Origin of the sequence: Metabacillus litoralis (assembly GCF_003667825.1) — a bacterium.
GTDB classification, from domain to species: domain Bacteria; phylum Bacillota; class Bacilli; order Bacillales; family Bacillaceae; genus Metabacillus; species Metabacillus litoralis_B.
This window is the reverse complement of sequence record NZ_CP033043.1, coordinates 990,072-1,451,444: the sequence shown is the minus strand read 5'-3', so window position 1 is coordinate 1,451,444 and position 461,373 is coordinate 990,072. Positions and strand designations below refer to the sequence as shown.

Sequence of the window (461,373 nt, the reverse complement as noted above, 5' to 3'; positions counted from 1 at the left end):
TTATGTGAAGAAGGATTAGTAAAGAATATTCCCCGAGGGACCTATAACTCTAGGAAGAAATCCAAGAATAAGGATTATGCTATTAAAGCAGTGAATATTGTTAGGGAACAACCAAACCTGCTTGTTGATCTCACTGAGATGTTGAAAATAGTTACAGAAGGTAATGGATATTTTTATAACTATCAATTGGATGTTGTGAAAGTGATTACAGAAAAAAGAAATACATAAAGATATAAGAATCTAAATGGGACGAGGGGGCACAACGTTTTGTGGTCCTGTTTTTCAGTTCTTTCTACCTCAAACCCCTCATAACTGCCTTATGGTCTGTTTAGCAAAATCACCATACTGAATATCCCGGGTAACCAAAAAAGTGTTAACTTAATATGTACCAATTACCTACAGTGATGTCGAATTAAAACTGATAGTCAATGTTTTTTGGTTATGCTTAATAATAGTCAGTCATTAAAGTCGCGGTGTTATTTCAAAAAGGTTCCTGATATCCAGCTCTGAAATGTATTGGGCGTCAGGAACCTTTTTTTTGGTGTTGGGCGGGTGACAGCACTACCTTCCTTGCAAAACGCTTAAAGGCTTGCTCTGTACTCTGGATAAGGCATTTCCACAACAAAGTAAGTACCTAACTCATCGCTTTCCCTAAAAATGGTAAAATCCTGTATTCATTATGACCTAATATTTTTTTAATTACACGATCAGCACTTCTGTATGGCTGATCGTCTGCAAAACCAATAGCGTCTAAAGTCTGAAACTCATCATCAGAAAGAGATCTATCATCAATATGAACTCTAATAAGTAATTCATCCTTATCATCATCAGCTTCTACCCTTATTGGTAGATCTTTACCTATAGAATCTTTAATTAACTTAGTAGCAACATTCTCAACAAGATCAAAGGTAATTTCGAGTGATATATCAACTAATTGTAGTTTTTTTATAAGAAATATTAATCCCTCCAAAAAATTAATTAACTGATCATGTTATCACATTAACATGATCAGAGACATCTAATATTTAATTTCTATAAGAAATTTTTAAAAAACGTCTATTACCTCCTAAATCTTGTATTTGATAAGATTATAAGTAATTATGAATAGGTTTTTAACAAGGGTTCCTGAACACTCCGAACTTTATATGACTGGGGGATGCACTTTTTCTTTTGCGAAGTTTCTACACCCTTACCTTACATCTAATCTTGGCTTTATGCATGTAATAGTTAATTGTGTAAATGATATCCATATATTGTAAATTTTGAAAGTTGATAAATTTATAACTAGTTTTGGAGATCATGTCAAATTCGTCAAAGTGACAGATACTCTGTCTTCGCTGAGCTGTACAACTAAACAACCAAAATTCAAAAAATACATATTATCCTGATAGAAGCAAGAAAAAGGGTGTACCAAATTTGGTACACCCTTTTTGCAATAATAGTAAATAAAATCTCTCAGCTAAAGGAAGGGAACTCCACTTTTTTATGTGATTTTATAGGGAAACTTTGGTTTATATATAGTAAAATAGATATAGGTATTAATCATTATTTCATCTTAGATGGTGATAAAGATTTAGGATGGAAAAATATCTTGCCTAGCAAACTGAGATACTATTCGGGGGTTTATCAGATGAAAGTACTTGCACTTGACAAGTTTTATAAATCAGTACCAAAAGAGAAAGCAGACTATGTGCACAATCGTGTTTCACTATTAATGAAAGAATTAGAGAAAAACCATCATAATATTAAAGCGGTTCCGAATGGATTCGGATTGAAAAAAGTAGAATCAATTGAGCAGACGATATACAAATTTAAAGTTGGAACCGGCGATCGAGTTTTATTTACATATGGTCGGAACTTTTACCCGACTATTCGCGAAGAATACAAAGATTCTTTGATCCTTTTGGAGTACTGTGATCATGATACACAAATAAGAAAGGCCAGAGATCGAGATTTTGCCTCCCTAGGATTACAAGAGTATTCGATTAACGAAACGATTGCCACCATAGATAAAGACAAACATGAGACGTTAGTTGATTTGTCTCTGGAAAACTCGATCCCGATTATTATCGATTTGGAACGGCTCAGCAGCATATTTGGAGAAGATGACCACCTTTATTATTTGAGTGATGATCAGTACGAATTTGTCCGCCTAAAAGACAAAGGAGAATTTATATTTGGATCAGCGGGGAGCGGCAAAACAACGATTGGAGTCTATAAAATGATTCAATACTTGCAGTCTCGCCAAGATGCTGATATGAAACTATCCTATTTTACTTTTTCTAAAAACTTAAAAGATAAGACCGAGCGTCTCTTTCAAAAAATAGCCGTAGAATTATTTGATATGGATCGAGATCAAATTGCAAATAAGACCGAGTTTTACACGGTAGAAGAGTATATTGAGATGAATTCGGACGAGAATAAAAGAATTATTTCTTTTGAAAGCTTTAAAGAGTGGTATGAAACCCAGCCTGGAATTCACTCATTTGATCCGGTCGCTCTCTGGAAGGAAAGGAGAGGAATTCTCCAAGGAATGATTGGAGCAAACTGGCAATATGAAATGGAACTGCCAGTGAACAAGTTTGAAAAAGAAATTCTTCGTGCTTTAGCTGAAAAAAATCACATTCAATTCAATACACGGAAAAGCAAATTTCGGATGGCTGAAAATCTTAATGTAATTTGTACGTTTATAGACAGCAAGTTTTCAGGGGCTGCATCATTTAGAAAAGAGATGATTAATGCCTATAATGATGAAATTTCAGCTAAAAAAGTACTGTCATATGATGAGTATTACAAACTAAATGAAAGCTACAGTCTTTTTTCAAAAGATGAGCGCGAGAAAATCATCAACCTTAATAAAAAGTATGATCGATATGTGAAATCGATCAGTAAGGATGGACTAAGTGAAGAAGGACAGTTAGTACGAATTGCATTGCAGCATTGCACACCATCCTATGATTATATGATTATTGATGAGATCCAGGACTTAACCGAATTACAAGTCTATTATTTATGCAATCTTCTAAAGGACAAAAAGAATGTATTCGTCTGCGGCGATTTTCATCAAACGATTAATCCGACCTTTTTTAATGCTGGTAGAATTGAGAGCATCTTTCGGTTTCTCGGGGGAATTGATAATTTTGAAAAAGGTATCCTAAAAAAGAACTATCGTTCAAGCAAAGACATTGTCCGTTTTGCTAATGAAATAGCTAGTCTGCGAAGAGAGTCGATTGCAAGCAATCTTGACTTTGAATATACGGAAGTTCCAAAGCGAGGAGGAGGAACAAGAAAGCCATACCTCTTCTTAGGAAACCAAAATGACTTATGGGAATACGCAAAAGATAAAAGCTACCTGTCCATTGTTGTTTCAAATAATAAATCAAAAGAACAAATCGTTGCTAGATTCCCGGATTTAGAGCCAAGAGTATTGACTGTATCTGAAATCAAAGGGATTGAAAAGAGATACATTATTACTTATAACGTATTTTCTGATTTTAAAGAGCAGTGGGCGGAAATATTCGGCGGTTCCAAGCTGAATTCAGAAATATATCGCTATTATTTTAATGTTGCGTATGTTGCGATCACCCGGGCAAGAGATATTCTTGGCATGGTCGAAGATGATGTGACGGACGACACAAGAGAGTGGCTCCTCGAACATGTAGATATCATTGCAAAATTTGATGTAGAACAACTGGGACTCCAAGAGCGATCTTCTTACGAGCAATTGTTAGAGGAGGCAAGGGACTTAGAAAATCATCAATTATTTAAACAGGCCATTGCTGCCTTTAAGAGTTTGACCGTCATCGGTGATCCGTCCTTGACGGAGTCAGCAGAAATCGGTATTAAACGCTGTGAAATCAAGAACGAATATCAATTAACAAAAAACAGCAATCAATGTGGTGTGAAGTTGCTAGAGTTAAAAGAGTATGGAGAGGCAGTGGAGTATTTACGAAAGAGCACAAACGCCGAAGCCTTGCTAAAAGCCATACTTTTATCGGGCTTTTCAGACAGCTTTAATCTAAACAAAGAGATGGAACGTCTGAAAACGAACCCTTTGCGTGTGTTAAGCAGCATAAATGATGATGAAATTACATCTAGGTATATTACGAATGAAATCGAACCATTTAAACATCAGTACAGCACCCTTGTCCGCCAATCCAACAAGGCAAAGGGATTGTTAAAGGTAAAATAAAGTGAAAAAGCAGAAAGTTTTTACAGTGAAAGCAAATCTCAATTTATAAAACAGATTGAAAGAGATCCGTACAACAGATTTAGTTATATTTAATGAGGCTTAAAATATGAGAGCTCAAAATAGTAATGGTCTGCTTAATAAAATACCATTTAGTCCGAAATGAAATTGGTAATTTCCGGTACGACACAGAAAACAAAAAAGATTTTAATAAAAGTTAAATGCAAAAAGGAGACAAATTCAATGGCAGCAGCATCCACCGACAAGACAATGAATCAGTTAATAGAAAAATTTACGGAAGCATCAAAACAAACAAAAGAAATGGACAAAGTTATATCTAATTTTACTACCGTCATAGAAGAATTCCGTGAAACGCTTTTGTATATTGATGAAAAAGTTCCAGCAAAGGATATGACGAATTTATCAAATGAGGCAGTGGAACGATTAAAAGAAATCAAATCCTATAATGAATTTCAAATTCTTGAAGTAATCCAATCCGTTGTTAGTAAACAATTATCTGACCATCTAGAACCGATTCAAAAGCAGATTGCTGATAGCAGCAAGGACAATCTTACAAAAATTGATGGCAAACTCAAGCGGATGCTGAATACAGTTACATCGGAGGTCAGCAATTCAAAAGGCGAACAGGACCAAGAAGACAAGAATCAAGATCAAATGCTTGCACTATTACAAAAAATCGAAAACCAAACTAGGTTTGCCGGACAACCTCAAATGGCCGCCCCGCAAAACAGTGAGGAGCTGTTACGACTTAGGAAACTTGTTAGTAATCTGACAGGGAAAATGAAAAAGATGGAAGAAGACTATGAAGAACGGATCTCGATCCTAGAAAATGAATTAGAAATCATCAGAACACATTTATTGGAGAATAAGGGAAAGCCGGTAGAAATAACTGATGCTGACCTGCCGTGGACGTAAACATGATAGATTATAAACCATTTAAAGCAACGAACACAAAATACCATGATACTCTTACAAGAGAACACAAGGAATACCAAGAAGGAAAAGATAATAGTTGGGCGCTGACTGTATTAACTCAATTTGCAGAATTGCTGCTAGACTATCGATATACAGGTAGGGATATAGCCGAAAATTAAATATGTTAATAGCAACTTGCTCTAAAAATGATCAGATGTTCCATTATTTTTCTGAAGTTTTTGCCATCTGCAATCTCGGTGAAATGACCAAGTTGAAAAGAAGTTTACGTTTACCTATTGTTAAAAGCTAAATTCCATTCTTTTGTTATTCTGCTTATCTGAATCTTCTCAATAGCCCGCAAAGTATTTCTAGCATTCTGTATATTGTTAGATAAGTTGCTTGAATCAGTTTTTGCGGGGCTGATTAGGAGTCCAATCTAGACTTGAATGGGGAAGCATTCTTAAAAATAAGACGACATCCAATCAGTCGTTGGATAGAATATTAAACTATTAATCTCAAAAACAATTTTTTGTGGGATAAATTAACAATCTATAATAGTAATAAGTCACTAAACAAATACCAACTATTGGTCGATTTTAATTATAGAAGCAAACAACGTCTGTGCTAAATTGAAAAATATATTAGAAAGGTAGTAAATTCAATAGCTATGTATTCTTTGGAGACCCATTAGAACCGATGAAAAATTATATACTGATGTTCGGATACATCCAAATTATAAATGATGGAGAAAAGTATGGATAAGAAAAAATTAATCCTTCCAACAACATTAGGAGACATAGAAACGGAAATTTCCTATACGAGAGAGTTACCTCAAGGTGATTATTCTCTAATAAATATGAGTGTTGATATATTACCAGTTGTAGTTGATTGTAGTCTGTGTTTTAACAGGGATCCCTTCGTAGATATAACTATTACTCAAACTAATTTATTGAAGTTGGTTTTCCAGTTTGATCGTATAAAAACAAAGATGGCAAAAATTATCGAAGATGAAGACTATTATCATATTAAAATTTTTGAGTTAGTGAGGGTGCCGAGAAACAAACATATTGCTCTTCAGGTAACCATTGATGCTAGCTTTTCACAGATACTATTTTCTGAAAAGCCAACAAAAGAAGTTATTTTACAGAGGGCTAGGAGGGAAATGGCTAGATATCAATCTCAATATAATCAAAATGTTGATGGAAGGCTTCCAAAAGGTACCATTTATGGTTGGGGTGGAACACGCTAATTATGGAATCGTCCTTCTCTATATTATGAAAAGCAAAAAAACTAATTAAGTAAGGTGAATGCTGTGTCAGCAGAGATTTTCGAGAGCTATAATCCAAATGATCCAAGAACCAAAGGGGAGCAGTACTTATTAGATGTTTTTAGAAATAGTTCACGTTTTGATGGGTGGATGGTATTTGAACAGCCTCATATTAATTCAATGAAACCGGACTTTGTCTTATTGCATCCTAGTCGTGGGATCATCATTATCGAAGTTAAGGATTGGAACCTAACGTCATCTGTTTACGAAAACGGAGGGTACATTCGCGGAACAGATGGACGCTCACATAAAAAGAATCCAATAAATCAAGTAGAGAACTATAAAAAAAGTATCCTTAAATCAGAACTAACAAACAGTGTATATCTTGCTGAGGAATTTGAGAAGAATTATTATGCTTGTATTGAAACAGTAGTATACTTTCATGGTGCTGCTAAAGCAAATGCTTTAGCATTTTGTAATAATAATTTGCTTTATACAAAAATTTGGACAAAAGAGGATATTGAATATATAAAAAACACTCATAATCCATTAAATAATAGAATCCACACATATGCTTTATCAAGGCAACAATCTGCATTTAATCATAATGGGCAGTTAGAAGAATTAGTTAAAGAATTAGCAAAGCATCTACAATATGCTGATTATAACTTTGAACGAAGACGACCGTTTATTCTAACTCCGTCACAGAGTGAACTCTCTGAATTGAGTCCAGGATCTATTCGTAGATGGAGTGGGGTAGCTGGAGCAGGTAAATCCTTAATTTTAGCTGAAAAGGCTGTAAAAGCATTAAGAGATAATAAACGTGTACTGATTCTAACATTTAACATTACACTGCGACATTATTTAAGAGACTTGGTTAGTCAACAGTTCGGACAAGGTAACTATGAGGGAGAACGTAAAAAGCTACGAAAAGATTTAACAATTATTCACTTCCATGAACTGTTAAAAATCATTATGACAGAGCATGAGATTGAAGTTGACTTCGATGATGAAGATCAAAATTTCACACAACGATGGATGAGTTTAATTAACATTTACTTTCTAGAAAATAATATGAAGGACCAATTCAACTATGATTATATTTTGGTTGATGAAGGTCAGGATTTTATGGGTGAATGGATTCGTTTTTTAAAGCAGTTTTATACTAAGAAAGGTGAGCTGTTTATTGTATATGATAAAGCTCAGGATTTATTCAATCATGGGGTGTGGATTGAAGATGCTGATCAGGTAAAAAACATTGGTTTTAAGGGGCGACCCGGTAATCTAAAATACACACATCGTTTACCTGATACAATGGTCCAAAAAATTCGACAAGTTCGAGAAGTTTTACAAATTCAAGGGGAAGATATATTAGTTGCTCGTGAGGAACAGTTAAGCTTTTTGCAAACGACATTTTGGTTAAACTGCAAAGCAAATAATATCTCTGACAAACTATCACAACTTACAGATAGAGTCAAAGAACTTAGAAAATCAAATGATTGGGAAGATATCACAATTATTACTACCAATGAAAAAACAGGTGCTGAGTTGGTAGAATATTTCGAGAGATATGGTGTGAAAACGTCTCACGTTTACGATTTACAGCGACAATCTGATCAGAAACGACGTAAGTCAGAAAAGTGGAAATTTCAGGGTGGTACCGGGCGGCTTAAAATATGTTCATTTCATAGCTATAAAGGTTGGCAAACACCAAATATTATATTAGTTTTAGATTCGCCGACAACTCAATATATCGATGGGAATGTTTTTGTAACCAGTGTACCAAATTCAGACACAATAAAAAATGCTTTATTTATAAGTATGTCTCGAGTAAAGGGGAAGGAAACAACGGGAGAATTTTCTTTTACTTGTCTTAACTATTTACCTCAGTATGACCATTTGAAGTCATCTTTTTAACAGAGAGTTTGAGAAAGATGTTAATATGTCGGTCTTTTTTGAAGTGCAAAGATTAGATTAAAGAAAATAATGAATTTTAAAAACTTAGCAAATGAAAAATTTTAACTAAGTATTAAATCAAATAAGAGTGGTTTATATAGTACATTGTAATAAGAACTTAAAAGATAGGTTTTCGGATATTAGTCAAATAACTAATGTATTCTGTATGGCCTGTATTTGTACGGGGGTTGAGAAGATGAATTTATACTATAATGCTATGTATGATGATTTTAGAAAAGCTAATAATATGGTAACGGCTGTTGACGATAATATGAGGAAATTTGAGCGTTATTTGACACTAGCGATTAAAGCGCTACGAGAAAAAAAGCATGTAAGGGCAAAATGGGATACAGTAGAAGACCCTACTAAACTAATCATTGACCCTTTATGCTATCAAATTACCCTGAGCACATCATCGGTGTTAGAAGTTTTTATGGATGAAAACTACTTAGAATTAAATGTAGAAAACAATGTTCCGTTCGAACCAGGAAGCGGGATTCGGCTAGATAATAATTTTATGCCACTTCTCCCTACTCAATTTGAGCTTATTTCGATCAGTTCCACACGTCATTTATTACGAATCACGGATAGCTCTGCTTATAATGGGGAAAAACAGGCGCTAACGAGTAACGGTAGCATCGCGACTATTACCCCTTTTGAGATTAAGGATATTTCCCAAAACGGTCATCACCTGACGTTAAGCGGGAAAACATATAACGAGAAAAAAGGTTCATATTCCTTTGAAATAATGGGAGAAATCAATGAAGATGAAGATCTTTATATTAATGGACTTTATATGAATCAATCAGATTGGCATATAGCTAATCTGTCGGGGGATCTTTATTTCAACGAAAAAGGTGAGCGAATTCCATTCCTTGAAAGAAACGGAAATGCACTGTACGTTTCGCAAAGCTTTCCAAGACCTAAAAAAATCACCCATGGTGGTATAGACGTTCATTTTAAAATTCAAACGATTCCAATCCCAAAGAAGATTCATGTCAATGGAGTAGAAATCGCCATAGAGCATAATCGAGATTCATTTGAAACATTAAGTAACGTTTCTGGCTTATCTAACGATCATATATATAGGGATTCGGAAAATGGGATTGACATGTTTAAAATATCGAAACATGATCAAAAGAGTAGTTCAAGGAAAGGCCAATTAGCGATACGACTAATAGATGAAGAGGAAGATGATGAGTCATTCTCTAAATCGAATGTTGATTACTTCTTTGATCAAGACACGGAAGAATTAGAAGGGATACTCGACGGAAAGCAAGTGAGGTTGAAAATTGAAAAGGTTCTTCCAGATGAGCTAATCCTATTCATTAGTAGACACGATAGAACGACACTTAAATTTAGTGATATACCTGAAGTCCTCTCCATTCGGGTAAATACGTATCAATTAGAAATGCAACGAAAAGCGATACAAAAGCTAAAAAGAGTACCTTTAACAGATCAAAAGCCACTTATTGATCTATCGAGAAGAAAAGAAAGAGAAAAGGTATGGAAGTCCTTTACACCTGAAACCATTACAGAATGGAAAGTATTGACCGACCATACTAGAGAAGGTGTTCAAGCGCAAAGAAGCTTTGTTTCAAAAGCACTCGCAACACCCGATTTTGCACTGTTAGAAGGTCCACCAGGATCCGGGAAAACAACAACCATTCTTGAATTAATTGTTCAATTAATTCAACGGGGTAAACGAATTCTTTTATGTGGTTCAACACATGTCTCGATTGATAATGTGTTAGAAAGGCTACAAGAGAAGAATTTGTTAGATGGAATTTTTCCATTACGGATCGGAAAACAAGATTCAATTAGCGAGAAAATTAAAGAATTCACGATGGACAACTATGAAAATAGTAAGTTCCGTGATGTATTAATTGAATCGGCAAATCTAGTTTGTGGAACCACATTTGGAATCTTGAAACATCCATTATTTAATCTTAACGGTGATGAACCGCCTGTTCCTAAATATGATTACTTAATTATTGATGAATCTAGTAAAACAACGTTCCAAGAGTTTTTAATTCCTGCTCTATTCGCGAAGCGTTGGATCCTTGTTGGGGATATTAAGCAATTACCGCCCTTTAATGATCGTGAACATGTGAATGCTGCAATCGATGATGACGAAAAATTATCACCTGCTTTAAAGCAAGCATGTCTTCTCATTTATCAATATATCCATGATTTTAGAGTGCGAATGCCTGTTTGTCTCGTTTTACAGGTTGATGTAATTAAAAATATTCAAAGTGAGCTGGCAGTGGCTGACCCAGACGATATGAAGAAAAGGGTTGTTGTTATAGATGAGAATCCGACTGTTGACTCTATTTCTTTCGTAGGCATTTCCGAAATGGATATAAAAATGAAAAATCCGATTGTCTGGAGTATGCAAGGTGCTGAGGTGATTTTTGTAAGTGAAAAATTATATTCACTTGTTGAAAATCAGATTCCAACGAATATGGTTGTAATTAAAGATGATTGGGAAAATTCATCTAATCACTATCAAGTGAATGCTTTTTATTCTCGTCACCCTCAAGAATTACATCAGTCATTGCAATATACTTGGAAGTCAAGCAGAAAACGTGAAGCTTTGGCAATCGATTTTTTCAGCGAACAAAAGAAGTTTTTAAAAGAAAAAACATGGGCATCAGAATATGGATGGAGATTAGTTCGTTCTTTTGAGTTGGAGAATGTAGACAATTCGCGAACGAGAGAAAACTTAAAGAGGAATCTAGAATTCCTTTCCCCTAAAACTGCAGCTGCTCATATTTTAAAAGATATTGAAACAGTAGGTGACATTGCATTGCCATCTATCTTGCAAGCCCTTCAGGATGGGGTTGGGAAGAATAGAGATCAGTCACTTGAAACGACCTTAAATTCTGGTTTCAATATGGAAGAAAAACAAAATCGATTCGTATCTTTAGACTATCAACATCGTATGCACCCGGAAATTTCTCAATTTCCAAGGTCCTATTTTTATAACAATGAGGCACTTCGCGATTCATCCTATACGAGGTATAAGCGTGAATGGACGTATAATCGTTATCCGAATAAAAATATATGGTTAGATGTTAGTGGTAAAAACAAGCGCTCTACGAATGAAGCTGAAGTGCAAGCGATTATGAAAGAACTAAGAGAATTTATCAAATGGGCGGCTATCCATAAGAATGATGAACATGATAAAGGAATCTGGGAAGTAGCATGTTTAACTTTTTACAATGGCCAACGAAAAGCTATGGCAGATGAACTAAAGAAATTAACGGGACAAAAAAATAGGCTGGCTAATTTTTCAATCGGAAATGTTGAAATTAAAAATTATACAGTGGATAAATTCCAAGGCCAGGAAGCGGATATCACATTCCTATCAATGGTTCGGACTGACAGAATCGGCTTTATGGATAATCCGAATCGATTAAATGTAGCCATTACACGTGCAAGATTCCAGCGTGTTATTGTGGGTAAATATCAGTTTTTCCTAAATAATAAGCAATCCGAACAATTAAGGCTTTTACCGAGGGAAGCGACGAAAATGACGATAAGTCAAAAAGAGTTAGGAGAGTGAAATAGATGAAGATTACCCTTAAACGATCAGGTGGAGTGAAATCATTTGAGGCCATCCTAACCATGGAATGGTTTTCTCCGGATCGTCCAGATATAGTAGAATTGCTTGTATTTTTAAAAGAAAATGGCGGACTCGCTTCTGTCGATAAATTGAAAACGATGATGGGAAACGTACCCGATTTTGTTGCAGAAGGTGTAATTAATCATTTAAAGAGTACAGGCTTTATCCATCCGCATGGACTCATTTCGACGAAAGGTAACAAAGTCGTGGAAACGGGAAAAGTGCCGATTGAAGAGAAAGGTCAGTATAAGTTTTATTACATTGAAGATTCCCTTTTGGAAAATTACTTACTCCATTTCGAGCGCAGTTCCAAGATCATGAATGATAAGACTGCCTATTTAGACGTAAAATTGTTTCAAGAAAAGAAGTATGATTCTGTCATTAACTCGCATCGTTTTCAAATAAAAGATTTTGATGGGCAGAGTAAGATGGCGTATATAGAAGAAGATAGTGGTAAATACCAACTAGAATGGGAGATTGATTTATCCCGAGAAAACCCATCAAGAATGTTTTTATCAGGAGAATTGGGAAAACGAAATAATGGACGAACTCAAAAGTTCCCGAATAAAGAGATCGTCGCTAAGACGTATATTGATCCCTATCAATTTATTAGTCTTATTATTCAAAAAGTAAAAAAGAAAGAAATGGAATGGAATGAAGGAAAAAGAATCCTTCTAGTTCCATTTGACATGGTCACCGTGGAGGGATTTTCGACATTAACCACTTCATTAAAAGTCCCAGATTGGGGTGAAGCTGGACGATTTGGAGGTTTTGGTGCATCTGAAATAAATATGATTCCAATCGGACCGCTCAATGCCGTCGAAGCGAAAAAATGGGTGATTGCATTAGCGAAAACATTTCTTCAAGAAGGGTATAAAAATCAAACAGAGCTTTACTCATTTTTAGAAGGATTAAAGGCTGAGACTGCATTTAGTAGTTATGAGTATGTCATTGATGGCATTACAATTAGCGATATTTTAGATGAGGTCAGACACAAAGAAGATTATCAGGCATTTTGGAACTTACAGGCCCCAATTGATTTGTTCCTTGAATTGGATGACAAGTTTATTGTTCGGAATAAGAGGTTGGACCTTGCAGCAGGAATGCAGTTTTCTATGATGGAATTAATTGACGAATTAGTTGGTTATGAAGTACCTGACACACTTGTATTTTCGTCCAAATTTGTTCAAAATCCAGCGCAAGTAAGAAAATTTGAGTTGTTTGTAAAAGCTTTTAAAGCAAAAGGTGTTAAAAATGTATTGCTCGTAACGAAACATGGCGTGAGCTTCCAAGATAAAGAGATTAAGGTGGAAAGCTACGATAATGTCTATGTTGGAAGTATTCCACCTCATGATCGTTATTTTGCTTTTAAAGCAAATGGCAATTGGCATCGATATAAAATGACTGCTGAGCTTGACCAATGTCGATTTGAACGAATTTTTGATGCAAATGAGCATACACGTGGTTCGTGGCAAGATATTTCCTTTATGGAAATCTTACCGGAAGTATTTCCGCAAAAGTTAAATGAACAATTAAGTATGATCGAAGAGGTGTACTACCTATGACAACAGCTACTCTCCATATGAAGCAGATTGAGGAAAGACAAGATAATTCCGACAAAGTTCTACACAACATTTGGGAAAAACAAAGTGCAAATGATTTGGACGCGGATTTGGAACAATTAATTCATGTTGTTGTCAGTAAATTAAGAGAAGCAACAGATGTTGTTTGTTTGAGTAGCAACGTCCCACTCCCAAAGGAAATTTTACAAGAAATTCCTAGGCTCGCTCAACGAGGAGTACGGGTTTATTTATTGTTAAATGAATTCGATCATCTGTATGCAAGTTTTATCAATAATAAGGCAATCATTCGAATCGATGAACATGTTGTTGGAAATATACTCCTTATTGACCCAAAGCTTACGACAAAAAGTGGCTATTTGTTTTCTTTCAATAGTTTTAATTCGGTAAAAAACGGAACTCATTTTTATGTTCCGTTTGATGGCACTCAGTTGAAGGAGGCCTATCACTATTTTCTTAGCAGGTTTTGGTCATCGATGGAAGAATATCGTGATAGTAAAATGGAGGGGAACAGTCAACAATTGTCACCACCGTTTGACATCTATCCGTTAATAGATCCAGAGGGCTTTTACTATAATAGTAGAAATTCTCACTATTTACGCTCGCAACTGGAAGAGATCATCCTGCAAGCAAATCGAAGTCTTCAGATTGGACTTTCAAAATATAATGAGTTAGATGCTCTATATGCTACCTTGTACCTAAAGGCAGAGCAGGGAGTCTCCATAACACTGTATACTGGTTTACATGTTGAGCACGATTTTTTAAAGGAATTTCGAGATAACGAGAATGTGGTTGTGAAGGCAGTCGAACATTTAAACAACTTCTTTGTATTGGCGGATAATGATGCTGGATTATTGTTAAGTGGTACTTTAGACGGGCATAATGAAGCGGGAATATCATTGAGTCCCAAGGCGGTTCAAGACTTTATTAACCGACTAAATCGATTGGAACCAAATATGTGGTCCTTTCGTAAAGAAATACGACTTGGAGAGATTAAAACCAGGAAAATATTCATCGACCATTTTAATAAACAATTTAAAGAAAAAGAAATTGAAGAGTTCACAACAGTGGATTACGGCGAAATTGTTGCTCCCACATTGCGGGCCTTTTTCGAGGGAGCTCATAAGCCGGGGAAAAAGCAATCAGACGAATTAGCAATGACTACCATTCATCGATGGAAGTTAATTCCGCCTGTGTTAGATGATAACGCCAAGCAAGATGCCTTATATGATCAGTGGGAAAAAGAAACTACAAAACTAAAAAAATATGTCGAACAAGTTCTTGAGTACGCAAAAACAGTAGGTAAGGAAAAGAAAGCATTTTTCGGATCCATTTTCGGTAGACTTTTCCAAAAAGACGACAAGGTTGATGTAGAAAAGATTATCCAAGGCCTGGAATCGGCAACAATAGAGATGGACAAAGGGAGCTTCAAATGGTCAGCTGCCGATGAACTATTAAAGAAAATAGAGCAGTACACTTCAAAGTTGTTGGAACAGCAATTAGAGTTGAAGGAAAAACAAGATTACTACGAGAAAAAAGAAAAATGGGAGCAAGAGAGAAATACAGTATTAAAGGAAAAACAGGATAAAGAAGCTGCGTTGAAAGCTTTAGAACATGATTATAGTGAAGTAGAATCGCAAATGAATGAAGTTGCCCCAGAATTACTGGATGAAATCAATTTATATAAGCTTGAAATACAGGACCTTGAAGAAAAACTGTCGTTAATAGCAGTGGAGGAACAAGAAGCTCTTTCGTTGAAAAATGTTAATGATGTGGTGCTCAATGTTTGTGCAAATTTAGATGAGAGAATTAAAGGATTTCAGAAGTTAAAGAATGCCGAAAAGAAAAAGTATTTTACGAACAAGGTTGAACCTTATTTAAAAGGTGAATTTGATAGTATCGATAAACTTGATATTTTGAAGTCGATCTTAGATTCAAATAATATTAAAGACGGCAAAGAAAAGATGAAATACGTGAAGAAGGAAATTGCTACACACGTAGAGTTAAGAGAAGAAATACCTTCTGATAAGAAAGACATTTTAAAGCAGTATGAAGAACTGTGTGAAGAAAAAGATAAATTAAATCACCAATTAACGCAGCTAGAGCAAAAAGGGTCGGAAAATAAAAAAGAAGAGAAGACTAAGCTACAAAAACTAGACAAAGAAATTCAAAAGGCTAATCAAGAATTATCACAAAATGAAAAAAGATTGGAGAAATTAGGGGAAGAATTTAACTATTCACCTAGCAGCAAGGAAGCTCAAAAACTCCCATTCTCCACAAACTTTACCCTAAACCTACCAAAAGAGAAGCTACCTCACGTTGGGAAGCTATACAAAGTTGGAAAAACACGAAAACTAGCTATCTCCAATCAGCAGCAACTAAGCGCTGGAGAAGAAGAAGCAGTCAGACTGCAGGCTGAATTGGTATTGGGGTAAAGAATGTAAAGTGTAACAGTGCCGAGGTCAGATTATACTTTATTAGCTTACATTGATTGAATTAGTATTATAAAACAAAAACAAAAGCTCAATATAGCTGGGCTTTTGTTTTTGTTTTTCAGGAAAGTAAATCAATTCTCTAACTTATTTGAAATACCTGATTAAAAAAGTAACTGTAGTAATATTACATATTCTCAAAAGTTTCAACCGTCTTTTTCTCCTCTTCCTCCCGCAGTTCCTTAAGCACGTGAGAATAGTGCTTATAAGTTGTTTCGATGTTGCTATGTCCCAGACGTTCACTTACGTAGTTAATGTCAACTTTCCTATATAATAGAACACTTGCATGAGTATGTCTTATACCGTGCATAGTGATTAGATCGATATCAAGTTCCTGTAAGGTTTTTTGTAAGAGGTTATTGGCATTAGTGTTGCTAATAACTCTGTACTTGGACTCTTGGGTATAAAAGACTAATCCATACAGATTGGGTGGTACAGTCTCGAAAAGGTTTCTAAATGCATTCATTGTCTTATTATCTAGTTTGATCGTACGGTTAGATGCTTCATTCTTCGTCGGACCGAAACCTTGAGGATGTCTTTTCGCATAACCCCATGTTTTGTTAATGGTAATTGTGTTGTTTTTAAAGTCGAAATCCTTTTGTGTCAATCCCACTAACTCGCCAAACCTCGCTCCAGAAGCTAATCCTAATAGAATTAGATAATAAACTAGCCCTTCACCTAACAAACTATAAATCACTTCTAGTAATTTTTTGGTTTCAAAATAATTTAAATGCTTCTCTTCTGGCTTCTTCGCAGGAGTACTCCAAGTTAGTACGGCTTTCCTTGTGAAATCATGTTGGATAATTTGCTCTTCGATCCCATCCTGTACGCATGATCGGATATGGATATTTACTTTCTCAACAGTTTCTTTTGCCTTTTTAGCTCCAAAGTTTATTTAAAAAAAGCTGATAGTCATGACGTTTGATCTCCTGAAGTGGTTTACCTCCGAAATATGCTTTTATCACTCTTGACGTATAATCGTAATGAAGTTTAGTGGTATTTGCTAAATTAGATTTATAGAGTTTCATCCATTTTTCAAAATATTCATCAAACGCCACTTGCTTCAAATGTGGTAAAATCCCTTTTGCTAAATTTGCCTCAATTTCTGCAGCGGCAATTTGTGCTTCCTTTTTGATTTTGAATCCACCTTTTCTTATAACCTTTGATTCTCCGTTCACCGTATGACTTACAGTAAATTGATAGGTTTTACCCCGTTTTTTTATACTTGCCATTCCATGATGTCACCTTTCTAATGTGTTTTGTATTTAACAGAGTACGTAAAAAGGGTGTGCTTAGTAATACCGTATATTAGTAGTTTTTAAGCAAAGATCCGATCAAAGTATTCATCTAGGAACTTTGCCATTTTTGATGCTTGAAATGACCAAGTTTGTCCTTTGCTTTTTGGATAAAATACAAATCCACCGTTCTCCTCATCTAGTATTTTCCACGTGTTGGATAAAGTATATTTTCCTTGATCCATTCACTTTTTCTATTCACTCGTTTTTCAAGATCTTTCATTGACCAATAGACTCCTAATAACTGAAGTTTTTGCAACTCCTGTAATTCAATTTTATTAATAATTACACTGTCTGCAGGTACGGGGATGTTTATATTAACTGATAGTGATTGAACATAGCTCGATGTCTTTTGATGGTAGGAAAGATGATTTTTACTTTGACCTTCTTGATAGATAGTTGCCACTCTGTTCACCTCCTGGTTGAAAAGTATTTATCAAAGATACTTGGTTATCGGTAGAATAATAGAAATTATTTGGGCCAAATACTGGAAATGAGTATGATATGAATTACGGAAAAAATCTTATGTATTTATAGTAATATCTAATTTAAAGAATGAAAAATTTGTCGGGGGGTAGGGAGATGTCGAAAGCTCTTATTAGAATGAAGATAATTTTTTTATCAGTATTTCAGCAATAGGGCCAGATTCCAGAGTAAAACCTTAAATACGTAGTGGACACAATACTGTGCAACAAATTTTCCATGCATTATATAGAAATTAGTCAGTCTTAAAAGTATATAGTTAATGTAAGTAATCGTAGAGTAGAAAAGGAGAATTATGTTTTTTGTCGAATTTATTTAAAAGAAATATGAGTTTCTTTTTTGTAATTGTTAAATAATGTTGTATTAGACCTAAGTAAAAAAGTATTTCTGTCAATTAAAAACTTGAAAGCGGGGAATTAGTTTGGTTTTGCCAATTTCTAATGAAGTTAAAAATAATAGACATAATTATAATCAATTTGAAAAAGACATAGAATTATGTAAGCTATTTAATAGCATGCCGTTTTATCACCAAATTTCTAGTGGAAAAGAGAAAGAGTATGACTATAACGGTAAAGAAAACTTTAATCAACTCTTAAGTATTTTAGAAACACAGCATTTGTATTGTGATAAGGAACTATTGAAACGGGGAATAAGTACATATCAAAACACCTATCCTTCAGATAGAGATATGAATCGTGATGAGTATGTCTATTTAATGTTAGGAAGAGTCGTTACAAAACCTCATAGTAAAAGGCACATCTCTATAGAAATTCCAAATGAATATATACCAAGGGAATATGACAAGACTTTGTTTTGTGTTTACCTATGGTCTATAATCCTATGAAATTTATATTGGGGCAAGAAGTAGAAGATGAGGAGAGTAGTATGGATGAAACTAAAGAAATCCATAATGAATGGAAACGTACAATTGTAGAGTTAAATGATGGAATTGATTTTCTTTCATCCTATATTAATACTATAAAAAAAGATAACCATATAAGTTACTTGCATGATAATTCTATTGGTTATCTAAAAGATGTGCTAAATAAAACAAATTATCCCACAGCAGCATTTGTACCAGAATTTTCAGTGAAAAATTCTTTGTATATAGGTGAAGAGAAAATAAAAATTCATATTGTAGGTTACGATGAAAGTTTTAACAAAGACATAGAAGTAATAAAGGAGAAATATAAACAAAAATTTATTATACATAAAGACGGAAAAAGTTTTGAAAAGTATTTAGAAGAACATTCTGGGTTTGATTTAAACTAACGCTAAAGCTAAAGCTAAAGCTTAGTAGTTTAGTTACAATGAGTAATGTCCGATTTTTCTTATTAAACAACCATAGTGTAAAAAATATAGTCATTTGCTCCGTAGTACAACCTTACTACGTATTAATTTGATTAAGCGATGTTGAACCACAACTTGAAACGGATATTATAGTTTCAGATATTAAAAAACAATGATAGGTAAGGTAACTTGTAATCCTTCGTTTAATACTAGATAATATTAATGAAATTGGTGCTGGGTAACACCAGTTATCTGTAAAAGAAGCGGTGGCTCAGAAAAAAGGTAACTCTTACACTACTTAGCGGGCAAGGGAGAGTTACCTTTTTGTATTGGGTATAATCTTATCAAGTACATAATTTCACTTGCTGTATCAACAAAAATTTCATCAAATTTTACCTGGTGTATTTCACTTAATGCTGTAATGAAGGTATTCAATGAGATCGTCTTTTGCATCTCTTATGTCTTCGTCAAATACTTTCCCGGCTTCTTCTAACACATTAACACCTCCTACAATATTCTGGGGAAATTAGTCAACAACTAAAAATTGCTCGATTTCATCTTCTGTTAACTTATTAGGCGTAATTCCTCTTTCTTTACAGTAATCCCCTAAAGCTCTAAGTTTCACTTTTGGGTCTTTTGGGTTAGGGGGAAATGCGAAAACACCATCTGGGAACGCTTCATCAAATTCTTCTTCTACTTTTCGATTCATTTAAACACACACCTTTTATTTTAAGTTTATCCTATATTGAAAATCAGTAAAAGACAACAAGTCGAGCACTACAAATTAATTAAATCAAAATTAGAGTCTGATTACGGTTGTGAGAAGATTAAAGAAATAAGAAAAAATCTAAAAGAGTCAGGGTTAATTAGTTTTAAAGCAGGTATAAGGATACAACACCTAGCAAGTACAGAACCGGATCGATACGAAACCATGTGCTATGCCGTAGATGGCTACTGGTGGAGAACTATCATTGAGGCATTGGAAACTCATTACAGTTTGGAAAGGTACCGAGTAATTGATGACGAATTTAATACTCTTTATTCAATTGCGGAATAAAATAGAGTAAAATTAACAATAATAAAGTGCGAAATGTTATTTAATAGGTTAATAGGGAGGGGTCTCTATTATATGTATGGTTTATTACCACACTTGAAATATATTAATTATTCATACTGGAAAGGATCCCCTCATGATGAGGGGGAAGTGATATTTAAACAGTATTAGGTCAAAGATAATCAGATTGACATAGTTCTCGCCCATGCTCAAGTTATCTGCTACTAGTTTTCAAGTAGTTTGGCGTGAAAAACCTTTTCTAAAATTCTCGATATTTCTCGCGAGCGAAAGAATGGCGAAGGCCATGATAAGTTAGGTTTCTAAGTAAAACAAAACATTTATTACTGCAATCAATAAATTTTGTTCAGGGGAAGTATGATTTTCAAACTTTGATTAATTATTTCAATTAAAAAATGGAAGTTTTTTTTGCATGTTGAGGATACGTCCGGGAAATGTGGGGGGCGGACCTCTTGTTCACATTGGATCAGTCCCCATGATACCAAAGTTGGATACACATAGGTTATATAGAGGTTACATAAAAACAAAAACTATTACCAATGATTGGGGATGCAAACTATACTTCATAGATCTGTGTTCTTTTTTTGTTTGGTTTCTAATATATGCTTTCTCCCTCAATTCCTTCATAGCTGCCATCACTTTGTCTAAATCTTGATTCAGAGTATGACATGGATAGGTTTCTCTAATGTCTCCATTATTTCTTGCCCTTTCAAAGTTTTCCTCTTTACCATACTGCACAAATGGAACACAAGCCTTTTGGATGTTGCCAGGATCAGCTGTGTGCCAGTGTACAGCTCCATAAAATATTCGATAGTAACGTTTTCTGCCTTTTAATTCGCCATGACTTGGTAGAATAAGCTTGAATCCCCATTCTTGATACGTCGGTTCATTCTCCAGTAATATCATCCCTCTCCGCTTAATAGAAGAAATTATAATCCCAATCGAATTTAAGAATAAAGCCCATATTCGAAAGTTTTTCCTATAGGATTCCTATACCGCCTATAGGAAATTCTCTTGTTATCTAATAATCCCATTGATTTTTAATTTTCTTATCCTCAAATATGGCGGAGTGATATCAGAATTAAATTGGAAATAATTGTGAGGGAATTTTATGAATGTGCTGCCGATAACCATTTTGTAGCACAGAAGAACCTTAAAAATTACTTCACATGTGCTCACGAAACATAGATAGGAGGTGTGGAAAATATGAATCAACATAAAATTGGTGAATTTTCCAAGAAGGTTGGTAAACATAGCAATACTGTAGCAAACTGCTTCAATCAACTTCATCAGTTGAAGCTTCACTGTGTAAACAGGTCTCCTTCAACTAGAGAAAAGGTATTCGATGAGTTGGATTTACAAGTCGCATTCAATATCAAGGAGCTTAGGGATAAGAAAGTAAGTATTAATGAAATATTTGATGATATTAGTAATCATTGTAACCTGCGATATTTCAGTGTAGATAACTCACTTGATGAAGTAGAAGTGCATAATTCTGATTACGATCGTTTAAAAATGGAATTGCTTTACATCGTGCAAGATGTTTTAAGGGAAAGTTTATGGGATGAATTTGAAACCTTAAGAAAAAAGCTCGAAACACCTATGAATGGTTTACCTAGCATTTTGGACGAGCGACATAATAGTATAAAAGATTTAATAACCATTAAAAAAATAGAAGCGGAACTAGAAAAGGAAGCACTACACAAGTGGTCCACTGAACCAGTGCCAGTCCGTATGAAACGTGGTTTTTTCTTTAAAAAGGAAGAAAACATTGAAGCACGTAACCATATGTAAAGGGTTATATCTTGAAAAACTTGGAGGAACGTTTATTAATAGCAATTTCTTTCCCAGATGATCAGAAAAACCCTTTTAAGCACTTATACTAATTGAACAATTACGGTTACTGAGTAACTATGCAATCTACCTAGTTATATATACCAAAGTACTTGTTGGTTCAAGAACAGTCGATACTTTAGGGCAAAAACAGTAACTAGATCTATATATGTATAAAATCAAATTAGAGAGTCTACATGTGGTACTTCTAGTATTAAATCAAATTAGAGAGTCCACATGTGGTACTCCATACTCCAAACCTACAAAACAGCGCATGAAACGTATATCTTTATTAACGGTAGAGGATATCTATGAGCGGGATAAGTTTGTTAGGGATTACAAAATTAAATATTGGAAAAGTTCATTAAGCTAGAGTTTAATCTTTAAAGCTGAATAGACTGGCACCTACATTTCTTAAAAGCGGGAAAGACATGATGCACAATCTTACCTATGAATTTTTTCTGGTAGCAGCTTAACTACTGCTTTATAAGGAAAGTAGGCATAAAGTGTCAGGAATCTAATGCGAATATTTACCAGCTATAAGTTCGTGAATGTTCATTAACAGATCAAATAGACTAGTACATTAACAACCGCTCACATAAGTCCAACTTTGAGCAAGTCTTTTTCAACCCACATACCGTAATATAATAGTAAATATCGATGCTTAGAAGTTGCTCTCTAGAACTGCAACTTAATTGTGATATATGCAGTATGTTTTGATAGGGGAAATCCCCATTTTATATCTCATTTTATAGTTTAAATAAAATACCTTTTTGGAGGAACAAAAAATGGATCTAAACAATCTCAAGGATAAAATTATCACCATTGTTAAAATTCTATATATATAGAGCACTAACAATTAAACAATTATTAATAATGTTGTACCCAGATAAATTCTCTTATCAGTTTTTTTTAGAAACAAAGGAAGTGGTTAATGAACAACGTCAATTATATAAAGATCTGTCAAAATTGCGAAATAATAAGTTGGTTGAATATAAAATGATTGATGATCAATCAAAGCTATACCAATTAACTTCTGAAGGGATTGAATTACAAAAATAAGGAGGGGTTCGAATGGGCACTTTTACAGCGCAGTTACTAGTTGGTCAGGCGCATCCATATGAAGGAGGAATTTGTGGAATTACGCACACACTTCAGTTATCTGAGAACGGGAGGCCTGCATGGGTCCTAGTCTCAACAAATGATGAAAAGGATACAAAGATTACAAAGATTACGTGGATTCCTACTCTCGAACATATGCTTGAGGATGCATTGTTAATGATTGGATTGTACGTGTGAAAGGATGAAGCTTTATACAAAATGAAAGAAAAATATTTTACTAATCAACTGAAGAATTATGTTGAACTCTACGAAGATATCGCTCCAAACCACTTAGAAGAAATGCGCGCCCGTTGTCGTGACATCTCAAGCACATCAAAAATTATGATTTCGGTATTTTAAGGCTCAACGATACAACTGCAAATCCCAGTGATTCGTGCGTACGATTATGATTTTGAAGTTTGTCTATCAGTCTATCAAAAGGTTTTCAACGTCTGGAGTCGCGAGCGTGAGGAACGTGGCGGGTTAAAGCCATCATAAGAAATGATGGCCTTTTTCTCAGTTTTTATCAACAGAAGCAAGCTTTTCTCAGATTAGGGGTGTGACAAGGCTGTCACATCATATTTGCGATAATGAGGCTAGGAAATGAAAGGGAGATGATACGATGAAAACGTGGAATCAATTATTGAAACGTCATGGCTGGATGTTGTCGGAAGAGGAAAGAAACATATTTAATTGTAAAAATGAAACCGAATTAAACCTGCAATTTTTATGGGGGCGTCTGGAGAAGGCGCATATCCCGTTTACAATAAAAGATGATAAGCTAATCCTTCTTGAGGAAATAGACAGTGAAGCAAGCTGGATCGAAGCTCTTCAATTTCCAGGTCGGGGAAGAGGAGAAGGCTTGTGGTTTCGTCCGGGTCAAGAGGTGCCAAAGGTTAGTGAACTCGACTTATATATTTGTGGATTGGTGCGCCAGTTAAACCGCCTTGGTTTTTATACGATGGGCTCCTGTGACGGGCATGGCAGAAGAGCGGCACATGTGATGATAACGAAAAACTGTGACATCGAAATGCTACAAGAGCTGTTACTCGCAGTGGGCATGAAGCGTGTTCACTTAATTGAACGTCACAATCATTACCAACTACAATTACGTTGTAGCGAACATGAACTACTAGACTTAGCAGAAAGCTGGAGTCAAATAGAGGAAAGCTGGTTAGGAAAAGGTGTTGAATATATAAAAGAACAAGTATTCTATCGCCAACTTGAATACTTGCTCATGATACCGGGAGCAAGTGGAAATGAAGGAAAAGTGAGAGAGTATGTGATTGATAGACTCTCTTCGTACATGGACCATCTTACTGTCGACCATGCTGGAAATGTGTTAGCTGAAAAAACGTATCGAAATGGCCATGGCCCAACCATATTGCTGAATGCTCACCTTGACACGGTTTATGAACTAGAAGAAGGAAGGGAAATTATCAAGAATGGAACGGTCTGGTCGAGCAGTAAAGGAATTTTGGGAGCTGATGACCGAGCGGGGGTTGCGGTTGTCCTTCACCTGGTTGAACACCTTTATCAATCGTCTTTTAGCGGAAAAGTGAAGGTTATTTTTACCGTCGAAGAGGAATGTGGTTTAGTTGGTGCAGCAAGGTAGACGATTATTTCCTTTGGGGAACCGATGGAGCGATTGTTGTAGATCGCCATGGCACTGGAGATATAGTAACGTCTTGCGGAAGCTTTCTCCCGTTTTGCCATAAAGGCTATGGTCATTTCTTTGAAAAAGTAGCAGAGGAAGAAGGACTAACTGGTTGGGCGACGACAATGGGTGGAAGCAGTGATACGAGAATTTGGACAGGTCATGGCATACAAAGCGCAAACCTATCAGCCGGCTATTGGAATGAGCATACCGATGAAGAGACACTAGAAGTCGCAGCTTGCTATCAGACAGCAAAACTCTTAAAAGCAGTTTTAAAAAGAGGCAACGAATTAAGAAATATCATTCGAAAAATAAATAGGCAACAACCAGTTGTTAGAAACCGGAGAAAAGCTCAATAAGAAATGAGGGGTACACCAGCACTTCTTTAATAACTTTTACATAAAGGAGTATTGTTATTCATGATGAATTGAATATGGAACTGTTTTGCTAGAAGAACCCTATGATGTATATGTATTAAAAATAAACACCTATGTACTAGTGTTGAGGGACCTCGAATACTACTTTTTTAGTCCTGCTACCTAATACTAGATAATAGGTTCCTGTCCCCTACATCTAAAAGCAATGGGAGTCAGGGACTATTACCTTAGTAAAAAACAAGCTAACCTTTTTGAATTATTAGACAAGGATTATTAGCAATAGTGGCGTGCTGGGATAATTATATATAGCAGTATCTTGATGGAAAGGTGCTTTATAAAGAGGACCTTTTGTCATATACGTTTAAAAAGTGGTGGATAAATTACATAGAAGCATTTTTTTTATTGCCAATAGCATGTTTTTATAAAGGTTACAGAATTTTTAATAAATAGCACTGTGATTATGGTAAAATATTACTATATGAAATTCTATTAATTAAATGAAAGTGAAATTTTATTATAAGGTTTCAATAGTTGAAGTACAGATTTTATGGGAAGAGGTGGAGTATATGAACTTATTTACAGAAAATAACTCACTCAAATCAATGAATGAAATATTAGTTGAACAAATTCCTAAGTACAGCTTAATTGGGGAATTGCCACTTTCTAAAAAAGATTTTAATTACCTAGACTCAACCATCACTTTTTTATATGAGAATGATATAAATACAAAGAATTTTTTTTGTGTATAAGGAAGCCTTAACATCAGCTATTAGGAGGAAAAGAAATGGCCTATTTACAATGTGGTAGCTGCAATTCGTTATTAAAAGGGTATCAATATAGTACAAGAGTTTTAGCTAGTGGAGAATATAGATTAGTAGAGTATAAAATTGGTTCAGCTTTAAAGCCAGAGAGTTGGAATAATATTGATGAAGCAACGAGTTGGATGAGAGACAAAATGGATGGTGTATTTTGTCCTACTTGTCAAAACGAAATTGAACTTGATCCTTTAGAAAGAGAAGTTTTACTAGATAATAGAATACCTGGAATCAGTTCAACCGAATTTAACTCAAGTGTGATTGTTGAAAAGTTAGAAATGTTAAGCCAAAAGGAAAGAGCTGAGCTATTTATTCACAATCTAGAAGAATCAGATCCAACTTTCGGAGAGATTGATGGAGAATTACCAGAAAGTTTACGTAATGCACTTGACCGAATGGGAATTCAATCTCTATTTACTCACCAATCAGATACATACAACGCGGTTAGAAAAGAGAAGGATGTAGTCCTTGTTACACAAACAGCATCTGGGAAAACACTTTCTTATAACCTACCAATATTACATGGTTTACTAGAAGATTCAAATGCAAGGGCTTTATATATTTTTCCAACAAAAGCCCTAGCAGATGATCAAGTTGAACAGCTATACAGGTGGACAGAGGCAGAGGTAAATGATGTTGACGGCGACCAAGACGAATGGTTTGAGCGGACAATAAAGCTAGGTTCTACGTTTATACCATATGGAAGACTTGATGGAGATACACAACTTGGTTCAAGAAAAAGATTATTAAAAAATGGAAGAATTCTATTCACCAACCCAGATATGATTCATCACTCCTTGTTAAAGCAAGTTCAAGGGAATAACCAATCAGCTAGAGATATTGTTAATTTGCTGAAAAATCTAAAGTATCTAGTTATTGATGAGATGCATTTGTATCGTGGAGCCTTCGGAAGCCATGTTTCTCTAGTTTTACGTCGTTTACGAAGAATATGTGAGGAATTAGGTAATCCAAATATTCAATTTATCTTATGTTCAGCAACTATAGACAAACCGGATCGATTAGCACAAGAACTTACAGGAAAGGATGATTTCGAACTAATTGATAACGATGGTTCAGCGAAAAGAAAACAAAGTGTAATATTTTGGAACCCTGGTGCAACCTTGGATACAGGTGAGAGAAAAGCACCTATTTCAGATGCTTTAGCAATAGCTGAAGAAGTACTTGTACATAATGAGAAAGTCATTCGAACCATTCTGTTCCAAGGGTCACGTCTACAAGGAAAAGTGACATCAAAATCAATGAAGGATGTATTGAGAAAGAGGTTACGTTTGAAAAAAGAAAGTGTTAGCGGAGTCCAACTTGCAGCCTTTTATAATGGAATGCTAGCAGTAGATGAAAGAAAGCAAGTTATTAATGCGATTAAAAAGAGTGATGTCCACCTAGTTATTGCAACTAACGCTTTAGAAGTTGGAATTGATATTGGTGATCTTAGTTTCGCTATCCTAATTGGTTATCCAGGAAGTAAAGCAGCTTTTTCTCAACAAATTGGACGAGTTGGCCGTAAAGGTGAAGGGATTTCTGTAATGATTTTGGAAGATGAGCCGCTTCAACAATATTATATGCAAAACCCACAATTGTTCCTTGAGAAGCCACCCGAAGTGGTTAGGATTGATCCTAAAAATAAAGAGTTATTAAAGAGACATTTAACTTACCTTCAGGAAGAGCTAGGTAGAAGACTACATGTAGAGGATTTACTTATGTTTGAAAGTGATTCTGCCAAAGCAGAAAGTATTATAAGTGAACTTGAGGATCTGACTGAAGAACTAACAGATAGATGCAGTTTACGCTCCGGTACATCTAGAAGCTATAAAGTCGTATCAACGAGAAATCGCGAAGTAGTATTAGAGGGAGTCGATGAATGGACTGCGCTTCGTGATTTCCATGAAAGAGCAATCTATTGGAATGCAAATGAGAAAGGCTACCGCGTAGATAGTATTAATCGAAAATCACTAGAAATATTGGTACAACCGTTAACCGGAGAAGTTGAGTACTACACTCAGTCGATATTTAAGGATTCAATCACAATAACAGAGAATTTTTCCTCTGAGGATTTGTTAACGAATCTAACGTTATCCACGGGTGTATTGAATATTAAAAGAAGTGTCTTTGGGTACATAAAATCATACTTTAATTCACGTGTGCAAGAAACTCAAAATCTCGAAATTCCCTTATCATCAGATTTTAATTCCGAAGGGGTATGGTTCCAGTTGTCCAGACAAGTAATTCAACATTTGGAGGATTATCTGGGAGATGATTTAACAACTGAAAAACTTGATGGCTCTGTTCGTGCAGCCGAACATGTTTTACTTTCTGTTATACCAGATACAGTAATTTGTGATGGAAAGGATATTTCTAGTTTTTCAGGTTTATCAATTTCAAGTTTTGATAACATGCCAGTCATTGGCTTTTATGGTAACCTCTCAGGAGGAATGGGAGTTACAAAGGCAATTGGTGATAACCTTGATCGGATTACTAAAAGTGCACTCCAGTTACTGGAAAACTGTTCTTGTAAAGGCGGGTGTCCTTCTTGCATCCAATATCCTGGTAAAGATAATGGTGATTTATCTAAAAATGGTGGACATAAGGTACTCAAGTTAATCTCTGAGACCATTGAATCTCAACAAAGAGATGAGGTAGAACAATGCCTTTAGTATGTCAAGACTGTCTTACGACTAAGAAAAAACAAGTCTATTTCTTTCAGATTAGTAAAAAGTTCAAAGGGAATTCATATAAAAGAGAAATAAGACAACCTTCAAACGGCATTCACGTAGATAATTGGATAGAAGCAATTCACCTTAACTTAGAAGATGGAGTATACTGTCAAAATTGTGAATCGATGATAAATGAAATGTTTCTTACCCCTGAAGAAAAAGAGCTGTTACTAGATAATCGTAGAGAAACGTTATCTTTTAAAGAAACTCCTATTGAAGATATAGTAGCCAAGATAAAAACAGTAAGTGGAAAGGTCAGTGCAAGTGTAGAACAGTATTCTGTTCCACGAAAAGCGGCAGAGTTTGGTGATTTGGATTTTCCACTTACAAATGAACTTTCTAGTAAATTAAAAAAGAAGGGTATTGAGAGGCTATATTCTCACCAAGCTGAAGCGATTAACAAAGTAAGAAGTGGAGAAAATGTTGTTATAACCACAGGAACCGCATCAGGTAAATCACTGGTTTATACAATTCCTGCTCTTGAAACACTTTTAAAAGATGCGGATTCTACTGTTCTCTACCTTTCACCATTAAAAGCATTAACGAGAGACCAACTTCAATCGCTGGATATGTTTGATGATCACGTTACTAACGAGAACTCTTCCTTTGGGTACAAGACTCTTCATATAGGAGATAAGAAAATTGGAGTAGGAGTACTTGAAGGTGGGAAATCTGACTCTGTAAAAGAATTAACATATCAATCTGCTAGATATTGGTTAACAAATGTTCATTATTTACACTTTATCCTTCAAGGTGCTGTTCATTTTAAAAGAAAAAAAGATTACATTAGATTCTTTGGAAATCTCAAATATGTGATTGTAGATGAACTGCATGCCTACAATGGTGTATTAGGTTCTAAAGTGGCTATGTTACTAAGGCGCTTAAGGTCTTTGTGTAAAGCACTCGGGACAAATGTTCAATTTATATCTTGCTCAGCGTCAATTGGGAATCCAAAAGAATTGGCTGAAGAAATTACTGGGTTAAAAGGAGTAAAAGGTTTCCACTTGATTGAAAGGGATGGTAGTCCAGCATATAAAAGAGAAATATTGCTTTGGAATCCAGGGAAGCTAGAACAAGAGTCAGAGAATCGAACAAGAAGAGCTCCCATCTCAGAAGCCATTGAAATCTTAAGGACACTTGCTGGAACTTATAAGAAGCTCCCAAAAACAATAATTTTTTATGGAAATAGAAAAGCAACTGCTACAGGAAGTTTTGAATTAAATAATGCAATAAAATCTAAATTAGGTGAAGTACTTGAGAGTAGGGAAGATATACCAACAGAATTATTTTCTCCTTTCCATGCTCAGTTAAATGCATATAAAAAGCAAGAGCTTATGGATAAGATTAAAAAGGGTGAATTAGTAGGTATTGTTTCAACATCTGCACTAGAAATGGGAATTGATATTGGCGATTTAGACCTTTGTATTATGATAGGATATGCTGGGAGTAAAGCTAGTTTTCTTCAGCAAGCAGGGAGAGTAGGAAGGAAAGGTCCTGGCCTTGTCATTCAAATCTTCCAGGAAGATCCTCTAGAACAGTATTATGCAGCTAATCCTATAGAATTTATGGAACGTGAAGCAGAGCAAGTTACCATAGACATTGCAAATGCCAATATTGTAGCAGAGCATATGCAATATGCAGCACATGAACTTAATGGGAAGCTGGCATCAGCCCATAGTTTATTTAAAGTATCTGCAGCGCGAAAGGCTGAAGGTTTTGAAACCAAAATGGTGGAAGTAAGTAGAGGGACATGGGAACTGAGTACACAGGAACTTAAGTATAATAATCTATTAAGTAGTAGTAAAGTATATGATGTTATAAGTCAACAAGGTACCAATAGAGAGATTCTATTTGAGGGTGTTGATGAAAAATCATTACTAAGAGATTATCATTATGGCGCAGTGTTCCTATACAACCAGCGAACATATAAAGTAAACCGAATACTTCCAAGCAAAAATGAAATAATTGCTATACCATTTAAGGCAGATTATACGACAAGAGCCCAAATAAATGATTCAATTTATATTGTTGAAGAAGTGCAAAGAGATAATAGTAATAAACTATTAGAGATAGGAAGAGGAAAGCTTGAAATAACAAGAAGACTATGGGGGTATAAGAGAGTAAATTTATTCGGCGGGGGATCCTCTGAGCTTATTGAGGAGAATAATATGTATCCTGTTAAATATTTTACAGAAGGAGTTTGGATACAGTTTCCTGAAATTCAACAATATGATGGAGCTCTACATGTTGTCGAACATGCATTAGCTTCGGCTATTCCTACAGGTGTTAAATGCTCATTAAGTGATTTCTCATTATTGTCTTCCTCTAACCTTAAGGAATTTAACTCCATTCCAACTATTGTATGTTATGAAACAAGTGGCGGTGGTGCTGGTATCATGCAAACTGTATCAGAAAGACTATTCCATATCCTTAAAAAAGCTCTCGGTATCCTAAAAGCTTGCGGTTGTGCTAATGGATGTCCTAACTGTACACACTTATCAATCTGTGAGCGTAATAATGAGACACTAGATAAAGGTGGAGGGATTGAATTGATAGAAAATATTCTCACTACTGCTGAAGTGAAGATGGAAGTTTAGTAGAGTCCCAAAGTAAAGTAGTTGTAAGACACGTATTTAAGACCAAATACCTTAACCACTGGAATTTTTCAGTGGTTTTTTAAAAAAAAATGGGTGAATATACCAGTAGTTAAAAACTTTGATATAATTAAGTTAAAATATTTGTAGAAAAGGTGCGATGCAATCAGCACTCTTATTTAGATCCAGTCCTCTTCAATATTTATACATTACAGTTGCTATGGATGAAGATACGTAATTGAGTTTGTTTTAAGTTTTAAGTAATGATGCTAGCCATCACCACCAGTAATTTGTCATAAGGAATAATCCTTGCCGGATCTATTTAGAGCTTCCGTATTTTTGTGGAAAAGTAAATTTCAACACTAAGTATCACTGTTCTGATTTTATGTTTGGTTACAATTGAATAAAAATAAGAGTTATGCAAAGATAGATGAGGGTAGCTTATATAATAATGAAGTTTGATAAACATAAAAGTTATGGAGGAGGGTTCTCATGGGGAGCACGTTTAAATCCAATGATACACCAGTTTCTGAAATATTACGTTCTATTGAAAAAGGGATCATTCAATTACCTGATTTCCAACGAGGTTGGGTTTGGGATGATAATCGAATTAAAGCCTTAATAGCGAGTATCTCTAATTCATATCCAGTTGGGGCATTAATGTTTTTAGAATATAGTGAAAATGGAAATGTACGATTTAAATATCGTTCTTTTACCGGTGCAACAGCTGTAAATAATCCTGAAGTATTAGTTCTTGATGGACAACAAAGAATGACATCTATCTTTAATGCATTGTTCTCCAGACAGGCAGTCTTAACGAGAACAGATAAAAATAAAGAAATAAGTCGATTTTATTATTTGGACATTGAACGTTGTTTAAATAGTACAACAGATCGAGTTGATGCAATTATTTCAGTACCTGAAGATAAAATTGTGCGTTCTAATTTTGGACGAGACATCGAACTTAATTTAAGTACTAGAGAAAATGAATGCCAAAACAATATGTTCCCTCTAAATATAGTGTACGATCCTATCGAATCTCAAATGTGGATGAATGAATATCAAAAATGCTATAACTATGATCCAATAATTTTAGCAAAGTATGCGCAATTTTTTGCAGATATACTAGTTCCTATTCAAAGTTATAAAGTTCCGGTTATCACATTGAGCAAAGATACCCCGAAGGAAGCGGTATGCCAAGTTTTTGAAAATGTAAATACTGGTGGAGTCTCCTTGACTGTGTTCGAGCTAATAACAGCAACTTTTGCTGCTGATAACTTTGAACTAAGAAAAGACTGGGAGAAACGATACAAGAAATTAATTGAAAAGTCAGCTTTATCAGTCTCAAACCAAAAAGAAGCGATATTGTCAGTAGTGTCATCAACGGACTTTTTAACTGCAATAACACTACTGCATCGATTTTACATTAAAGTAAATGGTGGAGAAGCCATTAGTTGCAAGAAAAAAGATGTATTAAAACTATCTTTATCTGAGTATCAGCAATATGCTGATGAATTAACTGAGGGTTTTATTCAAGCAGCCAGCTTTTTAAAAGAACAACGAATCTTTTCTGCGAGAGATCTACCTTATAGTACACAGTTAATACCATTGGCAGTTATATTCTCCATATTAAAAACTAGAACACAAGATAGTACCATAAAAGAAAAAATCTCAACTTGGTATTGGTGTGGAGTATTCGGTGAAATGTATGGTGGTGCTAATGAAACTAGGTATGCTAATGATGTAGGTGGAATGATAGATTGGATTAATGGTGGTAATGAACCAGATACTGTACAAAGAGCGTATTTCCAACCTACGAGATTATTATCACTACAAACCAGATTAAGTGCGGCGTATAAGGGTGTTATGGCATTAATTTTAAAAGAAGGATGTCTAGATTTTATTAGTGGTAGTGCAATGGATTTTACAGTTTATTTAGATGAAAATACAGATATTCATCATATATTCCCTCGATCTTATTGTGAAGCGAAGCAATTTAATAAAAACAAATGGAACTCAATCGTAAATAAAACGCCATTATTCGCAAGAACAAACCGTATTATAGGTGGGAATGCACCGAGTGAATATCTAATGAAAATTGAAAAAAGTAATCATGTTGATCGCACTAATCTTGATCATTATATTAAAACTCATAAAATCGACGTAAATGATTTGAGAAACGATAACTTTGATGAATTCTTTATAAAACGTGCTAAATCATTATTAGGATTGATTAGCGAAGCAATGTCAAAACCTATTTCTAACCTAAATGGAGAAGATGTAATAGCAGGATTTGGTGGATCCTTGGAATAATTAGTAGCACAATTAGAAATATACAACGATATACTTTTCTGGGGTGGCATAATTGGTAAATGAACAAGATTATATTATTAAAAAATACAACTGGGTTGATGCCGAAGTATTGGCAAAGCGTTTTTTCTTTGGAGATAGCCCTGCTGGTATGAACTGGCTAAGAGATACTTGGAATGTACTAATGTTTGGTACATCAGTAAGAGAAGATAATATAGCAAAATCCAATCATCCGGTTGAAGACAAGGCTGAAATTTTGACATGGTTACTTGCATGCTATGACTTATATTGTGATTTTGAGGTGATAGTTGGAAAAAGAACTTATTATGAAAAGAATAATGGTGAAATCACTGATTATCAAAAAGATATTATCCTTTCTTTAAGGGACAAGGAACTATTACTTGCCATTGTCAATAATTACTTGAAGAAACAGGTTAATTATTTGAACTACTCTACTTCAACTTACCCAGGCCATTATTCAGCTTGGAAAGATAGGGAGATAAAAGAAGAGTTAAAGAAGGCTGATTTCGTAACAACACATTTTACTACAAATCATGAGGTACTTACAGGAGTCTACGTAAACCATGCAATTTTTAGTCAAGTTCTTACAAAACGAAATAACTTAATCTATACAATTAATAAACACTTTGATAACGATACTGAAAAAATTATTTTTTTTATGACAGGACATCATTGGCGGAAAAAATATTCTAACTATAATGAAATGGAACATGAGCTTTATCGAAAAAAAGACAAACTTGAAAAAATAGATAAATATGATCAAATTGCTCTATTTTTGGATCCTTTACAGGAAGATAGTCATCAACAATTAGATATTTTCAAAACCTCAGCTGAAGATTATTTTGAAGCTAAACTGCAGGAGTTAAAGGAGAAGAATCAAGTCTCAATTGAAAAGCCGAATGAAATTAAGGATAAACCGGCAAATAATTTTCTACCTAGCTTGAGAGAATGGATTCATCAAAAAATGCCACATCTACATAATTTGTGAGTAATGTAGGAGGTTTCAAAATTACAGTTAAAGTAAGCGGAAGGTGAAACTTTCTGTTCCTCTTTCGGCGACGACAATGGGTGGAAACAGTGATACGAGAATTTGGACAGTCCATGGCCTTCAAAGTGTAAACCTATCAGTTGGTTTTGGAAAAACATACCGTGAGGAGACGCTTGTGTTGGAGATGTAATCGAACGGCAATTAAATCTTACCGATTTGAACAAAGACAAGTTAGCCAATGAATTCTCGTTGGAGGAACTCGCAAACCTGAAGTGATATTAGAGTATATAAATGATAACCAGGATATTCAATTTTGAACCATTCCGATGATAGGGATGGTTCTTTTTATCTGCTTTTCAAGCTATTTGATCACTATGTTAAACTGTAAATATCTACATAAAAAGGGGGGCCTTATGCAAATTTATAATAAACTCGTTCGCGATAAAATTCCTCAAATGATTCAAGCATCTGGCAAGGAATGTCGGACAAAACTATTGAGTGACACGGACTACATAAATGAATTAAAAATTAAATTAACCGAAGAAATAGCCGAATACCAAGAAGCACTAACTGACGGACAAGCCATCGAGGAGCTGGCAGATGTGCTAGAAGTTATCCGTAGTCTTGCGCAGGTGCATGGGGCTGTTTTTGAAGAAGTAGAAGCTATCCGTCAGCAAAAGGCTGATGAACGAGGAGGGTTTAAGGGACGGATTTTCCTGTTGGATGTGGATGAATAAATATAAAAAGGCGTGGCAGATTGGAGGGGGTTAAGTGAGTCACAAATTAAAGGTCGGTGAGATAAAAGAGAAGTATTTAACAGATGAAGAAATCTGGAGGGTTTTCACTGTTGTTTTATCTAATAAATCGGTTAAATCCTCAACGTATAAATATGCATTGATGAAATCGCTCATCGAAAATTTATACCAGGTGAATGATCAGTATGAGCTAAGTTATGATCAATTAGCTTATTCCTTTACGAAGATCTACTGGAATTTAATCGTTCATCATCAATTGGTTCACCAAAATAGAGGTAAAACCGCGAGAGTTGTAACGATTATACAAGAGGCACAAATGAAACACGGAATTCCATCTGAAATGGTATTTGATAAAGTTGATGAATCATTACAGATACAGCTCGTCAGCAAGATTAAAACAACAATGAAGGAAAATGTCTATGGTGCACTTTACGGTGACACTAAGGGCAGCTTTTATGCATTTGAACATAAAACCGAAGTTTTAACGTTAAATCCAGCCGTACATGCTTTTATGCTAAACTATCAACGACTCATTGTGAATCTCACGAATTATCATATGGCAAGGATGATAGAAGAAATTAATGAAGTGCCAAGCATTAATTATTTACTTGGAAAAGTAGAAAGCATTGCGAGGCGAACATCTTTAAGACCGTTTGAAAAAGTGTTGCTTCATTATTTTAATGCAGAGTGCTTTTATTGTAAAAAAAGTTTAACCGGAGCGAAAAGAGAAACACATGTTGATCATTTTATTCCTTGGTCATTTGTTCAATCTGATCAAATATGGAATCTCGTTCTCTCTTGCAACAAATGCAATAGCTCAAAAAGTGACAAATTACCAGAGCGGAATTATCTTAAAATTATTATCGAAAGAAATAACGACTTAGAACATAAAAAAGCTGACCAAACCATCGTAACCTTAATGCGTTATTACAAGCCGAAAAAAATCATTATGCTGTATGATTACTCGATGAAAAACGGTTTTGATACGATTTGGACGCCGAAATAGACCGATTTTTAGAGCAACTAAGGAAACTCCCTATCCCTTATGTAATTCCTCATAATATCCAAAATATGCTAATATATTTACATAGGTCCTATTACTTAATAAGGAGGGGAATCATGTCAACGGAACCTGCTAAAGTTGCAAGGATTTTTGAATATTTGCTTGCAGTGAAGAATTTAAATGAGAAAGTGATACGAAATATAAATGACTATGAAAAGGTGTGGTGGGAAAAGGATTTACCGAATACTGAAGGCTTTTTTATCGGTGGGAAAGGAACTAATGAAGAAGCCTGGTATGAAGTACATAAGCAAGAAATTCTTCCTCCCCCTAAACCACCAACAGAAATAAAAAAATGGGTCATAGAATATGATAATCCAGATCAACAACCTAAAGTACATACTAGTATGGCTATAGGGATAGATGATGAAGGCAATGAAATTACTGAATTATTAGATAGGGATTCGGATTATTTTTCCTCTTATGAGAGTTGGATACAGGAGTGGAATAGTTGGGCAAAGGTTACATCACCCAAAAAGAAAGTCCAACAAATGTACATGGAGCTTTTTACGTTATACCAACGTTTTCAACGTGAAGGAGAAGATTTAGAACTAGCAAGTGGCCATGGGCTTCTTCAGTGGGAAGTTGAGGGTCATCAAATTTCTAGACATGTTCTTGTTACAAAGCTCGAATTAATCTTTGATGCTAAAAAAGGAATCTTTTATCTAGTTCCTACAAGTAGAGGAACCTTAATGGAAACAGACATGTTATTACATATAAATATTCCAAATGCTGCTCGGTTAATGCAAATGGAGAGCCAGGTAGAGGACTTTGAGTTTTCTCCAATTGATCATACCCACCTTAAGCCATTTCTACAAGAAGTCGTTCATACAATTAGCCCAGATGGTTTATATAAATCCGATAAACAAGATACTGTAAAGGGGCTAAGTGCACCAAACATTTCATACAGTACAGGCTTATTTATTAGAAATGTCGGCGGTAGGTTATGGCAGCAGGAATTATCAAAAGTAATTGATAAAATCAAGGAAGGCTTCCCAGTTCCTGATACGATTGAGATTTTAACCACAACTGAAACCAAAAGTTCTGATGTTGATCATACGCATTTCACTCAAGAAAGCTGGAGACCGGTTGGTGAACAGTTATTGTTTCCTCTTCCTACAAATAAAGAACAACAACTTATAGCACAAAAACTAGCATCCAATAGTGGTGTGGTTATTCAGGGTCCGCCTGGAACTGGAAAAAGTCATACGATTGCAAATCTTATTAGTCATCTTCTTGCACATGGAAAAAGAGTGCTAGTTACCAGTGAGAAAGAAAGGGCACTACAAGTTTTAAAAGATAAAATTCCAGAAGAGATCCGAGCTCTTTGTGTCAGTGTTCTAGGTGGGGATTCAAAGTCAGTAAAGGAAATTGAGGATTCTGTTCGGACAATAGCCGAGAATTTGGACTCAAAGCAACCAGAAATCTTTTAGAAAAATATTGACCGTTTAACAACAGAATTAAAGACCGTAAAAAGAAATATTGCACGGTATGATACGTTAATAAACCAAGCAGCAGAGAGGGAAAATGAAAGTCAGAAATTTGGAGAGCAAGAATTAACACCACTAGAAGGAACGAAATGGCTTAAAAGAAATGAGGAGCACTCATGGCTACCTGATGAAGTAAAGCCAAATACAGAATTTCCTCTTACAAATGAACAGTTAATAAAATTCTTTGAGCTTTTAAGAACTCTTTCAAGAGAGGATATTAACTCCTTAAGTTTAAATCTACCATCAAGTAGCATATTGCCTGATCCAAATGCATTTTCACAAAAAGTAGATGACCTACTTCATATAGAAGAAAGGATAAATCAAACAAGAAAAGACATTAGTGGTTGGTCTCCAAAAGACCTATCAAATGTAAAGTTCGATCAATGGATAAATACAACCAATACAACGATTAATAGATTAAAGGTACTTCAAAGTGAAAAATGGCTAGAAACCATTATAGAAGACTGTTTAAAGGATCCAGAACAAACAAACTACTGGTTGCAGTTTATTAATGAAGTTCGAGAAACATTAAATGATATTCAACTACTAGAAAAAGAGTTAAGCGAGCACTCATTTATATTTCCTTCAAGTAAAAGTCTACTTGATTTAAAAGAAGATTTATTAATCCTGAAAGAAAAGCTTTCAGCTAATCCTAAAGTTGGTTGGTTTTACAAAAATGTCTCGGGTAGAAAAATGAAATACTTGTTTGATGATGAGCTTAAAGTGAATGATTTACCTATTCGTAATGTAGAAGATGTTTTGCTTTTACTAAAGAATATTGAGTTAGTCACTTTTAAGCAAAGACTTACTACAAAATGGAACCGTATGTTAGAAGAAATTGAGGGGCCGTTGTTAGAGGAAAATCAAAAAAGACTTGTAGTATTCATGAGGGAGAAGTGTTTTTTAATTGAAGAATCAGCTAATTGGATCATAGCATCTAATCAAGAGTACAAGGAGTTATTAGATGTTGTGGGAACGCCAGGGAAACCTATTTTCAATGATGTTCAATGGTTTATGGGACTATTAAACGGTTTAGAGGCTCTAAAATTTATTGAAATAAGGAAAGAAGCACAACAATTTATTGACGAAGTAAACACATACTTATCAAATAGGATAAATCATATCAAATCGCATTCAATATGGAACGACTTTTTCGATGCTTTACAACAACGCGACAAAAATAAATGGAGAAACTGTTTTGAAGAAGTTATTCGATTAGAAGGACTGGAAAAAGACTATACTCAATTTACCAATCTAAAAGCAAAACTTTATGCAGTTGTGCCTAAATGGACTATGGAACTAATGGAGCATGGTGGAAAAGGTACTTCACTCTTCCCTCCTAAAGACATGTCAAATGCCTGGTTATGGAAACAGGTTGATTATTGGGTGAAGGAAATTCAGGCGAAACCTAAAATCGAAAAGCTAGAAGAGGAAAGAAAACTGGAACAATTAAAAGAGAATAAAATTATAAAAGATTTAGTCGCTGAGTCAACTTGGAAAGAACAAATAATTAGAACGACAGGTAGTCAAAAAAGAAGTCTTTTTGCCTGGTTAAAGGCTGTCCAAAGAATTGGAAAAGGGACAGGGAAATATGCAAATATCTATCGAAAAGATGCAAGTAAGGAAATGATGATAGCAAAAGGTGCAATTCCGGTATGGATAATGCCAGTGCAGCGTGTTATCGAAAACTTTGAATTAGCGGAAGATTTGTTTGATGTGATTATCGTGGATGAAAGTAGTCAAAGTAACTTATTTTCATTAACTACACTTCTTAGAGCAAAAAAAGCAATTATTGTTGGGGATGAAAATCAAATTAGCCCAGAAAGTGTTGGAACTGAAATTAGTGAAGTTCATGACCTAATTGAACGATACCTCTACGACATACCTAACAAAATGCAATTTGATATTCGCACAAGTTTATATGACACGGCGAACCGAATTTTTGATAGTAAAATCGTGTTAAAAGAGCATTATCGATGTGTACCTGAGATCATTCAGTTTAGCAATGACTTAATGTATGGAGGGATGATTGACCCACTTCGTCTTCCTATTGGGAGTGAGGTGTTTGAACCACCTGTTAACGCTATTAGAGTGGAGGATGGCTATCGTCTTGAAGGCACATCTAAAGCAATAAATGAACCCGAGGCGGAAGCAATTGTAGAATACATTGCCAATTGTATAGAAGATCCTAAATATAACAATAAGACATTTGGTGTAATCTCGCTCCAGGGTCATGACCAAGCAAGGATTATTGAGAACCTATTAAGAGAAGGAGGAAATGATTAACAGGAGGCTAATTACTGGAGATGCATATGCTTTTCAAGGTGATGAAAGAGATATTATTTTCCTTTCAATGGTTATTGCGCCGAATGTTCGTTTCGCTTCATTATCAAAAAGGTCTGATTTACAAAGGTACAACGTAGCAGCGAGTCGAGGACGAGACCAAATGATCTTGTTCCACTCAGTGGATCTTAGTCAGTTAAATCCGAATGATATTCGCTACCAGTTACTTCAATATTGTAAACAACCATACAGAGTGCAGGAAGCATTGAAGAAACATGAGAAAGAGTTCGATTCTGAATTTGAAAAAGATGTATATTCTCTAATTCTGTCTAGAGGCTATAGGGTCATTCCACAAGTTAAAGTAGGTACACTTGGTAAAAAAATAGATCTTGTTGTAGAAGGGATGAGAACCAGATTAGCAGTAGAATGTGACGGTGATAGGTGGCTTGGTCTAGAAAAATGGGAAGAAGATATGGATCGTCAACGAGTGCTAGAACGAGTTGGATGGACATTTTGGCGTGTCCGGGGAAGTGCTTTCTATGCTAACCCTGCAAACGCAATGGAGTCATTATGGGTTAAACTGGATGGTATGGGGATAGAACCAAATATTCTAACTGCAGATGAACAAGTAGAAATAATAAAAGAGAAAGATAACGTGGAAGATTTAGATATGAAAAAATCAACAAACCTGAATATGGAGAAAACACTGGAAAATCTGCCTGAGGAAAACAAAGATATTAGTAATGTACTAAAAAGTCATCCAGAACAAAAGAATCCAATTCCAATAAAAATAATAAATCAAAATTCTCAAGAAATAAAGCAAGGTGAAGAACATTCAAATACTCAAAAGACACCTACTAATAACCGTAATCAACCTGTTAAGATAAAGCAATTGGAGCTATTTACTTCTAATAAACCAGAACAACTGAAATTATTTGAAGACCAGTCTTCAAAATTGACTACTACTTTAGAAACGAAAGGAAATAAAATTAAAAAGACTGATTCATTAGTAGCATATTTAAAAGGTCAAGGATTTGATGTTATTGATATGCGCACAAAAGGTGGAGCATTATGGTAGTTGATGAACAAGGTTTAAAACCTATTTTGGAATCCCTTAGAAAACAAGGAATTCAATTTACCTATTCGGATAAAGGTAGTCGAGCTACAAAGAGGAGACCTTCTTGGTTTACGAAGTATAACAAATGATGCAATGAGTTTGGAGCATAATCCATTAAAATACTCAGGAACTAGCCTTGTTTGTTAAAAACAAAAAGAAGTGAGTTGATTATCACTTGTACTAAAAAAAATTTTATTTATTTAATTAGTATAAGGTTGCCTGTCCCTCAGGCTTTTAACGAAGTGGGGACAGGCACCTTTTCTTAAGAAATTTTTATACAGAGGATATTTGTGAGATTGTTCATTCAGGAGTTTATGGTTTTATTGATGTAAAAGTAGATAAGAAAAGCGAACATTATCCTGTGCAAATCTCTATTTAAGAAGGGCATAAGTATTACCAGTTAGAAAAACTTAACTACATAACTAAATAATTGATTATCAAAAGATCATTATAAGTTAAGTGTTGAATTAACAATAGAAAGATTGGAGCAATTTAACTAAAGACAGAGCAACTATTTAGATTTATGTATGAATGCTGCTTTTTATGTTTTGTTTATTATATTGTAAAAATGTTCATATAGAGAATGTTATTGAGTCTTATATAAATTTCGGGAAAGTAGTATTGACAAATCAATTATTGTTTTTTCTAAAATAATCCAATATAGTATATGCCTATGTTAAAATAGGTAAAAAGATGGATATTTTTTCTGGAGGTTTATTTATGAATATTGAGAGTAATCAAGAACAATTTTTAGATGACATGTCTAATTTAAAGCGAGATTTAATTAATTCTTTGAGTTTGGAAAGTGTTGAAAGGTATCGGGATGAGTACAAAGGGAAATATAGCCCTGAAAGATTTAAAGAATATTTTATTGAGAAGATTGTTATACATGCAATTTTTAAATACATATTAATTCGAATGATAGAGGAATCGATGCAAAGGGTAAAAGTGAAACTAAATGAAGAAGGGTTAAGTAATTGGTATGAAATGAGTAAAAACTTCAGGAAAGATTATGATGTACTATATCAACTTGCTGAAAAAGATATAAAGAGGGAGAGGGATCTTTCTGATATATTTATTGAGTCAATTTATGACGGAGATCAATTTGTGAGTAAAATGGAAAGAGTAATAACTAACCATATTCCTTTACTTGCAAAGTATGATTTTAAAACCTTAGATGCAAATACAACATTAACAATTATTGAAAATTTGTATAGTGCTGAAAAAAGGGAAGAACTTCAGAAGTTTAATCAACCTTCTTCCATTATTAATTTCTTATTACAACAAGTTGGTTTGGTATGAGGATGGTGCCTTATGATAAATAAAGAACTCTTAATTAACGATTTGAAAAAATTACATAAACAAATTGTTAAAGTCTATAAAGTAATTTTTGAGTACAAGTTTGAAAATGATTCTAAGTTTAAAAATTTGATTTTAGATGAATATAAAAAGGCTTTTAAAATTACTGTTGAAGAGAAACTAGCATGGAACGAGCAATACTTTCATAGATCTGCTTATACATTGTTAAATAAAATTTTATTTATACGTATTTGTGAAGATAAGGGATTTATGCTAAATGATGAAGACAAGGTTATGGGTGAAGAAGTTAGTCCAAATGCAGGGCAAAAGTTATCTCTAGTTGGATTTCAAAAATGGACAAAATTAATTTCAAATTATAGTTTATCGGAGTTAGTTAAATTTGCATTTAAAGATATGCATAAATCATATAATAATATTTCTTTGTATAAAGAGGATAAGTATGATTGGATGATTCCAAATAAAAAAGAAATCGACCTTCTCTTTCAAAACGAGGAGTTATATGAAAAAAATCACTATAGAGAATTTGAATTGATATTAGAAAATATAATAGTAACTCTTGATACATCGAAATATGACTTTGGAGACTCCACAGACAATGTCCTAGGAGATGTTTACGAGAAGTTTATGAATCGTGAAACTCGAAAAACATTAGGCCAATTTTATACACCAGACTTTGTAATTGAATATATTTTAAATAACACTGTTAAAAGTGTTAATGTAATTGAAAATCCTTTTGTTAGTATCTTGGACCCTTCATGCGGATCAGGCCATTTTCTTATAATGGCCTATGATATTCTAAGAGAAAAATTCGAAAAAAGTTTATTGATATTACAGGAAAAATTTAAAGAAAACTCATATGAGATAAGGTATGGAGATTTCAAGGAAATTGTAACTGGAGAAGATTATTGGACTAAGAAATATTTACATTATCACATTTTAAAGAATTGTATTTATGGAGCAGATATTGACCCATTTGCGCTGCAGATAACAACAATTAATTTACTTCTTAAGGACTTAGACAATTTCATAACTGACGAAATTAATATAATTGAATGTGATAGCCTAATAAAATGGGAAGAAGATTATGAGTGGCGAAAACTGAGAGACGAATTAAAAACCAGTGGTTTATTCCTTGAATTAAAATATGTTGATTTATATGGAAATAAGGAAATAATAAATCCTTCTTTTAATGATGCTTTTGACTTTGTGAAAAGATGTGAATTTTGGAATAAGAAATATGACTATGTTATTGGCAATCCTCCTTATTTGCTTTGTCAGGAAGGAAATGTTCCAAATGATAAAGTCTATTATTACAGAAATCGTTATGAATCAGCACAATACAAAACTGATTTATTTCACCTATTTCTGGAGAGAGGGTTAATATCCACAAATGACAATGGATATATGTCATTTATTACTCCTAATACTTATTTGACAAATGTTTTTAATGATAAACTAAGAGGCTTTTTATTACAGTTTGATATACAAGAAATAAGGATTATTCCAAAAGAAGTCTTTAAAGATGCATATGTAGATGTAGCAATTATTAAAGTAAAGAAAAATGATCTGGACGAAGATAGTGTCTTAGTAAAAGAAGACAGTGAAAATGAAATTATTGAACATTATGCAAGTCAAAAGGAGTTTCTAAAGAATCATAAATATATTTTTAATCTAAGGTCTGAAAACACACATGAGTTGGGTCAATACGAAGAATTAGGTAGTCTAGTACGTGTTTATTTTGGGGCGCAGACTTTTGATAAAAATAAATATATTAGTAATATAAAGCATAATGACGAATGGATTCCATGTATAAATGGTAAAGACATTCAAAAATATTATATAGATCAGCAGGAGGGAACATTTTTACACCATAAACCTGAGAATATAAAATCAGGAGGAAATGATAGTTTTCAACTGACAGAAAAGTTAGTTGTTAGACAAATTGGTGGACCGGAGCCAATTTGTGCTCATGATACTGGTGAATATTATTCCATAAATACACTATATAATTTAGTGCCTAAACATCCTAATCTTGACTTGAAATATATTTTAGCAATTTTAAATTCAAATTACATGAAGGATTACTGGTTAAAAAATTATAGCGATAACAAAAAACTATTTCCTAAAATAAAAAAACACCAATTAGAAGAATTACCAATAAAATTTACTGAACCTGAAAGGGTGGAAATTATTTCCAATTTAGTGAATGAGATTATAGGAAATCTAAAATCAATAAAAAGGTTATACAATGAAATGCAATTTACTTCTAATGACGTCAATGGTATTAAAGAAGAATACGCTAAGGTACAAATAAAAATTGATTTATTAAATGCAAAAGTTGAAGATAATATTCATGAAATAAATGAGTTTGTCGATCATTTATACGCTGTAAAACCAAATGAAATACTTCTTAATAATTCAAATGATGAATATAAAAAGTTGTTTAATGGAAATGATTTTACAAAGAGTTATGAGCATATAAAACAACACTGTTATGAACACAAATTAAGTTTGGTAGGTGCTTTATCATATAGAAATCAACATATAAAAAATGAGGACTTTTATATGATAGAAGGTTTTAGTGTAAACTTACTTAGATATTCAAAATTATATATATTAAATAAATCTATAGATTTGTTAGAAATTAATTCTTATTATTCGATTAAATTAATTGAAAATAAAATAACAAACGATAAGAAACTTTCAGGATTTGTGACCATATTAAAAGGAAATAATTTTACAAAGAAATCAGGAGAGGTAATTAAAAAAGTTTTAAATGAATATTCGGATACATTCAAAACTTACCTAAAAAATAAAAAAGAAAATAAGACTCCAAAACGACTAGTTAAATATGATACCGATGTATATGGTCTTTCAAATAATTCCGATGAAGTTCACAAGAAGTATTTTGTAGATTCACTTGAATATTTTACTTCATCTTCTAATGAAAAATATACTGGAACAGTATTTGAGGGTATGAGTAAAACAAACAAAAAGGCAGAAGAATTCTTAAAAACACTTACAGAATTAGATTTTATTGATAAAAAGGATTATATTGATTTACTTACCGAAAAGGTAAGAAAGACTTTTAATTAGATGGAAGGGTTGTATATGGACCGGATATTGCCCATGTCAGAAAGAGTGCCTGTAGATGAAACTTTACAGGCGCTTGAGTATATAAAATATGAAAGAAATAGGGAAGCTGTAAAACAATATTTTGAAGATGTTATGCCATTTAGCGAATCAACATCTATAAAATATCGTAGAAGACTATTTGAACGGTATTTAGTATTGGAAGACCGTCAGGTTGTTTACACCCCTTTTCTGGAATTGATTAGTGGAATCGATAGTTATCAAACGAAGAAGGAAATCCTTTTTTACATGACTGTTGTTAAAACTGTAACACTTCAAATTGTATTAAAGGATATATATAAAGGTTTATTAAATAAGAGTTTTACAAGGACTGACCTAATGGACTATTTAACGCTGCGAATGACAGAACATAAACCTTCATCTGTTGAGAAGACATTATCAGTTTTAACAACCATACTAAAAGACTTTAATATTGTATCTGTCAAAGAAGACCCGATAAAATATGAAACGATTTTTATTGTGAATGAACGATTGCGACCGACTAATAAGACAGTGGCATTCAGTTTATACTATGAATTTTTTGTAATTCAGGACAATCGAATACCAAATACAGAGAGATTACATAATGCGGAGTCTTTTAAATATTTATTAATTGACCGCTTTCTAGCAGATCGTTATATAAAATGGCTGGTTGCAAATAATTATTTAGAATTCTATAAAATGGGGGCAAATGAGCAATTCCAATTTACATGCTCTTCATTAAATGACTTTGTCAAAAAGGTGATGGCAAATGTTGAAGCATAGAATAAATTCAAAATTATCGTCAATGGCAAAAAGGAAGTTATTATTTATTATTGGGGAACACCAAAAAGGAAAAACAAACGGAGTTAAAGATTATTTAATTGAACGATTTGGGGATTCTTGGGACAAACATTATATTGATTTGGGGTTATATTTGCAAGAAGAAGTAAGACAAGAACAAATTGATACATATAGTATGTTCCCAGAGGAATTTGAATATGATTCTGTTAATATAATTGCCCAACTTTTTAATAATAAAGAAGACGATCTTTTAGTAATTGACCACTGCGAATGGTTGTTTGCTGAGAAACAAACAGAGTGGCTAAAAATAATAATGAGCGAAACCGAAGAGAATAGGACAATTATTGTTATTGTTCCAGATGAGTTTAGAGAACTAGTACCATCACATGCGTACAGTGTTATTAATTGGGGAGGAGGATTACAATGAAGGTAAGGGATATCATTGAAGTACCGGATATAGATAAAATAGTAAAATTAAAAGAAAATTTGTTGGAAGATGCAGACCATCAAAAGAAAGAAGAACTACTGAAAGGTTATGTAATCACTAGTAATGTAGAAGAAAATTTAGAAAGTTTCTTTTATAGTATTGTAACGGCACCTGAGAAGGGAAAAGGATTCCAAATTACTGGTTTACCGGGTTCTGGTAAATCACACTTTTTATCTGTAATCGGATTATTGATGAAAAATGAAAAAGCATTTGATTTACTTCAATTAAAAAGTGAAACAATCAAAAAAGGAAAATCATTTGTGGAAGGCAAAAGGGTATTTACTGTACCAATTGTTGCAGAAGAGGGAGGAGCAAATGTTTCCTTAGAAGATATGTTTTTTAAAGCAGCAGAGGATATTACAGGTTTTCCCTTTACAGATGAAAGCGATTATATTCGTCAGTTTGAAGAGGCGATTATTGGCAATGAAAACTTTAATCGGAAATTTTCGGATTTTATAAGTGAAAAGTCTAGTCAGAGATATAGAAGTTGGTTCGATATTAAAGAAAAATTAAATAGTAAACGATCCATAACAGGAGCAGCGAAGGAATTTATTAATAAAGAAAAGATTTCCTTCTTTAATCCAGATCGTGGACGTACTGAGCGAATAGAATATTTATTTAATTATTTAGAGGAAGAAAACTTTGATGGACTCTTAGTGTTAATCGATGAGTTATCTGAATATCTGAATGATAGAGGAAATAATGCTAGAAATGACGCTTTATTTTTAAAACAGTTATTAGAGTATAAAAGTAAATTGCCCGCTTGGATAATTGGTTCATTTCTTAATGCATTGAATGATATTACAGTACCTGACGTATATCAGTTAATGAGAGACCGTTTTCCTTCTGAAAATCAGTTACGTTTAACTGTAACAGATGTAGAAGATATCATTGACCAACGACTAATAGTTAAAAATAATAAGGATAGAATCAGAGAAATTGCTACAGTCCTTGAAGACAAATACAATGCCTTTAAAAAAACCGATCTTAACCAGTTTCTTAAAACGTATCCTTTGCACCCTGAAACTTTAAACTTATTGTCAAAGTCCCTTCGATTCTTATCCCGACAAAGGTCTCTTGTTGACTTCATATTAACAGAAGTGAAAGGTAATAAGGACGGGGAAGGTATATTAGATAAAGACGAAAAGCATTTAGTAACCCCAGATCGTATATACACTCACTTTCAAGATCGTATAAAAGAGGATGCGAGTAAAAGAGATATCTTTGAAATAATCTATGCTTATTACATGGGGCTTGAAGGGGACGCAAAAGGAAGAGTAAGTGAATTATTTGATGGTGACGAAAAGGAATATGCTATAAGGTTAATAAACCTAATGACACTATTGAAGGTCTTGGATTCGGAAGAGGAATACAATGTAAGGGATTTAACTTATATGATTCAATATCCAAAACTTAAAGGGGATTTAGCAGAGAGTAAAGTAAATAAAATACTTTATAAAATGTTCGACAAGGGCCGGTATATTGAGTTTATAGATAAAGAAAATGATGGAGATAACATTTACTATATAAGTAAAGACACAAGTGTAGTAACAAAAATTAAGAATGATACGAAACAGGTTTTAAACACACTTGAAAGCAAGAACAGTTCTATTATTGTGGACGAGGTAATGAAAGCACTTGTAACAGAGCCGCTTCCAATTTCTCAGTATAATGAACCGTCAACATATACAGCAGCGAAATGGAATAATACAGAACGCCAAGGGATTGTCCAATATGGTCGTGTAGACGAGATTGGGAAAAAGGAAATATTGAATCGTGCTTTAAGAAATATTAAGGACTCTGAAACTGATTACTACCTGCTTATTGGAACATTTTTAGATATTGATTATCAAAGACAATTTTTTAAACAAGCAGTAGATTCTATATTAGAAGGAAATGTTACTAATTTAACCCTATTTGGAGGTAGCAAAGATACAACAAAAGAATTAGACAGACGATTATTAAAAAATATAATTTGCTGGCTCCCATCTAAAGAATTAGATGGTCCTGAAGGAAAAAAGGAACTTGAAGAACTTAAGCGTTATTACGCCTATTTGAGGGTTTTACAAAAATATGAAGAAGACTATAAATACTCTGCTACAAATGAATTAGAAGAGGCAATCAAGAAGGTTAAGGAATTTATTTATAATGATGAGGAAAAAGTACAAAGCATTCTACGAAATTTATATTTGGATGGTTCAATTTTCAACTATGAAGGTGAATTAGGCGATACTATATTATCAGCAGAGTCTTTTACCAAAATCATTCAATCAATCATTTCAGCCGCTTTAAAACTTTCGTTTAGTGATCATACTTTTATTAGACCTGAAGAATATATTCCACTATCCGAGCAAATGCTTAACAGGTTCATTGGTAATTATATATTCGGAGTAAAGGATTTTAACGATGCGCCTCACAATGAACAGAGGATTATTACACATATTGTTCAAAAGTTCGGAGAGATTGAACAAATTGAGGGAAAAACAAAATTCAGACTAAATAGTAATGATAATAAATTAATTAAATTAGTTATTGATACTGTTTCGAATTCCAATTCAGGTGAGGTTACTTATAACGAATTGTTTAAAACAGTGAGAAAGTCATCATTCGGTCCAGATAAAAATACGGTTGAACTATTATTTTCGCTACTTATGAAAAAGGGTTATTTACTTCCTGTGAAGAGTGATGAGCGAATACAATTACCACAAGTAAAACTGCCAATAAAAACTGGAATTCATAAATTTCAATTAGGACAATTTGTTGATACCAAATTTATAGAACCTTTAATGAAATTAACATTGGTTTTATTTGGTCAACGTTTTGAAAAGGAAGACTTAGCCTATCAAGAGGAATTATGGGAAGACTTAGTCTCATATAAACAAAAAACGCTCGATAATATCGAATTACTACAACATAAAATTGAACAATTCCAAAGTGATATTCAACTAGATAGAAGTAGTTTCAGTAAAACTTACTCAATTGTTGAATCAATAAAACAATTTGTTGATAATGTGGAAGAGTTAAATGGATCTAAAGACGGATTAGAATACTTTGTATCGCAAAATATGCAGTTATTTGAGGGTGGCAAGTTACAAGAACTTGATAATGCCTATCAAAAAGTTGTTGATTGGTTTTTTGAGACAAACGAACAAAGCAATCAATCAGAAGTAGTAATGGTATTCAATCAGATGAATGATAACAAATTAGTCATTCCTTCAGCAAATAAGTATCAAACACTTAGAAAGCAAAAAGACGTGGTTGACAGTTATTTAATGGGTGGAGATGTATTAATATTTGATAATGCTAAAGAGAGGTTACTAAAAGAGTCTAGAGCCTTAAAAAAGCAATATGAAAAACTATATGTAATTGAGCATCATGAACAAAATAATCAAGAAGTATTCCAAGCCATAGAAGGTATAAGATACAGTGAAGATTACTTATTCCTTGAAAAGATTAATCAAATTGAAAACATTAGTGTTGATTATGACTTTATTAATATTCAGGCAGACTTAGCAAAAGAATGGAACAAGGCTTGTCATGAATCCCCTTCTAGGTTCCTAGAAAGTAATTGGACGTGTACTTGTGGTTTTGAACTAGGTAGCCAAATCACAGTAAACAACCCAGCAGACTTTATAGATGCAATTAATGAAGCAATAAATAAATATATGTATTCATTAACAGAAACGTTTAATAGGGATAAAATTAAAAAAAGAATCGATTACCTTAAGGAAATAAAAAAACAAACTAATGTTGTTTTATTGGCTGAAAAAATGCTTGAGTTAGAACTAGATGCAAATATTACAAATAAGTACCGTGTATTATTGGAAGAACATCCAGAATTAATTGCATTTATTAACGAAGCCCTTAGTGCGGATGCTAAGGTAGTTGAACGTGATATCAACAAACTAATAGAGGCGTTTGCAAATAAGGCATATCCAAAACGAGAGTTGTTATCAAAGTTCAAGAAAATGATAGATGCTCAGGGAAGTATTGACGATGATCAATATATAAAGTTTGTAGACATTGAGGATTGATAAAAAATGGCAAACGAAATTTATAAGTATTATTTAGCAAAATATATTGAAATGATAAAAGATACTGTTCCCATGCATCCAATTATATTTCTGAGGGATTATAATGGTCTATTTATGAACATTGAGGATATAGATATTGCTCTTCTATATCCTCACCATGTTTATACGATAGAGGACCATCACGAGTTTAGAAAAAGATATGAACATCTTAAACATGCAATAAATAAAGATGATTATTATATTTTTATTGTTAATAACCCCGATTTAATAAATAAAATACAGGATTTTACTAGTCGCGCATATGAAAAGGTGATTCATGAAGTAAATTTAAAGGATTTTCTAAATCAGATTGAGCTAGGCCTAAATTGGCATGAGCGAATAAATGACTATAGGGCAATTGATATTGGAAAAATCTTTGAACGTTTACTTATGTATAGGAAGTCTATACCAAAGAAAAATATCAGTCGGGAAGAAACAGACCTAATTCTTCTATCCGCAATTTATGATATGGATGCAACTAAACTAACTGACTTGGCAGATTGCTATATATACTATCGAAACATTTTAGATGTTTATAGTAGAAATAAGCCACTAGATGTTGAGATTAATTTACAAAACTTAATCATATCAGTATTTAAATATTTCCATGCTGAATTTGTTGGAAATAAAATAAGAAATTCCTCATTTGAATCTTTTGATGATGCAATATGGATTTCTCTTGTACTAAAACAATTTAATCAATTAACGGATGAAAACCTACAAAAAGTTTTAGAAAATGATTACACAGAGTTGAAAGATTTAGATTTCAATGAATTAGTTACTTTGGCAGAAAGAGTTGAAAGAAAAGAAAAGAAATTATATCTACAAAAGCGAGATCAAGCAGAAAAACTCATTAGAAGATGTGATATTTCCTTATATCAAAAAGCAGAAGATTATGTTTTATTCGTTAAGGAAAATCAAAATTCCCCAACATCGATTGTTACAGGAATAAAAAGTGTTTTGAAAGATTTTAATTTAGAAGGTGCAAAAAAATTATACAGGTATTCCTTTGAGGATTTAAAAGAGGTATCAAATATAGTTGAAGGTATACCTTATCAAATTAAATCTGTAATAAGTGCACAAACGTTTTTAAAATCCTTAGTAACTTGGTTAGATAATATTTATGAATTAGAAGGGGACACAGTCAATTTAATTAACTCTATAAGTGATTACAACCAATGGTTTCAATTATTTACTGAAAAGTTATATAACTTAGAATATGAACTCAGCGAAATTAGATATACTTTGGATACAGAATCATTTATTGAATCTAGAAGATATGGGGCTTTAGAAATAAGATTAAATAATATTTTAAATGTTTTCAGAAAATCATTTGCGAAGTATATTGAAGATCATTATTCACACTGGTTTGATCACGGTTCAGAGCAACCAGTATTAAACCATAGCGTTTCAAAACTTGTACCAGTAGAAACGGATAAGGTAGTATTTGCTATTTTTGATGGTATGAGGTATGACGCATGGAAGAAGGTTGTTGAACCATATTTCCAATCCCTATTTGGCGAAAGGGAAGTATCCTATGGTCATAGTTTAGCGATGTTACCATCAATTACCTCTCTGTCACGTGAAGCCATTTATAGTAACATTCGCTCTAGTTATGGTAGCGAAATTAATTATATAACAAAATCAGAAAGTGAAGCAAGACAACAAGTAGTAAGAGATTCTTTATTAATGGATAAGCGTATAAACATTCTCATTTTTAATATGTTTGATAAGGAAGGCCATTCCTCTACACAAGGATTGTCTGTTTTTTATAAAAGACAGATAGAGGTATTTGAAGCAAGTATCAGGGAGTTAATCAATGCCCTACCTGAAGATGTTCATATCGTTATTGCATCAGACCATGGTTTTGCAAAGATTAATCATTATATAAAAGTGGATGATGCGAGTATGGTGAAATCTAGGTTTGTTGTTTCCGCAAATGAAGTTCCTGAAAGTATTAAGATAGGTGACTATAAATTATCCTATACGGATAAGGGCTACTATTATGGTGGAGGAGAACGAGATTTATATAGCCATGGAGGAGCAAGTTTTGAAGAAGTCATTTTACCATTTATTCACATTAAACCTAAAAAGTCTACAAAAATGGCCATTAATGAATCAATTAATGATATCATTTATAAATTGATTGTAAGAGAAGAAGAAATAAGTTTAAATCTATCTCTAAACAACAAAGAAAAAGTAATTTTAGATACTTTAAGTCGAATGAATCAATTAACAACCAGAGATATTGAAAGTATGCTTATTAATAAGTTCGGTGAAGCTGGTATGGTAGATGGTATGATGAAGCGCTTGAACCGAAAATTAACAAAGAGTGGAGAATTAAAGTTAGATATCAGTTCAGCAGGTGAAATTATTGTTTATAAATTAGTACGATAAATTTAAGGTAGGTGAAATCAAATGAGTGAGTCTGTTACAAGTAATATTATAAAAGCATTAAGAAATGGTACAGTTCCTGCTGAGGGTACGGAAAAAATTGCAGTAGGTATTGATAAAGAACTAGAGCAAATAGAAAGCCAGTTAAATGACGTACAAAGTGGTAGAACGGATTTTAAATTTGTTATTGGAGATTATGGATCAGGTAAAACCTTTTTTAGTACATCTGTAAGAGAATTAGCGTTTGATAAAAACTTTGTTGTATCTTCAGTTGTAATTTCTCAGGAAGCACCACTCCATAAATTTGAGGTTTTATATAAAAAAATCATGGATGGTATGCGGGTTAAGGATAACAAGAATGTTCCAGCATTTACATTTATCTTGGAGGAATGGTTATTAAGTGTTGAAGATAAAGTAATTGAAATAACTGGATTAGATCCTGATGAAGACCGGGAATCATTTAATGCAGAGATGACAAAACAAATTGACCTTGAACTACAGGTTATCGGAGCAATAGCAGCATCTTTTTCTAGTGCTGTTAGGTCATTTTATAATGCTAAATATGAAGGTAACACGGCACTTTCGCAAGCAGGAGTTGCATGGCTGAAAGGGGATAAGGTGCCAAGGCAATATAAGTCAGAATTAAAAGTTACAGGTGAGGTAATGAGAGAAAATGCTTTTGAGTTTTTTAGAGCATTATTACATATGATTCAAGCAACTGGTTATAATGGGTTATTAATTCTTTTCGATGAAGTTGAAACTGTGCAGAAATTAATGACGAAGCAGATGAGAGATAATGCTTATGAGAACTTACGCTTGTTTATTGATGAGGCAGATAGTAATGGTTTTCCTAACTGTTACTTCTTATATACAGGAACTACGGAATTAATGGAAAGTGAACGTGGAATTAAGAGTCTTGAGCCACTTCATCAAAGGCTTAAAGTGGAAAAGGATGAGCAGTTCCGAAACTTACGGCAACCAGTAATTTTTCTAGACTCTTTCAATAAAGAAAAGTTAAATTCCGTTGCAAGAAAAGTAAGAGATATACATTCAGATGTTTTCAATTGGGACGCTACAAGAAAAGTAAGTGATGCGTTTTTAGAAAATCTAGTTAATGAAATGACAACAGGATTTGGTGGAGAAATAGCCATAAAGCCAAGAGGATTCTTAAGGACGTTAGTTGATATTTTAGATAAGTCTGAGATGTATGAAACCTATATTCCAGAAGAGAAATTTGAATTTAATGCTGATGTCCGAAAGTTAGTTGAAGAAACGGAAAATGAATCGGCACATATTATTAACTTTTAGGTGATGTATAATGAGTAATTTTCATATATTATGTGAACCTCTACAAAATGGCATTATTTCAAAATTAGGCTGGAGAAGTCTAACATTAATTCAAGAGATGACAATACCCGAAGTAATTAACGGGAAGAACCTGGTATTATTAGCACCAACAGCCGGCGGAAAGACTGAAGCAGCATTTTTTCCAATACTCCATAATATACACACCGAAGGGCTAGAAGGCCTTTCGGTTATTTATGTTTCTCCTATTAAGGCTTTATTAAATAATCAAGAAGAACGACTCAATAAACTTTCCTCTTTTGTATATCGGAATGCTTTTAAGTGGCATGGTGATGTGGAAAGAGGGGAAAAAGAAAAGTATTTCAAGGAACCTTCGGGTATTTTGATGATTACTCCAGAATCTTTAGAAGTTATTTTATTGAACAAAAGAATAGACAAAGGTGAACTGTTTAAAAATGTAAGGTCAATAGTAATAGATGAAATTCATTCATTTGCGGATGGAGAAAGGGGAGTCCACTTAATGGCAGTTCTAGAACGAATACAAGAATATTCTAACCATGATATTCAACGTATTGGTTTATCTGCTACAGTCGGAAATCCTGAACAAATAAGTGAATGGCTACAAGGTAGCAGTAAACGTCAACGAGGTGTTATTGACCCTCCTAAAGAAAACAAGCCAAAGAAAATAGAAATTAAATATGTTTATGATGAAGAACAAATAGGAAATGAAGTGTATAAAAGAGCCTTTGGGAAGAAAGCATTATTATTTTCTAATAGCAGAACTGGTGCAGAAGGAATTAAAAATGTATTACAGGAAAAGGGAATAGAATCATATGTTCATCACTCGTCTATTAATAAATATTTTAGGGAAGTTGCTGAGGAGAAATTCAAATTAGGTAAAAACAGCACTATTATTGCAACTAGTACTCTGGAATTAGGGATTGACATAGGGGACTTAGATGTAGTATTACAACTTGATTCACCCTATTCCGTTTCATCTTTTCTTCAAAGGATGGGACGAACAGGGCGGCGTAAGGGGAGTGTAGGACATTTTGTGTTTTTTCCAACAAAAGAGGAAAAACTTGTAATATCAATTGCTATTCTTAATTTGGCAATGAGAGGTTGGGTAGAAAATGTTCAAGTGACTAAAAAGTCATTTGATTTAATGTTTCATCAGATTCTGATGCTTTCTTTAGCATATATGGGAATAAATAAAGAACTAGCCTACAAGATTTTGACTAAGTCCTATTCATTTTCTGCGATATCTCAACCAGATTATTATGATCTATTAAATCACATGCTAGAAGAACAATTTATCCAAATTGAAAGGAACAATATCTTTATTAATTCCGAAACAGAAAAGAAATTTGGAAGAAGTAATTTTATGGAACTTTACACAACCTTTGAAACAAATAAAGAGTTTACGGTACGCTTTAAAAATAGAACAATTGGTACTCTGGAGAGATGGTATGTTAATGCACTTGGAGATGAATTTCTATTCACTCTTGCAGGAGCCCACTGGCAAACATTAAAAATTGATTATGAACGGTCAATTGTTTATGTAGAAGAAGCAAAGCACTCTCTACCACCAAGATGGATGTCAGATAGTAGGTTTTTTCCTTATGAACTTGCTCAAGAAATTTTAAAAATAGTTACTTCTGAAGAGAAGTATAATTATTTAAATTCAAATGAATTATTAGTCCTATCTAGATATCGTGAAGAACTAAGGATGTCAGGATTACAAGATAACACTTTAATCATTGAAGAAAGAAAAGATGGTTATATTTTTACTACATATGCTGGTAATAAAGTAAATTATACAATAGCCAATTCTATTCGTACTTCTAACAATTGTTTTGATATAAGTAATTTAACTTGGAAGGGTTTCAAATTAAAATGTGAGAATAGAGATATGCTCCCTGAATTATCTGAAATAACAGCAGTGATTAATCATGTTAAGAATGGCGAATTTTACGATAAAGATATAATATTGCAACTGAAAGAGATCGTACCAGATGTCTCCTTTTCAAAGTATCAAAAATACCTCCCATCAAAGTTTAGAAAAGAACAATCTGCTGAGTATGTATATGATATAGACACAACCTTAAAATACTTAAATAGAGTTGAGATTAAAGGAATTAAAGATTTTATTTGAAAAGTGTAATTGTATTATATAATTTTTTATAGTGTGGGTGAAATGAACATGAAAAAATGCGTATACCATTAAGTATAAGAAACCATTAGTAAATTAATTTTTGGGAATTAAGTAAGGTGAATTTAAAACTATTCATAAGTTTTTGTAGCCTAAGATATATTTTTACACAAATTTTACACATCGCTCGTACAAATTCTTATAAACTCAATACCTTTTGCCCAATTTCGACTCCGACCACCGGTATCTATAGATGAAATTGAGTTAATTTTAAAAAACAAAAAACACTCCTAAATGTTAATACATCAATGTTTTGGGGTGTTTTTTGTTTTTTGTGAAAATGCTTAGATTGTTTTTGGAGTAGTAATCTTATAGTTTGTAGTAGACAATTAATGTACATTACACAAATTCTACGCAGCATAAATTTTAATATCAACTGACATTGTGAAGAATGTACTTAAAGGTAATAAGGAGTAACGTTTTGAATGATTAGATTACCGGGGATGAAGTATTTTATTAGAATTATCCGGGATACACATTACATTTCCCATACTTTAAATAAAACAAAAGCCAACCCTCCAAAAATAATAGGAAATGTTGGCTTTCTCTTTATTAGCTACGAATGTTATGAGTAGCAACCATTAAATCTAATAATTCTTTAGGTGTATGGATGATTTTATCAGGTTGAATGGATGATAGGGGGATGTCTTTTTTTCGATGATTCATCCAAATTGAATACCATCCAGCTTTCTTTGCGCCTATTACATCATTATCAAATGAATCTCCAATGTACACGGTATGATTTTTATTTAAGAGAAGCTTTTTTTCAACGGTTTCGAAAGCAAGAAGAGCTGGTTTTGCACTTCCGATTGCTCCGGATATAAAAATATGTTCTTCGGGAATCCATCTGGTTAAACCAAGCTGGTTAATTTTCATCAGTTGATGCTGGTGAGGTCCATTTGTTAGAATACCAAGCTGTTTTCCTTTATGACTTAGTAATTCTAATAACCTTTCGATTTCTGGATAAAGAGTGATCTTCTTTTGCTCTTCTTCATAAGTCCTTTGAAAGGTAATAGCTTCATTTTCGTTAATTTCAATTTCAAACTCTTTGCATGCAGCCATGATCCGATAGGTATGTAACTCTAGTAATGAGACAGTTCCTGCTTCACTTTTATCGAATAACCGTTCACTATGCTTTCTGCTAGAAATATAGAGTTTTTCAATCGAAATATCAGTTAAATGTTTAAAATTTGAAGTGAACGCATTTTTAAATGGCTTTAATTGATCATATAACGTGTCATCTACATCAAAAATGATAGTATCCATATACACATTCCTCTCCCTTTTTATAGCCTTTATTAATATGATAACATATTTATTTCACAATCAAGGTTTAAAAATTGCAACAATGATGTTGTAATAACCTGTTATTAACGAAATAAAATAACATGATAAAATGAGTACATAAGATCAAGAAAGCGCTAACAAACTTTTAGCAAACTTGCAATTGTGTTATTAATGGAAATAATGCAATTCTAAAGGAGGTGGGAAAATGATTGAACTATCAAAAAGGCAATATCATTTAATAAAAACGATGCTAAGTAATCAAGAGTATAAAACAGTTAAATACTACTCTGATATGTTGAAAGTTTCTCAAAGAACACTACATAACGACTTAAAAGGATTGGAAAAATTCATTTGTCAATTTGGGCTAATGCTTAAAAAGAAACCTAGCATGGGAATCAAAATAAGTGGGGAAATGAATAAAAAATTGGATGTTCTAAAATATTTAAAAACCAAATTTAAAAATGGGGAAATTCAAGATCTTTCACCTCAAGATAGAAAAGTACAAATTACCAAAATGCTGTTGATAGAGGAAAAGGTACTATCATATCAGGGATTATCTGATCAATTTTTTGTTAGCAAATCTTCTATTGCTGCTGATATGGAGAAGATTCATTCAGACTTAAATAGTTACACTGTAGAAATTAAGGGGGACCAAAAGGGAACCTATATAACGGGAACAGAATCCCAAATACAATATACTTTAAAAATATTTAATGAAGAATTGTATAAAAAGTCCAAAGTTGAGGATAATCCTGGAATTGATAAATTTAGAAATGTACTAATTCAACATTATCCAACTGAAATCGTAAATACTTGTTTTAGCGCAGTGAGGAAAGTTGAAAAAAGTTTAGCCAACCCGATTGCCGAACATTATTTAACAACCCTATTCAATACAATTGTGGTCCTCTGCTATAGGGCCTCAAAACAAAAACATCATTCAGAAGTAATAAATAATAGCCTTATCTTTGATGAAGTAAACAACCTCAAAACATATTTATTAGCTAAAAATATCCTCGATGATATACAACAAGAATTATCAGTACTTTTTACAACTGAAGATACAATCTACCTAAATCAATATTTAGTTGCAATTGGAATTGAACCTCTTTATCAGCTAAATTCAATTACCGAAAAATATACAACTCTTGTTGTAGAAATTATACAGAAAATGAGTAGTGTGCTGAAAGTGGACTTAACAAAGGATAAGAAGCTATTTGAAGGGTTAGTTTCTCATATAATACCTATGATTTATCGAATGAAAACAGGCATTATCGTAAAAAATCCTCTATTGAATCAAATCAAAGATGAATATTCAGTCATGATGGGTGTTAGCTGGTTTGTCACATCGATAATTGAAGAAGCATTTGATGTCCATTTAACTGAAGATGAAGTAGCATTTATGATGGTTCATTTTCAAGCAGCATTAGAAAGAAATACAAGTTATAGAAAAGTCTTAATCGTTTGCCCTAATGGAATTGGTACTTCTGAGCTAATTGCAAACAAAGTAAAGCAAGTCCTACCCGCTTTATGTGTAATAGAAGTTATTCAAATTGAAAAGCTTTATCAAATAAATATTGAAACTGTTGATTTTATCATCTCAGCAATTCCAATAAAGATTACTACTAAACCAGTAATCTATGTTTCTCCATTAGTATCCAATACAGATATTAAAAACATTATAAACTTTTATGCAGACCTATTTTTAATAAAAGAAGAACAAAAGGAAGTCTTAGGTAATTATCCAGATATTCCGCACTTATCAAAGTTTATTCATGCGGATTCTATTTTCTTAAATAATAAAATGAGAGATCAGAAGGAAGTATTGGATTTTTTAATTCAGAAGCTAAAAAAGTCAAATGATATTCTACCTGGATTCGAAGAGTCTGTCTACAACCGAGAAAAGGTGGGAACAACAGCTTTGGATACAGGAGTTGCTATTCCCCATGGTACGCCCAAATTTGTGGTTAATACAAGAATCTTGATTTTAACCACAGAGGATATGCTTGATTGGGGGGGAACGAAAGTTGATACAGTTATACTCATTTGTATTTCGCCTAATGACCTTAAAAACGTTAAAAACATACTAAGTGATATCTATAAATTGATAGAAACAAGAAAGAGTGTTAAGGAATATTTATCAGCTAATACAGCAACAGGAATATTACATCTAATTGAAGGAGGTGATAACGTTGATAAAGAAAGAGTTCATTTATTTAAATAATGAGTTAACAAGCCGTAATGAGATCATAAAAAATATGAGTGAAGATGTGTTTAAGACTGGAATGATTAATGATGTTGATACTTATGTAAATGCTGTTCTAAAGAGAGAAGAAGTATTTCCAACAACAGTTGGTTTTAATGTAAGTATCCCTCATGGTAAATCAGATGCTGTTATATCTCCCTTTGTTACCTTTATGAGAACTAAGGAGCCAATAATATGGGATGAAAATAACAAGGAAAAAGCACAGTTAATTTTTATGATTGGTGTTCCAATGGATCAAAAAGATAAGCTGCATTTAAAAATTTTAGCTGAAATTAGTAAGAATCTAATGAATGAAAATTTTAGAAGTAGCTTACTTGAAGCTGAAACGGTTAATGAAGCCTATCAGCTATTAAAATGCATTGAAGAAAATATTTATGCTGAAGAAATGGGGAATGTAAAGTGAAAATTGTTGGGGTTACAGCGTGTACTACAGGAATTGCACATACTTATATGGCACAAGAAGCATTAGAAAAGGAATGTGCAAAGCGAGGCTATGAAGTCAAAATTGAAACTCAAGGTGGAATGGGAATCGACAATGAGTTAACAGAAGAAGAAATTAATGGTGCTGATGCAGTTATTTTAGCCATTGCGATTGGAATTGAAGGAGAAGAACGATTTGAGGAAAAACAAGACCAAGGTAAGGTTTTAACCCTGGATCCTTCAAACGTCATTAAGAATGTAAAGGGTGTCGTAGACCAATTAGAAAATTTATAGGAGGAAATACTATGGCAACCAATTGGAAAAGAGTGGGGGAAGAGCTTAAAAAGGCATTTAGTACAGGTGTTTCTTTCATGATGCCTTCAGTAGTAGTAGGTGGGATATTTCTAGCGATTGCATTAGCATCCGGAACGGCAACTGATGAAGGAATGGTTGTTACAAATCCTTTTCTTCAAAACTTAAATGTAATAGGTTCTGCTGGCTTTGCGATGATGATTCCAATATTAGCAGGGTATATTGCATATTCTATTGCGGGAAAACCAGGATTAATTCCAGGGATGATAGCGGGCTTTATCGCCAATAACCCTGTTGGTCTTGATGGAGTTAAGACGGGCTTCCTCGGTGCTATGATTTTAGGTATTGTTGCGGGGTATATCGCAAAGTATGTTAAGACATGGAAAGTTCCAACCACAATCAAGACGATTATGCCTATCTTAATCATACCAATCATAACAACGTTTATTACTTGCATGGGATATATTTATTTCTTGGCTAATCCTCTAGCAGGTCTTGTTGATGGTGTATTTACTCTATTTGCATCGCTACAAGGTGGTAGTGCAATCATATTAGGCATAGTTATTGGAGCTTTTACAGCAATTGATATGGGTGGTCCAATTAACAAAACAGTTACAGCGTTTACATTAGCATTAATGGCTGAAGGAATTTTTGAACCCAATGGTGCGCATAGAATTGCAGTAGCAATTCCGCCATTAGGGATGGCTTTGTCTACCTTCATTTCAAGAAGAAAATATACTGAGGAAGAACGTGGATTGGGTGTTAGTGCCGGATTCATGGGGTTAATCGGTATAACAGAAGGAGCTATTCCATTTGCTGTTAAAGATATGAAACGTGTAATTCCTGCGATCATGATTGGTAGTGCTGTTGGTGGGGGACTAGGAATGCTTCATAATGTTGGAACCTTTGTTCCGCACGGAGGATTAATTGTTATTGGTGCTGTTGATGGGAAACTGTGGTACTTCTTAGCAATGTTAATTGGAACAGTTGTAACCGCTGGTATATTACATTTTACAAAACCAGATGTTGTAGCAAAGCCAACTATAGAAGATAAAAAGAATGTAACAGAAGCAGTCTAACAAAAAGTAATTTAGGAGGAATGAACGTGAAAAATGTACCGATTAAATCAACTGTAGAAGCGATATTGGAGCTTCAAAAAGAAGGGAAAGGCGCTACATTACTTGGGATTGGACCAATGTCAGCTAATCTATTACAAGCAAGTTTTGAATTAGCTAGAGACGAGGATTTTCCAGTAATGTTTATTGCTAGTCGTAATCAGGTTGATATGGACGAATTAGGTGGTGGCTATGTAAATGGTTGGAATCAACAAACCTTTGTAGAAGCCATTCGCAATACGGCTAAGGAAACAGAATTTGATGGTCTCTATTATGTCTGTCGCGATCATGGTGGTCCTTGGCAAAGAGATAAAGAAAGAAACGATCATTTACCCGCAGAACAAGCGATGGAGTATGGAAAGAAATCTTATCTAGCAGATATTGAAGCTGGTTTTGACTTGCTGATGATTGATCCTACGAAAGATCCGTTTGAAGTAGGGAAAGTTGTTCCATTAGAAACGGTCATTAGTCGAACGGTTGAACTAATTGAGTACTGTGAAAAGGAAAGAACAGAAAGAAACTTACCTGAAATCGGCTATGAAGTAGGGACAGAAGAAACAAATGGAGGGTTAACATCCACAGAAACGTATGAAACTTTTATTAATAGATTAAAAGAAGAACTTGGAAGTAAAGGTCTTCCAATGCCAACGTTTATTGTGGGTCAAACAGGAACGTTGACAAGAAAAACAGAACAAGCTGGAACGTTTAATTTCCATAATGCATACGAGCTTGCGCAAATGGCAAAAAAGTACGGGGTCGGATTAAAAGAACACAATGGAGACTACCTCGATGATGTAACACTAATGGAGCATATACCTTCCAATATTGTTGCAACAAATGTTGCTCCACAGTATGGAACAGAGGAAACAAGAGCATATTTAAAACTTGCAGAAGTTGAACAAAGATTAGTAGATTATGGTTTAATTGAGGATCAATCTAAAATAAGAAAAACCCTTTTAGTTCATGCAATTAAAAGTGAACGTTGGAGAAAATGGATGGTCGGAGATCAAAGGAATTTAACAGTTGAAGAAATTATGAAAGATAACGAATTATCTGCGGAAATCCTAGATATTGCAGGTCACTATACGTTTAATGATGCAGAAGTGAAAGAAGAGATTAATAAGCTATATTCAAACTTAAGCAAATTAAACATTAATGGACAAAGATTTGTCGTAGATCATATTAAACGTCCAATTCGTGACTATGTTGAATGCTATAACTTAAAAGGGTCCACTTCGAGAATTATAGATAAACTACAATCCTCCGAAGTGATTCAAATAGGTTAAAGAGTACTTTTTTTCCAAGACAAATGTCATTTCTATTTGATGTGCATAGGGTTCAGATTGGCAGTCGGAAACTCTATGCATGTCAAAATAGTGTTGGATAATAGTGATCCAACATCGACATTTAGAGATTCTCTATAAAATAAATGTATATTATTTATTTTATAGAGTCAACTATCGGTGTTCATTGAATTGAGGATAGGTAGTAAATCGCCCCTTCTATCGTTCCTGCTTTAATAACGTTATCAAACAATTTAAATTAGAAAGATACGTCTCCTGAATAATTGTTATATTCGCTGAAGTAAGCTAAATAGTTTCCTCATCAATCCTCCTACTTTTTCATTTCTTTTTTTCTGTAATCATGAGACTAAAACAGGTATATATCAATTTCTGTTAAAATAAGGATAAAAAAGTGTTCTATCCGAGGTGCAATCGCTCAAACTAGGAATCTACGAAGAAATCATAAATAAGAAATTAAAAAATGAACTAGCAAACCTTGATAATAGCTCATTTGAACTAGGAAAAGAAAAGCTCGACATAGAAGAAGCTAGAAAAATGCTTTCTTCCTACATATCTACAATCACAAGAAAAGCACTAAAATCCCTTAGAGAAAATCAAAATGAAGATTCTGAAGCATTATTTCAACAAATTAAGGTGTGTAATGAGATCATTGAGCTGCTTAGTATGAAGCTTGATGATGAAGAGTTTAGAAGCTTACAAATTGAGGAAGAGGGAGAAGTTCTTACTTCGATTTATTCACGTCTTAATTCTATAAAGAGTATTAGAAGGGATGAAGTTATTCGACCAGTAACACCAATTTCGCAAAGCTCTTTATTTACTGGATCAAATTATGAGCCAAATATGCTTGGGGAGTTAAAGAAAGAGATTTTGACTTCTAATCAAATAGATATGCTTGTTTCTTTTATTAAGTGGAGTGGCGTTAGGTGAATTATTGAGGAATTGAAGGAGTTTACTGATCGAGGTGGAGAGTTAAGAGTTATTACCACGTCGTATATGGAAGCGACTGATTTTAAAGCGATTGAAGAATTGAGTAAGCTTTCTAATACAGTGATCAAGGTTTCCTATGATGTTGAACGAACTAGACTTCATGCAAAGGCTTACCTTTTTAAAAGAGACACAGGCTTTACAACTGCATATATTGGTTCTTCCAATTTATCAAATCCTGCGTTAACCTCAGGGCTAGAGTGGAATTTGAAGGTAACGGAGAAGGATTCCTTTGATATCGTTAGAAAATTTGAAGCTACATTTGAAAGCTATTGGAATGACAAGGAATTTCAACCATTTGATTATACAAATCAGCAAGATCAGGAGTTACTTCGGAAAGCTTTATCTAAAAAGAAGCAACCAACTGACCAAGATTTGAGTTTTGTCTTTGATATTCGACCATTTCATTACCAAAAGGAAATTCTAGAAAAGCTAGAGGTTGAACGTATGGTGTTTGGTCGATATAAGAATATCGTTGTTGCGGCTCCAGGGGTTGGAAAGACCGTTATATCTGCATTTGATTTCAAACGATTTTATACAAGTAATGGGAATAGAGCAATATTCTTATTTGTAGCTCATAGAGAGGAAATTTTAAAACAAAGATTAGATACCTTTCGCGGGATTTTAAAAGACCAAAACTTTGGTGAAATGCTAGTAGGCAATCATGTTCCATCATCGTTAGATACTTTATTTACAAGTATTCAAAGCTTTAACAGTAAAAAGTTATATGAAAAAACAACGAGTGAATTTTACGATTATATCATTGTCGATGAATTTCACCATGCCGCTGCTGTAGAAGCAAGGGGACGAATCTCTTGCTTCTTTCGTTTCACTAAGCGAAGGAAGCTCAAGAAACCTTACCAGTGCTTCCTTCAAAAATACCTGAATATTAATGCGGTCTGCCAAAAACAAACCAAAAAGTCAAAGTTGAGATAAATATTAAAAATTTTTGCTTCAAATGATGACCTCATTTTTATTTGGTAAAAATTGCTACCACAATTTTAACCTAGGTAGATATATATAGGTGTTCTTATGCTTACCATTTCATGAGTTATTATTAAGATATTTACAATAGACTGTTACATAAAAAATGACTTTGAAAGGATTTAGATCTTTTAGCTGTTTTAAAAGTATTGATCTTACCAATGTTTTTTCTCACAGTTCTACAGACCTATTTTTTGCTCCCAAAAATTATGTGAATTTGCATGACTAATTAGCTAATTTAATAGAAAAAGCAAACAATAGTATCTTGAATTTTAGGTATAATATATTATTTTTGTTATTTTTTGGTAGATACTCTCCCAAGGTTGTATGTATTATAAACTATTCCCCTTATGATTATCTTATTCTAATAGAAAGGGGTAAAGATATGACAAAAAAACATCAAAAAGAAATAACAAGAAGAGACTTTTTAGAACAGGTTGGAAAAGTAGGGGGTGCTGTTGCAGTATGGGGAGCTATGGAGTCTCTTGGGATGTTTGCAAGTCCTGTAATGGCAAGTGCGAAAGAATTTAAGTCTCCTAAGAAAAGCGATCTATCAAATGGGAATAAAATAGGAAAAAAAGTCATTATTCTAGGTGCAGGTATCGCAGGAATGACAGCTGCTTATGAATTAGGTAAAGCCGGATATGATTGCAAAATTCTTGAAGCGAGAAAACGATCTGGTGGGCGTAATTGGACAGTAAGAAAAGGTACGGAAGAAACCGAAATAAACGGTGTTAGGCAGACGGCAAAATTTGAAAAAGGGCAATACATGAACGCAGGACCTGCTAGGATACCACAGCATCATGTAACACTTGATTACTGTAAAGAGCTCGGAGTTGAGTTGGAGGTCTTTTGTAATAACAATGAATTTTCTTATTACTACCAGGAAGGTGTCGGGCCTTTATCTGGAAAAAAAATTCGAAAAGGTACCGTAAAAGCAGATGCGAGAGGTTATATCTCAGAGCTATTGGCTAAGGCAAACCACGGCTCATTAGATCAGACTTTAACTAGTGAGGATATCGAAAGGATTAAATCTTATTTAAAAAGTGAAGGAGATTTAAAATCAGACTTTACTTATACTGGATCCTCTAGAGGAGGTTATCAGGAATTACCTGGGGGAGGTTTGAAACCAGGTACAATTAACAAACCTAATAACTTTAAAGAATTACTTGAATCAGGAATGATGCACAGTATAAGTGGGGATTATTCATTTCAACAACAGCCGCTTATGTTTCAACCAGTTGGTGGTATGGATCAAATCCCGAAAGCCTTTGAAAATAAGCTTCATGGAAAAATTACATTTGGTGTGGAAGTAACTGAGATAAGACAATCTTCTGAAGGTGTCAGAATTGTCTATAAATCTGAAAATGGACAAAAGAAAGAAATAATCGGTGATTATTGTGTTTGTACGATTCCATTACCTGTGTTAAAAAATATTCCTGCTGACTTTACAGCAGAAATGAAAAATGCAATCAAGAATATTAATTACGCGACAACTGGAAAAATTGCACTGCAGTTTAAAGATCGTTTCTGGGAGAACGAGGAGCGCATTCTTGGTGGTATTACCACAACAAACATGGATATTTCACAAATTTGGTATCCATCTAATGACTTCCTCTCAACAAAAGGTATTTTAATAGGTTACTATAACTTTGGAAGCAATGCAGTTAAATATGGTAATTTGTCACTTTCTCAAAGAGAAGCGCTTGCTTTAAAACAGGGAGCAAAGATCCATCCTCAGTATACTGAAAATTTCGAAAGTTCATTCTCCGTTGCATGGCACAAAATTAAATACAATGAGGGAGGATGGGCTTCATATTCTGATTCAGATCTAAAAAATTATTACCCAATATTAAACCAACCTCAAGGACGGATTCATTTAGCTGGTGAACACCTAAGTTATCTAACAGGCTGGATGGCAGGCGCAATTGAATCTGCACAAATAGTTGTAAGTCGTATTCATGAAGAAGTCATGAAAGAAGGAAATGTTGTTAAGGCAGGATAAAAAAAATTATTTGGAAGGGAAGTTTTAGGATGAAAAAAAAGGTTAAAACGATAGCAGCCTCAGCTATTATAGGTACAAGTCTTATAGCGTGTTTCTCTGCAAGTGCAGGGAGTGAAGAGGCAGCTTTAAAATCGAATAAAATTACTTTTTTCGGTAGTGCAAGCTCGTCTATTTCTAGTTCTGTTGCAGTACCTCATAATTATCACACACTATCTTATAGTGGGACGGTACCTCCACTGTTAAACAAAGATGGAAAAACAGCTTATGAAAGATATGGAGATACAGAAACACAAGCAATTGGCATTTTGTCAAAGTTTAAAGATGATCTTGAGGCTAAAGGACTTTCTATGTCTGATGTTACATACCTAAGAGTCTATATAACACCTGATCCGAACAAAGGGAACAAACAAGATTATCAAGGCTGGTTTAATGCTTATGCAAAATTCTTTAATACAAAAGAGAATCCTGTTAAAACTGCGCGATCAACAGTTGGAGTTGATAGTTTAGTAAATTCAGATTGGTTAATAGAGATCGAAGCTGAGGTTAATTATAAAGGCAAATAAAAATAGGGGGCATTTTGTATGATCCAAAATATTGGAGTACCAGGTTTAATATTAATCCTAATTATAGCATTAGTTATTTTTGGTCCTTCTAAATTACCTGAAATTGGTCGTGCCTTTGGTCGGACACTAAGTGAGTTTAAAAGTGCCACACGAGATTTAGTTTCTGGAGATTCTGAAGAAGATACAACAAAAAAGGTAAAAGAATAATCATAAAAGGGGAGATGTAATCAACATGTTACATCTCCTTATTTGTAAATAGGATGTGAAAAAATGAGTATGACGAAAATGAATGTGGTGGAACATCTAGAAGAGGTACGAAAGAGGTTTATTTTTATTTTAGTTTCTTTTGTTTTATTTTTAGTTCTTGCCTTTTTATTTGTGGAAGAAATCTATAACGTAATTGTTTATTCTGCTGAACAGGAGCTTACAATTCTAGGACCAAGTGATGTTTTATGGGTCTATTTTATGATTGCTGGATCGTTTTCTTTAGTATGTTCAACCCCAATAGTCTTCTATCATATTTGGAGATTTGTGAGCCCAGGTTTAGAAAAACATGAAATAAAAACAATCATACTCTACATACCTCTTATCTTATTTTGCTTTTTAATTGGGATTTCATTTGGTTACTTCATCCTTTTTCCGAATGTATTTTCCTTTTTGAGTACGTTAGCTGCAGACCATATGAATACAATGTACACGGTTGATAAGTATTTCAAGTTTTTATTAAATCTAACCTTACCTTTAGGATTTTTATTTGAAATGCCTATATTAATTATGTTACTTACAAAAATAGGGATTATAAATCCATTACAACTAGCTAAAACAAGAAAACTAGCATATTTACTGTTAACCATTATATCAACTCTGGTTACTCCCCCTGATTTTATATCTGCATTAATTGTCATGGTTCCGTTATTTCTTTTATATGAAATTAGTATTTCAATTTCTAAATTCATCTATAAGAAAAAAGTAAAACGAGAGAATTCTCTAAAACAAGCTAGTTAATTACTAAGGATATAGGTAATATTTATGAATTTTGAAGTGAAGGCGATATCCAACAAGGATAACGCTTTTTTGATTAACAAATGATAAATACCAGAAGTACCTTTTTATTCATTATGTGTAAGACAGACTTGTGAAAACAAATTTGTTAGGGGGACAGTTAAACCTTCGATGGATAGTTACAAAACTTTGGGGATTCTAGGAAATGAAAAAATGGTGGTATAACATTTTAGCCCTACTAGCTAGGATGATCGTTTTGCCGCTTCAAGCTACACCACACATATATTAAACGAACCTGAAGATTTATTTGATTTTGATCCTGCTACAAATACGATTCAAAACAAACATATTACTGTTCGTAACTTTCATGCTTGGTTAAAACATGATTTGAAAATTAGTGAACATCAACTTCCTACTATCATTGAAAAGCTAGAAAAGAAAGAAGCTATCCTCCCCACATATGATGCAGTTTTAATAGATGAGGGGCAAGATTTTGAAGCGGACTGGCTACGTTTAGTTAGTTTGCTTATTAATGAACAAACACAATCTCTACTTTTAGTGGAAGATCGAGCACAAACCATTTACAACCGTAAACGATCATACCTTCAAGACACGGGGTTAAGCTTTCAAGGGAGATCAAAGGTGTTGTCGATCAACTATCGTAACACACATCAAATTGTGACTTTTGCTTGGAACTTTTATAAAAAACATTCCTTATTAAAAAATAAGGTTGTAAAGCGTGAAATAGAGGGAGAGATAATCGCACCTCAGAGCACCAAACGAAGGGGACCGGAGCCTGGCATTATTAAAGCAAAAAACTTCTTTGAAGAAATGCGACTGGTTGCTCGCCAAGCTAAGAAATTGAATGAAGATACTCAGTATTTGGATGAAGTAGTTGAAGAAAGAAAACAACAAAATGATCGAATCGAAAAAGCTAATTGAATTTTGACATATACCAATGGAGTACTTACATATATGGGAGAGAGTAAGGCTGATTTTGAAATGAAATAGATGATCTTATACTTAAAGTCGAAAGTGGGGGAGTTTTATGCGTGAATCCATTCATCCATATGAAAAAGCACAGAAGTTCTTTTTGAAAATAATTTTTCTGTTTAATCAGGTTCATTTACAATGCAAAGTCCCATTATCAAGTAAGGAATCAATTAAACTATTTACCCATAAGGAACTATTCGAATCTAGTGAACAAATTGGAACAATACAATATGGGGGAATTAAATATCCTCATGATGAAAAAAAACCAGTACCAATTAAATATGTTGAACTTAGATTAGAAGGAAAATTCTTAAAATCATTAAATATTTATGATGATATGAATCAGCTCTTGGTAGATTCTGATGCTAATGGTTGGTTGAAAGGTAAGTTCTTTATTAAAACTGAAGAATTAAAGCGTATAAGAATGATAACCAGATTGATTTCAAATGGGATGGAAAAGAAGTTTGGTTTAGATTATTTATCCTTTGGTATTGATAAAAGTGTTCTTGAATTACCTAGAATTAAGAACACCACTATGAAAAAGTACGATCAAGAAATAGCTATACAACGTGTATCTGATCTATTACAATCTGAAGGCTATAAAGTGTCTAGAACGTCTAATCATGATTTCCCTTATCACATATCAGTCCCAATAGGTGAAAAGGAAGTAGTAAGGATTAGAGTAAAGCATTTACAATTCGAAAATGCCTACAAAGATTCAACCTTACCATATCAAGTTTACAAAATCGATGCATTTGAAACCTTCGAAGTACAAAAACAAAAGATGAAAGATGTGGATGTTGTTGTTGGATATAACTTCAAAGATTTATCATTTGCTTGTTTGAACAAAGAACAGTTTGAAGATAAGAAAAGTCGAGTAGTCCATGAAAGAGAGGGTCAAAATGCAAATTACTTTAATTCGTGGAGAGAAATTAAGGAATTTAATAAATAGGATAATATGGAGTAGGTACTAGGGAGAAAGGCTTCAAGTTTAAAATTGGTGAAACATATAGTGCTTCTCGTTTAGCTAATATTAAATAAGTAGTAAAGGAATGCTAGAACTAATTTATAACAGGGTTCCAATTGATCTCGATGACTCACACCTAATAATAAATTAATTCAGATATACACAATAAGTCTTAAACTAACTCAGAGGAATATCAAGTTATAATTTATAATATCAAGAAAAGTGGGTATTCATACAAAATGATAGAAAATTAAGTCCGTATTTCATTGCCCTTTTTGGACATGATAAAAAAGCGAGGTGATATAAATGGCGACTGCAAAAATTGGTGATGTAATATCCTTTAAACGCGAGGGTGAAACCTATGAAGGTGTCGTATTAGGGATTAGGGAAAATTCTGTAATGGTCGATTACGGTATGTCAAAAGAAAAAAATGAACCACTGAAAACGATTGTGAATCATAAAAATTACAAAATAAAAAAGTAAACTGGATGAGCTTATTCTTCTTAATAAGGCTACACGTACTTACCTCCAATAAATCATGGGGGTGTTTTTTTATTTTGCTTAAATCTTTTACTCGAAAAAATCAAGAAAGAAATCCAATAAACCTCAATGACTTGAATTCCATTCTAATTACATCGAAATACTTAAAAATAGAGCTCAAAGACAAATCTATTATAATTATTTATTAGCAAATTTTTATTTAAAAACAATCTATTATCTAGTAAAATTATCCTATAACATACACACCATTAGATAACGGCAAACCTATTTAAAAGTAGGGACGCAAAACTACGGGCCTAAAGCAAATGCTATGGTGGCCGAGTCGCCTAAAAAGATGGAGAATGATACGTCGGTATGATCCACCTATTTGGGTGGGTCTTTTTTGATTCTTATAATATAGAGGAGGAACACATATATGGGATTTTTAAGAGATGTTGGTAAATTCGCAGGTAAAGCAACAGGAACTGTGATTGGTGGGGCAGTTAATGTTGTTGGAGATGTAACAGGTAGTAAGTTTATTAAAGAAGTAGGAGATGGGGTTAAAAAAGCATCCGAATTTGCGGGTGATACGGTCGGACAAGTGGCAGATGGTGCATGGAATACGGCATCAGGTTTGATTCAAGAAGATAAACATAAAAAGGATCAAGGATTAAACGATATGGCGGATTCGATAGGTAGAACAGCAAAGGGTGTCTATCACACTGCTAAAAATACCTATCATAGTGGAAAATCTACATATGAAGGATTTAGAGACGGCGATGATCTAAAAGTAAAGCAAGGATTACGAGATATCGGAAAAACAGTGGCGATCGGGACACTTGCTGTTGGGGTGATCGATTTAGTTGATGGAGCAGATGGTGCTGAACAAGTTAACGATCATCAAAATGTAGCAAATGCAGGGACAGAAGGAGCATCTAATGTGCATCAAGTCCAACCTCATGTGGCTCACACAGAAGCAGCAACTTCAATAGAAACATCAGAACAACCCGGAACACACCATGTACAACCTCATTACGTAGAAGGTCATTGGCGTGATGGTGTATGGATTGATGGTTATTGGAGAGATGGAGATGGAGATACTTCTGTCAATCTGAGTGAAGAAGAGGGTGGAGGTTATGTACGTACTGATGCGGATGGAAATCCTACTAATAATTTAAATTCATAATACAATTGCGAGGCTAATTCTTTAGTCTCGTTTTTTATGTTACTACAAGAAAAGGAACGATCCCAACCGTATTTTATCTATTTTCTTGATATAATAGAAGTGTTGTTATAAATTCAAAAGTGAGAAATTCTAGCTGTTTTACTGACCGAAAAATTAAAATGAGGTATACCTAAATGAACAATACAAATTTAAATCCAAAAGTTGATGAATTTTTAAGTGCCGCGAAAAAGTGGAAGGAAGAGTTTGAGAAGCTACGAGAGATCGTTCAGGACTCTGAGTTAACAGAAGAATTTAAGTGGAAGCATCCTTGTTACACGTTAAATGGCAAAAATATTGTGTTAATCCATGGATTTAAAGACTACTGTGCACTTCTGTTTCATAAAGGTGCTTTGCTGAAGGATCCGCAGAAAATACTCATTCAACAAACGGAGAATGTCCAGTCAGCTCGCCAAATTCGGTTCACAAATTTACAAGAAATTATTGAAATGGAATCTATTTTGAAAGCTTATATCCTGGAAGTTATTGAGGTTGAAAAAGCGGGTTTAGAAGTGAAGGCTAAGGAGCATTCAGAGTTTACTATACCTGAAGAGCTTCATCATAAATTTGAAGAGCTGCCTGCCTTGAAAACGGCTTTTGAAGCATTAACACCGGGACGACAAAGAGCGTATATTCTTCATTTCTCTCAGCCAAAACAATCGAAAACTAGAGAATCAAGGATTATGAAATGTATTGAGCGAATTCTGATTGGTAAGGGATTAACTGATTGCACATGTGGTCTTTCGAAAAGAATGCCTAACTGTGATGGATCACATAAGAATTTAAAGTAAGAAAGTAGGAATTGTAGTGATTTTCTACTTTCTTGACTCTTAAGTTAACATAATAATATTATGTTACGTTTTATGATGTAACTAAGTATGTTATCTTGCTTAACTTAAAGGCCCATTTAGCTTCCATATAAGTGTACATTTTTTATCAAATTTGGTTTTCACATCACCTTCATAGTATAATCACCTCTATCTAAAAAGAAAGGGTGGAACAAAGGTATGTGGAATGAATTCAAGAAATTTGCCATGAAAGGTAATGTCCTGGACCTGGCTGTTGGGGTTGTAATTGGGGCAGCGTTTGGGAAAATTGTTTCTTCCCTTGTTGATGACATGATTATGCCACTAGTAGGTCTTTTAATGGGTGGAGTTGATTTTACAAATCTGACCGTAAAAATAGGGGAAGCAGAGCTTAAATATGGTCAATTTTTACAAAATGTGGTCGACTTTCTGATTGTTGCCTTTTCGATCTTCCTCTTTGTCAGAGTCATGAACAAATATGTCAAAAGGAAAGAAACAGAGAAAGACAACAAGCCAGCACCTACTGATAAAAATACGGAACTCTTAACAGAAATCCGGGATTTATTAAAAAACAATCAATAGTCGTAGAACAGTAATTAGTCGAACTTAGGGTTTTCATTCTCTGTAAATAAACCGCGAGTACACTTCTTGCGGTTTTTGACCTAAACTCACAAGCAACTTCTTCACTCATTTGCATACTTTTCCCAAAGTCGAATTTTGCCTTTCCTTGTAAATATTTAGGGGGTATAATTTAATATATGACTTAATAGAAATCATCAGACGAGAACTGATGATTTTTTATTTTTTAGTATAGGTGGTAAAAAATGAAGGATAAATTAACGCAATTAAAAGATCGATTAAATGATTTAAGTAAACGCAACAGGTCGATTCGGACCTTGAAATTATATGATAAATGGGCTTTTGATATTAGTTCGATTGATAAGTTAAAGCAAAAAGTTGATGCCAAAACGGTCGTTGAAAGAGTAGTAGAAGGAAAAGGAAATGTTGTGTTGGTAAAGCAAGATGTTTCTAACGATGACTCTTTAGTTCTATCCGGGAAATTGACTTCATTGTACCGAAATGTAAAGGGAATCGAGGAAGAAACAGGGTTGTATGATTTGTATGTTGGTTACCCGTACATTTCTGGCTGTATGCTAGACGGAACATACGTACGCGCTCCTTTGTTTTTATATCCAGTAAAGCTTGAGAGAGAAAAAGTAAACGGTACGCAGTGGAAGCTCGATGTAAATGAGGGCGAGCCTCAGTTGAACCGCACACTTATTTTAGCTTTCAAAAAATTTAGTGGGTTAGATATTGATGAGAAAATATTTGATGAAGCGGAAGAGCAAGCAAAATCGATCAACTTTTTAACGTTAATTTCTTGGCTAAAAGAGTACTCCTTTAATATTCTTTGGAACAATCGACAGGAGCTTGAGAAGTTTAAAGATTATAAACAAAGTGAAATTCCTGAATTTCAAAAGGGACAATTTCAGTTAGATCATATGGCGATATTAGGGAATTACCCTCAGGGAAATTCAGCTTTATTAAAAGATTACGAAGAATTAATATTGGCAACTGAAGATGAACAGGCTGATTTAGGTATTTTAAGTGAATTACTGAATGCTGGTGAGGATTTAAAAACTTCTGATTATGACGAAGGTAGCACGGAGAAGGAAATGGCTACTAAACCGGAAAAAGAGAAGTTTTTTGTTCTTGATACAGATGCATCACAAGAAGAAATTATTAATGAAGTAGACCGCAATCGTGGGTTAGTTGTTCATGGGCCACCAGGTACTGGTAAATCGCAGGTCATTGTGAACTTAATCGCGAATTCCATATCTCAAGATAAACGCGTGCTTTTAGTTTGTCAAAAAAGAGCTGCACTTGATGTTGTGTATCAACGCTTAGAAGCACTAGGATTATCATCACATGTTGCGCTGTTACACGATGAAAAAAATGACCGAAAACCGTTGTATAAAAAGCTGAACACATTACTAGAAGATGAAAAACTAGCAAGTGATCATGAAAATGAGTTGGTTCAGCTTTCTTCTAAAATAGAAGAATATGAGTCAAAGTTAAATGCAATTGCAAAGGGTTTATACGAGGTACAGCCTCATGGGTATAAGGCGTTTGATTTATATTCGTTAGGAAAGCCGATTAATGAAATTGAAGCAATTTTGGAATTAAAAGAAATTCTTCATTCTTTAATGAAAGACAATTTAGATGATGTGTTAATGAAGATTTTCTCTTATGGAACGTATTACAGTCGGTTTGGAAGTGGTGATTATCCTTTAAAAGATCGAAAATCATTTGCTTCATTAGAGCTAAAAGATCGACTAACAATAGTGGAAATTCTAAAAAATGTGATCGAAAAAGCGAAAACAAGTATTTCTTACCTAAATGAATTTGACCAAGATGATATTACTCCAGAATACACTTGGTTGATTAACGATAAATTAGAAAAAATTTATGATGATTTGAATCCAGAGGAAAAAAGAACCTTACAAAAGCTACGTTTATGGTGGTGGACTTCTTTCACTGGAAAAACGATTGTTGAAGAGCTTCTGAACGGTGAAAAGTTTAAAGGAACTTCATCAAAGGAATGGCCACGTATTAGAGAGAGCTTAAAGATACTGTTTGACCTTTCACAAGTGTCGGAAAAAATGTCAACTGAAGTTAAGTCATTACAAGCCTATTTTAACGATGAATTAGTCAAAAAATATCACGAACGAATTTCTAAAGGAGATATTCCTTTAACCGAAATTGAGCAGAAGCATGAATTTATTCTGCAAGACTTTGAAGATTTGCGGAATATGGATCGTGAGTATGATGAGTTTTTACCAAACATCAAAAAGATGATTGATATGCTAAAAGATAAAACTTCACACAATATTCATAAACAGCTTTCTGATGAATGGGTCGATATTGTGAGACAGTCTGCTTTTATTCATTGGATTGATGGTATTGAATCAAAGCATCCCATTTTAACGAAAATTGGAACAGAAGAAATCGAGAAAGTACGGGAAGATTTTAAAGCACTATTACTACAAAAACGCGAGCTTACCGTAAAAGTGCTGATCAATCGTCTTCTGGAAAAATTAAATTCAGTCAAGCAAACAAACAGCAAAGCAATGCGAGAATTAAAGCATCAAACTGGGAAACAAAGAATGATCTGGCCAGTAAGAAAGCTCGTTCGCGAGTTTTCATTAAATGGACTTTTAGATGTTATGCCAATTTGGTTAACATCACCTGAAACCGTTTCGGCCATTTTCCCATTGCAAAAGGAACTATTTGATATCGTTATTTTTGATGAAGCATCACAATGTACGGTGGAAAATGGACTTCCTGCAGCATTTCGAGCTGAAAAGCTAGTAGTAGCCGGAGATGAAAAGCAATTACCTCCTTCTACTTTATTTAGAGGTGTGATTTCAGATGACGAAGATGATGCTGAAGTGGATGATTTTAAAGAATCTGAAAGTCTATTAAATTTGGCAAAACGTTCACTGCCTGAAAAAATGCTGCAATGGCATTACCGATCAAAATCCGAGGAGTTAATCAACTTCTCAAATCATGCTTATTACAATGGAAATATCCAAATCGCCCCAAACGTTGAGCCTTTGCGTCAGCCAGCAGCGATTCAATGGCATAAGGTAGACGGTCGCTGGATTAACCAATGCAATGAAGTGGAAGCAAAAGCTGTTGTTGATTTGTTGAAAAAAACTGTTCTTCAGCATCCAACGAAAACAGTCGGAATCATCACCTTCAACGCGAAGCAACAAGATAAAATCCAGGATATCATTGATGCTCAAGTAGAAGAAGATCAAGAATTTGGTGTATTGTACCAGCAAATCATGAGCAGAGACATGGATGAACGAATTTTCGTCAAAAACATCGAAAATGTTCAAGGTGACGAAAGAGATATTATTATTTTCTCGATTGCTTATGCGAAAAATCATGAAGGTAGAGTTTATAATCGCTTCGGCTCACTCGGCCAACAAGGCGGAGAAAATCGCTTAAACGTTGCGGTAACACGTTCAAAGGAAGAAATTCATGTTGTCACAAGCATCGAACCTAGCGAACTAAGCGTTAGCTCTACAAAAAATGAAGGACCAAAGTTTTTAAAAAGCTACATGGAATACGCCAAAGCTGTCTCACATGTGAGAAAGAATGAAATTGAAGCTGTTTTAACAAAGCTCAATGAAAATCAAAATACAAAAAAGCAAGAAAGCAACCTAATTTTCGACTCACCATTTGAAGAGCAAGTCTACACAGCTCTAACCAACCTAGGATATAAGGTTGATACCCAAATTGGTATGTCTGGATATCGAATTGATTTAGCCGTTGTACATCCTAACCAACCGGAAAAATATATCATTGGCATTGAATGTGATGGGGCAATGTACCATAGTGCACCATCTGCAAAAGAGCGCGATGTTTATAGACAGAGATTTTTGGAGACAAAAGGGTGGAAAATTACGAGAATTTGGAGCCGAAATTGGTGGAAGAATTCAAGTGCGGAAATCGAGAAGATTGATCAGCTTGTGAAGAAGTTGGTGAAGGAAGAGAGTTTGAAGAAGGAAGTTACAGTTTAAATTTTTGAGAAGGCATACTAGATTTCTTAGTATGCCTTTTTTCTTTTATATTAGCCTTTTATGACAGTATTTTGTTTTTGATGGAAGTAGGATTTGTCGTGTAAAGAATATAAGTGTTTTTCGTCGTCTTAATGACTACTCTATCAGTAGTTCCGTATGGTGTGCCAATTCTAATAGCTTCTTTTTCCTCACCACCATACGTATCATCTAAAGATACATCAATAATTTCAGATGTCGGGATTTCCACCCTCGTTAACTGCCACTTAATACTCACTATGTTATTTGATTTTTTTACATTTAGACTCAACATAAGCTCCAACTCCTTATAGCGCAAAATAAAGAATATCATTCGTTCTACATACTTATATACGTTTTTAAGATGATAAAGTTTCGTTGGTTAACATTTTTTTGTACTCACGTTAGTTGAATTTGGGTGATTGTTTTACTGTAAAATAAAGTATATAAATAATAATACATAAGAGGTGGAAAAATGACTGCTGATGAAATAATGAAAGCAATTGAAGAAATGGATAATGGTGAGAGAATAAAATTACTTAATATGTTATTTGATTGTTACTTTGATAGTAGACCCAGCAAAGAGCTGATTCAAAAAGAAAAGGCAAAATTGTTTTGGGGAAATGAAGAAATTTAATAGAAGTCAAGCTTCTTTATTATGTTTATTTTGATAGACTATTCATAGATAATAAAACACAATAGGCGTAAATATCTTTTTAAAAAAGTTCAAGGAAGAAGATTTATATGTTGGAGTTGGAACCATGGGAAAGAAGAAACAAGGGCATTACTGTTTCGGTTGTGTTCGGTACCGTGCTAATGAGAAGTTTAGTGGTAAAGGACATCGGAAGCACATTTGCAAGGAATGCACGAGTAAAGGAAAAGGGAAAGAAAATTTGTTTGATATGAAGCCTCATTATAATCGTTTTATTAAACTACTAAAAGTAAAATGTGTAGTTTTTAAAGAAGAGACTGAATATCTCTTTTTTTCTGTACGTGGTCAAACCTATCTGATTACTAATCTCGAAGATCTACCTTTACATGCATTAACATTCATATACAAATATAATTAAAGCCGTAGCCCCACTTTAACACTCACAGATGAATTAAATGACAATTTATATGATGTTTTTGACGCATTGATGATTAAAACTGAAAATAAATATCCGCATGCTATCTATATTAAAGATGAAGACTACTTGGTCAATGACATGTATGGATATGAACCAATAGAAAAGGAATGCCAATATCTAAGACATATTACTGAGATTGAAGCTATTATTTCAAAACGTATGAAAGAAGAAGAGGATCATCTTCTTAACAGTATGTTTGGGTATTTATAGGACAATTTTAGAAAGTAGGTGTAAGCATGAACAACAAAACAGATAAGAAGTTAGAAGATGCAATGTTAAATATGATAGCAGGGGTAAAGGATTTTAGAAAACAGGAGGAGGAAAAACAGTATAAAAAGTATTGGAGTGAAATAAAGGTTCCGTTTTCATTAAAGGAAGGACTAGGTAAATATACAAAATATGAGCTTGATGAGATAAGAAAAACCTTGCAAATTAAAAATGTAAGTAACTTGAAAAAGGACAAGCTTATTGACTTGCTTGTAGAAGAAATTCCTCATTATCTAGAGAGGATCTATCTATTATGGGATAGTGAGCGTTTTCATTTATTAACGAATATCGCTAGTAAAGAAGGTCGAAGCAAAGCTCTGAACATTGCGGATGAACAAATCAGATATTTTCGTGCAAATGGACTAATTTACACGGGAGTTCATGAAGGAGAGAAGATTCTAGCTGTCCCGTCTGAACTAATTGAACAAATTAATGCTTTAAAAAGCAATGTAGAAGCGAGGGGGACAATTAAAAGAAATACAGAGTGGATCAAACTTACAGGCGGTCTATTGTATTATTATGGAACGTTAAATGTAAATCAGTTGATAGAGGTGCTTGAAAAGTATACAAAAGAACCTCTGAATCTTCGGGATTATTTTCAAGTTATTCATGATGCAAATGATTTTCGTAAGCAATTTTATATAGATGAAGAAGGTTTCTCTCATTTAAGAGTGTTTGATCCAAAGAAAGTGTTGCAGGAACACAACTCGAGAAAGAGTCTTCCGTTTTATCCGTTGACAAAAGATCAACTTTTAACAGCTGGTGAATATGAGTTTGTTGAGCGAAATAAAGTTTATGCTCAATTAGTTAGCTTTCTAACAGAAAACTTCAAAATCGATAAGACCGCTGCTGATCAACTTGCAGAAGAGTGCGTATATGCAACAAAGAACGGTGATTCTCCGAATGATGTTCTACAATATTTAAGTAGAATGCTTGAATTTGAAAATAAGGAGACGCTTCATAAATTAATTGATAATGTTGTTTTTCTCATGAACAACACAAGAGAATGGTTTCTCAAAGGCCACACCTCGACAGAATTATCTGAAGTACAAAAGAAGAATCTACAAGCATTACCGAGAAATAAGAACAATAGCAAACGTGTAGAAGAAATAAAAGTCGGTAGAAATGACCCGTGTCCTTGCGGAAGTGGGAAAAAGTATAAGAAATGTTGTGGGTGATTGACGAGGAATCTACATTAAAAGCCCACTGGAAGACAGAGGAAAACCTCAGTTTTTTATTGGGTTTTATATGAATTAATTCCTATTAAGCATGTAAGTCTTTTACAATCCTACGTTATTGATGTTTTGGGACAAGGAACCTGTCCCCCTGGCTTTAAGCGGAGTTTTTCCTTTTATACAGAAGAATGGGACTCGATTTTGGGATATAAGCGGAATTTTTCCGGTTAAGTAAAGGAAAATGGTCATTTTTCATCTTTTTTGTTTAAATAGGCGGAGACTTTCCGTTTATTTAATCAATTTTTTATGCTATTTCCTCAATAAAAGGAAATTCTCCGCTTATAGTTGCTTATTTCCTAGCGATTCTTGAAGATTTGGAAATCACTTAATCGGGTGCTTATCTTGGTATAAAAAAAGCTCGGAGAATTATACTGTCTCCAAGCATTTGCAAATTTACTGCCAAATTGCTTTTTATTACTTGTACGAATTACTATACAAAAAGCAATGATCATTTATAGTTTATATTTCAAGACCGAACCTCCTCCCACGTCACATCAAAAGCCTTCCTCCAAATTAATACGAAACACAGAAGCACAACCACCAAGTACACATATATCCCATAAGAAACCAAAGTCGAGATAAAATGTATACCAGCAAATAGTCCAGCAAACAGCATTAATGCGAAGATTAGTAAACCGTTGCCAGTTTGATTACTGTCATCAAAGGATTCCGAAAAGGGAAGAGCTTGTTTAATAAACATAAAACAGATCACGGCATATAAACAGGAGTTAATAAAAACAACAACAAGATCTGGCAGAATTCTCACTCCGAATAAAGCAATAAACAAAACACTTAAAAGAAGGTAGACCGGCAAATATAAGTTAAACAGAAACGCCTTAATGGTCCCGCTAAAAAGTGGTTTTAATCCATCGATCGGAGCAACTCCATAAATCCAAGCACCTTTGTATTTTCCTGAATACTTCAAGAGTAGCATGATCGTTGGGATAATAATCAAGCTAAAATAAATAGAGAGATAAGATTTACTGCTAGCTAAAGAATCCAAATCATTTTCAAAACCACTAAAGATAAAAATGAAAGGAATCACCACTGAGAACCCCAAAGAAGGATAAACCTTTAATTTAAAGTCTCGTTCATTTTTCATCATTAAACTAGCAAATTTAAAAAATGTTTTTTCCTCATGTGAGCGACAAATTACACTGAGGATCCATTGTTTAAGTTTACTACGTTTTTTCACCTTCGATTTTCCCTGATAAACAAGCTTTTGAAGGCTTTGCTCAAAAGTCGGATTAAACTTCACATAAAGCCATATTGATAGAAGAGGAACTAGAACCCCTAAAGCTGAAAAGAGTAGATAAAATGGCTGATAAACACCATTCATCACCATTTCCATCATGGCTCCATACCACATCGGAAAGATTAAAACATGCCACCACTGTGGATCAAGTGAAATCGTTAAGTCAATTAATTCAAAGGAACGAACTAGTAATTGATAGCCAACCATCATGGCAAGTGACAGTCCGATTTGAACATAATTGATGATATCTTTTAATTTTTCTCCATCAAAGAACCGTAAAATAAACAAATAAAGAAGTGCTGTGAGCCCAACTACTAACAGGTTAAGTAGAATCACATTCATCAAAGAAACAAGAAAAAACAAGATGCCATTTTTAATCAGTCCAATAATTAAAGGAAGTCCCACAAGTGCTATGGTAAGAAAAGATAAGTAAATCATCACATGAACCATTTTCGCTGTACTGATTGTTCTTCGGTCAACAGGCTTTGGGAACAATATATTACGGTCGCGAATATCTAGTAAAACAGAAGAAAAATCGGATATCATCGATGTCATGATAATAAAGGTGAAAATTCCGTAGAAGAGACTCATTTGAAAAAGATAATTTTCTTCCATCAACACAAATATTACTAAAAACAAGCCGAATAACACATAAATCCAAAGGGAGCTTATATATTGATTGCTGTTTTCTTTTCCTTTTTTCTTGGCATTTTGCGAGAAAATCGTCGGAACACGCCGGCCATCCATTGTTAGCTTTATTTGGAGTATTTTTCTCATGATCTTGTAATCTACGCCAAAGCTGGTGAACAGTTTTTCTAGCTTATCCAATAGTTTTAATGTACGAAAATCCTTCATGCTTACATCTCCCTTACAACGGATACAAATCGTGAGCCAAGCTCTTTATGCTCACTAAATCCTGTAAGTTCGTTGAAAATTTGTTCAAGTGAACCTTCTGTATTTTTTTGTTTTAACTCATCAAAAGTACCGTCAGCGGCAATTTTTCCATCATTCAGGAGAATAATTCGGCTGCTAATTTTTTCGACCACGTCCATAATATGAGAAGAGTAAAAAATGGTTTTCCCTTGATCTGCGAGCTGAGTCATAATTTCTTTGAAAATCATCACACTATTTGCATCCAAGCCATTGATTGGTTCATCGAAAAATAACAGCTCAGGATTATGTAATAAGCTAGAAATAATTAAGAGCTTTTGTCGCATTCCTTTTGAGTAAGAAGAAATACGAGAATGATAGACCTCGCCAATACCAAAGAGCTCCATTAAGCTTTTTGATTTGTATTCTGCAAGATCATAGTCAAGACCGTATAGTTCACCAATAAAGGTTAAATATTCATGACCAGTTAAATTATCATAAAGCTCAGCAATCTCGGGAACATAGCCTATTTTTCTTTTATACTCTATTTTCCCATCTGAAAGATCATGGCCAAAAATGTTGACTTCACCAGAATAATCATCTTCAATCCCAAGCATGATTTTAACGGTTGTACTTTTCCCAGCGCCATTTGGACCAATATATCCAATAATCTCGCCTCGTTTTACTTGAAAAGACACTCCATTTAAGACGGTTTTCACACCATAATTTTTCTTTAGATCATTAATTGTTAAGATAACTTCTTCCATATAAAATCCTCATTTCTTGAAATTTCCATTTAATACCTTTCTAGTGTAACATTAATAACTTTGCTTTCTAAAGGGAAAATTTCTGTTTGTTAAATATATGAGGTATTTTAGAGGGAAGAAGGGTGTAGAAATGAATAAAGTCATGCATTCCTTCATTGTAAATGATGAAGTGCATGACTACAAAAGTCAAAATTAAATTACACCTTGCTCAATCATCGAATCAGCTACTTTTACAAAGCCGGCGATATTCGCTCCAACGACAAGATTGCCCGGAGTGCCGTAATCATAAGCAGCTTTTTTACTATTAAGATAGATGTTTTTCATAATATCCTGTAATTTGGAATCAACCTCTTCAAACGACCAGGATAATCTGGCGCTATTTTGTGCCATTTCCAATGCTGAAACAGAAACACCTCCAGCATTTGCTGCTTTTGCGGGGGCGAATAGTACGTTGTTTTCTAGGAAGAACTCAACCGCTTCTAATGTTGAAGGCATATTTGCACCTTCACCTATAGCTTTTACACCGTTAGAAACTAATAGCTCAGCCGATGCTGAGTCAATTTCATTTTGTGTGGCACAAGGTAGGGCAATATCACAAGGAACCGTCCAAATGCCAAAACAATTTTCTGTATATATCGCTTCAGGATGATACGCTACATAATCACTAATGCGTTTCTTTTCCACTTCTTTTAAGCGTTTCACTGTGTCTAAGTTAATTCCGTTTTTATCATAAATATAGCCATTGGAATCACTACATGCGACAACTTTAGCTCCTAGCTGCATCGCTTTTTCCATCGCATAAATTGATACATTTCCAGAACCTGAAACAACAACTGTACTGCCTCGAAAGCTTAAATTCTTGTCCTGTAGCATTTCTTCAACAAAGTATACAGTTCCGTATCCTGTTGCTTCTTTACGAGCTAAGCTTCCGCCATATCCAATGCCTTTTCCTGTTAAAACACCAGCTTCATATCCACCGCGAATTTTTTTGTATTGCCCAAACAAATAGCCGATTTCTCTAGCACCAACACCAATGTCGCCAGCTGGAACATCTGTGTCAGGTCCAATGTATTTGCTTAGTTCTGTCATAAAGCTTTGACAAAAACGCATGATTTCTCCATCAGATTTTCCTTTAGGGTCAAAGTCAGCGCCACCTTTACCTCCGCCGATAGGTTGACCTGTTAAGGAGTTTTTAAAGATTTGTTCAAAGCCTAAAAATTTAATAATGCTCGCATTTACAGAAGGGTGGAATCTTAATCCACCTTTATACGGACCAATTGCATTACTGTACTGAACACGGAATCCACGGTTTACTTTTACATTTCCTTGATCATCGACCCATGGGACACGGAAAGAGATCACTCTTTCAGGTTCAACGATTCTTTCAAGAATGCCTTGCTTCATATATTGTGGATTCTTCGCAAGAACTGGTTTTAAAGAATCGAATACTTCTTTGACAGCTTGATGAAATTCACTTTCATTTGGATTTCGTTTTTTAACCGTTTCAAATACTTGATCTACATATTGCTGAACACTTTCAGTATACACTTCTTGATTTTTTTCCATTGTTTTCATCTATAACTCCCCTAATATTTATTTTCAAATTATTCTTCATATTTACAGAATTGGTATTATGAAATATTTTATAATTAAAGAATTAATCGAATCAATATAAAGAAACGATAATATTAATGCGTTTTTTGCATGAATGAATAAAGGAGGATACAGAATGGATTTTAGACAAATCCGATATTTTATGGAGGTTGCTAATCGTGAGCATGTAACAGAAGCTGCAGATTTTTTACATGTTGCCCAATCTTCTGTAAGCAGACAAATTGTTAATTTAGAAAGTGAGCTTGGTGTTGATTTATTTATTAGGGAAGGGAGAAGAGTTCATTTAACGCCGATTGGCAAAATATTCTATGAGCGAATGAAGCATGCCATGAATGTCGTGGATGAAGCGAGACGAGAGGTTGAGGAATATTTAGATCCTGAGAAAGGAACGATCAGGATTACATTTCCGATTAGTTTAGCCGCGTACACATTACCAACAGTGATTTATGCATTTCGCATACGTTATCCAGAGGCTAAGTTTCAGCTTAAACAAGCCCTTTATCGTGATTTAATCGAAGGTGTAGTAAAAGGGGATTTTAATCTTGCGCTGATCGGGCCTTTACCTCAAGATGAAAAGAAAATTCAACGAAAAGCATTGTTTACAGAAAATGTCGTGGCATTGTTGCCCATTAACCATCGTCTTGCAAACAAAAAGTCGATAAAACTACTAGAACTTGTGGACGAGCCTTTTGTGTTATTGCCAAAAGGATTTGTTTTTCGCGATATGGTCGTTAATGCGTGTCAAAATCTTGGTTTTAAGCCGAATGTTGCTTTTGAAGGAGATGATATTGATGCGTTGAAGGGACTTGTTTCCGCAGGGTTAGGGGTTACTCTTATGCCAGAAGTCACATTGGTTGATAGCCTGCCGCGATCAACGGTCAAAATACCGTTAGCTGAACCAAATGTGACTAGAACTGTTGGAGTCATTACACCTAAAGACCGAGTACTTTTACCAACAGAAAAGTTATTTTATGAGTTTCTGATTGAATTTTTTGCAAGGTTAGATGAGTTTAAGAATTGATGTGTGTTCATGGAGCATGATTGACAAAGAACGAGACCCCTTGTCCCACTAATAGAACAACAGATTAATATTATTAGCTATCATAAAACAACTTTCAGTCAAATTACGCGAGTATACTTTATTTATTAGTTAAATGGAGGGATAACTTGCATGTACAAATTTAATGAAAAAGAATTAGTAAAGAGGCTTGAAGAAAAAGTTGAGCGTATGGTTGAGCAAATTGGCGAGAAATCACCACATGTTGCGAGAGCGGATGGAGTTTATGATGATATGCCCCATGTTTGGTGGACATCAGGCTTTTGGCCGGGAATATTGTGGGTACTATATGATATGACTGATAACGAGAAGTTTAAGGATGCTGCGATGCATTGGGATGAGGAATTACAAACATGCTTTTCCGAATATCCTAATAAATTTGATCATGATGTAGGCTTTCAGTTTTTATTAACTGCAGTGATGAAACATAACATTCTTAAAAGCGAAAGTAGCTTTGAGATAGGGTTGGAAGCAGCCAACTATTTAGCGGGACGCTTTAACCCGGCCGGACAATTTATCCGTGCATGGAACGGCGATAAAATCGGTTGGGCAATTATTGATTGTATGATGAATCTTTCGTTGTTATTCTGGGCAAGCCGTGTAACTGGAGATCCTCGATATAAACAAATTGCAACTCTTCATGCGGACACTATATTGAAGCATGGAATAAGAGAAGATGGATCGGTTTGTCATATTTTATCATTTGATCCTGTATCAGGTGATTTTATCGAATCGATTGGTGGTCAAGGTAACGCACCAGATTCAGCATGGAGCAGGGGAAATGCATGGGCATTATATGGATTTGCTAATACATACCGCCATACAGGAGATGCTCGTTATTTACATGCAGCCAAACGGGTCGCACATCACTTTATCGCAGGTTTACCAGAAGATTATGTTCCTTATTGGGATTTCCGCTTGAATTCAATAGAAAATGAACCTAGAGATAGTTCTGCAGCTGCAATTGCCGCTTCGGGTTTATTAGAAATTGCAGAAGTGGTACCTAGTAATGAAAAACGACTATATGCAGATGCTGCAACAAACATTTTAGCTTCTTTAACTGAGAATTATGCGACTTGGGATCAGCCAGAGCATCAGGGCATTCTAGTCGAAGGAACAGGGCATAAGCCGGCTAATGAGAATATTAATGTATCGCTTATTTATGGTGATTATTATTATATAGAAGCTATCGCTAAGGTAAATGGGTGGGAGAGGCGTATTTTTTAAAGGTTGAAAGTTGTGTATAGTAGAGGGAAAGTCCGAACCTTTTAAAAGATTATGAAATTATGAAGCTTTCTAAATGGGAACTAGACATTTAGGAAGCTTTTTTTATTAATAGATGGTGTATAAAGTGTTTAACTGTGAAAATTTAACTTAAGGACGATATTAGCTTCTTCTAGATTTTTTTGCGATGTTAAATAATTGTAAGAAGAGATGTTTGAAGAGAATCTGGCGTTCAGAGTTCATATAGATTGAGGGACAAGGGACCTGTCCCTCTGGTTTTCCTTGTGTTTTGTTTGTTGTGGTGTTAAAGTGTATATATAGATATACACACCATAACAGTATTGGGGGATTTTTTATTATGGAATTCATGGAGTTGCTTTGGGCATATTTAGTCGTTTTTGTATTGGCTGCAGTCCCATTTTTTGAAGGGTACGGAGTGATTGCGTTAGCGATTATCGCTGGATTACCAGCAGTGCCTTCCATATTAATCGCATTATTCGGTAACATCTTAACAGTTTTATTGCTCATCCTTTTTGTGAACAAAATTAAAGAGTGGAGAAGAAAAAGAAAAGGTGAAGGTGAGGAGAAAAATCCAAGTAAAAGGGCATTACGTGCTCAAAGTTTATGGAAAAAATACGGTTTACCTGGTTTAGCCTTCATTGGGCCATTATTTGTTGGAAGTCACCTAACTGCTTTTATGAGTCTTTCATTTGGTGGGACAAAGAAAAAAACGTCGATCTGGATGGTTGCTAGTATTGTCGTGTGGGGCATAGTGTTTGCGGTATTATCTCATTTTGGTGTAGATTTCTTAGGCTATGAGGACAAAGGCTTTTTTAAAGAGTTAATTGAGAAAAATTGATTTGTAATTTGATAGAAAGGAGAGATGAAATTGTTTAAAGATGCCCTTTGGCTAGCTCTTAAAGAATTTCAGTTTAATAAGCTTCAGCTAGGAGCTTCCATTTTAGCCACTATCCTATTCGCGGGTATATCATCTCTTAGTCTAGAACAATCGATTATGAATGTACTGGATATCGAAAGAATGAATGACAGATTTTTTCTTAGTGATTTTATGTTTATTGTGTTTACACCAGTATTAGCAACGATCTTTATGTCTGGGCCATATTTGAACTATAAGACAATCAAAGAAGATCCTTTTAGTAAGCGCATGGCTGTTTATCGTTCTCTTCCAATTCCAATTAAGGTTCTTGCTTTAAGTCGGACGATTTTGATGCTTATGACGTTATTTCTGCTGAGCATCGTATTTTATACGACGATTACGTTTTTACTGCCAGATCGTTTATTTGAGTATCTCACTATAAGTGAATACCTTGTATTTATCGTCATTTGGTTAGGCTATGCTCTGTCTTTAGGAGGAGCTCACACTTATTTGGAGTATGGTACTAATGGAAAGGTGCTGCATCTTTTTCCTTATATCTTAATCTTTCTACTAGTATTTGTCTTTTATCTTTTTTATTCATTTGTTGAAAAAGGAATTGTTGAATACACCATCCTCCTCTCAATCAATATTGGTTGGCCAATTGCCTTTCTCTTTCTTATCATTGGAATGGTAGGTTGCGTTTTATGGCATACTTTGTTAACAAAACGCTTATCTACTAAGGATTATTTATAGGATGGAGGAGTAGCATGAAGCTTCCTATTCGTGTATCAGAGGATAGTCGAGAGCCCATTTATCATCAAATCGAATACCAGCTAAAAACATTAATTGTTGGTGGCCAGCTACCACCTGGGACTCCTCTGCCATCTATTAGAGTATTGGCCGGTGACCTATCATGCAGTGTGATTACAACAAGAAGAGCCTACCAAAACCTTGAAACAAGTGGATATATTAAAACTGTCCAGGGTAAAGGGACGTTTGTTAGAGAAATAGAGGAACCACATAAAAAAGAAACAAAGGAAAAAGTTGTCTATGACGCACTACAGAAAGCAATCGAACAAGGAATGCAATTAGGGGCAACAAAGGAAGAGCTTCGGGTTATTTTTGAAGATGTGTTAAAAGATTTTTAGATGGGGGAATGAAAGATGAATACCTCAGTTTTAGAAGTAAAAGGATTAGAAAAGAAGTTTAAACATTTTAAGCTAGGTCCTCTTAATTTCAGCTTGGAAAAAGGAACAGCTGTGGCGTTATTAGGTGGAAATGGATCCGGTAAGAGCACATTTTTTAGATTGCTAATGAATATTTTGCAAAAAGAAGCAGGTACGATCACTGTTTTTGGAGAAAAAATGATCGAAAATGAAGCTGAACTAAAGAGAAGAATAGGGTACACAGGTGATTTATTTGATCCATTCTCCTCGCATAAAGTGAAAGATCTTGCCAAACTGGTTTCTCGTTGGTATCCAAATTGGGATCATGACCGTTATTCTCATTTCATCAACAGATATAACATTAACGAAAATGAGAAATATGGTAAATGTTCGAAAGGGACGAAAAAGAAAATAGAATTTGTATTTTCAATCTGTCATAACCCAGATATCCTTTTATTAGACGAACCTTCAGCAAACCTTGATATTGTGTCACAAAGAAAGCTAAAAGAAGATTTGATTCACTATATGGAGGACGGAGAGAAAAGCATTGTTTTGGCAACTCACAATATGGACGATGTAAGACAAATCTGTGATTATATTACAATAGTAGAAAAAGGAAACATTCTTCATTCTTTTGAAAAAGATGAAATTCATGACAAATGGGCGAGAGTGTGGGTTACTGAACTACCAAATGAGTTGAAAAATCATCCTCATATTGTGAGTGTGAACACGATTAATAGCACATCAATTGAAGTGGTAACGAACCATTTTCTTAGCCTAGAAAGTGATTTAACAAGAAACGACATTTCTGTTCATCACATGGACCGGTTAACCCTCGAAGAAATCGTTGAATATATTTTAGAAAAATAACAAGGGTCAAAAGAGTAACTATGATAGTTGCTCTTTTTTTGTAGATTTAGGGGTATTCATTTAGGTGATGAGTAGACAGGATAAAACTCTGTACGACAAAAGAGGTGTATTCCTTTGGCTATATAAATAAATGTAGATGTAGACATTCATGCTCGCACTAGTTAAAAAGAATTACATACGGTACTTGGCACCAATATTACGAATAGTATATTATTCCCTATTTTTCAGGAAATCCATTTCTATATTGTATCCTTCTGGAAAAATATGATAATAATGGAGTGTTCAAGGGAAAGGGGAACCCTCAAATGCGATCACTAGTAATATATGTCCTAGTATGTACCCTGGTATTTACAGGAGGATGTAGTATGAAAAAAGAAGCAGATTCTAAGGAATTACCAAATACAGCAGCATTTCAGGATGAATTTACTCGTAGTTTGTTAGATTCTCCGGAGGAAGTTGAAGATGGACACTATTTATTCGAGTCAAAAACAGGTGGATATTCTATGCTTTGGCCTAAAAATGCGGTAACAGACGGACCACCATTCTATCAAAGAACAAAAGATAGCTTTGAAAAAATTATTTTTTATGAAACAAATGAAAAAGGAAATTATAGATATTCATTTAGTAGTACATATTCAACATATGGCGAAAGTGTAATTGAATCCAGCCTAGGTATTTTGAGTGATTCAGTTCGTTACAATGGAGAATATGAAAAAATAGAAACAGAAAATACTCGTATTTACTTTGCGAGATCCCAAGCAAAATTAACAAATTCTACATCTTACAGATTCTTTTCTTACATTGCTTCGAAAGGAAGTCAGAGAGGGGTAGAATTTGTTTATTCAGCGCAATGCTTGGATGAGTCTCAGTCTAATTGTGATATAGATATTGAAAAAGAAGAAGACAAAGCTTTACATTATATGAAATCAGTAAAATTTAATACGGATAAATAGAAGTACCAAAATGAGAATGCCATTTCTTATTGTAAGCATCTTTAACCATGATGAAAAATGGAGTGTTCGAAGAAAGCGAAAGGGGTCACACTAATGCGATCATGGCTAATTTATGCCCTTATTTTTAATCTGGTATTTACAGGAGGATGTAGCATGAAAAAAGAAGCAGATTCTAAGGAATTACCAAATACAGCAGCATTTCAGGATGAATTTACTCGTAGTTTGTTAGATTCACCGAAGGAAGTCAAAGAAGGATACTACTTATTTAAGTCAAAAACAGGTGGATATTCTATGCTTTGGCCCAAAAATGCAACAACGGATGGACCTCCATTTTATCAAAGGAACAAAAATGGTTTTGAAAAAATCTTATTTTCTGAAATAGATGAAGAAGAAAATTATAATTATGCCTTCAGTACAACATATACAACCTACGGTGAAAGTCTAATTGGGACTAGTTTAAATATGCTAAGTGCTTCAGTTGGATACAATGGACAATATGAAATAATACAAACAGACAAAACTATCATTTACTATGCAAAACTTGAAGATAAAATTGGAACAGAAAATGAAATGGTAACTTCATACAATTACTTTAGTTATATCGTCTCAAAAGATAGTAAAAAAGGAATCGAATATATATTTACAGCAAATTGTTTTGCTGAACTAAATAGCGTATGTAACATAGATCCAAAAGTGGAGGAAGAGAAAGCACTAATTCAAATGAAGAATGTAACATTCAGAACAGATGGATAGGGGAGTAAAGAAGAGCAATGAAGAAATCTCAATACTAATATTACTAGCGACGAAACAATCATTCATCATCTCACTACCGAAGAGGTTTTTTCTGGATTGCATAAGTTACTCGATAAAATTCCTTATAAAGATTAAAAAGTCCCAATTCTTTATTATGTCCATCTGTAAAAATATGATAATAATGGAATGTTCAAGGAAATCGAAAGGGGTCACACTACTAATGCGAACATGGCCAATTTATGTCCTTATTTTTACTCTGGTATTTACAGGAGGATGTAGTATGAAAAAAGAAGCAGATTCTAAGGAATTACCAATTACAGCTGCGTTTCAGGATGAGTTTACTCGTAGTTTGTTAGATTCTCCGGAGGAAGTCAAAGAAGGACACTACTTATTTAAGTCAAAAACAGGTGGATATTCTATGCTTTGGCCTAAAAATGCAGTAACAGACGGACCTCCTTTTTATCAAAGAAATAAAGATGGTTATGAAAAAATTTTATTTGATGAACTAAATGAAATAGAAAATTATCATTATTCTTTTAGTACGACATATACAACTTATGGTGATAGTGTAATTGATTCTAGCTTAAGTCTTTTAAGCTCTTCAATAGGATACAATGGCGAGTTTCAAAAAATTGAAACAAGTAAAACTCGAATTTATTATGCTAAATCCCAGAAAAAACTCGAAGCTGAAGGAAGGAGTACAACTTCCTATCGTTTTTTCAGTTATATTGTCTCTAAAGAAAGTCAAAAGGGATTAGAATATGTTTATATCGCTAAATGCTTAGATGAGTCGAACGGAAATTGTAACATAAATGTTAGCGAACAAGAAGAAAAGGCATTAAATTATATGAAAAATGTTACTTTTGATGTTGAGGAAAGTAGGTGAAAAAATGAATAATGAAGAATTGTTTAACACTAATATTCTTAGACCTAGAATTATGAATTTAGAATATGAAAATCTAAACGAAATCGAACTAGAAAGTGAAATAAAGCGTATTATTTTGAAGAAACTGAGTAGAGCTAGCAACAAATGTTTCCATTTATCGTCCTAAAAAACATAGGAAAATTAATATAGATAGTGGCTTTGATGGAACGATTATGCTCTTTAAAAGTGAAGATCTAATGATTCTTGGAAAATATAATCATAATGGAGTGTTTCAAGGAAATCGAAAAGGAGTCACACTAATGCGATCATGGCTAATTTATGCCCTTATTTTTACTCTGGTATTTACCGGAGGATGTAGTATGAAAAAAGAACCGGATTCTAAGGTACCAAATACAGAGGCGTTTCAAGATACCTCAACAAGAGAATTATTAGAATCATCAAATGAAGTTAAGGCCGGATATTATTTATTTAAGTCAAATACTAAAGAATACAACATGTTTTGGCCTGAAAATGCAACCAAACAATATTATGACAACAATGGCCAAAACTATGAACGTTTTATTTTCGAAGAAAGTGATGAAGAAAAAAATTATAGTAATGAAATAACAACTACCTTTGAAAATAGAGGCGAAACGGACTTGTTATTAAATGCAAGTCTAAAAGTATTGTCTAATTATATAGGTTATGATGGCGAATATAGAGAAATAAAGAATAATGATAAAATAATATACTATGCGAAAACTGAGGATCTTGTTCAAACAGATAATAATAAAGTGACATTTAATCTCTTTTTTAGTTATATAAAAGATAGATCAAGTGGTAAAGGGCTTGAATACATATATTCAGTCAGATGTTTAGATGCCAAACATAAAGATTGTAAAATAAACCTAGAAAATGAAGAAAAACGAGCACTGATGTTAATGAAAAATGTAGAATTTATAGATTAAAATATTCTTAAACAAGGGTTAATATGTACAATGAGAAATAATAAATATTCACCACAATTTACCTAAATTAAATAAATATGGTATTGAAGTTATATGTAAAAATATGGTAATAATGAAGTGTTCAAGGAAATTGAAAGGGGTCACACTAATGCGATCATGGCTAATTTATGCCCTTATTTTTACTGTGGTATTTACAGGAGGATGTAGTATGAAAAAAGAAGCAGATTCTAAGGAATTACCAAATACAGCGGCTTTTCGGGATGAGTTTACTCGTAGTTTGTTAGATTCTCCGGAGGAAGTTGAAGATGGTCACTATTTATTCGAGTCAAAAACAGGTGGATATTCGATGCTTTGGCCTGAAAATGCAGTAACAGATGGTCCACCATACTATCAAAGAACAAAAGATAGTTTTGAAAAAATTATTTTTTATGATAGAAATGAAAAAGAAAATTATGATTACTCATTTAGCACGACTTATTCGACATACGGTGAGAGTGCAATTGATTCTAGTCTAGGCATTTTAAGTGATTCAGTTCGATACGATGGTGAATATGAAAAAATAGAAACAAATAAAACTCGTATTTACTTTGCGAAATCTGAAAAGGTTTTTGAAGACTCGATAGCATATTTTTTCTTTGGATACATTACTTCTAAAGGTAATCAGAAAGTATTAGAATATATATTTTCAGCTGAATGTTTAGATAATACCAAGTCTAACTGTAATATTGATATTAAAAAAGAAGAAAAGAAGGCTTTACATTATATGAAGTCAGTAGAATTTAGTACAGATGAATAGAAGTATTAAAATGTGTAATGAAGTACTGCTAATACTTTATTTCTGGAGCAAAGATTATGAAGATTGATTTCAAAATGATTATGGAAGCCCAAAATGTTACTATTTTATATGTACTTATGAAGAATAATGTACATAGATAATAATACGCTCACCTTATTCCTCACTAGTAAAAATGATTCACCCATAATACATCATACCTACATCTCAAATAGTAAATAACTCCTCAATTTTAAAAAATCCCAATTCTTTATTGTGTCCATCTGGAAAAATATGATAATGATGGAGTGTTCAAAAATCGAAAGGGGTCACACTAATGCGATCATGGCTAATTTATGCCCTTATTTTTACTCTGGTATTTACAGGAGGATGTAGTATGAAAAAAGAAGCGGATTCTGAGGAATTACCAAATACAGCGGCGTTTCAGGATGAGTTTACTAGGGAATTTATGGATTCAACGAAAGAAGTAGAAGATGGATATTATTTGTTTAGATCTAAAACAGACGGATATACGATGCTCTATCCTTCAAATGCAAAAATATCAGAAATTCCTTATGAAAAGAATGGGAAGCAGTTTGAGAGTGTAATATTCGAAGAAAATAATAGGAAGAACAATTATAATTATGTTTTCAGAACAACTTATGAAACATATGGTGATGCCTTACTTGAAACCAGCTTGAAAATTTTATCTATGTCAGTAGGATATAGTGGTGATTTTAATGAACTAGAGTTTGGTGATAGTAAAATTTATTATGCTAAAACTGAACAACCTATAGAAACTGAAAATAGGAGAGCGACAGCTTATAAATTTTTCAGTTATATTGTATCAACAAATTCTAAAAAAAGTATAGAGTACATATATACAGCGATGTGTTTCGATGAATCAAATATTGAATGTAATATTGATCCGAAAAAAGAAGAAGACAAAGCATTAAAATTAATGAAATCTATAGAATTTAAAAAGTAGTGAGGTAAACTACATGAATAATAGAACTTGTTGTAGAAAACTTCGATAAACGATGCTTTTCAACAGCTTATCAACTTTCTAATATAGATGAACAGTTTTATAATGAACTTAAAATAAACTTTGACTTTAAAAACTACGAAGACATCTACACCATCCCACCCAACGAACTAAAAACCTTCACCGAAGAATACTACAAAAATAAAATCGACGAAACAACAATTCATCATCTTACAGCCGAAGAGGATATTCTAAACGGAGCGAGTAGTGTAAGGGTATTTCTTGAAATAGGTTGCCGAGATGGCTTTCTTGATACAGATCCAATATTTTCTGGCATTCGTGAGTAAGTCGATAAAATACGTGAAAGGTATTAGGTATTCCTAACGATTCAAATCTTTCTTTCAAACTATTACTACATATATTACTACATATATAACTCATTACAATCCCCTTATTCCTCACTAGTAAAAATGATCCAACTATAATACATCATACCTACATCTCAAATAGTAAATAACTCCTCAATTTTAAAAAATTCCAATTCTTTATTGTATCCATATGGAAAAATATGATAATAATGGAGTGTTCAAGGAAATCGAAAGGGGTCACACTAATGCGATCATGGCTAATTTATGCCCTTATTTTTACTGTGGTATTTACAGGAGGATGTAGTATGAAAAAAGAAGCAGATTCTAAGGAATTACCAAATACAGCAGCATTTCAGGATGAGTTTACTCGTAGTTTGTTAGATTCACCGGAGGAAGTTGAAGATGGACACTATTTATTCGAGTCAAAAACAGGTGGATACTCGATGCTTTGGCCTGAAAATGCAATAAATGAAGGACCACCATTTTATCAGCGAACAAAAAATAGCTTTGAAAAAATTATTTTTAACGATAGAAATGAAAAAGAAAATTATAGATACTCTTTTAGCACAACTTATTCAACATATGGTGAGAGTGCAATTGATTCCAGTCTTAACCTATTAAGTAGTGGAGTAAGTTACTTTGGAGAATACAAAAAAATAGAAACAGACAAAACTATAATTTACTTTGCAAAATCTGAAAAATCTTATGAAGGTGCAAAAGGTTACTTTTTCTTTAGCTACATTACTTCAAAAGAAAGTCAGAAAGGATTAGAATATATATACTCAGCTGAATGTATAGATTACTCCAACTCTAATTGTGATATTGATATTAAAAAAGAAGAACAGAAGGCTTTACATTATATGAAATCAGTAAAATTCTATAAAGATGAATAGAGGTATTAAAATGAGTAATGAGGAACTTCTTAATTCTGATATTCTTAGAGCAAGGATTATGGATCTAGAGTATGAAAATCTTTCAGAAAAGGAAATTAAAAGTGAAATAAAGCGTATTTATTTTGAGGAAACTGGAAAGATGTTAACTGCAGATGTGAATATATATCGTTCTGACGATATTCTCAAAGAACATAGGAAAACAAATATAGATAGTGGCTTTGATGGAACTATCATTCACTTTCAAAGTGAAGAACTGAAAATCAATCAAGCGATTACAATAACTAGAGGAAGCGAACTAGGAGAAAAGAACACTTGGAAGCCTATTGATTGGACTTATAATTTGATTGGAATTTTTGTTGGAGGAACTGATAATCAATATCAAGATGCAAGAAGATTTGATGATAAAGTAAAAAATATAATTCAAAATCAAAGAAATACATTACCTACTTTAGAAAAATATGGTTTTGGCCATTCTCTTGGAGGAAACAACATTTCAATTTTACAGTTGATACCAGATGATAAAGGAGAGTTAAGATTTAAAAACGTATATGCTATAAATGATGCAGCGCCTACAGCATATCAACTTGCAGTAATAGACTCTGATTTCAGATGGTTAATAAATAGGGAATATCAATTAAAGAATGAACAAGACATCTACACCATCCCACCCGATGAACTAAAAGCCTTCACCGAAGAATACTACAAAAATAAAATCGACGAAACAACCATTCATCATCTTACAGCTGAAGAGGATATGCTTTACGGAGCGAGTAGTGTTAGGGGATTTCTTGAAATAGGAGGCCGTGATGGCTTTCTTGATACAGATCCTATATTTTCTGGCATTCGTGAGTTAGTCGATAAAATTCCTGATAAAGATTTGCGAACGATTCAAATGTTTCTTTCAAACTATTCAACGACATATAATAATGATGGGTTTGATGGGTTTATAAAAGAGCTTACTGGCTTTAATCCTGCTGTTGTTGATTCTGTTCTTAATGCTCGAAGTGATTTTTCTGAAACGGTTGAGAAGGTTCAGAAGTCAATGAATGATTTAGGGAAACCATTTACTGATATTACCGAGGCAGATAATTTTTGGTCAGTTGTAAAGGAATCGGTCACACTTCCCTTTGATGTAGTTGGTGCGAATATTAATTTTCAAAATGAGCTGCTCAGTGGACTTTTTCAAACAATTGGTAACATAACAGAGCTTATTGTTAAAGCTGTTCCGATGATCATTGAAATGACTAAGAAATTGCCTGAGGTAATTAGAAGTGTGAAAGTTTTATATGAAAATCTTGACCCAATTCTCCAGGCTTTTGTTGATGTTGGTTTTATTAGTCAGATAGAAAAGGATGAAATCGTCTCATATATAAAAGAAATTGAAACTAGTTTAGTCGCCATTCAAACGACAATTGATGAATCATTAGATCCTTCGCTTCTTTTAGCGTTGAACTCCAAAGATCCAAAAAGTCAAATAGAAGAGATCATAGAGATTGTTACTGCTTTTCAAAAAATCCAATCAGAAATAAGTGATATTCAAGAAGCATTTGAAGGATTAAAAAATGTCGATACAAGTTTTATGGAACATTTCAGTGTGAGTGCTCATGCACATGGACTTGATGCTGTTATTAATGCACTAGCTGTGAATAAAAATATTAGCTACAAAAATAATGATATGTACATGTCGCCAAGCGGCAGCGGTGAGATAAAAGTCAATATTTCCTCATCTGTTCGTATTTATCAAAAAGGCCTCGCCATCACTGAGGAAAAAGAAAGCAATGTAAAAAAATTAAAAGCATTATTTGATATTGAGTATTTGGAGGATTATCAAAATCGACAACGAGAGATTGTGACAAAGATCCATACGATGGAATCGAATCCAAGTCAGTATTCCTACCTATTATATAGGACCTTATGGAACCCTGCTGGCGGCTATTATACTCTAACAACAATTAATGTAAATGAACAGCTTTTTCCTTTCCCATCAAAAATAAATGAATCGTTCTCACATATGATTGAAACAATCGAAGGAGAAATCGAAAAAGAAAAGGTACTTGTGAAGAAAATAAGAGATTCCATCGAAGAATTGTTTTCAGAAGAAGAAAAAATAGCAAAAATGTTTGATTATCAATATGGAGGTTAACGCAATATGGGTTCTTTTACAATAAGCCATCATTTTGCAGATTCAAAGGAACTAAGTTATAAAGCCACTATTCTCAAAAATACAATTAGTGAAATACGAGGTTTAAGCACAGATTTTACCACATTCATGAAAAACGAAATGGAAACACAAAATGGAGACCTAGTAGATGCCATCAATAAAGAAATGATGGATCAACACAAAAATCATACTCTTATTCTAGAATACTTAGAAGACACAATCACAAGCATGACAAACAACTATACTGACATTGTAAATGATATGAGAACACAGGATGTTACACTTTACTATACATACCATGCTTATAAAACAGAAGCATGATGACACGTTAGGACTTACATTATTGTAGGGCCTTTTTATTTTGGGAAGGGGTATTATATTATACCTGCACCTTTTTTATGAATAGTCTGTCTGGTCATGACGGTTCCGTTTATATCTGATGAATGACTAACACTAGTCAAAGTGTATTGTTTATCGTTATATCGTTTATTAGTAGTTAGGTGAAAAAAGCATACACATTCATTACTTTTGTATGCTTTGCATAAGTAGACAGTATAAATCCATTCGCATCATCCATAAATAGGGAAAAACCGATGCTTAATCCGTCAAAATCCCAATAATTATCCATTTGTGTATCATATTATTGGGAAAATGGAAAAAAAGCATACGAAAATAAGAAATATGTATGCTTTTGCATAAGTAGACAGTATAAATCCATTCGCATCATCCATAAATAGGGAAAAACCGATGCTTAATCCGTCAAAATCCCAATAATTATCCATTTGTGCATCATATTATTGGGAAAATGGAAAAAAGCATACGAAAATAAAAAATACGTATGCTTTTGCACAAGTAGACAGTATAAATCCATTCACATCATCCATAAATAGGAAAAACCGATGCTTAATTCGTCAAAATCTCAATAATTATCCATTTGTGTATCATATTATTGGGAAAATGGAAAAAAAGCATACGAAAATAAGAAATACGTATGCTTTTGCACAAGTAGACAGTATAAATCCATTCGCATCATCCATAAATAGGGAAAAACCGATGCTTAATTCGTCAAAACCCCAATAATTATCCATTTGTGTATCATATTATTTGGAAAAAGGAAATATAGCATACGAAAATAAGAAATACGTATGCTTTTGCACATATAGACAGTATAAATCCATTCACATCATCAAAGGCACAACCAGCTTCTTTCTTCATCTCTATCCGCATCATCATAACCATCTTTCAATTTATGACTCTTCTAATAAGGAGCGTCTATATTGGTGCGGAGTTGTTCCTACCATTTTTTTAAACACTTGAATAAAATAGGAGACACTTCCAAAGCCTACGTTTTCACCAATGAATTCGATCGGTTTATTTGTCATCTTCAGTAATTGACAAGCTTGCTTGATTCTCCGAATAGTCAGATACTCTGTTAAGCTACTACCCGTTTCACGTTTAAAAATTCTGGAAACATATGACTTTGATAAATGAAGCTCATCTGATAGTCGCTCTAAGTCAAAGGGTTCCATATAATGGTCTTCTATCCATTGCATGATTCTTTCCGAATAGTAAAGTGGACGAAACGTTTTAGTTGAGGAAAGCTCAATCCTAGGTTCGGGAATGTTTGATCGAATACAAGAAAGCAATTGCAGCAGAAAGAGCTGACTATCTTCCTCCCAGTTGCTTTTTTGCAAAGATTTATGAAAGATCTCGCAAGTCTCATATATATATTCATAATCATTTTCTAGATCAAATGCATGAAGGGCATTTACACCATTCTGTAATTGCTTAAAAAAAGCATTAAGACCTGGAAATAAAGACAAACTGTCAAGAGTTAGTGGATCAAAGTGCATAATACTACGCTCATATGGAGTTTGAGGGGACACTTCAACATGTACCTTATGTAATTGAAAGGGTTGGAAAAAGAAAAGCATGCCTTTTTTCAGTTCATACGTCTGCTGGTTAACAATAACACGCCCTTTTCCGCGGTATACAAATAATAATTCACAGCCTTGATGCCAGTGATAGAAGCCTTGAAAATTCTTTTCCGAAACCCTACGGTAAATCCAATGAAATGGCTTTAAGTCAATTTGCTCAAATAAATGATTCATAAACTCCCTCCGTATAATATTCCATCATGAAAAAATTATATCGTGAAAAACTTATTGATTATTCATTAAAAGACTCCAGAACAATAGAATGATATTTTTGATTATTATACAACAACTTTTCGGAGAGTTGGCAGGTTATAATTGATTCACAACAATCATGAGAAAAATACACTAAATTTTTTTTAGAAGAGTATTCAATTTGACACAAATTTTTAAAATAATAGAAAGAAGGCGTAAAAATGAGCGTGGTTATTAATAAGGATCGAACATACTGGCTTCAATCTATGTTAAAAATAGCAAGCCCAGTTCTTCAACATTTAAAGGATGGAACATTAAAAAAAGAAATGCCGGTTGAAATGAAGGAAAACACCAAACGTGAGCAATTTTCTCATTTAGAAGTATTGTCACGTTTGCTGGTAGGTATGGCTCCTTGGCTTGAAAAGAAATGTGAAAATAATGAAGAAGAAAACCTTCGCACTCCATACTGTGAGCTAGCCAGAGTGGCCATCGATTCTGGAACAAATCCTGATTCACCCGATTATATGAATTTTTCAAATGATTTTCAGCCAATCGTTGATACCGCCTTTCTTGCTCATACCTTTCTTAGAGCTCCAAACGAATTATGGGAGAAACTCGAGCCGAGAGTAAAAAACAATGTGATTCTAGCGATGAAAGCTACACGTTCAAGAAAGCCTGTTTATTCTAACTGGTTATTATTTTCAGCCATTATTGAGGCATTTTTATACAAAGCAGGAGAAGAAGACTGGGATCCGATGAGAATAGACTATGCGATCAGACAATTTGATCAATGGTATCTCGGAGATGGGGTCTACAGTGATGGTCCTGAGTTTCATTATGATTATTATAATAGCTTTGTTATTCATCCCATGCTTGTTGATTTAGTTGAAACGATTGGTCATCAATACAATGAATGGGAAGAAAAGAAAGAAACGATTATTAAAAGATCTAAAAGATATGCGGTCATCCAAGAGCGAAAGATTTCACCAGAAGGGACATTTCCACCTGTAGGTAGATCTATTGCTTACCGTTTTGGTGTCTTCCAAACACTAGCGCATCATACACTCCGCAAAGATTTACCAACTGAACTAGCTCCTGCACAAGTTAGGAGTGCTCTAACGCAAGTGATAAAACGAATGCTTGAGGCTCCTGGTACATTTACTGATTCAGGATGGCTTACAATCGGATTCTGTGGTCATCAACCTAATATTGGAGAAGGGTATATTTCTACAGGCAGCGTCTATTTATGTGCAGCAGCATTTCTCCCTCTAGGTTTAGAAGAATCTGATCCATTTTGGAGTCATCCGCCGATGGAATGGACATCACAGAGAGCTTGGTCTGGCAAGGAATTTCCGATTGACCAATGCTTAACATGAAACTGGCTTTCGCCATACATTTATGACCAATGAAAAGAGAATGAGGTAGTAAAAAATCAGGGGAAACTTCAACATGTTTTCCCTTTTTTTAGCCTAATTGAACGTCCTTCATTACACTTTCCTCAGCATTTATTTTTGAGTATAACTCTAAATCTGCTTCCAACACAATGACTAAACCCCTTCTGTTTTTTATTGAGATGGGACAAGGAACCTGACCCTTTGTCCCAGTTGAATCCAACTTCTGACAATTATATAATAAAAGGGTATACAAAGGGGGATGTATATGAGTTCGGAGATTCGGCAAATGTGGGAGAGGTATATCTTTGAAAATAAACTAGATTCCTCAAAAATGGATAAGATGATCATTGATTCTTGGAAGCTTAGTAAGAAGTTTAAAGTAAACCCGAATGAGGGAATTGGCAACAAAATTCTTACAACAAGCGATTTTCAAAAAAGATTAAAAGAAAACGAGACTCTTATTTCATTGGCAAAAAGAAGTTTAGACCGATTTGGCATGTTATTTAAAAATATGGATTTTATTTTAGTCCTAACAGATGCAGATGGGTATATTTTATGGCAAGCAGGACCTGAGAGCTTACAAGGTATTGCGAGAGAGATGGGTTTTTTGCAAGGATCTCAATGGACCGAATCGGTGGTTGGAACCAATGCCATTGGTATTGCCTTACGAACAAAAGAAGCAAACATCATTCATGGATACGAGCATTTTGCTAAAGCCTCTCAGCAATGGAGTTGTGTGTCATCACCTATTCTTGGAGAAAACAGCCAAGTGAAAGGGGTCGTAGACTTATCCATGCCTTCTCATTACCCAAAGAAAATTGATTTTTTAGTAAGAGTCCAACTAATTGCCGATTATATTTCAGAAGCTCTGCAAAAAAAAGCATATGAAGACCAGAAGTATATGTTGCAATTTTATTCAACAAAAAAACAAGTGGGTATTCTGTGCGACTCCAGCATGACAATTCTACATATATCCCCAGATTTAATTGAAAACCCTGAAAATATGATAGGAAAAAAGCTTACACATCTATCAAAAAGTGAATGGTTGCTTGTAAAAGAGGAGCCCATTTGGAAAGAACAGGAATGTGTAGGCTATTTTGTTTCTGTTTTAAAACATGAAACTAAAAATAAAACGTTTCACTTTCCCTATATCGCTGGCCGAAGTCAAACGTATCGTGACTTAATTGAGGAAGTAAAAATTGTTGCCCCTACGTCAGCTCCTATTCATTTATTCGGTGAAACAGGAACAGGGAAGGAAGTTTTAGCAAAAACCATCCATGTGAATAGTCCTTTTTCAAATGGTAGACTCGTTTGTGTCAATTGTGGGGCCCTACCAGAAAATTTAATGGAAAGTGAATTATTTGGCTATGAAAAGGGTGCATTTACAGGCGCACATGCTAATGGCTATCAAGGGAAAATTGAGCAAGCTCATAATGGGACCTTATTTCTTGACGAAATAGAGGATATGCCCGCATCCATGCAATCTGATTTGTTGCGGGTTCTTCAAGAAAAAAAGATAACTAGAATTGGTGGCAGCAAAGAAATTCCACTACATTTTCGGCTCATCACAGCAAGCAATCAAAACTTAAAAAAGCTCGTAATGGAAGGTCAATTTCGGGAGGATTTATTTTATCGAATATATGTTTGTCCACTTCACATTCCTCCTTTAAGAGAACGTAAGGAAGATATATGTGAGTTCATCAAGGCATTTGAAGAAAGTAACTCTTGGTTTCCACACTGGGAAAACACCTTAATAGAAGTAGCTGAACAAAATCAATGGAATGGCAATATACGAGAGCTGAATAATTTTTTGGAAAGATGTTATGTGTACTATAGAGAAAGAATCCCCTCTAAGGAACAGTTGGTCGAATTGATTCACAAAGGTGGTTTGAACACACAAGCTGAAACAGAGGGCGACACGACAAACTTTAAAGATCAAATTGAAAAAGAACAGATAAAGAATGCACTGCTTCAACACAATGGGAATATTCCTTTAACTGCTGAACAACTATCCATGTCTAAAAGTACACTTTATCGGAAAATGAAAAAATATCATTTGAACTAATATGAAACAAAATGCGACGATTTGAAACGATTGTCGCATTTTTATTTTTTTTATGCTCTATAGCCCCACTATTATTGAGGTTTTTTGTTGGCACGGTAATTGCTTATATAAATATAAGATCATCAATACAACAATTATTGATGTCTTTATTGCAAAACACTCATAAATGCCACATTTTTTCACGATAGGAGGGAAGTAATCTTGCAGCACTTTGATTTAATTGTGATTGGAGCAGGTCCAGGAGGCTATGTGGCAGCAATTAGAGCTGCACAGAAAGGAAAAAAAGTTGCCATCATTGAAAAATCATCACTAGGTGGAACATGTTTAAATGTTGGGTGTATTCCATCAAAGACATTTTTACAGCACAGCGAATGGATTGAAAACATTAAAAAAGCAAATTTTCACGGGATATCTGCTGAAGTACAGGAGATTCATTACGAAAAGCTTGTGGAACGTAAAAATAAGGTTGTTAGTACGTTGGCACATGGAATTGAACATTTGCTACAAAAAAACAACATCACGTTAATAAAAGGTGAAGCAACCATTTTAAAAAGCATGATTGTGTTGGTAAATAATGAAGAGTTCAAGGGCAAAGATGTAATTCTAGCAACGGGAAGTAGACCGTTTGTTCCACCTATTAAGGGACTAGACAACGTGGCTTACTATACAACAGATACGTTTTTTGATATGAAGGAACAGCCTAAAGAACTGATCATTATCGGTGGTGGAGTTATTGGAATAGAGCTTGCCTTTGCGATGGCTCCACTTGGAACAAAGGTAACAGTTATTGAAGCAGCAGATGATATTCTTTTAACCGAAGATGATGAAGCTCGCACGATCATCAAAAAGAAAATGGATCAACTTGAGATTACTTACTATACAAAAGCACAAATAGTTGAGGTCACACGAAACGAAGTACTTTTAGATCAACTAAAGGTCCCATATACACACCTACTTGTTACAACAGGTAGAAAAGCAAATATCGATATTGCGAATGCTTTGCACTTAGAATTAGATGAAAGTCAAAGATTCATAAAGGTAAATCGTAACTATTTAACTAGTAAAAATCATGTGTATGCCATTGGTGATGTAATAGGAGGCTACCAGCTTGCACATGCAGCAAGTCAAGAAGGATTAGTAGCTGTCGCAGCCATTCTTAATGAAAGTCATTCTGCATTAAATCAAGAGGAAATTCCCAGAGCTGTTTACACCCATCCTGGAATTGCCTCTTTTGGCCTTAATGAGGAGCAAGCAAAGGATAAAGGATACAATGTGTTAACAAAGAAAATGACGTTTAAAACAAATGGTAGAGCCATTGCAATGGATGAAACTGTAGGATTTGTCAAACTAGTTACTGAGAAAAGCAATCATGAAATACTTGGAGCAGTTGTCGTTGGAGCAAATGCAACTGAGTTACTCAATCAAATACTGGCTGTAAAGCATTCAGAGGGTAGGATCGAAGAGTTATGCAGCCTTATATATGGACATCCAAACTTATCAGAAACAATTGGTGAAACAGCTGAAAGTATGTTGTTTAAAGCGATACATGAATAATGAAGAGGAGGAACAAGCATGAAAAAGAAAGATGCATTATGGATTTATCAAAAAATGAACGAAATTCGTCAATTTGAAGACAAAGTACATGATATTTTTGCAAAGGGTGAAATACCTGGGTTTGTGCACTTATATGCAGGCGAAGAAGCTGTTGCTACTGGCTTTTGTGCGCATTTAAGTGATAGCGATTACATTACAAGCACCCATCGTGGACATGGACATTGTATTGCCAAGGAATGTGATTTAGATGGAATGATGGCTGAAATATATGGCAAAGAAACAGGACTTTGCAAAGGAAAAGGCGGTTCCATGCACATTGCGGATATTGACAAAGGCATGCTCGGAGCAAATGGAATGGTTGGCGGAGGCATTCCACTAGCTGTCGGAGCAGGACTTAGAAATAAATATTTAAAAACAGATTCTGTTGTTGTTTGTTTCTTTGGTGATGGTGCTGCAAATGAGGGGACATTTCATGAGGGACTTAATTTAGCGGCCATTTGGAAACTACCTGTTATTTTTGTTTGTGAAAACAATATGTTCGCAGAGGCAACCCCACAAACCTATGCTTCAGGTTCTAAAACAATTGCAGAACGAAGCGCTGCTTATAACATACCTGGTGTAAGAATTGATGGAAAAGATGTGGTTGAAGTGTATAAAGAAGCAGAAAAAGCCATCAAGCGAGCTAGAAATGGAGAAGGCCCTTCATTAATTGAATGTGTCACCTATCGTAACTATGGTCATTTTGAAGGTGATGCACAAACATACAAAGCAAAAGACGGAGCAGAAAAAGAGCTTGCCGAAAAGGATTGTATTTCCCTTTTCCGTCAATATGCGATCGATCATCACCTTATTTCTGAAATCGAAGCAGATGAAATTGAAAAAATTTCAGAAGAAAAAATCATAAAAGCAATTAAATTTGCTGAGGAAAGTCCGGAACCAAGACCAGAAGCTTTATACGAAGATGTATTTTCTTAAAATGATGAAAAGGAGTGATGTGAAATGGAAAGAAAAATAACGATGATGCAAGCAATTAACGAGGCATTGGATATCGCAATGGCCCAAGACGAGCGAGTGATCCTACTGGGTGAAGATATCGCAGGTGGTACCACTGTTGAGCACTTAAACGAAACAGGAGCATGGGGTGGTGTTTTTGGTTTAACAAGAGGATTAGTGGAAAAATACGGAATAGAACGCGTCATTGACACACCGATTTCTGAGATGGGTTATATGGGCGCAGCTGTTGGGGCAGCAGCAACAGGGCTACGACCTATTCCTGAATTAATGTTTAATGATTTTCTTGGGTTCTGCTTTGATACGATCCTAGGACAAGGATCAAAAATGCGTTATATGTTTGGGGGGAAAGCAACAATTCCGATGACAGTCCGGACTAATCATGGAGCCGGTGCATCAGCTGCAGCACAGCATTCAGGGTCATATTACGGAATTCTTGGTTCTATACCAGGAATCAAAGTGGTTGTTCCGTCTAATCCATACGATGCAAAAGGATTGCTTCTTTCTTCTATTGAAGATGATAACATTGTTGTATTCTCAGAGGATAAAACCATTTACGGAATGAAGGGGGAAGTTCCGGAGGGTCATTATACTGTCGAAATTGGTAAAGCAAAAGTAAAAAGAGAAGGTACTGACTTAACAATTGTTTCAATCGGAAAAATGTTGTATGTAGCAGAAGAGGTCGCAAATCGTTTAGCAGAACAAGACGTCTCTGTCGAAGTGATTGATCTGTTAACAGTCGCTCCATGGGATCAGGAGACTGTCATAGATTCTGTTAAAAAAACAAACCGGTTAATTGTTATTGATGAATCGAATCCTCACAATAATACAGCTACAGACATTGCAAGCGTTGTTTCAGACAAGGCATTTGATTTTTTAGATGCGCCAGTTAAATGTATTTGTGCACCGAACACACCTGTTCCTTTTGCAAAGAACCTTGAAGAGCTTTATATTCCAAATGCAGATAAAGTCTTAAAAGTAGCAGAAGATATTATCTTTGATTTAAAAAAGAGAATCTTAGTATAAGGTGGTGAACAATCATGCCAACAGATGTTTTAATGCCCAAGTTAGGCTTAACCATGACGAGTGGTAATGTCGATGAATGGTTCAAACAAGAAGGTGAAGCTGTAAAAAAGGGAGAGCCGATTTGCTCCATTAGTTCGGAAAAATTAACGATGGATGTAGAAGCACCAGATGATGGGGTGTTAGTAAAAGTGATCGCACAGCAGGGAGCTGAAGTGCCAGTTAAAGAGGTAATTGGCATTGTGGCTCAACAAGGTGAAACCATCCATACTCAACCTGCCAACTCATCCCCTGATCGTACACTTGAAAAACGAGAAAAAGAACAGAAGAATGTAATATTGACCAAAGAACAAATAGAAACACAATCAGGACGTGTGTTTGCAAGTCCACTTGCTAGGAAATTAGCAAAAGACAAAAATATAAATCTCGCTTTAGTTCAAGGAACAGGTGGAAATAACCGAATTACAAAAAGAGATATTGAAGCGTATGAAATGACTTCTTCTAGGGAGATAGCTCCTACGACTGAAATCATTTCAACTCCAGTCAACACAATTGAGACAAACCTTGGGGCAGGACTTACAGGAATGCGAAAGGTGATTGCCAAACGAATGAGGAGTAGTTTAGCTCAATCCGCACAGTTAACGATACATCGAAAAGCTGATTTGACTGCATTCTCAAAATTTAAAAACAATATACAGAATCATCTGACCGAAACAGAAATCGCAGGTAGTCTTAGTCTTACTGTTTATGTCGCCAAAGCAACAATTCTTGCATTAAAGGAGTACCCTGAAATAAATAGTTGGTATGAACAGGATACAAATGGACTTAGAACCTTTGAAGAAGTTCATCTTGGTATGGCAACAGCTTTATCAGATGGACTTATGGTACCAGTCATAAAGAATGCTCATCAAATGAGCTTAAAAGAATTAAGTGCAAACATTTCAAGAACAACTCAATCTGCACGAGAAGGCAGCCTTTCAAACGAACAAATAACAGGTTCAACATTCACTATAACAAACCTAGGGCAAAGTGGTGTCGAATATTTCACTCCAATTCTAAATACACCTGAATCAGGTATTTTAGGGGTGGGAAGTCTTCAAGAAAAACTCACTCTTGATGATGAAGGTCAAGTAATGAAGAGCAAAGAACTGCCACTAAGCTTAACGTTTGATCATCAAATCATCGATGGAGCACCAGCTGCTGAGTTTTTGGGAAGAATTATTTATTATTTAGAAAATCCTTATTTACTTATCTTATAGAAATGTAAATATCGTTGCAAATTGTTTTACATGAAAAAGAAACTGTCGATTACAGTTTCTTTTTTCATGTAACTTTGTTTCGATATCATCCTTCTTGCATATTTACAATGCAAGGCTGAACCTTTTCTAGAGTCATTCTATTTCACCCAACTTCTTCATACCTTATTGATGGAGATTTAAACACACCAGAAAAAATGAATAGGTGGTGTTATAGGATGGGTAGGGTTAAAAGTGATTTACATTTGGTTAACCCTTGGAAAAATCAACAAACAAGCTTACTAAAAATGGTTTTATACGGTGTAGGATCAGGGGTTGTTGGAGCCATTTGCTGTGCTTTCGGTATGCTGGGAGGATTCGGATTCATTATTAGTGCTTTAGCAACACTTCCCATCATCTTAGCATCACTGGTGTCTATAGGTAGTGGAGCGATATCCTATTTCATTATTTTCCTTTTATTGTGCGTGATACAGCCAAGTGAGGCATATGTTTATCTAATGACACAAGGACTATTAGGCGTTGTAATGGGGATAGGTTTTAAGGTATGTAAAAAACAAATGACTATTGCTTTATCTTCAGGAATTGCACTTTTCTTGGGCATTATTTTTATTCTTACTGTTGCACAATTTCCTGTGTTAGGACCATCTGTAGGACCGAATATTGGGTGGAGTGTTATTTTATCTATTCTTCTTTTTTCCATTGTTTATAGTTGGATATGGGTTACGGGAGTTACACTGGCATTAAATTTATTTCAAAAAAGGGAACTACGTAAAAAAGTTTAAAGTAAATTTCACCTTAACTGTTTGGTGTTTCATTCACCAAGCAGTTTTTTATTTTTTTCTCCCTTTCCTTCAAGTAATAAAATACCCAATAAAAGCTAATGACTATATATACTTACATAAGTTTTAGGTCGTAGTGGGAGGAAAAGATGGAAAATACTAATTTAAAGAAAGCCGAGAAAGGTGTATGGATCAGCATAGCCGCTTATGTTTTTCTATCTACAGTTAAGCTAATTTCCGGTTATATGGGAAATTCAGATGCCTTAAAAGCTGATGGATTAAATAACTTAACGGACGTCATTGCATCTGTAACTGTTTTAGTCGGACTAAGGTTTGCCCAAAAGCCTGCTGATGAGAATCATAAATATGGTCATTCTAGAGCAGAAACAATTGCTTCGTTAATTGCTTCGATCATTATGTTTACAGTTGGTATACAAGTTATTGTCGATGCTTTTAATAATCTAAGATCTCCGGCAGAGACTACACCACAGCTGTTTACAGCGTTTGTTGCTTTATTTTGTGCGATTTTCATGTTTTTTGTTTATCGATATAATCGTAATTTATCCAAAAAACTTGAAAGTAAGGCACTTTATGCTGCTTCACAGGATAACCGTTCTGATGCCTTAGTGAGTATAGGTGCCGTAATCGGGATTGTTGGAGCTTATTTAGGTTGGGGCTTTTTAGATCCTATTGTTGCAGGGATTGTGGGGCTAATCATTATTCATACTGCATACGGAATATTTAAAGAAGCTGTTCATGATTTAACAGATGGCTATGATGCGGAGAAATTAAAAGAAATAGAAGAAACGATTAAAAATACACCAGGAGTTACGTTCGTAAAAGATATAAAGGCTCGCGTTTCTGGAAATCAAACCACAGTTGATGCGATCGTTTTTGTGAAATCCACTCTTTCAGTAGTGGAGGGACATGGCATTACAGATAAAATCGAGGAAAGACTTCGAGATATGTATAATATTGAAAGAGTTCATATCCATATAGAGCCACACTAAGAAAGGGAAGAGCGGATTCTTCCCTTTTTTACTTTTTCTCATAAACATTAATTAATGATTCAAGAAACTCAAGTTGCAGCTCATATTGCTTAAAAATGCTTTGAAACGTTAACGAAGTGATCTCGTCAATCTCAATATATTGCTTTTTTGATCGCATTCCTTGTTTTTGTTGCTCGAGTTCCTTTTCGATGATTTGCTTTTGTGAGTGAAGTGCTTCAAGCACAGCATGTTTATCTAGGCTTGCAATAAAGCTCAACCCTGTATAAAGCTGTGTTGGTAGCTGAACAGAAGGGGCTGATAAAGATTCCTTCAACAAATTCACAAATTCTTCTTCACCTTTAGACGTGATTTTGTAGATGGCCTTCGTTCGATGTCCTGTTTGCTCCATTGAGTCAATCTCTACTAATTCTTCTTTTTCCATTTTCTTTAATGCATGATAGATGGAGCCAGGAAGGATCCCAGCCCAACGATCTGTTTGACTTACTTGTAAAACTTGTTGTATTTCATAGCCAGACATTGGCTTTGTTCGTAGAATGCCTAATACCATTAAACGTGCCACTTCTTTCACCTCAACGCAAAATACTCAATATTGAGTATTAGTATAGCATTATCCAATGTAAGAGGTAAAGAAGATTAGGCAAGCTTCTTTGATTTCTTACTCATTGTCGTTGTGCTCGACTCCCACTTGAATGTGTAAGTAGACAAGACTAGTGAGCCAATCATAAAAGCTAGTGGGATGATGAGTGCTAGAGTAATGCTTCCATCTAACGTAATAGCGTTTCTTAATCCTTTAACGTAATGTTCAAAAGGTAACAGTTTTCCAATTATTTTGACCCAGTCTGGTGCGTTTTGCAACGAATAGAACGACTGACTCATAAAAATCATCGGTAATTGTAGCAGGTTTGAGAACATATTGATTTGTCCTTCATTGTTCGCAAGGTTTGAAATAACAAAGCCTATACTTGTAAAACAAAGGGTGCCAATCACAATTAGTAGAAATGTTGTTAAGAAGGAACCAAAGGTAATATCAATTTGTAAAAACAACATTCCAAATCCCCAAACAACCATGTTCACGACTATCCCAATGACTGTTCTTGCAAGGATCATGATTGAAACAAATAACATCGTTGGCATTGGTGTGAGCTTTAAAAATTTGTACACGCCTTTATTTCGTTGAAAATGAACTTGAAAGGCAATTCCTTGCATACCCCAAAAAATCGTACTAATAGCGGTGACTCCAGAAACAATTTTGACCGGCATTTCACCATCATTGAAATAAAATCCTAATCCAATGATGAGGGCAAGTGGAAACATAAATGAATAGAACAACGTAATTTTATCTCTTAATGATGTCACTAACATGGATCGAAAAATTGTGTTTACCATGCTACTTCCTCCTTCGAAGTGAGTTTTAAATAAAGCGAATCAAGATTGTTGACTTTATATGTTTCACATAAGTGTAAAGCATCACCTTCAGCGATAACTCGACCTTGATCGATCATGATGATTCTTGTTGCTAGCTTGATAACTTCATCCATATCATGCGAACTAAACACAACTGTTTTTCCTTTTGTATGAAGGTTGCGAATGATTTGATGGATGTCTAATCGTGACCTTGGATCTAATGAAGCTGAAGGTTCATCTAGAAAGACAATGGTAGGATCATGAACAAGTACTGCAGCGATCGCCAATCTTTTTTGTTGACCACCAGATAATTTTGATGCATCGGTATGACTACAGTCGGCTAAGCCACATTGAGTTAGCAATTCCATTGTTTCTTCCTTTGATAACTGTATTTTATAAAATGCTGCAAACAGCTGTAAATTCTCAAGTGCGGTTAAGCCAGGGAAGAAGGGAACAGATTGAAGTTGAACGCCAATTTGTGTTTTATATTTTTCATCCCAATACCTAACGTTTCCTTGATCAGCTTTCCGCAACCCAACGATCATTTCAATGGTTGTTGACTTTCCGGCACCATTAGGGCCAATTACAGCAAGAATTTCATTTTTCTTAATGTCAAGTGTAATACCATTTACAACCTTTCTATTACCATAGCTTTTTTGGATATTATCCGCTTTAATATACGCCATTTAATCATTCTCCCTCGATATTTAATATTGTTTACTCAACGTTGATTATTTATCTTTGACTTAATAATAAGTCGTAACCATTGTGAAGTAAACAATAACAATTCGACATCGTTCGCTATACTCTTAGTTAATTATGGTAAAGAGGACTCATATATGTAAAAAAATAGCTATTTCATTTCTAGTAATAATAGACTATACTACTTTAAAAGAATATTTTTTGGCAAACTATGTGAAAGCATAGGACGCAAAGCCACGGGTCTACGCACAGCACGACAGCCGGGTTACATATCTTTACATAAAACTGCTGTGCTAAGCAGTTTTTTTGTTTTGTGTTGGCTTTCTTGTAATGAGATTCTAAGAATATTCAACTAACTTGTTTAATTAAATCGGTTTCTTAGAGGGATATATGGTTAGTGCCGACAGGTTTTAACACCATTTAGCGATAATTAGTAGGTGAGGACTCTGCAAATTTTATTTTTTAGTATAATGTATCTTATTCCGGCAACAATCTTTATTTTTCTGGCAGGTATGGTCTATAGTCATAATCGCCACAGTTCGAAGCATATGACATGTAGCTTATTATTTCTATCTTCGTCTCTCTGGTTTTCCGGAGTATTTACTGCTTCCCTAATTTTTCCTAAATATATTAATGAAATTGTTGTTTATTGGATAAATGGATCTATAGCCATTGGTGCTTTGTTATCCTTACATCTCATTTTAATGAATGCAAATATGTATAAGGGAAAAAACGGGAAATTCTTTAAGCTATTATTTATTCCAGGAATAGTTATGATCGCAACGATTCCAATTGATTCATGGATGTTAAAAGAGGTTGAAAATTCATTTATTCCGGGTCCTGGCTTAATTATATTATGGATTGTTGATTTTGCTTATCTTGCTGTAAACCTATTCTTAGCCGTAAAGGAAATGAAAAAGGGAAATCAAGCAGCAAAACTATGGTTCAGAGGAATGCTCTCATTTTTTGTATGGACAATAACGATGCTAGTGGGCTCCATTCTTTTACAGCATACGAAATTTAATTTTATCACTTTCTTGATTCCGCACGGTTCATTATTTTGGGCATACGCCATTTTCCTTAGTATGGCAAAATATGATTATTTATCATCGTATGAGAAACGATATAACATCTTGTTTCAGCGATCTCCACTTGGGATCCTCCTTATGGATGAAGATGCGATTGTTCATGAGGCTAGCCCTCAGGTATCCAATTATTTAGGTGTTAGTAACAAGGAACTTATTCAAAATTCGATCCTAACTTTTTTAAGTGGAGTTGATAAGGAAACGTTTATAAAAGCACATCAAACATTTTTTCAAAAACGAATTAGACTTACAAACGAAGAACTAACATTTGTGAATAAAGAAGGGCAAGAAATAATTTTATCGTTTGACTCCGATTTTATTTTACTAGAAGGAAAAACACTTCAGTTTGTTATTGTAAAAGATGTTACAGAAGCCAGAAACAAGGTGAAGCATGAGAATTATCTTGCATATCATGACACTTTAACAGGCTTATCAAACCGTGCTGCTTTTGAGATGAAAATTCAAGAGCTTATAAGCAGAAAAGAAATGTTTGACCTTGTTTTGCTAGATCTTAATAAATTAAAGAAAATAAATGATACATTAGGTCATCAAGCAGGTGATCATGCGATACGATACCTTGCAACAATTTTACAAGAAGCAGCTGGAAATGAGCATCATACCGCAAGACTAGGCGGTGATGAATTTGTTTTATTACTAACGATTGATAAAACAGAATCCATTATCAAACAAATCCGCAAGCAATTAGCTATCCCCATGAAACGATCAGATTCAGAACAAATAACTCTTTCGGCTAGTATTGGTATTAGTCGTTATCCTCTTGATGGAGAAATCATGGATGAACTATATAGTGTAGCAGATAAAAGGATGTATGAAGAAAAGCATGGTGTGAAGTTGAGAAAATGAATCTATTCAGGGCCGGAATCTTAGTTATCTAGTTAACTGGGGGTCTGGTCTTTTTTCATTTGTTTAAAGAGAATAGTAGTCTTACTTGTTTACAAAGCTAGATGGGTAAAGCACGTCCTGTCGGATAATGAACAACGAATGAGGGAAGGGAAGAGGTTGTACTGTCGTTGATCGAGTTAATGATAACCAATACTTTATTCGGAACAGCTATTAATGGTTTTCATAACCGTGATGAAGACCATAACTCCGATCAAAACCACCACAAATGGTCTTCATAACCTCGATGAAGACCATAACTCCAATCAAAACCACCGCAAATGGTCTTCATAACCTTCATGAAGACCAAAACTCCGATCAATACCACCGCAAATGGTCTTCATAACCTCGATGAAGACCATAACTCCGATCAAAACCACCACAAATGGTCTTCATAACCTCAATGAAGACCAAAACTCCAATCAAAACCACCGCAAATGGTCTTCATAACCTTCATGAAGACCAAAACTCCGATCAAAACCACCGCAAATGGTCTTCATAACCTCGATGAAGACCAAAACTCCGATCAATACCACCGCAAATGGTCTTCATATCCACAACAAAGACCAAAATTATTAATTTAAAACTAAAAAAGCTATTGTGCCAGAGCACAATAGCTTCATTATCTACTATATTAACACTTACATATAATCGTAAACAGAATCTTCAAAGTAGAGCCAGTGAAAATATTCGATTTGTGAATCATCCATTTCAGCAATTTCTTTTTCGTTGAATTTATGTTTTTTTAGTAAATCATTCACTTTGAAATCTCTAGCTTGTTGGCTCATTTTACATCCTCCTAATTTAAAGAAGTTACGCTGTGTAAACCTTTCCTGAACTTCTTGGTTTTATTATATATCTCAAAATGAGATTAAACCAATATTAATTTGAGATGATTTACCAGAAAATGATATAAAAAAGGGATGTAAACAAAATACCTATACGTTTAACTTTTTAATCAGCCTTTTGTCATGATATTTTCAAAGTTACCAAGAAAAAGGATTTACAATACAGCGAAATATAGGGAGGTATAAAGAACTACATAAAAATCATATCTGTTTTTTAAACGAGAATGTCTGAAATTTATATATCTTAAAATTCTGACAACATCTATCATGTAAAATTGTAAGGGTTTTCAAAATGGAATAAAGGGAGGGATACGTTCATCACGACAAGGCATAAGGCGACTATTTTCAATAACGAAAGGTAGTGAAATTATGAAAGGTAAGAGAAGAGGTAGGAAGCAGGCTGCAATCTTATTAAGTGCCATGCTAGTATTATCTAATTTTCCTATTAGTTTTCAAGCTGCAAAGGCAGAGGAAAATGTAGTAACGAAAAAATTTGATTTTGGAACCTCATCAAGTGCGGTAAAAGATGGATATAGCAAGGTTTCAGAGGAGTCCTCTTATAGCGAGGAAATTGGATATGGTTTTCAAGATCCATCCAAGGTCGTTTCAGGAGATAATGGCACTTCTGATGCTTTACAGTCCGATTTCATTTCAACACAAGAAACAAGTTTTAATGTAGATTTACCAAATGGAGATTATACTGTTTCCGTTATTGCCGGAGATTCGAAGGAAGCTACTAATATAGGTGTGAAAGCTGAAATCATACAAAAGGTTCAGGATACACCTGTTGCAGCAGGGGAATTTATAGACCGCAGCTTTTCAATTGCTTTAGTAGATGGACAATTAAATGTTGAGTTAACTGGAAGTAATCCAAAAATTAATGGCCTTGTTATTAAAAAGCTTGCTAAACGTGAAGCAGGTGATAAGCCTACCGTCTATATTGCAGGTGATTCTACTGTTCAAACATATGATGAATATTGGAAGCCTGAAGCAGGTTGGGGTCAGATGATTCCACGCTACTTTAATGATGACATTCTATTCGACAATCATGCGATTGGAGGAAGAAGTTCTAAGTCGTTTATTTTCGAAGGAAGATTAGATAATATTTTGACGAAAATCCGTCCTGATGATTATTTTCTTATTCAATTTGGACATAACGATGCAACGATCAGCAGACCTGAGCGATATGCATCAGTTCCGGATTATAAAAATTACTTAAAAACCTATATCAATGGAGCCCGCCAACGTGGTGCCACTCCAATCTTAGTTACACCTGTTGGCCGACGTGATTTCAATCCAGATACTGGCATTTTCAATGTGAGTTTTCCTGAATATGTAGAAGGTATGAAAGAAGTGGCAGCAGAACTAGACGTAGAGTTGGTTGATTTAAGTACACTTAGCCGTGAATATTATGACTCTATTGGACCTATTGGGACTCTTTCTGTATTCCTTCATACAGAACCAGGAATTTATCAAGCATTTCCAAATGGCTCACAAGATAATACGCACTTCCAGGAGTATGGAGCGATTCAAATTGCACGCCTTCTATCGTCTGGAATTAAAGAGTTAAGTAGTCCGCTAGCTTCATATGTAACAGATGTTGAGCTTCCAGCAAATGTTCCAAACAAACCTACTGGTGTAACAGCAAACAGCATCAGTAATGCCGGGGCAGTGTTAACATGGGATGAAGTAGAGAATACCGATATTTATAAAATTTATCGTAAACTCTCAACTGAAGAAAATTATGTTTTAGCTGGTACCTCAACTATTCCTAGAATCAGCTTATCAGGTATGGATGAAGGAAAAACCTATCATCTGCAAGTGGTTGCTGTAAACGGAAAAGGAGAGTCCGAGCGTTCAGATGTTGTTGAAATTAAAACAAAAGAAGCAAACTTAAAGTTTGACTTCGGACCAGTTGGTAGTCCTGTTGCTGAAGGGTATACGAATGTTGATCTTAATACTGTATATACCGAAGAAAGAGGATATGGCATTAAAGATAACACAGGTATGATTACACGTGACCGTGGAGATGGAGATACACCACTTCGAGATGTAACGCGTGATTGGCTAGGATATTTTAACAATGGCTGGGAATTCAAAGTGGATGTACCAAATGGATTGTATGCTGTAAAGGTTCATGTCGCTGATTTCCTTGGAAGTGCTAGAACAGACGTATCAATCGAAGGGAAAGATCTTGGTCCTGTAAATGCTCCAAGTCGAAATTATACCTCGAAGGTGTTTTCTGATGTTTCTGTAACAGATGGTCAAATGAATGTAAATTTCAAAGGATCAACAGGCATTGCCAATGGTCTTGAGCTTACGCCAATTTTACTTGCACCATCAGAATTGAAGGCTGAAGAAGTAATAATTGACCCTGAAAATCCGTCTGTTTCTCTATCATGGAAAGCTGTAGAAGATGCAGCAAAGTATAATATTTACCGAAAAGTTGCTGGAACTAATGAAATAGAGCTTATTGATACATCGGCAACGAATTCATACAAAGATACTAGCATCGATGTTGGAATGGACTATGAGTACACAATTACGACGATTGATCGTGCCAATGTTGAAACTGTTCCTTCTATGCCATTAGCTGTATCAATGATTGACCCATCTGTTTCTGTTCCAAATGCACCTGTTAATCTTAAGCTTGGAGATGTGAATAAAAACGATCTTACATTTAGCTGGGATAAAACGGAAGGAGCAAAAACATATAATGTGTATCGATCTGAAAAGAAAGATGGCACATATCAATTAGTTGGGAAAACAAGTGAGTCGAAATATACAGATAAAACGGTTTTAACCACTATTAAGTATTACTACAAAGTTGCAGCAGTTAATGCCGGTGGAATCTCCGAAAAATCTGAAAGCCTTGAAACACCGGCAGTTACAGTTTTAAAAAGACAAATGGAAACAATTGATCGAGGTCTAGTAGCTGTTAAAACGGACGAAGGCGTTTATCTAGGTTGGAGATTATTAGGCACAGACCCTAAAGATGTGTCATTCAATCTCTATCGTAATAATGAAAAAATGAATTCTTCACCTATTTCAGATAGCACAAACTTTGTTGACAAAGAAGGAAGCGTAAATGATGTTTATGAGGTAAGGGCAGTTTTAGATGGGAAAGAAAAGAAAACAAAAGATCGCACAAATGTGTTAAGCAATAACTTCTTAGACATTCCACTTGATAAGCCAAAGGATGGTGTTACTCCATTAGGAGATCCTTACACGTATTCTGCAAATGATGCAAGTGTTGGAGATCTTGATGGCGATGGCGAGTATGAAACCATTGTAAAATGGAATCCATCAAACGCAAAAGACAACTCGCAAGCTGGATACACTGGTAACGTGTATATCGATGCATACAAGTTGGATGGCAAAAGACTGTGGAGAATAGATCTTGGTAAAAATATTCGCGCAGGTGCTCATTATACTCAGTTTATCGTTTACGATTTTGATGGAAATGGTAAAGCAGAGATTGCCTTTAAAACGGCCGATGGAACAGTGGATGGTCAAGGAAACGTCATTGGTAAGAAAGACGCGGATCATCGAAATTCATCAGGTTATATCCTTCAAGGCTCAGAGTATCTCACCGTATTTGAGGGTGAAACAGGTAAGGAACTTGTAACGACAGATTATGACCCACAACGCGGTGATGTTGCATCTTGGGGTGATTCCTATGGCAACCGTGTCGATCGTTTCCTTGCTGGAGTAGCGTATCTTGACGGTGAAAAACCTAGTCTTATTATGGCAAGAGGCTATTACACTAGAACCGTTGTAACAGCTTATAACTTTAGAGATAGTAAGCTAACAAAAGAATGGACATTTGATACAAATAACGAAGGCTATAGTAGCTGGGCTGGTCAAGGCTATCATAGCTTAAGTGTAGCTGATGTTGATCATGATGGAAAAGATGAGATTGTTTATGGTCAAATAACGATTGATGATGACGGCTCTGGCCTTTATAACTCAGGATTAGGTCATGGTGACGCGCTTCATGTTAGTGATTTAGACCCTAATAGACCGGGACTTGAAATTTTCTCTGTTCAAGAAAATAAGAATGCGAAATATGGCTTTGATCTTCGTGATGCAGAAACGGGTGAATTCATCTGGGGAGTACAAACTGGTGAAGATACAGGCCGTGGTATGACTGCTGATATTGATCCTAATTATGAGGGCGCTGAAGCTTGGGCCATTTCAGGTGAATGGAATAGTACAACTGGTGGATTGTATTCAGCTACTGGTGAAAAAATCTCAGAAAATATTCCATCTTCAAACTTCGGTATTTGGTGGGATGGAGATCTTTTACGAGAATTGCTCGATCATAAATGGGATGCCAATAAAGGTGTAGGAACCGGAACAATTGCAAAATGGAATTATGAAGACAAAAAACTTGAAAATCTATTACTTGCTGAAGGTACTTACTCAAATAACTCAACAAAGGGTACTCCTTCTTTACAGGCTGATCTTTTAGGTGACTGGAGAGAAGAAGCCATTTGGAGAACAGAAGACAGCAGTGCCTTACGCCTGTATACAACAACAGCTGTAACGGATCATAAAATCTATACTCTCATGCATGATGCTCAATATCGACAATCGATCGCATGGCAAAATGTTGGCTACAACCAACCGCCACACCCTAGTTTTTATATTGGTGAAGGAATGGAAGAACCACCAACACCTAATATCTATTTAGTATCTGCTGAGAAAAAAGATGAAAACGCACCTGAAACAACCCATGAAATTATTGGAGAAGCTCAGAACAATTGGTACAATGAAGCTGTTCAAATTAAGCTTACTGCAGTTGACAATGAGACTGAAGTAGAGAATACCTACTATAAAGTAAATAACGGCTCCGAACAAACTGGAACATCGGTAACAATTCAAGACGACGGCAAGCATATCATTCACTATTGGAGTGAGGATGCAGCAGGTAATGTTGAAGACATGAAAGAAGTAGCAATAAACCTTGACACAACTTCACCAATCATTACCTTTAACCTTGAAGATGGAACAGAATTTGGCATCGATCAAGAAATAACCGTCACTTGTGAAGCTGTTGATGCTCTATCAGGTATAGAATCTTCTACCTGTAAAGAGAACTCACAGCCTGCCTATCAACTAGGAGTAGGAAATCATGAGTTTACTGCTGAAGCAATTGACCTAGCCGGAAACAAAACAAACAGTTCCATTTCTATAAAAGTCGTAGTAGATTATGATAGCTTAGCAAACTTAACACAACAATTTCTCAAAGAAAACGGAGAAGAAGCTAATCTCCAACCATATCTTACAAAAATAGAAGCTGCTAAAAAGTCAGACGAAAAAAATAATACAAAAGCAAGAAATGGACAATTAAATGCATTTATCAACCATGTGAAAGCTAAAACAGAAAAAGAACTAACAACAGATCAAGCAAACTATCTTATTCAATTTACAGAAGAATTGATGAACTAATTGGCCGTGGGTGGGCCGTGTGCTTGGGTGGGCCGTGGGTGGGCCGTGGGGACAGGTTCCTTGTCCCACCCATCAAATGGTGATAACGACAAAAGTGGAGTGGATTAAGCTTGTATTGTTGTTCATAGGTGGATGAACGACATTTGGGGGGAGAATCGAGCTCGGATTGTCGTTCATAAGGTGGATGAACGACATTTGGGAGTAGAATCGAGCGTGGATTGTCGTTCATAAGGTAGATGAACGACATTTTGGGCTAGAATCGAGCTTGGATTGTCGTTCATAAGGTGGATGAACGACATTTTGGGGGAGAATCAAGCTTGGATTGTCGTTCATAAGGTGGATGAACGACATTTGGGGCTAGAATCAAGCTTGGATTGTCGTTCATAAGGTGGATGAACGACATTTGGGAGTAGAATCGAGCGTAGATTGTCGTTCATAAGGTAGATGAACGACATTTTGGGGGAGAATCGAGCTCGGATTGTCGTTCATAACCCCGATGATGACCAACAACCCAATAAAATCTCACTCTAACAGTCTTCATAACCCCGATGATGACCAACAACCCAATAAAATCTCACTCTAACAGTCTTCATAACCCCGATGATGACCAACAACCCAATAAAATCTCACACTAACAGTCTTCATAACCCCGATGATGACTAACAACCCATTAAGGACCAAAACTTATAAATTTAACTACTAAAAAAGCTATTGTGCCACAAGCACAATAGCTTAACTATTTTATATAGTAATACTTACATATAGTCGTAAACAGAATCTTCGAAGTAGAGCCAGTGAAAATATTCAATTTGTGAATCATCCATTTCAGCAATTTCTTTTTCGTTAAATTTGTGTTTTTTTAGTAAATCATTCACTTTGAAATCTCTAACTTGTTGGCTCATTTGACATCCTCCTTATGTAAAGAAGTAGCGAGATGGTTATGCTTTGTAACCCTTTCTTGAACTTCTTGGTATCATTATATATCTCAAAATGAGATTAAACCAATATTAATTTAAGATGATTTCACGGAAAATGATATTAAAAAGTTATTTATGCTTGCATGACCATTGAAATGCTAAACTACACACCAGAAACCGCTTACACTTTTCCGTTTCTAAAGTATTTCAAAAAGACAAAGATAGGCATCACAATTACAAATTTCAGGGAATTCACAATAGGAATAAGCCCAGTTATTCAATCCATTTAAAAAAATAATCAAAATGCCCAAACGAATTTATTCGTGCAACATACTATGAGAATTGAGAAGTTTGGGAGGTGAAGGTAAATGAGTGAAGCAGTAGGCGGTTATGGTGCAGGCTTTGCACTGATTGTTGTTTTGTTTATCCTTCTAATCATTGTTGGAGCTAGCTACACAACAGGTGGTTATGTTGACGGAGGATATGGTTACGGTGGTTACGGATACGGAACTCCTTGGTTCTAAGACTAGAAAAATGAACGGATTTTATGCAGAAGGCTCCTATATAGGAGTCTTTCTGCTTTATTTAAAGCATCGTCTATACATAATAACCATTTCCATCATATATTACAGTAAACAATCTAACATATTAGTCATACCGTGCTGCAGAGAAGGACCCTTTACATAAGAAGGGGGAAGAAAACATGATGAATCACCATCCTCAAGTTCCAAAAGGTATTCAATGGGTTCTTGTTATCGTTTTATTTGTTTTGCTCATGATCATTGGAGTTATTTCTTATCGTAGATTAGTCGTTCACAAACCAACTACTTCGGAACTCCCGAAACCAGTTCTTTATACAAATAAAAAAAATAATCGAGTTTCAGACATGATTCTGATTGCTGTGCTATTCATTTTATTAGTCATCGTAGCTGTTGTCTTTAAAGCTAGCAAGGAAAACCAACAAAGGAAAATGCGGTATCAGTATTTTTCACTCACATAAGCATGATGCACCTCCTCATGGAATGAAGAGGTGTTTTTTCATTTTTTTAGGAACAATAAAAGGTAAAAGACTGTAAAGCGAGGAATAGGATGAAAACAATCACAACGACCATAGTTTTGTACGTTGTCACATTAGTACTTCCATTACATATTTCAGCTCAACAACAAGTTCCGATTTTAATTTATCATTCCATTGACGAGTTTAAAGGACTTGGTGACAAGGAGTTGTATGTAACTCCTGAAAATTTTGAAAAACAAATGAGGTATTTACGAGACAATGGATTCACCTTACTAACCTTTGAACAATGGCAAGATCTTGATAACGTAGAGAAACCGATTTTCATCACCTTTGATGATGGATACAAAAATAATTTGAATGCATTTGCCATATTAAAAATGCTGGCTAATGAACGCTTTAAACCCGCGGCTACTATTTTTGTGATAAGTGACTTTATCGGACGTACGAACCGATTATCACCAGCAGATTTAAACATGCTGTCTGACTCGGGGATCATCTCCATCCAATCTCATACAGCAACACATCCTGATTTAACGAAAATATCGATGTTTGAACATGAACTGAAAGATTCGAAAGATAAAATTTTTAACATAACCGGAGAACCAGTTATAGCACTTGCGTATCCCTACGGAAATACCAATAACAAAGTTATAGAAGAAACAAAGAAATATTACTCTTTTGGCCTCACAACAACTCCTGAATACTTTTCTAAAAAAGGCATTAAAAATGAACTTTATCTTTTACCACGTATTTATGTTAAATATTCAACTACACTTGATGATTTTGCTAAAATAGTAGAAAGAAAGTGATTTGAAGATATTAAGATATTACATAATGTAGGTGATTAAAATGAACATTCGCCCAGTAAAAGGCTCAGATTATGATGTTATTTCTCCATTAATTAATGATTGGTGGGGTGGCAGAAATATGTCTGATATGTTACCAAAGCTATTCTTTGACCATTTTACACAAACTAGTTTTATTGCAGAACAGGATCATCATATTGTTGGTTTTCTTATCGGATTCCTTTCTCAAACTCATCTAAATGAGGCATATATTCATTTTGTTGGAGTTCATCCAGAATACAGAAAACATAAGATCGGAAATCAATTATACAAGTCCTTTTTTGAAGTGGTAAAGCAAAATGGGAGAAACATTGTTCGTTGTGTTACGTCCCCAGTTAATAAAGGGTCAATTGCGTATCATACCAAAATGGGCTTTGAAATTGAGAGGGGAGATAAAGAAATAGAAGGTGTTTCAGTAAACTCTGACTATGATGGGCCAAATCAAGATCGAATTTTATTTGTGAAATATTTAGAATAAGTGCTCAATATCGTGTTAAACCAATATAGAGGTGATCTCTCGGGCTGCCCATATAGAAGGAAGTATGAAAAAAACCAAATGAGCAGTCTCATTTGGTTTTTTTGTATGCAATAAATGTTAATGATCAACCATCGCATCATTACGAACGATCGCCACTTCCTTTTTATTTGCTAAATAGCGAAACAGAAGGGCAAATAGCATGGAAGGGATTGTACAGATAATCATCCCGATAAATGCGTATTTTGGCTCGATTTCGTATAAAAATCCTCCAAAAATCGTAAAGACAGCAGTGCTCCAGCTCAGAGCAAGCGCAGAATATATGCCTTGTGCCCTTGGAATCTTTGTTTGTGGGATGTTATTTATTAAGTATTTCATAAAAGCATAGTGACCCATTGCAAATGAAAACGCATGTAAGGTTTGCGAAATACTAAAAACAATCACATTAGGAAAGGCAAATACTAGAATCCAACGAATCGTTGAACCGAATGCTGCTAATGCTAGTAATGAGCCTACTGAAAACCTTTGAAATTTCTTATCTGCAATTAAGAAGAAAATGATTTCTGCAATAACCCCAATATTGATTATCACACCAATTAAATATTTTGGTGCACCAATTTCTTGCAAATAAATGTACCCATAGTTGTAATAAGAGGCGTGTGCTGCTTGCAGTAGGATCACGATTGTTAGTACTAACCCAAAATACTTGATTCGAAATAATTCTCGTATCCCACCTTTTTTAGTAGGGTCATTTTTTGGTTTTTCAGATAGTATGACTGGTGCGCGCAGAAAGACAAGCACAATGAACACCATGATTCCAAGCAATAAGATCCATAAAATAACTGAATCACCAAATGACCCAGTTAAAACGGTTAAAATTAGACCCGCCACTACGAATCCAATTGACCCCCATGAACGACTTTTTCCATAATGCTTTAATTGCTTGCTTTGCACAAGGTGTCCAGCCGCACTATCTAAAGCAGGCATTAAGGTTGGATAAAATATATGCAGTAAAAACGTAACAGCAAGTAAGCTAGTAAAGGAATTCGCTGGGATATAGCATAGAATGGCTATAAATGTTCCAATCGCCATTCCATTCAATATGGTCTTTGCGCTAAATTTTTCGGATAAATAAGGAAAGGCAAATAAAGTAGAAAGTCCTCTTGCTACAAGGCCGAGGCTCATTATGAAACTAGCTTGAGAGACTGTAATTCCTTTTTCGATAATCATCCATCCGGTCCAGTATGGAAGAAAAATGCCCCAAGTCATATAAAAAATAAAAAAACGTTTACTCATCCAGCGGTATGTATTCATTTTGTTTCCCTCCATTGTTTACATGTTATCATGGAGATAGGTACAATAATATGAGAAATCTCACATTTTGAGGTGTAGGATGAAAATTTATAATAAAGAGGAAAAACAACACTATTTAGATTCATACCCGATTACTCACTTATTTTCTTTTCCTATAGAAGAGTTTATAGAAGTTCATGAATATAAACGCGGGGAGTGGATCATCCAGGAAGGAAATCGACCAGATTTTTTATTTTATGTGATTGAAGGAAAAGCAAAAATATATGTTACACATCAAAACGGAAAAGTTTCATTACTCAATTTTATTCATGAGAATGATTATATCGGGGAAATGGAATTATTACATGAAGTCTACTATACAAAAGGAATTCAAACCTCATCAAAGACGATCTGCTTTGCCATTCCTTTTCAGCACTGCCGATCACTGATGATGGAAGATGCGACATTTCTTCGTGAATTAAGCAAATTTCTTAGTTCAAAAGCAACAAAGATGGCTGCAAAATCCTCGCAAAGCTTTGCCTTCCCGCTCGAAAATAGACTGGCAGATTTTATTTTACAAACAGCAGATGAAGAAATTTATAAAGAAAAGCACGTTACCGTTTGTGACTTTTTAGGCGTATCCTATCGACATCTCTTACATGTTCTTTCACAATTTTGCGAGAAGGGCTACCTGCAAAAGGACGGACGCCACTATCGGATCGTGCAGCCAAACCTGTTAGAAGAACTTGCTGAGAAACTAAGAAATTAGTAGGGAAGTGGCAGTAGAATAAACGAAAATAAAACACCCCATGTTTAATGGGGTGTTAAGCTTAGTTAACTAGTTTAATTGGTTTAATACAATCGTTGTGTATAGCTTTCCTTTAAATCCTTTGCCACTTGATCTGATGTAGCATTTGGTAATTTGGCGTGAGCAACCAGCATTTGTGGAGCTGAGGGAAGGGCTTCTTTTGCTAACCATGATTCAGCATCCCATAACTGTGATCGTATAAAAGCTTTCGCACAGTGTACATAGCATTCTTTCACTTCTACTAATAAACCAAATAAAGGACTTTTTCCATTTACCGCACTTTTTTCAAGAAGTTCAGGATCACGACAAATATAAGCTTTCCCGTTTATTCTTAATGTTTCTCCTAAACCAGGAATCAAAAAAAGGAGTCCAATATTAGGATTGGAAATTATGTTATGAACGGAATCCATTCGTTTATTTCCTGGTCTTTCTGGAATAAATAAATGTTGTTCATCTAATACCATCACAAACCCTGGAGCATCTCCTCTTGGAGTTACATCACATTCTCCTTCTGCATTAGAAGTAGCGAGAGATAGAAATGGAGATTTTGAGATAAAATCAACACAATGTTCGTCAATAAAGGAAATCACTTTATTTGCAGCTCTTTGGCTAGGAGTGCCAATAAAGGAGCGAAACTCTTCAAATTCCTCTTTTGTAGAGATAATGTTTTTATATGTAGTTGTCATGTAATCACCTTTCCAAATTGGAATAATACATCATATCATGAGAAAGTTAAGGTCTGTACCCATAAGAAAAATCAAATAAAAATGCAAAAAAGATAAAGATAGCTGCTGCAGGAATCATGCTTGTGAATACTAAGACCTTAGCAATCCGAGTATTAGCCTTAGTAAACCATTTAAAGTAAAGGAAGATCAAAATAAACGCTAATGGCCAGAATAGAAAACCCGCAATCGTACTAACCCATTCTGAATTTTTATCCCAGTATTCATCAGGAACAGGGAGGATGTTTTCGAATTGTTTATCAATTTTATTTTTGGTTGAAATAAAGATATAGGACAGTACGAAATAATAGGTGATCATTGTCGTTTTTATCCACCATCTTAATGACCTGCTGGAAATGACAATGATCAAAATAAGGCCTAATAAAATGAAAAACCCCGTGTATTGTTGCAAAAAACCACCTCTTTAAGAAAGGTATCTAATTTTCAGAAAAGTTTCAATAAAAAATAAGAGGAATTCATGGGTTCCTCTTATTTTTTATTTTTATTACTTGAGTTAATTTCATAATTATGACTCTTAAATCAAAAAACGAATTTTTTTTCACCTTGAGTGACAAATATATTGGTCATTATTAAAAGTAAGGTTGTCAAACTCAAATGTAAGTGTGAACCAATACATCTTTAAAGGGTAATGTGATCTATTATTATATTTAAAAATCAATAAAGAAAGCCCTTCTATCAGAACGTTTCAATGGATCGTAAATTTGCCATAAATAATCCTCATAATTCCACAAAAAAATAACTTTTTTAAAAAATAAATGATTTAGAGGTTTTTAATTAGCGTGAATAGGGTATAGGACAGGGGTTAAAAGTACTAAGAGGAGGTATTGACATGTGTTCCCATAAATAAAATGAAAATAGATTTGTTGTTTTAACTTTTTAACCACCTAAGAATGGAGATAAGAAAGATGGACTTCAAGAAAAATACAAAAAGTAAAATCACCGATAAAATGGATGTTAAAGTAAGTATAAGACTTAAAATGATCGTAGTGGTAATCGTAAGTTTAGTAATTAGTTCGCCAATTTCTCAATATATAAACCTTTTATTAAAAGAATATGTGGACGGTAGTTTTGGAGTTTTCGTCAACACCTCTATTACTCTTTTAGTTGCAACTGTCATCATATCATTAGCTACGAGATTTTTAATTATTAATCGAATTAAAAAAGTACTAGAGGCAACAAAATTAGCTGCAAATGGGGATTTGACAATTATTATAGAAGAAAACTCAAAAGATGAAATCGGTCAATTAGCATCATCATTTAATTTAATGATCAGTAATTTACATAAAGTAGTGACAAAAACTAATGATACATCTGCTAAAGTTGCTTCGTATTCAGAAGATTTTAAAGTTAGTACCGAACAAAGCAGTGCTTCAGTTGAGCAAATATCAAATGCCATTCAAGCTATTGTATCTGGTTCAGAACTACAAACAGCGAAAACATCCGAACTCTTTAAATCTTCTAAATTAGTTAGTGACGAATTAAACAATGTTGCAGCTTCTATTCAAACGATTTCCGATTTAGCTAATGTAACAAACGATAAGGCAGATTCTGGATTAAAGTTAATAGATGAAACGATTAATAAAATGGATACAATACAACATTCAGTTCTGTCCTCTTCGCAAAAAATGAATACTTTGGGAGAAAAATCTAAGGAAATCAGTCAAATTGTTTCCTTAATAACTAACATTGCGGATCAAACAAACTTACTAGCTTTAAATGCTTCAATCGAAGCCGCACGAGCTGGGGATGCAGGTAAAGGATTTGCTGTAGTGGCCGAAGAGGTTAGAAAGCTAGCAGAGGGTTCCTCTAAAGCCGGTGAAGAAATTAGAAAATTGGTAAATGAGATACAACTTCAAACCACTGAGGCTGTTGATTCTATAAATAGTGGGACGATCATTGTCGAAGATGGAAGAGGCATGGTTTATAAGAGTGGTGAAGCGTTTAAAGACATTGTTCAATATGTTCACAACATAGGAAATAAGTCAGACTCAGCAATTAAAGCTATGGTCATGGTTGATGAGAGAACAAAGACAACGACCGAAAGCATCAGAGAAATAGATGACATTGCAGTGCAAGCCTCATCTAGTGTCCAAAATGTTGCAGCTACTGTAGAAGAGCAATCTGCTTCAAATGAAGAAATCACTTCTTCTGCCCAGTTGTTAAGTGAAATGGCAAATGACCTAAGAGTAGAAATAAGTAAATTTAAAATTTGATTTTTCCGAAAAAACAATCATTACTCTAATAGAGTTGATTGTTTTTTTATTTTCCATTCATTACAGCAATAGATTATTATGTCTGCTAAATATTTGCTGTATCGAAGAAGGCTTATTTTCTCCTCATTCATAACCTAAGAGTGAATTCACCGATCTTTGTTACAAATGCTCAAACAGTCAAAACGCTATCCCTATTCATATCAAATGATTGCCTAATCCTATCACAAGCACTTACGTAATACGAGAAGCCTGTATTATAATAAGTATAAGGTCAAAAACTATGACGTGAAACTTATGGATGAACTATCACACAATCAAAAGCAAGAGCTCGTCAACCTGATAAAACGTCATTCCGAACTGAATGGTTTGCATGAAACTGAGTAAGACGAATTCTAATGAACCATATCTATCTCTAACAATAGAGAGCAGGCGCATTCAGAAGGTAGTGACTGCCTTTGAGCTTTAACTTATCAAGATAAAAATGAAAACTTATTTAAAGAGGGATAGCATGGTAAAAAGCAAACTAGCACTCATTGGTTCAGCTGTGATTTTATGTATATGTATGAGCTTCTATTTTCCATATCCTACTAATAAAACAATTGACGCACGGGCTTCATTCATGATGTTACCAATTCGAGACCAAGATGGGTACGTTGTACTCGGAATCATTGGATCTTTCTTGTTTATTCTGGCAATGATTTTACTTGGTATTGGTTTAAAGAAATATCGTGTAAGAACGATGATCATCGTTATATTGGTCTATTCAATTCTACCAACACTTTTGATTACCATGTATCAAGAAACCTTAGCTAAGGGGATAGCAGCCATTTCGTATGATGGAAGTGGTACCTGTCAATTTGATCATGTGAGCGAAGATCTATTAAATGGGGAATGCTCAATCGTTTTGCATAATCGCAGCAGTGAATCTGTTTCATTTGAAATAGAATTTTTAGATTCTTTTTTCCCTGAAGATGAAGTACGAATGGAGTCGCTCATGAATTTGAATGGCCCTCACATATTTACAATAGAAGGAAATAGTGAAGAAACGATTGAAGTAAAAGCGTTACTTGACCTAACAGATGTGCCGAATCCTATTGGTGGGGGAACCTCAACGGGTATTCATATTAAGTTAATAGAGGGAGAGGACATTCGCATTTTATAGTTAATCCATATGATTCTTCTGTGTTTCTAGATAAAGTATCCAGCTCTTAGATAACCAATAATGAAAGGGTGAATGATAGATGATCGTTCATTTTAAAGATAGTCAATTATTTTATGAAACGTATGGAGAGGGACATCCTATTCTTATTTTACATGCTATGGGAACAGATCATCGCTCCATGACAGCCTGGATCGAGCCTATTTTTCACAATATGAAAGGCTTTCAGCGAATTTATATAGACATTCCAGCTCACGGGAAAAGTAAGATTGGGAAAAGTCTAAAGTCTACTCAAGATTTCTTAGATATAATTCTTTCTTTTATAGAGACTGAGTTAAAAGTTCACACATTTTCGTTAGTAGGTCATTCTTATGGAGGGTATTTAGCTCAAGGAATTTTTAGTAGAAAAAGAGATTCCGTAAAGAGCTTGTGTTTACTTGCACCTGCCATCCATAAAAAAGAAAGAACCTTACCAATAAAAGTGGTAAGAGAAGTAGATGAGGATGTATTGAAAACAATAGATCCCGAGGTTAGAGGTGCTATTAACACTTTACTTGTTTATCAAACAAAGGAAAATATTGAATCCTTTCTCCGTACAATTCAGCCAGGTCGTTTATTAGCAGATCGCGAGTTTCTTTTGTCTAATTGGAGGGAAGAGGGGTATTACTTGAAGAATGACCCGTTTAGCGACATGAACAATTTACATACTCCTACACTTTTTATTTTAGGGAAACAGGATTCTATTTGCGGTTATCGTGATTATCTTCCTTTTCTGGATATGTTTTCTAATCTTTCCTTTTCAGTCCTTGATCAGGCGGGTCACTTGATGACGATTGAAAAAAGAGCGGTCGTTCAGAGTTTATTTAAAGACTGGTTACTATCTAGTAAACTAAAAAAAGAGATATCCGAATGAGGATTTCTCTTTTTTGCTTAGAACCTATTCTATTATTCTAGAATCAAGCTCAATAACATGTGCAAATAAACCGCCAAATTGACCTTCATTCCAATAGATATTCACCAAATACTCATAGCCACCATGCTCAAAGCCAATAACACTGTTTTTCCCAACCTCGTATGGTATCTCGATTTCATAGTATTCCTCTTCTACAGGATCTGCCTCTCCGCCTTTGAATAGAACACGAATCGTATTAGCTGCGTCTTCAACCACCTCAACAGAAATGACTCTTGGTCCATCAAAGGTATTCATGTCAGCCAATTCCATTTCTAGGATGTGAAGATTACTCGCAATGTTTAAGTAAATAGATTCCTGTTCGATTTTTTCTAGAAAGCGATCAATCAAAATAAATCGATCTAGAACATAATCAACATTCACTTCATTTTTAGCCAATTCTTGTTTTGCCCGTTCCAGTTCAATAAAGGCAGATACAGGATAAATAATTCTGTTTTGCTCTAATCTTGCTGGATTTACAAACTTTTCACGAAAGGCATCACGATTTGGCTTTCCATACACTCGTGAAACAACTCGGTCTAGCTTTTTGATTTCTGCAGAGAGATTGTTATAAAGAATAACTGTCTCATGATTCATGACAAGAGAATCATTGCGTTTTTTAAGCTCTAATCTTTTTGCCTCTACAGATTGTCCAACTTTTAAAGCATCAATATAAGTGGCTGATTTATCAATTTGTTGTTTCACATTACTAGATAATCTAGCTTCTAATTGAGTTTTAGCTGTGCTTTTCTTTAAGGAAGAAACAATAGTGACTGCTTTTTGATAATAAGTTTTCGTATCATTATAAAGCTTCATATCTATGTCTCTAATTCCATTGTTTCTTTCCACAGACATTTGCCATTTTAATGATCCTCCATAGCTTTCTGCTTTCTTCACAGCAAGTTGGGCTTCATTTAACGTTGCTGCACTTGCATTAATAGGGTAAAACGCTACAAATAGGAGAAACATGAAACCAATTGCGCTTCTAAATACCTTCACTCTGTGTTCACCTCGAAATAATAGTTGTAAAAGAAGTATAGTCATTTTTGAAAGCCCTGTCTTTATGAAATTGGAACCATTTCCATGCATGTTCGACATAACGTTCCACAAAACGATTCTCATAGTTAAAAAGGACTATTTTTTACAAGGTAAACATGATAAAATAAATGAAATAATTAAAAAAAATTCACTGAAAAGGCAAAATCATTGAAAAATGATGACGCAAAGCTACAGACCTACGGGGAAACCTATGGTGGCTGAGTTTCCAAAGGAATAACGATTTAAGGTTATTTCCATTTGGAAGTAGCCTTTTATTTTTATAAAGCTTTTATTTTTAATTAAGTGGGGGATTGCTATGCTAAAGATTGGTCGACTACCTACAACCACACTTTTTGTATCCGCTTTCATTTATTTCACTTGGAAGATCTTTATACATGATCCTTTACTAGAATCTTTAGGACTTACTTTCGTTCAAATCATTGTTGGAATTCTTAGCTTGATTTGGCTCATAAAAGCTTATAAAAGTATGAGTAAGAAAAGTAAATACTTTTGGCTTTTATTAGGAATCGGTGTCATTCTGACAATACTATCAAATACTTTATGGTTTAAGCACCAATTGTTTGAAAGTACAACCCTGTTTCCTGATAACTCTTATTTCATTTGGCTTTTAGCTTATATGTTCTATTTATCGGCCTTGATTTATAAAGTAAGAGAATTTAGTCTTATTGCATCAACTAGCTCCTACATATTTAATATCGTTGTTTTTATGATATCAGCTACAGCCGTTAGTGCACATTATTTAATAAGACCGAATATCTTAAAATCGGAATCTTTTATCATGATTATCACAAATATTGCCTATCCTATTATAAGTTTAAGTATATTATTTGTTATAACGATTCTTTACTATTTAATTCAACAAGTTAAACAAGAAGAGAATATGTTTTTATATCTTATTATTGGGTTCTTTTTGCAAGTAATAGCTGATTCTTATTACGCATATCAAGCGACGATGGAAACGTATCAGCCTGGAGGTTTGTCGGATTTTCTATGGATGGTGTCAATCTTATTGATAGGAATTGGAGGCTATTACGCTAAGAATAATAGGGCCGAAACAAGATTGCACATTATGAATCCATTCGATACTAGAGAAAGAATTTTTCCATACTTTAGTGTAATCGTTCTGATTGTTTTAGTTACACATAGTTATGAATGGAAACTAAATCTTCTTAGTTTAGGTTTGGTCATTGTTATGAACTTGATTATAGCTCGCCAACTTAGAGTTTTAACTAAAAATAAAAAGCTTGTGGAAGAGTATAAATTTTTGGCTTATCATGATCCATTGACTGGTTTAAATAATCGAGCTAGCTTTCAAGAGGATTTAAGTGAAAGATTGAATCATGCTACTAATAAAAGCATGGCTGTCTTATTATTAGACCTTGATCGATTTAAAGTAATAAATGATACACTAGGACATTATCGCGGAGATCACGTTTTGATAAAAACAGCAGAACGACTTAGCGACGCTTTAGATGATTCTGCTCAAATTTATAGACTAGGCGGAGACGAGTTTGTCATCATCGTTTCTGAAGGTTTAGAAGAACAATGTTCAATGATAGCCCATAGGATATTAAATGAATTTACGCAGCCATTTCGAATAGATGAACATGAAATTATCGTCACACCAAGTATAGGGATTAGTAGATATCCTGATCATGGAGATAATGGTGAGGACCTTCTTAAAAATGCTGATGCTGCCATGTATCTAGCGAAGGAAAATGGGAAAAACAACTTTAAATTTTATAACACGGAACTAGAAAAAATAAATACTAGAAAAATGAAAATAGAAAATGAACTGCGATGTGCTATCGAAAAAAATCACTTTTCTCTTTCTTATCAGCCAAAGGTAGATTTAGAGACTAATAAGATCAATGGCATGGAAGCGTTGCTGCGTTGGAATCACCCTGAATTAGGTATAATTTCGCCTGTTGAATTTATTCCCATTGCGGAAGAAACAGGACAAATTATCTCTATTGGAGAATGGGTGCTAAAGACAGCATGTAAGCAGAGTAAAGCATGGCAGGAAAAAGGCTATCCATCTTTATGTGTTTCAATCAATGTTTCTGTAAGGCAACTTAAAAATAAAGATTTTGTTGAAATTGTCAGTCAAGCTCTACAAGAGTCAAGGCTAGAGCCACAATTTTTAGAATTAGAAATTACAGAAAGCATTATGCAAGAGATAAATGTTAGTATTCATATTTTAAATCGTCTAAGAAAGTTAGGAATTAAAATTTCTATAGATGATTTTGGAACTGGATACTCCTCCTTACATGTGCTTCAGCAGCTACCGATCGATACGATAAAAATTGATAAGTCTTTTATTAAAAATCCAGACGATCATAACCAACAGATGATGATCAAAACCATTATTGATTTGGGAAACAACATGAATTTAAATGTTGTAGCTGAGGGAATAGAGAAGGAAAATCAAGTAAGAATTCTACTTGAAAATGGTTGTAAAATTGGACAAGGCTATCTCTTTTCACAAGCAGTGAATTCAATCGAGTTTGAAAAGAAATTTTTAGAGAAAATATCATAACGATTTCCAAAGCCACATTCATCGCGAATGTGGCTTTGGTTGTAGGTAGTGTCTTAATCCGCAATAACTAATCCTAAGATTGCCGCAAATTGAACGGCCTGATAGGAAGAAACTTTACAGCCCTGAAGATCAGATAATGACACAGTGAGTGAATCAAAGGAAGACGTACTAATATCTATTCCTTTGAGAGATGTGCTTTCAAAGCTTGCACTGTTTATGTTACACGTTGTAAAATCGACCTTTTTAAATTTGCATTCATAAAAATCGGCGCTTTCTAATGATGTATCTTGAAAGATGACTTTTTCTAGTTTTGAATTCCCAAAACCTGATAAGTTAAGTAAATTATTTTGAAAGTGAACATTTCCAAAGCTAGATTCAGTTAGATCTACACCAAGTAGCTTACAATTTTTAAATTCAACTCTGTGTATAGAAGAAGAATTCATTTTTGCATTGGAAAAATCACAGTTTTCAAAAATAACATCTGTGATATCAATTTTAGAAAAGTCTGTAGAGTTAAACTTGCAATTTTTAAAGAGCATCTTATAAAATCGAGCTCTAGGAAGTACTTCATTATCAAATAAAGCATCATTAATTTGACACATTTCTAGTTCTAAGTCTTCTTCATAGAAAATATCAGTAAAATTTTTCAATGGTAAGCTATCTTGATTTTGTATTTTAGGTGATTCAATTTTCATTATTAAAATTCCCTCTCTGAACTATGGTTTTTATCTTTTTCCCTTATTTATAACTTTAAAATAAAGAAGATAAGTTTTTAAGTCTTTATTTTTTTGTAAAAATGTGGACAAAGGCGATTTTTAAGAGATAGAAAGAGGAAACCTCCCATGTAAAGTATGGGAGGTTTCTACTAAGAACTCTATTTTTTTACAGCATGAATATAATGAATTGTCTCAAACGCAGACAAATAATCTGAACGATTACTAAAAAATTGCTGTTGTATCGTTTCAGGTGATAAATGCTCATAAATGAGTAAACCAGACTGTTCTAACATTTTCTCCATTTCTTCATAAGTAAAAGATGATTTCATCTGTTCACCACTAGCAGATGCCATTTTCACCATATTTTGAACTCTATTAAACTTTCCTTTTTCTTCGAAAAGATGTTCATCTCCATAATCAAAAACGATGGAACTTCCTTGAGGGACTTTACTAAATAATGTAGAAATCAAATTAGCATTTTCTTGTTTTGTTAAATAATAAGAAACACCTAACAGACTAAAAAATGTTTTATGTTCAGGATGAAACCCTTCTTTCACAAGACTTTGTATCGTAAAGTCCTTTGTAAAATCACCCGGAACAAAATGAAGAGTATCTGGAATTTCATCATTTGCTAACCGACTCTTTTTATTTTCCTGTGTTGCAGGATGATCAACCTCAAATACTTCTAAATGTAATTCCTGGTTTCGCAGACAGAAGGAATCAAATCCAGCTCCTAAAATAACATATTGTTGAACACCTAGAGCGATTTCATTTTTTAATACTTGTTCACAATAAGCCGCACGTGATAGAGGCGTAGGAGAAAGTTGGATTTGCGTGATCCATTTTAAAATTTCATCCGGTTTATTTTTTAACTTTTCAGCAATGTCTTGATTGAAAAGCTCAATACTATTTATCAGGTTTTCGCGAATATCTATAAATTCTTCTTGGGTAAGTAAGTTTTTGGCAATATAGTCATTAAAAATATGGGGTGTATCATACATACTATGGTAGGCTCGACTAAAGGCTGTAATCAAGGAAGTTACACTGGATTCATTTTTCTTCATCACTTTTCCTCCGATATAACAAAAATAAGATTCCCCTGGCCAGGAGAACCTTATTATACACACAAATAGTTATTTGGTAAATTATAGCATAAATAAATTTTTTTGTCAATTTTCCCGCTTAAACCCTTACCATTTACTACCATTTGTTTTATGATAGGGGAAAGACAATTTATTAAAGGGGGATGAAATGAAAAAGTTAGCGGTTATCCTTTTTATTCTAATCATAAGTGGTTGTGATATAAAAGAGCCATCATCATCTAGTGACACACAGGTGCTCACACATGATGTTGAACAGAATGGCATTGCCTTACAAGCTACTATAGAGATGGAAAAAGAGATAAACATAAATGCATCAATCACCAATACGAGTAAAGAGGCAATTGTTTATAACGATCGATGTGGTATTCCTTTTAGTATTTCTATAAAAAAAGATGATGCACATATATATCTTAACAGTAATGGAGAAGAAATGAATTGTGAAAGTGTTCTTGATCCGAAAGATTTAAAGAAAATGGAGCCTAATGAAACATTTGAGAAGCAAGTTACCTTTAAACGTGAAATAAACTTAACAGATCAAAGTACTGTTCAAGCACTAGGTGGCATGTATGAGGTATCTTTTTCTTTCCAAAAGCATGATAACGATTCTTTCATATCATTATTCCCTATAGAGTTGGACACTGATAAAGATCCTGAAATATTAACTGTTGAGCAAGCAAGAGACAGGGCAAAGGAAAAGGATGAAGTGAAAAAATGGTTTGAGGAACATGAAGGTGAAGGGATGATTATTGAATCAGAAGAAAGCATTTTAAACGATGGAATATGGACAGTTATTTTTCGTGCAATTCACAAAGATGGTGCAGATCGAATAATCATTAACATGGATGCAAAGTCTGGTGAATTTGGAGAAGTTCACTATGATAAGGTAGGGTTAGAGACATTAAAATTGCTAAATGAATAAGTCCCTTACAGTCAGGCATGAACTAGTAACAGCAAATGCCTGACTTTTTGTCATTTATTCTTTTTCATTTTCTTTAGAATCTAATTGGTAATGCTCGTTAAGATATGGATTTTCAGTTGTTGCAAAGTTTACAGATAGAAGACTCATTTCTGGATCCATTCCATAATAGCCTTTTAACTGATCAGGTTGGAGTTCACCGCTGCAAAATTGTGGTTCTTTTTTTTCATTCATGAACATTCTCCTTTCTGCGTTATTTTTTTATATAAAAAAGGTAATTATTCGGTTGAATCATGATAAAGTCAACTTTTATTTATTAATGAAGGATCAAGTAATAAATTGTTCAGTCAAACTAAAAAAGACAGACTACTTAAATAGTCTGCCTTACTTAATATCCTATTTATTAGTAACCACCGTAGCCTCCACCTACGTAAGAAGCACCAATGATGATTAAAAGGATAAATAGGACAACGATTAGTGCAAAACCTGCACCAGAACCGTAACCATATCCGCCACTCATATCTTACACCTCCTTTTCATGAGGTTAATATATAGTATGATTTGACTAAGGCTTTGATTGGACGGCTGTATGAATTCTTCCTGATAAAATCAGAAATGTACACCATGACCAGAGATGCAAAGAACTCAGCATTCACCTTGTAGGAAGGTACTGGGCAGGAAAAAAAGTGAAACTTACATTTTTTACTACCGTATTATTATCATAGGAAAAGGACGAAAACTATTTGGGGGGAAGCAGATGGATCCCATGAATATGATCACAATAGGTTTTCCAATTGTTATTGTTTTGTTAGTTATAATCAGTTTTTATAAGGTTTTCATTAAGAAAAAAAGTGCAAGTCCTTTTTATACACCCTTTGACGAAATCACAGGACAAACAGAAGTGTCATTTCATGAAGAACAAGAAATTCTAACCGAAGATGAGAAACAAGATGATGGTAATAAAAAGTGATGATCTTATAGCGTTAATGGTTTGAAGGAAAATGTTCTTTTATGGAGGTGTTAAAATGGGAAGAGAACTTCAATTTGGTGAAGATGAACTAATTTTACATTTAACCGGTTTAACAGGGTATTTTGCTTTAAAACGAAAAGTACACATTCCTTACAAGACAATCGAAAGTGTCTTAGTTGATTATTTTGATGCGCCTCGGTGGATGCTCAGAATGCCTGGCACTTCTTTGTCTCCATTACATATTTATGAAGGCAGTTTTAAGTTTGCTAATGAATGGTATTTTTTATCTTATGAACGTTTAGAACCGCTGGTTATTATTGAGTTAGAGGGTCATGTAAAATATAAATATGTGATTTTTCAAGTACCTAACCCCACTGAAATAGCCTCGAAAATAAGAAAATATCTAAATGAGAATATTAAATGAACCTTTTCATCTATTCAATTGTATAAGGTAGTAAAAGAATGAAAGGGAGTGTAGCACATGGCATTAGGTTGGCTTATTAGTACGATTGTTGCTGGTTTACTTGGTACGACATTTGCTTTGTTAATCGCAACAATGAATAAAAAAGTGGTAAAAAACCATAAAGGTGATATAGATTTTAGTAAGTCAGATATCTATTTTCACTGGACGAGATGGGATTATACAATAATTTTAGCAGCTGCTTACACATTTTTATGTATTACAGGGCTTTTTGTTTTTTTACTACGTGGCGACAACATTGATAGTCCGTGGATTCAATTTTTTGTACACCAAACATTCGTTTTTTCCTTAATTACATTTATTTGGTTTATCACAAGAATTGCTTTTGTTTTTAAAGGGATAAAAGAACGGTGGTCTCATGAGTTTAAATAAAGATTTCTCATATGCTGATGACGGAAAGCATGATGAACAATCGATCGAGGAATTATTTGTTATCTATAAACCTTCAATCTATCAATTCGTTTATCGATATTGTCAAGATGAACAACTTAGCATTGATATTGTGCAGGATACGTTTATAAGGTTTCATAAATATCATGAAACGTTTGACGAGAGTAAATCTAGTGTAAAAACCTTTTTATTTCGTATGGCGTATCAAATTATGATTAATCGTCTGAAACGTCGAAGTCGCTTTAAAAAGCTTTTGCCATTTTTATATCATCAAAACGACCAGCATGAATTACCACTAGAAGATAAACTAACGATTCAATCAGCCATTCAACAGCTCCCCGATGATCAACGTGCCGTTATTCTCTTAACCTATTACCACGATCAAACACAAAAGGAGATCTCTAAAATTCTTGAGATTCCAATAGGTACTGTAAAATCAAGACTGCATACATCTTTGAAAAAATTAAAGGTTATATTGGAGGTAAAAGAATGAGTAGAAACGAGATTCCAAAGGAGCTTCAAAAACGTTTGGAAGAATTTCATGTGAAAGTACCTGACATCCCCTTTAAAAAAAGTAAGGTAGATCGTATAGCAAACTGGATTTATGCACCTGCAAAAAGTCCAATAGATCTACTTAATATTAAAGGATATTCCATCACACGACTTGTGTTATATCCGTTTATTTTGCTACTCGTTGTGTTTATAACACCTATATTCTTTATTTGAGAGAATGATCAAACAGACAGTAAGGATAACCCCCTTGCTGTTTTTTCTTATACGAATTCTCAAACTTGATTAGGACAACCTACTAAAAAGGAGGGAGTCGTCATGGGATTTCGAATTTTGTTTTTACTTATTTTCAACTGTATTCTTTTTTCAACGATTGCCAGTGCTGAAATACCACTAAAAGCAGCATTTATTAGAGACCATCAACTGTGGATCAAAAACGGTGACCAAGAAATACAGCTTACAAATGAGGGCTATGTAAATTCACCTCAATGGTCACATGATGGTCAATTTTTAGCTTATCTGAAAAGTGAAAAGCTTGGCGAGGCATCAAATTTATTTATCTATGATATGAAAAAGAAAGAGAATTACAAGCCTTACGTCGTCGTCGAAACATCAGATTTTAAATGGTCACCAATTAACAATCAATTAGCCTATACTTCTGGCGGCGTGTTAAATGTAACGAAAATGAAGAATAGTCGCCCGCACGGTTTTGAAAATGTCGCATTAGGTGTAAACGGCTTTGAATGGTTTCCAAATGGAACAGAATTTATTGTTTCTTCGCAAGCCAACTTACTTCCTACAGGATGGGGTCCAGTACAGCTATTTAGAATTCCTATTGATGCAAAGCTAAACTCAAATAAAATCAAAGCATTTTATACGATTAAAACAAAAGTTCCTGATTTATTTTTCATTTATGCTGATTATTTTAAGTGGAGTTATGATGGGAAATGGGTAAGCTTTATAGGCGTACCAACTGCGTCCTGGTCGATGGACAGTAACACTTTATGTGTACTTTCCGAGCAAGGAGAACAATTTCAACAGGTTGGGAAAATGCTAGGATATCCGGATTGGGTGAAGTGGGCTCCAGCTTCTGAACAGTTAGCTTATATTTCTGGAGAAGGGAGATTCTTCGTAGAAAACAAGAATCTCAAAATAAAAGAGATGCCTACCTCTACAAACCAAAGAGAATACACACCTAAAGGTTTTGTCGATCTTGACTTAGAATGGTACTCTTCTGAAAAAATGATCGTTGCTCGTGCTAAAGAAAATAAAGAGTGGGAGGAAGGACCAGTTCCTACAATGAAAACAGCTCTTTATCTGATTTCGTTAAAAACAAACGAGCAATATCAATTAACTAATCCGAGAAGTAATGAGCTTGATATAGATCCTCAAGCGGTTTCTTCTTATATCACTTGGGTTCGTAAAGCATCAACAGAGGAATCACATGGTGATGTTTGGATGAAAAAGGGGTTAGATAGTAAAGAAGAAATATGGCTGAAAAATGTTGATTCTGCACCTGTTTTCTTTATAGAGTAAGTTTCAGCTACAGGGTAGGATTGCTATGAAAAAGTTTTTTTCCACTCTTGCATTTATTTCTTGTTTTTAACAAAAAATAGAAACAATGACGATGAGTGGAGTGTTATGATTGAAAATTAATATGGATCAACAACAAATGGAAGCTTATGAAAAAATAAACTCTTTGATGAAGGATGTTACAGATTTAAGGGTTGAATATTGGCACCAATATTCAAATTTTCAATCTTGGCAATTTTGGGTGATATTTTTGTTGATGTTTTTGACTCCATTATTAGTATTATATTTTGTTATTGATCGAAAAAAAATGTTTCTCTTAGGGTTTTATGGTTTTAATATAAATGTATGGTTTGGAATAGTAGATACGTGGGGAAATAAACAGGGATTATGGGGATATCCTTATGAACTCACTCCTTATGTGCCAGGTAATCTATCCTTAGACACTGCACTAGTACCAGTGCTGTTTATTCTAGTTTACCAATGGACATTAAATCATAATAAAAACTTCTATTTGTACACTATTGTCTTAGCACTCTTTTTGTCATTTATTTGTAAGCCGATACTAGTCATGCACAATTTTTTTCTCCTTCATAAATGGGCGAATTATTTTTATCTTTTCATAGGCTATTGCTTGATTTTTCTTTTCTCCAAACTAATAACAAATATTTTTCTGAAAATGTCTAAAAATACATCTTCTTATTATTAAAATTGTGAATCTTTTAAGAAACATCTGATAAGGTGTGATGTTTTTCATTACATATCCAAGACAATTAGTTAAAATGGATTGTATGATGAAAAATATCAAGGAGAGAGAGTCATCTTGAAAAAGCTATTTATACTATTTGTTTTTCTATCCTGTTTAGCTGGGTGTAGCTCATCAGCACAAGATACAAAAGGAGATTCACAGGAAGTTGTGGAGATAACCGTTTCTGCTGCCGCTAGCTTAACAGATGCACTGAATGAAATCAAAAGTCAGTTCGAGAAAGAGCATCCAAACATCAAAGTTACGTTTAATTTTGGAAGCTCCGGAACATTACAACAACAAATCTTGCAAGGTGCACCAGCGGACTTATTTTTTTCAGCAGCAGAGGATAAGTTTGATGAACTGGTGAAAAAAGGGCTCATTGATGAAGAAAATGCGGTTGATTTGGTTAGTAATAAACTTGTTTTAGTAACACCTATAGAAAGTCAGAAAAAGATCGGATCGTTTAGTGATTTAAAAGAAAAAGCAAATAAGATTTCAATCGGTATTCCAGAAACAGTCCCTGCAGGAAAATATGCTAAAGAAATGCTTGAAGCAATAGGGGAATGGGGAAACATTGAGAATAAAATTGTGTATTCCAAAGATGTAAGACAAGTACTAACCTATGTAGAAACAGGAAATGTTGATGCTGGGATCGTCTACAATACGGATGCACTTGTTTCTTCCAAAGTCAACGTTATTGCAACAGCAGAAGAAGGGACACATACACCAATCATTTATCCAATTGGTGTGATAAATGAGAGTAAAAATTTAGAAGAAGCAAAGACTTTCTTTAGTTATATGAAATCAGAAAAGGCTTTGATGATTCTAGAGGAATATGGATTTTCGAATTTATAACTTATCAGAAAAGAAGAGAACAAAGTCTCTTCTTTTTCTTATTCCTTGATCCCAATAACTCGAATTCTTTTATAATCTGCGATCCAACAACCATCTTGATAGAGAGATTCCCTTAGATTATTTTCTACATGTTTAATTAATCGCTCTTTTTCATATTCGTTTTGATTCTTAAACATTTCCCCCGCAAACATCGTGATCCAATCCCTTAAGCCGCTTTCTTCATCTAAAGGAGTTGGGCGATCAAAATGACAAGCAAATGTTACATGAAATCCAACTCTTTCCATTAATGAGGTGTATTCTCCTACACTCGGAAAATACCAGGGGAATTGCTTCATGTTAAAGTCAATATCAGCAAGTTGAAATGCATTGATGATTTCATCCGTAATTTTTTGAACATTGCCTTTTCCTCCAAACTCTGCAACAAATCTACCTCCAGGCTTTAAACTAGTATATATCCGAGAAAGTGCTTGTTGCTGCTCTTTTATCCAATGTAGAGTTGCGTTAGAAAAAATGGCATCAAATGAATTGTTATATTCCATTTCTAAAACATCTTTGGCCATAAAACGTATATGTGGGTATTTCATACATGCTTGATTGATCATATTCTCGGACTTATCAATACCCGTCACATCTACCTCATATTGAAATAGCTTATCTGCCAAATCACCTGTTCCGCAGCCAATATCCAGAATTCTTTCTCCTTTTTTAGGAGATAACATGTTAATTAAGTCATGACCAAACTCTGATACAAACGAATGTTTTCCATCATATAAATGTGCGTCCCACATATCCTTTACAACTTGCTTCATGATAAATCCTCCTTTTTATAACAACCTATAAGTCTAGAAATCTGTAATACGTAATTGAATTATAGGGGATAAAAGTTATAATTAAAATTAACAAAAATGGAAAATTTTAATAACGGTTCGTTATAAGGGGATTATGATGGAGATAAGATGGTTAAAAACGTTCATTGTGTGTGCGAAGTTTGAGAATTTTAGACAAGCATCAGAAGAACTATTTCTCACTCAACCAGCCATTACAAAGCATATAAAACGTCTTGAAGAGCATTTAAACGTACACCTATTTGAAAGAAGAGGGAAAGCTGTTTTTTTAACTTCTGCAGGTCAAAAATTTCTTTCTTATGCGAAAGATTTTTTAGCAACTTATGAACAAGGAATAGACCATTTTGAGTCATGGAAGCAGGGCTATCATCGCAAATTAACCATTGCAACAGCGCCGCAAATTGCCTCATCTTTTTTACCTAGGTTATTAAGAGAGTTTATTAATAGTTATCCTGATATTGAAGTAATAGTAGACGTTGTAAACTCTTATGAGGTGGGAGAAGCAATAAGTGGTAGCAAAGCGGACTTGGGATTATCAAGAATGACTCCTGTCCAAACAAATGTAAAAAGTGAAGCCATCCACGAGGAGCCGGTTATTTTGGTTGGTCCAAATGAATGGGCAGGAAGCTTGAGAAATGAGCAGCATGCTTTATCACATTATCGACTCATCACACATAATCATCCTGATTATTGGGATTCCTTGTTGAACGAAGTGAAAAAGCATTATCCAAGAATTCGTACAATGACTGTGAATCAAGTTGAAGTAACAAAAAAATTCATAGAAAATAACTTAGGCGTTTCGTATTTACCATTTTCAATGGTGAAGGATGATCTAAAAAAGAACATTCTATCAGAAATCGTATCTGATCAAATTTCACCACCAGTTTCAGTAACCTATTTGGTAACAAAAGTAGAAACAAACGAAGTGAGAAGCTTTACTGAGTTTATAAAAAATTATCAAGGTTTTATTTAAATACATTGGCAGCTATGACGATGAATGGCCAAAGCTGCCAATTCTAAGTATGAGGGATACGAGCAACTACGTTAATCGACGAGTTTTCTGCTTAAAGCCCTTTATTACGTTTTTCTAGTTTATGTTGAAGAAGTTTTAAGTTCTTCATTAATTGTTCATATTCTGACAGCTCAATATTGCACAACACCATTTCTTTTGTCATTTTTTCGGAAATGGCTTCTTTTTCTTCTTTTGCTTTAGCTTGAAGATAGATACTAACTTTTCTCTCGTCTATTGAAGAGCGCTCTTTTTTAACCCAGCCATTTGCTTCGAGTCTTTTCACCATTGGTGTTAAAGTACCGGTACCTAGGTTCAACTTTTCTCCAAGCTCTTTTACTGTAAGTCCGTCTTTTTCCCATAAAGCCAATAACACTAAATATTGAGGGTATGTGACCCCAAATTCCTTTAGTGCTTTTGTATATAATTTTGTAAACTGGCTGCCTGTTTCATAAATAGCAAAACAAAGCTGGTTTTCTAAAGTTAAAAAATCATTCAACTAACTCATCCTTCACAACACTTATAATAGGCTAGCAATATCCTTTTCTATTTTAGCTGGATCTGTTGTTGGTGCATAGCGTTTCACGACATTTCCGTTCTTATCAACAAGAAATTTTGTGAAATTCCATTTGATTTCTTTGGATAGCACGCCTTTCTTTTGTTCTTTTAGAAATGAAAAGAGAGGATCAGCAGCATCACCGTTTACATCGATCTTTGCAAACATAGGAAAAGATACACCGTAATTTAGCTGACAAAACTGAGTTGTTTCTTCAATATTTTCATACTCCTGATCATTAAATTGACCACATGGAAATCCTAAAATCTCCAAGCCCTTACTGTTATATTTCTCATAAAGCTCTTGCAATCCACTAAATTGATTCGTTAAACCGCATTTACTTGCAGTATTCACAATAAGTAAAGGTTTTCCTTCATAATCACTTAAAGATTTTGTGTCACCGTTTGGTTTTTTAACTGTGAAATCAAATACTGTGTTCATCTTGATTTCCTCCTCGTATATATAAATCGTGTGCGATTAAATCGTACCAGATTTAGTTTGTTCTTTCAATGATATTGTTTTGTTTGGATAAGAAAAGAGGGGGCTTATGTTTGTATTTTTGGGAGGAATGATTTTCGAAAAAGATGTTTATTTAATGGGAGGCTTGTTATATATTTACTTGTGGTATGTACATAGAAGATCATTTAACTTAGAGGGAGAACACAATGAGAAAAATAACTCTATCCAACGGAAACACCGTAGAAGTTGAATGCTTAAGTTGTGCCTTAACAAGTGGATTAATTGAGCCTGAGGGCGGTATTGTGATTGAAACAGAATTCTTTCATGCACATCAAGATGTTGCCTACCCGATAAAAGGATTAGTCATTTTGGCATCTAAGCGACATATTAAGTGCTTAGATGAATTAACCGAGGAAGAAAGAATCGATTATATCACTGTTTTATCCAAAATCAGAAAGGCTCAAAGAGAAACATTAGGAATAGAGCATGTTTATTATTTTTATAACGAAGATACAACTCACCATTTTCACACATGGATGGTTCCACGCTATGAGTTCTGTCGAGTCGGTTAGACCGGTTCTTCTTCATGCTAGGAACAATATGAATAGTAAGCGAAATATGGAAGAAGTAATAAATGCGATAGGTGTTTTGAAGGAAGCTTTGAGGGATTAGTTGTAACCGGCACGGACCAGGAGTTAGGGGGTTGATTGGCTTAGTTTGCTGAAATGGGGTACAGAGCAGAACTTTTGTCTCGATTTTGAGTTAATGGGGGACACAAGTTTGCGTTTGCAGCTGATTTTTGTCTCAATTCTCGCTTTATCGGGACGCAAAATTGCTTTTACAGCTGATTTTTGTCTCGATACCCGCGTTATCTGGACACATCTTTGCTCTTTCTGCTGATTTTTGTCTCGATTACCGCGTTATCTGGACACATCTTTGCTCTTTCTGCTGATTTTTGTCTCGATTCTCGCTTTATCGGGACACAACTTAGCCCTTGCAGCTGATTTTTGTCTCGATACCCGCGTTATCTGGACACATCTTTGCTCTTTCTGCTGATTTCTGTCTCGATTCTCGCTTTATCGGGACACATATTAACTCCTACAGCTGATTTCTGTCTCGATACACGCTTTATCGAGACACATCTTTGCTCTTTCTGCTGATTTCTGTCTCGATACACGCTTTATTGGGACACATCTTTGCTCTTACAGCTGATTTATGTCTCGATACACGCTTTATCGGGACACATCTTTGCTCTTTCTGCTGATTTCTGTCTCGATTCTGGCCTAATCGGGACACATCTTTGCTCTTTCTGCTGATTTATGTCTCGATACACGCTTTATCGGGACACATCTTTGCTCTTATAGCTGATTTATGTCTCGATTCTGGCCTAATCGGGACACATCTTTGCTCTTACTGCTGATTTCTGTCTCGATTCTTGCTTTATCGGGACACATATTAACTCTTACAGCTGATTTCTGTCTCGATTCTGGCCTAATCGGGACACATCTTTGCTCTTACTGCTGATTTATGTCTCGATACACGCTTTATCGGGACACAAGTTTGGCTCTTGCAGCTGATTTATGTCTCGATTCTCGCTTTACCGGGACACATATTAACTCTTACAGCTGATTTATGTCTCGATACACGCTTAATCGAGACACATCTTTGCTCTTACACCAGATTTCTGTCTCGATACTCGCTTTATCGGGACACAACTTAGCCCTTGCAACTGATTTCTGTCTCAATACCCGCTCAATCGGGACACAAATTAACTCTCCCACCAACAAACTGTCTCGATACAAAGCATATCGAGACATGTAACGATCCCACCAGCCAACTAAGAGGATATAGGTGCCAGTTCCTTCGCCAAGAAACCCACAAGAAAGGCACCCTTAAAATAACCGCTTCCTTATTGTTTAAATTGATCAGAATTTTCTCGTGCGAAGGCACCGCCTTCTTTGATTGTTTGATCAAGAGCTTGTTTTGCTAAGATCTCCATGCTAATTTCCTCGTTGTAGTTTTGTGCCTGAGATTTGTCTGCAGCATATCCTGCAGACAATGAGCCTTTATTTGGATTGTTTGTCATTTTTATCACTCCTTTTGTTGTTAGTATGTTCTATTGTGAGGAAAATACAGCCTATTTTAGCTTCATTCTTTCCCAATCTATAAGTTACCCTTATTGCATTTCATAAAACAATCAACATTTTCTTATCTACCTTTTTTATTATAATAAAAGTAGAGATATAAACTTACTGACAAATGAATGGGGGAGACGGAATGGATATTAAAAAAGATGTTCAAAAGCAATTTGGGCGAAGTGCTGATGAGTATGTAAAAAGTAGTGGTCATCGCAAGGGAGCAGATTTACAAAAATTAGTGGAAATAGCTCGTGTGACAGGGGTTGAACATGTCCTTGATGTCGCAACTGGAGGAGGACATACAGCAAACGCTTTTGCGCCTCTTGTCCACAAAGTAACAGCTGTGGATTTAACACCTGAAATGCTAACGGCTGCTGAAACGTTTATCAAGGGAAATGGTTATTCAAATGTTGTCTTTGTTGAAGGTGATGCAGAAAAGCTTCCTTTTCAAGATCATTCATTCGATCTGGTTACTTGCCGTATTGCTCCACACCACTTCCCAAACGTCCAACAGTTTGTTAGTGAAGTTCACCGGGTTTTAAAAGCTAACGGTAAGTTCCTTCTTGATGACAATGTTGCACCTGAAGGGAATGAATATGATCACTTTTATAATAAGATTGAAAAAATAAGAGATTATAGTCATTTTCGTGCGTGGAAGAAAACAGAGTGGATAAATATGTTAGAACAAGAAGGTTTTGAAATACAAGAATTATTCCGATTTGAGAAAAAATTTGAATTTGACAGTTGGTGTGATCGAATGAAAATGTCACAGGACAATAAAGAAGCACTAAATGAATATATTATAAATTGTAAGCAAAAGGTGAAAAATAAATTTCGTATAACCATTCAACATAATAAAGTTGAATCATTTCTCGGAGAAGCCCTATTGTTAAAAGCAACAAAAAATTCATAGAATCAAAGGGAGAATCGTTGTGAAAAAAATTGGCTGTATACACGCGCATTATTCAAATATAAATTATCTTGAAAAAGTATTTTCACCTTCTGATCTAGAGTTTCTTCATTTTGTTGACCCCGGATTAATGCACTGTATACAAGCTGGTCATTCCTTATCAAGAGCAGATGCTCAAGCTAAGGTGAGGGAGCAAATTGAATGGGTTGCGAACTGTCAGGTGGATGCGATCTTAATAACATGTACAAACTACATAGCTCTTCTTGAGGAAGCGGTATTAACAACAACAGTTCCAGTTATTAAGATTGATGAACCATTTTTTGAATCTCTTTGTCAGATGAAAGAACCACAAACGATTGTTTTCTCAAATCCAGCAACTGTTGAAGGAACAATGTCAAGACTTTATCAATATGCTACAGCTCATCAAAAATCAATTGATATAGAAGTTGCAGTGATTGAAAACTCATTTAACTTGATTATGAATGGTTTAAAAGAAGAATATCATCAAAAAATAGTTGAGGGTTTAGAGCAACTAAGTGAAAACAATAGAGTACTATCTGTTGCTCAATTATCCATGGTTGAGGCCGCAGAGCAGGTTGAGAATAAGACCTCGACAAAGATTATGAATCCTTTGGAGACATTAAAAACATCGATTCACAATCTAAATCTATAAAAGTAAAAGGTAGGCACAAACTACTTTTACTAGTTTGTGCCTACCTTTTTTATACAATTCAATTAAATTCTGATTCTAAACGTTTCATAAATTCTTCAGCTGCACTGTACCCTTGTTGCTTTAAGAGCCAATTGTTTGCAGCAGCCTCAATTAATCCTGCTACATCCCGACCTGGCTGAAGCTGGATTTCAACGTGTGGAACTTTAACACCCATATAATCAGTAAAAGTCTGTTCATGCTCTAATTCATTATTAAGTGAATTTTTTTCCCATTTTTTCAATTCAATATCAAGTGCGATTCGAGTTTCATCTTGAAATGCCTTTCTACCGTATAAGCGAACAACATTTAAGAGCCCGATGCTACGTAATGAGAGAAATTCCTTTGTCTTTTCATCATGAGTTCCTAGAATGGTTCGGGGACTAAGCTTTTTTAAGACAACAATATCATCAGCTACAAGTCGATGACCTTTACCGATCAACGTGTGTGCTGTTTCACTTTTCCCAACACCTGATTTACCACGGATTAAAATGCCCATTCCATATACATTCACGCATACGCCGTGTACGGCAATTTCCTCGGCAAGTGCTTTTACCATGTATGAATCAAGCTTCATCATAAATTCTGAAGTCGTTTCTGGCTCGTTTGTGCATAACAAGGGGATGTTTTCTTCAATGCAATATTGAGTCAAATATGTTAAGCCTTCTGGTCGAGCTGTTACAATAAAACAGGGTGGATGGTATTTAACAATATTACCAATTCGCATTTGACGTTCCTCTATGCTTAGCTTATGCAAATAGTTAATCTCTTTTCTTCCAAGAATTTGAACACGTTCAGTTGGAAAAAAGTCAAAATGACCAACAAACTCCAAGCCTGGGCGGTGTGATCTTGGTTGGGAAATAGGTTGCTGTAAGTTGTGAACTCCAGTTAAGACTTTTAATGAAAATTGTTTGACTAAATTTTCAACTGTTAATGTTTTCAATTCTATTTCACTCTCCGTAACCTTATCTGTACTAATTCTCGTAACGTTTGATATGTTTATCCTACTTTATATTTCTTGAATTTTCTAGTGAATTTCATGTTAAATAAAATAAATGCCAAAAATATCAAATTTATCTTTATACCTTATAGAATTAAGAAAGAAAATCTAGAGGTGAAAACAATGAATAGAAAAAGATCATGTGCAGCTATTATAAAGGATGACCACATTTTAATGGTTAAAGAGGTTTATCCCGATAAAACGTTTTGGACATTACCTGGAGGTGGAGTAGAAGAAGGGGAAACGTTTGAGGAAGCGGTCATTCGTGAGGTAAAAGAAGAAGTGAATTTGGATGTAGAAATAGAGAGATGTTTATTTGTCGGCACCTATAGTCACGGAGAGGAAAGATGTTACTTAGTTCGTACAGTAAATGATCGTATACCTTCTCTTGGTTTTGATCCCGAAGCTGGTAAGAAACAAACACTCTCAGAAGTTAAATGGCACTCCCTAGATGATATGAAGGATGACTTACAAGTTTCCAAAGTTATAAAGACATTAAATGTGACATTCGAAATAAAATAGGAGGGTAAGCTTTGAAAGTTTCTTTAATCGTCGCGATGGATCAGAATAGAGTGATCGGCTATAAAAATGACATTCCTTGGAGAATTCCACGAGACTGGGAATATGTGAAAAATGTAACAAAAGGGCATTCGATTATATTAGGCAGAAAAAACTTTGAGTCAATCGGTAGAGCTTTACCTCATAGAAGAAATATTATTTTAACTAGAGACAAAGACTTTTCTTTTGAAGGCTGTGAGATTGTTCATTCCATAGAAGAAGTTTTTGAATTATGTAAACAAGAAAAAGAACTATTTATTTTTGGGGGAGAACAGATTTATAAACTGTTTTTACCTTATGTGGAGAAAATGTATATCACTAAAATCCATCATTCCTTTGAAGGTGATACATTTTTTCCGGAAGTAAATGAAAAGGAATGGAAGGAAGTATCTGTTGAAAAAGGGATAAAGGATGACCAAAACCCGTATACTTATTATTATCATGTGTATGAGAGAATATAGAAAATGCCCATCCAAAAGGAAGGGCATTTTTTATAACAGAGATATAAAATCTCGAAAGGTAACACTAATGTCTTAACCTTATTATAGTCTAAAACATTTTGTCGAACAATGTCGAAAATATGGTAATTGTTTAGCTGGTTGTCTTATAGTTTTGATTATTTCGCCTATTGATCCCTTGATTTAATATAAAAATAAGCAGTAATCCATGATGTGATTGGAATAATTAAGGCAATTCCAATTCCTGCACAAAGAATGGTAATCATCTCTGCGCTAAATACCTTTGAATTAACAATTTCCCCGAAAGAATAATTTAAATCTTTAAACCATATAAGTAACCCTAAATATCCTCCAAAAAAAGCAAAAAATAATGTGTTTGTGTTTGTTCCTAGAATGTCTCTCCCAATGCTTAGTCCAAATTTATACAATGAGCTTCTACTAATGTTTGGATTATGAAGTAAAATTTCACGCATGGGAGACGAAATCGAAATTGCAACATCAGTTATAGCACCAATTGTACTCATGATGATCATGGATGCACCGATTTTCACAAAGTCTACTCCAATATACATAGAAAAGATACTAAGCTCCTCGATTTCTTCTTCACCAAAGCCTTGTGTCATAGTATGTTCTGTCACGATGATAATAAAAAACAGAAGAGTAGCTAACGTAATGATTGTTGAAAGAAAAGCTGTTTTCGTTTTCTTGTTAACTTCATTGATAAAAAACAGGGTAATGCAACTAATGATTGTACTAGCGATTAATGTTAATAATATAGGATCTGCATTTGGATCTGTCATAAAAAGAGTAGCTAAAAAGAGCACACTAAAATTTAAAAATAAAGCTATAAAAGAACGGGCCCCTTTTTTTCCACCTATAAGAATCATTAATAAAAATAATATAGCGGCTAAACAAACTAATACATTCATGATCTTATCCTCTTCTTTCGGTTAATGAACAATATAGAAGTATAGAGACCGATCGGAATCGTTAAAACAATACCAATTCCACCAGCTAGAGCTCGAGCTAATTCCAAAGAAAGATTAATAGATAAGGTATACGACAATGGTGATGAGTTTTTAAAAAATAAAATTAACATAGGAATCGCACCGCTTACATAGGCGAAAAACAAAATATTTGTCATTGTCCCCATAATATCTTTTCCGATATCCATTCCTGACTTTTTTAGTGCTCCTATCGAGATGTGATTATTTTCTTCATACAAACCATATACAGATGAAGACATGGTAATGGCAACATCCATAACCGCTCCTAATGATCCAATTAATACTCCTGCTATAAAAACGGTTTGAGGAGGTCGAGTTAAAAATTGCATTTCTTCATATCGAAGACCTTCTTCAGCTGTTAGCCACATGACAATAATCGCAATCAAAAGAGAAATAAACGTTCCAAGTATGGTTGAAATAATAGCTGCATATGTTTTACCGTTAAAGCCATTCACGAGTAGTAAAGAAATGATTGTAAACAGAATCGCACTTATGCCGCAAACGACTAGCAAACTAATTCCTGATGTATGCATATACACATCCAATGCATACGATAACAAAACGGCGTTGACCGCCAAACTAATGATCGAAAAAAGCCCTTGTTTTTTCCCGACAATAAGCAGAGTAAAGATGAAAACCCAGGCTATGATCACAACATATTTATCACGCTTTACATCTTTTATCGTTCCGGTTAAAGTTGCGCTTTCCTCTGTATCAATCGAAACAAACAATTCATCCCCAGCTTCGTATTGTGAATCAAACGCTCCTGATAATGAATACTCATTTGTTAAGGAAATTCCTTCTCCTTTATGTTCTCCGTTTTTAATCACTGCTTCTATATCCTGAGTAAAAAGCTTATCCACATTTTCGTGAAGATCGACTGTCTCTGTTGCTTCGACTAAACGGGTTTCCGTAATTTTAGCAATAGGTCGATCATAAAAAGAGTAGTTATTGTGGACAAAAAATACTGACACAATAAAGAAAAATAGTAAAAGAGTATAAAAGCTGATTTGTCTAGAAGACAAGCTATTAAATAGATCTTTCAAAAGAAAACCTCCGCTATAAACTTGTAATATGTAGTTGTCAAGCAATGGACCTAGAATAACAGGATTGTTTTTTGACCGTCAAGATCTATTCTAGACCTAATTTTAACTAGCAAAAAATTAAAAATAAGTTATTGCATTTCTTTCCATTTTATTGTAGTATCAAAATCAATCAAATACGAATTTTACTTTTGAACGCAATGATAAGGACATGAGTTACTTTAAACGGTTTCCAGAGAGGGAAGATATGCTGAGAGCTTCCTAACGCAGTAAAGTAGTTTACCACCTTTGAGCTGTATTGGGGAAAATAGTATCCAATGCCGTATATGCTACGTTACAGCACCAAAGCCATAAGTTTATTGCTTGTGGGAAATTGGGTGGAACCACGGGTTATAACACACTCGTCCCTTGTATAGGGATGGGTGTGTTTTTTATTTTTCACAAATATACAATGCTATGAAAAGGACATGAATGATATTTACGGTTTTCAGAGAGGGGAGATATGCTGCGACTCCCTAACTTAGGAAGATCATTTACCACCTTTGAGCTATATCAGGGAACATAAGTATCTGATATCGTCTAGGCTACGTTACAGCTCCAAAGCCATAAGTGTTTTTTGCTTATGGGAAATTGGGTGGAACCACGAGCAAAACGCACTCGTCCCTTGTTAGTAGGGATGAGTGCGTTTTTTTTTTAAAATAGAAAAAAGCAGTGACGAGGACATGAATGATTTTTACGGTTTCCAGAGAGGGAAGGAAATGCTGTGACCTTCCTAACTTAGGAAAATCATTTACCACCTCTGAGCTATATCAGGGAAAAGCAGTATCTGATATCGTCCATGCTACGTTACAGCACCAAAGCCATAAGTTTAATTGCTTATGGGAAATTGGGTGGAACCACGGGTTATTAAGCACACTCGTCCCTTATCTAGGGATGAGTGTGCTTTTTATTATAGTAAAGGAGTGTTTTGTCAAATGAATGTAGTAAAAATTGAATTACCAGATGGGAACATAAAAGAATATCAAAAAGGGATCTCAGTTAGTATGCTGGCTGAATCAATTAGCCCTAGTTTGAAAAAGAATGCGGTAGCAGGGAAAGTGAATGGTCATTTGGTTGATCACAGCTACAAGCTTGAACAAGATGCAAAGGTTTCTATTGTAACTCTTGATTCTGAAGAAGGTTTGCAAATTCTAAGGCACTCAACAGCCCATGTATTAGCTCAAGCGGTGAAAAGAATATATGGAGCTGTGAAATTAGGGATTGGTCCAGTGATTGAAGATGGTTTTTATTATGATATGAATCTGGAGGAGCTTAGCTTAACATCAAATGATTTAGAAAAGATTGAAAAAGAGATGGAAAACATCATCAAAGAAAACCTAGAGATTAAACGAATCGAAGTTTCTTATGATGAAGCGGAAAAGCTTTTTTCAGAAAAAGGTGAGAGCTACAAATTAGAGATTTTAAAAGATATTCCGAAAAATGAAAAGCTGTCACTATACCAACAAGGTGAATTCATTGATCTTTGTCGAGGTCCACATCTTCCATCAACTGGTTTTATAAAAGCATTTCATTTAACTCGTGTATCCGGTGCTTACTGGAGAGGAGATAGCGAAAATGATGTGCTTCAGCGAGTTTATGGTGTGGCATTTAAAAAGAAAAATGACTTAAAAGATTATCTCTATTACTTAGAAGAAGCAGCAAAACGAGATCATCGAAAGCTAGGAAAACAACTAGAGCTGTTTATGTTCTCAGAGGAAGCTCCTGGAATGCCGTTTTATTTACGAAATGGCCAGATCATTCGAAATGAACTAGAAAGGTTTTCGCGAGAACTTCAGAATGAAGCCTACTATGACGAGGTTCGTACTCCTTTTATGATGAATCAACAACTATGGGAAAAATCAGGTCACTGGGATCATTATCATGAAAATATGTATTTTTCGGAGGTTGATTCAACTAAATTTGCCTTAAAACCAATGAATTGCCCTGGTCATATGCTTATTTTCAAAAATAATCTTTACTCATATCGAGATTTACCGATTCGAATGGCTGAATTCGGTCAAGTTCATCGCCATGAGTTCAGCGGTGCATTAAATGGACTTCTTCGGGTTCGTACATTTTGTCAAGATGATGCTCATCTTTTTGTTCGTGATGATCAGATTCAGGATGAGATAAAGCAGGTGTTTCAATTAATTGATAGGGTTTATCGTACTTTTGGATTTGAGTATTCTGTTGAGCTCTCCACTAGACCAGAAGATTCTTTAGGAGATGATAAGCTATGGGAGGTTTCCGAGGCAGCTTTAAAAAATGTTCTTCAAGATTTGGAGGTCGATTATCATCTTAACGAGGGTGATGGCGCATTTTACGGACCTAAAATTGATTTTCATATTAAGGATGCTTTAAAAAGAAGTCATCAATGTGCAACAATTCAACTAGATTTTCAAATGCCGGAAAAGTTTGATCTTTCTTATATTAATCAAAACAACGAAAAAGTGCGTCCTGTTGTGATTCATCGCGCTATATTCGGATCAATCGATCGCTTCTTAGGGATATTAATTGAGCATTTTGCAGGTGCATTCCCTGTATGGCTCTCACCAATACAAGTAGAAATCATTCCTGTCTCACATGTACACATGGATTATTGCTTACAAATTCAATCGGAGCTGAAGAAAGCGGGGGTCCGAGTAAAACTTGATTCTAGCAATGAAAAACTTGGGTACAAAATCAGGGAGGCTCAGATGAAGAAAACTCCATATATGCTTGTCTTAGGAGATCAAGAAATGGCAAATGGAACAGTGAATGTCCGAAAATATGGAGATCATCAGTCGGAAGGTATATCTATTAACGATTTTAAAGAGGAAATTGTAAGGAAAATTAGTGGGCGTTGCTTATAAGGTGCACAGGCACAACATTTCGTTGTGCCTTGTCATATATATTGGGAGTTATTACATATATATTCGCCAATTTTGTGATTTTATTTGAAGATTTGATAAATATATTTGCTAGTTTTGTTCTTTTATTTGATGTTTTCAACAAAATATTAGTTTTTCGACAAAACTTCCAAAAGAAGGAATCCGCTATTTTTCATCGAATATGAACTAAATACAGATGAAAGGATGAGATGATATGATCAAAAAACCAACTGTAGATGAATATAACACGTACTTTGCAAAATACGTAGACTTAGTGCCTGAAGATGACATTTTCGCATCATTACAACAACAAAATAACGAAACAATCAACTTACTTAAGGACCTTTCCGAAGCACAAGGGTTATATAAATACGCGCCTAACAAATGGAGTATAAAGGAAGTGATTGGGCATCTCTCAGATACTGAGCGTGTTTTAAGTTTTGCGCTTCTTTGTATCGCGAGAGGGGAAGCTATGTCTCTTCATATCTATGATAAAGATGCCTACATTAAAAACGCTGACTTTAATAGACGATCTGTAAAAGAGTTACTAGAGGATTTTGCTGCTGTTCGGCAAAGCACTTTACAATTTATCAAAACACTAACCTTAGAGGATTTAGAAAGAAAAGGTACCGCACTAGATTCTGAGGTAACAGCACGTGCACTTGTTTTTATTTTAGCAGGACATGAGCTACATCATTTTAAAATTATAAAAGAAGCTTATATTGCAGCGGAAGATTTTCCATCATAATAGATACAGGATATTTTTTTAAGAAGACATATTTTTCAAAAAGAATGTGTCTTTTTTACTCTCTTTAAAATAGGAATGTCTCTTCATTGTTGCAAATACCAAGCTAAGGTAAAGTGGGGTATTATTAGTCCAGATGTTTATGGGTACACCTGATTCAATTACAGGAGAAGAATGGTTATATAAGTACTCAAAGATAAGGTTTAAAGAAGCTAAAGTAGCGGAATGGAATGATGTTAGCGGTGTTCTAAAAATAGAGTAATTGGTTCACTTCAATAGAACATGATGAAAAGCAAAGATTTTCTAATTAAATTCTCTGCTTTTTTTAATAAATAATTATTAATGTTAGGTAAATTTAGTGTAAAATAGTAAATTGGAAACTAACTTAAAATTAAGAATGGCTATTGGAGGTTTACTCATTAACATGTTTAATCACTATGAAGATCCTAATTTGAAAATCTTTTCACTAAACTCTGATCCTTCTCTATCAAAAAGAATTAGTGATATCCTTGGAGTCGAATTAGGAAAGTGTTCTGTTACTCGCTTTAGTGACGGAGAAATCCAGATAAATATTGAAGAAAGTATCCGTGGTTGTGATGTTTATATCATTCAATCAATCAGTGATCCAGTTAACGAACATTTAATGGAGCTGCTTATTATGGTAGATGCCCTTAAGCGTGCTTCAGCAAATACAATCAACTTAGTTATTCCATACTATGGATATGCAAGACAAGATCGTAAAGCAAGAGCAAGGGAACCAATTACAGCTAAACTTGTTGCAAACCTACTTCAAACAGCAGGTTCAACACGTGTGATTGCTCTAGACTTACATGCACCACAAATTCAAGGGTTCTTTGACATTCCGATTGACCACCTTTTAGGAGTTCCAATTCTTTCTCAGTATTTCCAAGATAAGAATTTAGAGGATCTTGTGATCGTTTCACCAGATCATGGTGGTGTAACACGTGCTCGTAAATTGGCCGATCGTCTAAAAGCTCCTATTGCCATTATTGATAAAAGACGTCCAAGACCTAATGTTGTAGAAGTGATGAATATTGTTGGAAACATCGAAGGAAAAACTGCGATTCTTATCGACGATATTATTGACACAGCTGGGACCATTACGTTAGCTGCAAACGCCCTGACAGAAAATGGCGCAAAAGAAGTGTATGCATGTTGTACACATCCAGTTTTATCAGGACCGGCAATTGAACGTATTCAAAATTCAAACATCAAAGAACTCATTATTACAGATTCAATTACACTTCCAGAATCCAAAAGAATAGACAAAATCGTTGAACTCTCTGTTGCTCCACTAATCGGTGAAGCAATTAAACGAATTCACGAGAAACAATCAGTAGACGAGTTAGTGCAGTAGACTTTGTTGGGGGGTGCCTGTCACTCCCCGAATTTTCTTGTTTCACAAAAAAGTTACACAATAAAAAAAACGATGCAGAATTTGTACATCGCGTTAGTTACAATAGGTATGGTAATTTAAAGATAAGTTACATATGCTAGCTATTACTGCTTTGAACTTAAAAACTCACGAATCTCTTCTGTACTAAGGCCCATTTCTCTAGCTTTGGAAATGAGTTCAACCCACTCTTGATCTAACTCTTCCATTTTCGTTTCTTCATAAACCTTCATTATGATCAACTCCAATTAATTATGATCAGAAAGGTAAGTACAGAACCTTTCAAATAGCAATGAATTTTACACCTTAAGTCCATTTAAATATAGATGAACAATTTCCTTAGCAAGCTGAACAGGTTCTTTCTGATCAGTAAATAAATAGGTAAGAGTAAGACGTTCAATAGATCCTACCAAACTTTCACTTACTGTTTTCATATCAATATCCTCTCGAAAATAACCATCTCTTTGTTCGGATAATAGATTTTCTGTTATTTGTTCAACGAGTTGCTTTTTTATTCGTTCTGCCTCTGATGAATAATAAAACCCAATTTTTGTTAAGTGTGGATTATCATAAAAAAATTGCAAGATAGCAGACAAACCGATTGCAATTCTATCAGGCAATAAAGCGGGGTCTAAACCTGTTTCAAGCCTGCTTTCCTTTGTTAGTTCTGAAAGCTTATGACGAAAAGTTTGAATTAACTCTGAAAAAATAGCCTCCTTACTATCAAAATATAAATAAAAGGTAGGTTGAGTGACTCCTGCTTTTTTCACAATCGTACTCACTTTTGTATCATAGTAGCCATATGTAGCAAATTCCTCTGCAGCTATTAAAACCAAGTTTGCTCTGCTTTCCGCACCATTTGATCCTTCCTTACGACCTTTTTTACCCATGATGTAAAAGACCTCTAATTCTATTTAAAATTATATTACTCATTAGTATTATCCAATGGAACGATTTACCTAGTCAAGAAATTTTTGGAGATTAAGTTATTTTATATTGTAATAAAAAGGAAAAAAAGAAAATAAGGAGAATATAATACAGGAACTTGGTGAGATGCATGTAATTATGATAGGAGGGGGTGCTCAGAACTTTTCAAGCAAGCACTGAAGTACTCTTTTCAACTATATAGGGGAGTGATTTTTTTGAGTATTATCTTAAATAAAGTTGGGGCCATTTTCATACCAGTAAGTGATATAAAAAAAGCTCGAGAGTGGTATTGCTCACTATTAAACTTAGAGCCTACATATGAGATTTTATTAGATCACCTTTGCTGCATACCAATGGACAATAATGGATTAAACATTGTCCTAGATAGTAAGATTTATACGAAGGATTCTTATGCAAGAACACCTATGTTTCATTTTAATACAGATGATATTCATCAAGCCTATCAGTTTATGCAAGAAAAGGGAGTGGAAATTGTGACAAACATTGAGCATGGACATTCTTTTAATATTAAAGATCCTGATGGGAATATGCTGATGATTTGTAAAATTTCATAAAAGTGGCTGAGAGGAATGAGGGGAAATGGTTGTTAACTATTTAGGAGCCGTATTTATAAGAGTAAGTAATTTAGATCAATCAATTACATTCTATTCAGATGTATTAGGCTTAAAACTGCGAGATGTTGAACAGTGGGAGAATGGAAGGGGAGCAAATTACCTGATCAGTGAACATTCTCCCTTGTTAACGTTAATTGAAACGACTGAGACGATTACTCCTCATAAGCATCCAACCTTTAATTTGAACTGTGATCATATTGAAGATCTCTATTCAAAATTAAAAGAAAAAGAAATCAAGGTAGGGGAATTGAATCATTGGTCCTCTGGTACAAATGTACATATCGATTTCGATGTTTATGATCCAGATGGTCATGCCATCAATCTTATAGAATGGCATGTCATTGAAAATGAATAGTTCTCAAGACTTGTAAAAGGGAGGGGAGATGTAGTGAAGATCGGTATGATTCGTCATGGCACAATAGATTGGAATAAAGAAGTGGAAATAAGGCTGGAGGTACTTTAATTTAGACATTGAAGAGCATAATAGTGTAATCCTTAGGGGCAATGCATTTTTGATGAAATAGTAAAAAAAACACCGAAATGTGCTTTTATTAAAAAGATGTTGAAGGAACTTGTACCAGATCTAAATACGAAACAATCTGTACAAAATACATCATTAACTTCTCTAAAAATGTTAGAAAATACGTGGAAATGTGATTTGTATCATTGTATAGAACACTTAAAACTAACTGATGCTTACTCAAATTAATTAGTTAATCAATTTTTTCTGTCTCACTTACTTAAGTAATCTTAGGTTTTGAGACAAAATTTTTCATTTTATTCAACTTCTCATAATACATATTATGTAAACTAGAATAAAAACAGATAATTAATTTTAACGGCTAGCACCTTCTTTTATCATATAGTCTTTTCTTGTCATCCTTTTTGATTTAACCAAAACCTTATGCTACCATTATCACTTATCAGATTATCTTCACTCAACTAGATATTTTTGTATATAAATTCATACATTTCGACCTATTTTCAAGAAAAAATGATGAAATCTTTACTTCTACGTTGAAAAATTGAAATATCCTTTCCTTTTTATGAGATAATACTAATAGCATCCAAAGAAAGTTGGGAAACAATGAAAAATAATAACAAATTTAAGATCGACGAAAAAGTATTTCTTAAAGCTAAAAAGGAAGTTGTTACAATCACTAACTGTAGTTATGTTGCTAACATGAAAAGATACTCTTATACATTAAAAGAGTATCCGAATACGTTTTATTTTGAAGAAGAAATGGAATCTCTATAAAGCTTACTGTTCTTTCGGCATATCCATACGATCTACAGCACTTTTTAAATCATCATTTCTTATATGTGTGTAGATCATTGTTGTTTGAATAGAGGAATGGCCTAATTGTCTTCTAAGTTTAGGTACATCATTAATCTCAGAATGATACCTCGTAGCAAATGAATGTCTTAACTTATGAACCGATAGGGACGGCTTTCCAAACGCTGCAGCATATTTTTCAATAAGCTTTTCTATTGAACGTGCTGTCAGGCGTCTGGATTTGCCTTTTGGTCCCATTGCTGCTGCTACAAATAAAGCCTTATTGCTTTTTTCCACAAGATATCGAGCTTCTCTTATTTTTAGATACTCCTGAAGATCATCCATCGCAATTTTACTGAAGTAGACATATTGTTCTTTATTTCCTTTACGAATAACACGTGCGGAAAACTTAGTAAAATCAATGTCTTCTAAATCAAGATTTACGACCTCTGAAAGACGTAAGCCTGAACCTAATATAAGTGATACAATCGCAGTATCACGCTCTTGGTTTAATCGATAAAAGTTAAAAAGCTTCTTGTTTTCTTTACAAACCTCACCATAGTCATGAGCAATAAAACGACGAAACTTTTCATACTCATCACCAATGAGGATTTTGCCCTCCATTTTGTTTGCAATCGTTTCCATACTATCCTTAAGCTCATTAAATTCAATTTTTGCCATCACATTACGCTGGATATAAGGTTTTAAGTCACGCGTTTCAGCAATGTTTTGTAAATAATTAAAAAGGGACTTTAATGCTGATAATTTTCGGTTTACTGTAATTTCTTTGTTATGTAGTTCGTATTGCAAAGCATATAAAAAGCCTTCAACTTGTTGTACTGTTAATGTTTCCAGTAAATCCAAAGGAATTTCCTTAAGATTACCGTTATAAAGTTGCTCTGAGATGATCCAATTGAAGAAAATTTTATAATCATGACAGTAATTCAGTAATGATGCTGCTGAAAGCTTTCTCCGTTTATGATCAATATATTCTTCAACATACCACGGTAATTCTTTTAGCAATAGTTGAAGCTTACGATAATGTTGTTGCTGTGATTCTGTAGCCATAAAATTCACCTCAAGACCCAAAGTTCTATAATAGTAGTTTAAATTATATCCATTATTACGTCAAATTTATATTTTACGTAATAATGTAATTTGTATAAATATGGTCTAATTAAAAGTTTTTTTAAATATGTATCTATACTACACACATTAGTTCCTTCCTTCTTCTATCTTATTTCGAAATTCGAAAGGAGAAATTATTTATGCCAGTTGTACAGTTTGTAGAAAATAATACCGTTGTGTTAACTCAGCTCTTAGAAAAACCTCCATCTGAAAACGAAAATATAAAAATTAAAGGCCGTAAAGGTAGAGTTTCTACTATTAAAATTACTGACGATAACGTTGTGTATGTTTATGTCATTTTTGATAAAGTAGTCAAAAATAACCCAGCAAATGATCCTAAGAAGAAAAAACGATAATGATTACTCTTATATGATTCATTAAAAAAAGGCGGAAACAACCTTTGTTGTTCTCCGCCTTTTTCATAAAGGTTTCTATCCCCTTATCATTAAGTATTAATTAGTTTTTCACAAGTCCGTGTGGATCAATGACATATTTTCTTGCAGCACCTTTGTCAAATTCCTGATAACCTCTTGGAGCTTCATCAAGTGAAATAACAGTGGCATTAACGGCTTTTGCAATTTGTGCTCTACCACTTAATATCGCTGTCATTAATTCCCTATGATATTGCATGACTGGTGTTTGACCTGTAACAAACGTGTGTGCTTTCGCCCATCCTAATCCAAGTCGTACCTTTAATGTTCCAATTTTTGCATCCTCATCAATTCCGCCTGGGTCACCTGTTACATATAATCCCGGAATACCAAGTCTCCCTCCTGCACGTGTAACTGTCATAATTGAGTTTAATACAGTTGCAGGTGCTTCACCAGCATTTGCTCCATGAGCTGATGCTTCAAAGCCAACACAATCCACAGCACAATCTACTTCTGGTGTACCTAAGATTTGCTCGATTTGTTCTCCTAAGTCTGGATGTTCACGTAGGTTTACTGTTTCACATCCGAAGCTTCTTGCTTGAGCAAGTCTCTCACCATTTAAATCTCCAACAATAACAACTGCTGCACCTAGTAATTGTGCAGAATGTGCTGCTGCAAGACCAACTGGACCAGCACCAGCGATATAAACAGTTGAGCCTGGCTTCACTCCTGCACTTACTGCCCCGTGATAGCCTGTTGGAAAGATATCTGATAGCATGGTTAAATCTTTAATTTTTTCCATAGCTTGGTCTTTATCTGGGAACTTTAAAAGTTGGAAATCAGCGTATGGTACCATTACATATTCGGATTGACCTCCGACCCATCCCCCCATATCAACATATCCATATGCTGAGCCTGGACGATCAGGGTTTACATTTTCACATATATGAGTGTCGCGTTCCTTACAGCTACGACAACGACCACAAGCGATGTTAAATGGAACGGATACAAGGTCTCCTTTTTTAATAAATTCAACATCGCTTCCTACTTCAATGACTTCCCCGGTGATTTCATGTCCAAGAATTAACCCCGAAGGTGCAGTTGTTCTTCCCCTCACCATATGCTGATCACTACCACAAATGTTTGTTGTAACAACCTTTAAAATAACGCCATGGTTACACTTTCGACCAACATTCAATGGATTTACACCAGGGCCATCTCTTAATACTAAGTCAGGATATCCTATGTCCTGGACCTCTACTTTTCCAGGTCCCATATATGCTACCGCTCTGTTTTTCATCTTTCACTCATCCCCTTTTTTCTTTCATTTCTTACAATTATCTATAAGCAATTTCTGTGCCAACCCGAAAGGCTAGTATTTATTTCTTTAAAAATGACATGTTTGAAAGCGTGTTCAAAAAGTGCACAAATTGTGTCCTAATTTAAGACAATCTAAAACTAAGATTTTCCTGATTATTGAAAAAATAGTATAATAGAATCAAAGAATAAATTGCCTTAACGTGTAGAGGAGGTAATAATCATAAAATGTTTACAGAGATTTTTTATGAACAGAATGATGTGATTAATCAATCTTGGAAACGTTGTCAAGAGATTGGTCTTTCTCAAACAGATCCTATTGAAAACTCAATTTTAACCGGTAAGGCCCTGCGTCAACTTATAAAAGAAAATGAGTTATTGATTAAACATGCAACTACTGTTATTAACTCACTTCCCTCTAGCTATTGTTCAAAATTAGTTGTGGTCATTGTTGACCGAAACGGGACCATCATTCATAAAGTGGGACAGCTGGATGCTTCAGGATCCACAGACTATTTATCAATAGGATCAAATTGGTCCGAAGAAAACAAAGGAACAAATGCTATGGGGCTCGCTATCTCTGCAAAAGTACCCATTATTACCCATGCTGATCATCACTTCTATGTAAAAAATCAATTTCTCACATGTGCAGCAAGCCCTATTTACTCACCAGACGGAGAACTAATTGGAGCCGTTAATATTAGTGCTAGAAAGGAATTATTCCACCCGTTTATCATATCCTTAACAACAATCATGGCTACTTCCATTCAGAATGGGTTACTTTTTGATCAAGCTTCACATGAAAAAGTGATAACCATAAAAGAGCTTGAAGCGATCACTAGCTTTTCAACAGTCCCTCTTCTCTCTCTTGATGATGATAAAAGAATTATCCGAGCAAATCAGTCAGCACGACAGCTTCTAGGCGAAGATTGTATTGGTAAGGAGTTTCACCATACATCAGGATATAAGACAAAAGTAATCTCAGATTCATTCCAAAAGCAATCAAGACTTGTTATGGCTTTTAATAAAGCCCCTAAGCAAACAACTAAGGATAAAAAATTATACACAATAACAGATATTATAGGGTCATGCCCTAAAATGAATGAAGTGAGAAAAAAGGTAAAAAAAGCGGCGTTAACAGATTTTCCTATTATCATTTATGGTGAAAGCGGGACAGGAAAAGAACTTATTGCACAATCCTTACATACCTCAGGGCTTCGAGAGGATCAGCCATTTATTGCTGTTAATTGCAGCGCAATCCCCGAAACTCTAATCGAGAGTGAATTATTTGGATATGAAAAAGGAGCCTTTACTGGAGCAAATCGTGAAGGTGTTGTTGGTAAATTTGAGGCGGCAAATGATGGGACAATTTTTCTAGATGAAATTGGTGATATGCCACTAAAGGCACAAGCAGTTTTGTTAAGAGTTCTTCAAGAAAAGGCGGTAACACGTGTAGGCGGTGTAAAACCAATCCCGATTAATACGAGAGTTATCGCTGCCACACATAAAAATCTTCGGAAAGAAATTGAAGCTGGTCGGTTTAGAGAAGACTTATATTATAGGCTTAAAGGAATCGTTATGACAATCCCTCCTTTAAGGGAACGTTCAGACCTTATTGAGCTTTCAAATTACTTAATAAAAAAGTTAGATTCTCCTTCTCTTCATCTTTCAAGTGAAGCAAAAGAAAAGCTGCTTTCTTATCATTGGCCGGGGAATGTTAGAGAGCTTAATAGTATTCTTATGCAAGCTTCCTTTTTAGTTGAGGGGAATGAAATACTTGCAAAGGACCTTGATTTTGAAACGGAGTATGAACGAACGACTGAATTGTCTGCTGAAGATGAAGCAACCCTGACCTCTTTAGTTCATTCAGAAAAAGAAGTCATCAAAAGAACGTTAGATTATGTGAGCTGGAACATTAGTCGTGCTGCTTCAATTTTAAAAATAAGTCGAAATACACTTTATCTTAAAATTAAAAAATATCATTTACAGCAATAAAAAGACTAAACCATCACTAATCTTAATAGGTAGTGATGGTTTATTTTCAGAAAGAGTAAAACCATACTCACGTCACAAAGTTTCAGACGGTAGTATGGTCTTCTTTTTATCTTTATCTATTATTTATATGCCATTGTTGCATTCACAGCTTTTTTCCAGCCGTTGTATAAGCGATCTCTTTCTTCATTTGTCATATTAGCTTCATAGGTACGGTTGATGTTCCATTGCTTTGAAATTTCTTCGCGGTCCTTCCAATAACCTACAGCAAGCCCTGCTAAATAGGCAGCACCTAATGCAGTTGTTTCCTCAATAACAGGTCTTTCCACTGAAACGCCAAGAATATCACTTTGAAATTGCATTAAGAAATTATTTTTTACAGCCCCACCATCAACACGAAGTCCTTTTAAGGTAATTCCCGAATCCGCTTCCATTGCAGTAAGAACATCCTTTGTTTGGTACGCTAATGATTCTAATGTTGCCCGAACAAAATGCTCCTTTTGTGTTCCGCGTGTTAACCCAAACACCGCTCCTCTAACGTCACTATCCCAATAAGGCGTTCCTAGACCTACGAATGCAGGGACAACGTACACACCGTCTGTTGAGTCTACCTTTTCAGCATATCCTTCACTATCGGATGCATCTTTGAACATTCTAAGACCATCCCGTAACCATTGAATCGCTGAGCCTGCAACGAATATACTTCCTTCTAAAGCGTATTCGACCTTTCCATCCAATCCCCATGCAATGGTCGTTAAAAGACCATGCTCAGATTTTACAGCTTTTTCACCTGTGTTCATAAGCATGAAGCATCCTGTGCCATATGTGTTTTTAGCCATGCCCTCTTGATAGCATGCCTGCCCAAACAACGCAGCTTGTTGGTCACCGGCCACCCCTGCGATTGGTACATTTTGACCAAAGAAGTGATAATCAACCGTATGTCCGTATATTTCCGAAGAAGGACGTACTTCAGGAAGCATTGATTTTGGAACAGTTAAGATATCTAATAACTCATCGTCCCATTTTAATTCATGGATATTATACATTAGCGTTCTTGACGCATTTGTGTAGTCAGTTACAAATGCTGCTCCACCAGTTAGCTTCCAGATGAGCCATGTATCAATTGTACCGAACATTAAATCTCCTTTTTCTGCTTTTTCTCTTGCGCCGTCTACATGATCTAGTATCCATTTTACTTTCGTGCCTGAAAAGTAAGCATCGATTAAAAGACCGGTTTTTTCTCTGAATAAGTCATTATATCCTTGTGATTTTAATTCCTCACAAATTCCAGAAGTTTGTCGTGATTGCCAAACAATTGCATTGTATATAGGAAGTCCTGTTGTTTTATCCCATACAACTGCAGTTTCACGTTGGTTTGTAATCCCTATACCCGCAATCTGCTCCGGCTTCACATTCGTTTCAGATAAAACTTGCGCAATAACGGATAAGATAGATCCCCATATCTCATTAGCGTCATGCTCAACCCATCCTGGCTTTGGAAAGTGCTGAGTGAATTCCTTTTGTGATATATGAATGATTTCTCCTTGTTTGTTAAAAAGTATAGCTCGTGAGCTTGTTGTACCTTGGTCAAGTGATAAGATATATTTTTCCATTAGAATTTCTCTCCCTTTTTAAATGATCTTTATTTTATATTAAACAGATGCTTTTGTATGAGAAGAAACAGTCGCATCGTGTCCTTTGCTTTTTGCGAATGCTGTAAGAGCAATAATGACCACTATAGCAGTACATACCCAAAATGCTGCACTGCCTTCACCTAAGAAAACTTGCTTATAAAAAAGTGCCCCATAAATCCCCCCAATTATTGGACCAACAACTGGGATCCATGCGTAACTCCAGTTTGAACTTCCCTTGCCTGCAATCGGTAACAAGAAGTGGGCAATTCTAGGTCCCAAATCACGAGCTGGGTTGATTGCATAGCCTGTTGTACCACCAAGTGAAAGACCGATTGCTAAAATTAAGAAACCAACAATTAACGGATTAAGACCTTCAGTAAATGAATTAGAGCCAATTGTAAGTAAACCAAGTACTAAAACAAATGTTCCGATTATTTCACTCAAGAGATTAGCTGGAGTAGACTTAATCGCTGGGTCTGTTGAAAATACGGCCAACTTAGCACCCTTGTCTTCTGTTGCTTTCCAATGTGGGAGATAGTGAAAAAAGACAATAACTCCACCAATAAATGCACCAATCATCTGGGCGAAAATGTAAGAAGGTACATCACTCCAAGGAAAATCTCCAATCGATGCTAAGCCTAATGTAACCGCTGGATTAAGATGTGCTCCACTTATCTGACCAACAGCATAAACACCAAATGTTACCGCCATAGCCCAACCGAATGTAATCACTATCCATCCGGAGTTCTCTGCTTTTGAATTTTTTAGTACAACTCCTCCAACTACTCCTCCCCCGAAAATAATTAAAATCATCGTACCAACGAGTTCCCCTAAAAAAGCTGTCATGATATTTCCCCCTTATTCCGTAAGTAGTTTACCTTTTGTGATAGAGCTACTTGGTAAAAGAACATAGAAAAATCCACAGCAAACACCCTTAAAAATAAAGGGATTGCTGTGGATCTCCGATTCTCCGTCACAAGATATAAACTTAATTATAAGTTAATCGATATTGAAAGCGCTGTCAATAACTATTTGTATGATTCTTCATTTTCATCCATGTATTGGTGTGTAGTGTTTCCATAACTCCTTGTTTGAAGTAGTAACAGCTTTTACACCTGCATGGATCGCGCTTTCTACATCTTGTGTTGTTCGGATAAATCCTCCAGCAAAAATAGGTATTTTCACTTTTAAATGAACTTCCTGTATAATTTCAGGGATAATCCCAGGTAATAGTTCGATATAATCTGGCTTTGTTTTTTCAATTAAAGCACAGCCTTTACTCAGTGCACTACTATCTAACAAAAATAAACGTTGAATAGCAAGTAAACCTTTTTCTTTAGCTTTTGAAATCACATTTGCTCTTGTTGAGATAATCCCTTCTGGTTGAATTTGATGACATAGGTAGTCAAGGCCATAATCGTCCGCTTTTAGGCCATGTATTAAGTCAGCATGCAAGAGTACTTTTTTCTTATGTTGTTTAGCCTTTGTTGTGATGTTCTTCAAATTTCCAATGTGTAGATCAAGCAAGACAATATATTCATAGGGACTATCTAATAATTTCTCAAAATCCTTCATGTTTCGTAAGGCAGGCAAAATGATTTGATTGTCTAATGTCATATCCAACATCCTTATTTTTATTTTCAAAGAAAAATGTTTGTCAGATATTTCTTATCAACATAACAGCTACAATTCTAGCGTGTTTCATCAGTTAAAAATGCTTCAAGAGCAAGTAATGCTTCCTCTTCATCATCGCCATCTATCATCACACGAATTGATTGATTTTTTTGGATAGAGACTCCCATAAGATTCAAAATGCTCTTGGCATTTACCTTCTTTGTCTCTATGTTGAAATAAACAGTGCTTTTAAAAGTATTCATTAATTTTATTAATTCTGCCGAGGGCCTTGCATGAAGACCGTTTTCAATTTTAATTTTTATTTCTTTTTCAATCATATCTTGCGCTCACTCCTGACCCTTTCTTATCGTGTGATTTTTTGCAGTTGTTTTGCCCCCTCTGCTGCCTCAATCACCTCCTGAAGAGAGCCTCCAATACCGGCCTCTACAACCGCTGCAAATCCTCCTTCAACAAGCGGTGCGTCAGCTAGCCGAATCTTAGATTGATTTTTATCTAGCAACTCTAATGCTAGTTCTGCGTTTATTAAAGCACTTCCTAAATCAAAGAGAATCACAATTCCTTCTTCAGTATAGATAGACTCTATTGCTTCCTTAATATCAAACGCATTTGTTCCAATTCCTCCATCTGTTCCTCCGGAGATAGCAATCGAAACGTCTGGCTGAACTTGCTGCAGCAATTCTCTTAATCCAGTTACAAGGTGATAACTATGTGAGATTAATAATAATCCTACTTTACTCATCAAAATCTTCTCCTTCTAATACGTTCGCTAATGCTTCAAATAGATAGCAGGAGGATGCCGCACCTGGATCAATATGTCCAATAGATCTTTTACCAAGATAAGCAGCACGACCTTTTTTCGCTTCTAAGTTTTTGGTTGCTTCCTTCGTTTTTTCTGCGAGTTGAGCTAGATCATTTGGGTGTAAGCTATCTCCTTGTTCCATCATAAATGTAACAACAGGCTCCCAGACGTCAATCATTGTTTTATCTCCTATTTGAGCATTACCTCTGAGTTTCAGCCCTTCCAAGGAAGCATTAAATGCTTGGGCTAATTCAGATATAGTAATAGACTCCTTATCTTGAAAAATAGGAGAGGCTTTTATAAAAGCTGTTCCATAAAGAGGACCAGAAGCACCACCAACTTTCGAGATAATTGTCATCCCAATCTCTTTAAATAAAGTAGAGAGGTCCGGGTATTCCTTATTTTCGATTTTATTCATAACCTCTTGAAAACCTCTTGCCATATTTAACCCATGATCACCGTCACCAATCGCTAAATCTAAATCAGTTAAATCGTGTTTATGATCTTGTATTTTTGAATTTAAAATCATCATCCAGTGCTTTGCTTTTGGTACATCGAATTCCATGATATTACGTCCTTTCTCAGTTATTTATTACCTTTCTTAGCGCTTAAAAGCCAATGTATTTGCATGAGAATCAAGTAACTCCATTAGTTCTTGATCGAGTTTAAGAACAGATATGGAACAACCTGCCATTTCTAATGCTGTCATAAACTCACCAACAAAAGTGTCATAAATCTCCACATGTTGTTCATCTAAGATACTCGCGACCTTTTTGTTAAGAATATAAAGCTCCATCAAAGGTGTTGCGCCAAGACCATTAATGAGAACAGCTACTTTATCATTTTGTTTTATGTTTAAATCATCCAGAACTTTTGTTAAGAGAGTTTCAGCAATAGTATTTGCTGTTTGAATAGAGGTTTTTTCAATACCTGGTTCACCATGGATTCCCATCCCAATTTCAATTTCATTTTCTCCAAGAGAGAAGCCTGGCTTACCAACAGCCGGGATGGTGCAGGGCGTTAAGGCCATACCCATTGATCGAACGTTATCAATCACTTTATTTGCAATAGCCTCTACCTCTTCTAGCGTTGCCCCTCTCTCTGCGGCAGCACCTGCGATCTTATGAACAAGAACAGTACCAGCAATACCACGTCTCCCTGTTGTATATGTACTGTTTTCAACAGCTACATCATCATTCACTACTACTTTGGCAACATTTATTCCCTCTGCCTCTGCTAATTCAGCAGCCATTTCAAAGTTCATTACATCACCTGTATAGTTTTTAATAATCAATAACACTCCAGAACCGCTATCAACAGCTTTAATCGCTTCAAAAACTTGATCAGGTGTTGGAGAGGTGAATACTTCTCCAGAAACCGCACCATCAAGCATTCCAACTCCTACGTAACCAGCATGTGAAGGCTCATGTCCACTTCCACCTCCGCTTACTAAACCTACTTTTCCTTTAACAGGAGCATCTGCTCTGACAAGGACTGTTGTATCTGGTAATAACTTAAGTTTATTAGGATGTGCAGCAACCATTCCCTCCAGCATTTCTTGAACAACTGTATTGGCATCATTAATTAATTTCTTCACTTGTATTCCTCCTTTATTGATTTTCAGTTAACCTAATTGCAAGTTCCATGCCAACAAATAAAACGCTTATTTGTAAGCGTTTTAAAATGTTTATAGGGGGAAATTGGTAAAAAGTATCAAGTATTTTGATATTTTTTACCAAGTAAGTGCTCTAAACCATATTTCCTTATTTTTTTTGCTGCTGTTTTATGTGTAATTCCTAATGCATGAGAAAGCTGATTATAGCTAGGGTAATATTGACATGCATGAGTGAATATTTGCCTTTCATATTCATCGAGCGTAAGAATGTTACTTGCTTGTAAAAGGTCTAGTTTTTGAGAAGCAGAAGATCTCTCTTCTTTATATATATAATGGGGCAAATCTCTAATTTTCAAGAAATCATCCTCTGTTAGATTAAAAAGCCTTTCAATGATGTTTTCGAGTTCGCGAATGTTTCCTGGCCAATGGTAGTTCGATAATATCTCAATTAAACCATGTTCAAATCCGTTGATATTTTTTCCCAAGTGTTGATTAAAATGTTCACGAAAATGCTCAATTAAGAGAGGAATGTCCTCTTTTCTTGATCGTAGCGGTGGTAAATGAATGGGAATTACATTTAATCGATAATACAAATCCTCACGAAATTTTCCTTCTTCTATCATTTTCGCTAGGTCTCTGTTTGTGGCTGCAATAACCCTGACATTGATTTTAACCGGCTCGAAGCCACCGACACGGTCGACTTCCTTTTCCTGCAGAACTCTTAACAGCTTTACTTGTAAATCCAAGTTTAAGTCACCAATTTCATCGAGAAAAATAGTTCCGTTATCAGCTAGTTCAAATTTTCCTCGATGTACCTTGTAAGCACCTGTAAACGCACCTTTTTCATGGCCAAAAAGCTCACTTTCGATTAAATTTGGTGAAATGGCAGAGCAATTGACCCGGATATATGATCGTTCACTACGATCACTTGTCTCATGGATGGCTCTTGCAACAAGTTCTTTTCCTGTACCGCTTTCACCTGTTATCAGTACAGTTGAATCTGTTTTTGAAACCTTATTAGCCATAGATAGGGATTCTAATAGAACTTCACTATTTCCAATGATTTTATTAAAAGCAGAATTCAGTTTTTGATGTTTTGATAATTCTCTCTCTAAATACTTCGTTCTTTCCTCCATTAGCTCTAGTTTTTGTAAAAGAATCTTTATTTCATCCAATGGACTTAATGTTACGACAGTACCGCGAAAGATTTCATCAAATATAATTGGGTTAATTTTTGTAATATATGTTAATTGATGATTCACTTGGATAATTTTCATAAAAGGTTCAGGGCATTTTTGATGTGACTTCCAAAGGTTGTCACCGATAATCGATTGAATTTTTTTCTTTTTTTTATTCTTGATCAGCATTCCATCCATTTCATCGTTAATAAAGATAAATTCTCCTTTTTCATTTGTTAGGGCAATTAAATCTGAAACGGATTGTAAGACAAGATCTAGTCTTTGTTGTAACTCCTGAACTTCTTTGAGCTCTTTTGTTATTTTTTCTAAGTTCGATATATCCTGAAAAACGGCCACTGCACCAATGACTTTATCCTGAAAAATTAGAGGAGATCGATTGGTTAGTATCGTATAATGATTTATTTTTTGCTTTTGAGCGAATTCCGGTTGACCCGTTTTCATGATGGTATGTAGTCTTGATTGAGGAATAACAGCATTAGCTTTATGGTTATAGAGTTCATTTGGAGGTTTTTCGAGTAGTTTTACAGCAGCATCATTAACATATGTAATCACATTGTCACGATCAACTACAACCACTCCATTTGGAAGTTTTGTAAAGGCCTCTTGAAGAATATAGGAGTTTTCCATCATCATGAGGTCAGCTTCCATTTCTTTTACATTCTCAACATCCTTTTCCTCAAACAGCTCAACGATTTGATTTGCTACATGTGGCGGTATTTCATCGGCACATGTTAGCAAAAACTCTTCACCTTGTTCAATTTTTAAAGAAACCAAGGAAAGTAGATTGTTCGCTTGAACTTTTTTATCCTTATAAATCACATGGCTGTTTTTAATTGCTTCTTTATCCTTTAAAAGCGATTGTAGAGTAATAATAAATGTAGCAGCAAGGCGAATATGTAAACCATTCTTTTTTTGAACTTTAAGTGATAGCGTATACATCGCATCACCCTCCAGTCTTTCGCTTTTACTAGTTTAAAATATTACTACATATTCATTTCTATGTACTTCCAATTAATCCTTTATAAATAGAATGAAAAGTTCTTTCTTCTTCTCATGTATTTTGTTTGTCCCTATCTTTCAAATTGTGCAATAATATACTCGTACGAAAATAAGAATAGTTCTTGGAGGAATTTTCATGGTAGAGCATATCGTTATCTTCAAATTTAATGATTCAACAACAGTCGAACAACAAAACGAAGCGATTCAAAAATTAACATCTCTTAAGAATGAAATTAGCGGGATTGTTGATATTCAAGCAGGGGTAAATTTTTCTGACAGAAGTCAGGGATTTGAATTAGGTTTAACGGTACGTTTTGAGGATAAGCAAGCTCTTGAACAATATGGACCACATGAAAAGCATCAGGAAGCTGTTGCGTTTCTAAAGGAGATTGGTTTAACGGATCTAATTGTCGTTGATTTTGAAATCTAATAAAAATGACACACTTTTAACGGTGTGTCATTTTTTCTTACCAGGAAGAAAGCTTGGAAATAGCCTGTTTTCCGAGTAAATATCCTCCGATTGCATAGGCCTCTCCTCTGTCCTGTAAGCTTTCTAATGCTGGTTGATTGTCATAGATATCTAGCTGATAGGCTTGATACTTCGGTTGCTGTTGAAACGATTCCGTTAAATAAGCTGATGCTTCATCAAGCGCATCTTTCCCGCGATTCATAACCTCGTAAAATGAAACAAATCCATGCATCACACCATTATACCTAACCGCATTGACTGGTGTTCCATTTGCTGCTAACACTTTCCCGTATGCTTCTCCTTCATCTCTAAGCGGATCAAATTCTGCTGTAATAATGAATGCAGGAGGAAGATCATGAAGATTTTGAGCTTCAAGAGGTGATGTATAAGGATTTGACCACATATTTTCCTCTGGTGTATAGTTTTTCCGCGCCTTTTCCATTACACTCCTTGAAATTAAATAGTAGCCGCTATCATATAAACTTCTTGATGAAAAAGCAACATCTTGAAATGTGGTTAACGGGTAAAAAAGCGCTTGTGAGGTAATGGATGGACCGTTTCGGTCACGTGCCATCATCGTCACAACTGTTGCTAGATTTCCTCCGGCACTGTCACCTGCAACTGCAATTTTACTAGGATCTCCATTAAAAGAACTTGCGTGTTGAACAGCCCAAAGCAATGCTTCATAGCTATCCTCCGTAGCGGTTGGGAAAGGATGAGTGGGGGCTAATCTGTATCCGACTGAGATTACAACGTTTTGTGTGTTCGCAGCGAGCGCACGGACAATATTATCGTGTGTGTTAATGTTTCCGTACCCTTCTAAAAAAGCACCGCCATGGTAGTAAATAATAATGGGATGTGGTCCGCCCTTTTTAGGTTGATAAATTCTGATTGGGATCTTCTCCCCGTCTGACATAGGGATGGATGTTGTTGTACGAGTATAGCTTGGACTACCAGAGCTTGAGAATATTTTAGGTGCTTTCATATCTGATGTGACTAGTCTTTGATCAACAGCATGAAGAAGGACAGCTGTTTTTGCAGGTACCTTCCCTGCTTCTGTATGACTCCAATATTCAACAGCTCCTATAACACCTATACAGCATAATAGAAGGAACACTACAAATGATAGAAAGATTTTTCTAAGACGTTTTTTCATGTTGATGCTTTTGTAGCGTACCCTCCTTTTTATTAAATAGACTTATATATTAGTATAATTGATAGAAGGATGTAAGGAACAAACCAATTTAAGGAATATTCAGCAAGTGAAAAAGGGCTGTTGAGATGGACAGCCCTTTTTTCGTAACGACGAATCTCGACAAATATCGGGTAGTGACAGGCACCAAAAAAACCCCTTCACCTCACAACATCAATATCTCCCTAATATCCTCCTCCGTCAGCATCGTTCCCTTCTGACCGTCAGATTTAATGATTTCTTCAATGAGGTCACGCTTTTTGTCTTGGAGTTCATTGATTTTTTCTTCGATTGTTCCTTTTGCTACGAGCTTAATGACTTGGACGGAGTTTTTTTGGCCGATTCGGTGGGCACGGTCAGCAGCTTGTTCCTCAACAGCTGGATTCCACCATGTGTCATACAAAATAACGGTGTCGGCACTCATTAAATTCAGGCCTGTTCCTCCGGCTTTTAATGAAATAAGAAAATAATCTCGTTCCCCGTCATTATAACGGTTGCAGATCTCTACTCTATCTTCAGAGGGAGTTTGTCCATCAAGATAAAAGTACGGTAGTCCTCTTATCGTTAGCTCTCTACCAATCAGCTCAAGCATTCTAGTGAATTGAGAGAAAATTAATACCCTTCTGCCGGAAAGTCTGGATTCCTCTATGATTTGCATAAGCTGCTCAAACTTAGCTGAACTCCCCTTATAGCTATCAACGAATAAGCGAGGATGACAGCAAATTTGGCGTAAACGAGTTAAACCGGCTAGTATTCTAATTCGGTTTTTCCTAATTGTTTCTTTATCAAGATGTTTCAGTGTATCATGTCTTAGTTTTGCTAAATAGGCTGCGTAAAGCTTTTTCTGTTCAGGAAGTAATTCAACTGAATCCGTTAATTCTACTTTTTCAGGAAACTCAGGTAACACGTCTTCCTTCATTCTTCTAAGCAAAAATGGCTGAATTCGCCGAGAAATTGTTGCTTTTGTAAGCTGACTGTATTCTTTTAACCCGAGAAATAATTCAGGAAAAACAACGTGAAAAATCGACCATAGCTCTTCTAGTGAATTTTCGACTGGGGTTCCTGTTAATGCAAACCGGTGATTCGCCTGCAACTTTTTAACGGCCCGGGCAGTTTGTGTTAATGGATTTTTAAAGGCTTGAGCTTCATCGAAAAAGATCGAATGAAATGTTTGTTTTTCATACCATTTAATATCCTTACGTAAAAGTGGATAAGATGTAATAATCACATCAGTATCACATGCTTCATTTTGTCGTTTAGCACGTTCTGATTTCGCCCCATCCATAATAAGCGTCTTAATACCTGGTGTGAATTTCATAAATTCGCTCAACCAATTATAGGTTAGTGAGGAAGGACATACGATTAGCACTGGACGTTTTTCCTGACGAATGGTTTGAAGCTCTGAAGAAATAAACGTGATGCTTTGCAATGTTTTACCTAGCCCCATATCGTCTGCTAATATGCCGCCAAATCCGAAAGTAGCAAGAGTTTTCATCCATTTAAAACCGATTTTTTGATAATCTTTTAAAATAGAATCTAAGTGATCTGGAATTGGAAAGTCTAGGCTGCCGGGATGATGGATTGTATTAAGAAACTGTCTAAATGACTCTTCTACATAAAAAGACTCACTGCCCTCGACAACATCAAGAAGCTGAAGACTTTTTTCAATAGGAAGATCTAATCCATTATACAAATCTTTATCCTGTACGAGAGAAGTATGAAGAAACCGCTGAATTTCCTCAAACTCTTTTGTTTCTAATGAAAGTAATGAGCCATCTCGCAATCGATAGTACTTTCGTTTTTCCTCTAGAGCTACTAAAACCTCTTTTATTTCTTTTTCAGCGATGCCGTCCATTTCGAACTTAAATTCAAGCCAGTTTGTTCGTTCCTTTTTTACTTTAATTCGAATCTGCGGCTTCACATTTTCTCTGAAAATTCGCATCCTAACAGCTGTTGTTGCATAAGTTTGACAAAGCTTTTGCAGCTTAGGCATTTGATAATAGAGAAAATCATATTCTAGCTCTTCGTTATGCAGATAATAGCCTCCATCTGTTTTGGAGAAAGAGCTTTCTTCCATTAAACTTAGGATTTCCTCTTCTATTTCTATATCTCTCAAAAGAATGTATCCTTTCGGAAGATCCCGGCCTTCTAAAGGATTGATCATCATATTTTCATAGTGAAACTCAAGCCCTGCAAGTAAACGGTTTTTAATTCGATCCAAATAAAGCTTAGCTACTAATGGGGTTTTGACTAGTTGGCGACTAATGGCTTCAGCTATATTCACTTTCCCCAGTCTTTTCAAACCAGGTACCACCTTTTCTAGAAAAAAACCAACCTGTTCGTGTTGAATCGGTATGGAAGACGTTCGTGTTTTCTTCAACATTTGATTTAGCTCGAATAAACGCTTAAAATCGTCATTGTCTAATTGAATGAACTTACCATTATATAAAACGGTTTGATAGGAATGAAAAATCACAATCTTATCAAGACCTTTCATTTCTAACTCATAACCGGTGGTTTTATCAAAGTTGAATTGTAAAGGAAGCGATTCTTTCGTTACATGTATCCCATTAAACCTCGTCTCTTTATACACTAACTTGACTTGAGGTGCTGCTAGTAAGGATGTTAGCATTTTTTTCCATGAAGTGGGTGGAATAAGCAACATACTTGTATGTGTATGTGATCCGATTGTTTTATCAGCTTTTTTATCTAACATAATTCCAATCATTTGTTGAAATACTTCATCATCTTCTCGTTGAAAACAATGATAGGTTGCATCAAATAGAAAGGAACTAGATAGTTGAATTGATTTTCCTGCTTGTAAATGCTCTAAAAATCCAAATAAATCTTCTATTAAAAATGAGTTTAATTTCACTTCAATACCGAGCAAGTTTACTCCATTTTCGTCTGTAACAGGCTTACATATAAATTCCGCTTCGATAACCTGTCTATTTTCAAAATGTCGCTGATGACTGCTGGAACGGATCGGCTGATGGCTAAAAAGAGAAAACAAATCTTTTGTCATCGTATCATCAGGTTTTTGTAATGAATTTCCGTTTCTCTGTTGATCGTAAAGGTATAATAAAACCGCAGCGATATGCTGACAGTCTTTATCGAAAGAAGCTAGCTTTGGGCAAGAGCATGTTGATTGAATGCCTCCCTTGTCCATTTCTGAGATTGTAACATTGAAATTTTCTGTTCCTTCGACAATAGCCTGACATGTATGCTCGTCATAATCCTCAATTTTTACTTTATTTGCAAGAAAAAATGCATTACCTCTCTTGAAGGACGTAACGCCACACATATCCTTAATTAATTGATGAGTTATTTTTGCCTTCATATGTCCGGCTCCTTCCTAGAGAGTAAAATAAATTCGACTTACAGTTTACCATGTTTTTCGTAGAGTTGGGTAATTCTAAAAACATCAACAACAGCTGAGGCATTTTATTTTTTATTTAAAGATTGAATTAGTATACTAAAAACGAATACAACTGGAGGGATTTCACATGTTGATTGAAATGTGGACAGATTATGCTTGTCCGTTTTGTTATATTGGAAAAAGACGACTTGAAGAAGCAATAAAACAGGTAGATCTTAAGGTTGAAGTAGTTTATCGCTGTTTTGAATTAGATCCTACTGCAGAACGAGACATTTCTGATAGTATTTATGAAAAGCTAGCAAAGAAATATGGGATGAGTCTTGAGCAAGCAAAGCTTAATTGCAACAATATGGAAGAGATGGCAAGAGAGTCTGGTTTAGATTATCAGTTCGATACGATGAAACTAACAAATACATTTGATGCACATCGTTTAACGATGTTCGCAAAAACACAAGGCCTTATGAATGAAATGGCTGAGAGAATACTACATGCTTTCTTTACAGAATCTAAGCATATCGGTGATCATTCTACTTTGATCGATTTAGCAGTTGAAATTGGATTAAATCGTGAAAAAGTAACAAACTTACTAAATAGCGACGAAATGACTGATGCTGTGCGTAGTGATGAACAAGAGGCACAACAGCTAGGGATTCAAGGTGTTCCCTTTTTCTTAATTAACCGAAAATATGCCATAAGCGGTGCACAACCAGTAGAAACATTTATTGAAGCAATCAACCAAATTAACGAGCAAGATGGGCCTTTTATTAGTTTAAATAATAATAGAGATGCTACATGCACAGATGATTCTTGTGAGATTTAGAAAGATGAAGAGCGTGTTCTAATTTACAGAACGCGCTTTCATTATTTCCTAGGCAAGCGCAGGAATTGACAAATTCCGAATATTTTTTTGTGTTATAACAGTTTAAATATTTTCATAATATTGTATAATAGGTGATAACCTATCTAAAGATTGGAAGAATAGAAAAATTTTGTTATGATAGTTGAAAGGAATCATTAACACCCTGTTTCATTTCTGAATCTTTTTGATAGTCATAATTGTAATCGCTTACAAGATTCGACTTTTATGTCGAGCTCCTCACCTTTGTTTTCACATCTATGTTTTTATGTTTTCGCCCTAACTATCTTACTCGTAAAGGAGAAATGTACATGAAGACAACAAAAAATAGATGGTTAATCGCCCTCTCTGCTATCGCTATTCATATTTCTATTGGGGCAGCTTATGCTTATAGTGTCTATAAAAATCCGTTAAGTGAAACGTTAGGCTGGTCCGCAACAGAAGCAGCTATTGCCTTTACCATTATGATGGCGCTTGCAGGCTCCTCTGCTGCTTTATTTGGTAGCTTTGTAGAAAAAAATGGTCCACGTAAATCCGCGATTGTGGCAGCAGTGTTATTTGGTTTAGGACAAATTGGTTCAGGATTTGCCGTAAGCATTGAATCTCTCCCCCTTTTCTTATTAACTTATGGAGTTGCTAGTGGCTTAGGCTTAGGTATTGGCTATATCTCTCCTGTTTCTACCTTAGTAAAATGGTTTCCAGATCGAAGAGGTTTAGCTACAGGAATGGCTGTACTTGGGTTTGGTTCTGGTGCTTTAATAACAGCCCCTGTAGCTGCAGATCTCATTGTATCAATAGGGATCCCTTCTACATTTTATGTACTCGGTGTTTGTTATTTTGTGTTAATGGTAATTGGTGCTTCTTACATCGCTCCACCTCCTGAAGGCTGGATGCCTGAAGGAATGAAAAAAGATGTTGCTTCAGGTAAAAAAGAAATAAAAGAAGATCTTCAACAATTAACCGCGAAAGAAGCGGTTAAAACAAAACGTTTTTGGATGCTTTGGATTATGATGTTAATTAACACAAGTGCAGGCATTATGATGATTTCTGTCGCATCACCAATGGCGCAGGAAGTAGTTGGCCTTTCAGCAGGAGCAGCAGCTGCGATGGTTGGCATTATGGGGATCTTTAACGGTGGAGGCAGACTTGGTTGGGCTGCTGCTTCAGACTTCTTAGGGCGACCTATTGTTTTCGTCATTTTCTTTGTCATTCAAATTGTGGCGTTTACCCTTCTTCCTACAATAACAAATGCGTTAATATTTCAAGCTTTAATTTTATTAGTTGTGAGTTGTTATGGAGGCGGCTTCTCTAACCTTCCTGCCTTTATCGGTGACTTATTTGGGACAAAACAACTTGGTGCGATTCATGGATACTTATTAACAACATGGTCATTAGGTGGAGTATTCGGACCTATGCTTGTTTCAGGTATAAGAGAAACAACAAATAGCTATATTCCTGTGTTCTATGTTTTTTCCGCTCTCATTCTTCTTGCCTTTATCGTTTCCCTTCTTCTTCGCTTAGATATAAAGAAGGTGAAAGAAGCCCAGAAGAAACAAGTCGCATAAAATTCGAAAGGAGCTAGGTTTTAAATGAACCTGCTCCTTTTTTGTCTTGTTAAAAAAGGAAGTACATCATCCTATGTAGAATATTTCAAGAAGACTCTAATATTAGATAAGGATGGTTACAGTGTCAGTCAACTATTGTATGAAATGTGGGTCACCTCTAGAGATGCGTTCGATCGATGGAGTTGAAAGAAAAGCATGTATAAGCTGTGATTATGTGTTTTGGGGGAATTACAGCATTGGCGTTGGTGGATTAGTTATGAAAGATGGAAAGTTTCTGCTTGTCAAACGAGCCCATGATCCTGGGAAAGGATATTGGACAAATCCTGGTGGGTATATTGAGCAGTTAGAATCAATTGAAGAAACCGTTGAGCGGGAAGTTGAAGAAGAAGCTGGAATAAAAGCAAAGGTAAACAGAATCGTTGCAATTCGGGATCTTCCCCGTCAAGTTCATAATATATACGTAGCATTTGCGATGGACTATATAGATGGAACCCCTACGCCTGATGGAATTGAATCCGATGAAGCCGGATTTTACAGCTTAGATGAAATTGAAACAATGAATGTTGCACCTTTTACAAAATGGTTAATTAACATAGCTTATGAAGAAGAAAAAACAGGTCTCTTTAAGGATTTACACACACAGATGAACGATCATATTTTGTATAAAATTAATAGTTCTAATTAAATTAGCATTTATTTAAGAATAGATGTGCTTTTCTATTGCAATTTTTTTAAAATATATTGCTAAATGCAGGTTGTTTTTTGTTTAAACTTAATGTTATAAAAAATTTCACGGTATCGTTTTTTTGTTATCAAGTGAAATTAGCATTCGAAAATGGAATGCGTATGCCTTGGTAAAGGTAAGCAGGGTAAAATCATTCGCTAGATCCAGAATTAGGTAAAAATTATAGTAATAGCGTCTTAATTTTGTAATAGTTTCCATTTGTGCATTCTTTTTTAGTTACAAAGTAAAAAATGCATACGCAAATAAGAGATGCGTATGCTTTGGCATTGATAAGTAGGATAAAACCATTCGTTAGATCCAGAATTAGGTAAAAACTCATCGTATTAGCGCTAAATATTGTAATTTCCCCCATTTATGTATCATTTTTTAGTCAAAACGTAAAAATAGCATACGCAAATAAGAGATGCGTATGCTTTGGCATTGATAAGTAGGATAAAATCATTCGCTAGATCCAGAATTAGGTAAAAATTATAGTAATAGCGTCTTAATTTTGTAATAGTTTCCATTTATGCATTCTTTTTTAGTTACAAAGTAAAAAATGCATACGCAAATAAGAGATGCGTATGCTTTGGCATGAAAAGCAGGATAAAATCATTCGTTAGATCCAGAATTAGGTAAAAACTCATCGTATTAGCGCTAAATATTGTAATTTCTCCAATTTATGTATCATTTTTTAGTTAAAACGTAAAAATAGCATACGCAAATAAGAAATGCGTATGCTTTGGCATGAAAAGCAGGCTAAAACCATTCGTTAGATCCAATATAAGGTATAAACCGATAATATAGCAGCTGAAACCAAAAAATAATGACCATTTACGAAGCCCGCTAATTCTACTGAACCCAACTATATTTGTTTTCTTACCTCATCTCTCAATGATTCAATCAAATTGTCTGATAAGTTTGCCGGCAATGATGTTTCGTTTTCAAATACCCATGCATTGATTAGTTCAAGGTCAGATTTTTTAAACGTAATGCTGTATTCTTTATTGCTATGTGTAAAATCTGCTGTTACACATTCTTCTCCGTCAAATCCATCATCAATAATCATATGCTCTATTTCAAATTCCTTCATAATTATAGACTCCTTTTTTATGATCATATTTATAGATTTGACTAGATCTTAAGTATTATTCAAAAAAAATCCCCTATAAAATCTTTTTCATACCGGGAATTTTAATAATGAGGCTACTAATAAAAAAGCAAAGAATGATGGCTATACAGCTCACAATGATCCATTCAATCATTGGATAAAAGGTTCCATGAAATAATAAACTCAGTCCAACAATGATTGCCGGATGAATAATATAAACGGTATATGCTGCTTGTGCTAAGTTATTTTTAAAAGAACTTGGTTTGTTAACATGTTCTTTAAAATAAGCTAGAAATCCTAAAATAAAACCAATTGCAACAAAAGGTTCCCATAATGCATAAATAAGCGCTTGAACATTAATACCACCTTCAAATTGTAGACCACCATCCAAAGCACCATTTGCAATTAAAGCAATTGGTAAAACGGGAATCGTTATAATAGAGATCAATTGCCATCTTTTCACAACTTTCTTATTTATTAACTCCAACCAATTATGGCGCTTAGCGATAATCCCCACAATAAACAACAAAATATAGGAAGGAAAATAACCAAATTGTAATCCTAAGAAACTCTCACCAACAGGATAAACAAGTCTAACAATAAATGCTGTTATTCCTAGCGGGATAGCTGTAAGGAACAAACGTAGTGACGTTGGTGGATTTATTTTCAGCAAAATGTATCGTGTGGAAGGTAAATACTTCTTTCATATAGTAGGTTGATAGAGACATCGTTTCATGGAAATGAGCATAATAGGTAATAACAGGACCTAATATAAACACATAAAAAAGCAATGGAATGCCAAGACGGATAAAGCGTTCCTTTAAAAAAGAGGAAGCTCCTTTTCGGTCATATGAACTAGGTGTAAAATAACCCGAAATGAAGAAGAAAAAGCCCATAAAATAAGCTTGATTCACAGCTGTAAAAAGAGTTAATACAATCATAGAAATTGTTAACTCATCATCATCAACAACTTTATAAATCCAATCCCCGCCTGCTCCATATGCAATCGCAGTATGATGAATAATAACAACGACTGTTAAAATAACTCTTAAATAATCTAAATAGTATAATCTTTTCCCCATATAGTACCTGCTTTCTTTTTTAACGTTACCAGTCATTTCTATTTTATATAAAATATTCCTCAAAGATAAGACTGTATTTAGTTAAAAAAAGTTTCTACCAAAATAAAAAAAGTGCGCTAATTGAAACGCACTTTTCTAAAAAAATAAAATTAAATATTAGCAAGTAGGCGGTATGATTGAAGACGATCTTCTGGGGAATGAGTGATCGTTACAATCATGATTTCATCCACGTGATAATTCTTTTTTAATTCATCTAGTTTTTGTTTAACGGTTATAGGATCACCGATAATTGATTTTTGCTTTCTCTTTTCAAGAGACTGTTTTTCATCTTCAGTAAGTTCATAATTTTTTGCGTCTTCAATAGAAGGTATTCCCTGTTGTCCTTCACCTTTTGCTTGCTGTATCCCCCATATGAATGAACTTAGGGCGATTTCTTCAGCTCGCTCAGTTGTTTCTGCACAAATCACTGATACGGTTAAGATGACATAGGGGTGCTTTTCTGACTTCTTTGATTCAAACGCATCTAAATATTGTGTAATGATTTCTTTCCCGTTATTTTCACTCATGAAGTGCCCAAATGCGTAACTCATTCCATTTTCTGCAGCTAATTGGGCGCTTTTCTTACTTGTACCAAGAAGCCAAACTTCAGGAGCAATGGCTGGGACTGGAGCAGCAGAGATTTTAGAATAAGGATGATCTTGAGGAAAATCTCGTTCAATAAAATGAAGAAGTTCTTCAACAGCTTTCGGCATGTCCCACACTTGCTTTAAAAAGGTATCCGATAATGCATTTGTTGCTTCGGCGGAACCACCTGGCGCTCGTCCTATACCGATATCTATTCGATTTGGAAACAATGTTGATAGCATGTTGTACGTTTCAGCCACTTTATATGGTCTGTAATAAGGTAATAATACAGCTCCTGAGCCAATTCTTATTTTACTTGTGCCTGCCCCAATGTAGCTTAACATCACTTCTGGTACTGAACAAGCAAGCCCTGGTAAATCATGATGCTCTGCAATCCAATAACGTGTATACCCTAATTCTTCCGCTACCTGGGCAAGCCTTAATGATTCGTTTAACGCCTCTTGAGCGGTTTGATTTGATGAAATAGGAGATTGATCTAATATGCTTAACTTCATCATTACCCCTTTACCTCAAGTAAACGTAATGAAAAAGTTGCTACTTGACCTTTTTCATAAAGATTCGTTAATGAAGTTGAATAGTTCGTAATCATTGCCTGAAAAGAATGCTCTTTCTCAGGAACTTCCACAAGAAAATTGTTTTCATAAAGTAATGTTGTGATTTCATGATATTCTTCACTAGTTACGAAAAATTCGATTGAAATGCTAATTAAATTTTGTAGTATTTCTTCTTTGTAACTATTTAGTTTAAGTAACTTGTTATTAAGATAAATTTCTTTAACCATTCGTCTTGCCTCCTATCTCTATTCCCATCATATAATGATAAGCAAAAGATGGAAAATATAATGCCTAAATAATCTTTAAGAACGCTTAGAAACTAATTCAACAGAGAAAACCTTGTAAAGAATACCTTTACAAGGTTTCTCCCTTATTCATTTTCTTCTTTATGCTTCCAACTTGGATTGCCAACCTCATAAAGCTTTCCGCTGATCCGATAAAGAACAAAAGGGATAAAAAACGCTAAAAACATGCAAAACAATTCACTGACAGTTGGTATTAAAAGCTGAAAAAAATCTTTCATTTTCCCCTCCATCATTGTAATGTTGATCGATTTATTGCTCCGCTTTTACTAATTACTGAGTTAACAGTCACTTCAATTTTGGCATCTTTAAAACAATTTTCTCCATAATCCCATTTTTCCTTGATTTTCTCCCATTCATCAGGATATTTCACACTCAATTTTTCCCCAAATTTAAAAATATCCGTTTGTAGTTCTTGTTGAATTTCATTAATGGCTATTTCAGTAAATTCATATATTCTTTTTTCAATTGCTTGCTCAGTATGTTCTAATTCCTCATCATTTAATAAGTCGAACGATTTATAAGTTTCGGGAATTGAACCTGATGTTTTAATATTTACCTTAAAGCTAATATCATCAGGGCTATTAAATGTAGGCGTTATATCAGCTTGAACCTCTTCCAATTCATAAACAACAATATCATCATCAACCTTTGCTTCTAAAAGTCCACCTTCTATCTCGCCTGTTATAAAATTCACACCTTCCGTAGCTTCTTCCCCAATAAAGCCAACCAGTTTATCTGAACTTCCGTTGAATACAGCATGACCTGCTATTTTTACTTCTTCCTCATTTATTTTTTTGATCATCTGTACCATGAAGCTTTCATGATCAAGCAATTTTTCATGTAAATCACCAATTCTTGTTGGTGGGATCATTCTTGCATTTTTATAGTTATTTTTAGAAATGGATTGAATATACATGGTTGGTAATTTTTCATTTGCAGGTCTCACTTCTAGAATATCTAGCGCATTCTCTGGTGTTATCATCACTTGAGTTCCTCTTCGCATTTCTGGGTACCGGAGAAAATAGTCCAGTACATCAGGAAAGTAATCTGATTTTGCTACCTGCTCTGAAAAAACAATGAGCTTAATGTGCTCATAGTAAGGAGATCGACTTGTTCTAGCAGCCACTCGTCTAACTGTTTCAAACATGGTATTCCCTGACGAAACAATATTTTGAAAAGCTGGATCACTATCTGCGTTCATACCTATTGCAGAAGGGATGACAAATTGTTGAGTTAATTTGAGAGGCATTTCGTTATTTTCTTCATTTAAATCGATTCCTGCACCAATTACAAAACCACGCTGCTCTATTTCAATTGCATCCCAACACCCACTACAAAGTAGTAAAATAAGGAAAACGACAAGGACCTTACAATTATGCATGTTGAATAACCTTCCTTATTTTTGTTAGGCAAAAAAATAAAACTGGAAAAATAACTCCATAGAAAAAACCAATACCAGCAAGTATTTTTCCTAGCAGCTGAATTTGATATGCATTCTCCGGTGTTATGGCAACATAATAAATAAGCGGTGATAAGATAAGTATAATCGTTTTCCTTTTTAATTTTGTAATAGAGTGCAGCAAATGGATGCTAATATCAAAAGCCATTGAACAAGTATTAAATACAGTCATAATCCAAACGGTAAAAAAAATGGACTCAAATCTTTCAATAAACCCTCCAGGTGCTTCAATCTCTTTAGCAATTTCTATTGTCGGATAAATGATTTCAGAGGTAGCTAAATTTCCAAAAACCCCAATTGTAATCACATAGATCACCAGATACAGTAGAATCGGAATACCTATTCCAACCATCGTCATTCTGGGTGCGTCTTTAGGTGACTTTAAAAGGGATATATAAACAAGGATAATGGTGTAACCAACAAAAGAAAAAATCGTTTCTTGTGCACCTTGCCAATACCCATTTAGTGACGTTGTAAAAAATGGTTGAATATTACTAAGCTGAAACAATGAAATATTCGAAAACTGAACAACTAATGTGACCGTAAGTACGATTGGTAAAAACATTAAATTTAGCCTTAATAAAGCAACTCTTGAGCCAGAAACACAATAAATGACAACTAACAGAAAAGTTAGTGCAATGGCCTCAATTGGTGTTTGATCAAACATATAAAGCTTAGAAATATTGGCAATCACTCTTGTTTCTAATGAACAAGTAAATAGAAATGCGAGGGCCAGTATAGAGGTTAATCCCAACGCAATCGGTTTCGTCATCATATCCGTTGTATACTCAAAAAACGATTTTTTCGGAAACTTTGAAATACTTTTAGCTAACAGCCACCCAAAAAACAGGAAAAAACCTCCACTAGATAGGATAGAAACCAAACCATCTAATCCTTTTGTGTGTGTTGCTACGAGGCGTGGCAAGGTCAGGACTCCAATTCCTATAATCATTGAGGAAATGATGAAAGCCAATTCCTTCCCGTCTATTTCTTGGTCAGCATATTCTACAGTTTTCATTGGCCTTCCTCCTTTTTCATACGACTCTCGTCTTCTGGTTCCAAATAATGTGGTCGTTTCTTGAAGAAAGTAAGAGGTGCACGAAACACGAGATCTTTCCAATCACTGTAAAATGTTGGTGCAAAAGGTGTTGTATATGGGACACCCACAGATTTTAAGTTCGCCATATGGATGTTGATCATAATATAAGCCAAAATAATCCCATAGAACCCAAAAAAGCCAGCTACAATTAAGAAGAAAAAGCGAAGCATCCTAATTGTAATAGCAAACGAATAAAATGGGATGGCAAAGGTAGAGATAGCTGTAACTGCTACCACAATCACCATGATCGGACTTACAATACCAGCACTAACGGCAGCTTCACCAATAACCAACCCACCAACAATACCTACTGTTTGTCCAATTGGCTTTGGAAGTCGAATACCAGCCTCACGTAAGATTTCCATTGTTATTTCCATAAAAAGCGCCTCTATCAACGAGGGAAATGGAACTCCATCTCTAGTCGAAGAAATGGAAAAGGCAAGCTTAGATGGAATCATTCCAGGGTGAAAAGAAACTAAAGCAACGTATAAGCTTGGTAAAAATAAAGCAATAAACGCACATAAATATCTTAATCCTCTTATTAATGAGCCAATATACCAGCGTTCATAATAATCCTCTGGTGATTGAAGGGTTTCTGCAAACGTAATTGGCGCCAACAGGACAAATGGTGTTCCATCTAAAAAAATAGCGACCTTTCCCTGTAGAATTGCAGCGGCAACTTTATCAGGCCTTTCCGTATTTTGAATTTGAGGAAAAGGAGATAAAAAATCATCCTCAATCCATTGTTCAACATAACCTGATTCAAGAACATCATCAATATCAATAGATTGAATGCGCCTTCGTATTTCTTTCACAATGTTAGGATGAACAATTCCTGCTACATATGATATAATAAGGTCCTTTTTTGAACGTCTTCCTACTTTAAATGATTCAAAATGTAAGTTAGGATCTTTTATCCTTCTTCTTAGATGAACAATATTCGTTTGTATATTTTCTGTAAACCCATCTCTTGGTCCACGTACTAATGCTTCTGTAACAGGCTCTGAAATGCTACGGCTTTCCCATCCTTTTGTTCCAATCAGCAAGACTTTTTCTTCTGAATCAATCATTAGAGCAGTATCTCCTGAAAGAATCGCTAAGCTTACATCATCTAGCGTGTTTGTCACCTTTACTTCAGGAATAGCTACTATCTCGTTCTCAAACTTTTCTAGAAGCTTCTCAGTTGAATGTTGATCAATCTCAGCATCTTTAAGCTCGGATTGTATGGTACGAATAATATAATGATTGATCGTTTCCTTGTCAGCAAGACCATCAAAGTATATAAGACAAAGCCCTTTATTCCCGAATGATAACCTTCTAACGATTAAATCGTTTGGAGAATCCATCAATTCTTGAATTTGTTTTATGTTTGTCTCCAAATCAGAAACCAGTTCCGGCTTAGGACCATCAGTCTCCTTCTTTTCTTTGAAGTATTGCTGCTGTTGGAACTGAGCTTTTCTCCTTAAAAAACCAAACAAGTAAAACACCTCTTTTTAAGTCAGAAAGTGGTTTCTATCTGATTATTTATAACCAACTGGAAAGAGACTATTCATATGGGGATTAGTTACAAAATATTTTAACAACTATGATGAAGTGCTTCGAAAAAATAAAAAGAGCTGTCACCCAGCTCTTTTTTAAAACTTATTTATACTGTGTTAAAAGCTCAACAAATTTTGTGTATCCCAAGTCAGTAGCATGATCGATTGCTGTAAGTCCATCAACATCTTCGAGTGCTGGATCAGCACCAGCTTCTAGTAATAATCTTCCTGATTCTACATCTTCCATCATGACAGCTTGTATTAATGGAGTCCAGCCATAATCATCCTGAAGATTTGGATCAGCACCGGCTTCTACAAGGAATGGTATATAGTCATGTCTTTCGTATGAAATAGCAACAATTAAAGGATTTTCTCCATACTCATTCACCTCATTTGGATCAGCACCATCTTCTAAAAGTGATTGTACTTCTTCCATATCATCATCGATAATTGCTTGCATAAGTGGACTATATTCAGACGGATACACATCACTAAGGAAATTGAATTTAGCTGCCAACAATGTTGCACCAACAGCTCCACCTGCAATTGCAATTGGGATTAATAGAAAAACAATGATCATAATGATGATAGCCATTTTCGTGCGGCTAAGTAAGGTGATGCTTGGCTCTCTTTCAGAAAAAGTTTCAATTTCGTAAATCCGTTTCGAAAGAGGTGGATGTGTTGAAAGCAATTCAGTTAACGTTGTGAAAAAACCCCTTTTTTCATTATATTGCTTTAAATAATCCTCTACATTCACCTTATTATATAAACGCCTGCCAGCAGCTAATACCAATAAGCCATTTATCGCACTTTCAGGTTTTTCTGTATAATAAGCAGCCATTCGGTCACATATATATTCTGCCGATCTTAAATAACCTGTTCCGATAAAAGGAATCCACATGCTTAGTGAAAGAAATGCACTTTTCACCACATGATTTCGTTTTAGATGGGCAAGTTCGTGTGCAATCACATAATCAATATCAAAATCCTCTGCTTCTTCTGCAATATCAACAAAATCAGAATATAACACAATCATGTTTTTCCCTGAAATCGCTAGCACTTTTGTGGCAAAAGCATTCAAAAGACCACCTGATTCAACGATATATACCTCTGGTACAGTTTCCATTTCCATTTTGTTAACTAAGTGACTAACCTTTTGATACAATTCAGGAAATTGAGATTCTCTTAGCCTTACACCATTAAGTTGGATATGTGACATAGATATGATGTGCGAAAAAATGGATAGTACCGCGATGGCCAAAAAGATAATAATCCCCACAATAGATAGTAATAAATAAATGGCTAAAAAAAACGTTGAAAGTACACAAAGAATAAACATCGTGTCTTCATGTTTGTGTACTAAAGAATAGTTGGATTCCATTTTTAAAACTCCTTTATATTGTCTACTGTTATCATTATCATTCCCAAATAAATGGCTTAATGAATAGAATGAACAAAAGACAAAATTGTATAATCACTAATTTTTCTTTATGGCTTCACCCCTAAATATTTATGAACAATCTGTAAGATTAAAAATATGATATAGAAAAGGATAAATTATATCTTTTTACAATGAGTAAATTCACCATAATTGCTTTTCAATCAAAAAACGAATTTTGCTAATTATTGAATTTGATAAGAATAATTGCACTATTAAGATGAATGTTTTCCGTTTTTTGGTAACCAATTTCTTATAAATTTACAAAAAGGAGTGCTTTAGGTGTTTGATCGACATCCTTTTTTATTTTTAGCTTGTATGATTGCAGGTTTTGCTTTAATTAATGTACCTTTAAGTGAGCCTTTAGCTGCGCTTAGTCAATTGGTTATATTTTTAGGCGAACTTACAGTTTTGTTTTTCTCATTTGTTTTAATTTTTCATGGCATTTTATTTGTTTTCGGAAAGAAATAAATAAACCCCCTCTTATTTGGAGGGGGGGTTGTTACCTAACAATTTATTCATCATTTCAAAGAATTCTGCTTTTGTTGAAGGATAAGTAGTTGAGGCTACGCCTGTCGTTTCAAGTAGTTTTTCATAAACCTCCATCACCCACGGCTTTTCTAAGTGACTTTTCTGAAGAACGTTTATTTGTTGAAACACATCATATGGTGCTCCTTGACACAGAATCTCTCCATCATGTAACACAATGACCTCATCTGCCCATTCATAAGCAAGATCTACATTATGTGTAGACAGGATAATTGTTCGATCTGGGCTATGAAGAGTTCCAAGTAATTCCATTATTTTTCTGGAGTAATATGGATCCAGTCCAGCTGTTGGTTCATCTAAGATCATAAGCTCTGGCTCCATTGCCATCACACCAGCAATTGAGACTCGCTTTTTTTGACCAATGCTGAGAAAATGTGGTGGTTTGTCTTTAAGTGATTCTGTTTCTGTTAGTCTCATCACTTCTTGCACCTTTTGCTTCACAAGGTCTAGTGGTAATCCTAAATTTTTCGGACCGAACATAATGTCATCATATACACTTGATGAAAAAAGCTGGGAATCGGGATTTTGAAAGACTATGCCAACACGTTGACGAAGTTGTTTGATTTCTTTTCGATTATAGGTGATTTTTTTCCCTTTAAACGTGATGGTACCTTTTGAAGGCTTAATAATACCATTGAGGAGTAGAAATAGGGTTGATTTACCTGCCCCGTTATTTCCTATTAAAGCTATTTTTTTACCTTGCTCAATTGACAAGTTGATATCGTTTAAAGCCATTGTTCCGTCCCCATATTGATATGAAACATGTTCTAATGTAACGAGTGGTGATTTCATAGGGCACCTCATTTCTGCGAACTAAGATTTATCTTGTTAAAATTGAAATAGTGAAAAGCCCCACCACAACCACCAAAATCCTGGCACATCGAGACCGGTTAATAGCTATTCCTATTTCAATATCATATAATCCCTCTTCACCACCACGACTTTCAATCGCTGTTTGCAACTCTTTTGCAGATTGAGAGGATTTTATAAAAAGACTAACAATTAATTGTGCTACTGATGTGATCCAGTCCTTATGATTTTGATAGCCTAGCCTACTTGACTGCGCAAGAAAAATTTCATGCATTTTATCTAAAAGCACGAAGATAAATCTGTACGTCATTCCAACTAGTTCAATGAATAAGATTGGAAGCTTTAATTGTTTTAATACCCACAGAATCTGGTTAATCGAGGTAGTTAGAATAAGAAAGTATAAACAACTAATACTAGCTATCACGGTTGTACCTAGATCAAAGGCTTGTTTCAAATTCGCTAAGCTAGTATAGATCGACCAAGATCCTATTTCTATTTGCCAAAGTGGATTTACATTACTGTTTATTGAAGTAACTGAAATCACAATCGTCATCATACTTGTTAGCAAAAACATAGATGGTAAAAGTAAAAGCTTTATATATTGAGATAACGGTATTTTAGCTGCAAAAACAACACTAATGCTCATGATAAAAAATGTGAGACAAGCAATGCTTTTATTTTTCGTGATGATCGTAAAAAGCAAAAAAACAAACGCAAACGCTACTTTCTCAGCTGGGTGAACGTGTTTCAGACCATTTATATAGGCGTACTGATCAATTTTTAACATTCAAGCTCCTTTAATCTTTTGACGAGTATTTTTTTCTAGCTCGTCCAAAGCCGATCACATAACCGATAAAAATAGCACCTGCTGCAGCTTGTAAAGAGAAAAGCAAGCTTTCAATTTCACCACTTGGAGGTTCCCAAATCGATGAAAACCAAGGCTCATACGATGGTGCCAATTCCCCAATCATTTCTTCTGCTTGACCATCTGCTCCGCCAAACTCCGCATCCTTTTGAAGGAACAAAGGGAAAATAGCTAATAAAATAACAAGTAAAAATAGCAATAAATTTTTCATCGTTAGCTCGCCTCCTTAATAGTAGGTAAGTTTGTTAGTTCAGTCATATTGTATTTTATTAATAAATTCATCACGATAACTGTTAATAATCCTTCACTTATGGCTAGTGGGATTTGTGTGATACCAAAAATACCAGCAAACTTAATAAAAGAAGCGAAAAATCCACCAACCTCAGCTGGAAACGCTAATGACAATTGAACCGACGTGACAATATATGTACCTAAATCACCTAGCATCGCAGCAAGAAAAACAGATACAGCAAAGGATAGCTTCATTTTTCTTCCTAATTTATAGATACCATATGCGATAAATGGGCCAACAACCGCCATCGAAAAAGCGTTTGCCCCTAATGTTGTTAACCCACCATGTGCCAATAACAATGATTGGAATAGTAACACAATCGTACCGATCACACTCATTGCTGTTGGTCCAAATAAGATACTACCTAATCCAACTCCAGTTGGATGAGAGCAACTGCCCGTTACGGACGGAATCTTTAGGGCTGATAACACAAAGGCAAATGCCCCGGAAACACCTAGCATTGTTTTCAATTCAGGATGTTCACTCACATTTTTTTTGATACTTTTTAAGCCAAAAATGATAAACGGGAGTGTTAGCGCCCACCAAAAAACCGCCCATCCTATTGGTAAAAATCCTTCCATGATATGCATTGCATAGGCTTCCTCGTATGAATTAGACCAAAAGTAACCTGTTAAAGCTACTACAGCTATTAAAAGAGCCCAATTATTGTTTCTTTTCATTCCTACTTCCTCCTACAGAAAAAATGAATGGTTGTCCATCATTTGCTTCTATTAAAACAAAACAGGCTGGCTCAACCAAAGATCTCGATTTTACCATTTAAGCTTTACTTTTCAAGTTACGAGTAAAGCACCTGTTATGAATGTATTACGAACTACCCCATGTTTCTTTATATATTAATTTTTCTAACGATCGTCTTTTTTCCCATTTTGCGGATTCTAAAATCGGTGCCTTCGGATAATCATCTGTATAGCCAATTGAAATCAATGCAACCGGATCAATATGAGGTGGAATGGCTAATATATCGCGAACATCTGCTTTTTTATAAAAGCTAACCCAGCCCATTGCCAATCCTTCCACACAAGAAGCCAGCCACATATTCTGAATCGCACATGCTGTTGACATCATATCTGTTTCCGGAATTGAGTTACGGCCTAAAACATGTGAGCCACCTCTAGTAGGATCACATGTTACACAAATTGTTAAAGGAGCTTCTTTTAATCCTTCAATTTTAAGAGAGAGAAATTTAGATGCCCGCTCATCTTCTTCATAATGAATAGCAAGCGCTCGTCTTTCCTTATCTGCTGCCCAAGCTAGTTTCTGTTTGATTTCATCTGATTCCACTAAGATAAAATTCCATGGCTGCATAAAACCAACAGAAGGTGCATGGTGGGCTGCTTCTAATATTCGGGCAACAGCATCCATTGGAACAGCATCTTTATTAAAGCTTCGAACATCTCTTCTAGTTTCAATTACCTTATAAATAGCCTCTTTTTCTTCTTTAGAAAACATAATAGAATCACCTCACATTAAAATGGAGATTTTTGTCCCTTACAGCAAGCTTTTTATGACTGTAATAGAACGGAACTGCTTTAGTATGGTCAACGAGCTTTTTAAATCGAAGCAAACAATCGTTTCTGTTTGGATGATCGTGATCTAACAGGATACCAATCATTGTCCCGCTGTGTGCAACAACGACACCACCTTGGCAGGAAGCTGCTAGTTTTTCCATTTCATCAAAGTACTTTTTAGGGAGAATTTTTTCATTTATCTTTGCGCTTATTGTTGATGCCTGACAAATGGAGCTTAAATTCTGAGATTGAATTCCTGTTCTTATTAAATGGAAGGCATGATGAAAAGCTTTCAGATCATGTCGTGAGTAGGTTTTACGCTGTTGGTTGAATTGAATCGTGTCGATATACCCACCAATATCAATTCCTATTAAATCAAATGGAGGTAAGTTACCGAACGATTCCATTAGGCTACCGTTTTTGTAGTTATAAGCCACAACATTCTCATACATCACTCCGTCAGTTGGTTCAATTTCTGTTGCGATCGTAGAGAGAATTTCATTATTTACATCAAGAAAACACCCTTCTGCGACTGCTTTCATCGCAGCAACAAGATCTGCTGAACTACTTGCCATCCCTTTTCCTCTAGGAATGTTTGAAGCAAGATATATCGTTCCTCCGACATTTCTATTAAACAAGGAAATTAACTTATTACAGGCCAAAACAGCTTTTGAATAGGAGGAATGACCAATAATGGTTTTTGTTTCATTTGGAATAAATACGGCTTTGCTCGTTAGTACCGGAATCGGCATTGTAATTAAAAAGGGCTGCTTGTTGTATACTCCCTGTACTAGCTCTCCAAATGTACCATTACCTATGCCATAACCAATTCGCATGTTGATAACCCCTGTTTCCTCTTAATCTAGTATACGTACGCAGTCATAAAAATCGACAAAATGAAGAAAATAATTAAGCCTATCATCGAAGAGATATGCATAATCTTTATCGTGTGAAGAATATCATTTGCTTCAATATTTCTTTTGGGTACACCCATTTTGGCTCGATGAGAGACCATTCCATTGTAATAATTCGTCCCTCCCAGTTGAATACCCAATGCTCCGGCGACTGCTGCTTCTGGTATTCCACTATTCGGACTAGGATGTAGTTTTGCATCATTTTTGATGCTACTCCATGCCGCGCGAATATCAAGACGTACAATCCAGCAAGCAGCTAGAATAAGGACAGCTGTTATTCGAGCCGGAATATAGTTGCAAATATCATCTAATCGAGCTGAGGCCCATCCTAAATTTTGATATTTCTCATTTTTATAGCCTACCATTGAATCTAGTGTATTAACGGCTCGATATGCCATAGCTAAAGGAGCACCGCCGATTAATGCAAAAAAAAGCGGTGAGATAATTGCATCTACAATATTTTCAGCAACCGTTTCAATTGTTCCCCTGCTAATCTCGTTTTCATCAAGGAAATCGGTGTCCCTTCCAACAATCATGCCTAGGCTTTTTCTTGCTTTAGGAAGATCTTTTTCTTGTAAAGGCTTGTAAACTTCTCTTCCAGCGTCTGCTAAACCTTTTGTCGCAATTGTTGTGGAAATAAGCCAAATCTCTATACATATTGCAAGCCAATTATTGATTTGATGAGCAATGATAAGAATGATCACAGTCAGTAAGTAGGTTAATCCAACAATAACAATCGGAAAAAGTAACCCAACAACCTTTAGTTTCCTTTCATCATGAAAGAATTTTCTAATGAGTTTTTCTAGTAAGCTAATACCTTTTCCTATATAAATAACAGGATGAGGTAAGCTTCTTGGATCTCCAACGAATCGATCAATAAGATAAGAGAAAACAAGCATAATTGAATGAGTTAACATCGAAGCTTTTCTTCCTCTCTCCAATTTGTTACAACTTCAGTTAATGCATCGTAAACTAAACATCCAATTGAATTGCCGATGGTTGTTGCTGTTCCAGCAAACTGATGGGTAGGATAGGCAGGGTCTTGTGTAGCAGCAATTACGACCGAATCAGTTGTGGTACCTGTAGCATCCTCTCCAGCTTCATCAACAATATGTAAATCCTGTAAAGCTGCAGCCTTTGCTTCAGTTGCCGTAATAATGCAATTGATCATAGCAGAATGAGTTAAGCTTCCATCTATAAATATAAATGTATTGATTGTCCCATATTGATAGGCAGAGTATGTTTTTCGCTTTTTACCAGCTCTCGCCTTGTTTCCTACACCCGCTGTGACACAAACAACCATTTTGAATTCATCTCCGTGTATTTCTTGAACAGATCCTAATTCAATTTTTGCTGCAGTTTGAAGACCAATTGTTTGTTGTTTGGGATATCCCCAAATATTAACTTTTTCCTCAATTTGTTTCACTGGATTCTTTGAATCATATCGGAGAGGTACTTGCCAGTTGAAATAATGAGTAGCCATTTGAAATCCACCACCATAGACGGCACTGCTAAAAGATTCTAATGGAAGAGTTGATTCAAAAATTAAATGATCATCTCTACGTTTTAATGAGAGTTCAGGCCACACTTTTGAGTGGTAATGTAGTTGATTTTTAAAAGGTTGTACCATGTTTTTCACTTCATCCTATTTTTTGTACTGATCGTATTTTTTCTGTTTGTTGATCAAATTCCAGTAAAACCCCGCTACCATGCTTTATTCCTTCTACATCCCAAAACTTTGTTGAATTCCCTAAATAATAATGGCTTAAAAGCCAGCGGATAGGACCTTGATGACTAACGATTAAAATGGTGTCGTTAGGGGTGTGCTGACAAAGTACTTGTTTGAACCAAACATGAACACGATACCCAAGCTCATTAAGCGTTTCTCCATTAGGAGGAGCGAGTTTAAAAGGATCATTGATCCAATTTGTCACAAGCCTAGGTGCTTCAGACATGATTTCGTCATAGGTTTTACATTCCCACTTACCAAATGAAAGCTCTCTTAGTGCAGCATCTGTAGCTGGTTTCATTTGAAGCATTTCACCGATTATTTGCGCACTCTCCTTTGCACGCAAAAGGTCACTTGTGTAGAGTGCTGAGATGCTTTCTTTTTTAAGCGTATTGAGGAGATTATTTGCTAAGCTTTGAATTTGTTGCTGACCTAAATTGTTTAAAGGTGCATCATAGTGACCTAAATAGCGTCCAGCTGCATTTTCGTTTGTTTCACCATGTCTAATAAGGATCATTTCCACCTTAAAACAACCTCCAAATCGCAATCGCCAAGAATAATGATACACATTCACTCCATTCGATGATGGCCCCGTAGCAATCTCCCGTTAACATCCCAAGCTTTTTAAAAACATACAGAACAAAAATAGTACTAACGATAATAGATAAGATAAATAAAATTAGACCATGAAAGCTAAGTAAAAAGAATGTTATAGCTAAAACCAATGCAAGATTTAAGACGATAACAGGAATTGATAAGTAACGGTGAAGACCTTCACCTAATCCACCTTCCTTTTTATAAGGAAAAGCCTTTATAGAACAAATGAGCACCAAACGAGCCAATAAAGGTGAAAAAATGAAGAGGAAGGTAAGATTCATAGAAAGCAATTCGTAGATCGCCATTCCTTTTCCTAGCATTAATAAAATAGCAGCAATCACACCCATTGCACCGACCCGGCTGTCTTTCATAATCTCAAGCATTTGCTCACGAGAACGATTGCTCCCCAGTCCATCAGCCAAATCCATCCAACCATCTAGATGGAGACCACCTGTTATCCAGATCCATAACACTAAGAGGAAAAAAGCTGTTATTGTGAATGGAAAAACCTCAACTAGTAAGACGGAACCCGCAGCGATAATCAGACCGATCAGAAGCCCAACCAACGGATAAAAAATCACACTTTTTTGCCAATCTTTACTCGATAATTGGGAAGATGGAGCTGGTATTCTTGTTAAAAATGATAGAGCAGATAAAAAGGCCTTGATCATTTCAAGCGCAATGGCAACCCTGACATGACGGCAAATGCTTCATCAGCTGCTTCGGCGGTTAATTGATTCATTTTACCGAGCACATCTTGGTAAAATCTTCCTAAGCGATACAAGGCCACTCCTCCTAATCCTACTTCACTTGAAACAATAATAACGTGTTCTGTAAGCTGCTTGATTTGCTCTAGCCAATTTTGTAACTCTAATAGAATCGTTTCTTGATGGTCTTTTGATTTTAATTCTTCTTCAGGGATGCTCATACAGCGGTTTGCTAACCATGTTGACAAGCAATCAACTAAAATGGCTTTGTTAGTTTCATTAGTAGATCCAATGATCGGTAATTCAGTAGGGTTTGACAGTAATCCCCAGTGATTAGGGCGACGCTTTTGATGAGCTTCAATTCGCTCTTGCATTTCATCATCTGTTATCACACCAAATCCTACGTATAAGACATTTGTCTTTTCATTAGCCAAACGTTCTGCATACTCACTTTTACCGGAACGAATTCCGCCGGTTATATAGGTGATGGTCATACCCTTTCACATCCTTTAGACTTCACATCCATTAATGCATGTAGTAGCACATTGTTTTCTTCTTGAGATCTTATAGCGATGCGAAAATCATGTTCTGTTAATCCTTTATACATGGAGCAGGATCTTATTAATATCCCTTTTTGTCCGAGTTTCCATTGAAGATCCTGAGCTTGCATGTTTTTTTGTGATCGAACTAATAAATAATTAACCTGTCCGTCAAAAACGTACCATCCTAGTTCACGTTCAATTTTTGATTTTACATACTGTCGTTGTTCCGTAATAAGGGTGATTGTTTCGTCAGCATATGCTTTTTCGTTTAAGCAATATTCTCCAGCCATTAGGGCTAGCTGATTCACGCTCCAAGTCACCTGTTTTACGATCATTTTTCCAATAAGCTCAGGATTCGCAATTGCGTAACCTAGCCGGAGGCCTGGTATGGCGTAAAACTTTGTCATCGACCGAATAATGATCATATGTTGATAGTTTTCTAGATAAGGAAGTAAGGTAAGGTCCGATCCGTTAGCTAAAAAGTCAATAAATGCTTCATCTATAACGACATACGTATTTGCTTTTTCCGCTGAATCTGCTATTTGTTTTAACTCATCCAATGTATAGGCTGTACCTGTGGGATTATTAGGATGCCCGATAAACAGCAGATTCACTTTGCTTATTAACCTCAAAAGTTCTACCATATCAGGCTTTAAGTCGTCCTCATCTCTTCCGTAGCAACCCTCCACTTTTGCACCAAATGCTTTTGAAAGCTGTTCATATTCGGAAAAACAAGGATAAACAACACCAACAGTTTTCGGTTTTAAGGCAAGCAGGACAAGAGCCATACATTCGGCAGCCCCATTTCCAATGACGAGCTGAGAAGAAGGAACGGATAGAACTTCTGCAAGTTTATTTTTAAGTTTTCGTTGTCCGGGATCAGGATAATGGATAATGCTTTCAAGCTGATTTTTTAAACCCTCCATTACTGACTGTGGTGGGCCCAGAGGATTAATGTTTGCACTGAAATCCAGTACCTTCTTTCCTTCAAGCCCAAATACATTTGTTGCAGTAAGCAGATCTCCTCCATGACCAAATTGCTCCAATAAAGTCATTAAAATTCAATTCCTTTCACTGCAGGTATGCCCTCGTGATAATAATGTTTAACTTCCTTCATTTCTGTAACAAGATCTGCTTCAGCCATGATTTCCTCTTTAGCAGAGCGTCCTGTCAGAATCAAATGCATATGCTCCGGACGAGATTTTATCAAATCTATGACCTCATGTAGTGGAAGAACATCATCAATTGGAAATTTTTCAATGGCTAGAGCATTATTTATCTCATCTAAAATCACAACATCATAAGAATGAGATGCAATTTTTTCTTTGGTAAAAGCCCATGCTTTTTTTAATGCTTCCCGGTGCTCTTCTGGTGTTTTTGTCCAAGTAAATCCAATCCCAGTTTGATGCATTTCAATGCCAATTTTGTCAAACTGAAGCTTTTCTCCATATGTACGAGTTGGAGATTTAATAAATTGAATGATGAGCACTTTTTTTCCACGTCCTGTTGCCCGGATAGCAAGACCAAGTGCTGCGGTTGTTTTCCCTTTCCCATTACCAGTATAAACGAGCATAAGGCCACGTTGCTTTGATTGACTCATAAGCTCCCCCCTCGTTTAGTTATTTTACCTCTACAACCAAATTGTTTTTTCTTCATATGACGTTCTTTTTGGTTCTTTCATTTTTTGAAGAGAGTCTTCATTCGGATATCCGATAAAAATGTTCCCAATCACCTTTTTGTTTTCGGGTGCACCGATAAATTGATGAAGGCGTTCATCATGAACAAGTCCTACACCTCTTGTACGCCAAACAAAACCAAGTCCAAGCTCTTTGGCTGCAAGCCACATAGAATGAATCGCACAACAAACGGCATATTCGTTATCTTTTGTAGCGTCTGCATCTCCTGGTACAACATCAGAAGTAACAACGATATGAACAGGTGTTGAGGTTAACACTTTAATGGAGCTTTCAACTAAATGTGGCTTCGTTGGAAATCGTTCCTCTAAATATTCCTTAGCGAGGGCTTCGTATCTGTCTTTTGCCTCACCCTTTATCACATAAAAACTCCAAGGCTCTCTCATACGGTCGTTTGGAGCCCATGTTGCCGCTTCTAGCAGCACTTTGATTTTTTCATCTTCTACATCTTGATCACGGTAATCACGTATTGCTCGACGTGTTTTTAACTCACGAATGATTGACATACTTCTCCTCCTCGTTATTACTTGAAGCCTCCATCTCGTTAAACCATTTAATCCTTTCTCGAAGGTTAACAACCTCACCAACAATGATGATGGATGGATGTTCAATTCCTGCTTCTTTGACGATTTCTTCAATTGTATTTAATGTGCCAGTAACCGTTCGCTGCTTCTCTGTTGTTCCCCACTGAATGACCGCAACCGGTGTGTGACTGTTTTTGCCATTTTCTATTAATTTTTCGCAGATATAGTGTAAATTTCCGACACCCATGTAAAAAGCAATTGTATCAATTCCTTGTGCAAGAGCTGACCAGTTGATACTGTCCTGTTTCTTTTCTGCCCGACCATGGCCTGTTACAATAGCGAATGATGAAGCATAATCCCGGTGTGTGACGGTAATTCCCGCGTATGTTGGTGCAGCAATTCCTGATGTGATTCCAGGAACAATTTCAAACTTAATATTTTGGTCGGCTAGTACCTCTGCCTCTTCCCCAACACGCCCAAATACAGAAGGATCGCCTCCTTTTAAACGAGTAACAACTTTCCCTTGTAATGATTTTTCTACAAGCAGTTCATTGATTTGCTCTTGAATAAGTTCATGCTTTCCAGGAAGCTTTCCACAAAAAATGAGTTCTGCTTCAGGCTTTGCGTGGTCTAACAATTTTTTATTTACTAAGCGATCATATAAAATCACATCTGATTTTTGGATACATTCTAATCCGTAGACGGTAATTAATTTCGGATCCCCAGGTCCTGCTCCTACCAGATACACGGTTCCTTTGGTCAAAATTCTCCCTCTCTTCTTTTTTCATTCTTGTTGGATATTCCCGCTGATTGAAATGTAGCCATCTCATTTAACATGTTTGTTGCTGATTGTAAAATGGGAAAAGCAACAGCAGCGCCCGATCCTTCTCCTAAACGTAAGCCTAATTGAAGCAGTGGTTCTTTTTCTAAAAAGCGAATGATCCTACTGTGGCCTTTTTCAACAGAACGGTGACCAATCATCATATAATCACCTGCAGTAGGATGAATGCATTTTGCAATAACAGCAGCCGTTGAACAAATAAATCCATCAACAAGAATTGGAATGCGATTTTCTGCCGCAGCCAGCATAGCACCTGCCATTGCTGCTATCTCTAACCCTCCAACCTTTGACAGAACATCAAGTGGATCATTTGGATTAGGCTGACGAGCTTTGATACTTCGTTCAATGACCTGCTGTTTTACTTTGCGTCCTTCTTCTGAAATACCTGTTCCGATTCCAACAAGTTCATCTAAATTTTGATTAAGGATGACGGAAAGAATGGCACTGCTTGCTGTGGTGTTCCCAATTCCCATTTCACCAACAATTAAGCATTTTATCCCTTTTGCTATTATTGCTTGTGCTCGTTCATAGCCAACTTCAATGGCTGATTCAGCTTCTTGTCTTGTCATAGCATCTTGCTTACTAAAATTAGCTGTTCCGTACCTTATCTTTTTTTGAACAAGTTCACTTGATTCAATATCTTCTGCAACACCTACATCCACAATTTCAAACATCGCTTGTATTTGTCGTGAAAACACATTTATTGCTGCTCCGCCGTTTAAGAAGTTTTGAACCATCTGAGCTGTAACATTCTGAGGAAATGCAGATACCCCATCTTCTGTTACACCATGATCAGCGGCAAATATGATAACCCCTGGTGGTGTGACAGTTGGAAAAGGCTTACCAGTCATTTCAGCTAGCTCAATAGCTAGTGCTTCTAATCGTCCAAGACTTCCCGGGGGTTTTGTTAATGTGTCGATATAGGCACGAACCCTTTTTCCTACTCGTTTATCAAGAGGTGGAATGTCATTATATATGTGAATCAATTTTTACACTCCTTTGATGAAATCTTTCCATTTCATGTTGAATGAAGGTAAGATCAACATGGTTTCGCACGTGATCAGCTAATAGATCAAAAGCTTCCTCTCTAAGCTGGTTAAATGAAATTCTTTCTTCTATAGGTGTTAATCCCTTACTAATGCGAACCGCGTTTAAATACCCTTTTCGAAAATCATCGTTATGAAAAACACCATGAAAGTACGTGCCAATAACCTGCTCATCACTTGTTTTACATCCATCAACTGAATCTGACAGCTGAATAAGTGGTGAACAGTCGCCACTCACATTTGTTGCCCCCATATGAATTTCATAACCTTTTACATGATAGGATTGATCGTTAAAATGTAAGTGTCCTTCTGACAGCACGGTTGTTTTATCCTTTTTCATAGTGGTTCGTAGCGGAAGAAGGCTTAGTCCCTCCATCTCATTGTATGAGGATTCAATTCCATCAGGATCCGTAATCTTTAACCCAAGCATTTGATATCCACCGCAAATACCGATAATATGTGCTTGCTTCTTTTCATGGAGCTCTACTATTTTTTGAGCAATTCCACTTTCTTTAAGAAACTTAAGATCTTCTATTGTGTTTTTGCTACCAGGTAAGATCAAAATATCCGGATTTTTCACCTGATTACTTCTCGTAATAAATCGCACATGACAATCCTGCTCATGAAAAAATGGATCAATATCAGTGAAGTTAGAAATTTTTGGATACTGAATAACAGCAATATCTATTTCTTTTTCTTCATTTACCGCTGAAGTATATTGATTTAAAACAACTGAGTCTTCGGCATCGATGTTAAGATGAGGGATATACGGGATCACTCCTAATACCTTTTTACCTGAATATTCTTCAAACCATTTAAGCCCCGGCTCTAAAAGGCGAACATCTCCTCGAAATTTGTTAATGATCACTCCGATGACTCGATCATGATCTTCACGATCAAGCAGTTGGAGTGTTCCTACTAAACTAGCAAAAACACCGCCTTTTTCAATATCACCAATTAATACAACTGGAGCGTTTGCCATTCGGGCTACCCGCATATTGACAAGCTCACGATCATTTAAATTGATTTCGGCAGGACTTCCGGCACCTTCTATCACAATTCGGTCGTATGTATTCGTAAGATTTGTGAGTGATTCCTGAATTAATGCTAAGCCTGTTTGAAAAAACGCTTTTCGATACTCCCCAGCTTGCATGTTTTTATAGGGCTTTCCATGAACAACAATTTGTGATTCATAATCACGGTTTGGCTTAATTAAAATCGGATTCATATCAGTTGTTGCTTGAATAAAAGCGGCTTCAGCCTGCACACCTTGTGCCCGTCCGATTTCCTTCCCATCGATCGTAATATATGAATTTAATGCCATGTTTTGCGATTTAAAAGGTGCTGTTTTATATCCATCTTGTGCAAAAATTCGGCAAAATGCTGTGACAATCACACTTTTTCCTGCATCAGAATGCGTTCCCTGAAACATGATCGGCAAACCCTTACCCATATGCTTTGATTTCCTTACAAAAGGTGATCCAGTTTTCGACCATTTCAGGACAAGAAGCAAAGTGAAAGTGCGTGTATCCTGCTACAAGATTATGAGTTAAACAGCCTTCAAGCTTAGTCCCTCTCATGCCTTTTGTTTCATAAGCATGCGTAACGTCTGAGTGTGGTTCAAAAGTTGAATAATGAAATTCATGACCTCGTGCTTTTTGATTTTCATTGATAAGGAAATTTCCTTTTCGACCAGTAATATCTCGGTAGCCTAATGCCACTCTTTTAGTGTGCATTTTGACTTCACCTGAGATGACACCAACCATTTCATAACGGTTTTCTTCACTTGTTTCAATGGAATCTGTTAAATACATGAATCCGCCACATTCAGCAAGTGTTGGTAAACCTTGCTCAATCGCCTTCTTTATAGATGTCTTTGCTGCGTCGTTCTTTGAAAGCTCACTAGCAAATTCCTCAGGAAAACCACCACCTATGTAGAGACCATCCGCGCCTTCAGGTAATACTTCATTTGCAAGTGGTGAAAAATATAGGAGCTCAGCACCTTGAGTTTCCAAGATTTCGAGATTTTCAGGATAATAGAAATTAAAGGCAGCATCCTTTGCTACAGCAATCTTTACTGAAGTTGCTTTCTTTTTATCGAAAAGAGAAGAGATTGATTTATGTTGAATTGGTTCTGCTTCAGATAAAGTGAGTAATCTGTCAATGTCGACGGTTTCGAGTACCAATTCACCTAATTTGTCAAAGAAAGAATCTAATTCTCCTCTTTCAATGGAAGGAATAAGGCCGAGATGTCGTTCAGGTATTTCAATATCATTTTCTCTTTTTAAATATCCGATAACAGGAACATCACATTCCTGCTCAATGGCTGTTTTGACAAGCTTGAAGTGACCTTCACTTCCAACTCTGTTTGCAATAACACCCACGATATTAGGACCTTCAGAAAGCATTTGAAATCCTTTAACAATTGCCGCAGCACTTCGAGCCATGCTTGCACAATTAACGACCAACAAAACAGGACTCTCTGTAATCATACTAATTTCGGCTGTACTTCCTACGTTTGTGCGTGGGTCTTTTCCATCATAAAACCCCATCACACCCTCCATAATGGAGATATCTGCCCCTTTACTTCCATGAGAAAAGATGTCTAGCACCTTTTCTTCTGACAGCATCCAGCTATCAAGATTTCGAGAAACACGGTTTGTAACAGCTGTATGATAAGAGGGATCAATATAATCTGGTCCACATTTAAAGCCTTGCACGGTTAAGCCTTTTTTTCTTAATGCTGACATTAAACCAATTGTTAGCGTTGTTTTTCCAACACCACTACCGGTTCCAGCAATGACGATTCTGCGTTCAGTCACCTAAACCTCCACCTCTCTAATAAGGAATTACGGCAACAGAAATCGTTACATTTCCTGATTTTTTCTTTGTTAGTGAAAGTGATGATGCCCCACTATATAAGCGGGCAGCCGGTTCACTAACCCCGTATGCACCTGTAAATTTATATACAGTTTCTGAAGGAAGCTCGATCGGTACACGATTCAATTCTTCAGCCGAATAACAGGTGAATTCCCATTGATGTTTCTGTGCAACCTCAATAATGCCTTGTTCATCTTTTTTCAAATCAATTGAACAAATTGCTTTCACACTTTTCGGCGAAAACTGTAACTCCTGCAATGTTTCCTCGATCACCTGTTCAATTTCTTCCTTCGATGTGCCCCGATTACACCCAATACCAAGAACGAGAACCTTAGGTCGGTAAAGAACGCCGTTTTGTAAAATGACACTTTCAGCTTCTGTTAGGTTTCGATGTGTAACAACAAGTGCTGCTTGAGGCTTTGCCGAGATTGCGTCTTGAATATTCTGATAAATTTTCAATGTTTCCGGTAAAGGAGTATCATATGTCCACCATTCTTTTTCACCTGATTCTTGAACAATGGCAACATGCTCTTCATTTACAACTGAAGCACTAACAGGTGTTAATTTTTCAGCGCTCTCCCATACCCAGCCGAATCGGCTTCCAAATAAATCCACAGGAATGGTTTTTTGAACATCGGAGGCTGTGGTAATAACCGGTGTTGCTTTTAATAATTCGGCCACTTCTCTTGTTAGCTCATTAGCTCCACCTAAGTGACCTGAAAGCACACTGATCACATGGTTGCCTTTATCATCTATGACCACAACAGCAGGATCTGTTTTTTTATCTTTTAAAATAGGAGCAATCATTCGAACAACAGCGCCTAAAGAAATGATCATAATGATACCTTTATATGTTTGAAAAAGAGTTGGAAGCAGCATGCGGACATTTCCCTCAAAAAGAGTAATATTCCGGGCATCTTCGTCTCCTTTTTCAAATTTGCTCATATAAAACAAGTCTGTTTGATGAAAATTAGCAGTAAGATGACGAGCTAACTCCACTCCATGCTTTGTGATGGCAATAACAGCATATTGACCTGTTTGTTTTAGATCCAAAATTTTTCCTTCTTCTAAAACGAGCGTCATTCTTTCACTCCTTTACGATAGCCATGAGTGAATGCTTTATCATAAAGCTTTGATTTAAAATCTTTATGATGAATATCAGGATCAAGTGCCCAGCCTGCTAGAATCATTGCTTGTTTACGTATGCCGTTTGTGCGCATATCATCATCAAGATGCTCAAGTGTGGAACGAACAATTTTTTGATCAGGCCATGTTGCTTTGTATACAACCCCAACTGGTGTATCCTTGCTCCAGCCTGCATCTAAAAATTCTTTTACAATTTTTTTCGTAAGTGTTGCACTTAAAAATAGTGCAATTGTACAGTTGTGTTTCGCTAAATCCTTTAATTTCTCGGCATCAGGAACAGGCGTTCTCCCTTCTGCACGGGTAAGAATAACGGTTTGTGTTAACTCAGGAATGGTTAGCTCAGCACCTAAAGCTGCAGCTGAAGCAAAAACAGAGCTAACTCCAGGAATGATTTCAACGTGAACATCTTGTTTATTTAGAATCGCAATCTGCTCCATAATCGCACCATATACTGCCGGGTCACCTGTATGAACACGCACGACCTTTTTACCCTCTTGTACGCGATCAACCATCACCTCAACCATTTCCTCTAAATGCATGCCTGCTGTTTTTATTACTTCCGCCTCGGGCTTTGCCTTCTCGATTAGCTCACTGCTAACTAATGAATCTGCATAGAGGACAACATCAGCTTCCTGAAGCAGCTTTAATCCTTTAACAGTAATTAAATCAGGATCTCCTGGACCGGCTCCTATAATTGTAATTTTCATTATTTTCTCACCACCATTAATGTTAAATATTCCAGCTCTGCACGATCTAATTCACGAATGTCCCAGATGATTTCTTCATCCGAGGTTACCTTTGTCACAACAGATGCTTTTTCGAGTAAATCTAGTTCGCGTAGAATGTTTAGCATTAAATCGATCACCTTAGCTACTTTAATGAAAATAACACAATCATTTTCAACGATTGCTTTTTTCATTGCTTCATAGTCATCTCTTGCAGGAATAATCGCCACATGATCATCGCCCTCTGCTAGTGCGATACCTAGTCGTGAAGCTGCACCATTTATGGAAGAAATACCGGGAACGGTTTGAATATTTACTTCTGGATAGCGTTCTTTCATAAGATTCATCATATGAATAAACGTACTATATAAAAGGGGATCACCTTCTGTAACAAATGCAACATCCTTGCCTGTTTTCAGCTTATCCCACACAAGATCAACAGTATGTGACCATTCGCGCTCTAAAATCTCCGGATCCTTTGTCATCGGAAACACAAGGCCTAACATTTCCTTTTCCCCAGGTGTTATGTATACATCAATGATGCGATGGGCGTAGCTTTTGCTGCCCTTTCGTTTTTTCGGATAGGCGATAACTGGTGCTTCTTTTAACGTTCGAAAAGCTTTTACCGTTAAAAGCTCTGGATCTCCAGGTCCAACGCCTAAGCCATAAAGAGTTCCTACCATTTTTTATTCCCCTTCCTTATGTTGTGCAGTAATAATATAGATCGGGTTCAACGCGTCAAAACGCGTAAGATTTAATATTGGTTTACTTCTTGAAATTTGTGAAAGCGTAATAGTAACCTGGAAACCGTTTTGCTTAAAGCATTCAACAGCTTGATATAAATTTTCGATGGTCACTGCATTTAGCACAATTCTTCCACCCTTGTTAAGACGCGAACAGCAAACCTTCAGAATTTCTTCCATGCCACCAGCAGTTCCCCCAATGAAAATAGCATCTGGATTAGGGAATGCTTCTAAGTGTTCGGGAGCTTTTCCTTGAACAACCGTAAAATCTGTTCTGAATTTCTGCATATTTAACCGACAATTCTCTAGGTCGTGATCATTTTTTTCAATGGCAAATACTTGTCCTTCATTAGCAATTAAACAGGCCTCAATGGCAACAGAACCTGTACAAGTACCGATATCCCACATAACACTGTTTTTTGAAAGCTTTAATTCACTTAAGCTAAGTGTTCTTATTTCTTTTTTTGTTAAAAGACCTTTTTCAGGCTTTCTTTGATGAAATTCTTCATCATCAATGCCTATAGTCCAAGATTTCACTTCAGATGTTTTTTTCAAAATAACAACATTAAGTGGAGAGAACTCCATATTCTCAAGTTCTTCTAAACTGTAAAAAGCACAGCGCTCTTGCTCACCACCAAGGTTTTCAGCAACAAATGCCTTATATTCTGAAACTCCAAAGGAACGTAGATAGCGAGCGATTTGAGAGGGGCTATTCTCCTCATCTGTTAGAAGAGCAATTTTTTCTTTTCCGTTTATTTTTTGCACAAGACCTTTTATACTTCTGCCATGTAGACTAGTGATGTAGGCATCCTGCCAGCTTTCATTCATTCTAGCAAAGGCTTGTTGTAAAGAGCTTAAATAAGGATAAACCTCAACATCCAGTTTTTTTGCAAGATAGCTCCCTATTCCATAAAAAAGAGGATCACCTGATGCAAGGACAACAATTTTACGGTTTTCCTTCTCTAAGTCACTTACGAGTGAAGAAAGACCACCTTTTATGACTTTCTTTTCACCAGTAAAATCTTTGAAAAATGATAGCTGTCGTTCTCCTCCTACGAGAAGATCACTCTCATAAATCCATTTTTCATAAACTGGAAGCAGGCTTTGTTTGCCATCGTCACCGATTCCAATTACTTTCATTTTCTTCGTCATGTTTACCTGCCTTTCCAAGCAATGCACCTTTCATCGTGTACAAACTTGTTTCTATTGAGATTCCGCCGCCAATTTCTTTTAAACCTGAAAGACAGCAATTTTCACAAAGTATGGTGAAAAAATCATTGACACCATTCGCTGCCATCAAATCTCCAACTTGTGATGCGGTATTGGCTTGCTTTATTTCATCAATTAATTTTTCATCTTTTACACCAGCAGCAACAGCAACATTTGCGAGAAAATTAAAATCAACTGGTGCACTTTTTGAGTGGACCATCATCACACCTTGAGCTACCTTTGAAAATTTCCCCATCATTCCAACAAGAGAAACCTTTTTGATTCCTTGTTTCTTACATTGCTTTAGAGTGAACCCAACAAAGTCACCCATTTCAATAAAGGCTTCTTCAGGAAGCTCCGGATATTGCTGCATCGCATACTTCTCACTGCGACCACCCGTTGTAATCACAACATGCTCACATTCACTTGCTCGTGCAACACTAACCGCTTGAACAATACTCGCCATATAAGCGGAGCTTGAAAATGGAATAACAGTGCCTCTTGTTCCTAATATGGAAATTCCACCAATAATACCAAGTCGTTTGTTTAATGTTTTTTCGGCCATTTTCTCTCCATCAGGAACAGAAATAATGATCGTGATTCCTCTTGTAATGTTATGGTTTTGAAGGACCTCCGCTGCTGTTTCAAGAATCATTTTTCTTGGTACAGGGTTAATCGCTGCTTCACCAACTGGGACAGGAAGACCTTCTTTTGTGACACGACCAACGCCAATTCCGCCATCAAGTGTGATGCCTGGTGTTTCACTCCATGAAACAGTTGATCTAATCAGAGCTCCATGAGTAGCATCTGGATCATCTCCGGCATCTTTAATTGTTCCAGCTTCAGCAACGTTTGCTTCTACAGTGCAGCTTTCCATGACAAATGTCGCAAATTTTCCAACAGGTAAATAAATCGTGCTCTCCATTTGAGGCTCACCTGTAATTAATGCAAGTAATGCGGCTTTGGTCGTCGCCGTTGCACATGCACCTGTTGTATAACCGGAGCGCATTTCACTTTTGTCTTTTTTTTTGGTTTTTCCGTTCATCGTTTATTCCTTATCTGCAAGAAGAGAGATTGCGTTTAACGCTGCAACCGTAACGGTACTACCACCTTTTCTACCTACATTCGTAATGAATGGTACGTCTAATTTTGCTAATTCTTCTTTTGATTCCGGCGCTGATACGAAACCAACAGGTAAACCGATGACTAGGCTCGGTTTAGCTTCACCTTCCTTAATTAACCGAATCAATTCAAGTAAAGCTGTTGGTGCATTACCAATCGCAAAAATTCCTCCGTCAAACTGTTTAATCGCTTTTCTAACAGAAATAATCGCACGAGTTGTGTTTAAACGCTTTGCTTCCTCCATGACGTCTGGGTCTGAAATGTAAACATGTACACCACCGCCATGTTTTTCAATTCTTGGCTTACTGACGCCGCCTAAAATCATTTGAACATCCGCATATACTTGTTCACCATTACGAATTGCATCAATACCAGCTTGAACAGCTTTATCGTGAAAAAGCATGCTATGACCTAATTCAAAATCAGCGGAGGCATGTACAACACGTTGGACAACCTTATATTGCTCTTCGGTAAAGTTATGATCACCAAACTCTGAATCGATCATTTGAAAACTAATTCCCTCAATTTCTTGAGGCTGAACTGTAAGTGGTTTGAATTCTGTTTTAAAATCCATCATCTATTCCTCCAATTTTTTATCAAATATTCTGTTAATATGGCTGAGTACTCCTTCAAAGTCAGAGTAAGCATGACCATATTGAATCTTTGGTCTTTTAATCATAATTGTCTCGATACCAAGCTCCAAAGCTGCTTCTAATTTCTCATCAACAGAACCTGCTTTGCCGCTTTCCTTTGTGATCATCGTTGTTACTCCGTACTGTTTATAAAGAGCTGCATTAAATTCTTTTGAAAACGGACCTTGAATCGCGACGATGTCTTTTTGAGGAAAACCAAGCTTTTCGCATTTTTCCATATTATCTTTCCTTGGAAGCATCCTAGCAATAACACGAGTATTCGGTTGATCTAGTAATCTACGAGTGAAAATTTCTAGAGTTTTACTCCCAGTTGTTAGCATAATCACACCTTTTTTTTCAGCAGCAACCTCTGCTGCCTCCTCGTAGCCTTCAACCATTACAATCCCTTTATGTTCATAGACTTGAGACTCCCGCTCATAACGGATATATGGAACACCAGCTGCTTTTGCCCCCAAAAGTGCATTTTTGCTAGCCTCCTCTGCAAACGGATGACTAGCATCTACAATCACTTGAAAGCCTTGTTCTTTAATCATCGTTGTAAAATCTTCATCCGTAAGCCTTCCTACATATACATCTAAGCCGACCTTTTGCATTTCTTTTCCTGCATTCTCTGTGACGACTGTTGTAAGAATGTTGTAACCTGCTTCTTTCACAGTTAGTGCTAGTGCTCTAGCATCACTTGTACCGGCTAAAAAAAGAATCATAGTTTTTGAACCTCTGGCTCATGGTGATGCTCGTGATCATGGTCATGATGGTGATGATGGTGGTGCCCGTGGTCATGATCGTGATCATGGTGGTGATGATGATCAATATGTTCCATTGCCTCAATTCGGTATACACATGTATCACAGTTCATTTTCACTTCACCTTGCAACGCTTCTTGAATTCGATCTTTTATAATTGTTTTAAGTCTTGAGTGAAAGCCAAAATAGCCGGCAAGCTTGAATTCAACCTCTGGAAACTCTTGTTGAAACTCTTCAATCATGTTCTCTAAACGTTTGATTAAAATACCAGTAAATAGGAAATAAGGTAAAATAACAATTCTCTTTGCGCCTAATTTCACACAGCGTTCAACGCCTTCTTTAATTAACGGATCTGTTACACCCATAAAAGCAGGCTCAACAAATTTATAATGTAGCTTTTCCCATAAAAGTCTTGTAATTTTATATAAATCACTGTTTGCATCAGGATCACTGCCACCGCGACCTAACAAAATAACAGCTGTTTCAGGATCTTCTTCGTTGATTTTCTCGCCAACTTCTTCTAAGCGGCTTTTACAAATTTCCATTGTTTCTTCATGTATGCCAAAAGGTCTTCCATACGTAAATGATACATGAGGATACTTTTCCTTCGCTTCATCAATCGCTGCTGGAATATGGATTTTAGAATGTCCTGCTGCAAGTAGCATTAGTGGAATGACAAAAACACTAGTTGCCCCTTTTTCTACACATGTTTGAATACCTTGGTTAATAGTTGGTCGTTCGAACTCTAAAAAACAGGTTTCCACTAAAAGCTCCGAATCTAGTTGTGGCTTTAGCTCTTCAATTGTTTGTCTTACTTGGTCGTTTCCTTCATGATCTCGACTTCCATGTCCAACGAGTAAAATTGCTTTCATAGTATTCTCCCCTATCCTTATTAATCTCCGCACGGAGCTGGTTCAATTTCAATTTTTGGACTCATGTCCCTATATGAATAGCCTTGAACATTACCTACACGTTTAAAATACTTGAAAAATCTTTCGTTTGGATGTCCTTTTTCCTTGTATTCATGAACAATATTTTCAATCACTTCGACGATTTTTTCAGGCTCTATTCCTTCAGCAACCGGCTGACCTGGATGGGCTGTTCTGCCGACTGTTTTAGCTCCTAAAAATAAATCAAATTTTCCTTTTCGAAAAATAATTCCAATGTCTTCATTCACAGCACCAAAACATGCCATACCACAGCCGTTAAATCCTACCTTTAATTCTTTTGGTAAATCTAGCCCACTTAACTTTTCATGAAGCTCCTCTGCATATGGAATGGAATCTTTCTTTTCTCCTTCACAAAAATCACAAGCCTTGATTTGAAAAACATCACCAATTGGTTCTAATAGAAATCCAACATCTTTAAGTTTTTCGGTGATCACTTCCGGTTCACTAGTAGGTATTCGTAACAGAATTTGATGATGTGGTGTATACTCCATTGAACCATCGTCCCCTGTCACTTCTGCAAGAGTCATCATCTGTTTTGGAGTGAATTTTTTATTTGCAATACCAGGGCTGACGGCTAATTCAAAAATCGATGTAATCGGGTTGTTTACAGAAATTTGAGCCTTTTCTTCGTTAATGGAAGAAGCTGTATTACCCTTAACTTTTTGCAACGCTTCTAACGCAAGTTGCAAAGAACTATCTTTTTCTTTCGTTGCTTTTGCTTTTTTAGTTGGTGGCATATCGTTAATACCTTTATGTAATGCCCATGGTTCGTTTTCATGTCGAAGACGCTCATGTGGCTTTAATCTCTGCTCAGTTGTATTTAACGTATACTTACGTTGATAACCTCTTGGCGTAATCATTTTATTGTCATATAAAAATGTTGATGAATTTCCAATCACAACCGTTGTAAGCATTCCGATATCATAATCAAGCATATGCTCAAGATCTGTAATAACGATATGCTGTCTGTCACGATACGCACTTTTTACAAGTCCAACTGGTGTTAATGGTGAACGATAACTTAATAAAATCCGTTGCGCCTCTTGTATTTGTCTTGTTCGGCGACCACTTTTAGGATTATAAAGAGTAATAACAAAATCAGCCTGAGCAGCTGCATCAATACGCTTTTCAATCAATTCCCAAGGAGTTAAATGGTCACTGAGGCTGATTGTGCATGCATCATGCATAATCGGAGCACCTAAAAGCGATGCACATGAATTAATAGCCGAAACACCCGGAATGACTTCAACACTCACACCTGTTTCTTCTGACCAACCTTTTTCAATTAAAACTTCATAAACTAGTCCGGCCATTCCATACACTCCGGCATCACCACTTGATATGACCGCGACTGTTTTGCCCTCTTCTGCAAGTTTTACAGCTGCTTGGGCACGGCTTACTTCCTCTGACATTCCTGTACTAATAATCTCTTGATCTGTTAAAAGGTCCTGAATCAATTCAACATATGTTTTGTATCCAATGATACAGTCACTTTCTTGAATCGCATCTTGAGCCCTTTTTGTCATATGTTCAAAGCTTCCTGGGCCAAATCCGATCACAAGTAATTTTCCTAGCAAGTAAATTCCTCCTTCCAAAATGAATAACGATTAAACGTTACTCTTCTGCGGTTTAGCTATTCCTGTAATCGATTCTGAATTTTCAGGTGCGGAAAAATGGTCTTTATCATATGTGTAGATCACACTGTCTTCTACCACATTTCCACCAACTAAGTGATCATGAACAATCTTCTTAGCTATTTCTGGAGTTGCAGCTTTATACCAAACTCCCTCCGGATAAACCACCATTACACAAGCATCTTTGCATCTACCATTACAACGAGTTCTTGTTGTATGAATGCTTGCATCCAAATCTAAGTTTGTGATTTCTTCTCTTATTGCCTGGGTTGCTTCTTCTCCACCTTTTCTCATACAGCTGCTTCCGTTACAAATGAGTACATGGTGCTTTGTTTCTGTAAGATTCCAAGTCGTCATCTTAACACTTCCAGTCTATTAAAATTTTTTCAAATAAAAAATGCACCTCTATATAGGCAGAGGTGCATTAAAAAATGGCAAATGACTAGCATTTTCTACTACACGTCTACCTATATGCCCGTAGGTATCAGTATTAAAAGTTAGGCAGGTCTCCTGACTTAGGTTCATAGCTTTATAACGTCTTCCCGGTTGCATTCAGTGACATCATGTTATAAGGCTTCCCATAACAGTGGCGGGTACCGTGTCGGATTTTCACCGACTTCCCTTTTAAGCACTACATATATCTGAAGTGCACCTAATCTTAAACTCTATTTAGTTTACTCATCTAAACGTATTAGGTTGTCTCTTAAAATATGTCTTTTTAAAAAACAATCTCCAAGTTAAATGCAAAAGATTTTACTCAAGAATAAGATCTTATACTTTTTGATAGTACAAAAAAATCCGCTCAGATCTTTACTGAGCGGATGAAAAGGGAATACGAAAGCAATCCAATAAATTTCATATGGTTGCATTCGTCTCACCTTCTCACCTCCCGAAGAAACTGAAACTTGATAAATTAAGACAGGTCTCCTGACTTGTGATTCACTCTACTTTAAGCCCCTTCCCATATATCACTTTTAACAAAGCTTCAATACAGTGGATTGCTTATTTCGTCGACACTTACAGTTGCGGGGACAGTTCCGGATTTTCACCGAATTCCCTATTAAGCCTTTAGCGGCATCTTAATTTACAGCGTATACTATTTTAAGTTGGTATCAATTGATAGGTATTATATTAAAGCAAGCAAAATGATATTTCAACATATTGTTGGATAAAGTGACAAAAGTTACAATAAAAATGGTGACTTATTCCATTCCTTCATCTTTTTCATCATATGCTATTAACACAATATTTTCGTTTGTTTCATTTCTTAATTCTTTTTCTAAACTCATGATTTTGTTTAATTGGTCACTATCTAAGTTTGCGACTGGAAAGTTTTCATAAACGCTCATGCTTCTAACCTCCTTTTGTTTTATAATAAGATTTTCACCTAAAATATTTTGATTATGCATCTGATATCATCATTCTGTTCGTGGCTTTTTTCTAAAAAACACTTCTGGTTCCCATCTGTTTACAGGATGTGTTCGATGTTGTCCAGGTTCACTTGGAAGTCTGGGTGCATCCTTAGGCTTGTTTTCTTTTGAAGAAGCCTGTTGTAACGATTGTCTAAGTGGCTTCCATTTTTTAAGAAAAGTAACAACTACTATTAGTACAAGTCCTAAGGTGGTGTATATGAAAACAGGTGTTAAAGTATTTTCTCCTACTCCAAGAATTCTTCCACCAGCTGATTTTCCACCAGCTTCTCCTAAACCGTAAACAACATTTGATAAAGCAAAAAACAACCCGATTAATTCTCCTTTTGACAATTGTGAGATGGTGCTGTCTATTGTAGGAAGAATCATCATTTCACCAATAACAAAGACTCCTCCACTAAGGATCAAATGGAAAAAGGATTGTGCAAAAAATAACGAGGCAATTCCAATCGTTATGAAGAGAATCCCTAAACCTAATGCAGTTAGAGGCTCTACTTTCCTAATAATTCGCTTTGTAATCAACCCTTGTAATGAGATAACAATTAAGCTATTAATTGTCCAAATCAACGCAACATTTTTAGGCTCCGGTAAAATAACTGTTGCTCTAAGTGGTAATGCAAGTGATAGCTGTGCATATAAAGCCCATATAAAAATCGTTACAAAGCTAAATACCATAAAGGGTTTGTTTTGAAATGCCTGTTTGTAAGCTCCCTTAGGAATTCCCTCACATGGCACATCACCGCAACCCTTTGGGAGAAAAATCCAGCTTTGTAGTGCTAAAAGGATATAAATTCCACCAGCAATCCAAAAGATCATTTTAGATGCTCCTGTTAAAAGGAAAAAAACAATTAATCCAGCCGAGCCTGTCCCAATATTTGCAGCTATGCCTCTTATCGAAAAAGCTGTTGTCAGGTTCTCAGAAGAAGCAAAAGCTGCGATGGCTGCTTTTGTTGAAGGAGCATTTAATCCAGTACCAAATCCCATCGTAATAGCAGTCACTATCAAAAGAGAAAACTGCGTGAATAAACCAAACCCAATAAGTCCACAAGCAGCAATCAAAGCTCCAAGTCCTATCGTAAATCCGCGACCAATACGATCAGCTAAAACTCCTCCGGCCACACTCCCGACCTGAAAAGCAATGGCAATACTAGCTAACACAATTCCAATTTGGCCAATGGATAAACCTGCATCTGTTTTTAAAATAATGGGAAGCATCGGTGTAACCAAATATGTTCCTAAATGTGAAAGTAAAACACCAAAAAGAAGGATAAGTAGCGGCTTTTCTAGTTGTAATATGTCTTTTATTCCCATTTGATTATCCCCCATTTCTTTTCATTTTACTTTTCCCTAGATGGAATAGGTTATGTAAAGAGCCCGAAAGATCGTTAGCTCTATTACGCGTATACACAGAAAATAGCGTTGACACTAAGAAAAACTATGACATAATAAGAAGAGTTGAATTTGAAGACATCTTGATAGCCAACATCAATATCATGGATAAGGATGGATGGAAATCATATCATTTTATAAAGTTATTTAAGTAATAGGCTGTTTTCGATACAGCTACAAAATCATAATATTTGGTTGCTTTTGTAAACACTATAAGTGAGTGCACAAGAGACCAGCGTTGATAATCTATTGTCACCGTTGGTCTCTTTTTTATTTGTTAATAACATAGGAGGAAATAAATTGAACAGATGGTTAGTTGTATTAGGAGCAATTCTTATTCAAATTAATTTAGGTGCAGTATATGCATGGAGCTTATTTAATCAACCTTTAATGGATAAGTTTGGTTGGGCAAAGGAAGATATTGTTGTTACCTTCTCCATCACAATTGCAGTATTTGCCTTAACAACAATTTTCGCAGGAAGGCTTCAAGACCGCATCGGACCAAGATGGGTAGCAACAATAGGTGGGATTTTACTCGGAGTTGGCTTAATTCTATCCAGCCAAGCGACTACATTATTTCAGTTATACTTTTTCTACGGTGTTGTAGGTGGAATTGGAATCGGGATGACTTATGTTTGTCCATTATCAGCATGTGTAAAATGGTTTCCTGATAAAAGAGGCTTTATTAGTGGAGTTGCAGTTGCCGGATTCGGTTTAGGTGGTTTAATTTATAAGCCTGTTATCGGATATTTAATTGATACTTTTGGTGTATCGTCTTCTTTCTTTTATTTAGGAATACTCTATTTTGTATTAGTTGTGACAGGTGCACAGTTATTAAAAAATCCACCTAATGATGATCTCACATCCACAACTTCTTCTAAAAAAACAAATGATTTTTCACCAGCTCAAATGTTAAAAACGTATCAGTTTTATCTATTATGGACAATGTTTTTATTTGGAAGTGTTTCAGGGCTTCTTGTTATTAGCTTCGCAGTAGATATTGGGGTTGATTTAGTAAAACTTAATGTTGAGCAAGCTGCAAATGCCGTAATGGTGATTGCATTATTCAATGCTGCTGGGCGAATTCTTTTAGGAAAAATCTCAGATCGAATTGGACGAAAAAATACACTTGTGATCATTTACGCATTAACTGCACTCATTATGTTTTATATGAGCACAGGTTTCATGAACTATCCAATTTATTTAATCGCAGTTTCTTTCATTGGCTTTGGCTTTGGTGGTTTTCTCGCTCTCTTTCCTTCTGTAACGGCAGATTACTATGGGACAAAAAACATTGGCACAAATTATGGTTTTATGTATCAAGCATACGGGCTATCTGCCTTCGCTGGACCTTTTATCATTAAAGCCATTTCTTTTACTCAAGCATTTATTTTGGCAGGTTTTATATGCGTATTGGCAATCATTATGGCTAAATTTATTAAGGTACCTTCTCATTCTTCATCAGATGAATTACTAAGTAAGGAACCTTTAAGAAACTAAATCTGTGGTAATAAGGATTGGGCCAAATTCCCACCTCAAAACATCATGCATTTGCACAAACTATTAGTGAATCAAAGGAGGGGTAAAGATGAATAAAAACCAATCAATGCAACCACCAGATACAGGTAAATTAACAAATTTCCATTACGGCTCTGAAAAGGATGACCGTACACAAGAAATGAAGCAAAAAGTAAAGAATCGCCAGCAATCTAAATAAAGAGATCCTCAATATTTTTTGAGTTAGCGGGTACAATAATTCATGAGCAACTGATTGTAGTGCTCGGGAGTTCCTAATCATTCAAAAGGGGTGTTGTACAATGGCAAGAAACAACAAATTAGTTGTGCCTGGTGCAGAAAATGCTCTTAATTCCATGAAAGAGGAAATTGCGAATGAATTTGGGGTACAACTTGGAGCCGATACGACAGCTCGTGCAAACGGTTCTGTTGGTGGGGAAATGACAAAGCGTTTAGTTGCAATGGCAGAAAACCAACTTCAGAATCATCAGCAATTTTAAAGGTAAGGGACCTCAGAGATGAGGTCCCTTTTTTATACTGAACGTCTAAAAGCTTTTACAATGACACCATCATTTGCAGGTTCAAAATCATACTGCGGAATTCGTTCAAATCCAAAACCTTCATATAATTTCATTGCACTTTTCATAAAATCAGCTGTATGAAGTCCAATAGAATCAATGCCCTTTTCTTTTGTTCGTTTCATACATTCCTTAATTAATGCTGAAGCAACTCCTTTTCCTCTAGCTTCCGTAGAAACAGCAAGTAAACGTATTTCGGAATAATCAAGCTTATCAACGATTCCTTCATATGCATCAGATTGTGGTGGAAATAACGCAACACTTCCTAAAATTTCCCCATCTATTTCAGCCACAATTAACTCTACTCCATCTTGAACATCTGCTTCAGAGGAGATGGCTTGTTTTAGTGCCTGCCAATGCTCTGATGAAACTGATGTTGCATGCTCGCTATATGCTAAAACTCTTTGTGTCCTAATGAACGGTAGCTCTCCCTTAAACGCATCTCGAATAATCATTTTTTGATCTCCATTTTTAATTTTTTATGATAAACTTCTCTTCCCTATTACTTACTAACTCCCGGTTATGCTCTGATTTCCAAAAGGATAGGTCTGGTCCCTTTGGTAAAATTTTCACATCTTCTTTTTCTGTAAAAATTGTGATGGAAAGGTGGTAATGGTTTTTAATAGCATTAAAATCAGTTGTATCTCCAAAACCTGGTGTTTGAAATAAATCACGAACATAACCAGAGAGATTCGGGAATTCTCTAATTAAACTTCGATTTGTGTTAAATGCGGTGTAATAAGCAGCATCAAATCGAACTAAAGTTGTGTAAAAGCGAACATCTGAATCTGTAATAAAATCACCATGCAAGAAACGCTGGTTAGAAAGTCGCTCATCTAGCTCATCTAACCGGGCAAAAAGCTGGTCATACGCTTGCTCATAAGCATCCTGAGAAAGCGCAAATCCACATTTATAAACTCCATTATTAATATCTTGAAATATAAGATCATTTAGTTCATCAATTTCTTCACGCAAGCTTTCAGGATATAAATCTGGTGCATTTTCCTTATGAAACGGTGACCATACCGTTTCAAAATAATTGGTTAACTTAAAATAATCATTATTTACTACTTTTTTTGTTTGTAAATCCACCATAACAGGTACTGTAGGCCTTCCTGTATATTCAGGATCGGTTCGATGATAAATTTCACTCATATACCTAATATCAAGGATTGGATCCTTACTCTTTTCATCCAATGAAAATTCCCAGTCAACACGATTGAGTTTTGGACGAAAAGGACTTGCAGTTCCTAAGCTGATAACATCCTCTAAGCCTAAAAGTTTACGAACGATAACAGTGCGGTGCGCCCATGGACATGCTGCTGTCCATAGTAAACGATAGCGTCCTGATTCAACTGGAAGCTCTTCTGGCTCGCTACCAAACGGAGTAGTAAACTTATTCAATTGACGTTTAAAAGCGCCATTTTCATTGATTTCGTCAGTTATTGTAGATTTATCTAAAGATTCAAGATCCAGTTCACAGCTCTGATCTTTTCGTGACACCTCATCACTCCCCATCTAAAGTTGCAGTACTATGTTTAGTTTAGTATCTACCTGAATAATCAGTCAATTTTTGGGCTCAGCAAAAAACCTGATACGAGAAGTATCAGGTCTCTTAAAACTTATTTAATTAGACATTTTTAACGTATTTCCTTTATCACGTTTCCAAATAAATTGTAGAGCCAGTAAAGCTGTAAATGAAATGATTCCTGTAATATCAGAAATACCTTCAGGATAGATGAGCAGAAGCCCTGTAACAAGTGCGACAATTCGCTCAATCCAATGAAGTTTACGCATCCAATAACCGATAATACCAGCACCGATAGCAAGCATTCCAGATACGGCTGTAATCAGCACCCACACTAATTCAAGCCACGTTGTGTCAATCATGAGCAACTCTGGTGAAAGAACAAATATATATGGGATGATAAAGGCAGCAATGGCCAGTTTGGCCGAGTTGACCCCTGTTTTCAAAGGCTCTCCTCCTGCAACACCTGCTGCGGCAAATGCAGCTAAGGCAACTGGTGGTGTAATATCCGCAATAATTCCAAAATAGAAAACAAACAGATGAGCTGATAAATCAGGTACACCTAATAAAATAATCGCAGGTGCAGCAATTGTCGATGTAATAACATAGTTAGCTGTCGTTGGTGAACCCATTCCAAGAACAATTGCAGCTAACATGGTTAGCATTAATGTTGGAATTAAGTATCCTCCAGCTAAATCAATCAAACCATTTGCAAGCTTAAGTCCTAAACCTGTTTTTGTTACAATCCCAACAATAATACCCGCTGCAGCAGTTGCAGCTGCAACACCTAATGCAGAACGAGCACCGTCTACAAGTGCTAGCACAAATTGCTTTGGTCCCATTCTCGTTGCTTTATTAAATAACCCTACGATTATCGCTACTAAAATCGCATATAATGCAGCATGTGTAACAATAATTCCTGACATTAATAATACGATGACCGCAATAATTGGAAGTAGCAAGTAAATATTTTTTAACACTTCTTTTCGATCCGGCATTTCTTCTTTTGTTAACCCGCGAAGACCAATTCGTTTCGCTTCAAAATGAGTCATAATCCAAATTCCTGCAAAATATAGAACGGCAGGGATTGCAGCAGCTTTCGCTATTTCCCAGTACGTGATACCGCCGATAAATTCAACCATTAGAAAGGCAGCGGCACCCATTATAGGAGGCATAAGCTGACCACCTGTTGATGCAGCAGCTTCTACAGCTCCAGCAAACTCTTTTTTATATCCAAGCTTTTTCATCATTGGGATCGTAAACGAACCAGAGGTAACAACGTTCGCAACGGAGCTCCCACTTATCGTTCCTTGTAGGGCACTTGAGAAAATCGCAACTTTAGCTGGTCCACCAGTTCTGCGCCCCGCAATGGAAACAGCCAAATCATTAAAATATTGTCCTACCCCAGTTCTCACTAAAAATGCTCCGAACAAGAGAAATAGGAAAATAAATGTTGAGGATACGGCAAGTGGTGTTCCTAATATCCCCTCAGTAGTAAAGAACATTGTTTGTACTAATCGCTCAAGTGTTAATCCTCTGTGTGCAAGGAAACCTGGCATATACTGCCCATAAAGTCCATACACCAAGAAGATAAGGGCAATAATAGTAATCGGAAGACCAACTGCTCTTCGTGTTGCTTCCAACACTAATAATATCGCGATGATACCGACGATAAAATCCATTTGTGATAGACGCCCAACGCTCATAACCAAATCATTAAAATTAATTGGCCAATAAGCTCCTATACCAACACTAAGGAGAGCTAATATGCCATCATACCATGCAATTTGAAGCTTACCTTTTTGACGTTTTTTCCTATTAGCAGGAAAAAGTAAAAAAATTAAGGATAAGGCAAACCCTAAGTGAATGGTACGCTGAATTTGTGCTGTAAAAACACCGAAAATGGCTGTATATAATTGAAATAGTGAGAATGATAGCAGTCCAATAAAGGCAATCCAGCCAATGATACCAGTTAATTTACGTGTACCGGCTTCAGGATCATATTTTTCCAATAATGCCTGTTGTTCTTCTTCATTTAACGTTTTATTTTCATCAACCACTTATGTTCACTCCTTTCAATAGTTCCCATAATGACATTTTTTTAGATGACATTCGCACCCATGTTCCAGGTTTAATAAAATTTGATAATGTATATGTGTGGTCCTTATAAATAATTCGATGATCCGCTCTTACCTGCCCGAGACGAAGATCAATAAATGGGAAAGCACGGTTCATATTCTTTATGTAGTATGTACCATTTTTTTCTTCAAATACCTCATCTCCTTCTGCATTAGAAGGCATGCCTATTGCAAAATCTTTGTAAGAAAGTTCAGTTAAGATAATTTGCTTTTTAGTAAGTGTGTAGGTTTCAATAACATCTGAAAGATGAATGGAATGTGTATATTTTATTTGAAAGGAATGATCTTTCTCAAAAGGTAGATATGCAAGTAGTTTTTCTTCGTTTTCATAAGTAAAAACAAGAGTTTGTTTAAAAGGAATGAAAACGAGCAAAGTGATAAGCAAGAGTAGAGGTACAATTACTAGAGTTATCTTAAGCCTCATAGAACCACCCTTTAAAGCATTGCAAATGAAATCGATAGACCGCATCATACGATCTACCGATTCTTAGACATGTTATTTCGAAACGCCTTTTTCTTCAAAGTACTTAGCAGCTCCAGGATGAAGTTCCATATCTCCAATTCCTTCTAGTGCTGATTCAGGTGTAATGAACTCACCTTTTGCATGAGTGATTTTGTCAGTGTTATCAAATAAAGCTTTTGTCATCTCATACACTAAGTTTTCATCAAGGTCTTTTGATGCAACTAGCATTGCCTTAACAGCAACTGTACTAACATCAGCTTCGATGTTATACGTTCCACTAGGAACAGTGTCTGCCGCATAGTAAGGATATTTTTCTACTAGCTCTTGAACCTTCTCTTCTGCGATTGGAACGATTACAACATCATCTTGTGCTGATAATGCTTCAACAGCACCAGTTGGAGTCCCAGCTGTAATAAATGCAGCATCAATGTTTCCTGCTTGAATTCCGTCTGTTGATTCATCAAATGATAGGTTTTGTGCTTTAATGTCATCAACCGTTAAGCCGTGAATTTCAAGAACTTGGATGGCATTGATGTAAGCTCCAGAACCTGGTGCACCTACAGAAACAGTTTTCCCTTTTAAATCTTCAACAGATGTGATTCCGCTATCAGCAGTTGTCACAAGCTGAACTGTTTCTGGGTAAAGTGAACCAATTGCTTGAACGTTATCAATCGGTGCATCTTTAAACATTTCTTTTCCTTCAAGAGCATATGAAGCAATGTCTGTTTGCGTGAAAGCAAGCTCTGCTTCGCCATTTCTTAATGTCTCCATATTCTCCGCAGATGCTCCTGATGTTTGTGGTGTTATGTTTGCATCTGTGTTTTCAGAAATGATGTTTCCGAGTTGTCCACCAAGTGGATAATATGTACCACCAGTACCACCAGTTAAAAGACTAAGGTTTTGAGTTTCGCCACCTGTGTCATTACCTTCTTCTCCACCTGTAGCTCCCTCATCACCGCCTCCAGTCCCGCCGCCACATGCAGCAATGACCATCATAAGTGATAAGATCATGATGAACAGAAAACTACTACGAAATTTCTTCATCATATTTGTAAAGCCCCCTTTTATTGGTAATTTTGTGTAAACACATAATTATACTACCATAGGTAATGGTAGATTTGTCAAATGATATGTGAGATAGAGTGACATAGGTTAAGTAGGTAAAGTAGTTTGATATGTAAGGGTTTTCCATAAATAACCTTAATATCTTGAAGAAAAAGATATATTTTCTCTATCTTTTGAAACTCGCTAAAATTATCTTAATATCGAACTTTGTCGAATAGCAGGTGTGTTGGTTCTAGTAAAATCGTTTCATAAAAATTTACTAATTTAGTAGTTTTGGGTAAATATTACCCGATATAATAAAAATGAAACCTTTTTACTTTAAATAAAAGAAAAAGATAATAGGAGGAACGATCAATGTTTGAATATAAATTTGAAAAAGTTGAAATTGGAAAGTGGAGTGGTAAACCTAAGGCTGAATATCAGGAAATCATTGAACAACATGCAAAAGACGGTTGGAGACTGGTTCAAATTTTTGCACCCGGCACCGCTGCATATGGTTCAGCGGCATATTATGAGATCATTTTTGAGAGACTTGTTAGCTCTTAATATTTCATGACTGACTGTAGACAAACTCGAGATGATCAAGTTTGTTTACAGTCTTTTTTCGCAAGAAACACGAGCTTATCAAGAACGCCTTCAAGAAGCAATTAACCAAGACCGTGTTATTGAGAAAGCTGGAAAACCTAATAATCAGGCAGTTCCTTTTTGTCTTCACTCTTTAATTGATTCTGCTAGTAGCTCTGCCAAGTGAACCGCTCTTACTGAATCTTGTAATCCTTCTCTAATAATACCTAACCTCATTTGTAACAAGCACCCAGGGTTTGAAGTTACAATCGTCTGTGCTTTCGTTTCTTTTACCTTGATCATTTTATCATCTAATATCTGCATCGACATCTTTTGTTCCGTTAAATTATATACACCTGCAGAACCACAGCATTGATCAGCCCCTTTCATTTCTTTATAGAATGTACCATCAATGGCTCTAAGTAATTTTCTTGGTGCACTCGATGTTTTCATTACATTTCTTAAATGACAAGAATCTTGGTATGTAACCGTTTGATCAGGTAGTGATAAATAATGATCTTCATTAAATTTAAGTTCAATTAAAATTTCAGAAAAATCCTTTACTTTTTCGGCGAATTTTTCGGCTCTTTTCTGCCATTCAGGTTCATCTCTTAAAAGATGATCATATTCGATTAAAAGAGCACCGCAACCACCTGCATTAAGAACAATATCGTCTATATCTAAAGTTTCAAACGCTTCAATGTTTATTTTTGCAAGTTGTTTAGCGGTCTTTTTCTCACCACTGTGTGCATGTAGAGCTCCACAACAGCCCTGTTGTTCTGGAATAAAGATGTCACATCCCGCTTGTTGTAAAAGTTTTAACGTAGCATCATTTATTTTCATAAACATAGTGTCCATTAAACAACCGGAAAAAAAAGCTACTCTTCGCTTCGTTTGGTTCTTGGCTTTTAGATAAGTTGGCCTATTGTTCATTTCATTCTTAGAAGGAACTATAGGTAAAGCCTTTTCAAATTGTTCTAGGTTCCCAGGGAGTAATGACAGTAGCTTTGTTTTGTGAAAAAAGGTTTGAATACCACTTTGCTGATAAATTGAAAGAAGATGATGAACTTTTTTAATTCTTTCTTTTTTGGGAAATAGTTCATCAAATATAAAATGTCTTAAAACTCGGACTGGCCATGTATGTTTCTTTTTTTGTTGAATCACATCGCGTGCTTCTTCAAGTAAATGACCATATTTTACACCAGAGGGACAAACAGGTTCACAAGCGCGACAGCCTAAGCATTGATTTAACTGTCTTTCAATGGTTGCATCAGGCTCTATCAAACCGTCAACTACGCCTTTCATAAGGGCAATTCTTCCTCTGGGTGAGGAAGCTTCATATTGATTTGTCTGTCCATACGTTGGGCATGAAGGCAGGCAAAATCCACATCGCATACAATTCATGAGTTCATCATAATTTAATCGTTCTTGAAAACCTTTCTGAATGTCTTCCTTCACAGATTGTTTCATGTATTTACCACCACTCTTTTACGAGTATCTTTTGCAAACATTTTTCCAGGATTCATGATGCCGTTTGGGTCAAAAGCCTGTTTAATTGCTTTCATAACTGATACCCCACTATCTCCAATTTTCCATGCTAAATATGGTGATTTCATCTCTCCTACTCCATGCTCCCCCGTAATCGTGCCACCTAATTCTATTGCTTTTGAAAATATCTCTTCAAAAGCTAATTCTACTTTGTGAATTTCTTCAGTATCTCGAGCATCTGTTAAACAAGTTGGGTGCAAATTTCCATCTCCTGCATGACCAAAAGTACAGATTTTTAAAGAATATTTTTCTGCAATTTCATTAATCGCTGCAACCATTTCGCTTATTTTCGAGCGAGGAACAGTCGCATCCTCTAGAATGGTTGTTGGTTTTAAACGTGCGAGGGCAGATAATGCTGCTCTCCGTGCTGTACTTAAACCCTCAGCCTCTTCTTTTGTTTTCGCTAATTTTACTGAAACAGCATTTCCTTCATGACAAATTTTCAAAATATGTTGAACATCTCTGTCTACAATTTCGGAAGGACCATCTTGTTCAATTAACAGAACAGCCTTAACATCTGTTGGAAGACCGACTTTTGCAAATTCTTCCACTACCTCACATGTTGATTGATCTAGAAATTCTAATGTAGCTGGAATGATTTTATTCGCAATGATGGCGGATACCGTTTTAGCTGCAGCATCCATATCTTGAAATAAGGCTAACAGTGTTTTTTTCGTTTCGGGGATTGGTATCAACTTTAATGTAGCCTCGGTGACAATTCCGAGTGTACCTTCAGATCCAACGAATAAATTTGTTAAATCGTAACCAGCAACATCCTTTGCAAGCTTTCCACCTGTATGAACGACCTCTCCATTCGGAAGTACAACCTTAAGTCCTAATACATAATCCTTTGTTACTCCATATTTTAATCCTCGAAGACCACCAGAGCATTCATTTATGTTGCCGCCTACTGTTGAGATTTTCATTGAGCTTGGATCTGGTGGGTAAAATAATCCCTTTTCCTCTACGGCATGAATCATATCTAATGTAATAACCCCAGGTTGGACAGTAACTGTTAGATTGTCTTCATCAATTTCTAAAATTTGATTCATTCGGTTAAATGTTAAAACAATCCCTCCGTGCGTTGGACATGTACCAGCACTTAAATTTGTACCTGAACCTCTCGGGACAATTGGAATTTTGGCATCATTGCATAGTTTCATAATTTGCTGAATTTGCAGAGTGTTTTCGGGCATGATTACAGCGTCTGGCAATGATTGAAAATTCGGTGTAGCGTCGTAAGAGTATACGAGTCTAGCCTCAGCTGTATCTTGAAAATATTTGTCTCCAACAATTTTTATAAATTGTTTTTTTATGGAAGTATCAAGCATTGAAATTCCCCCTACTTTATCTCTTTGACCTAATTATAATGGTAGAAAACGATGAGAACGATGGAGAAAAATACGAAAATAGCTAGAAAACATGTTGAGTTTTTGGTTGTTTATCTAATTGATAATAGGAAAGGGCAATATAAAATAAAGTTGTTCCTTCAGCACTTTTTGGATCGATGTTTGTTATATCTCTAATTTGTTTCAGTCGATAATGTAAAGTATTAATATGAATATGTAATGCATCAGCTGTATTCTTTAAAGATTGATTATAATAAAAATAAGTTTTTAAAGTTTCAATTAAATCATCGTCCTCTTTGATACTAGACAAAACTCGATGAATGAATTCATTTTTAGTCTTTTCGTTTATCTCCTCTAGAATAATCTCTAACAATAAAGAGTCGTAAAAGACAACAGAATTATTTTTTTCTGCGACTTTTAGAGCCTTTTTCGCTTCTTGATATGACGAATAAATATATTTGGATTCAACTGTTTTTCCTACACCGATTGATAAGTTTGTTTGGTGATGATTAGCAAAATATTGCTTACAAGTTTCTAGCATAAATTGTAATCCAGTCATTGAAATTACCCTTTTTGCGCTTTTTAATAATACAAATCGGTCTTGTCCCCATTGGACTAAATAGTCATCTTGATCTCTGAGTAACTCAGTTGTAAACCAACTATTTAATAAAAATTGGATGTTCTTTAATTTTTCTTGAGATAATTGAGAATCGAGTTGGATAAGGATACATAGATATGCATTGTTAAATGAGATTCCAAGAATCTCCCCTCGGTGAATAAATTCCTCATCAACGTCTTGATTGTATAACCATTCATAGAAAAAGGATTCTAGCCCTCTTGTTTTCCATTCTTTTTTTTCAATATAATTTGCCTCTCTGATGATGAGTTCTGTCATTCTTCTAATAAGTTCTGCAAAAGGTTCTATGTCTTTTGGAATCCCAGTTATTCCAATCACACCAATGACATCATTTTCATAGATAATCGGTAAATTAATTCCAGGTTTTACCCCCTGTAAATGAGTAGCGAATTCTTCATTAATATAAAGTTTTTTCTTTGTTTTCATCACGATATTTGCCCCTTCGTGAAAGGTTCCTACTCTATTTGAATCTGTCGAAGCGATAATGTAGCCATTCTGATCTACAACAATGGTATCTTCTGTCATTACAAGCTGTACTTCATTAACAATTTTTTTTGCTAATTCAGGGACAAGCCGCATATTAAAATCATATCCTTTGCATATTAGATTGAGAATAATCTCGATATAAAAATCTCTCACCTGCACAAGTCTGGAAACTAATTGTAAGCAATAGCAATATAAATAAACCCTTTTTAAAAAAGACTGTAGAGGAAACCTCCACAGTCTCTTGGATTATTCATTTATACGCTTGCTTCTTCCTTCACATTAAGAATATTGAAAAATTCTTTCATAAATCTTGGCAGGTCTGGCCAAGCATGACCTGTTACTAAATTGCCATCTACATGTAACATTTCTTCGATATATGTAGCTCCAGCAGCTTCAATTTCAGGACGACAAGCTGTATAGGCAGTCATTTCACGTCCTTTAATATGCTCACGAACAGTTGTAAGTACTTGTTGACCATGACATATAACTCCCATTGGTTTATCTTCTTTTAGAAAATGTGCAGTGATCTCTTGTACTTTTGGATTCATACGAATGTATTCCGGCGCACGTCCACCAGGGATAATAAGACCATCATAATCTGCAGGGTTAATGTCATCAACAGATGCATGAGATTCAATTTTATAGCCTAGTTTTTCAGTGAAAGTCTCCATTTCAGGAAGAAAATCATGACAGACGGTTTGAAGCTTCTTCTTCGTTGGAGAAGCGATTGTCACTGATATATTTTCTTCAATGCAGCGATAGTAAGGATAGTAAATTTCTAAGCAATCCACAGCATCACCAGTTACAATTAGTACATTTTTACTCATGTTTACAGTTCCCCTTTACAAATTAATTTTATATTAAGAATGCATTAACATTCTAAATATTCAGTTATTAATTGTGCTTTCTTGCTCTTTTATAGACGGCAGTTTGTATCTTGCTTCTAGTAAACCTCTACAATAGTGACCATTGAATTCCATGCTTAATCTTGTTCTTTTAGCACCAAGTAAATAATCTGAAAATGATTCAATAGTAAGGGATTCCCCTTCTGGTGTTGTGAAGGCAAGTGGACTAGAGTGATTGAAAAGGTTTTTCTTTTCAAAATACTTTGTCCTAATCAATTGACCTTCTTTTGATAGATTAAGAGATATTAAATCCGAATGTAATATACTGACGATCTTCTCCTTAGTCATGTCTAATTGATAAAGGAGGTGTTTGATCATTTTTTCTTGCCTTGCATAAAACGCCTTTATTTGAAATGTTTTACGTAGTTCATCCAAATCACCGTCAGACCCGCTAAAAGCGGTAAGTGATTCACTGAATGCTTTTCCTTTTGTAACACCTTGGTTAATTTCATTGGATGCACAGTGATCAATTAGGTTCACTTTTACTTCTTCCACCCAATTAAGTGATGATACATACTTATGAATATCCTCCGCCATGATGTAAGCAAAGTTTGGTGAGCACCAATAAGTCGGTAAACGAAAGATAACTTCCACAATTGAACCTTCAATGACGATATGATCGATAAATCCTAATTCTGTTAAGGGCTGATCAAGTTCCGGGTCGTATACTTGATCAAGCATTTGATATACTTGCTTCTCCTTTTCCATACGATCCCCTCTCCTTTTTCGGTTCAAGGTTTAAGCAAAATGATTAGCTAGCGAACAGTCTTTAAGTAACTTCTTATGGGCTTCAATGTCAATATTATATAAAGCTGCAACATTTTCACCTAAGATTTTCTTTTTTACATTCAAGTCCAGGTTTGCACCTGTTTCTTTTTGAATATCATCAGGTAGCTCCATTTCAATGAATTTCTCGATAAGCCAGCCAGGTTCCCAAATAGCATAGTCACTACCGAATAAAATACGGTCTTCTCCAATCCAATAGAGTAATTCACTAATAATTTCTGCAAAATAACGGGGTCTCGAATGAATAAACGGCATGGCAACAGCTAAACCACCATATACATTCTTTTCTTGTGTAGCAATCCAACAAAAATCTTCTAATCTAGGTAAACCAACGTGTTCAACAATGAAGTTTAAATCTGGAAAGGTGGATGCTGCATCATCAATATCTGCTACGTCAAATGCATCGCGATTTAGTGGAGTAATAGTAGGTCCTTTATGCACGTGAATATTCTTAATCCCAAGTTCTAAACATTTTTCTAAGTATCGCTTAGCCCATGGATCTGATAGTTTATATCCTTTTGAATCACCATACCAATCGGCTGTATATAGTTTTACCCCTTGCCAATTGTACTTTTCTTTATTTTCTTCTAATTGTTCAAGTCCACGTTCTCCGTGTCTTGGATCAAATGTACCGTTACAAATAAATCGATTTTTATATTTCTTTGCCAATTCCTCATTTGCATCAAAATCTCCAAATCCATTTTTATAAAATTCTTTTAAATATACAGGTTGGAAAATGGCGATGTCTGAATATCCCTTGATAAAAACATCCTTCACGAGTGTTTCAGGGTCGTATTTTAAAAATTTTTCCTTTGGCCAAATATACTCATCTGGACTTAAGTTAGTATGATAATCATAGAAGCAACTTATAAATTGATCACCGTGAATGTTCAACTGATTTTCTTTACTGCCATCCCATAAAGCAATATGAGCATCAATGATAAAAATCTCTTCACCATTTGGCAATTTATACATTTCCAATCCCCCTCATATTTTATTTAGTATCAAAATATGTTACCGCTTACAATAGATCTTGTAATTTATTGTAGTCTACTATTTTTTAATAAGATATGTAGTTTCACTCAAAATTTCAGTTATTTTAAAGGGAGTTCTTTGTATAATCATCTAACTTACTAGGATTGAACTTATTATACTAAATAACAAGAATAATATAAATGAGAAATGGAGGAGTTACCTAAAAAAATAGTGTTTCTAACATTTATCTTCAATTAGACAAGAATGGTCATTCTCCAATCTAAAAAGGAACTGCCATATATCAGCAATTCCCTCTTATGAGGAACTTTCTTAAATTACATGTTCACAGCAATTTTTTCATCAGAAATAATCAACCCATACTGACCGTTTTTCCGTTTGTATACGATACTAAATTGATCTGTTTCCGCATCTTGATAGACAAAGAACTGATGATCTAGTAAATTCATTTGTAGTATCGCTTCTTCTGTACTCATCGGTTTGAATTGAAATTGTTTAATACGAACAATTTCCTCTTCCTCTTGCTCTGCTGTCGGGATTTCAAACACTGGAGCTTGTTCAATTATTTTTCCTTTTCGCAGCTTACGATTTCTTCTTGTTTTGTATTTACGAATTTGTCTTTTTAATTTTTCTTCTACTAGATCAATAGATTGATACATATCGTTTGTTTTTTCTTCTGCTCGAATGGTTATATCACCAAGATGAATAGTTACTTCAATACAGTGATTATTTTTGAAGGTAGATAAATTAATATGAATTTGGAAAGTTGTTGTGTCTTCAAAATAGTGCTCCATAACCAAACCAATTTTTTGATCAACATAGGTTTTTAAAGCTTCGGTTAATTCAAGATTTTTGCTGTGAATAATTAGATTCATTGCTACTCCTCCTAAAACTTTATTCTTCTTCTTTTTCTGTTCGAACGATCAATACATCGCAGTTTGCGTATCGTAAAATGTGTTCAGATACACTTCCGACAAATATTCTTTCAACGGCGTTCATTCCTGTTGCACCACAAACGATTAAGTCCACCTTCTTTTCAGGTGCAATTTCTTTTGCAATCTTTACTTTTGGAGAGCCATATTCGATAATTGCTTCTACATTTAATAACCCGTTTTCAATTGCGATATTTTTATATTTTGTTAATAGAGAATGTGAAAAATTTTCAGCATGTTCAATAAATGCTGGTTCGATTGGTAACCCATAGGATGTTAACACTACTTCTCTTGAATCAATAATTGTACACAATATTAAGTGTGCATGGTTTCTTTTTGCGATACTAACGGCCTTTCGAAAAGCCCACTCAGCTTCTTTTGATCCATCAATTGCAACAAGGATATTCTCATAGACCATATTCATGATCATCTCTCCCTACTTTTCTTTTAAGGAAGGTTCTTCCTATGAGTTAAGTTTACCTTGTTATAATGGATAGCTCGGTGATATTTCTCACACCCTGAATAAAAAAACAGCCCATCTTTAAAATGAGCTGTCCCCCCTATTCCTTATCTTGCAACACACACCCCGTTACATACTGAAGCCATGCATAACAGCCAATCTTCACTGTTTCTTGAACAGATGAATCCTTACTTGGATCTAAACAAACAAAATCTATATGTTTAACGGCTGGTTCCTTCCCAATTTCTATTAAGCTATCAAATAATTCTGATGTGCTCATACCTCCCGGTGTAGAGGCTGGTACTCCAGGAGCAAAGGAAATATCAAGAACATCCATATCAACGGTAACGTAAATTCGGTCAACACAGTTTGATAAATGCTGAAGAGATTCTTTCACTGTTTGGGAAACACCTTTTTTTCTCGCTGCTTGTAAGGTAATGATGTTGATGCTATGTTTCTTTGCGTAATCAATAAGTGATTTTGCATTAAAATAACCGTGTGGCCCGATATTCATTATATGCTTTCCCATAACAGTATTGTCGTCAATCAACTGACGTATGGGGGTTCCATTCGCCGGACCTAATATTCGTGGATCTCGAACATCAAGATGGGTATCAAGCTGTAAGATCCCGATCGTCTCAAATGGATACATTTCTTTGATTCCTCGAACAGCACAAGCAGTTGTTGAATGATCACCACCTATCATACATATTCGAGAAGTTGGATAACATTTGGTGAGGTATGCGGTTGTTTGCTGAATTCTTTGATGTGACAATGGAATATCTGTTGTATGCATGTCAATATCACCTGCATCGGCAACATTAAAAGAAGCAAGATCCACATCTTCATCAATGTTATAAGTGCTAAAACTTTTCCACATTCTTCGAAATTCAGAAGGATATAATGATGCGCCTGAAACACTAATGGATGAACGAGAAATTGGTGCACCGTATACGATTAAATCTGGTATGTCCTGAAAGCTTTGAAGTGACTTAATCCATTGAGAAACTGATGTTGGGTTTTCATCACTAAAAGAATTCCAAGACCATTCTGGTGGTTTCAGCCAATGCTTTTTCATCTGTCTACCACCTTCACACCCTTTTTCCACACCGTTTTCACATGATTAACACCGAATAGATATTGTAATTCTTGATAGTTTTTTACCTTCCAGCGTACAATATCAGCTTGCTTTCCAGCTTCTAAAGAACCAACTTTATGCTGTTGGTTAATAGCACAAGCTGCATTATAGGTTGCTGCGGTTAAGGCCTCGGCAGGTGTTAACCTCATATTAATACAGGCAAGGTTCATCACAAGTGGCATGGAAGTAGTTGGTGAAGAACCTGGGTTGCAATCGGTTGAGATAGCAACCGGCACACCATGATCAATCATTTTTCTCCCTTGTGCTGATTGTTCGCGAAGATAAAGAGCAGTAGCAGGTAGTAAGCAAGCAATCGTTCCTGCTTCAGCCATCTTTTCGATTCCTTGATTTGATGTTTTAAGTAAATGTTCAGCGGAGATCGCTCCTACCTCTGCAGCTAGTTCTGCACCTTTGGTATTAACAATTTCATCTGCATGTATCTTTGGTATCAAGCCATAGTGCTTTCCAGCCTCTATTATTCGTTTAGATTGCTCACATGTAAAAACTCCTTTTTCACAAAAAACATCGATAAATTGTGCAAGATTTTTCTGTGCAATAACTGGTAACATGTCATAAATAATAAAATCGACGTACTCTTCTTCACGACCTTTAAATTCTTTTGGCACTGCATGTGCTCCCATAAAGGTTGCTACCAAATCAATGCTGTGCATTTGTTGAAGCTCTTTCATGACTTTGAGTTGCTTTAGCTCTGTTTCAAGGTTTAAGCCATATCCGCTTTTTCCTTCAATTGTTGTTACACCATGCTCCAAGAAGGAATTTAGGCGGGTTATTGTTTGTTGAATTAATTCCTTTTCCGTTGCCTCTCTCGTCATGCTAGTTGTAGCATGAATTCCTCCTCCCTCATTCATGATGTCCATGTAGGTTGAGCCTTGCAGCCTCATTTCAAATTCCCGTTCCCTGCTGCCACCATAAACAACATGTGTATGAGGATCAACTAAGCCTGGTGTTACCAAGCTATTTGAGGCATCTATGATTTCAGCGGAGTCTATTACGTCTCTATAAGTATTCCTCAGTTCGTCTGTTGTACCAACTGCTTTGATAACCCCTGATTCAATCCATAAGCTACCATCTTCAATAATACCGAGCTCAGACATAGCTGTTTTTGAACGAGGTCCATCTATATTTGAAGCAAGTGTAGCCAATTGAGCAGCATGTTTGATCCAGATCGGCTTACTCACAAGAATCAACTCCCTTTTCAAGCATTGGCATTTGAATGTTATGATGGTGAGCTGTTTTCATTGCAAGCTTGTAGCCAGCATCAGCATGGCGAACAACACCCATACCTGGATCTGTTGTGAGTACACGTTGAATTCTTTGATCAGCTTCTTTCGTGCCGTCCGCTACAATAACAACACCTGCATGTAAGGAATATCCCATTCCAACTCCACCACCATGATGAACAGAAACCCATGTGGCACCACCAACCGCATTGATCATTGCGTTTAAAATTGGCCAATCTGCCACAGCATCTGAGCCATCCTTCATTGCCTCAGTTTCACGGTTTGGCGAAGCTACCGAGCCTGCATCTAAATGGTCCCGCCCAATCACAATTGGTGCTTTTAGTTCGCCACTTGCTACCATGTTGTTTAAAATTTTCCCGAATTTTGCCCGTTCGCCGTAGCCTAACCAGCATATCCGCGAAGGTAAGCCTTGAAATTTAATTTTTTCCTGAGCCATTTTAATCCAATTACATAAGTGCTTATTTTCACTGAACGTACGCATTATCGCTTCATCTGTTTTATAAATATCCTCAGGATCACCTGATAATGCTACCCAGCGAAAGGGACCTTTTCCTTCACAAAATTGCGGGCGAATATAAGCTGGTACGAAACCTGGGAATTTATAAGCATTTTCTACTCCTTCGTCTTTAGCGACCTGACGAATATTGTTTCCATAATCAAAGGTGACCGCTCCTTTATCCATTATTGTGAGCATGGCTTTTACATGACTGGCTATAGAAGCTTTCGAAAGCTTTACATATTCTTTTGGATTTGTAATTCGTAGCTGAGCTGCTTGCTTCAGGGACATTCCTGTGGGGATATATCCGTTCAATGGATCATGAGCAGAGGTTTGATCAGTCAAAATATCTGGAATAAAATTACGTTCAATCATGTTATATAACAGTTCAGATGCATTACCTAGTAAACCAATTGATAATGCTTTACCAGTTTTCTTCGCTTCTTCGGCTACATGTATCGCTTCCTCTGTTGAATAAGCTTTTACGTCCAAATAACCCGTTGTTATTCTCCGGTCAATTTTTCTTTCATCTACTTCGATTGCAAGACAAACCCCGCCATTCATCGTAACAGCAAGAGGTTGTGCCCCACCCATTCCTCCAAGTCCTGAGGTTAACGTAATCGTCCCTTTAAGAGAAGAGTGAAAATGTTGTTTTGCTAATTCAGCAAATGTTTCATATGTGCCTTGAACGATACCTTGGGAACCAATATAAATCCAGCTGCCCGCCGTCATTTGACCGTACATCATAAGTCCTTGTTGGTCGAGTTCATGAAACGTATCCCAGTTTGCATAAGCCGGAACAAGATTGGAATTGGCCATCAAAACACGCGGCGCATTTTCATGTGTTTTAAAAATAACAACAGGCTTACCAGATTGAATGAGCAGTGTTTCATCATTTTCTAATGATTTTAGAGATGTGACGATTGTATCGAAACTTTCCCAATTTCGTGCAGCTTTCCCAATTCCACCATATACAACAAGCTCCTCAGGATTTTCGGCAACATCTTGATCTAAATTATTCATTAACATCCGAAGAGCAGCCTCTTGTTGCCATCCTTTTGTATTGAGTTTTGTACCTCTATATCTTTTTATTTTCTCCACATAGTTTGAATTCATTTTGTTCCCTCCAGGCTAGTTGGTATTGATGTTGCTCCGAGCTTTAACCAATGTTGCATTGCTTCTATATCGATCGAAAAAACTCGATCATTTACGATGGATGGAACAACCTGTCTTGCTTCTTCATAAAATTTCCTTGTAACGGTTGACATCTTTTGAACACCACGAAATTCAGCCGCTTGAATACTGCAAATTGCTTCTACCGCTAGCACTCGCCGAGTATTTGTAATAATTTGATAAGCGTGTCGTGACGCGATTGTTCCCATACTAACGTGATCTTCTTGATTAGCTGATGAAGGAATACTATCAACACTAGCCGGATGTGCTAATGTTTTGTTTTCCGAGACTAGTGAGGCAGCGGCATATTGCATAATCATCGCACCTGATTGTAGACCAGGCTCAGGACTTAAAAAGGCTGGTAAATCATTTAGTTGAGGATTTACTAATCTTTCAATTCGTCGTTCAGAGATATTGGCTAATTCTGCAATGGCGATCTTTAAAAAGTCCATAGCAAAGGCAATCGGCTGGCCATGAAAGTTTCCACCGGACAATACCTTTTCATCACCAAGAAAAAGTAACGGATTATCTGTTGCTGCATTCATTTCAATTTCAAGTTTTTCTTTCACATAATTTAACGCTTGCCATGTAGCCCCATGAACTTGCGGAATGCACCTAATTGAATAGGCATCTTGTACGCGAATGTCTCCTTGTCTCGTCGTTAGTAGACTATCAGATAAATAGGATCTAATTCGGTTCGCTACGTCAATTTGCTCTTTATATCCACGAGCAAGATGAATATCCTCATCAAAAGCATCCAGAATTCCCCTTAAACCCTCTATGGTTACAGCCGAGATTAAGTCAGCTTGATAGGCTAACTTTTCTGCCTCTAGATAGGCAACTACGCCCATTGCGGTCATCGCTTGAGTGCCATTAATAAGGGCTAGCCCCTCCTTTGCTGTAAGGGTTATTGGGGAAAGCGATTCTTGCTCTAGTGCTTGAATTGCTGTTGTTTTTTGACCTTTATACAGCACATCACCTTCTCCTATTAACACGAGAGCAAGATGTGAAAGTGGAGCTAGATCACCACTTGCGCCCAAAGAGCCTTGTTGTGGAATAATAGGATGAATTTCGGCATTTACCAAATCAATTAATCTTTCAATGATAATAGGACGTACACCCGAAAAACCTTTGAGTAAGGCATTGGCACGTAAAACAAGCATTGCTCGTGAAACAACTTCTGGAAACGGATCACCAATTCCGCATGCATGTGAACGAATTAAATTGAGTTGAAGGAGCTCAACGTCTTCTTTTTCAATGAACACATCACTAAATTTCCCGAATCCTGTAGTAATACCATAAACAACTTTTTCCTCGGAAACGATTTTTTCAACCGCTTTTCTGCTTGCCACCACACGTTTTAAGCTTTCATCCGAGAATCCAACTTCTTCTCCTTCAAATAGGATTTTTAGTAAAGTAGAAAAGCTTAAGCTTTCTCCATCTAGCAAAATCATCTTTACGACTCCCCTCCTGCCCTTTAGTTGATTAAAGGGTCAATAAAAAAGGGAGCTATATCAATGAAATCAAAGATTTCATGATATAGCCCCCTGCTTATCTATTAACTATGGGCACTTTATATATGATTAATACCAAGGCCAATCGTTTCATGCTCGGAGCCTTTTACTGGAGCTCCGATCGTTCCGTATAACGAGACAGCAATCCAATCTCCTTCTTGCTCATGATCATATGGATTGCCACGTAAAACCGCGAAAGAAAGTCCAACGGTTCGTAACACTGAACCTAACTGTACTTGACCTCGCGTTACACCATGTAAGGCTTCCATAATCGCATGATATAATGCATGTGATTCACGATAAACATCAGACTGAATGATGCCATTTTTCTTTGCTGCTGTTTCAATAGATGCAACGACTTTATTCGCCTCCATCGAACCCACTTTCCCCAAACAGCCCCTCCATTTGTTTTGTTGAAGGAATTGAAGCTGTTCGTTAGGATTTTCAGATAACAACAGCATAATTGCATTTCGTCCAATTAATCGATTTTTACTTAATGCCATAATAACAACTCTTTCTTTTCATCTAATGTCTAGTATCTAAAATTATCCTATGCATGTGTTTGTTCTTTGAGTACTATATTTTAAAAAAATAATAGAGTAAGAGGATTCGATATACGAAAAAAGAAAGGCTTTCACAGCCTTCCTACATTTATTTTTATGCAGTTCCAAATGATAATCCTACTTCTTTTAACATTTTTCTGTAGGCAATACTAACTCTATCGCTCTTTAAATGTAGCTCTGCTTGAAGATCAAGTGGAAGTAACTCTGGTTTTTGATTTTCTACAATAATTTTGTCTTGTTCAATTAAAAGGTCTTGAAAATCCACAAATACCTTTTCATCTTCATCGAGCGCATAATTGCGTTCCATAATCATAAACGCTTTACTTTTTTCTTCATTTACTGGTGAAACGATAAGATAAAGATCAAAAAACTCTTCAGAATGATCAATTCTTTTTGTAAACCCTGCACAAAGTGGATGAAAGACTTTATACGTGTATTTTGCATGGACGCCATGCCCTCTTCCATCTGGATCTGGTTGATAAATGTCGATTTCATCAGAAACTAGAACTCCATCTTGCTCATGCACCTCATAATCACCAATTTCAGGAAACTGACTGTCTCCAAGAAGTCCTTCATGAACGAACATAAGATGTGAAACGTCTAGGAAATTTTCAACAACCCGTGGCCCTGCTGCATTGATTTCATAAGGCCCCATTTCAACACGAACCAATTCATTGCCCACATTTTCTTCACCAATAGCGGGGTGATGTTCTGGTTGACCCAGGCAGACCCATACTAACCCGGCTTCTTCAACACAATGATAAGTAATGGCTTTTGCCTTTCTTGGTATCGCCTTTCCTATTGGCATTGCTGGGATTTTTGTGCATGTTCCACACGTATTATAGGTCCATCCATGATATGGACAAACAATTGCATCATTCACAACCTTACCTAATGACAGTGGTACTCCGCGGTGAATACATAAATCTTTAAAAGCATGCACACCTTGAGACGTACGAAATATGACAATCTTTTCACCAAGAACTTCAGCAGCCTTTGGAAGATCAGCTAACTCTTTCGATAATAGGACCGGATGCCATTGATGAAACAAAACAGGATCTTTAACTTGCATGACATGTCATCCTTTCCGATTATTCTGGAATTGTTCCTTTTACACCTTTAACAAACCAGTTCATGCTAAGAATTTCTTCAAGAGGAATTGTTTCTCCCTCATCGAGCTTAATTTCTCCTGACTGATCATAAATAGGACCACTAAATACCTCGAAAGTTCCATCAATGATTTCTTGTTTTTTCGTATTAACAGCATCCTGAACATCCTGTGGTACATTTTTACCGAATGGAGCTAAGTCAACCATCCCTTCTTTTAAACCTCCATAATAGGAATTCGTTTCCCATGTCCCATCTATTACACTTTGCACAACATCAACATAATAAGGTCCCCAGTTAAGAGTTGGATTCGTTACATAAGTCTCAGGAGCGTATTTGTTCATGTCAGAGTCATTCCCCATTCCCCAAACGCCTCGTTCAGCAGCAGCTTGGATACCCGCTGGTGAATCTTGATAGTTTGCTAGAACGTCAACACCTTCATCTAATAATGTAATAGCTGCCTGTCTTTCGGTTGCAGGATCAAACCACGTATTACTCCAAACAACTGAAACTTCAATATCTGGATTTACACTTTGTGCACCTAATGTGAAAGCATTAATTGTGTAAATCACCTCTGGTATTGGGAAGGCACCAACATAACCAATTTTATTGTTTTCTGTTAACTTTCCAGCCGCAATCCCAGCTAAATATCCGGGCTGATACCCTTTCCCTTGGTATGTACCCAGGTTTTCAGCGGTTTTATAACCAGTTGCATGCATAAACACAACATCAGGATATTTTTTAGCTACATTCACAGTTGGATCCATATATCCAAAGCTTGTTGTAAAAATAATGTCATGATCTTGAGCAAGCTCTTCAATAACACGTTCAGCATCAGGACCCTCCGGAACATTTTCTACTGTTGTCGAGGTAATACCAAATGTTTCATCAACCATTTGTCTTCCTTTATCATGCTCGAACGTCCAACCTCCATCACCAGGTACACCAATATAAACAAATGCTACTTTTGGTAATTCCTCTGTTTCTGATTCTGTTTTTGTTGCTTCTGTTTCTTCTTCTGTTGTCTCAGGTTCAGCAGGCTGTGAAGACTCCTGAGAACAAGCAACAATAACCATGAACATCATGATCAATACAAATAAGCCCATTATTTTTTTCTTCAACTCAATATCCCCCTTATTTTAAAAAAATCTATTCAATTACCGGATACACCACCTCCTTAAGTGATCTGATCATTAAAATCGTTGCTCGCGGAAATACGGAACTCCTAATGACTTTGGTTCAATCGGAGGTTTGTTTCTGTTTTTCCAGCCAACAAACATTAAGACTACAATCGTTGCAAAATAGGGAATCATTTTCAGAAAATAAGATGGAACCGGTATTTCAAATAGTTGAATACGAAAACCAAGTGCATCAAGGCCACCGAAAAAATAGGCGCAAAATAATGCGTAGATAGGATTCCAGCGAGCAAAGATAATTAAAGCAATCGCAATCCAACCTCTTCCAGCTGTCATTCCTTCTATCCAGTTCGGTGAATAGGCCATGATGAGATAAAATCCTGATAGTCCCATAAGCATCGAGCCGACAATGACGTGAAAATAACGAAAACCTGTTACTGAAATACCCATCACATCTGTAGTTGAAGGACTATCACCAACCGCTTTTAAATGAAGGCCCCACGAAGTTTTGTACATATATAAATAAAGAACAATCGTTAACACAATACTCATCCAAATGAAAAGATCGAGGTTTGAAAACACCTTACCGATCACAGGGATGAACTCCAGCCAACTTAGCTCCACCTTCGGAACGGATACCGGTAACGCAATTCCTGCTACAGATTTACCTAAATACGCACTCAGTCCCGTACCGAATAAAGTGATCGCTAACCCACTCACAATTTGATTAGCACCTAAACTAATACTTAAAAATGCATGAATAAGTCCGAGGAATCCTGAGGCTAATAAGCAGGCAATAAATGTTACGAACAAGCTTTCGGTTTCAATAAAAACAATACATGACATGACTGCCCCAATTAGCATAATGCCTTCAGTACCAAGATGTATGACGCCTGCTTTTTCACTTAAAATTCCTCCTAGTACTGCAAACAGCAATGGTGTACCAGATGATATGGCTGCTGTTAAGAGCAAAATGAAAACATCCATTGTCGTGCCTCCCTTCCTTATTTTTTTAATAAACGAAAATCACGGTTATCTTGTTTCTTACTTTTTCACACGAAATTTGCTAAGCATTTCTCCACCAATTAAGCAAAATAAAATGGCACCTTGAAGCATTAGAGACATAGAAGATGGTAGGCCAATGGTTTGAACACTATAACCACCGACTATTAACCCACCAATAAAAATCGATGAAACAATCATTGCCCATGGATTTAATCTGGCAAGCCATGCAACGATAATAGCTGTGTATCCATAACCTGGTGAAATACCATACATGAGCCTTCCTGCAACACCAGATACCTCAATCATTCCAGCTAACCCTGCCATCCCTCCGCTAATCATCATAACTAGGAGAATGTGTTTATTAATTTTGATACCGGCGTATTTAGCCGCTGATGGATTAGCACCTAATACTCTTAATTCATAGCCCCAACGGGTTTTTAAAATGAGAAATGCAAATAAAACAACCGCGATTATTGCGAACAATACTCCAATATGAAGTCGAGTATCACCTATTGTGGCAAGTAATTGTGAAGGTAAAAACATTGGAGTTCCAGGAAAATTAAAGCCTTCAGGATCTCTCCATGGTCCAAAAACAAAATAATCTAACAGCAAGAGAGCGATATAGTTCAACATTAAGGAAGTAATCAGTTCATTTACTTGATAATAGGTACGAGGTAAGGCGGTAAGTAATCCCCATACAGCACCAGCTACTATTCCGACGATGACCATAAGTGGGATATAAACGATTCCAGGCAAGTTTGGAAAGTAAATGGTGATAGCTGTTGCTCCAATTGCTCCTAGTAAAAATTGCCCTTCTGCACCAATATTCCAGATCGATATTCGGTAAGCAATGGCCACACCGAGCCCACAAAGTAAAAGAGGGGTTGCTTTTACAAGTGTTTCACTAATACCAAAAGCAGAGCCAAATGCACCTTGCAGCATTTTCCCATAAACCGTAATGGGATTCATCCCGTCGATTGCAATAAACACAGCACAAATAAATAAAGCTATAAGTATTGATAAAAGTGGTACAAACCAGCTGCTCGACTTTTTATGTGGGTCATATTCTAATCGAAAAGGCAATTCTAGTTTCTTTTTAGAACCCTGTATTTCAACAGCAGCTTGTTCAGCAGATGTTTTTTGATTCATAAAACAGCTCCTTCCTTCCGCTCATCCAAACCAGCCATAAGTTGGCCAATATACTCTTTTTCAGCTTTTGCCCGAGAGATGACGCCGTTCACTTTTCCGTTATATAAAACTAAAATTTTATCGGACAATTTCATTACTTCATCTAAATCTTCCGATATGAGTAAAATGGCACCTCCTGAAAGCTTAAGATTTAGCAACATCTGATGAACAGCTTCTGTAGCTCCAACATCCAACCCCTGTGTTGGATGTACAGCAATCATCAGCTTCGGCTCTTGATCAATTTCTCGTGCGAATAATAGCTTTTGCTGATTACCACCTGAAAGCTGACGAACAGGGCTATGTAGGTCAGCTGTTTTAACATCAAATGTTTCAACTAATTTTCTTGACCATTCACTATTTTGTTTCTTTTGGAGAAGACCCCATTTTGTACGTTTAGTTGTTCGATATGTTTTTAATAGTAAGTTATCAACTATTCCTAAGCTTCCTGCTAAACCACTTTTCATACGATCCTCAGGAATATGGGCAATTCCTTTATCTATTAAACTCTGAACGGTAGGAGAAATTAGTTGTTCTTGATTAAACATGACCGATCCACTTTTCCACGGGATAAGCCCTGTTAACGTTTCGGCAAGTTCCTTCTGTCCATTTCCTGCAACACCAGCCACCCCCACAATTTCATGTTCATGAATCGTAAAGCTAACTTGATCAATCGAAAGCACCCCACGCTCTCCTTGAACGGAAAGATTTCGCACTTCTATAACTGGTTTTCCGATTGGCTCTGATGTAACTGTTACCCCTTTTGTACGTAAGGCTCCGACCATCAATTGCGCTAACTCTTCAACTGACGTATCAGCACGATTTCGGTGAGCAACCATTTTTCCTTTTCGCATAACAGAAATTCGATCTGAAACCTCCATCACTTCTTTTAGTTTGTGAGTTGTGATGATCATTGTTTTCCCATGTTTTTTTAGGTTCTTCATCGTTTGAAATAATTGCTCTGCTTCGAAAGGAGTCAGAACAGATGTAGGCTCATCGAAAATAATGATGTCAGCACCCCGATAAAGTGTTTTTACAATCTCTACACGCTGTTGCTCTCCAACGGATAATTGCCAGATTGGAACATTTGTAGGAAACTTTAGTCCATATTGCTCTGAGATTATTTCTATTTCTTCGCTCTTTTTCTTCAACCAAGAGGGGCCTCGCCATATTTGGCCCTTTTCACCAAGAATAATATTTTCAATGGCTGTTAGTGTATCGACCAAACGGAAGTTTTGATGAACCATACCAATCCCTAATTCCATTGATTCCTTTGGCGAACGAATCTGACATATTTTACCATGTATAGCAATAGTGCCACTATCAGCTTTATAAATACCGGAAAGCATGCTCATAATGGTACTTTTCCCTGCACCATTTTCACCTAATAAGGCATGAATCTCCCCTTTTTTGACAGAAAAGTTAACAGAATCACTGGCAACTACCGAACCAAACTTTTTCACAATATCTTGCATTTCGATCGCTAGATGTGTTTGTTTCAAGGATTATCCACCTCTTACTCCGCATAATATTTTTGGAATTTTCTAAATTATCCTTCACTAAAGAGGTTCAGTCTATGATTGTGTAGGATTATGTAACAAACTAAATAGAATTTTGTAAAAAACAGTTACAATGCAATTTTTTATTCATTCATGTTTAAGAAATTATGGAAAATCCAATAATGACTAGTAGATTTGCCAGTGTCAGGTGAATTTAAATACATTTAAATGAGGTGATTTTCATGCCCATGCAGAGAACTTTTATCATGGTCAAACCTGATGGTGTGAAAAGAAAATTAATTGGAGAAATTGTTAGACGTTTTGAACAAAAGGGGTTTACTCTTTTACAAGCAGAATTCATGACAATTGATCAAGAAAAAGCTGAATACCATTATGAAGAACATAAAGAAAAGCCATTTTTCGGTGAGTTGGTTGATTTTATTACATCAGCACCTGTTTTTGCGATGGTTTGGGAAGGTGAAAACATCATTGAGGTTTCTCGAACGATGATTGGAAAAACAAGTCCAACAGAAGCACTGCCAGGAACAATTCGTGGAGATTTTGCTTTTTGCAAAGAAGAAAATGTCATCCATGGATCTGATTCTCTAGAGAGTGCCGAACGGGAAATAGCAAATTTCTTTGATCCATTGAAGCTACGAGGCGGAAAAACAGATTTAAAAGATAATGTTAGAAAAAGTAGTTAATATATAAGAAATAAGCCATTCATTCGTTAGACGGTGGAGGGCTTATTTCTTTTTATCTTGCTCATTCCTTTCTTATGATGTTTTATACTAATTCACAAGGGGTACGACATTAAATAAAACTATTAATAGAAAAGGGTGAAAAAATGGGCAATTACAAGAAAAATAGTATTACTCTAGGAGGAGCTGTTGGATTGGGTACAGGTGTGATGATCAGTGCCGGCATCTTTGCCTTGCTTGGACAAGTTGCCGAGCTTTCTCGTCAATGGTTTCCTCTTATTTTTATAATTGGTAGTATTGTCACAGGTTTTAGCGCATATTCCTACATGAAAATGAGCCAGGAATTTCCCTCCGCTGGTGGAATTGGTATGTTTTTAGTAAAGGCTTATGGCAAAGGAACAATTGCAACTGCAGCTTCACTAATGATGGCGATTTCGATGATTATTAATCAAAGTTTAGTGGCACGGACATTTGGTACATATACGCTCCAGTTATTTGAGAGCAAACAACCAGGTTTTCTTATCCCATTACTAGGTGTTGGATTAATTGTTTTTTCATTCATTGTAAACATATCAGGAAATACATTTATCCAATCTTTTACTTCCATTGCATCATTTGTAAAAATCATAGGATTATCAGTGCTTGCTTTATCAGGTTTGTGGATTGTTGATTTTGCTTTACCATCACCTCAATCAGGAGCAGTGAACCAAGACGCAGGCACTCTAAATTTGATAGCAGCTGTGTCCTTAACGATCCTTGCCTTTAAGGGATTTACGACAATTACAAATAGTGGAGCTGAAATCACAAAACCTAGAAAAAATATTGGATTAGCAATTAGTATTTCTATTATAATCAGTCTAGTTATCTATTTACTTCTCGCCTGGGCCGTATTAAGCAACCTAACGATAGATGAAATAATAAAGGCAAAGGATTACGCACTTGCAGAAGCTGCCCGTCCGGCCTTTGGTGGTTATGGTGTATGGTTCACAGTCATATTGGCAATCATTGCTACAATTACGGGAATTATAGCAAGTGTTTTTGCCGTTTCTCGGATGTTAGCCATGTTATCGGAAATGAGCCTCATTCCTGAAGCTAATTTTGGGCTTAAAAAATCTGTTCAAAAGAACACTCTAGTGTTAACAGTTGTTTTAGCGATCATTTTAACTGTGACACTTGACTTAACCCGAATTGCATCAATGGGTGCCATTCTATATCTTATTATGGATATGATTGTTCATTTTGGTGTGTTAAAGCACTTACGTCACAAGGTAGGAGCCAATCCCATTATAGTAACAATAGCCTTGATTTTAGATGGGGTTATCCTTAGTGCGTTTATTTTGCTGAAAATAAAGTCAGACTTATTTGTTGTAATCGTCTCAGGAATTATTATTACGTTACTTTTCGTTGTGGAAAAACTTTATTTAAACAGAAAAAGCAAATGATGCTTTTTTAAAAGGTGAGTTAGTAGAAAGAAGGGGTCGAAATGGTCTCATCATGAATCCTTAATCCTAAGAATCAACGATATGCCATAATGGTCTGGGTGCATAAATAGTCTCACCATAGATTGAATACCAATGTTATATTAGATGATTAAGACGTTTATTCACCTCAAGCGGTATGTAATACAATTTTAAATAAGGTGTTGATACCGCTCCTCATAAAGTTTGAAAACTCTGTAGATTGTAGTGGAAGGCGCGCAGACTCCTGCGAGAGCAGCTGGACAGGTGAGACCCCGCAGGAGCTCAGCGACGAGGAGGCTCACCGCCAGCCTCGCGGAAAGCGAAGCGCCTGGAACGGAAATCAACAGCCACCTTTCACCTCAAGCCAAAATAAAAAGACTATAAGCATACCCGGTTACTACCCAAGTTTGTTATAGTCTGGCTTTTCAAGCTTAAACTTCCCTTATAGATTTTGATGAAACAATTGTTGTTGTTAATCCAACGATTACGATGGTAATACAAGACAAAATTAATGTTTCACTTGATATTAATAGACCTCCTAGCAAGATCACAACCATATCAATACAAAAGATCAAAATCCCGACGTTAATTCCAGATCTGTCAGATATAAATTGAGCAAGAAGATCTGTTCCACCTGTGCTAGTCCCGATACGAAGCATTAACCCAATCCCTGAGCCAACAAATATCCCGCCAATAATGGAGCTTACAATTGGTGAAGCATGAACAATTCCATCCAATGGTTTTAGCAAATCAATAAAAAAAGATGAAAGTAATAACCCATGTAAACTATTATAAAAATACTTTCTATAATAGATCCATGCAACGAGAAATATTGGTGCACTAAAAACAATGATCATGATACCTGCTTTTAAATCAAACAAATAGTGCAAGATTAAGCCAATTCCGATCATTCCACCATCTAACACTTTATAAGGAGTTAAAAAAACATTGATCCCAATTGATAATAGAAGACTGCCTAACACAATAACACTCACAATTTTTATCGTATTCATTCGATTCCCTCACAAACATTTGGACATGTATTAACTTTATGAGAGAATCCTTCATAATATCTGTTAAAAATGGTCGTCATTTAAAAAACGATTATTTCATTCTATCCTTTTGTAAGTAGTATTGATAAAAATCATTACGTTCCAGGGTCAAGTAAAATCAAACAAATATGAAAGGTAACAAGAATTTTTGTAAATATTTATTTCTACTAACCGATATGAATAAAGAGTAATTTTTATGTAAAAGGTGATGGTATGACTCTAAATAGACTTTTTATTATAAAATTTATAAAATACAGTTTTGTCGGGATTATATGTACGCTCATTTATTTTCTATCAATGTTTATATTTGTAGAATTTTTCCATCAACAACCTGTTATCGGTGCGTCGATTTCTTTTATCATCATGACTCTTTTTTCATACCTGTTAAATAAAAAATATACATTTGGTGGAAAGTACTCCCATCAACAATTACTGCGATTTCTTGTTGTGTCCATCATTGGCTTCACATTAAATTTTGTGATTATCTTTACAGTTGTTAATGTTCTATCGTTTCATTATGCTATTGGAGAAATTGTGACAATCCTAGTAATCCCACTCATAAATTTCACTTTAAATAATATTTGGACATTTAAATAGAGCATAAAAAAACCTGGATGGTAAGGTGATTTCCATCCAGGTTTTTTATTTTATTATTGCGCACCTAGATGCATATTTTACACACCAGTAATACCTAAAATATATAAAACTCCTAATAAAATACAAACTCCAGTACCTAGCCACGTGAATATATATTCTCTATTTTCCTTATCAAACTTCCATTCCTGTATACCATGAAGAAAGCTCGTGATTGCTAAATAAATAAAAACAAATACAATCATGTCCATAAACGATAGAACGATATTTATTAAAAGCAACAGTAAAAAAACTCTAAAAAGCCATTTATCTATATTTTTAAACATTACATCATGATGCTCAAACTTTTTAAAAGCTTTTTTTAATTTGATACCTAATATATACCTTAAAAGAAGGTCTAAAATGAACCAGAAGATAAAAATAGCAACAACAATTATGATAGCCACCTAATTTCTCAATAAATGCAGTATATAAAAAGGTTTCATAAGATTCGTAAAAATTATCTCCTAAGACAAACCTACTTTCAATAGTAACATTTGTATTGTAATTCTCAAATCAAAATAAAAACAGGCTGTTGTACACAGCCTTAAATAAAATCATATTTGAAATCACTTATAAGTTTTCATTCCAAATTGTCGTCCTATTTTTTCCTTTTGATTTTGACACATATAAAGCTTGGTCGGCTAAGCCGAATAATTCATCCTGCCGTTTTGTGTGTAATGGAAATTCTGCTATACCTAAAGATATTGTAATAGGTTTTCCGATAGGAGAAATATTATTTTCTAAGCATATACGAATTTTTTCCGCGATTGAGTAAGCAGTAGTTGATGTAACATTTGGAATTAATAGAACAAACTCTTCCCCGCCGTATCGAAATAACAAATCGTTTTTTCTAATCATCATTTGTGCATATTTTACTACAAACTGTAGTACTTGATCTCCAGTTTGATGTCCAAACGTATCGTTCACTTTTTTAAAATTATCAATATCAAAAGCGATAAGTGTAAAAGGTTTGTTTTTTGCTACCCATTCTTTCATAACCTCGTCAAGCAGGCGGCGATTTGAAGTATTTGTTAGAGAATCGGTTGTTGCTTCGTAAGAAAGCTGTTGATGTTTATCTTGCATTCCTTCAATCGCCATTGTCACACTTTTTGTTAATAAGTCAGCCTCTCTATTCCAATGTGATTTCATTTCAGGAATACTCACTAATTTACCAGAAGAAATTTGGTTTACAACGTTAGAAAGATCAAAAAAAGGCTTTGCTAATTTTCTGGCAATAAAAATTGAAAGAGCAAGCAAACTAACAAAAGGGATAAGAATATATATAAGTAACTTTTTTAGGTGATCATACAATGATTCATAGATAAAAGAAACAGGTGTTTGCTGAACAACTCCCCAGCCTGTTTCTGGAACAACACTATATGCCGCTAACATCGTGACGCCCATTGTATTTGTGACAATTTCCTTTCCACTTTTACCTTGCATTATTTTCCCGACAATAGGATTTTCTGATACATCTTCGCCAATTTGTTTTTTGTCAGGATGAAATAAAATCTTCCCTTCAGGTCCAACAACATAATAATAAGAACCGTTTTCATCAATGATATCGTTGCCAAGAATCTCGGTAAGCACGTTTTGTTCCTGAAGATAAATAGATCCTCCGATCATTCCTTTAAAGTGATTATTCTGATCATAAAAAGGATGTGCAAGCAGCACAATTAAACGTCCAGAAGGAGCAATATATGGCTGAGAAACCGTTTGTCTTTTTGAATCCACAATTTTTCTTGTCTCACCTGAACTAAGAATTTCTCCTCTTAGACCTACCGAAATAGGGGCTATACTCCTAACAACACCACTTCCATCAATCCAAGATAAAGAATTGAAGTATCTGCTATTATTACGTAAAAGCTCAAAGTAATCTTGAATTTCATCATCTTTAAAATCATCGTTTTCAGACAAAAAAGTTGCTGTTTCTTCTAAACTCATTCTCATTGACTTAAACAACGAATCAACCGATCTACTCATCTTACTCGACTTTGAGTAATTAAGATTAAGATAGGCGTTTGTCAGCGATTCTTTTTCAGATTGATAGGATGCTATCAATAATATAACTGTCGTTAAAATAACAGAACCAGCTACAAGTCCTGTTAATAAAGTTGAAAGTCTAACTTTTCTATTTTTAATTTTCATAATAACTCCAATACATTAAAGAAACATGTTGTAGGTATAGTTTATTACGTTAAAGAGAGTATATAAATAGGGTCTCATTCCTATTAGGAACTTGTTCCTACTCTAACTATAAAATATATCAGTTTACAACTTCTAAAAATGTGATTTTTATCACTGCAAAAACCAGCTTGAAAATGAAACTCAAGCTGGAGCCATAAAAATCTACTCTATAAATCTTTTTCGAATCATTCTTATTTGTCCACGATGATTTAATTCATCTTCAAAAACGTGGAACCATTTAAAATAATTATTTGCGGTCAAATTATTCCAAAACGGAGTTGTTTCATCGAGCCAATCATCGCTTCTTTGTTGTAGCTGTTTAAGTGTTTCATTCCTGCTTTTTTCTAGTCTATCAAGATAAAACTCTAAAGGATATCTCTTAATATTTTCTTGACCTTTCTCACCTAAATCCAAACCCAATTCTAGCTCTTTTTCTTCAAGCTCTGTCGGTTCCCTGTTTTCAAATGTTAAAATTTGATAAACCTTCTCAACATTAGCGAAATGATACAGCAACATACCGATTGAATTACTTTGAGAGTCTAGGTGAAAGTCAAGCTCCTTGATGGATAAACCATGAACAGCTCTTAATGTTGTATGTCGTGTATAATTCATCATAGAAACTAACCGACCAATTTGCGGTGAGAACCCCTCTAGCTCACCAATATGATATATCTTCTCGTTAAGTAGCATCTAAATTCCCCCATTATTCTGATTCTTTTACTTTATCTAAATAATAATCTACTAATTCAGGATACTCTTTTATTTCAAGTCTTCCTTTGTCAGTTATGGTATAGATGCCTCTTTTCACTCGTTGAAACCAACCATAAAAGTTCTTGGTTAAGATGGAGGATGTTTTTGAACCTGTTCCTAATTGCACTAATTTTTTTGGAGAGAGTTCACCAAATTCAAGTAAATAGCAAGCAATTTGAATGCAATTTTCTTTGTAGGCAGTCATAATTTTCGTTCGACTGCTTCCCCCAATATTATAATCAGCACTTCTTCCTTTTATTTCTTTAAGAACTGAATCTCGTTTCCACTTCTGTTGCTTACGTTGTTTACTATATGTAGTTGGATGGAAGATCATCTCCATTCTCTTTCTATTTCCCGTGAAAGATACAATAATCAGACCAAGCTCCAGTCTTTTTATGAGATGACATAGATCAGACCATCGCTTCGACCGCTTATTATAGCGAGGCTTCGGAATAGCAATATATACTTGATCCGTTAAACGCTGCCGCTTAGTTGCTTGCATTAATAACTCAATACTTAAGTTAAGCTTTAGTTCCACCACAATAAGCTCGTCATCTTTTACTGCCGCAATATCGCAATCCTTTACTTCACCATAAACGTCATATCCTTCTCGGGTAAAATAATGTTGGATTGGTTTATATAAGTCTGCTTCTTGTATTTTTTTCTTTTCAGTCATGTTGCCACCATCCAAGTGTGTTTCCAGAGTTATTTATTTAAGTTTTATGGCTACTTTACACTAAGTAACAATTCTGTTAGTGTTCTTTTGCATTTGAATGACATAATCCGCCGTTGTATTACAAATATAGTACCATAAGTTCTTCATCATAATAAGTTTCTTTAACTTTTAATGCCTTTTGATCAATACCAAATGTTTTGAAACCTAATAATTGATAAAGGTTTTTTGCTCCTATATTGCTCGATGAAACAGTTAAATAAAGTTGCTCGATTCCTTCAATAGACTTTGATTTGTTAATGGCTGCTTCTACTAACTTTTTACCTATTCCCGCTTTGCGGTAGCTAGTACTAACATAAACAGCGACGATATTAGCTCTATGTTTTAGTTTATTTTTTGTTTCCGGCAACAATGTAGCAACAGCAACTAATTTTTCATCAACAAATGCTCCAAATGTGAAGGAGTTTTCTACACTTAACCTCTTTTCTACAGTAGCTATAGAATGGGTGATTTCCTCCTCATAACTGGAGCTGAATGCTTCTGGATGCTCTTGTAACGCCTTTAATCTTAGACTTTTATAAACAGCTGCGTGTTTTTCACTTAATAATCTTATATCCATCTTTTTTCCTCTCTTTCAAGGAGATTCCAATCCATTGTACCAAATCAAGCGGGTATTTCGTTAGTTGAGTAAAAAAACAAATAATAACAAAAGATAAAGGTAAGAGAGATTTGAGAAATCAAAATATTATATTAGTCAAGAGCTGGTGATACCCTTGCGTAGAGGACGACTGAATAGAAACTCTATACCATTTCTTTTATTAACAATTATTCATCTTATTATTTTTTCACAATTACTAAAACGAAAAAGAGAATACACATGGACACTGCTTCTTTCAAATATTGGCTTTGCTTTCTTTTTTGAATACTTTGTACTAAATCTTTTTCAAGCATACACCTATAAGCCCTCCATCTTAAAAATAAAATATTTAGATAATATTCTTGGAGCAATTTTATCTCAAGCCTTTTATGTACCCATTACAGCAACGTTTTTAACGATTTATAAAAAGAATTGGCGGTGGAAAGTTTCCTTCATCACATATTTTTATGTTGTTGAGGAATTATTTCTTCGCTTGGGCATTTATAAAACTAACTGGTGGAATCCAAAATTCACTACAGTCTTAATGCTTATATATTTTTATATAAGCGATTACTTTTATAAAATGATTGAGAAGAGAAAATATTGGGCTCTTAAATTGGCTCAATATTTAACAATTGTTGTAATTGATGTTACCTTTATGTATACGTTGGCTGTAAGAGGAAAATTAAAATTTGGGGTTGGGTTGCTACATACCTGGAAGGAACATTTTATCATTGCACCTCTTTACAGTTTACTACTGAGTTTTTTCTCTACCTTTATCTCTTCCAAGCGTGGAATCATTTATCGCTTTTATCATCTTTTGTATTTTTTAGTGGTTGATTATTTACTTATAAAGGTTCGCTTTGTGAGAATAAATTATAGTGCCTTTCTTCAGTTTTTTCCCTGGCACCTATTTGTTATTTATGTTTCACGTTTGGTATATAAGGAGATATTTTCAAACTCAAAAGAAAGAACATAGTTAATTTAAAATAGAGGGTGACTCAAAAGGTTGTTAAATTACGACCTTTTGAGCACCCTTTCTTTATTTTTGGTGTAGAAACCAAATAAGTAGGATTTTTTATTTAAAAAGAGGTATTCCTACCCTTATTCGCATCCAATTTTCTCTTTTACTATATTTCTTTTTATTGCTTTCTGCATTTTTTTACAGTTATGTGCAACACAAAGAAGCCCCCATTCAATCGTATTTTTTTGGAGGCCACGCATCGAAAAGCGTCTGTACTGCTGATTATGTTTTATTTGTCCAAATACACTTTCCACATCACATTTTCGTTGGTTCTTGTATAAGGTGGTGTGGTAACTTCATTATACAAAATAGGGCGATTTTTTTGTTTAATCATGTCTTTAAAAGAGGCTGTTTTAGTAGGGTGTTGCAGATAAATATTATTTTTAATGGAACGAACTAATTTTACCTTATTTACTTTATTTTTTTAAAAAAGTACGCAAAAAAAGGCTAATCCAAAGGTCTAAAACCTAGACTTTTGGATCAGCCTCTATTTTTTATTTATAAGTTTGGTGGGGTTAGTTCTAGTATAGTCATTCAGTAGCCATTTGGTGTCGTCTGTTCAGCTCTTCAGTTAGTTCAAGCACAACAGTTCTTAGATGTATGTCTTTAGTTACTTTTGTTGACTTTCCTAGAATGTTATATAAATGAGCAATTTCATGATCTTTTAAAACACTAAACATTAGAAAACCTAAAATGGCATCTTCATTCTTTAGTTGTCGTTATACATGATGTTTAATTCTAAAAGAATGATGCCTTATTCAAATTAACCTAGTTGTTGTTGCGCCATTGAAACAAGGCGTTTTGTAATTTCTCCACCAACAGATCCGTTTGCACGTGATGTTGTTTCACCGCCAAGATCTACACCAAATTCATTTGCGATTTCCACCTTCATTTGCTCAAGTGCATGTTCAGCTCCAGGTACGACTAAGTTATTTGAGTTATTTGCCATAATCAATTCCTCCTTTGTATAGTGTACTTGTAACATTTGTCGATAGTTTGTATATTATGCATCTTTTTCAAAATTTCCTTCTAAAAAATTTGAAAACCTCGTCCTGAAGGTATAGTCCAGGCATTAAATGCTTTTGTTTTTTTATAAAAAAATATGCTAAATAACATACATTTGGATGTACAAGCTAACACCTAGTTAATAACTGGAGTAGAAAAAATTGGTTTGGCAAATAATGATAGTAACAACCATTTTTTTCATGCGATAGGAGAGAATGCTCAATGTCACGTGAACACATATTAGAGGAAATAGATTCTTTAGATGCCAAATTAACTGACCTAATTCTCGAATACTGGAAACAGTTTGCTCATTTTGGAACTTGGCAATTTTGGTTTAACGTTGTTTTCTTTTTTGTTCCATTAATTTTCACCCTGTTTTTTATTGATCGTAAAAACATCTTTCGAATTTGTTTTTATGGGTATTCTTTTCATGTGATGTTTGTTTACTTAGATGTATTTCTTACTCGTTTCAACTATTGGGATCATCCTTATTTTATGTTTCCTTTTATACCCGTTAGCATTCCTGTTGATGGATCATTTGTTCCAGTTGCATTTATGTTTGCTTATCAAATTTCAACTAATCGCAATCGTAATTTTTATATTTTAACCTTTATCACTTCGGTACTAATCACAACAATTGCTTTTGTATGGCATAAGCTTGGATTGTTGCTTTTTTATAAAGGAATGAATATTTTTCATGTTTTTCTTCTTGATGTAGGTATGTCTATTCTTGCGTATTGGTTTACTAATCTATTTGTCAAATTGAATCAAAGCGTAAAGTCATAAACACATTTTATTCAATATCCAGTGTAAAGCGCACCATATCTCTGCATTGGATACCATTTTCATATATCGGTTCATCATAATGTTTGACGAAAAAATCAAAATCAACGCCTGTTAGTCTAAATCCACATTTTTGATAAAAGGCCATTTGATCGATGCTAGAATTTCCAGTGCCAACTTCCATTACTTTAAATAATTTTTCTCTAGCTACGGAAATCGCATGCTTGATTAATAACTTGCCAACACCTTTTCCTTGGTAATCCTCTGAAACAGAAATATTCACTAACTCCACAGAATGTGGTCTTGTAGGAAGTAGCACTAAAACTCCAATGACCATGTTCTCCTGATTTTCAGCAACAAAACACATTCCCCGGTTAAGGTAATCTTCAATTATAGATACTGAAGGATCCGCAAGTAATAATAATTGTATTGGTGGTGTTTCTTCCTTTTGAAGTGCTCTAATCTTCATTATTGAAAGCTCCTTGTTTTGAGAAAGATACTTTTACAATTCTATTTCTTTAATACTCCCAAATATTCCTTCCAAGGCCCAACGTCATCATAATACCTCTTTGCCATGACTCTAACGATTTGCGAAAGATGTGTAAGATCATGAACAACCCAGGTTGAAAGAAGCTCTCTTATTTTGACCACACCGAAAGCGGGATGTGTCCCCTCGATTTCTAGATGATGATGAGGATTAATTAGTTCTTTTAATTTTTCAATGTTTGTTTCTCTAAGTTGGTTAAAAATTAGTAGTTTTTCTTCAATCGTACTTTCAGGCTTAGTCAAATGTGAAAAACGATCAAATGCAGGAAAATGTTTGCTCTTTCCATCATGTAGAATAGATTCTAATCTAGGAATCCAATTATGTAGTTCAGCTTCAATTAAATGTTCAACAATTTCAGAAGCATTCCACGTTCCTTCTCCTTCATTACAATGCAGCCATTGATCAGAAAGTCCAGATAAAAAATGCTCCAATGCTTTTGGTGTTCTCGATAATACCTCGATTGCTTCATTCAAATGAAAATTCATCATATTGCTCCTTTCTATGGAACTAGTAGAATATATTTTTCACATGTAACAAAGAAAAGTAAGAAGTGCTAAAATAGTGTTAGAAATTACCATTTCATAAAGAGAGGTACTTATGAATTATTTAGGATGGATCATTATTGCATGCGAGGTTTCATTTTGGGTTGTTATATTACTAGGGTTAATGGGACGATATTTACTGCAGCTTCAAAAGCTTGGTTTTTTACTGTTAGCTTCTACCCCCATTATTGACCTTTTGTTAATTATCATTACAAGCATTGATCTGTATCGCGGAGCAACAGCAACTCTAGCACATGGAATTGCTGCAGTTTATATCGGGGTTTCTCTTGCATTTGGAAAAAGTATGATTAATTGGATGGACGAAAAATTCCAATTTTATATAATGAAAAAACCGTCGGCTAAGCCGGTGAAACGATACGGAATTCCTTTTGCAAAGCATTATGGAAAAGGATTTATCAAGCACGTTGTAGCATTTACAATTGGTGTAGCAATCTTAGAAATGATGATCATCTATATTCAGGACCCTCAAAGAACCGAAGCACTCAATACAATGGTAAGCGTATGGTTAATCGTTTTAGCGATTGACTTATACATTACAACAAGCTACTTTATCTGGCCCAAGAAAGAAAAAACAGCAAAGAAACCCCATTAAAAAACGGAGGTATTGCATGGAATCGACCTGTCAATGCCTCTTTTCTCCTTTACATTCCTGAAGTTAATATAATAAATCCCTAAGAAAACGGGAGGTCTACTTAGGGATTTATTATAAATAACAAACCTATTATACTACATCTTTTTTTAATATTAACTAAAATATTACATTTATTGGTGTTTTTTATAAAAAATTATTGTAAGTGCTTTGGAGGAGCTTCTTTATGTCTATTATGTTTAACTTCTGCAAAAATGTCCTCTTTATTTTCTGGCTTTGTATTATTGTTAATTAGGCTTAAAATTTCATTTATATGAGTAAGTTGAGCATTACTAGGTATTAAGTTTACAATTGTTTGTTTAAATTCGTCAAAATCCTTCTTTGTAACAGGCTGTGCTTCTTGTTTTAACTCATACCCTAATTGACCATTTGGTTCCAAGGTTGCCCATTTTACATCACTAATTTTCGAAATACTATTTTGGCGAAGCATCATTTCTAGTTGATCTACAGATAATCTAAGTTTTTTAAGATTTTGCTCATTTAAATTTCCGTTATCAATGATAATTTTCGCCTTACCTGTAATCGCTTTTTCAAATTTGTCTGATTTCATTTGAAGAATTTCCATAACTAAAAGAGTCCCAACTAATATTCCTCCGACTAAAAATGTCGTCCAAACATTTTTACCCGCAACAGGCTGAATAAGGAGAGTACCGATACCAACCATTAATACTGTCTCAGCTAACGTCATCTGAGAAATTGTTTTTCTTCCTGCAATTCTCAATAAAACGGTTCCAACCAGAACGATGAGAATGGCTTTCCAGATAAAATCCCATTCCATGTATCACTAACCACCAATCTTTATATAGTTGAGTTAATTTCATAATTATGACTCATAAATCAAAAAACGAACATTTTTCTTCACCTTGAACATGTTAATAAACAATACACGGATAAAAACATTATTTCATGTGAAATTTCATACGTTTTTTGGTAACAAATGATACATTATGAAATTGATTCAGTTAATGATAATTTTCCCAGATTCCTAACCATTATCCATTGTTGTTAGTAGTTATTGGAATAAAGAAACGTTAAGATCCTTTTTGAAGTGATATACGAGCAGTGAATGTAGCTGCCCTCTATGGTGATAAAGATGAGCTATTATTTCTAACAGCCATTCATATCTAGAATATGTAACACCCCAATATGAAGTTGTCATTTCTAAAAGCTCGTTCTCTGTATAATTTAAAAATGCTTTCTCAAGTATTTTATAATGTTTTTCTAAAGCTTGTTGCAAGCCTTCTAACGTTTTGTATGAATGAGCATTATAAAATGAAGACATTTCCCCTTCTGTTGCCCCGTTTAAAATAAGTAAATCAGCTTCACATAACACTGAAATATGCTCCAAAAGCTCACCAATTGAGCGTTTAGTTGCTAAAGCCTTTATATGTAAATCTTCTTCTTTCAACTGATTAATCATGGTAGATACAGAATCAAGAGCCAGCTTGATCTGTTTTAATGCACTCTTTGTATATAAATTCATTTTGAAACTCCCTTAATCTAGTTTTATACTATATTATAATAAAGATTTTAGGAGGCATACATGTGATAGATCATACTTTTTATATGAAAGAAGCTTTAAAAGAAGCTGAAGAAGCAGGAAAACGCGGAGATCGACCAATCGGGGCTGTGATCGTTCATGATGGGAAAATCATTTCACGAGGATCTAATCGGATAAGCACGTTAGAAAACGAAGTGGCACACGCAGAAATAAATGCAATTCATAGCTGTGCAGCCTATTTAAAAAAACATGCTGAAAATTGTAAAATCTACACAACTGTTGAACCTTGTATGATGTGTTTAACAACTATTGTTATGGCAAATATACGACATATTGTTTTTGGTGTTAAGGATAACTATTTACAAATGGAAAACTTTATCGAATCTGTTCCTTATGTCAAAAAGAGATTGTATACATATGAAAGTGGCATTTTATCAAGCGAATCTGAACAGATTATTAAAAAATACTCACCCTTTATGGCAGAAATTATTTTTAATGGGCGGAAACCGTCTTAAATTTCGCCTTAGGTTAACTGGAATAAGATTTTATCTGGGATAATGGAGATTTATCTTCGATTTTAGACGTTTTATCTTCGATTTTAGATGTTTTATCTTCGATTACGGAGATTTATCTTCGATTTTAGATGTTTTATCTTTGATTACAGAGTTTTATCTTCGATTCTGAACGTTTTATCTTCGATTATGGAGATTTATCTTCGATTCTAAACATTTTATCCTCGATTACGGAGATTTATCTTCGATTCTAAACATTTTATCCTCGATTACGGAGATTTATCTTCGATTACAGAGTTTTATCTTCGATTCTGAACGTTTTATCTTCGATTACGGAGTTTTATCTTCGATTACGGAGTTTTATCTTCGATTACGGAGTTTTATCTTCGATTCTGAACGTTTTATCTTCGATCAGACAAAAATCGACACTATTCCCGTTACCTAAAACCAACTTAAAAAGAGGTCATCAGAATGACGACCTCTTCCCTTCAGCAATTAATCCATATTTACCCAAACACTTTTTACTTCTGTGTAATTTTCTAATGCATAGCTTCCCATTTCACGGCCGATACCTGATTGCTTATATCCGCCAAATGGACTTGCTGCGTCAAATGCGTTGTAGCAGTTTACCCATACAGTTCCAGCTTTAATACGGTGTGCAATGTAGTGTGCTTTTTTAATATCTTGTGTCCAAACACCTGCTGCTAGACCATAGTGGGAGTCATTTGCTTTGTCAACAAGATCATCTAAGTCATCAAACGGCATCGCAGCAACAACCGGTCCGAAGATTTCTTCTTTTGCGATCGTCATTGAATTATTAACATCGGCGAAGATGGTAGGAGCTACGAAATAACCTTGTTCAAATGGAATAGTACCTCCAGCCAGAACTTCTGCTCCTTCTTCAATTCCTTTATCAATGTATCCTTTTACACGATTTTGCTGTTGTGCTGAAATGAGAGGTCCCATTGTTGTTGCTTCTAATAATCCATTACCTTGAGAGATATCTTTTGTTAGGGATACTAGATCTGCAACAACATTATCGTATTGTTTTTTCTGAACATAAAGACGACTACCCGCACAGCATACTTGACCTTGGTTAAACATAATTCCCATTAAAGAACCAGGTACAGCCTTTGAAAGATCAGCATCCGGTAAGATAATATTAGGTGATTTCCCACCAAGCTCAAGTGTTACACGCTTTAATGATTCACTTGCCTGTCTCATAATTGCTTTACCAACAGCTGTTGAACCTGTGAAAGCCACTTTGTCTACTAACGGGTGATTTACTAATGGTGAACCAGCTGTTTGACCGAAGCCTGGAACAATATTAACAACACCTTTAGGGAAGCCAGCTTCATTAATTAATTTCCCTAAATATAGTGCAGATAATGGCGTTTGTTCTGCCGGCTTAAGGACAATTGTACATCCTGTAGCAAGGGCAGCCCCAAGCTTCCAAGCAGCCATTAACAATGGGAAGTTCCAAGGAATGATCTGTCCAACTACACCAACTGCTTCATGACGTGTGTAATTGAAATAGTTCCCTTGTACAGGAATTGTTTGTCCTACAATTTTTGTAGACCATCCTGCAAAGTAACGGAAATGTTCAATCGCTAACGGAATGTCAGCGTTTGCAGTTTCACGAATCGGTTTACCATTATCTAATGTTTCTAACTGTGCAAGCTCTACCTTATGTTCTTCAATTAAATCAGCTAGTTTATAAATTAAACGACTTCTTTCAGCAGTTCCCATCTTCGACCAAGGACCATTGTCAAATGCTTCTCTAGCTGCTTTTACTGCAACATCTATATCCTCTTCTCCTGCTTCAGAAACAGATGCTAGTTTCTCACCAGTTGCCGGGTTTAATGTATCAAATGTTTTACCACTTACTGCCTCTACCCATTCTCCATTAATAAAAAGCTTTTTGTCCCCATTTAAAAATTCAACTAATCTAGGGCTCAATTCTAGTTCTTTTGTTCCTACGTTTTGTACCATTACATTCCCTCCTAAAATATAAAAAGATAAGTTGGATAGCTAAAAGAATTTATGTAAGACAAATTGATGTATCAATAATAATTGGTGACCGTACCACCGCTATCAAATATATTAATGTTTAGATCGTGTTAGAACACAGAATGGAAACTATTTCTATTATTTTATTTTCCTCATAAAACACTCCTCTCAATTTTAATTCGTTAATAACTAAGCAAGAATGATGCCAAATAGTAAACGCTTATAAATAAAGAGGATTACAAAAAATAATGAATAAAAAGCCGAAAAATTGGCTATATTATGCCGTTTTTTCGTCACTCTGCCAAATTTGCGTAGAAAATCCTAGATTGGTTACTCTTTTTTTAAAAAAACCTATCTTAATCACATCATCAATACCTTATTTTTTTCCATAATTTTAATCAACCTTTTCCTTGAGATTCATTGTAAAAAGCTTATAATATATATATTATTCTTAACAGGATTTTTCAATTAGTAAGAACAGGTGATCATATGATAATTAAGCAATTACTGTCAAATTTAGCTATATTAACTTCATTACTTTTTTTATACACTCAACTAACAAAATCTTCTCCTCTTCAAAGATCTTCAACTATCTCAAGGAAATTACTTATGGGAAGTACTGGTGGCCTTTTAAGTAATGTCTTAATGCAGTATAGTATGCAGTTTGAGAGCACGATTGTAGATTTAAGACATATTCCGGTTATATTACTCGCTTATTATGGTGGAGCAGTTCCCGCTTTAATTGCGATGCTGTTTGTTATTATCGGACGCTTAATGATTGGCATTAACTTATCTGCGTATGCAGGTGTGATTTTAATCGTACTAATAACTTTGATTTCTATCTATCTATCAAATAAAAATCTATCTAAAAAGGTTAAAATAATCTACATCTTAACTCTTTCTAATATTATATTTTCAGTTTTAGTATCCATTATATTAACAGATGCTCATATTTTAATGTTTTTAATTCCATCTTATTGGGGAATTTCATATCTGGGTGGATTTATTGGTTTTTATATGGTTGAGTATTTACGAAACAGCCAAGAGCTATTTGACCGATACAAATCAGAGTCTTCAACAGATGGGTTAACTGGACTAAACAATGTTAGAAAATTTGATGAACTATTCAATTCCTTTTTATCGACAATTGAACAAAAGCAGGAAAAACTATCTCTTCTATATATTGATATTGATCATTTTAAAAGAATTAATGATACATACGGTCATAAAGAAGGTGACGTTGTTTTAAGAGAATTAGGAAATATCTTAAAAAACTCAGTAAGGTCGTTTGATATCGTTAGTCGTAATGGTGGCGAGGAATTTACAATTATTTTATTAGATTGTTCACTTGAAAGAGCAAAGGAAATTAGTGAGAGTATTCGAGAGCGAGTGGAGAAATATAACTTTACTTTAAACTCTGGTGAAAACATATCGATCACTGTTTCCATAGGAGTAGCCTGTTATAATGACACAACAATGAATTCAGCTTCATTAATTGAAGATGCAGATAAAGCGTTGTACCAAGCGAAGAGAACTGGAAGAAATAAGGTATGTGTATCCAACAGTTAATTTTAAAAAGGGTGTTCACAAAGAATGATGAACATCCTTTTTAATAGTCTCTAATAAACCGCTCAAAAAAAGAAAATAAAAAGGACATCTTCTTTTATTAAGAAAATGTCCTTTTTAAACGTTCGTTTATGAACCCATTTTTCTTCGTGTATTACTTGTTTTTTTGTGTTGCTGACTTTTCATTTTTTGATTAGAAGCAGCACCGCTTAATGATTGTTTATTATTAGAAAGCTTTTCTTTCTTTTTTGCTAATTGTTGCTCCATTAATTCCTTAAGACTTACTTTCTTTTTTTCGTTTGTATTGTTTTCTGAATTCGACATGATCTTTTCTTTATCTCCTTTTATATAGGACAATTATTGTCATTCTTGCTTATTATAATAAATATTTTGGCATAATCAAAGTGTTATTATGTTTTTTCGTTTAACAAATATCTCAGCTTTCTCATCGTAATTTGCAGTCGTTTTGCAGCTTCCTTCCTGTTTCCATGCGTGTCTTTTAACGTTCGCATAATAAACGATTTACCAACCTGTGATTCTAATTCTTTGACTTGGGCCAGCACCTCATCTAGCTTAACTTCATCTTTTTGTTCAAATGTAGTCAATGTTTCTGTCAGCCATGTTTTTAAGTAACTTTCCAAATTACTTTCTTGTTTATCTGCCTTAGAGGTTATCACTTGACTTTTAGTTTGGCGATTTATTGGTAAATCATCTGCCTGAATAATGGTAGCATTAGGATCAGCTAACATAACTGCTCTTGTAACAAAGTTTGATAACTCTCTTATGTTTCCCGGCCAATCATATGATTGTAATAAGTCTATCGCAGAATTAGAAAATGAGAGTGACGTGCCAGTTCGTTGCAGTAAATGCTGAACAAGGAGTGGAATATCCTCCTTCCGCTCACGTAATGGCGGAATTATTAGATGAACAACATTTAAACGATAAAATAAATCTTCTCTGAATTTCTTTTGTTTAACAGCTTCTTTCAGATCTTCGTTCGTCGCCGCTATTAACCTAGTATTGGTTCGAAGCATGCTCTCACTACCAACGCGCATAAACTCCCTTGTTTCAAGAACTCGAAGTAATTTTACCTGTATCGCATAAGATGCTTCAGCAATTTCATCTAAAAATAAGGTTCCGTTACTGGCAATTTCAAATAATCCTTTTCGAGGCTGGGTGGCACCAGTAAAGGAACCCTTTTCATGACCAAATAATTCACTTTCTAGTAAATTTTCAGATAGTGCACCACAGTTTACACCAATAAAAGATTCTTGATGCCGATCACTTGCTTGATGTAAAAAGCGTGATAAGACTTCTTTTCCTGTACCAGTTTCACCCTCAATTAAAATATTTACCGGTTTTCCTGCAACCTTGGCAGCTGTTTGAATAAGTTGATTCATTGTCCTACTATTCCCTACGATAAGACCTGATTCACGGGCTATCTTTTCGATATGATGTTGATTCGTAAAACAGGTAGATTCTAGCAACTTTTCTACTTGCTTTTCTAATAAATCAATATCGTCAAAAGGTTTTTCGATATAATCACTTGCACCTAGTTTTATCGCATCAACAGCTGTCTTAATGGTACTGTATCCTGTCATAATCATTACTTTACATGCGGGTTGAACTTGCTTTAGATTTTGCAATAGTGTAAGACCATTTGCATCCGGTAATTTCAGGTCTATCATAGCAACATGAAATGGCTCTAACGAAAAGTCAATTTCAGAAAATTCCTTTCCACTATTAACGACTTTTACATGATATCCTTTAGACTGAAAAAGACGAGATAAAAAGTAACCAATTTCCACTTCATCATCAATAATTAAAATCGAAATCATACACTCGCCTCCGTTTTATTTGTTGGTTGAAGTGGCAACACGAGTTGAAAGGTACTGCCTTTGTTTACTTCACTTATTACATCAATACTTCCACCATGTGTTTTAGCGATTCCTATGCTTACTGATAAGCCTAAACCAGTTCCTTTTTCAGCTTCTTTTGTTGTATGAAAAGGATGAAAAATTTTTGACAAGCGTTCTTGTTCTATGCCAATACCATTGTCACAGACCGAGACCTTAACTGCTTGATTATCCAGTAATGTTATGATTTCAATTTCTTTATCATCTTTTACTATCGCTTCTACTGCATCTTTTGCATTTAGTAGCAGATTAATGATAATTTGTTCAATTTGCTGCTGACTTCCTTCGATCATTGGAAGATCTTTATGTAAGTTTGTGATGACGGTTATTTGATTTTTTTCCAACTGATATTCTAACAAATTTAACACCTGCTTCACCGCATCATTTATATGAAAAGATTGAAATGTATACTCCTCTTGTCTTGAGAAAGCTAGTAAACTTTTAATTATATCTTTACAACGAATTCCACAAGTTTTAATATCTCGTAAAAGAGTAAAAGAATCATCGTCGTCCTTTACATTTCTTAATAAAAGCTGTGAATTTCCTAAGATCGCAGTGAGTGGACTATTTAGTTCATGAGCTACTCCTGCTGCCATTTCCCCAATTGCAGCCAATTTTCCTGAATGAAGTAATTGTACTTCCATTTTTCGTTTTTCTGTTACATCTTTTACATACGCAATAACGCCATTTACGATGTTTTTATTGTTATAAACGGGATATGTGTAAAGTTCAAAGGTGGATTGGTCCTCAAAATGAATTTCTTTATATCTGGCTTTTTCTGTTTGAAATGTTTTATTAGCCAATCTTTTATAGTGTTGTTCTAGGAGAAGATTATCTTTATGATGATGGGTTTTCAAAAAATGCCTAACGGAGTCGTTCATTTGAATAACATTTACATGCTTATCAAAAATAATGATCATATCGTCAACTGCTTTAAATGTGTTCTCCCACTCTTGCTTTGACCTTAACACCTCATTATATAATTGGGTATTTTCTATACTAACTGCTAAATGATCGGCAAGCTGCTCAAGAAATGCTATGTCATCTGAATGCCAATGTTCACGAAAACAACGACCGATACAGATTACACCGATTTCTTTGTTTTTACTATAAATGGGCACAACGAGAATGCTGGTTAGCTTTAGGTTTCTTAAAAACTCTAGTTCATGAAAATTCCAGGTTGGAGTTTCTACCTGTTGAAACATAACTTGCCGTTTAGTTAAAGCCATCCAGTAAAGAGAGCGATCGCGAGGTAAGTCTATCCCACGTTCTATGGTAAAAGTGTTTTCTGGGAAAACGTTAATTAAAGTAAGGCTTACATTTTGGAGTAGAAAAAAGCTTAATCGATCAAATTTTATAATATTTTTTAGTTTATCAACCATATTATTTAAAATCTCTTCTAGTGTCATATCGATTTTAATACTCTTCATCACTTCGTTCATTATTTCAAGCTGCATATTTTTCTTTTGTAACATATCAACTGTTTTCTTAAGTTCTGTATAATAGCTTTTCTTGGAAGATTCAACACCTGTTAACAGGGCAATCATCTCGTTTTTATCTTCAAGCAAAAGAATTTCCTCCTTACAAAACCTGATGTAATAACTGCTTCATTTGTTCAAGATTCATATCACGAGGATTTGTTATCATACATGCATCTTCTAATGCAGTTTGACAGATTGATGTAATCATATCTTGAGAAATTCCAACCTCTCTTAATTGCTTTGGAATTCCGATATCAGCTGATAACTCTCTTACATATTGTATTGCAGCATTTCCAGCCTCTTTTTGGGTAAACGCTCTTGTATCAATTCCCATACAATCTGCCATATCGATAAATCTTTTTGGCGCTGCAATAAAATTAAAATCCATTACATATGGTAAAAGTATTGCATTTATTTCCCCATGAGGTAACGGAAACCTTCCACCAATCGCATGAGAAAGAGCGTGTGCTGCTCCTAAAATCGCATTAGAAAAAGCAAGTCCTGCCTGTAAGCTAGCCATCGCCATTGCTTCCTTTGCTTCTTCATTTGTTTTTGATGCAACAGATGGTCTTAGATAAGTCGCAACAAGGGATAGTGCATTTTTCGCTTGTACATCTGTTAATGGTGTGGCGGCGATACTCACATAAGCCTCGATAGCATGAGTTAAAACATCCATACCAGTTGCAGCCGTTAAACTGCTATCTTTTGTCATTAAAGTAAGAGGGTCAATGATGGCAATGTCTGGTACAAGTGATTTCGAAATAATTGTCATTTTCTTTTTTCTAGTTGAATCCACTATTACAGAAAACTGGGAAACTTCAGATCCGGATCCCGCTGTAGTCATAATCATGATCATAGGTGGTAGAGGATGGACGATTTTATCGATTCCTTCATAATCCTTAATTTCTCCTCCATTTGTTGCCACAATCGCAATAGCCTTCGCCACATCTAATGCGCTTCCGCCACCAACACCAATAATGGCATCACATTCGTTTTCTATATAAGATCGGCATCCGTTTATCACTTCGGTATCCTTTGGATCAATCGTAATATCTGTATATGTGGCAAATGGAAGACAAGATTCTTTGCAAAGATTAACAACTTTATCTAACCAGCCAGCTACTGCAACTCCTTGATCACTCACAATTAATACCTTTTTAGCACCAAGACGTAAACATGCCTCACCCGCTTGTTTAATCGAGTTTTTACCAAAGATAATTTCAGGTGTTACAAATTTTGATATATTCATCGATATCACCTTTATTCGATTTTTATACTATGTAATTTCTTATTAGTTTTGGAAAATCCTTCTTTTTTGTCGAGAAATGTGTTAAACGCTTACATTTTTACAATCAATTGGATAAAATCTCTAGTTATCCCATATTTTTAGAGGTATAATCAAACCTCCCAACACGTTATGATGAATTTATAGCTGCGCAGAAATAGAATTCTAACAACAAGGAGCGTGTTGTGCTTGAAAAAGCAAATTATCTTAACAATAGCCACTCTTGGAGTCATTTCGACTGGATTTACAAAACCAGCTTCAGCCCACGAAGTAACATATAAGGTTCAAAGCGGTGACTCATTATGGAAAATATCCTTTAATAATAACTTATCTGTTCAAGAAGTTATGCAATATAACAACTTAACGACCTCTACCATTTATGTTGGACAAGAATTATCATTAATTGCTCCACATTCACATGAAACACCAGTTGAAATAACAACTTACACCGTAAAATCCGGTGATTCCCTTTCTTTAATTGCAAAAAACTTCAATACAACTGTAACAAATTTAAAAACGTTAAATAACTTAACATCTGACCTTATATACATTGGACAAGTATTAAACGTAGAAGGTCAAGCTACAGTTACTCCACCACCTCCTACGGTAACGAATACTACAACGTATACCGTACAATCTGGTGATACACTATGGAAAATTTCTATAAATACTGGTTTAACCGTGACACAGCTAAAAACGTATAATAATTTAACGAGTGATTCAATTTATACGGGACAAGTGCTAAAATTAACGGGATCAACAGCTACTGCACCTGTTACATTAAATGCAGAAGCATTAATTACTGAGGCAAAAAAATATATCGGAGTTCCATATGTTTGGGGTGGAAGCACTCCTACAGGGTTTGATTGTTCTGGCTATTTAAGTTATGTTTATAACACACAAGGAATAAAAATACCACGTACGGTGGCAACAATCTGGGAAGCAACAACAACCGTTTCTTCTCCACAAAAAGGAGACCTTGTTTTCTTTACAACAACTGCACCAGGTCCAACACATGCGGGTATTTATCTTGGGGATAATAAATTTATCCATGCTGGTTCATCTACAGGTGTAACAATTTCTGATATGAATAACACCTATTGGAAGCCACGTTATTTAGGTGCTAAAAAAATAAGCTTATAGAATGCTAGATTTGTTGCATATATGAATAGAAAAAGGAGCCGCTTATTTCAGCAGCTCCTTTTTTCATTATTTATTTATAATTAAATGTTCAAATTTTTTCTTTTAGATAAACCAGTCATAATAAAACATGTAACAAAGGCAACAGAAGTAACAATTATGGCAAACATGAATCCGACTGCTCTCATAAACGTATCTTCACCAGGGTAAAGAGGCTCTAATCTAACTAAAAAATAGAAAAAGACTATCGTTAAAATCAGGTAGAAACTACTGCCAACTGCCCCCATTTTCAAACGGGTTAACTTTGTACCTTCCCAAGCATAATTGATCATGCTCATACAATTACACTCACAATCACCGCAACAGCATGAAAAGGATTGCCATAACACCCAGAATGAATAAAACCGACAAGTTTTATCTCCACCTTATTATGTATTTCAAATTCAGTTACCTTATTAATTATAGGTATGTTTTTATCGTTTATCAATAAAAAAATATCCTTATAAACAAAAGAACAAATAAGTATTTCTTTCTTTAAGTACAAAAAAGAAAAAGATACTGTTCGTAGAGGTATAGGAATTGATAGGCGGAGAAATTCCGTTTAAGGTATATGGTAGGTGCTTAAGAAGCCGTTATAAGCGGATATATTCCGGTTAACTTCTATATATATAACTAAATCTAAAGAATAGATTCATATAAGCGGAAAAACTCCCCTTATTTTGTCGAAAATGTTGGTATTTCCCTATTTAAACGGAACTTTTCCGTTTATTTTCAAATTTAGTATAAAAAATGCTTGGAGACACAATTACAATGTTCCAAGAATTTTTACTAATAAAATTATCTGTTAATGTAAGTGCAAATGGCCGTTCGAATAGTACGGTTATTTCTAATTTTGTACTTCAAAACCTCAAACCCCTTTTGAATACAGACATCGGTCTTATTTAATATGTTTATTACTAAATAATACCGAGTGTACTTAAAAATACAATAACAATGGTAAGTGGTACTACCCATTTCATTAGAAATCTCCATACTTTAAATAAGATAGGCGAAAGTGAATGACCTATACCAAACTCTGCTTCTACTAACTGTTTATTCATTTTAATGGAGATAAAAAGAGCAATAAGTAGGCAGCCTAACGGTAACATAATATTACTAACCAAGAAATCAGTAGCATCAAATATTGTTTTTCCGAAAACATGAAAGTTCTGTAGTTTGCTAAAAGATAATGCTGCAGGAATTCCCGCAAAAAACACAACAACTCCAGATAGCCATGCTGTTCTTTTACGTGTTGACCTTTTATTGTCAGTGAATGCTGAAACGATAATTTCTAATAAGCTAAACGATGATGTTAAGGTTGCAAATAAGAAAAGCAAAAGAAATATAGCTAGAAACAACTCACCCAAAGGCATTTGCGAAAAAACAGCAGGTAGCACCATAAATAGCAACCCCGGACCTTCAGCTGGTTCTAATCCAAACGCAAAAACAACTGGAAAAATAGCGAGACCTGCTAGTAACGATACTAGAATATTCATGACAACAACTGTACTTGCAGAGGATGGAATGCTCACTTTTTTTTCTAAGTAGGAACTATATGTAACCATGCATGAAAAACCAACTGCTAATGCAAAGAAGGATTGTCCAAGTGCATATAGAACAGATTCAGCAGTGATTTTTGTAAAGTCAGGCTGTAAGAAAAATCGTACTCCCTCCAATGCACCTTCTAATGTTAATGCTCTAACAACCAAAATTAAAAATAGAAGAAACAAAATCGGCATCATATACTTACTTGCTTTTTCAATCCCATTTTTAATTCCTACTGATATAACAATCATGTTTATAAGTAAAAATACAGCTAAACCTAGAAGTGTAATAAGTGGTGATCCTGTAATGCTACCAAATAATTCTGGATAACTTGCATTAGGTTCTATCACACGGCCACCGATTGCCATTATCGTATAAATTAGCACCCAGCCTCCAACTACTGCGTAAAAAGAAAGCAATAAAAAGCAGCCAATCACTCCTAATGGTCCAATAATTGTCCACAAACTGTTTGGTGCTAGTTTTTTATAAGCGGAAACAGCTTCACTTTGAGCCCCACGTCCAATAATAAATTCTGAGATTAGCATCGGTAAACCTATTAGAACAGTAAACAGAATAAAGAGTAATAAAAAAGCTCCACCACCACTCGTACCTGCTACATAGGGGAATTTCCATATTGCCCCAAGTCCTATTGCTGCCCCTGCTGAGGACATGATAAAACCAAATTTCGATGACCATGTTTCTCTATTTGTATTCATTAGTTCCCCCTTAAAATAATTATTATTTTATTATAGCTTATGGAAGGTGGTATAGCATAAAAAATAAACTTCATATATTATTTTCCCCTTGTACAAATCCATTATTTTCTATACAATAGAACATAAGTTCGATTTTATGGTTATTTTGTAGAGGAGTTAAATAAAGCATGAGACCAAAGTTATGTAAAGAAATGAACATAGAGGATTTTAAAAATTACTATTGGCTAAAAGAAGAGCTCGCTACTTTCTGTAAAGAAGTTGGTATACCATCATATGGATCAAAAATAGAATTAACGGAAAGAATTATCATGTTTCTAACAAGTGGTGTTATACCTAAAGCTCATAAGAAAAAAAGTTCAAAAACAAAGCAATATGATTCTCTCTCTTTGGATACTGTCATTATTTCAAATCACAGATGCAGCCAAGATATTAGAGAGTTTTTCACAAAAGAAATTGGTAAAAAATTTCATTTTTCAACTTACATACAGAACTTTTTTAAAAACAATGCTGGGAAAACATTCAAAGATGTCGTTAACGCCTGGTATGAAGAAGAAGAACGCAAAAAAGATCCTTCATTTACTAAAGAGCTCTCGCCACAATTTGAATATAATCAATTCATAAGAGATTTCTATCAAGATCCGACCAATAAGGGAAAACGTCGAAAAGATGCGATAGATGCATGGAACACCATAAAAACTCTACCGGGAGATAATAAATACAAATCCTCACACGTTAGTATACATAAAAAGGAGTAAACACTTTGTAGTATTTACTCCTCTTTCATTTTCTTAGTTCAGCTCCCGTTTATACTTTGCAATTCATTAACAGTTGTAAACGAATAGCCTTCTTCTGATAAAGCTTTTAAAATTCCTTCAAGCGTTTGTAGTTCATCTTCATCGTACATTGGATGAAGTAAGAGAATTGAGCCTGGTTTTATATTGTTTTTCACATACGAAATTTTTTCTGAACGAGATGAATTGTAGGTATCAGGTTCAAGGTCCCACATGATTGTCTCAATGTTTTCCTTATCTAAGTAATATGGCAATGCAATTAATTTCTTCCCATTTGGAGGTCGAAAATCAATTTCTCCCCTATATCCAGTTTGACGAATCAACTCATTTGTCTTTGTTATTTCGTCCTTAATAAATGACATTTTTTTGAATATCATCCGTTCATGGGAATAAGTATGATTACCAATATCATGTCCTGCTTTCACTATCTTTTGTCCGAGATCCATATTCTTTTCTAGTTCACTACCAATTAAGAAGAATGTAGCTTTCGCATTATATTCTTCTAATAGTGGTAAAATCTTCTCAATCTTATCAGTTGGTCCATCATCAAAAGTAAGGGCTACTACCTTTTCTTTCGTCTGAACACTATTTATTAAATCACCGAAAACTTGATAATTCCTTAAGTTCATTAGTTTATATGCACCTGTAAGTAAAAGTGCAATAGAAAGGATCAATGCACCGGTCACTATTAACTTTCTTCTCATGTAATACGTCCTTTTCCCAAAGATTTATTCATTTTCATGTAGATGTGGCCTTACTATTCGATATAAATCAAAAGTTTGCTTCCTGATTAATCAAGTACATCTTCCACCAACATTTTCCCTATCCCCATCATTTCTCGTAAATGTGTAAGAGGAACAATACTTAGTGGAATAGGGGCTCCCGCACGATATGGAGTAAGTCCGGCTTTATTTGCATAATAACTTGCACGAAATAAATGATAATCACTAGTTACAACCATTACTTCTTGTGATTTCCCTGACATTAGCTTTTGACTGAAATCAGCATTTTCCTTTGTACTTGTTGCTTTATCCTCCATCATTATTAATTGCTCCGGTATACCATTAATAATAAGGTATTCCTTCATAACAAAAGCTTCCGTATATTGCTCACCAGTATCAAGTCCCCCAGATACGATTATGCTTGATTCTGGATATTTACCATGCATGTCAATTGCTTTTTGCAAACGATTTTTTAACACTGGGGTTGGGGAACCATTTTTTACTCCAGCACCAAAAACGAGAATATAGTCAACGCTTTTAGGCTGCTTTTCAATCATCCCGCTTAATAGTAATGCTTCTAAACTTGCTGCTGTAAGTAGTCCTATGGATAAAACAATAAATATCGTTCTTTTAAGCTTTTTTCTTTTTTGTACATATTGTTTTAACTTCTTAAAATAAATACTAACTACTAAACAAATCATTCCCAAAAATAGAATAAATACAATTCCAATGTTTATTCTATTTGTCCACAATGATGCTAGTCCATAAATAATTAATAATGCAGAAAAAATCCAAAACACATTTCTCATATTACCCTCACCCAATTTTAATAGAATTATCATCTAAAATAACAATTATTACTAGTTTACCTGGAAATCTATCAAATTGTGTCATATTTTGGTATCAATTACAATGGGTTTAATTGCTTATAATAGTTACTAGGATAGATAGAGGAAAGAAAAAGTGGCTACACCTGTGAGTTTAATAACACTGAAGAATTAAACTTTTTAGATCAAAAAAAGTCCTTCAACTAGACTACTATGAAGGACAATACACATTATATTTACAAGTAAAATGCTCTCTAATTGAACATTCTACCTAAAGTTACTTCTCTCAATCTTCCTAACATACATCGATAAAAATACTGTTCGACCCAAAGTAAACACAGTAAATGACAACCATAGTTCGTGTGGAGTAATATCTCTACCATATATGAGGATTACGATAACAAACGCAAGCAACGCATAGAAGATTGAGTTTCGAACCGATTTAGCATCTGTCGCTCCTGCGAAGATCCCTTCCAATTGAAGTGCCCAAAAACCAGCGATTGGATAAATGACCATCCAAATTCCTAACTCTATAACAGCATTGTTTACTTCTTCAATAGATGTGAAAATTTTGAAGATACTCTCATCAAACAGCAGCATTATTAACGATAATAAACAAGCTGATAGAGTTCCCCAAAATAGAGATAGTGATAACGCTCGCTTGAAAAGAGGAAACTGCTTACTACCAATGGATCTTCCGACTACAATACTAGAAGCGTTTGCAAACCCTCCAAGTAAATAGGCCATCAAATAATGAATTTGCAATAATATCGCATTAGCCGCTAATGCTGTTTCTCCCAGTCTTGCACCTATTGTTGTAAAGGTAACTGTCATTGTTAACAAGCAAATTGAGCGTAGAAAAAAATCTCGATTTACTTTGAGCATTTTCACTAAAGGGGCTTTTTCAATTAAGATTCTCCATTGAATCATTGATAAGTCAATTAACTTTGTACGAATCATAAAGAATAAACCGATGAAAATAGCACTAATTTCCGCTATTACCGTTGCATAGGCTACCCCAGCCACTCCTAGACCAAACACGAGAACAAATAAGAGATCTAACACAATGTTTAGCACATTCATTGTAATTTGAGTGCTTAACGAAAGCTTTACCTTACCTAACCCCATCAGCCATCCAATCAAAACATAATTTAAAAGGGCAAAAGGAGCTCCCCAAATTCGAATCGAAAAATAAGTAGAAACAAGGTCTCCTACTGATTCTGAGGTACCAAATAAGTAGAGTGAGAGCTTTAAAATCGGAATCTGTAAAATGATAAATAACGATCCTATAAGTACAGCCAAAAACATAGGACGCAAACAAGCTAAAGCCATTTCCTTAGCATCATTTGCCCCATTTGCTTGTGAGGTAAGTCCTGTTGTACTTACGCGTAAAAAACCAAGCAACCAATACATCGTATTAAATATAACAGCTCCAAGTGCTACTGCACCAATTGCTGATGCATCGGGCAATCTTCCTACAACAGCTGTATCAACAGCACCTAAAATTGGTGTAGAGATCCCTGATATGATCAGGGGAATTGCTAATGTTAAGTATTCACGATGTGTAAAAATGCTCCCTTTATGTAAAGGAGCTGAAGTTAACACAGATTTCATTACTTTCTCCTTCTTAGCTAGCTTTATAAAGCAGTATACCTTACTAGTTGTTTTGTATAATCATGACGTTCTTCTTGTAATATATCGTCGGAAGAAAAGCGTTCCAATAGCTTTCCTTCTTTTAAAACTACTATCTCATCACATAAAAAACGTACAGCCTTTAGATCGTGTGAAACAAATAAAAATGAAGTTTGCAATTCTTTTTTAAGAGATTTTAACAGCATTAGAATTTGAGCTTGAATGGAAACATCAAGGCTTGAGGTGGGCTCATCTAATATAAGTAATCTTGGATGAAGACTAATCCCTCTAGCAATAGAAACCCGTTGCTTTTGACCACCGCTAAGCTCATGAGGATATTTAGTAAGGTGCTCCTCTTTTAATCCAACCATTTTGCCAAGTTTTTTGGCAATGTCAAATAAAGAAAGATTAGGGTATAAGGTATCTTTTCGATCACGGAAATTACTTATTGGTTCAACCATACTTCTCCATACTGGAAGCTTAGCATTCAATGAAGTAGAAGGATCCTGCATAATGATTTGAATATCTTTATACAACTCTCTTTTCTGCTTACCTTTTAACTTATGAATATCTTGATTTAAAAAAAGAATCCGACCGGAATGGATGCTTTCCATACTTAATATGCTCTTGATAAGAGTACTTTTGCCACTCCCACTCTCCCCTACAACTCCTAACGCTGTTCCTTCACTTATAGAAAAAGCAATATTGTCAAGAGCGGGTAGTTTACCGTAGTTTTTAGATATAGACTGGACTTTTAATAGAGTCACTTGTCGTTCCCTCGCCTTCTTTCGTATTCACAAGGTGACAAGCTACTTGATGAAGGGGTGTTCCCTTTAATGTAACTTGTGAATGAAGGCAAACGGGTTCACAATAAGGACATCTTGTTGCAAATGGACAGCCTTCACGATTCACTTCACCAGGTTCTCCAGGAATAAGTTGAAGATAATCAGCATCTGCCTCAAACGTTGGGATTGTATTCAAAAGTAGTTTTGTATACGGATGTGTAGGGTTCTTTTTAATCTCATTTGTTAGACCGTATTCCATCCATTCTCCACCATACATAACAGCAAGTTGATCACAATAGTTCATCACATGATGAAGCTGATGACTAATAAAAATAATTGCGGTATTGTATTGTGTTTGCAAATCATTTAAAAGCTGCATAATTTGGTCAGCATTTTTAGGGTCTAATGCGGTTGTAATCTCATCACATATGAGAAGCTTCGGATTAAGAATCATGGCAGAAGCAATAACTACTCGTTGTAACTGCCCGCCGCTAAGTTCAAAGTGATAAGATGAATAAACTTTTTCAGCCGGTAGTTGTACTCTTTCTAGCATGTCAAGAATTCTTTTCTTTCTCTGTTTTTTTGATAAAGAAGTATGTGTGGCCAATTGTTCATCCATTTGAGAGCCTATTTTAAAGAAAGGTGAAAAGCCGTTTGAATAGTCTTGAGGAATATAACAAATTTCAGTCCCAATCAACTTGTTTTTTTTCTGAAAAGAAATCGATTCTCCCTCAAATAATATGGAGCCATTCATATTAAACGACGTAGGAATGTAGCCTAAAATTGCCTGTGCGGTAACACTCTTACCACTCCCACTTTCCCCAACAATGCCTACCATATCTCCAGAATATATAGTAAACGAGAGAGATTGAATGATTGTTTGATTTGTATGTTTTACTTCGATACATAATTCTTTCATCTCTAAAAGAGGAACATTCATATAAAAGCTACTCCTTTCTGTTAGATTGAACATCTAGTTTATCTCTCAAGCCATCTCCTATTAGATTAAAGGCCATAACAACAAGCATGATCGCTAGACCGGGAAAAATAATTAAGCTTGGAGATGTTTGAAAATATAACCTTCCTTCATTTAACATTGCTCCCCACTCTGGCAGTGGTGGTTGTGCTCCTAACCCGATATACGATAGGGAAGAAATAAGAAGAATAATTTTCCCTATATCTAATGATGCTAAAACAATCACTTGTGGAAGGATATGTTTGAATAAATGCAGGGTCATGATTTTCCAAACGGAACTTCCACTAAAAGCTGACATCGTAATATAGTCCTTATGCTTTTCAGTAAGAACAATACTACGTGTTAAGCGAGCATAGCCTACCCACTTTACTGAAATTATGGCAATCATCACATTCCAAATTCCAGGACCAAGTAATCCTGTTATCGCGATTGCCAGTAAAAAATCTGGGAACGCAACAAACGTATCAATAACTCTCATGAATAATTGATCTATTTTTTTCCCGAAGTAGCCTGAAAGAACACCAACTGGTAAGCCAATCAATAAAGAAACAAAGATGGATAAAACCGATATCCCCAATGTGTAGAGGGCACCTTCTGTTAACCTCGCTAATATATCCCGACCTAGTTGATCTGTTCCAAGTAAATGCTCCATACTTGGCGACTGCAATCGTTCACCAGTGCTTACTTTTAATGGATCATGTGGATTAAATAGGTAAGATAAGAAAAAAAGGAGCATAATCAAGATGAGTAATAGTACACCCGTTTGAATAAATAGATTTCGCTTTTTCTTCTTAAGATGTAATACTTCCGTTATCACGCCCTTTGCTCCTTTCTTCTTAATTTTGGGTCTAAAAGATAATACGATAGGTCAACAATTAAATTAATACTCATGACAAAAATGCCTGAAAGTAAAATATAAGCTTGGATTAACGGATAATCTCGATTCATGATGGCTTCAACGACCATTTTTCCTAACCCAGGCCATGAAAATAAAATTTCTACAACAATTGCCCCAGCCAATAAGTTCCCAAGGCTCATACCAAACATCGTAACAACTGGTATCATGCTCTCACGTAAAGAGTATTTAAAAATTAGGCTTTTTTCACGAATGCCTTTCATTCTCAAAGCCTTAATATATGGCTTATTCATTGTTTCAAGCATCGCTGCTCTCAATAGCCTAGCGTAAACAGCAGACATTGCAAGTCCTAATGTAAGGGATGGGAGAATAAGGCTTTCGGCACCATTATTACCGATAAACGGAAGAACCTTCAACTTTACACTAAAGAAATAGATTAATAGAAGTCCCAGCCAAAAGCTTGGAATGGAAGCTCCGAAAAAAGAAAAAATTCGTCCAAGATGATCAATCCATTTTGATTGATAAACAGCTGAACAAACCCCTAATGGAATCGATATTAAGATAACAACAAGCATTCCCCCTCCCATCAGTTCAAGAGAAGCTTGTAAACGGTCCTGTATTTCACTCAAAACAGGTCGGTTTGTTAAATACGATTCCCCAAAATCTAGCTTAATCGCCTGTTTAAGCCACATTCCATATTGAACAAAGATGGGCTGATCAAAGCCCATCTCCGATCTTATATCCTCAATTTCTGCTTCTGTAATCAATACTTCATCAATATCCAACATTGCCTTTACAGGATCTCCGGGTGCTAATTTAATGAACACAAAGCTCAAAAACGAAAGACAAAGTAATACGACAATAATTTGTATAATTTTTGATAAAAGATATCGAATCACGTTATTCTACATCCAATTGATTTGTTATTAAATAATATTCTTGTTTTGAAACTGAATAGTTTTTTACATCTTTATTCATCGCAACAGTGATCATTGGGTGAACGATATAAGATTGATAAATTTTTTGCTGTGTCATGTTTTCAACCTGTTTCCCAACATCGTTACGTTTCTCAACATCTGTTGTTTTATTTAGCTCTGTTAAAATTTCATTAATTTCTGGATCATTAATTTCACCAATATTTAGAGCACCATCAAGTGAATAGGCAGAATTGAGGAAATATCCAACATCTCCACGTGGAGCTGTTAAATTACTGTATGTTGCAATATCCCATTCCTCATTTGTTGATAAGTACTCATCGATATTTTCAACAGATTTAATGTTGATCTCAACACCTATTTCCTTTGCATTCGATTGAAGCATCTGTGCAATAAGTGGAAGCTCTGGTCTTGATTGATAGGTAATCATCTCTAGTTGCAATGGTTCTCCATTTTTCTTCATTACACCATTATCTTCCTTATAGCCAGCTTCTTCAAGCAGCTTCTTTGCATGACTAGGATCATATTTAACGGGATCTGCTTTCATGCTAAACGGAAAGTCAGGATTAAACGGACCACCTGCTGGTACAGCCATTCCTCCCATTAAGTCATTGGCAACTGCTTCACGATCAAATAAAGAATCCAAGGCTTGACGGACATTTTCATCGGCAACTTCAGAGCTGTTCATGTTATAGGAAATAAAATGGGTACGTAAACTACTCACAGATTCGACTACAATATTTTTATCACTCTTTAAAGAGGTGGCTAATTCAGAAGGTAGATAATAAATGATATCTGCTTCCCCTGATTGAAGAGCCATAGCCCTTGCGTTCGCATCTGAATTAAAACCAAATGTTACTTTATCAAGTTTTGGTTCTCCATTCCAATATGAAGTATTTTTAGTAAGCTCTACCTTTACCTCTGAATCAAATGTATCAACAACAAAAGGGCCTGTACCAATTGGAGCTGTTCTCAATTTCTCATCATCTTCTACCTTAACAATTGACGTATGCGGATGTGTTAATTCAGATGGAAAAGCTGGTAGAGGTTGTGTTGTTTTGAAAATAACCGAATTTCCATCAGTTGAGATAGACTCTAGCTTTAAAGCTGCCTTCATTGATTCACTAACGTTGATTCCACGCTCAAACGATTGTTTCACAGCTTCTGCATCTAATGTTGTTCCGTCTTGAAACAATACTCCCTCCTGAACGGTAAATGACCATGTTAATTCATCAATTGCTTTCCACTCACTTGCAAGCCAAGGTTCAAGCTCCAAATCTTCATTTAACTTGACTAAAGTTTCAGTGATTCCAGCTCGTACCGTTGTACTATTATCGTCTTGGTGTGGATCAAGTGTGCTTGTAGGAAAATTAAACAAAAAAGTTAACGATTTTTCTTGGGCTTCGTTTGCTGCTTCCTTACTATTTGTGCTCGAGTTAGAGCATGCTGACAGCATTAATACGATTCCAATAAAGATAGACAAAAATGTAGCTTTCATAAGACATCTCCTCACGTTATGTGCTTTAAACGAAATTGTTACGATTTAATTAACAAAATTTATTTTTATGTAGATTTCTATAGTTATATCACACAAATCGAAATCGTTACGCTTTGTATAATAAATCAATTTCATACATACTGTCAACAAAATTTAGAAAATTTTACATAAATACTATTTTAGCAGTTTTTAGCTTTATAATATAGCTTTTTTTATTTCGGAATTAATTAAAGATAGATACAGGTAAATGTTATATCAGGTCAATTTATTTTAAAACACTTGTTACGGAAAAAACCTGTAATCGTATTCGATTACAGGCAACGTTCATCTACTTTACTGCTCCATAAATCACATTTCGCAACCTAGGCTGATGATAAGCTTCGAAGTTTGGTATCATTTGCTGCATATATACAGCTGATAGCTTTTCTTGTGGATCAATTAATACCCACGTACCAGCTAATCCTGACCATCCAAATTCCCCTTCCGAGCTATTGCTTCCACCTTTTGCCGAATCCATCATAGTCCGAACACCGAGTCCGTAGCCGTATCCAGCTAAATAGTCCCAATTATATGTTTTAGCTTGTTCATCATTCAGGTGATTTTTTGTCATTAAAGAAATTGTTTTTTCTCCAATCACTTTAACTCCCTCAAATTCTCCACCGTTTGCAAGCATATGAGCAAAACGGCTGTAATCTCCTAATGTTGACAGTAAACCACCACCACCAGATTCAAGCTCTGATAATGGTTCAAATTGAACATCCATTTTCTCATTTTTAATCAGAGTTCCATCTTCATTACGATTATAGAGAGCTGCAAATCGATGCATTTTGTTATCAGGGATTCTAAAAAATGTATCCTCCATTCCTAGTGGAGTGAAGATTTCATCTTGAAAAAACTGTCCTAGTGTTTTTTCTGAAAGAACTTCGATTAGTGCCCCTAACACATCATGGCTTAGACCGTAATGCCATTGGGCTCCAGGTTGAAAGGCAAGTGGAATGGCAGCAAGGACTTCTGATAAACGGCGATTTGTTAATTTTTCACCCTTTTCTTGTAATTGCTGAAACGTTTTAGCAACTTGTTTTTCGGTTTCATTTGCTTCTCCACCATACGTAAGTCCAGAAGTCATTGTAAATAAATCTTTTACTAAGATTGATCTTGATGCTGGTATTACAGTAACCTTGCCGGTATCATCTTTATGATATACCTTCATATTTTTAAATTCTGGTAAGTATTTTTCAAGTGGGTCATTTAATAAAAAAAGACCTCGCTCATATAGCATAAGTGCTGCTGTACACGTGACAACCTTAGTCATGGAATAAATGCGAAAAATTGTATCTTCATTTATCGCAATTTCATCTTCTTTATTAGCAAAACCAACATAATCTTTATAGATCGTATTTCCTTGATGCATAACCTGAAGGGAACAGCCTGATGGTCCTTTTTCCGTAAAGCTTTTTAATAAAGGGTGCAATCTGCTATGTAATTCGTTCAAGTGTTTATCTCCTCTCAACACGTTTCTCCCTCTATTTTTCTACAATTAACTAAATTTCGCAATCTATTTTATTGAATTTCTGTAAATGTTTTCATAAATAAAGGGCCTTAGTTGGCCCTGGACAATCTTATATGTTGGAGAATCGTTCTTTAATCATTTTCAATGCTTCTACCAATCCTGGAAGTTTATCGAAATACTCTGCTTCATTCTTTAGAAGGATTTCATTAATACGTGACTGCAAAAGCTCCTCAACCAACTCAACAGTTTGTCGATGATCCATTGTTCACACCCTTAAATGAAGTTCTTCTACTATATGCATGTGATGATGAAATGTTTCTACTTTTTATTCTTTGTCAATTTAGTCCTAAGTACTTTGATACGTTACAATTTTCCAAGTCTCCAATTAAATAACAAGATCAAATTTTTTTACAAATCTCGCTGTCCCAGTGATCTCAACTTCATGGGAATCTTGTTTTTTTGTTACTGTAACATGTACTCGTCCATCTTTATCCATTTCCTGTCCTTGTTCAACTAACAGATCAAGTTGATCACTTAACTTATCAATGTATCTGGCATAATAGGCTCCCATAACTCCTGATGCCGTCCCTGTTACAGGGTCTTCAATCGTTCCCGAATATGGAGATGAAAAATGACGAGCATGCATATTAGCAGTATGGTCATAGGTTTCAAGAGAAAAAGGATGGATGGATGCTTTTGGCATTTCTTTTAAAATAGTCGGGAACAATTTGTTAGTTGGTTTCATTTTATGAAAGGCCTCAAGATTTTTAATTGGTACTAGCAGTGTCCAAATACCTGTGTTACCGTACACCACTGGTAAATCATTCGCAATATCCTTAGCATCTATATTGATTGACTTAGCTAAATCATCGTGAGAACCTTTAAATTCGATAAATTGAGGTGTAGCTTGTTTCATTGAAATTTGTACATCTTCATTGTTTGAAAGAACTTTTATAGGTAAAACTCCTGCTTTTGTTTCAATCATTAAATGATCTTTTTGCGGAAGTAAATCCATTGTTTTTAATGCATAGATTGACGCCATTGTGGCATGGCCGCATAAATTCATTTCATGACCTGGTGTAAAATATCGTAATCTAAGATCTGCCACATTAGATGGGTATAGAAAGGTTGTTTCATTAAAACCAACTTTTGCAGCGATTTGCACCATTTCTTCTTCTGTAAAATCTTCACCATTTAAGACAAAGCCTGCCGGGTTCCCTTTGTTCGGTTGTGAACTGAATGCATCATAATGATAAACTTTTACTTTTTTCATATTTAGGCTCCATTTCTTTGTGTTTAAAATGACTTGCCTGCAAACTTTTATAAGCCTTACATGCTCTAATTGAACTACACTTTAAAGTTTGATGATTATATCATTCTATTACTAATCACTTTAAACCTCTAAATTTCCGATAAAAAAACTGCTCAATCCTATACGACTGAACAGTCTTTTATATTCTCATATTATTTTATTTCTACAACAAATGGAAAGATCTTCACCTCACCATTCATTTGAAACTCAGCCCATATTTTATATATTCCAGGATTAGTAAACTGTGTTTCAAACACCGGTGTGTCTCCTTCAAGTGGATGAACATGCAAGTATTGTTGTGCTTCTTCATCCAAGATAACAACATGCCCCAGTGCGCCGAGGTAGGTTTCTAAATTTGCACCATGAACATCAAATGTTAATGTAACTGGCTCATTTATCACTAATGGTGTTGTTGACAGTGACACTTTGTTGTCTTCAACTGTCTTTTCAAGTAGTGGATCAACTGTTAATGAACCATGATGATGTTCATCTTCAACAGGATTTCCTACTTTAATGGAAATTGGTTGAACTTGATAATCTAAATTTTTCGGTTTTATATCGACAAATGCCTTGTATGTTCCTTCTTCCAGTTCATTTTTCACTTCAAATTGACCTGGTGCAGTTTCCTCAGGGTGGAGATGGTAATACTGATCTAAATGCTCATCAACAACGATTAAATGTAGAAGCTTTTCATGATTTACTTCTAAGTTTGTTACAGGCTTACCTGTAAGATCTTTTAAGTTTAAAACCATTTTATCCTCAACTTCTTTAATGGTTACTTTAACTTCACTTTCTGTTTCTGTGTTAGCTCCATGTTCATGCTCTGATTCCGAATGTTCATTTTCCGTTGTAGCATGGGTATTATGTTCAGTTGTTTCTTCTGTTTTATGTTCTTCAGCATGTGTATCAACTTTCGTTTCCTCTAAAAACACCGAATCATATATATAGTAGCCAATAATTACAATACCTAGATAAATGACTGCTGAAAGGATCCATTTTTTCATTTTTTGGTTCTCCTTATCACTATAGTTTTACTCTTTGTAGGCGTAGCGCATTTAAAACAACTGATACTGAGCTGAATGCCATTGCTGCTCCTGCTAACCATGGAGCAAGGAAGCCTAATGCTGCTATTGGTATACCGAGTGAATTATAAGCAAATGCCCAGAATAGATTTTGTTTAATATTTCTGATTGTTTTTTTACTCATAAAGATAGCATCAGCAATGCTATTTAAATCTCCACGAATAAGTGTAATGTCCGCTGCTTCCATTGCAACATCTGTACCTGTTCCAATGGCCATTCCTATATCAGCAATCGCCAGTGCTGGTGCGTCATTGATCCCATCGCCGACCATTGCAACGATTCTTCCTTCCTTCTGCAGTTTTTTCACTTCTTCCGCTTTTCCTTCCGGCAGCACCTCTGCTACAACAGAATCAATTCCGGCTTCAGTTGCAATTGCTTTCGCTGTTCGTTCGTTATCACCAGTTATCATGACAACTTCTAAGCCCATTTCTTTTAGACGTTTTACTGCTTCTTTTGAGGTAGGTTTAATTGTATCAGCAACAGCTACTAAACCGGCATATTGATTGTTAATGGCAATCAGCATCGCCGTTTTACCGCTTTCTTCAAGATTCTCCATAGTTGGTAGAGCCTGTTTAATGTTTATATTATATTTTTTCATTAATTTTCTCGTACCAGCTAATATAGTTTGATTGTTTACTTTTGCTTTTATACCGTAGCCTGGTATCGCCTCAAATTCTTCAACATCAGACAGTTCAATATTCTTTTCCTTAATTCCAGTTACAATCGCCTCAGCAAGTGGGTGTTCAGATTGCTTTTCAGCCGTTCCAACTAGTTGTAAAAATTCCTCTTCATTGACATGTTTCTCAACTAAAACATCAGTTAAAATTGGTGCTCCATTTGTAACCGTTCCTGTTTTATCTAAAAGTATAGTCGTTAATCTGTGAGTCATTTCCAAGTGCTCTCCACCTTTAAATAAAACACCGATCTCTGCTGCTCTACCTGATCCAGCCATGATTGATGTTGGTGTTGCCAATCCAAGTGCACAAGGACAAGCAATAACTAGCACGGCAATTAATTTTTCAAGGGCTTCGGCAAAGTCTCCAGGTGTAATCCAGATAAACCAAACAAAAAATGTGAGAAAGGCAATTGCTACAACGATTGGGACAAAAATACCTGAGATTTGATCTGCTAAACGTTGAATTGGTGCTTTCGAACCTTGAGCCTCTTCCACCACTTTAATAATTTGTGAAAGTGCTGTGTCACGACCGACCTTCGTTGCTTTCACTTTTAAAAATCCATTTTTGTTAAGAGTTGCTCCGATGACAGAGTCACCAACTGTTTTATCAACTGGAACACTCTCACCAGTTAGCATTGATTCGTCTAGTGCCGAACGTCCTTCGATAATTTCTCCGTCAACTGGAACTTTTTCACCAGGCTTAACATACAGAATGTCACCAACTACCACGTCTTCTAGTACAACCTCTTGTTCCACTCCATTACGGAAAACAGTCGCTGTTTTCGCTTGAAGACCCATTAGCTTTTTGATCGCTTCAGATGAACGCCCTTTTGCACGAACTTCAAACAACTTACCTAAAATAATCAATGTAATTAAGACTGCGCTTGTTTCATAATAAAGCTCGATCATATGTGCTTCACTTCCGATTGAAACGATCGATAAATATAAACTATAAAAATAAGCAGCTGATGTTCCTAGTGCAACAAGAACGTCCATGTTGGCACTTTTATTTCTTAATGCTTTATAAGCTCCTACGTAAAACTGTTTTCCTACGATAAATTGAACAGGTGTTGCTAAGGCTAGCTGTACCCATGGATTCATAAACATATCAGGTAAATAAATAAATGATGTAAAGCTAAAGTGGCTGACCATTGCCCAAAGAAGGGGAATGGATAAGATAAGGGAAAAGAAAAACTTTCCTTGTTGAGTTTCAATTTCCTTCGCTTTTAGATCTGCAACATCTTCCTTTTGCTCACCTTTTTCACTCGCCTGATATCCAAGTTTTTCAATCTTTTCAATCATTTCCTTTGTTCCGGTTTGTGAAGGATTATAGGCGACTGTTGCGCTTTCTAACGCTAAGTTGACGGTTGCATTTGTTACACCCTCAATTTTGTTTAAGCCTTTTTCAATCCTGGTTGCACAAGCAGCACAAGTCATACCGATAATAGCTAAATCCACTTTTTCCTCAACTACCTCGTAGCCCAGGTCATTTATTTTCTTTTTAAAGTCTTCTATTCTAACAACATTAGGGTTGTATTTGATCGATGTTCTTTCAAGAGCGAAATTTACGTTGGCTTCTTCTACACCCTCTACTTTTTTTAGTCCTTTTTCAATTCGAACTGCACATGAAGCACAGGTCATACCTGTAATTGGCAGAACAGCTTCTTTTATTTCCTGCGTCATATCGTCGTCCTCCTATATACCCTACAGCGGTATATTTACTTTCAAAAGGAAACGTGCAATGATAAAAGCACGTTTCACCGTCTTTATTTAGTTTTTTCTTATACTACATCGTATCCTTGATCATCAATTGTTTCCTTTATTGTGTCTAATGAAACAACTTCTGGATTAAATTCTAATTCAACTTTTCCTTCATTTAAATGAACTTTCACCTGTGAAACACCATTTAATTTTCCAACATTTCCTTCTATAGAATTCACGCAGTGTCCACAAGACATTCCATTAACTGTTAAGATGATTTTTTGCATATTTTTTCTCTCCTCTATTATTATTTTTTCATTAATCGTTGAATGGTTACAAGCAATTCATCAACAATTTCAAAATCTCCTGCTCTAATTCTTTCTGTTACACAACTTTTCAAATGATTTTCTAATAATACTTTGGAAAAGCTATTTAATGCGGACTGAACAGCTGAGATTTGGGTAATCACATCATCACAATAAGTATCCTTTTCAACTAATCCTTTAATACCTCGAATTTGTCCTTCAATTCTGTTCAACCTAGTAATAAGCGTTTTTTTTACTTTTTCTGAATGATGGCTTTCCCTTTCAGAATGTTGTCCGGAGCAACAAACTTCAACCTCTAACATCTCATTTTGTTCTTCACACATTAACATAACCTCCTTATGAATATAATCTACCATACCCCCCTACCCTATGTAAAGTACTTTGTTGGTAAATTATTCATTTTTTTTAAAGAGGTGCATTTTAGAGCCCTCATAGTGAGTGTCATGGGGTCATATAGAGGCCTGTTCTTCATTCATATATATTGTAGTTGTTGAAAATCGCCAATTCAAACGATCTGTTTTTTAGCTATTTAAAAAATGAATATATCGATCAGCAGATTTTATAAATGAATTCTTGCCGTCTTTCACGATCTTGTGATCAAAAGCACCATAAATAGCTTCAAAATCATAGTTTTCTAGGCTCATTTTAATATTATTTACCACCCTAGCAGACAACGGTATATGATTTGGTGCACTATAAATAAAGCTCACCCACCCTTGATCAGGTACAATATAGATGCTATCACCTACGAGTAATGTACCTTTTTTATTCGAACCAAGTGTCCATAGCAAAACGGAACTACCTTCAAAATGTCCTCCTACATGGATGAGAGAAATATGTTTGGTTAATTCAAGGCTATCCCCGTTCCAGAAATGAATGAGCGAACAAGTTCTAGTTACCCAATCAAGATCTTTTTCATGGATATAGATTGGACATTGAAATGCATTCCCCCATTCAATGATCGTACTATAATAATGAGGGTGAGAAATGGCAATCCCTCGTAATCCACCAAGTTCGTTTATTTTGTTAATTGTTTTCTCATCTAAATAAGTAATACAATCCCAAAGTATATTTCCTTCATCAGTCCTAATCAAATATGCTTTTTGACCAATACCTACTTGCGGATATGTGCGAATACTCCATAAACCTGGCTCTATTTCCACAAATTCGTTATGAAAGCCTTCTTGCTTTAGCTCCTCTAATGTTGTCCACTTTTGTCCAGTTAATGGAACGTATTGTCGTTCGTCACTACAAATCTTACATATACCTGGTGGTTGATGTGTAGCTTCATGCTGTACTCCGCATGCTTTACATATATAGTGTGCTCTCATTAAATAACCTCCATTTTATTTAGTTTAATCAGGTGATTATTTTTCACTTCTTTCATAATGAGATTAAATTTATTTGCTTCTTCAAAACATGCATAATGTCCTGATTCCTCAAAAAAGTATATTTCCTTTTTTGGTGCTTTTAGAAAGTCATAATATTCCTTTAATCGATCACTAAACACAATTCTGTCATGTTTTCCTGCAATAAAATAAACAGGAACATTCACCTCTGAAACAAGATGAAAAAAGTTGATTTTAGTTAATTCATCCCAAAGATGTGTTGATGAAAAACCAAATCCTTTCATAAACGAGAGCTTTTCTTTCAAAGTTAAATGAGAACTTAAAATGTAGTGAATATTAACAGAAGCAGCTTTTAATTTATACGTAACACCATTAAATTTTGTCAGCCATGTTCGTTGCGTGACTAAATCATCTACTGAATGATAGAAACCGTTCTTTGGAGAACCAATTCGTTCTAATTGCAAAATGGCTTTTTTATGATTCTTTGCTTTAGCCATGCTTAAAGCAAATTGGTACGATCTTATTTCTTCCTCATCACGTTTCACTGGCTGGTTTATTCCTACATAGGCCTCTACTAACTCAGGAAAATTTTGTACAAATAATAATCCAAGCACCGCTCCGACAGAATGTCCCATAAGGAATACTTTCTTTTGTCGAAATTGTTTAGTTAGATATTTGACGAGCTCATAGCAATCTGAAAGCAATTGTTCTACATTCATACTCTCAGGTGTTACCTCGGGAGAATAAGATTTCCCTGATCCTCTTTGATCCCAATTTACAACAAGAAAGTCATCTTCCAGATCAGCATTATAGTACATTTGTGCTCCTGTTTGTGGGCTTCCTGGTCCTCCATGTAAAAAAAGTAAGATTGGTAGGTCTTTATGTTTTCCACGGATTGTAATCCATTGCGTTACATTACCCAACGTTCGTTTTTCTAATTTTGTAACATTGTTCTTATCAGAATTTCTATAGGGTTTAACATATCCACCTTTTAGTTGTTGAAACACAGTACTTGCCTCCTTTGCTTTCGACGCCAAAAACTAACGTTTGTTAGTTGACGATTCAAAAAAATTTCTGCCAATGACGCAGTTTTTGATTAAATAATATGGATGCTATTTCTCTACTAATAAGTGTTCCTCCAAGCTCTTTCATCGTAAGCTTTTTATGGGATGTCATATCATTACTTAAAATGACAATCGTAATATCGTCATCTAGATATCTTTCAACATGTGTTGTATATCCACCTGGGTGTGAACCTCCATGTGAAACACTTTTCTTACCAAAGAGTTGTTTGATGAACCAGCTATAGCCCATTGTAATAAATTTTCCTTCATAAGTTGGTGTTTGCATTTGTTCTATAGAGTTATTAGTTAAAAGGAGTTCCGATTTAAGGGCTTCGTGAAACAAATGAACATCTTCTATGGTTGAGACAGCATCACCACAAGCAAATAAAAGTGATGGACTCACATATGGTCCTGACATTTGATTTATATAATTGGTTGCCACGTCTTCTATCTCTTCATGTAGAAAGCCCGTTTGTTTCATGTTTGCTGGCTTAAAAATGTATTTTCTAATATATTCGTGGTAGTTCAATTCAGTAACTTTCTCAATGATGAGTCCTAACATAAAAAATCCAGTGTTGTTATATGTGATTTTTTGACCTGGTAAGAAATTTAATTTATGTTGCTGAAGTGTCTCAAGTATTTGTTTCTGAGTGTAATCTTGATCCCATTTTAACTGCTTTCTTAACATGAGTAAGTTTGGAATTCCTGATGTATGGTTTAATAAATGATGAATAGTAATACCCTTGTTTTTATAGAAAGGAAAGAACTCATCGATTGGCTGATGGATAGACAATTTCCCTTTTTCGATCAGCTGAAATGTTGCAACGGCTGTTAATGGTTTGCTTAACATGGACCCCACTGGATATTTTGTATGGATCCTGTTCTCAATCTCCTTTTCTTTGTTTGATAGTCCGAATGCCCCTTCATAGATTATTTCATTACCCTTTGAGATCGAAATAACACCAGAAAATTTAGGACGCTTGTTCATATATGATTGAATTGAAAGCATATTTATCCCTCCATTGAAAACTAACGAACGTTAGTGTACAATGTCATTATATGGTTTAGCTTGAAATGTTGCAACATTTTTTTCCAACTAATTTTAAGGGTGTGTAAAATGACTAAAAACACAAAGGATAAAATATTTGAAACGGCGTTAGATCTTTTTTCACAAAAAGGCTATAGTGCTGTATCAATAAGAGAAATAACAAGAACTGTCGGTATAAAGGAAAGCTCTCTTTATAATCATTTTAAAAATAAGGAGCAAATTCTTGAATCCATCCTTACTCATTTTCGTACAGATTTTTCAAAAACAATGCCTCCTCTTGAAGCATTGGATGAGATTTTAAACAATTCAACTACAGATGCTTTTTTTAAGGCAGGACACAGAAATTTTAAAACATATATGGAAAATGTTCATGCCCAGAAAATGTGGAGAGTTCTACAAGTTGAGCAATTCCGTGAACCAATGGCTCGGGACATCATCCTAAACGATTTCTTTCAATCAACAATTGATTTCCTTGAAATTGTCTTTAAAAAATTGATCGAAATGAATAGGATTAAGCCGGTAGACCCAAGGTTACTTGCAGTTGAATACCAATATCCAGCCTTTTCTCTTCTAGCTGAATATAACATCCTAAAGTTTGATGGTAAGGACACCACTGAAGTAGAAAGACGGTTGGATCAGCATATTGACTTCTTTTTGGACATGGTAAAGGTAAAACAAGAGTAAAACAAAATAATGATGGAACATAATGTGAAACAAGAAAAATCGGGTGGTGCCTGTTACTCGACGTACATGCACCACTCGCCCATTCCCTCATAAGATAACGTATTAGAACAGAGGGGTGAGCGGTGTGAAGTGGTGGCTAAAGACGCTGATTCTGACTTATCTTTCCTTCTTGTTTTTTGGAAGCTTTCTGGCAGTAGGTGCGTTGTGGACTGGTATTTTAGAAAAATGGTTTCCAATCATTTCTGATATAGAGATTTTTTTATATTATTTCTTTGCGGGAGCAATTGGTGGTTCACTAAGACATCTTTATATGTTTTGCTCTCACTATATGAAAGATGGATTAACCGACTATCGAGAATGGATTATGTATATTTTTTATCCAATATTTGCTACAGGCACAGCTGTTATCGCTGTTACACTTATTCAAAGTGGTTTATTTTTAGTTGAATTTATTGACTACAAAGATGCACCACTTGCTCAAATCAGTATTGCATTTTTTGTTGGATTTGGGTTTAATCGGTTTTTAAACAAATTAAATGTTGTTTCTAAAAATTTATTTAAAAGTGACAAAAATGATAAAGAGAGTGAAAGTAAAACTTCATCCTGAAATGAAAAACCTCCTGTACAATCAGGGGGTTTTTCTGTGAAACAAAAGTCGATGAAACAAGAAAAATCGGGTGGTGACAGGCACCAAAAACCAAATTCTACCATTAAGTAAAAAAATTTCTGATATAATATGAGAATAAATTTACTAAAGGAATGGAAAACATGAAACTACAAAGTTTAATCGTATTACTTGCTCTTATTACTTTTCTTACTTCGTGTTCTAACGAAAATTATCAGCATGCTATCGATCAAGGGATGAAGGAGCTTGGGCAAAAAAATTACCATCAGGCTGCCATTTACTTTGAGCTTGCCTTAAATGAAAAAGAAGGTGATCGAGACGCAGCAAGCTACTTTGATCAAGCAACAAATATGGAACGAGCTAAACAGGCTTATAAGGAAAAAGATTATGAGTCTGCTATTAAGTCGCTAGATGTTGTCATAAATGAACAAAATGGTTTAAAAACCGTTCAGGATGAAGCTGAAACACTAAGAAAACAAATAATGGAAGAGAATAACCAAACCTCTTCAGTTGAGGAGAAAATAACCTTTATTAACGAATTATTGAAGAAAAACAATATGAGTGAAGCTGAAAAAGAGTTACAACATTTACAAGCTACTATTTCCTCTAATGAAATACTTAACGTCTATGAATCTAAAGTGAATGAATTGATAAAACAAATTGAACTTGCTACAAGTGAAGCAGATGAAAATGAACAACTTAGTAACAGTACTAATGATGAAAAAGAAAAAGAGAAAGAAAGGGAGAAAGAAAAGAAAAAAGAATCAAAGCAAAAATCTATTTCCTATCAGCATTATACAAATGAACGCTATGGATTTTCCTTAAAAGTACCAAGCAACTTAATGATGGCCCCTCCCCCAACCAATGGAGATGGCGTAAGGTTTTATAGCGAAGATTTTGAAGTTACTGCCTATGGTAACCATACGAATATTATAAGTGAAAACGAAACAATTGAAACTTACTATAATGAAGATTTGAACTCTATTCCAGTTAACATAGCTTATAAAAGACTAACAGCCAACTGGTATGTTCTTTCTTATGAACAAAATGGGCTAATTACGTACAAAAAGTTTTTCTTTGGAAATGAAGTAGCAAATACGATCATAATGACGTATCCAGCAAGTGAACAAAGTAAGTATGGCAGTATTGTTACACACATTATTGAGTCATTTAGCTCTTCAGCTTATTAATAAAAAATGCTAAGCACTTTTGACGTGCTTAGCATTTTTTTATGAAGCCCAAATTTCTATAGGCTTTTACTTTTTGGCTGGAGCAACTGAAGCTTCAGGTGACGTTACTTTGTCGTAGAACTCGACGAATTTATCACGATCTTCACTATCACGATAAGCCATAGCTACACGTGGATGCTCATTAAGAGCACCGGATATCATGTAAGGGATAATGTAGCCCCATTCCCACTTCTGACGCATTTCAACCATGTGCTTTTCAATAACACCTAGAACCGGTTTTAGTTCATAGCTTGATTTTTTAACATGTGTTACAAGTAATTCCGTATGGCAATTTCCTGCTGCACGTCCCATACCGAACACAGAAGAATCTAGGTAGCTTACTCCATTTCTCATGGCTGTTAAAGTATTTGCAAAAGCAAGCTGCATATTGTTGTGAGTATGAATACCAAACTGTTTATTAGGAAGCATAGACTTAAATTTCTTTACTTGATGTTCGATATCAAAAGGATCTAGGCTACCAAAAGAATCTACAATATATACAACATCAACCGGGCTATCTTTGATCATGTCAAATGCTTCAATTAATTGATTCTCGGGAACACTTGATAAAGCCATAATATTAAGAGCAGTTTCATATCCTAAATCATGGAACATTTGAACAAGCTCCAACCCCTTGTCCACTTCACGAATGTAGCAAGCAACACGAATCATGTCTAATACACTTTCTTCTCGTGGTAACACATCATTCGGATCTACTCTTCCGATATCAACAAGTGCTGAAAGCTTTGTGAATTTTTTCTGAGGAATCACTTCTTTTAAAAATTTGTCATCAAGGAATCTCCACGGATTTGGCTCGCTTGCTTTTAAAAGCTTCGGGGAATTTTTATAGCCAATTTCCATATATTCAACACCAGCTTCACTTAAGCCGTTATATAAGTCTTGAACGAACTCCACACTGAAATCCCAATTATTTACGAGTCCACCATCACGGATTGTACAGTCAATTATATGAGTGTGTTTTTCTGTAGTCATTGCTTCCTCCTGATTATGTAGAATATCTATTAATTTGACACATTGCTTAGTTGGTGTCAACTTATTTCGCAAAACTATTATAAATATTGTGAAAATAACTCCTTTATGCTTCTTAGGTTTAAATTAATGTTACCATTAGTATGAGGTTAGTCTTTATCTTTTAAGGAGAAATTTTATGCGTCCCTTTACCAAAAGAACGATCCTTATTATAAAAAATATACCTAAAGGAAAAGTCATGACATATGGACAAATTGCACGGTTAGCTGGGAGCCCCAGAGCAGCTAGGCAAGTTGTACGGATTCTTCATTCTATGAGCGAAAAACATCAACTTCCTTGGCATCGTGTTGTTAATGCAAAAGGGGAAATTGGTTTTAAGGATGAGGAAGCTTTTTACTCACAAAAGCTACTTCTTGAGAATGAAGGGGTTATTTTTGAAAGGCAAATTGATTTGGTTAACTATCAGTTTCGTCCTATGGAAGAAGATGTTGGTAATTTTCTATAATAGTAAGGCCCATTCCAAGTATAAAGGAATGGGCTTTTAAGGTTATGTTTTATCGAATATGCATCTCGTTTGGATGCTTACCTTTACGACGGTTTTTGTTCAGTTCATGAATTGAATTCATTTCGTCTGATGTAAGTTCAAAATCAAACACGTTGAAGTTTTCTTCAATTCTTGATGGTGTAACTGATTTAGGAATAACAATTGAATTATTTTGTAAATGCCAACGTAAAACAACTTGTGCTGGAGTTTTACTGTGAGATTCAGCAATTTTAACTATTACTTCATCTTTTAACACATCTCCACCCTGTTCAAGTGGACTCCAAGCTTCTACAAAAATATTATGTTTTGCACAAAATTCTTTTATCTCATTTTGAGCAAGGTATGGATGACACTCGATTTGATTTAAAACTGGCACAACTTCACATTCATCTAGTAGACGCTGTAAGTGTTCAATTTCAAAATTACATACACCAATAGCCTTTACTCGACCCTCATGGTAAAGCTTTTCTAATGCTTTATATGTATCAACATACTGATCAAATTGCGGAGTTGGCCAATGAATTAAATAAAGGTCTACATAATCAAGGCCCAATCTCTCTAAACTTTCATCAAAAGCACGTAAAGTATTGTCGTACCCTTGATCACTATTCCAAACCTTTGTTGTGATAAACAATTCTTCGCGTGGGATAGGTGAATCTTTAATTGCTTTTCCAACACCAGCTTCATTCTTGTAAATCATGGCTGTGTCGATCGATCTATAACCAACTTCAAGAGCATTTGCTACAGCAGCTGTTGCTTGATCATCTGCAACCTGCCAAACACCGTATCCTAGCTGTGGCATTTTTAATCCATTATTTAATGTAACGAAATCCATCTACCATCACTCCTATATGTTAGTTTAACCGTCAATCTAACTATACTAAATTTTTAGGAAGAATCAAAAGAATATCCCTTACTTTGCAGTTTGAACTTTTACCGGTGCTTTTCTAACTAATCCAAAATAAGATAAGAAAGCTAAAAAGCTTGCAGAAAAAGTGACAATTCCCATTGGAATAGCATTGTATTCTCCAGCAATACCAACTAACGGCGCTGTTAACGAACCAAGGACAAATGGTAAAAGTCCAAGAAGCGCTGAAGCACTACCTGCTATATGCCCTTGTGTATCCATTGCTAGTGCGAATGATGTTGTGGAAATAATCCCGATAGAAGCAACTAAAAAGAAAATAGGAATGGCAACTGCTATGATTGGCGCTTTTAAAAGCAGTGCTATTAGTAAAAGTGCACCTGCTGTGTTAGATAAAATTAATCCAATCTTTAAAAACGTTTTTTCAGAGATCATATCGTTTAATCGTCCTACTGACTGACTTCCGATGATCAAAGCAATTCCATTAACTCCAAATAAAAAGCTAAACTGCTGTGGAGTGACGCCATATATATTTTGATAGACAAAAGGAATACCAGATACATAGGCAAAAATACCGGCGATGATAAACCCTTGTGTAAGAGCATAGCCTGCGAATTGGCGATCCTTTAGTAGAGAGCCAAAGTTTTTGACAATCTGTTTAAAATTACTTGGAACACGTTTTTCCTCCGGTAATGTTTCTTCAAGTTTCCATGATACAGTTAAGAATAAAATGAATCCTACACATGCTAAAACAAAAAATACACCCGTCCAGTTTGTAAAGGCTAAAATCCCTCCACCAACAATCGGTGCAACGATTGGACCTAGATTACCTACTAACATTAATAGAGCAAAAAACTTAGTTAATTCTTTCCCACTATAAAGATCCCGGACAACCGCTCGTGAAATAACGAGACCTCCTGCAGCCGCAAAGCCTTGAATAAATCTTGAAGCTATGAAAATATAAATATTTGGTGATATTGCACATGATAATGATGCAAGTAAATAAAGAATAATGAAAATAAGTAAGGGTTTGCGTCGTCCTTGTACATCACTCATCGGACCAATAACCAATTGTCCTAGACCTAAACCTAATAAACATGTTGTTAAGCTAATTTGTACAAGAGATGCATTTGTATGATAATCCTCTACAATCGTAGGAAATGACGGTAAGTACATATCAATCGTAAATGGACCCAATAGCCCCAAAGAACCTAAAAGCAACCCCAGTTGCAAACGTTTTGAACCGGTTAAATTATTCATGATGTCTCTCCTTTCGGGTGCCTGTCACCACCCGATATTTGTCGTGATTTTCTTCTTGACAACATACTAAGTGTTCTCCTGTAAAAACAAAAATTAAGAACCTGTATCTTATTCATACTAGTTCTTAAAGTGTTATTTACTATAATTCTATTCCATTTAAGATCTCTCTAAGCTGAATGACTTCTTCTTTAGAAAGTGTAACGCCTTTCCCCATTTTTTCGTGTTGTTCATCCCAATCACGTATATCATATTTGGGATCGCGGCCATTCCAGCTAATAAGATTAAATTCCTTCTTCCACCCTTTCGCACCTTCGGATATCATACCTAAATTTTGTTGAATGTCAAATTTTATATTTGCCATTTTTGTCATCTCCTAAGTCTAATCTACTTTGAAGATTATACCACTTTCATGCTAAATAAATACAATGAAAAACATTGCATTTAGAAAGATCTCTATTTGGCTCTGTGAAACAAGAAAAAACGGGAGGTGACAGGCACTCTTTCCTAGTCAACTCTAAAAAAAGTGAACCTAATCCTCTAATGGATTGGTTCACATAATAAAAGTGTACGAATATTACAATAACCAATTAACAAAAAAGGACTATTCGTACAAATTACTCCTTATCAAACCACAATGGCTCTTTATCATCAACATCACCATTATAGTTTATTAAAATCTCATCTCCAGCTTGTATATCAGTATAAGCATAAAAATCAAAGGTATGATTATCGAAATTAATCTCATAAATCGCATTAGGTTCATATGAATGGTTAAATAGCATTCCATAACCTAGAAGGATAGCTGTGTGATTTATACCATATTCAAAAGCATAATCAGCAAGTAATGTTTTTTCTATATGTTGATGCTGATCATTTGGATAAGAAATGACAGGTGCCTCATGTAAAAGCTCACCTTTTTTGATATTAGTTTTAGCAAATACTCCTCTATTAAATTCTCCATCACTGAGAGAAGATGTTTTTATTTCAATCATGTTCATCACCACTCTCTTTTAAAATGTCTTTCTAACTATAACATTAACTGAAGTAATTTACTCATTTTTTAAATTAACTCTAAACAAAATCTTGTCCTTTCTCTTCCTTTTTCATTCTCTCTTATCAAATCCTTCTCCAAACCTTAATTAACTTATTTCAATTAATCCCTTAAACAGCTCGACCGCCGTTTCTATCACGTCGTCTCTGAAATCATATTCAACAGTATGAATAGGTGGATATTCTTCGCCATTTCCGATATAGAAAATAGCCCCTTTCGTTTCCTTTAAGTAATGACCGAAATCCTCAGAAGCACGAAACGCCTGCTTCATTTCAATAAGATTAATCCCTTTGTTTTTACAAGCAACGCGTATTTTATCTGAGCTCTCCTTATGATTAACCGTCTCAGGAAAAACATCGTTATAGGAAAAACTCGCCTTTAGTCCATATTGCTTTGCAAGCGATAATGTTAGTTCTTCAAGATTATGCTGCAGTTTATCCAAGTCTTCTTCATACAGAGCACGAATCGTCAAAAGCAGCTCACCTTTGCTTGCTGATACCCCGAATGCCTTTTCACCGATATTAACATGCACCACAGTACAGAGAACCATACCTTTATTATGCTCGACAGATGTAAAGACATCGATTGTATCAATGATTTTTGCCATAGCAAAGGCAGGATTAATCCCATCTTCAGGCTGACTAGCATGTGCCGGAGTTCCTTCCATAAAAATTGTCATGCCTTTAGACGCACAGTGAGCCGTTCCGTTTATAACATTCACCGTATTATGAGCCATTCCACTCATATTGTGGTAAGCATAGATCTCTTGGATGTTGTTCTCCTTTATAAAAGAAACACATTCTACCGCTCCATCTCCAGTTTCCTCAGCGTGTTGAAATAGGAAAAAGATATTTTTGTCTGCTCCTTTTTGATCTATTTCAAGAGCTAATCCAGCTAAAGATGCTGAATGACCGTCATGACCACATTTGTGAGATACAGCGGGTGCCTGTGAGGCATGCGGAATGACAATCGTTTCTTCGATTGGAAGTGCGTCAAAGTCTGCTCGAAATGCAATGTTTTCTCGATCATGTCCTACTCGGTATATTGCGTAAAACCACTTTCCTTTGTCAACGACTTCAAGATTTGTATAACTTTTTAGAAACGAAATCAAATGTTGTTTTGTCCATACTTCATGGTTAGAAAGCTCTGGATGTTTATGTAATTCATGACGTAACTCTATAACTAATTCTAGATTTTCTCTCTCCATTTATTTCTTCCTCTATTTTTTTATTTATATTAAGACTGCATAACCTATGAAATATCAGTGTTTCAGCCTCTTGTAATCTTCCTGTAATAAAATTGTAACACTATTCAATTTTTTTTGGACATAGGTATGAGTAAGACAAGAGTTCAAAAAATGATATTTACTAGGAGGACTAATTGTGAAAAAACTATTTTTTTTACTAGCATTCCTGACCACTCTGTTTGTCGCTGCACCTACTTTTGCACATACGGTTGAAAAAGGTGACACGATGTCGGAAATCGCACGTAAGAATGGACTATCATTAGATCAACTAGCAAAAGCAAACCCGCAAGTTAAAAACATTGATTTAATTTATGTTGGCCAACAAATTCATACAAATATTAATAAGACTATTAATACTTCGGATAAGACAAGTGTAAAGACACTTTCAAATAAAACAAATAATGCCACTCAAGTTAGCAGAGGAAATGATCGCTCTGAAAAGATTAGCCTTTCAGAAGCTGAAATAGATTTATTAGCAAGAATTGTACGAGCTGAGGCTCAAACAGAATCGTTTGAAGGTAAAGTAGCAGTTGCTAGTGTTGTGTTAAATCGAGTTGACAGCCCAAAATTCCCTGATACAGTTAGAGAAGTTATCTATCAACGTAATCAATTTCAGCCAGTTGCAAATGGACAGATTAATAGACCAGCAGATGAAGAGTCTAGAAAAGCTGTTTTTGCTGCCCTATCTGATATGAGGGCTATAGCAAAGGATGCCTTATTCTTCTATAATCCGGATATTGCCGAAAGTAGATGGCTTGATTCAAGAGAAACAACAGTACAAATTGGACAACATGTATTTAAAAAGTAATATTCATTTTACATAAATTATTCAATGATCTTCCTGTTAGTAATCACTAACATTTACATAGATGAAAAGGGGTTCAGAATGAAATCATTCTGGACCCCTTTTTAATGAATATTAGATTTTCATAATACCGCCGGTACTAGCAGATGTTACAAGTTTGGAATAACGAGCTAGATAGCCTTTTTTCACTTTTGGTTCAAAGCCTTTCCAGTTTCCTTTACGTTTTTCCCATTCTTCATCATCTACTTGAACATCCATTGTACGGTTTTCAATATCAATTACGATGTGATCACCATTTTCAACGAATGCTAGTGGACCGCCTTCTGCCGCTTCAGGTGAAGCATGTCCGATCGATAATCCACGAGAAGCTCCTGAGAAACGACCATCTGTTACAAGTGCAACTTTTGGTCCAAGTCCCATTCCAACAATCATAGATGTTGGAGAAAGCATTTCCGGCATACCAGGTCCACCTTTTGGTCCCTCGTAACGAATAATCACTACATGTCCTTCTTTTACTTTACCATTTACAATTCCATTGATTGCCTCTTCTTGTGATTCAAACACAATTGCAGGTCCTTCATGGCTAGTAATTCCGTTTTGTACACCACCTGTTTTAATAATCGCACCGTCTGGAGCAAGGTTTCCGAATAAAACAGCAAGTCCACCTTTTTCAGTATGTGGATTGTCAATAGGACGGATCACCTCATGATCTTTTATTTCACAGCCAGCGATGTTTTCCCCAAGGGTTTTGCCCGTAACAGTTAAAGTATCAAGATGAAGAGCTCCTTCTTTCTTAGAAAGCTCATACAATGCAGCAGATACACCACCAGCTTCATGTAAATCCTCAATATGGTGATCTGATGCAGGAGCAAGCTTAGATAAATGTGGAACACGTGCTGCCACTTCATTAATACGTTGAATTGGGTATTCAATTTCCGCTTCATGTGCTAAAGCTAACGTGTGAAGAACCGTGTTTGTTGATCCACCTAATGCCATATCAAGTGCAAAAGCATTATCAATTGCTTTTTCTGTTACGATATCTCTAGGCTTAATATCGTCTTTAATAAGATTCATTAATTGTTTTGCAGAACGTTTTACAAACTCTCTACGCTCAGGCGCAACGGCTAAAATCGTTCCGTTACCAGGAAGAGCTAATCCAAGTGCTTCAGCTAAACAGTTCATGGAGTTCGCTGTAAACATACCTGAACAAGAACCGCATGTTGGGCAGCCAAATTGCTCAAGCTCTGTTAAACCTTTTTCATCTAGTTTACCAGATTGATAGGCACCTACTCCTTCAAATACAGAAGAAAGTGAGATTTTTTTCCCATCACTTGTCACACCAGCCTTCATAGGGCCACCACTTACAAATACTGTAGGGATATTAAGACGTAATGCTGCCATCATCATCCCTGGTGTGATTTTGTCACAGTTTGGAATACAAACCATTCCATCGAACCAGTGTGCTGAAACAACAGTTTCAATAGAATCTGCAATAATTTCACGGCTTGGTAAGGAATAGCGCATTCCAATATGTCCCATTGCAATTCCATCATCTACACCGATTGTATTAAACTCAAATGGTACTCCACCCGCTTCACGTATTGCTTCTTTTACAATTTTACCGAATTCTTGTAAATGTACGTGTCCAGGTACAATATCAATATATGAATTACAAACCGCGATAAACGGTTTATCAAAATCCTCTTCTTTTACACCTGCCGCACGAAGTAAGCTACGATGCGGTGCACGATCAAATCCTTTTTTAATCATATTACTACGTAAATCCATCATTCAAATCTCCCTTCTCCTGACGTAATTAAAGAATGATAGTAATAGGTTACTTCTAATTGACTAAATAATCAATATATTTCTTCTTATTTGAATAATTATTATACTAATTTATTTTTAAAAGAGACAAAGAATGGAAGTTTTGCAGTAAATTAAACCATTACTTTTTATTAAATATTATTTTTGTATTTTAAAAATAAATCGTATACCTTACATGGTTATAATAACTTTTCCCTGAGCGTGTCCTTCGGCAAAATAGGTTAAGGCCTGTGGTACTTCACTTAATTCAAATTGCTGATCAATCACTGCTTTTACCTTACCAGATTCTATTAAATCCTTTATAAATATCAGATCTTTTTGATTAGCTCTTTGCAAAAAAACATTCATTTTCTTTTTTTCTGTAAATGATATCCAGCCTCCCTGTAAAACTGTTTGATACAGTTGAGATTCAGCCCCACCAACGTGAACAAAGATACCATGACGTTTTAATGCTCGCTTATAAACAGATAATGGTTGATGTCCGTTTACCCCGATGATCAGATCAAAATACTCCCTGTATTTATCAATACCTTCTATTTTATAATCGATTATGTAGTCAGCACCTATAGTTCGTAATATATCTATATTTCTCGTACTGCACACACCCGTTACCTCAGCACCAAATGCTTTAGCAATTTGCACAGCAAACGTTCCTACACCACCAGAGGCTCCATATATTAATACCTTTTGCCCTGAATTTATTTTCCCTTTATCTCTCAATCCCTGCAGGGCAGTTACTGCTGCCATTGGAACTGCAGCTGCTTCTTCAAAACTCATATTTACAGGTTTTCGTTCTAATGAGCTTTCCGGAGCTGAAACATATTCGGCAAATGCTCCCCATCCAGAGGAGGATAAATCCCCAAATACCTCATCTCCTGGTTTAAACTGAGTTACTTTTGAACCCACAGCTTCAACACAACCTGCGATGTCACCACCTGGAATTGGATGCTTGGGCTTTAATACTCCATAAAAAAGTCGAGTGATATACGGTTTTCCTTTTAATAGGACAAGATTCCCAAAATTTACGGAAGCTGCATGTATTTTCACCAGAACTTGATGGTCATTAAGGGCGGGTTTATCAACTTCTTCTAGGTTTAAAACCTCTGGTGAACCGTATTTGTACTGAACAATTGCTTTCATAATGTATTCCTCCCATTGGAATATCAGTGGTAATATTAGCTCAGTAATAAATATGGAAGAAAGTACAGAAAAGACCAATTACAAAAAAATTTACAAAACTCAGTTGAGTAATTAGACAAAAAAACACCCCGCAGGATGTTATTTTGTTAATAGATTGTATTCATCTTCTAACTCATCTAACGATATTTCATTTGAGGCACACTTTACTGCAGAGTTTACAATGTGATCAAAGCTTTCAGATGAATTGATTTCTGATAAAAAATGCTGTTCAACTTTTTCTAATTCCTCTTGCTGCCTCATTAATTCCTCATCTTTTCCTTCATAATCTGGAGCACTCAATGTTTCAAGGTTTTGTTTAATGATTTGAACATAGTGCTTTAGCTCATCCATCTATTATGACTCCTTTAAATATTCATCATTTTGTTGTATTGTGATGATTTCGTTTCGCTCTCCTCCATCGGAAAGCTCTTCTGAAAATTCGTGTTCATTCGTTGAACTATACTCTTCTTTTGCTTGTTTTGTTTCTTTCATAATAATTCTCCTTTCATTTTATTTTTAGTATGTAACGAACTAAAAATATCCATCCAGACAAATCAATTAGGACAATAAAACGAAGTACACTCTTTACACATAGGCATAAGATAGTGTTGTAAAATTATTGAAAGGATTGAGATAAATGTATGAGCCTTATCCTTATTACCACTCTGGATTTTTAACAAGAAATGATCATAACTACAATGATCAGGCAATGTCGATTCTCTTAGATGAAATCAAAAAAGGTGCCTCAACAATTGACCTTTATATGCGGCTGGCAAAATCAGCTACAGATGAAAACCACAGAAATGATATTCTTTATGCGTTAGAAGGAAAAAAAGCAACAACCAATCAACTCACCAATTTGTATATAAACCTTACTGGAACAAAGCCTCTTTATCAAATTGTTGAAATTCCTTTTCTAAGTTACGAGGAAGGATTGGAAAAGGCTTTTGAAGCGGAAGGTTCTTTCGAAAATCGAAATCATTCTTTACTTAATCAAGATCCTATTATGCAGCATATCTTATGGTTGAAAACAAATACTCAGGAAGTAAATGCTCAAATTTTCCGGAATTTACTTAAAGACCGTGCAAATCAGAGAAAAGATTATGGCAGAAACCCGTTTGTCGTTGATATTGAAAAGGTCACAAAACAAAACAAAACATTTCGTACAGCAATATGGACAGGTAACAAACTTCAAGTCACGTTAATGAGTATTGATGTTGGGGATAGCATTGGATTAGAAATTCATCCGAATACTGATCAATTCTTGAGAATTGAAGAAGGTCAAGGACTTGTACAAATGGGTGACAGGAAAGATCGATTGGATTATGTAAGAAAAGTATCTGATGATTTTGCGATTATGATACCAGCCGGAAAATGGCATAATCTCACAAATACGGGAAACAAACCGCTTAAGCTTTACTCGATTTACGCACCACCAGAGCACCCGTTCGGTACAGTGCATAGAACGAAAGCTGAAGCAATGGCAGCTGAAGAAAACAGAAGTTTCTAAATCCAATCCATATAAAAGGATGAGAAAACTGAGATCATAATGTCCTCTTTTCCCATCCTTTTTCTATTCTTATAGGTTTGTGATTAAAATCCAGTTTTCGCTAATAATAGATTTAATCTGGTTTGATACAATAACAACGATTTTTAGCAAAACTTGGACTATGCCACGCACAACAAAGCGATCTTTTCTATGTATACCCTATACTTTCAAAAAAGACCGCTTATCTATTTATTTACATTTTGTTAACTGGTGTTACAACAGCATATAAGTTATCTGATGTATTGGAAATATTTACTTCAATAACTTTGTATCCATTACCTCCGTCTTTGTAGTCATTCTTAATAGAAATAGTTGTTTGTTGATTGTTCATATTAAACTTTCCTTCCTATGTTAAATTTCTCACACAGAAGTTAATATATGACGGAGGTTAGAAAATGTGTCATATATTTATCATGATCTTTCAAAAAATTTATTTTATTTTAAATATCCTATTTCTAGTGAGCTGCTATTTTATCCATAATTCTTGCCCTTAACTCAATTCCTTAATCTGATTAAATTATATTTAAACATTAATGTTAATGTTATATTCATAGTGTAGTGAATGATAACTGGAACAATAATATTATCATGATAAAAATAAATCCAGCAAAAAACCAAACTAGGTAGTGTGATATTTAACAACATGAGCGGCTTATTAAAATATCGTTTATGATAAATGACAAAAATTAAAGCCGTTACAATTATTGCATACCACTCATTTTTAAGAATAAGAAATATAAAATTTTGTATAATCCCCCTAAATAACAGTTCCTCAAACAATACGACAAATAACATGCTAATCATAATCGTCGATAAGGATTCATGTTGAAATGTTTTATTTGTTTCATCAATAAATTTTGCAGGCATGATTACTGTTAACACGATACCAAAAATGATTAAGCCAATAGAAGTCATAATTGTGCTTGCCACTAGTTTAGAAGGGTTTTCTAAAGAAAAATAGTGTTCCACAGGTATTAGTTCTATTTTTATAAAAACAAATATTAATACTGAGAGAATAAGTGAAAATACTGCAAAAATTGGTGTAATATCTTTTAGGTTAAATTCTGCTTTAAAGTTTTTTTGATTTACAATATTAGGTGGTTCCATTTTTTACCTCTTCCTCGAAAATTTGACAGCACAAGAAGACAATTTTTTATAGAGATCGTCACCCTTTTTTCCTATAATAGATTAAAAACTCTTCCATCATAGCAGTTACTTCCTTCTTCTTTAGTGTCCTTAACCATTCAACTTGATCAATTGGAAGCTTCAATTTTAAAGTGATGTCTTCAAGAGGCATTTCCACTTTTCTTATCTCTTCTAGCGTAATTCCCTCCTCGATATCCGGAAACGAGGAATTGTTTTCGTCCAAAATTGAAAGACCTTTATATTCATTAAGATCATCAATGTCACAAAAAATATGTAATTGTGGTAACCTCCCTTGCATAACGGTCACACTCATAATCGAATTTATCATTCTTCCATCCTCTAATTCTATTTCAATAATAAGCTTGTCAACATGTTTATATTTATTGGCGACTATTTCACTAACGATGATGTTTAATTCAAGTGTAACCGTAGTATTAGTTTCAAAAAGATAAATGGCACTATTAAAAACGTGGATTTCCTCTCCGTCCAATGTCACTGATTTTACCTTTTCCATCCTTTGCTCCTCCATTATGTCGACCATTATGTATTTCTTCTTAAAATTATTATAAACTAAGAGTTTTTGAGTTGTTATAGAAAAAACAGTAATCAATAAATTTTAAAAATGATGAAACTATTTAAAGAGAATAGCGTACTAGTAAATGGGTATAGTTTCCAAGGAAGTGAGGAGAAAAAATGACGGTGTTAGAGGTAAAGCAGTTGAAAAAATCATTTGGTTCTGTTCATGCCGTTCAAGACATTAGCTTTTCGGTTCAAGCTGGTGAAGTATTCACCATTATTGGTCCAAATGGTGCAGGCAAAACAACAACATTAGAAATGATTGAAGGCTTGGTAACTCCTGATTCAGGTGAAATTATGTATGGGGAACTAAACTGGGAAAAGAACGGAACAGAAATTAAAAAGAAAATTGGTGTACAGCCACAGTCGAGTGCAATGTTTGATTTGTTAACACCTGAGGAAAATCTTAATCTTTTTGCTACTTTTTATGACAAGGCCCGATCTACAAAAGAAATTTTAGATCTTGTAAACCTTACTGATCACCGCAAAAATCATGTGAAAAAGCTATCTGGTGGACAGCGTCAAAGGCTTGCAATTGGACTTGCGATGATCAGTGATCCTGACATCATCTTTCTAGATGAACCAACAACAGGCCTAGATCCACAAGCACGACGAAATATTTGGGATATCATTTTACAGTTAAAACAACTAGGCAAAACAACCATTTTAACAACGCATTATATGGAAGAAGCTGAAAAATTAAGTGACAGAGTTTGCATTGTAGATCAAGGACGAGTTATTACATTAGACACACCATCTGCCCTTATCGAAAAGTTAACAAAAGAAAGAGAAGTAAGATTATCGTTTGTTGACGGTGAAGAAGTCGCTATAGAAGCAAATACATTTTCACAAAATCTTCAGTCAGTTTCTCGTACTGAACGTGAAGATTCATCATTAAGGATATGGACAGCAAATCCAGAAGATACACTTTATGACTTATTCGCATTTACAAAAGAAAAGAATTATCGAGTTGAACAGGTCTCCATTCGTGAAATGAGTTTAGAAGATGTATTTATTGAATTCACTGGCAAGGAATGGAGGGATTAGGATGAATCAATTCAAACAAATGTTTATTGCTCAATTAAAATTAACATTTCGAGAAAAGCAATCATGGTTTTGGGGCATCTTTTTCCCTGTTATTTTAATGGTTATTTTTATGTCTATTTTTAGTGGTAGCTCTGATGATGAATTTTCAGCAAGTGTTGCAATCGTGAATGAAAATCCTAATCCCACGTCAAACATGATGCTTGAGCAAATTACACAGCTAGATGTACTTGAACTTGAAACAGAAGACCCTGTAACACGAGAAGAAGCTGACAAATTAGTAAAGAATCAAGAAGTAGATGCAGCGATTGTCCTACCTGAATCAATTGATGCCTCCTCCCTTTTACTCGTTGTTAACAAAGAAGATGAACAAGGAGCAACAGCACAAGCACTTACAGGTATGCTAAATCAATTTGTTCAACAAACAAACCTAGTAGCTTCAGGTGTAACACCCGCTTTTGAATTACAAACAGAAGCCATTTCATCAGGTAATGCTGAATTAAGTTACACAGATTTTCTACTTACTGGAATGATTGCATTGGCAATTGCACAAGGTGGAATGTTTGGGATGGTTGGATTAGTGGAGATGCGTAGCAAAGGCTTAATCAAACGACTACAAATGACTCCGGCTAATATGAACCTTTTTGGTTTAAGCGATATGGTCATGAGGGTATTATTCAGTGTTGTTCAGATTATTCTCCTATCGCTCATTGGAGTATATATTTTTGGTGCAAACTTGTTTATCAATTTTCCAACTCTGTTAATCGTCTTTTTACTTGGTACCCTTTCTTTTACAGCTGTTGGCTATTTTATTTCCTCCTTCAGCAAAACGACAGAAGCTTATATGGGAGTAGCCAATATTGCAAACTTTCTTATGATGTTTTTAAGTGGCGTCTTTTTCCCAATCGAAACGATGCCGGAGTGGATTCGACCAATCTCAAATGTTTTACCACTTACCTATTTTGTTGAAGGCTTAAGAGAGAGTATGGTTTATGAAACGAGCCTCTTTACAGCTTCAATATGGGCTGGAATAGCTATTATGGTTCTTTGGGGAATTGTTACGTTTGTGATTGGGTCATTATTGTATAAACGGAAGTCGATTGTGGCTGTGAGATAGGGTTTTTAATAAGAACCTAGTTAAAAAAGCCAACTGAATTAGTTGGCTTTTTAGTTCTCAAATCGCACCAATAATAAGGGCGACAATTGCCATCACAATTGTTGTGCCAAATGCCCATTTAAAAATAAAGCGCTGATGATCCCCTAATTCAACCCCTGCTAAACCAATTAATAAAAAGGTTGAAGCTGTTAAAGGACTTAATGGGAAACCAGTTGTCATTTGACCTAAGATGGAAGCTCTGGCCATTTCGACCGGCGCAACTCCATATATTTCGGCTGACTGACTTAATACTGGCAATACACCAAAATAATACGCATCAGGTGTAAAAAGAAGGCTGATTGGCATGCTAATCACTGCAACAACTATAGCCATTGATCCTCCAATCCCCTCAGGAATAATATTAACCATTGCTAATGCCATAGCTTCGATCATACCTGTTCCACCTAGAATCCCAGTAAAAATTCCAGCTGAAAATATAATTGATACAACGGTTACCATTCCAAGTGCCTGACTCTTGACTTGTTCTTGTTGGTCGTTTGGTTTAGGATAATTAATAAGTAAAACAATAGCAAATGCAACCATAAACACTATTGGTAGAGGAAGCCAAACTTTTACAAGTGCGACAATTGTTAGGATGGTAATAACTAGGTTAATCCAAAATAATTTCGGCCTTCTCATTTTTCTTTCTTCATCTGAAAGCTCTTGATCATAATTGTATTCCATATCTGTAACACCTAATCGTTTTCTCTCTTTTTTACCAAGGATATAAGCAACAAAAAGCACCCAAATTATTCCTGCTATCATAGCTGGTATAAGTGGTGAAAAAATAGCCCCAGGATCTAATTCTAATGCACTGCCAGCTCTTGCTGTTGGCCCGCCCCAAGGCATAATATTCATTACTCCAGCACCTAATGCCACAACACCTGCTAGAACAAGTCGATTCATTTTTAATTTATCATATAAAGGCAAAAGAGCTGGTATTGTAATTAAAAATGTGGAAGCCCCAGATCCATCAAGATGAGTAACCATAGCAATAACCGCTGTTCCAATAACAATTTTTAATGGATCTCCTTTTACCAACTTTAATACTCTTGAAATAATAGGGTCAAATAATCCGGCATTATTCATTACACCAAAAAATAAAATAGCAAATCCTAACATAATTCCTGTTGGAGCTACACTTTGGATTCCATCTAACATAAGAGTTCCAATGTCGGAACTAAATCCTCCAATTAAAGCAAATACAAGTGGAACAACAATTAACGCGACAATAACAGATACTCTTTTCGTTAAAATCAATAATAAGAAAACGCCGATTGTTAAAAATCCTAAGGTCGCTAACATATGATTCCCCCTAACATATTTTAAGCGCTTACAAACTGTTGTTTACTGTCCTATTCATTCAATAAAGGAATTTCCATTTCCAATAAAGCGCTACTCAAACTTTTCCCGTGAGTATCTAGTGCAAGAGAGGTCGTTACCCCTCCTAGTAAACTATTTTTGCAAACAAAATTATAAGATTTAATAGATGATATGTCATAACGAATGACATCACCATCAAAAATGTCTTTAAAATGCTCCTTTACTCTTTCTACAGTTACGACCTGACCTATCCATTCGAAGTCACTTTCCTTAAATGGGATAAGTGAAAGGTTAGAGGTATTCCCCTTATCACCTGCCCTGCTATGTGCTACCTCATATAGTTTGATTCGCTTTCTGTTCATTCGTTATAACCTCCACTTGTATCTTTTTATCAACTAAATTTCTTTCTATAAAAGTTGAAACAACACCTAGACATTCTGTCGCTCTTTTTCTTGCACCACCGCCTCCATACGGTCCATTCGTGTATAGTGCTTCTACTTCATTTCCAATACTATGAGCTTCTTTTATATCTTTACAAAGAGCAGCTGCCCGTAGTCTTACTTCATAAGGTTGATCATTTCCTAAGTTTGTACGATGAACGGAGGAAATGCCAATCAGATCAATCCTTAAATCTTGAATCTTTTTACAAAGTCTATTATTTAATATACACTCCGCCATCTTAGCTCTTTGAACAGCTGTTGAACCTGCATATGAAATTTCCCCTTCTCCTAAATAACCTGCGTCATACCCAATAGATATTTTATAAGAACTAGGCTTTTTCGTGCCTTTCCCCCCCTCTACCCTTACTTCATTTTCAGCTAACTGAGTTAACTTAACATTAGAAAAATCTGCTGTTACATCTGGTGTTAGGTATTGACTTGGATCATGGACCTCGTATAGTAATTGCTCTTTAACAGTTCGTAAATTAACTACACCACCTGAGTCGGGAGTCTTGGAAATAATAGCTGTTCCATCACGTTCAATAATTGCATATGGAAAACCTATGTCTGCTAACCTATCAACTTCTTTTTCTCCTATATCTGCAAAATAGCCACCTGTAATTTGACCAGCACATTCAAGTAAATGTCCAATCACAGTACCCTGACCTATGGTTTCATAATCAGTTAGTGACCAACCATAGTAATCAATCATCGGCGCAAGAAATAATGATGGATCAGCAACACGTCCTGTAATAATAATGTCTGCTTTAGTTTGTAAAGCTGGTATAAGTGCCTTGGCTCCTAAGTAGGCATTAGCTGAGATTACTTGATAATCTTTAACCTTATTAGTGTTTTCAAGGATTTCATTTTCACTATCTAGCTCTTGTATCACATCATCACCTGTTACAACTGCAACCTTACAAGAAATATTCATTTCACTTGCAATATGAATAATCTTTTTAGCGCCAGCCATTGGATTGGCCGCTCCCATATTTGTTATGATTCGGAATCGTTTTTTATCCAATACTGGTAATAAGGCAGATATTCGATCAACAAGTAGAGGATCGTAACCCTTATTTTTATCTTTCCTTTTTTCTTTCTGGGCAATGGCAATTGTTCTTTCAGCTAAACACTCTAATACTAAATAATCCAAGTTTACTTTTTGAGCCAGTTCAACAGCGGGTTCAAGTCGATCACCTGAAAATCCAGCTCCACTTCCGATCTTTAACATTTTTTCACCCCAATAAGACTAAAAGTACACAAAATTGGTTTTTAGTACTTTTAATTAATTTGATTCTTGATGCAATTATTTATTTTCAAATATTAGACCAGATCCTTCCTGTAAATTCATGTACACCGATATATATGCAACTTCCATGCCAAAATAAAAAACGCATAATGAAAGCGTTTTTAAAATGTGAGTTTCTAAAATTTTAGAATTTCAAATAATTAATAAACCTCTTTTAATCGTCAATCAGTTGTGAATACTGTTATTCTAAATCCTTAGAACAACAAAAGTTCTTTTCTAATTTTTTAGAAATCATATAGTTGATACTTTTTCATTTTGTTATAAAGTGTTGCTAAAGACACCCCAAGCTCCTTAGCTGCTTTTTTCTTATCCTCCAGTTCAGAACCATATATTTGCAACACATCTGTAATGATTTTTTTCTCTGTCTCCTCAACAGCTGCTTTTAAAAGATTGTTAGAATTTCTTTTTGAGATACTGATATTTTCTCCATGAAAGCTACTAGGTAAATGTTCAGGTAGAATATCTCTTTCGTCTGCCATGCATACAGCATAATCAATTGTATTTTTCAATTCTCTTACATTTCCGATCCAATCGTAAGCTTTTAGTATTGTAAGGGTTGATTCGTGCAATCGATAATACCGTTCACTTTCAGAATGTACGTTGTGCTTGTATAAAATGAAATCAATAATGTCAGGAATATCCTGCTTCCTTTTACGTAGTGGTGGAATATCAAGGTGCAATACATTCAACCGAAAATACAAATCTTCACGAAATCGTTTCTTTTCAATAAGCTGTTTTAGATCACGGTTTGTTGCAGCAATTACACGAACATCAATTTGTCTTTCTCCTGCTTCACCAACTCGTCTAAGTGTTTTTTCCTGTAAAACTCGTAAAAGTTTAGCTTGAAGATCATAAGATAATTCACCTATTTCGTCTAAAAAGATTGTACCTAAATTTGCTATTTCAAATAAACCTAGCTTTCCTCCCTTTTTAGCACTTGTAAAAGTACCTTCCGTATATCCAAAAAGCTCACTTTCAATGAGCGATGCCGGAATGGACGCACAATTCACTGGGATAAATGGCTTTTCTGCACGAGAACTTGCATTATGAATTGCTTGAGCAAATAGTTCTTTTCCTGTTCCACTTTCACCTATAATTAAAACAGGTAAATTAGATTCAGCTGCTTTTCTTCCTAAGTGAACCACTTCTTTCAGTCCGCTTTCCGAACCGATAATTTGGTCGAATGTATATTTAGCTTGATATAAGGTGTCCATTCTTTCTTTCAATTGAGATAGTTTTTGTTTGTTTTTCTCTAGTTCTTTTGAAAGCTTATGAACTTCTGTTAACCCTTTACAAATTGAAACAGCCCCAATTATTTCGTTATTTAATATAATTGGTGCCATGTCAACAACATATTCCACAGTTCCTTCTTTCCGATAAACCCCAATTCGTTCTTTTCCGTCTTTTAACGTTTCAATTAATTGAGCTTTTGGACGAACTAACCGAAGAGGTTTTCCAATAATTTCATTAGGCTGTACTCCTGTTATACGCGTATATTCAGGGTTAATTAATTTAACAATCTCTTTAGAATCTATTACTAGAACACCATCATGAATTGAGTGGAGTGTAGCTTTAAACCAGTCTAATTGATCTTCTAAGGAAAACTCCTTAAAGTTCTCATATAGCATGTCAAACCTCCTCAAATAAATCATATCTTTATCAATAAATTTTTTTGTATGTATAATCCTTATTCTAACAAGAAAAATTCACTTTTTTCACTAACATGATAAAAAGATTTATATTGACAGTTTAAAATTCTTCATAATACGATGTAACCGTTAACAAAAAATTCTGAATCTTACTTTTGGAAATCGGAGGGGATTTTGTGTTAAAAAGAAAACTAAAGTTTTTTATTAGTGCTACTGTAGTCACATTCTCTATGTTCTTCCTTTTCTCTCTTTCAGCATTTGCAGACAACGACCCAACTAATGGTGTTGTACAACCGCCATCTACCTCGCACAAATCTGGTCTATATTACAAGGAACAGCTCGTTACCTTATCAACTAGTACCCCGGCGACTAAAATCTATTACACAACAGATGGTAGTATACCAACTAAAAACAGTACGTTGTATTTTGAGCCTATTTCAATCGATGAAGATGTAACGATTAAGGCTTTTGCTATTCGTGGTAACGTTAACGAAAAAGCACTTACAAGAAATAAAGGAAATACTAGTAGCAAAGTGGTCACATTCAATTACAAATTTGTAAATAGAAAGGATATTGCTGATAAGTTTCTAGAGTTTGAATATAATAACATGCCTTATCGTCTTTATATTCCAGAAAACTATGATCCTTCTGTTTCTTACCCGCTTGTCCTTTTTCTTCATGGAGGTGGTGAACGAGGAAGCGATAATCAGAAGCAATTGCTTGCAAATGATGGCGCTATCATTTGGGCTGCACCTGAAAATCAATCCAAAAATCCAGCCTTTGTTCTTGCACCACAGGCAAGAAATCAACATGACGGTGGATTTGGAATTACTCGAAATTCGAATAATATTGTCGATTTGGCCAGAGTATTTGAATTTTCAGAAGACCTAGGAAAGGCCTACAATATCTTACAAAAAGTGATTAATGATTACAACATTGATCAAAATCGACTATATTCTACAGGTCTTTCTCAAGGAGGTTATGGAACATTTAATTTAAATATTGCGTACCCTAATCTTTTTGCCGCTATGGTCCCAATTGCTGGCGGTGGAAATCCTGAATCTGTACTTGTTTTAAAAGATAAACCAATTTGGGCTTTTCATGCGGAAGATGATGCAGTAATTCCTGTTTCACATACAAGAAATGCTATTGAGGCAATAAAAGAAGCGGGAGGAAACCCTATTTATACAGAGTATCCTGCAGAATTAGGCTATAATCACGGTTCATGGGTACCAGCATACAATAACAAGGATATGATTGATTGGATGTTTAGACAAGTTAAACAATAGTATAAGAAGTGCCTGACAAAAATTATCAGGCACTTCTTACCTAAACTGCTTTCCTCTGAAAATAAACCAAACCACCTATCGTAAAAATCACACACCCTCCAACAATAACAAACACAAGGGTTTCAATCGAAAATGTAAAACCGGATTGCTGCTCTAACACCATTCCTAAAAATGGTTGTGCCCAAGGGTACCATGGACCAAATTTTTCTGAGTTTGCAATTAATATGTTAGGTAGAGTTAAAATGACATTCAAAGCAACAGGTGCAGCAAAGCTGGACCATGCTGTAGAAACCCATAATTGCAATGCGATAATGGGTAAACAGCCTAACCAGCCCATAAACAATCGAACAAGAACACCCTGCCAAGGAAAAGGGTCATTGTAACCATGTAAGTATCCTTCGAGAAATAAGCCTACTAATAATAGTAGTTGAGTAAGGGCGACAAATAAGCAAACAATAATATACTTAGCACTATATACCTGAATTCGATTAACAGGTAATGCTAATAACTGTTTCCAGCCCCCCTCTGCGTGTTCGTATCTGCAGACAGCAGCGGAAAAAAGACCAGCAAGTAATGGTAAAAACAAAACAGCTTGAACCATAATCATGGTATAAAACGAGTTCATCCATTGATTACCGGGAAAATCAGTAAAAGTAAAATAAGCGGAGACAGTGGATAGAATGGGACTAATAGACAAGATTTGTAAAACCTTTGACTTTTTAAGTTTCATCCATTCTATATATAATAATTTTCCTAGCAATTACTGCACATCCTTTCGTTCAAAATGAACAACACTGGTAAGAAAAATGAGTCCGCCAACAACAATTCCTAATAACACACTAATTTCAGGTATTTCCCATTTATTTTGAAGCAACGGCCATTTCCAAATGAGCCATTCAGGACCTCCATATGAGTACATGGACACAACAGCACCAACGATGCCGACTGCTAGCGGTGTTCCTTGATTAACCGATGTGACTGAAAACCAAAGCTGTATGGCTAATATAGGCATTGCAGCGAAATACGGATAAAAGCTGTTGATTGCAACCTCTTTAAACGGTATATGTTGCTCCCAACCATAAAGGCTACCGAAAAACCATGTACCTATAAACATAAGAACTGTAGCAATAAACAATAAAATACTAATCATAATAAACTTAGAACAATACACCTTTACTCTGCTTATAGGGAGCGCTAGTACCTGCTTCCAAGCATTTGTTTCATGCTCAATATTTGCAGATAATGAGGCAAGTAGTGCTGTTCCTAAAAGTAAGGCTGGTGCGAGAAAAAGATTTATTTGCTGTAGTAGCTGCATCCAGCGATCATCTGACTGCCGAAGAAGATACTCATAACGAAGCATATAATTCAAAGTCGTTAATCCAAATATTCCAATCGGTCCTAAGAAAACAAGAATCCACATTCCAACTTTTAGCTTTTTAAAATCACTACGTAACAACCGAAGGATCATAAGCTTTTCTCCTCTTTCGTCATGTCTAAAAAAATGCTTTCTAATGACCTTTTCACTTCTTCTACTCGATAAACGTCCAAATTGTGTTGGACAAGAATACGAATCATTTCGGCGACTTCTTTGTTCTTGTTTTGCTTAAACGAAAGAAAATTCCCTTCAATTTCCCCTTTTAAGCCTTCTTTTATCAAAATGTTCCATGCAGCCTTGGAATTGTTTGTTTGAATGCGTATTTTGCTAACCGATTTCTTTCTTAGAACTTCAATAGAATCTTGAAAAATGAGTGATCCTTTTGAAATAATCCCTACTTCGGTTGCCATTTGATCGATCTCTGATAAAAGATGACTTGAAACGAGGACAGTAACCCCATATTTTTCTGGTAAACGTTTAATTAATTCTCGAATCTCGATAATACCAGAGGGATCCAGTCCATTTGTTGGTTCGTCTAGAATAAGTAATTCAGGATTTCCTAGAAGAGCTGATGCAATTCCAAGTCTTTGTTTCATTCCTAATGAAAAGCCTTTAACTGGGCGATTATCGTCTTTTTCTAAGCGGACAATAGCAAGCACTTCATCAATTCGTTCTTTTGGAACTTGTAATATCGCTTGCAATAATTGTAAATTTTCTCTGGCGGTTAAATGACCATAATACGAAGGAGATTCTACTAAAGATCCAATCTTTCTAAGAATCATTTGTTTGTCTTTTTTTAGGTCTTTTCCAAATATTTGTATTGATCCAGAAGTTTCTTTCATCAATCCTAAAAGCAGCTTAATAGCCGTTGTTTTACCTGCACCATTTGGTCCAAGAAACCCATATATAGATCCTTTTGGTATGTTTAAATTCACTGAATTAACAGCTTTTGCTCCTTTAAATGTTTTTGTTAAATTGTTCGTTTCTACTATAAATTGACTCATGTTTATCACCTCTGAATAAAGAATAAACAAAGAATCTTAAAATCGGGTTGTATGGAAGGTTAAATTTTGTTTAAAAATAAAAAGAGTACGTTGATAAAATCAAACGCACTCACTATGGTTTCGATATGGTGATCGTTGTTCCTTCGTTCGAAGAATCAATAGTCCAAATCATTCCCATTTCCTTTGTCATAAGTTCAATGATCGATAATCCGATTCCAACTCCTGATTGCTCTGATTTATTTTTCATTCCAGGACCATGATCTTTAATAATGATCTTATCTTCTTCGCAAAGGATCCCAACATATTTGCCTGACTTTGCATGTCTTACGACGTTTTGAAATAAATTATCCAATATTCTTTCAAACCAATTTGGATCCATTCTCCAAGACAATGTATTTTCAAATAACTGAATGTCTACTTCCAGCCCTTCTTTCTCAAAAATTGGATACCAGGCCGAAAGCGAAAGACGAATCGCTCGATTCACGTCAACCTCCTTTGGTTTATACGTGTACTTTCCTGAACTTAGTAAAGTATAGGATAGGAGATTTTCAATTAAGGTATGTATATGATCAATTTTCTTATCAATAATCGTAATTGATTCTTGTCCTTCTGGAGAGATATCCTCATTTTTTAGCGAATATGCATGGGCACGAATTGTTGCTAATGGAGTACGAAGATCGTGGGATAAATTCGCAATCAGCTCTTTTCGAAGCTTTTCTTCTTCTTGTTCACGCAATCTTCCAGCCTCTAAGCGTTCAATCATTTTATTAAATGAATCCTCTAATTGCCCTAATTCATCCATTTCTCCAACTGTTACTTTACTAGGAATATTCTGATTTTCTACATCCATAGTTGACTGAAGTCTCACAATTCTTTTTTGAATGGCTCGAAAAAACAACCAAAACAGAATGATAAATAGTAACAATAATAGTCCTACAACTACTGCATAGATGATTTCGAAGTAATTCTCCAATTGCTGGATAGGGTAATCCATATACTTTCGATCAATTTGGAGCACAATAAAACCATTCTTTTCTTCACCAATAAAAGAAACAACAGTGAACGGATCTCCTCCATAGCTTTCTTTCATAAATGACACAATATCACTTGCATTCCAAACTTCAGGAACTGTGACCTCTTCATTCGAAGCAAATCGAGTTTTTCCAGTGTTATCCACCCAAAAAACAGTGGAGTGTTCAAGTTCATTCACTGTTTCTTTTAAACTATCAATAATTTCTGAATCAGTTCGATTTTGTAAATTCATAGCTTTTTCATGCCATTCTGATTCTATTTCTTCACTTTGATAAACTTCCATTTTATTGTAATTCACTAATAATGCCGGTAAATAAACTACAAATGATGCAAGAGGAAAGGCAATTGGCAAAATAAACATAGCACTAATAATTAATACTAAATATTTTGTTTGCAAACTACGACTTAGTTTCTTCATTGCTTTAACCTATAGCCAATTCCTCGAATTGTTTCAATAATAGTAGGTTTAGCAGGATCTTTTTCTATTTTTTCTCTTAAATAACGAATATGGACCATAAGCGTTTTGTCCCCTTCAAAAAAGACTTCCCCCCAATTTGATTCATAGATTTGTTCTTTTGTCATAATTTGCCCGGCATGTTTTAATAGGTAGTTAAAAATTTGTAGCTGCTTTGATGTTAAAATTATTTCTTCCTGAAGTTCATCATCAAATAGCTGAAATTGCTTAGGATAATATCGCAAATGCTGTACTTCTATCACAGTTGGCATAATTTTATCAAAGCGACGTAACAGTACACTAATTCTTGCAGCAAGCTCATCTGGATGAAACGGTTTTGTAATATAATCATCAGCAAATTGCAATCCTTCTAGCTTATCATCCACTTGTGAACGCGCTGATAGCATGATGATTGGCAGCTTAGGTGAAGCCTTTTTTAATCTCTTACCAATAGAAAAGCCATCTAAGCCAGGTAGCATAACATCAAGGATAGCAAGATCTGAGTCCTCAGCTCGCTCTAGAGCACCTTCTCCACTTTTTAACCAAGTCACTTGATAGCCTCTTTTTGTTAAATCCTGATAAACCCACGCTCCTAGCTCTTCCTCGTCTTCGACATATAAAATATTCATAACTTCCCCTGCTTTCACTCTTACATTTAAGAAATCCCATCTTAAGGTATTCTTGTAGGCTGGGATCTTTCATTAACTGCAACTTATTTATCTTCTCGTAATAAATATTCATTGTCATCTTGATCATAAAAACTAAACATTGTGCCGAACGGCATTCTTAACATGTCACCAACCTTGACTCCACTTTGCTTCATTTCTTCATAAGCCGATTCAATATCTGCTGTGCTAAAAAGAATCGATGGATGAGCAACTTTTGAAGGTTGCTGCTGCTCCATAGCTGACTTTGAATAAAGAACCAATGTGGTATATTCATCATCACTAGGCCCAACCTCGATCCACTTAGCGCTGGGTCCCATTGGTTGTTCCAACTTTAAGATAAACCCGAGTTTATTTACCCAGAATTCTTTTGCTTGTTCTTGATCTTGTACATAAACCGTTACTTTTCCAACATTATTTATCATTACGTCTTTCTCCTTTTTATTCATTGCTAAGACTGCTCATACCCCTCCCTTAATAGTTTGTCCTTTCTTAGTTCATTATGTAACTTCTACACTAGTTTTGATACCCCTTGTTTTACTCTGTATTTGGCAAGACCAACTTTACATTTTAAACGGAAAAAATCTCCTTATTAGGAGATTTTTTTCATAAATAATAAACTCACTATCCCCATTAATAGGTTAATTCCTTTGATTGTACAACCTCCTGGTGTTGTTCTTTAATAAGATATCCACCAAATAAACCTATTAATGAAAAAACCACGGGAATCATAAATCCATAGAAATAACCGATATTACTTTCAGAGACTTGAAAAAAGTCTAATACTTTACCAAAGATACTTGGTAACAAAACCGCACTTAAAAAACCACCCATATTGGCAAAGCCCGTTGCTACCCCTACTTCTTTAGGATCAAAAGATTGGCGAACGATGGCAAAGGTTAAGGTACTTGCACCGTTTCCATAACCAATCATAAAAAACAGGAGAACAATCATAAAAAATGGCGGTTTTCCACTAAATAAGAGAAATGACGACCAGCTAAGAAAGATCATGATATGAACAATTAAATAAGGTTTTTTAATAGAGTGAATTCTACTTGAAATCCAGGTTGTTAAAGGTGCACCAATAATTGCTCCAATAAGACCATACATGATTAATTGACTCGCACTAGAAAGCGACATATCAAATACGTTCATCCCATATGGTACGGCCCAGGAGCCAATAAAGCCCACATATGTACCAACAGCTCCAAAGTGACAGAAAAAAGCCGCCCATGCTTGACGAGTTGAAAAAATACGCTTTAATATCACCATTGTTTTTTCAGGTTTGACACCTGTTTTCTTTGCAGAAGGTTGATTTGATTGATCATTTTTCATCGTTCTATTCGGACGATGAACCAAAACCATATAAAGAAGAAGTCCACTAAAACACAAAAGGATCCCCATTGATAAAAAGGAAGTTCTCCACCCTGTTAATCCTATAAATATCGAAAATGGTACGGATGCCAGAAAAAAGCCAAGACTTCCTGCCATACCAGCCATACCAATTAATTTAACAAACTCATTTCCTTTAAACCATTGACTTAAAATTAAAACTAAATTCACCCAAATAGCCGAATCACCAGTTCCAACAATTAACCTTGCCAAAAGAAGCACAATTTCATTGGGTGCAACACTATACAGCACAGTTCCAATTCCAGTTAAAAATGTTCCAACAATGAGGAAAAAATTAGGTCCAAACCGATCTGATAAAATTCCAATCGGAACCTGTAAACCTGCGTATGCGACAAACTGAATACTTGCAATCATGCCAATTGTTGCAGCTGTTACATGAAAATCCTTCATTAATTGATCTGTAATTAAGCCCGGTGCCGTTCTTTGACTAACTATAAGAAAATAGGTGAATAGGACGGAGGCAAAAACGACCCATCTGTACTTGCTGTTATGTTTGTTCATTTGTATTTGCTCCTAGTTCTTTCATTCTTTCATTATTATAATCTATCTTCCTAGAATATTCATGAGTTAAAAGACCATCCGAATCTAACTCACCCTCAACCGAATTGACTTTACTCGTGTTTTCTACTTTTACTAAGCGACAGAGCGCTTAAAATGATGAAGAACATAGCCAAGCCAACTCCAATAATCATAGAATAACGAAATACGTCTTTTAAAGCTAAGCCTGCAGCTATTGAAGCAATAAATAAAAAGAGAAAAAAAACAGTAGCTTTGCTTTTCATAATGATCACCTGTCCTTTACATAATTTTACCATAAAAACTTCATTCCTGCGGTTTTCAGGTTTCAACGTATATAAATGGAACAATACGCAAATTTTATAAATACGATTTTATCGGAAGGAGCGTTTAGTATGAATGTTTTAAATTATAATGATCAAATTCAATTGATTGCCCATTGGTTGAAAACAAGTAAAGTGGAAGTGATTGAAGGTTCGGTAAACAAAGAAATCATTCGGTATAATTTAAGAATGGAATTTGATATTCAAGATGAAGAAGTGGTTGATGATGTATATGATTCGATTACTCAATAATTTATTGATTAAAAGGTGTAAGTTTGTATACTTACACCTCAATTACAATTAATTTATATAACGATCAACAAATTGCCACACAGTACCCCAATAAGCCTTAGGGTCCACTTTCTCCGCATCTCCATGATTAGCGCCTGAGATAACCAGCTTTTCCTTCTCCACATTTGCTGCCTTATAGACTTTATCCAGCATTTCGAACGGGACAAACGTATCAGCATCACCATGAATAAATAACATTGGTGTTACACTTTTGGAAACTTGCTCTAGAGCAGATGCATCATATAAATCATATCCGGCGCGAAACTTCGTTACCGTATTCGCTGCATTCATGACAGGAAATTCAGGTAAACCGAAAAGATCGTCTAGCTGATACACAAACACATCACTTACAGACGAGTAACCACAATCTTCTACAATTACTTTCACGTTTGATGGTAACTCTTCCCCAGATGTCATCATGACTGTTGCTCCACCCATTGATACACCGAATAAAACAATTTCTGCATCCTGATCCTTTTTAACAATTTGATCAATCCACAGTAACATATCTTTACGATCGTGCCAGCCCATGCCAATATAATCCCCTTCACTCTCTCCATGTCCGCGAAGGTCCGGTGCAAGCACATTGTAGCCTTTTTCATAAAAATTCCGAACATATCTCGTCATTGATTTTGCCTTACCATTATAACCATGAACAACAATTGCCCACTTGTGATCAGCTTGTTCATTTTCATAAACAAACGCATTTAACTTTAATTGTTCTTTATCAGTCGAAATAACGCTAAGCTCCGTAGGACTATATTTTTGCTCAAAATCATCATCAGCAAGCTCTGCTTCCTCTGCGACAGATGCAACAACTGCATCGCTTTGCTGTAAGTTTGGGTTATCTTCTAAAAATTCTTTCTCTCGATCAACATTTAAAGCAAAATTGTAAAAATAGTTTCCTACAAAAAAATAGGCAGCTACTAGTAAAATTGCACAAATTGAGCCAGTAATGATTCGTTTCTTTTTCATTTTCTTTTCTCCATCCAATTAACTATTTGTTTTATGTAAACAAAAAACCCCGACTTCTATTATACCAAGAACGGGGATTATTCTGTGAAGATATGATCCTATTTAACTAATAAACATGATAATACCCAGTCCAAGTATGGCCATAACAGTAAGATGAACTCCATTTGCACGAATTCCTGCTTCAAATCCTGATATACCAACAAGTCTGCAGACCATTAAGTTTAAACCCGAGAATGGACTTAATGCAGTTGAAATGGACCAGCAAAGTAAGAGCAACATAGCTAGTGACAGTGAACTAATTCCAAGCTGATCTGCATTAAGTTGCATCGCAAGTGCGGCAATCACGGCAATTTGGTGAATACCAATATACGTAATCATAACAACAAGTATAATTACGCATAAGGCAAATAATAAAAATGATTGATTCGCGACAACTGTTAACAGGTTACTTACCGAATTAGCTAGATTTGTTCCTTGTATGGCATGTGCTAATAATCCTGCAGAGCTAAATAACATGATTTCATTATTCATCATCGGTACGGAATGGTCTCGATAATCTTTTAACAAAGGAAGCAATTTTGACCAGCTTTTTGTGGTAACCGCCCATAATAAGGGTAGTATGCAGGATATGATACAAACAATCACAATCATTGACCATTTTGTTACATACTCAATAGCTAAGGAAAATGACATAAGTAATGAAACAAACAGGGCTAATAAAACTAACTGTTTTCTTGACTTTTCCGTCAATGGAAGTTCAGGAGCTGTTCCATGTCGAATTGGATGTTTTTTCTCCCATAAAGCAAATAACATGTTTCCGATTATTAGTGATAAAACTGATAATCCAATTCCGTATAAAATATATTTTCCAACAGACATATCCAAATAATAAAGAACTAAGGAAACAGATGCGAAGTAGGGAGACCATAGGATAGCTGAAGAGAACCCGATAAGATAGCTTTTGGCAGACATAGCTGAAGGAAGTTTTAAATCTGAAAGAAATTCACTAATTAAACGAACGGAGCCTAAGCTTAAAATAGGGCTTAAGATAAACAAAGAAGTGGTAATCCCTGCGAAAAGTCGTTTGGGGTGGTGTAATAAATTTCGCAACAGTAAATCTATGGCTTCAAAATACCCCCCTAATTTAAGAGGGATTGAGAGCAGTGGCGCAAGTGTTACTAAACAAAGTAAAGGTAGTATAAGTAACATGCCTTCACTTATTCCATTAATTCCTGCACCTTTATAGAATTCTAATATCATACCCGTTCCCATCATGATCGACCCAATAATTCGCGGAAAACCTTTTGCTTCTTTCACACTTGCAAAAAAAGCCGCTAATACTAATATGACAACAACATACCCTAACCATGTTTGTTGAACAAAGTATTGAATTAAAAACAGAAAACACATGATTAATATAAGATAACTCCGCAAGTGCTTTCATCCCCTTATGAACTTTATAAAATCTGTGACAAAAAGAGTAAGGCACCCTATAAAGGTATGCCTAAAAACCGTACATATTTATGTTACAGGAGCAGGATTAAATAATGCTAAATTATTGTACAACCCCCACTTGTCAGCCCATGTTTGCTTTCGTCCACTTGCAACATCTAAAATAAAATGAAAAAGTTCCCAACCAACTTCTTCAATAGATGCTTCACCTGTTGCAATTTGACCAGCATTCACATCAATTAAATCCTTCCACTGTTCTTGTAATGAATTCCGCGTTGATACTTTAATAACTGGAGCCATTGCTAAACCATATGGAGTACCGCGACCTGTTGTGAAAATCTGAAGATGCATTCCAGAAGCTAATTGTAGTGTACCACATACAAAATCACTTGCTGGAGTTGCCGCAAAAAGTAATCCTTTTTGCTTTGCTTTTTCTCCTGGCGGCACAACACCATTGATCGCAGAGGTACCGGATTTCACAATGGATCCTAATGATTTTTCAACCACATTGGACAATCCACCCTTTTTATTGCCTGGTGAAGGATTTGCGCTTCGGTCCGCTTCTCCTCGCTGTAAATAGTCATCATACCACTTCATTTCATGAATTAGTTCACGGCCAACTTCTGCATTCAAGGCTCTTGGAGTTAATAAATGTACAGCATCGCGTACTTCTGTAACTTCCGAAAACATAACCGTTGCCCCTGCTCTAACTAGTAAATCAGCAGCATACCCTACAGCTGGATTTGCTGTAACACCAGAAAACGCATCACTACCACCACATTGTAAACCTACAACTAGGTCAGAAACGGGACAAATGACTCTTTCACGCTCATTTAATGTTTTCAAGCGCTCCTCTGCCATATTCATGATCATTTCAATCATATTGATAAAACCATTTTGATCTTGTAATGAAAGAATTTTTTCATGATCTCCATCAGGCACTAATCGACCTGGTGCTAACTTTTCACAGCCTAAGCCAACCACCATCACTTCTCCGCCAAGGTTTGGGTGTGTGGCAATATTTTGAATCGTCCGAATCGGAATAGCTGCTTCAGGAGCATTAATTGCAACTCCACATCCATATGTATGATTAATTGCGACAACATCATGAACATTAGGATAGTTTGGAAGTATTTCCTTTTTGATTCTGTTTACTGCATAATCAAGCACGCCTGCAACACATTGAACACTTGTTGTGATACCTAGTATATTTTTAATACCAGCGGTGCCATCAGGATTGCGATATCCTAAAAACGTATATCCCTCTAAAGGTGGCTGTGGATCTGGTATCTTTGTTGCTAACGGTAATGCATCTAACTCTGGAGGGGTTGGCATCTGAATGAAAGATTCTTTCACCCAGCTGCCTTTTTTCATTGTTGATTGGGCATATCCGATGACTTCTCCATACCGAATAATCGCATCGCCAGCCTCTAAATCAGATAATGTTACTTTATGACCTTGGGGTACATAATCAACCAAGGTTAGACCACACGGAAAGGAAGTTCCTTCCGGCAGCCCTTTTGAATTAACGATAATCGCTACATTATCTTTTGAATTTACTTTTATAAAGAGTGGAATTTCGTTTGTTTTTTTAAAAGACATTGGAAGCGTCTCCTTTATTAAAAACTACTATACTCCTGCATATCTCCCTTTTTTACTTTACAAAAACTGTTTTAATAGAAGTGAAGAATTCTTTAGCTGCTTCACCTTGTTCACGAGAATGTGAGCTTGACTGTTTCATTCCACCAAATGGTGCTTGCAGCTCAACTCCAGCACTTTCAGCATTAATACGAACAAGTCCAGCTTCCATATCTTCTATAAATGAAAGCATGTTTGAAATATTTGTTGTGAAGATAGAAGCACTTAATCCATATTGAACATCATTTGCAAGTGCTAGTGCATCTTCCATTGAGTTAACTTGGATAAGAGCAATAACTGGTCCGAAAATTTCTTCTTGAGCAATTGTCATATCTGAAGTTACGTTATCAAAAATAGTTGGTTCAACATAAAAGCCTTTATCATATTCAACCCCTGTTAAACGGTTTCCACCTACAAGCAGTCGAGCACCTTCTTCTTTTCCTTTTTCAATGTAAGAAAGCACAGTGTTTAGTTGTCCTTCACTTGCAGATGGTCCCATCCAAATGCCATCTTGCAAGCCATTTCCAACTGTAATTTCTTTCGTTTTTTCAACTAGTTTTTCTTTGAATGTTTCATAAACAGCAGCCTCAACAATAACTCTACTAGTTGCTGTACATTTTTGACCTGTTGAACGGAACGCTCCACTAATTGTTGCTTCAACAGCAAGATCTATATCTGCATCAGCAGCAACGATAACAGGGTTTTTCCCACCCATTTCAAGCTGATATTTTGCTCCACGACTTAATGCTGCTTGACCAATTCCTTTACCAACACCATTTGATCCTGTGAACGTAATACCACTCACATCTGGATTCTCAGTGATTGCAGGACCAATAACAGAGCCAGAGCCAGTAACGAAATTAACAACACCTGCAGGAAAGCCTGCTTCTTCAAAGCATTCAATTACTTTTGCTGCTGTAACAGCTGTTTCTTGAGCTGGTTTTAATACAACAGAGTTACCATAAATAAGAGCTGGAGCCATTTTCCAAATCGGAATTGCGACTGGGAAATTCCAAGGTGTAATCACACCAACAACTCCTAAAGGAACTCTGCTTGTGAACATTAATGCCTTGCTATCTGTTGATGGGATCACATCTCCGACTTTACGCATGCCTTCGCCAGCATAATAACGAAGAATTGCTACACCACGAGCTGTTTCACCTTTTGCTTCTGGAAGAGTTTTTCCCATTTCACGAGTCATCGTTTCAGCAACTTCATCTAAACGTTTTTCTAAAATATCAGCAGCTTTATATAAATAGGCACCTCGTTCACTTCCAGCTAATTTACGCCATGCTTTTTGTGCTTCCTTTGCTGCAGCAACAGCTTGATCTACTTCTTCTTTGGTAGACATTTGAACATAGCCAACAACATCATCATAGTTTGCAGGATTAATACTCTTTTGAACGTCACCACTTAAAGATTCAGTCCAAGCCCCGTTTATAAAGTTTTTGTATGTTTTGTTTTTTGTTTCTACAGCCATGTTACTTCCTCCTTTAATTTCTAAATTAATCTATAGAGCTACTTACTGCGTTGTTTTGAATGGGATATTTCTCTAAAGTGTTTTCTATAATTTTCTTTAGTTGTTGATAATGTTCTTCTTCAACTGGAACACAAGGTGGTCGAACGGTGTTTTTTACTTGAAAGCCCATGATTTCCATTCCAGCCTTAATTAATGACACCGCATAACCTTTTCGTTGTTTTCTAATGTGGTTAATCGGAAGAAGAACATCTCTATAAATCTCATTGGCTATATTGTCTTTCCCTTCCAATAATGCTTCAAAATACAACCTTGAGATATGTGGAAGATAGTTTGATATAGCAGAAGAATATGAGTTAAATCCAATTCCTTTGTAAGCTGGCATCGTGATTTCTGCAAATGGCATGCCGTTTAACCATTCCACTCGATTGCCAATGGTTTGTGTTAACTCAAGGTTTAATTCCATATTTCCTTGACCATCTTTTATGCCTACAATCTGAGGAAATTCTTCTAATAACCGTTGCAATATCGGTAATTGCAAGACCGCATTATCTCTCTGATAAAGAATGGCATTTAATTGGCTGCTACTAAGAATCTTTTTGTAATAGTTGTATAATCCTTCTTGTTCCCCTTCAATTAGGTATGGAGGAAGAATTAAATACCCATCTACTCCTAAATCTTCTGACAGTGTTACTAACTCAACCGCCTCCGAAATGGATCCACCGACTCCTGAATAAACAGGAACCTTTTGATTTGTAACAGCCACAGCGACCTCAATCATTGTTTGGTACTCAGCTTTATTTAGTGCATGAAATTCACCTGAACCACACGCAATAAAGATAGATGAGAGCCCTGAATCAATTAAAAACTGAATATTTGCTGCTAACGCCTGTTCATCGATGTTACCGTTTTCGTTATATGGTGCGGTTGGAAATCCTAAAATTCCCGTTGGTGCCTTCCTATTTTCAGTCATATTACCAATCCCTTCCATCACCTTTGACTTATTGTCTATTTGTCTTACAATTAATTTAAATTGTAAGACAAATAGGATTTGTTGTCAACTTAAAAAATGTGTATTCTTTCCAGTTTTTTATACTTGTGTTGAGTTACTACTCTTTATTTATCTCAATATATTTCTCTTCTGTTTTCTTCATATAATCAAATGCTTCTTCAGAATTCATATAAGTTGGTGTTACTAAGAATTTTTCTGCTTCTTTTACATATTCCTCGTCATTTACTACATTCTCAACAGCTTTTGAGAACGCGTCAACAATCTCATCGGGAGTGTCTGGATTAAAACCAAAGAAGAAGAATTTTTCAAACTCACTGTTTACACCTTGTTCAACAAATGTTGGAACATCAGACATAAGATCAACTCGGTCAGTTGCCATTATCCCAAGTGTTCTCATATCACCAGACTCAACATAGTCCTTAACTAATCCTAGTGATGTTGGAACGATATCAACATGGCCTCCAAGTAAAGCTGTTACTTTTTCAGCTGCTCCTCCAACATCTACAATGTTTAGTTCAATGCCTTGATCTTTTTGTAATGCTAGTAGCTGTAAGTGTGTAAAGCCCCCAACCTCTGTTGCAATCGATACTTCACCTGGATTTTCACGAGCATATTCAACCATATCTTGAAGATTTTCAAATTTAGAATCTCCACTAACCATAAAAGTGTTTCCTTGATCTAAAACAGCAATCCCTGCTAATTTAAAAGAATCATAACTATCTTGTGTAAGCCCCATAATTCTATTTAACAATAATGAGTTATGGAAAAATAATGCTGTATACCCATCAGGATCGGCATCTAATACTTCTTTTGCCCCTACTGTACCGCCTGCACCAGTTACGTTCGAAATTACGACCGGTTGACCTAATTCCTTTTCTAAATATTTTCCTAGTAATCTCGCATTTGCATCTGTATCTCCACCTGCGCCTGCTGGTACAACAACTGTAATTGGTTTTGATGGATAATCACTGGAATTACCGTTTTCTTGACTGCTTTCCCCTTCGTTGGTCGTAGATTGTGAACAACCAGCAAAAATACCTGCGACTAAAATAAGCATCAGAAACATTAACATACCCTTAAACGATTTTTTCATAATCAACCTCCTAAAAATTTTTATATCTATAGGATTTTCCTATAAAACAAAGTTAAGAGTGATAACTTAAGCTCCAATAGAATTTGAATCGATCTTTTTCTTTTTCTTAACATTACTTCTAATTTTGAATAGAACGGAAAGTAATGCTAGTGCTAAGAATGTTGCAGCAATTGGTTCGGTGATAAATGGTGTAAAATCACCTTTAGAATACATAAGCCCTCTTCGTAAATTGGTTTCAGCAAGTGGTCCTAAAATAAACCCTAGAATTACTGGTGTAACTGGAAAATTAAATTTCAACATCGCATAACCAAGAATCCCAAAAAATAATAGTGCGCCCGCATCAAATAAACGATTATTTACTCCGATTGCCCCAACAACACAGAGCACTAGAATAATAGGTAAAAGGATATATTGCGGAATGCTTAATACCTTTGTAAAAAGTCTCATTCCCCAGAAAAGCAGGGCAATCATAAAGAAGTTTGCAATAATTAACGCAGCAAAAATACTGTAAACAACATCCCCATTGTTCTCGATAAGAAGTGGTCCAGGACTAAGTCCGTGTAGAATTAATCCCCCCAAAAGTAAGGCAGTAACTGTATCTCCCGGAATCCCCAAAGAAATTAACGGTACAAGCGCACCACCTACAGCTGCGTTGTTTGAAGTTTCAGAGGCAACAATTCCATCAGGAATACCTTTTCCAAATTCCTCTGGTTTTTTTGATTGATTTTTCGCCGCAACATACGCGATAATATTGGCTGTTCCTCCTCCAATTCCAGGAAGGATACCAATTCCAATTCCAATTAGTGCTGAACGTAACCCATTCCATCCTTGTTTAAAAAAATCACGGATTGAAAAGCCAAACCCTTTCAATTTGTACTGAACTTTTTGGCCCTTTCCAAGTTTGGTTTCAGAGGATTTAATAATCTCCGATACAGCAAAAAGACCGATGAGTACTGGTAAAAGCTGAAAACCTGCATCAAGTTCTTTAAACCCAAACGTAAATCTTGGAAATGCATCAATTGGAGCCGATCCAACCATTGCTAATGAAATACCTAGCAATCCACTTAATAATCCTTTAATTATGGAATCGCCAGACAAGCTGGAGATCATTGTTAACGCAAAGATTGTAATTGCAAAATACTCAAACGGTCCAAATTTGAGAGCCATTTTTGCGAGTGGAGGTGAAAGCAGCATGAGTACAAAGATACTAAGTAAGCCTCCTAGGAAAGAAAAAAGAATGGCATATCCAAATGCAGGACCGGCCTGCCCTTTTTGAGCCATAGGATACCCATCAAACGTTGTTGCGATAGATGATGGTGTTCCCGGAAGATTTAATAAAATTGCTGGAATCAAGCCGCCTGATACTCCTCCAATGTATAATCCCATTAGTAGTGACATTGCAACAATTGGTTCCATCCCAAAAGTAATTGGTAAAGTAATCGCAATCGCCATAGTGGCAGTTAAACCGGGAATTGAACCAAAAATTAACCCTAGTGCAACACCCCCAAAAATATAAGCAATTGTTGAGATTGTAAAAACGGAGGAAAATCCGTCAACAAATAAATCAAACATATTGTTCCCCCCTTATCCTAAAATTCCAGCAGGAAGCATTAAATAGAAAACTGATTTAAATAAGTAATAGACAGTTACTGATGTAACAACTGATATGATAACGAACAAAGGGATTTTTCGTTCCGCTTTAGCTGCCAGTAAATACATTTGGAAAAACAGATAAACGGACGTTGTAATAAGAAACCCAATCGTTGGCATGAGAACCACATAAAGTACTAATAATCCGACTGTTAAGAGCACAGATAATGGACTGATTTTCTTCTTCTCCTCTGTACTGCTTTCTTTTTCAGATGTTTTAGTGTCTGCAAGATTGTTCATCTGTTTTTGTTTTTTTATCGAAGTAATCAAATAAAAAATACCTAGAATAAAAATTCCAACTGCTACCAATTTTGGTGCAAAGTCTGCTCCAAGCCTAGATACAGTAAGTTTAATAATGCTGTTTGAAGCAAAAAACATGGTAATCGAAAAAAAGATAAAGAAAACGCTTGCAAATATATCCTTATTGATTCTTGCCATAGTTTCCGTCCCTCCTATCATCTTCCCTCGAATTCAACCAAAGCTGCTAGCAAGGCCTTAATATATCCAACCGAATAGGCAAAACCAACACTACCATAACTCCATCCAATATTTGAATGTGCCCAATTCCCATCAAGATCAGGGTGATCTCCTTCCATCATTGGTACATGGTCAGGATTCAAGCAGCCATTGTATCCAACCTTCCTCAGCTCTAGTAAAATCTTAAACATATTCATATCTCCATCATCTAGTAATGCCTCTTCAAAAGCTCCTGCTGTTGGTAAACTTCCTCTTACATTTCTAAAATGCACAAGAAAAATTCGGTCTTTTCTGCCGTAATGATTAATTTCATTCAATACCAGCGGACTTCCACCTTCTTCTGCCCGAGTTCCAACACAATAGATATAGCCAACATTTTTACTTGGAAATTCATCCATAATCCGACGATATCCCAGCCCCCCAAAAGGTGTGTCATGATTTGGTGAATCTGAAGGATGCATCCCTAAATTCACATCATAATCTTCACATATAGGAACAAGCGTTGAATAGGCGTCACGAAAGCGACTCCACCATTGTTCATGTTCTTCAAGAGTAGGAGTTTCATAAGGTTCTTTGTTAAAACCTAAGCTTTCACCACGAGCAATTGCTCCTCCTCTTTGTCTTGCTTGATAACTTTTTGTCATGTAATTAAAGGTATCTCCAGCAAAACGCTGTCTAACAATTTTAATGCCAGCTTCTCCAAATACCTTTACAGCATTCACTGAGTTTTCTAGCTCTTGTTCGCACCCCTCTTCATTGTTCATGAATTTGCTAGATAGATTAGGTAAAGTGACACGGTTGATATCAAGTCCATATGACCTGATTTTACGTTTCATTTTTAACAACTCATCTAAATCCGGAAAGCCTTGCTCTTTTACACCTGGAAATGAAGATCCTGTTCCAAAATCAATACAATCTACCCCTAATTGACACATTTGCCTAAGCTCAGCATCAGTTAAATCAAACTTAGTCGTCGTTACTGATACTTTCATCATTTCTTACCTACCCCCTATTTTTTATTTAAGCAGAAAGTATCCGCTTACATTTACATGTGTTAAATATGAGAATTCATAGTATATTACATTTCAATTGTAAGACAATAATAATGTATAGTCAATCCAAAAATCATAAAATACAAATTTATTAGAAAACTTCCTTTCTATTAGATTCCTTTGATCATTAATTCTGCTCTAGGCAAAAATACTATTCTGTCACTTTACTATTGAAAATGATTTTAATTCGTATGAAATAAAAGGTAATTTAACTTTCATTAAGAGGATTTTAGTAGATGGAGATAATCGTTTTTTCAAGCAGCGCAGTCACTTCCGAACAAGTATAGGCATCAAGCCTTGAGGTAAAAGGTAACTTCTATCTGTTCATAAAAAATAGGCTGCTTAGATTATTTCTCCTAAGCTGCCTATTTTCACTTCTATATATAACTCCGATCAAACTATTCAGGGTTATCTTGTTATTTCTTCAAATTTTTCAATGCCTTCTGCCTTACAAAATCAAGATGTCGATACATACTCGCGTAAGCCTCGATTGGATCTCGCTTTTCGAGTGCATTATAAATATCAAGATGATATTCAATCGTTTGCTCTAGATTTCTGTCTTCTAATGGAATTTGCTCTAGTACTTTATGGTGAAAACTTTGCAATGGATCAATAATCGCTTCAAAAAGTGGGATTTTTGCTGAAAGAGCAATTACTTTGTGAAATTCTTTATCGATTTCGGATGAGTCCTCTGTTGGGAGTGCTTTCATTTCCTCGATCAATTCTCTTAACTTTTTTAAATCTTCATCTGTTATTTTCTCTGCTGCTAATGTAATTAACCCAAGCTCTAAGGCTACACGAGAATCAATAATAGAGCTTAGGTCTGTCGCAGAAAGAGCGAGCATCATTGAAAAAGGCTTGCTTCCGATCTTGTCGGAAAAAAATGTACCATTTCTCGTTTTTCGATTCACAATACCTAATACTTCTAAAGAAGTCATCGCTTCCCTTATAACAGGTCTACTCACATTACAAATTTCCATTAATTCTAATTCAGACGGAATACGGTCGCCTGGTTTAAGTTGGCCTGTCGTAAGTAAAGAGATAATTTCATCTATCACCTGATTAGAAAGTGTTTTCCGACTAAGGGACTTTATATCCACACTTTTATTATCCATCTTCATTCCTCCTTTCTTTAAAATATTATTGTATGACAATTTTATTAAATCGTAATTCAATATAGAAAAGTTGTCAAGAAATAGAAATTATGAATTATTTTTTAATAAGTTTTTTCCTATATATTATATCAGGAAAGAATTATCGGACTCTAGTAAAAAAGCGTCACTCAATGAGTAACGCATTCAAATAATATTTTATCTTACTAAACAAGGATTTTTTGGGTCAAACTTCCAACCAGGAATTAAGTATTGCATGGCAATTGCATCATTACGTGCACCAAGGCCTTCTTTTTTATAAAGCTGATGAGCTTTTTCAATCTGATCCATATCAATTTCAACACCTAGGCCTGGTTTTGAAGGCACATCTACCATTCCTCCGACAATCTTAAACGGCTCCTTTGTTAGACGCTGGCCATCTTGCCAAATCCAGTGAGTATCAATTGCAGTAATTTTACCAGGAGCAGCTGCTGCAACATGGGTAAACATTGCCAAAGAAATATCAAAATGATTATTAGAGTGTGATCCCCATGTTAACCCCCAATCATGACACATTTGGGCAACACGAACAGAGCCTTGCATTGTCCAGAAATGAGGATCTGCTAAAGGAATATCAACTGATTGAAGCTGTATCGAGTGTCCCATTTGCCGCCAATCTGTAGCAATCATGTTTGTTGCAGTTGGCAGTCCTGTTGCACGTCTGAATTCAGCCATTACTTCACGTGCAGAATAACCGTTTTCTGCACCACATGGGTCCTCAGCATATGCTAAAACATGATGTTGATCACGACATAATCTTATCGCATCCGCTAAAAGCCAACCGCCATTCGGATCTAACGTAATACGTGAATCTGGAAAACGTTCTGCTAATGCTGTTACAGCTTCAATTTCTTCTTCTCCACGAAGAACGCCGCCTTTTAATTTAAAATCATAAAAACCATAACGAGCATGAGCTGCTTCTGCTAATTGAACAATCGCTTCTGGTGTTAACGCTTCTTCATGTCGTAAACGGAACCATTCATCCTCTGCGTCACGACCACTTACGTACGCAAGTTCAGTTTTGTTACGGTCACCAATATAGAATAGGTATCCAAGCATTTCTACTTTCTTTCTTTGTTGTCCTTCACCAAGCAGTGCTGCAACAGGAACACCTAAATATTGACCAACTAAATCAAGAAGTGCAGCCTCTAATGCGGTTACAGCATGTATCGTAATGCGAAGATCAAATGTTTGAAGACCACGTCCGGCTGAATCTCGATCTGCAAATTGTTTACGAACATTGTTTAAAATATTGTTATATGTTCCAATAGATTCTCCAAAAACTAATGATTTTGCATCTTCTAATGTTTGACGGATTTTTTCCCCGCCTGGTACTTCACCAACACCTGTGTTTCCATGGTTATCTTTTAAAATAACAATATTACGAGTAAAAAATGGAGCATGAGCACCACTTAAGTTTAAAAGCATACTGTCATGCCCTGCAACAGGAATAACAGTCATTTCTTTAATAACAGGTGCACTCGTTTTAATTGCATCTTGAACTAATTGATTTTCCATTTTTGTCTCCCCTATCTTATTATTATTAATCTATTAAGCTCTCAAATCGACACGCTTAATTTCACCTACTAGGAATAAATAACTGAAGATTGCGACAAGTGCATTTGCACCAACGAAGACAAGTGCTCCGTTAAATGAACCCGTTGTTCCGATAATATAACCAATGATAATCGGTGTTGTAATTCCAGCAATGTTACCAAACGTATTAAATAAACCACCACTTACTCCAGACATTTCCTTTGGAGATGTGTCTGAAACAACTGCCCATCCAAGAGCTCCAAAGCCTTTTCCGAAAAATGCTAATGCCATAACAAAAATAACAACCCATTGTGCTTCAACATAGTTAGCAGCAACCAAGCTCATGGACAACAGCATCCCGATAACAATCGGAGTTTTACGAGCAATCGTTAAAGAGTAACCTTTTCTAAGTAAGAAATCAGAGAACATTCCTCCAAGGATCCCGCCGAAAAAGCCACAAATCGCTGGAAGTGATGCGATAAATCCTACTTCTAATATCGTCATGCCTCTATCTTGAACAAGATAAACAGGAAACCAAGTTAAAAAGAAGTACGTTAGAGTAGTAATACAATATTGACCAAGATAAATTCCTAACAACATTCTATTGGATAATAGTTTTTTTATATTATTCCAGTTAGCTCCCTTGTCTTCCTTCTTTTGGTTTTCTACTTTTTGGTCCATATTAATTAATGCTCCGCCTGCCTCAATATAATCGAGCTCAGCTTGATTAATACGAGGATGATCCTTTGGGCTGTAAATAGCTTTTAGCCACATGAAAGCAACGATAATGCCAACAACACCCATAAAATAGAACACATATTCCCAACCAAATGTGTATGTAATATATCCCATAATTGGCGCAAAGAGAACGGTCGCAAAATATTGTGCTGAATTAAATGTCGCTGCTGCTGTACCCCTTTCATGGCTAGGAAACCATGAAGCAACAATACGACTGTTTGCAGGAAAAGATGGTGCCTCAGATAGCCCAACTAAGAAACGAAGACCAAATAACACCATAACGGCCGTGCCTGCTGTCCCAAACAAACCTATAAAACCTTGTAATAGAGTGAAAGTTGACCAGAGGAAAATACTCCAAAAGTAAACTTTCTTAGAGCCAAAACGATCAAGAAGCCATCCTCCAGGAATTTGTCCTGCCACATATGACCAAGCAAATGCAGAGAAAACATACCCCATCATAACAGAATCTAGTCCTAGTTGATTGGACATATCTGAACCGGCAATGGATAAAGTCGCGCGATCTGCATAATTTAGCGCCGTTACTAAAAATAACATAAAAACAATAAACCAACGTGTACGTGTTTTTTTCTCTGTTGTAGGCATCAATGGTGAAGTATTTATTACTCTTTCTGGTGCTCCCATATCTTCACTTCCCTTTAATCGGTTATTGACATCGCTTACATATTTAACGAATTTCCATCACCTTTATTGTCTTATTCCATTTAAAATCACACCTTTTTAAACCATTTCATATATTTTTGTCTAATAGTAAGACAAATAAATTTAATTGTCAACGCCCTAAAAAAATGAACTTATTTATAGACCAAGTATATATATAAATCAGAATAAAACGGTACTTTATCAAAATAAATTTTATTTTTCCGAAAATTATTAATCTATCATTGACCGATTTATTTAATTGTCTTACAATAAAACAAAAATACAAATCTATTGGAGGAGAGGAATAATAATGCAACCTATTCGAACAGCACCTAAAGGAATTCTTGGTTTTCCAATTGCCCCATTTACAGCTAACAACAAACTTGATGAAAAAAAGCTCGCTCACAATATTCAATTTTTGTTAGATGAAGGACTTGAAGCAATTTTTGTAGCCTGTGCAGCTGGTGAATATCCATCTTTAAGCAAAGAAGAATATGAGGCAATGGTTGATGTAGCTGTGAGTGTGACAAATAAAAAGGTACCTGTATACACAGGCGTTGGTGGGAATATTCAAACTTCGTTAGAACTTGCGAAAATTTCTCAAGATAAAGGAGCCGATGGCTATTTAATCCTACCTCCATATCTTGTCCCAGGTGAACAAGAGGGTTTGGCTAATTATTTTAAAACAATAGCTGAAAGTACTTCATTAAACGCAATCGTTTATCAAAGAGATCAGGTTGCCCTTTCAATCCCTTCATTGGAAGCGCTTGCCGATATACCTCAGGTTGTTGGCGTTAAAGATGGCCTAGGGAATATGGAATTGAATACTTTATTAACCCAAACGTTTAAGCAACGTTTCAGTTGGTTAAATGGAATGCCTTTAGCTGAAGTGACAATGCCTGCTTATGTACCACTAGGCTTTGACTCCTATTCATCAGCAATTTCAAATTATATTCCCCACATTTCTAGAAAATTCTATAACGCTGTGCTGGATAATGACCAAGTATTAATTGATGATCTTTATCAACACGTCATCTTGCCAATCAATAATATTCGCCGTCAACGAAATGGTTATGCTGTTTCTCTTATTAAAGCTGGTATGGAGATTGTGGGTATCCCAGTTGGTCAAACAGTTAGGCTGCCAATTCTACCTGTTGAAAAGGAGCATTATACTCAATTGGAAAAAATATTAGAACATGCATTAAATAGATATCCGAAGGAACTGGCTGTTCATTCGGTCTAAATTTATATGATAAATATACTTTTTATAGGCCCCTACCGTTACAAAAGATGACGATTAAAGCATAAACAATACAGTAAAAGCTAAAAATACTCTACTTGGAGGATAGCTTATGTGGGTGATCACGCGTTATGCAAAAGGAAAAATATTTATGTATGAATGTAACACAGAAAGAGAAGCAAGAGAATTGTTGAAGAATATTGAGGGAAAAAAGATTCTTTCTGAAGTGATTTATTTTAATGATCCGGTTTTAAAATAAGTGTTCAAAGTTTTATAAATGGAAAGAGAGTGATCTATATTTATCGATCACTCTTTGATTTTATCATATTGTAATTTCATGTTAAGGCATCTCTCCGAATTAATAACTGTCTTCTTGGTCTAATCTCTTTGCATAATAAGACATGTTTTCTTCACCCCATTTATACATCGCATCTATAATAGGAAGAATTGTTTCCCCTCTTTCTGTTATGTGATATTCTACTCTTGGAGGAACCTCTGGATATATTTTCCGATATAAAATCCCATCCAGTTCTAGTTCCCTCAATTGCTTTGTTAAAATACGATTACTAATGCTTTTAAATAATCTTTGTAGCTGTCCAAATCGATGTGGCCCCTCAAACCCAATATGCCATAAAATAACTATTTTCCATTTACCACTAATAATGGATAATGTTAACTCCTTTTCACAATTAAATTCATTATTTCTTAATCTTGCCTTTATCTCGTCTCTTAATGGAATGGTCATGGATTAGCCTCCTAGAGAGAAAACATTAGTTATTATATAGAGGTATAGATTTTCCTTATACAGATTAATGAAACTACTTTACCTTTTTTTCCGATAAATTGAATTTATGATAAAAAGCATTGAGTATAAGTAATCTGCTCTTATCCCAATGCTTTTTGCCTATTAAAGAATATCTTAGTTATTAATCTCTGCTCTTAATATTTCTTTTCCAGATGGAGTTGATAAAACTAACTCATAGTTAGCCGACCCATCAGCTATTTTCTTAGACAACACGGAATTATTTACATGTTTTCCAGAAAACACTTTTTCTGTTACTTTCGTTGATTTTTGACCAGTCTTTTTATAGATAGTAGCCCTAACTGGTTGTTTTGGATCAGTTACATTAAATCTCGCTACAATTTCACCTTTCTCATATTCAAGATATGCAGAGGCATTTTCATTTGCAGACGTAATATCTTCTAAGCCTTTTGTTGGGAAGTAGTATTCTGTCCATTCCTTCGTTTCATTTGGCTCTAAATACGTATCTTCAAAAAACTCGGATGAATGGCCACCCCATAATTCAATATATGGTCTTGCAGAGTTACCAAACTCTAAAGGATCTGTATTATAACTATCTTCATAACCCCAAGTCCAGAATTTTAATCCAGGTGTGGCATTGGCATTATCGGCAATCCTTACTACTCCTTCGTTATTATCTGTGTTGATAACACCCCACCATTTTTCTTTTACTTCCTGCCCGTAGGCAATCCCCATGTCTTTCCAGTTAGAAAACATTGATAGTTTATCATATTTGTAGATATGATTTTCTTTATCCACTGGTTCATCTACTGTTCCCATCCAACTCCACCAATCATCCTTTACCATTACTTCCTCAATCGGAACAGCCATCTTCATATCAGAAGGATTTCCACCGGGAGCGAATGTTGTACAAGTCCAATATTCATACTTAACAGGTTCGTTCTTATTATTAATTAATTTCATATTCATTTCTAAATAAGACTTATCTTTATAAACGGTAATAGTGTTTACTGCAGTAATACCGGTTTTTCCATTGTCAAAATTCCATGGTTTATCAGAAAAATCGATATCGTCTGTGAAGCTCATTTCAACAGAAATTTTTTCACTTGTTTGTTCTACGACCTTAGCATCCCATGGTAGCATCCATGTTTTTCCATGTTCAGGTTCTGGGAATGTCGGAAAAATTCCTCCATATACCATTAACCAATCATAATAAAAGTTCCCTGCCCCCATACCATATGGTGTTCCTACAGGATTTTGATACAGAAGATCGTGTCCAGTTGATTTATCAATCATCGAGATAATTCGACCACCATATTCAGGAAGAAGTGTTACCTTAATATATTTATTTTCAATTACTTTGGTATTAAATGTCGTATTTGTTATATCATTAACGTCTTCACTCCAACTTTTCATCCCGTTGTCTTCATTTAATTCAAAGGCAAAGTGCTTAAAGTCGATTGTTGAATCATATACTTTTAAATTGTCACTTTTATCAGGCTTTCCTTTAGGTCCACCAGCAAAAGCACTTGATGCAATAGACAAGACAAATAGTAATGTTAAGAATATAATAAAACTCTTATTTTTACGTTTCATTAGTTTACCCTCCTATTTTGAATCATTATAGTAAGACATTTTTCAAAACATATGATTTTTCTTGTGTCATTTCCTCTAAAGTACAAGTAATACCCTCTCGACCTAACCCACTCATCTTATATCCACCAAATGGCATATCAACATTGCGGTAGTTTCCTGAACCATTAATAACAACTGAACCACATTCTAACTTTGCTGCTATATCAATTGCTTTCTTGAAGTCTGATGTTATAACCCCACCAGCTAAACCATATATCGAATTATTTGCTATTTCAATTGCCTCCTGATTTGACTCAAACTCAATGATTGGTAAAACCGGCCCAAAAATTTCCATATCTTTTGCGACATCCATTTCCGGTGTTACATCTACTAATATCGTAGGCTGATAATAAGTAGTAGATTCCGGAGAGCCTCCTAAAATACATTTCGCACCTTGATTCATTGTTTCATGCACCTGTCTATGAATTTCGTTTACCGCCTTGGGACTAATTAACGACCCCAATTCTGTTTGATTTTCTAACGGTCCTCCCCTTCTTACACGCTTTAACCTTTCAATGAGTTTTTCAATAAATCTGTCTTTTATTGCTTGATGAACAATAAAACGTTTAGGTGCACAGCAGGTTTGACCAGCGTTTTTTAACCTACCCTTTACTGCCTCCTCTACTGCTAATTCAAGATCTGCATCTTCTAAGATAAGTAAAGGGTCATTGCCTCCAAGCTCTAAAAACACTCTTTTTAATGTTGAAGCAGAATCTCTTGCCACAATCTTACCTACTTCAGTACTACCTGTTAAACTTATTGCGTCGATAAATGGACTTTTTGCCAATTCCCCTCCTATTAATGCTCCATCCCCTGTTAGTACTTGCACTACATTACCAGGAACACCATTTTCAAGTAAAATCTCTACTAATCTAATAATAGTTAATGGATTATCAGTTGGTGGCTTTATAATAACTGCGTTACCAGCTGCTAAAGCGGGTGCAATCTTATGACTACATAGCTCTGCAGGATAATTAAATGGTACAATACAAGCTATAACCCCTAGTGGTTCTCTCCTTGTAAAAATAATGTCACTTGCCTTGCCTGAGTCATTATTTGTTATTGTTTCTCCATACAAAGAATTAGCCTTTTCAACAAATCTTTTAAAGATAAGAGAGACGACAGAAATCTCATCTCTCGCTTCACTAATCACCTTTCCCATTTCAGTACTTAGCAATGTAGCAAGCTCTTCTTGTTGCTGCTCAATTGCTTCAGCACACCGTAATAAAATATCCCCTCTATCTTTTGGAGACATTGATCTCCAGACCTTTTTTCCTTTCTGCGCTATACTAATTGCCTGTTGAACATCCTCGATTGTTGCATTTGGTACTGTATCAATAAACTCTTGTGTCGCGGAGTTAACCACCTCTAAGTAATCATTATCCTTAGCATTGATTTTTTTGCCGCCTACTAACATCTTCATTGATCAAACCCACCTACCTTGCAATTACTTAAGATTTATATTTTATTTGTTTAAAACAGTCATTTAATTTAAAATAAAAATAAGTTTATATTTAAGTTTATATTTATCTTTAGAAACCATGAGTATATCTGGTTTCTTTTTTTTATTTTTGTATCAATTAGAAATCAGAGTCAGGATTATAATAATCATCAACATTATCAATGTGGATAACAGCAGGTTCTGTATTGATTAATTTTGGAATATTCGCTTCGGCTTGAAGGTATTTAATTGCTGTATCTACAGTTGTTTCTGCTACTAATGCGGGATTATTTAATCCTGTAGCCCCATATTTTCCTTCCTTAATTAGCTCTAATGCTTCTTTCTGACCATCAGCTGCAGCAAGCACTAAAATATCATCTTCTTTTCCTGCATTTTCAATTGCTTTTACCGCACCAAGTGCCATGCTGTCATTCTCGGCTACTAATACATTCATATCTGGACTAGCTACAAGCATATCTTCTGCTGCTGAAAGCCCGCCTTCTTGTGCCCAATCTCCCCATCCTTGTGTAACGACCTTAAAGTTAGTTTCACTAAACTGTCTTAGCTGTTCTTCAACGATTCCTTTTATAACTCCTATTCTTCTATCAACCCCAAGAAGGTTTCCTTGGTTTCCACTTAAAATACCCAGTTTGATTTCAGTTTTCCCCATTTTATTAGCTAGCCATTGACCTACTTGTTCACCGTTAGCCAAATTATTTGACTGAATCATAGATACATAGTCTGCTTCAGGAGAAATAGAGTTATCCATGATAAAAACAGGTACTCCTGCTGCTGCTGCTGATCTTGTTGCAGCTACTGCACCTTCAGGATCTGCCGGGTTAATAATCAATAAATCAATTTGTCTAGAAAGCATATCTTCTACGTCAGCTAATTGTTTTGAAAGATCTCCTTGTGCATCTGCAGAGATCAACTTAACACCAAGCTCCTCTACTTTCTTTTCTACTGCCTTTTGCTGTGCAACAAAGTATGGTGCACCTAGGGTTTGCATAGAAAGACCAATTGTGATATCTCCTAAATCTTTTTTTCCTGTGTTCGTTTGTGCGTCTGCGGTTGTTGGTTGTGTTCCTTCATTTGAACACGCTATGAGCAAACTTCCCATTAAACAAAGTGTAAATACAAGAACAAACACCCTTCTTAGTTTTTTCAAAATTCCTTCCCCTCTCATTTAAAAATATTGTTTTTTACTCATTATTTGTTTACTATCACCTCCTTTCAAGTCTCTTTATGGATCAGGATTTTAGTGTAACTATGAAGTAAATCGGGTTTAATTAGATCTTTTACTTTGAATTCCTTGTAATAAAACCGCCAGTATAATAATGATGCCCTTTATAACCTGTTGAGGATAAGCTGGTACATTCATGAGATTCATTATATTTCCAATCATCCCTAATATTAGTACACCTACTAATGTGTTTAATGCTGTACCTCTCCCACCACTAAGACTAGCTCCCCCAATAACAACTGCCGCTATAGCATCCAATTCAATTGCAGTACCTACAACTGGTGAACCTACTCCAGTTCTTGATGTACTTATAATTCCTGCAATCGCACCTAATCCTCCAGAAATGGTATAAACCATGAATTTATAACGACTAACATTAATACCAGACAACCTAACTGCATCTTCATTACTTCCAACTGCTTTGATCATTCTTCCAAAGGTTGTGTATTTTAGAACAAACGCAATAATTAAAAAGATGAATAGAGTTAGCCAAACGAGATATGGTATGCGTAAAAATGAACCTGCTCCTAACGAAAGAATGAAAGCGTTTTCCGTTACGATCGGTGTTCCTTTTGAAACCATAAAAGCAATCCCTCTAGCAATAGTCATTAAAGCTAGCGTCACAACAAATGGAGCAATATTTCTTCTAGCAACAAGGTATCCCGAACCGGCCCCTAACAATATACAACTTATCACTGTGCATATTAATGCCAGTGGGAGTGACATTGTTTGGAGTAAGTAAGCAGAAAGAACACAGCCGAGAGCTAGAGTAGATCCAACTGAAAGATCTATACCACCTGTTAAAATGACAAGAAGCATTCCTAAACTAATAATGGCTAACCCAGATAATTGTCTTAGTAGATTAAAAATATTTGTTTCAGTAAAGAAAGAGGATGATAAGAAGCTAGAAATAATTAATAGAATGGCAAATATAATTAGTGTGTTATATTTAAGAATGAAGTCCATAACTGTTGTGGAAAGCTTATTACCTGTTCCTTCCACTTTGTGTTCAAGTTGAGTATTCATGTTCTTTCCCTCCTATTGCAAGCGTCATAATGCTTTTCTCTGTCATTTCTGACTTTAATAAACTCCCTTTGATTTCAGCATTGTTCATCACTAATACTCTGTCACACAATCCAATAATTTCTAAGAGCTCTGAAGATATTACGATAACCCCTATTCCTTTACTTGCTAATTGATTAATAAGATGATAGATTTCTACCTTTGCCCCTACATCAACTCCTCTTGTTGGTTCATCGAGGATAATAATGCGACAGTCTGTATTAAACCACTTCGCCAAAACAACTTTTTGTTGATTTCCACCACTTAGGTTTTCGGTTGCCAAATCAATACTGCTAGTTTTAATTCTTAATATCTTAGATAACTCTTTAACTAGTTCTTCCTCTTCCTTATGCTTTATTAATCCTTTATATTTTGTAATTTTGTTTAAATTAGACATTGTAGCATTCATCTTGATTGACATCGGAAGCACTAGGCCTTGAGCTTTCCTATTTTCTGGTACTAGGCCTATACCATTTCGAACTGCATCCTTCGGAGATTTCACAAAAATCTCCTTTCCATCCAAAAAAAGTTTTCCGCCTTTTTTCTTATCGGCTCCAAAAATTGCTCTTGCTAACTCTGTACGTCCACTTCCTACTAGTCCAGCAATCCCTAAAACTTCTCCTTTATGAACGGAAAACGATATATTTTTACATTTAGGTGGGTTATTCATACCTTCAACCCTAAATATTTCAGTACCTATTTTTATTTCTCGCTTCGGAAAAAGCGCTTCCAAATTTCTGCCGATCATTAAACTAATGACATCTTCAACACCCACCTCATTTGGGTTTACGTTACCTGTCACCTGACCATCTCTAAGTGTTGTTATAGAATCAGCAATTTCAAAAACTTCCTCTAATCGATGAGATATATAAATGATACTCACTCCGTCAGCTTTTAGTTTTAATAAAAGTTTAAATAGTTGGCGTGTTTCAGATGGAGCAAGCACCGCAGTTGGCTCATCTAAAATAAGTACCTTTAACTCTCCTGATATGGCCTTTGCAATTTCAATTACCTGTTGATAAGCCACACTTAGATCTCTTACATAGACTTTGGAATTAATATTAAAACCAAGTGTTTTAATGATTTCATCTGCTTTTTTAAATAGATTAGACCAATTTATTAGCCCTTTATTACGGCTAATTTCGTTTAGGAATATATTCTCGGCAACTGTTAAGTCTGGTGCTAATGCAAATTCTTGATAAATAATGCCAATGCCTAGCTCCCTAGCTTCATTTGGAGAACGTACCGTTACATTTTGATCATCTATTTTAATACTTCCAGAATCCTTTTTTATAGCACCAGATAATATTTTCATTAAGGTAGACTTTCCTGCTCCATTTTCACCAACTAGCGCATGAATTTCTCCTACACCTACTTTTAGTGAAACATCGTTTAACGCAGCTGTCTTACCGTAGGTTTTAACAATATGTTGCATTTCTACCCGGTAATGATCCGGCATTTAAAACCCTCCTTAACTTTTAGGGAATTCACTATGCATGAATCTATAAAAATGTAAAAAGTATTTTTTATATTACAAGGTTAGTAAATTGGCTTCATTTTCACTATAAAATATTTAGAGTTCTCTTTAAAGTACGAACATTATTGTTCTCTAGTAACCTTTAGGTAACCAACGGAAAGCGGTTTCCATATTATGATAAATACTCCAGCCAATATTATGTAGAAATTTAATATTGGCTGTCGGGGGTATATGAAAAGCCCTGTGATTGGGCAATTCAACAATTAAATAATTTTTATATTGCTATGAATACTTGATAAATCAAGTTTACTTGCAGCTTTTTCATCTAAAATAACAATTAAGTTTGGGTGCATTTGAAGTAAAGTTGATGGACAGTATGTATCAACATATCCTTTAAATGTTTTTCTTACCGCCTCTGCCTTTTCTTCTCCACTTGCAATAAATATGATTTTTCTAGCTTTGAAAATACTCCCCACACCCATGGCTAACGCATGTTTTGGTACCTCATCTATACTACTAAAATACCTGGCATTATCTTCAATGGTCTGTTTGGTTAAGGTGGCAAGGTGTGTCCTTGCATGTAAAACCTCTCCGGGTTCATTAAAACCAATGTGGCCATTTCGACCTACCCCCAATATTTGCAAATCTATTCCACCTGCATTTTCTATTCTCTTTTCATAGTTATTTATTTCTATTTCAGCATCATCAAAGATACCAGGTGGCATATTGGTGTTAGTTTTAAGTATATTTATGTGTGAAAAAAAGTTTTCCCACATATATCGTGTATAGCATTGTACATGATTGCTAGGTAAACCAATATACTCATCAAGTCCAAAAGAAATCACATTGCTAAAATCGATTTGTCCTTGCTCATAAAGTCTCACTAACTCTTTATATGTTCCAAGAGGTGTACCTCCTGTTGCTGTACCTAGAACATATCGCGTTTTCCATCTCATGTCTTCTGCGATAGCTTTGGCTGCTTGCTTACTCATCTCACGATAGTCTTTTGTTATGATAAAGCGTAGCACCAATTCACACCTCCACTCCTAAGCTATAATTATTGTGTTTTTGCATTGATAAAATCACTAGCAATCTTCTCAATTTTAGATAGTTTTTCTTGATCTATGTTAACTTGAAATACTTCAGATATGACTTGTGTCCAACCATGGATAAAATAGACCCATCCATCCTCTACATACAGATTTTTTTGTGCTCTCTGCTCTAATGCTTGATGCATAAATAACAATTCACCACGATAATTCAACTCCCACACTAAACTATTGCAAGGGTATGTGCATTTGTTTGAGAGCGGTGATCCTGGTCGATCTTTACCTAAACCAGTTGCATTTATAATGAAAGAGTATGGTCTAAGTTTTTGAAGAATTTTGTCATTTTGCTCTTCATTTTCAGCCATAACGTATTCGATTTCTACTTCTGTAGATATTTTCTTTATTATGGCTTCCATAGATTTTAATCTTGGCTTACTTCGATTTGTTACATAAACTTTAGATGGCTTTTGTTTTGCTTCTATTAAGTTGGCGGTTATTGCAATCGCACTCCCACCCGCTCCCATTATGAATACCTCTCCTTGGTGTTCCCAAAAGCCTTCGGGGATAAATGCTTTCATCGCAAGTCCACTAGAAAGATGGTCTTTTGCATGCCCAATAAGCTTACCGTTTCTTTTGGATATACAGGATAATTCATTGAATAATTGTGCATAAGGATCTAATTCATCAAACAAATCCTTTGCTGCATTATAGAGATCAATTTTATGAGTTGTAACGAGTGCTCCCAATGATAATTCATCATTTTTCAAAAATTCTACTACTTCTCTATACACATGAGGATCTGCATGAATGCTTATATCAATTCCTTTTATTGTTTGACTAATAGATAACTCCTTCGCCCACTCAGGGAAAAGCTTCATAATAGAAGATTGAGCAGTTGTTACACCAATAAAATAAAAGGTTGGTTCTGTAGCTTTTGTTAGCTGCATCAATTTTACCCTCCTTATCTTTTTTATTTATCAATTGCTAATGCTTTGGCAGGATTCTTTTGAGTGAGTAGATGAATAATCTCTTTACTCACACCTTTTTTCTCCAATTTTGGTAGGAAGGATGTTAATAAATAAGATAATCCTATTTCACCACCATAAGCTCGCAATCTCGATTTAGTAGTGTCTAAGCTTAATAGAAGTGAGTCTTCAAATCCTTGCTTAAGCATGTTTAAAATTAGCTTTATTTCCGTTTCATCATCATGATATTTAAAACGTCCTATAGTATCATACTCAAGAAAAACGCCAGTTCGAGCGATTGCTTCGTGAAGCTGGTAATCATGATGAGTCCGGTCTAAATGACATAAAATAATTCTATTAGGAGGAATATTTAGATCTGTTAGAAAGGTAATGACTTCAAAAGGATCTGAGCCTTTTTCAATATGAACCATAATCGGTACGCCAGTACGAAAGGATGCTTCTGCAGCAGCATTAAATTTATGATTATATTTATTTGAAATTCCATCGTGATCAACTGCTGTTTTAATTAGTCCCGCTCTCGCGTCAATTGTAGAGGTTGGAAAGCAACTTTGATTTCCTATGTACATACCGTGATTAATTTCAGTTAGCATTACCTGAAGCAATTGTTCACTTGAAAAATGATGGATCCAATGATCATGATGATAAAACATCTTCTTATGAAAACCGGTAGAGGCAATGATATGCACCCCAGTTATTTTTGAAATGTTAACTAAGTCAGCTGCTTTTCTCCCTGAACCTATTGGCTGTGCATCAGCAATAACCTTCCCGCCTTGTTTTAAAAAGTCTTTCACTTCAGTTATCGTTGTATCAAGGTTATCTATACATAATGCAGGATTTATTTTTGAGGCATTGCCTGCTTCAATACTTAAATGCTCGTGAGGCTGAAAATGTCCAATCTCTTCGTTTACTTCTACTATTCCAAGAACCGTTTGGATGTAAGGCACATTTATTACCCCAATTCCGGGTAAACTTCTATAATAGTTTTTCTTTAGACATATACTTTCCTTTACTTAAACTCTTTAATTTAACTAATATTTATCTCTTTCCTAAAGAACTCAAGTACATTTTTTGTTGATTGCATGGTCATTCGCTCTGTTGCTTCAATTGTTGCAGCCGCATTGTGAGGTGTTAAAATCACATTTTTTAACCCTTGCAATGGAGAATGTTTTAAAGGCTCCTCATAAAAAACATCTATCGCGGCACCTCCGATTACATTTTCCTGTAATGCTAAACCTAAATCATGTTCATTAACAATTCCGCCTCTTGCTGTATTTACAATCACACAATTTTTCTTCATTCTTTTTAGTAGCTGATAGTTGATGAGATTTTTGGTTTCCTTTATTAAAGGTAAATGGAGAGTTAAAAAATCACTTTGTTCAATAATTTCATCAAAGCTCCTTATTTTTACATCTAATTGTTCTGCAGTCTCATAATTAGGCATAACATCATACGCTAAAATGTTCATATTAAAGCCTTTAGCTCGTTTTGCTACCGCCTGACCAATAGCCCCAAAACCTAATATGCCAATAGTCTTTCCGAATACTTCTTGACCAATCATCTTCTGCCATCTACCCATCATAAGATTTTCATGACTCTGAGGTATATGCCGTGCAACGGCTAATAATAAAGAAAATGTATAATCTGCTACAGCTTCGGTATTGACTCCTGGTGTATTCATTACTTCAATACCATTTGAAAGTGCAAAGGCACGTGGAATATTATCGATCCCAACGCCATATTTTGAGATGATTTTTAAATTTTTAGCATGCTCTAAAGCTTTCTCTGATAAGAAATCTGTTCCGATAATTAACGCATCAGCATCTTTGATCAGTTCAATCATTCGTTCTTCGGGGACAGGACCTATTTCACGGATCACCTTAAAGTTCTCTTTTTCCCATAAAGAAAAAACTTCTTTGTTAAACTTACCGTAGGATCTAGGCGTTATAACAACCTTTCGCATGTATTCCCCCACCTATCATTATGAATTAATACTATTTACCTTTGAATCTAGGATTATCAATCATTTCTGGCTTTCCGTTCACCTCTAAACAGAGCCTTGCAAACCCTTCCACTTCAATTCCACCATAATCATGCCCAGCATCTCCAGGATATGCTGCAAAAAAGATAAATGGTTCATCCCCAGTATTTACTGTTCGATGTGCCCATTCTGGTGCAACATAAGCTATTGTACCCGGCACCATTTCCAATATTTTAAAATCTCCTTTTTTTGTCTGCATAACTAACTGTCCTTTTCCTTTTAAACAGAAATAAATTTCTGCTCGATCAATTACTTCATGATAATGTCCTTTTGTCATAAAATACTCATTTCCAATTTTTCCGGGGTATAAGATTGTTGTGCAATGCTGAATATGCTCTACCTTTTCAGGAAGCTCTACATTGTAAACTTCATAGATTAATGGATTTTCTTCTAGTCGATCATTTACTGCTTCTTGATCAACAAACATATTTTTCATATGTGATAAATTTCGGACGATTACATTTCCTTCCGGGCTCAGTTTTCCAGTCTCAAACTCATAAGTTGTTGAAAATGGCATAAACATCTCTTTCATATGAGAACTCCTTTACTTTTTTGATTTTTTAGTTTCGTAAATACAGGAATCAGCTGGTTATACGCTTCATTAAAAATGTCATATAATCCGGAATACGTCTCTTGATTTCGTTTAATAGGATCATATGTTTCTACTTTTTTAATCCATTTTTTTGCTTCTTGGAAATCTTTTATTGCTCCACAACCAACAGCACCAGCCATAGCTGCTCCCATGGAAGTGGCCTCCTCTAAATAAGAGGGAACATCGATCCTAACATCGTAAATATCTGAAAGAATTTGCCTCCATAATTCACTTTTAGCACCACCGCCAAGTACCCACATATTTTCAACATGTACACCAGCATCCCTAAAAGTATCCAAAACAATTCTAAGATTAAAAGCTACACCCTCCATCACAGATCTAGCCATATCTCCTCGAGAATGAGTGATAGATAACCCTACAAACGTGCCCCTGGCATCAGGATTCCATCTAGGGGATCTTTCACCCATTAAATAAGGCAGATAGATTAACTGATTGGCGCCCACGGGTGATTGATTTGCTTCTTGATTCATCAAGTCATACTTGTCACACTTGTTTTGATATAATAGGTTTGTTATCCATTGAACGGATCCACCACCACATTGCATCGTACCATTTGGAGAATATTTATTTTCATCCACATGAATCCATGTATACGTCTTCATTTCTGGGTCGAATACTGGGTGATTTGATGCTAATGCAATCCAGGAAGAAGAACCAATATAGTTAAATGCTTCTCCTTCATCAATAACCCCTACCCCTGCAGCTGCACAGACTCCGTCACCAGCACCAATCACCACTGGCGTACCCTCTAATAAACCAGTTTTTTCTGCTGCTTCCTTTGTCACATACCCAATGATATCTGTTGAGGCATGCAATTTCGGAAAAAGATCTTCACTCAACTCCCAAGCATAAAGAATTTCTTTTGACCAAGTTTTCTTCAAAATATCAAGACAATTTGTACCACACGCATCTGAATAATCTGTTGCATAAACACCCGTTAACTTATAGGCTAGATAATCCTTTGCCTGTAAGAATTTATACGTTTTATTAAAAATATCGGGTTTGTTGTCTTTCAGCCACTTTATTTTTGCTCCTGAGTATGAAGAACTAATTCGATGGCCTGTAGTTTTGTAAACAAATTCCATACCTAATTTTTTTTCTAATTCTATAGCTTGATTACTTGCTCGCATATCAGCCCATATAATGGCATCTTGAAGTGGATTTCCATTACGGTCTACTGGCAGACAACCAAGCATCTGCCCACTAAAACTAACAACCGCAATCTCTTCCCTCTTGACATCTTGGTGTTGTAAAAGCTCGTTCGTTGTTACACATACTGCCTCCCACCAATCAGCAGGATTTTGTTCTGCCCAATTCGATTCAGGATAGTTAGTTTCGTATCCATAAAATGCACTATGGATTAATTCTCCGTTACTAGAATATAATGTTGCTTTATTACCAGTTGTTCCCACATCATGGGCGACGATTAACTTCCTCACCAAAAACATCTCCTTTACTTCTTCAACTAATCTTCTAAATTTAAGACCTCTGGTAAATCAAAATCATCTGGATCAGGACCCCAACGTGAACCATCATTCATTGAATCGAGTATCTTTCTATCTTCTGCTTCAATAGTGAAATCAAATACATCTGCATTACTTTCAATACGATCTTTTTTACTAGTTTTAGGAATTGTCACTAGGCCGTTCTCAAGATCCCAGCGAATTAATAGTTGTGCAGGTGTTTTCCTATACTTTTTTGCAATTTGAACAATTGTTTTATCCATTAATAATTCTCCATGCATTAATGGACTCCAAGCTTCAAATTGAATCTGATGCTGTTTTGTATACTTAATTAGTTCTTTTTGATTTAATTTAGGATGACATTCAATTTGATCAACCTGAGGAATGACATCTGCTACGCTTAATATATCTTCAATATGGTTTTGGTGAAAATTGCTTAGACCTATTGAACGAACGTAGCCATCTTTATATAGTTTTTCTAATGCTTTCCATGAATCTTTATATTTACCTTCAACTGGCCAATGAATAAGATATAAATCCAAGTAATCTAGCTTTAATCGCTTTAAACTAGATTGAAAGGCTTTTAGCGTTGACTCATATCCTAAATCAGAATTCCATACTTTAGAGGTAACAAAAAGCTTTGAACGATCTATTCCTGAATCTTTTATTCCTTGCCCCACTGATTTTTCATTCTTATAAACAGCAGCTGTGTCAATACTTCGATAACCTGCCTCAACGGCCCATCTCACAGCATCACTTGCTTCCTTACCATCTTGCATCATAAAAACACCTAATCCTACCCAAGGCATTTCAACACCATTATTAAGAGTTGTAGTATCATTCAGACTTTTAGGATATGTCAACATTTTCCCCTCCAATTTCTTCGCATTTTACCCTCGTTTCTTTTGAAGTTGATCAAAAAACACAACAATCACTAACAAGGCACCGATAGCAATTTGCAGCCAAAACGGCTCTATTCCTAACAAGTTACCTGCGTTACGTAAAGTTGTCATAATGAAAGAGCCAAACACAGTTCCGATTACACTTCCTTGAGCTCCAAATAAGCTAGCTCCTCCGATAACTGCTGACGCAATCGCATCTAACTCATACATTTGACCAGCTGTTGGGACACCACTTGCTAATCGTGAGGTCATTAAAATACCTGCTAACGCGGATAACCCACCAGAAATCATATAAGCCCCATATGTCGTCATGCGAACATTTACACCGGATAATAGTGCTGCTTCATCACTACTACCAATCGCAAATAAATTTCTTCCGAAAACGGTAAATCGAAGAACACACATGAAAATAATGCAAATAGCTACCAATATTAAAATTAAATAAGGAATTCCAAATATTTCAGAATTAGCGATTCTTGTAAAACTTCTTGGCATTCCAGAGACAATTTCCCCATCACTACTTAGGAGGGTCGCACCACGAACCATTGTCATCATTCCAAGCGTCGCAATGAATGGTGTGATTTTCATATCATAAATAATTAGTCCATTTATTAACCCTATTACTATACCTATTACTGTAACGACAATAATCGTTAACATAATTGGAATGCCTGAAACTAGTAACAATGCAGAAACAACACAAGATAAACCGAGAGTTGATCCAACAGATAAATCAATCCCCTTTGTAATGATGACAAATGTCTGACCAATTGCTACGATAGCGATTATGGCTGTTTGTCTTCCTAGGTTTGTTAAATTATTAAATGAAATAAACACTGGATCTATTAAGGTAATGACTAACCACATTAATAAAAGAATTAATGGTAGTGATATCTTTAAGAGAAAATTTAAATTCAAGTTGAGCATACTCTGGCTTTTCCTTGAATTATTGACAACCACAGTTTTTTCATCCATGTTTCATCCTCCTAAACAATTTAGGCATAGGCAGCTTTCATAATGTTCCTTTCATTAAAATCATTTAATCTAGAAAACTCTCCAGTAATTTCCCCTTCACTTAGTACAAGAATTCGATCACATACTTCTAATAACTCTGGTAAATATGACGATGAGTACAATACACATTTCCCTTCTTTTGCTAACAACCTTGACACTTTGTAAATATCACGTCTAGCTCCAACATCTATTCCGGCAGTTGGTTCATCAAGTAAAAGAATTTCTATATCGGTTCCTTTCCATTTCGCTACAACTATTTTTTGCTGATTTCCTCCACTCAAATCATCAATGTTTTGATCAAGATTGCTGTATTTAACATTAAAACTCTGAATCATCTCAAGGGCACGTTTCTTTTCAGTTGAAGCGGTTATGAAACCTAAAGTAGCTGCATGTTTATATGAGGCAATGTTTACATTTTTATAAATAGAGATTCGAGGTAGAAATCCCTCTGTTCCACGATCTTCCGCAACAAAACCAATTTTATTTTTAATAGAATCTCGAGGATGTTTAGGAGTAAAGGGTAGCCCATTTATATGTATGTTTCCTGAATGAGGTGGTATTGCACCGTAAATCCCCTTTAAAAGTTCACTCTTCCCCGCTCCAACTAATCCAAATAAACCAACTACTTCCCCTCTATGAATAGAGAATGAAATGTTTTTGTAATGAGGAAAATTCGTTAATTGCTCTATACGTAAAAGTTCTTTACCAATCTGAATTTGGTCATACACTTGATCATTACCCTGCATTTCTCCTGCAATTGCTTCTATTAACATATCACTTTGAACTTCAGAAACCGATTTCGTCCAAATTTTATTACCATCCCTCAAAACAGTAATTCTATCGGATATTTCAAAAATTTCTTCTAACCGATGTGATATATATATAATTGATACACCCTGTGCAACTAATTCCTTTAAGATTCTGAAAAGTTTTTTCACATCATCTTCAGCTAATAAGGCAGTTGGTTCATCTAAAATAAGTAACTTAGCATCCTTAGAAATTGCTTTTGCAATCGCAACGATTTCTTGCTCAGCTATTTTTAAATCTCCAACCTTAGTATCTGGATCAGTATCTCCAATCCCTACTCTATCTAAAGCAACCTTGGTTTGTTCTCTAGCTCTCCTTTTATTAACAAAAACACCAAAACGCTTAGGAAGTTTACCCATATAAATATTTTCTGCTATGGATACACCAGGAGCTAACTTTAAATCTTGATAAACAACAGCAATTCCCAGCTTTTCAAGTTCTTTAACAGGGATTGCCTTAAAGCTTTGATTTTTAACAATAATTTCACCTTCATCTGGTATATAAGCCCCTGTTAGGATCTTAATAAGTGTACTTTTACCTGCTCCATTTTCTCCTAGTAAAGCATGTATCTCTCCTGGCTGTATTTCAAGATCCACTCCTTTAAGAGCAGCAGTTCCTTTAAATTTCTTAACGATCTGTTTCATTTCTACAAGAGGTTTAGGCATTCTTTTTCCTCCTTTAATGAGGCTGGCCTTTGGCTTGAGCTTCAGGCAGCCTCAAAATCTATTTATCTTTTTTCAGGATAGAGTAGCTTTTGGATATCTTCTTCTTCAAAATTTTCCATGGACACAGCGGTTACCCCTGTATCAACTGTTTTTTCAACTTCTTTTCCTTCGATACTGTCAATGACATTTAGAACTCCTTGATATCCCATACCAAATGGATCCTGAACAATTAGTACATCTATGGCTCCAGCTTTAAGAGAATTAATTTGTTCTTCATCAGCATCATATGCTACAACCGGTATATCCTCTGCCAATCCTTGCTCTGTTACAGCACGACCAACACCAATACCAGTATGGTTATTATCAGCGAAGAAGCCTAGAACATCTGGATTACTTGTTATAATATCTTGTGCTGCACTTAATGCTTTAGATATATCATTATCTACATAGCGAGTTTTAAGCAATTCAATATCTGGTGCTATTTCTGCCATACGGTCAATAAATCCTTGATCACGATCCTCAAGCACCTTAACTCCTGCCATAGAACTAATGACTCCTACTTTTCCCTTTAGTTCTTTTCCTTGTGCTTTTAGCTGTTCAACTAATTTATCAGCTGCTAGTGCACCACCAACCAAGTTATCTGTTGCTAAAAAGCTAGTGAAATTTTCTGTATTTACTTTGTTGTCTACTAATACTACTGGAATATCTTGACTCATCGCATTTTCAATTGCAGGTACTGTTGCATCCGAACTCGTTGATGCAATGACAATACCGTCAGGCTGACGTGTAACTGTGTTTTCTAAAATCGCTACTTGCTCATCAATATCTGCTTCGGAAGGTGGACCATCTGTTGTAATTTTCACCTTGTTACCCAATTCTTCTTCTGCTGCCTTTGCACCTTGAAGTACTGTTTGCCAAAACCCAGAATCAGTTGCTTTGATAATAACAGAGATTTCTAGTGGTTCCCCTCCATCATTGGAAGCGCCTTCAGAATTACTGTCACTTTCACCTGATGTTCCTTCTGATTGGTTACAACCAACTAAACCGAATATGAGAAATAGAAATAAAGCAAAATTTCCAAATCTTTTTTTCATGAAAACTCCCCCTTATTTTTCACATAATAAATACCCCCATAGCTCCGATAAAGGTTCTCCTTCTCACCCCTTTCAAAATTATAGACAAATAAGACTTTTAATAAGTAATGTAATAAAAAGGTAATAGTTGTGCAGTTTGCATATATGGATGATCTAGAAGTTAGTAGAATTAGCTTGTAAGATGATTTCTTGGAGGATGTTTGCTAAGAAATTAGTAAGGTAAATTGGCTTAGAAAATAGAATAGAAGATGTGTTAGAGAAATTCTGATAATTGTAAACCCTTACAAAAGAAAGTTAAGGTTAAAACTTGCTCTCTTAGCAGTTCGTTTTAATTGTTCGAACTTCTGAAGAGAGACTTATGAAGTTCTTCAAGATATTGAAATATTGACAGTAAATGTACTTAAATCTCCACGGTAGCGTGCGATGGAATATTCAAAAATCTCATCATTTAGTAAATATCCTGTTGTTTTAATAAACATAATAGCTGCATCTGGCTCAATTTCTAAAAACTTAGATTCATAATCTGAGGAATTTACCGCTTCCATCACTCTAATTGCTCGATGAATCTGGAGGCCATATTTTGATTGTAAAGTTTCATATAGGGATACATTTGTAAGATCCTCACTTAATAATCCTTCTGCCAAAGACTTTGGAATATAGGTGGAAACAAGAACAACCGGATTATTATTAATATACCGCAGTCTTTCTAAGTAGAAGAAATCAGTATGGTGCTCACCAAATATCTCCTTCAAGGAACTATTTGTTTTCACTTCTTTCATGTCAATTACTTTTGTTGCATAAGGAAGACCCTTTTCTCTCATTTCATTTTGAAAACTTGTTAAATTTTCTAGGAACTGCTGTCTGATTTTTGGCTTGGCAACAAAAGTTCCTAACCCTTTCTTTTTATTTAATATCCCTTCATTCACAAGTTCGTTAACAGCTTGCCGAACAGTTGGTCTACTTACTTCAAAAAGATCAACTAATTCTCTTTCTGAGGGAATCAATTGCCCTGGCTTAAAGTTTGAGGAATTTATTTCATCTTTAATGATTTCCTTTAGCTGTGCATAAAGGGGAACAGGACTTTCTTTATCAATTTCATGTTTTAACAATGTCATCACCTCGTAGCGTCTATTGTAAGGTTATCATCATGTCAGGTTGTCATTACCAGTAACTCTATAACTAAGATATACTATTTAAAATTTTCTGTCAATAAACTTTTACATAAATTCCCTAAAATATATTTAAACTAAAGTCTTTCATAAAAAACAATTTTAGTAAAACCAGAATTACACTGTTTAAGGATATCTTTCACACTATCCATTTTTATTGCTTATTGAGAATATTAAAATATTTTAGACATTAGTAAACGTTCATCAAATTCCGAGCATCATTTTTAGGTTTTTCTAGGACGTGTGCTACAATGAGTAAAACATGAATCAATGAGGTGTAGGGTATGAAAATAGAAGTATGGTCGGATTTTGTTTGTCCGTTTTGTTATATTGGTAAGCGTCGTTTAGAAATGGCTCTAGATCAATTTCCACATAAAGACCAAGTAGAGGTTGAGTTTAAAAGCTTTGAATTGGACCCTAATGCTCCAATACAAACTGAACAAGGTATTTATCAGGCATTAGCGGCTAAATTTGGAGCAAGTGAACAACAAGTTAGAGAAATGAATAAAGGTCTTATTCAACAAGCTTCTGACCTTGGTATAACATTTAACTATGAAGATATGAAGCCAACGAATACCTTTAATGCTCACCGTTTAAATAAATTCGCCAAAACAATTGGAAAAGAAACAGAGTTAACTGAAAAACTATTGCATGCTTATTTTACAGATACAAAAAATGTCGGGGACATCAATACATTGGCTGACCTTGCAGAGTCTGCAGGAATAGATCGCAGTAAAGCTTTAGAAGTGTTAAATGACGAAACAGCCTTTGCAAATGAAGTGAGAGGCGATGAAAGAACAGCTCAACAAATCGGTGTAACAGGCGTACCTTTCTTTGTTGTGAATCAGAAGTATTCCATATCAGGTGCTCAACCACAAGAAACATTTTCACGTGCACTTACACAAATTTGGGAGGAAGAAAAACCAAAACCTAAGTTTCAGGAGCTACGCTTTGACGGTGATGAAGGTGCTATTTGCACCGACGATAGTTGTGAAGTACCAAGCAATAGTGAGAAAAACTAAGTGAAACGAAAAGACAGGGGCTAGTCCTCTGTCTTTTTTATATCAATTTAGGTTATTCCTACTCCATGTCCTCTGTAATTTGATGTCCCTCAATATGTGGTGTAGGGGCATTTTTTAAATGCATGGTACCTTTTGTTTCTTTTTCAATCTCATATGAGTTTTCCTTAAAATCCTTATGTTGATTTGATTTATTTTGTTTGTTCATAATTAAAACCTCCCTTGGAGTTATATCTTTATTGTTCCAATTTTAACTTCCATCATCCTCCCCCATCGTTAGATAGCCTTATTTTTCATATTATGGATTTGTTCACATCGGATAGTTTGTACATATTTAGATATTCTAAAAATGTACTTTACTATTTAGGGGATGATGGTGATGAAAAAAGGACTTGTTACGATCTTATCCGCAGCTTGCATTCTAAGTGCTACAGGCTGCGCAGGCGATCAAACAAATAACGCTACAAATATGGGATTGAGAAATGAACAGGCTCCAATAACAAGAGTGAACTACAACGAGAATGATTCTAACCGCAATCAAAATGCAACTGTCCAAGCACGTGCAACAAAAAATGTTGAGCGTTTAGATGAAGTATATCAAGCTAGAGTGATCATGAGAGGCAACGATGCCTTTGTTACGGTTCGTTTAAACCAAAATGGAAACAACAATAATAACAATGGTACAACTGTTGGTAATAAAAGTGCTACTAACTCTGGAACAACAGGAAATAACACGAACTTACGTGGGATGGCAAATGAATATAATAATGTGGGATTCAATAACCGTCATTCAAAAACAGCAAATTCTGCAGAACGAAATAATGGTACAGAAATGGCTGAAAGAATAAATGAAACACCTGGGACAAATAATCCTTCGACAACTAGACCTGGCTTAGGAAATAACACAAATTTCACTACTAATGTTGATACTAAAAATCGTAATACTCGTTTAGGTCACACAAAGCAAGTTTCAAGTCAGCTTAAACAAAAAATAGAGAATCAAGTTCGTGCCGCTAATCAAAATGTTCATGAGGTATTTATTGTTTCTGAAAAGTAATTGACAAAATAGAAAGAGTCTCTATTACTTATTTAGAGACTCTTATCTACATAACAAAATAATAAAATGATGCATGAGTATGAAAACGCTCCCCTTATCTCATTTTGCTTCAATTGGATATAAAATCGCGTGGAGGCATGCCTGTCATCCTTTTAAATACGGTGCGAAGTTGTTTTGGGTCATGATAATAGCCTACTAAGTATCCTACTTCACTTGTTCTTTCTAGCCCCTCATCAAAAGGTCAACCTTTAAGGCTGACCTTCTCATTATTCTTCAGTTATATTCAGTGGAATACCTTTGTTTATCCCAACATTCAATGTTAACTCTTTTACTTTTTTATCAAAATAAATAGTAGAAAGTGATTCTAGTTTATAGGAACCAGAATTAACTTGTAAGACTCTTAACGAATATTTATTTCCTTTTTCATCTTGTAAGTAAATATTAGGGACCATTTTAAAGAAAGCATCCTGTGACCCCCCTGTTAACTCAAGTTCCATTCTTGTCGGATATACCACTAGCTTTTGAACTGTAAAGGGGTCTTCTGAATTCTGTAGTTCTATCTTTTCATTCTGTACAAAATGTTTCCCTAATTGAACTTTTGTGTTTGATAATGGAATGTCAACATTTGTTTTATTTCCGTCAATTTCAACACTAAAGGACAGTGTATTTCCATCATTTTTTATAAATTCATGTACAGTATTAGGATCAATATAAAGTGTATATTTAGCCATAATGTAATACTTACCTGAAATTCGCTGAATACCCATTGATGCTCCTGCACCTTCAACAGAGTCGGGATTTCTTGCAAAACTCTTTGACTCTACATTCATTTCGGGATAGTTATCCATCATTAACATTCCTGATTCTTCTTTATATACGGAATTTGCTATGTCTCCTCCTTTAACTAAGAGAGTAAAAAAGAGTTGCTCATCTTCAAGAAAAAGATGATCCATTTCTAATTCGTAGTTTCCAACTGAAAAAGAATGTGGCCTAAAAGGTTTGTAATTGTTTTCTTCCGCTGTTTCTATTCCTTTATATTCGAATAGCAATTCCTCAAACCAGTTAACAGCCATACTAACTATCGGAATATCTTTTGCGTAGGTTCTTGCATTTGGAGATAAGATAAAACTGATCAATAGAATACTGGCAGCTATTGCTCCGATTGAAAAATGTCGAAATCTTTTTTTCTTTTTGCTTTGTTTTTTAGCAACAACCCACTTATTTATTCTATCCTCTAATTCGTCTGGGACTGGAATCAACTCTGACTTTGTTCTGTTCATGATTATATCTAATTCTTTTTCCTCTAAGCTCATTTATAAGACCTCCCCTTGAACTAGTTTTTCTCGGAGTTGTTTTAGATTCCGGTATATTTTAGTTTTTACTGTTGATAACGGCAAGTCTGTTATTTTTGAAATCTCATCAAGAGAGTATCCTAAATAATATTTCATGTAGATCATAGACCTTTCTGTTGGTTCCACTTGATTAAGTAATTCTTCAAGATCTTCTATGTGCTCAGATTTAGATTCTCCAGATAAATTCATCATCTCGTTTTCACTTAATTCAACAATTTTACTTTTTTCCCTTAGTAATTGATTACTTTCATTGATAACAATCTTTAGAAACCAGGTTTTAAAATACTTTGGTTCCCTAAGCTGATTAAGTTTTTCAAATGCCTTTTCCATAGCGTTACAAACAGCATCCATACTATCGTGTTCATGATGCAAATAACAATAGGCCATCCGATAAGCTTGATCCTTTAACAATATCATGAGTTTACCAAACGCTTCAGAATCTCCCTTTGTAGCAAGCTTTACAAGCTTTTCTTCTTTCACTTTTATCCCCCTCACACCATAGCGTAGATATTTATACAATCACTTTAAACAAAATAGATGAATTAGCCCTTCATGAATTAGATACAAAAATTACTTAAAAAGTTTTATAATTTCACTATTTTTTAAAATTAATTTATCACGAAGGGAATTTCCCTATAATTTTCCTCTAAAAATACACTCAAAGTGGATTATCAATTTCTAAATATCAATAAATAACATTTCAATATCATTTTTTGTGTTTTTATCTCAAATTGATATTTGTTTCATATCAATTTGAGATATATAATAAAAGTAAGAAATCTAAGTAAACGCTTACAACTCTATAACAACAACGTTACTTGTTATTCTTAAGGAGGAAATACCATGAGCCAATTAGCAAGAGAAATCAAAGTGAAGGATTTATTAGACAAACGCAAATTCAATGAAAAGGAAATCGCGGAAATGTCAGATCCACAAATTGAATATTTTCACTGGCTCTATTTTGAAGATTCCGTTTACGATTATATGTAAATACTATAAATGAACACGAAAAAGGCTTTGTACTTTAAGTACAAAAGCCTTTTTGTTATGTATGACTAATTATGTCGCCTAGTATATTATATATGGTGGAGCCTAGCGGGATCGAACCGCTGACCTCCTGCGTGCAAAGCAGGCGCTCTCCCAGCTGAGCTAAGGCCCCATTTAGCACCGTTGAACCTTTTATTGATATGACAACACAAGCGTTACTTATACAGCCAGCTCATTCAAAGCTACCCTTCGACACATAGATTGTCCCACTTATGGCTGCTACGTTCCCGTCCTGACCAGATTCATGGGTTTCTATTGCGAGGACTCTGAAAGTCAACACCGCTTATATAAGGCAAACCTTCCATTATCATACCGCTAAAAAGGAATTCATCCTCGCTAGAGCGGGTTGCGAGTTACAGGGCACCGCTACCTCCCCGACTATCAACGGTATGTATAAGAAAATAAATATATGTTGTTTTTAAAATCATTCCCACCTATGCCGTTTCCCCAGATGTTTTGATAACCTGTTTTCAACAGGTGGGTTTCCGCATATTAACCTGCTGCAATCCTACTAAGATAGGCGTGGCATCAGTTAATTTATATAGGAATCCCTAATAAATAGTAAGGTTTAAAACATGTAGGGGCAACGAACATTGCAGGATGACTTATCTTGTAGTCATACTATATCACGGAAAAATACTTCTGTGTAGTGGAAATTACCTGTTATTTTGGTATCTTTATCCTTAATACCCTGTTAGATAGCAAGTATTTTAAAACCCTAATTCACATTCTTTTTCAACCGGATAGTAGAAGTTAGGGCTAAATTAATTGGGGATTGATAACTGATGTTATTCATTGTTGATTTTTTCGTGGAGGTTTAGGAAAGATAGGCGGAGAAACTCCGGTTAAGGTATATAGTAGATGCTTAAAAAGCTAATATTAGCGGATATATTCCGGTTAACCTCTATATATATACCTAAATCTAAAGATTAGGTTCATATTAGCGTAAAAACTTCCCTTATTTTGTGGGGAATGTTGATATTTCTCAATTTAAACGGAATTTTTACGTTTATTTTTAAATTTAGTAAAAAAACAACTATATAGTTGTGACACATGTTCTGCTAATCAATGTTAATTATCGTGCGAATTACCATTCGCATAATTACGGTTATTTCAAATTTTGTACTTCAAAACCGAACCCACCCATAAATAAAAACACGATGATTTTCTAACACCCATTCCATTTGTGAAAAGGAACTAAAAAAGACACTAAAAAATAGTGTCTTTTTTAGGGTGTATGTGGTTAACACTTATTACCGTAAATCGTTGCACCTATAATAATTAGCAAAATAAATAACACAACGATAAGCGCGAATGTATTCGGTCTATAAGTAGGAGCACAATATCCATAAGCAGGGGCTTCATAAGTGTAAGGCATTACAACTGGCTGATGAGGAACATTTTCTGCAGCAACATGAGGCATGTTTGCTCCAGCCATATGTGGACTATTTTCATATCCGTACATTTAAACATCTTCCTTTCGATTGTCAATATTAAATTCTTAGACGATATAGTATATACGTTTATAACAATTTGGAGCCCGTCTAATGCTAAGAATGATTCATTAAGGAGCCTAAAATGGAGCCCATTTTTCTAATTCATAACATTTTCAAAATACTTTTTGTAAAAGATTAAAGAAGAAAGATTTAACGCATACTATTTTTTGTCTATAAGACATTAAGAATTAGGAGAGTTTTTATGGATATGAAAAAAACTATAGGGAGTGTTTTAATGGGAATTCTAAGTGGTAATCCTCAAAACGAACCATTACATTATGGAGAAGTTTTTGGTGCTTGGTCGTATCTTCTAACTTCAAAGGGAGCAGTTGCTGGATATCAAACTAAGGTTAATCATGCTGGAGATGAGGACCTTCGTAAATTACTAATGGAAGCGATTGATCTATGTCAACAAGAAATGAAACAAATTGAGACAATTTTAAAAGACAATGGAGTCGCTCTTCCTCCTACACCACCTGAACGTCCTAACGCTCGTATCGAGGATATTCCAGCAGGGGCAAAGTTTATGGACCAAGAAATTGCAGCAGCTTTATCCGCAAGCATAGCTGCTGGATTGGTGGCATGTAGTCAAATGATTGGTCAAGCAATCAGAGAGGACATCGCTATGATGTTTGGTCAATTCCATACACAAAAAGCAGCACTTGGTGGCAAAGTGTTACGACTAAATAAAGAAAAAGGCTGGCTAATCCCACCTCCTCTTCATTTAAATAAAACAGAAGAATAATAAAAGGGGAAAATTTTCTTAAACAGCTAAAAGATGACCTTAGTGAATACAGGTCATCTTTTTATATTTCTTTTGAAATTGTTTTCTATATTTTACAAGTGTCAGTCAATTTTGTAATGAACTCACACTTTAATTATTCAAAAAGCTTACTTTAAGTTAAATCTTTTTCTAAAGACTTATTAGCAGGTGCAAACCATCCAAGTAAGGCTATTCCAACTAACACTCCATAAAAGATCAAAGTCCAAACAGTACTATGTGGAAAATGATGATCTAAGATACCTATATCTTCATGAGCCAAAGTAATGACTGCAAGTTTAACACCTACCCAAGCAACAATTGCATATGCTGTCGTTTCTAGAGCTGGACGTTTTGCAAGTAGCTGGACAAACCATGTTGCAGCAAACTTGATTAGGATAAGGCCAGCAATACCTCCTAAAACAACTACTATAAACTTTCCTCCATCCATACCACCGAAGTTGCCTAGTGGTGAATCCGGAAGTCCAAGCGCCAGTGCGACTGCTGCGAGAATTGAATCAATCGCAAAAGCAAGGTCAGCCAATGCTATCTTACCTACAGTTGGCCAAAAACCTTTACCAGCTGCTTCCTTTTCTTCTTCCTCACGAATATTTTCATTTTCTTTACCGAAACGTGCCTGAATAATATGCTTCAATCCTAAGTAAAGAAGATAAGCTGCACCTATCGCCTGAATTTGCCAGACGTTCGCAATAAATGATATAGCAAAAAGTGCAAGAAACCTGAAAACAAAAGCCATGATAATTCCATAATTTATAGCTCTTTTTTTCTCATCCTCAGGTAAATGTTTAGCTATAACTGCCAGCACTAACGCATTGTCAGCAGATAGCAGTCCTTCCAATCCAATTAAAATCAACAATGCCCAGGCATACTCTAACCATAATGACTCCATTAATTTTCTCTCCCTTCCATGACTAAACCTCTCGTGTAAATGTTTCAATATCTATATAATTTCCCAGCTAGCATCAGGTATCCTAGTGAAATAATGCTAAAAACTTTTAAGCATTGTATTTGTTGAAAAGATCGTACGTTTTGTACTATCACGCTGTAAGTAGTCTCGTCCTTCATAGAAAAATCATGCTGTTTACTTTTTTATGAAAAAGTGCACAATATTAATGTGATAAAACTGAATTATCCCAAAAAAGTATGATGTATAACTACTCACAACTTTCTTCATATCTTATCCACTACTCTTAATCATTGCTAAATAAATCACTTCCTAAAAAAAATTTTATCTGCTTCTTTTTGCTTTGGGTTAATCGTTTTAATTTTCTTTAAGAAATAATAGTGCTTGTATATTGCAAGTAGCACTAAAATAACTTTTATTACTAGGATGTTTATGTAAAAGACCGAAAATAGGATGAACGCATCTGCAATTAGGTTGATACGAATTTTTTCTTTGAGTGTCATGCCTTTCTTCTGCCGGAAACCTTCAACATATTTCTTATAGAATGAGGTACTTTTAAACCATCTTTCAAATTTCTTAGAGCTTTTTGCAAAGCAGAATGAGGCTAAGAGAAAAAATGGACCTCCGGGTAAAATAGGAAGAATAATTCCCGCAACTCCAACACCGAGGGAAATGAATCCAAGCATAGCAAACATCATATTTTTGATATTTTTGATGATCGATCACCTTATTCCTAATATAGTGTTGCTCTTGAAAGCTTTAGCAAAAACGATTCATCTTTATTATAAGTTATTTTAAGGAAGATGTAGAATATTTTGTAACTAAATGAAATTAGGGAAAACTCAATATCATAAATAATCAATCAGGGGACATACTGTATTTGGGCTGTGATGAATAAATGAAAGGGGTTTTCAAATATGGATAGAAGCAACGAAATAGTAGATAAAATGGAGAATATTTTTCAAAATACATGCGGGTCATGGCAAAACTGTACCGATACAACAATAGAGGCTTTCCTTGATCAATGTGAACAAAACAATATTGATCCACAGTTTTGCATGAGCTGGGTTGAACAGCATAAATCTGAAATACCGGGATGGGATACTGTTTCTAAGGTATCTCTTCAGTGGGTGAATGAACATACTTCAACAGGTGCTCCTCACTCATTTAAATAGTAGAAACCAAATAGGCGCTCTGAATATTTAAGCGCCTGTTTTCTATCCTATATAAAAATTATAAAAGCCCTACCTGTTGAAGTCCATGAAGTATACCATTTTCCTCAACTGATTTTGTTACGTATTTTGCGACTTCCTTCACCTGATTTTCTGCATTTCCCATTGCAACACTATTTTTGATCGTTGAAAGCATTTCAATGTCATTTAAACCATCGCCAAAAGCATATTGATGTTCTTCCGAAAACCCAAGCTTCTCAACAATTTTCTTAATTCCAATTGCCTTTGACCCGCCACTCGGGACAACATCCACTGAAAAGGGATGCCATCTTACAAAGTCAAAATCCTGATAATTTAGCTCGTATTGCTTTTCCTCTCCTTCTGGACAGAATAAAAGCGTTTGATACAACTCACGACCTTTATAGTAGTGCGGATCATGTGTAGGAAATTGTTTGATCTTTAATGATTGAATGCTTTCGTTAATATAGCGGTGTTCGGAAACATTTGCTTTCATATCCTCATGATCCATAAAGACAACAGGATGATCGTTCAGAAGAGCGTTTTCTGTTAATTTTTCAAGTGATGAAATCTTTAAAGGATTTGTAAAAAGCACTTCGCCATCTAAAACGACAAATTGACCATTATAGCTAACATATGTATTTATATTTAATTCTTCACGTAAATCTTCAAACATAAAAGGAGCTCGACCAGTTGCGATCGCAACAATATGGCCTTCATCTTTTAGTTTAAAAATAGCTTCTTTAGTTGAAAGAGGTAATTCTTTATCATGAGTAAGTAAAGTCCCGTCTATATCAAAAAAAATTAAACTTTTAGTGGTCATCATTATTCCTACTTTCTAATCATATTCCTATCAAATCAAACTGTTTTTCTCTGAATTAACTTTACCGATATTTCCTTGTTCGACACCTGATCGTTAATAGCTTGAAGGAAGAGATTTTTCCCCATTTCCTCGAGAGGAATTTCTATTGATGTAATATTCATCATTTTAGCAATTGGTTCGTTGTCAAACCCGATAATTGATAGTTGATCTGGTATTGAGATATTGTGTTTTTGGCAGCATGTTACAACCCCAGCCGCAACCTGGTCACTCGTTATCAATAATGCAGTTGGTGGTGTATCCATATCATTTAGTTGCTTTACTACTTTTTCCCCGTCTTCAAAGTACAGGCATTCATCCATTATATAATAAGAATTGTAAGGTAAATTATATTTTTTATGAAAATCTCTATACGCACGTTCACGATTTTGACTGTTGGTTCCTGATTTTCTGCCAATAGTGTAACCGATTTTACTATGACCCTTACTATAAAGATATTCTAGTGCATCAAAGAAGACCTCATAATGATTAACAAAAGTAGTAGACACTTTTTTATTTATCATATTTTCGCATAACGTAATTGTACCATAAACCAAATGTTCCTCAATAATCGACCAATTACTAGTTCTCGAACAAATAATGAGAGAGTCGATTTGTTTATGCTTTAACATATACAGAGCTTCCAATTCACGGCTCTCAATGTAGTCTGTCTGAAATAAGACCAATTTATAGTTGTGTTCTAACGCTTGTTTAGCTATTCCCTTTAACAACTGACCAAAGTAAGAATGGTCAGTATATGGAAGAACAACACCTATTAGTTGAGTTTTACCTTTGCTTAAATGAACCGCATTTATATTTTTGTGATAGTTACTTTCTTCTATAGCTCTTAAAACAGCCACCTTTTTTTGTTCACTAACATATGGATGGTTATTTAAAACACGAGAAACAGTAGTTACGGATACGCCAGCCATCCTAGCTAAATCTTTTATATTTGTCATAAAATCACCCCGTTAGCAAGTGCACATTGAGCCTCGTAATCATTCCATAAGTTTAATGAAAGTGCTTTACATTTTCTTTTTCGAATCGATAAAGAAATCATCAAATGTTTTTAGTGTTTTTATTTTTGGTGACTGTCCTGAAGCCTTTATACAGAAATAAGCTCCAGTATAAATGATAAAACAAAGCAATACTAATACCCACATCATTAGTCTCCTCACTTTTACTTTTTAAGTAAAAACTAATTGTTGAATTCTTCCTTTATTTAGAGCAAAAACAACAATTAAAGCTTAGAAAAAACCTATTTGTAAGGAGTTTAAATGATGAAACGCGTTTCATGTCAAATAGAAATTTTTCATGAATTTGATGTGTTTGTAACAAGTAAACTCGTTGTTTTGTATTCATTTTTATATCTATAGCATAATCCTGATATAAGTAAACTTTTATAAAAGTTTACTTATATCGTTAGGCAGATTGTTTTCAGAAAACACCTTTATCCCGTTTCTCTCTAGTAAAGCGGCTGTTACTCCGTTTCCTATTATTTTATTTCCCTTAAATTCTCCATTATAAATCATCGAACTGCCGCATGAAGGACTATAATCTTTTAATATCACTGCCTTAGCTTTCATCTTTTTGGCTTTTTCAAGTGTAGAATATGCCCCTTTTATGTACAAATCTGTTACATCGTTTCCTGAACTTTCTATAACTCTAGCATAACCATCTAAAACATTTTCTCCATTTCCTCCAACAATTTCTGCTGGCTCTCTAGGTGTGGTGAAGCCACCGAGTAATTCCGGACACACCGCTACAGCTTTATTTTCTTTTACTAATTCCCTTATTTCTTCAACTAGGCTGTGTGTTCCATTGTATCTTACTTCCATTCCGGCTAAACAAGAGCTAACCAACAACATTCCCCTGTCCCCTTCCTACACACTTTTCTCAAAGTTTTCAATAATTTGTTGAAATAGATATTTTGCATCATTTCCAACCCCAAGCAATAGGGCTGATCCTCTTCTATGCTGCCATGGAAGTCCTAAGAAATACAATCCACTAACACTAGTAACACCTCTTTTATGCTTTGGATTTCCTTGCATATCAAAAGCTTCCTTTATTTTAATCCATTGATAATCTAAGCAAAAGCCTGTTGCCCATATGATGTTTTTCACCTTTATAGTATCTCCATCTTCAAAGTATATGGTCGAATGTTCAGCATTTCTTGTTCTAGGCTTTAAGCTTACATTCCCTTTTTGAATTGATTCTTTTAACTCATACCCAAAAACAGGATCACCCTGCTGCTGAAGCTTTTTAGCTATAAAAGAGTCACGGTTTGCATGTAATATACCTAATTTATCAAACCACCAAAATATACTTTTAGAGGCAAAAGTTAACGGTAAGAATTTCAGCTTTTGACTAATAGATAAATATACTTCTTTTGTTTTCGATAATTCAACGGCTATTTGTGTCCCAGAGTTACCTCCCCCAATCACTAAAACAGCCCCATCCTGTAGTTGATTACTATTTTTATATTGAGATGAGTGAAGTTGTTTAATGCTCTTATCTAGATTTTGAGAGATTTCAGGTATTTTCGGTGTTTGAAAAGGTCCTGTAGCAACTACTATTTGTTTTGCTAACAACTCTCCTCTATTTGTTACCACATGAAAAATATTTTTAGTTTTTTCAACACTAATCACTTCGGTACCATGTTTTATTGGTAAAGAGTAAGTAGTTGCATATTTTTTAAGATACTCAACTACCTCGTCTCTTTTTGGAAGTTCATCTACATTTCCTTCCATCATCAAACCTGGTAAAGAACTGTATCTTTTAGGTGTAAATAAAACCAAAGAATCATAGCGTTTCCGCCATACATCTCCAATTTCTTGCTCCTTATCTATAATTAAAAAAGATAAATGACTTTGTTTAAGAAAATACCCCATTGAAAGACCCGCTTGACCTGCACCAATAATTAAAACATCATACATCATCGTAATCACACCTTACATACAATACATGAACATATTATCATATATAATTTATTCTTCTAGGTAGAATTTGTCAATAATATTTTCAAAGCATTTACTGTTGGTAAACAAAAAAGCCAATTACGCAGCTTCGAGAGCTGCATAATTAGCTTTTACTACTTAATAAACTGTTGACGGTCATTAAAGAAAGTTTTATAACCAAATGATGTGAAAATCATGACTGTTAGAGCTACACTTCCAGCAATACCGAGCAAAACTGCAATTTGATATTCAATCGCTATGATTGGATTTATTCCGGCTAATATTTGACCTGTCATCATCCCTGGTAAGAAAACGATTCCCATACCTACCATACTATTAATTGTTGGTAATATTGCTGAATCAAATGCAGAGTTGACAACAGACTTGGTGGCGGCTTCAGGCTTAGCTCCTAACATGAGTGCACCCTCAATTAAGTGCTTTTCCTTTTCGATACCTTCTACTAAATTCTTCACACCAAGAGTAATCCCTGTCATTGAGTTTCCTATTATCATTCCTGCTATTGGAATCAGATAATGAGGCTCATACCAAGGTTGAAAATGAATGACAACAAAATTAAAGTAAATTAACGTAAGAAGCGAACCGGCAGTCATTGAGAGAGCAATAATTTGTTTTAGTTTTTTAGATAATGGTTTTGCCACCTGCTTATATGTATTAATAATTGAAAAAGTAAGCATAAACAGCACGATAAACGTGATGATATAAGGGTTTGGCTCTTCAAAAATGTACGTCAGGATGTACCCAACGAGCACTAATTGAATCGTCATTCTTGCTGTAGAAACAATAATGCGGATTTCTCTATTTAAGCCTCTCCATCTAACGAATGCAATCAATAATATAATAAATAAATATCCAGCAGCTAGCCTCCACAGCTCAATATCTCTTATCACATTCTCCATCAACTCTCACCCCCACTTTTCTTTAAGGTAACAACATTTTCAGCATAAGTGGAAACAAGCTTTTGAGAATGTGTAATAAGAATGGCTGTTTTATTATTTTTCTTTATCATTTCGATAAAATTCTTCATGACCATTTCTTCTGTTACCTCATCTAGGGCTGAAGTCGGTTCATCCAATAAATAAACTTCCGCATCTAACAAAAGAATTCGTGCAAGCGCAAGTCTTTGTTTTTCCCCTCCTGAAAGGGTATCAGCCTTTTCATCAAGATCTTTCTCTAAATAAACAATAGTTAGTGCTTGCTTTAGCTCTTTATCTTCTTTTTCTTTTCCACCTGCGAAAATAAGACCTTTGTTCAAGTTTTCTCTAATTGTTCCTTCAAATATCGTCGGTTGTTGTGATAGCATGATAACATTTCTTCTATGATATATAGGATCAAGATCATCTATATTTTCTTTCTTATAAAAAATCTGACCATGGTCTGGAGACAACATGATATTTAACATTTTTAATAATGTTGATTTTCCTGCACCACTTTCTCCGACAAGAAAAGTCACTTTATTTGCTGGTATATTAAGTGATTCAATATTTAATATTTCTTTGTAACGAATATTTTGTAATGTAAACATTGCACTACCTCCATAAAACCTATAATCTACTAAATTTAGAGATTTGTAAAATATTTTTCTTTTTTCAGTCCAAAAGTAGAAATTATCAAAAAAACCTACGTAAAACTAATTCCATTACGTAGGTATTGTAATTGCCCTTGGTCTAGTTGCTTTATACCATTCTAAACAAAGAAAATAAATAAGAACAAGGTCTATGAGATCCCCACCATAGTACATCAACATTGCTCCAGCCTCTGCCTGAACTTTTGAAACAGAAGCTGGTGGATTAGCATATATTAATTTTGATAATATACCATGACTAGCTAGAGCACTGATTAAGACACAAGCACGATATGTAAAACTTGCTTTATGAGGGTTTGGGTCAAACGATATCATGGAAGACGTAAACAGATAACCTGCCAAAAAAACATGAATATGTATGATCAAATGCAAAAACACATTCTGATGCATGAGTGAGTAAAGGTCAGTTAAATAAAGTATCCATAACCCACCTATATTAAGCAAAGAAGAAGCGATTGGGTCACTAATCGCTCTAATAGGCCAGCTTCTTAAAACACGAGACAAACGTCGGGAAGCTGTTACACTCAATGCCCTCATCATTAATGATATTGGAGCTGCAAGGACCATTAATAACGGGGAAAGCATTCCAAGCAATAAATGACCAATCATATGAAATGTAAAATCGAAATGGGCTCGGTTAGCAATAGGTCCTACCAATGAAATAGCAGCACATAAAATACCTAATATCCAAAATATTGTTCGGTAAAGGGGCCACTTTCTATTTTTATGATTCGCAAATACAGCTGCAAGAACATAAATGAAAAGAAGCAAGCAAAATCCTATTATAAAGTATAAATCAAGGGTATCCCAAGTTGAATGGTGATTATGATTATTGTTCATATGTAGCACCCATTCCCTTGCTTTTTTTCTCATGATTTTTTGTTTGGAATAAAAGAATACAGCCAACTAAAATCATTATTGCGGCTATTATGTTCCAAATCAAATCATATGGAAGGATATTTTCTACATAGCGAATCTGATGAATTCTCATTAATTTGTGTTGAATAATCCCATCGTAAAGTTGAAATCCACCTGAACCTACAAGCATACCTCCCCACCACCTTTTAAACCAAAACCCTTGTTTTCTTCGAAGATCGGCAAGCAGGAACAAACCCCAAATAGTAGCAAACCAACTAAATGCATGAAAAAGTCCATCTGATATTAGACCAACATCTGTTGTTGATCGATCATAAAAATGATGCCAACGCAAAAGTTGATGAAACACAGTTTCATCAATAAAGGCTGCTAAGCCTATTCCAAATAAAAAACCAGACCATAGATTACGTGATAAATATTTTTTGAAATCAGAAAACATCCTTTTCCTCCTCAATTAAACCTACCGATATATCCAGATAAACAGTTTAACCATTAAAAGGAATCCTATATACACCTTTTAATATCCTTGAAATAAAAAGAGTATACACTCTAGACGAATGTATACTCTTACTTTTAAACATGGCAACTTCATTCATTTTCGTTCCTGCATATATTTCATCCATTTTTTCAGTTTAAAACTACAAATGAAAAACCCAATAATCGATATGAACCCAATAGCTGTAGATAATTGCCAAAGAACAGATTGTCCGCTATATAATCCAAAACAGAATCCGATTAGCCCAATTAGTAGTAGTTGAAAAAATCGTTTTTTATTATTTTCATATATAACAAACTGGAAATGTCTTCTCTGCTCCTTTTCTTTTATTGATTCTAATTTGTGAGGTAATTGTAAAAACTCATTTACAGTATGTATAACCTTAAAAACAGGCTGAGATTGAGCCCATTGCCAGAGAAACGACCACTTATTGTTTCCCTGCTTTTGTAGCCACCTCATAAAAACAGGTCTTCCTAATTCTAGCATTTCTGCTTCAGGTGCAACTTGGCGAAGAATTCCTTCAATTGTTACAACTGATCGACCGAGAAAAACAAACCTTGTTGGAACTTGAATAGGTAGTGCTTGAATCATATCGTTCATTTCCATTTTTAATTGAATTAAATCTGTTTCTTTTAAAGCAGCTATATCAAAGGAAACTAATTCAGCAAGTAGTTTTTCCATTGTCCTAAAGTCAGCTTGAGGATGTAGAAATCCTAATTGTGATAAGCATTCAACTGCTTTAGAGTAATCTTTTGCAAGTATACTGCCAATTAAACTTTGAAAATAAGAGGCGTCTTTTTTAGTTATTTCCCCCACCATTCCAAAATCTAATAAAATTACTTGTCCATCCTTAGTAATGAGAATATTTCCCGGATGTGGGTCTGCATGAAATATTCCAGGCTCGAGCCATTGAGGAAGAAACACCTTAAGGAGTCGTTGTGCGAGTTCTTCACGGCTTAATTCTAATGATTCAAGAGCTTTATCGTTTGTTAACCTTATTCCTTCTACCCATTCCATTACGATAATCTTTGATGTGCAAAGATCAGAATATACATGTGGAATTTTCACATCATCATCTGTTTTAAATCTTTCTTTGAAAAATAATAATGATTTCATTTCTTTTTGAAAATCGAGCTCTTGTTCAATCACATGTTTTAATTCTTTATATAACACTTTAAAATTAATAAACCCCTTAGGAACCGGAACAAAACGATCCGCAAACCAAATAATAATCCCTAATGTGCGAAAATCAGTTGAAACAATAGACTGAATCCGGGGTCTTTGTACTTTTATCGCGACTTTTTCTCCATTATTTAAAACTGCTTGGTACACTTCCCCTATTGATGCAGATGCAATTGAGGCTTTCTCAATTGAAAGTAAGTTTTTATTAAGTTCGCATCCCCATTCTTCTTCAATCACAGCTTTAATCTCTTTCCATTCTGAAGGAGGTACTTTATCCGTTAAATCCTGAATTTGCTTTATAAAGGAATGAGGAAGTAAATCCGCACGAATACTTAAAATTTGACCAACCTTTATAAGTAAACCCTCTAATTCAAAAAGTGTTTTTCGAAACTCTTCGCCGATCTTCCCCCATAACAAATCCCATTCTTGTTCAGATTTTTTCCTCAGTTTAAACCAGTAAATCCTTATAAATATTGAAAAAAATAATAACAAAACCTTTGACATTCGACTCCACTTACTTCTTATTTTCATTATATAAACCTCTTTTTCTAATTGTTAAAATCCTTAGCACAGCAAATCAGCTACTAATCTTTCTCCGCTTAATTCAACAAAAAAAGAGAAACTCCTTTTATTAAAGGAAAATTTATACAAAGAATGACTGAAGTAAGTATGCCTCTTGGTAACCCTTACAACTCTCATTCGAAAGAAAATGGCCTTTTAAGGCAAACAAATCTCTTTTCAATTGAATAAAAAAGGTTTAAGATATTATCTATCAAACAGCAAAGGGGTGAGACAATTGAAACATCTATTGCTGATAAAGTCATTTATGGTGCTATTAATCTCTCTTTCTGGCTTACAACTTGTTTCAATGTCTACGATTTATCATCATCCTACAAATCAAGGAAAAATAATTGCTGTTGAGAATGAAGCAACTGCCGGAGTACTGATTGTCGAGGAAGATCAAAAGCACTTTGACCTATTTCGCTCAGTAGATACAGCTTACATTGTTTTGATTATTGCTCTTGCAATGTTTTTATTTGGTCAATTGTTAACACATAGACAACAATTAAGACCATTTTTATACGCTGTTTATTACCAATCCTCATACTTTTCAAAAAATCATTTATTGAAACCAACCTTATTAGCATAAAAACAAAATTGGAGGTTTTATAAATGATGTTTTGGTTAAGAATGATTCCTGTTGTTCTGTTTTCAATTACTGCTCTTAGTTTGTTCACCTATCAAGGTATTGAAATCCTACATGCTTTTACAGATTATTTTAATAAAAAATAATGTAATGAAGGGCTGACCAATCTGGTCAGCCCTTTCAGGTTATAGACAAAAGGGTTTGGAATGGTCACATTCCTAACCCTTTTTGTCTTTGAGTTGGCTTTTTTATTAGAAAAGACACCCGGGAGAGAATTCTATGCCAGCTCCAGCATAAGGACCTAATGACCTTAAGGAACAAGCTGATCTACGGTAACCATCTCTAATTGATCTCGTGCGTTTGAACTCTTCTTTGATAACATCTCCATCACCTCATGCACTATAAAGCCCATTTTAGGTATGTTTTATTACTGCTGCACATAAAGTTTAAAGTTTCTGTTGATTGAAGTGGAAGGCGCGCAGACTCCTGCGGGAGCAGCTGGACAGGTTAGACCCCGCAGGAGCTTGGCGACAAGGAGGCTCACCGCCAGCCTCGCGGAAAGCGAAGCGCCTGGAACGGCAATCAACGGCCCCCTTTCACCTAAAGCCAAAAAAAAGACTGTAGGCAAGCCCAATTTTTATCGAGATTGTCTACAGTCTGAGAGGGCTGACCAATCTGGTCAGCCCTCTTTATTTATTAGCTCTCTTTTTCCTCAGCGTCTTTTATCCACACCTCGGTTACAGAACCAGCATCTTGTTCATCTAAGATAAATGAGCCATTGCTGTATCGGTCGTTTGCCCGTAGCGTTGACACATTAATACTTTCAACAACACCCTGTTCTGATTCCAAGAAGAACTCTTCTTGTTTATAAACAATAGCTCCCCCAACTATTCGATGAGGATTGTTTTTAAGTTCTCGAAGCATAATGAGACCACGTTTTGCACGAGATGACTTCTCAAAATCATTGATAGACATCTTCTTAACTGCACCTCTTTGAGTTGCAATGACTAAATATGCCTTTTGATCTGGCTTTAATACATTTCCGCTAACAACATAGTCCTCCGGCTTTAAGTTAATCCCCTTAACTCCTGCAGCACGTGGACCTACAATATTCACTTCTTCTTCAGCAAACCACAATCCATAGCCTAAATGAGTAACAAGAAATAGATCATCTTTCCCACTAGTGATATGAACGTCTACAACAATGTCATCACCTTTTAAGTTAACAGCCACTAAAGGCTTCGAATATCGTTGTGCTTTATATTGACTAAGCTCTGATTTTTTCACCATTCCTTGCTTTGTAATGAAAGTAACAAAGAGAGGTTCATCAAAATTTTTAACAGGTATTGCCTTTAAGATTTCTTCATCCCGTTCAATTGGAATAATATTTGCTATATGCTGACCAAGGTCTTTCCAACGGATGTCTGGAAGTTCATGTACAGGACAGTACAGATAATTTCCTTTATTCGTAAACAACAGCACAACTTCTGTTGTATTAATGTCAAGTTTAGTAAGCAATCGGTCGGTCTCTTTCATTCCAAAATCCTGACCGTTTGATGCTGCATATGAGCGTTGGCTCGTTCTCTTCACATAACCGTCCTTTGTAACTGTTACGATTACATCTTCAGAGGCAATCATCACCTCAAGATTGATCTTAATTTCTTCAATTTCAGCTTCAATGACTGAACGACGGTTATCTGCATATGTTTTTTTCACTTTTTTCAAATCGGTCTTTATCACTTTTAATAAAACATTTTCATCATTAAGAATGCTTGATAGTTCTTCTATCTTTAAAGCTAGCTCTTCTGATTCATTTCTTAACGCCGTTATATCTGTATTCGTTAATCGATAAAGTTGTAATGAAACGATCGCTTCTGCTTGAGGTTCAGTAAATTCATACTTTTGAATTAAGTTATCCTTTGCATCACGCTTATCTTTTGAAGCACGTATTGTTGCAATTACTTCATCTAAAATCGATAATGCTTTGATTAAACCTTCAACAATATGCTGACGTTCGCGAGCTTTACGAAGTTCATAATTCGAACGGTTTGTTACTACCTCTTTTTGATGACCAATATAAGCATCTAAAATGGAAGGTAAACCCATCAACGTCGGACGACGATTGTGTATCGCCACCATATTAAAGTTATACGTTATTTGGAGGTCACTATTTTTGTATAAATAGTTTAGGACACCTTCCGCATTAGCATCCTTTTTTAGCTCGATTACGATACGCAGTCCTGTACGATCTGTTTCATCACGTACTTCTGCAATTCCTTCAACCTTACGCTCAATACGAAATTCATCCATACGTTTAACAAGATTCGCCTTATTAACCTCAAAAGGAATTTCTGAAATTGAAATTTGCTGTTTCCCACCGCGAATTTCTTCAATTTCGGCTTTCCCACGGACAATAATCTTGCCTTTACCTGTTTCATAGGCCTTTTTTATACCTTCCACACCTTGAATGATTCCGCCTGTTGGAAAATCTGGACCTTTAATCACGGTCATTAATTCATCAACCGTACAATTTGGTTTTTCCATTCGTTTTATAACAGCATCAATCACTTCACCTAGGTGATGTGGAGGAATTTCTGTTGCGTAACCAGCAGATATACCGGTTGACCCATTCACGAGTAGATTCGGAAACATAGCTGGGAGCACTAAAGGCTCCTTACTTGTGTCATCAAAGTTTGGAACAAACTCAACAGTTTCCTTATCTATATCACGTAAAAGTTCAGAAGCGATTGCAGATAATCTTGCTTCTGTATAACGCATTGCGGCTGGAGGGTCACCATCTATACTTCCGTTGTTTCCATGCATCTGGATAAGAAGATTACGAACTTTCCAATCCTGACTCATACGAACCATTGCATCATAAACTGATGTATCACCATGAGGATGATAGTTACCAATTACGTTCCCGACTGTTTTTGCTGATTTACGATAGTTTTTATCATTTGTGTTCCCGTCAACGTGCATAGCATATAAAATTCTTCGTTGTACAGGTTTTAATCCATCACGTGCATCAGGTAACGCACGATCTTGAATAATGTACTTACTATATCGCCCAAAACGGTCACCAAGCACATCTTCAAGAGGTAAATCTCGAAAAATCTCTACTGAATCTGCCAAATTCTATACCTCCTCTGCGACCGATAAGTGCTCATTTTCTAATATATTTGTTTCTTCATCAAGACCAAAGGCCACGTTACTTTCAATCCATTTTCTACGAGGTTCAACTTTATCCCCCATTAAAGTCGTAACTCGACGCTCAGCACGTGCAGCATCGTCAATTTTCACTCGAATAAGCGTTCTTGACTCTGGGTTCATTGTTGTTTCCCACAATTGGTCTGCATTCATCTCACCAAGACCCTTGTATCTCTGAATCATGTATCCTTTTCCGACTTTCTTTATAGCACCGTCTAGCTCTTCATCTGACCAAGCATATTCTACAACTTCTTTTTTGCCCGATCCTTTACTTACTTTATATAAAGGTGGTAATGCAATAAATACTTTACCATTCTCAATTAATGGCTTCATATATCGATAAAAGAATGTTAAAAGAAGAACCTGAATATGAGCTCCATCCGTGTCGGCATCTGTCATAATAATAACTTTATCATAATTCACATCATCAACTGTAAAGTCAGCACCTACACCCGCCCCAATTGCATGAATAATTGTATTAATCTCTTCATTTTTGAAGATGTCTGCAAGCTTTGCCTTTTCTGTATTGATAACCTTACCACGTAAAGGAAGTACTGCTTGAAAGCGGCGGTCTCTTCCTTGTTTTGCTGATCCACCTGCAGAATCACCCTCAACTAAATACAGCTCATTTTTTTGTGGGTTTCGAGATTGAGCAGGTGTTAACTTTCCACTAAGAGTTGTTTCTGAACGCTTACGTTTTTTACCGCTACGTGCTTCTTCACGTGCCTTGCGCGCTGCCTCTCTTGCTTGAAATGCTTTGATCGCTTTTTTAACAAGTAAAGTACCAGAATCAGGGTTTTCTTCTAAAAAGTAGGAAAGATTTTCAGACACAATCGCATCTACAGCAGATCTTGCTTCACTAGTACCAAGCTTTCCTTTTGTTTGACCTTCAAACTGAAGAAGCTCTTCTGGAATTCTTACAGAGATGATAGCTGATAATCCCTCACGAATATCAGATCCTTCTAAGTTCTTATCTTTTTCCTTTAATAATCCTGTTTTTCTTGCATATTCATTAAAGGCTCTTGTCATTGCTGTTTTAGAACCGGCCTCATGTGTTCCACCATCTTTTGTTCGAACATTGTTAACGAAAGATAAAATATTTTCAGAGTAACCATCATTAAATTGAAATGCAAACTCAACTTCAATGCCGTTTTGTTCACCTTCAAATGAGACAACTGGATGTAAAGCATCTTTTTCCTCATTTAAATATGTGACAAATGCTTCAATACCCGTTTCATAATGGTATATCTCTGAGTTGTCGTTGCGTTGATCAATTAGCTCAATTTTAAACCCTTTCAAAAGAAAAGCCGACTCACGTAAACGTTCACTTAAAGTTTCGAAGTTATACGTAGTTGTACTAAACATCACCGGATCAGGTTTGAAATGAATTCGTGTTCCAGTTTTAGTTGTCTTCCCTTTCTTTTCAAGGGTGGTAGCTGGTTTACCTCCATTTTCAAAACGCTGCTCATATATAAATCCATCACGCTGGATTGTTACGACTAACCATTCAGAAAGTGCATTTACTACAGATGCACCTACTCCATGTAAACCACCACTTGTTTTATAACCACCTTGACCAAACTTACCTCCTGCATGTAATACGGTTAAAATAACCTCAGGAGTTGGTTTGCCAAGCTTGTGCATACCAATTGGCATACCTCGACCTTTATCTTGTACAGAAATACTATTATCTTTATGTATTTTGACAATTATATGATCTCCGTGACCAGCTAGGGCTTCATCCACAGAGTTATCGACGATTTCGTATACGAGATGATGCAAGCCTCGGCTATCTGTACTACCGATGTACATTCCAGGACGTTTTCTAACGGCCTCTAGCCCTTCAAGGACCTGAATAGCATCATCATTATAATCAAACTGTTGCTTCTTACCCAAGCGACTAAACCCCTTTCAATGACACACAATAAATCCTATTCTTAGTTAGAACGCATGTTTTAGTATTTTATACAATAATTTGCAGATCGACAACCCCCACTAAGCAAAAGAAAATCAAGTAAAAGTTTTTAATGCTGATTATGACTACAATTTACCTTATATCCATGCTTTATTGTATATGGTAAATTGGTTTTAGGAAACATTATTCGTGTAATAAAGGAAAAAATCCTTGTTTTTACAAGGATTTTTTCATAATACTCTTATATTACTTTGTCATAGCATGCTCAACCTTAATACAACGATTCATGATAACTGTTTTATCGTTTTCTTTTAGAAGATGATAGGCCTCTTCATTTTCAAGCCCTAATTGAGCCCAATAAACATCAGCATCAATTTGTAAAAATTCTTTTGCAACATCAAGCAGGTGTTCTGAACGTCTAAAAACGTTTACAATATCGATATGTTCTTTTATATCCGTTAGGTTTGCAACTGCTTTTTGTCCAAGTACTTCATCTACACCTGGATTTACAGGGATAATTTCATAACCTGCATCCTGCATTGCCTTACTAACCATATATGAAGTACGTTCTGGATTATCCGACAACCCGACAACTGCAATTTTTTTGCTATTTTTTAAAATTTGTCCAATCTCATCTCTAGTTGGAAATTCTATTGCCATCTTTTCCAGCTCCTTTTTACTTAATCATATCAAGTTCATTCGCCTCTAACAAATGATATGTACAATAAATACTGAATGATAATAATTTATATTTCTTATACTATAATGGTCATTTATATAACTTTAACATGAGAGTTTTTAGGTTTTTTTATTCTCTCATGGAGATTTTATCTTTTCCTCATGATAGAATATAAGAAGATTATGCAAAGGAGTACAAACATGATTGAAGTCCTAATATTTATTTTAGCTTATTTACTTGGTTCCATTCCGTCAGGCCTTATAGTTGGAAAACTAGGTTATGGTATTGATATTCGTGAACATGGTAGTGGTAACCTCGGTGGTACAAATACATTTCGAACACTTGGTATAAAAGCAGGAATTATTGTGACAAGTGCTGATATCCTTAAGGGTACGCTTGCTACAGCTTTACCAGACTTATTTAATATACATGGGTTACATCCGCTTCTAGTAGGTGTAGTTGCTGTAATCGGTCATACATATCCCATTTTTGCAAAATTTAAAGGCGGAAAAGCTGTTGCTACTTCTGGTGGTGTTTTATTATGCTATGTACCACTTATGTTCATCACGATGCTAGCATTCTTCTTTATTGTTTTATATATTTCTAAGTATGTTTCGCTTTCCTCTATGCTTGCAGGTGTATACGGAATCGTATACAGCATTTTCACGAAGGATATTCCACTCATTATCGTTATTTCACTTCTAACGATCTTTGTCGTATATCGTCACCGTGCGAATATTAAAAGGATTTTGAACAAAACAGAGCCAAAAGTAAAATGGCTCTGAAAGTAAGTATAAAAGACCAATCCTAATTTTAGATTGGTCTTTCTTACTTGATCATGCTTAATCATGATTATTAGCTCTATTATCTTTTCTAGTTTATAATAAAAAGTGCATTTTGTAGGTGAAAAAGGAGTGTTATTGATGAAGATTACAATAGAAGATAAAGCCGTAAGCTGGTATATAAATGAATTGCAACTTCAAAAAGGTGATAAAGTCCACTTTTTCGTACGATATGGTGGATGTAGCAATGTTCAGAAAGGCTTCTCACTAGGGGTCGTCAAACAAGAACCTGAGGAAATTGGTTCAAGTGTAGAGAGCCAAGGTATTACATTTTATGTTGAAAATAGAGACTTATGGTATTTCGATGATCATGACTTAGATGTAGTTTTAGATGAAGAAGCTGATGAACCTGTTTTTCACTATAACTAAAGCTATAAATAATGATAAAGGGTCAAAAATACCTTTGACCCTTTATGTTACGATAATTTAAAACGAGCTATATGATCATTTAATCCGTAATGTTTTAAAACCTTTAATTGGGTTTCCCCCATAATATCAAAATGAGGATATCCTTTATAAAAGTGAATCCATTCTTGTTTTAAGTCAAATGAGGCTCCCCATTTTTTTAGTTTGTTAATGTCGGCACATCCAACTTTGGTTACGCAATGAATGGTAGGAAATCGATCATCAAGCCAGAAATGTGTTAAAAATGAGATTTCCCCTTTTTCAACCTCTTCTTTCCATCTCGTTAATTCAGAACGGGAAATACCAAAAGCCATTATCTTTTCGCCTTTTCGTAGGCTTCATGCCATTCTGGGAATAATTTACGAAACTTTACTGGTCTAAAGGTGTCCTTTTGTACACACACATGGCTTGATTTTGCTTGAACTGCTAGATCACCTGATGGAGTATATATTTCGTATCCATATACACTTTTTATGCCATTATATTCTTCAATCCATGTATGTATAGTAGCTGTTTCACCATATCTTAATGGTTTTTTATAAGAAATGTCTAGATCAATGACTGGTGAAATGATTCCTTGATCTTCCATTCCTGCATATGAAAAACCTAAATCCTGAATTAACTTTGTTCTTCCCACTTCCATCCAAATAAGATAATTCGCATGGTAAACTACACCCATTTGATCTGTTTCTGCATATCTTACTTCTATTTCCGCTTTTGTTACATGCATCTAATCCGCTCTCCTTGCTATCGCTGCCCATTTTTTAGTGTATTCCATTATTTATCATATCTTTAACACTAAAGTATGTCTAATAAAGACTATCAAAACATAGAAAAAGGCGTAAAAAATAAACCAGGCATAAAGCCTGATTTATTTATTGATCGTATCTGTATCCATTTTCACGTGCTTGTGCTTCATCTTTTATTTCATTACGCATTGCATTAATGCTCTCTTCACGACGATGATTTTTAGCTTCAATGCGTTCACGTTCCTCTGGATTTGCAAATTGCATGGAATCCTGCGCTTCCTCAATGTTTTCAATTGTGTTTTGCACCATGCTCTGTAATTTCTCTACGTTATCAGAACGGTCATCTGGATTAGGTTTGTTATGTTTTGTCATCGTGTATCCTTCCTTTCATCGTTGTTTATTCAATGCTTAAAGCAAAGAAACAATGTTAGTCTGCTTTATTGAAGGAGTTTTTAAACACGTTTTTGTTCTTATTCACCCTTCGTTTGGATGACTTGAGCATGTTCTCCAGATTTATCTTGCATTTGTTTTCCTTTGTTGTTACCAAATCCTCTAGACTTCATTCCAATATGTGAAGGGTTGAGATGTGCTTGTTGATTTTTTCCCACTATTATCGCCTCCTCAAAGAATAGATTACCCTTTGTCGAGACAATTAATGACTAGAAAAGCTTGTTAAAAGCGAACGAAAAAAACACTTCTTATTTTATATAACTTAATCAAGTTTCTTTAACATCCTCTGTTCCCATCGTTCTTCTAATAATTCAAGCGCTTCACGATCTTTTAACAATTGCTGTCTATTTTCTTTTACTAGTTCCTCAAACGATTTCTTTTTGCTTTTCCTCATGTTGCCAATCACCTCCATATTGTTATAAAAAGGTTACCCAATTTTCTGATTTTTTAACACAATATTTAGAAAATATTTGAAAGTGAGATGATAATGATAATTTTTAAATTTAGGAAAAATAAAAACCGAGATCTATTCTCGGTTTATAAATCATCTAATAAATCATTCATCTGGTCGTACGTCATTGCCCCAACAAATTTTGTTCGAATCACACCTTCTTCATCAAGAAAATAAGATGTTGGATAAGATAAAACTTCAAATTGATTATTAACTTTTCCTTTTTCATCTAGTAAGACAGGAAAAGTAAGTCCTAACTCATTTACAAAGTCTTCAACTGTCTTGACACTGCTTTCTGAGCTAGTTAAGTTAACCGCGACGACAACGACGTCCCCATTGTGTTCATCCTGTATACTTTGCATGTCCGGCATTTCTGAACGACAAGGAGGACACCAAGTTGCCCAGAAATTAAGGATCACTTTCTTTCCCTTTAAACTCTCTAAGCTCATTGATTCACCGTTAAGGGTAGCTAATTCAAAGTTAGGTGCCGCACTACCTTCTGTTACACCTTCTTTAGCCGTATTAGGATTAATTGCATAATAAATGGCATAACCGATAAGAAAAACCAGAATGGATACTGCTAATATCTTTTTCAAGATGATAAAACCTCCTACATGACAGACAATACAATAAATTTCACTAGTGAAAAGGCCCCTAAAAAGACCGTTGTCAGAATGATTAATCCACATACAAAATGTTTGAATACTATTCTTTCTCTAACCATATTCCTTAATAAAAATATAAGTGATAGACATAAACCTAAATATATGCCATTATTTCCTCCAGTAAGGAAGAGCCACCGATTTGTTAACAAAAGTTGAGGGTAAAACAGGACAACACTAAATTTATATGTAATAAATATGATAAATACTACAGTCCAAAAATGTTGCTTCATAAATTTCTTTGCAGTTGTTTCCTTCAAAAGGCCATCTAATATAAAATAAGTGGCAATAAAAGAAGAAATAGAGATAATCCAAAAATATTGGATTGTAAAAGGCCCTACCTGTAAAGCATCATACATAAATAGAGATCTCCTTAATGACTATATCCCTTCTTATTTAAGCATGGATTTTACTATAGGACAATGTATAATAGGCAAGTTTCAGATTTTAGACAAAGATAACGATGAATAACGTGGGCTTGTAGTCCAATCACCATTCTGGGAGCACATACAAAAAGGGAACGGATAACCGTTCCCTTTTCATTACTAATCATAATTAGCCTTTCAACTTATCACGTAATACCATTTGAAGGATTCCGCCATGACGATAGTAGTCAATTTCAACTTCACTATCGAAACGAACTAATACTTCAAATTCCTTCTTATTACCAGCTTCATCAGTAGCAGTAACTTTAACAAAATCACGTGGTTTAACATTTTCATCAATTTCAACTTCAATTGTTTCTTTACCAGATAAGCCTAATGATTCAGCACTTTCTCCTTCTTTGAATTGAAGAGGAAGAACACCCATTAGCACTAGGTTACTACGGTGAATACGCTCGAAGCTTTGTGCAATAACTGTTTTAATTCCAAGAAGGTTTGTACCTTTAGCTGCCCAGTCACGTGAGCTTCCCATTCCGTAATCATTACCAGCTAAAACAACAAGTCCTGTACCATCTTGTTTGTAATCCATACATGCATCATAGATTGATTTAACTTCGCCAGTTGGCCAGTAAGTCGTATATCCACCTTCAGTACCAGGAGCGATTTGGTTTTTAATACGAATGTTTGCAAATGTACCTCTCATCATAACTTCGTGGTTACCACGACGTGAACCATAAGAGTTAAATTCTCTTGGTGTTACACCATTCTCTTGTAGGTAACGACCAGCAGGTGTATCTTTACCGATAGAACCGGCAGGAGAAATGTGATCTGTTGTTACAGAGTCACCAAATTTAGCAACAACACGTAACCCTTTTAGCGTTTCTACTTTTCCTGCCTCAGCTTCTAAACCTTCAAAGAATGGAGGGTTTTGGATGTATGTTGATGAATCATCCCATACATATAAAGCTTCGTCAGTTGTTTCGATTGCATTCCAACGTTCGTTATCATCGAATACTTGATCATATTCTTTTCTGAATAGTTCAGGAGTTACAGTCTTATTAACAACTTCATTAATTTCATTTGTAGTTGGCCAGATGTCGCTAAAGTATACATCTTTACCATCTTTGTCTTTACCTAGTGAATCGTTTTGTAGATCGATATCAACAGTACCTGCTAATGCATAAGCCACAACTAATGGTGGTGATGCAAGGTAGTTTCCTTTTACTAGCGGGTGAATACGACCTTCAAAGTTACGGTTACCAGATAGTACAGATGTTACTAATAAATCGTTAGCAGCTACAGCTTCTTCGATTTCATCGGCAAGTGGACCTGAGTTACCGATACATGTTGTACAACCATAACCAACTGTGTTAAAACCAAGTTGCTCTAGGTGTGGAAGTAGTCCAGAATTTTCTAGGTAACCTGTAACAACTTTAGAACCTGGAGCTAATGATGTTTTTACATATTTAGGAACTTCTAAGCCTAATTCTGTTGCTTTTTTCGCAACAAGACCTGCAGCTACTAGTACGTAAGGGTTTGATGTATTTGTACAACTAGTGATCGCAGCAATTGCAATGGCACCAGTTTTCATGCTTGTTTCATCACCATTTTTGAATTTCACAGTGATTTTTTTGTCAAGTTCAGATTTTTCTAATCCGAATCCTTGGTTTCCAGCTGGAGCTACTAAATGCTCGTGGAATTTTTCTTTCATAGCTGAAAGTGGAATTAAATCTTGTGGACGTTTAGGACCAGAGAGATTTGCTTCAATTTCAGAAAGATCAATTTCGACAACCTTCGTGAAGATTGGGTCTTCATTTTCAGGTGTGAAGAATAGTCCATTTGCTTTACAGTATTCGCCAACTACTTTAATTTGCTCTTCATCACGACCAGTTAAGCGCATGTAGTTAAGAGCTTCCTCATCAACTGGGAAGAAACCACAAGTAGCGCCATATTCAGGTGCCATATTTGCAATTGTTGCACGATCTGCAAGTGGTAATTGTGCTACACCAGGACCAAAGAACTCAACGAATTTACCAACAACACCTTGTTGACGTAATACTTGAGTTACTTTTAACGCTAAGTCAGTAGCAGTTGTACCGTTTGGAAGTTCACCAGTTAATTTAACACCAATTACTTCAGGCACTGGGAAATATGATGGTTGTCCTAGCATACCAGCTTCCGCTTCGATACCACCAACACCCCATCCAAGAACCCCGATACCATTGATCATTGTTGTATGAGAGTCAGTTCCAACTAATGAATCTGGGAATGATTCAAATTCACCATCTTCGTTTTGTACAGCGTGAACAACATTTGCTAAGTACTCTAAGTTAACTTGGTGTACAATACCTGTTGCAGGTGGTACAGCACGATAGTTATCAAAAGATTTTTTAGCCCAGCTTAAGAATTTATAACGCTCAGCATTACGTTCGAATTCAAGATCCATATTGAATTGAAGTGCATCAGCTGTTCCAGCGCGGTCAACCTGTACAGAGTGGTCAATAACAAGGTCTACTGGAATCTCTGGATTAATCTTATCAGGATCTCCACCCATATCTGCCATTGCTTTACGTAATGAAGCTAAGTCAACAACAGCCGGTACACCAGTGAAGTCTTGTAGGATAACACGAGATGGTTTAAATGGAACATCGATATCTTTTAGTTCGCTTGTTCCCCATTTAGCTAAGTTTTCAACATGTTCTTTTGTAATCACTCTGCCATCTACTTGACGTAGCACAGATTCTAAAAGAACTTTAACTGAATATGGTAAACGTGAAACGTTACCAATTCCAGCATCTTCTAATGCTTGTAAAGAATAGTAGTTGTAGGTCTTTCCATCAACCGTAAAGCTTTTACGTGATTGGAAAACATCGTTTTTTGTAGTCACTTGATTAGTCATTAATTCTCCCCCTTAGTAAGATCAAGGATCGACTCTTGTCGAAGGATGTTACCCCATTTTTAATAATTTTCACAATTTAATATTAATACAACTAGTAACATAAGTAAATAACAATGATGTTATTGATATGTATAAGTTATTCTTATGAAAGCGTACTAGTTTTACTTTTTTACTATATCAAATTTTGAGGGAAATAGTATAGTAACTTTAACATTTTTTAAATATTTTTTTTGTCATTTTTTTACCTGTCACTGAGTTTGCATGCAATTTTATCAAATGTGACAAGCTAATTTTATCGGGAGGTGAAGGAAATAATGGCTAAACGTAAAGCAAATCATGTTAGAATGGGTATGAATGATGCAAGCGCTCAAGGAGTTGGCACTGGATACAATGAAGAACTTCAAAATGAGCCTTTAACAGCTGCACAAAGACAGAACAATAAGAAAAGAAAGAAAAATCAATAATTTTTCTTATACGAAGACAAAAAACGACGGAATCACCGTCGTTTTTTAATGTTCTGTTTGATTTACTTCTTGAACAATTTGTTGAAGATCTCGCTGATATTGTTCAAGTCTATTTCTTTGTGTTTCTGAAGCATTTTCCAGCGCATTATTAATTTGCTGATAAGCCTCGTTTACTTCTTCTGCTAAATGTTTCAATTGATGTCCGTAGTCAGCACCGTCTCTTACAAGATTATCATAAACATCAAAAGCTTCCTCAGCTCCCTGCTGTGCGGCTTGAAACGATTGTTGCTTATCCTTATTATAAGGCATATCTTCACATTCCTTTCAGGTATCATCTATAAACCATATATTAGGATTCGTTATTAACTAAAATTTATTCATATTTGTTCAGCATTTTTTTATGACATTTGACTCATGATATAGATAAAGAGGAGGGATATTGATGACGAACAAAAATACAGGAAAAGATATTCGCAAAAATGCTCCAAAAGGAAACAATCCAGGGCAACCAGAACCATTAGACGGTTCTAAAAAGGTAAAAAATGCAAACCATACTCGCCAAAAGAATAATCAAGGTCATGATATGTAAAAGGAATGGGTCTCCCCATTCCTTTTTTATTTCCTCGTTTTACTTATTTTTGATATCCATTGGACAATTCCCCTTCACCAAAAATCATTTTGTGAATAATTTAAAGGTTAAGGGGACCTATGTTTTATTATGTACGCTACGTCTATGGAGGTCAATAAACATGAATATTAGAAAGTGTTCTAATCCAATGAACATTAAAGGTATAGAAGAGTGGATGACTCAATTTTTCACTGATCCGTTTACAAGCTTGCTGGATGAGCACACGTTTCGAGTTGATTTATTTGAGACTAGTGATCAGTTTATCATCGAGGGAGAAATTGGAGAGAATATAAAAAAAGAAAACATCAACATACACGTTAGTCAAGAACAGATTACAATTAAAGTAATAAAGGAAAATAAAGCAGAAAATCATGAAACTAATGAAGTAACTAGAAAAATTGTTCTCCCATATAGAATTGAAAAAAAACAAATTACAGCAACATTTACGAATGGAGTACTGGAAATAAAAATTTCGAAAACCTCAGATTCTGAAAGTTCCTCTAGTTGTATAAACATCATTGGCTGATACATTTGTAAACGCTCCCTTTCATCAGCCATGTCCATTCTTTCTTTGACTACAATTAAAAAGGTCCCCCATTTATTAGGAGAACCTTAATGTATATAAGGAAGTGAGTTTGAAAATTTCTACTCTTTCTTTTCCTTTTGATTTTGAACACTTATTGTTAAATGTTTTAATTCTAAGTTTCCGCATTTAACACAGGAAGTGCGCTCATCATTTAACAACATGCATCTGGAGCAATAATATTTCACCATCTTACATTCCCCTTTTTCAATCAATATATGATGAAAAAGGACAATTGTTTCTTATTCCACAACATGTTCAAAACTATTGTTGAAAATTTTATCTACCTTATCGATTTCATATATAAAGAATTCATGATCAGAATACTCATCTAAAGAATTCAATTCTTTATATTCATCTCTAGCAGCTTTTGCTTTTTCCAAACTTGTAAAAATCCCAAGGACATTCGAGCTTTCTCCGCACTCTGCACACCCTAAATCCAAAACAACATAAAACACGAGAAGCACCTCTCCTCTATTTCAAATTCAGGATTATGACAAAGGTAGTGAAACACTTACCGTTGTTCCTTTCCCGACAGTCGAATCAATACCAATCTTCCCTTTATGGTTTTCGATAATTTTATAGCTGGTCATTAATCCCATTCCCGTCCCCTTTTCTTTTGTTGAATAAAAGGGCTCACCGATATTTTCAAGTCGGTCCTCCGGAATTCCACAACCATTATCAATAAATTCCATGCATACTCGGGAATCGTTAGAATAGAGTCTAACGAAAACAACCCCTTTCTCATCAATCGCATCCAAGGCATTTTGTATAATATTAAAAAATACCTGTTTTAACTTGTTGGAATCTCCTTCTACGGGAGGAATGTTCGATTCAACCAAAAAATTTATTTCTTTATTAACTAATATGGCCTGAGTTTGTAACAATTGAATGACTTGTTTCAGTAACTCATCAACCTTTATCGTTTCCACTTTCTCTTGGTGTGAACGTGCTAAAGTTAAAAATTCAAAAATAATATCTTCAACACGATCTAACTCATTAAGAACAATATTCATGTATTCCTCATTACATTGTTTTGTTTCAGAAAAAAGTTGAATAAATCCTTTAACTGATGTTAACGGGTTACGAATTTCATGTGCTACAGCCGCAGCCAGTTGTCCAACAACAGCCATTTTTTCTGATCTATGTAGAAGTTTATCTTGTTCAAGCCTACTTCTAATATCTCTGGAAATTGCAATCATACCTGTAATCTTGCCAGTTTGCTCATCTATTACAGATCTTAAGTTAGATTCCACCCAAATGTAAGTTCCATCTTTATGTCTGAAGCGATAAGTAACTAACACGGGCTGTTTACTCTCTACAAGAGATTTATGTTTTTTTTCAACAAATGAAATATCATCAGGATGTATAAAGCTATACGGAAGTTCTCCCAATAATTCATCATCCTCATATCCTAAAATCTGAGTAATTGACGGAGATGTATACAAAAACCTCCCATCAGGCAAATACAAGCCGATAATATCAGATGAATGATCAGCTAACAATTTATATTTTTGTTCGTTATGCGTCAAAACCCTTTCAAGGTTTTTTTGTTCTGTAATATCAAATACCTGAGCTAAAAAGTATTTATTATTTGTCATAGGATCATTGATTGCCGTTACATGTAAAGATCCCCAAATAATTTCACCTGATTTATGGAAATACCGTTTTTCCATTTGATAGGACTCACGTTTTCCAGTATACACTTCATGATAAAGCTGCATATCTAACTCATAGTCTTCGGGATGTGAAACTTCTTCAATAGATAACTCATCCCACTCTTCTTTAGAGTATCCAATAAAATCAAAAAATGCTTTATTAGCAACATTTTGCTTTAAATTATATTCAAAAATCATTTGAGGTATTGTTGATTGCATAAAAACTTTTTCTAAAATAGATGATTGTAACATCATTTGCATCCGACCTTCACTTACTAATAATGTAATAAACTACCACTATATCTACTATAGCAATTTTTTAGTCGAATAACCATGAATTTTGTGTTTAGAACAAATTCATTCAACAATATCATAGATTTTGCATAGGAATGAATCATTCTTGTTTTTTACATTATTATCCTCCACTAGATGAAGAAGAAGCTGCAGTAGCAGCTGACACACTTGCAATCATCGCTGCTTGCTGCGCTTGAAGAATCGATTCAATAGATGTAATCATTCCTGTTGTTACTAAGTCTCCAAATTCGGTTTTTTCTTTTAATAGGAATACAATAGCCACCATAAAATTAATATCCTTTTGCCATTTAAATTTTTTATCAGAATTTAATTGGTCATATATTAATTTAATTGTTTGTATATAATTTTCAGGTTGTTCTAACAATGCTAAGATTCCAACGTAAGGATAATACGCTGTTTTAACTTTGATACCATTGTTAATAAGAAGCTCCTTCACATCCAAACACTTGTGGGCTAAGTTTTCTTTTTCTAAATTGGGATCTAAAGCTAATATATGGCTTAAAAACTGTAAAGAATCCCCACGGTAAAATCCATTTTTATGTAATTCTTGATAATACTTTTCCATTCGTTCAATTGAACAGGATACTTCCTCTCCAGTTTGCGAAAGCAAAGTTGCTAAAGGATAATCACCTGACCCTGTTAAAAAGAAATGCTTTTCCTTCATTCCTCTAAATATATCAAAGGACTTCTTTATGTAAACATCAATCTTTGAATCATCAAGCTTTAATAAAGTTCCAGCCGCAATATAGGTAAAGGTTGTTCTAGAAAACCCTTCTTGAATTAATTTTTCATATATATTTAATAACTTTCCAAAACCTTCTTTTGGGTCTGAAGTCATTAAATCGAGTGTAGCAGCTGTTGTAAACCTTTGTGTTGATTTTAAATAAGAAAAGAAACCAACATTTGCTTTTATGTAATCGGCTATACGACTGTATCTTTCTATATCATAGTTTTTATCATTTATGATATACATCGTTGAAACTAACATAAGAATTTTGTCATCTGCATGCCATTTATAAGAATCCTTTAAACTAGTAAAAACACTTTTGTAATTAGTTATGCTGTTCTCAAGATAAGAATTTAACAAGTATATCCCGCCATTTCATAAATTAATACTATTAGTACGGCATTACAGAAAAAAGTTTCATTGTACCCCAAAGAGTTCTTGTTTACATAATATTATTATTTTACAAGACTACTCTAATGAGCAATCCTCCATTTATTAAAATGGACGCAATTCGACAAAAACCGGGTAGTGACAGGCACTAAAAAAAGCCAGGTGATCTCTCACCCGGCTTTTTACAACAGCTTATATTAAAATTTAGATTGATAGTTATCGATTTCCCAAGAGTGAACAGCTGTACGATAGCTATCCCATTCTGCTTTTTTAGCAGATAGGTATTCACCGTATACGTGCTCACCTAATGTTTTACGGCCAATTTCTCCGTTTTGTAATTCTGCAATTGCTTTTTCTAGGCTTCCCGGAAGATTTTCAATACCCAATTCTTCACGACGCTCTTCTGTCATGTGGAAGATATCCTCATTGATAGAAGCTGGAGCCTTTAAGCCTTTTTCAATTCCTTCTAAACCAGCAGATGCGATAATCGCGAATGTTAAGTATGGGTTTGCAGATGGATCTGGACAACGAAGCTCTACGCGAGTTGCCATACCTTTTTTAGCTGGAATACGGATTAAAGCTGATCGGTTAGATGCAGACCATGCAATATAGCAAGGTGCTTCATATCCTGGAACTAAACGCTTATAAGAGTTTACTAGTGGATTTGTAACAGCAACAATATTCTTAGCATTATCAACTAATCCAGCGATAAATGAATATGCTTCATCTGATAATTGTAATTCATCAGCTTCATTATAAAATGCATTTTCTCCATCTTTGAAAAATGACATGTTAACGTGCATTCCTGAACCATTAATACCGAAAACAGGTTTTGGCATAAATGTTGCGTGTAAACCAAACTTTTGAGCAATTGTTTTAACAACCCATTTATAAGTTGTAGATAAATCAGCTGCACCTAAAGCATCAGCATATTTGAAGTTGATTTCATGTTGACCTTCCGCAACTTCGTGGTGAGATGCTTCAATCGTGAAGCCCATTGCTTTTAATGCACGATAGATTTCTAAACGTACACGCTCACCTAGGTCTTTTGGTGATGGCTCAAAATAACCACCGTTATCATCTAATTGTTGAGTTGGATTTCCATCCGCATCTGTTTTAAATAAGAAGAATTCTAATTCTGGACCAACTGAGATTGTGTAGCCTTTGTCAGCTGCACGTTCAACAGTCTTTTTTAACACATTTCGTGTATCACCTTCGAAAAGAGTTCCGTCTGGGTTCACTGCTGAACAAAGGAAACGTGCTTCTGAGTAACCTTCTTCAACAGACCATGGTAATACTGCAAAAGTTGTTAAATCAGGTTGTAAGTATAAGTCTGACTTATTAATTGGAGAGAAACCTTTTACAGATGAACCGTCAAACATTTGTTTCCCTGCAACAACATCATCAAATTGCTCAACTGTTACAGTTACGCTTTTTAAAATACCCTCTATATCTACGAATTGTAGATGGATAAGCTCTACACTTTTTGAGCTAATGATTTCTTTAATTTGTGCAAGAATTTCCGTCTCATTTTTACCTTTTGAAATAACCGCTTCACTCATGTTAGATAACCTCTCATTTCTATGTCGTTTTTTATAACATGACTTTATTATATTGAAAGTTTCATATTTTGACAAGAGTTTTTCCGCTAAATTTTCTGTATTTTTATAAAATTTTATGAGTAACCGCTTACATGCTAATTTCTTCTAAAAGATTACTATTTTTATACAATTAAAGAAACTAACAAAGCATTAATTGTTATAAAATACTAATATTTATACAAACTAACTAATAAATCAATACTCATATCTTCCTAATGTATTTTGCTTGACGATTTATCTTTATGAACAATATACTACTTACAAAAAGTAAGTGATCGTGGAGGGATATTAATGGGCTTTCATACATCGCCTAATATTTATGTGTCACATGTCCATTTAAAGGTTAGCGACTTGGATCATTCTCTTTCATTTTATAAAAGAATGATCGGTTTATCTGTTCTTAACAAATCAGAGAAAATAGTGTGTCTAACTGCAGATGGAGTTAAACCGTTAATTACTATAGAAGAAATTGATTCAGCCATTGCTAATTCCGGCAGAAAAACAGGGTTATATCACCTCGCTCTTCTTCTTCCTAACCGAACGGAGTTAGCGAATGTTTTTTACCATTTAATAAGTTCTGGCTATCCACTTCAAGGTGCGTCAGATCACCTTGTTAGTGAAGCCATTTATTTAGCAGATCCAGATAACAATGGTATTGAGTTATATGCTGACCGCTCACAGGATAATTGGAAAAAGGTTGACGGAACGATTGAAATGGCAACAAATCGATTAGATACACAAAGCGTGTTATTAGAAAAAAGTGATGTACCTTTTACGAATATTTCACCTCAAACGATTATGGGGCACATACATTTACAAGTTTCAAATATTAAGAAATCTGAGGACTTTTATCGTTTAATTGGGTTTAATTCAGTAAACCGCTATGGATTACAAGCCTTGTTTATTTCAACCGGTGGATATCATCATCATATTGGATTAAATACGTGGCATAGTGCAGGAAGCCCTTCTCCATTTGAAAATGAACTAGGTATGAAATCTTTTACCTTGTTGTTTCCGAATGAAGAAACAAGACAGTCTGCTCTAACAAGATTAAAAACTTTCGGAACAAATTATACACAACAAGAAAATGATTTTATTGTAAGTGATCCATCAAATAATAAATTAATCTTTTCAATAGAAGATAAGTGAGTTAATTTTGCTAGTAAATCAATAACGTTTTTTTCTTCACCTCTTAACTTGTTGTACTTCTACTCCAACCAAGATTCTTAATTAGGTCAACTTGGTATAATCGTAAAATCTTTATCTCAAAAATTAAAAATAACCAGTACCTGATCGTATTGGTTATTTTGTCCCCTCCCCTTCTTTCCCTTATTTGCTAAATTATAGAGATTGTGTAAAATTAAACATAATCATTTACTCGTTAAATTGATATACTTATGATAAGTATAAGTGACAAACTTTCCTTGCTGAAATCATTTACAACTCGCATTGTTTCTCATACTATAGAGGGGGTATGAACCATGAAAAGAGCTTTAATTGCCATTGATTACACAGTTGACTTTATCGCTGATCATGGCGCATTAACATGTGGTCAACCTGGTCAAGACATTGAAACTAAGCTTGTCGATTTAACACAACAGTTTATTCATAACGATGAATTTGTTGTATTCGCAGTTGATTTGCATGAAAAAGATGATCATTTCCATCCAGAAACAAAATTATTTCCACCACATAATATTCGTCATACAGAAGGCAGACACTTATATGGAAAACTACAAGAATTATACATAACAAATAAAGATAATCTAAATGTTTATTGGATGGACAAAACGCGTTACAGTGCTTTTGTCGGCACTGATCTTGAAATTAAACTTAAGGAACGTGGAATAACGGAGCTTCACTTAGTTGGTGTATGTACAGATATTTGTATATTACACACAGCAGTTGATGCTTATAATAAGGGATTTTCAATTGTTGTATATAAAGAAGCTGTTGCTAGCTTTAATCAACAAGGTCATGACTGGGCGTTACAGCATTTTTCTTCCTGTTTAAATGCAAAAGTTCTATAGAATTATACACAACCATGAACCTAATAATCGGATATGATAATCCCTCCTTTGCCGTATATACCGGCCTTTGTGAAAAATTGAACTTACACTGGAGGACAAAAAATGAACACATATAATGATGACGATAGTTTAGCATTACATACTGATCTTTATCAAATAAACATGGCTGAATCTTATTGGGAAGATTCCATTCATCAGCGAAAGGCTGTTTTTGAAGTGTACTTTAGAAAACTGCCTTTTGGAAATGGATTTGGTATTTTTGCTGGGTTAGAAAGAATCATTCAGTACTTAGAGCAATTTTCATTTTCTCAAACTGATATTACTTATTTGCGTGATGAGTTAGGGTACAAGGATGACTTTTTAGATTATTTAAGTCAGCTTCGTTTCACTGGCAATGTTTATTCCGTTAAAGAAGGAGAAATGGTGTTTGGCAATGAACCAATCATTCGAGTTGAGGCTCCTTTAGCTGAGGCTCAATTGATTGAAACTGCCCTCTTAAACATCGTAAACTACCAGACTTTAATTGCTACAAAAGCAGCTCGGATCAAGCATGTTGCCGGTAATGACACGGTAATGGAGTTCGGTACACGTCGTGCTCATGAATTAGATGCAGCTATTTGGGGAACTAGAGCAGCATTTATCGGCGGTTTTAATGCCACTTCAAATGTAAGGGCAGGAAAGCTCTTTGGTATCCCTGTCTCAGGTACCCACGCACATGCGTTTGTTCAAGCTTATAAAGATGAATACATCGCCTTCCATAAATACGCCCGAAGACATAAAGAATGTGTTTTCTTGGTGGATACTTACGATACATTAAAGTCGGGAGTTCCGAATGCCATTAAAGTTGCAAAAGAACTAGGAGATCAAATTGAGTTCAAAGGGATCCGTCTTGATAGTGGTGATCTTGCTTACCTTTCAAAGGAAGCAAGAAAGATGCTTGACAAAGCTGGTTTCCATTCTACAAAAATTATTGCTTCTAATGATTTAGATGAATCAACAATCATAAACCTTAAATCTCAAGGAGCAAAAATTGATGTTTGGGGAATTGGTACGAAGCTAATTACTGCCTTTGACCAACCTGCTCTAGGTGCAGTTTATAAACTAGCTTCAATTGAGGATGAAAATGGGCAAATGGTCGATACGATCAAAATAAGTGGCAACCCGGAAAAGGTATCAACTCCAGGTCTTAAAAAGGTGTATCGAATAATCAATACATTAAATCATAAATCTGAAGGAGACTATATTACACTCCAACATGAACAACCGGAAAATGAAGAAAAGCTAAAAATGTTCCACCCTATTCATACATTCGTAAGTAAATTTGTTACAAACTTTGAAGCAAAGGAGCTTCATCATAAGATCTTTGATAACGGAAAACTTGTGTATGAGACTCCATCCCTTAAACAAATGCAAAACTATACAATGGAAAATTTAGAGTTACTTTGGGATGAATATAAGCGTGCTTTACATCCTGAGGAATATCCTGTTGATCTTAGTCAAGCATGTTGGGAAAATAAAATGAAAAATATAGAAGAAGTAAAACAAAAGGTATCTGAAATGATAACGAAAAACTAGGATACCAAAGAAACAGGCATGGAGGTTTTACGTTATGAGCTTACAAAAGAAAATCATGAACGAGTTACATGTAAAAGAAACCATAAACCCGAAAGAAGAGATTAGCGCCCGAATCACATTTTTAAAGGACTATTTAAAAATGACGGGAGCAAAAGGATTTGTTCTAGGAATAAGCGGTGGGCAGGACTCTTCCCTTTCTGGTCGTTTAGCACAGCTTGCTGTAGAAGAATTAAGAAATGAAGGCTTTGATGCAACCTTTACCGCAGTAAGACTTCCATATGGTATTCAAAAGGATGAAGAAGATGCACAATTAGCCCTTTCTTTTATACAACCTGACAAAAGTGTTGCTTTTGATATATCAAGCAGTGTCGATGCCTTTACTGATTCTTATAAAAAAACTATGGGTGAAGCCCTTTCTGATTTTAACAAAGGAAATGTAAAAGCTCGAACACGAATGATTACACAATATGCGATTGGCGGTCAAGACGGATTACTTGTAATCGGTACCGATCATGCTGCTGAAGCTGTAACAGGCTTTTTTACTAAGTATGGAGATGGTGGAGCTGATTTATTACCGTTAACAGGTTTAACGAAACGCCAAGGAAGAAGTTTATTACAAGAATTAAATGCACCTGAACGTCTTTATTTAAAAACTCCTACGGCTGATCTATTAGATCAAACACCACTTCAAGCTGATGAAACCGAACTTGGCATCAGTTATGATCAGTTGGACGATTATTTGGAAGGAATGCAGGTTGATCCTGAGGTAGCTGAAAAAATTGAAAAGCGCTATATGATTACACAACATAAACGTGAAGTTCCGGCTTCAATGTTTGATACATGGTGGAAAAAATAAAATAACCCCCCTGAGTTTCTATTCAGGGGGATTTTGTTTCTCAACACATCCAAAAATTGTCACATTTTCGCAAAGATTGAAATAAAATGTGACTAACTTGAATTTTTTAATAGAATTCATCTCGTTAATTGATTAAACTATAGGTATTAATGTTTAATATTAAGGTGGACATTGAAAAATGAAACGCAGAAAAAACATACTACCCTTTTTTGGATTAAGAAATAGGACTTATACTTTCAATGACCGTGAAATAAACAAACCTTCAAAGATGGATATATTAAATACTTTTTTCAGCGACCCAAACATTACATTAACTGGAACAACGTTCAGGGAAGCTATTAAAGATATATTTGGGTTAAATTTAATCGAGATTTCTAATGACGGTGAAGGTGCTAAGCTTTCGGTCTATGCTGAAGAAATTATGACTGGAGTTACAAAAGCTTTAGATCAAAAAGCACGTTCTTATGAAACTGACCGACACATTATGACGTTAAAGAAGGCAGAAGTTATGGATCTTTATCTAAGTATGATTCCAAACTATTCGCCTGAGGATTTGGTTCGGACTGTAAACCTTGTATATGGAATCAATCTACCAGGTATTTCTTCACTTGAACATGCCCGTATATCTCTTTATACAAAAAGTCAATGGCTGATAAAAAACGATCATGATCTTGTAGTAATATACACTGGAAAAGGTGACATTGATGTGAAGGTCTACCCCACTTCACTTTTCACCTCAATTACTGGATTAACTGAATTTCCAGATGAACTTAAAAATAACCTCATTTCTCTAGGATATCATCATAATCAAATAGAAAATGAATTCTATTATCGTAGCCCTAATGATGAGTCAGTTCCTAACCTTTTTAAGGAAAAAACAATTAAAACTATATGCACTTTTATTGATAAGCATTTTAATCATTAATAGTTACCCCTGCCATAATAGCAGGGTTTTTTTAATAATCAAGAAGAATGAATTCACAATAATTAAGTTATGTAAACTAGTTAGAGGGGTTATAGCTATCTTTCTAATAAAACATAATAATAGAAGGTGTAAGAAAACCAAACAACAAAATTGACGTTTCGAATCCGAAAAAACAATAATGGTTATATGAAAAGGACAAAAAAGTCAGGAGAGATGAATATGACTGAATTAACTACAAAAACATGTAAGGAATCTCTTGTCATTAAAACAAGCAGAGTTTTTCCTTTAGATACAAATAACCATAATACACTTTTTGGTGGAAAGTTAATGAGTTATATTGACGATGTGGCATCCATATCAGCAGCGATGCATTCACGTTGTGAAGTTGTAACTGCCTCTACAGACTCAGTTGACTTCCTAATCCCTATTCGTCAAAGTGACTCGGTCAGCTTAAAATCATATGTTTCCTCAGTTGGCCGCTCATCTATGGAAGTTTTTGTGAAAGTCATTGCTGAAGATCTTAAAACTGGTGAGCGACGACTTGCTGCCACTTCGTTTCTAACTTTTGTTGCACTTAATGAGAAAGGAAAGCCAGAACAAGTCCCACAGGTTATACCAGAATCAGATGAAGAAGTTATGCTGTTTAATACAGCACAACAAAGAAGAAATGTTCGTAAAGAGCGACGAGAGCATAGTGAAGCTTTTGCAAACGTTGTGACATTGTAAATATTGTATTGCATGTAGCATTATATCAATTACTCATCAAAAAAAGCATCCGTCGGATGCTTTTTTTGAGAATAGTTTTTGAGAATAGTTTGTTTGAGAATAAAATGAGAATAGTATGTGAATGATTGTCTTCTTTATTATAATAACATCTATTAAATAAAAATCAATATTTATTTATAATTAATATAATTTAATACTTATAATTATCTTTTTTAAAAATCATGAAAAAAGATATATCATGAAGACTTTATGAAACTAGTATTAGCAAATGGTTGGCTAATTTCCTTCATAAATATGATGAAGTAGAATGTTTTTTAATTCTTCTGAGATAGACTCTGATTTTTGTTTATCTTTATTAAAATTCACATAAACAGCTGTACCTTTTGCACAGATTCTCCCATTTTGATGTATTTCTTCATACAATTCTAAGCTACTATTTCCTATTTTTTTAATCCATGTATAGACCTCAACATTTTGACCAAAGTATATTTGGTGAACAAAGTCTACATTCATATTAAGAATAATCATTTTCCAATTTTCAAATGTGCTATCAGGAGTGAATAACTTGAATAATTGATTTCGCCCAGCTTCAAACCATATAGGAATGGTTGTGTTATTTATATGACCTACCCCATCTGTTTCAGAAACCCTTGGCTCTATAATTGTTTTGAACACTTAAAATCGACCTCCAACTAAGTGACTATTATCATAACTTTTAAACGAGTAAACCTTAAAAAATCAAAAACTACCAAAGATTACTCAGTAAGCTGACCGGTAAATTTCCTCTATTTCTTGTTTTGAGAACACCCTTGGATTATTTTTAAGAAGGCGATCAATTTTACTTGCGTCCTCTGCCATATCAATTATCGCTGATTCTGGTATTTGGAAGGAACGTAGCCCCTTTGGAATATTTACAGCACGACATAAATAATCCATTGCAAAAACAGCCTTATCCGCTGCTTCACGATCAGTTAAGTCCTGAACATTTTCACCAAATGCAACTGCAATTTCTCGAAAACGGTCCAAGCAACTTATTTTATTCCACTCCATAACATATGGTAGTAATAGCGCGTTACTTACTCCATGCGGAATTTGGAAACGTCCTCCAAGTGGGTAAGCAAGGGCATGAACTGCTCCAACTCCTGCATTTCCAAATGCCATACCCGCCATAAGGCTAGCTGTTGCCATTTGTTCCCTTGCCTGTATATTAGCAGGATTTGCATAAGCTTTCGGTAGATTTGTTGAAATTAACTTGATCGCATGAATAGCTAGAGCATCAGTAATCGGTGAAGCGTTTACAGAAATATACGCCTCTATTGCGTGTACAAGTGCATCGATGCCACTTGCAGCTGTGACTGACTTTGGCATCGTAATCGTCATTTCCGGAGCAACAATTGCAACATCTGGTAAAATAAAATCACTGACAATTCCTTTCTTTAACTGCTCTTCTTTATCAGATAAAATAGATATATTTGTTACCTCAGATCCAGTTCCTGCTGTTGTAGGAATAGCAATAATCGGAAATCCCTTCTCCGGGATTAAATCGGTTCCGAATATGCTTTTTAGATGATCATCAATCTTTGCATAGGCCGAAACAGCTTTAGCGATATCTATTGCACTTCCACCACCTACGGCGATTACTCCGTCATGCTTTCCCTCCAAAAACATTCGTTTACACTCTTCAACTATTGAAATTTCTGGTTCAGGTTGAACACCTGTGTATACATCATGAGGATGATTTTTTAAAATATCCTTTATTTGAGTGATTACCCCAACTGTTTCTAGCACCTTATCTGTAACAATTAATGGATTTTTCATTTGTAATCTTACAACCTCATCCATTAACTTTTCTATCGCACCATTTCCAGTAATTAATTTGTTTGCCATCCTAAAGATTGAAATGTTCATTCTTCTCTCCATCCCCTTCTTTAACCCAACGTTTTAAAATACCAACCATTCAAGTTCTAAATGTAGATTGATTGACAGTACCCCTTGTTTTTCATTCATGTGAATCTAACCTAAAATAACTCTTTCCTTTGGATAATGATAATTCGTTTCAATATCTCCCTTATTAATTAGAAAGATAAATGATAGAATACCAATTCGCCCGATAAACATGAGAAGTGTGATCACAATCTTCCCAACTGGACTTAGATCAGCTGTAATCCCCATTGATAAACCCGTTGTCCCAAATGCTGAACATACTTCAAAGAGTATTTCAATAAGAGAAAAAGATTCTGTCCTTATTAGGATGACCGTAGCTAAAAAACAGAGAAAAACAGCAATAATCGTAACAACTAACGATTTTGTTACATCATCCTCATGTAGCTCACGTTTAAAGATGCGAACATTTTTATATCCCCTTGCAAATGCAAATAAAAACAACAAATTAATCGCAAATGTTGTTGTTCTTACACCTCCTCCAACAGAGCTTGGTGATGCCCCTATAAACATTAAAAAGCATAAGATAAGCAATGTAGGTTCCGAGAAATCACTAACATCCATCGTGGCCAAACCACCATTACGGGTTGAAGAAGATTGAAAGAATGCGTAAAAGAAAGATTCATGCCATGATTTATCTTGAAAAAAATGATTTACTTCAAGTGCTAAAATAGCTATTGTACCAAGTATCATGAGAGCAAAGAACGTAATTGTCGTTAATTTCGTATATAAAGTAAAGCGAAATCTCCTATTATTCTGTTTTCTATGTAATATAAAGTCCTTGCACTCAATTAACACCGGAAATCCAATTGCCCCTAGTGTTAAAAGGATAATGTTAATAATTTGAACAAAATAATCATGAGCAAATGGAATAAGTGATTCTCCCGTTATATCAAATCCTGCATTAGTCGTAGCGCTTACTGATGCAAATAACCCTTGTAGATAAGCTTCTTGCCAAGTAGGGAAATATGAGAGGAAATAGGTTCCTAAAATAATAGTACCAATGGCCTCTATAATTAAAATAATAACCAATATCTGCCTCATCAGTTTCACTAAACCTGATAAATGTGACTGGTTTTGATCAGTCATAATTAATTGTCTTTCTTTAAGACCAATTTTTTTTCCTAAGACTAGCCAAACAAATGTACCTAATGTCATAATCCCTATTCCCCCAAATTGGAGGATAAATAAAAGAATAAAAATACCAGTAACACTAAATGTATCAGGTGTTGAAACAACTGTGAGTCCTGTTACGCTAACAGCACTTACTGCAGTAAAAACAACATCTAGAAAAGACCAACTAACATTCGGCTTAAGCGCAACTGGTAAACTTAATAAGCATATAGAAATAAAGACAGTCATAACATAAAATGAAACGATTAATTGTGATGGTTTTAAAGAATTTATTCTTTGTTTAATCAAAGTAAAACTCCCTTTAAATAATATCTTGTTTCTTTATTATAAAAGGTATAATTCAAAACTTCCATCTTCTCAAAAAAATAGTTAATTTTGTTTACTTTTATAGTTGTTAATATTTTAAAATTTCAAGCTCTAGTTTACATAATAATATTATTTTTATGTTTCAGCCCAACTTAAACGGGGTAGAATAATAAGACATATATTTTCCTAGAATTCCCTTAAGATTATTTTTAAAAAATTGCTCACAATCCATAAAATTTATTTTGAAAATATGTTATGCTTTCGATATTACTTTTTAGAAGGGAAATACGAAATATGCTTTTACAGGCTTTACTCATTTTCGTTTTACAACTTATTTATGTTCCTGTTCTAACGATCAGAACAATTTTACTCGTGAAAAATCAAACGAAATCAGCTGCAGGTGTTGGATTATTAGAAGGAATTATTTATATTGTTAGCTTAATCTTTGTTTTTCAAGACCTATCAAATATCTACAATATAGTGGCTTACGTTGTAGGATTTAGCGTTGGTTTGCTTCTTGGAGGAGCATTAGAACGAAAATTGGCAATCGGATATATTACGTATCAAGCTAATATATTGGATAAAAATATGGAATTAGTGAATGCATTAAGAACAGCGGGATTTGGTGTTACAGTCTTTGAAGGAGAAGGAATTAATACAGCTCGTTTCCGCCTAGACATTGTAGCAAAACGCTCGAGAGAAAAAGAATTACTTCATATCATCGATCAACATGAGCCTAAAGCATTTTTAATGTCATATGAAATTCGTTCATTTAAAGGCGGTTTTCTTACAAAATCCATGAAAAAAAGAGCTGTTACATTCTTTAAAAAGAAGCATGCTCAAGAAGAAAAATAAAAAATAACGATGGCAAGAGAGCGATGTTCCTTAATCTTCTCTTGCTTTTTTATTTGAATAAAAAAACTCTACATACCATCTCCCAATTTTCAGATTATGGGCATATGTCTTTTGCATCTGCCAAAACCCAACATATCATGATAAAAGACAAAACTCTATTGTATTTATATAGGAAAGGACTGTAAAATTGGTGGATCTTAAGTTAAGAAGACTAGTAAGAACATTATTAAGGTATAACCCTAGAAATGTTATTAACAAAAAGTTGAGGCATCTATATAAATAGGGTGATCTCTCATCACCCTTCTCTCCAACTTATGAACGTACATTTTTTTACAAGTGTACTTATCAATGCACCTAGTATCGAGCTTCTTACAACATCAAGTGGATAATGGGCGCCTACCCAGATACGTGAGATTGCAGTTAGAAATGACATAGCCAACATGATCTTCCCGATTCCTCGATCATACAGATAAACCATGGTGGAAACAGCAAATGATAATATACTATGTTTACTTAAATATGTTGTATCTAATTTTGAGGGAAGTAATACATTAGCATCGCGTGTGACAAAAGGTCTTGGCCTATATTTGATCTTATTCATTAACGCCTTAAAACTGGTACTAATAACCAATGAAATGACAGTTTGATATGTTAACTTCTTTCTTGATCGAGTCAAAATTAACATCATCAAAAGAACACTAGCAAACAAATATCTAAACTTTGTTGATGCAAACACCATGACCTGATCGATTGTTTGGTTTTTACCTGCTAAAGAATTAATCAATCTAAAGAGCTGCTGATCCATTTTATTGTCTCCCTTATATTCCACCTAGAATGCCAAATTTGTAACTAAAATATAGTATCCTCTTTTAAATAAAGAGTATGTAAGGGCCCTTGATTTTTAATAATTATTGTTAATATAAAAGCCAATTTTATTGTACATAATAGGATTGACTAACTCTGAAGGGAGGTACATACTATGACAAATCGAAATGATAACCGTGAGCGTCAAAATAAATATCCTAACAATAAAAATGAGGATACTGAGTTTTCTAAGGATATTAATATTAGAAGTGAACAAACAAAAAAGGATCTTAAAAAATAAAAAGAGTGGCTGTCACCTCTTAGGCAAGGGACAGCCACTCTTTTTATCTTTGTCTATTTCTTCTTCCATCTTTAGAAGCAGATTTTGATCCTCTTTTATTCCGTTCTTTTGTTGGTTGATTGGAATCGGAGTTTCTTCGAGGATTCGTTTTTCCCCCTCTATTAAATGGACGACTTTCTTTTCTTATTTGTTCTTTTCTTTCTTTATCATAATCTTCTCGATCAGGGACACTAATCCCTCTAATAACCTGTTTTTCCATAGATTGATGAATACCTTTTTCGATCATTCGTAAAAAATCCATGTCTTTTGGTGCCACAAGTGTATAGGCAATACCTACTCCACCTGCCCTACCTGTTCGACCAATTCGGTGAATATAGCTTTCTACATCGTGAGGAATATCATAGTTAAAAACATGTGTCACACCTTCCACATCAAGGCCTCTTGCTGCAACATCAGTTGCGACAAGGAACTGAATTTTAGCCTCTCTAAACCGTTTCATCGCCTTTTCCCGCTTAGCTTGAGTTAGATCGCCGTGTAATTCATCGGATTCATAGCCACTAGCAATTAATGCTTCTTGCAGCTTTTTTGCTCGAATTTTTGTTCGGCAAAAAATAATCGCTAAAAAAGGTCGCTGCTCTTGCAACAGATGCAACAAGGTGGCTTGCTTTCTTCTGTCAGTTGTTTCAATCACAATTTGTTTTATCTTATCAACTGTCAGATTTTTTGCTTTAACTTGTATATTTTCCGGATTCATTAAATATTTTTTAGCTAATGCCCGAATTTCATCAGGCATTGTTGCAGAGAATAACATCGTTTGTCGAGAGGAAAGTGTTTCATAAATAATATCTTCTACTTCTGGCAAAAAGCCCATATGTAACATTTGATCTGCTTCATCTAAAACTAACATTGTAACCGTTGATAAATCAATTGTTTTACGGCGAATATGATCAAGCAATCTTCCTGGTGTTGCTACAACAATATGTTGGGCTCCTCTAAGCTTTTTCAACTGGTGTTCAACATCTTGTCCACCATATACGGCAAGAACATTTACACCTTCCAAATTTTCAATCATCTTTTTTATTTCTTTTGATATTTGTTGTGCCAATTCTCTTGTTGGAGTTAAAATAAGTGCTTGAACCTCAGATTGACTTACATCAATTTTTTCTAAAATGGGAAGAACAAATGCAAGTGTTTTCCCTGTACCGGTTTGAGCCTGTGCAATCACATCTCTTCCCTCTATTACTTTTGGTATTGTTTGTTCTTGAATAGGTGTTGGCTTCATTAGTCCTAAAGATTTTAATGTATCATTCACTTCTTTTCGAATACCTAATTTTAAAAATTCAGTCAACATGATCACGTCTCTTTTCTTTTCATCTTATCAAAAATAGCTTTCTAACTATATCATACTCATTATCTTTTTTCATTTGGTTTTGAATTATGTTATTTTCACTGAATTTTACACTTATTTTGAAATGATAAAGTGATAAACTTTTTTTCAAATATCTTCACCCTTTACAGTAGTCTTTTAAATTAGGGAGGAATGTGGAAAGTGACAAATAACAGCAATGAAAAAAATGATGGACTGATTAAAGGCATTTCAAAGGAAGCCGGAAAAAGCTTTCAAGAAAAAAAGTAATATGAATACTTAATCCACAATCCAAATCATACCTTCCCTCTTTCAACTATCATTATGTTATAAAAAATTAGAGCCTTCCGTCAGAAAGGCCCTAATCTCCAGTTACTTCACTTTATTTTGTGATAAAGATTCTCTTAATAAAAACTTTTGAATTTTACCACTTGCATTCCGTGGTAATTCAGAAACTAACACATATCTTTTTGGTCGTTTATAGGGAGCAAGTTTATTTGAGCTTTTTAAAAATTGATCAAGTTGTTCAGCTGTTACAGTTTCATCCTTTTTCACTATAACTGCAATTACTCTTTCTCCCCATAACTCGTCAGGCTCTCCTAAAACGGCAACATCCAAAATTCCCTCATGTTCATATAAAGCGTCCTCTACTTCACGGGGATATACATTTTCTCCACCACTTATGATCATATCATCAACTCGGTCAGCGACAAATAAATAACCATCCTCATCTAAATACCCAAGGTCTCCGGAATGATACCATCCTTTATACATTGCTTTTTCTGTTGCTTCTTCTTTATTAAAATAACCTATCATCATACATGGACCTTTTACAATAATTTCACCAACCTCACCTACAGGAAGGATGTCATCTGGATCTGATGGGCCTTCTTCACTTGGTTTTACAATTCGTATTTCATGATTGAAACAAGCCCTACCAGCCGAGCCAGCTTTAGTTAATTGTTCATCTCTATCTAAGAACGCAATTGCTGGTCCCATCTCTGTCATGCCATATGCTTGAACAAGTTCAATTCCTAAACTTTGTTTACAAGCCTTTACTAAAGCTGGTGCCATCGGTGCTGCACCATATAATCCAACATCGAGTGACGATAAATTATATTGCCCAATATCTTCTTGAAGAAGCATATTCCACATAGTAGGAGCTGCAAACAGCATTGTAACCCCTTCTTCTTCAATTGTTTTTAAGACCATTTTTGGATCAAAATGATGGATAATTACGTTTGTTGCACCAGCATGTACACGGGGTAAAAAGCTGCAATGAAGCTCTGCACAATGAAACATTGGAGCTGTAACAAGACCCACATCTTTTGGGGTAATGGATAATGCATTTATACAAATTAAACTTTGTTCTATCATATCACGATGTCGATGCATAACACCTTTTGGGCGTCCTGTCGTTCCACTGGTATACATAATGGCATACGTATCATTTTCTTCTACAAAGATGTCTGGATGATTTGATGGAGAATTTTTTACGATGTTTTGAAAAGAAGAAGCATAACTAGGAACAGATTCATCAATATAAATAAAAGAAATAGAGGGAAATCGTTTGTGAATGTTCGTGATGGACTCTTCAAGAGCTTGTTCGAATAAAACAACCTTTGGAGCAGCATCTAAAAGGATGTATGAAACCTCCTCTGCTTTTAATCTAAAATTAATTGGATTAATAATGGCACCAATTTTTGCAGCAGCAAAAAAAACTGTACCTAATTCATAACTGTTAAACAAATAAGTAGAAATTCGATCTCCTTTTCTTACACCCAAAGATAACAGAGCATTAGCAAGTTTATTTACTTCTTCATTCCACTGTCCAAATGTAAAACGAATATTTCGAGAGCAATCCACAATTGCTTCTTTGTTAGGATACTTTGAAACAGTTTGTTCAAAAAGCCTTCCAATTGTTAGATACATATACTACACCCCTCCGCTTCAAATAAGTAAACGCTTTCAAATAAACCTGTATATATGTATTTCTTTCTTTATTTAAATATTCCTTTTCTAATGTAAGATTTTATTAACGATTCTCTTTGTTAGTTGAAGTTTTCTCATAGTAATGACCAAGAATATGATCATTATTTCTGTATATATCCTATAAATGAAAAAAGTACTGTTAGAATAGAATTCTAAACAGTACCTTATTTATCTTGATTAACAATGTGTTCTTTAATAGGTAGATTTAGTTCCTTTATTCCATCAATTACTAAAGATGCCACAATATAAGCACCTCGTTCCTGAAAATGTGTGTTATCTTTTTTTCCCTCAGGGAAATGTGGGTTTTTATTTGGAGGGAGCCATAAAAAAAGTTCTTTCGTTTTGTTAGCTCCGAGTTTACTAAAAAGCTGATTACTTTTTGATGTTAGGTCAATTACTGGCACATTTTCTTCTTCAGCTAATTGCTTCATTGCTTTTGGGTAATCACCATGTGTATGAACGATATGTCCATCTGGTGAAAATTTCCTACGCTCAACCGGAGTTATTAGTACTGGGAAAGCCCCTTTTGACCTTGCAGCTAAAATATATTTTTTTAAGTATTTCTTATAGGTTGTAAATGGTTCAGTGTATCTGCTTGGATCATTTACTTTTTCATCATTATGTCCGAATTGAATAAAGAGATAGTCACCTTGTTGTAAATGATTAACTATTTTTGTTAATCTTCCCTCATTGTAAAAACTCTTAGAGCTTCTTTTAGATACTGCTTCGTTATGAATCATAACCCTCTCATTAAACATTTCATCTAAAACCTGACCCCAACCCATTCTAGGTGCCAAAGTCTTTTTATAAGTTGACACAGTTGAATCCCCAGCAAGATAAATATGAACCTTTTCTTCTTCATGAAAGTTCATAATAGCAAAAGTTTCATGCCCCTTAATAATAGATAAGGCTACAAAAAATAGGCTAAATCCTACTATTGGTATTGTTAAGTAAAATCGAATGGTGATCACCCCTTCTTTGGGTCCTTTATTATTAATTTACCTAAAATCATTCTAAATATGAAGTTAAGATCAACCTTTAATAAATTTTCATAAGTATATGGATTGAGACATATCAAAAAAGAATTCAGTCACATGAGATTATACCCAAAAGGTAGGATATTTTCTGTTAGGTTGCAAGTTATTAACGATATATGCGAGTAATGACAGCAAAATCGCCCCAGATAATACAGGTAAAAATAAGAATTCCCAAGTACTTCCCGCTAGGATCACCACAATTGGATCCGCACCAGCTGGTGGATGAGTCGTTTTTGTAAGAATCATCATCATAATAGCAAGACCTACACCCAAAGCTAACGTCCAAGCATGATTACCAAAACAATTCAAAACAATCAGACCAACTAAGGTTGAAATAAAATGACCACCTATAATATTTCTAGGTTGCGATAGTGGAGAATCCCATACATGAAAAGCCAAAACACAACTTGCTCCAAATGGTGCCATTAATAAAGCCACATCATTCCAACTTATTAATGACAAAGCAAATATTGTGAAAAAACTTCCAAAACCTCCTACTAATATAGCTTGTAAACTAACCTTTAATGGTGAACTTCTTTTCTTCTTTAGTTGTAATTCATTATTACTTTGACTTGTATTTCCAACTGATCTTTGCATTTTACATCACTCCTTCATAAGTTAGAAAACATAATAACATATGTTAATATGTTTATTATAATGTTGAGTACCATATTTTTCAATATAATGATCTTGTATTTTTTTCTTTTCTTATTTAGTATGAATGGTAACGGAGGTTACGTTCATGCGCCAATTTGATAAATTACCCTTAATCATTTCTGAAGATATTCCTATACCATTAAACCTTTTTTTAAAAGAACAAATAAAATATTTAATTGTAAAAGGCATTTTACAACCAGGTGACTATCTGCCAAATGTACATCAGCTTGGTGATCAATTAGGGATTAATCGTAATACAGTTAACTCAGCGTACACTTTATTAAAAGATGAGCAAATCTTGTTAATGGGTAAGGGAAAAAGAACTCAGATCTCCAGCCATAACTCAGTCCATTCGTTAAAGGAAACAGCTGTTCATCGATCGATTGAACAAGTTGTTAAGGATAGCGTTGAGCAGGGTTATACACTGGAACAATTCTTATCCGTTACATATATGTACAGCCAATATTTTATAAAAGAAACAAAAGTACGTATTTTATTTATCGAGTGTAACGAACATGATTATCATTTTTACTTTAATCAATTAGTTAACTATCTACCAAATGCCGAAATTGAATTAGCTTTTATTCATAGTGATGATCTTAATCATAAACTTCGTGATTGTTCAATCATTATTACCACACTCAATCACTCTGAAGAATTAAGAAGAATTGTTTCTCCCCAAACATATGTTTATACTATTGGAGCTACTTTGGAACCAACAAAACTAGTTTCCCTTTCAAAGATTAAGCCAGAAAGTAAAGTAAGCTTTATGTGTTTTGGGGAAAAGGGTAGTAAATGGATGAGTCAAAAAGTGAATGAGGCTGGCATCAATCAGTTTCATATATCTCATGCTCATTTGAATATGCCAGAGCATGAATTAGAGTTCATTTATCAACATTCAGATTTTGTTTTTATTTCAGAAGGGGCCCTGCCTTTTATTAAACAGAAACCAAACCATATGATATCTCTTCCATTAACATTAGAAGAAACAAGTATTCATATTTTAAAAGGAATTAATCAATCTTTATAATAAACAAAAAGGCTAACTCTCAAAAATTGAGTTAGCCCTTTTTGTATCACATTTTAAACTTTCTAATTAACGATTCTAGCTTTTCAGCTTGTTCTTCAATTCCATCTGCTTGAGAAGAAACATGATCCATCGAAGTTGTTGTTTCGACTGCAGAAGCTGATGTTTCTTCAATTCCCGCAGCAGCTTCCTCTGAAATAGAAGCAATATGTTCAATGGCATGATTGATCTCACTACTGCTCTCTTTTATTTCGTTTAGATTTAGAGTAATGGCTTGAATTTTGTTCACCATATCGCTAACAGACACATTGATTTGTTCAAATTTATTGCCCGTTTCTTTAATTTGATTTGTTCCTTCCACTACCTGTTCATAACCAGTCATAAGGGATGTAACAACATTACTAGACTCGGTTTGAATGTTATTTGTAATAGCAGTAATACCAGAAATGGACTGCGATACTTGCTCTGATAATTTTCGAACTTCATCAGCTACAACTGCAAACCCTTTCCCGCTCTCCCCTGCTCTTGCTGCTTCAATCGCAGCGTTTAATGCCAATAAGTTAGTCTGATTAGCAATCTCTTGAATAACGTTTATCAAATTGGAAATCTCATTTGTTTGTCTATCTAATCCCTCAACTTTTTGGACAGATTCGTTAACAATTTTATTAATCATGTTCATTTGATCTATAGATTCGATCATTAGCTCATAACCTTTATTGGTTAGACTTTTCACATGTACTGAAGATTCTTTAATAAGATCTCCATCAATATTGGCCTCAGAGATACGTTGTGAAAGAGCTTCTATTTGTTGAGATAAGCTTGTAGTCGATGTTGCTTGGGACTCTGACCCACTTGACAGCTCTTGCATTGTTAAAGCAACTTGCTGACTAGACAAATTAACCTCATCACACGAATTTTTCATTATAGTTGACTGCTTTTGAACATTAGAAGATACCTCTGATATGTTTTCAATCATTGATCTAAGTTTTAATTGAGTATCAAGAACGGAATTAATTAGATTACCAAACTCATCATTACGCTCTTTTCCAGTATATTCATTTTTGAGATTTCCTTTTGAAATCTCATCCATAATATTATTTACCTGTTGTAATGGTCTCGAGAAACCTCTGCTAATCAACAAAGCAACAATAATGACCATTAGAGCTGCTCCGGCCCCAATAAGAAATAGATAGATAAGAATTTGATTTTGAACTTTATTTAATATAGCTACATCCTGCCTCAAATTTATTATTCCAATTACTTCAGTTTTCGTTGGATCATATAAAGGCATGTATAAATCAACGGATTGTTTATTTTCTTTTGATATTTCTCTTCCAGTAGTAACTTGCTTTATAACTGATTCGTCCTGGAACGTTGTCCCTATAGCATTTTTATCTGATCCTACTAAAATCTCGCCTTCTACATTCATTATATTTAATTGTACACCTTTAACAGATTGGGTAATTGATTCAATAACTTGACTATCAAGTCCCGTTTGTAATGTACCAATAATTTGATTGTTATAAGTAATTGGCACGAATGCACGGACGGCTAACCCACTACTTCCAAATTCAAAGCCTGTAGAAGCAGTACCTTTTAATCCTTCTTGAATAGCCGTTTTATCGCTTTTATCATCGCCAAACTTTTCAGGATTATGACCTCTATAAAAAACGGTACCATCTACACTTCCGAATTCAAATACGTCTACTAAATGCTCCTTCTGTAATCTTTCATAGATAGGACCAGCAATCTTTGCTAAATTCTCCCGGTCTCCTGAATAATAAGCTTCAATTAATTCTCGGTTATTTGCATAAAGTGCTGTTAAGTTTAATAATTCTTCTGAGACGTCTTTTAACTGATTGGATATAGATTCCTTCGTTGAAGCTTGATTGTTGGTCATAATAGTTGAAAAAGCTTGATTTGTCATAAAATAAAGTAACGTACTCATTATTATTAATGGAATAATTGAAACCATGATTAGTGTAACGGAAAGCTTTGATTTTATTGTTTTTAAGGTCAATTTACTTTTCATAAAAACACTCCTCTGCTATTTACAAAGATGTTATTTGATTTTTAAATTTTTTATATGTATGTATACAATTCCCTTCTGTTATATCGTCAGGTTTTAAAAGATCTTAATACCAATCTGATTTAAATAATTAAAAAACTACATGTAAATCTGGTTGACATTTCCTGAAATTTTCTTTATTATATTATTGTAAACGCTTTCAATTTTTGAGGTGATATGTATGTGTGAAGCAACAAAAGATACTTTTATAACTAAAGCGGAAATTATTTCTGCTCTTTTGGATCAAAATGTTTTTAAAATGCCTGATGGAAGACAGTTTTATGAGGCAACTGAAAAAGAATTAGAGCTTATTCTCTATTCCAGATCCGCTAAGGATCATTACTGTTAATAATATATGATTTATACATTTAAAAGACCTTAGCCGAAAAAGGTCTTTTGTTTTTGAATACAGTTTCCTTTTAATACAAATGATAAAATAAAAATTAGGCTTAACAATGGCAAATGCCGAGTTACATTCCTTTATAATTTTGTCTATTCAGGAGAAAGGAGCTCTAAGCATATGAATGAAGATAAGGAAAGCTCTTGCATTGAGGAAGGCGATTATGTAAATCATATGTTAATCGAACAAATTACTCGTATTTGCGTGCTAGAAGAGGAAGAACGAATAAAAGATGAAATGGCGAAAAATCATGATAAACAATAATTTTTTTCTTCCTAACCGATAAGAAAAACACGTTCATCTTATTTGATGAACGTGTATAAGGCATTTATTCTTCTCTTACTAACAATTTTTCATCTTCTAACAGCTGTGATATGACTGTTGTTAAGCTATAATCTCCAGATGCATCATGTCCCATCTCCCATATCATCATGCCTCCAAATTCTTGATCTATAGCAAGCATGGTTTTTTTCTCTATAGTGGGAATGCCGTTATAATGATATGTTGTTCCATTTACTTGTGCTGCATCCTGATGAGCAAATTTAGGATTGTTGGCAATAATTGCCCCGAAGGACATTTGTTTAATTGATGGATCTTCAGGCTGAGCATAATAAGGAACACCCAGCACCAGTTTTTCACGTGGTAATTTATTACTGTCAAAAAGTACTCCCCAATATTTCACAATGTTTTCTATAAATGAATAAGGAGCTAAATTCGCTGCATTGTACTCCCCATCCCATTGGCCATCGTAAGCCATAATATTCACATAATCTACATAGGTAAACATTTCAGGATGAAATACAACTGATTGAATTTCTGTACCTGCTACACTGTGAATTTTTGAGTAGACAGCAATTGTGAGCTGTTTCTTTTTTTGATGCAATTTATTGCTCAATTGCTTCGTAAATTCTAACAGTTGGTCGGCATCTTCTTGTGAACGTGGATGCTCAAAATCGATGTCTATTCCATCTAATTGCTCCCTATCCACTATAGCTAGTAGTTCATTTATTAATTTAGTTCTAGAAGTTTCCGAAGAAATGGCCGTTTTAAAATAATCATACGATTCGCCGCCCTCAATATGGTACCAACCACCAACGGCCAGCAAAACTTTTGTATCATGATTATGTGCGCGCTTTACTAACTTTTTTAAATTTGTTGGCTCCGTTCCTCCGTTTAATAAAATACTTCCATCTTTGGTTGGATGGGCAAAGGAATAGACAACGTGCGTTAGTGAAGAAAAGTCGATTGTTTCTGGATCTCTAAAATCTTGAACATAGCCTATTAACACTTTTGGCTTGGATTCCTTCACATCCGGAATTTTTTTCAGATGCGGTTGTTTTATCGATTTAGATAAATTCTCAGTTTGTTTAGACTGATCGTTAGTTTGGTTTTGTCGTTCTATATTCGAGAAGAGAACGCCTGAAAAAAATCCTCCTGCAAACAAGATAACAGCTACTATCATTAAAAGATATTGCTTTTTCAAGGTACTCACTCCTTTTGTGGCAAACTCTTTTAAAATAGTAACAAATAACTCTTTGAAGTAGCGATGGTAATTAAAGTAAGGCTTATTCAAAAGGTTAAAATTGTTTTTTCTTAGCTAATGGTTCGACAACAAGATCCATTATATTTTTGAGCAAATTCCACCCCCATCTCTGAGTCATAGGCAGATGTTTTTGATAAAAATATGTATATTCAATCTGTTGAATGGAACCGCGCTTTCTTTTAAATTCTCCCGCCCCAGCACTACGATGCCCGATATAATGATTGTTCATAATTTCTTTCGTAATAAGGAATGAAAGAACCCTGTATAACCCAGCATGTTTCTCCAACTTTATGCTATAGCCTAAAATCGGGGTCGTCAGCACCTTTCCTTGGATGAAAAATCCTATAGCACCTACTATTTGATCACCTTTACAAACCACTTTAAAGGTTAATAACTTACTTTTATACGCATGACGAATGAACTCTGATGTAAACTGAGGGTTATTAGTGGAATACTTTTGTATATATAATTCTAAATACAAACGCAAAATAAGATCACAATCTTCTATACTTACATCTCTAATTTTATACTGATGCTTTTTGATCAGTTTTTCGTCTTGATAGAGGTTTTTTAGTTGTTGCTTAGTGAGCTTTTGTTCAGGATTAAATAGATAGATAGACCGTGACATTATTCTTTTATATCCAACTGTATCAAACGATTTCATCATATTTTCATGCAAATTCTTTGTAATCGATCGAAACAAGATCGTGTGCTTAGGAAACTCCCTAGCTAAAAAATCTGTGATTCTCTGCACTTGATTAAAAGACAAAGTTGATTCAAATAGATTTGTTGATAAAAGCCAATTATTAACAATAACAACTTTGTTCATGTTACTCTTTCGAAGAAGCTGTCCCATCATCCCGATTACAGGACGAAGAAGCTCTTCAAGCGCCTTGTTCTTTAGCTCCCATAACTCTTCTTTTGCATAGCTAATATAATGAGTATAAGGCGAAGCAACATATGAATCCTTATACTGTTGGTCAGTTACAGAAACCGGCAAAAGAAGATCACCTACTTCTAACAAATAAATCTTCGAATGAACATTTTCAATGAAATAGGGAATCTCATATTTTATTAAAGGCTCAAAGTAAGTCTTTAAAAACTGTCCGTTTCGCTTAGAAAACCAATCAATTGTATGAAAATTATCAGCATTATATAAATGAATCATTACTTTTACCCTTCATCATATTTTCAATTCGTTTTAACTTTCGGTCTGACGTAACTATGTCATAAGGTGTGAAGTGAAACTGTGGAATTAATAATTGTTCATGTTTCCACAATTTTTGTAACTCAGCTAAAACAAGTTCTTTAACTACTTCTTCATCACTTTCTACCTTCAACTTAATCTCTATTAAGTTGAACTCCCGCTGCATAACCTTATATTCTAAAATCTGATCTGATGCAATCATGATAGATTTTCTAATGAAATCTGGGAATAAACATATTTCTTCATTTGTTAATAATTTTTTCCCATAAAAAAGATCATCGCAACGCCCATCTATCCGTTCTAATGCTAAAAAATGTGACCCACAAGGGCATGCTGTCTTTTTCTCTATTAATATATCATTTAAACGATATCGAATAATCGGTTGCGTTTTCCTAGTAAAGTCTGAAATAATCGGTACAAATATTCCCTTTTCTTTGTTAAGATACTCTTTTTGAACCGCGATTATATCCTCATTCATATGAAGAACTCCAAATGAACAGGTAGCAGCTAAAAATCCTTCTGTCGCTTGATATACTTGATGCAGAGTTTGTTGGAAAATGTGTTCTATATATGTTCTATCAAGATCTTCTAGTACTTCTGCTACCGATATAATCTTTTCTGGAGAAATACTAATAATCTGTTTATGCTTCCATGTAGCAATCATTCTTAACATCGAAGGGGGCGCAATGATAATTGAAGGTTTAAGCTGATTTAATCGTTCTATATGTTTAGGAAATGAATCTAACAGATCAAAATAATGAAAGATAATTTTTCCGCTTTCTGTCGATTCATAAAGATTACTATTTGCCCTTAGAAAAAAGGCAACCCTATGCTCTCTGAAAATACTGCTTGGTAACATCTTCGCAAGAACCGTTCCAGCCCACATTGCCTCTTCTCTATTGCTTACTAGAAATAAGCCTCGATTTCCGCTTGTTCCAGAAGAAAGACCTATTGAAACATTTCCTATTCTAGGGGAAAAATCCCTCGTTTCTTCCGCATCAAAAGCTAACTGAAAAGCTTTTTCTTTCTTAATTCCGACGGTATTTAACTCATTAAAAGAGTCCATCATATCAGATTTCGTAATGATAGGAAGGGATGTCCAGTCATGATGGTACCTTTCATCTTGATAGAGTTTTTTATAAAAGGTAGAATGCTTTAAAACAATTTTTATATGTTTTTTCATTTTTTTGTCGTGAAAAGCAAGCAATTTTTCCCGAGAAGTAAACCTCCTACCATACTTTGTAAGAAAATACTGTTTGAGTAATAACAATTTATTCATAAATGATACCCTCTTTTGCGATCTCCCACGTTTTTTGGCAGTGAGTTGGTAATATTTCAATATGTTGATTTTGCTTAGATAATAGATGTAACTTTTTAAGATTCTGTTTATAAGCGTCAATATCTTCAATTAATAAATGGGCTATACGATGAGGGAAAATCATATTTTCAAAAGCGGTACTTTGCCAAACAGCATCAGCACAAAGAAAGATTTTTTTACCACTACTCAAGTTCACGAAGATTCCTAGCTGACCTATAGCATGACCTGTTAAGTCTACAGCAATTATAGAATCGTCTCCAAACACATCAAAACCTCCCGTGAAAGGATGATAACTTTCCCCTAAAGGTAGTAAAGGTTTTTCATCAATAAAAGAAACTCTTTCTTGAAAATCTTGAGGAAGTAAATCAAGCAAGCAGCCTTTAGTTAAGGCTCTCAGCTTGCTAAGTTTTTTGATGTGGTTATAAGCTTTTTTAAAAGTTACTATTTTTGCGTTCGGGAAATCCTTTAATCCTCCAACATGATCTCCGTGAAAATGAGAAAGAATGATGATTTTAATGTCATTATGATTTATGTCTTGTTTCTTTAATTGATTTTTAATCGATCGTTCTTCTGAGAAGAAAACAGGTGTTAAATTTGCGTAAATAGAATAAGGGAATACCTTAGTAGCTTCTAGAAAATAAGAAGCATAACCTGTATCAAAAAGAATATAGCCAATAGTTGGATGTTTTAACAAAGCTACTGTAGCTGGAAATTTTATTGTTTTTAATGTTTTTTGAGGGTTCACAATTTTTTCTGGATGTGTACAATACCCACAAGCAAAAATTTTCATCATGTTAATGGACATGTGACTTCCACCAATCTACAAATTCCTTCGTCCCATCTTCAACAGAAACAGCTGGCTTATATCCTAATTCACTCTTTGCCTTTTCAATTGATAGTGTTTGAGATTGAGAAAGGACACTAACTGTATATCTTGTGAGCAAGGGCTCTTTTCTAAAAAGAAGAAGTTTCGATACATACTCCAAAGATGTTGCTAGATGAAAAGCTTTTTTAAATGAAATCTGTTTATAAGTAAACGACCTGCCTAGTCGTTTCATTACTGTATCAATCATAGAATATAACTGAACTCTTTCACCATTTGTAATATTATATTTTTGTCCCAACGTTTCAGATCCAGAGTTCATACATAAAAGGATTGCATCTACAGCATTATCTATATAAGTCATATCAATAACAACATCACCAGACCCGACTTTAGGGAACATTCCCTTTTCACAAACCTTGATAAGTCTTGGAAAAATAGCCTGATCACCAGGACCAAATAGTGCTCGGGGCCTTATCGTAATGGTTGATAAACCATCTATAAAAGCTTGGTCTACTTCTTTTTCTGCAAGAAATTTAGTCTTTGCGTAATGGTTAACGAATTTTTCCGGTAAACTATCATCTTCTTTCACATCTTTACGCTCGTCATAGTGAAAATATAAACTTGGTGTTGAAACATGAACCAAGCGACTCACATTCCACTTTTTACAGCCATCAATTACATTTTTTGTACCAATAACGTTCGCTTGATAAAAGTCATTATACTTGCCCCATGGAGATGAAAGCGCTCCACAATGAATAACAAAATGTTGATTTTCACACAACATCATGATATCATCACGATTTTCCAAATGACATGCTTTAAATTGAATCCCAGAATTAGAAAGAGAGTCCCCTACTAGTTGGTTTCGTCCTGTCCCTGTGACATTGTATCCAATCGAAGCAAGATGAAGCGCTACTTTTCTTCCTAAAAAACCAGTAGCTCCAGTTACTAATACATTCAAATCGTTTCACCATCCCAACTTATGTCTATGGTGGATTGTTCCATAAGAGAAACTTTATTTCTTCTGCTTTCCTTCCACATCTTATATAAACTAATTAGTTGATAAAAGTAAGGCCCAAGGTCATTGCTTGTAAACGTAATGTCCTTATATGAAAAAAATACTTCTAACAATCTCCTAAGTTGACGTAGACTTTTTACTTGTTTCCATCCATATAAAAAAACGGCCAACTTTATGGCTTCTTTTTTATCCTTCCTAGGATAAAGAATTGATTTTGCATCTGTGAATAGATAAGCCAATTTCTTATCAAATAAATGGAGACCACTTGTCGCTCTAGGGTTACATTCTATCGGAAAGGCGACTCCATTTTCATGTATGATAAAGTCAAAAGATATCTGTCCTGAGAAATTCAGTTTTTCAACCACAACCTGTGCAAACCGTTCAATATCAGGTCTGCTTTCATGTTTGAATGAGAGAGTTGCACCTAAACCTGCTGTGAATTCACTTTTGTAAGTAGAATGCGCAAGTACTTTTCCATCATTGGCAATGGTATATGAACAATATTGCTTACCTACGATTTTTTCTTGAACAAGCCAGCTTCCACCCTTTTTTATATGGTTAGGTATTTGCCCAACAGATTGTAGAAAAATTATGGATTCAGAGAATCTCGAATAGACCTTTTTTAAAAGAGCAGATTCGTCTTCAAATTGATCCAAATTTACATGATTAGATAGCAAAGCTGTCCTTGGCACTTCAAAACCCAAGTTCTTCACAAGTTGAATAAACTCATATTTATTATGTAGAAGGTTTAATTTTGCAAAGTCATCAACAAACACATGACAAAACGGGGTCAGTTGATCTTTATATCTAGAAATATAAAAAATTTCTTCAGATGTTGGAATGATTAATGAAATTTTTTGTTGCTCAATTATGTTGATTAAGGACTTTATAAAACTTTTCGTATCTTTCTTGGGTGAAGGAGTAAAGATGAATTTTTTTATACTATTAGAAACCTTTGTTAATGGATATGAAATACAATCAGTTGCATAAACTTCGAACCCTGCCTGACTCATTAACCGACACAAATGGAGAGCAACAGGGGCTCTGGCACCAGTTACTAAAACTCTTTTTCTAGTATTCAATTAAGATACCTCCAATAGAAAGCCCAGCCGAAGTCCCTAACAGTAAAATAGTATCACCTCTATTAATACGACCTTGATTTACCGCTTCATGAAGAGCAAGCGGAATGGATGCTGCAATCATGTTCCCATAACGATCAATAATGTTCATAAATCGTTCTTCTTTTACACCTAGTTTTTTTCGAATAATCTTCATAGCAGATGCGCTTGCTTGATGAGGAATAACCATATTGATATCTGCAATTGTTAAACCAGTCCCTTTAAATAATCGATCCAAAAAATCTGGTAAAAGTTTATACGATAATTTAAAAATAGCTCTTCCGTCCATATCAAATAAAAACTCTTCAGCTGTTTGTTCACTATAAATACGTGGATGAAGCTTTGTTCCTCCACCTCTTATTTCTGATAAATGAGCTCCCTCACTATATGTTTCCATATGTGAACTCAAAATTTTGGAAGTATTGGTTGCAGCTGATAAAACCATCGCTACTGCTCCATCACCAAATAATATACTACTCTCACGTTGTTTCCAATTTAGTCCAACGGAAGAAATTTCAGAAGAGACGATTAACACGTTTTCATATTTACCAGCATGTACAGCATATGACACCATATCGAGTGCAGATACAAAGCTTAAACAGGTTGAATTAACATCAAAACAAGGAATTCCAGAGCTTTGAAGTCCCAAATGCTTTTGTATTAAAGAGGCATTACATGGAATAGCCTGCTCATTTGTCCCGCTTGCACTAATAATACAATCAATGTCAGATAGACAAAGACCTGCATTCTCAACTGCTTTTTTAGCCGCCTTTGCCCCCATATATGTAGCGGTTTCATCATTTACAAAATAGCGTTGTTTAACTCCTGATCTTTTCTCAGACCAACCTGGCTCTGCGCCAATCATTTTATCAATTTCTGTTGATTCTATTAATCTTTTTGGTAAATACGAACCCATGCCAACTATTTTCACTTTACGGTTCATTATGCTGCACCTCATTATTTAAAACGTACTTTTTTGTATGATCTAGGAATAATATCTTATGTCATTTTACCTCTTTTCTTAAAAATGGAAAATATATGTTCGATAACATTAAGAAATATTTTTAAAAATTTAAAATAACCTTTAGCTCTTTTTCGGCTAAAGGTTATTTTCTAGCGTATATCAATAAATAAGTAAAGCTGATAATCAATAGGAAAAGAAAAAGTTCGGACACTCTCACTTGTTTCAATATCACTATATACATCAGATAAAATCCCTTTGTTCTCCTCATCCATCCTTATAAGATTTTCAATAAAAAAGGGTCGCCAGCTCCAATTACTCCCTTTTAAAGCAGGTAAGAGCATCCAATCTTTATTAACTCTCATTCCGTTCGAAGTCATTTGGTACCCATTTTTATCCGTTATATAGATTCTAAAACACTCTTCTTCTAGGTTCACAGCTATCTTATATAACCATTCATCTAAATTATGATCAATTGGTACAGACTGTGTTAAAGAGTTTAATTTTTCATTTAACTGATGAGATAACTGATATTCTAACTTATACTTCTTACGTTCCAGTTCTATAAAATGATAGATATCTTTCTTAAATCGTTCTTTAAGGATGTTTTTTTCTATTAATATACCTTGAGGTTTTGAAAAGAAGTATCCTTGATAATACCTTGCATTTCTACTCCATGAATAGTAAAATTGATCACTATTCTCAATACCTTCGAACAATAACTCTGCCCCTATTTTTCTAGCTAGTAAAGATAACGAGTACAATACCCCATCATAAGACGTTGTTTGTTGATTGCTTTTTAACGCATGAATATCTACTTTTAATATGTCTGGCTCAAGCATTCCAATTCGATCTAAATTACTTGCTCCAACCCCAACATCATCAATTGCAATCTTTACACCTAAAGCTTTTATTTTTTGACATAGTGTGGCCACCATTAACATATCACCATTAACATTATGTTCAGTTAATTCTATTACTATTTTTGAAAGCATAAGACCACGTTCACGAAAGGTTAAAAGCCTGGTAAGAAGACCTTCCCCATTATCAATCATCACATAATTTGCATTCACATTTAGAAACAGTAGAACATCTTCTTTTTTATTAAGTATGACCTCCAACGCCTTTTCATGGATAAATGCATCCACCTCAAGACTAAATTCCATTGGTATCGTCGGGTCATGAAAAAAAGGACCTAAACTCTCTATCCCATCATCTGTTTCGATTCTAGCCAAAACCTCATAACCGATAATTGTATGACTATCTGCACTGAAAATGGCTTGGAAATAGGGGATGACTTTATTTAAATTTGTCATAACTTCTAGTGTATTCATCTGTATCAGCTCCGATAGATTTAAAAACCATGTCACTAATTATAACACGACTATGTCACATGTGATACATATTTACGACACCTATAAAAATAAAGCCAGTCACATATATTTGTATTGTATCTATAATTAATTCACCTTGTTATAGCTGTTTTTTCACCTTCCTCATCAATGATGTATTTTTATATATTGGGTAAGAGATGGTTGTGATAAGTAGTATCCCTCCAGATAGGATCAACGCAAGCAGGATATTGATTGAACTTGCAATAAAGCCCCCAAGAAGGGTACCGGCTAATAAAAACAAATTGAAAATAGAATAAAAAATGGCCGTTCCTCTTCCTCTAATAGCCTCAGGTAAATGTAGTAGAAAGATCGAACTTGTCGGGACCATCAATAAAGCATTGGCTAAGCCTGTAATGAAACTCCATCCCCCTAGTATAAAGAAGACAGACTGACTAAACATTACGTCTACTTTTATAATGCCATAAACACTGACAACACCTAGACCAAGTGTACCAATTGCAATATATAATAATTGGTAATGTACAATTTTTTTCATAGCATAAGAACCTACGATTGCCCCGATTACCGTTCCAAATGCAAATATCCCTTCTAAAATTCCGAACTCTATATTAGATACTTGAAAATATTGAAGCAATACAGCTTTATAATTTGTTAAAAACATACCATAACCAATCAGAACCGGGAACAACAAAAGTATCATAAATAATAGAATTGAAGTTTTGATCATCTCCCTAACTCCGGTCCAAAGACTATTAAAATATGAATTTGTGTTATGATCTTTTTTTTGAGCTTTTAAAATTTTTAAGCTGAATATTAAACATGCAGAAATAATATAGGATGATGCATCAAGTATAAATACTAAACTAGGCGATTGAAAAGCTAATAATAAGCCAGCGAGTACAGGTCCTACTAATTTGATAACAGCAACCGTTGTTTGAAACAAAGCAATACCACTTGGTATACGATTTATTCCAACTATTATTGGTATTGATGCCATTCTCGCTGGTTCAAAAAACGCTGTACCTATCCCTTGTAAAAGAGTGAGACAAATCAAAACGAGTGGTTTATCAACAAATAAAATCATACTTAATACCATGAAGCATCGAAAAACATCCGAAAAAATCATCATTTTCCGACTTGAATATTTATCTATTAAAGGCCCTATTAATGGCCCAAGAATTACAGCAGGAAGTAATTGAGCAACAAATACAAATCCGATTAACAATGGATTTTCCACAGTTGTACCAATAAGGAATGAAACAGTCGTTATCGTCATTGCGTCTCCTAAAAATGACACAACAACTGCCAACCAATACCTTAAATAGGTTTTATCTTTAAGTAATTCAATCATCCTCACATCCCCCATTCACAATTATCTGTTATTATTTATTTAAACCTGAAATACAATAACTAAAAAGTGAAAAAACAAAGTATGTATTGCACCTTTTATCTGGAGGATATATGAAACAGATCGAACATCTATTAATCTTAAGAAATATATTTGATCACTATGAAAATAACGAAGAAATTACGATCACTCTTAAGGAAGTTGCTGAAATACTTTCAATTTCCGAAAGAAATGCAAATTACTTAATAAAAAAATTAAGTACAGCTCATAAATTAAAATGGGTTTCTGGTAGAGGTCGTGGAAAAAAATCAACACTACTTTTTTTACAAGGATTCATTGAATCAGCAGAAGAATATGTATCTGAAATGGTTTCTGAAGAAAAGATAATCGATGTTGTAAATTTTATTAATGCCTCTTATTTGAACGAAGAAGGACGGAAAAGTTTATATACCATCTTATCAATAAAGCTTGGTCCCAAAATAGAGAAATCAAAAAAAGATTCCACTAACGTTATAAAGATTTTATTATCACAAGAAATTACTACATTAACACCTATGGATGTTCTTCTATACTCAGAGGCTCATTTAGTGAAGGAAATTTATAGTACACTTGTTACCTATGATCATCGTGAACAAAAATTAAGTCCTGGCTTAGCTTACGCATGGAATTATGATAACAATGAAAAAAAATGGACTTTTTACTTAAGAAAATCTGTTATGTTCCACCGTGGCGAAATATTTACAGCTGCTGATGTGAAATTCACATTCGAGTACCTGCTTACGGTTGGTAAACATACAAGTATCACTCCCCTACTAGATGACTTATTAAAGGTCGAGATAAATGATGAACACACTATTTCCTTCTACTTTAAGGAGCAAAACCTGTTTTTCCCAAGAGTGTTAACTTCCTTTCACTGTTCGGTTCTTCACCATTCATATAAAAAACATAACCTACCAAACGGAACAGGGCCTTTTAGAGTGATGGAGCATACCAAACATTTTATTCGTCTAGTAGCCTTTGATTCTTATTTTCGAGAAAGACCATTAATTGATTCGATTGATATTTGGATGCAAAAAAGCAACGATGCTCCTAATAATGCTTCAACACTGGAGATAGGTGAAAAGCAACAAAAGTCTGTCATCCACAAACAAAAATTAGAAGGAAGTCGTTTTCTATTATTTAATCAGACAAAAAACGGCTATCAATCTAATAGTTACTTTCGTTTGTGTATAAAACATCTCATTAATCCAAGTCATTTAGTGAATGAGCTAAAGGGAAACCGGCGTATACCAGCAACAAGTTTTCTAACACCATATAGTAAAAAAGTAAACAGTGATTCACAGCATTTGGACATTGCTGAAAATTATTTACAAAAAAGTCATTATGCTGGTGAGATTATTAAGCTTTATTATTTTAACCTTAATGAAGGGTATGAAAGTGCATGCTGGATCCAAAAAGAAGCAAAAAAGATTGGGTTGAACATTTCCCTTACGCCGATTTCGCATGACAACCATGAGACAATATCTAATTCCGATTTCGTTTTGTTATCAGTTATATTGGATCGTGATGTTGAGGTTGGATTATATACACTCTTCAAAAGTGATCATTCGTTTATTAGAAATTTCTTTCATGATGAAACAAAAAAGATCATTGATACGGAGCTTGCTTTTATGAAATTGAAGAAGAACAAAAATGAAAGAATATCTTATTTCTTACAAATTGAAGAAATCCTAAAGAAAGATCATACTATTCATTTTCTTTACCACGCAACAAATACACTGCATTATCATTCGTCTTTAAAAGGTGTATCTTTTGATTCTTACGGTTTAACTAACTTTCATTCCGTTTGGATAGATCCTCTCGAGTTATAAATTTAGGCAGTTTGAAATTGAAACAATACAAAAACATCTTTCGTTCTATATGTGAAGAGTCAAAACAAAGGGAGATGATTTATTTGTATAAATGGAAAAGTCTAACTGCAACAATTGTGACAGCATCAGCTTTATTTTTAGGAATACCCTCTACAGGGGTTAATGCCCAGGAAAGTTTACAATATGAAATTTTTGATCTATCCTCAATTCTTAAAGAAGGATCAAAAGGAGAGAATGTTAAAATTATGCAACGGGCTTTAAATAAAGCAATGGGCGCAGAATTATCTGAAGATGGAATTTTCGGACCAAATACAACAAGAGCGGTACTCGCTTTTCAAAAAGCCAAAAACAATTTAAAAGCTGATGGAATTTATGGACCAAATACACATGCTTCTCTGTCCAAAGAGGTTAATTCATTTGGATTTGATGAAAAAATGCTAAAACTAGGTAGTAGAGGTGAAGCAGTAAAAACTCTACAAAAAGGTTTAAATGATATGAGTTATAACGTTGTTATTGACGGAATCTATGGTCAGCAAACAAAAGAGGCTATCATTCAGTTTCAAAAGCGATTTCCAGAGCTTACTAATGACGGAGTTTTTGGACCGAAAACAAAAGCGGTTATGGAAAAAGTTTTAAACGAATAGTTTTCAGTTATATTTTTTGACATAACGAAACGAAACCTCCTTTAAATTGCTGGAGGTTTCTCATGTTTATTTACGCCTACAAATTATTAAATACCCTATCAAACCCTGCTTTTGAACGTCTTAAAATTTCGTGTATTGATTGTGTTGCTTGTTTCGAGGTTAAAACTTCTTGAGCTATCGGTCCTTTATAACCCGTTTTCTGTAAACTCTTAAGAAACAATTCTAAGTCAATAATGCCTTCACCTGTGTACAATCTTTCGTTGTCCTTAAGTTCTTCAACAGGTAAATTAGCAGCATCATTTATATGAACATGAACGATTTGACTTTCATTTAAATTGGCAATGTCATCACTTGATAAACCTGTTGTATGCCAATGGTATGAATCTAATAATAATCCTACATTCGGTAAACCTATTGCATCAATAAGACTTAATGTTTCCTCTTGTGTCCAAATAAATGGATTTTTCCACGTACCTCTTAAATGATGTGGACCCACGTATTCTAAACCAAGACGGATATCGTACGCACTTAAAATTTCTGCACAAATTCTTAAGCGTTTAACCGCTAGGCTCATTAAATGTGCGGACTTTAAGTCTGTTGAGGGTAATATATATGTACAGCAACGTGAACACCCAAGTTCTTTTGCTGCTTGTGCCTCCAAAATGAGATTGGGTAAACTGCTGGAAAAATCATCATCCGATGTTCTCCACTGAACCGAAAGCCCAATTGAACCAATTGAGACATCGTTCTCACTTAGTATTTCTTTTGCATGATCCAAACCAAATGTAGTAATAAAACTTCTAGCATCAAGATCAACAGATTGAAATCCATAATCAGCCGCTAATTCGATCAATTGCTTATCATCTTCGAATTCCCCTAACCCAGCTTTCGTTAATCCTCTTAACATGAAAGTCACTCCTTGTTATATTCCCCCAGCACAAAGGAGAACCGTAAAAGTTAGATATTCCAATCCAGGACTACTTCACGACCTGTTTTTGAAGATTCATATATGGCATCCAGAATAAGATTATTAGTTAACCCTGTCATTGCTGATGTGATCGGTTGATTTCCGTTACGAATACATTCAACAAAATGTCTACTTAATTGAACACGATCTTCTTCTTCATTTGGTTTTGGAGATAGCTCAATATCAATTGGACGATCAAATTGTTCTGTAAGAATTTTGGCACTGTTGCCACCTAATGACGCTCCACCTTCAGATCCCATTAAATGAATAAACGGTTCATTACTTGTATCCATATTTACTGCCCAACTAACTTCGAGAGATAATGTTGATCCATCCTCCATTTTAATCAATGCTGTTGCTAAATCTTCAACATCATATTGACCTTCCCAGTTAGGAGTTCCCCAATTACCGATTCCTTTTTTCTTCGGACCAAACTCAGCATAAGTGGAACCGAATACTGATACTGGCTTTGGATTTCCCATTAAATATAAAGCTAAGTCCAGCATATGAACCCCTATATCAATCAATGGACCTCCACCAGCTTCTGATTTTGTCGTAAACCAGCTTCCCCAACCTGGAATTCCCTTACGGCGAAACCAACCTGTTTTTGCATGATAAATTCTTCCTAAAGCACCTTTTTCAGCTTGTTCTTTTACTTGCTGAATATTCCACTGCCAACGCATCTGGTGACCTACCATGACAACCTTGCCTGTTTCACGTTGTGCTCTTACAATATCTTTAGCTGCTTCACTGTTAATGCCCATCGGTTTTTCCACTAGCACATGTTTTCCTGCTTTTAAAGCCTGAATTGCAAGAGGTGCATGCCATTTGTTAGGGACACCAATAATAACTGCATCTATATTTGAATCGTGAATTAATTCCTCAGCACTTGAAAAAACTTGTTTTACTCCAAACTCCTTTGCTCTTTGATCAGCTAATGGAAGATAAGCATCTGTTATTCCTTGAAGGGTCACATCCTCACCTAATTTGGAAAAGGTTGTTAAATGAACACTTCCTATAGCACCCGCACCAATTATTCCAAGTCGAATTTTTTGTATTTCCATCGTAATACCTCCATTTTATGTATTAAATTACATTTTCCTTAGAAGATTTCTGTAATAAATCAATAACAGCGTTTACATTTATGATAAAATAAAAGATAAAAAAATGCTGATCAATTTTTCATCTATATATCTCAATTCTTCTGATAGGAGGAAACGTTACCATGACAAATTTCCCGATGTACTTATCTGAGTACCCTAATATGAATACAACATTTCCATTTCACCTATCAATAAACAATATTCACACAAGTTTTCCATCTCACCGACATGACTATCTTGAGTTTTCTTTAGTGATTGAGGGAGAAGGTTTTGAAATTATTAATGGAAAAAAACATCGCATGCAACCCGGTACATTTACTTTTATTTTGCCTTATCAAATTCATGAAATTATATCAGCCAAAAACACTTCACTCATTTTATTTAATTGCGTTTTCGATTTAAGACTCTTACATGATCTGGATTTGCAAGGCTTGTTATCAGATACAGATCAATTGTCAATTGAACCATATATAGCATTAGATGTTGAAGACTTTATACATATAAAAAAAATGCTTCATGACATGCTTATTGAATATACCGATAATAAGCCATATAAACATATTTTATTAAAGGCAAAGTTGGCTGAGGTCATTGTTTTAGTTGAACGTATTCGCAAGAAAAATTATTCAGTTACACCCAAGAACTCAAACTCAACAAAGAAAAAGGTAATATGGGATGTTGTCCACTATATCCATCTTCAATATCATGAAGATATCACCCTAACAAGTCTTTCTAAGAAATTTCACGTCAGTATTCCCTATTTAAGTGAGTTATTTAAAGAACAACTCGGCCAAAATTTTGTTCATTTTTTACATGAAGTACGAATTCGCCATGCATGTAGTTTATTAACTTCCACTATTATTCCAGTTACTGATATTGCTTTAGAAGTAGGTTATCGGAGTTTTCAAACCTTCTCTCGTGTATTCAGAGAACAAAAAAACTTACTCCAACAGCTTATAGAAAATCTCAAGCTTCTCTAAGGCAAGAATTAAATGTACCTAAAAATGAAAACTCACCTTCAGCTTAACAACCAAAAGGAACTCAATATCTTTTTTCTGACCTGATACAATAAGAGAAGAGCATACCATGTAAGTATGCTCTTTTCCAATTATCTATTTGATAATGCATTCTTTAAATAATTAATGCTTATTTCGATACTTTCTAATGGAGAACGTTTACATTTATCTTGCTCAATAACCATCCATTGAACCTGAGCCTGCTCAATGTTATCTAAAATACCTTTGATGTTTACTCCACCTGTTCCTAACTCAGCAAATGTTTTCTCATCGTCTGTTGTCATATCTTTTAAATGAATTAACGGCATACGGCCTTTATACCTATTCATCCAATCAACTGGATCTTGGCCTGCTAATGTTAACCAATATACATCCAGTTCAGCCTTAACAAATTCTGGGCTCGTTTCATCATAAAGTCTTTCAAGATGAGAACGATCATCGCTTTTTTCTAATTCAAAATCATGATTATGATAGCTTAACGAAATCCCCTCTTGAAGACTTCTTTCTCCAGCTTCGTTTAAAAACTTAGCAAGTTGATCATACTCAGACCGTCTTTCCTCAACAAGGTAAGGGCATACAATATTTTTACAATTAAGTTTTTTTAAATACTCTAATTCAGCCTCAAGATTTTCTTCCATTCTCTCAAGTGAAACATGACTACTAACTGCTACTAAACCAAGTCGGTCAAGCGTGCTTTTTAAATCTTCAGCATCTTTTCCATAATAACCTGCTAATTCAACACCATTAAAGCCAAGTTCTGATACTTTTTCTAAAGTTCCATAGAAATCTTTTTCACATTCTTCTCTTAGAGTAAATAATTGTACTGCTATTGAATTGTTCATCTCGTTCTCCCTCTCTTAACATAGTCTCCTTGTTATCATACACCAAAATAAACCTAATTTCACATTCAAATACATTTTGGGGAATTTTTTCTCTCTACTTATTATAAGGCTTGTTTTGTTCCCAATTCATTTTCACTATGTTACATATCACATCTATATATAGTATTTTTAATAGTAAAAGTTTATGGGAATCTTCCCTTTTTTATTTGTGATTTTAACTACATGTTTTTAAACTCTATTGAGAATTATAGTTATGTACTAAATTAAATGGAGGGATAAAATAATGCAAAACCAAATGAATCAACAAGTCATGATGCAGCAATCTCCTAATATGCAACCTAAAATGAATCATGGTGGACATGAAATGTTTGAATCACAAGAAGTAATTTCAGGCATGATTGGGATGTTGGATCAATATTTAATGTACAGCCAATTTATAAAGGATCCAGAACTAAAGAATATTCTTCAACGTCAATATTCGTTTATTAGTGACTGTTATAACATCATGGTTGAATCCTTTTCAACTGGTAATAAACCCTCGCATTCTACAGAGGTCTTTAATATGCAACAAAGTAATGATGTTTTTTATGGTCTAAAGCCTTCTCAACCTCAAAAACCTGTTCAGTCTATAAATGAATTAGGAGACCAATGTGTATCCTCATTTATGCTTGGTCAATGTAAATCAATGGCTGGCTTATTAAGCATGTCTGCTTGCGAAATTACAAACCCTGTATTACGTCGAGTTATCGCTGACAGTGTACCAAACTTTATTGAAATGGCTTATGAAATTTTCTTATATCAAAATAAAAATCACTATTATCAAGTTCCACAACTTCAACAACAAGATATGAATCAAATGCTTGGCGCGTATACTACTACACAGAATACGCAAATGAGTCAACAAAACACTAATATGATGCAGTAAGTAAGAATTTGTAGTGTTATCATTTCCCCTACTATTTCCTGTTTACAGAAAATAGTACTTATGATATTTTATTAATAATCCCTTCCGAATCATTCGCGCTTGTTGCGGGACACTTAACCAATGTACGGATCGGAAGGGACTAGAGCGGCAAACATTTTGTTTGCCGCTTTCTTTTTGTCATCAAAATAGTGCCAAACTACATATTATCTGCTATTATTAAAAGTATAGAGAACGAGCTATAAAATGAATACTAAATTGGTGTTTTTTCAGGAGGAACAAGTATGTCGCGTACATATGAATTTGTTTATTTACCAACAGATGTTGGAACGATTCGTATTGATATTTTTTATAAACATTCCATGTTTCATGTTCAAGCTGAACTAAATGATTTAATGACCTCTTCTTATGACCGTAAAAAAGTAGAAGCTGTGAAAAAATCATTACTCCTCTTGGCAAAAGAACATCATGCATTTGGGCATCATGAATAGAAAAAAGTAAGATGCTTTCTTTTACATTAATATGCTTATAAAATTAATCGATATAACTGGTAGTTATACACCTAATTTTAGGTGTTCTAGCTGCCTATTTTTATGGATTTGACTAACAAGAGGTGATGAAGAATGATGTTAGAAGGTTGGTTTCTTTGGTTCATATTATTTTGGGTTGTATTTTTAGTTTCAATGTTAGCCATTGGTGGTTTTTTTATGTTTCGAAAATTTCTACAAAGACTTCCTAAAGAAGATGGTAAATCAGATCTTGATTGGCAGGATTACTATTTAGAAAAAACCCGACATTTATGGAATGAAGAAGAAAAAATTCTATTAGAAGAGTTAGTAGAACCCGTCCCAGAACTATTCCGGGATGTAGCCCGGGCAAAAATAGCAGGAAGGATTGGTCAACTAGCTTTAAAAGAAAACGCAAAAAAGATTAACTTAGATTTAATTATTCGTGGATATATATTAGCTACTCCTAAACGTGATCATAAGTTTCTTATGAAAAGATTGAAAGAAAAACAAATTGATTATTCCCCTTATAAAGCTTTGTTTTAAAACAAAAACCCGAAATCATTCGATTTTCGGGTTTTTCGTTGTGCTTTATGCAAGGTTATGTACGAATATTTGTTGAAGCGCTATGTTGTTTATGAATCTTTTGAAAAGAACGGTACATTGCGATTCTCCAAGGAACAATCATTCCAAAAGCTAGAATCCAAAACATACCACTTAACTCTCCAACATCGATAGAATTACTTAGAAATGACTTCATAATAATTCGAATAATGAGTAAACCAATTAAAATAAAGGCAAATGCCTTCGATCGTTTTAAGTAAATTTCATTATCCCTAATTTCAAAATTAGAAGTCTTAATTAAAAAAATCGAAAAAAACATTCCCACAAAAAGAGCTTCAAAGAATTCAGCTGCTGTTACCCTAAACATAGGATGAAGAAACATTAAAGCACCAGTGCTCATAAAAAGTGGAGGTAATATAATTTTTTTAGCTGTAGCCGGCTTTTTAGCTGACCTCATTCGAATAAATAAAACAATTACTGCCATGACAACAGCAATAATAGAAGAAGCAATAGTTATCAAAAATATCAATCCTTTACTAGACAGCTGCTAGTTTTAGTATATACGAAATTCATCTATATACATAGATGATCTTTCACTTTTCACTCTATTTAATATAGATCTAAGAAGGTCTACTTTCCAAGGTTGAAAAATAAAAACCATTTAAGAATAACTTAAATGGTTTTTGTCTCATTATCCCAGTACCCTTCCGACTGCTTCAAGTACACGATTTTCATCAAAAGGTTTTACAATAAAGTCCTTTGCTCCTGCTTCTATTGCTTCAACGACCATTTTTTGCTGCCCCATCGCTGAACACATAATAATTTTAGCATCGGGATATTTTTCCTTAATCTCCTTAAGAGCTTGTATACCATTTTTTTCTGGCATTGTAATATCAAGGGTAACTAGATCAGGTTGTTCTTTTTCAAAAAGAGTTACTGCCTCTAATCCATTTTCCCCCTCACCTACAACCTCATGGTTAGCCTTTATAAGTATATTAGATAAAGTCATTCTCATAAACTTGGCATCATCAACAATTAATATTCTAGCCATGCCTAGTTCCTCCTCAAACATGATAAAGAAAGCTTGAAAACTTTCTTATTTGAAGGCGATTGACAGTTGACTTAATTGTGGCATATATTCCTATAGCCTACAATGCAATATCAGTCACACTACCTCCATTATATCAAATTTCACAACATAATATAGTTAAAATGACAATTTATTAAAATTCATCTAAGTATATTAAAAACCTGTAAAACCACCAAAAATCCGAGTTAAAAAGATAATGATAGAGGTCATGATATCAAAGAATAATAATATTCCCATTACAATCATGATATATCCGCCTATCTTCATAATTTTCACATTATGTTTTTTGATCCAGCCTAGTTTCCCAATAAAGAAAGAAAGAACTAAGAAAGGTACAGCAAACCCTAATATATAGGCAATCATATAAATCATAGCTGAACCAGGATTTGTTGCTCCGAGCCAAATAACAGTCGATAAAATAGGCCCTGTACATGGCGTCCAGCCAGCAGCAAAAGCCATTCCAATTAGGAATGTGCCAACAAATCCAGCTGGTCTATTCTTAATTTCAAAGCGGTGCTCTTTCATTAAAAATTCAGGTTTAAACACACCTACAATCATTAATCCAAACACTATAATTAAGATAGCCCCGATTTGACGGATAAAATCTTGATAATTTTGAAAAAACTCGCCAATAAAAGATGTTCCAAATCCAAGCGCAATAAATATTGAAGAAAAACCTAATAAGAAAAAAATTGTATGTAATAAACTTCTCTTTTGTAACAATGCATTTTCTGTTTTTAACTCTCCTACCGAAACACCTGTAATATAAGATAAAAAAGCTGGGTAAAGCGGCAGACAACATGGTGAAATAAAGGACAGGAATCCTGCTCCAAATGCTAAAAATATATTTACATCAGCCATACTATTCCTCCTAAAGAGAACGTCTTCTCTATTCTAGCAAATGTTTCTTTCTAATATATGTATCAATCTGTGACATTTTTATGTCAATTGTATAACATCTGCCAATTTTTTCTTTTCATACCACCTATTAACCCTTTATAATATACTCATTGTTATTTTCTATGACAAGAAAAAAATGATATACTTAAAGTATTCCAATTTTTTGACAGAAAGGACAAGTTCTCGTGTCTAAACAAGAAATGCTACAACTGATTGAAAAGAAACGAGCTGAGCTTATTGACATTGTCCTAAAGTACGGGCTTAATTCAACCATATCTATAAAATATAGCCAGGAGCTAGATATCTTATTAACTCAATACATTAAAGAGGATTTGCCACGTAAAAATCAGGTTTATTCCTAAGAAATGATGAAGCACGCTACCAGGCGTGCTTTAGCTTTATATAGAGAATACTAATTTACATTTTATAAACAACATAAAAACCACTCTTCTATTTTGTTTATCAAGAAAAGTGGTTTCTAGTATGTTCGATGTAAGATAAAAGGAGATAAGAGTATAATCTAATCGAAAAATTTTAATTAGATCTATTGTCCGACCATTTTTCCGATAAGAAAAACATACCATAAAATTATTCAATTTGTCCATATATAATGGCAGGTTCAAAATAAGCTGCCTTTCTTCTATAGGATTATTCCCCTTTTTTTACTTCAACAAATTTGTCCCTAAGATAATCATTGATTTTCATAAATAAATAAATTTATCTATTATATAGAAAAAAGCCGAGTGAGTGAAAAGTCTTTTATTTTTCCTTATTTGCTTTTCCAAGAATTATCTGTTATTCTATATAAGAATTATTTTTGTTCGGTATGTAAGGAAAGAAAAAGTTTTTTAAAACTTTCGCCTTTGATATCTAATTGAGCAACTATAGTAATAAATTGTGGATTGAATCCACACAGGAGGCAACAATTATGCAACAAGGTACAGTAAAATGGTTTAACGCAGAAAAAGGTTTCGGTTTCATCGAAGTTGAAGGTGGAGACGATGTATTCGTACATTTCTCAGCTATCCAAGGCGAAGGATTTAAATCTTTAGATGAAGGCCAAAAGGTTACTTTTGACACAGAACAAGGTCAACGTGGTCTTCAAGCTACTAACGTAAACAAAGCATAATGATTAAAGGACTCTATATTAGAGTCCTTTTTTATTTTCTCTATTTTTTTAGACAATAAAAAACCCCCACTCTAAAATGAATGGGGGGAGGCAAACATACTAAAAGGTATTTCAATGGTTAACTAAGGATAGCATACAATTTGAATAATACCTAATAAAATTAAAAAAAGTTTAGAAGTAGATATTTAAATCCGAAGATCCGCCCACCTCAAACTAATTTAAGTAAAGAATAAATTATGTAATGTGGAGCTTATTACAACCACTCCACAAATGATGGAATACGTAATTTACCTTGCTTAGTTAGGTTACGATATTTGATGCGGCACTCAATAGGTTCAATAATCTTAAATTTATCATTTCCTGAGTTTGTTATATACATAGAATACAACTCTTTACGTGCTTCAGGTGGCATAAATTCCATTATTCCAGCAGGTCTCCTATCTAGGAATGATAACAGCACCCAAACTCACCTTTACGTATACCTGTAATGTAGACATCATCATATTGAAAGTTTATTACTTTGAGCCAATTGTATGAACGTTTGTTAACTTCATAGGGACTATCAGAACGCTTCATAACAATTCCTTCAAGGTGATTTTGTTTAACAAGGTCAAAGTAAGCATTAGCGTTACCTGGAAGCCACTGTACTACATGGATATGAGAATGAGTAGGAATTACTTTTTGCAGCAGTTCTTTACGTTCTAATAATGGAAGGTGAGCGGCTTTTTAATCATTATATTGAATGATGTCAAACACATTATATAATATTTCATACGGCGCTTTCCTGGATCTAAAACGTTCCATTGTGGCCTGAAAGTCAGGTTTACCCTGTTCATCAGAAACGACTATTTCACCTTCTATAACAGTACCATTAGGTAAATCTATATTGATTAATTCAGGATAAATCGCTGTGACTTCATTATTTATCAAGGCCTATATTATATAAATACTTAAAAATAAAGAGAAGACAAATTAGTCATGTATAATATGTGCTCCTCTTTTATTACATAAAAGCGCCCGTTTGTGGAGAATCAATTATTTATTTTTTTCTCGTAACCTTTTCCCACAACTGTCTCTTTATTCAAATCCACATAGACAATAAGTTTGCCTAAAGAATCAGTTTCAGTACCATTAAATATTACTGCATATAGCCTCTTACCGATAAGATTATTGCCAAGCTGTTCACTTAATTCATCATTTACAGTCACTTTTTTTACTGATGAATCTTTTGGAGACACAGGAATTTTATCTTGTTCCTCTTTTGTTAGGCTATTAAAGGCAACCATCTCTATTGGTAATTTATCCCCTTTAAAAAAATTACACCCACTAATAAACATAGATATGCAGGCTAAAAGAGAAATCAAAATATGTTTTTTCAAAATCTCACTCCTATAAAGTACTCTGTTAATAGTTCTTCTTCGATATGTAAAAGCTATCACTTTGTGCAACAATCGCGCTTTGATTGTTGAAAATCTTTAATTCAAGATATCCTTGCACTGCGACGTAAAAATCCATTTGATTTTTCGATATAAATTAAGTGTTATGTTATAATTTAACAATATTGTAAAGTTGGAGTGACTATATTGGTAAAAAATCTACCGTTACTATGGGCTATGTTTCTTGTAGGATTAAGCTTAAGGAGCATCGTTTCAAATACTAATCTATCTCCTATCTTCCATTGGTCGGTTGTTGTAATTTCAACAGTTCTGTTGGTTTGGAGTATGATTGCCTTTATATTAAATTTAGGTGTACAAAAATACGAAAAAGTACTTTCCGAAACGGATCAGTAATAACTGGGCCGTTTTTTGTTTCTACGCAATTTATGCGAATAGCGAATTACCCAATAATTTGCATACAGAAACAATACTGTTATTATATAACTAGATAGAGAGGAGAATCTTATGATTGATCAGTTATCAAAATATCTAAATGTACATAGTTCGCTAATTTCTTTTACTTTAATAGCTTTATTTACTGCACTTTGTTTTTGTTTGTTCAATTTCTCAGCTAGCATCGGTGAATCAGTTGGAAACTTCTTATATATAATTACTCATTAATACTTACTAAGTAATAAAGGGGCATAAGCCCTTTTTGTTTTGTCGGAATATACGTCAATACCACAACAAAAACGTCTTCTAATTATTAAACAAAGGCGCTTCGTTCGTTGAAGATTCCATAAACCCATTCTTATAAAACTTCTTCATTAAATTACACTTTAACTTTAATACATCAATTTTTTCATGTTTATCATCAGAAACAGTTTCAAGATAGGTCCATCCTCTAGTTATATAATAGTCAGATGCATCTTCTGTTCTTAAATAAATTTCATTAAACCCTAATTGTTGAACTATATCAATGGATTTAGAAACTAATTTTTGTCCAACACCTCTTCCACGATACTCTGGTTTTGTATATAGAGATGCAAGCCAAGGTTTATATATTTTTCTTATTTTTAAGTCGTTTTCAAAGATTGATACTGTGCCTAAACATTTTCCGTTCTCTAAAGCAATAAGTGTAATAGGAAGTGTATTGTAGTTTGTGTTAGAAAAGTATTTAACAACATCTTCAAATTTCATACCACTACCCGTTTTCAATACAAATTCATTAAAAATCATTTCAGAAACTTCTATTACCTTATCAGGATGTTTTGATAAAAAATCAATATTCATTTTAATCACCCATTATATCAAGATGTTTATTTTTTTATAAAATGCCCCGTAACTTTAAGTCTTTCAAAACCTGCAACATTAATCAAACACAAAAAGCTAAACACTGTGTTAGACGTCTAACCTGACAAGATCATAAAGACATGATACCTAGTTTCACTTTTTCCTACCAATGTAAAGTAAGTGAGATGAAATACCTAGAATATGAGGGTCTTTTGCTTTTTCTGTTATTAATTCAATAAACTTCTTAACTTCTTGTTCACCTTTATCTCTCCAGTAATTCCAACTATCATTGTTTAATATTGCTCCTACATTTGAACCTATTAACTCTAGTGTTTCAAAACCTTGTGCTTCCATAAAAGGGTTGATTTCTTCAATATTAAAGTAATATGCACCTGTAAAGCGTCCCTTATCTGAGTGATTAAAGCACCCTGATTGAGAAAATTGAAGAATATTATCAACATTATTGTTTGGTTTCCAATTCTCAGGAGATAAGAGCGATGTAAGTATATGTCTAACCCTAGGCATAAAGGCAACAAAAACAATTCCATTCTTTTTTGTCACTCTTTTTAATTCTTTTACTGCCTTAACACGGTCATTTTCTGCCTGCAAATGATACATCGGACCAAGCATTAAAGCTGAGTCAAACTGTTCATCTTTTAACATGTTTAGTTCTCTAGCATCAGCAGCATAGAACTCTTTAAATTGTCCTTCCAAACCAATTTCTTTTGCCTTTACTTTTGCAATTTCGACTAACTTTGGAGTTAAATCTGTTAATGTTACATAATAGCCATCTTTGGCTAGTTCCATTGAGTATTTTCCTGGTCCTGCACCATTATCAAGTACATATCCTGATCTAGGTAAATATTTTTTAATATAGTGCCAATTTACTTGGAATTCAATTGGTTCACGTTCAAGCCTTCCCCACTCATCAAATTGATTGTAATAGTTAATTATTTCGCTCATCAATTTCACCTTTTCTATCTTTTACTTCTTTAATTCTATAAAAAAGCTAGGAACCCTTCTTGAGCTAAGCTACGCCGATAATTACGGGTCTCATTCCTTAAATGAATTACACCTTTGTCCTTAAAAAATATTGCACTAACAAAAATAACACTTATCTTTAGTTCAAGAAAGGCGCTTTTATTGCGGAAGATATTATTGAACTAAAGCCCCCGTTTAGTTGTGTATCTTTTTAATACTAGATAAATGTATGACCAGCATTCTCTAATACTGATTTTGCTTTTTCTATGGAATGCACTTTAATCAACAAGTAATCTGTATTAAAAGTAGAAATAGCAAAAATGCTTATATTGTTTTCCGCCAATGGGTTAGCTAAAGAAGATAATATTCCTGTTAAACTAAAATCTAATACACCCTCCACTTTGATACATTTCCAATCATGTTCCACGTCCTTTAGATTACTAACAGGAACAATGGATGTAGGACATACAATTGAGAGTTCTTCGTTTGTACGTGTAATTGAAAAGAATTCGCCTTTGCCTGCCCAAGATGGTATCTCTTCTGTTATTTGTAATTTCACAACAGAGAATAACGTTTCCAATATGACTAAATTCATATTTATCGCCTCCTAATTAAAACGGATACCTCGCTGCCTTTTCGCAACATCGCACCTGTTAGTTCAGTAAATAAAATTAAAACTAATTGTATCATTGTATAATTTTACATTTTTGTGTAAATTTATACAATAAGTATTAAATAGGAGAGGGAGAGGAAATCATAATGTCCTTAATTATCAGATGTGTAGAAAAAGATGATATGAACCAATTGACCGATTTAATGTATCAGTATATCGTTGATTTTTATAAACGACCTAAACCACCTATTAAAAACATACATAATTTAATTGACACTTTACTGGAAAAGAATAGAGGTATTCAATTCGTAGCTGAACAAGATGGTAAACTTCTCGGCTTTGCAACATTATATTTTAGTTTTAGTACAACGAAAGCTGATAAAATAACTGTAATGAATGATTTATTTGTAGTTGAGATCGCAAGAGGGACAGGGGTAGCCCAAGAACTGTTTAAACAATGCGAAAAATATACAAAAGAAAATGCGTATGCACATATGGGGTGGGTAACTGCAACTGATAATTACCGTGCACAAAGATTTTATGAAAAGATGGGTGGTTCTCTTGGAAGTTGAATGAACTATTCAATATAACCTAAAATGCCTTCTTGGCACGACCTCTATTATCGGAGGTCTTTATTTTTATAAATTTGTCATTTAATAAATTTATCTCTTTATCTCTTTTTATTCCAATACTCGCATACGTTAGCACGATAGGGACTGCCCCTGTTGAACAATCGCGCTTTCTTACATAAAAAAGACACGAATGTTATTACAGATTAGTTCTTTTATTGCTGATAATGGTTTTTTTGAATTATCTCCGCCATTAATTTAGTAGTTATTTTTGTCCATAACTTCCTTTTAGTTGTTTTGAATCTAAAGGAGGTACTCGGAATAATTGTTTTAAAAAATCATCAAAACTGTCTGTTATTTTCACAAATTCCCATGTGATTTCCTCTGTTGTATAATTCTCAAACACATAAAGAACAGGAGGGTTATCTATTTTATTTCGATAGTCGAATACAACCCAGAAATGACAATCAGTCCACAGTACAATAAACTCTTTTGGAAGATTTGTATCTGCTAATAACTCTTTAGACGATAATATACTCTCATCGTCCTCTTCAAAATGAATAGGTTCAATGCTAGGTAGTTCTTGCTTTTCAGTAAGATCAGGTAACATAAAATAAGGATAGTTTAGTTCACCACCATTTTGAATTTTCATTAAATTTATAAATGACTGAGGAAATTTAATTCCCAAGTATTCTTCTGCTTTTTTTATTACTTTATCGTTTATTAGATATTCTATGCGTTTATACTTACTATCCTCGTTCCAAAAATCTTCACCTTTATAAAATTCCCTTTCAATAATTTTTGACACCCCATTGTATTTTTCAGATTTTTCTTAGAATGCCCAAGAGCTTTTATTGCTGAAGGTGGGTTATGTATTAACGCCCCTGTTAGCTTAACAACTATTATTTTACCCACTATGGATTTCAAAGCAGAAATATCCAAATGGTACGTGGTCTGTGGTTAATTCCATTTCTATTTTTGCAACTTCCATATTATGGGGAGAAGTTCACTTAAACTCTCCTTATATTGTTCAAGAGCAATTTCAAATGACTCTACATCTTCTTTTTGACATAGAGGATATAATATTGAACCTAACCTAAAATCATTAAGTGTTCTTGATGTATCTGGAACATCAAGACAATCTATAATATGCTCCTCCTGAATTTTCTCGTCAAACCAATCTCTACATTCTATAAAAAACATATATTCTTCAAATTCGATTTGCATATCCAATAGTTCATTGATATAAAATGGTGTGATTCTTATATAATCGGTAGTTGAATTAGCACTAATAATTTCATCTAGTATACCCTTTAAAGCTGTAATCGTTGGGAAGTATCTATATTTTCCATTATAGTAAGAAGTGTTGTGGAAAACTATTTCATTAATCTTACCAACTTGTTTATTTAACATTTCACTTCACCTACTTTTCAATCCAATCATCTACATTTTATTTTATCACTTCTTCCACTAAACTGTCGGTCAGTTTAAGTTTAGCTCTTCACAATCTCAATTTCATTCTAATTGACCTTCTCCGATCTGGCACTAACTGAGAAAACGTCTTCCCCTGTTCCAGAAAGGCGCTTCGTTTGTGGAATAACATTTATCCATTTTCTCTGCAATTATAATAAGCAATTATTTTATTTAACTTAAAAAAATAACTAAAATTTCTCTATTAGGCATAGTGCTACAGCAGGTCATTTAATAATACAATTATCTAATTTCTTTTTCTTTAGCTAATTCTAATTGTTCTCTCAAATTAAATGGTAGGTTTTCATACATGTTCTCAATTAAATTGGAGACTTTTGCCTTAGCTTCAGATTCAGCTTTTTTTATTGCCTGTTTTACATCTTCTTTTGCCTGTTCAATAATTTCATTCTCTTTTTCTTTAGTCCATAAACCTTGTTTCTCAAGAAATAATCTAAATCTTTTTATAGGGTCTTTTTTGGCCCATTCATTATTGAGTTGATCTGTTCTATATATAGTTGGATCATCACTGATGTAGAATGCGGACCATAACGATAAGTTACGGTCTCTATTAATGTTGGCCCTTCTAGGTTAATTGCCCGTTCTCTGGCTTTCTTCGTAACTAAATAGGTAGCGAGTATATCCATTCCATCAACCCTTACACCTTTAATACCTGCTGCTACAGACTTGTGGGCAATCGATTTTGCTGCAGTTTGTTTCTCAAAAGGAGTAGATATTGCAAATTGATTATTTTGTACAACAAATACCGTTTGAGCATTGAAGACACCCGCAAAATTTATTCCCTCATAAAAGTCACCTTGAGACGACCCACCATCACCAGTGTACGTAATTGCAATGTTCTTTTTTCCCTTCTTTTTTAAACCTAATCCTACACCTGCAGCTTGAACAATTTGAGCACCAATAATTATTTGTGGAGGTGTAACATATACTCCTTCAGGCATTTGCCCACCTTTATAATGTCCTTTTGACCATAGAAATAGTTGAGATAATGGGACCCCTTGAAACAACATTTGTGGAAGATCTCTATAACCAGGTAATAACCAATCATCTTTTTCTAGAACAAACTGTGTTCCTATCATACTAGCTTCTTGCCCAGCAACTGGAGCATAAAAACCTAATCTTCCCTGTCTTGATAAAGACATACATCTTTGATCAACAGTTCTTACATATACCATTCTTTCCATAAGTAATTGTAACTTTTCATTATTTAGATCTATTAACACGTTCTCGTTGATAAGTTCCCCGTCTTCATTTAGAAGTTGTATTGTCTCAAATTCATGCATTTCTTCTATTGATCTAATCATTTCATCACGTCCCTTTTGGCATTTTAAAAAACGAAAAATTGAATCAAACTAGGTTAGAATATATATAACTAAAATTAGCACTTTCGTTATTTTTTATGTTATAATCACTGTAATAATTTGTCAACTGTTTTAATAACAGAATTACTGAGATAAATAATTCTCCATAAATTCACAGGTGAATACTTGTATAATATTAGTTCGTTATTATTCAATTTAGAGGTGAGAGTGGTGACCGTTGAAAAACAGTTATTATATTTATTATCCAAGAAGTCTGAGATGACAGGAAAAGCAGTAATTGAAATTTTTGAAGCAATGGATTATACTCCTCAGTCCATTAGAAATACTCTATCCAAATTAAAAAGACTACTTTATATTGATGTATTTGGTAGAGGAAATTATAAAATTACAGTAAGAGGCCTTGACGCTTATAATCTGTATTCTAAGAAAGAAAACTATTACACTAAACATTGGAATGGAAAATGGTATCTTGTAATATTGGAGATTCCAGAAATTCTTAGAAAGAAGAGGGATACTTTTAGGAAAGGTATATTAGATTTAGGATTTGGACAGCTATATAAAAGCGTTTATATTTACCCATGGAACATAACTAATAAGGTCCTAAATCTTATTGACTCTTTAGAAATAGAAGAATATGTAACAATACTTTCAAGTAGTGAAATCTTGTTAAATGGCGTAGAGTCCGAAGGGGGATCAGGTCCTAAAAAACCTAAAATATTATGGGATTTGGAGAAAATCAATAAAGACTATGAATTTACACACGTAAAAATTGAGAATCAATATAAACCATTAGTAAATTCTTTAACACATGATATAAATCCAGATGAATTACAAATTTTTATAATGCTTTTATCACTTAAGGATGTGAGAGATAATTTAATTACACGAGACCCAATGTTACCTGCAGAATTTTTACCTGGCTCTTGGCTTGGAACAAGCGTACTCTTTTCAATCGAAGACTTGATTCAATCTTTGGTGAAATTAATCCCTGAAAGTTCATATTATTACTCGTTTGTTAATGATATTTAACTAAATTTTTTCTTCCCCCATGTTATTAATTCTTTTTAACACTTTCTCTTTTACTAACCTGACCATTAGTCAAAGAGCGTTTCTGCTGCTATTGCAGAAACGCTCCCGTAGTTAAAGAGACATTTGAAAATGATGACAAGTAATATCTAATCCACCTTTAAGGTAAAATCTATGTGCATCGTGTCTATGTACACCAGAATCTAGATGAAATTGTTCACAATCATTTCCCTTTGCTTGGCTTATTAGCCAATCCCATAGGATTTTCGCATATCCTTTTCGACGGCTTGTTTCATCCGTAATTAAATCATCTACATAAAAATAATTTCCCCAAGCTAGAGATTCAGTAATCCTATATCCAGCGGCTGCTTTAACTTCATCGTTTTCAATGATTGCAACTAAATTAAAACCGTAATTTTCTTGCAATCGTCTAATTTTCCCTAAAAATTTTTCTTCTGTTAAATGCGGACGTAGTTGTTTGAAAGCACTAAAGGTAGCCATTATTTCTAAATCAGATTTCATTACTTTTAAAATTGGTTGCATTCATTTATCCCCTTAATATTTTATAAAATTCCCTTATATAATTCGTTCTTCTTATTCAACTATCCTGCTCCGTTTCTTTAGGAAGATCTCTGCACAATCTCTATCATATTTCAAAGTTGATCGTTCTTCTCCAATCTGGCCTTTAAGCTGAAATAAGCACCTTCCTTGTTCCAGAAAGGCGCTTTCTATTGCTGAAGATCTTAATTACAATACAAGAAAGTATTTAATTCTTAATTTTTAAGTTTTGAACCACACCAAGGATAAAAGTCGATGCTGATACTCGAAGCTCCACCATCATGTATTATTAAACCGTATTCATTATTCCGTTCATCAAAAATGATTATTTTGTCAGGACACTCAAACGGATTCTCATGTATTTCACACTCAAAATTTGCATGGTAATCCATTATCCTCACAACAATGTTTTTTCATTATTTCACTTCTCCTTACTTAGTTATAGCACTCTAATATTGAAATGAGCGCCTTACTTTGTTACAGAAAGACGCTCGATGCTCTAGATTGTTTTCCATTGTCTATTGTAAAGTGATATTGCAATTTCACTCCGAGAAAGTCCGTAACCTTAATGTTAGTTTATGACCGAAGTACAAAAAAAATCAAAAATCACTATTCTCCAAATCAATACCATAATCTTTTGGAATATAACCTTTCAATTTTACTGTACTATTAATTCTTTCATCTTTCGTAATAACTGTGTGCCCGACTTCTTCTATATTAATTAAGGTATTCAACTTCCCCCATTCAAGATTAGGGAACTCTGTTGGAATACTCCAATGTACAACAGGCCATAGTTCTTCAAAATGAATGTTTTCTCCTTGGATCATATAGGAACCTAAACCTACGCATGCAAACCATTCACAGTATCCAGATATTAATCTTAATTGTACTTTTTTAAGTACTTTAACTATGATCCAGTTATTACTTGCTAGAAATTCGATTTCGTGCTGTTTCACCTTATCTAATTCTTCATCATCAAGCATAGAGGTTGATAAAACAAAGAACAACGGAAAACAAAAACTTGTCCCTATAAAATTATATGTAAAATTTTCTTCATCTAATATCCTAACCCCAATATCTATAACTGTGAAATCTTTATTATCAAATTTAAATGAGTTAATTACACTTATATTACTATATTGAATAAAGACAGACAGTATCATCACTTCCATTTTCTTATTTTACTGTTTTAACAAATATGCTCTAACAAACCTAGTTATTTCACTAATGCGCTTTTTGATTGCAGAAGATTAAAGAGAATACAGTTCCATTATTTTTTCTAAGGGTAATTTATTCGGATTACACATATCAGCAAAATAGGGAAGCTGCCAATTTTGAGTTTTCATCGCTTGTATACTACTCGGACTATCCCAGCTAGGATATACTCTTATTGCCATTTTCCCCTTTGTTGAAGCAGATCTAAGAATGTTCTGTTTTAAAAGAATTTCTTTTGGGAAAATAAATTGCCCAAACTCATTTTCATTTTTAAAGGTAGTTATAACTAATAAATCAGGGGCTTCGTCATATGAGTAGGGTTGATTTTTATTATCTTCGTCTTTTTCCCATAATGCAACAAACTGCCCTATTTTGGTAGGAGTTATATTCGCAACTCTGAATCGAACTGTTTTAGAAGATAATTGAAATGTACCAGCACCATACTTTGAATTTTGCTTTTCTTCTTGAACTGACTTTACAATTAAGTGATTCGACTTATAAATCATTTTATTTATATAAGTTAATGCTGTAAAAAAATTATTCATTTCTTCACTCCAAATTTCAAAAAAATGGCACGATTCTACAAGATAGGGTGCCTTTCTTATTCCTGAATTGCGCTTTGTTTTGTGTAAGACAAACTAGTTCCTTTATACTTTAATGAGGTACTGAACTGAATATAAGATAAATAGCCTTAATTAAGCTATATCCAAAGACAAAAACTAAAGTGACATAGAATACCTTCCTCCAAATTCTCCCTTATATATATATTAACTAAAAAGAAAAAGAAAAAGAAAAAAGAACTTACAAAAATAAATTGTAGAAATTCCTTTATCTCATATGTTTTCATTATAAATTCTTCATTGTGAAAAAATTGCATGTTTTCATTAACAGAAATTGGATTAGTGAATATGGATAATATCAGTGCAATTACTGTAAGAATGCCATATATATTTAGCACTGTTCTAGTATTAAATTTCCTTTTTGTAACTAACTTAACATTCCTGGATGTTTGAGTTTGTATTTGCATTATATCCCCCTCAATTTCATTATCTATACATATACGAGCAGGTGTAGAAAAAAGATTTATCGACCTTGATACATATAATAGGTACTGGGAATCAAAACTTGATTATTTTCTTCATCCTTCTCCATCAATGAGTATGTATCTCTTGCTATTAGGATTCTAAATATATCTCTTGAACCTTCATGTACTTTCCACCTTAATTTCCTTTAATGACCATCCTATTATTTCACGTTTTTTGTCCTCCAATTTAGATTTGTCATACTATAGTAAACATAGTAGACATATTTTTTAAGCTTCATTTAACTGTTTTAATATATTAAAACAAGAGAATCTATACCAATATAATGGACATAATATCCTCTTAAAATAGCTAATCATTATTGTGTCGAGTGTAAATACGTACCTTGTCATTAAACTTATTCCAAATTATACGAACACCATCTAATTTCAACTCAGTTATATAAAATCATCTTCAAAAGGATGATCAGATTTGTGTAACAACATTGGCGATATAAACATTTAAATACACCTCAAAACAATTGTAACAAATTAGGATGTAAAATAATTGGTAGTTGGAGTAAACAAAATAACCCCTACCAAATCAGGAAAGGGGTTATTTCTACTTAATTACTTATGTCAAACCAAACTTCATCATCCCAACCTTGATTAAATACAACTAAAGGTTCATCATTTTCATCTACCATGAAATATGTCCAACCTTCATGTTCTGCACCTTCATACAAATCGTTTCTTAAGTCTGGTTCAAGACCAGCGATAGAAATCCAGTCATCATACGTTACTCCACTTCCACTAACAGCTTTAAATTTAGCATGATTTATATCATAAGGTTCTTTTTCTAATTCAAGTACTTTTATTCTAAACTTAGCTAACACGTATTTCATACCGGTATCTGGTGAATCATTATACATGTTTGCTTCTTTTACCAAAGTTAATGCTTCATCACCTGAGATAACATCTGTTAGTTCAACCTCATATTTAACATGACCGTCTAACCAATCATCTTTTTCAACAAGTAATGTTTCACCAATTCCTGCTGGATTCTTTCTAGAATTTCTATTATTAAGTTCGTTTAATTTGTCAACAATATCACTTTTTATACTAGATAGTCCATTGCTCACTTTAGCAGGTAACTGCTCATACCCACCAGCTTCTTTAATTTCAACTGCTCTTTTTTCTAATCTTTCAAGTTTTGCAAAGTCACTATTTGCTTTATCAACTCTGTTTGCTGTAAGTGAGTCATTTATTACTTTCATTAATCTATATTGAGACACTTCATAAATAACACGTTCCCTTGCAATTTTCGCTGGCTTCACATACTTATTATTCAAAGCATCTCTGTTGGATTTTCCTGAAACCTTTCCAATTGCTCTTTCAGTCTTCTTAATATCATTAGAAAATGAATCATACTGATCATCAATTGAAGATATGTCACCCGAGTTAATTGTGGAATTGAAGCTAGATAACTTTGTTTTAAGTACCTCACCTAAATTTGCAGCATCAGTGTAACTACTAGCACTAGCAGTATTTACTGTTAATGTTAATGCAACCAATACTGTAAACATTGATAATATTATTTTTTTCATGGTCTTCTCCCTTCAATTTGAAATCTATCAACCATGAAAATATTACCATATATTTCTACAATCTGTAAAACACAGAACCTATCTACTTCAGACTTCTATCTTCAATAGCTTTAACCAAAGCATTTATCATAGAAATAAGAGGGACTTCATAATCATTTGTAACATCATAATCCGGCTTCAATCCCATACTTCGCTAATCTTTCAATTGCAATTTTAGTAGCTTCTGTTATTCAAATAACCACTTCCTTCACATTTAATTTTCCAAATGTATCTGTTACATAGCTCCTAGTGTTTAAATCATAAACAACAACCTCGAGCCTAGCTGTTCCATCATCGTTTGTTTCTGCTGTATCTTTAGCTCTACAAATATCTCATGTCGATATCAACCTGAATCAGATCAACGACTCTTCTGTCAATCCCTTCAATCTTCAACATAAGAAGTGAGATACTTGCTATTTCTTCTGCAAGGTTTTTTAAACGTGATTGCCAGGATATTGACTGTCCTCTGTTTTAGTTTGGTGCAACAATCAATTGTGGTATCTTTCTGTTAGCATCTACAGGGTTTACTATGTTTGTTGTTCACATAATGCTTCATAACTGTTTCTGCATTGCCTTGTTTATTGTCATACGCTGTGTGAGAAGGTGGCAAAGTAATCCCTTTGGGCAACAATTGCTTTTTATGACAATCCTCTAATAAGCCATTCTCAGAAGCTTTACCATTCTCATTTAATTTAATTTCTCTATGTTTAATCTATTTATCGACAAGAAACTGCTTAAGTTGCTTTATTCCTGATTTTTATTTTTCATTGTTTTAGGGGATATCCCTTCGCCTGACAGTGGTAGAAATACTCCTATAAAACATCTTTTAAATAAGCATAAAAAAAAGACCACCCTTCCTGAATTTTTCATCAGAAAAAGTGATCTTCTACGTTATGTAAGAAAGATTAAGCAGTTTATATTAAAAATTCCGAAGAAAGATTCACCAATTATAGTTATTCTACTTAGGAATTCCCATTTGTAAATCGCTTAAAACCTTGCTATATCAACGTTTGTTACTTTTGCATCTTATTCATCTGTGACATCATTTGATTGATTTTCTTTTGGGATGGTTTTTGTCCCATTTGCATCATCATCATTTTCAGCATTTGTTCGTTAATTGGTGGATTTTTCTTCAGGTAATTCATCATATATTTACGCGCAATGAAAAATCCTAGTGCAACCCCAGCAAGTAAAGCTAGAATGCCTACTAGAATAACAACCCATAATTGCATTGTATTTCCTCCTTCGTGTTGTCTATTTTACAGTGTACTAAATCCTTTGATATTATACAACATTTGCACTATAATTTCTTTATATTTTATCCAAAATTTCTTTCTTTTATTGGGTTTAGCCACCCATATCTTTCACCTTTTAAGTCCATTGCTAAAAAACAAGGATCAAATTTTCTTAACACTTCAAAAAATATAGTTTCCGCCTCATAACTTCCATCAGAAGTAAGCTCAAGATGACGATTTTTCACTATTAATGTTGCATTACCAAGATTTCCTTTTAACTCGATTTTATGGATATTTTGGAACACTTGATAGTCTGAACGCTTTGCTAAATGAGTTCCTAGTAATTGATGAATAAATAACATTGGAATGGGCTTAGTTATATAATTAATTTGCTTCTCTAGTGTGTTTTCATGTTCAGATCGGGCAATTGTCCAGTGAAAATCTTGAAACAGATGGTAGATTTTAGACTCACGACCAAAGTAGTGACTTGCAAATTCTTCTTCTATTAAGTATATATAATAGTGTCTCACTGTTTCACTCTCCTCAACCATACTATTTCTCTTATTATAAAAGAACAAAGAAGCAATTATTGTCTTAAACTGGAGAGAGAAGACACTATTTTTGTCGAACATTTGAAACCTATCATTACTTAAAGAAGAATGCCATATTCAGTTCCAATTAAAAAGGAATAAATCATTGATTTATTCCTTTTTAATGTAGATCTTTCCTTCTCTCATTTTTCAGCTTTTGCGGCGTTACATCGTTACCATTCGGGTCAACAACTGTTACTCCCTTTAAAGTGTTTTTCATAGAGGACCGAAACACTTGTAAATACTCATTTCGAAGAGATTGTTGTTCTTGCTTTTCTTTATCAGTTAGCCCTACTGACTTTGCTTTCTTGGATAATTCATTTATTCGATCGATTTTAAATTTCGGTAACATGTTTAATAAACTCCTCTCTTAAATCATATAGACTTCAATCTTACAGCTAACCTCAAAGAGATTAAGTATAAAATTACTTTAAAGTCTTTTAAATGATACAAATGACATATTACTAAATAGAGGAGAAAATAACAACTTTAAAACATATTTTTTCACCAATAATTTACTTATCAAGATCCTGTAGATTATTTTCATCAATATATTCTTGATATCTTCTGTGTACAGTAGCCTTACTAACTCGAAACCCTAATCCCCTAAGAGTTGAAGCAATTTCTCCAAAAGTTAGATTTTTCTTCCTTAGCTTAAGAATCTCTTCTATTGGTAAATCAATCTTCTCACGGCCGCCTCCCTTATCGACGTTCTTTAAATTTTCATGAGGATTGTAGCCATTCTCTATTGCCCGATTCATGCCTCTTTTTATTTTATAATTAATAAGCTTCCGTTGGAATTCTTCAACAGTTGCAAGAATACTCAGTACCATTTCATCTGTTTCGGACAGTTCAGGCTCTCCACGCTCATTTAGAGTAAAAATCTCAGCATCCATTTTTCTTATTTCATGTAAAAGAGCTATTTTTGCGTGACCCCGTCCTAATCTTGTATCATCTTGAACTAATAATATAGATGCCTTCTTTTCTTTTAAAATTGATAGTGCTTCAATCATTCCGTCACGGTCTATGTCATATCCACTATGTCTTTCCTCTATTATCTTTATAACTTCAATATTATGTAGCGAAGCTAATCTTAATAGCTCCTCTTTTTGCCTATCAATAGAAGAATCTTGACTATCCTTCTCTGTACTTACTCTACAATAAACAACTGCCTTCATTATTAGATCATCCTCTACTTACTAGCAATTTGTTCTATTTGATAGATTTCTTCCTTTTCAACAGGTACAAAAACAAATTCACCTGGCTTAACAACATTTGTGTGAATGCCGTTTTTATCCTGTACCCACTTTACAAACTCTTGTTTTGAAATCTGGCTTTTTTCATTAAACTCATCAGCAATTGACCAGAGGCTGTCACCCTCTTTAATTTCTACTTGATGATATTTATCCAAACTTTCTGATTTACCAGTATACGTTATTGCTAGTGTTATTGCAAAAAGGACTAGAAAAAATGATACTACATATGTAAAAGATTCTTTTTTCATTTTATACACCTCATAGGAATATTTGTTCGTATTTGTTGAAATTAGTATAATACGAACGAATGTTCCAGTCAAGCGTTTTTCTCGAACTTATGTTTGTATCTAAAGGTAAATGATGCTATAATAAACATAAATTACAGGATCCGAGGTGTCACAGAGGATGACGAAACTATCAAAAAGGCAACAAGATATATTAACTTTTATTAAAGATGAGGTCCAAAAAAAGGGGTATCCACCTTCAGTACGTGAAATTGGAGAAGCTGTTGGATTAGCTTCAAGCTCAACAGTACACGGTCATTTAGCTAGATTAGAGTCAAAAGGATTAATTAGAAGAGACCCCACGAAACCAAGAGCTATTGAAATACTAGAGGAAGAAGAGACTCTCCATATTCCAAAGAGCAATGTTATTAATGTTCCAGTAATAGGAAAAGTAACAGCAGGTCTTCCAATTACAGCTATTGAAAATGTAGAAGAGTACTTTCCGCTCCCAGATCGATATATATCAGAAGATGAACATGTTTTTATGCTAGAAATTATGGGTGAAAGTATGATAGAAGCTGGAATATTAGACGGTGATTTAGTAATCGTCCGACAACAGCAAACGGCTAACAATGGTGATATTGTTGTGGCTATGACCGAGGATGATGAGGCAACTTGTAAAAGATTTTTCAAAGAAAAAGACTATATTCGCTTACAGCCAGAAAATTCAACAATGGAACCTATTATTCTTCGAAATGTGAGTATACTAGGAAAAGTAATTGGAGTTTACCGCACGGTTCATTAAGCTTGCCTAATTAGGCAAGCTTTTTTATTTGCAAATAAAAAAACTTAACACTAAATGTGTTAAGTTTTTTTCTATTAATACATTGACATGTATTGTTCTCTTTCCCATGGGTGTACTTGCGTACGGAACATATCCCACTCTATTTCTTTCGCTTCAATAAAGTGCTCAAATAAGTGTTCACCTAAAGCATGCTTCATTGTGCTATCTGCTTTTAACAAGTCTAGAGCTTGAGCTAGTGTTGCTGGTAGGTCTACGATACCATTTTCAACACGCTCTTCTTTTGACATAACATAAATGTTACGATCAATAGGTTTTGGAGCTTGAAGCTTATTTTTAATACCGTCAAGACCAGCAGCTAAAAGAACACTCATAGCTAGGTATGGATTTGCTGCAGGGTCAACACTACGAACTTCTACACGTGTACTTAACCCACGTGAAGCAGGGATACGAATTAATGGACTTCTGTTTTGTGCAGACCAAGCCACATAACACGGTGCCTCATAACCAGGTACTAGTCGTTTATAAGAGTTTACAGTTGGGTTTGTTACAGCTGTAAATGCAGGTGCATGTTTGATTACACCAGCAATAAATTGTCTAGCAGTTTCACTTAATTGCAGTTCAGCGTTCGTATCTAAGAATGCATTCTCACCTTTGCTAAATAACGATAAGTTACAGTGCATACCAGATCCGTTTACACCAAACAATGGTTTTGGCATAAATGTAGCATGTAATCCATGCTTGCGTGCAATTGTTTTAACAACTAATTTAAATGTTTGAATATCGTCACATGCTTTAATTGCAGAAGCATATTTAAAATCAATTTCATGCTGACCAGGCGCCACCTCATGGTGAGATGCCTCAATTTCAAATCCCATTTCTTCTAATTCTAGAACGATATCACGGCGGCAGTTTTCACCTAAGTCAGTTGGTGCTAAGTCGAAATATCCACCATTATCGTTTAATTCTAATGTTGGTTCGCCTTTTTCGTCTAATTTAAATAAGAAGAATTCTGGCTCAGGCCCTAAATTGAAATCTGAAAATCCAAGTTCTTCCATCTCAGAAAGAAGACGTCTTAGGTTATTACGAGGATCACCAGCAAATGGAGTGCCATCTGGATTATAAATATCACAGATAAATCGTGCAACTTTTCCTTTTTCTGCTGTCCAAGGGAAAATAACGAATGTATCAAGATCAGGATATAAGTACATATCAGACTCTTCGATTCGAACGAAACCTTCAATTGAAGATCCATCGAACATCATTTTATTATCTAAAGCTTTATCTAATTGACTTACAGGAATCTCTACGTTTTTAATAGTTCCCAAAATATCTGTGAATTGTAGACGGATATATTTTACATTGTTTTCTTTTACTAAAGTTACGATATCTTCTCTTGAATATTTAGCCACTTGAAAATCTCCTCTCCTATTTCAAAAAAGTTTTATATTCAATTTCATACTAACTAGATCAATGAAAAAACCTTGTCATGTCCCCTTGCCTTAATGTTGGTCGATTAAAGCGTCCTGCCTGCATAAGTTCAGATTTTAAGAGCTTACGTAATTCAGCATCACTCAAATCAGGTTTTTCAACAGTTTTATGTTGCTCTTCTTTCTCTTCACTATGTGTACTTTTGCGCAAGAAAATTTCTTTAATTCCAGCCAAGTTAACACCTTGTTCAATTAAATTACGAATCTCCAATAATTTGTCAACATCATTAAACGAAAACAATCTTCTATTGCTTTCCGTTCGAGCTGGAAAAATAAGTTCATTCTCTTCATAATAACGAATTTGTCTTGCAGACAGATCTGTGAGCTGCATAACAATTCCGATAGGAAATAGGGGCATTGAGCGTCGTATATTATCACTCATGTTATTCGCTCCTTTTATTTAACTAATCTCATTATAACTTATGTAATATTATGTGTCAATCATGTGTCAGGTTACATAACATAGTAGAATTACTTTCTATTAGTAATTATCTATCTATTGAGATTAACTTTTGCTCAATTAAAGAATCAACAGCACTACAAACAGCTATTTTTACATGAGTGTATGTTAGTCCACCTTGGACGTATGCAACGTACGGCTCTCTTAATGGCCCATCTGCGGAAAGTTCGATGCTAGCTCCTTGAACAAAAGTACCTGCTGCCATAATGACATCATCTTCATATCCAGGCATATAGTTAGGATATGGTGTAACATGGGAGTTTATTGGTGAAGAATACTGAATTGCTTGGCAAAAAGCAACCATCAGTTTTGGGTCTTCAAATTGTACAGATTGAATCAAATCAGTTCTTATACTGTTCCACGAAGGACTCGTTTTCAAACCAATTTCTTCTAAAAAAGCTGAAGTAAATACTGCACCTTTTAACGCTTGTCCCACAACATGCGGTGCCAAAAAGAACCCTTGATACATTTCCTGAAGGCTGTATAGTGAAGCACCAGCCTCTGCTCCAATACCAGGTGAAGTCATTCTGTACGAGCAAGCCTCTATAAGTTCTTTTTTGCCAACTAAATAGCCTCCTGTTTTTGCAAGTCCACCGCCAGGATTTTTAATTAATGATCCTGCAATTAGATCAGCTCCAACATGACATGGCTCCAATTCTTCCACAAATTCACCATAGCAGTTATCAACGAAAATGACAATATCTTCTTTAAGTGATTTAACAAAATTTATCATTTGTTTAATATCTGATATTGTAAATGAAGGCCTTGTTGCATATCCTTTAGAACGTTGAATACCAATCATTTTAGTTTTAGGGGAAATAGCGTTTTTTACACCTTCAAAATTTACAGTACCATCTTCTTTAAGATCCACAGTATTGTAATCTATATTAAATTCCTTAAGTGAGCCAATACCGCTACCTCTGATACCTACTATTTCTTCAAGTGTATCATATGGTTTTCCAGTTATATATAGTAGTTCATCGCCTGGTCTTAAAACACCGAAAAGAGCAATCGAAATAGCGTGCGTTCCGGAGATAATTTGTGGTCTTACTAAGCCAGCTTCCCCTCCAAACACATCTGCATACACTTCTTCTAAGGTGTCTCTGCCAATATCATCATATCCATAACCTGTTGATGGAATAAAGTGAGAGTCACTAATTCGATGCTTTTGAAAGCTTTTTAGCACCTTAAATTGGTTTACCTCACTGATAAAATCAATTTGGTCGTGAACCTTATCTATTTTTTGTTCAGCCTTTTCAACAATTGGGGCAATAGCTGCCCCATTTTTTAATAACTCAAACATGTTTATTACCCTCTCCGTTATACCTATCTAGTTGTCCATTTATCGCATGTGTTGGGAGAACAAACCCTTCGATTTCATACACTTCTTTCTCTTCTATAAATTCTAAGTGTTCAATTAGAGATTCAGTTTTCAATTGCGAAATTAACCTACCTTCATTTGCTGGTAGGTGGATGGAGTAATGTTTCATTTCTTTTTTTGCAATATTCTCCACCTTATTCATCAACATTTTTAAATCTTCTTCAGAAAAAGCAGTAATTGTTAGATAATCCTCCGTCGGGGATGGTACAAATGATCCCGGAGTCTGATCCTTTTTATTATAAACGGTCAAAATCGGTATATCGGTTACATCCAATTGTTCAAGAAGCTTATATACAGTCTTCTCATGATTGGCGTAGTCTTCATTCGAGCTGTCAACAACATGAAGAATAAGATCTGCTTCTTTTACTTCTTCAAGTGTAGATCGGAACGCTGCCACAAGAGTTGTCGGTAAATCCTGAATAAAACCTACAGTATCTGTGATCAGTGCTTGATATGTTGATGGTAATAATACTTTTCTTGTCATAGGATCTAATGTTGCAAATAATAAGTCTTCTTCAAACGTTCCTGCTGTTGTTAATCGATTAAATATCGTTGATTTCCCTGCATTTGTATACCCTACCAAAGCAATTTGAAAAGCTTGGTTTTTCTTACGACGTTCACGATATCTGCTTCTGTGTCTAACAACAGTTGATAACTGCTGTTTTATTTCATTAATACGATTTCGAATGTGACGACGATCAGTTTCTAGTTGAGTTTCCCCTGGACCTCTTGTACCAATACCTCCTCCTTGACGTGATAAAGCAATACCTTGTCCAGTTAATCTCGGGAGCAGGTATTGTAGTTGTGCAAGCTCTACCTGAAGCTTACCTTCTTTTGATTTAGCACGTTGTGCAAATATATCTAAAATCAGTTGAGTACGATCTATAATTCGCACATCTACTATTGATGATAAATTTCTTAATTGACTTGGTGATAATTCATCATTAAAAACGACAATATCTGGACTAAATTCCTCAACTAAACTCAATAATTCATCTACTTTTCCTTTTCCTATGTATGTAGCGGGATGTGGCCTCTCCCTTTTCTGTGTCATTTGGCTAAGTACTTCTCCATTAGCTGTTTTCGTTAATGAAGCTAACTCCTCCATTGAGTAATGAAAATGTTCGTCAAGTATTGTTTGAAGCTGACAACCAACTAATATTACCTTTTCTTTAAGTACATCCAATGTATTATTCAATAAAAAACCCTTCCCTTACGCTATTTTTAGCACTTTAATCATATCAAACATTACTGTAATTCTCTAATTATTTCTGTTATAGACCTAGTATAAACAGTTTTGGACCTATAATATTCTTACCCACCTTGCTTTCATACAGAATACTAAAGAAAAGAATTGACCTTTATGGAGGTTACATATACAATAATTTCGGCTGAATTTATACAACTGGGGGAATTATTTTGACTTGGGACGTTTTAAGTATTATTGGAACAATTGCTTTTGCGATTAGT

At 35.0% G+C, this 461,373-nt stretch carries 452 protein-coding genes, 1 tRNA gene, 2 other RNA genes, 8 pseudogenes, 5 riboswitches and 3 other annotated features (2 of these 471 running past the window's edge); of the genes and pseudogenes, 180 read left to right on the top strand and 283 right to left on the bottom strand.

The features are described 5' to 3' along the window. Positions 1-228, top strand: a pseudogene (locus tag D9842_RS26620) (DUF6979 family protein); its annotated part reaches 24 nt to the left of the window's first position; the annotation flags it as partial. Positions 229-634: 406 nt separating this feature from the next. On the opposite strand, the gene D9842_RS06820 reads toward D9842_RS26620, so the two are convergent. Then, complete coding sequence (locus D9842_RS06820; protein ID WP_121661872.1) at positions 635-970, bottom strand: hypothetical protein; 336 nt, start codon at positions 968-970, stop codon at positions 635-637. Between the two features lie 660 nt (positions 971-1,630). Between D9842_RS06820 and D9842_RS06815 the strand changes: the two genes are divergently transcribed. From D9842_RS06815 to D9842_RS06785, 8 genes are all read left to right on the top strand, one after another. Beyond that, the gene (locus D9842_RS06815; RefSeq protein ID WP_162987338.1) at positions 1,631-4,192 is read left to right on the top strand and encodes a UvrD-helicase domain-containing protein; all 2,562 of its coding nucleotides are present in this window, start codon (positions 1,631-1,633) and stop codon (positions 4,190-4,192) included. A 240-nt stretch (positions 4,193-4,432) separates the two neighbouring features. After that, positions 4,433-5,125 (top strand): hypothetical protein, encoded by a 693-nt coding sequence (locus D9842_RS06810; protein WP_121661870.1) that lies wholly within the window; start codon positions 4,433-4,435, stop codon positions 5,123-5,125. A 2-nt stretch (positions 5,126-5,127) separates the two neighbouring features. Continuing rightward, positions 5,128-5,304 (top strand): hypothetical protein, encoded by a 177-nt coding sequence (locus tag D9842_RS25730; protein WP_162987337.1) that lies wholly within the window; start codon positions 5,128-5,130, stop codon positions 5,302-5,304. Between the two features lie 575 nt (positions 5,305-5,879). Beyond that, complete coding sequence (locus D9842_RS06805; RefSeq protein WP_121661869.1) at positions 5,880-6,374, top strand: hypothetical protein; 495 nt, start codon at positions 5,880-5,882, stop codon at positions 6,372-6,374. 63 nt (positions 6,375-6,437) lie between these two features. Continuing rightward, the gene (locus D9842_RS06800; RefSeq protein WP_121661868.1) at positions 6,438-8,309 is read left to right on the top strand and encodes a nuclease-related domain-containing DEAD/DEAH box helicase; all 1,872 of its coding nucleotides are present in this window, start codon (positions 6,438-6,440) and stop codon (positions 8,307-8,309) included. 235 nt (positions 8,310-8,544) lie between these two features. After that, positions 8,545-11,916, top strand: coding sequence for an AAA domain-containing protein (locus D9842_RS06795; RefSeq protein ID WP_162987336.1), 3,372 nt, complete (start codon positions 8,545-8,547; stop codon positions 11,914-11,916). Positions 11,917-11,921: 5 nt separating this feature from the next. Then, a complete protein-coding gene (locus tag D9842_RS06790) occupies positions 11,922-13,541 on the top strand; it encodes a hypothetical protein (RefSeq protein ID WP_121661866.1) in 1,620 nt (539 codons plus the stop codon). Then, a complete protein-coding gene (locus D9842_RS06785) occupies positions 13,538-15,991 on the top strand; it encodes a coiled-coil domain-containing protein (protein ID WP_121661865.1) in 2,454 nt (817 codons plus the stop codon). Before D9842_RS06790 ends, D9842_RS06785 begins: the two co-directional genes overlap by 4 nt. A 184-nt stretch (positions 15,992-16,175) precedes the next feature. On the opposite strand, the gene D9842_RS26500 is transcribed toward D9842_RS06785, so the two are convergent. From D9842_RS26500 to D9842_RS06775, 3 genes and pseudogenes are all read right to left on the bottom strand, one after another. Next, complete coding sequence (locus tag D9842_RS26500) at positions 16,176-16,733, bottom strand: site-specific integrase (protein WP_306821507.1); 558 nt, start codon at positions 16,731-16,733, stop codon at positions 16,176-16,178. 193 nt (positions 16,734-16,926) lie between these two features. Continuing rightward, positions 16,927-17,280 (bottom strand): Arm DNA-binding domain-containing protein, encoded by a 354-nt coding sequence (locus tag D9842_RS26495; protein ID WP_306821506.1) that lies wholly within the window; start codon positions 17,278-17,280, stop codon positions 16,927-16,929. A gap of 86 nt (positions 17,281-17,366) precedes the next feature. Next, positions 17,367-17,659, bottom strand: a pseudogene (locus tag D9842_RS06775) (DUF771 domain-containing protein). A gap of 588 nt (positions 17,660-18,247) precedes the next feature. Between D9842_RS06775 and D9842_RS06770 the strand changes: the two are divergent. Both D9842_RS06770 and D9842_RS06765 read left to right on the top strand, forming a co-directional pair. Next, positions 18,248-18,670, top strand: coding sequence for a hypothetical protein (locus tag D9842_RS06770; protein WP_121661864.1), 423 nt, complete (start codon positions 18,248-18,250; stop codon positions 18,668-18,670). Between the two features lie 41 nt (positions 18,671-18,711). Further along, positions 18,712-19,098, top strand: coding sequence for a hypothetical protein (locus D9842_RS06765; protein WP_121661863.1), 387 nt, complete (start codon positions 18,712-18,714; stop codon positions 19,096-19,098). Positions 19,099-19,642: 544 nt separating this feature from the next. On the opposite strand, the gene D9842_RS06760 is transcribed toward D9842_RS06765, so the two are convergent. Then, a complete protein-coding gene (locus tag D9842_RS06760) occupies positions 19,643-19,825 on the bottom strand; it encodes a hypothetical protein (protein WP_121661862.1) in 183 nt (60 codons plus the stop codon). 876 nt (positions 19,826-20,701) lie between these two features. Next, a complete protein-coding gene (locus D9842_RS06750; RefSeq protein ID WP_121661860.1) occupies positions 20,702-21,094 on the bottom strand; it encodes a hypothetical protein in 393 nt (130 codons plus the stop codon). Positions 21,095-21,394: 300 nt separating this feature from the next. On the opposite strand from D9842_RS06750, the gene D9842_RS06745 reads away from it, so the two are divergent. The 23 genes from D9842_RS06745 (at position 21,395) to D9842_RS06650 (ending at position 56,970) form a co-directional block, all read left to right on the top strand. Then, positions 21,395-21,982, top strand: coding sequence for a hypothetical protein (locus D9842_RS06745; protein ID WP_121661859.1), 588 nt, complete (start codon positions 21,395-21,397; stop codon positions 21,980-21,982). A gap of 1,113 nt (positions 21,983-23,095) precedes the next feature. Further along, entirely contained in the window at positions 23,096-23,320 is a 225-nt protein-coding gene (locus tag D9842_RS06735) for a hypothetical protein (protein ID WP_121661857.1), read from the top strand. Between the two features lie 424 nt (positions 23,321-23,744). Then, positions 23,745-24,737, top strand: a complete 993-nt coding sequence (locus D9842_RS06730) for a M20/M25/M40 family metallo-hydrolase (RefSeq protein WP_257535995.1) — start codon at positions 23,745-23,747, stop codon at positions 24,735-24,737. Further along, on the top strand, positions 24,710-25,138 hold the full coding sequence (locus D9842_RS26235) for a hypothetical protein (protein WP_257535994.1): 429 nt from the start codon (positions 24,710-24,712) through the stop codon (positions 25,136-25,138). Before D9842_RS06730 ends, D9842_RS26235 begins: the two co-directional genes overlap by 28 nt. Before the next feature lie 584 nt (positions 25,139-25,722). After that, on the top strand, positions 25,723-25,905 hold the full coding sequence (locus D9842_RS06725) for a hypothetical protein (protein WP_121661856.1): 183 nt from the start codon (positions 25,723-25,725) through the stop codon (positions 25,903-25,905). 35 nt (positions 25,906-25,940) lie between these two features. Next, complete coding sequence (locus tag D9842_RS06720; RefSeq protein WP_121661855.1) at positions 25,941-28,643, top strand: DEAD/DEAH box helicase; 2,703 nt, start codon at positions 25,941-25,943, stop codon at positions 28,641-28,643. After that, complete coding sequence (locus D9842_RS06715; protein ID WP_121661854.1) at positions 28,634-31,300, top strand: DEAD/DEAH box helicase; 2,667 nt, start codon at positions 28,634-28,636, stop codon at positions 31,298-31,300. The genes D9842_RS06720 and D9842_RS06715 overlap by 10 nt, the downstream gene beginning before the upstream one ends. A gap of 489 nt (positions 31,301-31,789) precedes the next feature. Further along, entirely contained in the window at positions 31,790-33,610 is a 1,821-nt protein-coding gene (locus D9842_RS06710) for a GmrSD restriction endonuclease domain-containing protein (RefSeq protein ID WP_121661853.1), read from the top strand. 52 nt (positions 33,611-33,662) lie between these two features. Next, a complete protein-coding gene (locus D9842_RS06705; protein WP_121661852.1) occupies positions 33,663-34,616 on the top strand; it encodes a hypothetical protein in 954 nt (317 codons plus the stop codon). A gap of 413 nt (positions 34,617-35,029) precedes the next feature. Further along, positions 35,030-35,353 carry a nucleoside triphosphate pyrophosphohydrolase gene (locus tag D9842_RS06700; protein ID WP_121661851.1) on the top strand — a complete coding sequence of 108 codons (324 nt, stop codon included), beginning with the start codon at positions 35,030-35,032 and terminating at the stop codon, positions 35,351-35,353. A gap of 34 nt (positions 35,354-35,387) precedes the next feature. Next, positions 35,388-36,377: an HNH endonuclease gene (locus D9842_RS06695; protein ID WP_121661850.1), complete on the top strand. Its 990-nt coding sequence runs from the start codon at positions 35,388-35,390 to the stop codon at positions 36,375-36,377. Between the two features lie 113 nt (positions 36,378-36,490). Next, positions 36,491-37,864 (top strand): AAA domain-containing protein, encoded by a 1,374-nt coding sequence (locus tag D9842_RS26230; RefSeq protein WP_257535993.1) that lies wholly within the window; start codon positions 36,491-36,493, stop codon positions 37,862-37,864. A 312-nt stretch (positions 37,865-38,176) separates the two neighbouring features. Continuing rightward, positions 38,177-40,207: a DEAD/DEAH box helicase gene (locus D9842_RS26225; protein WP_257535992.1), complete on the top strand. Its 2,031-nt coding sequence runs from the start codon at positions 38,177-38,179 to the stop codon at positions 40,205-40,207. Continuing rightward, positions 40,200-41,282 carry a hypothetical protein gene (locus D9842_RS26220; RefSeq protein WP_257535991.1) on the top strand — a complete coding sequence of 361 codons (1,083 nt, stop codon included), beginning with the start codon at positions 40,200-40,202 and terminating at the stop codon, positions 41,280-41,282. The genes D9842_RS26225 and D9842_RS26220 overlap by 8 nt, the downstream gene beginning before the upstream one ends. After that, the gene (locus tag D9842_RS26215; RefSeq protein WP_257535990.1) at positions 41,276-41,410 is read left to right on the top strand and encodes a hypothetical protein; all 135 of its coding nucleotides are present in this window, start codon (positions 41,276-41,278) and stop codon (positions 41,408-41,410) included. The genes D9842_RS26220 and D9842_RS26215 overlap by 7 nt, the downstream gene beginning before the upstream one ends. Before the next feature lie 631 nt (positions 41,411-42,041). Continuing rightward, positions 42,042-42,623: a hypothetical protein gene (locus D9842_RS06685; RefSeq protein ID WP_121661849.1), complete on the top strand. Its 582-nt coding sequence runs from the start codon at positions 42,042-42,044 to the stop codon at positions 42,621-42,623. A gap of 12 nt (positions 42,624-42,635) precedes the next feature. Then, the gene (locus D9842_RS06680) at positions 42,636-45,737 is read left to right on the top strand and encodes an N-6 DNA methylase family protein (RefSeq protein WP_121661848.1); all 3,102 of its coding nucleotides are present in this window, start codon (positions 42,636-42,638) and stop codon (positions 45,735-45,737) included. Between the two features lie 15 nt (positions 45,738-45,752). Further along, complete coding sequence (locus D9842_RS06675) at positions 45,753-46,538, top strand: hypothetical protein (protein WP_121661847.1); 786 nt, start codon at positions 45,753-45,755, stop codon at positions 46,536-46,538. After that, entirely contained in the window at positions 46,525-46,983 is a 459-nt protein-coding gene (locus tag D9842_RS06670; RefSeq protein WP_121661846.1) for a hypothetical protein, read from the top strand. The genes D9842_RS06675 and D9842_RS06670 overlap by 14 nt, the downstream gene beginning before the upstream one ends. Then, positions 46,980-51,077 (top strand): DUF6079 family protein, encoded by a 4,098-nt coding sequence (locus D9842_RS06665; RefSeq protein WP_121661845.1) that lies wholly within the window; start codon positions 46,980-46,982, stop codon positions 51,075-51,077. Before D9842_RS06670 ends, D9842_RS06665 begins: the two co-directional genes overlap by 4 nt. A gap of 6 nt (positions 51,078-51,083) precedes the next feature. Then, the gene (locus D9842_RS06660; RefSeq protein ID WP_121661844.1) at positions 51,084-53,513 is read left to right on the top strand and encodes a PglZ domain-containing protein; all 2,430 of its coding nucleotides are present in this window, start codon (positions 51,084-51,086) and stop codon (positions 53,511-53,513) included. A gap of 21 nt (positions 53,514-53,534) precedes the next feature. Continuing rightward, positions 53,535-54,818 carry a BREX system ATP-binding protein BrxD gene (gene brxD / locus D9842_RS06655; RefSeq protein ID WP_121661843.1) on the top strand — a complete coding sequence of 428 codons (1,284 nt, stop codon included), beginning with the start codon at positions 53,535-53,537 and terminating at the stop codon, positions 54,816-54,818. A gap of 10 nt (positions 54,819-54,828) precedes the next feature. Next, the gene (locus tag D9842_RS06650) at positions 54,829-56,970 is read left to right on the top strand and encodes a DEAD/DEAH box helicase (protein ID WP_121661842.1); all 2,142 of its coding nucleotides are present in this window, start codon (positions 54,829-54,831) and stop codon (positions 56,968-56,970) included. 609 nt (positions 56,971-57,579) lie between these two features. Here the strand turns inward: D9842_RS06650 and D9842_RS06645 are convergent. Next, positions 57,580-58,293, bottom strand: coding sequence for an HAD family hydrolase (locus D9842_RS06645; RefSeq protein ID WP_121661841.1), 714 nt, complete (start codon positions 58,291-58,293; stop codon positions 57,580-57,582). 226 nt (positions 58,294-58,519) lie between these two features. Here D9842_RS06645 and D9842_RS06640 point away from each other — a divergent pair, with 226 nt between their 5' ends. From D9842_RS06640 to D9842_RS06560, 17 genes and pseudogenes are all read left to right on the top strand, one after another. Continuing rightward, the gene (locus D9842_RS06640) at positions 58,520-60,535 is read left to right on the top strand and encodes a BglG family transcription antiterminator (RefSeq protein ID WP_121661840.1); all 2,016 of its coding nucleotides are present in this window, start codon (positions 58,520-58,522) and stop codon (positions 60,533-60,535) included. Then, entirely contained in the window at positions 60,504-60,980 is a 477-nt protein-coding gene (locus D9842_RS06635; RefSeq protein WP_162987335.1) for a PTS sugar transporter subunit IIA, read from the top strand. Before D9842_RS06640 ends, D9842_RS06635 begins: the two co-directional genes overlap by 32 nt. Further along, a complete protein-coding gene (locus D9842_RS06630) occupies positions 60,977-61,291 on the top strand; it encodes a PTS fructose transporter subunit IIB (protein WP_121661838.1) in 315 nt (104 codons plus the stop codon). Before D9842_RS06635 ends, D9842_RS06630 begins: the two co-directional genes overlap by 4 nt. A gap of 11 nt (positions 61,292-61,302) precedes the next feature. Continuing rightward, positions 61,303-62,388 (top strand): PTS fructose transporter subunit IIC, encoded by a 1,086-nt coding sequence (locus D9842_RS06625; RefSeq protein ID WP_121661837.1) that lies wholly within the window; start codon positions 61,303-61,305, stop codon positions 62,386-62,388. 26 nt (positions 62,389-62,414) lie between these two features. Next, on the top strand, positions 62,415-63,710 hold the full coding sequence (locus D9842_RS06620) for a class II D-tagatose-bisphosphate aldolase non-catalytic subunit (protein WP_121661836.1): 1,296 nt from the start codon (positions 62,415-62,417) through the stop codon (positions 63,708-63,710). A gap of 423 nt (positions 63,711-64,133) precedes the next feature. Next, a pseudogene (locus D9842_RS06615) lies at positions 64,134-65,504 on the top strand (DEAD/DEAH box helicase family protein); the annotation flags it as partial. Between the two features lie 577 nt (positions 65,505-66,081). Beyond that, positions 66,082-67,701: a flavin monoamine oxidase family protein gene (locus D9842_RS06610; protein WP_121661835.1), complete on the top strand. Its 1,620-nt coding sequence runs from the start codon at positions 66,082-66,084 to the stop codon at positions 67,699-67,701. A 29-nt stretch (positions 67,702-67,730) separates the two neighbouring features. After that, positions 67,731-68,264 (top strand): RidA family protein, encoded by a 534-nt coding sequence (locus D9842_RS06605; protein ID WP_121661834.1) that lies wholly within the window; start codon positions 67,731-67,733, stop codon positions 68,262-68,264. An 18-nt stretch (positions 68,265-68,282) separates the two neighbouring features. Then, positions 68,283-68,471: a twin-arginine translocase TatA/TatE family subunit gene (locus D9842_RS06600; RefSeq protein WP_121661833.1), complete on the top strand. Its 189-nt coding sequence runs from the start codon at positions 68,283-68,285 to the stop codon at positions 68,469-68,471. A 63-nt stretch (positions 68,472-68,534) separates the two neighbouring features. Continuing rightward, positions 68,535-69,269: a twin-arginine translocase subunit TatC gene (tatC, locus tag D9842_RS06595; RefSeq protein ID WP_121661832.1), complete on the top strand. Its 735-nt coding sequence runs from the start codon at positions 68,535-68,537 to the stop codon at positions 69,267-69,269. Between the two features lie 384 nt (positions 69,270-69,653). Further along, the gene (locus D9842_RS06590; protein WP_257535989.1) at positions 69,654-70,208 is read left to right on the top strand and encodes a UvrD-helicase domain-containing protein; all 555 of its coding nucleotides are present in this window, start codon (positions 69,654-69,656) and stop codon (positions 70,206-70,208) included. A gap of 106 nt (positions 70,209-70,314) precedes the next feature. Then, positions 70,315-71,211 (top strand): hypothetical protein, encoded by an 897-nt coding sequence (locus D9842_RS06585; protein WP_121661830.1) that lies wholly within the window; start codon positions 70,315-70,317, stop codon positions 71,209-71,211. Between the two features lie 321 nt (positions 71,212-71,532). Then, positions 71,533-71,709 (top strand): DUF2187 family protein, encoded by a 177-nt coding sequence (locus D9842_RS06580; protein WP_121661829.1) that lies wholly within the window; start codon positions 71,533-71,535, stop codon positions 71,707-71,709. Between the two features lie 265 nt (positions 71,710-71,974). Then, positions 71,975-72,057, top strand: a riboswitch (cyclic di-GMP riboswitch). Positions 72,058-72,142: 85 nt separating this feature from the next. Continuing rightward, positions 72,143-72,892 (top strand): hypothetical protein, encoded by a 750-nt coding sequence (locus D9842_RS06575; protein WP_121661828.1) that lies wholly within the window; start codon positions 72,143-72,145, stop codon positions 72,890-72,892. 173 nt (positions 72,893-73,065) lie between these two features. Then, the gene (locus D9842_RS06570) at positions 73,066-73,719 is read left to right on the top strand and encodes a DUF1801 domain-containing protein (RefSeq protein WP_121661827.1); all 654 of its coding nucleotides are present in this window, start codon (positions 73,066-73,068) and stop codon (positions 73,717-73,719) included. Between the two features lie 216 nt (positions 73,720-73,935). Beyond that, positions 73,936-74,316 (top strand): large conductance mechanosensitive channel protein MscL, encoded by a 381-nt coding sequence (gene mscL / locus D9842_RS06565; RefSeq protein WP_098798515.1) that lies wholly within the window; start codon positions 73,936-73,938, stop codon positions 74,314-74,316. A 242-nt stretch (positions 74,317-74,558) separates the two neighbouring features. Continuing rightward, positions 74,559-78,326, top strand: a complete 3,768-nt coding sequence (locus D9842_RS06560; RefSeq protein WP_121661826.1) for an AAA domain-containing protein — start codon at positions 74,559-74,561, stop codon at positions 78,324-78,326. Between the two features lie 58 nt (positions 78,327-78,384). Here the strand turns inward: D9842_RS06560 and D9842_RS06555 are convergent, their stop codons facing one another. Next, complete coding sequence (locus D9842_RS06555; RefSeq protein WP_121661825.1) at positions 78,385-78,636, bottom strand: SunI/YnzG family protein; 252 nt, start codon at positions 78,634-78,636, stop codon at positions 78,385-78,387. Between the two features lie 180 nt (positions 78,637-78,816). On the opposite strand from D9842_RS06555, the gene D9842_RS25725 reads away from it, so the two are divergent. From D9842_RS25725 to D9842_RS06540, 4 genes are all read left to right on the top strand, one after another. Continuing rightward, complete coding sequence (locus D9842_RS25725) at positions 78,817-78,978, top strand: hypothetical protein (protein WP_162987333.1); 162 nt, start codon at positions 78,817-78,819, stop codon at positions 78,976-78,978. Between the two features lie 124 nt (positions 78,979-79,102). Further along, a complete protein-coding gene (locus D9842_RS06550) occupies positions 79,103-79,411 on the top strand; it encodes a hypothetical protein (RefSeq protein ID WP_121661824.1) in 309 nt (102 codons plus the stop codon). A 66-nt stretch (positions 79,412-79,477) separates the two neighbouring features. Then, complete coding sequence (locus D9842_RS06545) at positions 79,478-79,681, top strand: hypothetical protein (protein ID WP_121661823.1); 204 nt, start codon at positions 79,478-79,480, stop codon at positions 79,679-79,681. A 26-nt stretch (positions 79,682-79,707) separates the two neighbouring features. After that, entirely contained in the window at positions 79,708-80,916 is a 1,209-nt protein-coding gene (locus D9842_RS06540) for a YecA family protein (RefSeq protein WP_121661822.1), read from the top strand. Between the two features lie 523 nt (positions 80,917-81,439). On the opposite strand, the gene D9842_RS06535 is transcribed toward D9842_RS06540, so the two are convergent. The 3 genes from D9842_RS06535 to gdhA all read right to left on the bottom strand — a co-directional run bounded on the left by D9842_RS06535 (position 81,440) and on the right by gdhA (position 85,440). After that, entirely contained in the window at positions 81,440-83,083 is a 1,644-nt protein-coding gene (locus D9842_RS06535) for a hypothetical protein (RefSeq protein ID WP_121661821.1), read from the bottom strand. Between the two features lie 2 nt (positions 83,084-83,085). Then, positions 83,086-83,865 carry an ABC transporter ATP-binding protein gene (locus D9842_RS06530; protein ID WP_121661820.1) on the bottom strand — a complete coding sequence of 260 codons (780 nt, stop codon included), beginning with the start codon at positions 83,863-83,865 and terminating at the stop codon, positions 83,086-83,088. A 192-nt stretch (positions 83,866-84,057) separates the two neighbouring features. Next, positions 84,058-85,440: an NADP-specific glutamate dehydrogenase gene (gene gdhA, locus D9842_RS06525; RefSeq protein ID WP_121661819.1), complete on the bottom strand. Its 1,383-nt coding sequence runs from the start codon at positions 85,438-85,440 to the stop codon at positions 84,058-84,060. 154 nt (positions 85,441-85,594) lie between these two features. Between gdhA and D9842_RS06520 the strand changes: the two genes are divergently transcribed. The 16 genes from D9842_RS06520 (at position 85,595) to D9842_RS06450 (ending at position 99,712) form a co-directional block, all read left to right on the top strand. Beyond that, on the top strand, positions 85,595-86,500 hold the full coding sequence (locus D9842_RS06520) for a glutamate biosynthesis transcriptional regulator GltC (protein WP_121661818.1): 906 nt from the start codon (positions 85,595-85,597) through the stop codon (positions 86,498-86,500). Between the two features lie 150 nt (positions 86,501-86,650). Further along, positions 86,651-87,763 (top strand): glycoside hydrolase family 88 protein, encoded by a 1,113-nt coding sequence (locus D9842_RS06515; protein WP_121661817.1) that lies wholly within the window; start codon positions 86,651-86,653, stop codon positions 87,761-87,763. A gap of 355 nt (positions 87,764-88,118) precedes the next feature. Further along, positions 88,119-88,619 (top strand): small multi-drug export protein, encoded by a 501-nt coding sequence (locus D9842_RS06510; RefSeq protein ID WP_121661816.1) that lies wholly within the window; start codon positions 88,119-88,121, stop codon positions 88,617-88,619. A gap of 30 nt (positions 88,620-88,649) precedes the next feature. Continuing rightward, positions 88,650-89,390, top strand: coding sequence for a hypothetical protein (locus D9842_RS06505; protein WP_121661815.1), 741 nt, complete (start codon positions 88,650-88,652; stop codon positions 89,388-89,390). Between the two features lie 14 nt (positions 89,391-89,404). Then, positions 89,405-89,785 (top strand): GntR family transcriptional regulator, encoded by a 381-nt coding sequence (locus D9842_RS06500; RefSeq protein WP_121661814.1) that lies wholly within the window; start codon positions 89,405-89,407, stop codon positions 89,783-89,785. Positions 89,786-89,800: 15 nt separating this feature from the next. After that, complete coding sequence (locus tag D9842_RS06495) at positions 89,801-90,673, top strand: ABC transporter ATP-binding protein (protein ID WP_121661813.1); 873 nt, start codon at positions 89,801-89,803, stop codon at positions 90,671-90,673. Positions 90,674-91,038: 365 nt separating this feature from the next. After that, positions 91,039-91,626, top strand: coding sequence for a hypothetical protein (locus tag D9842_RS06490; protein ID WP_121661812.1), 588 nt, complete (start codon positions 91,039-91,041; stop codon positions 91,624-91,626). Between the two features lie 153 nt (positions 91,627-91,779). After that, positions 91,780-92,379 (top strand): hypothetical protein, encoded by a 600-nt coding sequence (locus D9842_RS06485; RefSeq protein ID WP_121661811.1) that lies wholly within the window; start codon positions 91,780-91,782, stop codon positions 92,377-92,379. A 280-nt stretch (positions 92,380-92,659) separates the two neighbouring features. Then, positions 92,660-93,265: a hypothetical protein gene (locus D9842_RS06480; RefSeq protein WP_121661810.1), complete on the top strand. Its 606-nt coding sequence runs from the start codon at positions 92,660-92,662 to the stop codon at positions 93,263-93,265. Between the two features lie 359 nt (positions 93,266-93,624). Continuing rightward, a complete protein-coding gene (locus tag D9842_RS06475; RefSeq protein WP_162987332.1) occupies positions 93,625-94,212 on the top strand; it encodes a hypothetical protein in 588 nt (195 codons plus the stop codon). A 208-nt stretch (positions 94,213-94,420) separates the two neighbouring features. Continuing rightward, the gene (locus tag D9842_RS06470; RefSeq protein WP_121661808.1) at positions 94,421-95,008 is read left to right on the top strand and encodes a hypothetical protein; all 588 of its coding nucleotides are present in this window, start codon (positions 94,421-94,423) and stop codon (positions 95,006-95,008) included. A 373-nt stretch (positions 95,009-95,381) separates the two neighbouring features. After that, complete coding sequence (locus tag D9842_RS06465) at positions 95,382-95,972, top strand: hypothetical protein (RefSeq protein WP_121661807.1); 591 nt, start codon at positions 95,382-95,384, stop codon at positions 95,970-95,972. A 17-nt stretch (positions 95,973-95,989) separates the two neighbouring features. After that, positions 95,990-96,316 carry a DUF6792 domain-containing protein gene (locus tag D9842_RS26615; protein ID WP_373995121.1) on the top strand — a complete coding sequence of 109 codons (327 nt, stop codon included), beginning with the start codon at positions 95,990-95,992 and terminating at the stop codon, positions 96,314-96,316. 326 nt (positions 96,317-96,642) lie between these two features. Continuing rightward, positions 96,643-97,230, top strand: coding sequence for a hypothetical protein (locus D9842_RS06460; RefSeq protein WP_121661806.1), 588 nt, complete (start codon positions 96,643-96,645; stop codon positions 97,228-97,230). Positions 97,231-97,240: 10 nt separating this feature from the next. After that, positions 97,241-99,373, top strand: a complete 2,133-nt coding sequence (locus tag D9842_RS06455) for a DUF6792 domain-containing protein (RefSeq protein ID WP_121661805.1) — start codon at positions 97,241-97,243, stop codon at positions 99,371-99,373. Between the two features lie 6 nt (positions 99,374-99,379). Then, positions 99,380-99,712, top strand: a complete 333-nt coding sequence (locus D9842_RS06450) for a hypothetical protein (RefSeq protein ID WP_121661804.1) — start codon at positions 99,380-99,382, stop codon at positions 99,710-99,712. A gap of 926 nt (positions 99,713-100,638) precedes the next feature. On the opposite strand, the gene D9842_RS06445 is transcribed toward D9842_RS06450, so the two are convergent. Continuing rightward, entirely contained in the window at positions 100,639-101,502 is an 864-nt protein-coding gene (locus D9842_RS06445) for an AraC family transcriptional regulator (protein ID WP_121661803.1), read from the bottom strand. A gap of 239 nt (positions 101,503-101,741) precedes the next feature. On the opposite strand from D9842_RS06445, the gene D9842_RS06440 reads away from it, so the two are divergent. The 8 genes from D9842_RS06440 to D9842_RS06405 all read left to right on the top strand — a co-directional run bounded on the left by D9842_RS06440 (position 101,742) and on the right by D9842_RS06405 (position 111,612). Then, a complete protein-coding gene (locus D9842_RS06440) occupies positions 101,742-102,896 on the top strand; it encodes a DUF2264 domain-containing protein (RefSeq protein ID WP_373995095.1) in 1,155 nt (384 codons plus the stop codon). Positions 102,897-103,179: 283 nt separating this feature from the next. Continuing rightward, positions 103,180-104,979: a sigma-54-dependent Fis family transcriptional regulator gene (locus D9842_RS06435; protein ID WP_162987331.1), complete on the top strand. Its 1,800-nt coding sequence runs from the start codon at positions 103,180-103,182 to the stop codon at positions 104,977-104,979. A 198-nt stretch (positions 104,980-105,177) separates the two neighbouring features. Next, the gene (gene lpdA / locus D9842_RS06430) at positions 105,178-106,533 is read left to right on the top strand and encodes a dihydrolipoyl dehydrogenase (protein WP_218975614.1); all 1,356 of its coding nucleotides are present in this window, start codon (positions 105,178-105,180) and stop codon (positions 106,531-106,533) included. An 18-nt stretch (positions 106,534-106,551) separates the two neighbouring features. Beyond that, positions 106,552-107,508, top strand: a complete 957-nt coding sequence (locus D9842_RS06425; RefSeq protein WP_121661800.1) for a thiamine pyrophosphate-dependent dehydrogenase E1 component subunit alpha — start codon at positions 106,552-106,554, stop codon at positions 107,506-107,508. Between the two features lie 24 nt (positions 107,509-107,532). After that, positions 107,533-108,570 (top strand): alpha-ketoacid dehydrogenase subunit beta, encoded by a 1,038-nt coding sequence (locus D9842_RS06420; protein WP_121661799.1) that lies wholly within the window; start codon positions 107,533-107,535, stop codon positions 108,568-108,570. Positions 108,571-108,584: 14 nt separating this feature from the next. After that, a complete protein-coding gene (locus tag D9842_RS06415) occupies positions 108,585-109,826 on the top strand; it encodes a dihydrolipoamide acetyltransferase family protein (protein ID WP_121661798.1) in 1,242 nt (413 codons plus the stop codon). A gap of 215 nt (positions 109,827-110,041) precedes the next feature. Next, positions 110,042-110,605, top strand: a complete 564-nt coding sequence (locus D9842_RS06410) for a hypothetical protein (RefSeq protein WP_121661797.1) — start codon at positions 110,042-110,044, stop codon at positions 110,603-110,605. A 146-nt stretch (positions 110,606-110,751) separates the two neighbouring features. Next, positions 110,752-111,612, top strand: coding sequence for a cation diffusion facilitator family transporter (locus tag D9842_RS06405; protein WP_121661796.1), 861 nt, complete (start codon positions 110,752-110,754; stop codon positions 111,610-111,612). Between the two features lie 28 nt (positions 111,613-111,640). Here the strand turns inward: D9842_RS06405 and D9842_RS06400 are convergent, their stop codons facing one another. The 3 genes from D9842_RS06400 to D9842_RS06390 all read right to left on the bottom strand — a co-directional run bounded on the left by D9842_RS06400 (position 111,641) and on the right by D9842_RS06390 (position 113,702). Further along, entirely contained in the window at positions 111,641-112,171 is a 531-nt protein-coding gene (locus D9842_RS06400; protein WP_121661795.1) for a PadR family transcriptional regulator, read from the bottom strand. A 74-nt stretch (positions 112,172-112,245) separates the two neighbouring features. Next, positions 112,246-112,998 carry an ABC transporter permease gene (locus D9842_RS06395; RefSeq protein ID WP_121661794.1) on the bottom strand — a complete coding sequence of 251 codons (753 nt, stop codon included), beginning with the start codon at positions 112,996-112,998 and terminating at the stop codon, positions 112,246-112,248. Next, positions 112,992-113,702 (bottom strand): ABC transporter ATP-binding protein, encoded by a 711-nt coding sequence (locus tag D9842_RS06390; protein ID WP_121661793.1) that lies wholly within the window; start codon positions 113,700-113,702, stop codon positions 112,992-112,994. The genes D9842_RS06395 and D9842_RS06390 overlap by 7 nt, the downstream gene beginning before the upstream one ends. A gap of 209 nt (positions 113,703-113,911) precedes the next feature. Beyond that, positions 113,912-113,991, top strand: a riboswitch (cyclic di-GMP riboswitch). A gap of 164 nt (positions 113,992-114,155) precedes the next feature. On the opposite strand from D9842_RS06390, the gene D9842_RS06385 reads away from it, so the two are divergent. Continuing rightward, positions 114,156-115,667: a sensor domain-containing diguanylate cyclase gene (locus D9842_RS06385; protein WP_162987330.1), complete on the top strand. Its 1,512-nt coding sequence runs from the start codon at positions 114,156-114,158 to the stop codon at positions 115,665-115,667. Positions 115,668-116,344: 677 nt separating this feature from the next. Here the strand turns inward: D9842_RS06385 and D9842_RS25720 are convergent. Further along, positions 116,345-116,491, bottom strand: coding sequence for a hypothetical protein (locus tag D9842_RS25720; RefSeq protein WP_162987329.1), 147 nt, complete (start codon positions 116,489-116,491; stop codon positions 116,345-116,347). Between the two features lie 429 nt (positions 116,492-116,920). Between D9842_RS25720 and D9842_RS26490 the strand changes: the two genes are divergently transcribed. After that, on the top strand, positions 116,921-122,005 hold the full coding sequence (locus D9842_RS26490) for a rhamnogalacturonan lyase family protein (protein ID WP_121661791.1): 5,085 nt from the start codon (positions 116,921-116,923) through the stop codon (positions 122,003-122,005). Positions 122,006-122,760: 755 nt separating this feature from the next. Here the strand turns inward: D9842_RS26490 and D9842_RS25715 are convergent. Next, a complete protein-coding gene (locus tag D9842_RS25715) occupies positions 122,761-122,907 on the bottom strand; it encodes a hypothetical protein (RefSeq protein WP_162987328.1) in 147 nt (48 codons plus the stop codon). A gap of 383 nt (positions 122,908-123,290) precedes the next feature. On the opposite strand from D9842_RS25715, the pseudogene D9842_RS26200 reads away from it, so the two are divergent. The 4 genes and pseudogenes from D9842_RS26200 to D9842_RS06360 form a co-directional block, all read left to right on the top strand. Then, positions 123,291-123,377, top strand: a pseudogene (locus D9842_RS26200) (YjcZ family sporulation protein); the annotation flags it as partial. Between the two features lie 248 nt (positions 123,378-123,625). Beyond that, the gene (locus D9842_RS06370; protein WP_121661789.1) at positions 123,626-123,922 is read left to right on the top strand and encodes a hypothetical protein; all 297 of its coding nucleotides are present in this window, start codon (positions 123,626-123,628) and stop codon (positions 123,920-123,922) included. Between the two features lie 89 nt (positions 123,923-124,011). Further along, a complete protein-coding gene (locus D9842_RS06365; protein ID WP_121661788.1) occupies positions 124,012-124,749 on the top strand; it encodes a polysaccharide deacetylase family protein in 738 nt (245 codons plus the stop codon). 40 nt (positions 124,750-124,789) lie between these two features. Continuing rightward, positions 124,790-125,263, top strand: a complete 474-nt coding sequence (locus D9842_RS06360) for a GNAT family N-acetyltransferase (RefSeq protein ID WP_121661787.1) — start codon at positions 124,790-124,792, stop codon at positions 125,261-125,263. Positions 125,264-125,380: 117 nt separating this feature from the next. Here the strand turns inward: D9842_RS06360 and D9842_RS06355 are convergent, their stop codons facing one another. Next, positions 125,381-126,574, bottom strand: coding sequence for an MFS transporter (locus tag D9842_RS06355; protein ID WP_121661786.1), 1,194 nt, complete (start codon positions 126,572-126,574; stop codon positions 125,381-125,383). Positions 126,575-126,653: 79 nt separating this feature from the next. On the opposite strand from D9842_RS06355, the gene yeiL reads away from it, so the two are divergent. Then, positions 126,654-127,322 (top strand): transcriptional regulator YeiL, encoded by a 669-nt coding sequence (gene yeiL / locus D9842_RS06350; protein WP_121661785.1) that lies wholly within the window; start codon positions 126,654-126,656, stop codon positions 127,320-127,322. Between the two features lie 83 nt (positions 127,323-127,405). Here yeiL and D9842_RS06345 read toward each other — a convergent pair whose 3' ends face one another. After that, positions 127,406-128,047: a pyridoxamine 5'-phosphate oxidase family protein gene (locus D9842_RS06345; RefSeq protein ID WP_121661784.1), complete on the bottom strand. Its 642-nt coding sequence runs from the start codon at positions 128,045-128,047 to the stop codon at positions 127,406-127,408. A gap of 46 nt (positions 128,048-128,093) precedes the next feature. Beyond that, positions 128,094-128,495 carry a hypothetical protein gene (locus D9842_RS06340; protein WP_121661783.1) on the bottom strand — a complete coding sequence of 134 codons (402 nt, stop codon included), beginning with the start codon at positions 128,493-128,495 and terminating at the stop codon, positions 128,094-128,096. A 514-nt stretch (positions 128,496-129,009) separates the two neighbouring features. Here D9842_RS06340 and D9842_RS06335 point away from each other — a divergent pair. The 3 genes from D9842_RS06335 (at position 129,010) to D9842_RS06325 (ending at position 132,389) form a co-directional block, all read left to right on the top strand. Then, positions 129,010-130,317 (top strand): methyl-accepting chemotaxis protein, encoded by a 1,308-nt coding sequence (locus tag D9842_RS06335; RefSeq protein ID WP_162987327.1) that lies wholly within the window; start codon positions 129,010-129,012, stop codon positions 130,315-130,317. A 508-nt stretch (positions 130,318-130,825) separates the two neighbouring features. Beyond that, positions 130,826-131,479 carry a hypothetical protein gene (locus D9842_RS06330; protein WP_121661781.1) on the top strand — a complete coding sequence of 218 codons (654 nt, stop codon included), beginning with the start codon at positions 130,826-130,828 and terminating at the stop codon, positions 131,477-131,479. 79 nt (positions 131,480-131,558) lie between these two features. Further along, a complete protein-coding gene (locus D9842_RS06325; RefSeq protein ID WP_121661780.1) occupies positions 131,559-132,389 on the top strand; it encodes an alpha/beta fold hydrolase in 831 nt (276 codons plus the stop codon). Between the two features lie 24 nt (positions 132,390-132,413). Here the strand turns inward: D9842_RS06325 and D9842_RS06320 are convergent, their stop codons facing one another. Next, entirely contained in the window at positions 132,414-133,424 is a 1,011-nt protein-coding gene (locus D9842_RS06320; RefSeq protein ID WP_121661779.1) for a hypothetical protein, read from the bottom strand. Between the two features lie 187 nt (positions 133,425-133,611). After that, a riboswitch (cyclic di-GMP riboswitch) is annotated at positions 133,612-133,694 on the top strand. A gap of 85 nt (positions 133,695-133,779) precedes the next feature. On the opposite strand from D9842_RS06320, the gene D9842_RS06315 reads away from it, so the two are divergent. Then, positions 133,780-136,023 (top strand): EAL domain-containing protein, encoded by a 2,244-nt coding sequence (locus D9842_RS06315; RefSeq protein WP_121661778.1) that lies wholly within the window; start codon positions 133,780-133,782, stop codon positions 136,021-136,023. A 53-nt stretch (positions 136,024-136,076) separates the two neighbouring features. Here the strand turns inward: D9842_RS06315 and D9842_RS06310 are convergent, their stop codons facing one another. Together D9842_RS06310 and D9842_RS06305 are read right to left on the bottom strand one after the other, a co-directional pair. Further along, positions 136,077-136,718: a pentapeptide repeat-containing protein gene (locus D9842_RS06310; protein WP_121661777.1), complete on the bottom strand. Its 642-nt coding sequence runs from the start codon at positions 136,716-136,718 to the stop codon at positions 136,077-136,079. Between the two features lie 179 nt (positions 136,719-136,897). Then, complete coding sequence (locus tag D9842_RS06305; protein ID WP_121661776.1) at positions 136,898-137,803, bottom strand: class I SAM-dependent methyltransferase; 906 nt, start codon at positions 137,801-137,803, stop codon at positions 136,898-136,900. A gap of 187 nt (positions 137,804-137,990) precedes the next feature. Here D9842_RS06305 and D9842_RS06300 point away from each other — a divergent pair, with 187 nt between their 5' ends. Continuing rightward, positions 137,991-138,761 (top strand): hypothetical protein, encoded by a 771-nt coding sequence (locus tag D9842_RS06300; protein WP_121661775.1) that lies wholly within the window; start codon positions 137,991-137,993, stop codon positions 138,759-138,761. 54 nt (positions 138,762-138,815) lie between these two features. Here D9842_RS06300 and D9842_RS25710 read toward each other — a convergent pair whose 3' ends face one another. Further along, positions 138,816-138,992, bottom strand: coding sequence for a hypothetical protein (locus tag D9842_RS25710; RefSeq protein ID WP_162987326.1), 177 nt, complete (start codon positions 138,990-138,992; stop codon positions 138,816-138,818). A 169-nt stretch (positions 138,993-139,161) separates the two neighbouring features. Beyond that, positions 139,162-139,278 carry a YjcZ family sporulation protein gene (locus D9842_RS06295; protein WP_121661774.1) on the bottom strand — a complete coding sequence of 39 codons (117 nt, stop codon included), beginning with the start codon at positions 139,276-139,278 and terminating at the stop codon, positions 139,162-139,164. Positions 139,279-139,515: 237 nt separating this feature from the next. Between D9842_RS06295 and D9842_RS06290 the strand changes: the two genes are divergently transcribed. From D9842_RS06290 to modA, 8 genes are all read left to right on the top strand, one after another. Then, positions 139,516-139,728, top strand: a complete 213-nt coding sequence (locus D9842_RS06290; RefSeq protein WP_121661773.1) for a DUF3951 domain-containing protein — start codon at positions 139,516-139,518, stop codon at positions 139,726-139,728. 55 nt (positions 139,729-139,783) lie between these two features. Beyond that, positions 139,784-140,152 (top strand): hypothetical protein, encoded by a 369-nt coding sequence (locus D9842_RS06285; RefSeq protein ID WP_121661772.1) that lies wholly within the window; start codon positions 139,784-139,786, stop codon positions 140,150-140,152. Positions 140,153-140,209: 57 nt separating this feature from the next. Continuing rightward, positions 140,210-140,581, top strand: coding sequence for a hypothetical protein (locus D9842_RS06280; protein WP_121661771.1), 372 nt, complete (start codon positions 140,210-140,212; stop codon positions 140,579-140,581). Further along, positions 140,568-141,092, top strand: a complete 525-nt coding sequence (locus D9842_RS06275) for an RNA polymerase sigma factor (protein WP_121661770.1) — start codon at positions 140,568-140,570, stop codon at positions 141,090-141,092. Before D9842_RS06280 ends, D9842_RS06275 begins: the two co-directional genes overlap by 14 nt. Continuing rightward, complete coding sequence (locus D9842_RS06270; protein WP_121661769.1) at positions 141,089-141,325, top strand: hypothetical protein; 237 nt, start codon at positions 141,089-141,091, stop codon at positions 141,323-141,325. Before D9842_RS06275 ends, D9842_RS06270 begins: the two co-directional genes overlap by 4 nt. Positions 141,326-141,427: 102 nt before the next feature. Further along, complete coding sequence (locus D9842_RS06265) at positions 141,428-142,645, top strand: TolB family protein (protein ID WP_121661768.1); 1,218 nt, start codon at positions 141,428-141,430, stop codon at positions 142,643-142,645. A gap of 109 nt (positions 142,646-142,754) precedes the next feature. Next, a complete protein-coding gene (locus tag D9842_RS06260; protein ID WP_232273454.1) occupies positions 142,755-143,348 on the top strand; it encodes a CBO0543 family protein in 594 nt (197 codons plus the stop codon). Between the two features lie 114 nt (positions 143,349-143,462). Then, complete coding sequence (gene modA, locus D9842_RS06255; RefSeq protein ID WP_121661767.1) at positions 143,463-144,242, top strand: molybdate ABC transporter substrate-binding protein; 780 nt, start codon at positions 143,463-143,465, stop codon at positions 144,240-144,242. Between the two features lie 38 nt (positions 144,243-144,280). Here the strand turns inward: modA and D9842_RS06250 are convergent, their stop codons facing one another. Beyond that, complete coding sequence (locus D9842_RS06250) at positions 144,281-145,051, bottom strand: class I SAM-dependent methyltransferase (RefSeq protein ID WP_121661766.1); 771 nt, start codon at positions 145,049-145,051, stop codon at positions 144,281-144,283. 136 nt (positions 145,052-145,187) lie between these two features. Between D9842_RS06250 and D9842_RS06245 the strand changes: the two genes are divergently transcribed. Then, a complete protein-coding gene (locus tag D9842_RS06245) occupies positions 145,188-146,060 on the top strand; it encodes a LysR family transcriptional regulator (RefSeq protein WP_121661765.1) in 873 nt (290 codons plus the stop codon). Between the two features lie 91 nt (positions 146,061-146,151). Here D9842_RS06245 and D9842_RS06240 read toward each other — a convergent pair whose 3' ends face one another. Together D9842_RS06240 and D9842_RS06235 are read right to left on the bottom strand one after the other, a co-directional pair. Next, positions 146,152-146,595 (bottom strand): MarR family winged helix-turn-helix transcriptional regulator, encoded by a 444-nt coding sequence (locus tag D9842_RS06240; RefSeq protein ID WP_121661764.1) that lies wholly within the window; start codon positions 146,593-146,595, stop codon positions 146,152-146,154. Positions 146,596-146,616: 21 nt separating this feature from the next. After that, positions 146,617-147,093: a glutathione peroxidase gene (locus D9842_RS06235; protein ID WP_121661763.1), complete on the bottom strand. Its 477-nt coding sequence runs from the start codon at positions 147,091-147,093 to the stop codon at positions 146,617-146,619. Positions 147,094-147,317: 224 nt separating this feature from the next. Between D9842_RS06235 and D9842_RS06230 the strand changes: the two are divergent. Continuing rightward, a pseudogene (locus D9842_RS06230) lies at positions 147,318-147,783 on the top strand (HIT family protein). A gap of 1,237 nt (positions 147,784-149,020) precedes the next feature. Here D9842_RS06230 and D9842_RS25705 read toward each other — a convergent pair. Then, positions 149,021-149,197: a hypothetical protein gene (locus D9842_RS25705; RefSeq protein ID WP_162987325.1), complete on the bottom strand. Its 177-nt coding sequence runs from the start codon at positions 149,195-149,197 to the stop codon at positions 149,021-149,023. Positions 149,198-149,388: 191 nt separating this feature from the next. On the opposite strand from D9842_RS25705, the gene D9842_RS06220 reads away from it, so the two are divergent. Both D9842_RS06220 and D9842_RS06215 read left to right on the top strand, forming a co-directional pair. Next, on the top strand, positions 149,389-150,162 hold the full coding sequence (locus D9842_RS06220) for a class I SAM-dependent methyltransferase (RefSeq protein WP_121661761.1): 774 nt from the start codon (positions 149,389-149,391) through the stop codon (positions 150,160-150,162). Between the two features lie 19 nt (positions 150,163-150,181). Then, on the top strand, positions 150,182-150,832 hold the full coding sequence (locus D9842_RS06215; RefSeq protein ID WP_373995094.1) for a hypothetical protein: 651 nt from the start codon (positions 150,182-150,184) through the stop codon (positions 150,830-150,832). Positions 150,833-150,890: 58 nt separating this feature from the next. Here D9842_RS06215 and hprK read toward each other — a convergent pair whose 3' ends face one another. Next, on the bottom strand, positions 150,891-151,811 hold the full coding sequence (gene hprK / locus D9842_RS06210) for an HPr(Ser) kinase/phosphatase (protein ID WP_121661759.1): 921 nt from the start codon (positions 151,809-151,811) through the stop codon (positions 150,891-150,893). Between the two features lie 180 nt (positions 151,812-151,991). On the opposite strand from hprK, the gene D9842_RS06205 reads away from it, so the two are divergent. Further along, positions 151,992-152,390 carry an NUDIX domain-containing protein gene (locus tag D9842_RS06205; protein WP_162987324.1) on the top strand — a complete coding sequence of 133 codons (399 nt, stop codon included), beginning with the start codon at positions 151,992-151,994 and terminating at the stop codon, positions 152,388-152,390. A gap of 11 nt (positions 152,391-152,401) precedes the next feature. After that, the gene (gene dfr / locus D9842_RS06200; RefSeq protein WP_121661757.1) at positions 152,402-152,887 is read left to right on the top strand and encodes a DfrD/DfrG/DfrK family trimethoprim-resistant dihydrofolate reductase; all 486 of its coding nucleotides are present in this window, start codon (positions 152,402-152,404) and stop codon (positions 152,885-152,887) included. Positions 152,888-153,051: 164 nt separating this feature from the next. Here the strand turns inward: dfr and D9842_RS06195 are convergent, their stop codons facing one another. Beyond that, positions 153,052-153,813 (bottom strand): YibE/F family protein, encoded by a 762-nt coding sequence (locus tag D9842_RS06195; protein ID WP_121661756.1) that lies wholly within the window; start codon positions 153,811-153,813, stop codon positions 153,052-153,054. Beyond that, positions 153,810-154,937 (bottom strand): YibE/F family protein, encoded by a 1,128-nt coding sequence (locus D9842_RS06190; protein ID WP_121661755.1) that lies wholly within the window; start codon positions 154,935-154,937, stop codon positions 153,810-153,812. Before D9842_RS06190 ends, D9842_RS06195 begins: the two co-directional genes overlap by 4 nt. Before the next feature lie 188 nt (positions 154,938-155,125). Further along, positions 155,126-155,346: a binding site (T-box leader), on the top strand. 35 nt (positions 155,347-155,381) lie between these two features. After that, positions 155,382-155,602, top strand: a binding site (T-box leader). Between the two features lie 34 nt (positions 155,603-155,636). Continuing rightward, positions 155,637-155,861: a binding site (T-box leader), on the top strand. 47 nt (positions 155,862-155,908) lie between these two features. Here D9842_RS06190 and thrS point away from each other — a divergent pair. From thrS to D9842_RS06170, 3 genes are all read left to right on the top strand, one after another. Beyond that, positions 155,909-157,825 (top strand): threonine--tRNA ligase, encoded by a 1,917-nt coding sequence (thrS, locus tag D9842_RS06180; protein ID WP_121661754.1) that lies wholly within the window; start codon positions 155,909-155,911, stop codon positions 157,823-157,825. Positions 157,826-158,057: 232 nt separating this feature from the next. Next, positions 158,058-158,591 (top strand): DinB family protein, encoded by a 534-nt coding sequence (locus tag D9842_RS06175; protein WP_121661753.1) that lies wholly within the window; start codon positions 158,058-158,060, stop codon positions 158,589-158,591. Positions 158,592-159,012: 421 nt separating this feature from the next. Beyond that, positions 159,013-159,966: a ribose-phosphate diphosphokinase gene (locus D9842_RS06170; RefSeq protein ID WP_121661752.1), complete on the top strand. Its 954-nt coding sequence runs from the start codon at positions 159,013-159,015 to the stop codon at positions 159,964-159,966. 143 nt (positions 159,967-160,109) lie between these two features. Here the strand turns inward: D9842_RS06170 and D9842_RS06165 are convergent, their stop codons facing one another. Both D9842_RS06165 and D9842_RS06160 read right to left on the bottom strand, forming a co-directional pair. Further along, the gene (locus tag D9842_RS06165) at positions 160,110-160,235 is read right to left on the bottom strand and encodes an anti-repressor SinI family protein (protein ID WP_121661751.1); all 126 of its coding nucleotides are present in this window, start codon (positions 160,233-160,235) and stop codon (positions 160,110-160,112) included. Between the two features lie 66 nt (positions 160,236-160,301). Further along, positions 160,302-160,892, bottom strand: a complete 591-nt coding sequence (locus D9842_RS06160; RefSeq protein WP_121661750.1) for a TetR/AcrR family transcriptional regulator — start codon at positions 160,890-160,892, stop codon at positions 160,302-160,304. Positions 160,893-161,144: 252 nt separating this feature from the next. Between D9842_RS06160 and D9842_RS06155 the strand changes: the two genes are divergently transcribed. The 3 genes from D9842_RS06155 to D9842_RS25700 all read left to right on the top strand — a co-directional run bounded on the left by D9842_RS06155 (position 161,145) and on the right by D9842_RS25700 (position 162,822). Further along, positions 161,145-161,504 (top strand): VOC family protein, encoded by a 360-nt coding sequence (locus D9842_RS06155; RefSeq protein WP_121661749.1) that lies wholly within the window; start codon positions 161,145-161,147, stop codon positions 161,502-161,504. Positions 161,505-161,529: 25 nt separating this feature from the next. Beyond that, positions 161,530-161,919, top strand: a complete 390-nt coding sequence (locus tag D9842_RS06150; protein WP_121661748.1) for a VOC family protein — start codon at positions 161,530-161,532, stop codon at positions 161,917-161,919. A 732-nt stretch (positions 161,920-162,651) separates the two neighbouring features. Beyond that, on the top strand, positions 162,652-162,822 hold the full coding sequence (locus D9842_RS25700; protein WP_162987323.1) for a hypothetical protein: 171 nt from the start codon (positions 162,652-162,654) through the stop codon (positions 162,820-162,822). Positions 162,823-162,825: 3 nt separating this feature from the next. On the opposite strand, the gene xerS is transcribed toward D9842_RS25700, so the two are convergent. Further along, positions 162,826-163,908, bottom strand: a complete 1,083-nt coding sequence (xerS, locus tag D9842_RS06145; RefSeq protein ID WP_121661747.1) for a tyrosine recombinase XerS — start codon at positions 163,906-163,908, stop codon at positions 162,826-162,828. Between the two features lie 200 nt (positions 163,909-164,108). Here xerS and D9842_RS06140 point away from each other — a divergent pair, with 200 nt between their 5' ends. Then, complete coding sequence (locus D9842_RS06140; RefSeq protein WP_121661746.1) at positions 164,109-164,324, top strand: hypothetical protein; 216 nt, start codon at positions 164,109-164,111, stop codon at positions 164,322-164,324. 100 nt (positions 164,325-164,424) lie between these two features. On the opposite strand, the gene fdhA is transcribed toward D9842_RS06140, so the two are convergent. After that, on the bottom strand, positions 164,425-165,639 hold the full coding sequence (gene fdhA / locus D9842_RS06135) for a formaldehyde dehydrogenase, glutathione-independent (RefSeq protein WP_121661745.1): 1,215 nt from the start codon (positions 165,637-165,639) through the stop codon (positions 164,425-164,427). A 245-nt stretch (positions 165,640-165,884) separates the two neighbouring features. Here fdhA and D9842_RS06130 point away from each other — a divergent pair, with 245 nt between their 5' ends. Beyond that, positions 165,885-167,651, top strand: a complete 1,767-nt coding sequence (locus D9842_RS06130) for a sigma-54-dependent Fis family transcriptional regulator (RefSeq protein WP_121661744.1) — start codon at positions 165,885-165,887, stop codon at positions 167,649-167,651. A gap of 119 nt (positions 167,652-167,770) precedes the next feature. Here D9842_RS06130 and glpK read toward each other — a convergent pair whose 3' ends face one another. The 8 genes from glpK to D9842_RS06090 all read right to left on the bottom strand — a co-directional run bounded on the left by glpK (position 167,771) and on the right by D9842_RS06090 (position 175,469). After that, positions 167,771-169,261 (bottom strand): glycerol kinase GlpK, encoded by a 1,491-nt coding sequence (gene glpK / locus D9842_RS06125; protein ID WP_121661743.1) that lies wholly within the window; start codon positions 169,259-169,261, stop codon positions 167,771-167,773. A 39-nt stretch (positions 169,262-169,300) separates the two neighbouring features. After that, positions 169,301-170,128, bottom strand: a complete 828-nt coding sequence (locus D9842_RS06120; protein WP_121661742.1) for an MIP/aquaporin family protein — start codon at positions 170,126-170,128, stop codon at positions 169,301-169,303. Positions 170,129-170,332: 204 nt separating this feature from the next. Beyond that, the gene (locus tag D9842_RS06115) at positions 170,333-170,899 is read right to left on the bottom strand and encodes a glycerol-3-phosphate responsive antiterminator (protein WP_121661741.1); all 567 of its coding nucleotides are present in this window, start codon (positions 170,897-170,899) and stop codon (positions 170,333-170,335) included. Positions 170,900-170,973: 74 nt separating this feature from the next. Beyond that, complete coding sequence (locus D9842_RS06110) at positions 170,974-171,234, bottom strand: HPr family phosphocarrier protein (protein ID WP_121661740.1); 261 nt, start codon at positions 171,232-171,234, stop codon at positions 170,974-170,976. A gap of 26 nt (positions 171,235-171,260) precedes the next feature. Further along, entirely contained in the window at positions 171,261-171,656 is a 396-nt protein-coding gene (dhaM, locus tag D9842_RS06105) for a dihydroxyacetone kinase phosphoryl donor subunit DhaM (protein ID WP_121661739.1), read from the bottom strand. Further along, the gene (gene dhaL, locus D9842_RS06100; protein WP_121661738.1) at positions 171,649-172,281 is read right to left on the bottom strand and encodes a dihydroxyacetone kinase subunit DhaL; all 633 of its coding nucleotides are present in this window, start codon (positions 172,279-172,281) and stop codon (positions 171,649-171,651) included. Before dhaL ends, dhaM begins: the two co-directional genes overlap by 8 nt. Before the next feature lie 36 nt (positions 172,282-172,317). Beyond that, complete coding sequence (gene dhaK, locus D9842_RS06095) at positions 172,318-173,313, bottom strand: dihydroxyacetone kinase subunit DhaK (RefSeq protein ID WP_121661737.1); 996 nt, start codon at positions 173,311-173,313, stop codon at positions 172,318-172,320. A 116-nt stretch (positions 173,314-173,429) separates the two neighbouring features. Further along, positions 173,430-175,469 (bottom strand): sigma 54-interacting transcriptional regulator, encoded by a 2,040-nt coding sequence (locus D9842_RS06090; RefSeq protein ID WP_121661736.1) that lies wholly within the window; start codon positions 175,467-175,469, stop codon positions 173,430-173,432. A gap of 196 nt (positions 175,470-175,665) precedes the next feature. Between D9842_RS06090 and D9842_RS06085 the strand changes: the two genes are divergently transcribed. Continuing rightward, complete coding sequence (locus D9842_RS06085) at positions 175,666-175,959, top strand: Dabb family protein (protein ID WP_121661735.1); 294 nt, start codon at positions 175,666-175,668, stop codon at positions 175,957-175,959. A gap of 37 nt (positions 175,960-175,996) precedes the next feature. On the opposite strand, the gene D9842_RS06080 is transcribed toward D9842_RS06085, so the two are convergent. After that, entirely contained in the window at positions 175,997-177,154 is a 1,158-nt protein-coding gene (locus D9842_RS06080; RefSeq protein WP_121661734.1) for an alpha/beta hydrolase, read from the bottom strand. A gap of 202 nt (positions 177,155-177,356) precedes the next feature. Further along, the gene (locus D9842_RS06075) at positions 177,357-180,530 is read right to left on the bottom strand and encodes a DEAD/DEAH box helicase (RefSeq protein WP_121661733.1); all 3,174 of its coding nucleotides are present in this window, start codon (positions 180,528-180,530) and stop codon (positions 177,357-177,359) included. A 166-nt stretch (positions 180,531-180,696) separates the two neighbouring features. Here D9842_RS06075 and D9842_RS06070 point away from each other — a divergent pair, with 166 nt between their 5' ends. The 3 genes from D9842_RS06070 to D9842_RS06060 all read left to right on the top strand — a co-directional run bounded on the left by D9842_RS06070 (position 180,697) and on the right by D9842_RS06060 (position 183,675). Further along, complete coding sequence (locus D9842_RS06070) at positions 180,697-181,389, top strand: DsbA family oxidoreductase (protein WP_121661732.1); 693 nt, start codon at positions 180,697-180,699, stop codon at positions 181,387-181,389. Between the two features lie 347 nt (positions 181,390-181,736). Then, entirely contained in the window at positions 181,737-182,990 is a 1,254-nt protein-coding gene (locus D9842_RS06065) for an L-lactate MFS transporter (RefSeq protein WP_121661731.1), read from the top strand. A gap of 112 nt (positions 182,991-183,102) precedes the next feature. Then, on the top strand, positions 183,103-183,675 hold the full coding sequence (locus tag D9842_RS06060) for an NUDIX domain-containing protein (RefSeq protein WP_232273456.1): 573 nt from the start codon (positions 183,103-183,105) through the stop codon (positions 183,673-183,675). 904 nt (positions 183,676-184,579) lie between these two features. Here the strand turns inward: D9842_RS06060 and D9842_RS06055 are convergent. From D9842_RS06055 to D9842_RS06015, 10 genes are all read right to left on the bottom strand, one after another. Next, positions 184,580-184,807, bottom strand: a complete 228-nt coding sequence (locus tag D9842_RS06055; protein ID WP_121661729.1) for a hypothetical protein — start codon at positions 184,805-184,807, stop codon at positions 184,580-184,582. Positions 184,808-184,880: 73 nt separating this feature from the next. Then, the gene (locus D9842_RS06050) at positions 184,881-185,465 is read right to left on the bottom strand and encodes a hypothetical protein (RefSeq protein ID WP_162987322.1); all 585 of its coding nucleotides are present in this window, start codon (positions 185,463-185,465) and stop codon (positions 184,881-184,883) included. Further along, positions 185,419-185,907, bottom strand: coding sequence for an acyltransferase family protein (locus tag D9842_RS06045; protein ID WP_162987321.1), 489 nt, complete (start codon positions 185,905-185,907; stop codon positions 185,419-185,421). Before D9842_RS06045 ends, D9842_RS06050 begins: the two co-directional genes overlap by 47 nt. Positions 185,908-186,056: 149 nt before the next feature. Next, on the bottom strand, positions 186,057-187,046 hold the full coding sequence (locus tag D9842_RS06040; protein ID WP_121661726.1) for an LLM class flavin-dependent oxidoreductase: 990 nt from the start codon (positions 187,044-187,046) through the stop codon (positions 186,057-186,059). 2 nt (positions 187,047-187,048) lie between these two features. Further along, positions 187,049-187,333, bottom strand: coding sequence for a DUF3219 family protein (locus tag D9842_RS06035; protein WP_121661725.1), 285 nt, complete (start codon positions 187,331-187,333; stop codon positions 187,049-187,051). Positions 187,334-187,476: 143 nt separating this feature from the next. Then, positions 187,477-187,629 (bottom strand): hypothetical protein, encoded by a 153-nt coding sequence (locus D9842_RS25695; protein WP_162987320.1) that lies wholly within the window; start codon positions 187,627-187,629, stop codon positions 187,477-187,479. An 11-nt stretch (positions 187,630-187,640) separates the two neighbouring features. Further along, the gene (locus D9842_RS06030) at positions 187,641-188,792 is read right to left on the bottom strand and encodes a Ger(x)C family spore germination protein (RefSeq protein ID WP_121661724.1); all 1,152 of its coding nucleotides are present in this window, start codon (positions 188,790-188,792) and stop codon (positions 187,641-187,643) included. Next, on the bottom strand, positions 188,785-189,888 hold the full coding sequence (locus D9842_RS06025; RefSeq protein WP_121661723.1) for a GerAB/ArcD/ProY family transporter: 1,104 nt from the start codon (positions 189,886-189,888) through the stop codon (positions 188,785-188,787). Before D9842_RS06025 ends, D9842_RS06030 begins: the two co-directional genes overlap by 8 nt. Then, positions 189,885-191,447: a spore germination protein gene (locus D9842_RS06020; RefSeq protein ID WP_306821504.1), complete on the bottom strand. Its 1,563-nt coding sequence runs from the start codon at positions 191,445-191,447 to the stop codon at positions 189,885-189,887. Before D9842_RS06020 ends, D9842_RS06025 begins: the two co-directional genes overlap by 4 nt. Before the next feature lie 163 nt (positions 191,448-191,610). Beyond that, entirely contained in the window at positions 191,611-192,888 is a 1,278-nt protein-coding gene (locus tag D9842_RS06015; protein ID WP_121661722.1) for a M48 family metallopeptidase, read from the bottom strand. 339 nt (positions 192,889-193,227) lie between these two features. Between D9842_RS06015 and D9842_RS06010 the strand changes: the two genes are divergently transcribed. Continuing rightward, the gene (locus tag D9842_RS06010) at positions 193,228-193,416 is read left to right on the top strand and encodes a hypothetical protein (RefSeq protein WP_121661721.1); all 189 of its coding nucleotides are present in this window, start codon (positions 193,228-193,230) and stop codon (positions 193,414-193,416) included. 12 nt (positions 193,417-193,428) lie between these two features. On the opposite strand, the gene D9842_RS06005 is transcribed toward D9842_RS06010, so the two are convergent. The 30 genes from D9842_RS06005 to D9842_RS05865 form a co-directional block, all read right to left on the bottom strand. After that, on the bottom strand, positions 193,429-194,286 hold the full coding sequence (locus tag D9842_RS06005; protein WP_121661720.1) for an energy-coupling factor ABC transporter ATP-binding protein: 858 nt from the start codon (positions 194,284-194,286) through the stop codon (positions 193,429-193,431). 28 nt (positions 194,287-194,314) lie between these two features. Beyond that, entirely contained in the window at positions 194,315-195,091 is a 777-nt protein-coding gene (gene cbiQ / locus D9842_RS06000) for a cobalt ECF transporter T component CbiQ (RefSeq protein ID WP_121661719.1), read from the bottom strand. Positions 195,092-195,101: 10 nt separating this feature from the next. Then, positions 195,102-195,380: an energy-coupling factor ABC transporter substrate-binding protein gene (locus D9842_RS05995; RefSeq protein WP_121661718.1), complete on the bottom strand. Its 279-nt coding sequence runs from the start codon at positions 195,378-195,380 to the stop codon at positions 195,102-195,104. 2 nt (positions 195,381-195,382) lie between these two features. Continuing rightward, positions 195,383-196,141: an energy-coupling factor ABC transporter permease gene (locus tag D9842_RS05990; RefSeq protein ID WP_121661717.1), complete on the bottom strand. Its 759-nt coding sequence runs from the start codon at positions 196,139-196,141 to the stop codon at positions 195,383-195,385. Positions 196,142-196,286: 145 nt separating this feature from the next. Further along, entirely contained in the window at positions 196,287-196,931 is a 645-nt protein-coding gene (bluB, locus tag D9842_RS05985) for a 5,6-dimethylbenzimidazole synthase (protein ID WP_121661716.1), read from the bottom strand. 7 nt (positions 196,932-196,938) lie between these two features. After that, entirely contained in the window at positions 196,939-197,826 is an 888-nt protein-coding gene (locus D9842_RS05980) for a GHMP family kinase ATP-binding protein (protein ID WP_121661715.1), read from the bottom strand. 26 nt (positions 197,827-197,852) lie between these two features. After that, the gene (gene cbiB / locus D9842_RS05975) at positions 197,853-198,821 is read right to left on the bottom strand and encodes an adenosylcobinamide-phosphate synthase CbiB (protein WP_121661714.1); all 969 of its coding nucleotides are present in this window, start codon (positions 198,819-198,821) and stop codon (positions 197,853-197,855) included. Further along, positions 198,815-199,534 carry an adenosylcobinamide amidohydrolase gene (locus tag D9842_RS05970; protein ID WP_121661713.1) on the bottom strand — a complete coding sequence of 240 codons (720 nt, stop codon included), beginning with the start codon at positions 199,532-199,534 and terminating at the stop codon, positions 198,815-198,817. Before D9842_RS05970 ends, cbiB begins: the two co-directional genes overlap by 7 nt. Positions 199,535-199,544: 10 nt before the next feature. Next, on the bottom strand, positions 199,545-200,150 hold the full coding sequence (locus D9842_RS05965) for a histidine phosphatase family protein (protein ID WP_231309748.1): 606 nt from the start codon (positions 200,148-200,150) through the stop codon (positions 199,545-199,547). Positions 200,151-200,157: 7 nt separating this feature from the next. Next, complete coding sequence (gene cobS / locus D9842_RS05960) at positions 200,158-200,901, bottom strand: adenosylcobinamide-GDP ribazoletransferase (protein WP_257535988.1); 744 nt, start codon at positions 200,899-200,901, stop codon at positions 200,158-200,160. Then, positions 200,898-201,431 carry a bifunctional adenosylcobinamide kinase/adenosylcobinamide-phosphate guanylyltransferase gene (gene cobU / locus D9842_RS05955; protein ID WP_121661711.1) on the bottom strand — a complete coding sequence of 178 codons (534 nt, stop codon included), beginning with the start codon at positions 201,429-201,431 and terminating at the stop codon, positions 200,898-200,900. The genes cobS and cobU overlap by 4 nt, the downstream gene beginning before the upstream one ends. After that, complete coding sequence (gene cobD, locus D9842_RS05950) at positions 201,428-202,534, bottom strand: threonine-phosphate decarboxylase CobD (RefSeq protein WP_121661710.1); 1,107 nt, start codon at positions 202,532-202,534, stop codon at positions 201,428-201,430. Before cobD ends, cobU begins: the two co-directional genes overlap by 4 nt. Next, positions 202,534-203,079: a cob(I)yrinic acid a,c-diamide adenosyltransferase gene (cobO, locus tag D9842_RS05945; protein ID WP_121661709.1), complete on the bottom strand. Its 546-nt coding sequence runs from the start codon at positions 203,077-203,079 to the stop codon at positions 202,534-202,536. Before cobO ends, cobD begins: the two co-directional genes overlap by 1 nt. 30 nt (positions 203,080-203,109) lie before the next feature. Continuing rightward, positions 203,110-203,679, bottom strand: coding sequence for a nitroreductase family protein (locus tag D9842_RS05940; protein WP_121661708.1), 570 nt, complete (start codon positions 203,677-203,679; stop codon positions 203,110-203,112). Beyond that, positions 203,663-204,460 carry a uroporphyrinogen-III C-methyltransferase gene (cobA, locus tag D9842_RS05935; RefSeq protein ID WP_121661707.1) on the bottom strand — a complete coding sequence of 266 codons (798 nt, stop codon included), beginning with the start codon at positions 204,458-204,460 and terminating at the stop codon, positions 203,663-203,665. The genes D9842_RS05940 and cobA overlap by 17 nt, the downstream gene beginning before the upstream one ends. Continuing rightward, positions 204,457-205,515: a nicotinate-nucleotide--dimethylbenzimidazole phosphoribosyltransferase gene (gene cobT, locus D9842_RS05930; RefSeq protein ID WP_121664964.1), complete on the bottom strand. Its 1,059-nt coding sequence runs from the start codon at positions 205,513-205,515 to the stop codon at positions 204,457-204,459. Before cobT ends, cobA begins: the two co-directional genes overlap by 4 nt. Next, positions 205,508-207,037 (bottom strand): cobyric acid synthase, encoded by a 1,530-nt coding sequence (locus tag D9842_RS05925; protein WP_121661706.1) that lies wholly within the window; start codon positions 207,035-207,037, stop codon positions 205,508-205,510. The genes cobT and D9842_RS05925 overlap by 8 nt, the downstream gene beginning before the upstream one ends. Next, positions 207,030-208,406: a cobyrinic acid a,c-diamide synthase CobB gene (locus D9842_RS05920; protein ID WP_121661705.1), complete on the bottom strand. Its 1,377-nt coding sequence runs from the start codon at positions 208,404-208,406 to the stop codon at positions 207,030-207,032. Before D9842_RS05920 ends, D9842_RS05925 begins: the two co-directional genes overlap by 8 nt. Before the next feature lie 16 nt (positions 208,407-208,422). Further along, a complete protein-coding gene (locus tag D9842_RS05915; RefSeq protein WP_121661704.1) occupies positions 208,423-209,547 on the bottom strand; it encodes a cobalt-precorrin 5A hydrolase in 1,125 nt (374 codons plus the stop codon). Beyond that, positions 209,544-210,317 carry a precorrin-4 C(11)-methyltransferase gene (gene cobM, locus D9842_RS05910; protein WP_121661703.1) on the bottom strand — a complete coding sequence of 258 codons (774 nt, stop codon included), beginning with the start codon at positions 210,315-210,317 and terminating at the stop codon, positions 209,544-209,546. Before cobM ends, D9842_RS05915 begins: the two co-directional genes overlap by 4 nt. Beyond that, positions 210,317-211,018, bottom strand: a complete 702-nt coding sequence (cobI, locus tag D9842_RS05905) for a precorrin-2 C(20)-methyltransferase (protein WP_121661702.1) — start codon at positions 211,016-211,018, stop codon at positions 210,317-210,319. The genes cobM and cobI overlap by 1 nt, the downstream gene beginning before the upstream one ends. A 3-nt stretch (positions 211,019-211,021) precedes the next feature. Further along, complete coding sequence (gene cbiE / locus D9842_RS05900; RefSeq protein WP_121661701.1) at positions 211,022-212,230, bottom strand: precorrin-6y C5,15-methyltransferase (decarboxylating) subunit CbiE; 1,209 nt, start codon at positions 212,228-212,230, stop codon at positions 211,022-211,024. Further along, positions 212,196-213,332 carry a cobalt-precorrin-5B (C(1))-methyltransferase gene (locus tag D9842_RS05895; protein ID WP_121661700.1) on the bottom strand — a complete coding sequence of 379 codons (1,137 nt, stop codon included), beginning with the start codon at positions 213,330-213,332 and terminating at the stop codon, positions 212,196-212,198. Before D9842_RS05895 ends, cbiE begins: the two co-directional genes overlap by 35 nt. A 3-nt stretch (positions 213,333-213,335) precedes the next feature. Continuing rightward, positions 213,336-213,983 (bottom strand): precorrin-8X methylmutase, encoded by a 648-nt coding sequence (locus D9842_RS05890; protein ID WP_121664963.1) that lies wholly within the window; start codon positions 213,981-213,983, stop codon positions 213,336-213,338. 3 nt (positions 213,984-213,986) lie between these two features. After that, positions 213,987-214,766 (bottom strand): precorrin-6A reductase, encoded by a 780-nt coding sequence (cobK, locus tag D9842_RS05885; RefSeq protein ID WP_121661699.1) that lies wholly within the window; start codon positions 214,764-214,766, stop codon positions 213,987-213,989. Then, the gene (locus tag D9842_RS05880) at positions 214,763-215,677 is read right to left on the bottom strand and encodes a sirohydrochlorin chelatase (protein ID WP_121661698.1); all 915 of its coding nucleotides are present in this window, start codon (positions 215,675-215,677) and stop codon (positions 214,763-214,765) included. The genes cobK and D9842_RS05880 overlap by 4 nt, the downstream gene beginning before the upstream one ends. A 20-nt stretch (positions 215,678-215,697) precedes the next feature. After that, a complete protein-coding gene (gene cobJ, locus D9842_RS05875; RefSeq protein WP_373995120.1) occupies positions 215,698-217,281 on the bottom strand; it encodes a precorrin-3B C(17)-methyltransferase in 1,584 nt (527 codons plus the stop codon). 81 nt (positions 217,282-217,362) lie between these two features. Continuing rightward, entirely contained in the window at positions 217,363-217,746 is a 384-nt protein-coding gene (locus D9842_RS05870; RefSeq protein WP_121661696.1) for a (2Fe-2S) ferredoxin domain-containing protein, read from the bottom strand. Positions 217,747-217,872: 126 nt separating this feature from the next. After that, positions 217,873-218,060: riboswitch (cobalamin riboswitch) on the bottom strand. 229 nt (positions 218,061-218,289) lie between these two features. Further along, a riboswitch (cobalamin riboswitch) is annotated at positions 218,290-218,486 on the bottom strand. Between the two features lie 105 nt (positions 218,487-218,591). After that, positions 218,592-218,738, bottom strand: a complete 147-nt coding sequence (locus D9842_RS25690) for a hypothetical protein (RefSeq protein WP_162987319.1) — start codon at positions 218,736-218,738, stop codon at positions 218,592-218,594. 69 nt (positions 218,739-218,807) lie between these two features. Then, positions 218,808-220,130 (bottom strand): MFS transporter, encoded by a 1,323-nt coding sequence (locus tag D9842_RS05865; RefSeq protein WP_121661695.1) that lies wholly within the window; start codon positions 220,128-220,130, stop codon positions 218,808-218,810. A 378-nt stretch (positions 220,131-220,508) separates the two neighbouring features. Here D9842_RS05865 and D9842_RS05860 point away from each other — a divergent pair, with 378 nt between their 5' ends. The 3 genes from D9842_RS05860 (at position 220,509) to D9842_RS05855 (ending at position 222,223) form a co-directional block, all read left to right on the top strand. Next, entirely contained in the window at positions 220,509-221,708 is a 1,200-nt protein-coding gene (locus D9842_RS05860; RefSeq protein WP_121661694.1) for an L-lactate MFS transporter, read from the top strand. 88 nt (positions 221,709-221,796) lie between these two features. Continuing rightward, on the top strand, positions 221,797-221,925 hold the full coding sequence (locus tag D9842_RS26195; RefSeq protein ID WP_257535986.1) for a hypothetical protein: 129 nt from the start codon (positions 221,797-221,799) through the stop codon (positions 221,923-221,925). Positions 221,926-222,025: 100 nt separating this feature from the next. Continuing rightward, positions 222,026-222,223: an alpha/beta-type small acid-soluble spore protein gene (locus tag D9842_RS05855; protein WP_098796961.1), complete on the top strand. Its 198-nt coding sequence runs from the start codon at positions 222,026-222,028 to the stop codon at positions 222,221-222,223. 32 nt (positions 222,224-222,255) lie between these two features. Here D9842_RS05855 and D9842_RS05850 read toward each other — a convergent pair whose 3' ends face one another. The 5 genes from D9842_RS05850 to D9842_RS05830 all read right to left on the bottom strand — a co-directional run bounded on the left by D9842_RS05850 (position 222,256) and on the right by D9842_RS05830 (position 227,474). After that, positions 222,256-222,756, bottom strand: a complete 501-nt coding sequence (locus D9842_RS05850) for a GNAT family N-acetyltransferase (RefSeq protein WP_121661693.1) — start codon at positions 222,754-222,756, stop codon at positions 222,256-222,258. A 16-nt stretch (positions 222,757-222,772) separates the two neighbouring features. After that, on the bottom strand, positions 222,773-223,804 hold the full coding sequence (locus D9842_RS05845; protein ID WP_373995093.1) for a glutathione S-transferase family protein: 1,032 nt from the start codon (positions 223,802-223,804) through the stop codon (positions 222,773-222,775). 123 nt (positions 223,805-223,927) lie between these two features. Further along, positions 223,928-225,889 (bottom strand): TRAP transporter permease, encoded by a 1,962-nt coding sequence (locus D9842_RS05840; RefSeq protein WP_121661691.1) that lies wholly within the window; start codon positions 225,887-225,889, stop codon positions 223,928-223,930. Beyond that, a complete protein-coding gene (locus D9842_RS05835) occupies positions 225,882-226,391 on the bottom strand; it encodes a DUF1850 domain-containing protein (protein WP_180320416.1) in 510 nt (169 codons plus the stop codon). Before D9842_RS05835 ends, D9842_RS05840 begins: the two co-directional genes overlap by 8 nt. A gap of 72 nt (positions 226,392-226,463) precedes the next feature. Next, positions 226,464-227,474, bottom strand: a complete 1,011-nt coding sequence (locus tag D9842_RS05830; protein WP_121664962.1) for a TAXI family TRAP transporter solute-binding subunit — start codon at positions 227,472-227,474, stop codon at positions 226,464-226,466. A 375-nt stretch (positions 227,475-227,849) separates the two neighbouring features. On the opposite strand from D9842_RS05830, the gene D9842_RS05825 reads away from it, so the two are divergent. After that, positions 227,850-228,041 carry a DUF4177 domain-containing protein gene (locus D9842_RS05825; RefSeq protein ID WP_121661689.1) on the top strand — a complete coding sequence of 64 codons (192 nt, stop codon included), beginning with the start codon at positions 227,850-227,852 and terminating at the stop codon, positions 228,039-228,041. Between the two features lie 165 nt (positions 228,042-228,206). Here the strand turns inward: D9842_RS05825 and D9842_RS05820 are convergent, their stop codons facing one another. The 18 genes from D9842_RS05820 to D9842_RS05735 all read right to left on the bottom strand — a co-directional run bounded on the left by D9842_RS05820 (position 228,207) and on the right by D9842_RS05735 (position 248,236). Further along, positions 228,207-229,529 (bottom strand): (Fe-S)-binding protein, encoded by a 1,323-nt coding sequence (locus tag D9842_RS05820; RefSeq protein ID WP_121661688.1) that lies wholly within the window; start codon positions 229,527-229,529, stop codon positions 228,207-228,209. Further along, positions 229,526-230,938 (bottom strand): glycolate oxidase subunit GlcD, encoded by a 1,413-nt coding sequence (gene glcD, locus D9842_RS05815; RefSeq protein WP_121661687.1) that lies wholly within the window; start codon positions 230,936-230,938, stop codon positions 229,526-229,528. Before glcD ends, D9842_RS05820 begins: the two co-directional genes overlap by 4 nt. A gap of 82 nt (positions 230,939-231,020) precedes the next feature. After that, the gene (locus D9842_RS05810) at positions 231,021-232,172 is read right to left on the bottom strand and encodes a CdaR family transcriptional regulator (protein ID WP_121661686.1); all 1,152 of its coding nucleotides are present in this window, start codon (positions 232,170-232,172) and stop codon (positions 231,021-231,023) included. 161 nt (positions 232,173-232,333) lie between these two features. Beyond that, entirely contained in the window at positions 232,334-232,906 is a 573-nt protein-coding gene (locus D9842_RS05805) for a DJ-1/PfpI family protein (RefSeq protein WP_121661685.1), read from the bottom strand. A 60-nt stretch (positions 232,907-232,966) separates the two neighbouring features. Next, positions 232,967-233,692: an iron-sulfur cluster assembly protein gene (locus D9842_RS05800; protein WP_121661684.1), complete on the bottom strand. Its 726-nt coding sequence runs from the start codon at positions 233,690-233,692 to the stop codon at positions 232,967-232,969. Between the two features lie 30 nt (positions 233,693-233,722). After that, entirely contained in the window at positions 233,723-234,745 is a 1,023-nt protein-coding gene (locus D9842_RS05795) for an amidohydrolase family protein (protein ID WP_121661683.1), read from the bottom strand. A gap of 335 nt (positions 234,746-235,080) precedes the next feature. After that, entirely contained in the window at positions 235,081-235,638 is a 558-nt protein-coding gene (hpf, locus tag D9842_RS05790) for a ribosome hibernation-promoting factor, HPF/YfiA family (protein WP_121661682.1), read from the bottom strand. Positions 235,639-235,657: 19 nt separating this feature from the next. After that, complete coding sequence (locus D9842_RS05785) at positions 235,658-236,119, bottom strand: universal stress protein (protein WP_121661681.1); 462 nt, start codon at positions 236,117-236,119, stop codon at positions 235,658-235,660. Between the two features lie 136 nt (positions 236,120-236,255). Continuing rightward, complete coding sequence (locus D9842_RS05780; RefSeq protein WP_121661680.1) at positions 236,256-237,233, bottom strand: agmatinase family protein; 978 nt, start codon at positions 237,231-237,233, stop codon at positions 236,256-236,258. Beyond that, a complete protein-coding gene (gene hutI, locus D9842_RS05775) occupies positions 237,230-238,492 on the bottom strand; it encodes an imidazolonepropionase (protein ID WP_121661679.1) in 1,263 nt (420 codons plus the stop codon). Before hutI ends, D9842_RS05780 begins: the two co-directional genes overlap by 4 nt. Next, the gene (gene hutU / locus D9842_RS05770) at positions 238,485-240,167 is read right to left on the bottom strand and encodes a urocanate hydratase (protein WP_121661678.1); all 1,683 of its coding nucleotides are present in this window, start codon (positions 240,165-240,167) and stop codon (positions 238,485-238,487) included. The genes hutI and hutU overlap by 8 nt, the downstream gene beginning before the upstream one ends. Beyond that, the gene (gene hutH / locus D9842_RS05765; protein ID WP_121661677.1) at positions 240,164-241,678 is read right to left on the bottom strand and encodes a histidine ammonia-lyase; all 1,515 of its coding nucleotides are present in this window, start codon (positions 241,676-241,678) and stop codon (positions 240,164-240,166) included. Before hutH ends, hutU begins: the two co-directional genes overlap by 4 nt. Positions 241,679-241,797: 119 nt before the next feature. Continuing rightward, positions 241,798-242,241 (bottom strand): histidine utilization transcription antiterminator HutP, encoded by a 444-nt coding sequence (gene hutP, locus D9842_RS05760; protein WP_121661676.1) that lies wholly within the window; start codon positions 242,239-242,241, stop codon positions 241,798-241,800. A 154-nt stretch (positions 242,242-242,395) separates the two neighbouring features. Beyond that, complete coding sequence (locus D9842_RS05755; RefSeq protein ID WP_121661675.1) at positions 242,396-243,373, bottom strand: aromatic ring-hydroxylating dioxygenase subunit alpha; 978 nt, start codon at positions 243,371-243,373, stop codon at positions 242,396-242,398. A 19-nt stretch (positions 243,374-243,392) separates the two neighbouring features. Continuing rightward, positions 243,393-244,529, bottom strand: coding sequence for a BMP family ABC transporter substrate-binding protein (locus D9842_RS05750; RefSeq protein ID WP_232273460.1), 1,137 nt, complete (start codon positions 244,527-244,529; stop codon positions 243,393-243,395). 72 nt (positions 244,530-244,601) lie between these two features. Then, positions 244,602-245,531 carry an ABC transporter permease gene (locus D9842_RS05745; RefSeq protein WP_121661674.1) on the bottom strand — a complete coding sequence of 310 codons (930 nt, stop codon included), beginning with the start codon at positions 245,529-245,531 and terminating at the stop codon, positions 244,602-244,604. 57 nt (positions 245,532-245,588) lie between these two features. Continuing rightward, the gene (locus D9842_RS05740; RefSeq protein ID WP_121661673.1) at positions 245,589-246,698 is read right to left on the bottom strand and encodes an ABC transporter permease; all 1,110 of its coding nucleotides are present in this window, start codon (positions 246,696-246,698) and stop codon (positions 245,589-245,591) included. Then, entirely contained in the window at positions 246,695-248,236 is a 1,542-nt protein-coding gene (locus tag D9842_RS05735) for an ABC transporter ATP-binding protein (protein ID WP_306821503.1), read from the bottom strand. The genes D9842_RS05740 and D9842_RS05735 overlap by 4 nt, the downstream gene beginning before the upstream one ends. A 245-nt stretch (positions 248,237-248,481) precedes the next feature. Between D9842_RS05735 and ndk the strand changes: the two genes are divergently transcribed. Both ndk and D9842_RS05725 read left to right on the top strand, forming a co-directional pair. Beyond that, a complete protein-coding gene (gene ndk / locus D9842_RS05730; RefSeq protein ID WP_121661672.1) occupies positions 248,482-248,937 on the top strand; it encodes a nucleoside-diphosphate kinase in 456 nt (151 codons plus the stop codon). 143 nt (positions 248,938-249,080) lie between these two features. Continuing rightward, the gene (locus tag D9842_RS05725) at positions 249,081-250,376 is read left to right on the top strand and encodes an APC family permease (RefSeq protein WP_121661671.1); all 1,296 of its coding nucleotides are present in this window, start codon (positions 249,081-249,083) and stop codon (positions 250,374-250,376) included. Positions 250,377-250,825: 449 nt separating this feature from the next. On the opposite strand, the gene D9842_RS05720 is transcribed toward D9842_RS05725, so the two are convergent. Then, positions 250,826-251,407: a YitT family protein gene (locus tag D9842_RS05720; protein WP_121661670.1), complete on the bottom strand. Its 582-nt coding sequence runs from the start codon at positions 251,405-251,407 to the stop codon at positions 250,826-250,828. Positions 251,408-251,659: 252 nt separating this feature from the next. Between D9842_RS05720 and D9842_RS05715 the strand changes: the two genes are divergently transcribed. Beyond that, positions 251,660-252,043 (top strand): GtrA family protein, encoded by a 384-nt coding sequence (locus D9842_RS05715; RefSeq protein WP_121661669.1) that lies wholly within the window; start codon positions 251,660-251,662, stop codon positions 252,041-252,043. Positions 252,044-252,120: 77 nt separating this feature from the next. On the opposite strand, the gene D9842_RS05710 is transcribed toward D9842_RS05715, so the two are convergent. The 5 genes from D9842_RS05710 to D9842_RS05690 form a co-directional block, all read right to left on the bottom strand. Beyond that, a complete protein-coding gene (locus D9842_RS05710) occupies positions 252,121-252,486 on the bottom strand; it encodes a DUF4181 domain-containing protein (protein ID WP_121661668.1) in 366 nt (121 codons plus the stop codon). Between the two features lie 166 nt (positions 252,487-252,652). Further along, positions 252,653-254,230 carry a sensor domain-containing diguanylate cyclase gene (locus tag D9842_RS05705; RefSeq protein ID WP_121661667.1) on the bottom strand — a complete coding sequence of 526 codons (1,578 nt, stop codon included), beginning with the start codon at positions 254,228-254,230 and terminating at the stop codon, positions 252,653-252,655. Positions 254,231-254,431: 201 nt separating this feature from the next. Further along, positions 254,432-254,959 carry a DinB family protein gene (locus tag D9842_RS05700; RefSeq protein ID WP_121661666.1) on the bottom strand — a complete coding sequence of 176 codons (528 nt, stop codon included), beginning with the start codon at positions 254,957-254,959 and terminating at the stop codon, positions 254,432-254,434. 13 nt (positions 254,960-254,972) lie between these two features. Then, complete coding sequence (locus D9842_RS05695) at positions 254,973-255,695, bottom strand: DUF2161 domain-containing phosphodiesterase (protein WP_121661665.1); 723 nt, start codon at positions 255,693-255,695, stop codon at positions 254,973-254,975. A gap of 118 nt (positions 255,696-255,813) precedes the next feature. Continuing rightward, complete coding sequence (locus D9842_RS05690) at positions 255,814-256,311, bottom strand: GNAT family N-acetyltransferase (protein WP_121661664.1); 498 nt, start codon at positions 256,309-256,311, stop codon at positions 255,814-255,816. 154 nt (positions 256,312-256,465) lie between these two features. On the opposite strand from D9842_RS05690, the gene D9842_RS05685 reads away from it, so the two are divergent. Continuing rightward, a complete protein-coding gene (locus tag D9842_RS05685) occupies positions 256,466-257,308 on the top strand; it encodes a hypothetical protein (protein ID WP_121661663.1) in 843 nt (280 codons plus the stop codon). Positions 257,309-257,433: 125 nt separating this feature from the next. Here the strand turns inward: D9842_RS05685 and D9842_RS05680 are convergent. The 3 genes and pseudogenes from D9842_RS05680 to D9842_RS05675 form a co-directional block, all read right to left on the bottom strand. After that, positions 257,434-257,622, bottom strand: a pseudogene (locus tag D9842_RS05680) (transposase); the annotation flags it as partial. Positions 257,623-257,883: 261 nt separating this feature from the next. Continuing rightward, entirely contained in the window at positions 257,884-258,033 is a 150-nt protein-coding gene (locus tag D9842_RS25685; RefSeq protein WP_162987318.1) for a hypothetical protein, read from the bottom strand. 83 nt (positions 258,034-258,116) lie between these two features. Continuing rightward, positions 258,117-258,302, bottom strand: a complete 186-nt coding sequence (locus tag D9842_RS05675) for an alpha/beta-type small acid-soluble spore protein (RefSeq protein WP_162987317.1) — start codon at positions 258,300-258,302, stop codon at positions 258,117-258,119. Between the two features lie 278 nt (positions 258,303-258,580). Here D9842_RS05675 and D9842_RS05670 point away from each other — a divergent pair, with 278 nt between their 5' ends. Beyond that, positions 258,581-259,144 carry a CBO0543 family protein gene (locus D9842_RS05670; protein WP_121661660.1) on the top strand — a complete coding sequence of 188 codons (564 nt, stop codon included), beginning with the start codon at positions 258,581-258,583 and terminating at the stop codon, positions 259,142-259,144. A gap of 7 nt (positions 259,145-259,151) precedes the next feature. Here the strand turns inward: D9842_RS05670 and D9842_RS05665 are convergent, their stop codons facing one another. After that, a complete protein-coding gene (locus D9842_RS05665; protein WP_121661659.1) occupies positions 259,152-259,610 on the bottom strand; it encodes a GNAT family N-acetyltransferase in 459 nt (152 codons plus the stop codon). A gap of 41 nt (positions 259,611-259,651) precedes the next feature. Continuing rightward, complete coding sequence (locus D9842_RS05660) at positions 259,652-260,173, bottom strand: DinB family protein (protein ID WP_121661658.1); 522 nt, start codon at positions 260,171-260,173, stop codon at positions 259,652-259,654. A gap of 112 nt (positions 260,174-260,285) precedes the next feature. Here D9842_RS05660 and D9842_RS05655 point away from each other — a divergent pair, with 112 nt between their 5' ends. After that, a complete protein-coding gene (locus D9842_RS05655; protein WP_121661657.1) occupies positions 260,286-260,843 on the top strand; it encodes a hypothetical protein in 558 nt (185 codons plus the stop codon). A gap of 193 nt (positions 260,844-261,036) precedes the next feature. On the opposite strand, the gene D9842_RS05650 is transcribed toward D9842_RS05655, so the two are convergent. Both D9842_RS05650 and D9842_RS05645 read right to left on the bottom strand, forming a co-directional pair. Further along, the gene (locus D9842_RS05650) at positions 261,037-261,678 is read right to left on the bottom strand and encodes a DUF421 domain-containing protein (RefSeq protein WP_121661656.1); all 642 of its coding nucleotides are present in this window, start codon (positions 261,676-261,678) and stop codon (positions 261,037-261,039) included. A 234-nt stretch (positions 261,679-261,912) separates the two neighbouring features. Continuing rightward, a complete protein-coding gene (locus tag D9842_RS05645; RefSeq protein ID WP_121661655.1) occupies positions 261,913-262,383 on the bottom strand; it encodes a DinB family protein in 471 nt (156 codons plus the stop codon). A gap of 62 nt (positions 262,384-262,445) precedes the next feature. Between D9842_RS05645 and D9842_RS05640 the strand changes: the two genes are divergently transcribed. Then, positions 262,446-262,916, top strand: a complete 471-nt coding sequence (locus tag D9842_RS05640) for a nucleoside deaminase (protein ID WP_121661654.1) — start codon at positions 262,446-262,448, stop codon at positions 262,914-262,916. Between the two features lie 492 nt (positions 262,917-263,408). Here D9842_RS05640 and D9842_RS05635 read toward each other — a convergent pair whose 3' ends face one another. After that, positions 263,409-264,905 carry an aldehyde dehydrogenase family protein gene (locus D9842_RS05635; RefSeq protein ID WP_121661653.1) on the bottom strand — a complete coding sequence of 499 codons (1,497 nt, stop codon included), beginning with the start codon at positions 264,903-264,905 and terminating at the stop codon, positions 263,409-263,411. Between the two features lie 507 nt (positions 264,906-265,412). On the opposite strand from D9842_RS05635, the gene D9842_RS05630 reads away from it, so the two are divergent. Next, on the top strand, positions 265,413-266,492 hold the full coding sequence (locus D9842_RS05630) for a GGDEF domain-containing protein (RefSeq protein WP_121661652.1): 1,080 nt from the start codon (positions 265,413-265,415) through the stop codon (positions 266,490-266,492). A 126-nt stretch (positions 266,493-266,618) separates the two neighbouring features. Here the strand turns inward: D9842_RS05630 and D9842_RS05625 are convergent, their stop codons facing one another. The 4 genes from D9842_RS05625 to D9842_RS05610 all read right to left on the bottom strand — a co-directional run bounded on the left by D9842_RS05625 (position 266,619) and on the right by D9842_RS05610 (position 271,135). Then, positions 266,619-266,813 (bottom strand): hypothetical protein, encoded by a 195-nt coding sequence (locus D9842_RS05625; RefSeq protein WP_121661651.1) that lies wholly within the window; start codon positions 266,811-266,813, stop codon positions 266,619-266,621. Positions 266,814-266,899: 86 nt separating this feature from the next. Beyond that, positions 266,900-268,327 carry a sigma-54-dependent transcriptional regulator gene (locus D9842_RS05620; protein ID WP_121661650.1) on the bottom strand — a complete coding sequence of 476 codons (1,428 nt, stop codon included), beginning with the start codon at positions 268,325-268,327 and terminating at the stop codon, positions 266,900-266,902. Continuing rightward, complete coding sequence (locus tag D9842_RS05615; RefSeq protein WP_306821502.1) at positions 268,324-269,973, bottom strand: sensor histidine kinase; 1,650 nt, start codon at positions 269,971-269,973, stop codon at positions 268,324-268,326. Before D9842_RS05615 ends, D9842_RS05620 begins: the two co-directional genes overlap by 4 nt. 13 nt (positions 269,974-269,986) lie before the next feature. Next, positions 269,987-271,135 (bottom strand): iron-containing alcohol dehydrogenase, encoded by a 1,149-nt coding sequence (locus tag D9842_RS05610; RefSeq protein WP_121661649.1) that lies wholly within the window; start codon positions 271,133-271,135, stop codon positions 269,987-269,989. A 225-nt stretch (positions 271,136-271,360) separates the two neighbouring features. Here D9842_RS05610 and D9842_RS05605 point away from each other — a divergent pair, with 225 nt between their 5' ends. Further along, a complete protein-coding gene (locus D9842_RS05605; RefSeq protein WP_121661648.1) occupies positions 271,361-272,314 on the top strand; it encodes a C40 family peptidase in 954 nt (317 codons plus the stop codon). A gap of 80 nt (positions 272,315-272,394) precedes the next feature. On the opposite strand, the gene D9842_RS05600 is transcribed toward D9842_RS05605, so the two are convergent. After that, on the bottom strand, positions 272,395-272,649 hold the full coding sequence (locus D9842_RS05600) for a hypothetical protein (protein WP_121661647.1): 255 nt from the start codon (positions 272,647-272,649) through the stop codon (positions 272,395-272,397). Positions 272,650-273,121: 472 nt separating this feature from the next. On the opposite strand from D9842_RS05600, the gene D9842_RS26190 reads away from it, so the two are divergent. Continuing rightward, on the top strand, positions 273,122-273,256 hold the full coding sequence (locus D9842_RS26190; protein ID WP_257535985.1) for a hypothetical protein: 135 nt from the start codon (positions 273,122-273,124) through the stop codon (positions 273,254-273,256). 11 nt (positions 273,257-273,267) lie between these two features. Here the strand turns inward: D9842_RS26190 and D9842_RS05595 are convergent, their stop codons facing one another. After that, positions 273,268-274,611, bottom strand: a complete 1,344-nt coding sequence (locus tag D9842_RS05595) for a sodium-dependent transporter (RefSeq protein ID WP_121661646.1) — start codon at positions 274,609-274,611, stop codon at positions 273,268-273,270. Positions 274,612-274,778: 167 nt separating this feature from the next. Here D9842_RS05595 and D9842_RS05590 point away from each other — a divergent pair, with 167 nt between their 5' ends. Beyond that, positions 274,779-275,366, top strand: a complete 588-nt coding sequence (locus D9842_RS05590) for a DUF6434 domain-containing protein (protein ID WP_121661645.1) — start codon at positions 274,779-274,781, stop codon at positions 275,364-275,366. A 38-nt stretch (positions 275,367-275,404) separates the two neighbouring features. Here the strand turns inward: D9842_RS05590 and D9842_RS05585 are convergent, their stop codons facing one another. From D9842_RS05585 to D9842_RS05505, 18 genes are all read right to left on the bottom strand, one after another. Next, positions 275,405-276,106, bottom strand: a complete 702-nt coding sequence (locus tag D9842_RS05585) for a polysaccharide deacetylase family protein (protein WP_121661644.1) — start codon at positions 276,104-276,106, stop codon at positions 275,405-275,407. A gap of 86 nt (positions 276,107-276,192) precedes the next feature. Then, the gene (locus D9842_RS05580) at positions 276,193-276,933 is read right to left on the bottom strand and encodes a YdcF family protein (RefSeq protein ID WP_162987316.1); all 741 of its coding nucleotides are present in this window, start codon (positions 276,931-276,933) and stop codon (positions 276,193-276,195) included. 285 nt (positions 276,934-277,218) lie between these two features. After that, positions 277,219-278,565 carry an MATE family efflux transporter gene (locus tag D9842_RS05575; protein ID WP_121661642.1) on the bottom strand — a complete coding sequence of 449 codons (1,347 nt, stop codon included), beginning with the start codon at positions 278,563-278,565 and terminating at the stop codon, positions 277,219-277,221. A gap of 23 nt (positions 278,566-278,588) precedes the next feature. Then, positions 278,589-279,350, bottom strand: a complete 762-nt coding sequence (locus D9842_RS05570; protein ID WP_121661641.1) for an ABC transporter ATP-binding protein — start codon at positions 279,348-279,350, stop codon at positions 278,589-278,591. Continuing rightward, positions 279,319-280,308, bottom strand: a complete 990-nt coding sequence (locus D9842_RS05565; protein WP_162987315.1) for an ABC transporter ATP-binding protein — start codon at positions 280,306-280,308, stop codon at positions 279,319-279,321. Before D9842_RS05565 ends, D9842_RS05570 begins: the two co-directional genes overlap by 32 nt. A 7-nt stretch (positions 280,309-280,315) precedes the next feature. Then, a complete protein-coding gene (gene nikC / locus D9842_RS05560) occupies positions 280,316-281,161 on the bottom strand; it encodes a nickel transporter permease (RefSeq protein ID WP_251394045.1) in 846 nt (281 codons plus the stop codon). Further along, positions 281,158-282,099 (bottom strand): nickel ABC transporter permease, encoded by a 942-nt coding sequence (gene nikB / locus D9842_RS05555; protein ID WP_257535984.1) that lies wholly within the window; start codon positions 282,097-282,099, stop codon positions 281,158-281,160. The genes nikC and nikB overlap by 4 nt, the downstream gene beginning before the upstream one ends. 1 nt (position 282,100) lies before the next feature. Further along, complete coding sequence (nikA, locus tag D9842_RS05550) at positions 282,101-283,633, bottom strand: nickel ABC transporter substrate-binding protein (protein WP_121661639.1); 1,533 nt, start codon at positions 283,631-283,633, stop codon at positions 282,101-282,103. A gap of 328 nt (positions 283,634-283,961) precedes the next feature. After that, on the bottom strand, positions 283,962-285,125 hold the full coding sequence (locus D9842_RS05545) for a serine hydrolase domain-containing protein (RefSeq protein WP_257535983.1): 1,164 nt from the start codon (positions 285,123-285,125) through the stop codon (positions 283,962-283,964). 127 nt (positions 285,126-285,252) lie between these two features. Then, a complete protein-coding gene (locus tag D9842_RS25680) occupies positions 285,253-285,405 on the bottom strand; it encodes a hypothetical protein (RefSeq protein ID WP_162987314.1) in 153 nt (50 codons plus the stop codon). A 123-nt stretch (positions 285,406-285,528) separates the two neighbouring features. Next, positions 285,529-286,416 (bottom strand): PhzF family phenazine biosynthesis isomerase, encoded by an 888-nt coding sequence (locus tag D9842_RS05540; RefSeq protein WP_121661638.1) that lies wholly within the window; start codon positions 286,414-286,416, stop codon positions 285,529-285,531. A gap of 191 nt (positions 286,417-286,607) precedes the next feature. Next, entirely contained in the window at positions 286,608-287,459 is an 852-nt protein-coding gene (locus D9842_RS05535) for a hypothetical protein (protein ID WP_121661637.1), read from the bottom strand. A 19-nt stretch (positions 287,460-287,478) separates the two neighbouring features. Beyond that, entirely contained in the window at positions 287,479-289,896 is a 2,418-nt protein-coding gene (locus tag D9842_RS05530) for a heavy metal translocating P-type ATPase (RefSeq protein ID WP_121661636.1), read from the bottom strand. A 98-nt stretch (positions 289,897-289,994) separates the two neighbouring features. Beyond that, entirely contained in the window at positions 289,995-290,201 is a 207-nt protein-coding gene (copZ, locus tag D9842_RS05525) for a copper chaperone CopZ (protein ID WP_121661635.1), read from the bottom strand. A gap of 20 nt (positions 290,202-290,221) precedes the next feature. Continuing rightward, complete coding sequence (locus D9842_RS05520) at positions 290,222-290,563, bottom strand: metal-sensing transcriptional repressor (protein ID WP_306821501.1); 342 nt, start codon at positions 290,561-290,563, stop codon at positions 290,222-290,224. Positions 290,564-290,761: 198 nt separating this feature from the next. After that, on the bottom strand, positions 290,762-291,571 hold the full coding sequence (locus D9842_RS05515; RefSeq protein ID WP_121661634.1) for an MBL fold metallo-hydrolase: 810 nt from the start codon (positions 291,569-291,571) through the stop codon (positions 290,762-290,764). Beyond that, on the bottom strand, positions 291,571-292,596 hold the full coding sequence (locus D9842_RS05510) for an alpha/beta fold hydrolase (RefSeq protein ID WP_162987313.1): 1,026 nt from the start codon (positions 292,594-292,596) through the stop codon (positions 291,571-291,573). The genes D9842_RS05515 and D9842_RS05510 overlap by 1 nt, the downstream gene beginning before the upstream one ends. A gap of 55 nt (positions 292,597-292,651) precedes the next feature. Next, entirely contained in the window at positions 292,652-293,662 is a 1,011-nt protein-coding gene (locus tag D9842_RS05505; protein WP_121661632.1) for a serine hydrolase domain-containing protein, read from the bottom strand. 108 nt (positions 293,663-293,770) lie between these two features. Between D9842_RS05505 and D9842_RS05500 the strand changes: the two genes are divergently transcribed. The 3 genes from D9842_RS05500 (at position 293,771) to D9842_RS05490 (ending at position 296,200) form a co-directional block, all read left to right on the top strand. Beyond that, the gene (locus D9842_RS05500) at positions 293,771-294,385 is read left to right on the top strand and encodes a TetR/AcrR family transcriptional regulator (RefSeq protein ID WP_121661631.1); all 615 of its coding nucleotides are present in this window, start codon (positions 293,771-293,773) and stop codon (positions 294,383-294,385) included. 124 nt (positions 294,386-294,509) lie between these two features. Next, positions 294,510-294,992 (top strand): hypothetical protein, encoded by a 483-nt coding sequence (locus D9842_RS05495; RefSeq protein WP_121661630.1) that lies wholly within the window; start codon positions 294,510-294,512, stop codon positions 294,990-294,992. A gap of 161 nt (positions 294,993-295,153) precedes the next feature. Continuing rightward, positions 295,154-296,200 carry an outer membrane protein assembly factor BamD gene (locus tag D9842_RS05490; protein ID WP_121661629.1) on the top strand — a complete coding sequence of 349 codons (1,047 nt, stop codon included), beginning with the start codon at positions 295,154-295,156 and terminating at the stop codon, positions 296,198-296,200. Positions 296,201-296,266: 66 nt separating this feature from the next. Here D9842_RS05490 and D9842_RS05485 read toward each other — a convergent pair whose 3' ends face one another. Beyond that, entirely contained in the window at positions 296,267-297,232 is a 966-nt protein-coding gene (locus tag D9842_RS05485) for an aldolase catalytic domain-containing protein (protein WP_121661628.1), read from the bottom strand. 175 nt (positions 297,233-297,407) lie between these two features. On the opposite strand from D9842_RS05485, the gene D9842_RS05480 reads away from it, so the two are divergent. Then, positions 297,408-297,734, top strand: a complete 327-nt coding sequence (locus tag D9842_RS05480; protein ID WP_121661627.1) for an MGMT family protein — start codon at positions 297,408-297,410, stop codon at positions 297,732-297,734. A 49-nt stretch (positions 297,735-297,783) separates the two neighbouring features. On the opposite strand, the gene D9842_RS05475 is transcribed toward D9842_RS05480, so the two are convergent. From D9842_RS05475 to D9842_RS05455, 5 genes are all read right to left on the bottom strand, one after another. Next, entirely contained in the window at positions 297,784-298,608 is an 825-nt protein-coding gene (locus tag D9842_RS05475; protein WP_121661626.1) for an aldo/keto reductase, read from the bottom strand. Between the two features lie 78 nt (positions 298,609-298,686). After that, positions 298,687-299,898, bottom strand: a complete 1,212-nt coding sequence (locus D9842_RS05470) for a multidrug effflux MFS transporter (protein ID WP_121661625.1) — start codon at positions 299,896-299,898, stop codon at positions 298,687-298,689. 139 nt (positions 299,899-300,037) lie between these two features. Next, positions 300,038-300,259 carry a YdbC family protein gene (locus D9842_RS05465; protein WP_121661624.1) on the bottom strand — a complete coding sequence of 74 codons (222 nt, stop codon included), beginning with the start codon at positions 300,257-300,259 and terminating at the stop codon, positions 300,038-300,040. 253 nt (positions 300,260-300,512) lie between these two features. Then, entirely contained in the window at positions 300,513-300,890 is a 378-nt protein-coding gene (locus tag D9842_RS05460; RefSeq protein ID WP_098799799.1) for an SET domain-containing protein, read from the bottom strand. 147 nt (positions 300,891-301,037) lie between these two features. Then, entirely contained in the window at positions 301,038-302,156 is a 1,119-nt protein-coding gene (locus D9842_RS05455) for an amidohydrolase (protein WP_121661623.1), read from the bottom strand. 175 nt (positions 302,157-302,331) lie between these two features. On the opposite strand from D9842_RS05455, the gene D9842_RS05450 reads away from it, so the two are divergent. Further along, a complete protein-coding gene (locus tag D9842_RS05450) occupies positions 302,332-303,003 on the top strand; it encodes a cell wall hydrolase (protein ID WP_121661622.1) in 672 nt (223 codons plus the stop codon). A gap of 111 nt (positions 303,004-303,114) precedes the next feature. Here the strand turns inward: D9842_RS05450 and ilvD are convergent, their stop codons facing one another. From ilvD to D9842_RS25675, 4 genes are all read right to left on the bottom strand, one after another. Next, positions 303,115-304,791, bottom strand: a complete 1,677-nt coding sequence (gene ilvD / locus D9842_RS05445; RefSeq protein ID WP_098799789.1) for a dihydroxy-acid dehydratase — start codon at positions 304,789-304,791, stop codon at positions 303,115-303,117. A gap of 207 nt (positions 304,792-304,998) precedes the next feature. After that, positions 304,999-305,967, bottom strand: a complete 969-nt coding sequence (locus D9842_RS05440; RefSeq protein WP_121661621.1) for an NAD(P)-dependent alcohol dehydrogenase — start codon at positions 305,965-305,967, stop codon at positions 304,999-305,001. A 138-nt stretch (positions 305,968-306,105) separates the two neighbouring features. After that, positions 306,106-306,357 (bottom strand): YnfE family protein, encoded by a 252-nt coding sequence (locus tag D9842_RS05435; RefSeq protein ID WP_121661620.1) that lies wholly within the window; start codon positions 306,355-306,357, stop codon positions 306,106-306,108. Positions 306,358-306,360: 3 nt separating this feature from the next. Then, positions 306,361-306,498: a hypothetical protein gene (locus tag D9842_RS25675; RefSeq protein WP_162987312.1), complete on the bottom strand. Its 138-nt coding sequence runs from the start codon at positions 306,496-306,498 to the stop codon at positions 306,361-306,363. A gap of 145 nt (positions 306,499-306,643) precedes the next feature. Between D9842_RS25675 and D9842_RS05430 the strand changes: the two genes are divergently transcribed. After that, a complete protein-coding gene (locus tag D9842_RS05430) occupies positions 306,644-307,516 on the top strand; it encodes a cupin domain-containing protein (RefSeq protein WP_121661619.1) in 873 nt (290 codons plus the stop codon). Between the two features lie 232 nt (positions 307,517-307,748). On the opposite strand, the gene D9842_RS25670 is transcribed toward D9842_RS05430, so the two are convergent. The 3 genes from D9842_RS25670 to D9842_RS05420 form a co-directional block, all read right to left on the bottom strand. Further along, positions 307,749-307,886 carry a hypothetical protein gene (locus D9842_RS25670; protein ID WP_162987311.1) on the bottom strand — a complete coding sequence of 46 codons (138 nt, stop codon included), beginning with the start codon at positions 307,884-307,886 and terminating at the stop codon, positions 307,749-307,751. A gap of 164 nt (positions 307,887-308,050) precedes the next feature. Continuing rightward, positions 308,051-308,662 carry a CPBP family intramembrane glutamic endopeptidase gene (locus D9842_RS05425; RefSeq protein WP_121661618.1) on the bottom strand — a complete coding sequence of 204 codons (612 nt, stop codon included), beginning with the start codon at positions 308,660-308,662 and terminating at the stop codon, positions 308,051-308,053. Positions 308,663-308,720: 58 nt separating this feature from the next. Further along, positions 308,721-309,215: a hypothetical protein gene (locus tag D9842_RS05420; RefSeq protein WP_121661617.1), complete on the bottom strand. Its 495-nt coding sequence runs from the start codon at positions 309,213-309,215 to the stop codon at positions 308,721-308,723. Between the two features lie 179 nt (positions 309,216-309,394). On the opposite strand from D9842_RS05420, the gene D9842_RS05415 reads away from it, so the two are divergent. Together D9842_RS05415 and D9842_RS05410 are read left to right on the top strand one after the other, a co-directional pair. Continuing rightward, positions 309,395-310,324, top strand: a complete 930-nt coding sequence (locus tag D9842_RS05415; RefSeq protein WP_121661616.1) for an ABC transporter ATP-binding protein — start codon at positions 309,395-309,397, stop codon at positions 310,322-310,324. 1 nt (position 310,325) lies between these two features. Continuing rightward, the gene (locus D9842_RS05410; RefSeq protein ID WP_257535982.1) at positions 310,326-311,438 is read left to right on the top strand and encodes an ABC transporter permease; all 1,113 of its coding nucleotides are present in this window, start codon (positions 310,326-310,328) and stop codon (positions 311,436-311,438) included. Positions 311,439-311,495: 57 nt separating this feature from the next. Here D9842_RS05410 and D9842_RS05405 read toward each other — a convergent pair whose 3' ends face one another. The 4 genes from D9842_RS05405 to D9842_RS05390 form a co-directional block, all read right to left on the bottom strand. Beyond that, positions 311,496-312,782: a CitMHS family transporter gene (locus D9842_RS05405; protein WP_121661615.1), complete on the bottom strand. Its 1,287-nt coding sequence runs from the start codon at positions 312,780-312,782 to the stop codon at positions 311,496-311,498. A 50-nt stretch (positions 312,783-312,832) separates the two neighbouring features. Next, the gene (locus tag D9842_RS05400) at positions 312,833-313,162 is read right to left on the bottom strand and encodes an AtuA-related protein (RefSeq protein WP_121661614.1); all 330 of its coding nucleotides are present in this window, start codon (positions 313,160-313,162) and stop codon (positions 312,833-312,835) included. Next, the gene (locus D9842_RS05395; RefSeq protein ID WP_121661613.1) at positions 313,134-314,471 is read right to left on the bottom strand and encodes an acyclic terpene utilization AtuA family protein; all 1,338 of its coding nucleotides are present in this window, start codon (positions 314,469-314,471) and stop codon (positions 313,134-313,136) included. Before D9842_RS05395 ends, D9842_RS05400 begins: the two co-directional genes overlap by 29 nt. Positions 314,472-314,773: 302 nt before the next feature. Next, complete coding sequence (locus D9842_RS05390; protein ID WP_251403128.1) at positions 314,774-316,177, bottom strand: sigma-54 interaction domain-containing protein; 1,404 nt, start codon at positions 316,175-316,177, stop codon at positions 314,774-314,776. A gap of 197 nt (positions 316,178-316,374) precedes the next feature. Here D9842_RS05390 and D9842_RS05385 point away from each other — a divergent pair, with 197 nt between their 5' ends. Beyond that, positions 316,375-317,487, top strand: a complete 1,113-nt coding sequence (locus D9842_RS05385) for a chitobiase/beta-hexosaminidase C-terminal domain-containing protein (protein WP_257535981.1) — start codon at positions 316,375-316,377, stop codon at positions 317,485-317,487. A gap of 40 nt (positions 317,488-317,527) precedes the next feature. On the opposite strand, the gene D9842_RS05380 is transcribed toward D9842_RS05385, so the two are convergent. From D9842_RS05380 to D9842_RS05345, 8 genes are all read right to left on the bottom strand, one after another. Then, positions 317,528-318,247 (bottom strand): ABC transporter permease, encoded by a 720-nt coding sequence (locus tag D9842_RS05380; RefSeq protein WP_257535980.1) that lies wholly within the window; start codon positions 318,245-318,247, stop codon positions 317,528-317,530. Beyond that, positions 318,248-318,955, bottom strand: a complete 708-nt coding sequence (locus tag D9842_RS05375; RefSeq protein ID WP_121661611.1) for an ABC transporter permease — start codon at positions 318,953-318,955, stop codon at positions 318,248-318,250. Further along, entirely contained in the window at positions 318,952-319,866 is a 915-nt protein-coding gene (locus tag D9842_RS05370; protein WP_121661610.1) for an ABC transporter ATP-binding protein, read from the bottom strand. Before D9842_RS05370 ends, D9842_RS05375 begins: the two co-directional genes overlap by 4 nt. A 112-nt stretch (positions 319,867-319,978) precedes the next feature. Continuing rightward, positions 319,979-321,316 carry a HAMP domain-containing sensor histidine kinase gene (locus D9842_RS05365; RefSeq protein WP_121661609.1) on the bottom strand — a complete coding sequence of 446 codons (1,338 nt, stop codon included), beginning with the start codon at positions 321,314-321,316 and terminating at the stop codon, positions 319,979-319,981. Further along, on the bottom strand, positions 321,313-321,981 hold the full coding sequence (locus tag D9842_RS05360; RefSeq protein WP_121661608.1) for a response regulator transcription factor: 669 nt from the start codon (positions 321,979-321,981) through the stop codon (positions 321,313-321,315). Before D9842_RS05360 ends, D9842_RS05365 begins: the two co-directional genes overlap by 4 nt. A gap of 83 nt (positions 321,982-322,064) precedes the next feature. Beyond that, a complete protein-coding gene (locus tag D9842_RS05355; RefSeq protein WP_121661607.1) occupies positions 322,065-322,442 on the bottom strand; it encodes a VOC family protein in 378 nt (125 codons plus the stop codon). 208 nt (positions 322,443-322,650) lie between these two features. Then, positions 322,651-323,931, bottom strand: coding sequence for an MFS transporter (locus D9842_RS05350; RefSeq protein WP_121661606.1), 1,281 nt, complete (start codon positions 323,929-323,931; stop codon positions 322,651-322,653). Positions 323,932-324,041: 110 nt separating this feature from the next. Next, a complete protein-coding gene (locus D9842_RS05345; RefSeq protein WP_162987310.1) occupies positions 324,042-324,212 on the bottom strand; it encodes a hypothetical protein in 171 nt (56 codons plus the stop codon). Between the two features lie 129 nt (positions 324,213-324,341). Here D9842_RS05345 and D9842_RS05340 point away from each other — a divergent pair, with 129 nt between their 5' ends. Beyond that, positions 324,342-324,521, top strand: a complete 180-nt coding sequence (locus D9842_RS05340; RefSeq protein ID WP_121661604.1) for a hypothetical protein — start codon at positions 324,342-324,344, stop codon at positions 324,519-324,521. A gap of 48 nt (positions 324,522-324,569) precedes the next feature. Here the strand turns inward: D9842_RS05340 and D9842_RS05335 are convergent, their stop codons facing one another. The 12 genes from D9842_RS05335 to D9842_RS05280 form a co-directional block, all read right to left on the bottom strand. Then, positions 324,570-325,535, bottom strand: coding sequence for an alpha/beta hydrolase (locus D9842_RS05335; protein ID WP_121661603.1), 966 nt, complete (start codon positions 325,533-325,535; stop codon positions 324,570-324,572). Between the two features lie 102 nt (positions 325,536-325,637). Then, on the bottom strand, positions 325,638-326,969 hold the full coding sequence (locus D9842_RS05330; RefSeq protein WP_162987309.1) for a TRAP transporter large permease subunit: 1,332 nt from the start codon (positions 326,967-326,969) through the stop codon (positions 325,638-325,640). Positions 326,970-327,056: 87 nt separating this feature from the next. Continuing rightward, complete coding sequence (gene garD, locus D9842_RS05325) at positions 327,057-328,589, bottom strand: galactarate dehydratase (RefSeq protein ID WP_121661601.1); 1,533 nt, start codon at positions 328,587-328,589, stop codon at positions 327,057-327,059. 52 nt (positions 328,590-328,641) lie between these two features. Then, positions 328,642-330,105: an alpha-ketoglutaric semialdehyde dehydrogenase GucD gene (gucD, locus tag D9842_RS05320; protein WP_121661600.1), complete on the bottom strand. Its 1,464-nt coding sequence runs from the start codon at positions 330,103-330,105 to the stop codon at positions 328,642-328,644. A 25-nt stretch (positions 330,106-330,130) separates the two neighbouring features. Further along, positions 330,131-331,075, bottom strand: a complete 945-nt coding sequence (gene kdgD / locus D9842_RS05315; protein ID WP_121661599.1) for a 5-dehydro-4-deoxyglucarate dehydratase — start codon at positions 331,073-331,075, stop codon at positions 330,131-330,133. Between the two features lie 136 nt (positions 331,076-331,211). Further along, a complete protein-coding gene (locus D9842_RS05310; protein WP_121661598.1) occupies positions 331,212-332,207 on the bottom strand; it encodes a tripartite tricarboxylate transporter substrate binding protein in 996 nt (331 codons plus the stop codon). A gap of 66 nt (positions 332,208-332,273) precedes the next feature. Beyond that, positions 332,274-333,779: a tripartite tricarboxylate transporter permease gene (locus tag D9842_RS05305; RefSeq protein ID WP_121661597.1), complete on the bottom strand. Its 1,506-nt coding sequence runs from the start codon at positions 333,777-333,779 to the stop codon at positions 332,274-332,276. Positions 333,780-333,791: 12 nt separating this feature from the next. After that, complete coding sequence (locus tag D9842_RS05300) at positions 333,792-334,295, bottom strand: tripartite tricarboxylate transporter TctB family protein (RefSeq protein WP_162987308.1); 504 nt, start codon at positions 334,293-334,295, stop codon at positions 333,792-333,794. A 17-nt stretch (positions 334,296-334,312) separates the two neighbouring features. Further along, positions 334,313-335,329, bottom strand: a complete 1,017-nt coding sequence (locus D9842_RS05295) for a mannonate dehydratase (protein WP_121661595.1) — start codon at positions 335,327-335,329, stop codon at positions 334,313-334,315. Between the two features lie 473 nt (positions 335,330-335,802). Beyond that, positions 335,803-336,507 carry a FadR/GntR family transcriptional regulator gene (locus D9842_RS05290; protein WP_121661594.1) on the bottom strand — a complete coding sequence of 235 codons (705 nt, stop codon included), beginning with the start codon at positions 336,505-336,507 and terminating at the stop codon, positions 335,803-335,805. A 189-nt stretch (positions 336,508-336,696) separates the two neighbouring features. Continuing rightward, positions 336,697-338,055 (bottom strand): glucarate dehydratase, encoded by a 1,359-nt coding sequence (gudD, locus tag D9842_RS05285; RefSeq protein WP_121661593.1) that lies wholly within the window; start codon positions 338,053-338,055, stop codon positions 336,697-336,699. A gap of 33 nt (positions 338,056-338,088) precedes the next feature. Then, the gene (locus D9842_RS05280) at positions 338,089-339,414 is read right to left on the bottom strand and encodes an MFS transporter (RefSeq protein ID WP_121664951.1); all 1,326 of its coding nucleotides are present in this window, start codon (positions 339,412-339,414) and stop codon (positions 338,089-338,091) included. A gap of 367 nt (positions 339,415-339,781) precedes the next feature. On the opposite strand from D9842_RS05280, the gene kdgD (D9842_RS05275) reads away from it, so the two are divergent. Together kdgD (D9842_RS05275) and D9842_RS25665 are read left to right on the top strand one after the other, a co-directional pair. Further along, positions 339,782-340,714, top strand: a complete 933-nt coding sequence (gene kdgD / locus D9842_RS05275; RefSeq protein WP_121661592.1) for a 5-dehydro-4-deoxyglucarate dehydratase — start codon at positions 339,782-339,784, stop codon at positions 340,712-340,714. A 109-nt stretch (positions 340,715-340,823) separates the two neighbouring features. Further along, positions 340,824-340,970, top strand: coding sequence for a hypothetical protein (locus tag D9842_RS25665; RefSeq protein WP_162987307.1), 147 nt, complete (start codon positions 340,824-340,826; stop codon positions 340,968-340,970). A 99-nt stretch (positions 340,971-341,069) separates the two neighbouring features. Here the strand turns inward: D9842_RS25665 and D9842_RS05270 are convergent, their stop codons facing one another. From D9842_RS05270 to D9842_RS05190, 17 genes are all read right to left on the bottom strand, one after another. Continuing rightward, positions 341,070-341,456, bottom strand: coding sequence for a winged helix-turn-helix transcriptional regulator (locus tag D9842_RS05270; protein ID WP_121661591.1), 387 nt, complete (start codon positions 341,454-341,456; stop codon positions 341,070-341,072). 174 nt (positions 341,457-341,630) lie between these two features. Beyond that, entirely contained in the window at positions 341,631-343,070 is a 1,440-nt protein-coding gene (locus D9842_RS05265) for a DUF5107 domain-containing protein (RefSeq protein ID WP_121661590.1), read from the bottom strand. A 25-nt stretch (positions 343,071-343,095) separates the two neighbouring features. After that, a complete protein-coding gene (locus tag D9842_RS05260) occupies positions 343,096-344,532 on the bottom strand; it encodes an aldehyde dehydrogenase family protein (protein WP_121661589.1) in 1,437 nt (478 codons plus the stop codon). 157 nt (positions 344,533-344,689) lie between these two features. After that, positions 344,690-345,718, bottom strand: coding sequence for a substrate-binding domain-containing protein (locus tag D9842_RS05255; RefSeq protein ID WP_162987306.1), 1,029 nt, complete (start codon positions 345,716-345,718; stop codon positions 344,690-344,692). A 117-nt stretch (positions 345,719-345,835) separates the two neighbouring features. After that, positions 345,836-346,819, bottom strand: a complete 984-nt coding sequence (locus tag D9842_RS05250; RefSeq protein WP_121661587.1) for an ABC transporter permease — start codon at positions 346,817-346,819, stop codon at positions 345,836-345,838. Further along, entirely contained in the window at positions 346,803-348,314 is a 1,512-nt protein-coding gene (locus D9842_RS05245; protein ID WP_121661586.1) for a sugar ABC transporter ATP-binding protein, read from the bottom strand. The genes D9842_RS05250 and D9842_RS05245 overlap by 17 nt, the downstream gene beginning before the upstream one ends. A 281-nt stretch (positions 348,315-348,595) precedes the next feature. Next, complete coding sequence (gene nagB, locus D9842_RS05240; RefSeq protein ID WP_121661585.1) at positions 348,596-349,360, bottom strand: glucosamine-6-phosphate deaminase; 765 nt, start codon at positions 349,358-349,360, stop codon at positions 348,596-348,598. 29 nt (positions 349,361-349,389) lie between these two features. Continuing rightward, positions 349,390-350,328, bottom strand: coding sequence for a shikimate dehydrogenase family protein (locus D9842_RS05235; protein WP_121661584.1), 939 nt, complete (start codon positions 350,326-350,328; stop codon positions 349,390-349,392). 23 nt (positions 350,329-350,351) lie between these two features. Next, positions 350,352-351,311 (bottom strand): phosphotriesterase family protein, encoded by a 960-nt coding sequence (locus tag D9842_RS05230; protein WP_162987305.1) that lies wholly within the window; start codon positions 351,309-351,311, stop codon positions 350,352-350,354. Positions 351,312-351,391: 80 nt separating this feature from the next. Beyond that, positions 351,392-352,327, bottom strand: a complete 936-nt coding sequence (locus D9842_RS05225) for a phosphoglycerate dehydrogenase (RefSeq protein WP_121661582.1) — start codon at positions 352,325-352,327, stop codon at positions 351,392-351,394. A gap of 31 nt (positions 352,328-352,358) precedes the next feature. After that, on the bottom strand, positions 352,359-352,937 hold the full coding sequence (locus D9842_RS05220; RefSeq protein ID WP_251403101.1) for a glucose-6-phosphate isomerase family protein: 579 nt from the start codon (positions 352,935-352,937) through the stop codon (positions 352,359-352,361). After that, complete coding sequence (gene xylB / locus D9842_RS05215) at positions 352,934-354,457, bottom strand: xylulokinase (RefSeq protein WP_251403099.1); 1,524 nt, start codon at positions 354,455-354,457, stop codon at positions 352,934-352,936. The genes D9842_RS05220 and xylB overlap by 4 nt, the downstream gene beginning before the upstream one ends. Positions 354,458-354,483: 26 nt before the next feature. Further along, positions 354,484-355,290, bottom strand: a complete 807-nt coding sequence (locus D9842_RS05210) for an aldo/keto reductase (protein ID WP_373995119.1) — start codon at positions 355,288-355,290, stop codon at positions 354,484-354,486. A gap of 81 nt (positions 355,291-355,371) precedes the next feature. After that, the gene (locus tag D9842_RS05205; protein WP_218975600.1) at positions 355,372-356,358 is read right to left on the bottom strand and encodes an ABC transporter permease; all 987 of its coding nucleotides are present in this window, start codon (positions 356,356-356,358) and stop codon (positions 355,372-355,374) included. 20 nt (positions 356,359-356,378) lie between these two features. After that, positions 356,379-357,869, bottom strand: coding sequence for a sugar ABC transporter ATP-binding protein (locus D9842_RS05200; RefSeq protein ID WP_121661579.1), 1,491 nt, complete (start codon positions 357,867-357,869; stop codon positions 356,379-356,381). A 62-nt stretch (positions 357,870-357,931) separates the two neighbouring features. Next, entirely contained in the window at positions 357,932-358,963 is a 1,032-nt protein-coding gene (locus tag D9842_RS05195; RefSeq protein WP_121661578.1) for an ABC transporter substrate-binding protein, read from the bottom strand. Positions 358,964-359,331: 368 nt separating this feature from the next. Continuing rightward, a complete protein-coding gene (locus D9842_RS05190) occupies positions 359,332-360,072 on the bottom strand; it encodes a GntR family transcriptional regulator (protein WP_162987304.1) in 741 nt (246 codons plus the stop codon). Between the two features lie 344 nt (positions 360,073-360,416). Here D9842_RS05190 and D9842_RS05185 point away from each other — a divergent pair, with 344 nt between their 5' ends. Next, entirely contained in the window at positions 360,417-361,154 is a 738-nt protein-coding gene (locus D9842_RS05185) for a DsbA family oxidoreductase (protein ID WP_121661576.1), read from the top strand. A gap of 58 nt (positions 361,155-361,212) precedes the next feature. Here D9842_RS05185 and D9842_RS25660 read toward each other — a convergent pair whose 3' ends face one another. Beyond that, the gene (locus tag D9842_RS25660; protein WP_162987303.1) at positions 361,213-361,359 is read right to left on the bottom strand and encodes a hypothetical protein; all 147 of its coding nucleotides are present in this window, start codon (positions 361,357-361,359) and stop codon (positions 361,213-361,215) included. A 171-nt stretch (positions 361,360-361,530) separates the two neighbouring features. Between D9842_RS25660 and D9842_RS05180 the strand changes: the two genes are divergently transcribed. Next, positions 361,531-362,208: a hypothetical protein gene (locus D9842_RS05180; protein ID WP_121661575.1), complete on the top strand. Its 678-nt coding sequence runs from the start codon at positions 361,531-361,533 to the stop codon at positions 362,206-362,208. A 266-nt stretch (positions 362,209-362,474) separates the two neighbouring features. Here the strand turns inward: D9842_RS05180 and D9842_RS05175 are convergent, their stop codons facing one another. Together D9842_RS05175 and D9842_RS05170 are read right to left on the bottom strand one after the other, a co-directional pair. Continuing rightward, complete coding sequence (locus D9842_RS05175) at positions 362,475-363,521, bottom strand: hypothetical protein (RefSeq protein WP_121661574.1); 1,047 nt, start codon at positions 363,519-363,521, stop codon at positions 362,475-362,477. Next, positions 363,522-364,040, bottom strand: coding sequence for a sigma-70 family RNA polymerase sigma factor (locus D9842_RS05170; protein ID WP_218975599.1), 519 nt, complete (start codon positions 364,038-364,040; stop codon positions 363,522-363,524). A 363-nt stretch (positions 364,041-364,403) separates the two neighbouring features. Here D9842_RS05170 and D9842_RS25655 point away from each other — a divergent pair, with 363 nt between their 5' ends. Next, the gene (locus tag D9842_RS25655; RefSeq protein ID WP_162987302.1) at positions 364,404-364,550 is read left to right on the top strand and encodes a hypothetical protein; all 147 of its coding nucleotides are present in this window, start codon (positions 364,404-364,406) and stop codon (positions 364,548-364,550) included. Between the two features lie 93 nt (positions 364,551-364,643). Here the strand turns inward: D9842_RS25655 and D9842_RS05165 are convergent. The 4 genes from D9842_RS05165 to D9842_RS26610 form a co-directional block, all read right to left on the bottom strand. After that, positions 364,644-364,719 (bottom strand) — tRNA-Ala (locus D9842_RS05165). A 9-nt stretch (positions 364,720-364,728) separates the two neighbouring features. Further along, positions 364,729-364,994, bottom strand: an RNA gene (gene ffs / locus D9842_RS05160) — signal recognition particle sRNA large type. 36 nt (positions 364,995-365,030) lie between these two features. Further along, positions 365,031-365,212, bottom strand: a non-coding RNA gene (ssrS, locus tag D9842_RS26705) — 6S RNA. Positions 365,213-365,850: 638 nt separating this feature from the next. After that, on the bottom strand, positions 365,851-365,985 hold the full coding sequence (locus D9842_RS26610) for a YjcZ family sporulation protein (protein ID WP_373995118.1): 135 nt from the start codon (positions 365,983-365,985) through the stop codon (positions 365,851-365,853). A gap of 353 nt (positions 365,986-366,338) precedes the next feature. Here D9842_RS26610 and D9842_RS05150 point away from each other — a divergent pair, with 353 nt between their 5' ends. Further along, a complete protein-coding gene (locus D9842_RS05150) occupies positions 366,339-366,848 on the top strand; it encodes a DUF3231 family protein (protein WP_121664946.1) in 510 nt (169 codons plus the stop codon). Positions 366,849-366,999: 151 nt separating this feature from the next. Here the strand turns inward: D9842_RS05150 and D9842_RS05145 are convergent, their stop codons facing one another. Together D9842_RS05145 and D9842_RS05140 are read right to left on the bottom strand one after the other, a co-directional pair. Further along, a complete protein-coding gene (locus tag D9842_RS05145) occupies positions 367,000-367,773 on the bottom strand; it encodes a TerC family protein (RefSeq protein WP_121661573.1) in 774 nt (257 codons plus the stop codon). 320 nt (positions 367,774-368,093) lie between these two features. Beyond that, entirely contained in the window at positions 368,094-368,474 is a 381-nt protein-coding gene (locus D9842_RS05140) for a YbaN family protein (RefSeq protein ID WP_257535979.1), read from the bottom strand. 231 nt (positions 368,475-368,705) lie between these two features. On the opposite strand from D9842_RS05140, the gene D9842_RS05135 reads away from it, so the two are divergent. Next, entirely contained in the window at positions 368,706-368,963 is a 258-nt protein-coding gene (locus D9842_RS05135) for a hypothetical protein (RefSeq protein WP_121661571.1), read from the top strand. Between the two features lie 58 nt (positions 368,964-369,021). On the opposite strand, the gene D9842_RS05130 is transcribed toward D9842_RS05135, so the two are convergent. The 10 genes from D9842_RS05130 to D9842_RS05090 all read right to left on the bottom strand — a co-directional run bounded on the left by D9842_RS05130 (position 369,022) and on the right by D9842_RS05090 (position 377,482). After that, entirely contained in the window at positions 369,022-369,801 is a 780-nt protein-coding gene (locus tag D9842_RS05130; protein WP_121661570.1) for a Cof-type HAD-IIB family hydrolase, read from the bottom strand. Between the two features lie 35 nt (positions 369,802-369,836). Beyond that, on the bottom strand, positions 369,837-370,796 hold the full coding sequence (locus tag D9842_RS05125; protein WP_121661569.1) for a LacI family DNA-binding transcriptional regulator: 960 nt from the start codon (positions 370,794-370,796) through the stop codon (positions 369,837-369,839). Positions 370,797-370,862: 66 nt separating this feature from the next. Beyond that, on the bottom strand, positions 370,863-371,003 hold the full coding sequence (locus tag D9842_RS25650) for a hypothetical protein (protein ID WP_162987244.1): 141 nt from the start codon (positions 371,001-371,003) through the stop codon (positions 370,863-370,865). Between the two features lie 234 nt (positions 371,004-371,237). Further along, positions 371,238-371,705 carry a 2-thiouracil desulfurase family protein gene (locus D9842_RS05120; RefSeq protein WP_121661568.1) on the bottom strand — a complete coding sequence of 156 codons (468 nt, stop codon included), beginning with the start codon at positions 371,703-371,705 and terminating at the stop codon, positions 371,238-371,240. 15 nt (positions 371,706-371,720) lie between these two features. After that, the gene (locus D9842_RS05115) at positions 371,721-372,782 is read right to left on the bottom strand and encodes a flavin-containing monooxygenase (RefSeq protein ID WP_257536048.1); all 1,062 of its coding nucleotides are present in this window, start codon (positions 372,780-372,782) and stop codon (positions 371,721-371,723) included. 146 nt (positions 372,783-372,928) lie between these two features. After that, the gene (locus D9842_RS05110) at positions 372,929-373,711 is read right to left on the bottom strand and encodes an ABC transporter permease (protein ID WP_121661567.1); all 783 of its coding nucleotides are present in this window, start codon (positions 373,709-373,711) and stop codon (positions 372,929-372,931) included. Further along, complete coding sequence (locus D9842_RS05105) at positions 373,711-374,337, bottom strand: ABC transporter ATP-binding protein (RefSeq protein ID WP_121661566.1); 627 nt, start codon at positions 374,335-374,337, stop codon at positions 373,711-373,713. The genes D9842_RS05110 and D9842_RS05105 overlap by 1 nt, the downstream gene beginning before the upstream one ends. A 114-nt stretch (positions 374,338-374,451) precedes the next feature. Next, a complete protein-coding gene (locus D9842_RS05100; protein WP_121661565.1) occupies positions 374,452-375,237 on the bottom strand; it encodes a cytochrome c oxidase assembly protein in 786 nt (261 codons plus the stop codon). After that, positions 375,227-375,712, bottom strand: a complete 486-nt coding sequence (locus tag D9842_RS05095) for a DUF2243 domain-containing protein (RefSeq protein WP_121661564.1) — start codon at positions 375,710-375,712, stop codon at positions 375,227-375,229. Before D9842_RS05095 ends, D9842_RS05100 begins: the two co-directional genes overlap by 11 nt. A gap of 153 nt (positions 375,713-375,865) precedes the next feature. Next, positions 375,866-377,482 (bottom strand): ABC1 kinase family protein, encoded by a 1,617-nt coding sequence (locus D9842_RS05090; RefSeq protein WP_121661563.1) that lies wholly within the window; start codon positions 377,480-377,482, stop codon positions 375,866-375,868. Between the two features lie 265 nt (positions 377,483-377,747). Between D9842_RS05090 and D9842_RS05085 the strand changes: the two genes are divergently transcribed. Beyond that, complete coding sequence (locus D9842_RS05085; RefSeq protein WP_121661562.1) at positions 377,748-378,101, top strand: hypothetical protein; 354 nt, start codon at positions 377,748-377,750, stop codon at positions 378,099-378,101. A gap of 693 nt (positions 378,102-378,794) precedes the next feature. On the opposite strand, the gene parC is transcribed toward D9842_RS05085, so the two are convergent. From parC to D9842_RS05070, 3 genes are all read right to left on the bottom strand, one after another. Continuing rightward, positions 378,795-381,233, bottom strand: a complete 2,439-nt coding sequence (gene parC / locus D9842_RS05080; protein WP_121661561.1) for a DNA topoisomerase IV subunit A — start codon at positions 381,231-381,233, stop codon at positions 378,795-378,797. A gap of 3 nt (positions 381,234-381,236) precedes the next feature. After that, complete coding sequence (gene parE, locus D9842_RS05075; RefSeq protein ID WP_121661560.1) at positions 381,237-383,204, bottom strand: DNA topoisomerase IV subunit B; 1,968 nt, start codon at positions 383,202-383,204, stop codon at positions 381,237-381,239. Between the two features lie 265 nt (positions 383,205-383,469). Next, complete coding sequence (locus D9842_RS05070) at positions 383,470-383,883, bottom strand: CoA-binding protein (RefSeq protein ID WP_121661559.1); 414 nt, start codon at positions 383,881-383,883, stop codon at positions 383,470-383,472. A 219-nt stretch (positions 383,884-384,102) separates the two neighbouring features. Between D9842_RS05070 and plsY the strand changes: the two genes are divergently transcribed. Beyond that, positions 384,103-384,687: a glycerol-3-phosphate 1-O-acyltransferase PlsY gene (plsY, locus tag D9842_RS05065; protein ID WP_098798273.1), complete on the top strand. Its 585-nt coding sequence runs from the start codon at positions 384,103-384,105 to the stop codon at positions 384,685-384,687. Positions 384,688-384,825: 138 nt separating this feature from the next. After that, positions 384,826-385,113 carry a HesB/YadR/YfhF family protein gene (locus tag D9842_RS05060; protein ID WP_121661558.1) on the top strand — a complete coding sequence of 96 codons (288 nt, stop codon included), beginning with the start codon at positions 384,826-384,828 and terminating at the stop codon, positions 385,111-385,113. Between the two features lie 47 nt (positions 385,114-385,160). Here the strand turns inward: D9842_RS05060 and D9842_RS05055 are convergent, their stop codons facing one another. From D9842_RS05055 to acnA, 8 genes are all read right to left on the bottom strand, one after another. Then, complete coding sequence (locus D9842_RS05055) at positions 385,161-385,463, bottom strand: hypothetical protein (RefSeq protein ID WP_121661557.1); 303 nt, start codon at positions 385,461-385,463, stop codon at positions 385,161-385,163. Continuing rightward, positions 385,463-385,879 (bottom strand): YbgC/FadM family acyl-CoA thioesterase, encoded by a 417-nt coding sequence (locus tag D9842_RS05050; protein ID WP_098798276.1) that lies wholly within the window; start codon positions 385,877-385,879, stop codon positions 385,463-385,465. The genes D9842_RS05055 and D9842_RS05050 overlap by 1 nt, the downstream gene beginning before the upstream one ends. 145 nt (positions 385,880-386,024) lie before the next feature. Continuing rightward, the gene (tlp, locus tag D9842_RS05045; protein WP_121661556.1) at positions 386,025-386,270 is read right to left on the bottom strand and encodes a small acid-soluble spore protein Tlp; all 246 of its coding nucleotides are present in this window, start codon (positions 386,268-386,270) and stop codon (positions 386,025-386,027) included. A 98-nt stretch (positions 386,271-386,368) separates the two neighbouring features. Next, positions 386,369-386,506 carry an acid-soluble spore protein N gene (locus tag D9842_RS05040; protein ID WP_098798278.1) on the bottom strand — a complete coding sequence of 46 codons (138 nt, stop codon included), beginning with the start codon at positions 386,504-386,506 and terminating at the stop codon, positions 386,369-386,371. Positions 386,507-386,610: 104 nt separating this feature from the next. Beyond that, entirely contained in the window at positions 386,611-386,742 is a 132-nt protein-coding gene (locus D9842_RS05035) for an FbpB family small basic protein (RefSeq protein WP_121661554.1), read from the bottom strand. A gap of 143 nt (positions 386,743-386,885) precedes the next feature. Further along, entirely contained in the window at positions 386,886-387,398 is a 513-nt protein-coding gene (locus D9842_RS05030) for a TlpA family protein disulfide reductase (RefSeq protein WP_121664944.1), read from the bottom strand. Between the two features lie 11 nt (positions 387,399-387,409). After that, complete coding sequence (locus D9842_RS25645; RefSeq protein WP_162987243.1) at positions 387,410-387,820, bottom strand: hypothetical protein; 411 nt, start codon at positions 387,818-387,820, stop codon at positions 387,410-387,412. Between the two features lie 196 nt (positions 387,821-388,016). Beyond that, a complete protein-coding gene (gene acnA, locus D9842_RS05025) occupies positions 388,017-390,743 on the bottom strand; it encodes an aconitate hydratase AcnA (protein WP_121661553.1) in 2,727 nt (908 codons plus the stop codon). A 314-nt stretch (positions 390,744-391,057) separates the two neighbouring features. On the opposite strand from acnA, the gene sspO reads away from it, so the two are divergent. Then, positions 391,058-391,207 carry a small acid-soluble spore protein SspO gene (gene sspO, locus D9842_RS05020; RefSeq protein WP_098798283.1) on the top strand — a complete coding sequence of 50 codons (150 nt, stop codon included), beginning with the start codon at positions 391,058-391,060 and terminating at the stop codon, positions 391,205-391,207. A gap of 45 nt (positions 391,208-391,252) precedes the next feature. Here the strand turns inward: sspO and D9842_RS05015 are convergent, their stop codons facing one another. After that, positions 391,253-391,516, bottom strand: coding sequence for a hypothetical protein (locus D9842_RS05015; protein ID WP_121661552.1), 264 nt, complete (start codon positions 391,514-391,516; stop codon positions 391,253-391,255). 133 nt (positions 391,517-391,649) lie between these two features. Here D9842_RS05015 and D9842_RS05010 point away from each other — a divergent pair, with 133 nt between their 5' ends. Further along, complete coding sequence (locus tag D9842_RS05010) at positions 391,650-391,796, top strand: small acid-soluble spore protein P (protein ID WP_098798285.1); 147 nt, start codon at positions 391,650-391,652, stop codon at positions 391,794-391,796. Between the two features lie 160 nt (positions 391,797-391,956). After that, on the top strand, positions 391,957-392,361 hold the full coding sequence (locus D9842_RS05005) for an Hsp20/alpha crystallin family protein (protein ID WP_162987301.1): 405 nt from the start codon (positions 391,957-391,959) through the stop codon (positions 392,359-392,361). Between the two features lie 299 nt (positions 392,362-392,660). On the opposite strand, the gene D9842_RS05000 is transcribed toward D9842_RS05005, so the two are convergent. The 4 genes from D9842_RS05000 to glnA (D9842_RS04985) form a co-directional block, all read right to left on the bottom strand. After that, a complete protein-coding gene (locus D9842_RS05000) occupies positions 392,661-392,876 on the bottom strand; it encodes a DUF7336 domain-containing protein (RefSeq protein ID WP_121661550.1) in 216 nt (71 codons plus the stop codon). A 33-nt stretch (positions 392,877-392,909) separates the two neighbouring features. Continuing rightward, entirely contained in the window at positions 392,910-394,331 is a 1,422-nt protein-coding gene (locus D9842_RS04995) for a PAS domain S-box protein (RefSeq protein WP_162987300.1), read from the bottom strand. Positions 394,332-394,491: 160 nt separating this feature from the next. Next, complete coding sequence (locus D9842_RS04990) at positions 394,492-395,478, bottom strand: DUF4003 family protein (RefSeq protein WP_162987299.1); 987 nt, start codon at positions 395,476-395,478, stop codon at positions 394,492-394,494. A gap of 227 nt (positions 395,479-395,705) precedes the next feature. Beyond that, positions 395,706-397,070 carry a type I glutamate--ammonia ligase gene (gene glnA, locus D9842_RS04985; RefSeq protein WP_121661547.1) on the bottom strand — a complete coding sequence of 455 codons (1,365 nt, stop codon included), beginning with the start codon at positions 397,068-397,070 and terminating at the stop codon, positions 395,706-395,708. A 330-nt stretch (positions 397,071-397,400) separates the two neighbouring features. Here glnA (D9842_RS04985) and D9842_RS04980 point away from each other — a divergent pair, with 330 nt between their 5' ends. The 6 genes from D9842_RS04980 to D9842_RS04955 all read left to right on the top strand — a co-directional run bounded on the left by D9842_RS04980 (position 397,401) and on the right by D9842_RS04955 (position 403,221). Continuing rightward, positions 397,401-398,258 (top strand): VOC family protein, encoded by an 858-nt coding sequence (locus D9842_RS04980; protein WP_121661546.1) that lies wholly within the window; start codon positions 397,401-397,403, stop codon positions 398,256-398,258. 332 nt (positions 398,259-398,590) lie between these two features. After that, a complete protein-coding gene (locus tag D9842_RS04975) occupies positions 398,591-399,139 on the top strand; it encodes a cysteine hydrolase family protein (protein WP_121661545.1) in 549 nt (182 codons plus the stop codon). A gap of 102 nt (positions 399,140-399,241) precedes the next feature. Further along, positions 399,242-400,714: a nicotinate phosphoribosyltransferase gene (locus D9842_RS04970; RefSeq protein WP_121661544.1), complete on the top strand. Its 1,473-nt coding sequence runs from the start codon at positions 399,242-399,244 to the stop codon at positions 400,712-400,714. 34 nt (positions 400,715-400,748) lie between these two features. Beyond that, positions 400,749-401,570 carry an ammonia-dependent NAD(+) synthetase gene (gene nadE, locus D9842_RS04965; protein WP_121661543.1) on the top strand — a complete coding sequence of 274 codons (822 nt, stop codon included), beginning with the start codon at positions 400,749-400,751 and terminating at the stop codon, positions 401,568-401,570. 178 nt (positions 401,571-401,748) lie between these two features. Then, on the top strand, positions 401,749-402,495 hold the full coding sequence (locus tag D9842_RS04960) for a hypothetical protein (RefSeq protein ID WP_121661542.1): 747 nt from the start codon (positions 401,749-401,751) through the stop codon (positions 402,493-402,495). Between the two features lie 219 nt (positions 402,496-402,714). Continuing rightward, positions 402,715-403,221 (top strand): acyl-CoA thioesterase, encoded by a 507-nt coding sequence (locus tag D9842_RS04955; RefSeq protein ID WP_121661541.1) that lies wholly within the window; start codon positions 402,715-402,717, stop codon positions 403,219-403,221. Between the two features lie 276 nt (positions 403,222-403,497). On the opposite strand, the gene D9842_RS04950 is transcribed toward D9842_RS04955, so the two are convergent. From D9842_RS04950 to D9842_RS04940, 3 genes are all read right to left on the bottom strand, one after another. Continuing rightward, positions 403,498-403,896 (bottom strand): acyl-CoA thioesterase, encoded by a 399-nt coding sequence (locus tag D9842_RS04950; protein ID WP_121661540.1) that lies wholly within the window; start codon positions 403,894-403,896, stop codon positions 403,498-403,500. A gap of 84 nt (positions 403,897-403,980) precedes the next feature. Further along, on the bottom strand, positions 403,981-405,129 hold the full coding sequence (locus D9842_RS04945) for an iron-containing alcohol dehydrogenase (protein WP_121661539.1): 1,149 nt from the start codon (positions 405,127-405,129) through the stop codon (positions 403,981-403,983). Positions 405,130-405,234: 105 nt separating this feature from the next. Further along, positions 405,235-406,524, bottom strand: coding sequence for a TrkH family potassium uptake protein (locus D9842_RS04940; protein ID WP_180320435.1), 1,290 nt, complete (start codon positions 406,522-406,524; stop codon positions 405,235-405,237). Positions 406,525-406,896: 372 nt separating this feature from the next. On the opposite strand from D9842_RS04940, the gene D9842_RS04935 reads away from it, so the two are divergent. Continuing rightward, the gene (locus D9842_RS04935) at positions 406,897-407,457 is read left to right on the top strand and encodes a DUF2179 domain-containing protein (protein ID WP_121661537.1); all 561 of its coding nucleotides are present in this window, start codon (positions 406,897-406,899) and stop codon (positions 407,455-407,457) included. A gap of 295 nt (positions 407,458-407,752) precedes the next feature. On the opposite strand, the gene D9842_RS04930 is transcribed toward D9842_RS04935, so the two are convergent. After that, positions 407,753-408,262: a phosphatase PAP2 family protein gene (locus D9842_RS04930; RefSeq protein WP_121661536.1), complete on the bottom strand. Its 510-nt coding sequence runs from the start codon at positions 408,260-408,262 to the stop codon at positions 407,753-407,755. Positions 408,263-408,436: 174 nt separating this feature from the next. Here D9842_RS04930 and D9842_RS26185 point away from each other — a divergent pair, with 174 nt between their 5' ends. Further along, positions 408,437-408,562 (top strand): hypothetical protein, encoded by a 126-nt coding sequence (locus tag D9842_RS26185; RefSeq protein ID WP_257535978.1) that lies wholly within the window; start codon positions 408,437-408,439, stop codon positions 408,560-408,562. A 43-nt stretch (positions 408,563-408,605) separates the two neighbouring features. On the opposite strand, the gene D9842_RS04925 is transcribed toward D9842_RS26185, so the two are convergent. The 4 genes from D9842_RS04925 to D9842_RS04910 form a co-directional block, all read right to left on the bottom strand. Then, positions 408,606-409,910, bottom strand: coding sequence for a DEAD/DEAH box helicase (locus D9842_RS04925; RefSeq protein WP_121664943.1), 1,305 nt, complete (start codon positions 409,908-409,910; stop codon positions 408,606-408,608). 390 nt (positions 409,911-410,300) lie between these two features. Next, the gene (locus tag D9842_RS04920) at positions 410,301-411,860 is read right to left on the bottom strand and encodes a fatty acid--CoA ligase (RefSeq protein ID WP_121661535.1); all 1,560 of its coding nucleotides are present in this window, start codon (positions 411,858-411,860) and stop codon (positions 410,301-410,303) included. A 224-nt stretch (positions 411,861-412,084) separates the two neighbouring features. Then, the gene (locus D9842_RS04915; RefSeq protein WP_257535977.1) at positions 412,085-412,891 is read right to left on the bottom strand and encodes a rhamnogalacturonan acetylesterase; all 807 of its coding nucleotides are present in this window, start codon (positions 412,889-412,891) and stop codon (positions 412,085-412,087) included. 129 nt (positions 412,892-413,020) lie between these two features. Continuing rightward, a complete protein-coding gene (locus tag D9842_RS04910; protein ID WP_121661534.1) occupies positions 413,021-413,554 on the bottom strand; it encodes an HPP family protein in 534 nt (177 codons plus the stop codon). A 145-nt stretch (positions 413,555-413,699) separates the two neighbouring features. Here D9842_RS04910 and D9842_RS04905 point away from each other — a divergent pair, with 145 nt between their 5' ends. Beyond that, complete coding sequence (locus D9842_RS04905; protein ID WP_162987298.1) at positions 413,700-414,644, top strand: GntR family transcriptional regulator; 945 nt, start codon at positions 413,700-413,702, stop codon at positions 414,642-414,644. Positions 414,645-414,690: 46 nt separating this feature from the next. Here D9842_RS04905 and D9842_RS04900 read toward each other — a convergent pair whose 3' ends face one another. Then, complete coding sequence (locus tag D9842_RS04900) at positions 414,691-416,673, bottom strand: methyl-accepting chemotaxis protein (protein WP_121661532.1); 1,983 nt, start codon at positions 416,671-416,673, stop codon at positions 414,691-414,693. A gap of 217 nt (positions 416,674-416,890) precedes the next feature. On the opposite strand from D9842_RS04900, the gene D9842_RS04895 reads away from it, so the two are divergent. Both D9842_RS04895 and D9842_RS25640 read left to right on the top strand, forming a co-directional pair. After that, complete coding sequence (locus D9842_RS04895; protein ID WP_121661531.1) at positions 416,891-417,058, top strand: Fur-regulated basic protein FbpA; 168 nt, start codon at positions 416,891-416,893, stop codon at positions 417,056-417,058. Between the two features lie 171 nt (positions 417,059-417,229). Further along, complete coding sequence (locus D9842_RS25640) at positions 417,230-417,373, top strand: hypothetical protein (protein WP_162987297.1); 144 nt, start codon at positions 417,230-417,232, stop codon at positions 417,371-417,373. Between the two features lie 64 nt (positions 417,374-417,437). Here the strand turns inward: D9842_RS25640 and D9842_RS04890 are convergent, their stop codons facing one another. From D9842_RS04890 to D9842_RS04850, 9 genes are all read right to left on the bottom strand, one after another. Continuing rightward, positions 417,438-418,592, bottom strand: coding sequence for a glycosyl hydrolase family 18 protein (locus D9842_RS04890; protein ID WP_121661530.1), 1,155 nt, complete (start codon positions 418,590-418,592; stop codon positions 417,438-417,440). 94 nt (positions 418,593-418,686) lie between these two features. Then, positions 418,687-419,820 (bottom strand): hypothetical protein, encoded by a 1,134-nt coding sequence (locus D9842_RS04885; RefSeq protein WP_121661529.1) that lies wholly within the window; start codon positions 419,818-419,820, stop codon positions 418,687-418,689. After that, positions 419,804-421,138 (bottom strand): F390 synthetase-related protein, encoded by a 1,335-nt coding sequence (locus D9842_RS04880; protein ID WP_121661528.1) that lies wholly within the window; start codon positions 421,136-421,138, stop codon positions 419,804-419,806. Before D9842_RS04880 ends, D9842_RS04885 begins: the two co-directional genes overlap by 17 nt. Beyond that, positions 421,131-421,982, bottom strand: coding sequence for an MBL fold metallo-hydrolase (locus tag D9842_RS04875; protein ID WP_121661527.1), 852 nt, complete (start codon positions 421,980-421,982; stop codon positions 421,131-421,133). The genes D9842_RS04880 and D9842_RS04875 overlap by 8 nt, the downstream gene beginning before the upstream one ends. Beyond that, entirely contained in the window at positions 421,972-422,964 is a 993-nt protein-coding gene (locus D9842_RS04870) for an NAD-dependent epimerase/dehydratase family protein (protein WP_121661526.1), read from the bottom strand. Before D9842_RS04870 ends, D9842_RS04875 begins: the two co-directional genes overlap by 11 nt. Then, the gene (locus D9842_RS04865) at positions 422,961-424,103 is read right to left on the bottom strand and encodes an ATP-grasp domain-containing protein (RefSeq protein ID WP_121661525.1); all 1,143 of its coding nucleotides are present in this window, start codon (positions 424,101-424,103) and stop codon (positions 422,961-422,963) included. Before D9842_RS04865 ends, D9842_RS04870 begins: the two co-directional genes overlap by 4 nt. Continuing rightward, entirely contained in the window at positions 424,093-425,082 is a 990-nt protein-coding gene (locus D9842_RS04860) for a beta-ketoacyl-ACP synthase III (RefSeq protein WP_121661524.1), read from the bottom strand. Before D9842_RS04860 ends, D9842_RS04865 begins: the two co-directional genes overlap by 11 nt. A gap of 170 nt (positions 425,083-425,252) precedes the next feature. Further along, positions 425,253-426,434 carry an EAL domain-containing protein gene (locus D9842_RS04855; RefSeq protein WP_121661523.1) on the bottom strand — a complete coding sequence of 394 codons (1,182 nt, stop codon included), beginning with the start codon at positions 426,432-426,434 and terminating at the stop codon, positions 425,253-425,255. A gap of 139 nt (positions 426,435-426,573) precedes the next feature. Beyond that, complete coding sequence (locus D9842_RS04850) at positions 426,574-427,806, bottom strand: MFS transporter (RefSeq protein WP_162987296.1); 1,233 nt, start codon at positions 427,804-427,806, stop codon at positions 426,574-426,576. A 110-nt stretch (positions 427,807-427,916) separates the two neighbouring features. On the opposite strand from D9842_RS04850, the gene D9842_RS04845 reads away from it, so the two are divergent. Then, the gene (locus D9842_RS04845) at positions 427,917-429,674 is read left to right on the top strand and encodes an ABC transporter substrate-binding protein (protein WP_121661521.1); all 1,758 of its coding nucleotides are present in this window, start codon (positions 427,917-427,919) and stop codon (positions 429,672-429,674) included. Positions 429,675-429,757: 83 nt separating this feature from the next. Beyond that, positions 429,758-430,318 carry a peptidoglycan-binding domain-containing protein gene (locus tag D9842_RS04840; RefSeq protein WP_162987295.1) on the top strand — a complete coding sequence of 187 codons (561 nt, stop codon included), beginning with the start codon at positions 429,758-429,760 and terminating at the stop codon, positions 430,316-430,318. Positions 430,319-430,394: 76 nt separating this feature from the next. On the opposite strand, the gene D9842_RS04835 is transcribed toward D9842_RS04840, so the two are convergent. Then, positions 430,395-431,225, bottom strand: a complete 831-nt coding sequence (locus D9842_RS04835) for a sugar phosphate isomerase/epimerase family protein (RefSeq protein WP_121661519.1) — start codon at positions 431,223-431,225, stop codon at positions 430,395-430,397. Between the two features lie 50 nt (positions 431,226-431,275). After that, the gene (locus tag D9842_RS04830; RefSeq protein WP_121661518.1) at positions 431,276-432,349 is read right to left on the bottom strand and encodes a Gfo/Idh/MocA family protein; all 1,074 of its coding nucleotides are present in this window, start codon (positions 432,347-432,349) and stop codon (positions 431,276-431,278) included. Positions 432,350-432,510: 161 nt separating this feature from the next. On the opposite strand from D9842_RS04830, the gene D9842_RS04825 reads away from it, so the two are divergent. Further along, complete coding sequence (locus D9842_RS04825; RefSeq protein ID WP_121661517.1) at positions 432,511-433,368, top strand: AraC family transcriptional regulator; 858 nt, start codon at positions 432,511-432,513, stop codon at positions 433,366-433,368. 128 nt (positions 433,369-433,496) lie between these two features. Here D9842_RS04825 and D9842_RS04820 read toward each other — a convergent pair whose 3' ends face one another. After that, a complete protein-coding gene (locus D9842_RS04820; protein ID WP_121661516.1) occupies positions 433,497-434,246 on the bottom strand; it encodes a sugar phosphate isomerase/epimerase family protein in 750 nt (249 codons plus the stop codon). 283 nt (positions 434,247-434,529) lie between these two features. Here D9842_RS04820 and D9842_RS04815 point away from each other — a divergent pair, with 283 nt between their 5' ends. The 3 genes from D9842_RS04815 to D9842_RS04805 all read left to right on the top strand — a co-directional run bounded on the left by D9842_RS04815 (position 434,530) and on the right by D9842_RS04805 (position 436,220). Continuing rightward, positions 434,530-435,171: a spore coat protein gene (locus D9842_RS04815; protein WP_121661515.1), complete on the top strand. Its 642-nt coding sequence runs from the start codon at positions 434,530-434,532 to the stop codon at positions 435,169-435,171. A gap of 281 nt (positions 435,172-435,452) precedes the next feature. After that, the gene (locus D9842_RS04810) at positions 435,453-435,659 is read left to right on the top strand and encodes a hypothetical protein (protein WP_121661514.1); all 207 of its coding nucleotides are present in this window, start codon (positions 435,453-435,455) and stop codon (positions 435,657-435,659) included. Between the two features lie 135 nt (positions 435,660-435,794). Continuing rightward, positions 435,795-436,220 (top strand): DUF2621 family protein, encoded by a 426-nt coding sequence (locus D9842_RS04805; protein WP_121664941.1) that lies wholly within the window; start codon positions 435,795-435,797, stop codon positions 436,218-436,220. Between the two features lie 55 nt (positions 436,221-436,275). Here D9842_RS04805 and D9842_RS04800 read toward each other — a convergent pair whose 3' ends face one another. From D9842_RS04800 to D9842_RS04790, 3 genes are all read right to left on the bottom strand, one after another. After that, on the bottom strand, positions 436,276-436,767 hold the full coding sequence (locus D9842_RS04800) for a CcdC family protein (RefSeq protein WP_373995092.1): 492 nt from the start codon (positions 436,765-436,767) through the stop codon (positions 436,276-436,278). A 162-nt stretch (positions 436,768-436,929) separates the two neighbouring features. Continuing rightward, the gene (locus D9842_RS04795) at positions 436,930-437,289 is read right to left on the bottom strand and encodes a response regulator (protein WP_098799184.1); all 360 of its coding nucleotides are present in this window, start codon (positions 437,287-437,289) and stop codon (positions 436,930-436,932) included. 192 nt (positions 437,290-437,481) lie between these two features. Next, entirely contained in the window at positions 437,482-438,189 is a 708-nt protein-coding gene (locus D9842_RS04790; protein ID WP_121661512.1) for a cytochrome c biogenesis protein CcdA, read from the bottom strand. 224 nt (positions 438,190-438,413) lie between these two features. Between D9842_RS04790 and D9842_RS04785 the strand changes: the two genes are divergently transcribed. After that, positions 438,414-438,590, top strand: coding sequence for an aspartyl-phosphate phosphatase Spo0E family protein (locus D9842_RS04785; RefSeq protein ID WP_121661511.1), 177 nt, complete (start codon positions 438,414-438,416; stop codon positions 438,588-438,590). A 566-nt stretch (positions 438,591-439,156) separates the two neighbouring features. Then, entirely contained in the window at positions 439,157-439,357 is a 201-nt protein-coding gene (locus D9842_RS04780; RefSeq protein WP_026560151.1) for a cold-shock protein, read from the top strand. Positions 439,358-439,610: 253 nt separating this feature from the next. Here the strand turns inward: D9842_RS04780 and D9842_RS25635 are convergent, their stop codons facing one another. The 3 genes and pseudogenes from D9842_RS25635 to D9842_RS04770 form a co-directional block, all read right to left on the bottom strand. Next, entirely contained in the window at positions 439,611-439,817 is a 207-nt protein-coding gene (locus D9842_RS25635) for a hypothetical protein (protein ID WP_162987294.1), read from the bottom strand. After that, positions 439,799-440,062, bottom strand: a pseudogene (locus tag D9842_RS26605) (ATP-dependent DNA ligase); the annotation flags it as partial. The gene D9842_RS25635 and the pseudogene D9842_RS26605, both read right to left, overlap by 19 nt. A gap of 326 nt (positions 440,063-440,388) precedes the next feature. Continuing rightward, positions 440,389-440,736: a hypothetical protein gene (locus D9842_RS04770; RefSeq protein WP_121661509.1), complete on the bottom strand. Its 348-nt coding sequence runs from the start codon at positions 440,734-440,736 to the stop codon at positions 440,389-440,391. Between the two features lie 204 nt (positions 440,737-440,940). Between D9842_RS04770 and D9842_RS04765 the strand changes: the two genes are divergently transcribed. Continuing rightward, positions 440,941-441,147, top strand: a complete 207-nt coding sequence (locus D9842_RS04765) for a hypothetical protein (RefSeq protein WP_121661508.1) — start codon at positions 440,941-440,943, stop codon at positions 441,145-441,147. A 345-nt stretch (positions 441,148-441,492) separates the two neighbouring features. On the opposite strand, the gene D9842_RS04760 is transcribed toward D9842_RS04765, so the two are convergent. The 3 genes from D9842_RS04760 to D9842_RS04750 form a co-directional block, all read right to left on the bottom strand. Next, positions 441,493-442,026 carry a GNAT family N-acetyltransferase gene (locus D9842_RS04760; protein WP_121661507.1) on the bottom strand — a complete coding sequence of 178 codons (534 nt, stop codon included), beginning with the start codon at positions 442,024-442,026 and terminating at the stop codon, positions 441,493-441,495. A gap of 153 nt (positions 442,027-442,179) precedes the next feature. Next, positions 442,180-442,989: a class I SAM-dependent methyltransferase gene (locus D9842_RS04755; RefSeq protein ID WP_121661506.1), complete on the bottom strand. Its 810-nt coding sequence runs from the start codon at positions 442,987-442,989 to the stop codon at positions 442,180-442,182. A gap of 235 nt (positions 442,990-443,224) precedes the next feature. Continuing rightward, the gene (locus tag D9842_RS04750) at positions 443,225-443,602 is read right to left on the bottom strand and encodes an ACT domain-containing protein (RefSeq protein ID WP_121661505.1); all 378 of its coding nucleotides are present in this window, start codon (positions 443,600-443,602) and stop codon (positions 443,225-443,227) included. Positions 443,603-443,766: 164 nt separating this feature from the next. Here D9842_RS04750 and D9842_RS04745 point away from each other — a divergent pair, with 164 nt between their 5' ends. Beyond that, positions 443,767-444,192 carry a GNAT family N-acetyltransferase gene (locus D9842_RS04745; RefSeq protein WP_121661504.1) on the top strand — a complete coding sequence of 142 codons (426 nt, stop codon included), beginning with the start codon at positions 443,767-443,769 and terminating at the stop codon, positions 444,190-444,192. A 262-nt stretch (positions 444,193-444,454) separates the two neighbouring features. Here D9842_RS04745 and D9842_RS04740 read toward each other — a convergent pair whose 3' ends face one another. The 3 genes and pseudogenes from D9842_RS04740 to pdhA all read right to left on the bottom strand — a co-directional run bounded on the left by D9842_RS04740 (position 444,455) and on the right by pdhA (position 446,981). Then, the gene (locus tag D9842_RS04740; RefSeq protein WP_373995116.1) at positions 444,455-444,925 is read right to left on the bottom strand and encodes an SMI1/KNR4 family protein; all 471 of its coding nucleotides are present in this window, start codon (positions 444,923-444,925) and stop codon (positions 444,455-444,457) included. A gap of 236 nt (positions 444,926-445,161) precedes the next feature. Continuing rightward, the gene (locus D9842_RS04735; RefSeq protein ID WP_121661503.1) at positions 445,162-445,602 is read right to left on the bottom strand and encodes a hypothetical protein; all 441 of its coding nucleotides are present in this window, start codon (positions 445,600-445,602) and stop codon (positions 445,162-445,164) included. 300 nt (positions 445,603-445,902) lie between these two features. Beyond that, a pseudogene (gene pdhA / locus D9842_RS04730) lies at positions 445,903-446,981 on the bottom strand (pyruvate dehydrogenase (acetyl-transferring) E1 component subunit alpha). Between the two features lie 228 nt (positions 446,982-447,209). Between pdhA and D9842_RS04725 the strand changes: the two are divergent. After that, positions 447,210-448,028 (top strand): PaaX family transcriptional regulator C-terminal domain-containing protein, encoded by an 819-nt coding sequence (locus tag D9842_RS04725; protein WP_121661502.1) that lies wholly within the window; start codon positions 447,210-447,212, stop codon positions 448,026-448,028. Between the two features lie 111 nt (positions 448,029-448,139). On the opposite strand, the gene D9842_RS04720 is transcribed toward D9842_RS04725, so the two are convergent. The 10 genes from D9842_RS04720 to yneA form a co-directional block, all read right to left on the bottom strand. Then, entirely contained in the window at positions 448,140-448,568 is a 429-nt protein-coding gene (locus D9842_RS04720; RefSeq protein ID WP_121661501.1) for a GNAT family N-acetyltransferase, read from the bottom strand. Positions 448,569-448,798: 230 nt separating this feature from the next. Next, complete coding sequence (locus D9842_RS26600) at positions 448,799-448,975, bottom strand: DUF6980 family protein (RefSeq protein WP_373995091.1); 177 nt, start codon at positions 448,973-448,975, stop codon at positions 448,799-448,801. Positions 448,976-449,182: 207 nt separating this feature from the next. Then, complete coding sequence (locus D9842_RS04710; RefSeq protein ID WP_162987293.1) at positions 449,183-449,749, bottom strand: hypothetical protein; 567 nt, start codon at positions 449,747-449,749, stop codon at positions 449,183-449,185. Positions 449,750-449,833: 84 nt separating this feature from the next. After that, positions 449,834-450,343, bottom strand: coding sequence for a MepB family protein (locus D9842_RS04705; protein ID WP_121661499.1), 510 nt, complete (start codon positions 450,341-450,343; stop codon positions 449,834-449,836). A gap of 1,102 nt (positions 450,344-451,445) precedes the next feature. Then, positions 451,446-452,426 (bottom strand): hypothetical protein, encoded by a 981-nt coding sequence (locus D9842_RS04695; RefSeq protein ID WP_121661497.1) that lies wholly within the window; start codon positions 452,424-452,426, stop codon positions 451,446-451,448. A 1,052-nt stretch (positions 452,427-453,478) separates the two neighbouring features. Further along, entirely contained in the window at positions 453,479-453,697 is a 219-nt protein-coding gene (locus tag D9842_RS04690; protein WP_098797247.1) for a YneF family protein, read from the bottom strand. A gap of 86 nt (positions 453,698-453,783) precedes the next feature. Then, positions 453,784-454,230 (bottom strand): sporulation inhibitor of replication protein SirA, encoded by a 447-nt coding sequence (sirA, locus tag D9842_RS04685; protein ID WP_232273494.1) that lies wholly within the window; start codon positions 454,228-454,230, stop codon positions 453,784-453,786. 181 nt (positions 454,231-454,411) lie between these two features. Next, positions 454,412-454,642 carry a DUF896 domain-containing protein gene (locus D9842_RS04680; RefSeq protein ID WP_121661495.1) on the bottom strand — a complete coding sequence of 77 codons (231 nt, stop codon included), beginning with the start codon at positions 454,640-454,642 and terminating at the stop codon, positions 454,412-454,414. Positions 454,643-454,805: 163 nt separating this feature from the next. Further along, positions 454,806-455,468, bottom strand: a complete 663-nt coding sequence (locus tag D9842_RS04675) for a YneB family resolvase-like protein (protein WP_121661494.1) — start codon at positions 455,466-455,468, stop codon at positions 454,806-454,808. Between the two features lie 14 nt (positions 455,469-455,482). Next, positions 455,483-455,794 carry a cell division suppressor protein YneA gene (yneA, locus tag D9842_RS04670; RefSeq protein WP_121661493.1) on the bottom strand — a complete coding sequence of 104 codons (312 nt, stop codon included), beginning with the start codon at positions 455,792-455,794 and terminating at the stop codon, positions 455,483-455,485. A 157-nt stretch (positions 455,795-455,951) separates the two neighbouring features. Between yneA and lexA the strand changes: the two genes are divergently transcribed. After that, positions 455,952-456,575: a transcriptional repressor LexA gene (lexA, locus tag D9842_RS04665; protein WP_098797251.1), complete on the top strand. Its 624-nt coding sequence runs from the start codon at positions 455,952-455,954 to the stop codon at positions 456,573-456,575. Between the two features lie 74 nt (positions 456,576-456,649). Here the strand turns inward: lexA and glnA (D9842_RS04660) are convergent, their stop codons facing one another. From glnA (D9842_RS04660) to hflX, 4 genes are all read right to left on the bottom strand, one after another. Continuing rightward, positions 456,650-457,984, bottom strand: coding sequence for a type I glutamate--ammonia ligase (gene glnA / locus D9842_RS04660; protein WP_121661492.1), 1,335 nt, complete (start codon positions 457,982-457,984; stop codon positions 456,650-456,652). Between the two features lie 58 nt (positions 457,985-458,042). Further along, a complete protein-coding gene (locus D9842_RS04655) occupies positions 458,043-458,444 on the bottom strand; it encodes a MerR family transcriptional regulator (RefSeq protein ID WP_121661491.1) in 402 nt (133 codons plus the stop codon). Positions 458,445-458,550: 106 nt separating this feature from the next. Then, positions 458,551-459,825, bottom strand: coding sequence for a methionine gamma-lyase family protein (locus D9842_RS04650; protein WP_121661490.1), 1,275 nt, complete (start codon positions 459,823-459,825; stop codon positions 458,551-458,553). Next, positions 459,818-461,089 carry a GTPase HflX gene (gene hflX, locus D9842_RS04645; RefSeq protein ID WP_121664939.1) on the bottom strand — a complete coding sequence of 424 codons (1,272 nt, stop codon included), beginning with the start codon at positions 461,087-461,089 and terminating at the stop codon, positions 459,818-459,820. Before hflX ends, D9842_RS04650 begins: the two co-directional genes overlap by 8 nt. A gap of 233 nt (positions 461,090-461,322) precedes the next feature. Between hflX and D9842_RS04640 the strand changes: the two genes are divergently transcribed. Continuing rightward, positions 461,323-461,373 carry the 5' portion of a trimeric intracellular cation channel family protein gene (locus D9842_RS04640; protein ID WP_121661489.1) on the top strand. 579 nt of this gene lie beyond the right edge of the window, so the window shows 51 of its 630 coding nt (coding positions 1-51); it begins with the start codon at positions 461,323-461,325; the stop codon falls past the right edge of the window.

Excerpts from the sequence above, each read along its gene's own strand:
- D9842_RS06815 (WP_162987338.1), top strand. The coding sequence starts at position 1,631 with ATGAAAGTACTTGCACTTGACAAGTTTTATAAATCAGTACCAAAAGAG.
- D9842_RS06810 (WP_121661870.1), top strand. The coding sequence starts at position 4,433 with ATGGCAGCAGCATCCACCGACAAGACAATGAATCAGTTAATAGAAAAA.
- D9842_RS25730 (WP_162987337.1), top strand. The coding sequence starts at position 5,128 with ATGATAGATTATAAACCATTTAAAGCAACGAACACAAAATACCATGAT.
- D9842_RS06805 (WP_121661869.1), top strand. The coding sequence starts at position 5,880 with ATGGATAAGAAAAAATTAATCCTTCCAACAACATTAGGAGACATAGAA.
- D9842_RS06795 (WP_162987336.1), top strand. The coding sequence starts at position 8,545 with ATGAATTTATACTATAATGCTATGTATGATGATTTTAGAAAAGCTAAT.
- D9842_RS06790 (WP_121661866.1), top strand. The coding sequence starts at position 11,922 with ATGAAGATTACCCTTAAACGATCAGGTGGAGTGAAATCATTTGAGGCC.
- D9842_RS06785 (WP_121661865.1), top strand. The coding sequence starts at position 13,538 with ATGACAACAGCTACTCTCCATATGAAGCAGATTGAGGAAAGACAAGAT.
- D9842_RS26495 (WP_306821506.1), bottom strand. The coding sequence starts at position 17,280 with ATGGCAAGTATAAAAAAACGGGGTAAAACCTATCAATTTACTGTAAGT.
- D9842_RS06765 (WP_121661863.1), top strand. The coding sequence starts at position 18,712 with ATGGATGAAACTAAAGAAATCCATAATGAATGGAAACGTACAATTGTA.
- D9842_RS06760 (WP_121661862.1), bottom strand. The coding sequence starts at position 19,825 with ATGAATCGAAAAGTAGAAGAAGAATTTGATGAAGCGTTCCCAGATGGT.
- D9842_RS06750 (WP_121661860.1), bottom strand. The coding sequence starts at position 21,094 with ATGATATTACTGGAGAATGAACCGACGTATCAAGAATGGGGATTCAAG.
- D9842_RS06745 (WP_121661859.1), top strand. The coding sequence starts at position 21,395 with ATGAATCAACATAAAATTGGTGAATTTTCCAAGAAGGTTGGTAAACAT.
- D9842_RS06735 (WP_121661857.1), top strand. The coding sequence starts at position 23,096 with ATGGGCACTTTTACAGCGCAGTTACTAGTTGGTCAGGCGCATCCATAT.
- D9842_RS06730 (WP_257535995.1), top strand. The coding sequence starts at position 23,745 with ATGAAAACGTGGAATCAATTATTGAAACGTCATGGCTGGATGTTGTCG.
- D9842_RS26235 (WP_257535994.1), top strand. The coding sequence starts at position 24,710 with ATGTGGTTTAGTTGGTGCAGCAAGGTAGACGATTATTTCCTTTGGGGA.
- D9842_RS06725 (WP_121661856.1), top strand. The coding sequence starts at position 25,723 with ATGAACTTATTTACAGAAAATAACTCACTCAAATCAATGAATGAAATA.
- D9842_RS06720 (WP_121661855.1), top strand. The coding sequence starts at position 25,941 with ATGGCCTATTTACAATGTGGTAGCTGCAATTCGTTATTAAAAGGGTAT.
- D9842_RS06715 (WP_121661854.1), top strand. The coding sequence starts at position 28,634 with ATGCCTTTAGTATGTCAAGACTGTCTTACGACTAAGAAAAAACAAGTC.
- D9842_RS06710 (WP_121661853.1), top strand. The coding sequence starts at position 31,790 with ATGGGGAGCACGTTTAAATCCAATGATACACCAGTTTCTGAAATATTA.
- D9842_RS06700 (WP_121661851.1), top strand. The coding sequence starts at position 35,030 with ATGCAAATTTATAATAAACTCGTTCGCGATAAAATTCCTCAAATGATT.
- D9842_RS26230 (WP_257535993.1), top strand. The coding sequence starts at position 36,491 with ATGTCAACGGAACCTGCTAAAGTTGCAAGGATTTTTGAATATTTGCTT.
- D9842_RS26220 (WP_257535991.1), top strand. The coding sequence starts at position 40,200 with ATGATTAACAGGAGGCTAATTACTGGAGATGCATATGCTTTTCAAGGT.
- D9842_RS26215 (WP_257535990.1), top strand. The coding sequence starts at position 41,276 with ATGGTAGTTGATGAACAAGGTTTAAAACCTATTTTGGAATCCCTTAGA.
- D9842_RS06685 (WP_121661849.1), top strand. The coding sequence starts at position 42,042 with ATGAATATTGAGAGTAATCAAGAACAATTTTTAGATGACATGTCTAAT.
- D9842_RS06680 (WP_121661848.1), top strand. The coding sequence starts at position 42,636 with ATGATAAATAAAGAACTCTTAATTAACGATTTGAAAAAATTACATAAA.
- D9842_RS06675 (WP_121661847.1), top strand. The coding sequence starts at position 45,753 with ATGGACCGGATATTGCCCATGTCAGAAAGAGTGCCTGTAGATGAAACT.
- D9842_RS06670 (WP_121661846.1), top strand. The coding sequence starts at position 46,525 with ATGTTGAAGCATAGAATAAATTCAAAATTATCGTCAATGGCAAAAAGG.
- D9842_RS06665 (WP_121661845.1), top strand. The coding sequence starts at position 46,980 with ATGAAGGTAAGGGATATCATTGAAGTACCGGATATAGATAAAATAGTA.
- D9842_RS06660 (WP_121661844.1), top strand. The coding sequence starts at position 51,084 with ATGGCAAACGAAATTTATAAGTATTATTTAGCAAAATATATTGAAATG.
- brxD (WP_121661843.1), top strand. The coding sequence starts at position 53,535 with ATGAGTGAGTCTGTTACAAGTAATATTATAAAAGCATTAAGAAATGGT.
- D9842_RS06650 (WP_121661842.1), top strand. The coding sequence starts at position 54,829 with ATGAGTAATTTTCATATATTATGTGAACCTCTACAAAATGGCATTATT.
- D9842_RS06645 (WP_121661841.1), bottom strand. The coding sequence starts at position 58,293 with ATGGATACTATCATTTTTGATGTAGATGACACGTTATATGATCAATTA.
- D9842_RS06640 (WP_121661840.1), top strand. The coding sequence starts at position 58,520 with ATGATTGAACTATCAAAAAGGCAATATCATTTAATAAAAACGATGCTA.
- D9842_RS06625 (WP_121661837.1), top strand. The coding sequence starts at position 61,303 with ATGGCAACCAATTGGAAAAGAGTGGGGGAAGAGCTTAAAAAGGCATTT.
- D9842_RS06610 (WP_121661835.1), top strand. The coding sequence starts at position 66,082 with ATGACAAAAAAACATCAAAAAGAAATAACAAGAAGAGACTTTTTAGAA.
- D9842_RS06605 (WP_121661834.1), top strand. The coding sequence starts at position 67,731 with ATGAAAAAAAAGGTTAAAACGATAGCAGCCTCAGCTATTATAGGTACA.
- D9842_RS06600 (WP_121661833.1), top strand. The coding sequence starts at position 68,283 with ATGATCCAAAATATTGGAGTACCAGGTTTAATATTAATCCTAATTATA.
- tatC (WP_121661832.1), top strand. The coding sequence starts at position 68,535 with ATGAGTATGACGAAAATGAATGTGGTGGAACATCTAGAAGAGGTACGA.
- D9842_RS06585 (WP_121661830.1), top strand. The coding sequence starts at position 70,315 with ATGCGTGAATCCATTCATCCATATGAAAAAGCACAGAAGTTCTTTTTG.
- D9842_RS06580 (WP_121661829.1), top strand. The coding sequence starts at position 71,533 with ATGGCGACTGCAAAAATTGGTGATGTAATATCCTTTAAACGCGAGGGT.
- D9842_RS06575 (WP_121661828.1), top strand. The coding sequence starts at position 72,143 with ATGGGATTTTTAAGAGATGTTGGTAAATTCGCAGGTAAAGCAACAGGA.
- D9842_RS06570 (WP_121661827.1), top strand. The coding sequence starts at position 73,066 with ATGAACAATACAAATTTAAATCCAAAAGTTGATGAATTTTTAAGTGCC.
- mscL (WP_098798515.1), top strand. The coding sequence starts at position 73,936 with ATGTGGAATGAATTCAAGAAATTTGCCATGAAAGGTAATGTCCTGGAC.
- D9842_RS06560 (WP_121661826.1), top strand. The coding sequence starts at position 74,559 with ATGAAGGATAAATTAACGCAATTAAAAGATCGATTAAATGATTTAAGT.
- D9842_RS06555 (WP_121661825.1), bottom strand. The coding sequence starts at position 78,636 with ATGTTGAGTCTAAATGTAAAAAAATCAAATAACATAGTGAGTATTAAG.
- D9842_RS25725 (WP_162987333.1), top strand. The coding sequence starts at position 78,817 with ATGACTGCTGATGAAATAATGAAAGCAATTGAAGAAATGGATAATGGT.
- D9842_RS06550 (WP_121661824.1), top strand. The coding sequence starts at position 79,103 with ATGGGAAAGAAGAAACAAGGGCATTACTGTTTCGGTTGTGTTCGGTAC.
- D9842_RS06540 (WP_121661822.1), top strand. The coding sequence starts at position 79,708 with ATGAACAACAAAACAGATAAGAAGTTAGAAGATGCAATGTTAAATATG.
- D9842_RS06535 (WP_121661821.1), bottom strand. The coding sequence starts at position 83,083 with ATGAAGGATTTTCGTACATTAAAACTATTGGATAAGCTAGAAAAACTG.
- D9842_RS06530 (WP_121661820.1), bottom strand. The coding sequence starts at position 83,865 with ATGGAAGAAGTTATCTTAACAATTAATGATCTAAAGAAAAATTATGGT.
- gdhA (WP_121661819.1), bottom strand. The coding sequence starts at position 85,440 with ATGAAAACAATGGAAAAAAATCAAGAAGTGTATACTGAAAGTGTTCAG.
- D9842_RS06520 (WP_121661818.1), top strand. The coding sequence starts at position 85,595 with ATGGATTTTAGACAAATCCGATATTTTATGGAGGTTGCTAATCGTGAG.
- D9842_RS06515 (WP_121661817.1), top strand. The coding sequence starts at position 86,651 with ATGTACAAATTTAATGAAAAAGAATTAGTAAAGAGGCTTGAAGAAAAA.
- D9842_RS06510 (WP_121661816.1), top strand. The coding sequence starts at position 88,119 with ATGGAATTCATGGAGTTGCTTTGGGCATATTTAGTCGTTTTTGTATTG.
- D9842_RS06500 (WP_121661814.1), top strand. The coding sequence starts at position 89,405 with ATGAAGCTTCCTATTCGTGTATCAGAGGATAGTCGAGAGCCCATTTAT.
- D9842_RS06495 (WP_121661813.1), top strand. The coding sequence starts at position 89,801 with ATGAATACCTCAGTTTTAGAAGTAAAAGGATTAGAAAAGAAGTTTAAA.
- D9842_RS06490 (WP_121661812.1), top strand. The coding sequence starts at position 91,039 with ATGAAAAAAGAAGCAGATTCTAAGGAATTACCAAATACAGCAGCATTT.
- D9842_RS06485 (WP_121661811.1), top strand. The coding sequence starts at position 91,780 with ATGAAAAAAGAAGCAGATTCTAAGGAATTACCAAATACAGCAGCATTT.
- D9842_RS06480 (WP_121661810.1), top strand. The coding sequence starts at position 92,660 with ATGAAAAAAGAAGCAGATTCTAAGGAATTACCAATTACAGCTGCGTTT.
- D9842_RS06475 (WP_162987332.1), top strand. The coding sequence starts at position 93,625 with ATGAAAAAAGAACCGGATTCTAAGGTACCAAATACAGAGGCGTTTCAA.
- D9842_RS06470 (WP_121661808.1), top strand. The coding sequence starts at position 94,421 with ATGAAAAAAGAAGCAGATTCTAAGGAATTACCAAATACAGCGGCTTTT.
- D9842_RS06465 (WP_121661807.1), top strand. The coding sequence starts at position 95,382 with ATGAAAAAAGAAGCGGATTCTGAGGAATTACCAAATACAGCGGCGTTT.
- D9842_RS06460 (WP_121661806.1), top strand. The coding sequence starts at position 96,643 with ATGAAAAAAGAAGCAGATTCTAAGGAATTACCAAATACAGCAGCATTT.
- D9842_RS06455 (WP_121661805.1), top strand. The coding sequence starts at position 97,241 with ATGAGTAATGAGGAACTTCTTAATTCTGATATTCTTAGAGCAAGGATT.
- D9842_RS06450 (WP_121661804.1), top strand. The coding sequence starts at position 99,380 with ATGGGTTCTTTTACAATAAGCCATCATTTTGCAGATTCAAAGGAACTA.
- D9842_RS06445 (WP_121661803.1), bottom strand. The coding sequence starts at position 101,502 with ATGAATCATTTATTTGAGCAAATTGACTTAAAGCCATTTCATTGGATT.
- D9842_RS06440 (WP_373995095.1), top strand. The coding sequence starts at position 101,742 with ATGAGCGTGGTTATTAATAAGGATCGAACATACTGGCTTCAATCTATG.
- D9842_RS06435 (WP_162987331.1), top strand. The coding sequence starts at position 103,180 with ATGAGTTCGGAGATTCGGCAAATGTGGGAGAGGTATATCTTTGAAAAT.
- D9842_RS06425 (WP_121661800.1), top strand. The coding sequence starts at position 106,552 with ATGAAAAAGAAAGATGCATTATGGATTTATCAAAAAATGAACGAAATT.
- D9842_RS06420 (WP_121661799.1), top strand. The coding sequence starts at position 107,533 with ATGGAAAGAAAAATAACGATGATGCAAGCAATTAACGAGGCATTGGAT.
- D9842_RS06415 (WP_121661798.1), top strand. The coding sequence starts at position 108,585 with ATGCCAACAGATGTTTTAATGCCCAAGTTAGGCTTAACCATGACGAGT.
- D9842_RS06410 (WP_121661797.1), top strand. The coding sequence starts at position 110,042 with ATGGGTAGGGTTAAAAGTGATTTACATTTGGTTAACCCTTGGAAAAAT.
- D9842_RS06405 (WP_121661796.1), top strand. The coding sequence starts at position 110,752 with ATGGAAAATACTAATTTAAAGAAAGCCGAGAAAGGTGTATGGATCAGC.
- D9842_RS06395 (WP_121661794.1), bottom strand. The coding sequence starts at position 112,998 with ATGGTAAACACAATTTTTCGATCCATGTTAGTGACATCATTAAGAGAT.
- D9842_RS06390 (WP_121661793.1), bottom strand. The coding sequence starts at position 113,702 with ATGGCGTATATTAAAGCGGATAATATCCAAAAAAGCTATGGTAATAGA.
- D9842_RS25720 (WP_162987329.1), bottom strand. The coding sequence starts at position 116,491 with ATGAGCCAACAAGCTAGAGATTTCAAAGTGAATGATTTACTAAAAAAA.
- D9842_RS26490 (WP_121661791.1), top strand. The coding sequence starts at position 116,921 with ATGAAAGGTAAGAGAAGAGGTAGGAAGCAGGCTGCAATCTTATTAAGT.
- D9842_RS25715 (WP_162987328.1), bottom strand. The coding sequence starts at position 122,907 with ATGAGCCAACAAGTTAGAGATTTCAAAGTGAATGATTTACTAAAAAAA.
- D9842_RS06370 (WP_121661789.1), top strand. The coding sequence starts at position 123,626 with ATGATGAATCACCATCCTCAAGTTCCAAAAGGTATTCAATGGGTTCTT.
- D9842_RS06365 (WP_121661788.1), top strand. The coding sequence starts at position 124,012 with ATGAAAACAATCACAACGACCATAGTTTTGTACGTTGTCACATTAGTA.
- D9842_RS06360 (WP_121661787.1), top strand. The coding sequence starts at position 124,790 with ATGAACATTCGCCCAGTAAAAGGCTCAGATTATGATGTTATTTCTCCA.
- D9842_RS06355 (WP_121661786.1), bottom strand. The coding sequence starts at position 126,574 with ATGAATACATACCGCTGGATGAGTAAACGTTTTTTTATTTTTTATATG.
- yeiL (WP_121661785.1), top strand. The coding sequence starts at position 126,654 with ATGAAAATTTATAATAAAGAGGAAAAACAACACTATTTAGATTCATAC.
- D9842_RS06345 (WP_121661784.1), bottom strand. The coding sequence starts at position 128,047 with ATGACAACTACATATAAAAACATTATCTCTACAAAAGAGGAATTTGAA.
- D9842_RS06335 (WP_162987327.1), top strand. The coding sequence starts at position 129,010 with ATGGACTTCAAGAAAAATACAAAAAGTAAAATCACCGATAAAATGGAT.
- D9842_RS06330 (WP_121661781.1), top strand. The coding sequence starts at position 130,826 with ATGGTAAAAAGCAAACTAGCACTCATTGGTTCAGCTGTGATTTTATGT.
- D9842_RS06325 (WP_121661780.1), top strand. The coding sequence starts at position 131,559 with ATGATCGTTCATTTTAAAGATAGTCAATTATTTTATGAAACGTATGGA.
- D9842_RS06315 (WP_121661778.1), top strand. The coding sequence starts at position 133,780 with ATGCTAAAGATTGGTCGACTACCTACAACCACACTTTTTGTATCCGCT.
- D9842_RS06310 (WP_121661777.1), bottom strand. The coding sequence starts at position 136,718 with ATGAAAATTGAATCACCTAAAATACAAAATCAAGATAGCTTACCATTG.
- D9842_RS06305 (WP_121661776.1), bottom strand. The coding sequence starts at position 137,803 with ATGAAGAAAAATGAATCCAGTGTAACTTCCTTGATTACAGCCTTTAGT.
- D9842_RS06300 (WP_121661775.1), top strand. The coding sequence starts at position 137,991 with ATGAAAAAGTTAGCGGTTATCCTTTTTATTCTAATCATAAGTGGTTGT.
- D9842_RS25710 (WP_162987326.1), bottom strand. The coding sequence starts at position 138,992 with ATGAATGAAAAAAAAGAACCACAATTTTGCAGCGGTGAACTCCAACCT.
- D9842_RS06295 (WP_121661774.1), bottom strand. The coding sequence starts at position 139,278 with ATGAGTGGCGGATATGGTTACGGTTCTGGTGCAGGTTTTGCACTAATC.
- D9842_RS06290 (WP_121661773.1), top strand. The coding sequence starts at position 139,516 with ATGGATCCCATGAATATGATCACAATAGGTTTTCCAATTGTTATTGTT.
- D9842_RS06285 (WP_121661772.1), top strand. The coding sequence starts at position 139,784 with ATGGGAAGAGAACTTCAATTTGGTGAAGATGAACTAATTTTACATTTA.
- D9842_RS06280 (WP_121661771.1), top strand. The coding sequence starts at position 140,210 with ATGGCATTAGGTTGGCTTATTAGTACGATTGTTGCTGGTTTACTTGGT.
- D9842_RS06275 (WP_121661770.1), top strand. The coding sequence starts at position 140,568 with ATGAGTTTAAATAAAGATTTCTCATATGCTGATGACGGAAAGCATGAT.
- D9842_RS06270 (WP_121661769.1), top strand. The coding sequence starts at position 141,089 with ATGAGTAGAAACGAGATTCCAAAGGAGCTTCAAAAACGTTTGGAAGAA.
- D9842_RS06265 (WP_121661768.1), top strand. The coding sequence starts at position 141,428 with ATGGGATTTCGAATTTTGTTTTTACTTATTTTCAACTGTATTCTTTTT.
- D9842_RS06250 (WP_121661766.1), bottom strand. The coding sequence starts at position 145,051 with ATGAAGCAAGTTGTAAAGGATATGTGGGACGCACATTTATATGATGGA.
- D9842_RS06245 (WP_121661765.1), top strand. The coding sequence starts at position 145,188 with ATGGAGATAAGATGGTTAAAAACGTTCATTGTGTGTGCGAAGTTTGAG.
- D9842_RS06235 (WP_121661763.1), bottom strand. The coding sequence starts at position 147,093 with ATGAACACAGTATTTGATTTCACAGTTAAAAAACCAAACGGTGACACA.
- D9842_RS25705 (WP_162987325.1), bottom strand. The coding sequence starts at position 149,197 with ATGACAAACAATCCAAATAAAGGCTCATTGTCTGCAGGATATGCTGCA.
- D9842_RS06220 (WP_121661761.1), top strand. The coding sequence starts at position 149,389 with ATGGATATTAAAAAAGATGTTCAAAAGCAATTTGGGCGAAGTGCTGAT.
- D9842_RS06205 (WP_162987324.1), top strand. The coding sequence starts at position 151,992 with ATGAATAGAAAAAGATCATGTGCAGCTATTATAAAGGATGACCACATT.
- D9842_RS06195 (WP_121661756.1), bottom strand. The coding sequence starts at position 153,813 with ATGAATGTATTAGTTTGTTTAGCCGCTATATTATTTTTATTAATGATT.
- thrS (WP_121661754.1), top strand. The coding sequence starts at position 155,909 with ATGAATGTAGTAAAAATTGAATTACCAGATGGGAACATAAAAGAATAT.
- D9842_RS06175 (WP_121661753.1), top strand. The coding sequence starts at position 158,058 with ATGATCAAAAAACCAACTGTAGATGAATATAACACGTACTTTGCAAAA.
- D9842_RS06170 (WP_121661752.1), top strand. The coding sequence starts at position 159,013 with ATGTTTAATCACTATGAAGATCCTAATTTGAAAATCTTTTCACTAAAC.
- D9842_RS06165 (WP_121661751.1), bottom strand. The coding sequence starts at position 160,235 with ATGAAGGTTTATGAAGAAACGAAAATGGAAGAGTTAGATCAAGAGTGG.
- D9842_RS06160 (WP_121661750.1), bottom strand. The coding sequence starts at position 160,892 with ATGGGTAAAAAAGGTCGTAAGGAAGGATCAAATGGTGCGGAAAGCAGA.
- D9842_RS06150 (WP_121661748.1), top strand. The coding sequence starts at position 161,530 with ATGGTTGTTAACTATTTAGGAGCCGTATTTATAAGAGTAAGTAATTTA.
- D9842_RS25700 (WP_162987323.1), top strand. The coding sequence starts at position 162,652 with ATGAAAAATAATAACAAATTTAAGATCGACGAAAAAGTATTTCTTAAA.
- xerS (WP_121661747.1), bottom strand. The coding sequence starts at position 163,908 with ATGGCTACAGAATCACAGCAACAACATTATCGTAAGCTTCAACTATTG.
- D9842_RS06140 (WP_121661746.1), top strand. The coding sequence starts at position 164,109 with ATGCCAGTTGTACAGTTTGTAGAAAATAATACCGTTGTGTTAACTCAG.
- fdhA (WP_121661745.1), bottom strand. The coding sequence starts at position 165,639 with ATGAAAAACAGAGCGGTAGCATATATGGGACCTGGAAAAGTAGAGGTC.
- D9842_RS06130 (WP_121661744.1), top strand. The coding sequence starts at position 165,885 with ATGTTTACAGAGATTTTTTATGAACAGAATGATGTGATTAATCAATCT.
- glpK (WP_121661743.1), bottom strand. The coding sequence starts at position 169,261 with ATGGAAAAATATATCTTATCACTTGACCAAGGTACAACAAGCTCACGA.
- D9842_RS06120 (WP_121661742.1), bottom strand. The coding sequence starts at position 170,128 with ATGACAGCTTTTTTAGGGGAACTCGTTGGTACGATGATTTTAATTATT.
- D9842_RS06115 (WP_121661741.1), bottom strand. The coding sequence starts at position 170,899 with ATGACATTAGACAATCAAATCATTTTGCCTGCCTTACGAAACATGAAG.
- D9842_RS06110 (WP_121661740.1), bottom strand. The coding sequence starts at position 171,234 with ATGATTGAAAAAGAAATAAAAATTAAAATTGAAAACGGTCTTCATGCA.
- dhaM (WP_121661739.1), bottom strand. The coding sequence starts at position 171,656 with ATGAGTAAAGTAGGATTATTATTAATCTCACATAGTTATCACCTTGTA.
- dhaL (WP_121661738.1), bottom strand. The coding sequence starts at position 172,281 with ATGGAATTCGATGTACCAAAAGCAAAGCACTGGATGATGATTTTAAAT.
- D9842_RS06090 (WP_121661736.1), bottom strand. The coding sequence starts at position 175,469 with ATGTATACGCTATCACTTAAAGTTCAAAAAAAGAATGGTTTACATATT.
- D9842_RS06085 (WP_121661735.1), top strand. The coding sequence starts at position 175,666 with ATGGTAGAGCATATCGTTATCTTCAAATTTAATGATTCAACAACAGTC.
- D9842_RS06080 (WP_121661734.1), bottom strand. The coding sequence starts at position 177,154 with ATGAAAAAACGTCTTAGAAAAATCTTTCTATCATTTGTAGTGTTCCTT.
- D9842_RS06075 (WP_121661733.1), bottom strand. The coding sequence starts at position 180,530 with ATGAAGGCAAAAATAACTCATCAATTAATTAAGGATATGTGTGGCGTT.
- D9842_RS06070 (WP_121661732.1), top strand. The coding sequence starts at position 180,697 with ATGTTGATTGAAATGTGGACAGATTATGCTTGTCCGTTTTGTTATATT.
- D9842_RS06065 (WP_121661731.1), top strand. The coding sequence starts at position 181,737 with ATGAAGACAACAAAAAATAGATGGTTAATCGCCCTCTCTGCTATCGCT.
- D9842_RS06060 (WP_232273456.1), top strand. The coding sequence starts at position 183,103 with ATGGTTACAGTGTCAGTCAACTATTGTATGAAATGTGGGTCACCTCTA.
- D9842_RS06055 (WP_121661729.1), bottom strand. The coding sequence starts at position 184,807 with ATGAAGGAATTTGAAATAGAGCATATGATTATTGATGATGGATTTGAC.
- D9842_RS06045 (WP_162987321.1), bottom strand. The coding sequence starts at position 185,907 with ATGGGGAAAAGATTATACTATTTAGATTATTTAAGAGTTATTTTAACA.
- D9842_RS06040 (WP_121661726.1), bottom strand. The coding sequence starts at position 187,046 with ATGAAGTTAAGCATATTAGATCAATCTCCTATTTCATCAAATCAAACC.
- D9842_RS06035 (WP_121661725.1), bottom strand. The coding sequence starts at position 187,333 with ATGGTTAAAGAAATTTATCTTAATAACAAGTTACTTAAACTAAATAGT.
- D9842_RS25695 (WP_162987320.1), bottom strand. The coding sequence starts at position 187,629 with ATGAAAGATTTTTTTCAGCTTTTAATACCAACTGTCAGTGAATTGTTT.
- D9842_RS06030 (WP_121661724.1), bottom strand. The coding sequence starts at position 188,792 with ATGCATAATTGTAAGGTCCTTGTCGTTTTCCTTATTTTACTACTTTGT.
- D9842_RS06025 (WP_121661723.1), bottom strand. The coding sequence starts at position 189,888 with ATGAAAACTGTAGAATATGCTGACCAAGAAATAGACGGGAAGGAATTG.
- D9842_RS06015 (WP_121661722.1), bottom strand. The coding sequence starts at position 192,888 with ATGGAATCCAACTATTCTTTAGTACACAAACATGAAGACACGATGTTT.
- D9842_RS06005 (WP_121661720.1), bottom strand. The coding sequence starts at position 194,286 with ATGAAATCACCACTCGTTACATTAGAACATGTTTCATATCAATATGGG.
- cbiQ (WP_121661719.1), bottom strand. The coding sequence starts at position 195,091 with ATGTTAAAAATTGATCAGTACGCCTATATAAATGGTCTGAAACACGTT.
- D9842_RS05995 (WP_121661718.1), bottom strand. The coding sequence starts at position 195,380 with ATGAAAAATTTATTGCTATTTTTACTTGTTATTTTATTAGCTATTTTC.
- D9842_RS05990 (WP_121661717.1), bottom strand. The coding sequence starts at position 196,141 with ATGAAAAGAAACAATAATTGGGCTCTTTTAATAGCTGTAGTAGCTTTA.
- bluB (WP_121661716.1), bottom strand. The coding sequence starts at position 196,931 with ATGTTTTCTAAAGAAGAAAAAGAGGCTATTTATAAGGTAATTGAAACT.
- D9842_RS05980 (WP_121661715.1), bottom strand. The coding sequence starts at position 197,826 with ATGCGAATTGGTTATGGCATAGGTAATGGTACATTTGGAGAGCTAGTA.
- cbiB (WP_121661714.1), bottom strand. The coding sequence starts at position 198,821 with ATGTTAACTCATTCAATTATGCTTGTTTTCTCTTATCTTATTGATCGA.
- D9842_RS05970 (WP_121661713.1), bottom strand. The coding sequence starts at position 199,534 with ATGGTACAACCTTTTAAAAATCAACTACATTACCACTCAAAAGTGTGG.
- D9842_RS05965 (WP_231309748.1), bottom strand. The coding sequence starts at position 200,150 with ATGATCCTTATTAGACATGGTGAAACAAACGAAAATGCAGCTGGACGC.
- cobS (WP_257535988.1), bottom strand. The coding sequence starts at position 200,901 with ATGATCAAGGCCTTTTTATCTGCTCTATCATTTTTAACAAGAATACCA.
- cobU (WP_121661711.1), bottom strand. The coding sequence starts at position 201,431 with ATGACCATCACCTATATAACCGGCGGAATTCGTTCCGGTAAAAGTGAG.
- cobD (WP_121661710.1), bottom strand. The coding sequence starts at position 202,534 with ATGACTTTATTGGAGCAATTTGGTCATGGAGGAGATCTGCTTACTGCA.
- cobO (WP_121661709.1), bottom strand. The coding sequence starts at position 203,079 with ATGAGTCAATCAAAGCAACGTGGCCTTATGCTCGTTTATACTGGTAAT.
- D9842_RS05940 (WP_121661708.1), bottom strand. The coding sequence starts at position 203,679 with ATGTCAATCATTCGTGAGTTAAAAACACGTCGAGCAATACGTGATTAC.
- D9842_RS05925 (WP_121661706.1), bottom strand. The coding sequence starts at position 207,037 with ATGGGTAAGGGTTTGCCGATCATGTTTCAGGGAACGCATTCTGATGCA.
- D9842_RS05915 (WP_121661704.1), bottom strand. The coding sequence starts at position 209,547 with ATGACGCTCGTTTTAGAAGAAGGAAAAATTTTGGATCTAAAACAAACA.
- cobM (WP_121661703.1), bottom strand. The coding sequence starts at position 210,317 with ATGAAAATTACAATTATAGGAGCCGGTCCAGGAGATCCTGATTTAATT.
- cobI (WP_121661702.1), bottom strand. The coding sequence starts at position 211,018 with ATGGTAGGAACTCTTTATGGCTTAGGCGTTGGACCTGGAGATCCAGAG.
- cbiE (WP_121661701.1), bottom strand. The coding sequence starts at position 212,230 with ATGACGAAGAAAATGAAAGTAATTGGAATCGGTGACGATGGCAAACAA.
- D9842_RS05895 (WP_121661700.1), bottom strand. The coding sequence starts at position 213,332 with ATGAACGGAAAAACCAAAAAAAAAGACAAAAGTGAAATGCGCTCCGGT.
- D9842_RS05890 (WP_121664963.1), bottom strand. The coding sequence starts at position 213,983 with ATGGATTTTAAAACAGAATTCAAACCACTTACAGTTCAGCCTCAAGAA.
- cobK (WP_121661699.1), bottom strand. The coding sequence starts at position 214,766 with ATGATTCTTTTTTTAGCCGGTACAAGTGATGCTAGAGCACTAGCACTA.
- D9842_RS05880 (WP_121661698.1), bottom strand. The coding sequence starts at position 215,677 with ATGAAAGCAATTTTACTCGTTGGACATGGAAGTCGAGATCATGAAGGA.
- cobJ (WP_373995120.1), bottom strand. The coding sequence starts at position 217,281 with ATGACAAAAAGGGCTCAAGATGCGATTCAAGAAAGTGACTGTATCATT.
- D9842_RS05870 (WP_121661696.1), bottom strand. The coding sequence starts at position 217,746 with ATGACGACTTGGAATCTTACAGAAACAAAGCACCATGTACTCATTTGT.
- D9842_RS25690 (WP_162987319.1), bottom strand. The coding sequence starts at position 218,738 with ATGAGCGTTTATGAAAACTTTCCAGTCGCAAACTTAGATAGTGACCAA.
- D9842_RS05865 (WP_121661695.1), bottom strand. The coding sequence starts at position 220,130 with ATGGGAATAAAAGACATATTACAACTAGAAAAGCCGCTACTTATCCTT.
- D9842_RS26195 (WP_257535986.1), top strand. The coding sequence starts at position 221,797 with ATGAATAAAAACCAATCAATGCAACCACCAGATACAGGTAAATTAACA.
- D9842_RS05855 (WP_098796961.1), top strand. The coding sequence starts at position 222,026 with ATGGCAAGAAACAACAAATTAGTTGTGCCTGGTGCAGAAAATGCTCTT.
- D9842_RS05850 (WP_121661693.1), bottom strand. The coding sequence starts at position 222,756 with ATGATTATTCGAGATGCGTTTAAGGGAGAGCTACCGTTCATTAGGACA.
- D9842_RS05835 (WP_180320416.1), bottom strand. The coding sequence starts at position 226,391 with ATGAGGCTTAAGATAACTCTAGTAATTGTACCTCTACTCTTGCTTATC.
- D9842_RS05830 (WP_121664962.1), bottom strand. The coding sequence starts at position 227,474 with ATGAAGAAATTTCGTAGTAGTTTTCTGTTCATCATGATCTTATCACTT.
- D9842_RS05825 (WP_121661689.1), top strand. The coding sequence starts at position 227,850 with ATGTTTGAATATAAATTTGAAAAAGTTGAAATTGGAAAGTGGAGTGGT.
- D9842_RS05820 (WP_121661688.1), bottom strand. The coding sequence starts at position 229,529 with ATGAAACAATCTGTGAAGGAAGACATTCAGAAAGGTTTTCAAGAACGA.
- glcD (WP_121661687.1), bottom strand. The coding sequence starts at position 230,938 with ATGCTTGATACTTCCATAAAAAAACAATTTATAAAAATTGTTGGAGAC.
- D9842_RS05810 (WP_121661686.1), bottom strand. The coding sequence starts at position 232,172 with ATGCGGCTTGTCCCTGAATTAGCAAAAAAAATTGTTAATGAAGTACAG.
- D9842_RS05805 (WP_121661685.1), bottom strand. The coding sequence starts at position 232,906 with ATGAGTAAAAATGTACTAATTGTAACTGGTGATGCTGTGGATTGCTTA.
- D9842_RS05800 (WP_121661684.1), bottom strand. The coding sequence starts at position 233,692 with ATGGAAAAGGAGAAGCAAGTATATCAAATGCTTGATCAAGTATACGAC.
- D9842_RS05795 (WP_121661683.1), bottom strand. The coding sequence starts at position 234,745 with ATGTATAAATTGCCAAATGGTGAAGAGATTTTTATCATTGATGCTCAT.
- hpf (WP_121661682.1), bottom strand. The coding sequence starts at position 235,638 with ATGAATCTAATTATTCACAGCAAAAATCTTGAATTAACCGAAGCTTTA.
- D9842_RS05785 (WP_121661681.1), bottom strand. The coding sequence starts at position 236,119 with ATGAATATGGTCTATGAGAATATCCTTGTTGCAATTGATGGATCAAAA.
- D9842_RS05780 (WP_121661680.1), bottom strand. The coding sequence starts at position 237,233 with ATGAAAAAGCATTGGCTGAAACCACCAGAATGGTCTTGGAATTCTTTT.
- hutU (WP_121661678.1), bottom strand. The coding sequence starts at position 240,167 with ATGAATTCAAACTATGTGGAGAAAATAAAAAGATATAGAGGTACAAAA.
- hutH (WP_121661677.1), bottom strand. The coding sequence starts at position 241,678 with ATGATTTTGCTAGATGGAGAAAGCTTAAGCTTTTCTACTTTACTAAAA.
- hutP (WP_121661676.1), bottom strand. The coding sequence starts at position 242,241 with ATGGCATTAAGTAAAAATCGATTAATTGGACGAAATGCAATTATGCTG.
- D9842_RS05755 (WP_121661675.1), bottom strand. The coding sequence starts at position 243,373 with ATGCAAGTTAAAGATCCTGTTTTGTTTCATCAATGGCATCCGGTCCTA.
- D9842_RS05745 (WP_121661674.1), bottom strand. The coding sequence starts at position 245,531 with ATGGATGTTTTCATTTTGCTCTTAACAGCAGCCATATCATCTGGTACA.
- D9842_RS05740 (WP_121661673.1), bottom strand. The coding sequence starts at position 246,698 with ATGAATCAAAAAACATCTGCTGAACAAGCTGCTGTTGAAATACAGGGT.
- ndk (WP_121661672.1), top strand. The coding sequence starts at position 248,482 with ATGCAGAGAACTTTTATCATGGTCAAACCTGATGGTGTGAAAAGAAAA.
- D9842_RS05725 (WP_121661671.1), top strand. The coding sequence starts at position 249,081 with ATGGGCAATTACAAGAAAAATAGTATTACTCTAGGAGGAGCTGTTGGA.
- D9842_RS05720 (WP_121661670.1), bottom strand. The coding sequence starts at position 251,407 with ATGAATACGATAAAAATTGTGAGTGTTATTGTGTTAGGCAGTCTTCTA.
- D9842_RS05715 (WP_121661669.1), top strand. The coding sequence starts at position 251,660 with ATGACTCTAAATAGACTTTTTATTATAAAATTTATAAAATACAGTTTT.
- D9842_RS05705 (WP_121661667.1), bottom strand. The coding sequence starts at position 254,230 with ATGAAAATTAAAAATAGAAAAGTTAGACTTTCAACTTTATTAACAGGA.
- D9842_RS05700 (WP_121661666.1), bottom strand. The coding sequence starts at position 254,959 with ATGCTACTTAACGAGAAGATATATCATATTGGTGAGCTAGAGGGGTTC.
- D9842_RS05695 (WP_121661665.1), bottom strand. The coding sequence starts at position 255,695 with ATGACTGAAAAGAAAAAAATACAAGAAGCAGACTTATATAAACCAATC.
- D9842_RS05690 (WP_121661664.1), bottom strand. The coding sequence starts at position 256,311 with ATGGATATAAGATTATTAAGTGAAAAACACGCAGCTGTTTATAAAAGT.
- D9842_RS25685 (WP_162987318.1), bottom strand. The coding sequence starts at position 258,033 with ATGTTTAGTGTTTTAAAAGATCATGAAATTGCTCATTTATATAACATT.
- D9842_RS05675 (WP_162987317.1), bottom strand. The coding sequence starts at position 258,302 with ATGGCAAATAACTCAAATAACTTAGTCGTACCTGGAGCTGAACATGCA.
- D9842_RS05670 (WP_121661660.1), top strand. The coding sequence starts at position 258,581 with ATGTCACGTGAACACATATTAGAGGAAATAGATTCTTTAGATGCCAAA.
- D9842_RS05665 (WP_121661659.1), bottom strand. The coding sequence starts at position 259,610 with ATGAAGATTAGAGCACTTCAAAAGGAAGAAACACCACCAATACAATTA.
- D9842_RS05660 (WP_121661658.1), bottom strand. The coding sequence starts at position 260,173 with ATGAATTTTCATTTGAATGAAGCAATCGAGGTATTATCGAGAACACCA.
- D9842_RS05655 (WP_121661657.1), top strand. The coding sequence starts at position 260,286 with ATGAATTATTTAGGATGGATCATTATTGCATGCGAGGTTTCATTTTGG.
- D9842_RS05650 (WP_121661656.1), bottom strand. The coding sequence starts at position 261,678 with ATGGAATGGGATTTTATCTGGAAAGCCATTCTCATCGTTCTGGTTGGA.
- D9842_RS05645 (WP_121661655.1), bottom strand. The coding sequence starts at position 262,383 with ATGAATTTATATACAAAGAGTGCATTAAAACAGATCAAGCTGGCTCTT.
- D9842_RS05635 (WP_121661653.1), bottom strand. The coding sequence starts at position 264,905 with ATGGTACAAAACGTAGGAACAAAAGAACTAGAATTGAGCCCTAGATTA.
- D9842_RS05630 (WP_121661652.1), top strand. The coding sequence starts at position 265,413 with ATGATAATTAAGCAATTACTGTCAAATTTAGCTATATTAACTTCATTA.
- D9842_RS05625 (WP_121661651.1), bottom strand. The coding sequence starts at position 266,813 with ATGTCGAATTCAGAAAACAATACAAACGAAAAAAAGAAAGTAAGTCTT.
- D9842_RS05620 (WP_121661650.1), bottom strand. The coding sequence starts at position 268,327 with ATGATTTCGATTTTAATTATTGATGATGAAGTGGAAATTGGTTACTTT.
- D9842_RS05610 (WP_121661649.1), bottom strand. The coding sequence starts at position 271,135 with ATGAATATATCAAAATTTGTAACACCTGAAATTATCTTTGGTAAAAAC.
- D9842_RS05600 (WP_121661647.1), bottom strand. The coding sequence starts at position 272,649 with ATGAGCATGATCAATTATGCTTGGGAAGGTACAAAGTTAACCCGTTTG.
- D9842_RS26190 (WP_257535985.1), top strand. The coding sequence starts at position 273,122 with ATGTTCCAAGAATTTTTACTAATAAAATTATCTGTTAATGTAAGTGCA.
- D9842_RS05595 (WP_121661646.1), bottom strand. The coding sequence starts at position 274,611 with ATGAATACAAATAGAGAAACATGGTCATCGAAATTTGGTTTTATCATG.
- D9842_RS05590 (WP_121661645.1), top strand. The coding sequence starts at position 274,779 with ATGAGACCAAAGTTATGTAAAGAAATGAACATAGAGGATTTTAAAAAT.
- D9842_RS05585 (WP_121661644.1), bottom strand. The coding sequence starts at position 276,106 with ATGAGAAGAAAGTTAATAGTGACCGGTGCATTGATCCTTTCTATTGCA.
- D9842_RS05580 (WP_162987316.1), bottom strand. The coding sequence starts at position 276,933 with ATGAGAAATGTGTTTTGGATTTTTTCTGCATTATTAATTATTTATGGA.
- D9842_RS05575 (WP_121661642.1), bottom strand. The coding sequence starts at position 278,565 with ATGAAATCTGTGTTAACTTCAGCTCCTTTACATAAAGGGAGCATTTTT.
- D9842_RS05565 (WP_162987315.1), bottom strand. The coding sequence starts at position 280,308 with ATGAATGTTCCTCTTTTAGAGATGAAAGAATTATGTATCGAAGTAAAA.
- nikA (WP_121661639.1), bottom strand. The coding sequence starts at position 283,633 with ATGAAAGCTACATTTTTGTCTATCTTTATTGGAATCGTATTAATGCTG.
- D9842_RS25680 (WP_162987314.1), bottom strand. The coding sequence starts at position 285,405 with ATGGATCATCGACAAACTGTTGAGTTGGTTGAGGAGCTTTTGCAGTCA.
- D9842_RS05540 (WP_121661638.1), bottom strand. The coding sequence starts at position 286,416 with ATGAAAAAAGTAAAAGTTTATCATTATGATGCATTCAGTTCACAACCG.
- D9842_RS05535 (WP_121661637.1), bottom strand. The coding sequence starts at position 287,459 with ATGAAAAAATGGATCCTTTCAGCAGTCATTTATCTAGGTATTGTAATT.
- D9842_RS05530 (WP_121661636.1), bottom strand. The coding sequence starts at position 289,896 with ATGACGCAGGAAATAAAAGAAGCTGTTCTGCCAATTACAGGTATGACC.
- copZ (WP_121661635.1), bottom strand. The coding sequence starts at position 290,201 with ATGCAAAAAATCATCTTAACAGTTAATGGAATGTCTTGTGGACACTGC.
- D9842_RS05520 (WP_306821501.1), bottom strand. The coding sequence starts at position 290,563 with ATGTGTGAAGAACAAAATGAGATGTTAGAGGTTGAAGTTTGTTGCTCC.
- D9842_RS05515 (WP_121661634.1), bottom strand. The coding sequence starts at position 291,571 with ATGAGAGCACACTATATATGTAAAGCATGCGGAGTACAGCATGAAGCT.
- D9842_RS05505 (WP_121661632.1), bottom strand. The coding sequence starts at position 293,662 with ATGCTTTCAATTCAATCATATATGAACAAGCGTCCTAAATTTTCTGGT.
- D9842_RS05500 (WP_121661631.1), top strand. The coding sequence starts at position 293,771 with ATGACTAAAAACACAAAGGATAAAATATTTGAAACGGCGTTAGATCTT.
- D9842_RS05490 (WP_121661629.1), top strand. The coding sequence starts at position 295,154 with ATGAAACTACAAAGTTTAATCGTATTACTTGCTCTTATTACTTTTCTT.
- D9842_RS05485 (WP_121661628.1), bottom strand. The coding sequence starts at position 297,232 with ATGACTACAGAAAAACACACTCATATAATTGACTGTACAATCCGTGAT.
- D9842_RS05480 (WP_121661627.1), top strand. The coding sequence starts at position 297,408 with ATGCGTCCCTTTACCAAAAGAACGATCCTTATTATAAAAAATATACCT.
- D9842_RS05475 (WP_121661626.1), bottom strand. The coding sequence starts at position 298,608 with ATGGATTTCGTTACATTAAATAATGGATTAAAAATGCCACAGCTAGGA.
- D9842_RS05470 (WP_121661625.1), bottom strand. The coding sequence starts at position 299,898 with ATGAATAATTTAACCGGTTCAAAACGTTTGCAACTGGGGTTGCTTTTA.
- D9842_RS05465 (WP_121661624.1), bottom strand. The coding sequence starts at position 300,259 with ATGGCAAATATAAAATTTGACATTCAACAAAATTTAGGTATGATATCC.
- D9842_RS05460 (WP_098799799.1), bottom strand. The coding sequence starts at position 300,890 with ATGATTGAAATAAAAACATCTTCTCTCAGTGATGGAGAATTTAATAGA.
- D9842_RS05455 (WP_121661623.1), bottom strand. The coding sequence starts at position 302,156 with ATGGAGAGAGAAAATCTAGAATTAGTTATAGAGTTACGTCATGAATTA.
- ilvD (WP_098799789.1), bottom strand. The coding sequence starts at position 304,791 with ATGATGGATTTACGTAGTAATATGATTAAAAAAGGATTTGATCGTGCA.
- D9842_RS05440 (WP_121661621.1), bottom strand. The coding sequence starts at position 305,967 with ATGAAAGCAATTGTTCAGTACAAATACGGTTCACCAGAGGTTTTAAAC.
- D9842_RS05435 (WP_121661620.1), bottom strand. The coding sequence starts at position 306,357 with ATGGATGAGCTAAAGCACTATGTTCAAATCATTAAACAAAACCTTGAA.
- D9842_RS25675 (WP_162987312.1), bottom strand. The coding sequence starts at position 306,498 with ATGAAAGAAACAAAACAAGCAAAAGAAGAGTATAGTTCAACGAATGAA.
- D9842_RS05430 (WP_121661619.1), top strand. The coding sequence starts at position 306,644 with ATGTATGAGCCTTATCCTTATTACCACTCTGGATTTTTAACAAGAAAT.
- D9842_RS25670 (WP_162987311.1), bottom strand. The coding sequence starts at position 307,886 with ATGAACAATCAACAAACAACTATTTCTATTAAGAATGACTACAAAGAC.
- D9842_RS05425 (WP_121661618.1), bottom strand. The coding sequence starts at position 308,662 with ATGGAACCACCTAATATTGTAAATCAAAAAAACTTTAAAGCAGAATTT.
- D9842_RS05420 (WP_121661617.1), bottom strand. The coding sequence starts at position 309,215 with ATGGAAAAGGTAAAATCAGTGACATTGGACGGAGAGGAAATCCACGTT.
- D9842_RS05415 (WP_121661616.1), top strand. The coding sequence starts at position 309,395 with ATGACGGTGTTAGAGGTAAAGCAGTTGAAAAAATCATTTGGTTCTGTT.
- D9842_RS05410 (WP_257535982.1), top strand. The coding sequence starts at position 310,326 with ATGAATCAATTCAAACAAATGTTTATTGCTCAATTAAAATTAACATTT.
- D9842_RS05405 (WP_121661615.1), bottom strand. The coding sequence starts at position 312,782 with ATGTTAGCGACCTTAGGATTTTTAACAATCGGCGTTTTCTTATTATTG.
- D9842_RS05400 (WP_121661614.1), bottom strand. The coding sequence starts at position 313,162 with ATGAACAGAAAGCGAATCAAACTATATGAGGTAGCACATAGCAGGGCA.
- D9842_RS05395 (WP_121661613.1), bottom strand. The coding sequence starts at position 314,471 with ATGTTAAAGATCGGAAGTGGAGCTGGATTTTCAGGTGATCGACTTGAA.
- D9842_RS05390 (WP_251403128.1), bottom strand. The coding sequence starts at position 316,177 with ATGCTATATGAGAACTTTAAGGAGTTTTCCTTAGAAGATCAATTAGAC.
- D9842_RS05375 (WP_121661611.1), bottom strand. The coding sequence starts at position 318,955 with ATGATCCTTCGGTTGTTACGTAGTGATTTTAAAAAGCTAAAAGTTGGA.
- D9842_RS05370 (WP_121661610.1), bottom strand. The coding sequence starts at position 319,866 with ATGAGTCAATTTATAGTAGAAACGAACAATTTAACAAAAACATTTAAA.
- D9842_RS05365 (WP_121661609.1), bottom strand. The coding sequence starts at position 321,316 with ATGAAGAAACTAAGTCGTAGTTTGCAAACAAAATATTTAGTATTAATT.
- D9842_RS05360 (WP_121661608.1), bottom strand. The coding sequence starts at position 321,981 with ATGAATATTTTATATGTCGAAGACGAGGAAGAGCTAGGAGCGTGGGTT.
- D9842_RS05355 (WP_121661607.1), bottom strand. The coding sequence starts at position 322,442 with ATGATAAATAATGTTGGAAAAGTAACGGTTTATGTACAAGATCAAGAA.
- D9842_RS05350 (WP_121661606.1), bottom strand. The coding sequence starts at position 323,931 with ATGAACAAACATAACAGCAAGTACAGATGGGTCGTTTTTGCCTCCGTC.
- D9842_RS05345 (WP_162987310.1), bottom strand. The coding sequence starts at position 324,212 with ATGAAAAGCAAAGCTACTGTTTTTTTTCTCTTTTTATTTATTGCTTCA.
- D9842_RS05340 (WP_121661604.1), top strand. The coding sequence starts at position 324,342 with ATGAATGTTTTAAATTATAATGATCAAATTCAATTGATTGCCCATTGG.
- D9842_RS05335 (WP_121661603.1), bottom strand. The coding sequence starts at position 325,535 with ATGAAAAAGAAACGAATCATTACTGGCTCAATTTGTGCAATTTTACTA.
- garD (WP_121661601.1), bottom strand. The coding sequence starts at position 328,589 with ATGTCTTTTAAAAAAACAAACGAAATTCCACTCTTTATAAAAGTAAAT.
- gucD (WP_121661600.1), bottom strand. The coding sequence starts at position 330,105 with ATGGCTGTAGAAACAAAAAACAAAACATACAAAAACTTTATAAACGGG.
- kdgD (WP_121661599.1), bottom strand. The coding sequence starts at position 331,075 with ATGACTGAAAATAGGAAGGCACCAACGGGAATTTTAGGATTTCCAACC.
- D9842_RS05310 (WP_121661598.1), bottom strand. The coding sequence starts at position 332,207 with ATGAAAAAATCGTTTAAGGGTATGTTAATGTTTCTGATGCTTATTTTA.
- D9842_RS05305 (WP_121661597.1), bottom strand. The coding sequence starts at position 333,779 with ATGTTTGATTTATTTGTTGACGGATTTTCCTCCGTTTTTACAATCTCA.
- D9842_RS05300 (WP_162987308.1), bottom strand. The coding sequence starts at position 334,295 with ATGGCAAGAATCAATAAGGATATATTTGCAAGCGTTTTCTTTATCTTT.
- D9842_RS05295 (WP_121661595.1), bottom strand. The coding sequence starts at position 335,329 with ATGATGAAAGTATCAGTAACGACGACTAAGTTTGATTTAACTGATGCT.
- D9842_RS05290 (WP_121661594.1), bottom strand. The coding sequence starts at position 336,507 with ATGAAGATGGATAATAAAAGTGTGGATATAAAGTCCCTTAGTCGGAAA.
- gudD (WP_121661593.1), bottom strand. The coding sequence starts at position 338,055 with ATGGAAAATCAATTAGTTCAAGATGCAATTAAAACGAGTGCACCTGTT.
- D9842_RS05280 (WP_121664951.1), bottom strand. The coding sequence starts at position 339,414 with ATGCCTACAACAGAGAAAAAAACACGTACACGTTGGTTTATTGTTTTT.
- kdgD (WP_121661592.1), top strand. The coding sequence starts at position 339,782 with ATGCAACCTATTCGAACAGCACCTAAAGGAATTCTTGGTTTTCCAATT.
- D9842_RS25665 (WP_162987307.1), top strand. The coding sequence starts at position 340,824 with ATGTGGGTGATCACGCGTTATGCAAAAGGAAAAATATTTATGTATGAA.
- D9842_RS05270 (WP_121661591.1), bottom strand. The coding sequence starts at position 341,456 with ATGACCATTCCATTAAGAGACGAGATAAAGGCAAGATTAAGAAATAAT.
- D9842_RS05265 (WP_121661590.1), bottom strand. The coding sequence starts at position 343,070 with ATGAAACGTAAAAATAAGAGTTTTATTATATTCTTAACATTACTATTT.
- D9842_RS05260 (WP_121661589.1), bottom strand. The coding sequence starts at position 344,532 with ATGAAGATGTTAGTAGGCGGCAAAAAAATCAATGCTAAGGATAATGAT.
- D9842_RS05250 (WP_121661587.1), bottom strand. The coding sequence starts at position 346,819 with ATGAATACTCAACTTGAACACAAAGTGGAAGGAACAGGTAATAAGCTT.
- D9842_RS05245 (WP_121661586.1), bottom strand. The coding sequence starts at position 348,314 with ATGCCGGATCATTACCGGGTAGAAATGCAACATATTGTTAAAACCTAC.
- D9842_RS05235 (WP_121661584.1), bottom strand. The coding sequence starts at position 350,328 with ATGCAGCTAACAAAAGCTACAGAACCAACCTTTTATTTTATTGGTGTA.
- D9842_RS05225 (WP_121661582.1), bottom strand. The coding sequence starts at position 352,327 with ATGCGAAAGGTTGTTATAACGCCTAGATCCTACGGTAAGTTTAACAAA.
- D9842_RS05220 (WP_251403101.1), bottom strand. The coding sequence starts at position 352,937 with ATGAAAGAGATGTTTATGCCATTTTCAACAACTTATGAGTTTGAGACT.
- D9842_RS05210 (WP_373995119.1), bottom strand. The coding sequence starts at position 355,290 with ATGCCTTGGGTAGGATTAGGTGTTTTTATGATGCAAGATGGTAAGGAA.
- D9842_RS05205 (WP_218975600.1), bottom strand. The coding sequence starts at position 356,358 with ATGGATGAAAAAACTGTGGTTGTCAATAATTCAAGGAAAAGCCAGAGT.
- D9842_RS05200 (WP_121661579.1), bottom strand. The coding sequence starts at position 357,869 with ATGCCTAAACCTCTTGTAGAAATGAAACAGATCGTTAAGAAATTTAAA.
- D9842_RS05195 (WP_121661578.1), bottom strand. The coding sequence starts at position 358,963 with ATGAAAAAAAGATTTGGAAATTTTGCTTTATTTCTATTTCTCATATTC.
- D9842_RS05185 (WP_121661576.1), top strand. The coding sequence starts at position 360,417 with ATGAAAATAGAAGTATGGTCGGATTTTGTTTGTCCGTTTTGTTATATT.
- D9842_RS25660 (WP_162987303.1), bottom strand. The coding sequence starts at position 361,359 with ATGAACAAACAAAATAAATCAAATCAACATAAGGATTTTAAGGAAAAC.
- D9842_RS05180 (WP_121661575.1), top strand. The coding sequence starts at position 361,531 with ATGAAAAAAGGACTTGTTACGATCTTATCCGCAGCTTGCATTCTAAGT.
- D9842_RS05175 (WP_121661574.1), bottom strand. The coding sequence starts at position 363,521 with ATGAGCTTAGAGGAAAAAGAATTAGATATAATCATGAACAGAACAAAG.
- D9842_RS25655 (WP_162987302.1), top strand. The coding sequence starts at position 364,404 with ATGAGCCAATTAGCAAGAGAAATCAAAGTGAAGGATTTATTAGACAAA.
- D9842_RS26610 (WP_373995118.1), bottom strand. The coding sequence starts at position 365,985 with ATGCCTTACACTTATGAAGCCCCTGCTTATGGATATTGTGCTCCTACT.
- D9842_RS05150 (WP_121664946.1), top strand. The coding sequence starts at position 366,339 with ATGGGAATTCTAAGTGGTAATCCTCAAAACGAACCATTACATTATGGA.
- D9842_RS05145 (WP_121661573.1), bottom strand. The coding sequence starts at position 367,773 with ATGGAGTCATTATGGTTAGAGTATGCCTGGGCATTGTTGATTTTAATT.
- D9842_RS05140 (WP_257535979.1), bottom strand. The coding sequence starts at position 368,474 with ATGCTTGGATTCATTTCCCTCGGTGTTGGAGTTGCGGGAATTATTCTT.
- D9842_RS05135 (WP_121661571.1), top strand. The coding sequence starts at position 368,706 with ATGGATAGAAGCAACGAAATAGTAGATAAAATGGAGAATATTTTTCAA.
- D9842_RS05130 (WP_121661570.1), bottom strand. The coding sequence starts at position 369,801 with ATGACCACTAAAAGTTTAATTTTTTTTGATATAGACGGGACTTTACTT.
- D9842_RS05125 (WP_121661569.1), bottom strand. The coding sequence starts at position 370,796 with ATGACAAATATAAAAGATTTAGCTAGGATGGCTGGCGTATCCGTAACT.
- D9842_RS25650 (WP_162987244.1), bottom strand. The coding sequence starts at position 371,003 with ATGATGTGGGTATTAGTATTGCTTTGTTTTATCATTTATACTGGAGCT.
- D9842_RS05120 (WP_121661568.1), bottom strand. The coding sequence starts at position 371,705 with ATGTTGTTGGTTAGCTCTTGTTTAGCCGGAATGGAAGTAAGATACAAT.
- D9842_RS05110 (WP_121661567.1), bottom strand. The coding sequence starts at position 373,711 with ATGGAGAATGTGATAAGAGATATTGAGCTGTGGAGGCTAGCTGCTGGA.
- D9842_RS05105 (WP_121661566.1), bottom strand. The coding sequence starts at position 374,337 with ATGTTTACATTACAAAATATTCGTTACAAAGAAATATTAAATATTGAA.
- D9842_RS05100 (WP_121661565.1), bottom strand. The coding sequence starts at position 375,237 with ATGAACAATAATCATAATCACCATTCAACTTGGGATACCCTTGATTTA.
- D9842_RS05095 (WP_121661564.1), bottom strand. The coding sequence starts at position 375,712 with ATGTTTTCTGATTTCAAAAAATATTTATCACGTAATCTATGGTCTGGT.
- D9842_RS05090 (WP_121661563.1), bottom strand. The coding sequence starts at position 377,482 with ATGAAAATAAGAAGTAAGTGGAGTCGAATGTCAAAGGTTTTGTTATTA.
- D9842_RS05070 (WP_121661559.1), bottom strand. The coding sequence starts at position 383,883 with ATGGCAATAGAATTTCCAACTAGAGATGAGATTGGACAAATTTTAAAA.
- plsY (WP_098798273.1), top strand. The coding sequence starts at position 384,103 with ATGATTGAAGTCCTAATATTTATTTTAGCTTATTTACTTGGTTCCATT.
- D9842_RS05060 (WP_121661558.1), top strand. The coding sequence starts at position 384,826 with ATGAAGATTACAATAGAAGATAAAGCCGTAAGCTGGTATATAAATGAA.
- D9842_RS05055 (WP_121661557.1), bottom strand. The coding sequence starts at position 385,463 with ATGGCTTTTGGTATTTCCCGTTCTGAATTAACGAGATGGAAAGAAGAG.
- D9842_RS05050 (WP_098798276.1), bottom strand. The coding sequence starts at position 385,879 with ATGCATGTAACAAAAGCGGAAATAGAAGTAAGATATGCAGAAACAGAT.
- tlp (WP_121661556.1), bottom strand. The coding sequence starts at position 386,270 with ATGACAAAACATAACAAACCTAATCCAGATGACCGTTCTGATAACGTA.
- D9842_RS05035 (WP_121661554.1), bottom strand. The coding sequence starts at position 386,742 with ATGAGGAAAAGCAAAAAGAAATCGTTTGAGGAACTAGTAAAAGAAAAT.
- D9842_RS25645 (WP_162987243.1), bottom strand. The coding sequence starts at position 387,820 with ATGTATGATGCTTTACAGGTAGGGCCTTTTACAATCCAATATTTTTGG.
- acnA (WP_121661553.1), bottom strand. The coding sequence starts at position 390,743 with ATGACTAATCAAGTGACTACAAAAAACGATGTTTTCCAATCACGTAAA.
- sspO (WP_098798283.1), top strand. The coding sequence starts at position 391,058 with ATGGCTAAACGTAAAGCAAATCATGTTAGAATGGGTATGAATGATGCA.
- D9842_RS05015 (WP_121661552.1), bottom strand. The coding sequence starts at position 391,516 with ATGCCTTATAATAAGGATAAGCAACAATCGTTTCAAGCCGCACAGCAG.
- D9842_RS05010 (WP_098798285.1), top strand. The coding sequence starts at position 391,650 with ATGACGAACAAAAATACAGGAAAAGATATTCGCAAAAATGCTCCAAAA.
- D9842_RS05005 (WP_162987301.1), top strand. The coding sequence starts at position 391,957 with ATGAATATTAGAAAGTGTTCTAATCCAATGAACATTAAAGGTATAGAA.
- D9842_RS04995 (WP_162987300.1), bottom strand. The coding sequence starts at position 394,331 with ATGATGTTACAATCATCTATTTTAGAAAAAGTTTTTATGCAATCAACA.
- glnA (WP_121661547.1), bottom strand. The coding sequence starts at position 397,070 with ATGAGTGAAGCGGTTATTTCAAAAGGTAAAAATGAGACGGAAATTCTT.
- D9842_RS04980 (WP_121661546.1), top strand. The coding sequence starts at position 397,401 with ATGGGCTTTCATACATCGCCTAATATTTATGTGTCACATGTCCATTTA.
- D9842_RS04975 (WP_121661545.1), top strand. The coding sequence starts at position 398,591 with ATGAAAAGAGCTTTAATTGCCATTGATTACACAGTTGACTTTATCGCT.
- D9842_RS04970 (WP_121661544.1), top strand. The coding sequence starts at position 399,242 with ATGAACACATATAATGATGACGATAGTTTAGCATTACATACTGATCTT.
- nadE (WP_121661543.1), top strand. The coding sequence starts at position 400,749 with ATGAGCTTACAAAAGAAAATCATGAACGAGTTACATGTAAAAGAAACC.
- D9842_RS04960 (WP_121661542.1), top strand. The coding sequence starts at position 401,749 with ATGAAACGCAGAAAAAACATACTACCCTTTTTTGGATTAAGAAATAGG.
- D9842_RS04955 (WP_121661541.1), top strand. The coding sequence starts at position 402,715 with ATGACTGAATTAACTACAAAAACATGTAAGGAATCTCTTGTCATTAAA.
- D9842_RS04945 (WP_121661539.1), bottom strand. The coding sequence starts at position 405,129 with ATGAACATTTCAATCTTTAGGATGGCAAACAAATTAATTACTGGAAAT.
- D9842_RS04940 (WP_180320435.1), bottom strand. The coding sequence starts at position 406,524 with ATGACTGTCTTTATTTCTATATGCTTATTAAGTTTACCAGTTGCGCTT.
- D9842_RS04935 (WP_121661537.1), top strand. The coding sequence starts at position 406,897 with ATGCTTTTACAGGCTTTACTCATTTTCGTTTTACAACTTATTTATGTT.
- D9842_RS04930 (WP_121661536.1), bottom strand. The coding sequence starts at position 408,262 with ATGGATCAGCAGCTCTTTAGATTGATTAATTCTTTAGCAGGTAAAAAC.
- D9842_RS26185 (WP_257535978.1), top strand. The coding sequence starts at position 408,437 with ATGACAAATCGAAATGATAACCGTGAGCGTCAAAATAAATATCCTAAC.
- D9842_RS04920 (WP_121661535.1), bottom strand. The coding sequence starts at position 411,860 with ATGTATCTAACAATTGGAAGGCTTTTTGAACAAACTGTTTCAAAGTAT.
- D9842_RS04910 (WP_121661534.1), bottom strand. The coding sequence starts at position 413,554 with ATGCAAAGATCAGTTGGAAATACAAGTCAAAGTAATAATGAATTACAA.
- D9842_RS04905 (WP_162987298.1), top strand. The coding sequence starts at position 413,700 with ATGCGCCAATTTGATAAATTACCCTTAATCATTTCTGAAGATATTCCT.
- D9842_RS04900 (WP_121661532.1), bottom strand. The coding sequence starts at position 416,673 with ATGAAAAGTAAATTGACCTTAAAAACAATAAAATCAAAGCTTTCCGTT.
- D9842_RS04895 (WP_121661531.1), top strand. The coding sequence starts at position 416,891 with ATGTGTGAAGCAACAAAAGATACTTTTATAACTAAAGCGGAAATTATT.
- D9842_RS25640 (WP_162987297.1), top strand. The coding sequence starts at position 417,230 with ATGAATGAAGATAAGGAAAGCTCTTGCATTGAGGAAGGCGATTATGTA.
- D9842_RS04885 (WP_121661529.1), bottom strand. The coding sequence starts at position 419,820 with ATGATTCATTTATATAATGCTGATAATTTTCATACAATTGATTGGTTT.
- D9842_RS04880 (WP_121661528.1), bottom strand. The coding sequence starts at position 421,138 with ATGAATAAATTGTTATTACTCAAACAGTATTTTCTTACAAAGTATGGT.
- D9842_RS04875 (WP_121661527.1), bottom strand. The coding sequence starts at position 421,982 with ATGTCCATTAACATGATGAAAATTTTTGCTTGTGGGTATTGTACACAT.
- D9842_RS04860 (WP_121661524.1), bottom strand. The coding sequence starts at position 425,082 with ATGAACCGTAAAGTGAAAATAGTTGGCATGGGTTCGTATTTACCAAAA.
- D9842_RS04855 (WP_121661523.1), bottom strand. The coding sequence starts at position 426,434 with ATGAATACACTAGAAGTTATGACAAATTTAAATAAAGTCATCCCCTAT.
- D9842_RS04850 (WP_162987296.1), bottom strand. The coding sequence starts at position 427,806 with ATGATTGAATTACTTAAAGATAAAACCTATTTAAGGTATTGGTTGGCA.
- D9842_RS04845 (WP_121661521.1), top strand. The coding sequence starts at position 427,917 with ATGAAACAGATCGAACATCTATTAATCTTAAGAAATATATTTGATCAC.
- D9842_RS04835 (WP_121661519.1), bottom strand. The coding sequence starts at position 431,225 with ATGTTAAGAGGATTAACGAAAGCTGGGTTAGGGGAATTCGAAGATGAT.
- D9842_RS04830 (WP_121661518.1), bottom strand. The coding sequence starts at position 432,349 with ATGGAAATACAAAAAATTCGACTTGGAATAATTGGTGCGGGTGCTATA.
- D9842_RS04825 (WP_121661517.1), top strand. The coding sequence starts at position 432,511 with ATGACAAATTTCCCGATGTACTTATCTGAGTACCCTAATATGAATACA.
- D9842_RS04820 (WP_121661516.1), bottom strand. The coding sequence starts at position 434,246 with ATGAACAATTCAATAGCAGTACAATTATTTACTCTAAGAGAAGAATGT.
- D9842_RS04815 (WP_121661515.1), top strand. The coding sequence starts at position 434,530 with ATGCAAAACCAAATGAATCAACAAGTCATGATGCAGCAATCTCCTAAT.
- D9842_RS04810 (WP_121661514.1), top strand. The coding sequence starts at position 435,453 with ATGTCGCGTACATATGAATTTGTTTATTTACCAACAGATGTTGGAACG.
- D9842_RS04805 (WP_121664941.1), top strand. The coding sequence starts at position 435,795 with ATGTTAGAAGGTTGGTTTCTTTGGTTCATATTATTTTGGGTTGTATTT.
- D9842_RS04795 (WP_098799184.1), bottom strand. The coding sequence starts at position 437,289 with ATGGCTAGAATATTAATTGTTGATGATGCCAAGTTTATGAGAATGACT.
- D9842_RS04790 (WP_121661512.1), bottom strand. The coding sequence starts at position 438,189 with ATGGCTGATGTAAATATATTTTTAGCATTTGGAGCAGGATTCCTGTCC.
- D9842_RS04780 (WP_026560151.1), top strand. The coding sequence starts at position 439,157 with ATGCAACAAGGTACAGTAAAATGGTTTAACGCAGAAAAAGGTTTCGGT.
- D9842_RS04760 (WP_121661507.1), bottom strand. The coding sequence starts at position 442,026 with ATGAATATTGATTTTTTATCAAAACATCCTGATAAGGTAATAGAAGTT.
- D9842_RS04755 (WP_121661506.1), bottom strand. The coding sequence starts at position 442,989 with ATGAGCGAAATAATTAACTATTACAATCAATTTGATGAGTGGGGAAGG.
- D9842_RS04750 (WP_121661505.1), bottom strand. The coding sequence starts at position 443,602 with ATGAATTTAGTCATATTGGAAACGTTATTCTCTGTTGTGAAATTACAA.
- D9842_RS04745 (WP_121661504.1), top strand. The coding sequence starts at position 443,767 with ATGTCCTTAATTATCAGATGTGTAGAAAAAGATGATATGAACCAATTG.
- D9842_RS04735 (WP_121661503.1), bottom strand. The coding sequence starts at position 445,602 with ATGTTAAATAAACAAGTTGGTAAGATTAATGAAATAGTTTTCCACAAC.
- D9842_RS04720 (WP_121661501.1), bottom strand. The coding sequence starts at position 448,568 with ATGCAACCAATTTTAAAAGTAATGAAATCTGATTTAGAAATAATGGCT.
- D9842_RS26600 (WP_373995091.1), bottom strand. The coding sequence starts at position 448,975 with ATGGATTACCATGCAAATTTTGAGTGTGAAATACATGAGAATCCGTTT.
- D9842_RS04705 (WP_121661499.1), bottom strand. The coding sequence starts at position 450,343 with ATGAATAATTTTTTTACAGCATTAACTTATATAAATAAAATGATTTAT.
- D9842_RS04695 (WP_121661497.1), bottom strand. The coding sequence starts at position 452,426 with ATGAAAAAAATAATATTATCAATGTTTACAGTATTGGTTGCATTAACA.
- D9842_RS04690 (WP_098797247.1), bottom strand. The coding sequence starts at position 453,697 with ATGCAATTATGGGTTGTTATTCTAGTAGGCATTCTAGCTTTACTTGCT.
- D9842_RS04680 (WP_121661495.1), bottom strand. The coding sequence starts at position 454,642 with ATGTTACCGAAATTTAAAATCGATCGAATAAATGAATTATCCAAGAAA.
- D9842_RS04675 (WP_121661494.1), bottom strand. The coding sequence starts at position 455,468 with ATGAAGGCAGTTGTTTATTGTAGAGTAAGTACAGAGAAGGATAGTCAA.
- yneA (WP_121661493.1), bottom strand. The coding sequence starts at position 455,794 with ATGAAAAAAGAATCTTTTACATATGTAGTATCATTTTTTCTAGTCCTT.
- lexA (WP_098797251.1), top strand. The coding sequence starts at position 455,952 with ATGACGAAACTATCAAAAAGGCAACAAGATATATTAACTTTTATTAAA.
- D9842_RS04655 (WP_121661491.1), bottom strand. The coding sequence starts at position 458,444 with ATGAGTGATAATATACGACGCTCAATGCCCCTATTTCCTATCGGAATT.
- D9842_RS04650 (WP_121661490.1), bottom strand. The coding sequence starts at position 459,825 with ATGTTTGAGTTATTAAAAAATGGGGCAGCTATTGCCCCAATTGTTGAA.